Source organism: Pseudomonas sp. SCB32, from assembly GCF_009189165.1.
Taxonomy (GTDB): domain Bacteria; phylum Pseudomonadota; class Gammaproteobacteria; order Pseudomonadales; family Pseudomonadaceae; genus Pseudomonas.
In genome coordinates, this window is record NZ_CP045118.1 from 2,128,441 (window position 1) to 2,582,979 (window position 454,539).

Genomic DNA, 454,539 nt, shown 5'->3' on the forward strand with positions numbered 1-454,539 from the left:
TTTCCGAGGCTCATCGCTGAGCGGCGGGCCGCCATGCTAGAAATCCACCTCGGCGCTGAAATACAGCAGGTGACGGTCGTCGAAGCGGTTTTCCGGCCAAGTGAGCGGCTCATCGTCCAGGCGCTGCTGCAGCACGCCCGCCAGCTCCAACGCGGCGCCACCCAGGGGAATGCGCTTGGCCACGCGCAGGTCCACGCGTTCGAAGCGGTGCTCGTTCAGCGCGTCATCGCCGTAGTAGAACACCGAGCTCGACCAGCCGCGGCCCCAGTCGCCCATCCAGCCCGCCGAGCCGCTGTTGCGGGCGGTGAGACGCTGGTCGTAACGGCTTGAGGCCTCGTAATCGACGTAGGCGTAGGTGAGCCGTACCCGGTCCCACAGGCCGACGCGCCAATCCAGTTGGGTCTCGGCGCCGTTGAAGCGGATTTCGTTGTCGTTGGTGGGCTCGAAGTCGGTCAGTTTCAGTGGATCGCTGATCAGTCCATGGATTTCGTCGTGGTACGCCTTCACGTCCAGCGCCAGGCCGATCTCGTCGAACTGGCCGTTGTAGCCGACTTCCCGCGAGCGCATGCGCTCCTGGTCCAGATCGCCGGGGCCGTGGGCGCGGGCGAAGTAGTAGGCCGTGCTCTGGCCGTAGGGGGCCGGGGTGAGATTGCGTACGCGATAGCTCCAGTTCACGTCGCTCTCGTACATGTCGGGCGAGCGCACGGCTTCGGAGTACACCGCCCGCAGGCTGTGTCGTGGTGTGATCAGGTAGTTCAGGGCGATGCGCGGGCTGACGGAGCTGCCGGAGTTCTGGTCGTCTTCCAGCATGGCGCCACCCTGCAGCAGCCAGTGGGACGTCAGGTGCCATTCCATCTGGCTGAACAGCCGCCAGATTTCATTGTTCACCGTGCCGTCGAAGTAGGTCTCGGAGACTGCCTGGTCGTGGCGGTAACTCATGCCGGAAACCAGCCGCATGTTGTCGGTCAGGCGCAGGGTGTCCTGCATTTCGAGGTCGTAGCGGGTTTCCCGGATGTTCTGGTTCACCCAACCACAGGCCGGCCTGCCGGCCCCGCCGACTATCTGCCGAAGCACCTGGTTGGCCAGCGCCTGCTCCTGGGCGGTGCCCTTGGGAATACGCGGCAACGTGCCGGCCAGTTTTTCCACATACTGGGGGTCGAGCGTCCAGAGCTGTGCCAGTTGCGGGCTGAACGCGACCTGCGCCTCGCAGGCGTGGAAATCCTGGAGGCGCTCCCAGTGCTCTGCATAGCCCTGGACATAAAGGCTGTGCTGCGGGTTGGCGTCGAAGGTCCAGCGCAAGGAGCCTGCGTAGTCGCGGGCGGTCAGGTCGGAGTCGCTGTCGCCAGCGGGAATGCTGTCGAATACCGGGCTGTAGTTGTAGGGGCGCTGGTTGCTACCTTCCTTCGCGTCTATCTGCCAGTCCAGGCTGTTGCGCATATCGAGGCTGTGGTTGGCCACCAGGCTGAAGCGGGACAGGCGGCGGCCGTCGCGATAGTCGCGGTCGAACTGGTCGTGGTCGAAGCCATCGTCCGCCTGGCCCGAGAGCGACAGCCGATAGTCGCTGGACTCGCCGCGCAGTCCCTGGCTTGCGTACCAGTCGCGGATGCCGTTCTGTCCGGCGCTGTACTTCAGGCGCGTGCCCAGGCTATCGGCGGGGTGGCGGGTGAGGATGTTGATCACGCCCATCAGTGCGTTGGCGCCGTAGCTCACAGCGTTCGGCCCGCGGAAGACCTCGATGCGGTCGATGTCCTCGATGGCCACCGGAATATCGCTCCAGTCCACCGTGGCCAGGCCTGGACGGTACACCGAGCGGCCATCCACCAGTACCTGCAGGCGCCGCGCTTCGGTGACGTTGGTGCCGTGGTAGTTCACCGTGGCCTGGTTGCCCGACAGATAGCCCACCATCATGCCCGGCACCAGACGCATCAGCTCGGGGATGTCGCGGGCGCCGGAAGAGCGGATCAGGTCGCGGTCGAGCACCGTCATGCTGCCCGGCACTTCCGCGGGCGACTGCTTCAGGCGGCTGGCGGTGAGCACCTCCGGCACATCCGTGCGATCGACGAAGAGATCGCCGGCGACCGCCTCGCCCACCAGTAGGGCGGCAAGCAGGGACAGTGGCAGGGGAGCGCGGAGCGGGATCAGCACGGAACGTCCTTGTTCTCGATTTCTTCTCGATGGGTGTGCAATAAACGGATGTTAAACGAGGCGCCGATGTTTGCCAGTCCTGCGATCCGGGCTGGTCGCTGGGCATAGGGGCCTTATAATGCCTCAATCGCCGCCCCGGGGGCGGCCCGTGATGGAAAAGACATGACTGAGCAGCAACCGATCGCCGTTCTCGGCGGTGGCAGTTTCGGTACCGCGTTCGCCAATCTGCTTGCGGAGAACGGCCAGCGCGTTCGCCAGTGGATGCGCGACGAGGAACAGGCCGAAGCGATTCGCACCCTGCGGGAGAACCCCCGCTATCTCAAGGGCGTGAAGATTCACGCGGGTGTCGAGCCGACCACCGACCTGCCGGCGACCCTGGCCGCGTGCGAGATGATCTTCGTCGCCGTGCCGTCCAGCGCCCTGCGCAAGGTGCTGGAAGGCCGCAGCGAAGAGCTGGCCGGGAAGATGCTGGTCAGCCTGACCAAGGGCATCGAGGCGCAGACCTTCAAGCTGATGAGCCAGATTCTCGAGGAAATCGCGCCCAAGTCCCGCATTGCGGTGATTTCCGGCCCGAACCTGGCGCGCGAGATCGCCGAGCATGAGCTGACCGCCACCGTGGTCGCCAGCGAGGACGAGGAAGTCTGCGAGCGGGTACAGGCGGCGCTGCACGGTCGCACCTTCCGCGTTTATGCCAGTGGCGATCGCTTCGGCGTCGAACTGGGTGGTGCGCTGAAGAACGTCTACGCCATCATCGCCGGCATGGCCGCAGCATTGGGCATGGGCGAGAACACCAAAGGCATGCTGATCACCCGCGCCCTGGCGGAAATGACCCGCTTCGCCGTCAAGCTTGGCGCCAATCCCATGACCTTCCTCGGTCTGGCCGGGGTGGGCGACCTGATCGTCACCTGTTCGTCACCCAAGAGCCGTAACTATCAGGTCGGCTTCGCACTGGGCGAAGGCCTCTCCCTGGACGATGCCGTGGCGCGCATGGGCGAGACTGCCGAAGGCGTGAACACCCTGCGGGTGCTCAAGGCCAAGGCCGACGAACTGCAGGTCTACATGCCGCTGGTGGCCGGCCTGAATGCCATCCTGTTCGGCGGCCGCACTCTGGCGCAGGTCATCGAGGCGCTGATGAACGGCGAGCCGAAGACCGACGTCGACTTCATTCCCACCACCGGTTTCTGAGGGAGGTCCCCCATGTCCGCCGAGCGTATGGAAAAAGAATCCCTCGTCCTGCGAGTCGTCTGGATGCTGGTCTTCGCCCTGGTCTGGTTCGTCGCCGAGATCCTTCTCGGCGTCGTCGTGGTGGTCCAGCTGATCTACCGCATCATCTACGGCGCGCCGAGCGGCAGCCTGATGGGCTTTGGCGACAGCCTCAGCCAGTACTTCGCGCAGATCGGCCGCTTCGGCACCTTCCAGACCGAGGAAAAACCCTGGCCGTTCGGCGACTGGCCGGCCGCCCGCGCCCCCGAGGGTGAGCAGCCGCACAGCATGCCGCCCGCCGAGCACCCGGCGCGCGACGAAGAGCCCAAGCCATGAAGCTCTGGCTGCTGCGTCATGGTGAGGCCGAGCCGCAGGCCCGCCGCGACTCGGAACGGCGCCTGACCGCCCACGGCCGCAAGGAAGTGCTCAAAATCGCGGCCCAGCTCGCCGGCCAGCCACTCGACGGCATTCTCGCCAGCCCCTACGTGCGCGCCCAGGAGACCGCCGAACTGATCCGTGAGGCGCTTGGTTTCGAGAGCTCCGTTGGCACGGCGCCCTGGCTGACCCCGGACGACGATCCCAAGGACGTGCTGCGCTTCCTGGACGGCCGCACCGAGCGAAACCTGCTGCTGGTCAGCCACCAACCCCTGATCGGCTCCCTGGCTGGCCTGCTGGTCCACGGCAGCCGCAGCGACGCGGTGCCATTCAACACGGCATCGCTGGCCGAGCTGGAGGGTGAATGCCCAGTCGCGGGGCTCATGGAGTTGGTGTCGCTGCACCATCCGCGGCATAACTGATAGCCGGCGACTCGAGAAAAAAGGCCCCTAGGGCCCTTTTTGGTTACTGCCGAGTAAGTGCGTTCCGATCATTCTTCGGGGCGGAGGATGTTTCGCGCGAAATGTGAGGAAAGTAGCGATTTGCCATCGCTGGTCCGTGTATGCTCCTGGCCGTTTGAGCCCATCGCAGTGGCGCGATTCATCAGGCTCATCGCATTCGAAGCTCCATGGATGGAACGGGTCGATGACAGGCTGTCAATTCTCGGCGACTCTCAGTGAGCACCCGCAAGACCCGCTTCACGCGTCTTCGGCACAACATGCGCATGTCCTCCACGGGCTTGGAGGCGGCGCTGATTGAACGTCTTGCTGATCCATCAGAATTTCCCTGGCCAGTTCCGTCACCTAGCTCTGGATTTGCTCAGGCAAGACCCGCAGAGTCTGCTGGCGATTGGGCGCGATACCGCGCCGGGACTGCCGGGGATTCGAATGCTGCGCTATCGTCCGCATCGCTCTCCCGCTCAGGAAACTCATGGGTATCTTCGTGGCTTCGAAGATGCGGTCCTGCACGGACAGCAGGTTGCGCGACTGCTGCTGCGGCTGAAAGGACAGGGTTATCGCCCCGACGTCATTCTCGCCCATCCGGGGTGGGGAGAAACGCTCTATGCCAAGGAGGTGTTTCCTGACGTCCCTCTGGTGCACTTCTGCGAGTACTACTATCACGCTCGGGGCGTAGACGTCGGGTTCGATCCCGAGTTCCCCAGTAGCCTGGACGACCAATCGCGAATTCGCACGCGCAATGCGCTGCATCTTCTGAATCTGGAACACTGCGACCTGGCGATTACGCCCACTCGCTGGCAACACAGCCTGCACCCCGAAGCCTTTCACGACAAAATTCGCATCGCCCACGAGGGGGTGCCGCTGGACAATCTATGGCCAGATCCCCTGGCGTGCCTGCAACTGCCCGATGGCCGTACGTTGCATGCCGGACAGCCAGTAGTAACCTACGTGGCGCGTGATCTGGAGCCCTATCGTGGTTTTCATAGCTTCATGCGGGCACTGCCTCGGGTGCTGGCTCTCCACCCTCAGGCGCAGGTGGTGGTCGTTGGCGGCGATGGGGTCAGTTATGGTCGCTTGCCGCAAAATGCACTGAACTGGCGCGCCCGCATGCTGGAAGAGGTGGAAATCGACCTTACTCGGGTCCACTTTCTCGGCAAAGTGCCTTACGCCACCTACCTCAAGGTTCTGCAAGTCTCTGCGGCGCACGTTTACCTGACTTATCCCTTTGTACTCTCCTGGTCGATGCTCGAGGCCATGGCCACCGGCTGCTTGTTGATCGGGTCGGACACGGCTCCGGTACGCGAGGTCATTCGCCATGGAGAGAACGGCTACCTGGTGGATTTCTTCGATCCATCGGCTATCGCTGAGCAGATCCTGCAGGCGTTGCAGCGCCCTGTTGATCAGCAACCCTTGCGCGAGATGGCTCGCCATACGGCGCAGGATTACAGCGTCGCCAACGGGTTGAAGGCCTATTACCGTTTATTGATTGAGGCATGTGCTCCGCAGTCGGGACGGCGGTTGCTTCATGCAGACTCATTTCCCGTACCGCACTGATGTAAACGTGCGACCTGTTGTCTGGAAAGGAACTCCACATGCCCAGTGTCGAAACACCCAATGAAAGCGAGATCACACCACCTCAGGACACCGGGCTGATCTGCCTGGTGATGCTGGCACGCTTTCACAACATTGCCGCGTCGCCCGAACAATTGGCCCATGAATTCATGCCGCCCGGCGAGCGTTTCGGTAGTGCTGAATTGCTGTTGGCCGCACGCAAGATTGGCCTCAAGGCCAAATCTGTCCGGAGCAAGCCCGAGCGACTGGCGCACACACCTTTGCCGGCAATGGCCCGCGATCATGAAGGCCGCTATTTCATCATTGCTCGCATCGACCAGGACAAGACACTTATTCAGGACCCCGTTCAGGGGCGGCCGGAAGTACTTGCGCTCGATGCGCTGAACTCGCGCTGGACAGGCGAACTGCTGCTATTTCGCTCGGAAGCTTCGCAGGCTGCGGAACTGTCGCGCTTTGACTTCACCTGGTTCATTCCGGCCATCGTCAAGTACCGCAAGCTGCTGGGCGAGGTGCTGGTCGCCTCTTTCGTCCTGCAGATCTTTGCTCTGCTTACTCCCTTGTTCTTCCAGGTGGTGATGGACAAGGTGCTGGTGCACCGCGGTCTTTCCACCCTGGACGTCCTGGCGGTCGGTCTGCTTGGCATCATGCTCTTCGAGACGCTGCTCAGCGGACTGCGCAGCTACGTTTTCGTCCATACCGCCAGTCGAATCGATGTGGAACTGGGAGCACGGCTGTTCCGTCACCTGATCAGCCTGCCGCTGGCGTACTTCCAGGCGCGCCGGGTAGGGGATTCGGTGGCGCGGGTACGTGAGCTGGAGAACATCCGCAGCTTCCTCACCGGCAACGCCATCACCCTGTTGCTCGACGTACTCTTCTCGGTGGTGTTCATCGCCGTGATGTTCTTCTACAGCGGCTGGCTGACCCTGGTGGTGATCCTCTCGCTGCCGTTGTACTTCGTCCTCTCGCTGCTCATCACGCCGCTGTTGCGGGCTAGGGTGCAGGAGAGCTTCAGTCGAGGGGCGGAAAACCAGGCGTTCCTGGTCGAGTCGATCAACGGCATCGATACCCTCAAATCCATGGCAGTCGAGCCGCAAGTCACCCGTAAATGGGATAACCAACTGGCAGCCTACGTGTCAGCCAGCTTCAAGACCCAGACCCTCTCCACTTTCGCCAACGAAGGCGTGTCGCTGATCGGCAAGCTGGTGACCGTCGCTACGCTTTGGCTCGGTGCACGGTTGGTGATCGACGGGCAACTCACCGTTGGCCAGTTGGTGGCCTTCAACATGCTCGCCGGGCGGGTGGCTCAGCCGATCATGCGATTGGCGCAACTCTGGACCAATTTCCAGCAGACCGGAGTTTCCGTGCAGCGCCTGGGCGACATTCTCAACAGCCAGACCGAGCTGACCCAGGCCACCCGCAGCTCGCTGCCAGCACTTCGCGGCCAGGTCGAGTTCGACCAGGTGCATTTCCGTTACCGCCCGGATGGCTCCGAAGTGTTGCGCGGCGTCAGCCTCGCGATTCGTCCGGGGGAAGTGATCGGCATCGTGGGTCGCTCCGGCTCCGGCAAGAGTACGCTGACCAGACTGCTGCAGCGCCTCTACGTGCCTGAGCGCGGGCGCGTGCTGGTGGACGGTATGGACCTGGCGCTGGCCGATGTCAGCTCGTTGCGCCGGCAGATCGGTGTGGTCCTGCAGGACAATCTGCTGTTCAACCGCAGCATCCGCGAGAACATCGCCCTGACCGATCCTGGTGCGCCCATGGAGGCGGTGATCCAGGCGGCCCGTCTGGCCGGCGCCCACGAGTTCATCCTGGAACTGCCTGAAGGTTATGACACCTTGGTTGGCGAGCACGGTTCTTCGCTTTCCGGTGGACAGCGGCAGCGCATTGCCATCGCGAGAGCGCTGATCGGCAATCCGCGCATTCTGATCTTCGACGAAGCCACCAGCGCTCTGGACTACGAGTCCGAGCGGGTCATTCAGCAGAACATGAAAGCCATCTGCCAAGGCCGCACCGTGCTGATCATCGCTCACCGCCTGAGTGCCGTTCGGGATGCAAACCGGATCATCGTCATGGACCGCGGGCAGATCGTCGAGCAGGGTACCCACGGGGAGCTGCTTACCCTCCAGGCAGGCCATTACTCGCGACTGCATCGTTTGCAGCAAGGAGGCCAGGCATGAGCGCCCGACGCGAGTTGCTCAAGCGCTACCGGCGCACATGGAGCCACGCTTGGCGTAACCGCAAGCAGATGGATGCACCTCCAAGGCTGCCCCATGAGGTGCAGTTCCTGCCGGCCGCGCTGTCGCTGCAGGAGCAGCCGGTGCACCCTGCGGCGCGCTATATCAAGTGGGCGATCATGGCGTTCTCGGCACTGGCGCTGCTCTGGGCCTGCCTGGGCGAGATCGACGTCGTCGCCACGGCCCAGGGCAAGATCGTTCCCAGTGGCAAGACCAAGGTGATCCAGCCCAGCGAAGTAGCAGTGGTCAGGAATATCCATGTCTACGATGGCCAACAGGTCAAGGCCGGCGACCTGCTTGTGGAACTGGATGCCAGCCAGACCGGCGCCGACGTCGAACGTTTGAAGACTGACTTGAAAGCTGCCCGTATCGACGCTGCCCGCGCGGCTGCATTGCTGGAGTCCATTCGCAGTGGCCAGCCGCCACAGTCGCTGGATTCTCGATTGCTTGGTGTCAGCGAGGAGGAGCGTCAGGCCGCCCAGCTCTGGCTGCAAGGCCAGTACCTCGAGCTGCGCAGTAATGTCGACCAGGCCCAGGCGATGATCGATCAGCGGGCCGCGGAAATTCGCGCGGCCCAAGCCACTGTTGAGTCCCTGCGTAAGACGCTGCCCATCGCCGAGCAATTGGCCGGGGACTACAAACGCCTGCTGGAGCGTAACTTCGTTGCCAAGCACGCCTGGCTGGAAAAGGAGCAGGCGCTCTTGGATCAGCAGCGCGAACTGGCCGTACAACAGGCGCGCGTCCTTGAAATGGATGCCTCCCAGCGTGAAGCCGAGCAGCGCCGTGAAAGCGTCATCGCCCAGACCCGGCGCGCCATGCTCGACCTGCAGCATGAGTCCGAGCAGAAGGCCGCCGGTCTCGCCCAAGAGCTGCTTAAAGCTGAACAACGGGACCGCCTGACCCGTCTGACCGCACCGGTCGATGGCACCGTCCAGCAGTTGGCCATCCACACCAACGGTGGCGTCGTCACCGAGGCTCAGCCACTCATCGTCCCCAGAGACCAGCCGGTAGAAGTCGAAGCCATGCTGGAAAACAAGGACATTGGCTTTGTTCGGCCCGGACAGGAAGTGGAAATCAAGGTGGAGACCTTTACTTTCACCAAATACGGCGTCGTGCATGGTCGGGTGATCAGTATTTCCGACGATGCCATCGAAGACGAGAAGCGAGGGTTGCTTTACAGCATGCGAATCCAGTTGGGGCAGAACCATATACGCGTGGGCGATCGGGATATCCCGTTGACGCCGGGGATGGCGGTGAGTGCAGAGGTTAAGACGGATAAACGAAAAGTTATCGAATACTTCCTGAGCCCACTTAAGCAGTATGTAGATGAGAGCTTGGTCGAAAGGTGAGGGTTTTGAAATTTGTAATTTTTGTGCGTACTTGGAGAGATTTAGTCTATGACGGGGTTGAGTAAGTTTTTCATTGGATTTGCTCTTGTGGTTCTAGTGGTTCTAGTGGTTGTGGGTGGGGTGGTGTTTTTAAGTTTCAAAGTTTCTGGGGATGGTGAGCGAGACTCTAGGTGGATTCGTGAGGGTATGTGGAAGGGGGGATATTTTAATCGGTCAAGAGGGAGGCTGGATGAAGATGAGGTGGTAAATATTGTAAGTCTTAAAGAGGGGGCTTCAAAGAATCAAGGGTTGCTCAATTATGTGGGGTCAAAAAAATGTGCGCTTGGTGGTGCGGGGTGCGTTTTTAAAACTCTAACTGCTGCTAATGTTTTAATTGATGCGGCTGAGTTTGAAAATGCATTGCGTCTCTTGGAGGGTGTCCGAAGGCAAGTTGATCTTGAAGGGCTATGCCCGATAGGTCTTGAGTTAAGTCTATTAAATTACAAAGTAGCCCAGTTAACTAAAATGTCGTCGCAAAAGGCAATCTCTGAGGCGGAGAGCACCGTTGAGAGAATTAAGGAGCGTGGGGGGCTGGTCAAAGATTTAAGGGTTTCCTCATGTGATGCAATGGCAAGAGATAAGCCAGAGTTTTTCCATGAGTATGTTGTTTTGGTTTCGAAGGTTATGCGTATGGGAGGGGCGAGGCTGTTTAAGTCTGGATACTATGTCAAGTCTATAAATAAGCTTGATTATTAAATTTCAAGGAAGGAGTGCGTCTGCGATGCCTGATACAACAGTCGGTGATGTGAAAGGGTGGATGGATGACGCTAAGTCTACGTCTGAGTATTTAAGAAATCAGATCGATAATATTAATAACTCAAGTGACCCGGGGGTAGCGGAGAAGTCGGCTCGGGAAACTATGGGGTATGCAGCTGATATGCTAGGGGGAATCCCTGGGGCGAAAGTTACTGCAGAGGCGACAAAGAGAGTTTTGGCGGTGGTGGAGTTTAGTGAGCCATCTTTCCCTACTGAAGACGCAATTAAGCAGCAAAATAGTGTTTTGCGGGCTTTGATTGATCTTAGTAATTTCCTTAACGATCTGGTTGGTGGTGAGGGGAAGCCGAATCATTATCCTGATGGGCCGTTCTTGGATGATACAGATCCTAGGCAGAAAGAAATTGATGATTGGAAAAAAACAATTGAGGATACTCGTAAGAGGTTAGATGATTTATTTTCTGTTCCATATATCGATACTGGAACCAGTTGTAAGATCGATCCAGCGGCCAATGGGTCTTATGGCTCAGCCCTTAGCTTTGTACAGCGTATCGATCCACTTGCCTTGGATCTTGATGGCGACGGTTTGGAAACGGTATCGGCCAACTCAGGTATAATCTTCGATTTCGACGGCGACGGCCTGAAAACGGGCACCGGTTGGGTCGGTAAAGATGATGGCCTCCTGGTCTGGGATCGCAATGGTGACGGTGGGATCGATACCGGCGCAGAGTTGTTCGGTGTGGACTTCGTCAAAAGTAACGGCCAGAAGGCTACTAACGGCTTCGATGCTCTGCGCGATCTGGACTCCAACGGAGATGGTGTATTCGATGCCAACGATGCCCAGTTTGCCAATGTGCGTGTGTGGCAGGATCTGAATCAGGACGGGGTCAGTCAAGCAGATGAGCTGAAGTCCCTAGCCGATCATCACATCACCTCGATCAATCTCACCGCGACCAATAGTAACCAGAACAACAACGGCAATATCATCAGTGCCATCGGCAGTTTTGTCCGTGACGATGGCTCGACCGGACAGGTCAACGGCAACCAAAGTGTCGCCGGTAACCTGGACCTGACTTCCAATCCGTTCTACCGCGAATTTACCGACCATCTGCCCGTGGATGAGACCGCAAAGGCGTTGCCGGACATGCGAGGTTCTGGTGCGGTGCGGGATCTGCGCGAAGCAACCATGCAGAACGCCGCCCTCAAAGGCGTACTCGCCGAATATGCGAGTGCTCAGACCCGGGAACAGCAGATGGGGTTGTTGGATCGCCTGCTCACTGAGTGGGCGAACAGTTCGGGCTACCGGACCTTCGAGCAGCGAGTCAGCGACCTGTCCACCAGCATGATGACCGTGGATTTCGAGTGGTCCTGGGAGCAGGACTTGAAGCTGGCGGCGGGCGGCACCGGTGGTGGTAGCTCCTCCTTGGGCGGCATTGACCCTGACTCGATCAATGCGGGTAGCGGGCCGACTGCAGAACAGTTGCAGCAGAAAGCCTTGCTCGAGCGCGTACGGCTGCTGGAGGTATTCAACGCGCAGAACTTCTTCAATTTCACTAAGGAAGAAGACAGCAGCGGTGGTCTCAGCCGGCTAGGCATCAAGTCGGGTGCATCAGTGACTCAACTGAGCAATATCACGGCCAATGGTAGTAGCGGTTCCCAAGGCAGCGGTGGTGGTTCCATCGTCAGCAACTGGACTCTGACCGAGAAGAATCTCGTTCTGAATGCTGGGCAGGCTGGCTTCATCAATTCGGCCTATGAGTCGCTGAGAGAGTCGATCTACAACGGCCTGTTGCTGCAGACGCGCTTGCGGCCTTATGTCGAGGCTATTGGCATCACGCTGAATGACAATGGTCTGCGTCTGGACTACAGCGAGGTGGCTGCGCTGTTCCAGGCATCGTTCGCTCAGAATCGAATCAACGGCATAACGGATCTATTGGAGTTTCTGGGACAGCCGGTGGCCCAACACGGCCTCAACGAGTTGTCTCCCATTACCGAGTCGAGTGTCCAGAGTTTGAGTGCGGATGAGATCGCGAGGATCAATACACTCGGCATTGGTCTTCAGGTGGGCACCGCAAGCAACCAGAGTCTGTCAGGTAATGATAAGCAGGATTATCTATTTGGATTCGATGGCGCCGACACTCTGTACGGAGGCACCGGAGGGGACTACTTATCTGGCGGGGCGGGTACTGACTCTCTCTATGGTGAAGCAGGAAACGACACGCTGATCGGCGGGGTTGGTAACGACTACCTCAATGGGGGGGCCGGCAGCGATGTCTACCGCTTCGAGCGTGGCTGGGGACAGGACACGGTCTACAACTACGACACTGGTACGAGCAAGGTCGACGCCATCGAGTTTGCCGCCGGTATCGGGGTGGATGACATCGAGTTTGGACGGTCGGGCAATGATCTGATCCTCAAGCTCAAGGGCAGCACCGACCGGATCACGGTGTCGAGCTATTTACTCCAGGATGGCGCCAGTGCCTACAAGGTGGACGAGGTCCGATTCGCCGATGGCACGGTGCTGAATGTTGATCAGGTGAAGCGGCGTATCCTGCTGGGGACTGAGGGAAGTGACACGCTATACGGGTATGCCAGTGATGACTTGCTCAATGGTGGTGTGGGTAACGACACCCTCTATGGCGGAGGTGGAAACGACACGCTGATCGGCGGGGTTGGTAACGACTACCTGATGGGCGAAGCCGGCAGCGATGTCTACCGCTTCGAGCGTGGCTGGGGACAGGACACGGTCTACAACTACGACACTGGCACGAGCAAGGTCGACGCCATCGAGTTTGCCGCCGGTATCGGGGTGGATGACATCGAGTTTGGACGGTCGGGCAATGATCTGATCCTCAAGCTCAAGGGCAGCACCGACCGGATCACGGTGTCGAGCTATTTACTCCAGGATGGCGCCAGTGCCTACAAGGTGGACGAGGTCCGATTCGCCGATGGCACGGTGCTGAATGTTGATCAGGTGAAGCGGCGTATCCTGCTGGGGACTGAGGGAAGTGACACGCTATACGGGTATGCCAGTGATGACTTGCTCAATGGTGGTGTGGGTAACGACACCCTCTATGGCGGAGGTGGAAGCGACACGCTGATCGGCGGGGCTGGTAACGACTACCTGATGGGCGAAGCCGGCAGCGATGTCTACCGCTTCGAGCGTGGCTGGGGACAGGACACGGTCTACAACTACGACACTGGCACGAGCAAGGTCGACGCCATTGAGTTTGCCGTCGGTATCGGGGTGGATGACATCGAGTTTGGACGGTCGGGCAATGATCTGATCCTCAAGCTCAAGGGCAGCACCGACCGGATCACGGTGTCGAGCTATTTACTCCAGGATGGCGCCAGTGCCTACAAGGTGGACGAGGTCCGATTCGCCGATGGCACGGTGCTGAATGTTGATCAGGTGAAGCGGCGTATCCTGCTGGGGACTGAGGGAAGTGACACGCTATACGGGTATGCCAGTGATGACTTGCTCAATGGTGGTGTGGGTAACGACACCCTCTATGGCGGAGGTGGAAACGACACGCTGATCGGCGGGGCTGGTAACGACTACCTGATGGGCGAAGCCGGCAGCGATGTCTACCGCTTCGAGCGTGGCTGGGGACAGGACACGGTCTACAACTACGACACTGGCACGAGCAAGGTCGACGCCATTGAGTTTGCCGTCGGTATCGGGGTGGATGACATCGAGTTTGGACGGTCGGGCAATGATCTGATCCTCAAGCTCAAGGGCAGCACCGACCTGATCACGGTGTCGAGCTATTTACTCCAGGATGGCGCCAGTGCCTACAAGGTGGATGAGGTCCGATTCGCCGATGGCACGGTGCTGAATGTTGATCAGGTGAAGCGGCGTATCCTGCTGGGGACTGAGGGAAGTGACACGCTATACGGGTATGCCAGTGATGACTTGCTCAATGGTGGTGTGGGTAACGACACCCTCTATGGCGGAGGTGGAAACGACACGCTGATCGGCGGGGCTGGTAACGACTACCTGATGGGCGAAGCCGGCAGCGATGTCTACCGCTTCGAGCGTGGCTGGGGACAGGACACGGTCTACAACTACGACACTGGCACGAGCAAGGTCGACGCCATTGAGTTTGCCGTCGGTATCGGGGTGGATGACATCGAGTTTGGACGGTCGGGCAATGATCTGATCCTCAAGCTCAAGGGCAGCACCGACCGGATCACGGTGTCGAGCTATTTACTCCAGGATGGCGCCAGTGCCTACAAGGTGGATGAGGTCCGATTCGCCGATGGCACGGTGCTGAATGTTGATCAGGTGAAGCGGCGTATCCTGCTGGGGACTGAGGGAAGTGACACGCTATACGGGTATGCCAGTGATGACTTGCTCAATGGTGGTGTGGGTAACGACACCCTCTATGGCGGAGGTGGAAACGACACGCTGATCGGCGGGGCTGGTAACGACTACCTGATGGGCGAAGCCGGTAATGACACCTACGTGTTCGGACGCCAGTTCGGGCAGGACGCCGTCAACAACTACCACACCGACGCCAACACCCTTGATCAGCTGGTCTTTGCGGATGGAATCACCGCCAACCAGCTCTGGTTCCGCCAGAACGGTAGCAACCTGGATATCAGTGTGATTGGAACCAATGACAAGGTATCGATCAGCAGCTGGTACTCGGGTAGCAACTACCACGTGGGACAGATCACCTCAGCCGACGGCAAGACCTTGCTGGAAAGTCAGGTGCAAAGCTTGGTCAATGCAATGGCAGCCTTCGGAGTGCCCGCTGGTGGGGAGTCGAACCTGACGGCGGATCAGCGGCAGCAACTGGAGGTGGTGATTGCTGCGAACTGGCAGTAAGCAGTAGATCGCACGTCCTCTCTTGATGGAGAGGGGCTCCATGAACAAGGCCCCAAGAGGGGCCTTATTCATTTCGGCGGATCATCGTCGTCCGCGAGGTGCTGTAGCAGGGCAAGTCATCGCCGGATATTTCGCCGCGAATCCCCGTGGTAGAGGGGCTGCGCCTGGTATGTAGGACGCGCCCTACAAAAGTTCACACGTTCAGTCTTGTCTCGCGTGGCCGTGCATGGAATATTCAACCAAGCAAGTGCTTGGTTGATTCATCGCTGTACCTCTGAGCTACACCTCTGAAAAAGAACAACAAAGGAGGGGCACGTGGTTAAAGCAGTCCGATTACCGCTCGATCTGTTCTATCAGCGCGAGACGAGTCACCCGAACAAGCCTTACCTCGTACAGCCGCTGGGCGGCGGCGAGGTGGAAACGCTCACCTGGGGCGAAGTGGGCGATCAGGCGCGCCGCGCCGCCGCCTGGCTGCGCAGCCTGGAACTGCCGGCGGGCAGCCGGGTGGCGATCATTTCCAAGAACTGTGCGCATTGGGTTGTCGCCGATATCGCCATCTGGATGGCCGGCCACGTGTCCGTGCCGCTGTATCCCAACCTTACCGCTGACTCCGTGCGCCAGGTGTTGACCCACTCCGAGGCGGCGGTGGCCTTTGTCGGCAAGTTGGACGACTGGCCGTCGATGGTCGACGGCATTCCGCCGGGCATGCCGACTGTGGCGCTGCCGCTGCACCCGGCCGGACGCTTCGATCACCAGTGGGCTGACCTGCAGACGCAGTCGCCGATTCGCGATGATCCGCGCCCGGACGCCTCGGCCTTGGCGACGCTCATCTACACCTCCGGCACCACCGGCACGCCCAAGGGGGTGATGCATACCTTCGGCAACTTCGCCTTCGCCGCCAGCCACGCGATCAGCCTGTTCGGCGTGGGGGAGCAGGATCGCCTGCTGTCCTACTTGCCACTGTGCCACGTGGCCGAACGCATGTTCGTGGAGATGGCGTCGATCTATGCCGGCCAGACGATCTTCTTCGCCGAGAGCCTGGACACCTTCGTCGCCGACATGCGCCGCGCGCGGCCCACGGTGTTCTTCGGCGTGCCGCGCATCTGGACCAAGTTCCAGATGGGCGTGTTTGCGCAGATGCCGGCGAAGAAACTCGATCGCCTGCTGCGCCTGCCCATCGTCGGGCGGCTGGTCGGCCGCAAGGTGCTCGCCAGCCTCGGCCTGGATGCCGTGCGCTACGCGTTGTGCGGCGCGGCGCCAGTGCCGGAAGCATTGCTCAACTGGTACAAGCGCCTTGGCCTGAGCGTGCTGGAGGTCTACGGGATGACCGAGAACTGCGGCTATTCGCACGTCTGCCGGCCGGGCGAGCAGCGAGCCGGCTGGATCGGCCGCAACAGCCCGGGCGTGGAAGTGCGCATCAGTGATGAGGGCGAGGTGCAGGTGCGCAGTGGCGCCACCATGCTCGGTTATTACAAGGACCCGGAACGTACCGACGAGGCCATCACCCGGGACGGCTTCCTGCGCACCGGAGACAAGGGCCAGCAGGACGCCGACGGCAACCTGCGCCTGACCGGACGGATCAAGGAGATCTTCAAGACCGCCAAGGGCAAGTACGTGGCGCCGGCGCCGATCGAGAATCGCCTGGCGGTGCACTCGCGCATCGAGCAGATCTGCGTGGTCGGCGATGGCCTGATCGCCCCGCTGGGGCTCTGCGTGCTGTCCGAGATCGGCCGGCAGGAAGCGGCCAACGGTGCCCGTGGCGAGCTGGAGCAGAGCCTGAAGGTGCTGCTGGAAGAGGTGAACAGTGCCCTGGACAAGCACGAGCGGCTGGCCGGTCTGGTGCTGGTTCGCGATGTCTGGACAGTGGACAACGGCTTCCTCACGCCGACCCTGAAGATCAAGCGCAACGTGGTGGAAGGCGCCTATGGGCAGCGCTTCAATGAATGGGCGGAGCGCCGCGAGGCGGTGCAGTGGCATGACTGAGCAAGGGGAGGACAGCAATGATCTGGCGCACTACGCCCAATCTGGAAAAGCTCAATGCGGGACTGAAGAATACCATCGGCGAACTCCTCGATATCCGTTTCGAGGCCTTCGATGACGACTCGATCACCGCCAGCATGGTGGTGGATTCGCGGACCCACCAGCCCTATGGCCTGCTGCACGGCGGCGCTTCGGTGGTGCTGGCGGAGACCGTCGGTTCCACCGCCAGCTACCTGTGCCTGGACAGCAGCCAGTACTACTGCGTCGGCCTGGAAGTGAACGCCAACCACCTGCGCGGCCTGCGCAGCGGCCGGGTGACGGCGGTGGCGAAAGCGGTGCACATTGGCCGCTCGACCCACGTCTGGGAAATCCGCCTGCACGGGGATGACGGCAAGCCGAGCTGTATTTCGCGGCTGACCATGGCCATCGTTCCGCTGGAGCGCTGAGCCTGCGAGGGGCTTCGGGCTAGGGGCCACGCTCGAGATTTGCGTGGGGCTCGGCCAATCGCGGACGGAGTCCGCTCCTACGCTCCCGGTTAGTTAGGCTTGGTGTAGGAGCGGACTCCGTCCGCGATGTCTCCGCCCAACGCCAGGCTCCTGACCTGGCGCCGAGCAGGCGAGCCCAAGGGCTACCACTCGCAATTTTGTCCAAGACCCACCCATCCCGCGCCGGTAAAGTAGGCGCATGGAACGCATCGAACATCACAGCAGCGGCCTGCCCGGCGTCCGTTTCATCGACGCCGAGTACCGCCGTTTCGCCTTTCCCCGGCACTTTCACCTCGACTACCACGTCGGGCTGGTGGTCGACGGCTGCCAGCGCTACACCCATCGCGGTGAGCGCTCGCTGGCCGGGAATGGCGACATCCTGCTGATGAGCCCCGAGAGCATCCACGACGGCGCCAGCGAGGGCGACGACGGCTACCGCATCCGCGTGCTGTCCATCGAGCCGCAATGGCTGGACGACGCCTGCCGCGCCTTCAGCGATGGACGCCAGGGCGCGCCGCGCCTGACCGCCGCGCAGTTGCGCGATCCGCTGCTGCAGGTCGAGTTGCAACGCGCCCACGCCCTGATGCTGGGCGGCGAGCGGCTGGCCCAGGAAGACCAGCTCTGGCAGGCGCTGGCCGCGCTGCTGGAGCGTGCCTCGGGCCTGCGTATTCGCGAGCCAGGACAGGGTTTCGACCCCGCGACCTGGGCCCGTATCCGCGAATGGCTGGAATCGCGGCTGGAGACGCCGCCGACCCTGGAGGAGATCGCCGGGTTCTGCGACCTCAGCCCCTGGCAGGTGTTGCGCCGCTTCCGTCACCAGTGCGGATTGCCGCCGCACCAGTGGCTGACCCAGCTGCGCCTGGAGCGCGCGCTGCCACGGGTGATCAAGGGCCAGCCGCTGTCGGAGATCGCCCTGAGCCTGGGCTTCTACGATCAGGCGCATTTCAGCCGCCTGTTCCGCCGTACCTACGGATTGCCGCCCGCGCGATTACGCCAGCGCTGATCCGCCCTAAATTCCGTTTCCCTTTCCACTGGAGAATCCCGCCATGCAGGAGGTTCACGTCTTGCTCATGCTCACCGCCGTGTTCGCCGTCGCCCTGGTCAGCCCCGGCCCGGACGTCGCCCTGGTGGTGCGCACCGCCTTGCACCAGGGGCGTCGCGCTGGCGTGCTCAGTGCCCTGGGCCTGGCCTGCGGCATCCTGGTTCACGGCACCCTGGTGCTGACCGGAGTATCGCTGCTGCTCAGCCGTTCGCCGCTGCTGTTCAGCGCGCTGCAATTGGTGGGCGCGGCCTACCTCGGCTGGCTCGGCGTCGGTGCACTGCGCGCCTTGGGCAAACCGGGTGGGGCAGGGCGGATCGACGGCGATCTCGCGGATTCGAAGCTCGGTCCCTGGCTGCGCGGGCTGGCGACCAACCTGTTCAACCCCAAGGCGTTGGTGTTCTTCCTCGCGCTGCTCAGCAGCCTGATCCCGGTGGACATGTCGGCGCCGGGCAAGGTCGCGGTGGCGGTGATGCTGTTCGGTACCGGTTTTGCCTGGTTCAGCCTGCTCAGCGTTACCCTGACCCGGCCCTTGTGGCAGCAGCGCTTGCTGCGCGCGGTGCCGGTGATCGATGGCGCCTGCGGGCTGGTTTTCCTGCTGGTGGCGGGTGGCATCCTGTTCAGCGTGGTAAGTCACGCGACGCATTGGGTTTGAGGCGGAACGGCGGACTCCTAGTAGGGCGCATGACCGTTCTCGGTTATCCGCCGCAAGCGTCTGGCACGAGGCCTGTTCAGGGCAAATCCGCCGGAGCGCCATGGACTTTGGCCGTACTGCCATCATTCGCGGCGGCGCGGGTCATTGCCGCGCTTCCGGTGCTGTCGGAAAATTCAGACTGTCATTACTCTGAGTTCGCCGGCATGCCCCAATCGGTCTTCTTCGCCCACGCCAACGGTTTCCCATCGGGTACCTACGGCAAGTTGTTCGACGCCCTGGAGCCGGATTACCGGGTCCTGCGGCTGGACATGCATGGCCACGACCCGCGCTTCCCGGTGAATGCCAACTGGGAAAACCTGGTGGAAGAGTTGCTCCATCACCTCCAGGCCCTGGATGAGCCAGTCTGGGGTGTCGGCCATTCCCTGGGAGGCGTGCTGCACTACCATGCCGCGCTGCGCCGCCCGGACCTCTACCGGGGCGTGGTGATGCTCGATTCGCCCATGCTCACCTTCGCCGACCAGGTGGTGATCCGTGTCGCCAAGCGTTTCGGCTTCATCGACCGCCTGACGCCTGCCGGCCGCACGCTCGGCCGCCGCGAGGACTTCAGTGATTTCGCCGAGGCGCTGGAATATTTCGCCGGCAAGCCGTTGTTCAAGCGTTTCGACCGCGACTGCCTGGAGGCCTACGTGCGCCACGGGCTGGCGCAATCGGCGGCGCAGGGGCTGCGGCTGAAGTTCGACCCGGCCACGGAAATCAGCATCTACCGCAACGTCCCGCACACCAGTCCCGGCCGGCCGAAGCAGCTCGCGGTACCGCTGACCATGGTGCGCGGCCGCCACAGCCGGGTGGTTCTGCCGCATCATGCACGGCTGGTGAGCCGCGTTCCGCAGGGCGAGAACCTGTCGCTGCCGGGCGGGCACATGTTCCCGCTGGAGCGCCCGCAGGACACCGCCGCGCTGCTCAAGACCGTATTCGCCCGCTGGCAACAGCGCGCCAGCCAATAAGGAATCGCCATGACCGCCCACGTCCAGGAAATCCGCCTGAACCTGCCGCACATCGAACTGGCCGCCCACCTCTTCGGCCCGGAAGACGGCCGCCCGGTGATCGCCCTGCACGGCTGGCTGGACAACGCCATGAGCTTCGCCCGGCTGGCGCCGAAGCTGCCCGGCCTGCGTATCCTCGCCCTCGACTTCGCCGGCCACGGCCTCTCGGCGCACCGCGCGCCGGGCGCCAGCTACCTGCTGTGGGACTACGCCCTGGACGTGCTGATGGTGGCCGACCAGATGGGCTGGGAGCGTTTCACCCTGCTCGGGCACTCCATGGGCGCCATCGTTTCCGTGCTGCTGGCTGGCGCCATGCCCGAGCGAATCGAGCGCTTGGCGCTGATCGACGGCCTGGTGCCCTACACCGGTGAGGCGGAAACCTCGCCGCAGAAACTCGGTGAGGCGCTACGCGCGCAGATGGCGCTGCCGAACAAGCGCAAGCCGGTGTACGAGGCCATCGACCGCGCCGTGGAAGCGCGCATGAAGGGCGTCGGCGCGGTCAGCCGCGAGGCGGCGGAACTGCTGGCTTCCCGTGGCCTGATGCCGGTGCCCGGTGGTTACACCTGGCGCAGCGACTCGCGCCTGACCCTGCCATCGCCGCTGCGCCTGACCCGTGCCCACGCGCGGCAGTTCGTGCAGTCGATCCAGTGCCCGACCAGCCTGGTGCTGGCGCAGCAGGGGCTGTTGGCGGTGGAGCCTGCCACCCGCGAACTGCTCAAGGATCGCCCCATCGAGGTTCACGAACTGCCCGGCCAGCATCACCTGCATCTGGACGACGAGGCGGGCGCCGAGGCGGTGGCTGCCGTGTTCCGGTCGTTCCTGTTGGGCTGAGAGGGTGTTCAGGGTCTCGCCGAGCGCAGCGTGAGCAAGCGCAGGCAGACATTGAGCAGGCTCTGAGGGAAATACCCGGTAGCGCCGTGCGGCTTGACTAAACCGGGGCCTGCCGCGAGTCTGCACGGATCGCTTCAGGGAGATAGTGCATGCTCGACATCCAAACCGCCGCGCGTCCGTGCTGCAAAGGGACTTTCCACACCGACGCGCCGACGATCCGGATGCCCCGGCGGCTTCACTCCCTGCTCCTGGGCGGCCTGCTCGCCATCAGCGCCAGCAGCTTCGCCGCCGATCTGCCTGACAGCCACGACCTGGAGATCCTGCCGCGTTTTCCGCGTTCGGAGATCGTCGATTTCAACCAGGCCGCCAGCCAGGAACGAACCTACCCGCAAGGCTCGATCAGCCGCATCAGTGGACGCCTGCGCATGGAAGGGGAGGTGCGCGCCGTTGGCAGCCTGACCGCCGTGACCTACCGCCTGCCCGACGAGGATTCCAGCCAGAGCGCCTTCGCCGCCGCCCGCAAGGACCTGCTCAAGGCCGACGCCACGCCGCTGTTCTGGTGCGAAAGCCGCGATTGCGGCTCCAGCAACCTGCTGGCCAACGCGGTCTTCGGCAATTCCAAGCTCTACGGCCCCGACGACCAGCAGGCCTACCTGCTGGTGCGCCTCGCCGCGCCTCATCAGGACAGCCTGCTGGCGGTCTACACCATCACCCGTGGCAACCGCCGCGCCTACCTGCACGCCGAACAGCTGGACAGCGCCGCCGCCCTTGGCGAACTGCTGCCCAGCCCGTCCACCCTGATGCGCCTGCTCAAGGCCAATGGCGAGCTGACCTTGAGCCACGTGCCTGAGCAACCCGGCGGCGCCTGGCTCGACCTGCTGGTGCGCACGCTGCGCCTGGACACCGGCGTTCGCGTCGAACTGGCCGGCAAGCACGCCGGAGACTGGCGCACCGCGCTGACCGCCCAGGGCGTGCTCGATTCGCGCCTGGAACAGGGCAAGGATACCAGCGATGGCCTGCACCTGACCTGGCTGCGCTGATTCGCCTACGCTGAAGGCTGGCGCTCTGGACAGGGCGTCTCACCGTTTTCCATATTCCGGAGTCTCGATGTTCGACAATGATCGCCTGCTGCTGCGCCTGCTGCTGATGGTGCTGCTCGCCGCCAGTGTCTGGGTGCTGCTGCCATTCTGGTCGGCGCTGGTCTGGGCCGCCGTGCTGGCCTTCGCCAGCTGGCCGCTGATGCGCCTGCTCACCCAATTGCTGCGCGGCCGGGAGGCCGCCGCCGCCGGCCTGCTGACCTTCTGCTGGATCGTGCTGGTGGCCTTGCCGCTGATCTGGCTGGGCTTCGGCCTGGTGGATCGGGTGCGCGAGGGCGTCGAGCTGGTGAAGAACCTGCAGGTCTCCGGCCTGCCGCCACCGCCGGCCTGGATGGCGCGCATGCCTGTGGTCGGCGGTCGCCTGATCGGCTGGTGGAACCAGGTCGACCAGCAGGGCGTGGCGATGTTCTCCGCGCTCAGGCCCTATATGGGCGAGGTCGGCAACTGGGTGCTGGCGCGCAGCGCCAAGCTCGGCACCGGGGTCTTCGAGCTGGTGCTGAGCCTGGTGCTGATGTTCTTCTTCTACCGCGACGGCCTGCGCCTGCAGGCCTTCGCCCATGCCATGCTGCAGCGCCTGATCGGCAATGCGGCGTCGCAGTACATGGAGATCATCGCCGGCACCGTGCAGCGCGTGGTCAACGGCGTGATCGGCACCGCCGCCGCGCAGGCGGTGCTGGCCACCATCGGCTTCCTCATCGCCGGTGTTCCGGGGGCCTTCGTGCTGGGATTGTTGACCTTCGTCTGCAGCCTGCTGATGGTCCCGCCGCTGATCTGGGGGCCGGCGACGCTCTGGCTGTTCTACCAGGAGAGTTACGGCTACGCGGTGTTCATGGCGATCTGGGGCTTCTTCGTGATCAGTGGCGTGGACAACATCCTCAAGCCGTACCTGATCAGCCGTGGCGGCAACCTGCCGCTGGTGGTGGTGCTGCTGGGGGTGCTGGGCGGGTTGCTCAGCTTCGGCTTCATCGGCCTGTTCCTTGGGCCGGTGCTGCTGGCGGTGATGTACAACCTGATCAGTGCCTGGATCGAGAGTTCGGATCGGTCGCCGCCTAGAGTTTGATGGGCGGCCCGGTTCCACGTCAGGTTTTGTAGGAGCGGACTCCGTCCGCGATGTTTTTTGTTTTGGTGTCTCTGCGCCGCTTCGGCGTGCTCGGGGACTTTTTGTTTCGCCCCCTCGGGCGAGTTACTTCTTTCAAACGTCGGAAGGCCGCTCCCAAAGAAGTAACCAAGAAGGCTCGTCCCGACATCTGGCCCCGGCGCAGCCGGGGCCGGATGCAGGGGCAAGACCTTTTGGTTCCTTTTGGGGCCCCAAAAGGGACTCGCCCGAGGGGGCGAAATAAAAACTCTCAGCACACGCCAAAGCGACGCAGAAACACCCAAACAAAACGAAAAGCATCAGGGACGGAGTCCGCTCCTACAGAGACGCTCCACACGCATAGGAGCAGACTCCGTCGCAATCAGCCGACTTTCACGAACTCCGTCGCTACGAAGAGCCCGCCGTCTCAGACGTGCTCGCTCGTCACCCGCACCAACCGATCCCGCCCAGCCCCCAGGCCGAAGCCGATCGCCGCGACCGACACCACCACGAAGATCACCCCGGTTGCGCCCCAGCCGCCGGTGGCGTCGTGCACCACGCCGACCAGGAAGGGGCCGCTGGCCGCCAGGGTGTAGCCCACCCCCTGGGCCATGCCGGAGAGGTTGGAGGCGACGTGGGCGTCCGGCGAGCGCAGCACGATCAGTGCCAGCGCAATGGCGAAGGTGGCGCCCTGGCCGAGGCCGAGCACCACCGCCCAGCCCCAGATGCCCGACAGCGGCGCGTAGAGCAGGCCGAGCAGGCCCGCCAGGGTCAGGCTCATGACGATCGCCACCGCCAGGCGCTGGTCCTTGCCACGGGTTGCCAGCCAGGGCCCGGCCAGCGCGCTGAACAGCTGCACCATCACCGAACCGGACAGCACCAGCCCGGCTTCCGTTGGGCTCAGGCCACGGTCGATGAGGATCGACGGCACCCAGCCGAAGACGATGTAGGCCAGCGACGACTGCAACCCCATGTACAGCGTGACCTGCCAGGCCAGCGGTTCGCGCCACAGGCCCTTCACCTTGTACACCGCGCGGTGGGCGTGGTGGTTCTGCCGGGTCTGCGGCAGCCAGACCAGTGCGGCGATTACCGCCGGCAGCGCCCAGAAGGCCAGCGCCAGCTGCCAGCTGTCGCCCATCAGCCCGGCCAGCGGCACGGTGCCGCCAGCGGCGGTGGCCGCGCCCAGGCACAGCGCCATGGTGTAGACGCCGGTCATGGTCCCGGCGATGTGCGGGAAATCGCGCTTGACGATGCCCGGCAGCAGCACGCCGATGATGCCGATGCTGGCGCCGGCTACCAGGCTGCCGAGGAACAGCCCGGCCACCGGGAACAGGCTGCGCAGCACGATACCGGCGGCCAGGGTGAGCAGGATCAGCAGCACCGTGCGCTCGGCGCCGAGGCGACGCGCGAGCATCGGCGCCAGCGGCGCGAACAGGCCCAGGCAGAGCACCGGCAGGGTGGTCAGCAGGCCGGCGGCGGATGCCGACAGGCCAGTGCCGTCGCGCACGGTGTTGAGCAGCGGGGCGAGGCTGGACAGCGCCGGGCGAAGGTTCAGCGCCACCAGTACCAGGCCCAGGAGCAGCAACCAGGTACGCGCCGGGCGGACCGCGGGTGTGGGTTCATCGTTGGCTTCGGCGTCGACCAGAAGCTCCTCCGGGGGGCAGGAGCGCTTGTGTTCGGCGTCGCGTGGATCATCGGGCAGGGACATGGTGGGCATTCCGGCAGAAGGCAAAGAACGTCAGATCAGCAGCGCGCGGTTGGCGAAGGCGGCGGCGTCGGCGTCGCCGCGCTCGATGGCGTCGAGCAGTTCGCGGTGCAGCTCGAAGCTCGGCTGCGGGCGGCCGGGGTCGCCGATGGTGCGTTCCAGGCCGGCGCGGATCACCTGGGAGAAGTAGCGGTACAGCTCGCTGAGCACCGGGTTGTGGGCGCTGTCCACCACGCGCTGGTGAAAGATCAGGTCGTGGACGATGTAGTCGTCCAGCGCGCCGCCGTGGCGTGCGGCGGAGGCCTCCAGGGCCTGCCGCAGGGCGATGATGTCCGCGTCGGTCCGGCGCTCGGCGGCCAGCCGGCTGGCTTCCACCTCGATGACGCCGCGCGCTTCCAGCGCCTGCTCCACCGAACTGCGCGCCAGCACCAGCATGGTGTCCAGCGGGTCGGCGCAGGCGCGCACGTAGGTGCCGTCGCCCTGGCGCACTTCCAGCACGCCGGAGAAGGTCAGCACGCGCACCGCCTCGCGCACGGTGTTGCGGCTGATGCCGAGGGCTTCGGCTAGTTCGGGCTCCGGCGGCAGGCGCTGGCCGAGCGGCCAGCTGCCGTCGTCGATGCGTGAGCGAATCTGCTCGAGGGCGATATCCACCAGCGAGCGCTTCTGAATAGGTCTTGGCATGGAAACATCCAATCATCGGATGAATTTACAAGTGCCAAGCCTAGGGCATAGTCGGGGCGGCGTGCAAACGCGGGAAGACCGCCGGAACGCCGGTTCCGGCGGTCGGTTTCGCCGCGACGGTCAGGCGGCGATGTTCACCAGGCTGCCGCTGCTGGCCTGGAGGGTGGTGGCGTCGCTGCTCTGGTACTGCTTGAGCAGGTTGGCCACCAGCTTCTGGTAGGCGTCGCTGGTGCTGGTACCGGAGCTGGAGCCGTCGGCGGACTGGCTGCCCGACGGTGGCGGGGGCGGCGGACCATCGCCGCGACCTTCGGCCTTGAAGGCGCTGGCCAGCTCGTCGCTGCTGATACCGCCGCTGCCGTCGCTGTCGAGTTTGCTGAACAGCTGGCTGAGCTTGTCGCTGTCGTCGCTGCTGCCGGCCGCCGCCAGCTCGTCGGCGCTGATCACGCCATCACCGTTGGTGTCCAGCGAGCTGAGCAGGTCCTGGCTGGAGCCACCGGCACCGTCGGGGCCGCCCATTCCGCCCATGCTGCCGGGAGGCGGCGGTGGCATGGCGGCCGACAGTTCGCTCTGCGAGATGCCGCCGCTGCCATCGCTGTCGAGTTGGCTGAGCAGTTTGTCGATGTCGATATCGCTGCTGCTGGTATCGCTGCTGTCGGAGGACGACAGGGCGCTGCTCAGTTCGTCCTTGCTGATGGTCCCGTTGCCATCGCTGTCGATGGACTTGAACAGGTCTTCCTGGAATTTCGCCGCGCCCTGCGCGCCGCCGCAGCTGCCGGTCTGGGTGCCGGTTGTACTGCTGGCGGTCTGGGTCTTGGCGAGCGTCGAGCCGGTGTAGTAGCTCGTGTAGCTGCTGACGCCGCTGATCATAGGACTGTCTCCATGGTTGCCCGGAGGGTTCTCCGGTTGTCGCAGCCTCGGTGGCGTCTGTGTCGCGGGTTTGTGCGCTTTGTATGCGGCTTTCTACAAGTCAGAGCCTGTCTGCGATATCGCGCGCTAGAGCCGTAGTAGGCGGCAAGCGCCAGCGGAGTTTACTGCTGTAAATGAGCATCTGAGGGAGCTTGCCAGCGCGCTACGACCGACGCGCAGCAGATCGAAGACAGGCTCTCAGGTGCGTGGCAGTCGCAGCACTGCGGTGGCGCCGCCGCCGAGGGTTTCCTCGAAGAACAGCTCGCCGCCCTGGCGCCGCGCGGCGTCGCGGGCGATGGCAAGACCGAGGCCGACGCCACCGGAGTTGCGGTTGCGCGAGCCTTCCAGGCGGAAGAAGGGTTCGAACACCTGCTCGCGCAGTTCGGCGGGAATGCCCGGGCCGTGGTCACGCACGCGGATTTCCACTTCGTGGGGGTCGTCGCGCAGCTCGATGCAGACGTCGCTGGCGTAGCGCAGGGCATTGTCCAGCAGGTTGTTCAGACACGAGCGCAGGGCCATCGGCTGCACCTTGAGCGGTGCGCAATAGCCGTCCACGCCGACGTCCTCGCCGCGCTCGCAGGCGTCTTCGGCCAGGGAGTCGACCAGCGCTTTCACATCGAGCCATTGCTGCGGTTCGCTGGCGCGCTCCTGCTGCAGGTAGTGCAGCGTCGAGTCGAGCATGCTGATCATCTCGGCCAGGTCCTGGCTGATGCGCGTGCGCAGCTGCGGGTTGTCGACTTCCTCGACGCGCAGGCGCAGGCGCGACAGCGGCGTGCGCAGGTCATGGGAGACCGCCACCAGCATGCGGCTGCGTTGCCGCACCTGCTCGCGAATGCGTTCGCGCATGCGGTTGAAGGCGCGCGCGGCCTGGCGTGCCTCGTAGGGGCCGGTTTCCGGCAGCGGCGGGCTGTCCAGGTCCTCGGAGAGGCGCAGGGCGGCATTGCCCATGCGCCGCACCGGGCGCGCCAGCAATCGCGCGCCGATACCTGCGGCCAGTACCAGGGCCAGCAACTGGAAGACGAAGGGCGCGTTCCAGAACGGCGGGCGTGGCGGCGGGCGGAAGCCTTCCGGCGGCGGACCGCGCTCGAAGCCTTCGCTGGGCGGCGGTGGCGGCGGAGGCGGCATGTGCGGGCCGTAATGGCGGAACCAGGCGAAGGCCAGCAGGTGCGCGATCACGATGGCCAGCAGGAACACCCCGAACAGCCGCGCGAACAGGCTGTCCGCACGCTTGAGCGGGCGTTCCTTCGCGCCCAGGGGCGCCGGCTCAGGCGATGTCGCGGACATCGAACAGGTAGCCTTCGCCGCGCACAGTCTTGATCAGGCGGGGCGAGCGCGGGTCGTCGCCGAGCTTCTGCCGCAGGCGCGAGACCAGCAGGTCGATGCTGCGGTCGAAGGCCTCGATGGCGCGGCCTCGGGCGGCGTCCAGCAGCAGTTCGCGATTGAGCACCCGGCGCGGGCGTTCGAGGAACACCCAGAGCAGGCGGAATTCGGCGTTGGACAGCGGCACCACCAGGCCGTCCGGCGCATGCAACTGGCGCAGCACGCTGTCCAGGCGCCACTGGTCGAAGCGCACCTGGGCGCGCGGTTCGCCACGCACGCCTTCCTCTCCGGGGCCGTTGCCGCCGCGCACGCGGCGCAGGATGGTCTGGATGCGCGCGACCAGTTCGCGCGGCTCGAAGGGTTTGGCCATGTAGTCGTCGGCGCCCAGTTCCAAGCCGATGATGCGGTCGGCCGGCTCGCAGCGGGCAGTGAGCATCAGGATCGGGATGTCCGACTCGGCGCGCAGGTAGCGGCACAGCGACAGACCGTCCTCGCCGGGCAGCATCAGGTCCAGCACCACCACGTCATAGCTGCCGCACTCCAGGGCGCGGCGCATGCCGACGCCATCGGCCACGCCATGGGCCTCGATATTGAAGCGCGCGAGGTAGCCGCAGAGCAGTTCGCGGATCGGCTCGTCGTCGTCCACCAGCAGGGCGCGGGTGGTCCAGCGGCGCGGGTCGTCGGAAGAAATGTGCTGCATGAAGAGGCCTGTCGCAGGAAACGGGGGCAGGGCGGGCCGGTGGGCCGCGCGGGATAGGCGACGGTGCGCATGCTAACCCGACGCCGCGGGCAGGGCCACGCTGAGCGAGGCTGGGGCCGGCGGGTGTCGCCAGCGTGTCGGCTCTGTAACGGTCCCGATACATGCCCGCCGAACGCTGCGCCAGAGCGGTTTTTTACGCTTTCTTTATGCCCCGCCAGGTCCTCGGGAATCGCTCCTTTACGGCCTCCTTGCGGAAAATTTCCGTCAGGCGGCAAGCGCCGCAAGAAGGAGAGAGAAGCCATGAGCGTGCTCGACGGAGTGTCCCTGGTCCTGGCCACGGCACTGTTCATTTACCTGCTGGTGGCGCTGCTGCGCGCCGACCGTTCCTAGGAGTGGCCATGAACAGCCATGACGTATTGCTGATCGTTGCCTTCCTGGCGCTGGTGCTGGTGCCGGCGCCGTTCCTCGGGCGTTTCTACTACAAGGTGATGGAAGGGCAGCGCACCTTCCTGAGTCCTGTTTTCCTGCCGGTGGAGCGTGCCATCTACCGCGCCTGCGGCATCCATCCCGAAGACGAGCAGGACTGGAAGAGCTACACCGTCGCACTGCTGGCCTTCAACCTGGCCGGGCTGGCGCTGCTGTTCGCCATCCTCATGCTGCAAGGCTCGCTGCCGCTCAATCCCCAGCACCTGCCGGGCCTGGAGTGGACCCTGGCGTTCAATACCGCCGTCAGCTTCGTCACCAACACCAACTGGCAGGCCTATAGCGGCGAAGCCTCGCTGAGCTACCTGAGCCAGATGCTCGGCCTGACCGTGCAGAACTTCGTCAGCGCCGCCGTCGGCCTGGCCGTGCTGGTGGCACTGGCCCGTGGCATTTCGCGCAAGTCGACGAACAACCTCGGCAACTTCTGGGCCGACCTGACCCGCGCGACCCTCTACGGCCTGATCCCGCTATGCCTCGTGCTGGCGCTGCTGCTGGTCTGGCAGGGCGTGCCACAGACCTTCCTCGACTACGCCCACGCGCTGACCCTGCAGGGCAGCGACCAGTCCATCCCGCTGGGGCCGGCGGCCAGCCAGATCGCCATCAAGCAGCTGGGCACCAACGGTGGCGGCTTCTTCGGCGTGAACTCGGCGCACCCGTTCGAGAACCCGACCGCCTGGAGCAACCTGTTCGAAGTGGTGTCGATCATCCTGATTCCCGTCGCCCTGGTGTTCACCTTCGGCTACTACGTCAAGGACCTGCGCCAGAGCCGCGCCATCCTCGGCTGCATGCTGGTGCTGTTCGCCCTGGGGCTTGGCGTGTCGCTGTGGTCCGAGTACCAGCCCAACCCGGCGCTCAGCGCGCTGCCGGTGGAGCAGGTGGCGCCGCTCGAAGGCAAGGAGAGCCGCTTCGGTACCACCGCCAGCGTGCTTTGGTCAGTGACCACGACCTCGGCCTCCAATGGATCGGTGAACGCCATGCATGACAGCCTCAACCCGCTGTCGGGCATGGTGGCGATGATCAACATGATGGTCGGCGAGGTGATCTTCGGCGGCGTCGGCGCGGGGCTCTACGGCATGCTGCTGTTCGTCCTGGTGGCGGTGTTTCTCGCCGGGCTGATGGTCGGCCGCACGCCGGAGTACCTGGGCAAGAAGCTGGAGGCGCGGGAAGTCCGCCTGATGGTGGCGACGCTGCTGGTGATGCCGGTTGGCGTGCTGGTGCTCGGCGCCATCGCCGCCAGCCTGCCGGGCCCGGCCTCGGCGGTGAGCAACCCCGGCGCCCACGGCTTCAGCCAGCTGCTCTACGCCTACACCTCGGGCACTGCGAACAACGGGTCGGCCTTTGGCGGCTTCGGCGCCAACACCCCGTTCCACAACCTGATGATCGCCCTGGCCATGCTGATCGGCCGCTTCGGCTACATCCTCCCGGTGCTGGCGATTGCCGGCAGCCTGGCGGCGAAGAAGACCACGCCGGTCGGACCGAACAGCTTCCCCACCCACGGCCTGCTGTTCGTCAGCCTGCTCACCGCGACCATCCTGCTGGTGGGCGGCCTGAACTTCCTGCCGACCCTGGTGCTTGGCCCGGTGGCCGACCACCTGACGCTCGGTTTCTGAGGAGCTTTCGCAATGAATGCGCATACCCAGGATCTCGCCCTGAAAAACCCGTCGAGAAGCGCGGACAAACGTCCGACCACCTCGCTCTCCGCCCTCTGGCGGCCGGCGCTGGTGCAGTCCTTCGCCAAGCTCGACCCGCGCCAGCTGCAACGCTCGCCGGTGATGCTGGTGGTGGCCCTGACCGCCGTGCTGACCACCGTGCTCTGCGTGGTCGGCGGCGAGTCGGTACCGACTTTCGTGGCCGCGCAGATCGCCGTCTGGCTGTGGTTCACCGTGCTCTTCGCCAACTTCGCCGAAGCCCTCGCCGAGGGTCGTGGCAAGGCCCGCGCCGACAGCCTGAAGGCCGGCACCCAGGGCCTGCAGGGGCTGCGCCGCACCGCCAGCGGCAGCTTCGAGAAAGTCGCCGCCAGCAGCCTGCGCAAAGGTGACGTGGTGCGGGTCGAAGCCGGTGAGCTGATCCCTGGCGACGGCGAGGTGATCGAAGGCGTGGCGGCGGTCAACGAGGCCGCCATCACCGGCGAATCCGCGCCGGTGATCCGCGAGTCCGGCGGTGACCGCTCGGCCGTGACCGGCAACACCCGGCTGGTTTCCGACTGGCTGCTGGTGAAGATCACCGCCAACCCCGGCGAGTCCACCCTCGACCGGATGATCGCCCTGGTGGAAGGCGCCAAGCGCCAGAAGACCCCCAACGAAGTGGCGCTGGACATCCTGCTGATCGGCCTGACCCTGATCTTCCTGCTGGTAGTGGTGACCCTGAAGCCCTTCGCCCTGTTCGTCGGCGGCAACCTGCCGCTGGTGTTCCTGGTGGCGCTGCTGGTCACCCTGATCCCCACCACCATCGGCGGCCTGCTCTCGGCCATCGGCATCGCCGGCATGGACCGCCTGGTGCGCCTGAACGTGATCGCCAAGTCCGGCCGCGCCGTGGAAGCGGCGGGGGACGTGCACGTGCTGATGCTCGACAAGACCGGCACCATCACTTTCGGCAACCGCCGTTGCACAGCACTGCACACGGCCCCCAGCGTGCAGCCGCTGGAACTGGCCGAGGGCGCTTTCCTCGCCTCGCTGGCGGACGACACGCCCGAGGGCAAGTCCATTGTCGAGTTCCTGCGTGCCCAGATCGTCCTGCCGGAACCGGAGCGCAACCGCGTGACCCCGATTGCCTTCAGCGCCGAGACGCGCCTGTCGGGCATCGATATGGACGGCCACGTCTACCGCAAGGGCGCGGTGGACGCCGCGATGGCCTTCGTCGGCCTGGACCGCGCACAGATGCCCGAGAGCCTGGCCAAGGAGATCGAACGCATCGCCCAGAGCGGCGGCACACCGCTGCTGGTGGTGGCCGACGGCAAGCTGCTGGGCGCCATCCACCTCAAGGACGTGGTCAAGCCAGGCATTCGCGAGCGCTTCGCCGAACTGCGCCGCATGGGTATCCGCACCGTGATGGTGACCGGCGACAACCCGCTGACCGCCGCCGCCATTGCTGCCGAAGCGGGGGTGGACGACGTGATCGCCGAAGCCACGCCGGAGAAGAAGCTGGCGCGCATTCGCCAGGAGCAGGGCGAGGGCCGCATGGTCGCCATGTGCGGCGACGGCGCCAACGATGCTCCGGCTCTCGCGCAAGCGGACGTCGGCATGGCCATGAACGACGGCACCCAGGCCGCCCGCGAGGCCGCCAACCTGGTGGACCTGGACAGCGACCCGACCAAGCTGCTGGACGTGGTGCAGGTGGGCAAGGAGCTGCTGGTGACCCGTGGCGCGCTGACCACCTTCTCGGTGGCCAACGACGTGGCCAAGTACTTCGCCATCCTCCCCGCGCTGTTCGCCGGCATCTACCCGCAACTGGGTGTGCTCAACCTGATGAAGCTGGCCAGTCCGCAGAGCGCCATCCTCTCGGCCATCGTGTTCAACGCGCTGATCATCGTCGCGCTGATCCCCCTGGCCCTGCGCGGCGTGCGCGTGCAGGCCAGCGATGCCTCGCAGCTGCTGCGGCGCAACCTGCTGATCTACGGCGTGGGCGGCATCGTCGCGCCCTTCGTGGGGATCAAGCTGATCGACCTGCTGCTGGTCGCCATCGGTCTCGCCTGATGCGCTCTGTAGGTTGGCGTGGAGCGAAGCGATACCCAACAGATCGCCGGGCCGCGATGGGTATCGCTCCGCTCCACCCATCCTACGAACACCACTCATGCAGTACGCACTGAACGCTCAAGAGGAACACAAAAAATGCTCAACCAACTCCGTCCCGCCATCGCCTCGCTGGTCCTGCTCAGCCTGGTCACCGGCGTCGTCTATCCGCTGGCCGTCACCGCCATCGCCCAGGTGGCCTTCCACGACCAGGCCAATGGCAGCCTGGTGCGCGACGACCAGGGCAACGTCCGTGGCTCGGCACTGATCGCGCAGAAGTTCGAGGGTGCCCAGTGGTTCCATGAGCGCCCCTCGGCCGGCGACTTCGCCACCGTCTCCAGCAGCGCCAGCAACCTCGCGCCCGGTAACCCGGCGCTGGCGCAACGTATCGCCAAGGACGCAGCAGCCGAGCGGGTTGGCGAGCAGCCGGTGCCGCTGGCGCTGGTCACCACGTCCGGCAGCGGCCTCGACCCGCAGCTGCCGCCCCAGGCCGCGCTGTACCAGGTGCCGCGCATCGCCCAGGAGCGCGGCGTAGCGGTCGCCAGCCTGGAGCAACTGGTGGAGGCGCACACCGAGCGCCCGCTGGTTGGCCCCGCCGTGGTCAACGTGCTGGCGCTGAACATGGCTCTGGCCAGCCTGCCTCGCTAGACTCCAGCGCCAATGCAGTCCGGGCCGTAGCACAATGGTTGCAACGCTGCGGACAGCTCCTCTCCCTCGGGACAGGAATGGGGCGATGGGCTCCGGCCCCCGCTCCAGCAACACATGAAGCGAGCACCTCGCGTGCTCCGAGGATAGCCACATGACCGACTCCAACCGCGCCGATGCCCTGCTTGCCGACCTGCCGAGCATGGGCCGTGGTCGCCTGAAAGTGTTCCTCGGCGCCGCGCCGGGGGTCGGCAAGACTTACGCCATGCTGCTGGCCGCACAGGGCCAGCTGCGCCAGGGCGTGAACCTGCGGGTGGGCATCGTCGAGACCCACGGCCGCGCCGAGACCGAGGCGCTGCTCGCCGGCTTGCCGCAGCAGGCGCTCAAGCGCTCCGAGTACCGTGGTATCAAGCTGGTGGAATTGGACCTCGACGGATTGCTGGCCGACCCGCCGCAACTGGCGCTGGTCGACGAGCTGGCCCACAGCAACGCCCCCGGCAGCCGCCACGCCAAGCGCTGGCAGGACATCCAGGAGCTGCTCTCGGCGGGCATCGACGTCTACACCACGGTCAACGTGCAGCACCTGGAAAGCCTCAACGACCAGGTGCGTGACATCACCGGCGTGCAGGTGCGCGAAACGGTGCCCGACTGGGTCCTGCAGGAAGCCTACGATCTGCTGCTGGTGGACCTGCCGCCACGCGAGCTGCTCGAACGCCTGCGCGAGGGCAAGGTCTACGTGCCCGAACAGGCGCGGGCCGCCATCGACGCCTTTTTCAGCCAGACCAACCTCACCGCCTTGCGCGAGCTGACCATGCAGACGGCGGCGGCGCGGGTCGATGCCGACTTGGCCCACCGCTATCGCCAGCAGGGCGTCGACGCTCCGGCGGTGCGTGGGCGCCTGCTGGTCGGGGTGGACGGCGAACGCAACGCCGAGCGCCTGGTGCGCCACGCTTGTCGGGTTGCCGAGCGTCGGCACCTGCCGTGGTCGCTGGTCCACGTCGACACCGGCGAGGCGCGTAGCGAAGAGTCGCGCATGCAGTTGCAGAGTGCCCAGCAGTTGGCCGAGCGCCTGGGTGGTGATGTGGTGGAACTGCGCGGCGGCGAAGTGGCGCGGACCCTGGTCGAGCACGCCAAGGAGCGCCGTTCCAGCCTGCTGCTGGTAGGACGCTCGCGGCAGCGCTGGTATCGAAAGGTGTTCGGTGGCGGACTGGCGGCACGCTTGCTGCGCCTGGGTGACGGGTTGGAAATCAGCGTGCTCGACAGCGAAGCCGATCTCGCTCCGCCCAAGGCCCGCGCGCAAACGACCTGGCCCTGGGGCAGTTACCTGCTCGCCGCCCTGGCCGCCGCCGGCGCCAGTGCGCTGGCCTGGGCCGTGGCCAGTGTTCTGGAACTGCCGAACATCTCCCTGGTGTTCCTCGCCGCCGTGCTCCTGGTGGCCGTGCGCAGCAGCCTGGGGCCGGCCCTGGCGTGCGCGGTGCTGTCGTTCCTGGCCTACGACTTCCTGTTCATTCCGCCGCATTTCTCCTTCGCCATCCAGCGCGAGGAGGATGTGCTGACCCTGCTGTTCTTCCTGCTCATGGCCGGCCTCACCGGTAACCTGGCCGCCCGCCAGCGCCGGCAACTGCAGGCGCTGCGCGAGACCCAGGAAGAGACCAGCCAGATGCTCGAGCTGTCGCGCAAGCTCACCGCCGCCACTGACCGTAAGGCGGTGATGACCGCTGCCGCACAACAACTGAGCGGCTGGGGAGGGCTGGACATCTGCCTGCTCGGTCAGGCCCACGGTGAGTGGAAAGTCGAGGGCGGCCTGGTTCGCCCGCTGGACGACCAGGAACGTGCCGCCGCCGATTGGGCCTGGCAGCACGACCAGCCCGCCGGTCTGGGCACCGGCACCTTGCCGAGCGGGCGCTGGTGGTGGTGGCCGCTATCGGGTGAGGAGGGGCCGCTGGCACTGCTCGGCGTCAGCCCGCGCGACGGCCAACCGCTGCCGGGCTCGCGTCGCCGCCTGCTCGCCGCTCTCGGCCAACCGCTGGGCCAGGCGCTTGCCCGCGCCCGTCTCGCCGAGGACCTGGAGGCCGCGCGCCTGCACGGCGAAACCGAACAACTGCGCAGCGCGCTGCTGGCCTCGGTCAGCCACGACCTGCGCACCCCGCTGACGTCCATGCGCGGCGCCATCGACAGCCTGCTGGCCCTGGGCGACGCGATCCCTCCCGATGACCGCCGCGAGCTGCTGGAGAGCACCCGCGACGAGGCCGAGCGCCTGGACCGCTATATCCAGAACCTGCTGGACATGACCCGCCTCGGCCACGGCGGCCTGAAGCTCTCGCGGGACTGGGTGTCGCCCGGCGATATTATCGGCAGCGCGCTCAACCGCCTGCGCGCGGTGGTCGCCCCGTACCGTGTGGAAACCCGCGTGCCGCCTGAGCTGCCACTGCTCTACGTACACGCCGCGCTGATCGAACAGGCGCTGGTCAACGTGCTGGAAAACGCTGCGCGCTTCTCGCCGCCACAAGGTCGCCTGCGCGTGGCGGTGGAGCCGGTTGATGGCGAGCTGCGCTTCCTGGTGAGCGACGAGGGGCCGGGGATTCCGCTGGCCGAGCGGGAGAAGATCTTCGACATGTTCTACACCGCCGCCCGTGGCGATCGCGGCGGGCAAGGGACCGGGCTGGGCCTGGCGATCTGCCAGGGCATGGTCGGCGCCCACGGCGGGCGGATCACGGTGGAGGATGGTATCGACGGGCGCGGCACCACCCTCGTGCTGCACCTGCCGTTGCAGCAGCAGCCGGACCTGGAGCAGCTTGATGCCGCTGTCTGAAAGGCTCAAGCTGGACAGCCTCGCCAGCCAGTCCAGCTCCCCGATGAACGCCAGCGCCGCCACCATCCTGGTCGTCGACGACGAACCGCAGATCCGCAAGTTCCTTCGCATCAGCCTCAGCGCCGGCGGCTACAAGGTACTGGAGGCCGGCACCGGCGAGGAGGGCCTGGCCCAGGCCGCGCTGGGGCGCCCGGACCTGGTGGTGCTGGACCTCGGCCTGCCGGACAAGGACGGCCAGGACGTGCTGCGCGAACTGCGCGAGTGGTCGCAGGTGCCGGTGCTGGTGCTTTCGGTGCGTGCCAGCGAGAGCGAAAAGGTGCTGGCGCTGGACAGCGGCGCCAACGACTACGTGACCAAGCCCTTCGGCATCCAGGAATTCCTCGCCCGCATCCGCGTGCTGCTGCGCCAGGGCGCCAGCGGCGAACCCCAGGAAGCAGTGGTCACGGTGGGCCCGCTCTGCGTCGATTTCTCCTACCGCCGCGTGCTGCTGGACGGCGCTGAAGTCTCGCTGACCCGCAAGGAATACGCGGTGCTTTCGACGCTGGCCCGCCACCTCGGTCGGGTGGTCACCCAGCAGCAACTGCTCAAGGATATCTGGGGGCCGACGCATACCGAGGACACCCACTACCTGCGGGTGGTCGTTGGCCATTTGCGGCAGAAGCTTGCTGACGATCCGGCAAGCCCGCGCTTCATCGTTACCGAGGCGGGCGTGGGCTACCGCTTGCGTGAAGGCTGACCGCGCGGCGCTCCTACAGATCAACTCCGGCATTTGTGCTGGCGTAGAAGCGGACTTCGTCCGCGATGTGTGTGCCTCGCGCCTTTGTTTCCCGCGTCGCGCCGGAGTGCGCGCGAACTTCCTGTTTCTCCCCCTCGGGCGACCTACTTTGCCAAACGACGCAAAGTAGGCAAAGGTCTTGCCCCAATCATCCGGTTTTTCGCTTAGGCGAAAAATACCCTCGTTGAACCGAAGTTTCAGGGGCACGCCACGACGGGCCATCCCTGGCCCATCGTGGCTCTCGCGACATCCATGTCGCTCAACCCCTGAAACTCCGCTTCAACGAGGCCTCCTGAACGGGGCGATTCGGAGTGTGGGGATGTTTCTCTGGAAGTCTTCAATATCCAAGCCAGAGCCAGAGCCAGAGCCAGAGCCAGAGCAGTGCGGGTTGGGTTTCTGTAGGAGCGAGCTTGCTCGCGAACCCGCACGGCACCGGATCAACCGGTCAATACGGATTCTCCGCCTCATACCGGTCCAGCGTATCGCTGGCGATCTGCCGGCCGAGGGCGATGAGTTCCGGAGCCTTGTAGAACTCGAAGAAGCGACACACGCGCTTGGGTACGTTGATCAGGATGTCCGGTGGGTAGCCGGCGATCTTGTACTGCGCCAGCGACGTCTGCATCACCTCGAAGCTCTGGTTCACCAGCTCCAGCAGGGAGGCCGGGCTGCTGCTGTCGATCACCCGGCTGCCGGTGGCCGAGCGCGGCGAGCCCTTGCTCCGGGGCGCGGCGACCGGTAGCTGCATTTCCGGCTCGGCCGGCTCCTCGGAGGTGACCGGTACCGGGTGCAGCAGAGCGTCGGCCTGCAGTTCAGGCGGCGGCTCGCTCTCGCCGCGACGGAAGAAGTTCAGCTTGCTGGAAAGGCCGGAAATCACCGCGTCGAAGCGGCCCATGAGCGCGGGCGGACGCTCGATCACCGGTAGCGAATACTGGCGCTGGTTGGTGGCGTTGAGGTTGACCGCGACGATCAGGTCGGCGTGGGTCGAGACCACCGGGACGATCGGCAGCGGGTTGAGCAGGCCGCCGTCCACCAGCATGCGGCTGCCCTGCATGACCGGGGTGAACAGACTGGGGATCGCCGCCGAAGCGCGCATGGCCTGGTGCAGGCAGCCTTCCTGGAACCAGATTTCCTGCTGGTTGGTCAGGTCGGTGGCTACGGCGGTGTAGGGGATCGGCAAGTCCTCGATGTCGATCTCGCCGAGCATTTCGTGGATCTTGCCGAACACCCGCTCGCCACGGATGGCGCCGAGGCGAAAGCTCACGTCGAGCAGGCGCAGCACGTCCAGGTAGTCCAGGCTTTCCACCCAGTCGCGGTACTCTTCCAGCTTGCCGGCGGCGTAGATACCGCCGATCACCGAGCCCATCGAGCAACCGGCGATGCAGACGATCTCGTAGCCGCGCCGCTCGATTTCCTCGATCACGCCGATATGCGCGTAACCTCGTGCGCCGCCGGAGCCGAGTACCAGCGCGATCTGTTTTGACATCGGGTAACTCCCCCCTTGCGAAACGTTTCGACGATACGCCGGGGCACAAGCCGCGCCAAGGTCGGTTTTGCTAGAATCGCGGTCTGATTTTCCTCTGCCGGAGTCCGCGATGAGCGAACCGATCCGCCTGACCCAGTACAGCCATGGTGCCGGCTGCGGTTGCAAGATTTCTCCCAAGGTCCTGGAGGTCATCCTCGCCGGCAGCGGCGCGCAGAACCTTGACCCGAACCTGTGGGTCGGCAACGCCTCGCGCGATGACGCCGCTGTCTATGCTATCGACGCCGAGCGCGGGGTGGTGTCCACCACCGACTTCTTCATGCCGATCGTCGACGACCCCTTCGACTTCGGCCGCATCGCCGCCACCAACGCCATCAGCGACATCTACGCCATGGGCGGCGATCCGCTGATGGCGATTGCCATCCTCGGCTGGCCGGTGAACGTGCTGGCGCCGGAAATCGCCCGCGAAGTGATCGCCGGCGGCCGCAAGGTCTGCGACGAAGCCGGCATCCCGCTGGCCGGCGGCCATTCCATCGATGCGCCCGAGCCGATCTTCGGCCTGGCCGTCACCGGCATGGTCGAGAAGCGCTTCATGAAGCGCAACGACACCGCCACCGACGGCTGCAAGCTGTACCTGACCAAGCCCCTGGGCATCGGCATCCTCACCACCGCCGAGAAGAAGGCCAAGCTGCGCGCCGAGGACGTGGGCGTCGCCCGCGACTGGATGTGCACCCTGAACAAGCCCGGATCGCGCTTCGGCAAGCTCGAAGGCGTGCGCGCCATGACCGACGTCACCGGCTTCGGCCTGCTCGGCCACCTGGTGGAGATGGCCGACGGCAGTGGGCTGACCGCGCGTATCCGTTACGACGCGGTGCCGCGTCTTGCCAGTGTCGAGTACTACCTGGAAGCCGGCTGCGTGCCCGGCGGCACCCTGCGCAACTTCGACAGCTACGGCGAACGCATCGCGCCGCTGCCGGAGCTGCATAAGCTGCTGCTGTGCGACCCGCAGACCAGCGGCGGCCTGCTGGTGGCGGTGGAGCCGGAAGGCGAAGCGCAGTTCCTCGCCGCCGCGAAGGAACTGGGCATGGACCTGGCGCCCATCGGCGAACTGGTCGACCGACAGCGTCACGCGGTCGAGGTGGCGTGATGCGCGAAAACACCCGCCACTACCGCGAGCTGTTCCTCGGCGATGTGAAGATGATGGACGTGCGCGCCCCGGTCGAGTTCGACAAGGGCGCCTTCCCGCACACCGTGAACCTGCCGCTGATGAACGACGTCGAGCGGCAGAAGGTCGGCACCTGCTACAAACAGAACGGCCAGCAGGCGGCCATCGCCCTGGGCCACGAGCTGGTCTGCGGCAAGGTGAAGGCTGCACGCGTCGAGGCCTGGGCGGCTTTTGCCCGCGCCAATCCCGAGGGTTACCTGTACTGCTTCCGCGGTGGCCTGCGTTCGCAGATCACCCAGCAGTGGCTCAAGACCGAGGCCGGCATCGATTACCCGCGTGTGGTGGGTGGCTACAAGGCGATGCGCGCCTTCCTTTTCGACACCACCCAGGCGGCGGCGGAGGAGTGCCAGTTCGTGCTGGTGGGCGGGCTGACCGGCACCGGCAAGACCGAAGTGGTCGCCCAGCTGGCCAACAGCCTGGACTTGGAAGGCCACGCCAACCACCGGGGTTCCGCCTTCGGCCGGCGCGCCACGCCGCAGCCGGCACAGATCGATTTCGAGAACCGCCTGGCCATCGACATCCTGAAGAAGCGTCACGCCGGCATGGAGCAGTTCGTGCTGGAGGATGAAGGGCGCATCGTCGGCAGCTGCTCGGTACCGCTGGAACTGTACCAGGGCATGCAGCACTTCCCGCTGGTGTGGCTGGACGACAGCTTCGAGCAGCGCGTGGAGCGCATCCTCAAGGACTACGTGATCGACCTATGCGCCGACCATGTGCAGGTGGTGGGCGAGGAGGGCGGTTTCGACGCCTTCGCGGCCTATCTGCGCAAGAGCCTGTCGGGCATCGTCAAGCGCCTGGGCGGCGAACGCTACCAGCGCCTGGCTGCGATCATGGACGCGGCGCTGGAAGAGCAGAAGCGCAGTGGCGCGGTGGACCTGCACCGGGGCTGGATCGAAGGGCTGCTGAGCGAGTACTACGACCCGATGTACGCCTTCCAGCGCGAAAGCAAGGAATCGCGCATCGAGTTCCGTGGGCCGCAGGCCGAGGTGGTCGAGTACCTGCGTTTCCGCGCGGAACGCTGAGTCCTCAGAGTTTGTTCAAGGTCTCGCCGAGCGCAGCTCAGGCAAGGCGGGAACAGGCGAAAAAGCGCAGTTTACGTGTTGTAAATGAGCATTTTGATCGGACTCGCGCACGAGCCTGTTTCCAACGCAGCATGAGCAAGCGCAGGCAGACATTGAACAGACTCTCAGGGGGCGCGCCACAGGCCGATACGGCGCGCCCTCGCTTCCTGCTCCTCGAATTCGTACTGGCCTTTCTCCTCGGCCGTCTGCTCATCCGACGGTCGCCAGCGCGCCAGGCCGACGCTCAACAGTGCGCGGCCCACATCCAGCGTGTGGCCGCAGCCGGGGCAGTCGGCCGGCTCGACCCAGACCGCAGCGCGCAGTGAACCGTCCGCTTCACGTCGTGGGGCATGCAGGCTGGCGGTCTTGCCCAGCGCGATCTGTTGCAGTGACTCCCGTGCTCGCTCGCCGAATGCTTGATCGGTCGCGGAGGCGTCGATGCCGCGCAGGTGGATGCTCAGGGTTGCGCCGTCACTGTCCTGGCAGTTGAGCTGGTCGCCACTGTGCACGGCGGTGATCCGGCAGTCTTCCTGCGCCAGCGCGGCGCAGGACAGGGTCATCAACAGCAGGGCGGGAATCCGTCGCATGGGGCCTCCATCAAGCGAACGCCAGCATAACCGCTGACGCTCGCTCGCAGGGTGCCGGCTCACTGGATCAGGCGCATCACCTCTTCGCTGTAGCGCCCGCCGGCGGCGGCTCCGGCGGGGAAGATGGCGTCGATCTCGGCCAGCTCGGCGGCGCTGAGTTCAAGCGCCACGGCGGCGACGTTCTCTTCCAGGTATTTGCGCTGCTTGGTGCCGGGAATCGGTACCAGGTGCTCGCCCTGCGCCAGCACCCAGGCCAGCGCCAGCTGCGAGGGTTTCACCCCACGCTCGGCGGCCAGTTCGCCGACTTTCTCCACCAGTTGCAGGTTTCTGGCGAAGTTTTCCCCGGTGAAGCGCGGGCTGAAGCGGCGGTAGTCATCCTCGGCGAAGTCATCCGGGCTTTTCAGCGCGCCGGTGAGGAAGCCGCGCCCCAGCGGGCTGTAGGGGACGAAGCCGATGCCCAGGCGCCGGCAGGTGTCCAGTACGCCGTTTTCCTCCGGATCGCGGGTCCACAAGGAGTATTCGCTTTGCAGGGCGGTGATCGGGTGGACCTTGTGCGCGCGCTCCAGGGTTTCGGTCGAGGCCTCGCTCAGCCCCAGGTAGCGCACCTTGCCGGCCCATACCAGCTCCGCCATGGCGCCGACGGTTTCCTCGATGGGCACCGTGGGGTCGACGCGGTGCTGGTAGTAGAGGTCGATATGGTCGGTGCCCAGGCGTTTCAGGCTGTCCTCCACGACTTGCCGCACGTACTCCGGTCGACCATTGGCGCCCCGGCTCGTGGGTTGGTCGGGGTTGCGCACCAGGCCGAACTTGGTGGCCAGGAAGGTCTGTTCGCGCTTGCCTTTCAGTGCTCGTCCGAGCAGTTCTTCATTGGTGTGCGGACCGTAGACGTCGGCGGTGTCGAGCAGCGTGACGCCCAGCTCCAGGGCGCGGTGCAGGGTGGCGACGGATTCCTTCTCGTCGCTGCCGGTGGTGTAGAAGTCGGACATGCCCATGCAGCCGAGGCCGATGGCGGAAACGCTGGGGCCCTGCGGGCCGAGGCGGCGGGTTTTCATGCTCAGTTCTCCGGTAAGTGGGGAGGCGGATTCATTCTTGTTGTTTGGCTTGCGTGGATAAACCGGCGGATTGCGGTTTAACTATTTGCTCTGCACGAATAATCGGAGTCCCGTCATGGATCGCTTGCAGGCCATGCAGGTATTTGCCCGCATCGTCGAACTCAAGGCCTTCGGCAAGGCGGCGGACAGCCTGCAGTTGCCGCGCGCCAGCGTGACCCAGCTGATCCAGCAGCTGGAGTCGCACCTGGGGGTACAGCTGCTGCGCCGCACCACCCGCCAGGTCAGCGTCACCCCTGACGGCCAGGCCTACTACGAACGCTGCGTGCGGCTGCTGGAGGATCTGGAGGAGGCGGAGAACTGCTTCTCCGACTCGCCGGAAAACCCGCGCGGCAAGCTGCGGGTAGACCTGCCCAGTTCGCTGGGGCGGCTGGTGGTGATCCCGGCGCTGCCGGCGTTCTGCCGCCGCTATCCGCTGATCGAGCTGGAGCTGAGTCTCAGCGACCGCCAGGTGGACCTGGTGCGCGAGGGGGTGGATTGCGTGCTGCGCGCCGGCGATCTACCCGATTCCAGCCTGGTGGGCCGGCGCATCGCCGAACTGGAACAGCTCAGCTGCGTGAGCCGTTCGTACCTTGAGGAATACGGCTTGCCGGAGCATCCGGAGCGGCTGGCCGGGCATCTGGCGGTGAATTACCAGTCGGCCTCCAGCGGGCGCATCTTCGACCTGGAGTTTCGCTTCGACGGCGAACTGCGCACGCAGCGGCTGCCCAGCCGGATTACCGTGAACAACGCCGACGCCTATATCGCGGCCTGCCGCGCGGGATTCGGGCTGATCCAGGCGCCGCGCTACCACCTGTGCGATGGGCTGGCCAGCGGCGAGCTGGTGGAGGTGCTGGAGCAGTGGCGTCCGCCGCCGTTGCTGCTGAGTGTGCTGTATCCGGTGCGACGGCAGATGTCGCGGCGCTTGCGGGTGTTTTCTGATTGGTTGGCGCAGGTGTTTGCGGAGCGGAGTTGGTGAGGGTTGCTTTGCGGGACGACATGGCTTTTGTAGGAGGGGGCCTTGTCCGCGATGCTTTTCGTTTCTGGTTTGGGTGTCTCTGCGCCGCTTCGGTGTGCGCGGGGACTTTTTGTTTCGCCCCCTCGGGCGAGTCCCTTTTGTCAAACGTCGGATAGCCGCCCTCACAAAAGGAACCAAAAGGTCTTGCCCCTGCATCCGGTTTTTCGCTTAGGCGAAAAATTCCCTCGCTCCATCGGAGTTTCAGGGGCCCGAACTAGGCGTCCCCCCGACGAAGGGCCATCCCTGGCCCATCGCGGCTCTCGCGGCATCCATGTCGCTCAACCCCTGAAACTCCGACTCCGCTCGGCCTCCTGAAGGGGCGCTTCGGAGTGCACGGAGGTTTCTCTGGAAGTCTTCAAGAGCAAAAACAAAGCGTCCTGCTCCGCGCTGCTTTTGCTCCCGGTAGGAGCGGAGTTTCTCCGCGAAGGCCTGCCATTGCACCTGCGTTGCAGGATGGACACCCGTAGGGCGAATAACGCGCAGCGTTATCCACCTTGATGGGTTTCGCTTCGCTCTACGCCATCCTACGAAGAGCCATCCAGCATGAAGCAGCCAGAGTTTCAGGCGCGCGCAGAGTCCCGTCAGGAGGCCAAGTGGAGGTATTGCGCAGAGGGGCGAGCGGCATGGATGCCGCGAGAGGCGTAGAGGGCCAGGGATGGCCCTTGTACGCCGACCCTCGGAGCGATACCGGAAGGAGGGAAGTCTGAGCGAAGCGAAGACCCGGATGTCGGGACGAGACCTTTGGTTACTTTGCGTGGGGCGGCCATCCGTCGTTTGGCAAAGTGACTCGCCCGAGGGGGCGAAACAAAATCGCTCAGCAAACGCCGAAGCGGCGCATACACGCCGAACCAGAACCCAGGGCCCCCGGACAAAGTCCGCTCCCAAGGATGGACCGGCATTTGAGTATCCCGACCAATCCACTCAGACAAGTCGTGCTAGGATTTGCCCCCGGCCCCGATTCCTCGGGCGGTGTTGGCACTCCGCCAACGCTGCCACCCCTCACCAGAAGGATCCAAGCAATGGCTCAAGTTACCCTCAAGGGCAATCCGGTTTCCGTCGATGGCAAGCTGCCGCAGAAAGGCGAGCAGGCTCCGGCCCTCAAACTGGTCGCTGGCGACCTCTCCGACGTCTCCCTGGAAAACTACGCCGGCAAGCGCAAGGTGCTGAACATCTTCCCCAGCGTCGACACCCCGACTTGCGCCACCTCCGTGCGCAAGTTCAACGCTGAAGCGAGCAAGCTGGCCAACACCGTGGTGCTGTGCGTTTCCGCCGATCTGCCGTTCGCCCAGGCGCGCTTTTGCGGCGCCGAAGGCCTGGAGAACGTAGTCAACCTGTCCACCCTGCGTGGCCGCGAGTTCCTCGCCAACTACGGCGTGGCCATCTCCAGCGGTCCGCTGGTTGGCCTGGCTGCCCGCGCAGTGGTCGTACTGGACGAGCAGAACAAGGTGCTGCACAGCGAGCTGGTCGGCGAAATCGCCGATGAGCCGAACTACGCCGCCGCCATCGCCGCGCTGAACTGATACTCCTGCGCCGATGATGCAACCGGGCCGACCCCGCAGGGTCGGTCCGGCCGGCCGGAACCCTTCCGGCCGATCCAGGCCGCAACGTCCTGGAAAATTCGTAACCTCCGGTAAATCAAAGGTAAATAGCGGGTAAAGAGACTATGCCTGCGGCCTCGCTGTGCTTATCGTTCAGCCTCGCTATTCTCACAATTTTCGCCATGACGACGACCATGACCCCAAGCAACGGAACGCCCTCGAAACTCCGCACCCTGCGGCCCTGGCTCTTCACCGCGATCATTTTCGCCGGTGTGGTGGGTCTGATCATGTGGCTGCATTCGACGTCCAGCGGGGCGCCGGCAGCCCAGGGCGGCGGGCGTGGCGGGCGGCCGAGTCCGGGGCAGATGGCAGCGGGGCAGGGCGCGGCGGTGACCGTCAGCGTCGCGCCGGCCGTCAAGGGTGATCTGCCGGTGCACTACCACGCGCTGGGCACCGTCACGGCCTACAACACGGTCAACGTCCGCGCGCGGGTCAGCGGCCAGTTGGTCAAGGTGCCGTTCCAGGAGGGCCAGGAAGTGAAGGCCGGCGACGTGCTGGCGGTGATCGACCCACGGCCGTTCCAGGCTGCGCTGGACCAGGCCCAGGGCACCCTGCAGCAGAACCAGGCGCAACTGAAGAACGCGCAGATCGACCTGGCGCGCTACAAGGGCCTGTATGCCGAGGACTCCATCGCCAAGCAGACCCTGGATACCCAGGATGCGCTGGTGCGCCAATACGAAGGCACCCTGAAGACCAACGAGGGGCAGGTCGCCGACGCCAAGCTGAATCTCGAGTTCACCCAGGTGCGCGCGCCCATCTCCGGTCGCGTCGGCCTGCGCCAGGTGGACGTGGGCAACCTGGTCACTTCCGGTGATACCACGCCGCTGGTGGTGATCACCCAGGTCAAGCCGATCTCCGTGGTGTTCAGCCTGCCGCAGCAGCAACTCGGCACCATCGCCCGCGAGCTCTACAGCGACCGGACGGTGCCGGTCCAGGCGATGGACCGCAACCAGAACCAGACCCTGGCTACCGGCGTGCTGAAGACCCTGGACAACCAGATCGACACCACCACCGGCACGGTCAAGCTCAAGGCCGGCTTCGAGAACGACGACCACAAGTTGTTCCCCAACCAGTTCGTCAACGTCCGCCTGCTCGCCGAGACCCTGCAGGGCGTGCTGACCATTCCGGCCAACGCCGTGCAGCGCGGCAACGATGGCACCTACGTGTACAAGGTCGGCGACGAGACCAAGGCCAAGCGCCAGCTCGTGACCCTGGGCACCAGCGAGGGTGAGCGGGTCGTGGTCACCGAGGGCCTGAAGGAGGGCGACCGCGTGGTCGTCGAAGGTACCGACCGCCTGCGCGACGGCATGCGCATGAACATCGTCACTGCCGACGCCAAGGCCCGCGCCACCAGTGAGGACGGCGACAAGAGCGGCGCCAAGCCATTCGGCTCGGACAGCCCGGCCCAGGACAGCGGTAAGAGCGAATGAACCCGTCACGCCTGTTCATCCTGCGGCCGGTCGCCACCACGCTGTTGATGGTGGCGATCCTGCTGTCGGGGATCATTGCCTATCGCTTCCTGCCGATCTCGGCACTGCCGGAGGTGGACTACCCGACCATCCAGGTGGTGACCCTGTACCCCGGCGCCAGCCCGGACATCATGACCTCGTCGGTCACCGCGCCGCTGGAGAACCAGCTGGGGCAGATTCCCGGTCTCAATGAAATGTCCTCCACCAGCTCCGGTGGCGCCTCGGTGATCACCCTGCAGTTCAGCCTGCAGGTGAACCTCGACGTGGCCGAGCAGGAAGTGCAGGCGGCGATCAACACCGCGCAGAGCCTGCTGCCCAAGGACCTGCCGAACCAGCCGGTGTACAGCAAGGTGAACCCGGCGGATGCGCCGATCCTGACCCTGGCGGTGATGTCGGCGGACATGCCGCTGCCGCAGATCCAGGATCTGGTGGACACTCGTCTTGCACAGAAGATTTCGCAGATTTCCGGCGTCGGCCTGGTCAGCATCAGCGGCGGCCAACGCCCGGCGGTGCGCATCCGCGCCAACCCGGCGGCCCTGGCATCGGCCGGCCTGAGCCTGCAGGACCTGCAGACCACCGTCACCAACAACAACCTCAACGGCCCCAAGGGCAGCTTCGACGGCCCGACCCGCTCGGCGACCCTGGACGCCAATGACCAACTCAAGTCCGCCGACGCCTACCGCGACCTGATCATCGCTTACAAGAACGGCTCGCCATTGCGCGTGCGCGATGTCGCCAGCGTCGAGGACGATGCCGAGAACGTGCGCCTGGCTGCCTGGGCCAACAATACGCCGGCGGTGGTGCTGAACATCCAGCGCCAGCCGGGCGCCAACGTCATCGAGGTGGTGGACAGCATCAAGCGGATGCTGCCGCAGCTGCAGGCGAACCTGCCGGGCAGCCTCGAAGTGACGGTGCTCACCGACCGCACCACGACCATTCGCGCCTCCGTGGCGGACGTGCAGTTCGAGCTGTTCCTCGCCGTCTGCCTGGTGGTGATGGTCACCTTCCTGTTCCTGCGCAACATATCGGCGACCCTGATCCCCAGTTTCGCCGTGCCGTTGTCGCTGATCGGCACCTTCGGCGTGATGTATCTCGCCGGCTTCTCGATCAACAACCTGACGCTGATGGCGCTGACCATCGCCACCGGTTTCGTGGTGGACGACGCCATCGTCATGGTGGAGAACATCGCCCGCTACCTGGAGCAGGGCGACTCGCCGCTGGATGCCGCGCTCAAGGGCTCCAAGCAGATCGGCTTCACCATCATCTCGCTGACCTTCTCGCTGATCGCCGTGCTGATCCCGCTGCTGTTCATGGGCGACGTGGCCGGCCGGCTGTTCCGCGAGTTCGCCATCACCCTGGCGGTGGCCATTCTCATCTCGGGCTTCGTCTCCCTGACCCTGACGCCGATGCTCAGCGCCAAGCTGCTGCGCCACGTCGAGCCGGAGAACGAAGGGCGCTTCGCCCGCGCCGCCGGGCGCTTCATCGAGCACATGATCGAGCGTTACGCGGCCGCGCTGCGCGTGGTCCTGCGTCACCAGCCGCTGACCCTGCTGGTGGCCATCGCCACCCTGGCGTTCACCGCGCTGCTCTACGTGGCCATGCCCAAGGGCTTCTTCCCGGTGCAGGACACCGGGGTGATCCAGGGTATCGCCGAGGCGCCGCAGTCGATCTCCTTCCAGGCCATGGCCAACCGGCAGCAGGACCTGGCCAAGGTGGTGCTGCAGGACCCGGCGGTGGAAAGCCTGTCGTCCTTCATCGGCGTCGACGGCACCAACGCCACGCTCAACACCGGGCGCCTGCTGATCAACTTGAAGCCCCATGCCGACCGCGATGTCACGGCCACCGAGGTGATCCAGCGCCTGCAACCGGAGCTGGACAAGGTCGCCGGGATCCGCCTGTACCTGCAGCCGGTGCAGGACCTGACCATCGAAGACCGCGTGGCCCGCACCCAGTACCAGTTCACCCTGCAGGACGCCGACCCACAGGTGCTGTCGGAGTGGGTGCCGAAACTGGTGGACCACCTGGAGCAGCTGCCGGAGCTGGTCGATGTCGCCAGCGACTGGCAGGACAAGGGCCTGCAGGCCTACATCAACATTGATCGCGACACCGCCTCGCGACTGGGCGTGAGCCTGTCGAGCATCGACAGCGTGCTGTACAACGCCTTTGGCCAGCGACTGATCTCCACCATCTTCACCCAGGCCACCCAGTACCGCGTGGTGCTGGAGGTGGCGCCGGAATTCCAGATCGGCCCGCAGTCGCTGGACAACCTCTACGTGCCCGCCAGTGACGGTACCCAGGTGCGCCTGTCGAGCCTGGCGAAGGTCGAGGAGCGCCATACCCTGCTGGCGGTCAACCACATCGCCCAGTTCCCGGCGGCGACCATCTCCTTCAACCTGGCCAAGGGCGTCGCCCTCGGCGAGGCGGTGCAGGCGATCCGTGGCGTCGAGTCGCAGATGGACCTGCCGCTGAGCCTGCAGGGCAGCTTCCGCGGCGCGGCCCAGGCCTTCGAATCGTCGCTGTCGAACACCCTGCTGCTGGTGCTGGCGTCCATCGTCACCATGTACATCGTGCTGGGCATTCTCTACGAGAGCTTCATCCACCCGGTGACCATCCTCTCCACGCTGCCCTCGGCGGGCGTGGGCGCGCTGCTGGCGCTGATGCTCTCGGGGCAGGAGATCGGCATCGTGGCGATCATCGGCATCATCCTGCTGATCGGCATCGTGAAGAAGAACGCGATCATGATGATCGACTTTGCCCTGGACGCCGAACGCAACGAGGGCAAGCCGCCCCATGAAGCGATCTACCAGGCCTGCCTGCTGCGCTTCCGGCCGATCCTGATGACCACCATGGCCGCCTTGCTCGGTGCGCTGCCGCTGATGCTCGCCGGCGGTGCCGGCGCCGAACTGCGTCGGCCGCTGGGCGTGACCATGGTCGGCGGCCTGCTGCTCAGCCAGTTGCTGACCCTGTTCACCACGCCGGTGATCTACCTGTACTTCGACCGACTCGCCACGCGCTGGGCCGCCTGGCGCGGTCGCCATGGCCTGGACGTGAACAGCATCGACCCGGCGGAGCGCGGGTGATGAACCTCTCCCGCCCGTTCATCCTGCGCCCGGTCGCCACCAGCCTGCTGACCCTGGCGCTGATGCTGGCCGGCATCCTGTCCTTCGGCCTGCTGCCGGTGGCGCCACTGCCCAACGTGGATTTCCCCACCATCATGGTGCAGGCGGCGCTGCCCGGCGCCAGCCCGGAAACCATGGCATCCACCGTGGCAACGCCGCTGGAGCGCGCGCTCGGGCGCATCGCCGGGGTCACCGACATGACCTCCAGCAGCTCGCTGGGCAACACCACCATCGTCGTGCAGTTCGACCTGTCCAAGGACATCGACGGCGCGGCGCGCGAGGTGCAGTCGGCGATCAACGCGGCGATGAGCCTCCTGCCCACCGGCATGCCGAACAACCCGACGTACCGCAAGGCGAACCCGTCGGACATGCCGATCATGATCCTCACCCTGACCTCGGACACCTACTCCCGTGGGCAGATGTACGACCTCGCCTCGACCATCGTGTCGCCCAAGCTGTCGCAGGTGAAGGGCGTGGGCCAGGTGAGCATTGGCGGCTCCTCGCTGCCGGCGGTGCGGATCGACGTCAACCCGGACCAGCTCAGCCAGTACGGCATTTCCCTAGACAACGTGCGCACGGCCATCGCCAACACCAACGCCGACGGCCCCAAGGGCGCGCTGGAGTTCGGCGGGCGCCACTGGCAGGTGGATTCCAACGACCAGTTGCGCAAGGCCAGCGAGTACGCGCCGCTGATCGTCCACTACAACGCCAGCAACGGCGCGGCGGTGCGCCTGAAGGATGTGGCCAAGGTCAGCGATTCGGTGGAAGACGTGCGCAACGCCGGCTTCTCCGACAACCTGCCGGCGGTACTGCTGATCATCACCCGCCAGCCGGGCGCCAACATCATCGAGGCCACCGACGCCATCCACGCGCAGCTGCCGATCATCCAGGACGTGCTCGGCCCGCAGGTGAAACTGTCGGTGATGGACGACCGCAGCCCATCGATCCGCTCCTCCCTGGATGAGGCCGAGCTGACCCTGATCGTCTCGGTGATGCTGGTGATCCTGGTGGTCTACCTGTTCCTGCGCAACGGCCGCGCCACGCTGATCCCCAGCCTGGCGGTGCCGGTGTCGCTGGTGGGCACCTTTGCGGTCATGTACCTGTGCGGCTTCTCGCTGAACAACCTGTCGCTGATGGCGCTGATCATCGCCACCGGCTTCGTGGTGGACGATGCCATCGTGGTGGTGGAGAACATCGCCCGGCGCATCGAGGAGGGCGACCCACCACTCAAGGCGGCGATCCGCGGCGCGCGCGAGGTGAGCTTCACCGTGCTGTCGATGACCCTGTCGCTGGTGGCGGTGTTCATTCCGCTGCTGTTGATGGGCGGCATCACCGGGCGTCTGTTCCGCGAGTTCTCGGTGACCCTGGCAGCGGCCATCCTGGTCTCGCTGGTGGTGTCCCTGACCCTGACGCCGATGCTCTGCGCGCGTCTGCTCAAGCCCATCGAGCGATCGCCGAAGGCGTCGATGACGCGCGAGAGCAACCGCTACTTCGTCGCCTTCATGCTGCGCTACCGCGCCAGCCTGAGCTGGGCGCTGGAGCACTCGCGGCTGATGGTGGTGATCCTGCTGGGCTGTATCGCGCTGAACTTCTACCTGTTCGTGGTGGTGCCCAAGGGCTTCCTGCCGCAGCAGGACTCCGGGCGCCTGCGCGGCTTCGCGGTGGCCGACCAGAGCATCTCGTTCCAGGCGCTGGACCAGAAGATGGCGCAGTTCCGCACCATCCTCTCCGCCGATCCGGGAGTGGAGAACGTGGTGGGCTTCGTCGGCGGTGGCAAGTGGCAGTCGAGCAACACCGGCTCCTTCTTCGTCACCCTGAAGGATATTGGTCAGCGCGATTCGGCGGAGGTCATCGTCAATCGCCTGCGCAAGCAGCTGGCGAAGATTCCCGGCGCCACGCTCTACCTGCAGGCCGGCCAGGACGTGCGCATCGGCGGCCGGCAGAGCAACGCCCAGTACGAATTCACCCTGCGCAGCGATGACCTGGTCCTGCTGCGCGAGTGGGGACCCAAGGTCGAGGCGGTGCTGAACAAGATTCCGCAGCTGGTGGACGTCAACAGCGACGCCCAGGACAAGGGCGTGCAGAGCCGCCTGGTGATCGACCGCGACCGCGCCGGCAGCCTCGGCGTCAACGTCTCCGAAGTGGACGCGGTGCTGAACAACTCCTATGGCCAGCGCCAGATTTCGACCATCTTCAACCCGCTGAACCAGTACCACGTGGTGATGGAGGTGGATCAGCCCTACCAGGAGTCGCCGGAGGAGCTGCGCCAGGTCTACGTGATTGGCAGCAACGGCCAGCGCGTGCCGCTGTCGGCCTTCACCCATGTGGAGCCGAGCCGCGCGCCGCTGACGGTCAACCACCAGGGGCAGTTCGCCGCGACCACCTTTTCCTTCAACCTGGCGCCCGGCGCGCTGATCGGCCCGGCCCGCGACGCGGTGATGGCGGCGCTGGAGCCGCTGCACCTGCCCATCGATATCCAGGCCACCTTCGAGGGCAACGCCGGCGCGGTGCAGGACACCCAGAACAACATGCCCTGGCTGATCCTGCTGGCGCTGGTGGCGGTGTACATCGTGCTCGGCATCCTCTACGAGAGCTATGTGCACCCGCTGACCATCCTCTCGACGCTACCGTCCGCCGGGGTCGGGGCCATGCTGACGCTGATGCTGTTCCGCACCGAGCTGTCGCTGATCGCGCTGATCGGGGTGATCCTGCTGATCGGCATTGTGAAGAAGAACGCCATCATGATGATCGACTTCGCCCTGGACGCCGAACGCACCCTCGGACTGTCGCCGCGCGATGCGATCCTGGAAGCCTGCATGAAGCGTTTCCGGCCGATCATGATGACCAGCCTGGCCGCCATCCTGGGCGCGCTGCCGCTGATCTTCGGCGTCGGTGGCGATGCCGCGCTGCGCCGCCCGCTGGGCATGACCATCGTCGGCGGCCTGATCGGCAGCCAGCTGCTGACCCTGTACACCACCCCTGTCGTCTACCTCTACCTCGACCGCCTGCGCCATTGGGTCAACAAGAAGCGCGGCGTGCGCACCGATGGCGCCCTGGAGACACCCGTATGATCCGCCCCCGTTCCTTGCTCTCTCCACTGGCATTGGCGCTGGCCGTGGCCCTGGCCGGTTGCGCCATCGGCCCGGACTACAAGCGCCCCGAGCTGACGGTGCCCGCCAGCTTCAAGGAAGGCGAGGGTTGGCAGTTGGCGAAACCGCAGGACGGCTTCAACCACGGAGCCTGGTGGGAACTGTACGGCGACGCCACGCTGAACGACCTGCAGAAACGCCTGGTCGCCGCGAACCAGACCCTTGCGCAATCGCTGGCGTCCTACCGCCAGGCCCAGGCGCTGACCAAGGGCGCGCGCGCCTCGTTCTTCCCGACCATCAGCGCCGACGTCGGCAAGACCCGTTCCGGCCAGGGCACTGGCAGCGGGGGCAGCGTACGCCTGCCAGACGGCTCCACCGTCGCCAGCGGGGGGAGCAGCAGCTCGGTCAGCAACAGCTATTCGGCGAGTCTGGGCGTGAGCTGGGAGCTGGACCTGTGGGGCAAGCTGCGTCGCCAGCTGGAGGCCGACACCGCCAGCATGGACGCCAGCGCCGCGGACCTGGCCGCCTCGCGCCTGTCGTTGCAGTCGCAGCTGGCCCAGAACTACCTGCAACTGCGCGTGATGGACCGGCAGATCAAGCTGCTCAACGACACCGTGGTGGCCTATGAGCGCTCGCTGAAACTCACCGAGAACCAGTACAACGCCGGCATCGTCACCAAGGCCGACGTGGCACAGGCGCGCACCCAGCTGAAAAGCACCGAGGCCCAGGCCATCGACCTGAAGTACCAGCGCGCCCAGCTGGAGCACGCCATTGCCGTGCTGGTCGGCGTGCCGCCGGCGCAGTTCGCCCTGGCCGCCGTGGACGCCGTGCCGAGCCTGCCATCGGTGCCGGCGCTGCTGCCGTCGGAACTGCTGCAACGGCGCCCGGACGTGGCCTCGGCCGAGCGCAAAGTGATCGCCGCCAACGCGCAGATCGGCGTGGCCAAGGCCGCCTGGTTCCCCGACCTGACCCTCACCGCCGCCGGCGGCTACCGCAGCGGCAGCTTCCAGAACTGGATCGAGACGCCCAACCGCTACTGGTCCATCGGCCCGCAGTTCGCCATGACCCTGTTCGACGGCGGCCTGATCGCCTCGCAGGTCGAACAGGCCGAGGCCAGCTACGACCAGACCGTGGCCAGCTACCGGCAGACCGTGCTCGACAGCTTCCGCGAGGTGGAGGACTACATGGTCCAGCTCAAGGTGCTGGAGCAGGAGAGCGGCGTGCAGAAGGAGGCGCTGGACTCCGCCCGCGAAGCGCTGCGCCTGACCTTCAACCAGTACAAGGCCGGCACCATCGATTACGCCAACGTGGTCACCACCCAGACCACGGCGCTATCCAACGAGCGTACCCTGTTGACCCTGCAGGGCAGCCGGCTGACCGCGAGCGTGCAGCTGATCGCGGCGCTGGGTGGCGGCTGGGATACGGCGAAGATCGCCGAGGAAGGGCAGGCGAAGCGCGACTGATCGTGGTCAGTCTTCGATCAGCGCGCTCAGCGGGATGCGGAAACGGCTCTCGCCGTCGATGGACTTGACGCCGCGCGGCTTGGCGGTGCTCACCAGGGCGGTGCCGTCCAGGCGCTCGAGCACCTCGCAGTCGATGCGGCCGACGGCGGGCAGTTGATCGTCGGCATCGTCCGCCTGGACCACCGAACGGCGCTTGAGGAAGCGCCAGTCACGACCGCCGGCATCGACCAGGCGGCACTCTGCCCAACCGGCGAAACACTCGTCGGTGAAACGTACTATCTCGACCATCAGGCTGGGCATTGTCGGACTCTCGATTGGTGGGGCCGGTAACGGCGGGGTTAGCCGTTGAAGCGGCGAGCGGTGGTGAAGCTGCGTTGCCAGTAACCGTCGGCCAGGGAATCCAGGCGGACACGTTCGCCGGAGCTGGGCGCGTGGATGAACTGGTTATTGCCGATGTACAGCCCCACGTGGCTGGTCTGGCCTCGACCGTTGCGATTGAAGAACACCGCATCGCCCGGCTTGAGTTCATCGCGATCGATGCGCAGGCCGCTGCTCTGGATCATTTCCCCGGTGGTCCGTGGCACCTTCATGCCCGCTTCAGTGCGGAACAGGTAGACCAGCAGGCCGCTGCAGTCGAAACCGCTGCTCACCGAGGTGCCGCCGCGTCGGTAGGGAATGCCGACCAGTTGGCGGGCGCGGGCGACTACTCGGGAATTGGTAGTGCGATGGCCGTCGTGCACACCGGCCTGCAGGGGACGCTTGGCCGGCAGGTGCAGGCGCACGACATTGCGATTGACCGACTTGGCATGGGCGTTATGCGACAGGCTGCCGACGGCCTTGTAGGCCTGTGTGGATTTCGCGGGCTCCCTGGCCTCGCAAAGCGGAGCGGCCAGGGTAATCAGCAGGGTCATGTTCAGGATAAGAAACGGACGCATGGTTCGTACAGCGTGTGACTACAAGCAAAACGGAGCGCTATCTTAGAAATCTCCCTGAATTCTGGGATGAGGCGATACACCTAAACCGCGTAGGTCTTTTCTGATTCGAAAACCTTGGGTGACTCGGGTTCATTTCTTTGCCGGATCACCCGCTGAAGCGCCGCGCCGTGGTGTAGCTGCGCTGCCAATAGCTGTCCGCGAGCGAGTCGATGCGGATGGTCTTGCCAGTGCTCGGCGCGTGGATGAAGCGTTTGTCGCCGATGTACAGGCCGACATGACTGGTCTGACCGTTGCCGTTGTGGTTGAAGAACACGGCATCGCCTGGGCGCAGCTCATCAGCGCCTACCTCGTTGTCGTGCTGGGCGATCATTGACGCGGTGGTGCGTGGCAGCTTGCGGTTGGCGATGCTGCTGTACAGGTAGACCAGCAGCCCGCTGCAATCGAAACCTTCCTCCAGGCTTTCGCCGCCCCAGCGGTAGGGTTTGCCGATCAGCTCATAGGCGCGGGCGATGATCCGAGTGGTGTCCATCGAGCGCCGCCCCTCGGTGGGCGTGAGGGTCGTTGCCGGGCGCGGCGGGCTCGGGCGGACGGCAGGGCGCGCCAACTGTTGCTCCAGCGCGTCGAACTGGTAGCGCCGCCAGGATGGCACATCGAAGTCATCGGCCAGGGCAAGACCGGGGGAACAGGTGGCGCAAAGCAGGAACAGGGGAAGCCAGGGGGAGGGGCGCATGTCGATTCACCTCGCGGTGAGTAATCAGGACAGGCGTCATCCTAGAAATGGCAAAGGAAGTCGAATGTAGGATTTTTCCACTGTCAGCGAAGGCGATTTCCACGAGGGATCAGCGGTCGTTCAGTGCTCGAATCCGTAGGCCCGCTCGACCCGGCAGACCCGCACCTGGAAGGCGCTGTACCAGTCCTGCCGCCCGCGCTTCTGGGCGCTACGGTGCTCGATCACATCACGCCAGTGGCGGATGGCCGCCTCATCGCGCCAGTACGACACGGTTATGCCGAGTCCGTCGGCACCCCGTGCGGATTCGACGCCAAGGAAGCCGTCCTGCTTGGCGGCCAGCTCCAGCATGCGTCCGGCGGTGTCGGCATAGCCCTCGTCCTGCTCGCTGCGCAGGGAGGTGAAGACCACGGCGTAGTAGGGCGGTTGGGGTGTGCTGGCGATCATGCGGGGCTCCCGGCGGTGGACGCGGTGTAGCGGAAGGCGGCGGCGAGCAAGGCCTGGGCCAGCGGTACGCTGATGCCGGCGAGCGCCTTGCGTTCGGGCTGGAACAGGGTGGCGAGGAAGAACGGGTGGTCCGTGTCTTCCAGCGCGCGGATGCTGCCGTCCTCGCTGTGGGCGCTGGCACGCAGCGAATCGCCGAACAGCGCGCCCTGGAACTCGGGGTTCACCCCGTAGCTGCAGCGATAGCCTTCGCGGATGCTCGGCAGGCCGTAGATGGCGGCCAGGCGCGAGCCGGGGCGCAGGGCGATGGTTTCGCTGGCCTCCACCAGTGAGCAGGGAAGCGCATGGATCACCGGGCGCGTGGCCTGCGGGTCAGTCTCGCCGTGGGCTGCATCCTGCCAGCCGAGCACCTGGCGGGCGCGCTCCAGCAACGCGTGCTGGAAACCGCCACAGGTGCCGAGAAAGGGCACGCCGTGCTCGCGGGCGTAGGTGATGGCGCGCAGCGCTCCTTCGGTCTCCAGGTAAGGGCTGCCGGGGGTGCACCAGAAGCCGGCGTAGGCGTGCAGCGGCAGGCCGTCCGCCAGGCTCGGCGTGTCCAGCCAGTCGATGCGCAAGGTGCCGCTGTGGGGCAGCAGTGACTGTTGCAGCGCGAGGGGGATCGCCCAGTGCGCGGTGACGCGGCTGTCGGGGTCGCCGATCAAGCCGATTCGCAGAGCGTTGCGCCGTCGTCCCATGCTTTGCTCCCCCTATGCCCCGAGGCCCATTGGCGGGCCGATGAACGCAATTTATAGTTGCGCTTGCGCAACCAAAATTGGCGGCCGTGCAATCCCGGAGTGCGTCTATGCAATATCGTCTTGAATACGCCGATCTCGCCCTCGTGCTGGCGCTGGTGCGCGGCGGCAGCCTGGCCCGTGCGGCTGAGTTGCTGGACGTGGATGTCTCCACGGTATTCCGCGCCATACGCCGGCTGGAGAAGGCCCTGGGCACCGCGCTGTTCGAAAAGGGCCGGCATGGCTACCTGCCGACCGCCACCGCCCAGCAGCTCGCCAATCAGGCGGAACTGGCCGAGCAGGCGCTGGAGGCCGCCCGGTTGAGCCTGGAGCAGGGGCTCGACGTGCTCAGCGGCACCGTGCGCCTGACCTGCTCCGACACTGTGCTGCAAGGCCTGCTGCTGCCGGCGCTGGCGCGCTTCATGAAACGATACCCGGCGCTGAACCTGGAGCTGACCACCTCCAATGCCTTCGCCAACCTCAGCCGCCGTGATGCCGACATCGCCCTGCGCCTGACCAGTTCGCCCCCGGAGCATCTGGTCGGACGCAGCCTGGGCAATGTGCATTACGTCCTTTGCGCGCACCGCGATTACCTCGCCGAACAGGGCAAGCGGCCCTGGCAGGACATGAGCTGGATCGCGCCGGACGATTTCCTGCCCGACCACTCCAGCGTCGCCTGGCGCCGCCAGGCGTTCCCGGCGGTAATTCCGGCGTACCGCTGCAACAGCATGCTCACGGTGCACGACCTGTGCCGCGCGGGCCTGGGGCTGGCGGCGCTTCCCGCGTTCCTGCTGCGGCCCGACGACGGCCTGCGGGTGCTGGAGGGCGAGTTGCCGGGGTGCAGCACCCACCTCTGGCTGCTGACGCGCCCGGACTGTCGCGCATTGCGCGCGGTGGTGACTCTGTTCGAGGAACTGGCCGGCAATCTCTTCATGGACAAGCGAGCGGGGACCGGCCGCCAGGGCTAGCGCCTTATCCGGGGGCATTACGGGCGCGGGAGCAGAAACGAAAGGCCCCGCGTGAAGCGGGGCCTGTGCAAGTTACCAGTGGCGATAGTGCCCCGGCGGGCCGTAGTAGCCGGGCCCGTAGTAGCGGGGCGCGTAGTAGCGTGGGCCGTAGTAGCGTGGCCCTGGCACCACCACGACCGGACGGTAGACCGGCTGGTACACCGGAACCGGCTGGTAGTACACCGGCGGCGGTGGCGGGTAGTACGCCACCGGGGGCGGCGGGTAATACGCGGGTGGAGGCGGCGCATAGTAGGGTGCCGGCGATGACCCGGCGACGATCGCCCCGCCGACCACGGCACCGACTACCGCGCCGATGGCGGCGGCATCGCTGTTGCTGTTGGCCGCTGCCTGTCCGGCGAGGGCCAGGCAACCGCAGAGTACGGCGAACTGGGGGAGACGGCGAAGCATGATGTACCTCCTGGGGAACCGGCATGGTGCCCGTTATCCATAAGACATCCGCCCGCGCCGATTGGTAAGGCCGCCCTGTGTAAAGGTTGTGTAAAAGGCGCGGCGCGGCTCTGCGCCGGGCGTTCCATGCATCAGGTTGCAATACTTCAGTGCCCCGCCTGGCGCCTCATGCTGGTAAGGTGGCGCCCTCACGCTTTTCAAGCTTTCAAGAACTCATCATCAGGGAGACTTTCCATGCCCTTGAACCGAGTGACCCTGTTGTCGCTTTTCGCCGTGGCCGCGCTGGCCGGTTGCAGCTCCAAGGACGCTTCGACCGATGCCGCCTCGCCTGCTTCGCAAACGCCGTCGGCGCAGTCCGCAAGCTGTGACGCCAAGGCCGTGCAGGCGTTGATCGGCAAGACCATCGATCCGACCCTGGCTGAGCAGGCCCGCCGCGATGCCGGCGCCAGCGTGGCGCGGGTGCTGCGTCCGCACCAGCCGATCACCATGGAGTACAACTCCCAACGCCTGAACATCGACGTCGATGACCATCAGGTGGTGCAGCAGGTCAACTGCGGCTGATCGCTGTCTCATTGAAAAAGCCCCGAACTGACGGGGCTTTTGCTTTCGCGATGAATCAGGTGTAGGGCGCATAGCGCCTCAAGCGTTATGCGCCGTTTTGGAGTTTGGCGTTTCTGCGCCGCTTCGGCGTGCGCTGAAAGCTTTTGTTTCGCCCCCTCGGGCGAGTCCCTTTTGTTAAACGTCGGATAGCCGCCCTCACAAAAGGAACCAAAAGGTCTTGCCCCTGCATCCGGTTTTTCGCTTAGGCGAAAAATTCCCTCGCTCCATCGAAGTTTCAGGGGCCCGCGTCGACGGGCCATCCCTGGCCCGACGACGCTCTCGCGGCATCCATGCCGCTCAACCCCTGAAACTCCGATTCCACTCGGCCTCCTGAAGGGGCGTTCCGGTGCGTGCGAATATTCCTCTGGAAGTCCCCAAGAGCTAAAGCCAGAACAAAGTGCCCGGCGTTCGCTGGACTGGTGCCCGTAGGAGCGGACCTTGTCCGCGAAATCCATCGCGGATGAATCCGCTCCCACAGGGAAGTACATGGCTTTGCGCCCGTGTAGGAGCTGACTCCGTCCGCGAAATGAAAAGCCCCCGCACTGGCGGGATTTTCTTCATGCATGTGTTCGCGAGCAAGGGCTAGGCGCCCTTCTCGGAGTCCTGCGGCTTCAGATCGCCGAAAAGCGCTGCCCCAGACCCGTCTCGCGGAAGTGATCGACGACATGGTCGACGAAGGCGCGGGTCTTGGCCGGCAGCAGCTTCTGCGCGGCGTAGTAGATGGCGGTGTTGCCGGCATCCACGTACCACTCCGGCAGCACCCGCAGGAGCCGGCCGTCGTCCAGGTAGGGCAGGGCGTGCTGCATGCTGACCAGGGTGACACCCAGACCCTTGAGGGCGGCGAAGCAGGCCGCTTCCGGGTCGCTCATGGTCATGCGTTCCTTCAGCGCGATGGGCGCCTGGGCGTGCTGGCGGTTGACCAGCGGCCAGGGGCGCACCCGGCCGGTCTGCGGCGAGCGGATGCGGATGCCGTCGTGGCTGGGCAGGTCGCTCGGGTAACGGATGGGTGGATGGGCGTCGAGATAGGCCGGCGAGGCCAGCAGCACCAGATGCGCCGGCGAGAGCTTGCGCGCCACGACGCCCGGCGGCAGTTCGAAGCCGCCGCCGATGGCGGCGTCGAAGCCCTCGGCGATCAGGTCCACCTGGCGGTTGTCGAAGTGCCAGTCCGGGCGGATCGCCGGGTAGCGCTCGAGGAAGTCCGGCAGCAGCGGCAGGATGTAGTCGCGGCCGAACACCAGCCCCATGCTCACTTTCAGCGCCCCGCTGGGCTGGCCGTCGGTGCTGGCCAGGTTGGCGATGGCGCTCTGCAGGCTGGCCAGGCCGCCGCTGGCTTCATCGAGGAATCGCTCACCCGCTTCGGTCAGGGTCAGGCTGCGGGTACTACGCTGGAACAGCCGCACGCCCAGGTTGTTCTCCAGCCGCGCCACGTTCTTGCTCACCGCCGCCGGTGTCAGCGCCAGGCGCCGCGCGGCGGCGGCGAAACTGCCGGCTTCGGCGCTGCGGACGAAGCATTCGATACTGATCAGGCTTTCCATGGGCGGTATTCCGGACGTTTGGTATCGACTGAATATAGCGATTACTGGCTACCGAGTAATGAGTCCGAAAGGGAAACTGACCCCGTCGAACTTACTCCCCCCATCCTGGAGACACACCATGACCACCACCCTGCCTCTCAGTGGCAAAGTCGCCTTCGTTCAAGGCGGTTCCCGCGGCATCGGCGCCGCCATCGTGCAGCGCCTGGCCAATGAAGGTGCCGCCGTGGCCTTCACCTACGTAAGCTCGGCGCAGAAGGCCGAAGACCTTGCCGCCAGCATCGAGGCTATCGGTGGCCGCGCCATGGCGATCAAGGCCGACAGCGCCGACGCCGCTTCCGTGCAGGCCGCCATCGACAGCGCCGCCCAGCGTTTCGGTCGCATCGATATCCTGGTGAACAACGCCGGCGTGCTGGCCATCGCCCCGTTGGAAGACTTCAGCCTGGACGACTTCGACCGCACTGTCGCGGTGAACGTGCGCAGCGTCTTCGTCGCCACCCAGGCTGCGGCGCGGCACATGGGCGAGGGTGGCCGGGTCATCACCATCGGCAGCACCAATGCCGAACGCATGCCCTTCGCCGGTGGCGGGGTCTACGCCATGAGCAAATCGGCCATCGTCGGCCTGACCAAGGGCCTGGCCCGCGACCTCGGCCCGCGCGGCATCACCGTCAACAATGTGCAGCCCGGCCCGGTGGATACCGACATGAACCCGGCAGACAGCGACTTCGCAGAATCCCTGATGGACCTGATGGCGGTCGGCCGTTATGGCCGCGCGGAAGAGATCGCCGCCTTCGTGGCCTACCTGTCCGGCCCGGAAGCCGGCTATATCACGGGCGCCAGCCTGACCATCGACGGCGGTTTCGGGGCTTGATTGGCGGCGCGTCGCAAGCCCTGCGTTGAACACTGGCCCGGAGCGCAAGCTGCCGGGCCGGTTTCATTCTCCACTCAGTTGCGGTCACGGCTCTGGATGTTCCAGTGCGGTGCCGTGGCGGCGAGCTTCTCCGAGAGCATCTCCACCTGTTCGTACAGGCGCAGCGTCAGCCAGTAGAAGCCCTGCTTCTCGAAGGAGTCGGTGAGGTTGAGCGGGCGCGCGGAGAGGTTATCCAGGCCCTGGCAGGCCTGCACCAGCTTGCTGGTGCGGCTGAATTTCAGGGCATGGGCCGACTGCAGCAGCAGGCGGCCGATCAGTTGCCGATGGTTGTCCAGGCTCGACGGCACCGGTTCGATCTCGCCAGCCTGGGCGGCGAACTGGCGCGAGGCGATCAGCGATTCGAGGGTGCCCATCACCGCGCGATGAATGCGCTGGATGATCTCCAGGTCGCGCAACGGCATCCCGGTTTCCCGCGCCACCGGTCCCAGGTGGGCGCGCGAGGCCACCAGGCGGTGATCCAGCTCTTCCAGTTGGCGGGCGAAATGCTCCGGAGTGAAGTCGTGGTTGGACGATAGCTGCCCATACATGCGCGCGCAGGCCCGCAGGTTGTCCGAGAGCAGGTAGCGCCAGACGTAGACCGCCCGCAGCGGGTAGATCTGCGAGAAGAGCAGGGCGACGGCGACGCCGATCAGCACGTTGGCCGAGCGCCAAAGCCCTTCGGTGAAGCCGGTTTCCCCGGGGCCCGCGACGATGCACAGGGTGATCCCCGCCAGCAATGCGACGTAGCCGGGGCGGCGGATGGCGAAGAACGCCGAGGCGGCGCCGAGTACCGACATCAGCAGGTAGGCCAGGAACTGGGAGCGGGCCTGGTCGTACACGGCGATCACGCACAGGCCCAGCGCCGCGCCGACCAGGGTGCCGACTACCCGTTCATAGGACTTGCCGCGAATAGTGCCCTGGTGCACCAGACCGCCCATCACCACCAGTACCGTCACCGAGGCCCAGAGACCGTGGGGCAGGTTCAGCGCGCTGGTCAGCAGCATCGACGCCAGTAACGCCAGGCCGACCCGGATGCAGTGGATCCAGGCGGCGTAGCGGTAGCGGGTGTAGGGGTTGGCCAGGCGGCGGAAGGGCAGGCTGAGGATCGACGGGTGCTTCGCCAAGGGAAGCGGCTCCTGTGCGGCGTTGGCGATGCTGCAAGGTTAGCCGGTCCCGGCGGTCTCGGTACGGCGGCAGGTCAATGCGCGCCTGTCTCGTGATTGACGAAGTAGTAATCGCGTTGGCCGACGCGGTAGTGCTGCACCACGTTCAGGGGCGCCTGCGGTACCGTCTCGCTTTCCAGCAGCGCGACCTGTTCGCCCGGCTGGCTGAGTTGCGCCATCAACTGCTCTGGAGTGTCCAGCGCCGGCAGGCGGCTGCGGCTGTAGAACACGGCGGCGCCGGCCAGGCGCTCGCTGGGCTGGAACAGCGTGACCTGCTTGCCGGCCATCTGCTGTTGGTGAATCGCCTCGGTCAGCGGCAGGAAGGATTCCTTTTCGTCGGCGCGCGGTTCGACCCACAGGGCGTAGCCCAGGTAGAGGCAGGACACCAGTCCCATCAGGGTGAACACCGTGGCGCGGGCTCGCCGTTCACCGTCGGCGTGGCGGTCACGCCAGCGTTGCAGCAGCTCGCTGCCGTACTCGGCGCAGATCACCGCCGCCGCTGGGGCGAGCGACATCAGGTAGACCATGCGCTTGCTCGAGGCGAACGTCAGCAGGGTGAATTGCGCCGCCAGCCAGAGGCAGAAGAACAGCAGGTGGCGCTCGCTCGCCAGGCGTTTGCGGAAATGCCAGAGGCCCAGGTAGAGCAGCAGGTTCCATGGCAGGAAGGCTTCGGGCAGGTGGGCCAGGTAGTAGTAGAAAGGCTCCATATGGCCGGCGTCGCTGAACGAGCCGCTGAAACGCCCGAAACTGTTGGTCCAGAGGATTTCCTGCAGGGCCGCGATGCCGCCGTCGCGGTACAGGAGCAGCAGCCAGATGCACAGCGGCACGAGGCCCAGCAGCGTCCACAGCGCCGGACGGATCCAGGCGGCGATGTCCAGGCGGCGCCGGGTGACGGTGTCCCAGAGCAGGCAGGTGAAGATCACCACGCCCGGCAGCGCCAGGCCCAGCACACCCTTGCTCAGGGTGGCGAGCGCGATGCCCAGGGCGAAGGCCAGCCAGTGGCCCGGCCTGCCCGGTGGCGTGAGCCAGGCCTGCATGAAGGACAGCAGCGCCAGTGTCACGCCCAGGGCGAGCAGGGCGTCTTCGCCGACCTGGCGGGCGTTGCCCCAGAAGCTCGCCATGGTCATCAGCATCAGGCCGGCGAGCAGCGCCGGCAGCGGTGGGCGCCCGACGCGCTTCAGCGTGCCGAAGAGCAGCAGGACGCAGAACAGCCCGGCGAACGCCGAGGCCAGGCGCGCGGCCAGCGCGGTCGGTCCGAACAGGCGCATGAAGGTGACATCGAGCCACAGGCTCAGCGGCGGTTTTTCCAGGAAGGGCATACCGTTCAGGCGTGGGGTCACCCAGTCATGATCGAGGTACATCTCCATCGCGATGCCTGCCACGCGCGGCTCGGTGGAACCTTGCAACTGGTGACCGCCCAGCGCGATGAAGAAAAGCAGGCCGCCCAGCACGAGCAGCAGGGCGAGGTGGCGATAGGAATGCATGGAGTATCCGGAGTCTTTGGGTATGGCCGCAGGATATAGGCGATGACGACTTAACACAGAATTAACCTACGGGGTGCTTCACTTCGATCTACAACCGGCATGTTCCAGGGAACCACCATGTCCACCCGCCCGCAAACTCCCACCGCTTCACCCTCATCGCGCAGAAGTCGTCGGCGCATCCTGTTGCTAGTCCTCGCTGCGTTGTTCGCGGTGGTGGGCGGCGTGGTGGGCTTCATGGTGATGGTTCCGCCGCCGCCTTACACCCCGTTGACCGGTCAGCCGACCTCGCAGGTCACCCTGCTGGCGCTGGGCGACCAGGGGACCGGCAATCTCCAGCAATGGCGCGTAGCGCGAGGCATGGAGCGTGTCGCCGAGCGCGAGGGCGGGCTGAACATGGTGCTGCTGCTGGGCGACAACTTCTACGGCCGTGGGCTGACCGGAATCAGCGATCCCACCTGGCAGCTGAAGTTCGAGCGCGTCTATCACGGCAGCTGGCTGAGCCGCGTGCCATTCTATGCGGTGCTGGGTAACCATGACTACCCGGAATCCGCCGCCGTCGAGCTGGACTACGGGCGCAAGGGCGCCGGCTCCGGCCGCTGGCAGATGCCTGACCCCTTCTATGCGCGCGATTTCGGTGATGTCGATGGGCGTCCGCTGCTGCGTGTGGTGTTCCTCGACACCTCCCAGGACGCTGCCAGCCGCCAGCGCCAGGCGGACTTCATGCAAGCGGCCTTTGCCAAGAGCGGCCCCGCGCCGGTGTGGAAGATGGTGGTGGCCCACCATGCGATCCGCAGCGGCGGCGGCAAGCATGGCGAAGACCCGGAGTTGCTGGCGCAGCTGCTGCCGGCCATGCAGCGCAGCGGGGTGGACATCTATCTGTCGGGACATGAGCACAATCAGCAGGTGCTGGTGCGCCCCGGTGAGCCCGCCTGGCTGATCTCCGGCGGCGGCGGGCAGTCCATTGACGGCTTCAAGCCCCAGGCGGCGACCGACGACACCCCGTTCGCCGTGGCGCGCCCAGGCTTCGCACGGCTGGCCTTCACGCCGGAGCGACTGCAACTGGCCTACTACGATGCGGACGGCAGCCAGGAGCAGCGCTTCCTCTGGGCGCGGGCCTGCCCGTGGATGGCGCAGGGTTGTCTGCACCGGGATGATGCCTCCCAGATAGCGACGAACTGACATCAGCGCCACTGTTGTGCCATTACCGTTTTCGCTAAAATCCGGGGCTTTTGCGCGCTCTTTTCCTGCGCGCCTAGAGAGTCCCCATGTTGATTGGCAGTTACGATCCCTCCCTGGTCCTGATATCGCTTTGCGTGGCGGTCCTGGCGTCCTACACCGCCCTTGATCTTGCTGGCCGGATCGTAACCGCCAAGGGCTGGTCGGCGCTGCTGTGGATCGGTGGCGGCGGGGTGGCGATGGGCATTGGCATCTGGTCGATGCACTTCATCGGCATGCTCGCGTTCCGTCTGCCCATCGCCCTGGGCTACGACCTGCGGCTCACGCTGCTGTCGCTGGTGATCGCCATTCTCAGTTCCGGGTTTGCCCTGGCGCTGGTCAGCCAGGAGCGCATGCCGCGCTGGCAGCTGGTGCTCGGCGCCCTGTTGATGGGCGCCGGAATCAGCGGCATGCATTACCTGGGGATGTACGCGATGCTCATGCAGCCGGGCATCGACTACGACCCACTCTTGTTGGGCCTGTCGTTGCTGATCGCCGTGCTCGCCTCGGGAGCGGCGCTGCACATTGCCTTCCGTCTTCGCCGCAACACACCCTATGTGCGCCTGGTACGGGCCGGTGCCGCGCTGGTGATGGGCGTGGCGATCGTTGGCATGCACTACACCGGCATGGCTGCGGCGCGTTTCCCCGACGGCAGTTTCTGTGGCGCGGCGCCCAGCGGCCTGGGCAGTGACTGGATGGCGGTGCTGATCATCGTCGTCACCCTGGCGGTGATCGGTATCGCCCTGCTGACCTCGGTGCTGGATGCGCGCCTGGAGTCGCGCACCGCGCTGCTCAGCTCGTCGTTGGCGCGGGCCAACCAGGAACTCACCCAGCTGGCCCTGCACGACAACCTGACGCGCCTGCCCAACCGCGTGCTGCTGGAAGACCGCATCGAGCGGATGATCGGCAAGGTGCAGCGCAGCGGCGGGCATTTCGCGCTGATGTTCCTCGACCTGGATGGTTTCAAGCCGGTCAACGACGCCTTCGGCCACCATGTCGGCGACCAACTGCTCAAGGATGTCGCCCGTCGCCTGCGCGACAACCTGCGCAGCGAGGACACGGTGGCGCGTATCGGCGGCGACGAGTTCGTCCTGCTGGTGGAACTGGCCGAGCCGGAAGACGCCATGACCGTCGCCAGCCAGCAGGTCAGTCTGCTGGCGCAGCCGTTCCAGGTGTCTGGCCAGGAACTGCGAATCGCCGCCAGCATCGGCATCGCGCTCTATCCCGGCGATGGCGCCAGCCGGCAGGAGCTGCTGCGAAATGCCGACGCCGCGATGTACCACGCCAAGGGCAATGGCAAGAACGGCTACAGCTACTTCGAGCAGTCGATGAACACCAACGCGCGCAATCATCTGCAGTTGCTGCACGACCTGCATGCGGCCCTGGAGCGGCGCGAATTCGTCCTGCACTACCAGCCCAAGTTCGCCGCCAGTGGCGAGCCGATCGGCGCCGAAGCCTTGCTGCGCTGGCAGCATCCGCAGCGTGGCCTGGTGATGCCCGATACCTTCATCGCCCTGGCCGAGCGCACCGGGATGATCATTCCCATCGGCGACTGGGTGCTGGACGAAGCCTGCCGGCAGATGAGCCTGTGGTATGGGCAGGGTTATCGTGACTGGCGCGTGGCGGTGAACCTCTCGGCGCTGCAGTTCTGTCACGCCGGGCTGGTGGATTCGGTGGCCGGGGCGCTGCGGCGCCACCAACTGCCGCCCAACCGACTGACCCTGGAAATCACCGAGACCACGGCAATGCGCGATGCCGACGCGAGCCTGGCTATCCTCGGCCGGCTGGCGGAGATGGGCGTGGACCTGTCCATCGATGATTTCGGCACCGGCTATTCCAGCCTGCTGTACCTCAAGCGCCTGCCGGCCAATGAGTTGAAGATCGACGGTGGCTTCGTCCGTGAACTGGAGCAGGACAGCGATGATGCGGCCATCGTCTCGGCCATCGTCGCCCTGGGCCAGGCCCTGGAGCTGCGGATCGTCGCCGAAGGGGTTGAAACCCCACGCCAGCAGGACTTCCTCACCCGCCTGGGCTGCGATTCGCTGCAGGGGTTCCTGTTCGGCAAGCCGGTGCCCGCCGAACAGTTCATCGATCACCTCAGCGTGACGGCGTGACCTCGGCCAGCTGTGCACACACGCCGCGCAGCTGTTCGTACAGGCTGCGGCCTGCACTGCCCAGTTCGGGGCGGGCGTAAAGCGCCAGCTCCAACCCGTCGATCGGGGCAAAGCCCTGCGCGGCGTCCAGCAGGCGATGCCCGGCGTGGCGGCCACGCAATGGAAGCAGGCTGACGCCCATCCCCGCGGCTACCGCCGCCGACAGACTGGCCAGGCTGCCGCTGCTATAGCTGATGCGCCAGCGCCGACCGCTGGCCTCCAGGGCGTGAATCATCTCCTGGCGGTACAGCGCGCCGAGCGGGAACACCACCAGCGGCAGGGGATCGCGGGCGGCGGCGGGGTTGTCGGCGCTGTCCAGCCAGGCCAGTGGCTCCGGCCAATGCGCCAGGCAGTCGCTGTCGGCACCCCATTGCTTGACCAGTGCCAGGTCCAGTTCGCCGCTGCGGTACTGGCGCAACAGTTCCTGGCTGAGACCGCTGGAGACTTCCAGGCGCAAGCGCGGCCGCTCCACGCTGAAGGCCGCCAGCAGCGGCATCATGCGCTCGCCGGCGAAGTCCTCGGGCATCCCCAGGCGCAGCACGCCTTCGCTGTGCTCGCTGCTGAGCGCCTCGCGGGCCTCGCCGCCCAGCTGGAGAATCCGCCGGGCATAGCCGAGCAGGCGTTCGCCCTGTTCCGTGGGCAGCACCTGGCGCTGGCTGCGATCCAGCAGGCGACAGTCCAGGCTCTGTTCCAGCCGCAGGATCTGCTGGCTGACGGTGGATTGGGTCAGGTGCAGCAGCTCGGCGGCGCGGGTGAAGTTGCCGGCATCCACCACCATCACGAAGCTGCGCAGGAGGTTGGGGTCTAGCATTTTGTTTCCCACTGAATGGCATGTTTCTATTTAATTTCAACATAGAATGCCCCTTCGTCATACTAGCGCCATTCTTTTCGAGGCTGTTGCCGCTTCGCCGCGCCTGCCACGGGCCGCGCTTCGTCTGGCGACGCGACAGGTGTCGTCACCCCGACAGCCTCTGGGCACGACCGCCGACAGAGGAGCGCCAATGGACACGCCGACCATCCAGACCGAGGACGTGCACAGCCGCGCGGCGGTAGAGGCCTTGCTGGGCGCCGCCAGCGCCGGGCGCGAAGAGGACGTGGCGGCGCTGCTCAAGCGCGGCGTGCCGGTGGATGCCACCGACGGCCAGGGCAACACGGCGCTGCTCCTGGCCACCGCCAGGGACCGCGTCGGCGTCGCCCGCCTGCTGATCGCCGCCGGTGCCGACGTCAATCGACAGAACCGCATTCACGACAGCGCCTACCTGCTGGCCGGGGCAGCGGGGCGCCTGGAAATCCTCAAGCTCACCCTGGCCAACGGCGCCGACCTGCGCAGCACCAACCGCTACGGCGGCACCGCGCTGATCCCGGCCTGCGAGCGCGGCCACGTGGAGGTGGTGGACACCCTGCTGCGCGCGGGTGTCGATCCGGACCACGTCAACAAGCTCGGCTGGACCGGGCTGCTCGAAGCCATCCTGCTCAGCGATGGCGGCCCGCGCCACCAGGCCATCGTGCAACGACTGATCAACGCCGGGGCGAACCTGAACCTGGCCGACAACGACGGCATCACGCCGCTGCAACACGCCCGCCAGCGCAACCAGACCAGCATCGCCAGGATGCTGGAAGCCGCCGGCGCGCATTGAGCCCATGCCGAATCATTGAAGAGAGCTGCCATGCAACACGAAAACTTCATGCGCGAGGCCCTGCAACTGGCCCGCGACAATATCGAGGCCGGCGGCCGCCCGTTCGGCGCCGTGCTGGTCAAGGACGGGCAGGTGATCGCCCGTGCCGCCAACTCCATTCACCTGGACTGTGACCCCACCGCTCACGCCGAGCTGTTGACCATCCGGCAGGCCTCCGCCGCGCTCGGTACGCCGCGCCTGGATGGCTGCGTGATCTACGCCAGCGGCCACCCGTGCCCGATGTGCCTGGCGGCCATGCACCTGTGCGGCGTCGAAGCGGCGTACTTCGCCTATTCGAACGACGAGGGCGAGCCGTTCGGCCTGTCCACCGCCAAGGTCTACCAGCAGATGACCCTGCCGCCGCAGCAACAGGCGCTGCCGCTGCGGCCCTTGCGCCCGGTCGGGGAAGAGGGGCTCTACGCGCGCTGGCAGGCGCACGGCAAATGAGCCGGAGCATCGCGGTACCCGCGGGCGAAACCGCCCGCGCCAGCTGGATTGGCCTGCTGGTGATCGTTGCCCTGGGCATCAACCTGCGGCCGATCCTCACCTCCATCGGCCCCTTGCTCACCGACATCCGTGACGCTACCGGACTGGGGTTCCAGGGCGCCTCGATGCTCACCGTGCTGCCGGTGCTGTGCATGGGTCTGTTCGCCCTGGCCTTGCCCTGGGTTGGCCCGCGCCTGGGGGAAAGCCGTGGCGTGGTCGCCGGCCTGCTGGCCATCGGCGCCGCCTGTTTCTGGCGCCTGCTGCTGGACAGCGGCTTCGCCCTGATCGCCAGCGCCGTGCTGGCCGGTACCGGGGTGGCGATCATCCAGGCGTTCGTACCCGGGGTGATCAAGCGCTGGTTCCCGCACAAGGTGCCGTCGGCCATGGGGCTGTATTCGGCATCGCTGATGGCCGGCGGCGGCAGCGCCGCCGTGCTGGCGCCGGTGGTGTCGGAGCATTTCCATCGCTGGCAGGACGGCCTTGGCGCCTGGCTCCTTCTGGCCGTAGTCGGCCTGCTGCTGTGGGCGGTCGCGCGCCCGCGTGAAACGCCGGTGGCCACGCCGCCACGGCAGGCGGTGCAGCACTATTTCGGCAGTCGTCGTGCCTGGCTGCTGGCGCTGTACTTCGGGGTGATCAATGGCGGCTACACCAGCATGGTCGCCTGGCTGCCCGTGTATTACCGCCAACTGGGCTGGAGCGCCCAGGCCAGCGGAGGGCTGATCGGCCTGATGACCATCTTCCAGGTGATCGCCGCGCTGACCATCCCGTTGCTGAGTCGTGGCTCGTTGGATCGCCGTGGCTGGCTGAGCCTGTGCCTGCTGGTCCAGCTGGCCGGTTTCGCCGGGCTGATCGCATCGCCCCTGCATCTCTCCGGCATCTGGGTGGCGATGATCGGCTATGGCCTGGGTTCCTGCTTTGCCCTGAGCCTGACGCTGACCCTCGACCATCTTTCCGATCCGGGTGCGGCGGGTCGCCTGGCGGCGTTCGTGCAGGGCATCGGCTTCATCGTCACCGGGATCATTCCCTACGTGACCGGCGCTCTGCGCGACAGCACCGGCAGCTTCCAGGCCTCCTGGATTCTGCTGGCGGTGTCGGTGGTGGCGATGCTGGGGGTGACGTTGCGCTTCTCGCCCAAGGGCTATGCGCGGGCGATGGGCAGGTAGGCCAGCAGCGGGTTGCCAAGGGCGCCCGTGGCGTCGGCGCGGTTCTGTAGGAGCGGACTTCGTCCGCGATGCTGTTGCTCTTCGTAGGGCGAATAACGCCTTTGCCGTTATCCGCCGTCTTGGTCGGTGTTTCTGCGCCGCCTCGGTGTGTTCGGATGTTTTTTGTTTCGCCCCCTCGGGCGAGTCACTTTGCCAAACGACGCAAAGTAACCAAAGGTCTTGTCCCGACATCCGGGTCCGGCTTCGCCGGACTCCCCTCGCTCCGGTATCGCTCCGAGGGTCGGCGTACAAGGGCCGTCCCTGGCCCTTTACGCCTCTCGCGGCATCCATGCCGCTCGCCCCTCTGCGCAATACCTCCACTCGGCCTCCTGACGGGACTCTGCGCGCGCCTGCAACTGTGAGGTGCTCTTCGTAGGATGGCGTAGAGCGAAGCGAAACCCATCAAGGCGGATAACGCTGCGCGTTATTCGCCCTACGGGTGTTCATCCTGCAGCGTGGGTGCAGTGGTGAGACTTCGCGGACAAGGCCCGCTCCTACGGAAGCAGAGCCAGCTCGGAGCGAGGCGCTCTTCTTTTGCCCTTGAAGATTTCCAGAGACATTTCCGCGCGCACCTGAGCGCCCCTTCAGGAGGCCGAGTGGAATCGGAGTTTCAGGGGTTGAGCGACATGGATGTCGCGAGAGCGTCGTTGGGCCATGGATGGCCCCTCGACGCGTGCCCCTGAAACTCCGATGGAGCGAGGGAAACGGAGCGCAGCGTAGTAACAGCCGAAGGCTGGCCCGTAGGGTAAGCGAAGCGAATCAGTCCGGCGAAGCCGGACCCGGATGCAGGGGCAAGACCTTTGGTTACTTTCTGTCGTTTGAGAAAGTAACTCGCCCGAGGGGGCGAAACAAAAAGTCCCCGCGCACACCGAGGCGGCGCATGAACACCGAACAAGACAGCGAATGCGCCCCACGAAGGCCAATAACATCGTGGACGGAGCCCGCCTCTAGGGTAAGGGGCTACCTCGGCTGGAAGTGGACCAACTCCGTTATTGGTCCATGGCTCATCGTGGCGAGGGCCGCCGCCCGCCGCTAAACGGACGTCGCCAGGTAGATCCGATAGGTAATGACCGACAGCATGCTCAGCACGCCGATCCACATCAGCAGTACGCCAACGCCCCGTTCGCGGATGGTGAAGCCGATCCCCAGCATGAACATGCCGAAGACGATGATGGCGATGGTGACGAGGATGGAGTCCATGGCGTGTCCTTGTCGCAGTGTTCCGATAGATGCAGTTTAGGCCAGCGGCCGCTCGAAATTGCATGATCCGTGGCAGCCGGGCGGGCGGATGATAGCTGCCTGGCGGCGAATGCCCAAGCCGCGACGCCGTTCATGCCGGCTTGGCCTTCCTGCCGACCAGCCGGTAGGCCTTGAGCGTCAGATGCAGGCCACAGGGGCGGCGCTCGAGATAGCCCAGGTGAATGAGCAGGTCACTCAGGCCAGGATGGATCGCCGCACCACGACGTACACCGGCAAGAACCTTGCGCAACTCGGCATCTGAATGGGAGGACGAGCATCGCCTGCCGCCTCTTCGTTCGTAGCTCATGATGGCCTGTTCCCTTTTCCATTTTTGTCAGTCTGCGGCCTGAGGCTGTTCGGTGCATTTCCTATTGCTATCGGAAAATACTGATCAGCGCATTAGCACCTGACAAATACCGGGATGCCTTCATGTTTCGGGCGTGGGAGCAGGGTGGCGCGCCCATAAAAAAGCCCCACGGTCAGGAGCGCAGACCGCAGGGCCAGAGGGGTCGAGGTCGTCTCGACCGGGAGAGGAGCAATCAGGCCGAGGGCTGCCAGCCGCCGCCCAGGGCCTTGTAGATGGCGACAATGCCGCGATAGACATCCACTTCCGCCAGCGCCTGGGCGTCTTCGGCGGCCAGTTGTTCGCGCTCGGCGTCCAGCAGGTTGAGAAAGTCCACGGTGCCTTCGCGGTACTGCAGGCCGGCCTGTTGCGCGGCGTTGCGGCTGGCCTCGGACTGGCGCACCAGCGAGACCAGGCGCTGCTGGCGCTTGCCGTAGTCGCTGAAGGCGTTCGACGACTCCTCCAGCGCCAGTAGCACCTGCTGCTCGTAGGTCGCCAGGGCGCCGTCGGCGTCGGCTTTGGACGCCCGCAGGCGGGCGCGCACGCTGCCCAGGTCGAAGGCCGCCCAGGTGATGCTGGGTGAAACGCTCCAGGCGTTGGCGGCAGCGGAGCCGATCTGCGAACCGCGCCCGGCGGTGAAGCCCAGGAAGCCGCCAAGGCTGACTTTCGGGAACAGGTCGGCGGTGGCCACGCCCACGTCAGCGGTGGCGGAGGCCAGGCGGCGTTCGGCAGCGGCGACGTCCGGACGACGGCGCAGCAGCTCGCCCGGATCGCCGATCGGCAGGGCCTTGGCAATGGCCGGCAACTGCCTGGGCGACAGGTCCACGGTCAGCGCGTCCGGGCGCTGGCCAAGGAGGGTGGCGATGCGGTTCTTCTGCCGGACTTCCTCCGCCTGCAGTTGCGGCACGCTGGCTTCGGTGGAAGCCAGGCGCGCTTCGGCGCGCTGCACGTCCAGTTCGTTGCCCACGCCGGCATCGCGCAGCTGGATGGTCAGGTCACGGGACTCGCGCTGGTTCTCCAGGTTGCTTTTAGCGATGCTCTCGCGCAGCTGCGCGCCGCGCAGTTGCCCGTAGGCATCGGCTAGCTCGGCAATCAGGCTGACCTGCAGTTGTTGCAGGTCGGCCACCGTGGCTTCGCTCAAGGCGTCGGCGGATTCCAATTCGCGGCGCACGCGGCCGAACAGGTCGATTTCCCAGATCATGTCCAGGCCCAGGTCGTAACGCTCCTGGTTGACCCGGTCGTTGGTCTGCCCCGGAATCTGGCCCTTGCCGATCTGCGCGGAGGCGCTGCTGGTGACGGTGGGGAAACGGTCGTTGGCAACGTCGTCACGGATCGCCCGCGAGGCCAGCACGCGGGCATAGGCCACGCGCAGCTCGCGGTTTTCCTTCAGCGCCTGTTCGACCAGTTGGCTCAGCACCGGGTCGTCGAACTGCTTCCACCAGGCGTCTTCGTAACGGCTACGGTCGTAGTCCTTGGCCTGGGCGTTGCTGTCCAGTCGAGCCGGCGCGGTGTCCGGCTTCTGGTAGTCGGGGCCGACCATGCAGGCGCTGAGGGCCAGCGCCAGCAGAGCAGGGACGAAGAGTTTCACGTTCATGCGGTGTGGGCCTCGTTATTGGCCTGATGGCTCAGACGCTGTTGTTTCTTCGCTTCGCGGGCTTCCATGAAGCGGCGGATCAGCACATAGAAGACCGGGGTCAGCAGCAGGCCGAAGAAGGTTACGCCGAGCATCCCGGAGAACACCGCGACACCCATGGCATGGCGCATTTCGGCACCGGCGCCGGACGACAGCACCAGGGGCACCACGCCCATGATGAAGGCGATGGAGGTCATCAGGATCGGGCGCAGACGCAGGCGGCAGGCTTCCAGTACCGCACTCAGGCGGTCCATGCCTTCATCCTGTTTGTCCTTGGCGAACTCGACGATCAGGATCGCGTTCTTGCACGCCAGGCCCACCAGTACGATCAGGCCGATCTGGGTGAAGATGTTGTTGTCGCCACCGGACAGGATCACCCCGGTGATGGCCGACAGCAGGGTCATCGGCACGATCAGGATCACCGCCAGTGGCAGCCCCCAGCTCTCGTACAGCGCGGCCAGCACCAGGAAGGCGAGCAGCACGCAGAGCGGGAAGACGAACACCGCGGTGTTGCCGGCGAGGATCTGCTGGTAGGTCAGGTCGGTCCACTCGTAGGTCATGCCGTTGGGCAGTTCCTGCTTCAGCAGTCGCTCGATCGCCGCTTCCGCCTGGCCGGAGCTGTAGCCCGGTGCGGCGGCGCCGTTGATCTCGGCGGTGATGAAGCCGTTGTAGTGCATCACCCGGTCAGGACCTGCGGTGTCGCTGATCTTGATGAAGGTGGCCAGCGGGACCATCTCGCCCTGGTTGTTGCGCACCTTCAGCTGACCGATCTGCTCGGGCTCCAGGCGGAATTTCTGGTCAGCCTGGACGTTCACCTGGTAGGTGCGGCCGAAGCGGTTGAAGTCGTTGGTGTACAGCGAACCCAGGTAGACCTGCAGGGTGTCGAAGATGTCGCTGATCGCAACCCCGTGGGTCTTGGCCTTCTCGCGGTCGATGGCGGCATCCACCTGCGGCACGTTCACCTGGTAGCTGGTGAACACCGACATGGGGTTCAGTTCCGGCAGCGCGCGGGCCTTGTTGAGGATGTTCTGGGTCTGGTTGTACAGCTCCTCGTAACCCAGGTTGCCACGGTCTTCCACCTGCAGGCGGAAGCCGCCGATGGTGCCCAACCCCTGTACCGGCGGCGGCGGGAAGATAGCGATGTAGGCGTCCTGGATGCCGGCGAACTCCTTGTTCAGCTCGGCGGCGATCTCGTTGGCGGACATGCCCGGGCCTTTACGCTGGTCGAAGTCCTTCAGCGGGGTGAAGACGATGCCGCTGTTGGGGCTGTTGGTGAAGCCGTTGATCGACAGGCCCGGGAAGGCCACGGTGTGCTCGATGCCCGGGTGCTTGTTGGCGATGTCGGACATGCGCTTGATCACAGCTTCCGTGCGGTCCAGCGTGGCCGCGTCGGGCAGCTGGGCGAAGGCCACCAGGTACTGCTTGTCCTGTTGCGGCACGAAGCCGGACGGGGTGCTGGAGAAGCCCAGGTAGGTCAGGCCGATCAGTCCCGCATAGAGGACCAGCGCGATCGAACTGCCGCGCAGCACGCGCGTGACGGTGCCGACGTAGCCGTGGCTGGCGCGGTCGAAGAAGCGGTTGAACGGACGGAACAGCCAGCTGCCCAGCAGGGTGTCGAGCAGCACCGAGAAGCGGTCCTTCGGCTCGTGGTGACCCTTGAGCAGCACGGCGGCCAGCGCCGGCGACAGGGTCAGCGAGTTGAACGCGGAGATCACCGTGGAGATGGCGATGGTCAGCGCGAACTGCCGGTAGAACTGCCCGGTGAGGCCGGAGATGAAGGCGGTCGGCACGAACACGGCGCACAGCACCAGGGCGGTGGCGATGATCGGCCCGGTCACCTCGCGCATGGCGCGCTTGGTGGCCTCGATGGGGGTGAGTCCCAGCCCGATGTTCCTCTCGACGTTTTCCACCACCACGATGGCGTCGTCCACCACGATGCCGATGGCCAGTACCAGGCCGAACAGCGAGAGCGCGTTGAGCGAGAAGCCGAAGAAGTGCATCACCGCGAAGGTGCCGATCAGCGACACCGGTACGGCGGCCAGCGGGATGATCGAAGCGCGCCAGGTCTGCAGGAACAGCACCACCACCAGCACGACCAGCACCAGGGCTTCGAACAGGGTGTGCACCACCGCTTCGATGGAACCGCGGACGAAGATGGTCGGGTCATAGACGATGGAGTAGTCCACGCCCTGGGGGAAGTTCTTCTTCAGCTCGGCCATCTTCTCGCGCACCTCGTTGGAGATGGCGATGGCGTTGGAGCCGGGGCGCTGGAAGATCGGGATGGCGACCGCCGGCTGGTTGTCCAGCAGCGAGCGCAGGGCGTACTGGCTGGAGCCGAGCTCGACGCGGGCGATGTCCTTCAGGCGGGTGATCTCGCCGTCCGGGCCGCTGCGGATGATGATGTTCTCGAACTCTTCCTCGTTGACCAGGCGACCCTGGGTGTTGATCGACAGCTGGAAGCTGGTGGCGGTCGGCGCGGGCGGCGCGCCGAGGGAGCCGGCGGCGACCTGGCGGTTCTGTTCGCGGATGGCGGTGACCACGTCGCTGGCGGTCAGGTTGCGCGAGGCGATCTTGTTCGGGTCGAGCCAGACGCGCAGGGAGTAGTCGCCCATGCCGAACAGCTGCACATCGCCCACGCCGTCCAGACGCGCCAGCTCGTCCTTGATGTTGAGGATGGCGTAGTTGGACAGGTAGAGCATGTCGTAGCGGTTATCCGGCGAGGTCAGGTGCACGACCATGGTCAGGTCGGGCGAGGCCTTGTCGACGGTGATGCCGATGCGGGTGACTTCTTCGGGCAGCTTGGGCTCGGTGCGGGTCACGCGGTTCTGCACCTGCACCTGCGCGTTGTCCAGGTTGGTACCCAGGGCGAAGGTGATGGTCAGGGTCATCTTGCCGTCGGCGGTGGACTGCGAGGACATGTAGAGCATGTTCTCGACGCCGGTGATGGCCTGTTCCAGCGGGGCGGCGACGGTCTCGCCGATCACCTTGGGGTTGGCGCCGGGGAAGTTGGCGCGCACCACCACGGTGGGCGGCACCACTTCGGGGTATTCGCTGATCGGTAGCTGGAACAGCGAGATGGCTCCGCCGATCAGGATGATCAGCGAAAGCACGGCAGCGAAGATCGGCCGCTGGATGAAGAATTGCGAAAAGTTCATGGCTGGTTCCTGTCGCGAACGCATCGTTCGCCAAACCCGGGACAAAGGTCACCCAAGGCCCTGGGGGGACAGGGCCTGGGACATCACTCTTTCAAGACAGGGAAAGTGTCAGCCGCGCGGTGCGCTCGGCTTCGCGGAGGATTTCTCGGCGACCTTTGGCGCCTCGCTCTGGGCCAGGGCCTGGCGCTGGTGGGCGAGGGTGGCGAGGGTGGCCTGGCTGGCCATCTCGACATTCTGCGCGTCGACCTGGGCGCCGGGGCGGACCCGCTGCAGGCCGTTGACCACGATGCGGTCACCCTTGGTCAGGCCATTGCGCACGATGCGCAGACCTTCCAGCTTCGGACCCAGGTCGATGCTGCGGTATTGCACCTTGCTGTCCTTGTCCATCACCAGCACGAACTTCTTGCCCAGGTCGGTGCCGACCGCTTCGTCCTTGATCAGCGCGGCGGGGTAGGTGCCGCTGCCAACCAGCTTGATGCGGGCGTACAGGCCGGGGGTGAACTGGTTGGCGTCGTTGTCGAACACGGCGCGGCCCCGGATGGTGCCGGTCTTGGGGTTCACCTGGTTGTCGAGGAAGTCCAGCTTGCCCTCGTGGGGGAAGCCGTCTTCACCGGTCAGGCCCAGGTACACCGGGCTGCTGCCACGGGCGTCGGGGCCACCCTTGCGGGCCAGGTCGACGTACTTGAGGTAGACGCGTTCGTCGGCGTCGAAGTAGGCGTAGACCTTGTCGGTGGAGACCAGGGTGGTGAGCAGGGTCTGGCCGCTGTTCACCAGGTTGCCGGCGGTCACTTCGGCGCGGGAGACGCGGCCGTCGATGGGCGCGGTGACCTGGGTGAACGACAGGTTCAGGCGGGCGTTGTCCAGTTCCGCCTGGGTGGCGGCGACCACGGCCTTGGCTTCGGTGGCGGCGGCGCTGCGGGCGTCGGCCAGTTCGGCGGAGATGGCATTGGTGGCACGCAGGCGCTCACCACGGGCGGCTTCGTTGACGGTGCGAGTCTGATTGGCGCGGGCCTGTTGCAGCTGCGCTTCCAGGCGATGGACTTCAGCCTCGAAGGGGCGGGGGTCGATCTGGAACAGCAGGTCGCCTTTCTTCACCAGCGTGCCTTCGCGGAAGGCCACGCGGTCGATGTAGCCGGAGACGCGCGGACGCAGTTCAACGGACTCCGGAGCCTCCAGGCGACCGGTAAACTCATCCCATTCATTGATGGGCTGTTCGATGACTTCCGCCACGCTGACCTTGGGCGCGGCCATGTTCTGCGCCGCATCCTGGCCTTTGCCGCAGGCGCTGAGCACCAGCGCGGCGGCGAGCGCCAACGGAATACGCAAGGCTTTGAGATTTCGCTCCATGGAAAAGACTCCACCGTTCTAATTGGTTTTGGGACTTCTGATGGAGCGGAGTCTGCGTTCGGGGGCGTCTGGGAACTAATCGAACGAGCGAATTTTGATTATCACGTGGAGTGATAAATGCTTTTGCACTATGCGCACGAATCGATAGAAGAGGTGGGTACTGGGATTGCCCGGAAGCGCGGCACAAACCCGTAGGAGCGGGCCATGCCCGCGATCGCGCGCATGGCGCGCTCCTACAGGTCGAATCTGAAGTTGCCGGTCAGAGACTGTCCGGATCACCCACGAACATGGTGATGCGCGAGCGCAGCCAGCGTTCGGCCGGGTCGTTGTCCTGGGCACCGCGCCAGACCATCGACAGGTCGGCCAGGCGGGTAGGGAAGGGCGGTTCGTCCGCGCGCACGCCGCCGCTGGCGGTCAGCGCCGCCGCCACGTACTCAGGGACCGTCGCGAGGATGTCGGTGCCAGCCAGCAGCTGCGCGAGGCCGACGAACTGCGGCACCGCCAGCACCACCTGGCGCTTGCGGTCCATCTCGGCAAGGGTCTGGTCGACGAAGCCGTCCAGGTCGCCGGCATAGGACACCAGCGCGTGCGGGCGCGCGCAATAATCGTCGAGGGTCAGGGCGCCGGGGATCGAGTCGGCGCGCAGCACCCGCCAGGTGCTGCGGCGCAGGGTCTTGCGCTTGGCGTTGGCCGGCAGCTCGTCGGTGTAGCTCACGCCCACGGAGATTTCCCCGGACGACAGCAGCTGCGGCATCAGCAGGTAGTTGGCGCGGCGCACCACCAGGGTGATACCCGGCGCTTCGGAGCGGAGGCGGCGCAGCAGTGGTGGCAGCAGGCCGAACTCCACGTCATCGGACAGGCCGATGCGGAACACCGCCTTGCTGGTGGCCGGATCGAAGTCGGCGGCGCGGCTCAGGGCGGTGGAGATGGAGTCCAGCGCCGGGGAGAGGTGGCCGAAGATTTCCTGAGCCCGCGCGGTGGGCTCCATGCTGCGCCCGGTGCGGACGAACAGCGGGTCGTCGAACAGACTGCGCAGGCGCGCCAGGGCCGCGCTGATCGCCGGCTGGCCGAGGAACAGCTTCTCGGCCGCGCGGGTCACGCTGCGCTCGTGCATCAGCGTCTCGAAAACGATCAACAGGTTGAGGTCAACCTTGCGGAGGTCGTTGCGGTTCATGGGGACTCCCTGACGATGGGGGAAAAGTGAAGCCCGACGCGACCTGCGTCAAGTCTGACAGATAAGTCCTTGATCAATTTCCACTTTTTTATCGAGAATCGTACACCGCTCCTGTACTCCCGATCGAGCCGCAATAACGCCCGGCGTGCCCAGGCAACCCCCCGTCGCAGAGCATCCGGGCCTCGCCGGGCCAGCGTTGGCGCCGGTGCTGAATCATCGCTGTTTATGTCAATTATCAACGGTGAACGGTGGTATCGCCCCCAAAGCCCGGATAGAGTCCGTGGCTATAGATACATTAAAAGGCGAGGTATGTGATGTCCCGCATGATCCGTTTCCACCAGTTCGGTGACGCCTCGGTCCTGAAGATCGAGGACCTGCCGACCCCGCAACCGGGGCCGGGTGAAGTGCTGATCCGTACCCAGGCACTGGGCGTCAGTTGGCGCGACGTGCTCTGGCGGCAGAACCTCGCCCCGGATCAGGCCAAGCTGCCAGCGGGCATCGGTTATGAACTCTCCGGCATCGTCGAGGCCGTGGGCGAAGGGGTCGATGACCTCGAACCCGGTACCCCGGTGGCCAGCTTCCCGGCCAACTCGCCGAACCAGTACCCGGCCTGGGGCGACCACGTCGTCCTGCCGCGCACGTCACTGACGCGCTACCCCGAGGTGCTGAGCCCGGTCGAGGCCTCCGTGCATTACACCGGCCTGCTGTATTCCTACTTTGCGCTGGTGGAACTGGCGCAGATCAAGCCCGGCCAGCGCGTGCTGATCACCGAGGCCGGTCACTGCCTGGCGCCGCAAGCCGTGCAACTGGCCAAGGCACTCGGCGCCCAGGTGATCGCCACCACCAGCCACGAGGAGAGCCGTGCCTTCCTCAAGGGCCTGGGTGCGGACAAGATCATTTACACCGAGGAACAGGACCTGGTGCTGGAAGTCGAGCGCTTCACCAAGGGCGAAGGCGTGGAGATCGTCCTCGACCAGTGCGCCGGCCCGCAGATGAAGCTGCTGGGAGACGTGGCCGCGCCGCGCGGCAAGCTGATCCTCTACGGCATCAACGGTGGCAACGACGCAGCCTTCCCGGCCTGTGCCGCGTTCAAGAAGCACCTGCAGTTCTATCGTCACTGCGTACTGGACTTCACTGGCCAGCCGGAAATCGGCCTGACCCGCAACGACGACGCCGTGCAGCGCGCGCTGACCGCGATCAACCAGATGACCGCCGACCAGTTGCTCAAGCCGAGCATCGACCGGGTGTTCGACTTCGCCCAGTACCGCGACGCCAACTACTACATGGAAACCTGCCCGGGCGGTGGCCGTGTGGTGATGAAGATGCCGGAGTGATCCGTCATCGGTAGCTGAAAAAAAGGCCACTCTTCGGAGTGGCTTTTTTGTGCCTGTTGTTCCGGCATGAGGGCCGACGGGCTTGCGCCCGTGATCGCGGATAAGGTCCGCTCCTACGACAACCCGTCGGCGCTGAAGCGGCTCTACTAGGGCAACTGCCTTTTTGCGTCCTTGTAGGATGGCGTAGAGCGAAGCGAAACCCATCAATACCGTGCACCGACAGCATGGGTATCGCTTCGCTCCACCCATCCTACGGGCAGCGGCAACACAAGGCCTGACGCACGATTCCTGTGGGGCACGCCTCATGCCCTGCTGATCATCCTGTCTACACGCTCTTGCCGTCGTACTCCCGAACCTTCAGCCCACTCACATCCACCTCCGGCAGGCAACGCACGTTGATTGCGGCGATCGGGGTGCCGTCGGGCATCGCCCCGTACGCCAGCGGCGCACAACCACAGGTAGGGCAGAACTGGTGCTTGATCCGGTGGGTATTGAAGGTATAGGTACTCATGGCACTTTCCGGCGTGGTCAGGCGCAGCTTGTCCCGCGGCACGAACCACAGCAGCGAGCCGCGCCGGCTGCAGATCGAACAGTTGCACTGGGTGACTTCGCCGATCTCGCCTTCCACCTCGAAGGCAATGCCGCCGCAATGGCAGCTTCCGTGATACAGCATGGTCGTGCTCCTACGTTGCGTGGACGAACAGGCAGTGTAGTCCGGCGCAAGCGGCGAGGGCCGACTAAGCTGGAAGTCGCATGCACAACCAAGGAGGTCGTCATGAAGGCACTTTACGCTGTACTCGCCGCCAGCCTGTTGCTGGCCGGCTGCTCGGGTTCCTCGGTCAATCGCGAAAGCTGCGCCACCGAACTGAACGCGGCCTGGAAGGAGCTGGATCTGGCCAAGGCCGAGGGCTTCGCCGGCACCGTCAGCTACTCCAAGGCATTCACCCTGATCACCGCCGCCAAGACCGAGCAGCAGGTTGAGTCTTACGAAGGCTGCCTCGACAAGGCCAGCAAGGCCCGTTACTACATCAAGGAGTCGCGCGCCGGACGTTAGGTTCTGTACGGAAAGTGTCTCCGCATCGGTGATGCTTCGTTAAAAATCGGTTCGGACTGCTCATTAACGGCATGTTAACTCCGCGCCCTCACCGATTTTTGCCTCGCCTGACCTTCGCTCGACGACTTTCGTACAGAACCTCGCGCTGTTGTGCCTGGAGGCTCTGGCGCGGGCATAATCGCCGGGCGGACGGACGCACCGATCCGTCCGGCAGTCAGGGGAACCTCGCATGCAACTCGATTTCACCATCCTCGCGCCCGCCGACGCCTACCGTTGGCTGGCCTCCACCGTCACCCCGCGTCCGATCGCCTGGGTCTCCACGCTGTCCGCCGAGGGCAAGAGCAACCTCGCGCCGTTCAGCTTCTTCCAGGTCATCAGCGACGAGCCGCCGACCCTGATGGTCAACACCAGCGTGCGTGACGACGGCAGCGTGAAGGACACCCTGCGCAACGTTCGCGAAACCGGCGAGCTGGTCATCCACCTGGTCAGTGCCGCCCAGGCCGAGGCGATGAACGCCACCGCCGCCTGGCTGCCCCACGGCGTCAGCGAGATCGAGCATGCCGGCATCGCTATTGTGTCCAGCGAGCGCGTGGCGGCGCCGCGCGTGGTCGGCGCGCCGGTGGCCTTCGAGTGCCAGCTGGCCGAGATCATTCCCTATCCGGCGGACAACCCCAGCGCCTACCTGATCTTTGCCCGGGTGCTGCTGGCGCACGTCGACGACAAGGTGATGCGCGACGAGCGCCATGTCGATCCGGCGAAGCTGGACCTGGTGGGGCGCCTGGGGGGAACCCAGTACAGCTACACCCGCGACACCTTCAGCATGATCCGCCCCAAGTAGACCCGCTCCAGGCTCAGGCGAACTCCAGCACCAGGCCCAGGTGCCAGCGGTTGCCGCTGAGCCTCGCCGCGTCCAGCCGTTCGCCCAGGGCGAACAGCTCCTGCAGCAGGGCGGGGCGGTTGGTGAACTCCTGCTCCCGACCCTGGCACAGGCCGACAATGGTGTGTGCCAGGCGCCGGCCAATGGCGGCGTCGAACCAGCAGGAGAGCAACTCGCCCTTGGTTTCGTCGCATTCGAAGGGGCAGAGGAAGTGCGCAACAGGCGGCAGCTTCCATTGTTTCAGCAAGGGGTCGATCCGTTGCTGCTCGCGGTACAGCTCCGGCAGTTGCAGCTCGACGGGGAATCCGGCGATCGGGCGCTGCAGGACCAGTCGATAGTGGGCATGCATTCGCGCACCTCGGGTCAAAGAAGAGGTGTCGGAATTTGCCCCGTGGCCCTATGACGGCGCTGTCGGCATCGTCTGCGAATTGGGTCTGAAATCTCCTGTCAGTGTTCTGGATGCGACCTGCACGTATCTGCCAGCAGCATCGCGGTGCCATCACCGTCCCGGACTCTATCCAGCGTCAAACGGCGCTCCTAATGTTCCCCGGAAAAATGACGACAACGAACAGGAGACCTTCGCACCGAAGGATCGCCTGCATGCGGGGGAGATGCCATGGTTGCGCTCGTGCAACGACGTCTGGCCGATATGGGAACGGCGAAGAAACTGGCCATCGGATTTGGCCTGGTGCTGTTGTTGACGGCGCTGGTGGCGGCCATCGGCGTCGCCTCGCTGCGTTCGATCTCCCAGCGCTTCGAGCTGCTCAATGATCTGTCGGCGATCAACCGCTCCGTTCTGGAGATGCGTCTGCGCGAGAAGGACTTCGTGCTCGATGGCAACCCTGCCGCTGCGCAAGACCTGCGCAAGCTCGCCGCGCAGTTGGGCGAGAGGGTTGCGCGGCTCAAGGCGCTGCCCGAACAGGCGGCGACCATGACGCAGGTGGAGCAGGGCATCGCGGACTACCTGGCCGCCTTCGACCGCTTCGAGCAGTCCAGCAAGAGCCGGCGCCTGTCGCTGGATGCCGCGAGCTGGTCGGTGAGCGGCGCCTCCAACAGCCTGGACATCCTGCAATCGAGCCTCGCCGACGACGGCGCCTACGAGTTGAAGGAGTCCCAGGGGCAGAAAGGTGAGGCGCTGCTGCAGCAGGCCGGCCAGGTCAGCCAGTTGTCGCGCCTGGTGTTGCAGGGGCTCAACGAAGCCCGCTCGCGCCTGGAGGCGGGCGGCGAAGACAAGCCGGCGGATGGCCGCATCAAGTCCGCCGCCGAGGCACTGGAACTTTCCAGCAAACTGCAGACGAGCATCACCGATCCGACCTATGTCTCGGTGCTCAAGGATGTGGTCACCAACATCAACGCCTTCGTCGAGAAGCTCGACGAATACACCGCCGCCCTGCAGCAGGAAAAGCAGGTGCACGCGCAGATGCGTGAGCGCTCGGAGCAGGTCATGCAGCGGGTGGATGACGCCTACGCCGCGCAGCAATCGGCTATGCTCGCCGGGCTGCGCACCAACACCGGGCTGATCCTCGGTTCGGCGGCGCTGGCGCTGCTGGTGGGGGCGTTGGCAGCGCTGCTGATCACCTTGATGATCGTGCGCCCATTGCGCCAGGTGATCGGCATGGCCAGCCGCATCGCGGAGGGTGACCTGAGCGCCAGTATCGAGGTGCGGCGCAAGGATGAAGTGGGGCAACTGATGCTGGCCGTGGCGAGCATGGCTGACAGCCTGCGCGGCATCGTCAGCCGCCTGCGTGACGGCGTCGGGCAGATCACCGCATCGGCGCAGGCGTTGTCCGGCGTTACCGAGCGCACTCAGCTCGGGGTGAACACGCAGAAGGCCGAGACCGACCAGGTCGCCACCGCGATGAACCAGATGGCCGCCACTGTCCACGACGTGGCGCGCAATGCCGAAGAGGCCGCCAGCTCCGCCGAGCAGGCCGACGGCAAGGTGGCCAGCGGGCAGGAAGTAGTGCGCCAGACCCTCGGTCGCATCGAGCAGCTGGCCGACGCGGTGCGTACCGCCACCCAGAGCATCGAGCAGCTCGGCCGCGAGAGCCAGAACATCGGCAGCGTGCTCGACGTGATCAAGAGCGTTGCCGAGCAGACCAACCTGCTGGCCCTCAACGCCGCCATCGAGGCCGCGCGGGCAGGGGAGCAGGGGCGAGGTTTCGCCGTGGTCGCCGATGAGGTGCGGGCGCTGGCGCGGCGCACCCAGCAATCCACGTCCGAGATCGAAAGCCTGATCTCAGCCCTGCAGAGCGACGCCGCCACCTCGGTGCAACGCATGCAGCGTAGCCATGCGCTGGTGGAAATGACCGTGGGCGATGCGGTGCAGACCGAAGCGGCGCTGGGCACCATCGCCTCGGCGGTGGCGGTGATCCACCAGATGAACCAGCAGATCGCCGCCGCGTCCGAACAGCAGAGCGCGGTGGCCGAGGAAATCAGCCGCAGCGTCACCAGCATCCGTGGCATTGCCGACGAGTCGGCTCAGGCCATGGAATCCACCGCTTCGTCCAGCGTCGAGCTGGCGCAGCTCAGCCGTGAGCTACAGGGGCTGGTCGGGCAGTTTCGGTTGTAAGTGCTGCTCCCAGGTGTTCTGCGCCTTGCGCTGCCGGTGCCAGCGCTTGTAGGCGTTGACCCCGGCGCGCACCGAGCTGAACACCAGCGGCGGCTTCACTTCGCCCAGCGCGCCGGAGCGCACGAGCATCGCCAGCGTCTCGCCGGTGACCCGCGCGAGGGACAGGTGCACGCCCTGGGCATTGAGCGTCTGCTGCACTTCGCGCAGGGTCGTCAGGCCACTGATGTCCAGGTTGAGGATGCCCTCGGCGTTGAGCAGCACCGCACGCGGCTGGTGCGCCTCGGCCACCACTTCCAGCAGGCGCTGCTTGAAGTAGTCGGCATTGAAGAACAGCAGCGGCGCATCGAAGCGATAGATCACCAGGCCCGGCAGGGTATGGGCGTTGGGGTACTGCTCCACCTCCACCTGGCCGTCGATGCCGTGCACCCAGCCCATCACCGCGTCGTGCGGGCGATAGGTGAGATAGAGCAGGCGCAGCAGGGCAAGCATGATGGCGACGAAGATGCCCGGCAGCACGCCGACACTGAGTACGCCCACGGTGGTCAGCACGCACAGGGCGAGCTCGAACCGGCTCAGGTCCCAGAAGCCGCGCAGGGCCTTGAAGTCGATCAGGCCCCAGCCCGCCATCAGCAGCACCGCACCCAGCGCCGGCACCGGCACCCAGCCCAGCGGTTTGCTGAACAGCAGCAGGATCAGGCCGATCACCAGGGCGGCGACCACCCCGACCATCTGGCTCTTGCCGCCGACCATGTCGTTCACCGCGGTGCGCGAGTCTGCGCCGCTGATCACGAAGCCCTGGGATATCCCGGCACCGATATTGGCTATGCCCAGCGCCATGAACTCATGGTTGGCGTCGATGCTGTAGCCGTGGCGGGCGGCGAAGCTGCGCGCGGTGAGCATGGCGCTGCAGAAGCTGATGATGGTGATACCCATGGCATCGCGGAACAGGCTGCCCATCTCCTCGATGCTGGTGTGCGGCAGGGTCAGCGTAGGCAGGCCCTGGGGCACTTCGCCGAGCAGCTTGATGCCGTACTGGTCGAGCCCCAGCAGCGCCGCCGCCAGGGTGGCGAACAGCACGCCGACCAGGGCACCGGGGATCTTCGGATAGACACGCGGCAGGGTGATCATCAGCAGCAGCGTGGCGCTGCCCAGGGCCAGCGTTGGCAGGTGGGTGGCCTCAAGGTTGCGCAGCAGCGCGATCAGGCCGCGCAGAAAGCCGCTGGTCTCGCTGTGGTAGCCCAGCAGCTTGCCGAGCTGGCCGGCGATCAGGCTCAGGCCGATGCCGTTGAGATAGCCCACCAGCGTGGGCCGCGAAAGGAAGCTGGCGACGAACCCGGCGCGGGCGAAACCGGCGGCGATGGACAGCGCGCCGACCATCACCGCGACGATCATCGACAGCTGCAGCAGACGTTGCGGATCGCCGGCCGCCAGCGGCGTGATGGCCGCGGCGACCATGGCGGCGGTGGCGGCGTCCGGGCCGACCATCAACTGCCGCGAACTGCCCACCAGGGCGTAGATCAGCATCGGCAGGATGCAGGCATAAAGCCCGACCTGGGCGGGGAAGCCGATCATCTGCGCATAGGCAATGGCGGTGGGAATCTGCACCGCGGCGACCGACAGGCCAGCCTGGACATCGCGGCTCAGCCAGTCACGGCGATAGTGCAACAGGCTGTTCAGACCGGGCAGCCAGCGAGCGAGGGGCATCGGTGAATCTTCCTTGGGGACGACCAAGGGGCAAGCTTAGATGGATTGAGGCCTCGAGGCTTGTCGAAAATCAGTGAGATGGGGGGCGAAGGCTGCGAGTGAGGGGAGGTCATGATTGTAGGAGCGAGCTTGCTCGCGAACCGTCCAGCGCCGTAGGGCATACGGTTGTATGCCGATACACCTTAAGAGCGGTGTGGGTACGGCGGGCTCCCGTAGGAGCGGATCTTATCCGTGATCCGGCCGCCAGGCCGGCCACAACGGCTGTCCCGGCTTCGCCGGGATTTCGCGGAGAAGCTCCGCTCTTGCATTGCTTTTTGGATCCCCGCGTTCGCGGGGAAGACGATTGCGGAGAGCGGTGCATGACATCGTCACTCCCGCGAACGCGGGAGCCCAAAATACAGTCGCTTCTAAGGGAGCAGGTCGGCGCGGGGTCTGGATAGCTTTTCGTAGGAGCGGACTCTGTCCGCGATCAGTCTGGGCGCTCACGCCAAGGTATCGGCAGAGCGCGGTTCGCGAGCAAGCTCGCTCCTACAAGGGCTCGGCGTCAGACCTTCAGCACCAGCTTGCCGAAGTTCTCCCCGCTGAACAGCTTCGCCAGGGTTTCGGGGAAGGTTTCCAGCCCTTCGACGATGTCTTCCTTCGACTTCAGCTTGCCCTCGGCGATCCAGGTGGCCATGTCCTTGAAACCCTCGGGGAAGCGGCTGGCGTAGTCCATCACCACCATGCCCTCCATGCGCGCGCGGTTGACCAGCAGCGAGAGGTAGTTGGCCGGGCCGCGTACCGCTTCCTTGTTGTTGTACTGGCTGATCGCGCCGCAGATCACCACCCGCGCCCTGGGGGCGAGGCGAGCCAGCACGGCGTCGAGGATGTCGCCGCCGACGTTGTCGAAGAACACGTTCACGCCTTTGGGACACTCACGCTTGAGGCCGGCATGGATGTCCTCGGCCTTGTAATCGATGGCGCCGTCGAAGCCCAAATCCTCCACCAGGTAGCGGCACTTGTCGGCGCCGCCGGCGATTCCGACCACCCGGCAACCTTTGATCTTCGCGATCTGCCCGACCACGCTGCCCACCGCGCCGGCTGCGCCGGAGACCACCACGGTGTCACCTGCCTGGGGTTGGCCGACGTCGAGGAAGCCGAAGTAGGCGGTCATACCGGTCATGCCCAGCGCCGACAGGTACAGCGGCAGCGGGGCGCGCTGGCTGTCCACCTTGTAGAAGCCCTTGGGTTCGCCGAGGAAGTAGTCCTGCACGCCAAGTGCGCCGTTCACTTCGTCGCCGACCTTGTAGTCCGGGTGCTGCGAGCCGATCACCTGGCCCACGCCCAGGGCGCGCATCACGTCGCCGATGGCCACCGGGGCGATGTAGGACTTGGCGTCGTTCATCCAGCCGCGCATGGCCGGGTCCAGCGACAGGTACTGGTTTCTCACCAGGATCTGCCCGGGGCCGGGCTCGCCGACCGGGGTTTCCACATAGGCGAAGGTGTCGCGGGTGGCGGCGCCGACCGGGCGCTTGGCGAGCTGGAACTGGCGATTGATCTGGGCGGTCATGGCAGCGAACTCAAGGAGGGGAGAGCATTAGGTGATAGTCCGCGTGTCGCGCCGGGGCAAGTTCCGTGCGCCGGAGGAATGTTCACCCATCGGCTCCAGTGATCAGGGTTCGGCGTAATCATCATCGCGGTGGATGCCGTGACGTCGCCCCGCCTGATAGTGCTTCGCGCCGCTGGAGCGCTGGCTAGACTGCACCGGCACACCATTTCGAGGTTTTCTCATGAGTCAGCTGCTTTCCGGCCAGGTCGCCCTGGTCACTGGTGCCGGCAACGGCATTGGCCGCGCCACCGCCCAAGCCTTCGCCCAGCAGGGCGTGAAGGTCGTGGTCTCCGACGTCGATGCCAAAGGCGGCGCGGCCACCGTCGAGTTGATCCGCGCGGCTGGCGGCGACGCCACCTTCATCCGCTGCGACGTGACCCGCGATGCCGAGGTCAAGGCGTTGGTCGAGGGCACCGTGGCGGCGTATGGCCGCCTGGACTACGCCTTCAACAACGCCGGCATCGAGATCGAGAAGGGCAGGCTGGCGGAAGGCGAGGAAAGCGAGTTCGACGCCATCATGGGCGTCAACGTGAAGGGCGTCTGGCTGTGCATGAAACACCAGATTCCGGTGATGCTCGCCCAGGGTGGCGGCGCCATCGTCAACACCGCTTCCGTGGCCGGCCTGGGCGCCGCGCCGAAGATGAGCATCTACGCCGCCTCCAAGCACGCGGTGATCGGCCTGACCAAGTCCGCCGCCATCGAATACGCGAAGAAGAAGGTGCGCATCAACGCCGTCTGCCCGGCGGTGATCGACACCGACATGTTCCGCCGCGCCTACGAAGCGGACCCGAAGAAAGCCGAGTTCGCTGCCGCCATGCACCCGGTGGGGCGCGTTGGCCGCGTCGAGGAAATCGCCGCTGCCGTGCTTTACCTGTGCAGCGACAACGCCGGTTTCACGACTGGTGTGGCGTTGCCGGTGGATGGTGGGGCGACGGCGATCTGATCGTCCGGGGAGAGTCCCGTGTTCGGGCTGCCCCTCACCACCATTTCCATGGGGCACCTGTAGGAGCGGGCCATGCCCGCGATCGCGCGCATGGCGCGCTCCTACAGATGCTTGTCCGCACGATCCCAACCAGTTCGCTACAAGATTTCGCATTCTGTTACAGGAAGAAGTGGTTTTGGCCCGCAAGGCCAGTTACAAGCGCAGTCATGGCCGAAAGAATCGGCCGACTTCAGTTGGAGAATAATGACAATGACCAACGATCCCTTGCTGACCCTCTTCATGCCCATCGCCCTGGGCATCATCATGCTCGGCCTCGGCCTGTCCCTGACGATTGCCGATTTCGTCCGTGTCGTGCGCTATCCCAAGCCGGTCGTGATCGGGCTGGTCTGCCAGATCATCCTGCTGCCGCTGGCGTGCTTCCTGATCACCATTGGCTTCGCCCTGGAGGCCGCGCTGGCCGTGGGGATGATGCTGCTCGCCGCGGCGCCCGGCGGCACTACCGCCAACCTCTACAGCCACCTGGCCCACGGCGACGTGGCGTTGAACATCACGCTGACCGCGGTGAACTCGGTGATCGCCATCCTCACCATGCCGCTGATCGTCAACCTGTCGCTGCTGTACTTCATGGACGACGGCCAGACCATCCCGCTGCAGTTCGGCAAGGTGGTGCAGGTGTTCATCATCGTTCTCGGTCCGGTAGCCATCGGCATGCTCATCCGCCGCCAGTTGCCGCGCGTGGCGGCGGCGTTGCAGAAGCCGGTGAAGATTCTTTCCGCGCTGTTGCTGTTGGTGATCATCGTCCTGGCGGTGGCCAAGGATTGGCCGACCTTCGTCGCCTATGCACCCATCGTTGGTGCGGCGGCGCTGTGCTTCAACCTGCTCAGCCTCGCCGTCGGCTACTGGGTGCCGCGCCTGCTCAAGCTGCCCAAGCCGCAGGCGGTGGCCATCGGCATGGAGATCGGCATCCACAACGGCACCCTTGCCATCGCCCTGGCGCTCAGCCCCATGCTGCTGAACAACAAGACCATGGCGATCCCGGCCGCCATCTACGGTGTGCTGATGTTCTTTACCGCCGCCATCTTCGGCTGGTGGGTGAGCCGTGACGTGGTGAAGGCCGCGCCGGAGCAGGCGCCGGCCTGAGGCTGGAAGTCCCTCTATAGGAGCGGACTTTGTCCGCGATCGCGCGCATGGCGCGCTCCTACAGATGGGCGCTGTGGTTCGGTGAACTCCTGTGAGCGTGGATTCCTCCGCGACCGCTGGATAAGTAGAAATTTCCTACAGGCTGATAAGGACTTTACGGTAGGGCGATATCCCGCACGAGACCAGAATTTGGCCATCTCCTCCACTAATACCGGTGCAGGAGGCCCACTCACTCATGTAGGAATCTCGCCAAATGAAAAAGTCCCTGATCTCCCTCGCTACCCTGGCTGCCCTGGTTGCTTCTGCTCATCAGGCCCAGGCCTCCGACGGCACCATCAACTTCAACGGCAAGGTCCAGGACGTTACCTGCACCATCAAGATCAACGGTGCTGGCACCGGTGATGGCACCATCACTCTGCCGACTGTTTCCAAGACTTCCCTGGCCGGCGTCGGCACCACCGGTGGCGATACCAACTTCACCATCGACCTTTCCGGTTGCACTGGCAGCGAAGTCAGCGGCAACCCGGGTGTGGCGGTCTTCTTCGAACCGGGTGCCAACGTCACTTCCCTGGGCCGCCTGAAGAACACCGGCAGCGGCGCACCGGAAGTCGATCTGGCGATCTTCCGCAACGGCTCGGCCCTGCAACTGGGTGCTGCACCGGCTTCGGCATTCACTAATATCTCTGGTGCCGGCGCCAGCATGCCCTTCACCGTGAAGTACTACTCCAACTCCGCCACCCCGAGTGCAGGCGAAGTTAAGTCCAGCGTGACCTACTCGATCGTTTACCCGTAAAGCTCCAACGTTTACTCGTAAAACCGGCGCAATACCGGCAATGCAGCGCGAGGGCGACCGCAACGGTCTGCCCTCGCGTAGTCTGGATCGTCACTTTCAACGCGAGGTTCACATGAAACGTAGTTTGCTCGGTGGTCGTGCATGGGGGCTGCTGATGGCGGCCTGCCTGATGATCGGTCAAGCGCAGGCCTCCATCGTGATTACGGGAACCCGCGTGGTCTACGATGCGGCCCAGCGAGAAGTAACGGTCAAACTCAGCAACGACGGCCAGTCGCCCATGCTGGTGCAGTCGTGGATCGACGAAGGCAACGTCCAGGCGACACCCGATACCTCCGCCGCACCTTTCGTGCTCACCCCGCCCATCGCGCGGATCGACCCGAGCAAGGGGCAGGCGCTGCGCGTCCGCTACACCGGGCAGAAGAGTCTGCCGCAAGACAAGGAATCACTGTTCTGGCTCAACGTGCTGGAGGTTCCGCCGGCGTCGGCCGAAGGGCAGAACAAGTTGAAGATCGCCTTCCGCAGCCGCCTGAAGCTCTTTTATCGCCCAGCAGGATTACCGGGCAACCCCACTGCCGCGGCCGAGCAACTGCAATGGCGCCTACAGCAGAAGGGTGCCGAGTGGGCACTGGAGTGCCGCAATGACAGCCCGTACTACGTCTCCCTGGGCAAGGTCAGCGTCAGCGGAGGCGGGCAGACCGTCAGCCCGTCCCTCGACATCAACTCCAGCATGCTCGCTCCCGGCGAACGCAAGGTGCTGCCGCTCAAGAGCGCTGCTGCCCTCGCTTCGGGCGCCAAGGTGGCCTACACGAGCGTCAGCGACCTGGGTGCAATGATCGAGCACTCCCAGCCCCTGAAACCCTGATCTTCCCGCACTGATCCCTCCTGAGTCCGGCACCCGCAACAGGTGCCGGCCCTCTCTCTGGATAACGGCCCCAACACGCACCGTGAAAATGCGGGCCGTTCCTGTCCTTGCAGATAGCAAGCTAACTATTTGGCGAATTCCTACACGCGTGTCGGGAAAGTACGGTAGGGCGAATCGCACGTCAGGCAGAAACTGAACCCATCGCATCCGCACTGGCCCGCCAGACGGGGACCACTTCGAACCAGGGGTTCAAGCCATGGAAAAGCTGTTGATCACCACCACCGATGACGCAGCGCCACAGGTGTCATCCGGCGCTCCGCTTCCAGGCCCACGGCGAAGATTCGCCAGGCGCATCCGGATCACGTCGCCCTGATCCGAGCGGTCATACCCGCTTAGACCTCTTCTGACATCGCTCTTTCTGGACACCCGCCAAGGCGCCGGGAGGAGCCCGTTTATGCCCGAGAACAGGGGCCGTCCACAGGACACCCACGAGGCTCAATCATGAACAGCGTACGTCACCTCCAATCACGCAAGCCCAGCGCCTTCCAGCTCAAGCCGCTGGCACTGGCCGTCTGCCTGTTGAGCGGCCTTTGCTGCGGCCTGGCACTGGCGGGGCCGGATGACGGTGAAGTGGCCAACTTCGAGAGCGACATGCTCTGGGGGCAGGGTGCGCGTTCGATGAACCTGTCGCGCTTTCGTGAAAGCAACCTGGTCGAGCCGGGTGTCTACAACCTGGCCGTGCAGCTCAATGGAACGCCGCTCGGTCCTCAGGACATCCACTTTGTCGCTGGCGACCAGCCCGGCCATGGCAAAGCCTGCTTCTCGCGCCTCCAGCTGGAGCAGTTCGGCGTCAAGCTCGACCAACTGCCGCAGGACAAACTGACCGGCGACTGCCTTGACCTGGCGAGCCTTATCGAAGGCGCCAGTGCCAGCGTCGATGTCGGCGAGCAGCGGTTGGACCTGAGCATTCCCCAGGCCATGCTGCGCCGCAACCCGCGTGGCTACGTCAGCCCCGAGCGCTGGGACCGTGGCGTCAATGCCGGCTTCCTCGACTACAACCTCAACGGCTACCAGAGCAGCAGCCAGGGCAGCGACCAGCAGACCGCCTATGCCAGCCTCAACGGCGGGCTGAACCTGGGCGACTGGCGCCTGCGCCAGCGCTCGTCGCTCAACTGGGGGCAGGACGGCAAGTCCCTGCAGAACCTCGCCACCTTCGCCCAGCGCGACGTCGACGCCCTCCGCTCCCAACTGACCCTCGGCGATGCCTATACCGATGGCGATCTGTTCGACTCGGTCCCCATGCGTGGCGTGCGTCTGAATAGCGACGACCGCATGCTGCCTGACTCCCAGCGCGGCTACGCGCCGGTCGTGCGTGGCATCGCCGCCACCAACGCCCGCGTCACCATTCGCCAGAACGGCTACATCATCCACGAGGAGACCGTTGCCCCCGGCGCCTTCGAGATTAGTGACCTCAATCCCACCAGCGACAACGGCGACCTCGACGTCACCGTGACCGAAGCCAGCGGCCAGGAAAGCCACTTCACCGTGCCGTTCTCCTCGGTGGCCCGCTCCCTGCGCCCCGGCGTCTCGCGCTACACCGCAAGCGTCGGCCAGGTGCGGGACCTCACCTATGGCTACAGCCCCTACGTCGCCCAGGCCACCTACCAGCGCGGCATCACCAACAGCATCACCGCCTACACCGGCAGTTCGATCTCCGACGGCTACACCTCCGCGCTCCTGGGTGGCGTGCTCAATACCGAGTACGGCGCCTTCGGCGCGGACCTGACCCAGGCCAGCACAGACCTGGAGGGGCAGCAGTACAGCGGCCGCTCGGTGCGCATCAGCTACAACAAGATCCTCGAGAGCACCGGCACCAACTTCACGGTTGCGTCCTACCGCTACTCCACCGATGGCTATTTCGGCCTCAACGATGCCCTGAACGCCCGTGACCAACTTCAGGCGTTTGGCGACCAGAACGGCGGTGCCGACGCCATCCACCGCGCCCGCAGTCGCAGTGAGATCAACGTCAGCCAGAACATCGGGCGTGGATACCTGTTCGTCAGCGGTTCTGTGCAGAACTACTGGAACGACACTGGCTCCGATACCCAGTTCCAGGCCGGCTACAACCACAGCTGGAACTGGGGCAGCGCATCCGTCAGCGCCTCCCGCACCCAGGACGCCTTCGGCGGTTCCGAGAACCAGGTACTGCTCAGCGTCTCCCTGCCCATCGGTTCGGCCGGCAGCAATCGCCCGTACCTCACCAGCAGCGTCAGCCATAGCAGCAGTGGCGCCAGCAACCTGCAGAGCACCCTGAGCGGCACCGCCGGCAAGGACGGCCAGATCAACTACGGCATCACCAGCGCCTACGACAGCCCAGCTGACGGCCAGAGCGCCGCAAGCCTGGGCGGCAATGCCCAGTACCGTGACTCCTATGGCACTCTCAATGGCTCCGTGAGCCAGGGCAGCGACTACCGTCAGGTCTCGGCCGGCATCGCCGGATCAGTGGTCGCCCATCCCAATGGCATCACCTTCGGCCAGAGCCTGGGCGACAGCATCGCCATCATCGACGCCCCCGGTGCAGCCGGTGCCCAGGTCAGCAATGCCAGTAACGTCAAGCTCGATGGCCAGGGCCAGGCCGTGGTGCCGTACCTGACGGCCTACCGCGTGAACACCCTGGAGCTGGACCCCAAGGGCCTGTCCGACGATGTCGAACTCAAGAGCACCACGCAGGAAGTCGTACCGCGCAGCGGCTCGGTCATGCTGGTCAAGTTCGAAGCGGTTACCGGCCACGCGCTGCTGATCCAGAGCCGCCAAGGCGACGGTAGCCCGCTGCCCTTCGGCGCCAGTGTCTACGATGAGAAAAACCAGGAAGTCGGCGTAGTCGGGCAGGGCGGCAAGATCTTCGTCCGTGTAGAGAAGGACGCTGGCGAACTGCATGTTCCGTTGGATGACGGTCGGCAATGCGCTATTCACTACCAGGCGACTCCCCGAGTGGGCGGGGCGTCCGGCGAGCAAATGGAAACCCTTCATCAAGCCTGTGAGTAATGAACCATTTGGCCATGACGGCCAATCGGGAGAAGGAGAGCGGTCATGATTGTGCGGTCGATGTCTGTCGTGAGATTGCTGATGGTCAGCGCGCTATTGCTATTGCACCTGCCGGTGGCACTCGCGAAGGTAACGTGCACGGCGGTAACAGGCATGACTCTGAATCTACCAGCCACTATTACAGCTCCCCGTGACCGGTCGTTGGGCACTCCGCTGACCAGTTGGATTACGGTCGGCAGCGTGGTCACAGAAAATGGTTGCACCTACAACGATGCATCTACTGTCTATACGCAGGCGCGTGCCATTTTGACTCCCACCGGAAAACGAGTCACCGATGGTGGGGTCAGTTATGCCGTATTTTCCACGTCGGTGTCCGGCGTAGGGTTGATACTGTCCATCAAGGACGCCGGTGGTGCATGGATGGCAGCGGAGGCTACAACCATGGACCTGCTCAAGGCCGCGGTAACGTCCTATGGGACCTTTGCATCTGGCCGGCTGGTGGCCACGGGGGACGCGATCAGTACCGGGGTATTGCCCGCCATGACTGTTGGTGAGCAATTCATCACCGAGAAGAGTTCCGGAAGCTCCACCACGCCTAAGGCTGCCATCAAGATCACCAGCACCAGCATAACGGCGCAGACCTGCTCGGTGGATGCCGGCTCGGTGAACATTCCGGTGAATCTGGCCATCACCAGCTCGTCAAAACTCCAGGGGCCAGTAGGCACTACGGACGGCAATGCGAGCTTCAACGTCCGACTCAATTGCAATACGGGGGTGAACGTCTTCATGACGCTCAGTGACGCCAATAACCTGGGCAATACCTCCGATACCCTCACGCTCAGCCCCAGCCTGGTCCAGGCAAAGGGGGTGGGGATTCAGATCCGGCGAAATGGCTCTCCGGTACGCTTCGGCCCGGACTCTTCTGCGGCGGGCAACACCAACCAGATTTCCGTCGGTGCCTCACCCAACGGCGTGCTGACCATTCCCTTCACGGCCAACTACATCAAGACGGCGACTACGGTGCGTCCCGGTGAGGCCAATGCCGTGGCCACCTACACGCTTTCCTACCAATGAATTCCAGGCGGTTGCCGAGCCGGCTTCATCCTACGCAAATGCGACAAGGTACTCAGGAAGCGTCCTGCACAGGCATCGGAAGAGCCTGTAGCATGCCGCGTTGCTGCGCCTGCATGGCCGCCGGTAAGGTCTCCGGGTCGCGACGGTTGTCGTGACCTGGGCGTGGAAACCCGGTGTTTTCTTTGCAGGCGCGGTAGCGCCATGGTGGTTCGACTGGCGCTTTTTTGTGCCCGTCGATTGCTATCTATGGCGGGCCGTGCAAGGCGGGCTTCGGCCCGGCCGGGGTTCCTGCAAAGCCGGTATTTCCACCCTTGCGCGGCTCGCCTCCTTATCCGTGGAAAGATTGGGGCGGCTCTAACTCTTTGCAGGAGATACGAGTATGCATTACCCCGCTTTTACCCCCGGGCACCGCCCGCGAACCTCACCCGTTTCCCTTCCATTGACTAGTCCAATTCGCCGCCCCCCGGCGTCGCTCGCATTCGCCTGAGGCTTGCGGCAGATCGCCGGGCGCGGCTTGCCTGGCGATCCTTTGGCATTCCAGTCATTCAGTGGCCGCGCCGCTCGGGCGTGGCACACAAGGAGTCAGTCAATGGGACACGAACTACCCGAACTCCCCCGCGCGTTCTGGACCCATGTGCCGTCCGCCGATGGCCAGCCCGGCTTTAGCCTGGACTGGCCGGAGGACTGTCAGGGCGCCATGGACGAGGCCGTTCAACGGGTCGAGCGCTGGTTCGGCGAACACCATAAATCCAGCCTGTGGATCGCGCTCTTCATCGGCCGCGACAAGCAGGAGGGAGGCTGCCAGCGCGTTGCCTATGAAACGGCGTTCCTCTGGCGGTTGCAGCAGCGGTTGATGGCCACTACTGCTGGAGCCGCTCCAGAGGCGTGACGGGTGGCTTATTGCTACAGTGCTCGTGCTTCATCGCGGACGAAGTCCGCTCCTGCATTGTTTTCTGGGTGATTCCCCTTCGGGCCAGCGCAAGCGCTGTTCGCGATGAAGCCGCGTCCCGCGTTCGCGGGGATGACGAGGGTGGAGAGCGGTGCATAACACCGTCACTCCCGCGAATGCGGGAGCCTAGAAGACAGTGGCTCCTACGAAGAACGGCTCAGCAGCGCGGCGATCCGCAGGGATCTTCACCGTAGGAGCAACTGTCTTCTGGGCTATTCGCTGCGCTCACCCTTCGGGCGCACTGAAGTGCGGCCAGCGCAAGTGCTGTCCCGAAGGGGATCACCCAGCAAACAGGGTACAAGCGGACCTTGTCCGCGAAGGACTTCCCGGCAACTCCGTTGCTGGGTGGTTCGCGAGCAAGCTCGCTGCTACAAGGCAGCGAGCCGGCTCGTGAGTCCCGACGTTGCAATCCGAAGCATCGTCGACCCAGTTCAGGGCGCGCGGCGCCAGTTCAGCACCAGCTGTGTCAGCAGGCCCGCCACCAGTCCCCAGAAGGCCGAGCCCACGGAGAACAGGGTGAAGCCCGAGGCGGTGACCAGGAAGGTGACCATCGCCGCTTCGCGCTGGCGCGCTTCGGCCATGGCGTTGGTCAGGCCGTTGGTGATGGAACCGAGCAGGGCCAGCGCCGCGATGGACAGCACCAGTGCCTTGGGCAACGCGGCGAACAGCGCGGCCAGGGTGGCGCCGAAGATGCCGGCCACGCCGTAGAACAGCCCGCACCAGAGCGCGGCGGTGTAGCGCTTGCGCGGGTTCTCGTGGGCTTCCGGGCCGGTGCAGATGGCCGCGCTGATGGCTGCCAGGTTGATGCCGTGGGAGCCGAAGGGTGCCAGCAGCAGCGAGGCGATGCCGGTTACCGAGATCAGCGGCGAGGCCGCCACCTGGTAGCCGTCGGCGCGCAACACGGCCAGCCCCGGCATGTTCTGCGAGGCCATGGCGACGATGAACAGCGGAATCGCGATGCTGATGGTGGCGGCCAGGGAGAAGCTTGGCGTGGTCCATACCGGACGCGCCACTTCGAGCTGGAAGTGGCTGAAATCGAGCAGGCCGAGGAAGCCGGCGAGGGCGACGCCCACCAGCAGCGCGGCGAACACCGCGTAGCGCGGCGAAAGGCGCTTGGCCAGCAGGTAGCTGAGGAACATCGCCACCACCAGCAGGGTTTGCTGTTCGGCGGCGTGGAGGATTTCCACGCAGATGCGGAACAGCACGCCGGCCAGCAGGGCGGCGGCCAGCGAGCCGGGCACCTGGCGCATCAGGCGGTCGAAGCTGCCGGTGACGCCGCACAGGGTGATCAGCGCGGCACACACGATGAAGGCGCCGATGGCCTCGCCATAGGGCACGCCGGGCAGGCTGCTGATCAGCAGCGCGGCGCCGGGGGTGGACCAGGCGATGACGATGGGCGTGCGGTAGCGCAGGGTCAGGCCGATGGTGGTCAGCGCCATGCCGATGGACAGCGCCCAGATCCACGAGGAAATCTGCGCGGTGGAAAGCCCGGCTGCCTGGCCGGCCTGGAACATCAGCACCAGCGAGCTGGTGTAGCCGGTGAGCATGGCAACGAAGCCGGCGACGATGGCGGCGGGGGAGGAGTCGGCCAGCGGGCGCAGCGGCGCGGAGGCGGGAGTGGTGTCAGTCATGCACGAACTTCCATCAGGTGCTGGAGAGCAAAGGATAGAGCGAGGCGACCAGCAGGGCCGCCATGCCGAGATTGAACAGGCGCAGCCGCAGCGGGTCTTCCAGCCAGCGCCGCAACAGGCTGCCGATGATCGTCCAGACGCCCACGCTGGGCAGGTTGACCACGGCGAACAGGGTGGCCAGGAGGATCACGTTGCTGATGAAGGCGTCGGGCGGCAAGTAGGTGGCGATGGCGCCCACCGCCATGACCCAGGCCTTGGGATTGATCCACTGGAAGGCGGCGGCCTGGAGGAAGCTCATCGGTTTGGCGTTGTTCTCGCCGGCCGCCTCGGGAGCGCCGGCGCGGGCGATCTTCCACGCAAGGTAAAGCAGGTAGGCGCCGCCGGCGTAGCGCAGCGCCTGGTAGCTCGCTGGGAAGCGCTCGAACAGCTGGTGCAGCCCGGTGCCCACGGCGACCACCAGCAGCAGGAAGCCGATGCTGATGCCGAGCATGTGCGGGATGGTGCGGCGGATGCCGAAGTTCACGCCCGAGGCCAGCAACATCATGTTGTTGGGGCCGGGGGTGATGGAGGTGACGAAGGCGAACAGCACGAAGGCGCCGAGGAGTTCGAAGGGCATGACGGAATACCGGTCTTGTTCTTGTGCAAGCTGACTGTGCTTGCAGACTAATCCCGGTAACGGAGGCTGTCCCGTAACAGCCAGTGGCCGAGTGGGCCGTACAGTCGCGGTGGCACGCGCCGCCTTGGCGAAGTATGTTGCACCTCCATCGTCAGCCTGGAGCCAACGGTCCATGGAGCAGAACCCTTACGCCGCCCCGAAGGTGGAGCTGGTGGACGCACGGGCGCCGGAGCCTTTCCTGCATGGGCGCTGGAGTGCCGGCGGTTTGCGGGTGCTCGCGGGGTTGTGCCTGGCGCTGCTGCTGACCGAGCTGGTGCTGCTGGGGATGTCGATCGTCAATCGCCTGCCGGGCTTTGCGACCGTTCCGCAACTGGAGGTTTGGATGAGCGTGCTGAGCGTATTGCTCGGCTGCTTCCTGACCTGGCGCTGCACCCGCTTCCTGGAGGATCGCTTCGGCGCCCGTGGCCTGCGCTGGCCGATGGCGATCTCGATTGCCCTGGCGGTGCTGATGCAGCTCCACAGCATGGTGTTCGACGTCGAGTTCAACGAAGTCCACAGCGCCGCGACCCTGGTGTTCCTGCTGATGTTCCTGCCCAGCGGCATCGCCCAGCTCTGGTATGGCATCCGGGTGCTGAAGATCCCGCTGCCTTACCCTTCCGTGAAGGTGATGGGCTGGTTCGACGTGGTGGTCGGCGGCTGCCTGGCGACGGTCATCCTGTTCGTGCCCGGCACGCTGCTGGCGATGGCCGGCGCCATCCCGCTGGCGCTGATGTTCCTGCGCGGTGCGCGGGAGCTGGAAAGCGCGGCGGGTTAGTCCCGCTCCTGCGGATGGGCGATGGCCTGGTTCACCGCCATCCAGCCCCTGACCGCGTCCTCGCCGGCCTCGCTGAAGGCACGCTGCAACAGCCGGTCCTGTTCGCGGCGCAGGGCCTTTTCCAGCTTGCTGCCTTCGGCTGTCAGTTCCAGCAGGCGCTTGCGCCTGTCGCTGTCGGCCGCTTCGCTGCGGATCAGGCTCATTTCCAGCAGTTGGCGCAGCGGGGTATTCAGCGCCTGCTTGGTCACGCCCAGGGCGGCCAGCAACTGGCTGACGCTCAGGCCCGGCTTGCGCGCGATGAAGAACAGGATGCGGTGGTGGACGCGGCTCAGTCCACGGCGGGCGAGCATCTCGTCGGGCTTCGCGGTGAAGGCCCGGTAACTGTAGAAGAAGGCTTCGATGGCCTGGAGCTGAAGTGCGCTTTTTATTAGGTCAGGCATATTGACGTATCCGTCCTGGGCGTCGTAGCTTCGGTCAAGCAGTTTGACTCATTCTTCCGTGCTGACGCTACCGGTGACCTCATGGCCTTCTCCGAACGCATTGCCCGTCTGAAAAGCTCCCTGATTCGTGAAATCCTTGCCGCGGCGCAGCGTCCGGAAGTGATGTCCTTCGCCGGCGGACTGCCTGCCGAGGCCATGTTGCCGAAGGTGGACTGGGACGCGATGCCGAAGAGCATGGGCCAGTACGGCATGAGCGAGGGCGAGCCGGCGCTGCGCGAGGCTATCGCCACCGAAGCCCGGCGCCTGGGCGTGCCCTGCGAGGCGAGCCAGGTGCTGATCGTCAGCGGCTCGCAGCAGACGCTCGATCTGGCCAGCAAGCTGTTCATCGATCCGGGCACCGAAGTGCTGCTCGAAGCGCCGACCTACCTCGCCGCGTTGCAGGCATTCCAGCTGTTCGGGGCGAACTGCCTGACCGTGCCGCTGGGCGCCGAAGGCCCGGACGTGGCCGCCTTGCGCCAACGGCTGGAGACCAGCAAGCCGTCCTTCGCCTACCTGATCCCGACCTTCCAGAATCCGTCCGGCGTGCGCTACAGCGAGCAGCGCCGCGATGAAGTCGCCGCTGTGCTCGACGAGTTCGGCGTGACCCTGATCGAAGACGAACCCTACCGCGAGCTGGTGTTCGACGACGGCGCCGCGACCCCGCTGGTCAGCCGCCTGAAGAAGGCCAGCTGGATCTACACCGGCACCGTCTCCAAGACGCTGCTGCCGGGCCTGCGCGTGGGCTTTTTGATCGCCACCCCGGACCTGTTCCCGCACCTGCTGCGCCTGAAGCAGTCCGCCGACCTGCACACCAACCGCGTCGGCCAGTGGCAGGCGCTGCAGTGGTTCGGCACCGAGGCCTACCGTGGCCACCTGGCCGAGCTGCGCGATTTCTACCGCATCCGCCGCGACGCCATGCAGGCGCAGCTGGAGGAGCACTTCGCCGGGCTGGCCGAGTGGAACGTGCCGCAGGGAGGCCTGTTCTTCTGGCTGAAGCTCAAAGATCCTCTGGATACCCGCACGCTGCTGGACGCGGCCCTGGCGCAGAACGTAGCCTTCATGCCCGGTGAGCCCTTCTTCACCCAACCGGATGCCAACCCCGGCTACCTGCGGCTGAACTTCAGCCATGTGGCACCGGAGCGCGCGGGCGAGGGCCTGCGCCGCCTGGCCGCCGTGATCCGCGACGCCCAAACCGCCAACGCCAGCTAAGGAGCGACCATGTACACCGTCTACGGCGATCAACTCTCCGGCAACTGCTACAAGGTCAAACTGGCCCTGCACCTGCTCGGCCTGCCTTACCAGTGGCGCGATATCAATATCCTCAAGGGCGAGACCCAGACCGCCGAATTCCTGGCCAAGAACCCCAACGGCAAGGTGCCGGTGCTGGAGCTGGAAGACGGCACCTGCCTGTGGGAGTCCAACGCCATCCTCAACTTCCTCGCCGACGGTAGCGACCTGCTGCCCAGCGAGCCGCGCCTGCGCACCCAGGTGCTGCAATGGCAGTTCTTCGAGCAGTACAGCCATGAGCCCTACGTGGCGGTGGCGCGCTTCATCGAGTTCTACCTCGGCCTGCCCGAGGAGCGCCGCGAGGAGTACGCCGCGTGCCACAAGGGTGGCTACAAGGCGCTGAAGGTGATGGAGAAGCAGCTGGAGCAGACGCCGTACCTGGTAGGTGACAACTACTCCATCGCCGACATCACCCTCTACGCCTACACCCACGTGGCGCACCAGGGCGGCTTCGACCTGTCGAACTTCCCGGCGATCAATGCCTGGCTGGCGCGGGTGGCCGACCATCCCCGGCATGTGACCATGCAGGACTGAGCGTCCCGCACCGCACCTGAAAACGCCGCTTCCCGTGAAGCGGCGTTTTTGCTTCTGCCCGCGCATCTTCCTTGTAGGAGCCACTGTCTTTTGGTCTATTCGCTGCGCTCACCCTTCGGGCCGCACTGAAGTGCGTTCAGCGCAAGCGCTGTCCCGCGTTCGCGGGAGTGACGGGGTGAGATTCGCGCTCCTCTGCGTCATCCCCGCGAACGCGGGACGCGGCTTCATCGCGAACAGCGCTTGCGCTGGCCCGAAGGGGAATCACCCAGAAAACAATGTAGGAGCGGGCCATGCCCGCGATCGCGCCCATGGGGCGCTCCTACACGAGCGCTATGCAATTCGTCCGATACGACTTTCGTCTAAAAAACTCTAAATATCATGTGCTTAGGCCAATTTCACTTGACCCGCATCATGACGATCTCTTTTCGCGCTCTCTAACCTTGCCCGGCTGCATGCGGTCGATCTGATGTGGCCGGGTGCGAGTGGCAGGCAGTGTCGTCGCCCGGCGAGTGAGGGGGGAAGATGGCCTATCTGGTCTGGCAGGAGGATCTCAATACCGGGATTCAGGTAATCGACACGCAGCACAAGCGTATCGTCGAGATGATCAATCAGCTGCACGACGCACAGGCGCAGCACGACCGGGCGCTGCTGGGCAGCGTGATCGAGGAGCTGGTCGACTACACCCTTTCGCATTTCGCCTTCGAGGAGACCCTGCTGGAGGACTCCGGCTACCAGTTCACCCGCGCCCACAAGAAGGTGCACGAACTGTTCATCAAGCGGGTTTCCGACTACCGCATGCGCTTCGAATCCGGCGAGGACGTGGCCGATGAGCTCAAGGGCCTGCTGGGGCGCTGGCTGTTCAATCACATCCGCAACGATGACGCCAACTACGTGGAGTCGGTGAAATCCAGCATGCAGGAGCTGACCCGCGACCAGGGCCAGGGAGGCTGGCTGTCGCGCTCGATGAAGCGCTTCTTCGGCTGATTCATCGGGGAAATCGGCCCAACCCCGACGCGAACCCCCCGGGGCTATCTATGCTCAGTGCTACATAACGACAAGGCATGCCATTGGGGGTTCATCGGTATGAAAACGCTGTTGAAATCGCTGTTGCTGGTTTCCCTGCTGACGTCTGCATTTTCCCTGTTTGCCGCACAGTCCACTGCGCCGAGCGAAGCCAAGCGCGCCCAGGCGCTGCTGGCCAAGGCGGTGGCCTATTACAAGAAGGAGGGCGACCAGGCCTTTGCGGCGTTCAGCCGCCAGGGCGAGTTCGTAGATGGTGACCTCTACCTCTTCGTGGTGGACAGCAACGGCACCATGCTCGCCAGCGGCGGGCCTTCGGTGGTGCTGATCGGCCGCGATGTGTCGACGACGCTCGATCCCGCCCTGCGCGAGCAGTTCGCCAAGACGCTCGCCCAGCCCGCGACCGGGAAGGTGCAGCAGACGGACTATCGCTGGAAGAACTGGGCCGATGGCCGCACCGAGCACAAGCACGTGTACTACGAGCGGGTCGGCGATCGCTTCATCGCCACCGGCTACTACGTGCCGCGCGCCACGCCGGAGCGGGCGGTGGCGATGCTGGACAAGGCGGTGCAGGCCGTCGAAGCCGACCCGGATGGCACCTTCCGCAAGATCAACTCACTCGATCGCAGCTTCATCGAAGACGATCTCTATGTGTTCGCCGTCGATCTCGATACCTCGAAGTTCGTCGCCCACGGCTTCAACAGCCGCATGGTCGGCACCGATTTCGCCTCGCTGAAGGACCCGGGCGGCAACCCGGTCGGCCCTGCCATGCTGGAGCTGGCGCGTGCCAAGGGGGACGGGGAGTTCGAATACCAGTGGCGCAACCCTGTGACCACCCGGGTGGAGAACAAGCACGCCTTCCTGCGCAAGGTCGGCCACTACATGGTCGCGGTGGGTTACTACACGCGCTGATCACGAAAAGCGCTCAGAAAAAAACCGGCCTGCGGGCCGGTTTTTTCATCGCGGTGGTTCGCTTCAGCGGATCAGGCTGAGGAACTCGCTGCGGGTGGCGGCGTTTTCGCGGAATTCGCCGAGCATCACCGAGGTGACCATCGACGAGTTCTGCTTCTCCACGCCACGCATCATCATGCACATGTGCTTGGCCTCGATCACCACGGCCACGCCCAGCGCGCCGGTGACCTGCTGCACGGCCTCGGCGATCTGCCGCGACATGTTTTCCTGGATCTGCAGGCGGCGGGCGTACATGTCGACGATGCGCGCGACCTTCGACAGGCCCAGCACCTTGCCGTTGGGGATGTAGGCGACGTGGGCCTTGCCGATGAAGGGCAGCAGGTGGTGCTCGCACAGCGAGTAGAGCTCGATGTCCTTGACCAGCACCATTTCACTGTTGTCGGAGCTGAACAGGGCGCCGTTGACGATCTCCTCCAGCGTCTGCTGGTAGCCACGGCAGAGGTACTGCATGGCTTTGGCGGCACGCTTGGGCGTGTCGACCAGACCTTCGCGGGTGACGTCCTCACCGAGCTGGCTGAGGATCGCGGAGTAGTGTTGTTCCAGGGACATGGATCTACCTGTGGCAATGACAAATATGAGAACCGTGGCGCAGGGTAGGGCGCGCGGCCCCGGCTGGCAAGGGTGGAGTGCCGGTTGGCGCCATATGGCGGGCCGGCTGGCGCCAATCGTTGCCCGGCTGGATTACTCGTCGCGGCCTTCGAGCATGGTGCGGCGCAGCATCACGTAGATGGCGCCGGTACCGCCGTGGCGCGGCAGGCAGGAGGCGAAGCCCAGCACCTGCGGGTGCTGGCGCAGCCAGGTATTCACGTGGCTCTTCATCATCGGGCTCTTGCCGTCGATGCGCGCGGCCTTGCCATGGGTGACGCGGATGCAGCGGACTTCGAAACGGGTGGCTTCGGCGATGAAGTCCCAAAGGGTCTCGCGGGCCTTTTCGATCTTCATGCCGTGGAGGTCGAGGCTGCCCTCGAAGCCGATCTGGCCGGCCTTGAGCTTGCGCATCTGGCCTTCCTGGACGCCGTCGCGGGCCCAGTAGAGCTCGTCCTCGGGGCCGACGTCGATGACGAACTGGTCCGACAGGCCGTCCACCCGGATGTTCTCGACACGCACGGTCGCGTTCTGCCGCAGCTCCTTGAGCTGCTTGCGGTCGGCCTTGGGCTTGCCGGTATCGGCCTGGTCCACGGTGATGCGCTTGACGCCGCGCATCTCGCGGGCGAACTGGGAAAAATCGTCGTCTTGCATGCGCACCTCCTCGAAGAGCCGCGCAGTGTAGCGGATCACGTTCGTCCTACGGAAATTCGCGCATCCGCTTGCAGGAGGTCAGTTGCGCTTCTTCATCAGCCGTGGCGACAGGCTCAGGCCCTCGCGGCCGCGTGCCCGGCGGCGGGCGGTGCGCCAGAACATCACGCCCAGCCACAGGCCCAGCACGCCGATGACCAGCAGCACGGCGCCGGCACCCGGCTCGATGTGCAGCACGCCAACGGCGGGCTGGCGCCGCAACAGCGCGGCGACGCCGGCCATCGCGGAAAGAATGCCAAGGGTGGCGATTACCGCCGCCAGGGCAGCGGCGAAGCGCCAGCGCCAGCGTCCCGGGCGCTTGGGACGCAAGGAGCGCGATTTGAAACTATCGGACAACTTCATCCCGACTTCCTCATCTGTTGAACGAGGCTATGACCGGTCAGGGCTGGATAGGGTTCCAACCCTGGGCTCGGGAGGCCCGCCAAGCCTGGTTTCCGGCCGGGCCGTGGGCTCTGCGCCTTAGCTGAGCCTAATCGCTGGCGGCTGTCGCTGCCGTCCGTCGGGACGGACGGTGTCAGACCAGTGCGTTCGCCTGGGCGACCACAGCGGCGAAGTTGTCGCCCAGCGCGGCGATCTCGGCGCGATGCAGGTCACGGGCGGCAAGCACGCCGCCTTCCGGCGTGGGGATGTCGCGGGTGGCGCAGGCGGCGTCCACCAGGGTGCAACGGTAGCCGTAGTCCTTGGCAGCACGCACGGTGGTGCTGATGCTCGAATGGGTCATGAAGCCGCAGACGATCACGTCGAGACGACCGTTGGCTTGCAGGCGGTCATGCAGGTCGGTGCCGGCAAAGGCGTTGGGCAGGCGCTTGTCCACCACCACCTCGCCCGGCAGCGGGGCGAGTTCGGGAAGGAACTGGCCGCGCGGGCCCTGCGGGTCGAGCACGCCGCCACGCACGCCCAGGTGGTGTACATGGACGATCGGAGTGCCCATGGCCCTGGCCGATTCCAGCAGCAGGCGGATCTGTGCCACCGCCGTATCCAGGTCCGGCAGTGCCAGCACGCCGCTGCGGTACTCCTCCTGGGCATCGATGATCAACAGAGTGCTCTGGCGCAGCGTGGCCGGCGGATAACCGCGTCCACTGATCTGCAGCATGCTGAGCGGATGGGACATGTCTCAACTCCTGATAATCCACGTGCCACCATTGTGGGCTGTAACGCGTCCCCTGTGAATCTTTGCGAACTCGCTCCAAAGTGGTATTGGCATGAACAACGATAGCTGGTCAGGGGCGCCCCAGTGCGTCGCTGTTCCGGTAGAATGCGCCCCTTTTTGCGAGCTGCGAGGACTGCGCCGTGACTCAATCCCGTTTGCTGACCCTGCGTGACCACATCCGCTGGGCGGTCAGCCGTTTCCACGCCGAGGAGCTGTTCTTCGGCCATGGTACCGACAATGCCTGGGACGAGGCTCGTCAACTTGTGCTCGGTGCGCTGCATCTGCCCTGGGAAATGGCCGATGCCTACCTGGACTGCCGCCTCGAGGACGAGGAGCGCGAGTACCTGATGCATCTGCTGCGCCGGCGTATCGAGGATCGCGTGCCGACCGCCTACCTGCTGGGCGAGGCCTGGTTCTGTGGCCTGCCGTTCGTAGTCGACGAGCGCGTGCTGGTGCCGCGCTCGCCCATCGCCGAGCTGATCGAGCGCCGTTTCGAGCCCTGGCTGGCGGCTGATCCTGCGCGCATCCTCGACCTCTGCACCGGCTCGGGCTGCATCGGCATCGCCTGTGCCAGCGCCTTCCCCGATGCCGAGGTGGTGCTGGGCGACCTGTCCTTCGACGCCCTGGAAGTGGCCAACATCAACATCGAGCGTCATGAGCTGGGCGAGCGCGTCTACACCGTGCAGGGTGATGGCTTCTCCGGCCTGCCGGGGCAGCGCTTCGACCTGATCGTGTCCAACCCGCCCTATGTCGACGCTGAAGACTTCGCCGACATGCCCGCCGAATACCACCATGAACCGGCGCTGGGCCTGGCCTGCGGCGACGATGGCCTTGACCTGGTGCGGCGCATGCTGGCGGAGGCCGCGGACCATCTCACCGAGCGCGGCAGCCTGGTCATCGAGGTGGGCAACAGCCAGGTGCACGTGGCGGCGCTCTATCCGGAAGTGGACTTCACCTGGCTCGAATTCGAGTACGGCGGCCATGGCGTGTTCCTGCTTTCGGCCCAGCAGTGCCGGGATCATCAGGAGCTGTTCAAGGCGCGCGTAAAGGCCTGATCCGGATCACTCCGTAGGAGCGGGCCATGCCCGCGATGATTCGACTGCCGCTCCGATACCCCAGAGGGCCGCAATCGCTGGCCCCCCCTCAGTGCGTGGCGATCCAGATCAGCAGGCCCGCCTGGAACACCGCGAACACCGTCAGGCAGGCGATGGTGAAGCGCAGGCTGGTGTCGTCGCGGCGGAAGGTCTCGATGCGCTGTTCCAGGCGGCGGATTTCATTGGCCTGGGTGGCGAGGTTCTGGTCGGCCTGTTCGAGCATGGTGGCCGCGTCCAGCAGTGGCAGGATCTGCACCTTCTCCTTGTGCCAGTCGTCGTACAGCTCGCTGACCCGGCCGGCGTGGTAGCGCGCCTTGAGCAGGCCCGAGTCCTCGTAGATCACATCGAAGCCCTGGGCGCGCAGGAAATGATCCCTGCGCTGGCGGGCGTCTTCGTTCATCGCGTCCTTCACCGCCAGCGCACCACCCTCGACCCGGTAGTGCGCCCACTTCTTCTTTGCCCAGCCCACGCCCTGGGCCAGCAGGAAGCGCCCCAGGCCCCGGTTCAGCGGCTCGGTGGTGAAGCCTGAGTCGGCGCCGAAGCGGATTTCCTTGTTGCGGTGGTCTGCCCAGACCTCCAGCAGGTTCATTTCCTTGCGCAGCACTTGCCCCGGCAGTTGGATGGTCAGGCGCAGCAGGCTCTGGTCGGCGCTGTGCCGTTCCACCCGGCCGAGCTGGACGAAGCGTAGCGGGCGCGCGCCGGTCGTGCGGTCGGTGGGCAGCGGCGCCAGGCGCAGCAGGCGGTAGTGCTCCGGACCCAGTTCCGCCCAGGGGTGGGGACGGGCAGTGCTCTGGGCGGCACTTTCATCGACGGAAGTGGGTTCGGCTTGGTTCATGGAGCGATCCTCGGGCCCGGAGGGCATGGCCGGGCTGTCCCGAGGGTTATCGACGGATTGCCGCGTTACTTGAGACGTCCGCTCCAAATTGCGCCAGGGTGGCGTTCGGCAGGGTGCGGGTGGTTTTCACGAAGTCGACGATACGCTGCACCAGCTCCCGCGCCAGGGGCAGGTTGGGGTTGTTGTAGGAGGCCAGCTGCTGCGGGCCGCTGGCCGGGACGATGCGCAGGATGTGGTTCATGCCGTCGATCAGGTACAGCTCGCTGTCGGGTTTGGCTCGCTTGAGCGCCAGGGCGTCTTCCTCGCCGACCTGGATGTCGTGCCGGCCCTGGAGGATCAGCGTCGGCATCTTCAGCGCGGCGAAGGCGTGGGCCGGGTCCTGGCGGAACAGGGAGATCAGGTAGGGCTGCACGCTGGGGCGGAACAGTGCGAGCAGCGGTTGCGACACCTTCGGCTGCAGCTGGCCGGCGTTGAGGCCATCGATCAGCTGGTTGGCCTCCTTCTGCAGCGGCGGCGGCAGGCGCCCTTGCAGTTGCTCGCGCAGTACGTCGCCGATAGGACGGGAGCTGCCGGAAATCGAGACCAGCTCGTCGGCGTGGGACTTCGGAGCCGCCAGGCTGGCGATCAGCGCGCCCTCGCTGTGGCCGATCAGAATCTGGCGGCCGAAGCGCGGGTCGCGCGCCAGCCGGTCGCTCCAGGCGACCACGTCGGCAACGTAGCCGTCGACGCTGAGTTCCTCTTCGCGCGGCGCGGCCGGCAGGCTGCGGGCCACGCCGCGCTTGTCGTAGCGCACGCTGGCGATGCCGTTCTCCGCGAGCGCTTCGGCCAGCTTGCTCAGGTAGGCGTTGTTGCCGCCCTCGGGGTTGTTGCCATCGCGGTCGGTGGGGCCGGAGCCGGCGACCAGCAGGGCGACCGGGGGCGGGGTGGCGCTTTGTGGCAGCAGCAGGGTGCCGCGCAGCACGCCGTGACCGGTGTCCAGGTCGTAGGGACGTTGCAGGATGCTGCTGGGAGCCGCTTGCGCGGCTGATCCGAGCAGGAAGAGGAAGAGCAGGAGGAGACGGCGCATCGATGACTTCACGATGGGGGTGATGGCGCTTTGATCCTCAATGCCGGCGAAGGTTCGCAGGGCGGATTGACGCAGGTATACTGGCCGGCCTTTTCGATCCCCTGTCTTCCGCGGAGCCTCGCATGTCCGGCAACACCTACGGCAAGCTGTTCACCGTCACCACCGCTGGCGAAAGCCACGGCCCGGCGCTGGTCGCCATCGTCGACGGCTGCCCGCCCGGCCTGGAGATTTCCCTGGAAGACCTGCAGCGCGACCTGGACCGCCGCAAGCCCGGCACCAGCCGCCACACCACCCAGCGCCAGGAAGCCGACGAGGTGGAAATCCTCTCCGGCGTGTTCGAGGGCAAGACCACCGGCACCCCGATCGGCCTCTTGATCCGCAACACCGACCAGAAGTCCAAGGACTACTCGGCGATCAAGGACCTGTTCCGCCCGGCCCACGCCGACTACACCTACCACCACAAGTACGGCATCCGCGACTACCGTGGCGGCGGCCGTTCCTCGGCGCGCGAAACCGCCATGCGCGTGGCCGCCGGCGCCATCGCCAAAAAGGTCCTGGCGGGCATGGGCATCAGCGTGCGCGGCTACATGAGCCAGCTCGGCCCCATCGAAATCCCCTTCAAGACCTGGGACTGCGTCGAAGAGAACGCCTTCTTCAGCCCCGACCCGGACAAGGTGCCGGAGCTGGAGGCCTACATGGACCAGCTGCGCCGTGATCAGGACTCGGTTGGCGCGAAGATCACCGTGGTCGCCGAAGGCGTGCCGCCGGGCCTGGGCGAGCCGATCTTCGATCGCCTGGACGCGGAACTGGCCCATGCGCTGATGAGCATCAATGCCGTGAAGGGCGTGGAAATCGGCGCCGGCTTCGCCAGCGTCGCCCAGCGCGGCACCGAGCACCGCGACGAGCTCACCCCGGAAGGCTTCCTGTCGAACAATGCCGGCGGCATCCTCGGTGGCATTTCCTCCGGCCAGCCGATCATCGCCCACCTGGCGCTCAAGCCGACCTCCAGCATCACCACCCCCGGCCGTTCCATCGACGTCGACGGCAACCCGGTGGACGTCATCACCAAGGGTCGCCACGACCCATGCGTGGGCATCCGCGCCACTCCCATCGCCGAGGCGATGATGGCCATCGTGCTGCTTGACCACCTGCTGCGCAATCGCGCGCAGAACGCCGACGTGAAGGTCGGCACCCCGGTCCTCGGCCAGCTTTGACCGACCTGAACCGTCCGCGAGCCAGCAGGTTCGCGGAAGGCTCGTCGCGCCGCCGATGACTCAGGTTCCCTACTGGCGGCTGTCCAGTTTCTACTTCTTCTACTTCTGCCTGCTGGGCGGGACGGCGCCGTTCCTCGCGCTGTATTTCCATCACCTGGGCTTCTCCAGCGCGCGCATTGGCGAGCTGGTGGCCATTCCGATGCTGATGCGCTGCGTGGCGCCGAACCTGTGGGGCTGGCTGGGCGACCGCAGCGGCCAGCGGCTGGCCATCGTGCGCTTTGGCGCGGTGTGCACGGCGTTGTGCTTCTCCGGCATCTTCCTCGGCCACAGCTATGCCTGGCTGGCGCTGGTGATGGCCGGGCACGCGTTCTTCTGGCACGCGGTGTTGCCGCAGTTCGAGGTGATCACCCTCGCGCACCTGAGCGGGCGCACCGAGAGCTACAGCCGCATCCGCCTGTGGGGCTCCATTGGCTTCATCTGTACCGTGGTCGGCCTGGGCTGGCTGTTCGAGCGCGCCAGCCTGGATACCTACCCGCTGGCGCTGCTGGCGATCATGCTCGGCATCGTCGGCGCCAGCGGGTGGGTGCCCAATGCGCAACCTCCTGCGCGCCATGACGAGGCGGATGCCGGCGGCTTCCTCAAGCAACTGCTCAGGCCCGGCGTGCTCGCGTTCTACCTGTGCGTGTGCCTGATGCAGTTGTCCCATGGCCCGTACTACACCTTCCTGACCCTGCACCTGGAGGCCCTCGGCTACGCCCGTGGGCTGATCGGCGAGCTCTGGGCGCTGGGTGTGGTGGCCGAGGTGCTGCTGTTCATGGTCATGCCGCGCCTGCTGCGGCGTTTTTCCCTGCGCCAGGTGCTGGTGGCGAGCTTCCTGCTGGCGGCGTTGCGCTGGCTGTTGCTGGGCACGCTGGCCGGCCATCTGCCGGTACTGTTGTTCGCCCAGTTGCTGCACGCCGCCACCTTCGGCAGTTTCCACGCCGCCGCCATTCATTTCGTCCAGCGCAGTTTCCAGGCCCGCCAGCAAGGGCAGGGGCAGGCGCTCTACGCCGCGCTGGCGGGGACGGGCGGCGCGCTGGGCGCGCTTTACTCCGGCTACAGCTGGGGTAGCCTTGGTCCGGCCTGGACGTTCACCATCGCCAGCGTTGCCGCGCTGGCCGCCGCCTTCATCATCTGGACCCGTCTGAACGAGGACCCGCATGAACGACACCCGTGAGCATTTGACCCAGCAGATCATCGAAGCCGGCCGCTTCCTCTATGGTCGCGGCTGGTCGCCGGCCACCAGCAGCAACTACTCGGCGCGCCTGGCCGCCGATCGCGCGCTGCTCACCGTTTCCGGCAAGCACAAGGGCCAGCTCGGCGTCGACGACGTGTTGGAGACCGATCTGGCCGGCAACAGCCTGGAGCCGGGCAAGAAGCCTTCGGCGGAAACCCTGCTGCACACCCAGCTCTACGCCTGGCGTCCGGAGATCGGCGCGGTGCTGCACACCCATTCGGTGAATGCCACTGTGTTGTCGCGGCTGACCGTGGGTGATCGCCTGGAGCTGGAGGACTACGAGCTGCAGAAGGCCTTTGCCGGCGTGACCACCCATGAAGGCCGCGTCACCGTACCGATTTTCGACAACGACCAGGACATCGCGCGCCTGGCGCAGAAAGTACAGCCCTGGCTGGATGCCCATCCGGACTGCCCCGGTTATCTGATCCGTGGCCACGGCCTGTACACTTGGGGAGCGCGCATGGCCGATGCCCTGCGCCAGATCGAAGCCTTCGAATTCCTCTTCGAATGCGAACTGAAAGTCCTGAGCCTTCGCGGCGGCACGCGCTGAGCGAATCCAGCCCGCTTTTGGAAAAAGAGCCCAGAAGGAAACGACCATGAGCAGCCTGACCGTCTACCACGAATCGAGCCCCGAGCAGCCGCTGAAGTTGCTGACCCATGCCGAGGACATCGCCTCGACCCTGGAAGCCGTCGGTGTGCGCTTCCAGCGCTGGGCGGCCAACGCGCCCATCGCCCCCGGCGCCAGCCAGGACGAGGTGCTCGCCGCCTACCAGCACGAGATCCGTCGCCTGCAGGAGGAGGAGGGTTATGTCACCGTCGACGTGGTCAGCCTGAACGCCGATCACCCGCAGAAGGACGAACTTCGCGCCAAGTTCCTCGACGAACACCGCCATGGGGAGGATGAAGTGCGCTTCTTCGTCGCCGGTCGCGGGCTGTTCACCCTGCACATCGAGGATCACGTCTACGCCGTGCTGTGCGAGAAGAACGACCTGATCTCGGTGCCGGCAGGCACCCGCCACTGGTTCGACATGGGTGAGCGTCCGCACTTCGTGGCCATCCGCCTGTTCAACAATGCCGAAGGCTGGGTCGCGAAGTTCACCGGCGACGACATCGCCAAGCGTTTTCCGTTGCTGGAAGACTGAGTTGTTTATTGGGGCCCCGCGTTCGCGGGGGTGACGATTCGGTTCGCGGCGGTGGCGTCATTCCCGCGAACGCGGGAATCCAGATGACTGGGCCCGACAGATAACGGGATTACCTTTTCCATGCCGATCAAAGCCATCCTCACCGACATCGAAGGCACCACCAGCGCGGTGAGCTTCGTCTTCGACGTGCTCTTCCCCTATGCCGCCGCGCATCTGCCGGACTTCATCCGCAATAACATCGACGATGCTCGTGTTACGGAGCAATTGGCTGCCGTGCAGCGTGAGAGCGGCGAGCGTGAGACGGCCGATCCTGAACGCTGCATCGAGATCCTCCTGGGCTGGATCGCCGAAGACCGCAAGGCCACGCCGCTCAAGGCGCTGCAGGGCATGGTCTGGGAGCAGGGCTACCGTGCCGGCCAGCTCAAGGGCCATGTCTACCCGGACGCCGTGGATGCACTGCGTCACTGGCACGCCGAGGGCTTTGCGCTCTATGTTTATTCCTCCGGCTCGATTCAGGCGCAGAAGCTGATCTTCGGCTGCTCCGAGGCGGGCGACCTGACTCCGCTGTTCTCCGGCTACTTCGATACCACCAGCGGGCCCAAGCGCGAGGCCGAGTCCTACCGGCGCATCGCCGCTGCCATTGGCCTGCCGGGCGAGGAGATCCTCTTCCTCTCCGACGTTGTGCAGGAACTGGACGCCGCGCAGCAGGCTGGCATGCAGACCATCGGCCTGGCGCGCGAGGGTGGTGTGCTGGCAGGCCATGAAACAGTGGCGAGTTTCGCGCTGATCGACCCTGCACGGGGCTGAGCCACCGCTCGCGCCGGCGGGGCTTGGGACGGTATCATCAGCGGACCAACTTTCTCATAGAGGGATCTTGAATATGGGTTTCCTGCGCGACCTGATCGCCCTGGTCATCTTCGTCGTGGACATCTGGGCCATCCTCAACGTGGCGCGAAGCGACGCTGACATTCCGAAGAAGATCCTCTGGATTCTGGTGGTCGCCGTTCTGCCGGTGCTGGGGTTGATCGTCTGGGCATTCGCCGGGCCGCGTAGCAAGGCGCGGAGCTGAGTTTCACTCGCCGATGCTTTGGTAGGGGATCGTGGTCATGCGAATGCTGCGCTCCCTGTAGGAGCGGACTTCGTCCGCGATGCTCCTGCTCTTCGTAGGGCGAATAACGCCTAAGGCGTTATCCGCCGTATTGGGGTTTGGGTGTTTCTGCGTCGCTTCGGCTTGTGCTGATGTATTTGGTTTCGCCCCCTCGGGCGAGTCACTTTTCCAAACGACGGATGGCCGCCCCCCGCAAAGTAACCAAAAGGCTTGCCCCTGCATCCGGTTTTTCGCTTAGGCGAAAAATACCCTCGCTGAATCGCAGTTTCAGGGGCCCGCGTCGACGGGCCATCCCTGGCCCGACGACGCTCTCGCGACATCCATGTCGCTCAACCCCTGAAACTCCGATTCCACTCGGCCTCCTGAAGGGGCGCTCCGGTGTGCGCGGATATTCCTCTGGAAACCGCATTTTGCTCCCGTAGGAGCGTGCCATGCCCGCGAAATCCATCGCCGCCCCGCAACAACCGGCTCCCCCTCTTAATCAAATCGATAATGCAACCGCACGCACCCCGGCTCCAGGGTCTTCGCCGACACCAACGTCGGCGACGCCCGCAGCCCGCTGGCAGGGAAGAGCGGAACACCGCCACCGATGATTTCGGGCATCACGTAGATTTCCAGCTCATCCAGCGCCCCGCGCTCCATGAACGCCATCTGCAGCTGGCCACCGCCGAGCATCCACACGTCCCCATCCTCCAGCGCACGCAACTCCGCCACCAGTGCGTCGATATCGCTGCGGGTTTCCAGGGGGCCTTTCGGGTGCTCGATGGGCCGTGACGTCAGCACCAGGACTCGCTGCTCACCGTAGGCCCAGGGGCTGGGATCGGTTTCGAGAAAGTCATAGGTCGCGCGCCCCATGACCACGGTGCGGATGCGCCGGATAAAGAGGTTGTAGTCGTGCTCGCCCAGCTCCAGCTTGTCGTACTTGAACAGCCACTCCAGGCTGTGCTCCGGGGTGGCGATATAGCCGTCGAGGCTGGTGGCGATGTAGCCGAGAATCCTGGCCATGGTGAATCTCCTTCGATAAGATCTGCCCAAATATATAAATGAATGTTCATTTATAAAAGAGGAATTCATGGCTCGAACCAAGACGGTCAGCGACGAAGCAATACTCGATGCCGCCATGGCGTTGATGGTGCGCGAGGGGCCGGAGGCGGTGACCTTCGCCGCCGTGGGGCGCGAGGTCGGGCTTTCCGCCGCGACCCTGGTGCAGCGTCACGCGACCAAGGCGGAGTTCCTGCGTGCAGTGCTGCTGCGCGCCTGGGATCAGTTGGATGCGCAGACGGCGCGGCTCGACGAGACCGCCGAGCTGGGCCCTGAAGGGGCGGTGCAGATGCTGCTGGCGATGTTTCCGGTGGGCGAGGGCGAGACCGATTACGCGGAAGGGCTGCTGATCCTGCGCGAGGATATGCGCGACCCGCTGTTGCGCGCACGCGGCGCTCAGTGGGGCGCGGCTTTGGCCACAGCGCTGGGGCGGCGATTGAGCCATGACCCGCAAAGGCAGCAGATACTCGGCCGCCTGATGGCCAGCCAGTGGCAGGGCGCGCAGCTCTGGTGGGCCTTCGAGCGCAAGGGCGATCCCGCCAGCGTCATCGGTGCTGAGCTGCGTCGCTGGTGCGAGGTGATCCTGGCCGGCGAAAGGCTTGCGGGATAAGGCGTGGGGGCGGAGACTCGACCGATGCATTACTGCCTGATCGAAACTCAACTCGGCTGGTTCGGACTTGCCTGGAGCCCGCAGGGGATCGTGCGCACCTATTTGCCAGGTGACTCCGTGCACAGCATGCGTGAGCGCTTCGATAAGCTCGGCAGCGAAACTGCGCACTGGCCGGGGTTCATCGGCGAGGCACGCCAGTTGATCCTCGGTTATGCGCGGGGCGAGGCGGTTTCCTTCGACAACCTGCCGCTGGACCTCTCGGCAGTCAGCGACTTCCATCGCCGCGTCTATGACGACATCCTTCAGCTCGGTCGCGGCGAGACCACCACCTATGGTGAGATCGCCCGGCGCCTGGGGGACGTCGGCCTGTCCCGCGCGGTGGGGCAGGCGATGGGGTCCAATCCGATTCCGCTGATCATCCCGTGCCACCGCGTGCTGGCCAGCGGCGGCAAGACCGGCGGCTTCTCCGCCCCCGGTGGCAGTACCTCGAAGATGCGCATGCTGGCGCTGGAAGGCTTCGAGGACCCGCAGGTCGCTCAGACCGCCTTCGACTTCTAGCCCTTCTCGATGGCGCCCTCCAGGCGCAACAGCAGTTCCTTGCGCGCCAGCCCGCCCGCGTAGCCGGTGAGACTGCCGTCCCGGCCGATCACCCGGTGGCAGGGCACGATGATGCTGATGGGGTTGGCGCCATTGGCCGCGCCCACCGCACGTACCGCCTTGGGCCGGCCGATGCGCTGCGCGAGTTCCGCGTAGTAGGTGGTATAGCCGTAGGGGATCTCGACGAGCGCCTGCCAGACCTGGCGCTGGAACGCGGTGCCGCCGGTATTCAGGCGGACTTCGAAGCGTTGGCGCTTGCCGGCGAAGTACTCGTCCAGCTGGCGCGCCACCTCGTCCAGCAACGGGCTGCCTTCGCGCCAGTCCGGCTCGGGGTAATGCCGCTGCTCCAGGTCCATGTAGAGCATCCGCAGGCCGCCTTCGTCGCCGGCCAGCAGCAGGCGTCCGGTGGGGCTGTCGTGATAGCGGTAGTGCATGGTCATCCTCCGGTGCGGCCGCCCTGGGAATAGGCGTGCCAGAGATAGACGGCGGCGTAGGCGCGCCAGGGTCGCCAGGCTTCGGCTCGGCGCTGCAGTTCGCGGGCGGTGATGCCGTCGGCACCCCAGACCGGCGATTTGAGCAGGCCCAGGTCGGCGGTGGGGAATGCGTCCGGATCGCCGAAGGCGCGCAGGGCGACGTACTCGGCGGTCCAGGGACCGATGCCGGGGAGGGCGCAAAGGCGTTTCACCAGGTCATCGGCGCCATCGTCCACGTGCAGGGCCAGGGTGCCGTTGGCGCAGGCAGCGGCGAAGCGTTGCAGGGTTTCCACGCGCTTGCCGGGCATGCCGATGCCGGCGAGGTCGGCGTTGGCCAGGGCTTCTGGCGTGGGGAAAAGCCGGGTCGGCTGTTCCTCGCCCGCGCCAGGCAGTGACTCGCCCAGGCGTTGCACCAGCCGGCCGACGATGGTCACCGCCGCCTTCACCGTGACCTGCTGGCCGACGATGGCGCGAACCGCCTGTTCGAACGGATCGAAGGCGGTGGGCAGCCGTAGCCCGGGGGCTTGCAGGATGAGCGGGCCGAGCAGCGGATCGTCGCCCAGGTGGTCGGCGATTTGCGCGGGGTCGCTGTCCAGGTCGAACATCTTGCGTACCCGCGCTGCCAGCGCATCGGCATGCTGCGGGGCGAGATGGATTTCCAGCTCCAGCTCGGCGCGATCCTCCCGTGGCCGCACGCTGAACCACCCGGCTTCATCGCCGACGTGCACGCTGCGGGCGTAGCGGTCCGGCGACAGGCATTCGACGCCGGCCAGGCTGCGCAGGGCGAAGTGATCGTGGAACTGCTGCCAGGTCCACGGCGCGCGGTAGGGCAGGCGGATGATCCGGGGAGTCGGGGATGCGTTTTTCATGGGGCGACCTTACCTGTTGCGCGCGTGGCTGTCCTCCCGACGCTGACTTTCAAACTGCCCGTCCGCCGGGGCGGACGACAACGGGGTTCGACCTGTCATCGCCAGGCACGTAGAATGCGCGCCTCTTTCGGGGCGGTGCGTCCGTCCCCTCCTACTGTCTTGTCCCGACGGGAGCCCCCTCCATGCACGATTACCAGGAAACCCTCTACGACGGCTATGGCCAGCGTTTCAGCGTCGACAGGATGCTCCACGAGGTGCGCACCGAGCACCAGCACCTGGTGATCTTCGAGAATGCCCGCATGGGCCGCGTGATGGCGCTGGACGGCGTGATCCAGACCACCGAGGCCGACGAGTTCATCTACCACGAGATGCTCACCCACGTGCCGATCCTCGCCCATGGCGCGGCCAAGCGCGTGCTGATCATCGGCGGCGGTGACGGCGGCATGCTGCGCGAGGTGTCCAAGCACGCCAGCGTCGAGCACATCACCATGGTCGAGATCGACGGCACCGTGGTCGACATGTGCAGGGAGTTCCTGCCGAACCACTCCAAGGGCGCCTTCGACGATCCGCGTCTGAACCTGGTGATCGACGACGGCATGCGCTTCGTCGCCACCACCAAGGAGAAGTTCGACGTGATCATCTCCGACTCCACCGACCCGATCGGTCCGGGCGAGGTGCTGTTCTCGGAGAACTTCTACCAGGCCTGCCACCGCTGCCTGAACGAGGGCGGCGTGCTGGTGACCCAGAACGGTACGCCCTTCATGCAGCTGGATACCGTGCGCAACACTGCCGGCCGCATGAACGGGCTGTTCGCTGACTGGCACTTCTACCAGGCGGCCGTTCCGACCTACATCGGTGGCTCGATGACCTTCGCCTGGGGCTCGACCAACCCGGCCCTGCGCCACGTCGACGTCGCGACCCTGCAGAAGCGCTTCGCCGCCAGCGGCATCCAGACCCGCTACTACAACGCCGCGATCCACCAGGGCGCCTTTGCCTTGCCGCAGTACGTGCTGCAGGCCATCGGCAAGCCGACCAACGACTGACCTCCGCGTCAGGGGAAGGCAGGCGCCGTTCCCGCATCGCGATGCGGCGCCACGCTGGGCGACCGGTGGTCGGTCATGACGGTACCGTCACTCGTCGTCCGGTAATGTAACCGCCCTCCGGCGGTCGTCAGCGCCTTTGCCGGGTGCTCGTATCATCCCGAAACGATTGTCCGCGCCGGCCTGATGCCGGCTCACGCGGTGCCGAATAGAATGCGCCGCCACGGCTTTTACGGTGTAATGCCGCGTTTTTTCGCGCTTTCGCAGGGCTCCGCCTGGGCGGCGCGCCTTCGAACCCACACGTTCACAACGGAACCTAGAAATGGGCCAATCTGAAGTCCTGACCAATCGCCAGAACGGTGCGAGCCTTACGCGGCCCACCGTCTCCAGCCACCTGGCGTTCACTGCGCTCAGCGTCCTCACGCTGATGGTGATGTTCTCCCTGTTGCGCCTCGCGCTGTTCATCTACAACCGCGAGCTGATCGGCAACAGCCCGGCTTCCGACTTCGTCGAGGCCTTCATCACCGGCATGCGTTTCGACATCCGCGTGGTGGTCTACATCGTCGCTCCGCTGGCCTTCGCCATCCTCAGCGCCCGCGCCATGAGCTGGCGCTGGTTGTGGAAAGCCTGGCTGACCGTGGCCGCGAGCCTCACGCTGTTCCTCGGCGTGCTGGAGATGGACTTCTACCGTGAATTCCACCAGCGCCTGAACAGCCTGGTGTTCCAGTACATGGCCGAAGATCCCAAGACGGTCATGAGCATGGTCTGGTACGGCTACCCGGTGGTCCGCTACCTGCTGGCCTGGGCTTTCGCCACCTGGCTGCTGTACATGCTGTTCCGCGGCATCGACCGCGCGACCCGTCCGAGCGCCGCAGGTCCGGCCGTTGCCGCCTGGTACATCCGCATCGCGGTGATGCTGGTGGTGGTCGTGCTGTGCGTCGTCGCCGCCCGTGGCACCCTGCGCCAGGGCCCGCCGCTGCGCTGGGGCGACGCCTTCACCACCGACTCGATGTTCGCCAACCACCTGGGCCTGAACGGCACCATGACCCTGATCAAGGCCGCCGAGGACCGCTTCGGCGAGGACCGCGCGAACATCTGGAAGTCCACCATGCCGGACGCCCAGGCCCGCGACACCGTGCGCCAGATGCTGCTCACCCCGAACGACAAGCTGGTGGATGCCGACACGGCCGCCGTCCGTCGTGACTTTACCCCGCCGGCCGAAGGCACCCTGCCGATCAAGAACGTGGTGGTGATCCTGATGGAAAGCTTCGCCGGCCACTTCGTCGGCGCGCTGGGTGGGCAGGGCAACATCACCCCGTACTTCGACAAGCTGTCGAAGGAAGGCCTGCTGTTCACCCAATTCTTCTCCAACGGCACCCACACCCACCAGGGCATGTTCGCCACCATGGCGTGCTTCCCCAACCTGCCGGGCTTCGAGTACCTGATGCAGACGCCCGAGGGCGGCCACAAGTTCTCCGGCCTGCCGCAGCTGCTGTCGGCGCGCAAGTTCGAGGACGTCTACGTCTACAACGGCGATTTCGCCTGGGACAACCAGTCCGGCTTCTTCGCCAACCAGGGCATGACCAGCTTCATCGGTCGTAACGACTTCGTGAACCCGGTGTTCTCCGATCCGACCTGGGGCGTGTCCGACCAGGACATGTTCTCCCGCGGCAACGAGGAGCTGGACAAGCTCGAGAGCACCGGCAAGCCGTTCTACGCCCTGCTGCAGACCCTCTCCAACCACGTGCCCTACGCACTGCCCAAGGACCTGCCGGTGGAGCCCGTGACCGGCTTCGGCAACCTTGACGAGCACCTGACCGCCATGCGCTACGCCGACTGGTCGCTGGGGCAGTTCTTCGAGAAGGCCAAGAAGTCGCCGTACTACAAGGACACCCTGTTCATCGTGGTGGGTGACCATGGCTTCGGCGCTCCGGAACAGCTGACCGAGATGGACCTGTTCCGCTTCAACGTACCCTTCCTGATGATCGCTCCGGGCATCCAGGAGAAGTTCGGCGCTACCCGCAACACCGTTGGCACCCAGATCGACATCGTGCCGACCATCATGGGCCGCCTGGGTGGCGAGACTCGCAACCAGTGCTGGGGCCGTGACCTGCTGAACCTGCCCGAAGGCGACAAGGGTATCGGCGTGATCAAGCCCTCCGGCAGCGAGCAGGTGGTGGCGATCATCAATGGCAACCGCATCCTGATCAAACCCAAGGAAGGCGACATTCGCGTCTACGACTACAAGGTCGGCAAGGACTTCGGCGTGACCCGCGTGGACAACGCGCCGGACCAGGAGGCCCTGCGCGTGCGCCTGGAGGCCTTCATCCAGACCGCGACCAAGAGCCTGCTGGACAACACCGGCGGCGTGGTGGACCCCAAGTGATCACCGTGTGAGCGGAAAAAGGGGCCTTCGGGCCCCTTTTTCTTTTGGGGTACGAGTGCGGAAAAGCGCCTCGACTCCCCGTAGGAGCGGACTCCGTCCGCGATCAGCGTCGGCACGAGGTTATCGCGGACGGAGTCCGCTCCTACAGTCAGGCTCTGGGCGGCGTGCCAGAGGGTTCGGCGTGGGAAAGGACAGCCGGGTTTCAGGTGAAAAGAAGTTATAAATTAAGACCACATCGGTCTAATGGATTATAAGAAAAGTCGTTATCCTGCCGCCCACACCACGAGGTGATCAGTTCGCCAGTCAGGACGCGTAGATGGAAGTTGGCAATATCGGTTTCGTGATCGCGGGTCTTGTCGTTGGCTTCATCGTCGGTATGACCGGCGTTGGCGGCGGTTCGCTGATGACCCCCATCCTGCTCTGGTTCGGCATCAACCCCGCTGCCGCGGTGGGCACCGACCTGCTGTATGCCGCCATCACCAAGTCCGGCGGCGTCCTGGTTCATCGCAAGCACGACAATATCGACTGGCGCATCACCGGCTGGCTTGCCCTGGGCAGCGTACCGGCGGCGGCATTGACCCTGCTGTTCCTGCACAACCTGCACGCCGATACCGCGGCGATGAACAACATCATCAAGCATGCCCTGGGCATCGTCCTGCTGCTCACCGCGCTGGCGGTCCTGTTCAAGAAGCAGGCACTGGCCTTCGCCCAGCGCCATGCCGGCGACAGCTTCCATTTCAGCGGTCCGAAGCTGAATACCCTGACCGTCATCACCGGCGCCGTTCTCGGTGCCATGGTCGCGCTGACCTCCATCGGCGCCGGCGCACTGGGCACCGTTGCACTGTTCGTGCTCTATCCGTTCCTCGCTACCCGTCGCCTCGTAGGCACCGAGATCGCCCACGCGGTGCCGCTGACCCTCGTCGCCGGCCTCGGCCATGCCAGCATGGGCAACATGGACTGGGGCCTGCTCGGCTACCTGCTGATCGGCTCGCTGCCCGGCATCTACGTCGGCAGTCACCTGGCCGGCCGTATTCCGGATGGCGTGCTGCGTCCTTGCCTGGCGGTGATGCTGGCCTCGATCGGCTACAAGCTGGTCTTCTGATCGCAGCGCTCAGCTCCGGCGGAAACGCCCCGGCGGTACGCCTTTCCAGCGGCGGAAGGCGTGGATGAAGTTCGACACCTCCCCATAGCCGAGCCGCTCGGCAATCTCCTCCAGGCGAATCACACCCGTGGCCAGCAGTTCCTCGGCCAGGGCCTGGCGTACCTCATCCACCAGTGCGCGGAAGCTGCTGCCTTCGGCATCCAGGCGGCGGCGCAGGGTGCGTGACGTCATGTGCATCGCCTCGGCCATCTGCTCCATGTCCGGCAGCCGTCCCGGCGTGGCCAGCAAACGGTCGCGGATCTGCCCGGACAACCCGGTGCGCACCTGGCGGCGTGCGAGCAGGGCGCGGCACTGCTCTTCGCAGCGCAGGGCCACTTCCGGATTGGCGCCGGGCAGCGGCAGTTCGAGGATGCGGCTGTCGAAGATGATGCGATTCTCCGTCTGGCCGAACAGTGGCCGTACCCCCAGTTCGTCGATGTAGGGCTGCACATCGCTGGGCGCTTCACGGCGGAAGCTGACCTGGCGCACGGGTGCCGGCTGGTTGGTCAGGTCGCGCTGGATGCGCAGCACGCCGCCGCCGTCGCGTTCGATCAGGAAGTCGCGCAGGTCTTCCGGGATGGCTTCGTCGTCCAGCAGCAGGTGCGCCTCGCCGTCATGCTCCTCCAGGCGCATGCGATGGAAGGCGTAGGTGAGGTCGAGGTAGCGCAGACCCAGGCGCGCGGCGCTGAGGAAGGTGGCGCTGCTGAGCAGCGCGAAGCCCCAGATGCCGTAGGTGTTGAGGTGGTAACGCAGGCCGGCCTTGAGGCCGATGCCGGGGATGTGTCCCAGGTGCCGGGCGAGGTTGCGCACCAGGCTCAGTTCCTGCTCGGCGTCCACTTCCGCACCGGGGTCGGCGAGCACGCCGATATCCAGGCCGGTGCCGCCCAGGCACTGCTCCAGATTCAGACCGTGGTCCAGGGCGAATTGGGTCAGCAGCTGCACGCTGACGGCGCTGCGGCGGGGCGACCAGGGGGCAGGGGTGGACATGGGGCTCCTCGTCGGACAAAGTGACCGAAAGTCACAATTTTATGTCCGACTATGCCATAACCGGACGGCGAATGAAGCCCTAGGATGTTCCCATCCGCCACTGGGCGGAGAACACCACCGGGAGCACAACAATGACAAACACTTCCCCCGGGTCGGCTGCCGTGCGCGTGCTGATCATCGGTGCCGGTTTTGCCAGTCTGGGCCTGGCGATCCGTCTGAAACAGGCGGGCATCGACGACTTCCTGATCCTCGAAAAGGCCGCCGACGTCGGCGGCTGCTGGCGCGAGAACCGCTATCCAGGCGCTGCCTGCGACGTGCCCTCGCACCTGTATTCCTTCTCCTTCGAACCCAAGGCCGACTGGTCGCGCAAGTTCGCGCCACAGGCGGAAATTCTCGATTACGCGCGGCACTGCGCGGACAAGTACGGCCTGCGCGAACGCATCCGTTTCCACTGCGAGGTCAGCGCGGCGAGCTTCGACGAGGCGGCCGGAGAGTGGCGGGTGACCTGTGCCAACGGCGAGGAGTTGCGCGCCCAGTCGCTGGTCTGTGCGCTCGGCCAATTGAGCCGCCCGCTGATCCCGCACTTGCCGGGTATCGAGCGCTTCCAGGGCAAGGCTTTCCATTCCGCACAATGGGATGACGAGGCAAAGCTGCAAGGCAGCCGCGTGGCGGTGATCGGCACCGGCGCCAGCGCCATCCAGTTCGTGCCGCAAGTCGCGCCGAAAGCCGCCGAGCTGCTGCTGTTCCAGCGCAGCGCGGCCTACGTGATCCCGAAGCCGGACCGTCCCTACGCCGCCTGGGAGCGTCGCCTGAAGGCGCGCCTGCCATGGCTGCAGCGGCTGGACCGGGGGCTCAAGTACGTCCAGCACGAGGCACGGGCGCTGGCCTTCACGGTGTTCCCGGCGCTGATGAAGATGATGCGCCTGAGCTTCCACCGCCATCTGCACCGGGGCATTCCCGACGCCGACCTGCGTGCGCGCCTGGAGCCGGACTACCCGTTGGGCTGCAAGCGCATCCTGATCAGCAACGACTACTACCCGGCGCTGGCGCGCAGCAATGTGAAGCTGGTCGACACCGGCATCCGCGAAGTCACCGAGGACGCCATCGTCACCCGTGACGGCCAACGCCATCCGGTGGATACGATCATTTACGGCACTGGTTTCGCCGCTACCGAGTTCCTCGCGCCTATGCGCGTCCAGGGGCTGGGCGGACGCGAGCTGAACCAGGCCTGGAAAGAGGGCGCGGAAGCCTACAAGGGCATCAGCGTGAGTGGTTTTCCCAACCTGTTCATCCTCTATGGGCCGAACACCAACCTGGGGCACAACTCGATCATCTACATGCTGGAAAGCCAGTTCCCCTACGTGCTCGGTTGTCTGCAACGAATCCGGCGCGAGGGTCTGAAGTACCTGGACGTGAAACCCCAGGTGCAGCAGCGCTTCAACCAGCACCTGCAGCACGAGCTGCGCCAGACCATCTGGGAGCGCGGCTGCAACAGCTGGTACAAGACCGCCAGCGGCCGCAACACCGTCAACTGGCCGGGCTTCACCTTCCGCTATCGTCAACAGACTCGTCAGCCGGAGTTCGCCGACTATGACTGCATCCGTTGAGCCCCAGGTGCCGCTGTCCCTTGGCCAGAAGTTTCTCACCGCCGCCCTGCGGGGCCTGCTCAACCTGCTGTTCCGTGGCCTGATGGGGCCGCAGTTGCCGGTCAAGGCGCAGCGCGCGCTGCTGCGCGGATTGACCGCCGCGACCCTCACACCGCGCGGTGTGCATCGTGAGCAGACGACGCTGGGCGGGCTGCCCTGCGAGGTCTGGCGGCCTCGCGAGGGCGGGGCGGGGACGGTGATTCTCTACCTGCACGGCGGCGCCTATCTGGTCGGTTCGCCGGCCACCCACCGGGCCATCACCGCTAACCTGGCGCGCTTCTGCAGGGCTGAGGTGTGGGTGGTGGATTACCGGCTGGCGCCGGAGTACGGATTCCCGGCCCAGCGCGACGATGCCGTGGCGGCCTACCGCGCGTTGCTGGAAAAGGACATCCCGCCCTCGGCCATCGCCGTTGCCGGGGATTCCGCCGGCGGCCACCTGACCCTGCAGCTCGCGTTGCAGGCGAAGGCGCTCGGCTTGCCGGCTCCCGGCGCGCTGGTGACCTTCTCGCCGGTGACCGATCTGACCGCCGAGCACCTGCACGCGCCGGCGGCGGGCGACCCGCTGATCACCCGCGCCTGGCTGGATAGCGCGATGGCGATGTTCTGTCCGCCGGAGGTGAGTCGGAGCGATGCGCAGCTGTCGCCGCTGCATGCTGATCTCACCGGCCTGCCGCCGTTGCTGATCCAGGTCGGTGAGGATGAAGTGCTGCGCAACGACAGCCTGCGTTTCGTCGATGCCGCGCGGCGCTACGGCGCCGTCGTCAAGCTGCAGCGCTTCCCGAACTGCTGGCACGTGTTCCAGGCCCACGCCGGAGTACTGAAGGTGGCCGACCGCGCCTTGCAGGACGTCGCCAATTTCATTGCCCAACATCTGCAGGGAGTGCGTCGATGAACACCATCCTCATCAGTGGCGCGGCCTCGGGAATCGGCGCCGCGACCGCACGGCTGTTCCACCGCAACGGCTGGCGTGTCGGCCTGATCGATCTGAATCCCGAGCCGCTGGCGGAGCTTGCCGTCGAACTCGGTGGCGCCTGGCGACGGGCACTGGATGTCACCGATGCCGAGGCGGTAGCTGCGGCCGTGCAGGCGTTCGCCGAGGCCTGCGGCGGTGGCTTGCGTCTGCTGTTCAACTGCGCAGGCATCCTGCGTTTCGGCCGTTTCGAGGACATCAGCCTGGCGGAGCACAACCGGATCATCGCGATCAATGTGCAGGGCGTGCTCAACTGCTGCTACGCCGCGCTGCCGTTCCTCAAGCGCACGCCGGGCGCGCAGGTGCTGAACATGGGCTCGGCCTCCGGGCTGTATGGCGTACCGCAGATGGCCAGTTATTCCGCCTCCAAGTTCGCCGTACGCGGGCTGACCGAGGCGCTGGAACTGGAGTGGCGCGAGCAGGGTATTCGCGTTGCCGACCTGATGCCGCCCTTCGTGCGCACGCCGATGGTCGCCAGCCAGACCGTCGAGCCGCCGGTGCTGCGCCGCCTGGGGGTGACCCTGAGCGCCGAGGACATTGCCGAGGCGGCGTGGCGCCAGGCCCAGAGCAGGGCGGTGCACCGGCCCATCGGGGCGCTGTTCCGGGCGATGTACTGGTCCGGCCAGCTGTCGCCGCCGGCGCTCAATCGCTGGGTAATGGCCTGGCTCAGCCGCGCCTGAGGTTCGCCGCGAGCGGTCGCGCACGCTCTGCCTCCAGGGTTTGCGCGATTTTCTTCGTGGGACTCCCACTGATGGCCGGGGCCTCGTAGACTCCCTCGCCGGCGCCGTGGATGCGGTCGCCGGTTCGTACGGTCTTCGAGGAGTCTGCGCCATGCAGCGCCCCCGCCTATCCTGGAAAGCGGCCTGGCAACAGGCCTGGAATGACGTCACCAGCCCTTTCGACCGCCTCAGCGAAGGGGCTTTCGGCGTTGTCATGGCCCTGACCATCATCTCGGTCATCCCGGCCGCCGCCGAAGGCGCTGGCCGCCAGGACCTGATCGTCGCCGCGCTGGGTTGCAACCTGGCCTGGGGAATCGTCGATGCCTTGATGACGCTGGTGGGCATCCGTGTGCGCCTGGATCACGCCCACGAACGCCTGCACGCCCTGCGTGAAGCGCAGCAGGAGCGCGGTTTCCGCGAAGGACTGCGCGACTTTCTTCCGGACGTGGTGGTCGATGGCATGCTGCCCGACGAGGTGCAACGCATGCGTCGCAACCTGCTCGCCTCCAGGATCGGCACCGGTGCCGCGCCACGGCTGGGACGCGAGCACTGGCTGGCCTGGCTGGTGCTGGGCTCGCATACCTTTGCCGCCACGCTCCCGATCATCCTGCCGTTGCTGCTGATCCATGACGACCTGCTGGCACTGCGTGCCGCCCAGTCGGTCGGGTTGGCCATGCTGTCCATCCTGGGCTGGCGGCTGGCGCGCTGGGCCGGCGGCTCGCCCTGGAAATCCTCGCTCGGCTTCACCGCTCTGGGCGTGGTGATGACCGGCATCTGCCTGGCCCTGGGGGGATAGTGTTTCAGGCCGTTTCAGCGCTTGCGCCACGGGTGGCCGGCCCGGATGCTGGAACGTCGTCCCGCCTGCCGGGGCGCCTCATCACCTGATGCAAGGATGCCGTCATGCCATTCGCCTTCGCCTGCCTGGCCCTGTCGATGCTGCTCGTCGGGGGCAACATTGCCATCGGCAAGCTGATCCTCGCCGACGTCCCGGTCTACCTGTTCGCCGCCTTGCGCTTTCTCATCGCCAGCCTGGTACTGCTGCCGGGCATGTGCCTGCGCGATGTCCGCCGCGGACTCGACCGTCGGGCCTGCGGCGGGCTGTTCCTGCAGGCCTTCTTCGGCTGTTTCCTGTTCAGCCTGTGCATGCTGCATGGCGTGCTGCTGACCTCTGCGACAAGCGCCGGGATCATCACCAGCGCCACGCCGAGCGTGATCGCGCTACTCGCCTGGCTCTGGCTGCGTGAGCGGATCAGCGCCCCGCAGCTGTTGGCGATCGTGCTGGCGGTAACGGGAATTGCCGCGCTGAACCTGCTGGAGCACCCGGAGAGCCGCAGCGGCAGCGTGGCCGGCAACCTGCTGGTGCTCGGGGCGGTGCTGGCCGAGGCACTGTTCGCGGTGTTTTCGCGCCGCCTGTCGCTCAGCGTGCGGCCCTGGGCCATGGCCTTTGGCGTCAATCTGGCGGGCCTGCTGCTGTTCCTGCCGTTCGCCGTGCCGCAGGCGCTGGCCTTCGATTGGAGCCTGCCCAGCGCGTCGACCTGGGGCTGGCTGCTGTTCTATGCGCTGAGTGCCAGCGTGTTGTCCTTCCTGTTCTGGTATCGCGGTATCTCGCAGGTTCCGGCGAATGTCGCCGGGTTGTTTACCGGCCTGATGCCGGTCAGCTCCGCGTTGGTCGGCGTCCTGCTGCTGGGCGAGCATTTCGGTGGTGGACACGCGCTGGGCATGCTGCTGGTCCTGACCGCGCTGGTGCTGGGCACACGTCGCGCCGGGCTGCCGCCTGTCGCCACCGCTGGGGCCGACGTGGCGAAGTAGCGGCAACTCGCTGGCGGAGGCGCTACGCTGGAAGAGTGGCCTTTGAAGTCCGTCACGGTTGCGCGCCTTTTAGCGCGTTCGGCGGACTTGGCTTCCAGTTGGGGGACGTTGATCGACTTGGCGTTTCCTGTGGCACATAGAGGTGCCCGGAACGCATGCCTGCCACCGGCAGGGTGCGTTCGTTGGCGGGGAATAACTCTGAACGTCTCGACAGGAGGTGCGTACCATGGAAAAGCCCCTCTCGGAAGATATCAGCGTCAACGTGTTGCGCAGGATGAAGGAAGGTGGCTTCGATTTCGCTCGTATTCATCCCATTGATTTTTTCGCCATCTTTCCTGATGAACAGAATGCCCGTAAGGCCGCCCGGCAATTCCGCGGCGAGTCGCTGAGGGTGCAGGTCGAAGCCCGCGACGATGGCGGGTGGAACCTGCAGATCAGCAAGGTGATGTTCGCGACTCATGCGGGCATCGGCGCTTTCGAACACGACCTGGAGGAAGTCGTGGCGCCACTGGGAGGTATTCTGGACGGCTGGGGCGTGACCCAGGAAGTGAGCTCCCTGCGTCCCTAGCGGCAATGCGTTCCGAGCCGTCGTCCGACGGCTGTGATTTTGTTTACCCGCAACGATTGTCTACCCGCAACCGCACGCGCGCCGTCACCCACCGTGACGGCGCGGTTTCCGTGCGGGTACGCCGGGGGTTTATGACGCCTGCGCGATACGGCAGACTGCCGTGCGGAGGTGACCATGACCGATATTCTGATTCTGACCCACGTCGATTTCTGCCCGCCGGGCCATCTGGCCACGGTGCTGGACCGTTGCAACCTGTCGTTCGAGGTGCGTCGCGCCGACCTCGATGAACTGCAGGGCTATGACCTGGAGCGGCCGAAGGCGGTCGCCATCATGGGCGGGCCGATGAGCGTCAACGACGATACGCCGTGGCTGCGAGCGGAGATCGCCGCGATCCGTCGTTTCATCGAGCGCGACGTGCCGATGATCGGCCACTGCCTGGGCGGACAACTGCTGGCCAAGGCGCTGGGCGCGGATATCCGCCGCCTGCCCTATACCGAGATGGGCTGGCAGCCGATGCGCCGCCTGGAGTCGCAGAGCCCGTGGCTGGCGCACCTGCCGGACGAATTCCCGATCTACCAGTGGCATGGCGATACCTTCGAGCTGCCCGAGGGCGCGACGCACCTGCTCTCCAGCCCCTGGTGCGAGAACCAGGCGTTCAGCTTCGGCGAGCGTATCCTCGGCCTGCAAGGGCACCCGGAAATGACCGAGGAGCTGGTGAGCGGCTGGATCAACGGCTGGCCGGAATATCTCGACCCCAGCCAGCCGAGCCAGGAAAGCGCGGACGTGATGCTGGCCGAGCTGCCGCGGAAGATTGCGGCGATGAATCGCGTGGCGGAAGGGTTCTACGGCCACTGGCTGAAGCTGGCTGGGCTGGTCTGATCACTTGATGCCGGGATACGGCATCGCGGAGAGAGTCCGCTCCTACGAGGCCGTGGGCCAGGACTTGAGTTGCCGCAATTCGTAGGATGGGTGGAGCGAAGCGATACCCATGCTGTCGGTGCACGATGTTGATGGGTTTCGCTTCGCTCTACGCCATCCTACAAGGGCACAAAAGACAGTTGCTCCTACGAGGCCGTGGGCCAGGACTCGAGTTGCCGCAATTCGTAGGATGGGTGGAGCGCAGCGATACCCATGCTGTTGGTGCACGGTGTTGATGGGTTTCGCTTCGCTCTACGCCATCCTACAAGGGCACAAAAGACAGTTGCTCCTACGAGGCCGTGGGCCAGGACTCGAGTTGCCGCAATTCGTAGGATGGGTGGAGCGCAGCGATACCCATGCTGTCGGTGCACGGTGTTGATGGGTTTCGCTTCGCTCTACGCCATCCTACAAGGGCACAAAAGACAGTTGCTCCTACGAGGCCGTGGGCCAGGACTTGAGTTGCCGCAATTCGTAGGATGGGTGGAGCGCAGCGATACCCATGCTGTTGGTGCACGATGTTGATGGGTTTCGCTTCGCTCTACGCCATCCTACAAGGGCACAAAAGACAGTTGCTCCTACGAGGCCGTGGGCCAGGACTTGAGTTGCCGCAATTCGTAGGATGGGTGGAGCGCAGCGATACCCATGCTGTTGGTGCACGATGTTGATGGGTTTCGCTTCGCTCTACGCCATCCTACAAGGGCACAAAAGACAGTTGCTCCTACGAGGCCGTGGGCCAGGACTTGAGTTGCCGCAATTCGTAGGATGGGTGGAGCGCAGCGATACCCATGCTGTTGGTGCACGATGTTGATGGGTTTCGCTTCGCTCTACGCCATCCTACAAGTACGCAAAAGACTGTGTGCGTGGTGCTCTTACAGGCCGCCCCTCAATGCTTGATCATGATGTGCCGCGCCACGGTGTAGTCCTCCAGCCCGTACATCGACAGGTCCTTGCCGTAGCCCGACTGCTTGAACCCGCCGTGGGGCATTTCGCTGCACAACATGAAGTGGGTATTCACCCAGGTGCAGCCGTATTGCAGGCGCGCGGCCATCCGTGAAGCACGACCGACGTCGCGGGTCCAGACCGAGGAGGCGAGGCCGTACTCGGAGTCGTTGGCCCAGCGAATCGCCTCTTCCGCATCGCTGAAGGGGGTCACCGAGACCACCGGGCCGAATACCTCGCGGCGGACGATCTCGTCATCCTGCTCGGCATTGGCCACCACCGTCGGTTCGTAGAAGAAGCCCTTGCCGCTCACCACATTGCCGCCAGTGGCGATGCGGATGTGCGGGCTGGCCTTGGCCCGCTCGACGAAGCCGGAGACACGCTCGCGCTGGGCCGCGGTGATCAGCGGGCCGAGTTCGGTATTCGGGTCGTTCTGCAGCCCGATCTTCAGGCTGCCGACCGCGCTGGCGAGGTCGGCGACGAAGTTGTCGTAGATCTTCCTGCCGGCGTAGATGCGGCAGGCGGCGGTGCAGTCCTGCCCGGCGTTGTAGAAGCCGAAGGTGCGGATGCCGGCCACCACGTCCTGCAGGTCGGCGTCGTCGAAGACGATCACCGGAGCCTTGCCGCCCAGTTCCATGTGCAGGCGCTTCACGCTGTCGGCGGCGCTGCGGATGATCGCCTTGCCGGTGCCCACCGAACCGGTGAGGGAAACCATGCGCACGAGGTCGTGGCTCACCAGCGGCGAGCCCACGGTCGGGCCGCGGCCGAAGACCAGGTTGACCACTCCGGCGGGGAACAGCTCGGCGATGAATTCGGCAAGGCGCAGCGCAGTCAGCGGGGTCTGCTCCGATGGCTTGAGTACCACGCAATTGCCGGCGGCCAGGGCCGGGCCGAGTTTCCAGGCGGCCATCATCAGCGGGTAGTTCCACGGCGCGATGGAGGCGATCACCCCCACCGGGTCGCGGCGGATCATCGAGGTGAAACCGGGCAGGTACTCGCCAGCAGCTGAGCCGGGCATCACGCGGCAGGCGCCGGCGAAGAAGCGGAAGACGTCGGCAATGGCCGGGATCTCGTCGTTCAGCGCGGCGGCGTAGGGCTTGCCGCAGTTGTCGGACTCCAGGCGGGCCAACTCCTCGGCGTGTGCCTCGATGCGGTCGGCCAGGCGCAGCAGGAGCATGGCGCGGTCCTTCGGCGCGGTCTGCGACCAGCTGTCGAAGGCGCGGTCGGCGGCGCGCACGGCGATGTCCACCTGGGCTTCGCTGGCTTCGGCGATCTGGCCGATCACCTCGCCGGTGGCGGGGTTGAGGATGTCCAGCTTCTCGCCTTCGCCGGCGACGAACTGGCCGTTGATCAGGAGTTTGGTTTGCATCGCGTCCTCCGTGCAGGTGCGGTTGTCGGTTCGCGGGTTACTTGCCGCTCCCCGCCACGTCGCTGGTCCCTCGCGTCAGGTAGTAGGCGCCGAGGATCGGCAGCATGGTGGCGAGCATCACCAGCATGGCGACGACGTTGGTGATCGGCACGTCGCGGGGGCGGGTCAGCTGGTTGAGCAGCCACAGCGGCAGGGTGCGCTCGTGGCCGGCGGTGAAGGTGGTGACGATGATCTCGTCGAACGACAGGGCGAAGGCCAGCATGCCGCCGGCCAGCAGGGCCGTGGCGATGTTCGGCAGGATGATGTAGCGGAAGGTCTGCCAGCCGTCGGCGCCCAGGTCCATGCTCGCCTCGATCAGGCTGTGCGAGGTGCGGCGGAAGCGGGCGATCACGTTGTTGTAGACGATCACCACGCAGAAGGTGGCGTGGCCGATGACGATGGTCAGCATGCCCGGCTCGATGCCGAGGGTCTTGAACGCCGAGAGCAGGGCGATACCGGTGATGATGCCGGGCAGGGCGATCGGCAGGATCAGCATCAGCGAGATGCCCTCCTTGCCGAAGAAGTCGCGGCGGTACAGCGCACCGGCGGCCAGGGTGCCCAGCACCATGGCGATCAGCGTGGCTACGCAGGCGATCTTCACCGACAGCCAGATGGCGTCGAGCACATCGCCGCGCTGGAAGGCGATGCTGAACCATTTCAGGGTGAAGCCCTGCAGCGGGAAGCTGTAGGCCGACTCCTCGGTGTTGAAGGCGTAGAGCAGGATCACCAGGATCGGGAAATGCAGGAACACCAGCCCGCCCCAGGCGGCCAGGCGCAGGAACCAGGACGGGCGATTGTCGTCAGAGCGCATCGAAGGCTCCCAGCCGCTTGGCGATGGACAGGTAGACGGCGATCAACACGATGGGCACCAGGGTGAAGGCCGCCGCCAGTGGCATGTTGCCCACCGCGCCCTGTTGCACGTAGACCATGGTGCCGATGAACAGCCCGCTGGGGCCGACCAGCTGGGGGATGATGAAGTCGCCCAGGGTCAGGCTGAAGGTGAAGATCGAGCCGGCCACCACGCCGGGGAAGGCCAGTGGCAGGATCACCTGGAAGAAGGTCTGCCGCGGGTGGGCGCCGAGGTCCGCCGAGGCCTGCAGCAAAGAGGGCGGCAGGCGCTCCAGGGCGGCCTGGATCGGCAGGATCATGAATGGCAGCCAGATGTAGGTGAACACCCAGAAGCGCCCGATGTGCGATGTGGACAGGGTGTTGCCGCCCACGCCGGGTACGTCGAGCAACAGGCCGAGCGGGCCGAGCAGGTGCAGGCGCTCGATCACCCAATAGAGGATGCCGCCCTTGGCCAGGATCACTGTCCAGGCGTAGGCCTTGACGATGTAGCTGGCCCACATCGGCAGCATCACCGCGATGTAGAAGAAGGCCTTTTCCTTGGGCCCGGCGTAGCGCGCCATGTAGTAGGCGATGGGGAAGGCGAGGATGGCGCTGGCGATGGAGACGCTGATGGCCATGCCCAGGGTGCGCAGCACGATGTCGTAGTTGGCCGGGTTGATAAGCGCCTTGTAGTTGGCGAAGGTCAGCTCCGGCGTCACCGCCATGGTGAAGTCGTCGAAGGTGTAGAAGCTCTGCCAGAGCAGGGCGAACAGCGAGCCGATGTAGATCACCCCGAACCACAGCAACGGCGGAATCAGCAGCATCAACAGGTACATCGTGCTGCGCCGGTAGAGGAAGCTTGCGATGCCGCGTATCGGGCTCATGGCGCCGGTTCCTCCAGCAGCGGCACCAGCGCGCTGCGCGCCCAGCAGGCCACGACCGGCTCGCCCGGTTGCGGCCGGTGTTCCTCGCGCTCGCCGTTGGGCAGCGCGGCGACCAGGCGCGAGCCGTTGTCCAGCTCGATTTCGTAGCGGCTGCTGGCGCCCATGTACTGCACGTCGAACAGGGTGCCGCTGACTTCCAGCTCGCCGTCACCGGCGCGGCCGAAGCGCACGTGTTCGGGACGTAGCGAGTACGGCCGGGCTTCGCCGATCAGGCGTTGCGCCAGTTCTCCCCGCAATACGTTGGCGGTGCCGACGAACTCGGCGACGAAGCGTGTGGCCGGTTTCATGTAGAGGTTGCGCGGGGTGTCGACCTGCTCGATGCGGCCTTTGTTGAACACCGCGACGCGGTCGGACATGGACAACGCCTCGCCCTGGTCATGGGTGACGAAGATGAAGGTGATGCCCAGTTGGCGTTGCAGCTTCTTCAACTCCACCTGCATCTGTTCGCGCAGCTTGAGGTCCAGCGCGCCCAGGGGTTCGTCCAGCAGCAGCACGCGCGGACGGTTCACCAGGGCTCGGGCCAGGGCCACGCGTTGGCGCTGGCCACCGGACAATTGGGCCGGCTTGCGGCCGCCGTAGCCACCCAGGGCGACCATCGACAGGGCTTCTTCGGCGCGCCTCAGGCGTTCGGTCTTGGCCACGCCCTTGACCTTGAGGCCGTAGGCGACGTTGTCCAGCACATTCATGTGCGGGAACAGCGCGTAGTCCTGGAACACCGTGTTGACGTCTCGCTCGTAGGGCGGCAACCCGGCGGCTTCATGGCCGTGGATGCGAATGGAGCCCGAGGTCGGCTGCTCGAATCCGGCGATCAGGCGCAGGCAGGTGGTCTTGCCCGATCCGGAGGGGCCGAGCATGGAGAAGAACTCGCCATCACGGATCTCGATGGACACCCGGTCGACGGCGCGGACATCGCCGTAGTGACGGCTCACCTCGGTGAACTGGACGGCTGTGGTCATGCTGCTGGCTACCTGAATGGCGGGGCTGCTTCAGAAAAGGTAGCGCATGGGGGCGAGGGCGCCTGATCAGGCGTTCGCGGAAACGAAAACGGCGGACAACCGCGACCGGTCATCCGCCGTTGGGAGGACGTTACGTCACCTTCCGCCCATGATCGCGATGTAGTCCTGCGTCCAGCGGCTGTACGGCACGCACTGGCCCTGGCTGCACTTGGCCTGCGGGGTCTTCCAGAAGGCGATGCGGTCGAACTGGTCGTAGCCGTTGGTGGCGCAGCCCTGGGCACCGAGCAGCTGGCTGCCGCTGCAGCCGGCGGGGGAGGCGGGCACCGAGCCGAACCAGGCCGCCACGTCGCCCTGCACTTTGGGTTCCAGCGACCAGTTCAGCCACTTGTAGGCGCAGGTCGGGTGCTTGGCGTCGACGTGCATCATGGTGGTGTCGGCCCAGCCGGTCACCCCTTCGACCGGGATGGTCGACTGGATCGGCTGCTTCTCGCCCACCAGTGCGTTGACCTGGTACGGCCAGGAGCCGGAGGCGGCCACGCCTTCGTTCTTGAAGTCGCTCATCTGCACTGTCGCGTCATGCCAGTAGCGGTGGACCAGCTTCTGCTGGTCGCGCAGCAGCTTGAGCGTGGCGGCGTACTGTTCCTCGTTGAGCTCGTAGGGGTCCTGGATGCCCAGCGCGGGGTTGGTGGTCTTCAGGTAGAGCGCCGCGTCGGCAATGTAGATCGGTCCGTCGTACGCCTGCACTCGACCCTTGTTGCTCTTGCCGTCGGGCAGCTTCTGCTCGCTGAACACCACGCTCCAGCTGAGTGGCGCCTTGGGGAAGACCTTGGTGTTGTACATCAGCACGTTCGGCCCCCACTGGTAGGGCGTGCCGTAGTGCTTGCCGTCCACCGTATGCCACGGTGCGTTCTGCAGGCGCGGGTCGACGTTCTTCCAGTTGGGGATCAGGGCGGTGTTGATCGGTTGCACGCGCTTGCCGTAGACAAGCCGCAGGGATGCATCGCCGGAGGCGGTGACCAGGTCGTAGCCGCCCTTGGCCATCAGGCTGACCATCTCGTCGGAGGTGGCGGCGGTCTTCACGTTGACCTTGCAGCCGGTGTCCTTCTCGAACTGGGTGACCCAGTCGTAGTTCTTGTCGCTCTCACCGCGTTCGACGTAGCCGGGCCAGGCGATGATATCGAGGGCGCCTTCGGGCTGGCCCAGTTGCTTGAGGGCGTCGGCGGCCTGGAGGGAGGCGCTGCTGAGCAGGCTGACGCCGGCGAAGGCCAGCGCCGCGACCTTCCCTGAAAACAATTGCACTGATGACATGAATCGACTCCTGTTGTTTTGGTTCTGGGAGCCGTTGCGGCCGAATTGCGCCGAACGTTGGCACCTACGTTGATGGCAATGTGCTCACAGCGGGAGGGCACGCTCTAGCAGAGTAGTTCTGGCCTCTGGGGCTGACAAGAATGCGCCTGCCAGCCCCCTGTGCGGGGCGTCAGTTGCCGGCGCTCTTCACCTTGCGCCTGGCCATGTGCTGCAGGTACGCCACCACCTGATCGAGCTCCGCATCGCTGATCACCTCCGGCGCGAAGCCTTTCATTCGTGCTTCCGGCCAGCGCCGCAGGCTCTGCGGATCGCGGATGTACTGCTTGAGGTAGCCGGCGGCGAAGTACTCGGTCGGGTTGTGCGGCACGTTCAGGTCCGGCCCGAACTGCGAGTCGCCGGCGCCATTGAGGCGGTGGCAGGCCAGGCAGTTCTTCTGGAACTGGGCAAAGCCCGCCTGGACCTTCTTCGACGCGTCCTTGGCTGGCAGCAGGGCCGGGAAGCGTTCGGCCAGCGGCTTCAGGTAGCGGATGCTGGCGACCTGGAAGGGCCACTGCTCGGGCCCGATGCCGGCGACCTTGGGGGCGGTCCAGACCAGATAGAACGGGCCGGCCGAGGGCTTGCCGGCGGCCAGCTCCGGCCAGGGCTTGCCCGGCTCTTCGATGGCCAGCCAGGCGCGCGAGCCCTGGGTCGCCAGCAGCGGCGCGGCCGGTAGTTCGGCGGCGAAGCCGTCCAGCGCTACCGCCTGCAGGTGGTCGGCGGCTTTCACCCCACCCAAGAGCGCGGCCAGCGGTACAGCGCGGTAATGCATGGTGCGGTTGTAGGAGACGTCAGCGGGAATCTCGATGTCCTGCGCCTTGGGGTTGGCCAGCAGCTGTTCGGTGGTCAGGCGGTGAGGGCCATCGGGCAGTTCGAGGTTCAGGGTGGCGGCGAAAACTGGAGGGCAGAGCAGGAGAAAGGACAGCAGCAGTGGGCGCATGGACGGTCGGTTCCGTGAACGGAGAGGGCGGCCGAACCATAGCAGAAGGTGAGCCGAGGAGGAGGTGACTCCCGCGCTGCGTTGACCGTGGCTCGCGAGTGGCGGCACGCGGTGCGCAGCAACGGGATCGCCGGTTTGTTGTCCCTAGCCGACCAGGCGACTCAGGTTGGGGATGATAAGTACCACTGTGGTGGCAAAGACGATCAGGCTAGCCTGACGCCATTTTCTTGATTGTTGATGATCCATCATAGCCTTCCGCCTTTCTTGTTGTTGGCCTGGTTCCTATCCGCACTCACGGCCTGTCGGCAGTGGAGCCAGGGCCTTGGCTTCTGGTTCCGTAACCGCCCCGGCAAAACCCGGCAGCGGCACTTTTCGCAGTGTCTGCAAAATGGAGTCTAAGCCTAGAGCGACGCGGGCTTAGACCATCTGGCAACAAGTCCTGCAGTTCCAGGCTTATTCCATCTATATGACTGCAGCGTGACAGCTCTGGCCCGCAACTCGACCGTTTGTCCGGAGTCTTGGGCATGCCTTTCATAGAGCCCTCGCACCCTCGGCCGCCGGTCGGAGGTTGAGCGTGCCGGTCAATGCGCCTGAGCGCTGCGGTCATTGTCGGTGTCCGCCACGCCGCTAAGGTAGGTCGACACGCCACGCCTGCGTGACGACAACTCTAAGAGAGAACGCCATGACCGAAGCATTCATTTACGACGCGGTGCGTACTCCCCGCGGCAAGGGCAAGAAGGACGGCGCGCTGCACAGCGTCAAGCCGGTCAACCTGATGGCCGGTGTCCTGCGCGCGCTGCAGCAGCGCAACCAGCTCGACACCGCGCAGGTCGACGACATCGTCCTGGGCTGCGTGACCCCGGTGGGCGACCAGGGCGCGGACATCGCCAAGACCGCCGCGCTGGTGGCCGACTGGGACGAGCAGGTCGCCGGCGTACAGATCAACCGCTTCTGTGCCTCGGGCCTGGAGGCGGTCAACCTGGGCGCCATGAAGGTGCGTTCGGGCTTCGAGGACCTGGTGGTGGTCGGCGGCGTGGAATCCATGTCCCGCGTACCCATGGGCTCCGACGGCGGCGCCTGGGCGCTGGACCCGGAAACCAACCTGCACACCAGCTTCGTGCCCCAGGGCATTGGTGCCGACCTGATCGCCACTCTGGAAGGTTTCAGCCGCGGCGACGTCGACGCCTTCGCCCTGCGTTCCCAGCAGAAGGCCGCCAAGGCCCGCGCCGAAGGGCTGTTCGCCAAATCGCTGGTGCCGGTGACCGACCAGAACGGCATCGTCCTGCTCGACCATGACGAATTCATCCGTGCCGACTCCACCCTCGAAGGCCTCGGCGCGCTCAAGCCCAGCTTCGAGATGATGGGGCAGATGGGCTTCGATGCCAGCGCGCTGCGCAAGTACAGCTTCGTCGAGCGCATCGAGCACGTGCACACGCCGGGCAACAGCTCCGGCATCGTCGACGGCGCCGCCGCCATGCTCATCGGCTCCGAGGCCAAGGGCCGCGAACTGGGCCTCAAGGCCCGTGGGCGCATCGTCGCCACCGCGGTGACCAGCACCGACCCGACCATCATGCTCACCGGCCCCGCGCCGGCAACCCGCAAGGCGCTGGCCAAGGCCGGGCTGAAGGCCGAGGACATCGACCTCTACGAGGTCAACGAAGCCTTCGCCTCGGTGGTGATGAAGTTCATGAAGGACATGGGCGTGCCGGAGAGCAAGGTCAACGTCAACGGCGGCTCCATCGCCATGGGCCACCCCCTGGGCGCCACCGGCTGCATGATCCTCGGCACGCTGCTGGATGAACTGGAGCGGCGCAACCTGCGCTACGGCCTGGCCACCCTCTGCGTGGGCGGCGGCATGGGTATCGCCACCATCATCGAACGAATCTGAACCGGCTTGCAGGAGCGCTGATTGTCGATTGGGTTCCCGCGAACGCGGGAACCCAGAGACAGCCGCTCCTGCTCCCGCTGTCGAATAGGACTGGAAAAATGACTGACGCCATCCGTTACGAGAAGGGCCAGGACAACATCGTCGTCCTGACCATGGACATGCCCGGCCAGAGCGCCAACACCATGAACGGTGTATACCGCGAGGCCATGGCCGCCACCGTGGCGCGCCTGGAAGCCGAGAAGGATTCGATCGCCGGCGTGGTGATCACCTCCGCGAAGAAGACCTTCTTCGCTGGCGGCGACCTGAATGAGCTGATCAAGGTGACCAAGGCCGACGCCCAGGCTTTCTACGAAGGCATCCTGGTGCTCAAGGGCCAGTTGCGCCGCCTGGAGACCCTCGGCAAGCCGGTGGTCGCCGCCATCAACGGCGCAGCCCTGGGCGGCGGCTGGGAAATCTGCCTGGCCTGCCACCACCGCATTGCCCTGGACGAAAGCCACGTCCAGCTCGGCCTGCCGGAAGTCACCCTGGGCCTGCTGCCCGGTGGCGGTGGCGTGGTGCGCATGGTGCGCCTGCTCGGCCTGGAGAAGGCCCTGCCGTACCTGGCCGAAGGCAAGAAGGTGCGTCCGGAACAGGCGCTCAAGGCCGGCCTGATTCACCAACTGGCTTCCAGCCGCGAAGAGATGCTGAGCAAGGCCCGCGAGTGGATCGCAGCCAATCCGGCCGCCAAGCAGCCGTGGGACAGTGCCGGCCACAAGATCCCCGGCGGCACGCCGGCAAGCCCGGCCGTGGCGCAGATGCTGGCCATCGCCCCGTCCGTGCTGCGCGACAAGACCAAGGCCTGCTTCCCGGCGCCGGAGAAGATCATGTGCGCCGCCGTCGAAGGCGCGCAGGTGGATTTCGATACCGCGCAGCTGATCGAGGCGCGCTACTTCACCGAGCTGACCACCGGCCAGGTGGCAAAGAACATGATCGGTACCTTCTGGTTCCAGCTGAACGAGATCAATGCCGGCAAGTCGCGTCCGCAGGGCATCCCGCCACAGCAGACGAAGAGGGTTGGCGTCGTCGGCGCCGGCATGATGGGCGCGGGCATCGCCTACGTCTCCGCCGCCGCTGGCATCGAGGTGGTGCTCAAGGACGTTTCCGTCGAAGCGGCGGAAAAGGGCAAGGCCTACTCGGCCGGCCTGCTGGACAAGAAAGTCGGCAAGGGCCAGATGAGCGCCGAGAAGCGCGACGCCTTCCTCGCACGGATCAAGCCGACTGCCAGCGATGCCGACTTCGCAGGCTGCGATCTGATCATCGAAGCCGTGTTCGAGGACCGCGGCCTGAAGGCCAAGGTCAGCGCCGCCGCCGAATCCGCCGCGCTGCCGGATGCGGTGATCGCCTCCAACACCTCGACCCTGCCGATCACCGGCCTGGCCCAGGCGGTCGCGCAGCCGCAGAAGTTCATCGGCCTGCACTTCTTCAGTCCGGTGGACAAGATGCCGCTGGTGGAGATCATCCGTGGCGAGAAGACCGACGACGTCACCCTGGCCCGCGCCTTCGACTATGTCCTGCAGATCAAGAAGACCCCGATCGTCGTCCACGACAGCCGTGGCTTCTTCACCTCCCGCGTGTTCGGCACTTTCACCAACGAAGGCCTGGCCATGCTCGGCGAGGGCGTGTCGGCGGCGATGATCGAGAACCAGGCACGCCAGGCCGGTATGCCGGTGGGCCCGCTGGCGATCAGCGACGAAGTGTCGATGAGCCTGATGAGCCACATTCGCGAGCAGACCCGCAAGGACCTGGAGGCCGACGGCAAGCAGTTGCCCAGGCATCCGGCTTTTGCCGTGGTCGACCTGATGGTCAAGGAGTACAAGCGTCCGGGCAAGGCCGCCGGCGCCGGCTTCTACGACTATCCCGCCAACGGCAGGAAGCACCTGTGGCCGGAGCTGAAGCAGCGCTTCGAAAAGGCTGATGCGCAGATCTCTGCCGAAGACGTGCGCGACCGCATCCTCTTCGTACAGGCCATCGAGACGGTGCGCTGTGTGGCGGAGGGCGTGCTGACCTCCACCGCCGACGCCAACATCGGCTCGATCTTCGGCATCGGCTTCGCGGCCTGGAGCGGTGGTGCGCTGCAGTTCATCAACCAATATGGCCTGAAGGACTTCATCGCCCGCGCCGAATACCTGGCCGAGCAGTACGGTGAGCGCTTCCTGCCGCCGGCGCTGCTGCTGGAGAAGGCCGCGCGGGGGGAGGTGTTCTGAGGGGCTCCTACAAGTTATCCAGCAAACCGGCCCTCGCGGCCGGTTTTTTCTTGTCCGGGCAAGTCGTAGGATGATGCGTTCGCCCACAAGGACCGTTCCCATGACTTCGCCGATACCGCCCGCCTTGTTGATCATCGACCAGCAGAAGGGCATGCAGGACAGCCCCGTGCTGCGCAATAACCCGCAGGCCGAGCTGCGCATCGGCGAGCTGCTGGCAGCTTGGCGCCGGGCCGGCTGGCCGCTGGCGCACATCCGGCACATTTCGCGTACGCCGGGCTCGCCGTTCTGGCCAGGCCAGCCGGGAGCGGAGTTCCAGGAGGCGCTGGCGCCGCTGGAGCACGAGCATGTGGTGGAAAAGAACGTCCCCGATGCATTCATCAACAGTGGCCTGGAACGTTGGCTGCGGGTACGCGGCGTCGACTCGGTGGTGATCTGCGGCGTCAGCACCAATAATTCGGTGGAGGCCACGGCGCGCACGGCGGGCAATCTGGGCTTCTTCACGCAGGTGGCGGCGGACGCCTGCTTCGCCTTCGACAAGCGCGATTTCAACGGCGTGCAGCGCAGCGCGGAGGAGGTTCACGCCATGTCCCTGGCCAACCTGCAAGGTGAATATGCGCAGGTGCTGGAGGCGAACTCGATCCTGCGAACTCTGTCCCTGAGCTGAATCCTTGCCGACCGGCCGTCACCCTTGTGCGTCCATGCAATTGAAGGGTGATGGGTTTTCCGGTATTTCCCCTGAAATTCCTGCACAAGAATCGGCTTCGGCATCTTGTGCGGTGAAAAAAATGGGCGTAATTTTCACGCGCGTTTCATCAGTGTCAGGAAAACCATTCTTATCAGCCGCTAACCCCCCAGGAATCACCCCTGCATGTCGTTGCACATCTGCATTCTGGAAACCGACATCCTCCGCCCCGAACTCATCGATCAGTACAAGGGCTATGGCTGGATGTTCCAGCAACTGTTCGCCAAGCAACCCGTTCCGGCCGAGTTCAAGGTCTATAACGTGGTGGAAGGGCATTACCCGCCCGAAGATGAGAAGTTCGACGCGTACCTGGTGACCGGCAGCAAGGCGGACTCCTTCGGCACTGATCCCTGGATACAGACCCTCAAGGACTACGTGCTCAAGCTCTACGAGCGTGGCGACAAGCTGCTGGGCGTGTGCTTTGGCCACCAGTTGCTGGCCCTGGTGCTGGGTGGCAAGACCGAGCGCGCCAGCCAGGGGTGGGGTGTGGGCATTCACGACTACCACATCGAGGAGCAGCCGGAGTGGATGAGCCCGGCACCGGGCGATGGCCTGACCCTGCTGGTCAGCCACCAGGACCAGGTCACCGAGCTGCCCCACGGCGCGCGCCGCATCGCTTCGAGCGATTTCTGCCCGAACGCCGCCTACGCCATTGGCGACCAGGTGCTGTGCTTCCAGGGTCACCCGGAGTTCCAGAGCGATTACTCCCAGGCCATCCTTGAGCTGCGCAAGCACATCTTCAGCGAGCCGGTGTTCCAGTCCGGCATCGACAGCCTCGTCCGTCCGCACCAGGGCACAGCCGTTGGTGAGTGGATGATGCGCTTCGTGCAGCAGGGCCGCGAGAAGAAGCAGAACGCTGCCTGATTCCTGTCGTGCTGACTGAAAACGCCGCTCAATCGAGCGGCGTTTTCGTTTGTGGGGCGTCTTCGGTGAGCTCCGTGCGATCCCGACCCTATCGCGGACGGAGTCCGCTCCTACGAATGGTTCCGATGAGCGCAGGAGCGGACTCTGTCCGCGATCGCTTCCCGGCCCGTACGCGGCCTAGAGCCACTCCGCCTGCTTGAAGCTGATGTACAGCCCGACACAGCCCAGCGTCAGCAGGCCCATACATAGGAAGTAGCCGTAGTGCCAGTGCAGCTCTGGAATGTATTCGAAGTTCATGCCATAGATGCCGGCCACCGCCGTGGGAAACGCGAGAATCGCCGCCCAGGCGGCGAACTTGCGCTGCACAACGCTCTGCCGTGAAGACTCCAGCGCCAGCCCGACGTCGATGGTCTGGGTGGCCACGTCGCGCAGGGTGGTGAGGTCTTCCAGCAGGCGATTCACGTGAATCGCCACGTCGCGGAAGTAGGGGCGCATCTGTTTGTCGATGAAGGGGAAGTCCAGGCGCTGCAGCTCCTGGCAGATCTCCACCATGGGCGCGGCATAGTGCTTGAGCCTGAGCACCTCGCGGCGCAGGCCGTAGATCTTCTCGATCTGCTCCTGGGTCAGCGGCTTGCGCAGTACCTGTTGCTCGACTTCCTCGATTTCCCCGCGAATGGCTTCCACCAGCGGCTCGTAGTTGCTCACCACGAAGTCGAGCAGGGCATAGAGCACGAAGTCGGTGCCGTGGGCCAGCAGCAGCGGCCGAGCCTCGCAGCGCTGGCGCACCTGGGCATAGGACTGCGAGAAACCGTGGCGGGCGCTGATGATGTAGCCGACACCGGCGAACAGGTGGGTTTCCACGAACATCAGTCGGTTGTCGGCGCGGATTGGCGAATAGATCACCATGAACAGCGCGTCGCCGAAGGTCTCGAGTTTCGGTCTGCTGTGCTTGTCGAGGGCGTCGGAAACCGCCAGTTCGTGCAGGTTGAACTGCCGTTGCAGGTTGAACATTTCCTCCGGTGTCGGCTCCTGCAGCCCCGTCCAGACAAAGTGGTCGGGTTGGCAGGCCCAGCGGTAACCGTCTTCCAGGGGAATATCGGAGACCTTGCGGCCCTTGCTGTAGACGGCGGATGCGATGACGCGGCCCATGGTGAACCCCCGCAACTGGCTGGCGCGTGGGGCAGGCATCCCCACGGCACGGACTCTCAAGCCAAGAGTGTTGGACATGGTGGCCGGCTACGCCAGCCGCTGAGCATCAGGAATGGGGGCGAAGTGCTTCCTGCAGACCTTGCAGGGCTACCGGCAGCGCCTGGTTGACGCGGTTGAAGAGCCCGGTCCTGTCGATATTGTCCATCGGCGCGTGGCGGACGCTTGCGTAACCCGCGGTCAGTGCCATGACGACCAGGATCACCATGGTGTAGAGCCCCAGGGCGGCGAGGGCGCCATTGCGGGCGTAGCGGTGGGCTTGGCGGTTCATGGTGGCGACCTGGGCGGTTGGAAACGATGACTCAGTGTCACCGCCGCCCTGTTCGCTGAATAACGAAGCCGGTTGCTTTCGACTATCAGGATTATTGATGGGCGCTCGGGGGGGACGCCGCCGCGACGTACGGGCGGAGTGCTCGGAGGTTTCCGAGAGCTGGACTGCGTTCATGGGCGTTTGACCCGCATAAAAAATGGCGAGGCCACCGGGCGTAACGTGGGAATCAGGTGGTGGCGCAACGCGGCCACGGACGCTCCGAACGCAAGGAACCTCCCATGATTCGATACGTTGAAGGCGACATTCTGCTCAGCAAGGCCCAGGTCATCGCGCACGGCATCGCGCCGCAGGACCATTTCGATTCCGGTCTTGCGCTGGCGCTGCGCGAGCGCTGGCCGTCCATGGTGCGCGACTACCGCCATGCGGCCCATTCGGATGCGCCGCAGTCTGGCTCGATCTGGGTCTGGTTGGGGGTCGATGCCGATGGTGGTACCCGTTGCATCGCCAATCTGCTGACCCAGGGCATGCAAGGCTCGGGACGCAGTGCGCGTCCGGCGAAGGCAACGCTGGAGAACGTCGGCCACTGCCTGAAGGAGCTTGCCCGGTACCTGCAGAGCGAGCGGGTGAGCAGCGTGGCGCTGCCTTGCCTGGCGACCGGTGTGGGCGGGCTCGACTGGAAGGAGGTGAAGCCGTTGGTGGAGCGATACCTGGGCGACCTGGGTAGCGCGGTGGTGGTCTACGAGGTCTACCGCAAGGGTGTGGCTGCAGCTGAGTGACGACACCCCGTCGCCCTGGAAAAGCCCGGCCGCAAGCCGGGCTTTTCGCATCGGGCTGGACGGCATGATGTCACCTGCTGCGGGCGAGGCTGGCGTTAGCCCTGCTTGGCGGCGGCTTCCACCGAGTGGCTGGCTGCCTGCTCGGTCGGCTGCTGCTGCACGCTCTGGGTCAGGTTGAGCATGCGGTTCTGCATCAGCGGGGATTCTTCGGCGAAGCTGGCCTGGGCGGCGATGGCGGTGGCAGCGGCGAAGAGGGTTGCGGCGATTACCTTGAGTTTCATGATGAACACCTCCGATGGTGTTGCTTTGGGTTCATCCATAGGTTAATCCGCAATAATTTTTGAAAAATAGCAGTTCGGATTAATGAGTTTTTACAAAAACGCAACAGTCGCCTGGCGCAACGAGTCTTCCTGACATAAAAAAGCCCGGCGCGGGGCCGGGCTCTTTCATGTCTGACGTCAGGCGAGGTGCTGCTTGTCCAGCTCGATTGAGCGGTCGAGGGTTTCCAGCAGCTGCTTGCGCACTTTCAGCTTGGTGTTACGGTGGGCGGTCATGTTGAGCTTCTTCAGGTGGCGTGCCGCTTCCAGGGCAGCCTCCTGCAGTTGCTCGGCCGGTACTACCTTGTCGAGGAAGCCGGCGTCCACGGCATCGCGTGGGCTGAACATTTCCGCGTTCACCACCGAACGGGTGAAGGCGGAGCGGCGCAGGCGGTCGCGGGCCAGTTCGATACCCACGTGGTGCATGGTCATGCCGATGGCGACTTCGTTGAGACCGATCTGGAACGGGCCGTCGACGCCAACGCGGTAATCCGCCGAGAGCAGCAGGAAGGCGCCTTTGGCCACCGCATGGCCGGTGCAGGCCACGATGACCGGATAGGGGTGGGCGAGCATGCGGCGCGCCAGGGTCGAGCCGGCGGCCACCAGGTTGACGGCGTTGTCCGGGCCGGAGGTCATCACCTTCAGGTCGTAGCCGCCGGAGAGGATGCCCGGCTGGCCGGTCACGATGACCACCGCGCGATCCTGTACCGCCTGGTCCAGTGCCTGATTGAAGGCCTCGATCACCGCGGGGGAGATCGCGTTCACCTTGCCGTTGTTCAGGGTCAGGGTGGCGATGCCGTCTTCGAGTTGGTAGGTGATCAGCTCACTCATGGCGGTAGTCCTTGGTTGGAAATGCGCCAGAACATACTGACGGGGGGAGCGGGCGTAAAGCACTTTGGCTGACCGGTGAGTCACCCGTAATCCGGGTTCTGTGGGGAGTCGTACGCATTTCTGGGAAGCTGTCGTGGAGGGCATCGATCCGTACTGTTAAGCTGCCACTATTGCCCGTGACATCCTCGTTCTCGCAAGGACCGCCGCTGTATGTCGAAACTCGCCAAATGGATATTCCTCGCACTGGTCGCCATTGCCCTGATCATCAAGGCGTCCTTGTGGCTGTCCGTGCGCAGCATCGTCGATGATGCGATTGCCCAGTTGTCGCCAATCATGGAAGTCAGCTACGGCGGCATTTCCTCGTCCTTCGACGGTCGGGTGGGGCTGAAGAATGTGGTGATCAGGGTGCCCCTGGCCCACGACAGCCTCAAGGTGGCCCATGCCCAGTTGAAGTTCAACGGCTTGCGCGAGCTGCTGAGCTTCAAGGAGCGCCTGGCCGAGCACAAGTTGCCCGAGCAGTTGGCGCTGGAGCTGCAAGGTGTGGAGCTCGAGGTGGCCGGCCCGTTCGTGCAGCAGTTGTATGCCGTGCCTGCCGAGAAGAGTGCGTTCACCGCGCTGAGCGAAGTGGCCTGCGGCAGTGTCCGAAATATCGGCGTCGATGAGCTGCTGCAGATGGGCTATCGCACGCTGCAGTCGGACCTCGAGTTCTCCTACCGCTTCGATCCTGGTGCGCAGAAGCTCACCTTCAACCTGCGCAACGATGCCCGCGACATGCTGGACCTGCACCTGAGCATGATGCTGATGAATGTGTCCGAGCGTCCGGGCGATATGCGCGTGAACCCGCCTCGGGTCGAGCAGGTCACCGTGCAGATGGACGACAACCAGTATCAACGTCGGGTCAGCGAGTTCTGCCGTAGCAAGCTCGGCCTTGACCAGAAGGCTTACGTGGCGCTGTCGCTGGAGAAGTTCGACAATGCCCTGCGTCAGCAGCGCGTTGCCCTGGACAAGCCGGTACTCGATGCCTACGGCCGCTACCTGAGCGATCCCCGTTCGCTGCGCATCGAGCTGACGCCCACCGAGGGGATGGCCTGGGGTGGTCTACAGTTCTTCGCACCCAAGGACGTGATCGGGATGCTACGGCCGAGCGTTCTGGTCAATCAGGAGGCGGTAACGCAGTTGGGGTTCACCTGGGTTGACCCTCTGAAACGCAAAATCACTCCTGAAAACGACCTTCAAATGGTTTCGGCTGAAGAAACGGTTGAGTCGAAGCCTAGAACGCAGCAATATGAGTTCGTTAGCGTTGACAGCCTTGCCCAGTACACCGGCAAGCGCCTGCAGTTCATCACGTTTGATGGTGCCTATTATCAGGGTGTGCTGCACAAGGTGGAGAACGGTCGAGCCTATATCACGGTCCTGCTTGGGACTGGCTCGGCGGAAATGTTCCTCCGCCTGAACAAGATCAATCAGGTGCGGGTCATGAAGTGAGGCCCCAGAAGGAGAGAGCAAGTGAGTGAGTCGTTGTCCATCCATCACGATGAAACCAGCCACCAGTTCGTCACGACGGTGGACGGCCATCGCGCCTATCTGGCCTATATGGATCTGGGCAAGCAGACGCTCGACATCTACCGCACCTTCGTCCCGGACACCCTGCGTGGCCGTGGCATCGCCGCCGCGCTCACCGAGCATGCCCTGCAGTATGCCGAGCGCAAGGGCTACAGCGTGATCCCGTCGTGCTCCTACGTGGAGCGCTATCTGGAGCGCCGCCAGCGTCATACCGACACCGCGCTCTGATCCTCGGAGCGCAGGCAAGAAAAAGCCGGGCTGATGCCCGGCTTTTTTGTTTTCGTCTGTAGCGTGTGCCGCGCTGGCGATTGGGCATCCTGTAGGGCGGATGATGGGTATCGCTTCGCTCCACGCCATCCTACAAAAACACGTCATGCCTGGCGCGGACGCTGGGCCAAAGAAAAAGCCGGGCATTTGCCCGGCTTTTTCGTGCCTGTGAAGCCTCAGCCGCGCTGACGCTTGGGCAGGACTTCCTTGAGCTTGGTGTGCATGCTGCGCACGGCCTTCTCGGTGGCGTCCCAGTCGATGCAGGCGTCGGTGACGGACACACCGTACTGCAGTTGGCAGAGGTCTTTCGGGATCGACTGGTTGCCCCAGTTCAGGTGGCTTTCCACCATCAGGCCGACGATGGAGTTGTTGCCTTCGGCGATCTGGTTGGCGACGTTGTCCATCACCAGCGGCTGCAGGGCCGGGTCCTTGTTGGAGTTGGCGTGGCTGCAGTCGACCATGATGTTCAGCGGGATTTTCGCCTTGTTCAGTTCCTGCTCGCACAGGGCGACGCTGACCGAGTCGTAGTTCGGCTTGCCATTGCCACCGCGCAGCACCACATGGCCATAGGGGTTGCCCTTGGTGGTGACGATGGACACACCGCCCAGCTGGTTGATGCCGAGGAAGCGGTGCGGGCTGGAGACCGACTGCAGGGCGTTGATCGCCACGGTCAGGCTACCGTCGGTGCCGTTCTTGAAACCGACCGCCGAGGACAGGCCGGAGGCCATCTCGCGGTGGGTCTGGGATTCGGTGGTGCGCGCGCCGATGGCTGACCAGCTGATCAGGTCCTGCAGGTACTGCGGGGAGATCGGGTCGAGCGCCTCGGTGGCGGTGGGCAGGCCCATCTCGGCGAGGTCGCGCAGCAGCTGGCGGCCGATGTGCAGGCCATCCTGGATCTTGAAGGAGTCGTCCAGGTAGGGGTCGTTGATCAGACCTTTCCAGCCGACGGTGGTACGCGGCTTCTCGAAGTACACGCGCATCACCAGGAACAGCGTGTCGGAGACTTCCGCGGCCAGCACCTTCAGGCGCTCGGCGTATTCGTGGGCGGCCTTGATGTCGTGGATCGAGCAGGGGCCAATCACCACGAACAGGCGGTGGTCCTTGCCGTCGAGAATGTCGCGGACGACCTGGCGGCCGTTGGCGACGGTGCGCAGGGCGGCGTCGGTCAGGGGGATTTCGCGCTTGAGCTGCTCCGGCGTGATCAGGGTCTCGTTGGAGGCAACGTTAAGGTCGTCGATCTGTAAATCAGCCATCGTGGTACTCAATCAGGTCACGGGTGCCGGCCGCCAGATATCCCCGTGCGATGGGGCGCAGGCAGGTATGTCGCTAAGGGGAACCCGAACCTTAACCGTTCCGGCGCCGGCTCGACAATGGGCTGAGGCAGGAAAATGCCCGGAACACGGGCTTTTGCGCGACTTTCTGCGCGAGTGGCGTCAGACCGCGCAAAACAATGGGAAGTCTGCGGCGTTGTGCGCGATCCACTCCAGGGCGAGATCCTCGATCGACTGAGCGGTGCCCAGTTCCTGCTCGCGCTGGCGCCGGTAGCTCTCAATCTGGCACACCTGCTCGACCATACGGGCGCGGAACAGCGTGTCCTCGTCGATGAAAGCGACGCCTACGAGGTAGTCGTTGTCCAGCTTGCGACTCCAGGCCACCACGCCCGGGTAACGCGCCGCATCGCCCAGCAGGGGAATGCGCAGCTCGATGGACGTGCCACGGCGAAAGCCCCGTGGTGAGTTGCACGCCACACCGCCGAGGCTGATATTGTGCAGGCGCTGGCGCGGCAGGAAGGTCTGCTTGCGAATGACCAGCTCAACCGGAAGGTCACAGGGGTGACGCAGGAACTGACGCATGACGGAATGCTCCGACTGCAATCTTTCTAGTATTGGCCATTTGAGTATAGTGCCGGCCCTGGAGCTGACAGACCTGGATGCCGACCGCCGGCTGCTTTCCCTGCCGGGTGTGTCGCTGCTGGTGTTCACCAGCGAGGGGTGCTCCTCCTGTCGCTGGGCGCGGGCGAAGCTGCCGGAGTTCGGCCTTCCCGTGGATCGCCTGTGCTGGATCGACGCCGGCCACAGCGGTGGATTGGTGGCGCGCTACGGCGTGTTTCACCTGCCGGCGATGTTCCTGGTGCGCGACGGCCATTTTCTTGGGCCGATCCACGCCGCCCTGCGCCCCGAACCCTTGATCGAAGCCCTGCGCGCTGGTCTTTCGCGCCCGGCTGAGGAGTTGCCTTGATGAATCTGCGAATCGGCATCATTGGAACCGGCGCCATCGGTGGTTTCTATGGCCTGATGCTGGCCCGCGCCGGCCACGACGTGCACTTCCTGCTGCGCAGCGAGTACCCGGACGTGGTGCGCAATGGCCTGCGCCTGAACAGCCAGGTGCATGGCGAGCTGAGCCTGTCGCCGGTGAATGCCTATGACGATGTCGCGCGCATGCCGCCGTGCGATTGGCTGCTGGTCGGCGCCAAGACCACCAGCAATGCCAGCCTTGCGCCTCTGATCGCCCAGGCGGCCGCCCAGGGCGCCAAGGTCCTGCTGCTGCAGAATGGCCTGGCTGTGGAGGACGAACTGCGGATGCTGTTGCCGGATCACCTGCATCTGCTGGGCGGCCTCTGCTTTATCTGCGTGCACCGTACCGCGCCGGGCGTCATCGAGCACCAGGCCTTCGGAGCGGTGAACGTCGGTTATCACTCCGGCCCGGCCATGGACGAGCCGGCACGCCAGGCCGTCGTCGAGGAGGGGGTCGGGCTGTTCCGTAGCGCCGACCTGGGCTCCAACGCCATGCACAGCCTCGAGCATGCGCGCTGGCAGAAGCTGGTGTGGAACATCCCCTACAACGGTCTTTCGGTGCTGCTCGATAGCGGCACCCGGGCGATCATGGACAACCCCGACAGTCGGGCGCTGGTGGCCGAACTGATGGAGGAAGTGGTGGCGGGTGCGAAGGCCTGCGGGCATTCACTTCCGCCGAACATCGTTGGCGCGATGCTGGCCTCGACCGATGCCATGCCCGACTACCTGCCGAGCATGTACCACGACTTCGCCCAGCACCGACCGCTGGAGCTGGGCGCGATCTACGCCGCGCCCCTGGAAGCCGCACGCGAGGCCGGGCGCGAGATGCCGAAGATCGAGGCGCTGTACCGCGCCTTGCGCTTCATCGACGCGCGTAACCAGGCTCGCTGAGCCCAAGCATCGGAGAGCCACATGGCGAAGGGACTGGGTGACAAGCTGGTAGTGGCGATCTCCTCGCGGGCGCTGTTCGACCTGCGCGAGAGCCACCAGGTGTACGAGCGCGAAGGCGTCGAAGCCTATCGCCAATACCAGATCGCCCGTGAGGACGAGGTATTGCCGCCCGGTGATGCCTTCGCCCTGGTGCAGAAGCTGCTGGCGCTCAACGGCGCCTCGGACAGTGCACCCGTGGAAGTCATCCTGGTTTCGCGAAACAGCGCCGATACCGGCCTGCGCGTATTCAACTCCATCCAGCACTACGGCCTGGGCATTTCCCGCGCCGCCTTCGTCGGCGGTCGCAGCCCGTATCCGTACCTGAAAGCGTTCAACTGCCACTTGTTCCTCTCCACCCACATCGACGATGTGCGCAACGCGCTGGAGGCCGGCTTCGCCGCCGCTACAATCCTCTCCGGCGGCACCCGGCGCGAGAGCAATGGCGAGTTGCGCTTCGCCTTCGATGGCGACGCCGTGCTGTTCTCCGATGACTCCGAGCGCGTCTATCAGCGGGGCGGGCTGGAGGCCTTCCAGACCCATGAACGTGAGTCCGCCCGCGAGCCCCTGGGTGGTGGTCCGTTCAAGCCTTTCCTTGCCGCACTCAACCGCGTGCAGCAGGCATTCCCACAGGAGTCCTGCCCGATCCGCACCGCGCTGGTCACCGCACGCTCGGCACCGGCTCACGAGCGGGTAATCCGCACGCTGCGTGAGTGGGATATCCGCCTCGACGAGTCGCTGTTCCTCGGCGGCCTGGACAAGGCGGCATTCCTCGAAGCCTTCGCCGCCGACGTGTTCTTCGACGACCAGGCCGGGCATTGCGAGAAGGCCCGCGAAGTGGTCGCCACCGGGCATGTGCCGCACGGCGTGAGCAACGAAAAACAGCTCGCCCGATAGCCGCAAGGCCCTGATATTCGGTCCCTGCGGAGCGCCGCGCGTTCTGCTGCTACGCTGCTGATAGGCCCGCCGCGTAGGCAGTAGGAGGCCGCATGATTCGATCGATTCTTTACGCCACCGACCTTGGTCTTTATGCACCCTATGTCCTCCAGCATGCCCTCTCGCTGGCGCGGGCCTATGGGGTCCAGCTGTACGTGGTGCACGCCGTGGAGCCGCTCGGGCTGTTCGCCGAGTCAGTGCTGCAGACTTATCTTGACGAGAACACCCTCAATGAAATGCGCGCCAATGGCCTGCACAACGTCATGGGCAGCATCGAGCAACGCGTGATGGAAGGGTTCCGCGACGAGCTGGGGGAGCTGCGTCAGGATGCCGAACTGATCCACTCGGTGCGAGTCATTCAGGGGGACCCGCCGATGGTGATCCTCGATGAGGCGCGGCGCCTGGGGGTGGACCTGATAGTGGCTGGCAGCCACAGCCACGGGGAGGGGCTGAACACGCCGCTGGGGCGCACCGCGGGGCGACTAGTGCAATTGGCGGAGGTGCCGGTGTACCTGGTGCCGATGCTGCTGCACCGTTGAAGCCATTGTGACAGTGCGTCGCAAAACCTGATTTTTCGTAAGGCTTTAGACGAGTGGCATGCAGGGCTAAAAAAAACGTCTAGTTTTATTCCTTAAACCATTAATATGGTTATAAAACAGAAGCCCCTGATTGCGGGTCGCGAGATTCTTTCCGAGGAAATTCCATGAAGCTTCAGCAACTGCGCTATATCTGGGAAGTCGCGCACCACGATCTGAACGTTTCCGCCACTGCCCAAAGCCTGTATACCTCCCAGCCGGGCATCAGCAAGCAGATCCGCCTGCTCGAAGACGAGCTGGGCGTCGAAGTCTTCGCCCGCAGCGGCAAGCACCTTACCCGCGTCACCCCGGCTGGCGAGCGCATCATCAACACCGCCGGCGAAATCCTGCGCAAGGTCGAGAGCATCAAGCAGATCGCCCAGGAGTTCTCCAACGAGAAGAAGGGCACCCTGTCCATCGCCACCACCCACACCCAGGCGCGTTATGCGCTGCCGGGTGTGATCAGCGGTTTCATCAAACAGTACCCGGACGTATCCCTGCACATGCACCAGGGCACGCCGATGCAGATCGCCGAAATGGCCGCCGACGGTACCGTCGATTTCGCCATCGCCACCGAGGCGCTGGAGCTGTTCGGCGACCTGATCATGATGCCGTGCTATCGCTGGAACCGCTGCGTGATCGTGCCCCAGGGCCACCCGCTGACCAAGGTGCCGAAGCTGACCCTGGAGTTGCTCGCCGAGCAGCCCATCGTCACCTACGTATTCGGTTTCACTGGCCGCTCCAAGCTGGACGAGGCCTTCAACCAGCGCGGCCTGGTGCCGAAGGTGGTGTTCACCGCCGCCGACGCCGACGTGATCAAGACCTATGTGCGCCTGGGCCTGGGCGTGGGTATCGTCGCCCACATGGCGGTCGATCCGAAGCTCGACAGCGACCTGGTGATGCTCGACGCCAGCCACCTGTTCGAATCCAGCGTGACCAAGATCGGTTTCCGCCGTGGCACCTTCCTGCGTGGCTTCATGTGCGACTTCATCGAGAAGTTCGCTCCGCACCTGACTCGCGACCTGCTGGCCAAGGCCGTGCAGTGCCATAACAAGACTGAGCTGGATGAGCTGTTCGAAGGGATCGAGTTGCCGGTCTACTGATTGCGTTCGAGTTTCCGGTATCTGCCGAAGTCTGCTTGCTCAAAAAACGCCGCGATTCTCAAGAGAGTCGCGGCGTTTTTTATTGGCTGTTTTCCGGTCGAAGAGGCGGCGTATAACGCTGCGAGTTTTCGCTCCGTGAAGAGCAAGAGCATCGCGGACGGAGTCCGCTCCTACGTAGGCGTACAGCACCGGCATTTCCCTGTAGGAGCGGAATTATCCGCGATGCCTTTTACAAGAGCTTCGCGGACAAGGTCCGCTTACATCGATTTCTGGGTGATTCCCCTTCGGGCCAGCGCAAGCGCTGAACGCACTTCAGTGCGCCCGAAGGGGGAGCGCAGCGCATCAGTCCCGCGAAGCGGGACCCGGATGCAGGGGCAAGACCTTTGGTTACTTTGCGTGGGGCGGCCATCCGTCGTTTGGCAAAGTGACTCGCCCGAGGGGGCGAAACCGAATACATCAAAACACGCTAAAGCGGCGCAGAAACACCTAACCCCAAAACGGCGGATAACGCTTGAGGCGTTATGCGCCCTCCGTGGTTCTTGCAGGGGCGAGCTTGCTTGCTAACAGAATTACCCGGTCACATCGGTGTTGGGCGGTTCGCGAGCAAGCTCGCTCCTACGAAAAGCGAACGGGCTTTGTCGTCTCAGCGAATACGCCAGCGCAACAGCAACAGTGCGACGAAGGCCAATCCCGCGCCAGCGAGGAAGGTGGCACTGGCGCCAAAGCCCTGCCAGAGCCAGCCCGCCAACACACTGGCCAGCAGCATGGCGATGCCGCTGGCGAGGTTGAATACGCCGAAGGCGGTGCCCTTCAGATCGGCCGGCGTGGTGTCGGCAATCAGCGTGGCCAGCAGGCCCTGGGTGAAGCCCATGTGCAGGCCCCAGACCGCCACGCCGATCAGCATCAAGGTCGTGGAGTCGGCCCAGGCCAGCAGCAGGTCTGCTGCAGTGAGCAGGAGCATGCCGATGGCCAGCAGACCGGTGCGGTTGGTGTGGTCCGACCACCAGCCCACCGGGTAGGCCGAGAGCATGAACAGCAGCGACATCACCACCATCACCACCGGCGTCCAGGCCATCGGCAAACCCAGGCTCTGCGCGCGCAGCACGAGGAAGGCCTCGCTGAAACGGGCGAGGGTGAACACCGCGCCGATCCCGACCACCCACCAGTAACGCGCCGGGAAGCTGCGCAGCGCATCGCGGTGGATCGGCGAGCGAAAGCGGTGAGGGCCGGCGGCGTGCTCCGGTTCCTTGACGAAGACGATGATTGCCAGCACCGCGAGGCCCGCGGGGATGCAGGCGAACCAGAAAACCAACGGCAGGTTGTTGCCCAGCCAGAGCATCAGGACGATAGCCAGCAAGGGGCCTGCGAAGGCGCCGACGGTGTCCATGGACTGGCGCAGGCCGAAGCAGGCACCGCGGATCGAAGGCGGCGCCACATCGGCGATCAGCGCATCGCGCGGTGCGCCGCGAATGCCCTTGCCGATGCGGTCGAGCAGGCGGGCGGTGAAGATGGCTTCACCGGAGGTGGCCAGCGGGAACAGCGGCTTGGACAGCGCGGCCAGGCCATAACCGAACAGCACCAGGCCCTTGCGGCGGCCGAGGAAGTCGCTGATGGCGCCCGAGAACACCTTGACTATCAGCGCGCTGGCCTCGGCGACCCCCTCGATCAGACCTACCGTGACCATGCTCAGCCCCAGGCTGCCCACCAGGAACAGTGGCAGCAGGCTGTGCAGCAGCTCGGACGAGACGTCCATGAACAGGCTGACGAAACCCAGTGCCCAGACGGTGCCGGGGATGCGGGGGCGGGAGCGTTCCGAGCCGTCGGGCATGGCCGACATCCTTCTGCGATGCAGGGGCGGTCAGTATCGCGGTGAGGGAATCAAAAAAGCGTCAAGCAGGCCAGCTCAGAGACGGTCGAGATCATCCCGGCTGGCCAGCTCCGCCAGCGCCTCGCGGGAATCCAGCGGCAGCTCGCCACGGCCCTCCAGCACTTCGTGGAGGAAGCTCATGAACACGGTGTAGACGACCTCGCGGCCGTCATCGTGACGGACGACGAAGAAGGGCGCGGTGTCCACGCCGTATTGCGCAGCGACCATCCAGCCGGCGCTGGAGGGGTTGCGCTCGTCGGCAACCAGGGTGCGGTCGATGCGGTCCAGATAACCGCCTTTCGCCAATCGCTCGTGGACTTCGCGGCATTTGCGGCAGTCCTGGCCATCGGCCAGGACTTTCTTCACCAGGGTGATGCGCATGGAATCGGCTCCGCCGCAGACGTGCAGGCGTCCGATCCTGGGCTGCGGGCTGAGAACCTGCTTACGATCTGCTGCGCGTCGGCATGACTGCGTTGAAAACGGGCTCGGAATGCTCATTTACCGATCGTAAACTGCGCTTCCTCGCCTGTTTTCGCCTTGTCCTGCTCTAGCTCGCAAGATCGTAAACAGGTTCTGATAGGGAAATTTCCGTCAGCCGAGGGTAAGGCCTCAGGCCTTGCTGATCAAATTGCCGGAGTGCAGACCGCATTCCTTCTGCGTGGCTTCTTCCCACCACCAGCGGCCTTCGCGTTCGTGCTGGTTGGGCAGCACGGGGCGGGTGCAGGGTTCGCAGCCGATGCTGATGAAGCCGCGCTCGTGCAGGCTGTTGTAGGGGATTTCCAGCATGCGGATGTAGGCCCAGATGTCCTCGCTGCTCATGTTGGCCAGCGGATTGAACTTGTACAGCGGCTTCTCCGGGGTGGAGAACGCGCTATCGAGTTCCACCACGGCTACCTGGCTGCGGGTGCCGGGGCTCTGGTCCTTGCGCTGGCCGGTGGCCCAGGCGGTAACGGTGGAGAGCTTGCGCTTGAGCGGCTCGATCTTGCGGATGCCGCAGCACTCGCCGTGGCCGTCCTTGTAGAAGCTGAACAGGCCCTTTTCCTTGACGAGGGCTTCCAGCAGGCGCGGGTCGGGCGACATCACTTCGATGGCGATGCCGTAGTGCTCGCGCACCTGCTCGATGAAGCGGTAGGTCTCGGGGTGCAGGCGCCCGGTATCCAGGCTGAACACCTTCACGTTCTTGTTGAGCTTCCAGGCCATGTCCACCAGCACCACGTCCTCGGCGCCGCTGAAGGAGATCCACAAGTCGTCGCCGAAGTGCTCGAAGGCGAACTTCAGGATGTCCTGGGGGGATTTGCTGGCATAGCTCGCGGCGATTTCCGCGATGTCGAACGGATGGCTCATCAGGCGGTATTCCTAGTTTTAATGGCGCAGGGCGCTCTGTGGTCGCGATGGTAGCAAAGAGGCGAATATGCCCCTAAATAACCTTCAGGAAGGTGCACTGTGGTGTTCGGGTATAAGTGCCGCGTTGCGCCGCCCCGAGCGAGCCGCTAGAGTGCCGCCTCTCAAGTCAAACCTGCGGGGAAATCGTTCGTGGAAATCGCCTGTCTCGACCTGGAAGGGGTTCTGGTTCCGGAAATCTGGATCGCCTTCGCTGAAAAAACCGGTATCGAAGCGCTCAAGGCGACAACTCGCGATATTCCGGACTACGACGTGCTGATGAAGCAGCGTCTGCGCATCCTCGATGAGCACGGCCTGAAGCTGTCCGACATCCAGGAAGTGATCGCCACCCTGAAGCCCCTGGAAGGCGCAGTGGAATTCGTCGACTGGCTGCGTGAGCGCTTCCAGGTCGTGATCCTCTCCGACACCTTCTACGAATTCTCCCAGCCGCTGATGCGCCAGCTCGGTTTCCCGACCCTGCTGTGCCACAAGCTGATCACCGACGAGACCGACCGCGTGGTTGGCTACCAGCTGCGCCAGAAAGACCCGAAGCGCCAGTCGGTTATCGCCTTCAAGAGCCTGTACTACCGTGTGATCGCCGCTGGCGACTCCTACAACGACACCACCATGCTCTCCGAAGCCCACGCCGGCATCCTGTTCCACGCGCCGGACAACGTGATCCGCGAGTTCCCGCAGTTCCCGGCGGTGCACACCTATGAGGACCTGAAGAAGGAATTCCTCAAGGCGTCGAACCGTCAGCTCAGCCTGTAAGACTGGCTGTGACGAAAAAGCCCCGCGATTGCGGGGCTTTTTTATTTCGGTGGGAAGCAGTGCAGCGATCAGTGTAGGAGCGCGCCATGCGCGCGATCGCGGGCATGGCGCGCTCCTACAGGTGGGCACTGAGGTTCACAGGCTTTCCAGCGTCCGCAGCAGCACGCCGACCTTGGTCAGCGACTCCTCGTATTCCTCCTGCCAGTCCGAGTCGGCAACGATGCCGCCGCCGCCCCAGCAACTGACCTGGCCGTCCTTCACCAGCAGGGTGCGAATGGCGATGGAGCTGTCCATTTCCCCACGCACGTCGAGGTAGAGCAGGCTGCCGCAGTAAATGCTGCGTCGGGTCGGTTCCAGTTCGTCGATGATCTGCATGGCGCGGACCTTCGGTGCGCCGGTGATGGAGCCGCCCGGGAAGCTGCCTTCGAGCAGGTCGAGGGCGTCCTTGTCGGCCGCCAGCTCGCCCGAGACGCTGCTGACCAGGTGATGCACGTTGGGGTAGGTCTCCAGCGCGAACAGTTCCGGCACTCGCACGCTGCCGGGCCGGCAGCTGCGGCCCAGGTCGTTGCGCAGCAGGTCGACGATCATCAGGTTCTCGGCGCGGTCTTTTTCGCTGGCCAGCAGTGCCTCGGCGTTGGCCTTGTCCGCTTCGGGCGTTACGCCGCGCGGGCGGGTGCCCTTGATTGGACGGGTTTCCACCTGGCGGCCGTGGAGCTGGATGAAACGCTCCGGTGACAGGCTCAGCACCGCGCCCTCCGGCAGCTCTAGATAGCCGGCGAACGGCGTCGGGCAGGCCTCGCGCAGGGCGCGGTAGGCCAGCCACGGCGAGCCATTGCACGGTGCGCGGAAGCGCTGGGTGTAGTTCACCTGGTAGCAGTCGCCGGCGAGGATGTAGCGGTGCACCTGGTCCAGGGCGTCGCGGTATTGCTCACGGGCGAGGTCCGGACGGAAGGGGGCATCCAGGCGGAAGGGCGGCAGCGGCTCGGCCTGCGCATTGCCCTCGAACAGCGCGATCAGCCGCTCGCGCTCGCTCGGCGCCAGGGCCGGATGGAACACCAGCTGGCTGGTGCGCTCCTGGTGGTCGGTCACCTGCGCCCAGGCATAAAGGCCGAGGCGGGCGTCGGGCAGGTCGAGGTCGTCGAGCGCGGACGCGTCCTGGCGTTCGATGCGGCGACCGAAGTCGTAGCTCAGATAGCCGATCATTCCGCCGACGAATGGCAATTCGCGGTTTTCCGGCAATCGGGCTTCGCCGAGGCTCTGCAATGCGCTTCTTACCCGGGCAAAAAAGCCCTTGGCCGATTCGTCGGCGGTCGGTGCCAGTTCTGCCAATGGCCAGGCGCTCAGAAGGTCATAGCGTCCACGGGTGGCAAAAGGGCGGCCGGCGTCCAGCAGGACGGCGCCGGGTGCTCGATGGATCAGGGCGAAGCGATCACCAGGGTCTTCCTGATAGGGAAGAGGGTGTATGAAACAGTGAGGCATGAGTGAAAGCGTGCAAGGCGAATGGGAGGTTTCAGATCGTCTGAATCATCGATCCTAGAGCCATTTCTTCAGTTTACGTAGGGAATGCATTCTGTTAAGAATTGAATTATCCCGCGGGGATTATGCTCCGTACCACAACGATAATGACACAGGGATACAGGCCGTGGATGTAGTACTTGAGCCCGCAGCCGGCAGCCTTTCGCGCTCCAGATTAACACCCCCTCAGGTGCCTGCTGATTATTTGATGCGTCCCCGACTCCAGAACGCTCTGGATCGTCATCCATACGCCTCCGTGCTTTCGTTCACCGCGCCGGTCGGTTTTGGCAAGACCACCGCCCTCGCGGCGCTGGCCAGGGCGCGTGAACATAGCGGCGAAGCCGTCGCCTGGATTTCGCTAGAGGAACAGGACGACGACCCCGGCCGCTTCTGCCTGAAGCTCATCCAGGCCTTGTCCGGCGCCTTGCCGGGCATCGGCGAGGATGCGCAGGGTTACCTGCAGAACACCATGCGCGTGCCGGTGGTGGCGGTGATGGAAAGCCTGCTGATCGACCTGTCGCGCCATGAGCACAAGGTCCTGCTGGTGCTGGACGACCTGCACGCGATCAACCACGCCGACGTGTTCACCGGCCTCAACCGTCTGGTGCAGTACGCACCAGACGGGCTCACCCTGGCCATTGGCAGCCGCTCGCAACCGCCGCTGAACCTGGCTACCTGGCGCGCCAAGGGCCTACTCCTGGAAATCGGCCTGGACGAGCTGCGCCTGAGCCAGGACGAAACCCGCGAATACCTCGCCCGCGACGGCCTGCAACTGGACGATAGCTGCCTGCAGAGCCTGCACAGCCAGACCGAAGGGTGGGTGGCCGGTGTGCACCTGGTCAGCCTGTGGCTGCGCCAGCAGCCGGGCACCCCGGAAGACCTCAAGCCGCTCAGCGCCGACAAGGCTGCCGTCGGCGATTACCTGCTGCGGGTGGTGTTCGAACGCCTGCCGGGCGATACCCAGGACGCGCTGCTGGCGCTGGGCATCGCCAATCGCCTGAGTGGCGACCTGGCCAACACCCTGACCGGCCGCCAGGATGGCCAGGCCTTGCTGGAGCGTCTGGACAGCATGCAGCTGTTCCTCCTGCCGCTGGACCGTGACCGCCACTGGTACCGCTTCCACCAACTGTTCGCCGACTTCCTCCGTGAGCGTCTGCGCGAGCGTGATCCGGAGCGCTTCAAGCAACTGCACTTCAACGCCAGCCTGTGGTTCACCAACCACCACATGCCGACCCTGGCCATCGAGCACGCGTGCCTCGCCGAGGACCCGGAGATGCTTGCCGCGCTGGTGGATGGCTGCGGCCTGGAGCTGATCAACCGCGGCCAGCTGTACCTCATCTCGCGCTGGCGCCGCCATGTGCCCAACGAGATCGCCGAGCGCTATCCGATCCTGGTGCTCAGCGATGTCTGGACCCGCGCCTCGGAGCTCAGCCTGCCCGAAGCCAACCGCATGATCGATGAGCTGCTGGCGCGCTGGGGCGACCACAAGGGCAGCGGCCCGATGGGTGACCAGTACCTCTCTGCGTTGGCGGTCAAGGCCGTGCTGGCGCTGCAGAAGGACGACCTGGAGCAGTGCATCACCCTGGCCCGCAAGGTCGAGAGTCAGCTGGGGCGCAATTCGGCATTCCTTGAGGGTGCCGTGTTGCTGATCGCCGCCTTCGCCCAGGTGGTGCGCGGACAGGCCGACCAGGCTCGGCGGCTGATGGGGCTGGCGCAGCAGCGCAATCATTTCCTCGATGGCCGCTACCTGCACATGCAGCTCTCCACCATCGAGGTGCTGCTGGCGCTGGAGCAGGGCCAGGTGAAGCAGGCGCAGTTGCTTATCGAGCGCCTCCGCCAGCAGGCCATGCCGCTGTTCGACAAGCGTTCCCAGGCCCTGGCGCTGCCGACTATCGCCGAGGCGCTGACCGCCTACTACCGCACCGACATCGACGGCCTCGAAGAGCGCCTGCGCTGGGCGCTGGGGCGGGTCGACGTGATCAACCCGATCGATCTCTATGCCCAGGGCATGCAGTGCCTGGCGCGCATCCAGCGCCTGCAGGGGCGCGGCAAGGAGGCTTTGAGCACCCTCGGGCTGATGCAGACCCTGGCCTCGCGCAACCACTCCTGGCGCTTCTTCGCCATGGCAGTGGGCGAGGAAATCAACCTGATCCTCCAGGAGCCGGCCGCCGATCGCTGCAAGCGTGCCGAGCAGCGCCTGAAGGCCATCGACTGGCAGAAGCTCGCCAGCCACTACAAGCAGATGCCGTTCAACCCGGTGCTCTGGGTACTGGGCATCAGTCGTGTGCGCCTGTTGCAGGCGCGCGGGCATTTCAGCGAGGCGCTGCACGAGATCACCCAGCTGCGCGGCATGCTGCAGCCGGGGTGGCATGGCCTGCAGCGTCTGCGTCTGGACCTGCTGGCGGCGTTGAGCTACCAGCGCCTGGGGTACCAGGAACGTTCCCATAGCCTGCTCGGACAATGTCTGGTCGGCGCCGAGCGGGAAGGGGTGCGGAGCATTTTCATCGAAGAAGGTGAGGGGATTCGCCAGCTGTTGCAGCAGCTGGAATCCACTGAGCGACAACCGGCCTTGCAGGCATTCATTCGGGGAATGCTGAGCGTATGGCCGGGGCAGGAAGCACGCAGGTCGCCCGAAGCGCTCGAGGAAGGTCTGACCGACCGTGAGTGCGAGGTGGTGTGCCTGGCCGCGCAGGGGCTCTCCAACGAGGAGATCGGCCGACAGCTGTCGCTGGCGCTCGGTACCGTCAAATGGCACCTGCACAACATCTACGAGAAGCTCAAGGTACGCAATCGTACCCAGGCGATCCGCCGTGCCCGCGAGCTGAGTCTGCTCTGAATGACGACCCTGACCTCCCTGCCGCAGCCGCCGATGCCGCTGCTGCGTACCAAACTGTTCCCGCCGCGCACCGACAGCACCGTTCTACTGCCGCGCCGTGCGCTGATCGATCGCCTGTTCGCCGCCCGCCAGCAGCGGGTACTGGTGCTCAGCGCGCCGGCGGGGTTCGGCAAGAGCACCGCGCTCAGCCTGTTCCGCCAACGCCTGCAGCAGAGCGGGGCGCGGGTGGCCTGGCTGTCCTGCGATGAGGGCGACAGCGAGCCGCAGCGCCTGGTGCAGTATTTGGTGGCGAGCATCAGCAGCGTCGAGGAAGGCTTCGGCGTCAACACCTCGAACCTGTTGCAGTCGGACATGACGTTGCCGCTGGAGGGCATCATCGATGCCTTTCTCTCCGACCTGCGGCGGCTCGATGGCCCGCTGTACCTGATCCTCGATGACTTCCACCAGATTCGCCATCCGGCCCTGGCCCACGGTGCGCGCTACCTGATCGAGCACCTGCCGGAGAACGTGAGGCTGGTCACCAGCACTCGTTATCGCCCGCGCTTTCTGGTCGATGAGCCGGCGCTCGCGCCGCTGACCTTCTGCCTGAGCGGCGACGACCTGCGCCTGACCCGCGAGGAGACCGATACCTACCTCATCGAGCTCAAGGGGCTGTCGCTCAGCGACGCCGAGCTCAAGCTGCTGCACAAGCGCACCGAGGGCTGGATCACCGCGCTGCACCTGGCGGCGCTGGCGCTGGCGCGACATCCGGACCGTGCGGCGTTCCTCAAGGGCTTGTCCGGCTCCGAGCGCGACCTTGCCGACTACCTGGCCGAGGACGTGCTGTGCAGCCTGCCTGAGTCGCTTCAGCAGTTCCTCGACCAGACTTCGGTACTGGACGAGTTCTGCGCCGAGCTGTGCAACGCACTGACCGGGCGCCGCGATGGCCTCGACATGCTGATGCGGCTGCAGAACGAGCAGTTGTTCATCATCCCGCTGGACGATCAGCGCGAATGGTTCCGCTATCACCACCTGTTCGCCGAGTTCCTCCAGGGAAGGCTGGCCCGGCACTCGGACCCGACGCCGCTGCTGCACGCCGCCGCGCGCTGGTGCGAGAGCCACGACATGGCCGACCGCGCGATCAAGTACGCATTGCGCGCCCGCGACTACGGTTTCGCCGCCGACCTGCTGGAGCGCCAGGGCGCCAGGCTGATTGCCGGCAACCGTGTGTACGGCATCCTCGGCATGCTCGGCAGTATCCCGGCGGAGGTGATCCGCGAGCATCCGGTATTCCAGATCTTCTATGCCTGGCAACTGGCCTTCGAGCAGAAGTTCGCCGAGGCCGAGGCGCTGATCGAGGAGCTCAGCGTCCGGCTGCTGCAGGGGCAGGGTAAGGTGCGCAATTTCGGCCTGGCCGAGTTGCTGGCGGTGGCCCAGGTGCTCAAGGCGCTGGTGCTGCTGTATCAGGACAAGCTGGAGGGTTGCCTGAAGGTGGCCCGCCAGTGGCTGGCGCTGGTGCCGGGCAACCAGCCGGTGTTCCGCGCCAGCCTGTCGTGCATCCAGGCGGCGGCCTACGCGCTGCTGGGGGACTATGCCGATGCGGCGAGCGCCATCGGGGTCGCCCGCGAATGCCTGCGCATGGCCGACAGCGAATACCTGCAGGTCGTGGCGAGCATGATCGAGTCGCTGATCTGCAAGGAGCGCGGCGAGCTGGAGCGCGGTCGCACCATTGCCGAAAGCGCGCGCGGCCGGGTGGAGCGGGTGTTCGGCCGTCGCAGCCGGGTCGGTGGGCCGTTGTCGCTGGCCTATGCGGACATTCTCTATGAGCAGGATCGGCACGCCGCGATTCTCGCCGAGCTGCCGTTGGCGACCACCTGGCGCGACGTCGCCACGCCCGTGGAGCTGCTCAGCCGTGGTCAGTTGGTAATGGCCAAGGCGCGCTTCTTCGCCGGCGAGTCCGAGCAAGGGTTGGCCCAGCTCGACGAATGGCTGGTCGGCCTGCAGTCGCCGGGCTACGAGCGGGTCTATGCGCTGGCCATGAGCTGCAAGGTGCAACTGCTGTTGTGGATGCGCCGGCCGAACGAGGCGGAGCGAGTGTGCCTGCAACTGGGGCGGCATCTTTCCGGGCTCTCCACCGAGCGTTACGCCGATGCCCAGGCCGCGCTGGTGATGGCGGAGGCGCGCCTGGCGCTGTCCGAGCGCCATGCCGAGCGTGCGCAACAGCGTCTGGAAGCCTGCCTGGCGGGCTTCACCTCACCCTTCCAGCGCGACCGGCGGTTGCGTCTGTCGTTGTTACTTTCTGTGGCGTTTTGGCAGAAAGGTAACAGCGAAAAGGCCTTTGCCCTGTTCGCGCCAACGCTGGAAGAGGCGTGGAACCTGGGTTACCGCCGGCTGTTCCAGGACGATGCCCTGTGGCTGCTACCGCTGTGGGAAGCCTGGAAGGTCGCCGAGCCCAAGCGGGCCTCGGCCTGGCAAGGGGTGGCGGAAATGCTTCGCGAGCAATGCCGACGGCTCTCTGTTGACCCTGAAAGTTTCGATGAAAATCAAGATGTTAGTCACCGAGAGCGGGAGATCCTGCGGCTCGTGGCGGCGGGCTTGTCGAACCGGGATATCGCCCAGGCGGTGCATCTGTCGGAGGCCACCATCAAGTGGCACCTGCACAACCTGTTCGCCAAGCTCGGCGTGCGCAGCCGGACCCAGGCGGTACTCAAGGGCAAGAGCCTGGGGCTGCTCAGCGAAGCCTGAGTCAGACGGTGGGGTTGCGCCATCCCTTGGATGGGCTGGCAGGTGGGGGGCGGGTCAGTAGCTTGGAGATCAGGACGCGAAGCATGGTGCTTCACGAATCCATACCCACGACGCCTAGGGAAGCAGTCGTGGGTCTGGACGGCCGGCGTAGCTGGCCGACCTGCAGCGGGGCAGGACGCCCCTTGCAGTGCCTGGGGCAACCCACCTGAACACTGGAGAGAAATAACAATGAAAAAAATCAAGCAACTGGTTCTTGCAAGCGCAGTTCTGGCTACTCCGTTCCTGGCACATGCCGACATGCAATCCATGGATGACGCTGCTCTGTCCGGTGTGACCGGCCAGGACGGTATCAGCATCGCCGGTACCTTCAACGCACAGATCGGCTCCATCACCTACAAGGACGCCGACGCCGGCGGCGGTTCCCTGGTTCTGTCGGGCATCCACCTGCCCAGCATCACCATCGCCGACAACGCCCCGATGACCATCGACGTGGTGACCACCAACATCACCCCGGCCGGTGGCGGCACCGCTGTTGCCACCCAACAGCTCGCTATCGGCCTGCCCTCCGTGACTGGCGACGTGACCGTCGACGCCATCAAGGTTGGCGCTACTGGCAACAGCATCGGCTCCCTGACCGTTTCCAACCTGAACCTGGCGGGCTCCACCGTGAAGGTCTGGGGTCACTGATCCCCGAGGTTGCACGCGCAGTAACCCTTGCCGGCGCCTGCCGGCAAGGTCCTTCCGGGTGTTGAGTAGTAGGGGGTGGGATGTTCGAGATTCTGCTGGGAAGCCTGCTGGGGCTGTTCGGATTTACCCAGGCCGTGGATACCAAGCCACAACCGCAGGGCACAGTGAACATCTCGCAACAGCTCACACCCAATGGTCCGCTCCGCGAGTCGGTGCAGCTTGAACCGATGAGCCAGGTGCAGTTCCGCAATGTCATCCACCAGGCCTATGACTACAGCTGCGGCTCGGCGGCGCTGACCACACTGCTGGACTACTACCTGGGGCGCAATTTGGAAGAGCGTCAGGTCATGGAGGGCCTGATCAAGTACGGCGAGGCCGACAAGATCGTCCAGCGCCGTGGGTTCTCGCTTCTGGACATGAAGCGCTACGCCGCCGCACTCGGCTACAAGAGTGGTGGCTTCCGTGCCGAGTTCTCCGACCTGGACTCGCTCGAACACCCGGCGCTGGTGCCGATCCACTATGCCGGCTTCAAGCATTTCGTCGTGGTCCGCGACGTCTACAACGACCACGTTTTCGTTGCCGATCCTGCCTTGGGCAACATCAGTTTCACCCGCGCCCGTTTCGAAGATATCTGGGACCAGAACGTCCTGTTCGTCATCTACCCCAGTGGCCAGGAGCCCAGGAATGCCCTGGCGCTGCAGGACAGCGACATGCGCCTAGTGGATGACCGCACCGTCAGCCTGCTGGCTTTCCGGGAGTTCCCGGAGATGAGCAAGCTCACCCAGAACCAGATTGGTGAAGCCGCCACGAAGGGGGATGTCCAGTACATCCGGCGCAAGTGATTGTCCGATCGGCCCATACGAATAAGAACAAGACCAGGGGATAGCAACATGAATTTGAAGGGGTTTGCGTGCGTTGCCGCTCTGGCCTTGCTGGTCAGCACCGCCGATGCGGCGGATGAGGCGTCGTCCGAGGATGCACGCGATGCGCTGGCCAAGAAGGACACCGACGCCGACAGCGCCAAGGCGCTCGAGCAGGTGTTCCAGGCCACCGAGAAGAGCTACACCCTGCTCAAGAAGGGTGAGCGCCAGCTCACCTACGGTTTCGATTACTCGCTGATGCGCGACACCCGCATCCAGGCCGTACGCGCCGGTGAAAACGTCTACAGCGTGCTGGCGCAGAGCGAGGCGCAGCACACCTTCACCAACTCGTTCACCTTCGACTACGGCATCTGGGACAACCTGACCTTCAGCATGCGCCTGCCGTTCGTGGCCAAGTACGACACCGAGCGCGACATCCATGCCTACAGCCTAGGCGACATCTCCGCGACCCTGCGCTGGCAACCCTGGGAGTCGCGCCGCGGTCGACCGGTCACCACCCTCTACGCCACCCTCGGCCTGCCCACCGGCGACAGCCCGTACGACATGAACGTCGAGAAGGACGTCTCCACCGGCAACGGCTACTACAGCCTGGGCGTGGGGGCCAACACCTCCTACGTGATCGACCCGGTCGTGCTCTACGGCTCGCTTGGTTACACCTACAACATGCAGGTCGACAGCATCCACCAGTACCAGTACGGCGAAGAACTGGAGAAGGTGGTGCCCGGCGACACCATCAACTTCGCCATGGGCATGGCGTACGCGCTGTCCTACGACGTCTCGCTCGCCACCTCCTACCAGATGGCCTACTCGCTGAAGAACAAGTACTACTTCAACGACCGAACGGTGGAGGCGCCCGAACAGACCAGCGCGATCATGAACTTCTCGCTCGGCCTGCGAACGTCACCCGACTACATCGTCAACGTGAACGCCGGTTTCGGTCTGACCGAAGACTCGCCGGATGTGCTGCTGGGGCTTTCCCTTCCCCTGGATATCCAAGGCCTCAAAGCCCAGTAACCGACGAGCGAACACCACATGACAATGCGCATTTCGCCACTCGCCCTGGCGATGGCAGGGGTGAGTCTTGGCTGGTCGTCGCTGGCCGGCGCTCAACTGGCCAACGACCTGACCATCGGAAACCCCAAGGCCATGGCCATGGCCAACGCCGTCACCGCCGATTCCACCGGCATCGATGCGGTGCATTACAACCCCGCTGCCCTGACCAAGCTCAAGGGCCGGCAGACCCAGCTCAAGCTGGTCACCGGGGTGATGGATATCCGCGCCGACTTCAAGGCACCGCCGAACTACGGCTCCGCCGCCTTCGGCATCGATGACGACCCGGTGGCCAACAGCAGCAGCCGTACCCTGACACCGACCATGTACCTGCCGGGCCTGGGCGGGATGACCGACATGCCGCTGCTGGTGGCACCGCTGGCCGGCCTGTCGATCAATCCGCCGGGGTCGAAGTTCACCTTCGCCACCAACGTCTACGCACCGCAGGCGCTGGGCTACTCGCGCGACTCCGACAGTGACCCGGCGCGCTACGAAGGGCGTCGAGTATCGTTGCAGCGCATCACCTACTTCTCGCCCTCGGTGGGCTACGAGATCAACGACACGCTTTCGGCGGGTCTGTCGATCGGCTTCTCGCACCAGGCGATGGCGCTGGATACCGACTTCCGTAACCCCGGCCTGCTCACCGGCCTGCTGCAAACTTTGCACGACACCACCTGCGTGCCCGGTGCGCAGGAGATCGTCGAACTGGTGTTCAACGTCTGCGGCGGCCGCATCGGCCCTTACGACTCGCTGGCCAACCTGAAGCTGGACATGCAGCAGACCCTCTCGCCGAGCTTCAACCTCGGTGTCCTCTGGGAACCCCGCGACTGGTTCGCCTGGGGCGCGACCTACCAGAGTGAGTCGCGCATGCACCTCAAGGGCAAGTACCGGGTCGACTACAGCAAGGATTGGCAGGGCTTCTGGTCCGGCCTGCAGGGCTCGGTGTTCGGCGCCTTCCTCAGCCCGTTGTTCCCCTACGGCAATACCGACGAGGAGCACGGCGTGGCGACGATGAACCTGGTCAACCCGGACAGCTTCTCCACCGGCATCAAGGTGCGCCCGTTCGACAAGTGGCAGTTCAACTTCGACCTGAAGTGGACCGACTACAGCGACTGGAACAAGCTGGAAATCGAGTTCGACAAGGAGCTCGACCTGTTGCGCATCGCCAAGAACTTCGCCCCCAACGGCGCCACCGATCACAGCATCATTCTCGACCGCGGCTACCAGGACACCTGGAGCTACGCCATGGGCATGCAGTACGACGTCAACGATCGCCTGCAGCTGCGCGCCGGCTACGAGTACCGTCCTTCGGCGATCCCCAAGGACAAGGCCGACGCCCTGGTGCCGATCGGCGATGCCGACCTCTACGGCCTCGGCATGGGCTACCAGTGGGACAAGGACACGGTGATCGACCTGGGCTTCAACTACTTCGTCTCCAAGCAGAGCATCAAGGCCGGCACCAGCTGCAACATCAACTGCACCGGCATCGACAACCTGGTCTACAACCCCTACGCGGGGCTTGACGTCAGTACCACGGTGAAGGCCTATATCTTCGCCATGACGTATCGGACGACTTTCTGAGGGCATCGGACATGGGCAAGCGGACTCTGCTGACGGGCTGTCTGATCGCCGCCGGACTCGCCGCCCCGGCAATGCAGGCGGCCAGCGGGCGATACCTGTCCTGGGTGGACGACAACGGCCAGGTGCACAACACCTTCGTCGACGCCAGCTTCAGCCAGCAGCAGCGCCAGGCCGACAAGCGCATCGACCAGAGCGACCGGGCGCGCCAGCTCGACGCCTCCGGCACCCAGTGGCCGGGCACGCAGCCGGCCGGGGAGAGCAAGCGTCGCTACTTCACCTGGGTCGATGCCCAGGGGAACATCCAGAACAGCTTCTATGCTGCCGGCCAGGTGCCGCCGGGCCGCGCCGACTACGTGCTGCCCAATGGCGACCACTCTTCCGAGTACATCGACGCCGAATCCTACGAGGACAAGGGCTTCGTTCGCAGCGAGAACGGCAACCCGTACTACACCTGGGTCGACGAGAAGGGCCGCATGCACAACTCGCCGATCAGTGCCGAGCAGCGTGCCGAAGCGTTCCGCCGGGGCGAGCAGGGCGGTGGCAAAGTCGCCTACACCGAGGGCCGGCAGATCGACTTCAAGTCGCGCCCGCCGGAGCTGCCCGGCCTGGATGGCAGCGGCGAACAAAGCGATGCCATGAAGGCGTTGCTCAAGGGCAGCGGCAAGACCCTTGACGATCTCTACCAGGACCTGCAGCGCCGCTGCTGCGAGCAGATGGCCGACGGCGACTTCACCGAGCTGAGCGTGGAGGAGCCGCGCTATGAAGAACTGAACAAGTTCTCTCCGAGCTTCGACTTCCCCATGGGCAAGAGCTACTTCGTGGCGATGAAGCTGCCCAGCTCGCAGCGGGTCTATGGCCTGCGCGTGCGCAGCTTCGCCAACCACCAGGTGGTGTATCCGTCGCTGCTGTTCCTCGACGAACGCAAGCGCCCGACCCGCCTGGTGAGCGATGCGGTGTACAAGCTCAATCCGGAAACCTGGTACCGCTACGCCTTCATCGAAGGCACGGTGCCAGTGCGCGCCAACCAGGGCGAGCGCTACGTGCTGCTGCTCACCACCGACGAGGATCGCAGCCTGCAGACCCTCGACAACAAGCCCTACAAGCGTCCGCTGGAAAGCCTGGCGGTGAACGAGGCGGGGATGAAGGTGCGCGAGCATGGTGACCAGGGCGGGTTCGAGCTGGCGGTGGTGCGTTGAGAGCGCAGGAACTCTCCGTAGGATGGTGTAGAGCGAAGCGAAACCCATCGATTCTGCACGCGACAGCATGGGTATCGCTCCGCTCCACCCATCCTACGATGGATCGCCGCTTCCTGTAGGCGCGGACCTTGTCCGCGAAGCCAGCACCGCAAAAGAAAAGGCCCGGCAATCGCCGGGCTTTTTCATGGGGCAGGGCGCCTCAGATTTCCTTCGGCTTTACGTGCCCGAACAACTCTTGGGCGAAGCGCACGCGCTCCTCCACGGTCTCCTTCACGCCCTGGGCTTCCAGCTCGGCGATGTGCGCCTCGACGGCATGGGTGCGCAGGGTCAGACCGCAGTCGTTGGCGATCTGGATGTTCAGGCCAGGGCGGGCATTGAGTTCGAGGATCAGCGGACCCTTGTCCTGGTCCAGCACCATGTCCACGCCGATGTAGCCCAGCCCGCACAGCTCGTAGCAGCCGGCGGCGAGCTTCATGAAGCCGTCCCAGTTGGGCAGCTGCACGCCATCCACCGCGTTGGTGGTGTCCGGGTGCTTGCTGATCTTGTTGTTCAGCCAGGTGCCGCGCAGGGTCTGGCCGGTGGCCAGGTCCACACCGACGCCGATGGCGCCCTGGTGCAGGTTCGCCTTGCCGTTGGACTGGCGGGTCGGCAGGCGCAGCATGGCCATCACCGGGTAGCCCAGCAGCACGATGATGCGGATGTCCGGTACGCCTTCGTAGCTGATGCTCTTGAAGATCTGGTCCGGGGTCACCCGGTACTCGATCAGCGCGCGGTCACGGTGGCCGCCCAGGGAGTACAGGCCGGTGAGGATGCTCGATAGCTGGTGCTCGATCTCCTCGTGGCTGATGATCCGCCCGGAGACCGTCTTGTAGCGCCCCTCGAAACGGTCGGCGATCACCAGGATGCCGTCGCCGCCGGCGCCCTGCGCCGGCTTGATCACGAAGTCGTTACGCTCGCCGATGATTTCCGGCAGGCGTTCGATCTCCTTCTCGGTGGAGATGATCCCGTACATTTCCGGTACGTGGATGCCCGCTTCGATGGCGCGCTGCTTGGTAATGATCTTGTCATCGACGATCGGGTACAGGTGCCGCTGGTTGTACTTGAGCACGTAGTCCGCGTTGCGCCGATTGATACCCATGATGCCTTTGGCTTCGAGGGCTTTCCAACGCTTGATCAGGCCGAACATGGCTCAGTCCTTGAGGAAGGCTTGGAAGCGGAACAGTTCGGTCAGGCGGTAGCCGCGGTAGCGACCCATCGCCAGCATGAACGCCACCAGGATCAGCAGCACGGCCGGGAAGGTGAACACGAAGTACACCAGCTCCGGAATGCGCATCAGGATGTGCGCCAGGGCGGCTGCGACCAGAGTGCCGATGGCGGCCTTCATGGCGTGCGCGGCGCCGCGCTCTTCCCAGGTGATCGACAGGCGCTCGATGCTCATGGTCAGGATCACCATCGGGAACAGGGCGACCGACAGGCCGCTCTCGAAGCCGAGCTTGTGGCTGAGCAGGCTGATGGCGGCGATCATCACCACCACGAAGGTCAGCACCACCGACAGGCGCGGTAGCATCTGCAACTTCAGGTGTTCCAGGTAGGAGCGAAGCGACAGGCCCAGCGCGGTGATCACGGTGAACAGGCCGATACCCCACTGCAGGCCGGTTTCGCGGAAGGCCAGGGCGATCAGCACCGGGGTGAAGGTGCCCAGGGTCTGGATGCCGATCAGGTTACGCAGCACCAGGATCACCAGCACGCCGAACGGGATCATGATCATGATCTGGAAGGTCTGCTGGGTGGACAGCGGCAGGCCGTACAGCGAGTACTCGAGGAAGGCCGCGTCGGTGTTCTCGTCCGACAGCTTGGCCAGGCGGATGGCATTCATCTCGCTGCTGTTGAGGCTGAAGTTGACCTGGACTTTCTTGCCGCCTTCGATGGACAGCAGGCTTTCGTCACCCAGCCACCAGATCAGACGGTCGGCGGGCAGGCCGCGCTCGCCGCTTTCCGGGTTGAAGTACAGCCACTCCTTGCCGTTGAAGCTGCGCAGCCAGAGTTCGGGCTGCTGCGGCTGGTTGGCCACCAGGCGGATGGTATGCACGCGCTCCAGTGGCACGTGGGCGATGGCCAGCAGGGTCTCGACCACGTGGGAGCGTTTTTCCAGGCTGGTGTCGCCGGCCAGCAACAGTTTGACGTTGTCGTCGCTGAGGTTGTTGGCGCGCTTGATGGCTTCGCTGACGAAGGTCTCGACGTCCGCCGAGTGCTGGCGGATGGGGGCGATCAGGGCTTCGGCGGCGATTTTCTCGGGGCCTTCCAGAGGCAGGCTGTCGCGGAAGATCGGGCCTTTTTCCTTGGGCTTCTCGCCGTTGGTGCCGGCGTAGCGCTTGGTCAGCACCAGGCGGTAATAGAGGGTCTGCTGGCCGCTGGCGCGACGCGAGGACCAGGTCACCTTGCGGTTGCCGTCGGCACGGTTGATGCCCACACCGTAGTTGTTGGAGACGAAACTCTCATTGAGGCTGACGTAGTTCTGGCTCAGCGGCGGCACGAACATCTGCACCTTCACCGGCGTCTTCGGCGTGGCAACGAATTCGACCTTGGCGTCGATGTTCCACAAGTCGTCGGTCTCGGCCTCGCTCATCGGGATGCCGAGGATGAAGATCTGATAGGCGGTGATCGCAACGCCCAGCGTCAGCAGGATGGCGATCAGGACCTTCAGATGCAGTGTAAGAGAGCGCATGGGATTACTCGGCAGGTTTCGCTACGGGTTGGCAACCGGGCTTGCCGGCGGCGTATTTCAGGCTTGGGTCGACCAGGGCGCCGAATCGCTTGAGCGCGTCGGAGCCGATCAGAAGCGGATATTGGAAGGCGCTACGGTCGGTAAGGTTCACTTCGATGGTGCGTCTGATCTTGCCCATGCAGACATCCAGTTCGATCACCGGGCGTGCGGTATAGGCCTTGCCTTCTTCGGGGTCGTAGTCGCCATGACGGCGCTTGATCTTGCTGATGCGCGCCAGGGGTTTTTCGATCGGCTGGCTGTCGGCTGTGTCGGTGGCCAGGTAGAAGCGCACCCAGGTCTCGCCGTCGCGCTTGAAGCGCTTGATGTCGCGGGCGCTGAGCGAGGCGGTCTTGGCGCCGGTGTCGAGTTTGGCGGCCAGTTCCAGGCTCAGGTCGTCGATGCGGGCGTATTCATTCAGGCCGTAGACAGTCTTGCCGGCAGCGGCGCTGGCGCCGGAAAACAGGGCGATGCAGAGGAGCAGCAGGGCAGTGGGCGTGAGTCTCATAGGTCTTGATGCGTGGGTGGCCGCAAAGCCTTGGAAAGTGGGTGTCCCGGCTGTCACCCACGCGTGGGCAGGGCCGGATTGCCACCAGGCGGGGCCCAGGGACGCCAGGCAATAGCGCGGCGGATTCTACCATGCGGTTTTTACGTGGCGACAGTCGGTTGGCGCCTTGGCAGGGGATTTGTTGCGGGCGCGTGACGCCCCGCCCATGCGGGCGGGACGTCAGGGCGCGGCAATCGCGCCCGTAATGCCGGGGCCTGATTGCCAGGCGGTGGCTGAGCCCGATGGTGGCTCAGGGGGATGGTGGGGCGGTGACTTCGCTCCAGCTGCTATCGGGGTCGAAGCGGGTCATCTTCAGGGCGATCTTGTCGCCATTGGGGCCCAGGTTCTTGGAAAAGACCTCCCCGTCGTGGCTGATCATGAAGCTCATCACGCCAGTGTCGCCATAGCGGACCGGCCAGGCGATCAGGGCGAAGCCGCGGGTCATCTTGCCGCCGATCATGTAGTCATAGGCGCCGCCGGGTGCCGACGGACCCTGGGCGGTGAGTATCCGGTAGTGGTAGCCGTGCCAGCCGCCGTCCGGGAGTTCATCGCCGAACAGCGGCCCGAGCGGGCTTTCCTCACCGTTCTCTTCCTCCGGCCAGTACAGGCCATCGTGACGGCCGTCGCTGCTGACGAACTTCTGCGCGTACTCCAGTACACCGTCGCCATTGCGATCGACTTCGGCAAAGTCCATCTGCGCGTCGTGATAGGCCTGTACCGCCTCCATCGCTGCGTCTTCGTTGCGGCCGATGCGACGGATGCGGATTTCTTCTCCGCCCGCCTTGGCATTGAAGGCCCATCCTTTCTGCTCGTGCACGATGGGCAGGGGCAGCGACCATGGGTCGTTGCCGACCACCAGGCGGGCGCGGTCGGGGCCGTCCTTCTCAATCTGGTGCTTGTCCTTGTAATGCGCGAGGAAGGCATCTACCTCCTCGCGGTCGATGTTTTCCGGCGGGATGTAGCTACGCCAGTCCGTGCCGAGCAGGGCGGCCAGGCGTTCCGGGTCGGCCTTTTCAGTGCCGAGCGCGGCGACGAAGGCGTCGGCGGCAGCTTCCGGCGTGGGGAAGGTTTCCTGCGCCAGCAGGCTGCAGGGCAGTGCGCCCAGGAGGGCGAGCGCCAACAGGCGCGATGCGACATGCATGAGTCGTCTCCTATCGGCGCCGTCCGCCGCCGCCGGACGGCGCGCGGGCTTGGCGTTGTACGGTGTGGCCGGCGCGTGATGCCTGTGCTTGCGGCCTGCTGGCGGCGGCGCGGCTAGCTTGTCCTCGGTCGGCGGCGACGCGGGATTGCCTTGGGTTGTTGGCTCCGGCGAAGGCGTTGTTTCGCGGCGCCTGGCTCCTGGCGCTCTGCTGCCGGGCCTGTTCGCGGATTTTCGTGTTGTTCTGTGCTCGTGACCGTTGCTGCGACTGTGCGCTGCGGTTCTGCGCCACGTTCTGCGAGCGTTGGCGGGCGTCAGGGTTGTCCCGCAAGTCGCGCGTGGCGGCCTGGGCGCGATCGCGGGCCTGCTGGTTGTCGCGCAGCTGGTTGCCTTGCTGGGGCCGCTGTTGCAGGGCTTGCTGGTTGTCGCGCAAGTCGCGAGTGGCTGCCTGGGCGCGGTCGCGAGCCTGTGCATTGTTCAGCGCAGGCGGTTCGATGCCACGCTGGGTCAGGCTTTCGCGGGCCCGGGACCGTTCTTGCGCACGGGCGGAGTCGAAGCCGCGCATGGCCTCGCGCTGATCGCCGCCAGAGAGCCGGCGGTTGTACTGCTCGCGGCTGGCGGCGTCGCGGTAGGGCACGCCATTGCGGTAGGTGGGATCATGACGCCAGGTGGCGCGATTGCTGCCGTTGACCTGCCGATTGCCGGTGAGCTCGCGGTTCACGTTCCGGTTCACGTTCCGGTTGCTGTTGAAGTTGTTGTAGTGCTCCACATCCACGTCGATCTCGTGGTCGTCCCAGTCGCAGTCGCCCCAGAGCTCGTTGACGATAGCGATGCCGGCGCCGAAGGCGAGGCCCGTGGCCAGTGCGGTGGCCACAGGGTATTCGTATTGGGGCGGCGGCGGGTAGTAGGGCGGCGGACTGGAAGGGTAGGCCCAGGTGCCATAGGCCTGGTTGGGGTTGTAGCTGGGAACGTAGACCACCTGCGGGTTGGTCGGCTCGATGATGATCGTCTGCGATGGCGCCGGCTGTTGCACCACCACGGTGTCGCCGCCGGAGGCTGGAGGGGGCGCCGCGGCCGGCTTGATGCTGATGGTCTGCTGCTCATTCGACTTCAGGTTGCCGGCGGCCTGGGCCTGACGGCGCAGGCGCTGGATGGAGTCCATCACGGCGTCAGGCTGGGCCAGGAAGGCGTCGCCGACGCGCTGCACCCAGACGGGGTCCTGCTCCAGCGTGGCCAAAACGACAGGGAAGGCGACCAGCGACTGGACGCTCGGGTCCCACGGCTGGTTGGCAACCTGCTTCACGGCCTCGTCGCCGGAGACGCCAGGGTGGGCTTTGACCCAGGCCGCAGCGTCTGCCACGTTGCCCGGGTAGGTCGTGGCCATCAGTACCTGCGCCAGCAGCGAATCCGGGTACAGCGCAATCGGCGCGAGCATCTGGTCGAGCTGTTCGGTGGTGAACACCGCTTGGGAAGACGTTGCCGGAGCGGCCGGGGGGGCCGCAGCCGCGGGAGCGGGAGCTGGGGGTGGCGCTGGGGCGGCCGCTGGTGCCGCAGGTGGCGCGGCGGCTGGCTGGCTGGCGGTCGGGGTAGCGGGGGCGGCGGCTTTGGCGTTGGGCGGTTCGCTCTTGTCGCAGCCCGCTAACGCCAGCAGGGCGACCAGAATCAGGTGCTGACATTCGCGCATGGCGCTCTCCTGTGCCTGTGCCGGGGAATGCCCGGCCCGTGGAAAAAGCGCCACGGTAGATTACGGGTCCACAGAATGATAGGCGCGTTGGCGGAAGGCTGCCGAAAGTCGAACGCCGACGATGCCGGCCATCGACGAGGTGATCTCGCGACCTGGCGACTGTTACTTGAGCCGGCGCTCCACGCCTTTCTCGACCAGGATCTTGGCGGAGATCTCTTCCACCGAGAAATGCGTCGAGTTGATGTAGGCGATGTTCTCGCGGCGGAACAGGTTCTCCACCTCGCGCACCTCGAACTCGCACTGGGCGAAGCTGGCGTAGCGGCTGTTGGGCTTGCGCTCGTTGCGGATGGAGGTGAGTCGGTCGGGGTCGATGGTCAGGCCGAACAGCTTGTGCTTGTAGGGCTTGAGCGCATTGGGCAGCTGCAGGCGCTCCATGTCTTCCTCGGTCAGCGGGTAGTTCGCAGCGCGGATGCCATACTGCAGGGCCATGTAGAGGCAGGTCGGGGTCTTGCCCGAGCGCGACACGCCGACCAGGATCAGGTCGGCCTTGTCGTAGTAGTGGGTGCGGGCGCCGTCGTCGTTGTCGAGCGCGAAGTTGACCGCGTCGATACGCTCCATGTAATTGGAGTTGTGGCCGATGCTGTGGGACTTTCCGACGGAATACGACGAGTCTGCGGACAATTCCTGCTCGAGCGGGGACAAAAACGTCGAGAAGATGTCAATCATGAAACCGTTGGACTGCGCAAGGACCGAACGGATCTCGCGGTTTACGATGGTATCGAAGATGATCGGGCGCGCCCCGTCCGCCTCGGCAGCATTGTTGATTTGCTGTACCATGACGCGCGCTTTTTCTTCGGTATCGATGTAAGGTCGCGTAAGTTTGACGAAATTGATGTTCTCGAACTGCGCAAGAAGGCTCTGGCCGAGGGTTTCAGCAGTAATGCCGGTGCCGTCGGAAATGAAAAATGCAGTTCGTTTCATATGCGCTGCGGGCCTTAAGGTAGGAACGTTTCTTGGCTATGATAGGCCGCGCGTTTGCAAGGCCCTTTGCCGGGGCATTCTTACTCATTTTTCTGGCCCGGGCCAGAAGAGTGGCGCCGCACCGGCCCGTACGACCTTTTCCAACACCTTAGTGGAGAGATCACCTTGGTAGAGTACGTAGTTTCCCTCGATAAGCTCGGCGTCCACGATGTCGAACATGTGGGGGGCAAGAACGCATCCCTGGGCGAAATGATCAGCAACCTCGCCGGTGCCGGCGTTTCCGTACCGGGTGGTTTCGCTACCACCGCCCAGGCCTACCGTGACTTCCTCGAGCAGAGCGGCCTTAACGATCGCATCCATGCTGCGCTGGACGCTCTCGATGTGGATGACGTGAATGCCCTGGCCAAGACCGGCGCGCAGATTCGCCAGTGGGTGATGGACGCCGAGTTCCCCACCCGCCTCGATGCCGAGATCCGCAAGGCCTTCGCCGAGATGGCTGGTAGCAACGACAACATGGCCGTGGCCGTGCGTTCCTCCGCCACCGCCGAAGACCTGCCGGACGCCTCCTTCGCCGGCCAGCAGGAGACCTTCCTGAATATCCGCGGCGTGGACAACGTGATCCGCGCGGCCAAGGAAGTCTTCGCCTCCCTATTCAACGACCGTGCCATCGCCTACCGCGTGCACCAGGGCTTCGACCACAAACTGGTCGCCCTGTCCGCCGGCGTACAGCGTATGGTCCGTTCGGAAACCGGCACCGCCGGCGTGATGTTCACCCTGGACACCGAATCCGGTTTCCGTGACGTGGTGTTCATCACCGGCGCCTACGGCCTCGGCGAGACCGTGGTGCAGGGCGCGGTGAACCCCGACGAGTTCTACGTCCACAAGCCGACCCTGGAAGCCGGCCGCCCGGCGATCCTGCGTCGCAACCTGGGCAGCAAGGCCATCAAGATGGTCTACGGCGAAGAAGCCAAGGCCGGCAAGTCGGTCAAGGTGGTCGACGTCGAGAAGGCCGATCGCGCGCGCTTCGCCCTGTCCGACGCCGAAGTGATCGAGCTGGCCAAGCAGGCCCTGATCATCGAGAAGCACTACGAGCGTCCGATGGACATCGAGTGGGCCAAAGATGGCGACGACGGCAAGCTGTACATCGTCCAGGCCCGCCCCGAGACCGTGAAGAGCCGCGTAAGCGCTACCGTGATGGAGCGCTACCTGCTTAAGGAAAAGGGCAAGGTCCTGGTGGAAGGCCGTGCGATCGGCCAGCGCATCGGCGCAGGCCCGGTGAAGGTGATCCACGACGTATCCGAGATGGACAAGGTCCAGCCGGGCGACGTGCTGGTCTCCGACATGACCGACCCGGATTGGGAGCCGGTGATGAAGCGCGCCAGCGCCATCGTCACCAACCGTGGTGGCCGTACCTGCCACGCCGCGATCATCGCCCGTGAGCTGGGCATCCCGGCGGTCGTCGGCTGCGGTAACGCAACCGCCGCCCTGAAGGACGGCCAGCGCGTGACCGTGTCCTGCGCCGAAGGCGACACCGGCCTGATCTACGAGGGCGAACTGGGCTTCGACATTCGCCAGAACTCGGTCGATGCCATGCCGGAGCTGCCGTTCAAGATCATGATGAACGTCGGTAACCCGGACCGCGCCTTCGATTTCGCCCAGCTGCCGAACGAAGGTGTGGGCCTGGCCCGCCTGGAATTCATCATCAACCGCATGATCGGCGTGCACCCCAAGGCGCTGCTGAACTTCGCCAGCCTGCCGGCGGACATCAAGGACAGCGTCGAGAAGCGCATCGCCGGTTACGACGATCCGGTCGGCTTCTACGTCGAGAAGCTGGTCGAGGGCGTCAGCACCCTGGCCGCCGCCTTCTGGCCGAAGAAGGTCATCGTGCGTCTGTCGGACTTCAAGTCCAACGAATACGCCAACCTGATCGGCGGCAAGCTGTACGAGCCGGAAGAAGAGAACCCGATGCTCGGCTTCCGTGGCGCCTCGCGCTACATCAGCGAATCCTTCCGCGACTGCTTCGAGCTCGAATGCCGCGCGATGAAGAAGGTCCGCAACGAGATGGGCCTGACCAACGTCGAGCTGATGGTGCCCTTCGTGCGTACCCTGGGCGAAGCCTCCCAGGTCGTCGACCTGCTGGCCACCAACGGTCTCAAGCGTGGCGAGAACGGCCTGCGCGTCATCATGATGTGCGAGCTGCCGTCCAACGCCCTGCTGGCCGATGAGTTCCTCGAATTCTTCGACGGCTTCTCCATCGGCTCCAACGACCTGACCCAGCTGACCCTGGGCCTGGATCGTGACTCGGGCATCGTCGCGCACCTGTTCGACGAACGTAACCCGGCCGTGAAGAAGCTGCTGTCCAATGCCATCCAGGCGTGTAACAAGGCCGGCAAGTACATCGGCATCTGTGGCCAGGGTCCGTCGGACCATCCGGACCTCGCCAAGTGGCTGATGGAGCAGGGCATCGAGAGCGTGTCGCTCAACCCCGACTCGGTCCTCGATACCTGGTTCTTCCTCGCCGAAGGCCAGTCCTGACGGTTCCTCTACCCTCTAAGAAAAGGGCGGGTGATTTCACCCGCCCTTTTTTGTGCCAGTCGATTCCATGCAAAGCAGCAGTCAACTTTTTCCCGTTGCGCTCCTGAGCGCAGAGTTCCGCGGTGACCTCACCGAGGACGTGTACCGCCTCAAGCCGGGCAATAGCCCTGACTCCAGTGTCGAGCTGGTGCTCACCCGTCTCGGGATGCGCGACGGCCCTCGCGGCGTGCCGGTGATCCTCCTGCACGGCAGCTTCTCCAACCGTCGATTCTGGTATTCGCCCAAGTGCATCGGCTTCGGCCCCTACCTTGTGCGCGCCGGGTTCGACGTCTGGATTCCGGAAATGCGCGGGCACGGGCTTTCTCCGCGCAACCAGGACTACGACCGCAACCGCGTGGCCGACTACGCCCGTTTCGATCTGCCGGCGATCGCCCGCTTTATCGTCGAACAGTGCGGCCAGGCGCCGCACTGGATTGGCCATTCCCTGGGCGGCATCACCCTGGCGGCGGCGCTCGGTGGCGGTTATCTGGACGAGGGGCTGGCGGCCAGCGTGGCACTGTGTGGCAGCCAGATCAGCCGTACCTACTGGCCGCTCAAGCTGCCGCCGGTTGCCTGGAGCGGCCGTTTCCTGCTCAAGCGCCTGGGTGGTTTGTCCGGTTCGCGTCTCAAGCGTGGTCCTGAAGATGAGCCCCTTGGCCTGGCGCTGGAAACCCTGCGCTGGTACAGCCTGTTCGGGCGCTTTGGCGAACAGGACAACGACTGGTGGGGTGGCTTGCAGGACGTCAAGGTGCCGGTGCTGGCGGTGGCCTCCGATGGTGATTACCAGGACCCGGCCTGGGCCTGTCGCCAGCTGCTGGAGCAGTTTGGCTCCGAGGTGCGGGAATACCTGCGCCTGGGCAGGCGTCACGGATTCTCCGAGGACTTCGGCCATGTCGAGATGCTGATCAGCAAGGGCGCGCAGTGTGAAGTCTGGCCTTTGTTGCAGCACTGGCTGGAGCGGGGAGCGTTGCCGGCCGGGCAGGGCGCTCTGGCGCAGGCTTGAGCGTTCCGCGTCGACGCAGTAGCGGGTAGACTGTGACGCCAGTGAGCCTTTCGGTCACGTCTGGGCCGGATTGCCTTGTCCGTTTTCATCAAGAGGAGCGTCTCCATGCATTACGTCACCCCCGATCTGTGCGATGCCTACCCGGAGCTGGTCCAGGTCGTCGAGCCGATGTTCAGCAACTTCGGCGGACGGGACTCCTTCGGTGGCGAGATCGTCACCATCAAGTGCTTCGAGGACAACTCGCTGGTCAAGGAGCAGGTCGAGAAGGACGGCAAGGGCAAGGTCATGGTGGTGGACGGCGGCGGTTCGCTGCGCCGCGCACTGCTGGGTGACATGCTGGCGGAAAAGGCGGCGAAGAACGGCTGGGAAGGCATCGTGGTGTACGGCTGCATCCGTGACGTGGATGTGATCGCGCAGACCGACCTGGGCGTGCAGGCGCTGGCCAGCCACCCGATGAAGACCGACAAGCGCGGCATTGGCGATCTGAACGTGGCGGTCACCTTCGGTGGCATCACCTTCCGCCCAGGCGAGTTCGTCTATGCCGACAACAACGGCATCATCGTCTCGCCTAAAGCGTTGAAAATGCCGGAATAAATCGAACCTCCGAGCTCGATTGGAGTCAATGCCGGAAGCGAAGGTTTCCGGCATTTTTCATGGGGGCCCCAGGGGCGAACGCGGGAGAGGGCATGCAGGTATACGAAAGTGGCACCGAGCGGGGCTTGATCGACGGCTTCGTGCTCGATGGACGCGGCGGCGCCCGTGGGATCACCCGCAGCCAACTGCCGCTGCTGGACCTCAAGCCGGAGGAGAGTCTCTGGGTGCATTGGGACCGCGGCGTCCCGGAAGCGCAAAGCTGGCTGCGAGAATCCAGCGGGCTCAATGAATTCGCCTGTGACCTGCTGCTGGAGGAAGCGACCCGTCCGCGCCTGGTCGATCTGGGTGGCGAGCGCATGCTGCTGTTCCTGCGAGGGGTGAACCTGAATCCAGGCGCGGTGCCCGAGGACATGGTGTCGCTGCGCGTCTACGCCGAGTCGCAGCGGGTGATTTCCCTGCGCATGCGCCCGCTCAAGGCCGTGGCCGACCTGCGCACCGATCTGGCTGCCGGGCGTGGTCCGAAAACCGCCTCGGAAGTGGTGCTGTACCTGGCGCACTACCTGACGGACCGGGTCGATACGCTGATCGGCGGCCTGGCCGACCAGCTCGACACCATGGAGGAAGCCATCGAGGAGGATGAGCGCAGCATTCCCGACCAGCACCAGTTGCGGACCCTGCGTCTGCGCGCCGCGGGGCTGCGTCGCTACCTCTCGCCTCAGCGCGATATCTACGCGCAGATGGTCAAGTTCAAGCTGTCCTGGACGGTCGCCGACGACGCCGACTACTGGAACGAGCTGTACAACCGGCTGACGCGCAACCTGGAAGAGCTGGAGCTGATTCGTGAGCGTATCAGCCTGATCCAGGAGGCCGAGCATCGTCGAATTACCGAACGAATGAACCGCACCATGTATCTGCTTGGTATCATTACCGGCTTTTTCCTGCCCATGAGCTTTGTTACGGGGCTTCTGGGCATCAACGTCGGCGGAATTCCGGGGCAGCAGGCGCCCTATGGCTTCGCGGTGGCCTGCGTGTTGATTGGCGGTATCGCGGTGTTCCAGTGGTGGGTCTTCCGCCGCTTGCGTTGGCTCTAGGTGTGACTTTTGAGGTGGTGGGGGCGTCAAGCACCTCACACAGGCGAGGTGCATATGCACGACCCATTTGAAGAATCCTTGCGTGATCTGCTGAAGATGCCGCCGGAGCAGCCGGGCGATGACCTGCGCCTGGGCCGCGTGCTCAAGACCGCCAACCGCCAGGTCGGCGCGGGCGATCTGTTCAGCCTGATGGGCCATTGGCTGGAGGCGCTGTCCATTGGCGTCACGCGCGGCGCCCTGCACCTTGCGCCCGTCTCGCGTCGCGCGCAGAATTCCGCCCCTTCCGCTGACAAGGCCGATTGAACATGCAATTCGACATCTGGACGCAAAGCCTGCTCACTGCCATGAATACCCTGTGGGGCAAGCTGGCCGGGTTCATTCCGAACCTGCTCGCCGCGCTGGTGATCGTGCTGCTGGGCTTCATCGTCGCCAAACTGCTCGACGCGTTGCTGTCCAAGCTGCTGGCCAAGCTGGGACTGGATCGCCTGATGGCTGGCACCGGCCTGACCAAGCTGATGTCCCGCGCCGGTATCCAGGTGCCGGTGTCGACCCTGATCGGCAAGATCATCTACTGGTTCGTGCTGCTGGTGTTCCTGGTCTCCGCTGCGGAGTCGCTGGGCCTGCAGCGCGTTTCCGCCACCCTCGACATGCTCGCGCTGTACCTGCCGAAGGTCTTCGGCGCGGCCCTGGTGCTGATCGTCGGCGTTCTCCTCGCCCAGCTCGCCAACAGCCTGGTGCGTGGCGCCGCGGATGGCGTCGGCCTCGAATACTCCAACGGCCTGGGGCGTGTCGCCCAGTGGCTGGTCATCATCATCAGTATCTCGGTGGCCATCGGCCAGCTCGAGGTCAAGACCGACCTGCTGAACTACATCATCGCCATCGTGCTGATCACCATCGGCCTGGCGGCGGCGCTGGCCCTCGGGCTTGGCAGCCGCGATGTCGCCGGGCAGATCATCGCCGGCATCTATGTGCGTGAGCTGTACCAGGTCGGGCAACAAGTGAAAGTCGCGGATGTCGAAGGCATCATCGAGGAAATTGGTACCATCAAGACTATCCTGCTGACGGAGGAGGGTGAGCTGGTATCCATCGCCAACCGCATCCTGCTCGATCAGCGAGTGACCAGTCGCTGAGATGATGACCGATCGCCGACGCCGCTCCCCCGGAGCCGCGTCGGCCGCTGACATGACCTGGCCCGACCCGACTTGAACACGCCGCTATCACAGCCCTTGCGCTACGACCCGCGCCAGCTCACCGATGAGGAGCTGGTGGAGCGTTCCCACGTGGAACTGTTCCACGTGACCCGCGCCTATGAAGAGCTGATGCGCCGATACCAGCGCACGCTGTTCAATGTCTGTGCCCGATATCTGGGCAATGACCGGGACGCCGATGATGTGTGTCAAGAAGTGATGTTGAAGGTTCTGTATGGTCTGAAGAACTTCGAGGGTAAATCAAAGTTCAAGACCTGGCTGTACAGCATCACTTACAACGAGTGCATTACCCAATATCGGAAGGAGCGGCGCAAGCGGCGACTGCTCGATGCGCTGAGTCTGGACCCGGCGGAGGAGGCTTCCGAAGAGAAGGCTCCGAAAGTGGAAGAGCGCGGCGGACTAGACCGATGGCTAGTTCATGTCAATCCCATTGATCGGGAAATCCTGGTATTGCGATTCGTGGCCGAACTCGAATTCCAGGAAATCGCCGATATCATGCATATGGGGTTGAGCGCCACAAAAATGCGCTACAAGCGTGCACTCGATCGATTGCGGGAAAAGTTTTCCGGTGTGACGGAATCTTAGTTTAGTAAATATTGTCTCTTTGGCCGGGAAGTTCTGATAAACTTGCCCACCAAGTTGTAGGGCCTATGGCTTGACAACTTATTGACCACCAAGATGGGGATTTAACGGATGAAACTGAAGAACACCCTTGGCGTCGTTGTCGGCTCTGTAATCGCCGCCACCGCTGTAAACGCCTTCGCTCAAGGCCAGGGCGCGGTCGAGGTCGAGGCCTTCGGCAAGCGCTACTTCACCGACAGCACCCGCGACATGAAGAACGCGGACCTGTACGGCGGCTCGGTTGGCTACTTCCTGACCGACGACGTCGAACTGGCTCTGTCCTACGGTGAATACCACGATGTACGTGGCACCTACGAGACCGGCAACAAGAAGGTACACGGCAACCTGAGCACTCTGGACGCCATCTACCACTTCGGCACCCCGGGTGCTGGCAATCTGCGTCCGTACGTGTCGGCTGGTGTTGGCCATCAGAGCATCACCAACATCCACGACGAGAACGGCAGCCGTCAGAACCTGACCATGGCCATGATCGGTACCGGTCTGAAGTACTACTTCACCGACAACTTCTACGCCAAGGCTAGCCTCGACGGCCAGTATGGCCTGGAGAAGCGTGACAACGGTCACCAGGGCGAGTGGATGGCTGGCCTGGGCGTCGGCATGAACTTCGGCGGCGGCGCCAAGCCGGCCCCGGCTCCTGAGCCGGTTGCTGAAGTATGCTCCGACTCCGACAACGACGGCGTTTGCGACAACGTTGACAAGTGCCCGAACACCCCGGCCAACGTCACCGTTGACGCCAACGGCTGCCCGGCTGTTGCTGAAGTCGTTCGCGTTCAGCTGGACGTGAAGTTCGACTTCGACAAGTCCAAGGTTAAAGAGAACAGCTACGCTGACATCAAGAACCTGGCTGACTTCATGAAGCAGTACCCGTCCACCACCACCACCGTTGAAGGCCACACCGACTCCGTCGGCACCGACGCCTACAACCAGAAGCTGTCCGAGCGTCGTGCCAACGCCGTTCGTGACGTACTGGTCAACGAGTACGGTGTTCAAGGCGGCCGCGTGAACGCTGTTGGTTATGGCAAGACCCGTCCGGTTGCTGACAACGCAACTGCCGAAGGTCGCGCTATCAACCGTCGCGTAGAAGCTGAAGTAGAAGCCCAGTCCAAGCAGTAATCGGTCTGAGCTCCTGAGAAAAACCCGGCCTAGGCCGGGTTTTTCTTTGTCTGCGAGAAAGTTCTCGGCTCAGGCGATACGCCCCAGTTCGACCTGTTGCGTGGCGGCGACTACCTCGCCAATCACCAGGATTGCCGGGCTCTTCAGGGCAAAGCGTCGAGCGTCCTGAAGCATGTCTTTCAGGTGGCTGCGGTATTCGCGCTGGCTGGGCAGGGAGGCATTCTCGATCATCGCCACGGGTGTGCCAGCTGCCATTCCCCCCTCAAGTAGCCCGTCGCGGATCTCCGTCAGCTTCGCCACGCCCATGTACACCACCAGCGTCGTGCCGCCCTCGGCCAGTCCGCGCCAGTTCAGGGGGCTGTCGTCCTGGGTATGCGCAGTTACCAGCGTTACGCCTCGACTTACCCCGCGCAGGGTCAGTGGGATGTGACACTGAGTCGCAGCCGCCAATCCAGCGGTGATGCCGTTCACCAATTCACACTCGATACCTCGTGCGCCGAGCCAGTCGGTTTCCTCGCCGCCACGCCCGAAGATGCACGGATCTCCGCCTTTAAGGCGCGCCACGCGCCGGCCCTGGCGGGCATAGCGCAGCATCAGGCGGTGGATGAACTCCTGCGGCGTGGAGCGGCAGCCGCCGCGTTTGCCGACGGAAATCACCCGTGCGGACGGGCAGTGCTCCAACACTGCCGGGCTCACCAGATCATCGATCAGCACGATCTCGGCCTGCGCCAGGGCGCGCACCGCCTTCAGGGTCAGCAGCTCCGGGTCGCCGGGGCCGGCGCCGATCAGCCAGACTTTTCCACTCATGTCGTTCTCCTCAGGCTGCCGTCATCGCGGCTTGATTCAGGCGGTGGCCGCCAGCGGCTTGCGGGCCAGCAGGCGCTTGATTTCCGGTACGCAGGAGCCGCAGGCGGTCCCGCACTTGAGTTCGCACTTGAGGCCTTCCAGGTCCAGGCCCTTGTCGATGCCGGCCTGGATGCGGCTCTGGCTGACGTTCAGGCAGTTGCACAAGGTCTTGTCGGCCGCCGCGCCGACCTTGCCGGGAGCGGCGCTGAGTGGAGCGAGCAGCCAGCGGCGCAGCTCCTGGTCGGCGCGTCCGTCCTTCCACAGTTCGCGCAGCCAGGCGCGGGCGGCGGTTTCCCCGGCCAGACGCAGCGAGACGATTCGCGATTGTTCGATGCGCACGCGCTTGCCGACGGTACGGCGAGGGTCGTCATAGGCCATGACCGGACCGTCGCCGAGGTCGAGCAGGGCATCGATGCGCGCCAGCCACTCAGCACTGGGCGCTTCAATGTTCGCGGCGCGGATCACCAGCGCCGGGCGTTCGCGGCCGGTGGGGCTGAAACTGGCGTAGCGCAGGTCTTCGAACAGCGGGCGCAGGGCATCGAAACGCTTCTGCACCTCACCTTCCACCAGGGCGAAGAACTGCCAGGGCAGCTCGATGCGGCTGACTTCCACCGTGGCATGTTTCAGCTCGGGTTGGCGGGACAGCGGGTCCAACGCCGGCAGGGTGAGCACGTTGATACCCAGACCCTTGAGGAAGCGATCGCCCCAGTGCATCGGCAGGAAGGCCTGACCGGGGCGCAGGCGGTCGTCGGCTTGCACCGGCAGCACCAGTTCACCACGCCGGCTGTGCAGGCGCACGAGTTGGCCGTCGCTGATGCGCCGACGACGTAGCTCGTCCGGGTGGAGACTGAGCACCGCTTCTTCCACGTGGCCGAACAGTTGCGGTGCCGTGCCGGTGCGGGTCATGCCATGCCATTGGTCACGCAGGCGGCCTGTGTTGAGGATCAACGGGTAGCGCGCGTCACGCTTCTCCTTCGGTGCGCGGTAGGGCTCGGCGATGAGCCTGGCGCGACCATTGGCGGTGGGGAACTGCCCGTCGCCGTACAGGCGCTCGGTGCCCTGCTGCGCGCCGGGGCGGAAGGGCCATTGCTGCGGGCCGCGCGCGTCCAGCAGGGCGTAGTCGATGCCGGAGAGATCGAGGTCACGTTCACGAGTCAGTAGCTTGTATTCGTCGAATAGTGCGGACGGCGAGTCGAAGTCGAACAGGCTGGATTCGCCGGGGCGCAGGCGTTGCTCCAGGCGGCGGGCAAAATCGCAGGCGATGCTCCAGTCCGCCCGCGCTTCGCCGATGGCGGGAGTTGCGGGGCGGACATGGCTGATGCGGCGTTCGGAGTTGGTGACCGTGCCTTCCTTTTCGCCCCAGCTGGCGGCCGGCAGCAGCAGGTCGGCGTACTGGCAGGTCTCGCTGGTGGTGAAGGCTTCCTGGACGATGACGAAGGGGCAAGCGGCCAGGGCTTCGCGCGCGCGGGTCTGGTCCGGCAGCGATTGCGCGGGGTTGGTGCAGGCGATCCACAGGGCCTTGATGCGCCCGTCGCGGACCGCGTCGAACAATTCGATGGCGCTCAGGCCGGGGTGCTCCGGCAGTTGTTCGACACCCCAGTAAGCGGCGACCTCCGCACGGTGCTCGGCATTGCCGGCCTCGCGGTGGCCGGGCAGCAGGTTGGACAGGCTGCCGGTCTCGCGGCCGCCCATGGCGTTGGGTTGGCCGGTGAGCGAGAAGGGACCGGCTCCGGAGCGGCCGATCTGCCCAGTGGCCAGGTGCAGGTTGATCAGCGCGCTGTTCTTCGCGCTGCCGGAGGTGGACTGGTTCAGGCCCATGCACCACAGCGACAGGAAGGAGGGCGCCTGGCCGATCCACTGGGCGGCACGTTGCAGGTCATCGACGGCGATGCCGCAGATTTCCGCCACGGCCAGCGGGCCGTAGTCGCGTACCAGCGCTTTCAGCTCATCCAGGCCTTCGGTATGGGCGTCAATGAAGGCGCGATCGATCCAGCCTTCCCAGAGCAGGATGTGCAGGATGCCGTGGAACAGCGCGACGTCGGTGCCGGGCAGGATCGCCAGGTGCAGATCGGCCGCCTCAGTGGTGTCGGTGACGCGCGGGTCGATGACGATCAGCTTCATCTCCGGACGCCGTGCGCGGGCTTCTTCCAGGCGGCGGAACAGCACCGGGTGGGCGTAGGCCATGTTGCTGCCGGCGATCATCACGCAGTCGGCCAGCTCGATGTCCTCGTAGCTGCAGGGCGGGGAGTCGGCGCCCAGGCTGCGCTTGTAGCCGACGACCGCCGAGGACATGCACAGGCGCGAGTTGCTGTCGATGTTGTTGGTGCCGACCAGCGCGCGGGCCAGCTTGTTGAAGGCGTAGTAGTCCTCGGTCAGCAACTGGCCGGAAACATAGAAGGCCACGCTGTCCGGACCGTGCTCGCGGAGGGTTTCGGCGAAGACGCCGGCAGCATGCTCCAGCGCGGTATCCCAGTCGGTGCGGGCGCGCGACAGGCCCTTGCCCAGACGCAGCTCCGGGAACTGCGCGCGGGCGTCCGCGTCGCCGGTGAGGTGCAGGGTCGAGCCCTTGCTGCACAGGCGGCCGAAGTTGGCCGGATGCTGCGGGTCGCCCTGTACGTCCAGGATGCGCTCGTCGTCGTGCTCGATCAGTACGCCGCAGCCCACGCCGCAGTAGCAGCAGGTGGATGCGGTGGTGCGACGGTTCGGGTTCATGGCGCAGCCTCGCTCTGAATCAAACACTGGGGGATCAGGCGCAGTCGGCCCGATCCATTACGGTGAGACCGCGCAAGGCCAGCAGCACGCGGCCATCCTCGACCTTCACCTCGTGGCGATGGGTACAGCCCTGGTCGGGAGCCACGGCTTCACCGCTCTCCAATTCGATCTGCCAGTTGTGCAGCGGGCAGGCCACGCGCTTGCCATAGATCAGGCCCTGGGACAGCGGGCCGCCCTTGTGCGGACAGCGGTCGTCGAGGGCGAAGACCTCGTCGCCGCTGGTACGGAATATCGCGATGTCGCCCTTGGGGCCGGCGATGACGCGCGAGCCCAGCGGGTTGATGTCGTCCAGGGCGCAGATGTCGAACCAGTTCATGGAATGTCTCCAGCAATCGGGTAGGAAGGGCCCCGAGGGCGGGGCCCGGCGGGCACTCAGGCGGGCTCCAGCTGCTTGAGGGGAATCCGTTCGAATTCCTTCTTCAGCGGCTGCTGGGCGATACGCTCCTGCCATGGGTCCTGTTCCAGTGACAGGGAGAATTGCAGCCGCGCATTGAGCGCCTGGCGGTTCTCCGCGTCTTCCAGCACGGCCTTTCTGATGCGCTCCATGCCGACCCGTTGCAGGTAGTGCACGGTGCGCTCCAGATAGAAGGCTTCCTCGCGGTAGAGCTGCAGGAAGGCGCCGCTGTACTCGCGGACTTCGTCGGAGGTCTTGAGCTTGACGAAGAACTCCGCCACCTCCGTCTTGATCCCGCCGTTACCGCCGATGTACAGCTCCCAGCCCGAATCCACGCCGATGATGCCGATGTCCTTGATGCCGGCCTCGGCACAGTTGCGCGGGCAGCCGGAGACCGCCAGCTTGACCTTGTGCGGCGACCACATGTTGAACAGGTCGTGCTCAAGATCGATGCCCAGCTGGGTCGAGTTCTGCGTGCCGAAGCGGCAGAACTCGCTGCCCACGCAGGTCTTCACGGTGCGGATGGACTTGCCGTAGGCGTGGCCGGAGGGCATGTCCAGTTCCTTCCAGATCGCCGGCAGGTCATCTTTCTTGATACCCAGCAGGTCGATGCGCTGGCCGCCGGTGACCTTGACCATGGGTATCTGGTACTTGTCGGCGACGTCGGCGATGCGGCGCAATTCGGCGGCGTTGGTCACGCCACCCCACATGCGCGGGACCACCGAGTAGGTGCCGTCCTTCTGGATGTTGGCGTGGGCACGTTCGTTGATCAGGCGCGACTGCGGATCGTCCTTGGCCTCGCCCGGCCAGGTGGAGATCAGGTAGTAGTTCAGCGCCGGGCGGCAGGTGGCGCAGCCGTCCGGGGTGCGCCAGTCCATGAAGCGCATGGCGCTGCCCAGGGTGATCAGGTGATGCTCGCGGATCGCCTTGCGCACCTGGCCGTGGTTGAGGTCGCTGCAGCCGCAGATGGCCTTCTCGCTCTTGGGTTTCACGTCCGCCGCACCGCCCACGGTGCTGATCAGGATCTGCTCCACCAGGCCTGCGCAGGAACCGCATGAACTGGCGGCCTTGGTGTGCTTCTTCACTTCGTCGACGCTGAACAGGCCGTTCTCCTGGATCGCCTTGACGATGGTGCCCTTGCATACGCCGTTGCAGCCGCAGACCTCGGCGCTGTCGGGCATGTTCGCCGCGCTGTTCTGGCCCTGGTGGCCGACGTCGCCAATGCTGCTCTCGCCGAACATCAGGTGGTCGCGGATCTCGCCGACGTTGTGGTTCTCGCGGATCTGCCGGAAGTACCAGCCACCGTCGGCGGTGTCGCCATAGAGGCAGGCGCCGACCAGCACGTCATCCTTGATCACCAGCTTCTTGTAAACACCGCCGATGGGGTCGGAGAGTGTGATGGTCTCGGTGCCTTCGCCGCCCATGAATTCGCCGGCGGAGAACAGGTCGATGCCGGTGACCTTGAGCTTGGTGGAGGTCACCGAGCCCTGGTAGCGTGCGAAGCCGAGCATGGCCAGGTGGTTGGCGCAGACCTTGGCCTGTTCGAACAGCGGCGCCACCAGGCCGTAGGCGATGCCACGGTGGCTGGCGCATTCGCCCAGGGCGTAGATGCGCGGGTCATAGGTCTGCAGGGTGTCGTTGACCAGGATGCCGCGGTTACAGGGCAGGCCGGTCTTTTCCGCCAGTTCGGTGTTGGGGCGGATGCCGGCGGCCATCACCACGAGGTCGGCGGCGATTACTTCGCCGTCCTTGAAGCGTATGGCGCAGACGCGGCCGCTGCCGTCGTCGATCAGCTCTTCGGTCTGGGTGTTCAGGCGGAAGTGAATGCCGCGCGATTCCAGCGCACCCTGCAGCAGCTTGCCGGCGGTGCGGTCCAGCTGGCGTTCCAGCAGCCAGTCGGAGAGGTGCACCACGGTGACGTCCATGCCGCGCTGCTTGAGACCGTTGGCCGCTTCCAGGCCGAGCAGGCCGCCGCCGATAACCACCGCATGGCTGTGGGTGCCGGCGGTGTCGATCATGGTCTGGGTGTCGGCGATGTCGCGGTAGCCGATCACGCCCTGCAGGCGGCTGCCCGGCACCGGCAGGATAAAGGGGTTGGAGCCGGTGGCGATCAGCAGGCGGTCGTACCCGGCCTCGGTGCCGTCTTCGGCGTAGACCTTGCGGCGGTGGCGGTCGATGCGGCTGACCTTGCGGTTGAGCAACAGGCGGATGCCGTTCTGGCTGTACCAGTTGAGGTCGTTGAGGACGATGTCCTCGAAGGCCTGCTCGCCGGCCAGTACGGGGGAGAGCAGGATGCGGTTGTAGTTGGGGTGGGGTTCTGCGCCGAATACGGTGATGTCGTAGAGGTCAGGGGCGATCTTCAGCAGTTCTTCCAGGGTCCGCACACCGGCCATGCCGTTGCCGATCAGTACGAGCTTGAGCTTTTTCATGTCAGGGCTCCGTCACGCAATCGCGGAAAACAAAAAAGGCGTCCCGCCGGTTACCCAGCGAGGACGCCTTTGTCCAAGTCCCGATCGGTCGGGAAGTGCGAGCCTCTTCGTTGAGGGACGCGCCTTTGTAGATTGCTGCGAAGGTTATTGCAGGGGCTGTGCCAACTTGTTTGGGGCCCCGATTCTCAGGCATTACGACTGAATTGCCGGGGAGTCGGAGCCGTTTGCTGCACTGCGGTGATGCGTTTTGAACCGATTCGGTGCGCCTTCAGCCGCGATGCAGCATCCAGAGAATCAGCCCAAGGTTGATTGCCAGGGATGCCAGGGCAACCCCACGCCAGACCCTGAGCGGTTCGCGTTCCAGCAGCGGACGCGGACGCGTCGGCGTCTGGCGTTCACCGTGTTCCAGGGCGAGCAGGCATTCCTCGGCGGTTTCGAAGCGCTGTTGTGGCTGGGCGGCGATCAGCCGGGAAAGCCAGTCGTCCAGCCAGGCCGGCACGTCCGGGCGATAGCGGCTGGCCGGCGCGGGCGTGCCGAAGCGTGGGTGCTGGAAGGCTTCGATCTCGCCGTAGGGATAATGGCCGCAGAGCAGCCGGTACAGCGTGACGCCGGCCGCATAGAGGTCCTGGCGGGCGTCCGGCGATGCGCCCTGGAAGGACTCGGGTGCGAGGTAGCTCGGAGTGCCGGGCAGGTCGTGCGGGTCCTCCTTCGACAAGCCGGGGCAATAGGCCAGGCCGAAGTCCAGCAGACGCAGCTCGCCGTCGTCGGCCCAGTGCAGGTTCTCCGGCTTGATGTCGCGATGCAGGATGTTGCGCCGGTGCAGTTGCCCCAATCCGCGCAGCAGGCGCTGGGCGAGGTCGAGCCAGTCGGGCAGGGCGAGCGGGCCATTGAGCCTGAGGTGTTCGTCCAGCGTCTGCCCCCGATACTCGCGCATCACATAGTAGAGGTGCTGGCGTTGCGGCAGGCTGTGCAGCTCCGGGAAGTAGCGGCCCTGCACGCGGCGCAGGAACCATTCCTCCAGCAGCAGCGCCTGGGCGGCTTCCGCGGAATCGCGCAGCGCTGGTGGCAGGGTCTTGAGCAGCCAGGGGCGATTCTGCCGATCACGTACGCGGTAGATCAGCGACTGGCGGGACTGGGCCAGCTTGCCGTCGATCTGCCAGCCCTCGAATTCCTGTTCGTCCCGCAGGGCGGGCGCTACGGGCCAATGATCGAGTTGAGCAAGAGCGTCGCCCAGGCCGGCCGGCGGCAAATCTTCCACACGCAGGATCAGGGCGCTGGCGTTGTCCTGGCTGCCGGCCAGGTGGGCGGCATTGACCAGGGCATCGGCACAGGCCTGTAGCGAAGGCGCATCTTCCAGCAGGCGCAGGACTCCCGCGTCGCCCAGCGTGGCCCAGACCCCGTCGCTGACCAGCAGGAAACAGTGGCCGCTCTCCAGCTCGCCATCGCGATAGTCCACCACCAGGTGTTGGTCGAGGCCCAGCGCGCGCTTGAGCACGTGCTGCATGCCCGGCTGTTCCCAGACATGGTCCTGGGTCAGGCAATCCAGTTGCCCGGCGCTCCAGCGGTACAGGCGACAGTCGCCGACATGGGCGAGGGTGAAGCGCCGGCCCCGCAAGACCAGCGCGGTAAGGGTGGTGAGTAGCGGTTGCCCGCCGCCGTTGGCCTGCAGCCAGCGGTTCTGCGAGATCAGCAGGCGGTCGAGGGCCTGGGCGACGGCCCAGGTCTCGGGGGTGGCGTAGTAGTCGACGGCCAGCGCCTGCAGGGTCAGGCGCGCGGCCAGGCCACCGTCGGCGCAATGGCTGACGCCGTCGGCGATGGCGAACAGGTGCCCCTTGCTGGCGGCCAGCCCTGCGGGCGGGGTGACCACCCGCAGGGCATCCTGGTTCTCGTCGCGCGGGCCGATGGCGCTGGCCTGGGCGAAGCTCAGGGTGAGGCTCATGGTTTCCCCCTGTAGGAGCGGGCCATGCCCGTGATTCGCGCGCATGGCGCGCTCCTACAAAGGTGACATGCCATGGCTTACACCCGCGCCGCGGTGACGGCCGCACTGCCCCAGGTGGTGCGCCAGCGCGCCTTTACCGCGTGCAGGCCGAACCAGGCCAGCACGCCGAGGCTGGCGAACAGCCACAGGCCGATCTGATAATCCCCGGTAGCCTGCTTGATCGCGCCCAGGCCCGCCGTCAGGCAGAAGCCGCCGATTCCGCCGGCCATCCCGATCAGCCCGGTCATCACGCCGATGGTCTGGCGGAATCGCTGCGGCACCAGTTGGAACACCGCGCCATTGCCCGCACCGAGGCTGAGCATGGCGACCACGAAGAGGCTCAGCGCCGTCAACGCGCTGGGCAGGTGGAAGCCCACGGCGGCGATGCAGATGGAGGCGACGGTGTACATCACCAGCAAGCTGCGGATGCCGCCGATGCGGTCAGCCAGGGCGCCGCCCAGCGGGCGCATCAGGCTACCGGCGAAGACGCAGGCGGCGGTGTAGTAGCCGGCTTTCACCGGGTCCAGGCCGTACTGGTCGTGGAAGTAGCCGGGCAGCGTGCTGGCCAGGCCGAGGAAGCCGCCGAAGGTCACGCTGTAGAAGAACATGAACCACCAGCTGTCGCGGTCGCCCAGGGCCTTCAGGTAGTCGCCCACGGCCTTGGGAGCCGGGCGCTCCGGAGCATTGCGAGCGAGCAGGGCGAACACTGCCAGAGTCGCCAGCAGCGGGATCAGCGCGAAGCCGAAGACGTTCTGCCAGCCGAAGGCGGCGGCGATGGCGGGGGCGAACAGCGCGGTGAGCACGGTGCCGGAGTTGCCAGCGCCGGCGATGCCCATGGCCTTGCCCTGGTGCTGCGGCGGATACCACTGCGAAGCCAGCGGCAACGCTACGGCGAAGGAGGCGCCGGCCATGCCCAGCAGCACGCCGAGGATCATCGCCTGCTCCAGGCTGTGGATACCCAGCCGCCAGGCGCCGAACAGCGCGCAGATGACGATCACCTGGCCGAGGATGCCGGCGGCCTTGGGCGACCAGCGATCGGCCAGCAGGCCCATCAGAAAGCGCAGGATGGCGCCGGATAGGATGGGTGTTGCCACCATCAGCGCGCGCTGCTGGGTGGTCAGTTGCAGGTCGGTGGCGATCTGTACCGCCAGCGGGCCGAGGACGTACCAGACCATGAAGCTCAGGTCGAAATACAGGAAGGCGGCAAACAGGGTCGGCGCGTGGCCGGCTTTCCAGAAACTCGTGTTCATCGAACACCTCATCAGCAACGGTAGAGGAGCCCGGTCGTGTGCCACGTGGCAGCCGCCGGGTTCGAGAAGGTCGTGGGGTCTGATGACGTTTTGACGCAAGCCGCGTTGCCGCGACAAATCACGCCAGGCTAGGCGCGGGATGCAGGAAATGGTCATTCCCTTTTCAAGTCCCGCAACGACGCATGGCGTGATTTGCCGCGCAACCCGAAGGGGCGGGCCGCATTTTGCGCAGTGCTGCGTTACTCGCCGTTCATTTGGAATGACCAAATCACTCTCCTCGCACCTTGCCCTGCGCAAAATGCGGCGCCGTCGCGGTCGCGGCAAAACGTCATCAGACCCTTCTGCCCCTGCGCCGGGGCAAACGAAAAAAGGCGTCGCTCCACCCACCGCGTGTGCGGGTGTGGATGCGACGCCTTTGTCGAAGTCGGGTAACCGCCGTTGATTACCATCACCCTGGCTAGAGCAAGGTGTGGGCCAAGAGTTAAAAGTCTTTATTTAACAAAGTGTTAGATAGGGCGGTGAGGGCTTCGGTGTGCCACAACGGGGCGCTCGCGCTCAGGGCGTGCTCCCCGTTGGGGCGGTGGTTCAGGGGGGAGGCGGGGCGGGGAATACGACTGCCGGACCCTTGGGTGCGCTGCCCGGCGGCAGATAGGCGGGGGCGGCCTGTCCGGCCGGCCCCAACTGGCGGACATAGCGATAGATCCCGCGCAGGTCGTCTTCGCTCATTACTCGCAGCACATGGGACGGCATGGGCGGACGGAAATTCGCCTGCCGTGCGTTGGCCAGCCACTGCTCTTCGCTGTAGGCCTGCATGTACAGGCGCAGGTTGGCGGGGTAGGTGGTGCCCCAGGGGCCGCTCCAGCCCAGCTGGTCACCCGTGAGCCAGGCGCTTTCCGGGACTTTCTCGGGGGCCATGGCGTAGCCGGGGGTGTGGCAGTCGTTGCAGCCGGCGATCTGCACCAGATAGCGGCCGCGTTGCAGGGAGTCGGTGTCCGCCGCCGGGCTCGGCGTGGACAGGGTGAGGATAGGCAGGCACAGACAACCGGACAGCGCGCCCACCCGAAGGAAGGACGGCATTGGAGGTTCTCCTCTGAGGTCGATTTGGTTTACGGCTCCAGAGGTATAGCGCGTTGCCAGTATCCGTGCCCGGCGTGGTTCAGGCGATCCAGTTCACATTGGGGAATGCGTCACGAAACGCCTCGGGAATGGGCGTGACCTTGCCGACCTGGTAGTCGAAGAACACGAATCCGGACTTGGCCATGGCCACCAGGGTGCCGTCCGCTGGACGGGTGATGCGGAAGATGATGTCGCCGCCGTACTTGTTGAAGTCCATGACGCCGACTTCGAACAGTAACTGGTCGCGGGCATGGGCCTCGGCGCGGTAGGTGGTGGCGAGGTCAGTGACGATGATGCCGGTCTCGCGGATGCCGTAGTCGAACAGGAAGCGCGCGCGGGCCTCGGAAATCATCGAGATCATCGAGTCGTTGCCCAGGTGGTTGGCGCCGTTGATGTCGGTGACGCGCACGGTCAGCTTGGTTTCGTAGAGGAAGAGTTCTTCGGGGAATTCCAGTTTCAGGCGGGCCATGGGGCGCTCTCGGATCATAGGGAGTGCGCCATTGTACGGAGCCCGCCGCCGGTTTCGCAGCGCCATTGGCGGGCGGAATGGGGACGTCAGTGCGTCAGGTTGACGTGGTAGAAGGTCACGCGGCCGCCTTCGTCGGTGGTGCCCTTGTTGTCGCTGATGTAGGCGCCGGCCTTGAAGTAGAGCAGCTGCTTGCTCCAGGTCGAGCTCAGGGCCTGACCGTAGTACTGCTTCTCGCCATCGGAGGTTTCGGCGCGCAGGCCCAGTTGGCCCGTGGAGGTCACGCGCAGGCTGTAGGTGACGCGCTCGTTCAGGCGCACATCCTTGAGCAACGGGATGTTCTTGCTGACCGTGTCGGTCGGGTGGTTGCGCACCAGCGCCTCGATGCTGCCGGTCTGGGTGTCGGGGTGATAGTAGTACTGCAGCTTCACCAGCGGCTCGCCGTCGCCGCTGGTGGGCGATTTGCTGTGGATCTGGCCGATGATGATCTTGTTCTGCGAGGGCACGCGGCCGACGCTCACGGTGGCCCGCAGCTCGTTGTCGCCGCCGGTGTAGTACCAGTTGTAGATGCTGCCGTCGCGCTTGGTCTCGCGCAGCTCGGTACGCGGGTAGGTGCTGTCTTCGGTGTGGGAGCCGTTGACCGGCACCCAGAACACGATAGTGTCGCCATCGCGCTTGAAGTAGCTGCTCTGGTAGCCGTTCAGCAGTTGCTGGGTGGTGATTTCGGTGGGGCGGGGGGCGCTGGGGATGGTCAGGTTCCAAGTGGAAAGGTCGATCATGCTGTCTCGCTCACGAAGGGTTCGGATGCGACCGACAGGTACCTAGCCGGCGGGTCGCACTGCGGACTTCCATGGTCAGGCAATGGAAGCGAGGGCGCCGCGCGTTTCGCGCGGCGCGGGGAGGATACGCAGTGCCCGCGCGGGCGGGGGCCAGCAGCCAGGCTGGCGTTCTGACCGCGGGATGCCGCCGCTGGCAGATGGCCTGTCAGTGTCCGAGCATTTCGTGCATTGCAATGATCTGTTCGGCTACCTGCACCAGCTTCTGCTGACGCCCCATGGCCTGGCGGCGCATCAGGGTATAGGCCTCTTCCTCGGCGCAGTCCTTCATTTTCATCAGCAGCCCCTTGGCCAGTTCGATGCGCTTGCGCTCGGCAAGCTGCTGGTCGCGGGCCTGGAGCTGCGCGCGCAGCGCCTGGTCGCTCTCGAAGCGGGCCATGGCGACGTCGAGGATCGGCTGCAGGCGTTGCGCCTGGATGCCTTCGACGATGTAGGCGCTGACCCCGGAACGGATGGCCTGGCGCATCACCTGCGGATCGTGCTCGTCGGTGAACATGACGATCGGACGCGGCTGGTCGCGGGTGACCAGCACCACCTGTTCCAGCACATCGCGGCCGGGGGATTCAGTGTCGATGAGGATCACGTCCGGGCGCAGGGCTTCCACGCGTTGCGCCAGGTCCACGGTGAGACCGGATTCGTCGACCACGTCGAAGCCCGACTCCACCAGTGCCGCCTTGAGGCGCCCGACCTTCTTCGGGGTGTCGTTGATCAGCAGGACGCGGAGCATGCTTAACCTCGCTCCATCAGGGCGTTCAATTCGAAGCGGCGGGCATAGCCGGCCGGGTCGCTGCCGTCCCAGAGGCGACCGTCGATCAGGGTCGAGGCGCGCATCTCGGCGTCCGGCACGCTGACGCCCACAGCACTGGCAGCTTCGCGGTACAGGTCGAGTTGCTGGACTTGGCGGGCGATGCCGAGGTAGTCGACGTCCTCGCGAAGCAGGCCCCAGCGGCGGAACTGGGTCATGAACCACATGCCGTCGGACAACCAGGGGAAATTGGCCTGGCCGCCGTCGAAGAAGTGCAGCGGGTGGGCATCCTGCCAGGCGTGGCCGAGGCCGTCCTGGTAACGGCCGAGCAGGCGCGGCTCGATGCTGGAGAGCGGGGCGTCGACGTAGTCCTGACCGCTGACCAGTTGCGCCGCGCTGCGCAGGTTGTCCTCGCTGGCCTCGATGAAGCGGCTGGCGTCGAGAATGCTCATCACCAGGGCGCGGGCGGCATTGGGGTATTGCTCGACAAAGGCGCGGGTGGCGCCCAGGACCTTTTCCGGGTGGTCCGGCCAGATCTGCTGGCTGGTGGCCAGGGTGAAGCCCATGCCTTCGTCCACCGCCAGCGCGCCCCATGGGCCGCCGGCGCAGAAGCCGTCGATCCGCCCCGCCTTCAGGTGCTCCACCATCTGCGCCGGAGGCACCACCAGCGAGCGCACGTCGCGCAGCGGATGGATGCCGTGGGCGGCCAGCCAGTAGTACAGCCACAGTGCGTGGGTGCCGGTGGGGAAGGTGTGCGCCAGGGTCAGCGGCGCACCGTTCTGGCGCACGTGGTGCTGGAGTGCTTCAGCGCAGGTCACACCGTCGCGCATCAGCGGCGCGGAAAGGTTGATCGACTGGCCGTTCTGGCACAGCCCCATGAGCACGGCCATCTCGGTGGCGGGTGTGCCGCCAAGACCGAGCTGCATGCCATAGATCAGGCCGTAGAGGCCCTGTGCCGCGTCCAGTTCGCCGCTGAGCAGACGGTCGCGCAGGCCGGCCCAGGAACTCTGCCGCTGCAGATTGAGGGTCAGGCCATAGGGTTGGGCGAAGCCCTGCGTGGCAGCGACCACCAGGGATGCGGAGTCGGTGAGGGCCATGAAGCCCAGGTTCAGCGCGGTCTTCTCCGGCGCGTCGGAGCCGGCGACCCAGGCCAGGCTGTCGGGGCGGCCGCGTGTGCTGTCGATCATTTCCACCTCTGAAGGCAAAGGGCGCCGCCTCTCCGGCCGTCGATGGGCGAAGGGGGCGACGTCATCGTCTTTCAGGGCCCGCCGTTGGGCTGCCTGTTTCTGGGCGTACAGCAAGGGGTGTGCCAGGCGCGGTGGAAAAAACAAGCCCCGCCACAAGGGCGGGGCTCAGAGGAAGGGAGCCACCTCTGGAGGGTTCCATCAAGGGCACCTGAGCACCGGAATGGGCAGGGCCTGCTGACACCTTAGACGCGCGGGTCGCAGCCGCAACGGTCAATAAGTATTAGGCCCATCGCGAGGGCGGGCGCCTCCATAACGAGCGCTGCAAAAGAAAAGCCCCGCACGGGGCGGGGCTTTTCATCACGCTAGGAGTCTCAGACCTGAACGGCCGGGATCTTCGCGTTGGCAGCAGCTTCGCGGAACTCGGCGATCTGGTCGAAGCTCAGGTAGCGGTAGATATCGGCAGACATGCTGTCGATGTCCTTCGCGTAGGCCATGTACTCCTCGACGGTCGGCAGTTTGCCGATGATCGAAGCGACAGCGGCCAGCTCGGCGGATGCCAGGAACACGTCGGTGGCGTCGCCCAGACGGTTCGGGAAGTTCCGGGTCGAAGTGGAGACCACGGTCGAACCGGTCTGTACGCGAGCCTGGTTACCCATGCACAGCGAGCAGCCCGGCATTTCCATGCGCGCGCCAGCCTTGCCGTAGATGCCGTAGTAGCCTTCTTCGGTCAGTTGGTGGGCGTCCATCTTGGTCGGCGGAGCCAGCCACAGACGGGTCGGAATGCCACCCTTGACCTTGTCCAGCAGTTTGCCGGCAGCGCGGAAGTGACCGATGTTGGTCATGCAGGAGCCGATGAAGACTTCATCGATCTTGCGGCCTTCGACGCTGGACAGCAGACGGGCGTCGTCCGGGTCGTTCGGAGCGCAGAGTACCGGCTCCTTGACGTCGGCCAGGTCGATCTCGATGACCGCGGCGTACTCGGCGTCCTTGTCGGCTTCCAGCAGTTGCGGGTTGGCCAGCCAGGCTTCCATCGCTTGCGCGCGGCGCTCCAGGGTGCGGGCGTCGCCGTAGCCTTCGCCGATCATCCAGCGCAGCAGGGTGATGTTGGACTTCAGGTACTCGGCGATGGCGTCTTCCGGCAGCTTGATGGTGCAACCGGCAGCCGAACGCTCGGCGGAGGCGTCGGACAGCTCGAAGGCTTGTTCGACGGTCAGGTCGTTCAGACCTTCGATCTCGAGAATGCGGCCGGAGAAGATGTTCTTCTTGCCTTTCTTCTCGACGGTCAGCAGGCCAGCCTGGATCGCGTAGTAGGGGATCGCATGGACCAGGTCACGCAGGGTGATGCCCGGTTGCAGCTTGCCCTTGAAGCGCACCAGAACCGACTCGGGCATGTCCAGCGGCATGACGCCGGTGGCAGCGGCGAAGGCGACCAGGCCGGAACCGGCCGGGAAGCTGATGCCGATCGGGAAGCGGGTGTGCGAGTCGCCGCCGGTGCCGACGGTGTCAGGCAGCAGCATGCGGTTCAGCCAGCTGTGGATGATGCCGTCGCCCGGACGCAGGGAAACACCGCCGCGGGTCATCATGAAGTCCGGCAGGGTGTGGTGGGTCTTGACGTCGATCGGCTTCGGATAAGCAGCGGTGTGGCAGAAGGACTGCATCACCAGGTCGGCGGAGAAGCCCAGGCAAGCCAGGTCTTTCAGCTCGTCGCGGGTCATCGGGCCGGTGGTGTCCTGGGAACCGACGGTGGTCATCTTCGGTTCGCAGTAGGTGCCCGGACGTACGCCCTGGCCTTCGGCCAGACCGCAGGCGCGGCCAACCATCTTCTGGGCGAGAGTGAAGCCCTTGCCGCTGTCGGTCGGTGCTTCCGGCTTCTTGAACAGGTCGGACGCAGCCAGACCCAGCTCGGCGCGGGCCTTCTCGGTCAGGCCACGGCCAACGATCAGCGGGATACGGCCGCCGGCGCGGACTTCGTCCAGCAGAACCGGGGTCTTCAGCTCGAAGGTGGTGACCACTTCGCCGCTGTCATTACGCACGACCTTGCCTTCGTACGGGTATACGTCGATGACGTCGCCCATGGCCAGGTTGGTGCAGTCGAATTCGATCGGCAGGGCACCGGCGTCTTCCATGGTGTTGTAGAAGATCGGGGCGATCTTGGTGCCGAAGCAGAAGCCGCCAGCGCGCTTGTTCGGAACGTAGGGAATGTCGTCGCCGAAGAACCACAGCACCGAGTTGGTGGCGGACTTACGGGACGAACCGGTGCCGACCACGTCACCGACGTAGGCGACCGGGAAGCCTTTGGCTTTGACGGCTTCGATCTGCTTCAGCGGACCGACGGAGCCCGCCTGGATCGGCTCGATGCCGTCGCGGGCCATTTTCAGCATGGCCAGGGCGTGCAGCGGGATGTCAGGGCGCGACCAGGCGTCCGGAGCGGGGGACAGGTCGTCGGTGTTGGTTTCGCCGGGGACCTTGAACACGGTCAGGGTCAGCTTCTCGGCGACGGCCGGACGGGCCTTGAACCACTCGCCTTCGGCCCAGGACTGCAGCACGGCCTTGGCGGCGGCGTTGCCTTTCTTGGCGCGCTCGGCGACGTCGTGGAAGGCGTCGAACATCAGCAGGGTGTGCTTCAGTTGCTCGGCGGCGACTTCGGCCAGCTCGGCGCTGTCCAGCAGCTCGACCATGGTGGCGATGTTGTAGCCACCCTGCATGGTGCCCAGCAGCTCAATGGCGCGGGTCTTGGTCAGCAGCGGGGAGGTGGCTTCGCCCTTGGCGACGGCGGAAAGGAAACCGGCCTTGACGTAGGCGGCTTCGTCGACGCCCGGCGGCACGCGATTGGTGATCAGATCGAGGAGGAATTCTTCTTCGCCGGCCGGCGGGTTCTTCAGGAGTTCGACCAGACCAGCGGTCTGCTCGGCGTTCAGCGGCTGGGGCACGACGCCCTGGGCGGCACGCTCTTCTACGTGTTTGCGGTAGGCTTCAAGCACAGTATTTCCCTCATCAGTGGTCCCGGAGGACGCGTATCCAGGAGACCCTTCCGATCCATTCGTCAGGCATGGTGGACGGTAATCCACTGACCTACGACGGCACCGGCGATCTCCGGGCAGAAGCTGTTTTCAAAGTTTTACGCCGGGGAGGCCTGAAACTGATGGGGCTGGACGCTTGAGGGGAGCGCCCAGACCGCGCGGCTGCCGGAATCTGTGCTTCGTGACGCTTTGAAAACAGCTTCTTTCGGACAATGACGCCAAAAAGGCGAAGGGATTCTAATGGAAAAAAACGGTGTTGGTAAGCCGATTTGCTACCCCCGCAAGGGTGATATCGCCTAGACAATGGTCGTGTTCGACGGCTCGGCAATGCGGTTTGCGATGAAGCCGCTCGGACACTAATATGCCGCTTTGCCCGCTATTCGATCCGTCATGTCCTCTCAGCGCATCAAAACCCCCTGCGTCGGCCTCTGCTCGACGGTCTATGGCGACCTGGTCTGCCGTGGCTGCAAGCGTTTCCACCATGAAGTGGTGAACTGGAACGGCTACGGTGACGAGGAAAAGCGCTCCGTGCTGAGCCGCCTGGAGGCTCTGCTCGCCCAGGTAATGATGGCCAAGCTGGAGGTCTTCGATGCGCAGCGCCTGCGTGCGCAACTGGAGCAACGGCAGATCCGCTTCGTCCCCGACCAGTCGCCATATTGCTGGGCCTACCAGCTGATCGCCCGTGGTTCGCGGATGATCAACCAGGTGGAGGCCTATGGCCTGGCGCTGCTGCCGGAATTCCGCGACTGGCCGCTGCCGGACCTGCGCGATGCCATCGACAAGGAGTTCTTTATCCTCTCCGAGGCGCACTACGAGCGCTATATCGCCCCGCGCTTCCTGGCCGAAGGCATGGAGTCGCGGGTCTGACCCGGCCTGCATGAAAAAGCCGCCCGATGGGCGGCTTTTTTTGTGGGGGCTTTGTAGGAGCGAGCTTGCTCGCGAACCGCCCAGCACCTCAATTGCCGGAAAATGGTTCGCGAGCAAGCTCGCTCCTACACGTCGTCACTGCGACCACTGGCGGAGTACCGTCAGGGCTGTGCGGCCAGCTCTTCCAGGTGGGCGATGATGTCGTCCGGCTTGAGCACCAGGACGTCGCTTTCCAGCGCATCCAGCACCACCTCGGCGGTATTGCCGATCAGGGCGCCGGAGAAGCCGGTACGCGCCACGCTGCCGATCACCGTGACGGCAGCCGTCAGGTTGTGCGCGGTGCGCGGGATGAGTATGTCGGCCGGGCCTTCCTCGATGTGCAGGTGGTCGTTGTCGACGCCGTACTCAGCCTGGAACGCCCGGCAAGCCTCACGGTACTTGGCCTCGATGGTTTCGCTGAGCTGGAAGGTCGGGTCGGCGGCCGACAGCATCGGCGAGGGGTGGGCGCTGATCACATGCAGCTCGCCATGGGCCAGCCCGGCAATGTCATAGGCATGGCTGACGATCCCGGCATGCAGGGTGCGGTGCTCGCTGTCGCTATTGCCCACGTCCACCGCTGCAAGGATGTTGCGCCCGGCCCAGGGCTGGTTGGTTTTTACCAGCAGCACGGGGGAAGGGCAGTGGCGCAGCAGCTTCCAGTCGTCCGGGGTCAACAGCGCCTTCTTCAGCGGGTTGTCGGGGCTGTGCTGCTTGATCACCAGGCCGCAGCCTTCGGCTTGCTGCTCGGCGATGATGGTGTGCTGCAGGCTGTCCTTCCAGGATTGCCTGCTGGAGGCGCTGAAGCCTTCCTCGCGCAGTCCCTGGGTGATCTCCTCGAGCGCCGCCGTGCAGTCGCCGCGCTTCTCGCAGGCCAGCAGGTGCAGGTGGGACTGGGTGACGCTGGCGATCAGCCGCGCCCGTTTCAGGGCGAGACCGTCCGGCTGGTCAGGGTCCACGACTACGAGGATGCTACGGATGGCTTGCATGATCGTCTCCCTTCGTGCGCGTTGTTTATGTGGAACAACTGTAGTCGGGATATCACCGTCATGACGTTGAGGCATATCAAGGGCGGACGCTGGTTCCGCGCGGCGGCATTCGTATAATGCCCCGCATTTATGACACCGGCCAGCCGGTGGGACGCTTCGTTGGAGTTGAGCATGTTGTCTGAAATCAGGGAATTCCTCGGTTGTGCCACGCCGGATGCGTGGGTGGAAGCCGCGCTGCGGGATCAGGCGGTGATGCTGATCGACCACAAGAACAACGAGTTCAAGGCCGCCAGCACGGCCCTGGCCCTGATCGCCAAGTACAGCGCTCACGAAGAACTGGTGAACTTCATGTCGCGCCTGGCCCGCGAGGAGCTGCGCCACCACGAGCAGGTGCTGGCGATCCTGAAGAAGCGTGGCATCCCACTGCGGCCGATCTCCGCCAGCCGTTATGCGTCGGGCCTGCGCGCCGTGGTACGCAACCACGAGCCGCGCAAGCTGGTGGATACGCTGATCGTCGGCGCCTTCATCGAGTGCCGCAGCTGCGAGCGCTTTGCCGCGCTGGTGGATCATCTGGATGCCGATCTCGCCAAGTTCTACGGCTCGCTGCTGAAATCCGAGGCGCGGCACTTCCAGGGTTACCTGAGCCTGGCCCGCCGTTATGGCGACGATGCCGATATCGATCAGCGCGTGACGGAGATCCGCGAAGTTGAGGCTGGCCTGATCCTGTCGCCGGACAGCGAGTTCCGCTTCCACAGTGGCGTGCCGGTCGAGTTAGCGGCCTGACTCACCGACTGGAATGAAAGGAGCGCCCTGATGGGCGCTTTTTTCTTTGCTGCTTTTTGTAGGAGCGAGCTTGCTTGCTCGCGAACCAATCCAGAGCCGGAGCTGCCGGGAAATCCGTTCGCGAGCAAGCTCGCTCCTACAGGTTTGGATTCCGATTCAGGCTTAGTCCTTCACCTTCAGGTCCAGCGCGAGGTCTCGCGCAGCCTTGGTCGCCAGTACGCCCATCAGTTGGCCGATCTCGTCCTGGCGACTGCTGGCGCCGGCCGAGCCGCCGGCCATCATCACGTTGGGCACCGGTGCCTGGGCGGCGGCCTCGGCCCATACCTTGTTGATGGCGATCAGTGCATCCAGCTTGGGCTGCAGCGCGCCGTCCGCCTTGATCACCGCTTCACGGGCGTAGGCGTCGGCGTCGGCGGTGATCTTGGTGGCCTGGGCGGTGACGGCGGCCTTGTCGCGCAGCAGCTCGGCTGTTTGTTTCTCGATCTCGGCGCGCTGCTTTTCGCGCTCGGCGTTGATCACCGCCAGTTGCTTGTCGGTTTCCGCCTGGGTGGTGCGCTCGATCTGGTCACGGAGGGTTTCCTGACGCTTGGCTTCCACTTCCTTCTCGCCGCGGGCGGTGACCAGCAGCTTTTCTTCCTCTTCCTTCAGGCGGTTCTGCCGGGCCACGGCCAGCTCGGCCAGCGCCTGCTGCACCTTGACCATGCGCTGCTTGTACTGCGGGTTGGGGTCGACGTTGGTAATGCGCGCTTCCACCACTTCCACGCCGAACTTGCGGAACTGCTGCTGCTTGCGTACCGGGATGCCCTTGGCGTCGGTGACCTTCTCGGTGACGAACTGGCTGGCGTTGTTATCGCCGTAGCTGCCCTGTTCGGTGCCGGCCTGCAGGATGGCCGTCTGGTGCGGCAGGGCGCCTCGCGGGCCGCGGACTTCTTTGCGCTTGATCAGGTACAGGCCGTCGTTGAGCTGGTTTTCGAACTCGGCGGCGAACTCGCTGCGGGCGCCGGCGTAGTAGTCGTCGGCGGTCATCAGCGAGGCGGTGGCCTGCAGGGTTTCCTTGATCGCCGGGACCAGCGCTGTGCGGATGAAGTTGTCCGGGTTGCGGTATTCCTGGGCCATTTTCAGGAACTGGTCGCCGCCGGGCAGGCGGAAGCGCGCGGAGGACTCGACCTTCGCGTCGACGTTGCCGAGGAAGACGATGGGGAAGGCTTCGATGGTGGCGCCGAGGGCGTCGTTGTCCGGGTTGTTGTCGTTCTCGTCCATGACCAGCACGGACTGCACGCTGATGGCTTTCTTCCAGGTGGTGGCGCGGCCGAACCACTTGGTGGCATAGCCCACGTCATCGACGATCTTCTCTTCGCCGAAGATGGTGCGCACGTGGGTCATGTAGCCGGCTTCGTTATAGAAGAAGACCCCGTTGAAGAGGATGAAGCCAGCGGCGACCAGCGCCACGGGAGCGGCGCCGAACTTGATGAGATTTTCCTTGGAGATCAGCATGTTTCTTCCTTGAGTGAACGAGGCGGTGATGCTGCGCAAGTGCGCGCCTGCCGGTCAAGGAGAAACGTCCGAGAGTGCGGGAAGGTTGGCTCTTAATGGCCACTACGTCAGTGGCCGGAAGCTTCAGAGCGGGAAGGGCGCCTGCCGCAGGCCCTGGTCGTCGGCCTCCAGTGCCCAGCCCTGGCGATCCCAGTCGCCAAGGACGATGCGACGCGCCGGACGGCCATCGATGTCCAGTTCATGCACGGCGGGGCGATGGGTGTGGCCGTGGATCAGGATGCGCACGCCCTTGTCGCGCATGATGCGCTCGACTTCCGACGGGGTGACGTCGACGATCTCGCTGGCCTTCATCTGTGTCTGCGTTCGGCTTTCCTTGCGCAGCTTGCGCGCCAGCTTGTGGCGGGTGGTCAGGGGCAGGTTGCGCAGGATGAACAGCGAGAGTGGGTTGCGCAGCCAGCGGCGCAGCTTCATGTAGGCCGCATCGAGGGTGCACAGGCTGTCGCCATGCATCAGCAGGACTTTCTCACTGCCCAGGTCGATCAGGCTCGGGTCGCGCAGCAGGGTGCAGCCGGCTTCCCGGCAGAATGCCTTGCCGATCAGGAAGTCTCGATTGCCGTGCATCAGGTAGATGCGCGTGCCGCTGTCGGACAGTTCGCGCAGGGCGCGGGCGATGGAGTGCTGGAACTCGTCCATGCCGTCGTCGCCGATCCAGGCTTCGAAGAAGTCGCCGAGGATGTACAGCACCTTGGCCGTGCGGGCGCGGGTGGCGAGGAAATGCAAGAACGCCCGGGTGATGTCCGGGCGTTCCGCTTCGAGATGCAGGTCCGAGATGAACAGGACGCTCATCGAATCACTCGCCGAGGATTTCGGCTTTCTCGATGATCACGTCGTCGGCCGGAACGTCCTGGTGGCCGGAGCGCATGGTAGTGGCCACGCCCTTTATCTTGTTGACCACGTCCATGCCGTCCTTCACTTCACCGAACACGCAGTAGCCCCAGCCTTGTACGGTCGGCGCGCTGTGGTTGAGGAAGTCGTTGTCGGCGACGTTGATGAAGAACTGCGCGCTGGCCGAATGCGGCTCCATGGTACGGGCCATGGCGACGGTGCCGATCTTGTTGCCGACGCCGTTGTTGGCTTCGTTCTTGATCGACTTGCGGGTGGACTTCTGCTTCATGCCTGGCTCGAAACCGCCGCCCTGGATCATGAAGTTGTTGATCACACGGTGGAAAACGGTGTTGTCGTAATGGCCGGCCTTAACGTACTCCTTGAAGTTGGCCACGGTTTCCGGCGCCTTGTCGTCGAAGAGTTCAAGGGTGATATCGCCGAAGTTGGTCTGCAGTTTGACGGTGGTAGGCATCAGAGGGATTCCGCTCGTTGGAAAAATCGAAGGCCTGTCAGGGGGTTGACAGCTTCGGCTATGATAAGCGCTTTGGTTTGGCTGGCCTACCCTGGCCGAACATCAGCATGATCAAGGACACCATGAGCAAGCCTACCGCCGATACGAAAGAAGCCACTGTTGCCGCCAACTTCCTGCGCCCGATCGTTGCGGCCGATCTGGAAAGTGGCAAGCACCAGAAAGTCGTCACCCGCTTCCCGCCGGAGCCCAACGGCTACCTGCACATCGGCCATGCCAAGTCCATCTGTCTGAACTTCGGCCTGGCCAAGGAGTTCGGCGGCGACTGCCACCTGCGCTTCGACGACACCAACCCGGCGAAGGAAGACCAGGAATACATCGACGCCATCGAGGCCGATGTGAAATGGCTGGGCTTCGACTGGGTCGGCCCGGTGCGCTATGCGTCCAATTATTTCGACCAACTGCACGCCTGGGCGGTGGAGCTGATCAAGGCCGGCAAGGCCTTCGTCTGCGACCTCAACGCCGAGGAAATGCGCGAATACCGCGGTTCCCTGACCGAGCCGGGCAAGAACAGCCCGTTCCGCGACCGTTCGGTTGAAGAGAACCTGGACCTGTTCGCCCGCATGAAAGCCGGCGAGTTCCCGGATGGCGCCCGTTCGCTGCGTGCCAAGATCGACATGGCCTCGCCGAACATCAACCTGCGCGACCCGATCCTCTACCGCATCCGCCACGCCTATCACCACCAGACCGGCGACAAGTGGTGCATCTACCCCAGCTACGACTTCACCCACGGCCAGTCGGACGCCATCGAGGGCATCACCCACTCCATCTGCACCCTGGAGTTCGAGGATCACCGCCCGCTGTACGAGTGGTTCCTGGCCAACCTGCCGGTCCCGGCCCAGCCGCGTCAGTACGAATTCGCGCGCCTGAACCTGAACTACACCATTACCAGCAAGCGCAAGCTCAAGCAGCTGGTGGACGAGAAGCACGTCGACGGCTGGGACGACCCGCGCATGTCGACCCTGTCGGGCTACCGCCGCCGCGGTTACACCCCGGCGTCGATCCGCACCTTCTGCGACATGATCGGCGTGAACCGTGCTGGCGGCGTAGTGGACATCGGCATGCTGGAATTCGCCATTCGTGACGACCTGGACGCCAACGCCAGCCGCGCCATGTGCGTGCTCAAGCCGCTGAAGGTAGTGATCACCAACTACCCGGAAGGCCAGACTGAGGTCCTCGAACTGCCGTGCCACCCGAAGCAGGACATGGGCATGCGCGTGCTGCCGTTCAGCCGCGAGATCTACATCGACGCCAGCGACTTCGAGGAGGTCCCGCCGGCCGGCTACAAGCGCCTGATTCCGGGTGGCGAAGTGCGCCTGCGCGGCAGCTACGTGATCCGTGCCGACGAAGCGATCAAGGATGTCGACGGCAACATCGTCGAACTGCGCTGCAGCTACGACGAGAACACCCTGGGCAAGAACCCCGAGGGCCGCAAGGTCAAGGGCGTGATCCACTGGGTGCCGGCCGCCGAGAGCGTGGAGTGCGAAGTGCGCCTGTACGATCGCCTGTTCCGCTCCGCCAACCCGGAGAAGTCGGAAGAAGGCGGCAGCTTCCTCGACAACATCAACCCGGATTCGCTGGTGGTGCTCAAGGGCTGCCGTGCCGAACCGTCGCTGGCCAAGGCCACGGCAGTCGATCGCTTCCAGTTCGAGCGCGAGGGCTATTTCTGCGCCGACTCCAAGGATTCCAAGTTCGGTGCCCTGGTGTTCAACCGTACCGTGACCCTGCGCGATTCCTGGGGGCAGTAAGGCATGGCCGACTTGCAGATCTACAGCACGCTGTCCAAGACCAAGGACGCCCTCAAGCCGCTGGTCGGCAACCAGGTGCGCATGTACGTGTGCGGCATGACCGTCTACGACTTCTGCCACATCGGCCATGCCCGCGTGATGGTGGCGTTCGACGTCATCGCCCGCTGGCTGCGTCATCGCGGCTATGACCTGACCTATGTGCGCAATATCACCGACATCGACGACAAGATCATCCGTCGCGCCCAGGAGAACGGCGAGTCGTTCGAAGACCTGACCGCCCGCATGATCGCCGCGATGCACGAGGATGAGGCGCGCCTGTCGGTCCTGCGTCCGGACATCGAGCCGCGCGCCACCGGCCACATCGCCGGCATGCACGAGATGATCCAGACCCTGATCGACAAGGACTTCGCTTACGCTCCGGGCAACGGCGACGTCTACTACCGGGTCGGCAAGTTCGCCGGCTACGGCAAGCTGTCGCGCAAAAAGATCGAAGACCTGCGCATCGGTGCGCGGATCGAGGTCGACGAGTCCAAGGAAGACCCGCTGGACTTCGTGCTCTGGAAGGGTGCCAAGCCGGGCGAGCCGAGCTGGGGGTCGCCCTGGGGCGCCGGGCGTCCGGGCTGGCACATCGAGTGCTCGGTGATGTCCACTTGCTGCCTGGGCGAGACCTTCGACATTCACGGCGGCGGCCCGGACCTGGTGTTCCCGCACCATGAGAACGAGATCGCCCAGAGCGAAGCGGCTACCGGCAAGCTCTACGCGGCCAGCTGGATGCACGCCGGCGCGGTGCGCGTGGATGGCGAGAAGATGTCCAAGTCCCTGGGCAACTTCTTCACCATCCGCGAAGTCCTGGAGAAGTATCACCCGGAAGTGGTGCGCTTCCTGCTGGTCTCCAGCCACTACCGCAGCCCGATCAACTACTCCGAAGACAACCTTAAGGAAGCCAAGGGCGCGCTGGAGCGCTTCTACACCGCGCTGCGTGGCCTGCCGCAGGTGGCTGCCGAGGGTGGCGAGGCCTTCGTCGAGCGCTTCGCTGCGGCAATGGACGACGACTTCGGTACACCGGAAGCCGTGGCCGTGCTGTTCGAGATGGTCCGTGAAATCAACCGTCTGCGCGACAGCGAGCCGGCCGCGGCTGCCGCGCTGGCGGCGCGTCTGCGGGAGCTGGCCGGTCTGCTGGGTGTGCTGCAGCTGGATGCCGACGAGTTCCTCCAGGCTGGCGCGGCAGGCAAGGTCGATGCGGCGCAGGTCGAGGCGCTGATCCAGGCGCGTCTGGATGCCCGCGCGGCGAAGAACTGGGCCGAATCCGACCGTATCCGCGACGAGCTGACTGCTCTGGGCGTGGTACTGGAAGATGGCAAGGGCGGTACTACCTGGCGTCTCGCCGAGTAATTGCCTCGCCGGAAATGAAAAAGGCCGCTGATCAGCGGCCTTTTTCTTGCTCGTCGAAAACCTGTCAGGGGTGCAGGTGCTCGGCGGCGTACAGGGTGTTTTCCAGCAGGCAGGCGCGGGTCATCGGGCCGACGCCGCCCGGAACCGGGGTGATCCAGCTGGCGCGCTCGGCGGCGATGTCGTATTCCACGTCACCCACCAGCTTGCCGTCGGCCTGGCGGTTGATGCCTACGTCGATGACGATGGCGCCTTCCTTGATCCATTCGCCCTTGACCAGTCCCGGCTTGCCGGCGGCCACGACCACCAGGTCGGCGCGGCGCACGTGGTCGGCCAGGTCGCGGGTGAAGCGGTGGGTCACGGTGACGGTGCAGCCGCCCAGCAGCAGTTCCAGGGCCATCGGGCGGCCAACGATGTTGGATGCGCCCACGACCACTGCATCCATGCCGTACAGATCGACACCGGTGCTTTCCAGCAGGGTCATGATGCCCTTCGGGGTGCAGGGGCGCAGCAGCGGGATGCGTTGGGCCAGGCGACCGATGTTGAAGGGGTGGAAACCGTCCACGTCCTTGTCCGGGCTGATGCGCTCCAGCAGCTGGGAGGCATCGAGGTGGGCGGGGAGGGGGAGCTGGACCAGGATGCCGTCGATGGCCGGGTCCGCGTTCAGGCGGTCGATCAGCGCCAGTAGCTCTTCCTGGGTGGTGCTGGCGGGAAGGTCGTACGCCTGGGAGAGGAAGCCGACCTCTTCACAGTCCTTGCGCTTGTGCGCGACATAGACCTGAGAGGCGGGGTCGCTACCGACCAGGATCACAGCCAGGCCGGGGATGCGCAGTCCTTGCTGGCGGCGTTCGTTGACGCGTTGGGCAATCTGCTGGCGGAGGCTGGCGGCGATCGCTTTGCCGTCGATCAGTTTTGCAGTCATGTCGGGGGGATAACCATTAAGGCGGCTGAATAAGAAGGCGCGCATTTTCGCACGCTGCCTTCATAAGGCAAAGGCGGACGCCCCCGATTTGCCGTAACTCCTTTATCTCTTTGAATTTTTTTTAAAAAAGTTGTTGACGGGGTAGGGCCTCATCGATAACATGCGCCCCGCTTGCCGAGCACAGCCTGAAACACGAAAGAGGCGGTGCCAACCGATTCAGTGGTTCCACTGAGTCTGCTTAGCAAGGGTTGCCGCCACTTAAAGCGCCCGTAGCTCAGCTGGATAGAGCATCCGCCTTCTAAGCGGATGGTCGCAGGTTCGAGTCCTGCCGGGTGCGCCATGTGGCGTTCGGTACAAGCAAGTGTAATATGGTGGGCGTAGCTCAGTTGGTAGAGCACAGGATTGTGGCTCCTGGTGTCGTGGGTTCGATTCCCATCGTCCACCCCATATTCCGAAGCGCCAGGCCTTGAGCCTGGCGTTTTCGTTTCTGCGGTACCCTGCGGACGTGGTGAAATTGGTAGACACGCTGGATTTAGGTTCCAGTGGCGCAAGCTGTGAGAGTTCGAGTCTCTCCGTCCGCACCATCTTCTTTCCATAAGCTCTCGCATCCGTGAATCCCCGCAGCTTCCGGTCTTGGTGACTTCTGCATTTCTAGCTACTAGAATGCTTGCCCTTGATTCTGGGAGCCGGGAGGACCGGCTTACGTCTGTGCCACGAGGAATATCCATGCAAGTTTCCGTTGAAAGCACCTCCGCTCTTGAGCGCCGCATGACCGTTGGCGTGCCGGCCGAGCGTATCGAGACCGAAGTCAACAAGCGTCTGCAGCAGACCGCTCGTCGCGCCAAGGTTCCTGGCTTCCGTCCCGGCAAGGTGCCGATGAGCGTGATCCGTCAGCGCTACGAAGCCTCCGCTCGTCAGGAAGCCCTCGGTGACCTGATCCAGGAAACCTTCTACGAAGCCGTGGTCGAGCAGAAGCTGAACCCGGCCGGTGCTCCGTCCGTCGAGCCGAAAGTGTTCGAAAAGGAGAAGGGCCTCGAGTACGTCGCTACCTTCGAAGTCTTCCCTGAGTTCCAGGTTGCCGGTTTCGGCGGCATCAAGGTCGAGCGCCTGCAGGCCGATGTGGCCGACGCTGACCTCGACAACATGCTGGACATCCTGCGCAAGCAGAACACCCGTTTCGAAGCCGTTGACCGCGCCGCTCAGAACGACGACCAGGTGAACATCGACTTCGTCGGCAAGATCGACGGCGAAGCCTTCGCTGGCGGTTCCGCCAAGGGCACCCTGCTGGTGCTGGGCTCCGGTCGTATGATTCCGGGCTTCGAAGAAGGCCTGGTTGGCGCCAAGGCCGGTGAAGAGCGCGTTCTGAACGTGACCTTCCCCGAGGACTACCAGAACCTGGATCTGGCCGGCAAGGCCGCCGAGTTCGCCGCCACCGTCAACAGCGTTGCCGAGCCCAAGCTGCCGGAACTGAACGAAGAGTTCTTCGCTCTGTTCGGCGTGAAGGAAAGCACCCTGGAAGGCTTCCGCACCGAAGTTCGCAAGAACATGGAGCGTGAACTGCGTCAGGCCATCAAGTCCAAGGTGAAGAACCAGGTGATGGAAGGTCTGGTCGAGGCCAACCCGATCGAAGTTCCGAAAGCCCTGATCGGCAACGAAGTCAACCGTCTGCGCGTGCAGGCTGTCCAGCAGTTCGGCGGCAACATCAAGCCCGATCAACTGCCGGCCGAGCTGTTCGAAGAGCAGGCCAAGCGTCGCGTGGTACTGGGTCTGATCGTCGCCGAGCTGGTCAAGCAGCACGAGCTGAAGGCCGATGAAGCCCGCGTTCGCGAAATGATCGAAGAAATGGCTTCCGCTTATCAGGAGCCGGAACAAGTTGTTGCCTGGTACTACAAGAACGACCAGCAGCTAAACGAAGTCCGTTCGGTTGTACTGGAAGAGCAAGTTGTAGATACTGTCCTGCAGAAGGCCAATGTGACCGACAAGCAGGTATCCTACGAAGACGCGGTCAAGCCTGCTGAAGCTCCGCAAGCGGCCTGATCCATCGCTTCGTTCGATTGTCACAAGCCAGCCTTCGGGCTGGCTTGTGCGTCTTAGAGACATGATTTTTCATTAGGGAGTGATCGTCGGACATGCATAACCCTTATATGCCGCAAGTTCCGAACATTCAGGCCGCTGGTGGTCTGGTGCCGATGGTGGTGGAGCAGTCCGCCCGCGGTGAGCGTTCCTACGACATCTATTCGCGCCTGCTGAAGGAGCGGATCATCTTCCTGGTCGGCCAGGTCGAGGACTACATGGCCAACTTGGTGGTTGCCCAGTTGCTGTTCCTCGAAGCCGAGAACCCGGACAAGGACATCCACCTCTACATCAACTCCCCGGGTGGTTCCGTGACTGCTGGCATGTCGATCTACGACACCATGCAGTTCATCAAGCCCGACGTCTCCACCATCTGCGTGGGTCAGGCGTGCAGCATGGGTGCCCTGCTACTGGCCGGCGGTGCCGCTGGCAAGCGCTACTGCCTGCCGCACTCGCGCATGATGATCCACCAGCCGCTGGGCGGCTTCCAGGGCCAGGCCTCGGACATCGAGATCCACGCCAAGGAAATCCTTTTCATCAAGGAACGCCTGAACCAGGTGCTGGCGCATCACACCGGCCAGCCGCTGGACGTCATCGCCCGCGATACCGACCGTGACCGCTTCATGAGCGGCGAAGAGGCCGTCAGCTACGGCCTGATCGACCAGGTCTTCACTCAGCGTCCTTCCGCCAGCTGAGTTTCTCCGCAATACCGCGGCCGGTAATCCGGCCGCTTCGCGGGCTTGAAAATGCCTGCGAATGCCTTCATCTTGTCCTTCACGTATATCCCCGATTGGAACGATCGAATGACTGACACCCGCAACGGCGAGGACAACGGCAAGCTGCTGTATTGCTCCTTCTGCGGCAAGAGCCAGCACGAAGTGCGCAAGTTGATTGCCGGCCCCTCGGTCTTTATCTGCGACGAGTGCGTCGACCTGTGCAATGACATCATCCGTGAGGAGGTGCAGGAGGCACAGGCGGAAAGTAGTGCGCACAAGCTTCCGGCGCCGAAAGAGATCCGCACCATCCTTGATCAGTACGTGATCGGCCAGGAGCGTGCGAAGAAAGTGCTGGCGGTAGCGGTCTACAACCACTACAAGCGTCTGAATCAGCGTGAGCGCAAGGACGACGTCGAGCTCGGCAAGAGCAACATCCTGCTGATCGGGCCGACCGGCTCGGGCAAGACGCTGCTGGCCGAGACGCTGGCGCGCCTGCTCAATGTTCCCTTCACAATCGCCGATGCCACCACCCTCACCGAGGCTGGCTACGTGGGTGAGGACGTCGAGAACATCATCCAGAAGCTGCTGCAGAAGTGCGATTACGATGTCGAGAAGGCCCAGATGGGCATCGTCTACATCGATGAAATCGACAAGATCTCGCGCAAGTCCGACAACCCGTCGATCACCCGTGACGTCTCGGGTGAGGGCGTTCAGCAGGCTCTGCTGAAGCTGATCGAAGGCACCGTGGCTTCCGTGCCGCCCCAGGGTGGCCGCAAGCACCCGCAGCAGGAGTTCCTTCAGGTCGACACCCGCAACATCCTCTTCATCTGCGGTGGCGCGTTCGCTGGCCTGGAAAAGGTCATCCAGAACCGCTCCACCAAGGGCGGTATCGGCTTCAATGCCGAGGTGCGCAGCCAGGAAGCTGGCAAGAAGGTGGGCGAGGCGCTGCGTGAGGTCGAGCCGGAAGATCTGGTGAAATTCGGCCTGATTCCGGAGTTCGTCGGTCGTCTGCCGATCATCGCGACCCTGGACGAGCTGGACGAGCCTGCTCTGATGCAGATCCTCACCGAGCCGAAGAACGCGCTGACCAAGCAGTATGCCAAGCTCTTCGAAATGGAAGGTGTGGACCTCGAATTCCGCCCGGACGCCCTCAAGGCCGTGGCCCGCAAGGCGCTGGACCGCAAGACCGGTGCCCGTGGCCTGCGCTCCATTCTCGAAGGCATCCTGCTCGACACCATGTACGAGATCCCCTCGCAGAGCGAGGTCAGCAAGGTGGTCATCGATGAAAGTGTCATCGAAGGTTCTTCCCAGCCCCTGCTGATCTACGAGAACACCGAACAGCCGGCCAAGGCCGCGCCTGACGCCTGAAAATAGAAGGGGCCCCTGTGGCCCCTTCTTTCTTCCTATCTACCGCGCTTGTTTTTTCCCTGCCCTAACCCCATCTTAGCCCGAAGGGTCCATCCCATCGTTTTGGCCAAGTGCCGCTGTAGAGCCGAATATCATGAAAACACTCGTCGAGTTGCCCCTGCTGCCCCTGCGTGACGTAGTGGTGTATCCGCACATGGTCATCCCGCTGTTCGTGGGACGCGAGAAGTCCATCGAGGCCCTTGAGGCCGCCATGACCAGCGACAAGCAGATCCTGTTGCTGGCGCAGAAGAACCCGGCCGACGACGATCCGGGTGCGGACGGCCTGTACCGCATGGGTACCGTGGCCACCGTCCTGCAACTGCTGAAGCTGCCCGACGGCACCGTCAAGGTGCTGGTCGAAGGTGAGCAGCGCGGCCAGGTAGAGCGATTCGTCGACGAGGAAGCCTACTGTCGCGCCGAAGTTTCGATCATCGACGAGGCGTCCATCGGCGAGCGCGAGTCCGAGGTCTTCACCCGTAGCCTGCTGAGCCAGTTCGAGCAGTACGTGCAGCTGGGCAAGAAAGTCCCGGCGGAAGTGCTGTCCTCGCTCAACAGCATCGATGAACCCGGTCGCCTGGTGGACACCATGGCGGCGCACATGGCGCTGAAGATCGAGCAGAAGCAGGAAATCCTCGAGATCACCGAGCTGTCCGCCCGCGTCGAACATGTGCTTGCGATGCTGGATGCCGAGATCGACCTGCTGCAGGTCGAGAAGCGCATTCGTGGCCGCGTGAAGAAGCAGATGGAACGCAGCCAGCGCGAGTACTACCTGAACGAACAGATGAAGGCCATCCAGAAGGAACTGGGTGACATCGATGAAGGCCACAACGAAGTCGAGGAGCTGAAGAAGCGTATCGACGCCGCCGGCCTGACCAAGGAGGCCATGGTCAAGGCCACCGCTGAGCTGAACAAGCTCAAGCAGATGTCGCCGATGTCGGCCGAAGCCACCGTGGTACGTTCCTATATCGACTGGCTGGTGAACGTGCCGTGGAAGGGCGAGAGCAAGGTGCGCCACGACCTGGACAAGGCCGAGGACATTCTCGACGCGGATCACTACGGTCTCGAAGAGGTCAAGGAGCGTATCCTTGAGTACCTCGCCGTGCAGAAACGCGTGAAGAAACTGAAAGGCCCGGTGCTCTGCCTGGTCGGCCCGCCCGGCGTGGGCAAGACCTCGCTGGCCGAGTCCATCGCCCGTGCCACCAACCGCAAGTTCGTGCGCATGGCCCTGGGCGGCGTGCGTGACGAGGCCGAGATTCGTGGTCACCGCCGGACCTATATCGGTTCCATGCCGGGTCGCCTGATCCAGAAGATGACCAAGGTTGGTGTGCGCAACCCGCTGTTCCTGCTCGACGAGATCGACAAGATGGGCAGCGACATGCGCGGCGATCCCGCCTCGGCGCTGCTGGAGGTCCTCGATCCGGAACAGAATCACAACTTCAACGATCACTATCTTGAAGTCGACTACGACCTGTCCGACGTGATGTTCCTTTGCACGGCCAATTCCATGAACATTCCGGCCGCGCTGCTGGACCGCATGGAGGTGATTCGTCTGCCGGGTTACACCGAGGACGAGAAGGTCAACATCGCCGCGAAATATCTTGTACCAAAACAGACTGCGGCCAACGGCCTCAAGAAGGGTGAGCTGACCTTCGACGAAGCGGCGACCCGCGACATCATTCGTTACTACACCCGCGAAGCCGGTGTGCGCAGCCTGGAGCGCCAGATCGCCAAGGTCTGCCGCAAGGCGGTGAAGGAGGGCACCAAGGCCAGGCGTATCGACGCCAAGGTGACTCCGGAAACCCTCGAGAACTATCTGGGCGTGCGCAAGTTCCGCTACGGCCTGGCTGAGCAGCAGGACCAGATCGGCCAGGTGACTGGCCTGGCCTGGACCCAGGTGGGTGGCGAGCTACTGACCATCGAATCGGCCATCGTTCCCGGCAAGGGCGCGCTGACCAAGACCGGTTCGCTGGGTGACGTCATGGCTGAATCCATCACCGCCGCGCTGACCGTGGTGCGTAGCCGGGCGAAGAGCCTGGGTATTCCGGCGGATTTCCATGAGAAGCAAGACATCCATATCCACGTGCCGGAAGGCGCTACGCCCAAGGATGGTCCGAGTGCCGGTATCGGCATGTGCACTGCGCTCGTTTCTGCCATTACGCAGATTCCCGTGCGCGCCGATGTTGCCATGACCGGTGAAATCACCCTGCGGGGTCAGGTGCTGGCCATTGGCGGTCTGAAGGAAAAACTTCTGGCCGCGCATCGGGGTGGAATCAAGACCGTGATCATCCCTGAGGAAAATGTCCGAGATCTTAGGGAAATTCCGGATAATATTAAGGCCGATCTCGTTATTAAACCGGTTAAATGGATTGACGAGGTCCTGCAAATTGCGCTGCAATACGCGCCGGAGCCCTTGCCCGATGCGGCTCCCGAGATGGTTGCAAAGGATGAGAAGCGCGAGTCTGATTCCAAGGAGCGAATCAGCACGCATTAGTTGGGGGGCTTTCTTGACACTGTTTTTGAGCCCTTGTTATAAAGCGGCACTTGCTTTGTCAGTTGGCAAACCAGCACCTGCTTTTGCTTACACCTAACACATAGAAACATACTCAACAGAAATAAGGGGACTTAGAGTGAACAAGTCGGAACTGATCGATGCTATCGCCGCATCTGCTGATATCCCGAAAGCTGTTGCCGGTCGCGCTCTGGACGCGGTGATCGAGTCTGTAACTGGCGCCCTGAAGGCTGGTGACTCCGTCGTACTGGTCGGCTTCGGCACCTTCGCCGTGAAAGAGCGTGCTGCTCGCACCGGTCGTAACCCGCAAACCGGCAAGCCGATCAAGATCGCTGCCGCTAAGATCCCGGGCTTCAAGGCCGGTAAAGCCCTCAAGGATGCTGTAAACTAAGCGTCTTTTTGGACTAGACCTGGATCGGCTCAGTCTCGGCTGAGTCGATCACGGAGCGGCGACCCTACGGGCCACGGCCTGATAGGGATCGCTAGGGGTCACGGGCAAATGCCCGCACGCTCCACCAGTTACGAGAAGGCGCATCCTCGGATGCGCCTTTCTTATATCCGCCTTTTTCCACGCCGCGCCGCCATTGACGGCAGGCCGTGGCCGCGCTCGGGGGCCGCATGCTGCAAAACATCAGGGACAATTCTCAGGGCTGGATCACCAAGACCATCCTGGGGGTCATCGTTGTCCTCATGGCTTTGACCGGGTTCGATCAGATCATTCGCGCAACCCACCACGAGAACGTCGCCGCACAGGTCAATGGCGACGACATCGGTCTGCCGGAACTGCAGCAGGCCGCGGACATGCAGCGTCGCCAGCTGATGCAGCGTCTGGGCAAGGACTTCGATGCGTCCATGCTCGACGACAAGCTGCTCAAGGACTCCGCACTGAAGTCGCTGATCGAGCGCAAGCTGATCCTGCAGGCCGCCCAGAAGGACAAGTTCGCCTTCTCCCAGTCGGCGCTGGACCAGCTGATCGTCGAGACTCCGGAATTCCAGGTGGACGGCAAGTTCAGCCCGGACCGCTTCGATCAGGTCATTCGCCAGATGGGCTACAGCCGCATGCAGTTCCGCCAGATGTTCGGCGAAGAAATGCTGATCGGCCAACTGCGCGCCGGTATTGCCGGCACCGGCTTCGTCACCGACGACGAGCTGAAGGCCTTCGCCCGCCTGGAAAAGCAGACCCGTGACTTCGCGACCCTGACCCTCAAGGCCGATCCGGCCAAGAGCAAGGTCGAGGACAGCGAGATCAAGGCGTACTACGACGCCCACAGCACCGAGTTCATGACTCCCGAGCAGGTCACCATCGACTACGTCGAGCTGAAGAAGTCCGGCTTCTTCGCGCAGGTCGAGGCGAAGAAGGAAGACCTCGATGCCCTCTATCAGAAGGAAATCGCCGGTCTCGCCGAACAGCGCGACGCCGCGCATATCCTGATCGAGGTGAACGACAAGCAGAACGACCAGCAGGCCAAGGCCAAGATCGATGAGATCAAGGCGCGTCTGGCCAAGGGCGAGGACTTCGCCAAGCTGGCCAAGGAGCAGTCCAACGACGTCGGCTCCGCTGCCAATGGCGGCGACCTGGGCTATGCCAGTCGTGGTGTGTATGACCCCGCCTTCGAAGAGGCGCTCTATGCGCTGAAGAAGGACGAAGTCTCCGCCCCGGTGAAAACTCCCTACGGCTGGCACCTGATCAAGCTGCTGGGCGTCGAGGCGCCGCAGGTTCCGAGCTTCGAGATCCTGAAGCCGAAGCTGGAGCAGGACGTGAAGACCCAGCTGGTCGAGCAGCGCTTCGTCGATGCCACCAAGCAACTGGAAAGCGCTGCCTACGAGGCCTCTGACCTGTCCCAACCGGCCCAGGACATGGGTCTGAAGGTACAGACCAGCAAGCCGTTCGGCCGCGAAGGCGGCGAGGGCGTGACCGCGAACCGCCAGGTGATTCAGGCGGCCTTCAGTCCCGAGGTGATGGAAGACGGCGCGAACAGCGGCGCTATCGAACTGGATCCGGATACCGTGGTCGTACTGCGGGTCAAGGAGCATCGCAAGCCTGAGCAGGAAACCCTGGAGCAGGTGAGCGCGACCATCCGCACCCGTCTGCAGCAGGACCACGCGGCCACCGATACCAAGGCCCGTGGTGAAGCGCTGCTCGCCAGCCTGCGCGATGGCAAGACTCCGTTGAATCAGGATCAGGAAGGCCAGAGCTGGAAAGTGGTGGAAGCCGCTTCGCGCAGCCAGGAAGGTGTAGAGCCGGTGGTGCTGCAGGGCGTATTCCGCATGGCGCATCCGGCCTCGGCCGACAAGCCGAGCCTGTCCGGTGTGGCGCTGCCCAATGGCGACTTCGTGCTGGTGCGTCTCTCCGGAGTCAGCGAGCCGGAAGCCAAGATGACCGACCAAGAGAAAGCCATGTACCAGCGCTTCCTCGCTTCGCGCAGTGGTCAGGAGGACTTTGCAGCCTTCCGTCGCCAGCTGCAGGAGCAGGCGAAGATCGAGAAATTCGACAACGCCAAGTAATGCCCAGCCCGGGCTGCCTCAGGTAGCCCGGTGTCTGAAAAGAAAAAGGCCGCATCTGCGGCCTTTTTTCATGGGCGGGCGAAAGACCTCACTCGTCTTCCAGCGGCCCCATGGCGGTGGTGTTGAAGCCGCCGTCGACATAGAGGATCTCGCCGCTGATACCGCTGGCCAGGTCGGAACAGAGGAAGGCCCCGGCGTTGCCGACTTCTTCGATGGTCACGTTGCGCCGCAGGGGCGTCTGTCGTTCATTGGCGGCGAGCATCTTGCGGAAGCTCTTGATGCCCGAGGCAGCAAGAGTGCGAATGGGACCGGCGGAAACGGCGTTGACCCGCGTGCCCTCCGGGCCGAGGCTGCCGGCCAGGTAGCGCACGCCGGCTTCCAGGCTGGCCTTGGCCATGCCCATCACGTTGTAGTTGGGCATGGTGCGTTCGGCACCGAGGTAGGAGAGGGTCAGCAGGCTGCCATTGCGGCCCTTCATCATGCCGCGGCCGGCCTTGGCCAGGGCGACGAAGCTGTAGGCGCTGATGTCGTGGGCGATCCTGAAACCATCGCGGGTGGTGACTTCGGTGAAGTCGCCGTCGAGCTGGTCGCCCGGTGCGAAGCCCACGGAGTGGACGATGATGTCCAGGCCGTCCCAGTGCTTGTTCAACTCGGCGAACACCGCCTCGATGTCGGCATCGTTGGCGACGTCGCAGGGGAAGCACAGCTCGGCGCGGGAGCCCCAGCCGGCGGCGAACTCCTCGACACGGCCCTTGAGTTTGTCGTTCTGGTAGGTGAAGGCCAGCTCCGCGCCTTCGCGTTGCATTGCCGCGGCAATGCCGGAGGCGATGGAGAGTTTGCTGGCGACGCCGACGATCAGGGCGCGCTTACCGGTCAGAAATCCCACGGGGGCTCCTCCTCCCTGCTTCAGTGAGTTTGCGCCGGAACCATGAAGGCGGCTTCCAGCAGTTGTTGCGTATAGGCGTGCTGCGGCGCGGAGAACACCTGTTCCGCCGAGCCCTGCTCGACCACCTTGCCATGGCGGATCACCATCAGCTGATGGCTCAGCGCCTTGACCACCGCCAGGTCGTGGCTGATGAACAGGTAGGTCAGGTTGTACTTGGCCTGCAGGCGGCGCAGCAGCTCCACCACCTGGCGCTGCACGGTGCGGTCGAGCGCCGAGGTCGGCTCGTCCAGCAGGATCAGCGCCGGCTTCAGGACCAGCGCACGGGCGATGGCGATCCGCTGCCGCTGGCCTCCGGAGAACTCATGGGGATAACGGTGACGGGTGTCCGGGTTGAGACCGACTTCCTTGAGCGCATCGATGATCGCCTGTTCGCGCTCCTCGGCCGTGCCGATGCCATGGATTTCCAGGCCCTCGCCGACGATCTGGCCCACTGACATGCGTGGGCTGAGGCTGCCGAAGGGGTCCTGGAAGACCACCTGCATTTCGCGCCGCAAGGGGCGCACCTGGCTCTGGTTCATCCCCTCGATGTCATTTCCTTCGAAGCGGATGCCGCCCTGGCTGTTGATCAGGCGCAGGATGGCCAGACCCAGGGTGGACTTGCCCGAGCCGCTTTCGCCGACGATGCCCAACGTCTGCCCGCGCAGCAGGCTGAAGTCGATGCCGTCCACCGCCTTGACGTGATCCACGGTGCGGCGGAACACACCTTTCTTGATCGGGAACCAGACCCGCAGGTCGTTAACGTTGAGCAGAGGCGGGCCGGGTGGGTTGTCGGCCGGATTGCCGCTGGGTTCCGCGCCCAGCAGTTCTCGGGTGTAAGGGTGCTGGGGCGACTCGAACAGGGTTTCGCACGGCGCCTGCTCGACGATGCAGCCGTGCTGCATGACGCACACCCGATGGGCGATGCGCCGCACCAGGTTGAGATCATGGGTGATCAGCAGCAGCGCCATGCCCAGGCGCTGCTGCAGGTCGCGCAGCAGGTCGAGGATCTTCAGCTGTACGGTGACGTCCAGCGCGGTGGTGGGTTCGTCGGCGATCAGCAGTTCCGGCTCGCAGGCCAGCGCCATGGCGATCATCACGCGCTGCCGCTGTCCGCCGGAGAGTTCGTGCGGATAAGCCTTCAGGCGGCTGGCCGGGTTGGGGATGCCAACCAGTTCGAGCAGCTCCAGGGTGCGCGCCCGCGCCCGGGCGGTGTTCATGCCCTTGTGCAGGGCCAGCACTTCGCCGATCTGCTTCTCGATGGTGTGCAGCGGGTTCAGCGAGGTCATGGGCTCCTGGAAGACCATGGCGATGCGGTTGCCGCGAATGCCGCGCAGCTTGCTTTCAGGCAGCTTCAGCAGGTCCTTGCCGGCGTAGTGGATGCTGCCGGAGGGATGGCTGGCCGAGGGGTAGGGCAGAAGGCGCAGGATGGAGTGGGCGCTCACCGACTTGCCGGAGCCGCTTTCGCCGACCAGCGCCAGGGTCTCGCCCTTGCGGATATCGAAGCTGATCTTCTCCACCGCATGGACCGTCTCGTTGCCGCAGAGGAAGTCCACGGAGAGATCACGGACTTCAATGAGGTTTTCGCTGTGGGTCATCTCACTTCCTCGGGTCGAAAGCATCACGGGCGGCTTCGCCGATGAACACCAGCAGGCTGAGCATTACCGCCAGCACCACGAAGGCGCTGATGCCGAGCCAGGGTGCCTGCAGGTTGGACTTGCCCTGGGCCACCAGCTCGCCCAGCGAGGGAGCGCCAGCCGGCAGGCCGAAGCCGAGGAAGTCCAGCGAGGTCAGGGTGCCGATGGCGCCGGTGAGAATGAACGGCATGAAGGTCAAGGTGGAAATCATGGCGTTGGGCAGGATGTGGCGGAACATGATTGCCCCGTTGCGCATGCCCAGCGCCCGTGCGGCGCGCACGTACTCCAGGTTGCGCCCGCGGAGGAACTCGGCGCGCACTACGTCCACCAGGCTCATCCAGGAGAACAGCAGCATGATCCCCAGCAACCACCAGAAGCCTGGCTGCACGAAGCTGGCGAGGATGATCAGCAGGTAGAGCACCGGCAGGCCCGACCAGATTTCCAGGAAGCGCTGGCCGAGCAGATCGATCCAGCCGCCGTAGAAGCCCTGCAGCGCGCCCACGGCAACGCCAACGATGGAGCTGAGCACGGTGAGAATCAGGGCGAAGAGCACCGAGATGCGGAAGCCGTAGATCACCCGTGCAAGCACGTCGCGCGCCTGGTCATCGGTGCCCAGCCAGTTCTCGCCGGTGGGCGGGGAGGGGGCGGGCACGCGCAGGTCGTAGTTGATGGTGTCGTAGCTGTAGGCAATCGGCGGCCAGAGGATCCAGCCGTTCTTCTGCGCGATCTGCTCGCGCATGTACGGGCTCTTGTAGTTCGCCTCCATGGGGAACTCGCCGCCGAAGGTGGTTTCCGGGTAGCGCTTGACCACCGGGAAGTACCAGCTGCCGTCGTAGCGGATGGCCAGCGGCTTGTCGTTGGCGATCAGCTCGGCGCCCAGGCTGCCGATGAACAGCATCATGAATAGCCAGAGTGACCACCAGCCGCGCTTGTTGGCCTTGAAGCGCGCCCAGCGGCGCTGATTGATGGGAGACAGGCGCATCGGTTTACTCCCGGTTCTCGAAGTCGATGCGCGGATCGACCAGCGTGTAGAGGACGTCGCTGACCAGCTTCATGATGAGGCCGAACAGGGTGAAGATGAACAGCGTGCCAAACACCACCGGGTAGTCGCGGTTCAATGCCGCCTCGAAGCTGAGCAGGCCGAGGCCGTCGAGGGAGAAGATCACCTCGATCAGCAGGGCGCCGGTGAAAAAGATGCCCAGCAGCGCCGAGGGCAGCCCGGCAATGACCAGCAGCATGGCGTTGCGGAACACGTGGCCATAGAGCACGCGGCGCTCGGTCAGGCCCTTGGCGCGTGCGGTGACCACATACTGCTTGCCGATCTCGTCGAGGAAGCTGTTCTTGGTCAGCAGGGTGATGGTGGCGAAGTTGCCGATCACCAGCGCGGTGATGGGCAGCGCCAGGTGCCAGAAGTAGTCGCGGATCTTGCCGCCCCAGGTCAGTTCCTCGAAGTTGTTTGAGGTCAGCCCTCTTAGCGGGAACCAGTCCCAGTAGCTGCCACCTGCGAACAGCACCACCAGCAGGATGGCGAAGAGGAAGGCCGGGATGGCGTAGCCGATGATGATCGCCGAGCTGGTCCAGACGTCGAAGTGACTGCCGTGGCGCACTGCCTTGGCAATGCCCAGCGGGATCGACACCAGGTACATGATCAGCGTGCTCCACAGCCCGAGGGAGATGGAGACCGGCAGTTTCTCGACGATCAGGTCGGTGACCTTGGCGTCGCGGAAGAAGCTCTGGCCGAAGTCCAGGTGTGCGTAGTTCTTGAGCATGATCCAGAAGCGCTCGGGTGCCGGCTTGTCAAAGCCGTACATGCGCTCGATTTCCTTCACCAGCTCCGGGTCCAGCCCCTGGGCGCCGCGGTAGTGCGTGCCGGCAGCGGCGACTTCACCGCCGCCGCCGGAGATGCGCCCGGTGGCGCCGCCGCTGGCGGCATCGAAGCCTTCCAGCTTGGCGATCATCTGCTCCACCGGGCCGCCGGGCGCGGCCTGGATGATGATGAAGTTGATCAGCAGGATGCCGAACAGGGTGGGAATGATCAGCAGCAGGCGCCGCAGGATGTACGCGAGCATCAGTGCGCTTCCTCTGCCTGGGCGGCCTTCGCCGGAGCCTGTGTGGCAGCCTTGGTGTCGGTCCTGGTCGGCACCGCCTCGTCACGCGCCTGCCACCAGGTCATCAACGCATAGCCATAGGGCGGCAGTTTTTGCGGGTGGGCGATACGGTTCCAGTAGGCGATGCGCCAGGTGCCCAGGTACCAGTTGGGCACCACGTAGTGCCCCCAGAGCAGCGCGCGGTCGAGTGCGCGTGCGTGGCGTACCAGGCTCTCGCGGGAGTCGGCGTTGATCAGACCGTCCACCAGGGCGTCGATGCCCGGATCGCGGAGGCCGATGAAGTTGCGGCTGCCCGGTTTGTCGGCGCTGCTGGAGTGCCAGAACTCGCGCTGCTCGTTGCCCGGCGAGTTGGACTGCGGCCAACTGCTGACGATCATGTCGTAGTCCCGCGAGCGCAGGCGGTTGACGTACTGCGAGACGTCGACTCGACGCAGCTGCATGTCGATGCCCAGTTCGGCGAGGTTGCGCTTGAACGGCAGCAGCACGCGTTCGAAGTCGGCCTGGGCGAGCATGAACTCGAAGCTCAGCTGCTTACCGTCGGGGCCGACCATCTTGTCGTTCTCGATCTTGTAGCCGGCGTCCAGCAGCAGCTGGTAGGCCTTGCGCTTCTGCTCGCGGATGATGCCGCTACCGTCGCTGGTGGGCGGTACGCAGACCTGGGTGAAGACCTCTGGCGGCAGCTTGTCGCGCAGCGGTTCGAGAATCTTCAGTTCCTCGGCGTCAGGCAATTGGTGCGCGGCCATTTCGGAGTTCTCGAAGTAACTGCCGTCGCGCAGGTAGGAGCCAAAGAACAGCTGCTTGTTGGTCCACTCGAAGTCGAACAGCTGGATGATCGCTTCACGCACGCGGGCGTCCTGGAACACCGGGCGGCGCAGGTTGAAGGCGTAGCCCTGCATGCCCCAGGGATTGCCGTTGACCGGCTCCTCGCGAACGATGCGACCATCGCGCACCGCCGGGGTGTCGTAGGCAGTGGCCCAGTTCTTGGCGATGCGCTCGTCGTTGAAGTCGAACTGCCCGGCCTTGAAAGCCTCCAGGGCGACCGTGAGGTCGCGGTAGGAGTCCACCACCACTGCGTCGAAGTTGTTGAAGCCGCGGTTCACCGCCAGCTTGTCGCCCCACCAGTTTTTCACCCGCTCGTAGCGGATCGAGCGGCCCGCGTCGACCTTGGAGATGCGGTACGGGCCACTGCCCAGTGGCGGCTCCATACCGGTCTTGTTGAAGTCGCGGGTGGCCCACCAGTGCTTGGGCAGGATCGACAGCTGGCCGAGGATCAACGGCAGCTCGCGGTTATTGCCGTGCTTGAAGTCGAAGCGCACGCGCAGTTTGTCTTCGGCCACCACCTTGTCGACGTCCGCGTAGTAGTTGCGGTACATCGGGTCGCCGTCCTTCATCAGGGTCTCGAAGGTAAACACCACGTCCTCGGCGGTGACCGGTGTGCCGTCCTGGAACTTCGCTTCGGGGCGCAGGTAGTAACGCACGAAGCGGTGCTCCGGGTCCTTCTCGATCTTCTCGGCGAGCATCCCGTATTCGGTGAAGGGTTCGTCGAGGGAGTGGAAGGTGAGGGTGTCGTAGATAAGGTTGATCTGCGGTGCGGAGTTGCCCTTGGCGATGAAGGGGTTGAGGCTGTCGAACCCGCCGAAGTCGGAGAGGCGCAGGGTGCCGCCCTTGGGCGCGTCCGCGTTGACGAAGTCGAAGTGCTTGAAGTCAGCCGGGTATTTCGGCGCTTCGTCATAGAGGGTGATGGCGTGCTGCGGCGCGGCCTGCGCACTGCCCAGCAGTCCCAGCAACAGGCCGGCGAACAGCGCGGCGCGGCGGGGGCTCTTCATAGGGTGTTCTCCTGGTTTTTCTGCCACCAGGCGCGCAGGCCCAGGGTATAGGGCGGCGTGGTGACGAAGGCGAAGCGATTGCGGTACGCCAGTCGATGCTTGTTCAGGTACCAGTTGGGAATGCTGTAGTGCTGCCATAGCAGCACCCGGTCCAGGGCGCGCGCGGCAACTTCCTGCTGGTCGCGGTCGGCGGCGCCGAGGAGTTTGTCGAGCATCGCGTCCACCACGGGGTTGGCGATGCCCGCATAGTTCTTGCTGCCCTTCACCGCCACCTGGCTGGAGTGGAAGTACTGCCATTGTTCAAGGCCGGGGCTCAGGGTCTGGGGCAGGGTCATCAGAATCATGTCGTAGTCGAATTGGTCCAGACGCTGTTTGTACTGGGCACGGTCCACGGTGCGCAAGCGCGCATCGATACCAATGCCGGCGAGATTCTCCCGATACGGCTGGAGTATCCGTTCCAGGCTGGGATTGACCAGCAGGATTTCGAAGCGCAGCGGCTTGCCGCTGGCGTCCAGCAGACGGTCGCCGGAGAGTTTCCAGCCGGCGTCGGCCAATAGACTCAATGCGTGGCGCAGGGTTTCCCGTGGAATGCCGTGGCCCTGGGTGACCGGTACCGTGAAGGGGCGGGTGAACAGTTCGTCCGGCAGCTGCTTGCGGTAAGGGGAGAGCAGCAGCCATTCCTGGCCCTGGGGCACGCCGGTGGCGGCAAAGGCGCTGTTGGGGTAGTAGCTGCTGGCGCGCGCGTAGGCATCGTTGAACAGCGCGCGGTTGGTCCATTCGAAGTCGAACATCATGCCGAGGGCTTCGCGCAGGCGGCGGTCGGCGAAGGTCGGCCGGCGCGTGTTCATGAACAGCGCCTGGGTCTGGGTCGGGATCTGGTGCGGGATTTCCGCGCGGACCACGTCGCCGCGTCGCATCGCCGGGAAGTGATAGGCACTGCGCCAGTTCTTCGCCTGGTGCTCGATGTAGAAGTCGAATTCGCCGGCCTTGAAGGCTTCGAAGGCAATACCGGCATCGCGGTAGAACTCCACCTCGACCCGGTCGAAGTTGTACTTGCCGCGATTCACCGGCAGGTCCGCGCCCCACCAGTCCTTGATCCGTTCGAACACCAGGCGTCGCCCCGGCACTACTTCGGTGATCCGATAGGGGCCGCTGCCCAGCGGCGGTTCGAAGGTGGTGGCCTTGAAGTCGCGGCCTTTCCAGTAGTGCTGCGGCAGCACGGGCATTTCGCCCAGGCGCAGGATCAGCAGCGGGTTGTCGCTGCGCTTGAGGACGAAGCGGATGCTCTGGGCCGAGAGGATGTCGACTCGCTGCACTTCCTGCAGGGCGGTGCGGTACATCGGGTGCCCGTGCTTGAGCAGGGTGCGGTAGGAGAACGCCACGTCGTAGGCGGTGATCGGCTTGCCGTCGTGGAAGCGTGCCTGTGGACGCAGGTTGAACACCACCCAGCTGCGATCCTCCGCGTACTCGACGCTGCCGGCGATCAGGCCGTAGCTGGAGGCGGGCTCGTCACCCGAGGGGTCGTAGAGGCCAGTGCCGACCATCAGCGGCTCGTTCAGCTCACTGACGCCGTACTGCAGGAAGTCGGCGGTGCTGATCGGCGGGCTGCCCTTGAGGGTATAGGGGTTGAGAGTGTCGAAGCTGCCCATGCCCATCAGGCGCAGGGTGCCGCCCTTGGGTGCACTGGGATTGACCCAGTCGAAATGGTCGAAGTTGGCGGGATACTTCAGATCGCCGAATTGCGCGTAGCCGTGGCTTTCAGTGATCTGGGCCGACGCGGGCAGGCTGAGCAGGAGGCCGAGGAACAGGAGGGGCAGGCGACGCATCGGGCGTTGGGTCCGATCCTTGGCTGGCGAGCTTCGTACAGTAGCAGCTTGTCCTTGCCGCCAGAAGCCGCGCGCCGGACATTTGCGTCACGGCGCGTTGCGAGGGTCAGCGGCTGGCGGTGTCGAGGTAGAGCGTCAGGGTCTGGCCCGGCTTCAGGGCCTTGCCGCTGCGCGGGTTCCAGCGCTTGATGTGCTGCATTTCGACGTTGAAGCGCTTGGCGATCAGGTACATCGAGTCGCCTTGCTGGACCTTGTAGTAGGTCACGTTGTCCTGCTTGCTCTTGCTGCTCGAGGCCACTTGCTGGGTGGCGGCGCTGGCGCCACCTTGCAGCTTGAGCGTCTGTCCCGGCTTCACGCCGTGGCTGTCCAGGTTGTTCCAGCGCTTGATATCGGCAACGTCGACGTCGTTCTTCTTGGCGATCTGCCAGAGGGTGTCGCCATTCTTCACGGTGTAGGTGCGGGCCTGGGCGCGAGCGGGCGCGCGCTCGACCTGCGCCAACTGACGCGGGCTCTCCGGCTCGACGACCGGGCGGCCCACCTGGCTGGGGATCGCCAGGACCTGGCCATTGCGCACGTGGTTGGCGCCCAGGTGGTTGGCGGACTTCAGTTCGGCGACAGTCAGGCGATAGCGCTGGGCGATGCTGTGCAGGCTGTCACCCTTGCGTACGCGGTACTTCTGGGCAACGACGATCTCCTGCGGCTTGAGCGTGGCGATGCCGGCCTTCAGGGTGTCGGCCTTGTCCTTTGGCACCAGCAGGTGTTGCGGGCCGTCGAGGGTGACCTTGCGCTTGAAGGCGGGATTCAGCTGGTACAGCTCGTCCTCGTCGAGATCGGCGAGGGCGGCGACGCGCGACAGGTCGAGGCCCGGCTTGACGCGAATCGAGGTGAAGTAGGGTTCGTTGGCGATCGGGTTGAGGCTGATGCCATAGATGTTCGGGGCCATCACCAGCTGCGACAGGGCCAGCAGCTTGGGGACGTAGTCCTGGGTTTCCTGCGGCAGCGGCAGGTTCCAGTAGTCGGTTGGCAGGCCGAGCTTCTGGTTGCGCTCGATGGCGCGGCTGACCGTGCCTTCGCCGGCGTTGTAGGCGGCCAGGGCGAGCAGCCAGTCACCGTTGAACATATCGTGCAGGCGCGTGAGATAGGTCAGCGCGGCGTTGGTGGATGCCTGGATGTCGCGGCGACCGTCATAGAAGTTGGTCTGGCGCAGGTTGAAATGGGTGCCGGTGCTCGGGATGAACTGCCACAGGCCGACGGCTTGGGCGCGAGACACCGCCATCGGGTTGTAGGAGCTTTCGATGACCGGCAGCAGGGCCAGTTCAAGCGGCATGTCGCGCTCTTCGAGACGCTCCACGACGTAGTGCATATAGGGGCTGCCGCGTTCGCTGGCGTTTTCCAGGAACGACGGGTTGCTCATGAACCACAGGCGCTGGCGCTCGATGCGCGGATTGGTGTCGATCTGATCCTGCAGCTGGAAACCGAAGCGGATGCGTTCCCAGATATCGTTCTGGTTCTGGGCATTCGCCCACGCCGGTTTGAACTTCACGTCCACGGCGCGGCTGGCATTGCGGGCCTGGCTGTCGGAGGCGACGTGCTGGGTCGACTGACAGCCGGCGAGGCCCGCGGCGAGCAGCACCGCGGAGACTCGGACAGCACGAGCCAATGCGTCTAGATCGAAGGTCTTGCTGGTCTTTGGCGGCATTGGCTGATGACTTTGTCCGGGGCAAAAATTTCGGGGATTCTAGAAATCGCGGCTGCCCTGGTCAAGATTTCGCCATCAGTCAGAACTGGTCCTTCCAGCGGCGAATGGTCGCAAAGACCTCGTCCGGCGTGCGGATTTCCTGGCCGCTCCGCTCGTCGGCAACTTTCTTAACGGATGTTTCTGACACGCGAAGGAATGGATTCGTCGCCCGTTCCAAGGCAATGGAAGAGGGCAGGCTGATCTTCCCCTGCTCGCGCCAGCGGCTGACTTCGTCGAAGCGCGCGCGGACCTCGGGATTGTCCGGTTCCACCGCGCAGGCGAAGCGCAGATTGCTCAGGGTGTATTCGTGGGTGCAATAGACCAGCGTTTGGCCCGGAAGTGCCGCCAGGCGACTCAGCGAGGCGTGCATTTGTGCCGGGGTGCCTTCGAACAGGCGGCCGCAGCCGGCGGCGAACAGCGTATCGCCGCAGAACAGCAGCGGCGGCTCGTGGTCCCGATTGAAGTAGGCGATATGCCCGAGGGTGTGGCCGGGCACGTGAATGACGTCGAAGCCGAGACCGAGCACTTCGATGTGGTCGCCATCTTCCAGCGCCACGTCGCGTGCGGGGATTCTCTCGCCTGCCGGGCCGAGCACACGGGCGCCGGTCCGGTCCTTGAGCTGCGCGACGCCGCCGACATGGTCGGCGTGATGGTGGGTGACCATGATGTCGCTCAGGGTCCAGCCGGGATGGGCGTCCAGCCAGGCCAGTACCGGCCCGGCGTCGCCCGGGTCGACCACCGCGCACTGGCGGCGGGTTACATCCTGCAACAGCCAGAGGTAGTTGTCGGAAAAGGCGGGTAGCGCGTCTATCTGTATCATGGCTGGAAAGTCGCTAAGTAAGGGGCATTGGCGCATAGTAGTGCGGTTACGCACTTTTGTGTCGCGCGCTCCCACAGGGGGTAGTGATGATCGAACCCGAACCCTTCGCCCAGGCCGACGCCGACTGGCTGGAACTGTTCGCCCAGGCGCGTCACTGGCTGGCCGGACCGATCGGCGGAATGATGCTCGCCGAAGAGCAGCAACTGCTGACCGACGAGCTGGAACGCTATTTCGGTGGTTACCTGGTGCATTACGGCCCGCACGCCGAGCTGCCGGCCCGCACCGGCAACATCCAGCGCGGGGTGCGCCTGGGCCCGCCGTTGCCGGGGGTGGAGATCGCCTGTGACGAAGCCGCCTGGCCGCTGGGGGAGCATGCCGCCGATGTCGTGCTGCTGCAGCACGGTCTGGATTTCTGCCTGTCGCCCCATCGGCTGCTGCGCGAAGCCGCGCGCAGCGTGCGGCCGGGCGGGCATCTGCTGGTGGTCGGGGTCAACCCGTGGAGCGCCTGGGGCATCCGCCACTACTTCGCCCGCGACGCCTTGCGCCGCGCCCGCTGCATCTCGCCGACGCGGGTCTGTGACTGGCTCAACCTGCTGGGATTCGCGCTGGAGAAACGCCGCTACGGGTGTTATCGTCCGCCGCTTGCATCGGCGAAATGGCAGAGCCGCCTGGCTCGTATGGAGACCTGGGGACCCGTCCTGCAGGGCTCTGGCGCCGGCTTCTATCTGTTGGTGGCACGCAAGCTGGTGGTCGGTTTGCGCCCCTTGCGCCAACCCCGCCGCGAGCCGCGCGGGCAACTGGTGCCGCTGCCGGTGGCCAAGGTCAGCCGCCGCGATTCCGAGTCCTGAATACGAGCGATATGAGCGAAGAGAAAGTCGAGATCTATACCGACGGCGCCTGCAAGGGCAACCCGGGCCCGGGCGGCTGGGGTGCCGTGCTGTTCTACAAGGGCGCCGAGCGCGAACTGTGGGGCGGCGAGCCGGAAACCACCAACAATCGCATGGAACTGATGGCCGCCATCATGGCCCTGGCCGCGCTCAAGCGGCATTGCGACGTGCGCATTGTCACCGACTCGCAGTACGTCATGCAGGGCATCACCGAGTGGATGACCAACTGGAAGAAGCGCGGCTGGAAGACCGCTGCCAAGCAGCCGGTGAAGAACGCCGACCTGTGGCAGGCGCTAGACGAGCAGGTGAACCGGCATACTGTCGAATGGCGCTGGGTGCGCGGCCACACTGGCCACCCCGGCAACGAGCGCGCCGATATGCTGGCCAACCGTGGCGTGAGCGAACTGCCGCGCTAAGCGTCCAGGTATCAGGATCAAGGTCGTCCGGCGCAGTCCGGGCGAATCAACCGCAAGAAGGTTTCACACAGAATGCGCAGCGTCGTACTCGATACTGAAACGACCGGTATGCCGGTCACCGACGGCCACCGGATCATCGAGATCGGTTGCGTCGAACTCGAAGGTCGCCGCCTCACCGGCCGGCACTTCCACGTCTACCTGCAGCCCGACCGCGAGATTGACGAAGGCGCCATCGCGGTCCACGGCATCACCAACGAATACGTCAAGGACATGCCGCGCTTCCGCGAAGTCGCGGATGACTTCTTCGAGTTCATCAAGGGCGCCCAGCTGATCATCCACAACGCGGCGTTCGACGTTGGCTTCATCAACAACGAATTCGCGCTGCTGGGGCAGAGCGAGCGCGCCGACGTCGCCGACTACTGCGGCATCCTCGATACCCTGCTGATGGCCCGTGAGCGCCATCCGGGCCAGCGCAACAACCTCGACGCCCTGTGCAAGCGCTACGGGGTCGACAACTCCGGCCGTGACCTGCACGGAGCACTGCTCGACGCCGAGATCCTCGCCGACGTCTACCTGGCGATGACCGGCGGCCAGACCAGCCTGTCGCTGGCTGGCAACGGTGCCGAAGGTGACGGCAGTGGTCGTGCTACCGCGACGGCTATCCGTCGCCTGGCGGCCGAGCGTGGGTTGACCCGGGTGATCCGAGCGACTGATGCGGAGATTGAGGCACATGTCGCGCGGTTGGCGGTGATCGAGAAGTCCGCTGGCGGTCCGTCGCTGTGGGCGCAGATGGAAGCGCCGAAGGAGTGATCTGCCGCGCTGCTTGAGAGCAAGGCCCTTGTCAGGGGCCTTTTTCGTTTCAGCAGACGGCTCTTGTAGGAGCGGGCCATGCCCGCGATCGCGCGCATGGCGTGCTCCTACAGGTCGGCTCCGTCGTTTCAGTTCTCGTAGGAGCGGACTCTGTCCGCGATGTTTTTGCCTCGGGTTGGGTGCTCCTGCGCCGCTTCGAAGTGCGCGTGGACGTCTCGTTTCGCCCCCTCGGGCGAGTTACTTTCTCAAACTGCGGATGGCCGCCCCACAGAAAGTAACCAAAGGTCTTGCCCCTGTATCCGGGTCCCGCTTCGCGGGACTGATTCGCTTCGCTCACCCTACGGGCCAGCCTTCGGCTGTTACTTCGCTGCGCTCCGTTTCCCTCGCTCCATCGAAGTTTCAGGGGCCCGCGTCGACGGGCCATCCCTGGCCCGACGACGCTCTCGCGGCATCCATGCCGCTCAACCCCTGAAACTCCTATTCCACTCGGCCTCCTGAAGGGGCGCTCCGGAGTGTGCGGAGGTTTCTCTGGAAATCTTCAAGAGCCAGAGCAGAGTAATCAGCGTGAGCAGGGCTGGTTCCTTTGAGAAATGCCCTTTCCTGTCAGCGACGCGACGTTTTATTACAGCCGTCAGCCGGCCGCATTCCCCTACATTTAGTAAGTCCATACTCTAGTAAGGATCGACGCCAGCAGAGCGTCCGCCTCAGGGGCTCACAATGTATAAAGACTTAAAATTCCCCATCCTCATCGTTCACCGCGACATCAAGGCCGATACCGTGGCCGGTGACCGGGTCCGTGACATCGCCCGCGAGCTGGAGCAGGACGGCTTCAGCATCCTCTCCACCGCCAGCTCCGCCGAAGGGAGGATCGTTGCCTCCACCCACCACGGGCTCGCCTGCATCCTGGTCGCCGCCGAGGGGGCGGGGGAGAACCAGCGCTTGTTGCAGGACGTGGTGGAGCTGATCCGCATGGCGCGGGTGCGCGCGCCGCAGCTGCCGATCTTCGCCCTTGGCGAGCAGATGACCATCGAGAACGCGCCGGCCGAGTCCATGGCCGATCTGCACCAGTTGCGCGGCATCCTCTACCTGTTCGAAGACACCGTGCCGTTCCTCGCCCGCCAGGTCAGCCGCGCCGCGCGCAAGTACCTGGAAGGCCTGCTGCCGCCGTTCTTCCGCGCCCTGGTGGAGCACACCGCGCAGTCCAACTATTCCTGGCACACGCCCGGCCACGGCGGCGGCGTGGCCTATCGCAAGAGTCCGGTGGGGCAGGCGTTCCACCAGTTCTTCGGGGAAAACACCCTGCGCTCGGACCTTTCCGTCTCGGTGCCGGAGCTGGGCTCGCTGCTCGATCACACCGGCCCGCTGGCCGAGGCGGAGGCCCGCGCGGCGCGCAATTTCGGCGCCGATCACACCTTCTTCGTGATCAACGGCACCTCGACCGCGAACAAGATCGTCTGGCATTCCATGGTCTGCCGCGATGACCTGGTGCTGGTGGATCGCAACTGCCACAAGTCGATCCTGCACGCGATCATCATGACCGGTGCGATCCCGCTCTACCTGATGCCGGAGCGCAATGAACTGGGCATCATCGGCCCGATTCCGCTTTCCGAGTTCAGCCGCGAGTCGATTGCCGCGAAGATCGCCGCCAGCCCGCTGGCGCACGGGCGCGAACCCAAGGTCAAGCTGGCGGTGGTGACCAACTCCACCTACGACGGCCTCTGCTACAACGCCGAGATGATCAAGCAGGCGCTTGGGAACAGTGTCGAGGTGCTGCATTTCGACGAGGCCTGGTACGCCTATGCGGCCTTCCACGACTTTTACGACGGGCGCTACGGCATGGGTACCAGCCGCCAGGACAGTGGCCCCCTGGTGTTCACCACCCACTCCACCCACAAGATGCTCGCCGCCTTCAGCCAGGCCTCGATGATCCACGTGCAGGACGGCGGCGCCCGGCGCTTCGACCGCGCGCGCTTCAACGAAGCCTTCATGATGCACATCTCCACCTCGCCGCAGTACGGCATTATCGCCTCACTGGACGTGGCCTCGGCGATGATGGAGGGCCCGGCGGGAAGCTCGCTGATCCAGGAAACCTTCGACGAGGCGCTGAGCTTCCGCCGTGCCCTGGCCAACGTGCGGCAGAACCTCGCCGAGGACGACTGGTGGTTCTGCGTCTGGCAGCCGCCGGGCGTGGAGGGCACCGACGAGGTGAAGACCCGCGACTGGGTGCTGGAGCCCAACGCTGACTGGCATGGTTTCGGCGATGCGGTCGAGGACTACGTGCTGCTCGACCCGATCAAGGTCACCCTGGCCACGCCGGGCCTAACCGCCGGCGGGCGGCTGGATGCGCGGGGCATTCCCGCGGCAGTGGTCAGCCGCTTCCTCTGGGAGCGTGGGCTGGTGGTGGAAAAGACCGGCCTGTATTCCTTCCTGGTGCTGTTCTCCATGGGCGTGACCAAGGGCAAGTGGAGCACCCTGGTCACCGAACTGCTGGAGTTCAAGCGCAGCTACGACGCCAACCAGCCGCTGGCGGACGCCCTGCCCAGCGTTGCCCAGGCGGGTGGGGCGCGGTATGCGGGCATGGGCCTGCGCGATCTGTGCGACGAGTTGCACTGCTGCTACCGCGACCACGCCACCGCCAAGGCCATGAAGCGCATGTACACCGTGCTGCCGGAAATCGCCATGCGCCCGGCCGATGCCTACGCGCAGTTGGTGCGCGGCGAGGTGGAGGCGGTGCCCATCGACCAGTTGCTGGGGCGTATCGCGGCGGTGATGCTGGTGCCCTATCCGCCGGGCATCCCGCTGATCATGCCGGGCGAGCGGTTCACCGAGTCCACCCGCTCGATCCTCGACTACCTGGCCTTCGCGCAGAGCTTCGAGCGCAACTTCCCGGGCTTCGACTCGGATGTGCACGGGCTGCAGGTCCATGAGGTGAACGGCGAGCGGCGCTATACGGTGGAGTGCTGCAAGTGACGGACGGGCCCTGATGCGCAGGGCCCGCCTTTTTTAAAAGACCAACTATTCTTGTCGGGATCGGTACAGGGAGAAACGAGGAAAAAGGGAGGTTTCCCCATGCGCTGCCCCTCGACATTGCCGAACGAAAGCGAACGCCTGAGCGCGCTTTCCGACTATGGATTCGACGATGAAGCCCTGCTGCCGAGTCTGGACCCGGTGGTGCAGATCGCTGTGCGCATGTTCGGCATGCCGGTCGCTGCGGTGAACATGATCGGCAGCGATCACGTGTTCTTCGCCGCGGCAACGGGCGTGGGCGAGGTGGACATGGGGCGCGACGTCTCCTTCTGCGCCCACGCCATCACCCAGAACGAGGTGATGGTGGTACCCGACGCCAGCCGCGACGAGCGTTTCCACGATAATCCGTTAGTGACCCAGCCTTCGGGCATACGGTTCTACGCCGGTGTGCCGCTGCTGTCGGTGGAGGGCCACCCGCTGGGCGCCTTGTGCATCATCGATAGCCAGCCCCATGACGACTTCTCGGTCGACGACCGGGAACGCCTGCGTGAACTGGCGCGCATGGCTGCCGACCGCCTGGAGCTGCGTCGCATCGAAGTGATGTCGGCGCGTACCCGACCGCTGTTCGAGGAGTACGCCGGCAGCTCGCCGACGCCGGTGGTCTGGTTCGATTGCTGGGGCGAGATCGTGGCCTGGAACGAGGCGGCCGCCAATCTGTACGGTTACGCGCTGGAAGAAGGGGCGGGGCAGTCGTTCGAGTCGCTGCTGCCGGAGCGCGGGCGTGCAGCCTTCCGCAGCCTGATCAACCGTGCCATCGACGCGACCTCGCTGGATGGCATGGAGGTGCCGACGGAAATCACCGGCGTGCGCCGGGACGGCACCGAGCTGGCCCTGGGGCTCACGCTGTTCTGCTGGACGGAGAAGGGCAAGCTCAAGTTCGAGGCCGTGCTCAAGGACCTGACCGCCCGGCATCAGGAAGAGGAAGCGCTGCGCCAGTTGGCCAGTGTCGATGTGCTGACCGGCCTGACCAACCGTGGCCGTTTCTACCGGGTCACCGAGGACATACTGGTGCAGTCGCGTCCGGCGGCGGTGCTGATGATCGACCTGGACGGCTTCAAGGACGTCAACGACTCGCTGGGGCACGCGGTGGGCGATGGCATCCTGCGTGAGGTCGCCGTTCGTCTGGAGCGCCTGGCCAGCGCGGGGGCCACGGTGGCACGCATCGGCGGCGACGAGTTCGCCATACTCGAACCGAATCTGATCGCGCCGGATCAGGCCATGCGTCTGGCCCAGGCGGCCATCGCACGCATCGCCGACCCCATCATCATCGACGCCCACGAAGTGCGGGTGGCTGCCAGCTGCGGGGTGGCACTGGCGCCGCTGCACGCCCAGGAAGCCCTGGAGCTGGTCGGCGACGCCGACCTGGCACTGTTCAAGGCCAAGAGCAGCGGGCGCGGCCATGCCTTCGTCTTCGTTCCGGCGCTGAAGATGGAAGCGGCGGCGCGGCACCTGTACGGCATGGAGTTGCATCGCGCCGTGGCCAATGGCGAGTTCCTGCTGTTCTACCAGCCGCAGGTGAGCCTGCGCGATGGCTCCCTGTGCGGCGCGGAAGCCCTGATCCGCTGGCAGCATCCGCAGCGCGGGCTGTTGTCGCCTGCTGCCTTCCTGCCATCGCTGGAGGGTGGGCCGCTGGCGGCGATAGTTGGCGCCTGGATTCTCGACGAAGCCTGCGCCCAGGTCGCCTACTGGCGGCGCAACGGCGCGCCGAAGGTGCGCATGGGTGTGAATCTGTTCGGGGCGCAGTTCCGTATGGGCAACCTGGTCTCCCAGGTGCTCGAAGCGCTGGAGCGTCACGGCCTGCCGGCCGAGGCCCTGGAGCTGGAGATCACCGAGAATATCGTGCTCAACCATGACGACGTGGTGCTCAATACCCTGCGCACGCTGCGCAGCTACGGCGTGGGGATTGCCTTCGATGACTTCGGCACTGGCTACGCATCGCTGAGCCTGCTCAAGACCTACCCGCTGAGCCGGATCAAGATCGACCGCTCCTTTGTGATCGGCATGCTGGAGTCCCGGCAGGACCTGTCGGTGATCCGCGCGATCCTCGACATGGCCCGCAGCTTCGACCTCGATACCATCGCCGAAGGCATTGAGACCTCGGCCCAGCGCGATCGACTGCGCAGCGAACGGTGCGCGGAGGGGCAGGGCTACCTGTTCGCCAAGCCGATGCCGGCCAATCAGTTCGAGCAGGTCTTCGGCATCGGTGGCCGGCAGTTCGGTTCCGCCTGAGCGACAAGGGGCGGAATTTCGCCCCTTGGATTGATCCCGCGCGGGGAAATCGTTCGAAGGCTGCGCATTCGCGGTGGAAACTGTTTCCTCCTTTGCCTTGTGCTGACTACCCTGTAGGGCAGATCGGAACATTGCGTCCGAATCAGGAGGCCTTCGCCATGAACGGCGCGGCAGGTAGGAACCAATAGAACAAGGCCGCAGACTTTAAGGAGTGCAGATGGCGGGAGCGAAAAAGGGCAGCATGGGGTTCTGGAGCTGCACCGCGCTGGTGGTGGGCAACATGGTCGGCTCGGGGGTGTTCCTGTTGCCGTCGAGCCTGGCGGCGTACGGCGGGCTCAGCCTGTTCGGCTGGCTGGTGTCGACCACGGGGGCCGTGCTGCTGGCCTTCACCTTCGCCCGGCTGGCGCGGCTCAATCCCGGCGCTGGCGGCCCCTATGCCTATACCCGCGACGGATTCGGCAGTTTCGCGGGCTATCTCTGTGCCTGGACCTACTGGAAAGCCGCCTGGATCGGCAACGCGGCGATCGCCGTGACGCTGGTGGGCTATCTGCGCGTATTCATCCCGGTGCTGGCCGACCCGCTGCTGATGGTCGCCACGGCCATCGGCGCCATCTGGCTGTGCACCCTGATCAACCTGCGCGGCATCACCGCCTTCGCCCTGGTGCAGAACCTGCTCACCGCGCTCAAGCTGATTCCGCTGATCCTGGTCGGCATCCTCGGCTGGTTCCACTTCAATCCCGACTACCTGACCATTCCCGCAGCCAGCGAGCTGCCGAACATGGGCTACGCCCAGGCCATTGCCACCACGGCGGCGTTGACGCTCTGGTCGTTCATCGGGCTTGAGTCGGCCACCGTGCCGGCGGACGACGTGCGCGACCCGAAGAGGACCATTCCCCGCGCCACGCTGTTCGGTACGCTGGCGGCCGCGGCGGTGTACATCCTGTCCATTACCTCCGTGCAAGGGCTGATGCCGCCGGAAGTGCTGGCCAAGTCCACTTCGCCCTTTGCCGACGCCGCGCGCATCCTGCTGGGCGACTGGGGCTACTACCTGGTGGCTGGCGGTGCAGTGATCGCCTGCCTGGGTGCGCTCAACGGCTGGGTGTTGCTGCAAGGGCAGATTCCGGTGGCGCCGGCCCGCGACGGGCTGTTCCCCGAGTCCCTCGGTAAGCTCAACAAGAATGGCGCGCCGGCCAACGGCCTGCTGTCTTCCGGGTTGCTGGTCACCGCACTGGTGATGGTCGACGGCCACGGCGAGTTGGTGGAGGTGTTCAACGTCATCATCCTGCTCGGCACCATGACCGGCGTCGTGCCCTATGCCTTCTGCACCGCGGCGCTGCTGCAGCTGCTGGCGGTGAAGCCGGACTCCTTCTCGCCGCGTTCGCGTCCGCAGGTGCTGGCCATCGGTTGCCTGGGCTTCCTCTACTCGCTGTGGGCGCTTTACGGCACCGGCGAGCAGGCAATCTTCTGGGGCTTCCTGGTGTTCATGGCCGGCATCCCGATGTACACCTGGCGGCAGTACCGCAACCGTGTCCAGGGGCTGCCACTGGCGGCAGGCGACTGAAAGTCCGTTCCGGCACGATCCCGTCAGATCAAGCACTTGATGGCGGTTTTGCAAGCCAACTCGCGCCCGATGCCGTGGCCTGTGTCACAGACCACGGCATCGACTTTTGGTCTTGCCTTGTTATAGTGACGCGATTTCCGACATCTGTTTCTGACGCCAAAAAAAGAACTGTATGCCGGGCCCTTGCGGTGGTTAGCCGCAGCCTGGCGTGAAGCAGGCATCCCCGAGGACATTCCGTGACCGAGTACAAAGCATTCCGCGTCGAACTGGCGGACAAGATCGCCCATGTGCAGATCAACCGCCCGGAAAAGATCAACGCCATGAACGCCGACTTCTGGAAGGAGATCATCGATATCTTCCAGTGGGCGGACGAAACGGATGAAGTCCGTGTGGTGGTCCTCAGCGGCGCCGGTAAACATTTCTCCGCCGGCATCGACCTGGCGTTGCTGGCCCAGGCCGGCAGCCAACTGGGCAAAGACGTCGGTCGCAATGCCCGCGCCCTGCGCAAGACCATCCTGCAGCTGCAGGGCTCGTTCAACACCGTCGATAACTGCAGCAAACCGGTGCTCGCCGCGATCCAGGGTTACTGCATCGGTGGCGCCATCGACCTGGTCTCCGCCTGCGACATGCGCTACTGCAGCGCCGATGCGCTGTTCTCCATCAAGGAGATCGACATGGGCATGGCCGCCGATGTCGGCACCCTGCAGCGCCTGCCGCGCATCATCGGCGACGGCATCATGCGAGAGCTGGCCTACACCGGCCGCAACGCCGACGCCGAGGAAGCCCGGCAGATCGGCCTGGTCAATCGCGTCTACGCCGACCATTCCGCGTTGCTCGATGGGGTCATGGATATCGCTCGGCAGATCGCCGCCAAGTCGCCGATCGCCATCCGTGGCACCAAGGAAATGATCGGCTACGCCCGCGACCACCGTGTCGAGGACGGCCTGGAATACATCGCCACCTGGAACGCCGCCATGCTGCAGTCCGCCGACCTGCAGACCGCCATGATGGCGCACATGAGCAAGAAGAACCCCGAGTTCGCCGATTGATGCCCATCCACTCTTCTTGCGCGCAGGAGGCGCACTAGGCCGATGGTTACTGGAGCCACGTCCCTCAGTCTGGTTCGCGACGAGCTGTTCGCCACGATGGAAGAGGCCGAACAGAATCTCGAGCACTTCATCGCCGAGCGTCAGAACGGCCACCTGCTGCAGCACTCGGTCGAGTGCCTGAGCCAGATTCGCGGCACCCTCAATCTGATCGAGCTGGCCGGCGCCGAGCTGCTGGCCCAGGAAGCGCTGTCGCTGGCCACCGATATTCCCGCCGGTGTCAGCGAGGACCGCGATGGCCAACTGGCCGCACTGGGCAATGCGCTCTACGTGCTGCGCCGCTACCTGGAAAACCTCGAAGCACATCGCCAGGAAATCCCCGAGCTGTTGCTGCCGGCGATCAACGACGTGCGCCAGGCCGCCGGCCAGCCGGCCTTGCCGGAGAGCTTCTTCTTCAGCGCGCGGCTGGACCTGCCGCGCCCGCTGCGCGCGGTGACGGCACCGCAGGTGGATGACTCGGCCCGTGAAGTCCGCCGGCTGCGGCAGATGTACCAGGTCGGCCTGCTCGGGTTGATCCGAGAACAGAATCTCTACCCCAGCCTGAAGCTGATGGGCCGCGCCCTGGCCAAGCTCGATCTGCTGCTGGGCAGCGCCTCGCGCACCCGCCTGTGCTGGGTTGGCGCCGGCGCGCTGGAAGCGCTGGTGGATGCGCGGATGCTGCCGCGCAAGACGCGCAAGCAGGTCTTTGCCCGCCTGGACCGCGAACTCAAGCAACTGATCGGCAATCCGCAGTACGAAGCGCCGCGCCAGTTGCTCAAGGAACTGCTCTATCTCACTGCGCTGGCCGATACCAAAGGCCAGCGCGCCAGCGAACTGCGCCAGGTGTTCGGCCTGGCGCCGCTGCCGTTCACCGATCATCTGCTGGAAGACGAATCGCAGCGCCTGTCCGGCCCCGGCCAGTCGGTGATGCGTTCGCTGTCGGTGGCGATCCGCGAGGAACTCACCGCGGTCAAGGATCAGCTCGACCTGATCGAGCGTGGTGTGTCCCAGGCCGATGCGCTGGGCATCCTGCATACTCAGCTGGGCAAGCTGGCCAAGACCCTGGGCATGGTAGGCCTGAACTCGGCGTCCATCGCCCTGCAGCACCAGCACACGGTGGTGGCGGGGTGGGTGGCCAAGGGGACCGCGGATGATCCGGGCGCCCTCAATGCGCTGGCCGATACCTTGCTCTACGTCGAGAGCATGGTCGGCAACCTGGAGCGCGGCGAGCGCCCGAGCGCGCGCGCCGTGCCGCTGGGCGAGGATGAGTCGTTCGCCGTGCATCAGCTGGCCGAGGCTCGCATCGTGGTGATCGACGAGGCCCAGGCGGGCCTCGCGCTGGCCAAGCGGGCGATCACCGCGTACCTGGAATCCAACGGCGACAAGCTGCACCTGGCCAACGTCCCCATCAGCCTGCAGGCGGTGCGCGGCGGCCTCTGGTTCCTTGGCCAGGAGCGCGCGGCATTGCTCGTGGGCGCCTGTGGCGATTACATTCAGGGGCAGATGATCGAGACGACCCAGATGCCGTCCGAGCAGATGCTGGAGACCCTGGCGGATGCGCTGACCGGCCTGGAGTACTACCTGGAGGGTGGAGCCATGATGCGGCTTGAAGGCCAACCCGACGTCCTGGACGTCGCCAGCGAGAGCGTCAAGGCGCTCGGCCTGACGGTGGCCGCCTGATGCGTACCGGACGCTGGGAGTCGGCGTTGTTCGAGGTGGCGGCGCATGGCGGCTGGGCGGTTGCCCACTGCCAGCAGCAGTTCCTCGCCGACAGCAACGGCGTGCTGTTCCCCCGTGACTGGCTGAAGCGCCAGGACCTGGCGGTGCTCTCCGAGCATGCTATCGGCCAGTTCGACGGCGAGCCGGTGTACCTGCTGGAAATCGAGCGTCCCGACCCGCTGGACGGTGCCAGCTGGATCGGCCTGCGCCAGTTCATGCTGGAGGGCGAGGAAGACATCTTCGCCATGCTCGGCTTCGCCAGCCAGATCGGCATCTGGTGGCGGCAGAACCGTTTCTGCGGCAGCTGCGGCCAGCCCAACCAGCGGATGCCCCGCGACCGTGCCATGCAGTGCGAGACTTGCGGCATCCAGCGTTACCCGCTGCTGTCGCCGAGCATGATCGTATTGGTGACCCGTGGCGACGAACTCCTGCTCGCGCGTTCGCCGCGTTTCGTGCCCGGCGTGTACAGCACCCTGGCCGGCTTCGTCGAACCGGGCGAGTCAGTCGAGCATTGCGTTGCCCGCGAGGTGCGCGAAGAGGTCGGGGTGGAGATCACCAATATCCGCTACATCGGCAGCCAGCCCTGGCCGTTCCCGCATTCGCTGATGTTTGGTTATCACGCCGAATACGCCAGCGGCGAGATCGTCATGCAGCCGGACGAGATCGAGGACGCGCGCTGGTTCCATATCGATGACTTGCCGCGTTTGCCGGCTGGGCGCTCCATCGCCCGCTACCTGATCGAGCTGTACCTGGCGCGCCGCGCCGGCCGGCCCGATCCCATCCTGTCCGGCGCCTGAGAACCTGTTTCCGATCTGCTGCGCGTCGGCCGTAGGGCGTTGGATAGCGCCCTCAGATGCTCATTTACAGATCGTAAACTCCGCTCTTCGGGCGCAATCCGCCAACTACGGCTCTAGCTCGCAGGATCGGTAAACAGGTTCTGAGGTTTCAGGCGCCGCGTCAGGCCGCGTTGAACCAGTGTTGCCAGGCCAGGCGCACGGTCAATGCCAGCACCACCAGGATGAACACCGGGCGAATGAACTTGGCGCCGCCGCCAATTGCCGTGCGCGCGCCGAAGTAGGCGCCGATCATCAGGGCGCTGCCCATGCACAGGCCCATCACCCAGATCACCTGGCCGGAGGCGACGAACACTGCCAGGGCGAGCACGTTGCTGACGAAGTTCATGCTGCGCGCCACGCCGCTGGCGCGTACCAGGTCCAGCGGGTACATCAGCAGGGTGCTGACGGTCCAGAAGGCGCCGGTACCGGGGCCGGCGACGCCGTCGTAGAAGCCCAGGCCTAGGCCTTGCGGCCACTGGCGGCCCTTGGCGATCTTCGGATCGGCGTCCAGCGGGGCCTCCGGGGTCTTGCCGAACAGCAGGTACAGGCCGCAGCCGAACACCACCACCGGCAACATGCGGTTCAGCCATTCTGCCGGCATCAGGTGCGCGGCCCAGGCGCCCAGCGCTGCGCCGATGGCGGTGCCGATAATCCCGTTTCGCCATTGGCGCGGATGGAACAGCTTGCGCCGGTAGAAGGTGTAGCTGGCGACGGCGGCGCCGAAGGTCGAGCTCAGTTTGTTGGTGCCAAGCGCCAGGTGCGGCGGCACTCCGGCGGTGAGCAGGGCGGGGATGGTCAGCAGGCCGCCACCGCCGGCGATGGCGTCGATGAAGCCGGCGAGGAAGGCGACGCCGGCGAGGATGACGAGGGTGGTGGGGTCAACAACGAGTTCGAAGGGCATGGGGTCGGCCTTGATCGGGGGCCCGTCGTCCCGCTCCTTTGTAAGGAATGGGACGACAGGGAAACGTTAACGGGCCCGAAAGCTGCAACGGTCTGGCTGGCCGCGCAGGTACGCGGTGCGCATAATGCCGGCAATTCTACATGTAAGGAAATCATTCGATGCAGTACGACGGTCTGGCCTGGGTCATTGCGTTCGTGGCCCTGCTGGCCCTGCTGGTGGCGGCCCGCATTCTTTTCGACCGGCACTGGTTTCTCGGCTGGCTGCGCGGCATGGCGGGTCTTGCGTTCATCGCGCTCGCCGCGCTGGTCGGGCTGGTGGCCTGGGACCTGCGCAGCTACGACCCGCTGCCGCAGGATCATCCACTGGCCACCCTCAGCTTCAAGCAACTGAGCCCGCAGCGGTTCGAGGTGACGTTGCTGGAAGGAGACCAGGAGCGTCGTGTGGAACTGGCTGGTGACCTCTGGCAGCTGGATGCGCGGGTGATGGAGTGGAAGGGCCTGGCGCGGCTGATCGGCCTCGCGCCGGGGTATCGCCTGCAGGATCTCAGCGGTCGCTTCCTCGCCGTGGAACAACAGTCCATGGGGCGCAAGGTGCCGCTGGTGGGCGAGGTGGCGGGCATCGACCTGTGGCGCTGGCTGCGCGACGGCCAGCACGACCTGCTGACCTTCGTGCCCAGGGCCGGGCGGGTGAATTACCTGCCGATGGCCGACCAGGCGGTGTTCGCCGTGCGTTACGGGCCGGGCGGGCTGACCGCCGAGCCGATGAATGCCGCGGCGATCCAGGCGTTGAAAACCTGGCAGTGATCCGCCTGCTTGCGTAGGAGCGGACTCTGTCCGCGATTGGCATCCGCCGTGAAGAAATCGCGGATGAATCCGCTCCTTCGAAAAGCCCACGTTCCGCCCATGAAAAAGGGAGCCAACCGGCTCCCTTTTTCGTTTGCGCGATAACCCTCAGGCGAGGAAACCACCGTCCACGTTCAGCGTCACGCCGGTGGTGTAGCTGGAGGCATCGCTGGCGAGGTACAGCACGGCACCGGCCATTTCGCTCGGGTCGGCCACGCGCTTGAGCGGGATGCGCTGCAGGGCGATGTTGCGGATGGCGTCATTGCTGACTAGCGCCGAGGCGAACTTGGTGTCGGTCAGGCCCGGCAGCAGGGCGTTGCAGCGGATGCCGAACTGCGCGCATTCCTTGGCGAAGACCTTGGTCATGCTGATCACCGCGGCCTTGGTCACCGAGTAGATGCCCTGGAACTCGCCCGGGGTGACGCCGTTGACCGAAGCGACGTTGATGATGCTGCCGCCACCGTTGGCCTTCATCAGCTTGCCGCCTTCGATGGACATGAAATAGTAGCCACGGATGTTCACGTCGACGGTTTTCTGGAAGGCCGACAGGTCGGTGTCCAGCACGTTGCAGAACTGCGGGTTGGTGGCGGCGTTGTTGACCAGGATGTCGAGGCGGCCGAACTGCTCGCGGATATGCGCGAAGACGCTCTGGATCTGTTCCATCTCGCCGATGTGGCAGGCAATCGCAGTGGCCTTGCCACCGGCGGCGACGATCTCGTCGGCTACGGCCTGACAACCGTCGATCTTGCGGCTGGAGACGATTACGTGCGCACCCTGCTGGGCCAGCAGCTTGGCGATGGCTTCGCCGATGCCACGGCTGGCGCCGGAAACGAAGGCGATCTTGCCGTCGAGGTCGAACAGTTGGGTCTTGGACATGGTTGGCTCCTTGTTATTGGGTGCGCCTTACAGGCGGGACTTGCCGATGACCTGCAGGCTTACCTGCTCCAGCAGCTTGTTGGCGTGGATGAAGGTGGCGAAGCGCTTGTCCTGGGTCTGGCCGTGGAAGAAGCGGTAATAGATCTGCTGCATGATGCCGGCCAGGCGGAACAGGCCGTAGGTGTAGTAGTAATCGAGGTTGTCGATCTGGATGCCGGCGCGCTCGGCGTAGTAGTCGGCGAACTGCTGGCGGGTCAGCATGCCCGGCTCATGGCTCGGCTGGCGCCGCAGCATCTGCAGCGGCTGCGGATCATCCGCCTGGATCCAGTAGGCGAGGGTGTTGCCCAGGTCCATCAGCGGGTCGCCGAGGGTGGTCATTTCCCAGTCCAGCACGCCGATGATCTGCATCGGGTTGTTCGGGTCGAGGATGACGTTGTCGAAGCGGTAGTCGTTATGCACGATCCCCGGCTTGTGGTGGTCGGCCGGCATCTTCTCGCGCAGCCACACCTTCACCTGTTCCCAGGCCGGCGCGTCTGGGGTCAGGGACTTCTCGTAGCGATCGATCCAGCCGCCGATCTGGCGCTGCACGTAGCCCTCGGGCTTGCCCAGGTCGCCCAGGCCGCAGGCGTTGTAGTCGACATTGTGCAGGTCGACGAACTTGTCGATGAAGCTCTTGCACAGCGCAGTGGTCTGCTCCGGGCTGAAATTCAGCTCCTTGGGCAGGTCGCTGCGCAGGATGATGCCGTTGACCCGCTCCATGACGTAGAACTCGGCGCCGATCACCTGCTCGTCGGTGCAGTACAGGTACGCCTTCGGGCAGTAGGGGAAGCCGTCCTTGAGCTGGTTGAGAATGCGGTACTCGCGGCCCATGTCGTGGGCCGACTTGGCTTTCTTGCCGAAGGGCGGACGACGCAGGACCAGCTCCTGGTTGTCGTACTGGATCAGGTAGGTCAGGTTCGACGCGCCACCAGGGAACTGGCTGACACGCGGCTGGCCCTGCAGGCCGGGAATGTGATCCCGGAGGTAGCCGTCGATCACGGCGGCATCGAGTTCTTCGCCTTCGCGGGAGCGGATGGTCTGGTCAGTCAACGACATGCTGGTCCCTTCTTCTACTGGTCTTCCCCGTGGGGCCGGAGGCACCGTACGAGGTGGCGCGCAGGCCGGCGGCATGCTCTGGCTGGATCAGACAGAAGAATGATGGCGCCGGGTGATCATTGGCTAATCTAATGTCGGGTCCTGCCCGTCACAAGCATTCGAAGCCGTTATTGGCGTCCGTGTTGCACCCCGATCAGGCTGCCTGATTCGGCGGTTGCGCCAGGGCGCGGGCATAAAAAAACCGGAGCCATGGACTCCGGTTTTTCGTGCGGCTTGGGCAGGTTGCCTCGGATCAGACCGGGAACAGTTCGCCCAGCTTCATCGCCAGCATCATGTCGCCTTCGGCGCGCAGCTTGCCAGCCATGAAGGCCTGCATGCCGTCGGTTTCGCCGCTGGTGATGCCCTTGAGGGTTTCGCTGTCCATGATCAGGGTGACGTTGGGGTTCTCGGCATCGCCCTGTACCACTTCGCAGGTACCGTCCTTGACCACCAGATAGTGGTTGTCACCGTCTTCGATGTTGAACTGGAACACCAGGTCGAGGCCTGCGGCCGCGCTGGCGTTGAACTTGCTCTTCATGGTGGAAACGATGTCAGCAACGCTCATGGTTCTATTCCTTTTCTAGGTTTTCTCGCGCGACGGTCGAGGTCGCAATGGGCCGGTACTCAGCGATAGGTGATGAGTTCCGGCGCCTTCAACAATTCCAGATGCACGTGACTGTTGAAGGAAGCCAGGGCCACTTCGCTGCCGCGGAACTTCAGGCGGTTGAGCGAAGTGTTGACAATCTGCCAGTTGAGTTCGAAGGCGTTCAGCGGCGGAATGCCGGTCACCAGTTGCAGCATCGCGGTGATGGTGCCGCCGGAGGTGAACACACCAATGCTGTCCTTGCCGCTCGCTGACTCCAGCAGGCGCTTGAGGCCGCCGTGCACGGTATCGAGGAATTCGGCCCAGCTGACCAGACCGTCCTTGTCGTGCTCGCCGGAGACCCAACGGGCAATTACGGTGGAAAACAGACGCTGGAACTCGGCGCGGTGGTCGGCGGCGTTGCGCATGATGTGCAGCGCCTGCGGCTCCAGTTCGAGGATATCCGGCAGGTGCGCGCGGATCACCGCGTCGGCTTCGAATTCGTTGAAAGCGGGGTCTATTTCCAGCGCAGGGATAGCGATCCCGGCGTCGCTCAGGCGGCCCATCACCGCTTCGGCGGTATGCCGCTGGCGACGCAGGTCGCCACTGACGCAGCGGTCGAAGCGCAGACCCAGGTTCGCCAGGTGCTCGCCGAGGACTTCCGCCTGGCGCACGCCAATGGGCGAGAGCACGTCGTAGTCGTCGGAGCCGAATGAAGCCTGGCCATGTCGAATCAGGTAGATGCTTCCCACGCGCAGTATCTCGGCAGGGCTGAAAGTTTCGGCGAGGTTATGAGGATCACCTGGGGCTGTCAACGAAAAAACATACGCTTGTTTGAATGCCATTCGCTGGACTGATGCAGCGGTTTGCCAGCGCTGGTGGCGGGCCTGCGGCGTGGGTATGCTTGCGGGATTCGCTGCGCTCGCCTGGCGGGTGCGAACAGAATTGTAAAAGGGGATGTGAGTGGAGTTTCTAGCGGATTACGCGGGTTTCCTGGCCAAGACCATCACCGTGGTGGTGGCCATCGTCATCGTTCTGGTGGTGATCGCCGCGCTGCGCGGCCGCGGTCGCCGGGGTGGCGGCGGGCACCTGGAGGTGCACAAGCTCAACGACTTCTACAAGGAGCTGCGCGAGCGCCTGCAGCACAGCGTGCTGGAGAAAGCCAAGCTGAAGGCCCTGCGCAAGTCCGAGGCGAAGTCGGCCAAGGATGCGAAAAAGAAGAAGGGCGGCGAGCAGAAGAACCGCGTCTACGTGCTGGACTTCGACGGCGACATCAAGGCCTCGGCCACCGAGCAGCTGCGCCATGAAGTGACGGCGTTGCTGACCCTGGCCACCCCGCGTGACGAAGTGGTGCTGCGCCTGGAGAGCGGCGGCGGCATGGTCCACGGTTACGGCCTGGCAGCTTCCCAGCTGGCGCGCATCCGCCAGGCCGGCGTACCGCTGACCGTCTGCGTCGACAAGGTGGCGGCCAGCGGCGGCTACATGATGGCCTGCATCGGCGAGCGCATCCTTTCCGCACCCTTCGCCATCCTCGGCTCCATCGGCGTGGTGGCGCAGCTGCCCAACGTGCACCGCCTGCTGAAGAAGCACGACGTCGATTTCGAAGTGCTCACCGCCGGTGAGTACAAGCGCACCCTGACCGTGTTCGGCGAGAACACCGAGAAGGGCCGGGAGAAGTTCCAGGAAGACCTGGAAACCACCCACGAACTGTTCAAGCGCTTCGTCGTCCACTACCGCCCGCAACTGGCCATCGACGAGATCGCCACTGGCGAGGTCTGGCTGGGTCAGGCGGCGCTGGGCAAGAAGCTGGTGGACGAGCTCAAGACCAGCGACGAATACCTGGCCGAACGCGCCCGCGAGGCGGATGTCTACCAGCTCAGCTATGTGCAGAAGAAATCCATCCAGGAGCGCTTCGGCGTCGGCATCAGCGGCGTGATCGACCGCGTGCTGGTGACCTGGTGGGAGCGCCTGGGGCGCAGCCGTTTCTGGCAATGAATCCAGCGGGCGCGGGAGTGCGCCCGTCAAGCTATCGAACGAGGAGGGCGAGATGAGTGCATTCAAGGCGTTGTGGGTCACCGAGTCGGCGCACGGCGTGTACGACCTGCAAGTGACCGAGCGGCAGGTTTCCGATCTGCCGGCAGGTGAAGTGCTGGTGCGGGTGAAGTATTCCTCGCTGAACTACAAGGATGCGCTGTCCGCCAGCGGCAACCGGGGCGTCACCCGCAAGTACCCGCACACGCCCGGCATCGATGCCGCCGGTGTGGTGGAAGAGTCTTCGGCGGGCGAGTTCGCGGTTGGCGACGAGGTGATCGTCACCGGCTACGACCTGGGCATGAACACCCCAGGCGGCTTCGGCCAGTACATCCGCGTCCCGGCGGCCTGGCTGATCAAGCGTCCGCAGGGTCTGTCGCTGCGCGAAGCGATGATCCTCGGCACCGCCGGCCTGACCGCTGCACTGTGCGTCGACAAGCTCGAGAACGCTGGCGTGACTCCGTCCTCGGGTCCCGTCCTGGTCACCGGCGCGACCGGCGGCGTGGGCAGCATCGCGGTGATGCTGCTGGCTCAACTGGGCTACACCGTGGCCGCCGCCACCGGCAAGCTGGAGCAGGCCGAGCTGCTGAATCGTCTCGGCGCGCGGCAGATACTCGACCGCGCTACCGTCTCCGACGGCGTCGATAAGCCGCTGCTGCGTGAGCAGTGGGCCGGTGCGGTGGACACCGTGGGCGGCGACATCCTGTTCAACGTGGTCAAGTCGCTGCAGTACGGCGGCAGCGTCGCCTGCTGTGGCCTGACAGCAGGCGCCGCCTTCAAGGCCACCGTGCTGCCCTTCATCCTGCGTGGCGTGAACCTGCTGGGCGTGGACTCGGTGGAGCTGCCGCTGGTGGTCAAGGCTTCCATGTGGGACAAGCTGTCCCTGCAGTGGAAGCTCGACAACCTCGAAGCGGCGGTGCGCGAGATCAAGCTCGACGATCTGCCTGCCGCCATCCACCAGATTCTGGCCGGCAAGCTTGTAGGGCGGGTGCTGGTGAATCTGGACTGATGAAACTCGAAGGGGCCCGCGATGGGCTCCTTTGTCCTTCTGAGGCAAGGAGGCCTTGGAATGGGATGGAGGTCAGTATTTCTCGGTAACGAGAGCCCTTCGAGGGCGCGTCTGATTGTGATGTTGTCCACTTATGCCGTGCTGGGTCTGCTCGGACACGGATTAATTACCGATTTCATTCCCACGGCTGACTGGCTCTCGGATGGAGTGATCCCTTCAGTATTGGTCGCAGGGATTCTGTCGCTCGCTTTCTACTGGACGCTCTTGACTGATCGTGGGTATTTCGCCCTTGAGACGCCTCGATTGGTGAGGTGGTTGGCAGTAGTGTTGGCGCCTGTACTGCTGTTCATGTGCTGTCTCATCGTGCTGGTCTATGCGGGAGGCGACCTGCAGGCGCGCTTTTGGGGACGGCCTCAGTCCGCGACTGTCACGCTGGAAAAGCAGCACACCAACAGTCGTCGTACTTGTCACTACCGATTGGTGGGTGAGGATCTGAAGCGATCCCTGTTCAAGCACGCCTGTGTCCAACAGGAACGCTATGGGACATTGCCAGCGCGTGCCGCCTACGTTCTGGTAGGTAGGTCATCTTCTCTCGGTCTTCATATCGACGAGATCATGACGTCCAGCGGAGAGCGGATACTTTCACCGCTGGAAGCCTTGCTTCGCTGACTGGAACTACTGCTTCAACCCAGGTCCGGCAGCAGGTAATCCGCCCACAGCGAATCGGCGAACTGGTGGCGGAAGAAGCCGAAGTGGCCGATGCGCTTCACGCCGATGTCTTCTGGCGCAATTCGCTTCAGCGTCTTCGGCGAGCCGTGATAGAAGCCGTGCAGCGACTCGGTATTGCGTCCGGACATCATTTCGTCGTCGGTGAAGGAGATGGAGGTGATGGGTGTGCGCACCGATGAATACGCCTCGCGCACCGCGCCACCTTCGGCGCCCACCGCGTATTCCGGGTTCAGGCACCAGCGCCGCCATTGCTCGATCACCCCGCGCGGCAAATCCCCGACCACACCCAGGCGTTTGCCTGGGAAATAGCCCAGCAGTGGCGTGACAGTTGGTGCCAGGAAATACCAGAGCAGCCAGGCCTTGTGCCGCAATCCCTTGGTGTTTTCGCGCCAGTAGCCGCTGCCGGTGGCGATGGTGAAGGCGCGGTGGATGCGCTCGGTGCCGCGTACGAAGGGCAGAATCTGCCCGCCGAGGCTGTGGCCGATCCAGTACACCGGCAGGCCGCCTGCGGCTTCCACCACGGCGTCGAGCATGGCGCTGCAGTCGTGGTTGCCCCAGGCCAGGACATCCACGTCCAGGTCGCGCAGGTGGCCGCTGCGGGACTGGCCCATGCCGACGTAATCGAAGGTCACGGTGAGATAGCCACGCTCGGCCAGCCAGTTGGCGAAGGCGGTGTAGAAGCGCTGCTCGACGCCCATGGCGGGGACGATCAGCACGGCGCCACGGGCTTTGCCAGGCGGGTAGTACCAGTGGCTGGAAAGGCTGTGGCCGTTGCCGTTGGCCAGGGGACGCGGAAGCGGGGTGATCATGGCGGACTCCGTGATAAAGAGGCCCGGCAGTGCCGAGCCGAACCCGTCAGGCCTGGCTGACGTACATGGTGATCTCGGCGCGGAACACCGGCTTGTCGCCGACGTAGGCGAGCACCGGCACGCGAATGTCGCCTTCCTGGCTCCAGTCCACCGCGCTGGCGTCGGCCACGGCGCGCACGTCGCCGGTGGCCTTGGCCAGGTATTCCACCGTCATGCCACGGGGACTCCAGCGGCGGCCCGTGGGGATCGATACGTCGGTCACGGTGCCGGCCACCAGTTCGGCGGCGTTGCACAGGGCAATGGCGTGCACGGTGCCGATATGGTTCAGCACTTCGCGGCGCTTGGCGAAGGTGACTTCCGCATAGCCTGGGCGCAGTTCGACGAACTGCGGGGCGATGGTGGAGAAATACGGGGCGATCTGGCCGATCATGGCGCTGAACTGCGCCGGGCCGGCTTGTTGGTACATCTGCAGCATCTGACTCATGGTGACTCCGCGAACTGGCTGGAATGAGCAAGCAGGATTGAAGATGGATGCGCGCCCAGGCAGTATACGAAGACTAGAAATTAATTCTAGAAGATTATTCTAGAATTTTATTCGAGACGTCGATCTCGACAGGAACCCCATGGCCCGACCCTCCCGCAAAGACGACATCCTCCAGGCCGCACTGGCCTGCTTCAGCGAATCCGGCGTGGACGCCACTACCATCGAGATGATTCGCGACCGTTCCGGCGCCAGCATCGGCAGTCTCTACCACCATTACGGCAACAAGGAGCGGATCATTGGCGCGCTGTACCTCACCGGCGTCGGCCAATACGCAGCACTGCTCGACGCCGGATTGGAGGAGGGAATGAGCGCGGAGGCTTGCGTGAAGCTGTTCGTCACCTGCTACGTCGACTGGGTGGCAGCCAATCCGGACTGGGCGCGTTTCATCCTGCACAGCCGTGGCCGTGTCGAGGCAGGAGAGGTGGGCGAGGCGTTGCGTGAGGCCAACCGCCAGCAGGGCCGACGCATTGCCGGAGCGCTCTCTGAACACCGCAAGGCCGGTGCGTTCAAAGAGCTTGCGCCGGAGTTGTTCAATTCGGTGGTGATCGGCCCGAGCCAGGACTACGCGCGCAACTGGCTGGCCGGGCGGACGAAGGTGGATCTGATCGATTGCCGGGAGCAGTTGGCGCAGATCGCCTGGGAGAGTGTGCGGGCCTGAGTGCTGCGCGTACCGTGACCCTGCAGGAGCGAGCTTGCTCGCGAACAGAGTTTCCAGCGACACCGAAGTCAGGCTGGTTCGCGAGCAAGCTCGCTCCTACGAAGATCAAACGCGCAGAAATGAAAAAGCCCCGCATTGCGGGGCTTTTCCTTGTTGGCCGGATCAGGCGAGCTGACGGCGCCGGAACAGCGGTTGCGGCTGGGTCACTGAGGTCTGGTAGACCTCGGAGAAGTCTTCCAGGCTCGCCAGCGCGTCGTGCGGATCACGGTCGGCGCGGATGGCGTAGGCGTCGAAGCCGCAGCTCTGCATGAAGAACAGTTGGTCGCGCAGCACGTCGCCGATGGCGCGCACTTCGCCCTTGTAGCCGAAGCGCTCGCGCAGCAGGCGCGCGGTGCTGAAGCCGCGGCCGTCAGTGAAGGCAGGGAAGTTCACGGCGATGACCTTGAACTTGTCCAGGTCTTCGGCGATGGCTTCGGGCTCTTCGTCCGCGTCCAGCCAGACGCCCAGGCCGCCGTCACGGCCGCGCAGGGCAGGGCCGTGTTCCAGCCACAGGTTCAGCGGGATGATCACGTCGTCGCAGTTGGGCACGGTCTCGAGGGTCGCGTCCTTGGGCAGCAGGTGCCAGCGGTCGTCGACGACCTCGCGGTTCTTAATGATTCGCTGCATATACGCGCTCCTTGAAGGGATCGATGCCGATGCGACGGTAGGTATCGAGGAAACGTTCCTCTTCGGTGCGCTGTTCCACGTAGACGTTGATGATCTTCTCGATCACGTCGGCCATCTGGTCCTGGGCGAAGGATGGGCCGAGGATCTGCGCAAGGCTCGCCTCACGGCTGGCGCTGCCGCCGAGGGAGACCTGGTAGAACTCCTCGCCCTTCTTGTCCACGCCGAGGATGCCGATGTGGCCCACGTGGTGGTGGCCGCAGGCGTTCATGCAGCCGGAGATGTTCAGGTCGAGGTCGCCGATGTCGAACAGGTAGTCCAGGTCATCGAAGCGACGCTGGATGGCTTCGGCCACCGGCAGCGACTTGGCGTTGGCCAGGGAGCAGAAGTCACCGCCCGGGCAGCAGATGAGGTCGGTCAGCAGGCCCACGTTCGGGGTCGCGAAACCGTTCTCGCGCAGTTCGCCCCAGAGGGTGAACAGCTGCGCCTGCTCGACGTCGGCGAGGATGATGTTCTGGTTATGGCTGTTGCGCACTTCGCCGAAGCTGTAGCGGTCGGCGAGGTCGGCGACCACGTCCAGCTGCTTGTCGGTGATGTCGCCAGGCGCCACGCCGGTGGGCTTGAGCGACAGGGTCACGGCGACGTAGCCGGGCTTCTTGTGGGCGAAGGTGTTGCGGGTGCGCCAGCGGGCGAAGCCGGGGTTCTCGGCATCCAGCTGGGCGAGGGCCGCGTCCTGGTCTTCCAGGGCCTGGTAGGCCGGGTCGACGAAGTGGGCGGCCACGCGCTGCAGTTCGGCGTCGGTCAGGGTGCTCGGGCCGTCCTTCAGGTTCGCCCATTCGGCGTCGACCTTCTGGGCGAAGACTTCCGGAGTCAGTGCCTTGACCAGAATCTTGATGCGCGCCTTGTACTTGTTGTCCCGACGGCCATAGCGGTTGTACACGCGCAGGATGGCGTCCAGGTAGGACAGCAGGTGCTGCCAGGGCAGGAATGAATGGATGAAGCTGCCGACGATCGGGGTACGGCCCAGGCCGCCGCCGACGGAGACGCGGAAGCCCAGCTCGCCGGCTTCGTTCTTCACCGCTTCCAGGCCGATGTCGTGCACCTCGATGGCGGCGCGGTCGCTCACGGCACCGTTGACGGCGATCTTGAACTTGCGCGGCAGGTGGGCGAATTCGGGGTGGAAGGTCGACCACTGGCGGATGATCTCGCACCAGGGGCGCGGGTCCACGAGTTCGTCACGGGCGACGCCGGCGAACTGGTCGGTGGTGGTGTTGCGGATGCAGTTGCCGCTGGTCTGGATCGCGTGCATCTGCACGGTGGCCAGCTCCGCCAGGATTTCCGGCACGTCTTCCAGTTCCGGCCAGTTGTACTGGACGTTCTGGCGAGTACTGATGTGTGCGTAGCCCTTGTCGTAGTCGCGGGCGATCTGCGCCAGCTTGCGAACCTGCCGGGAGGACAGCAGGCCGTAAGGCACGGCCACTCGCAGCATGGGTGCGTAGCGCTGGATGTACAGGCCATTCTGCAGACGCAGCGGGCGGAATTCCTCGCCGGTCAGTTCACCTGCCAGGTAACGGCGGGTCTGATCGCGGAACTGCTTGACGCGATCTTCTACGATCCTTTGATCGTATTCGTCATATACGTACATGAATCATCCTGCTGTCAGGCTATAGCGCTCAGGCGTACTGCGTATCCCAGCGCGCACGGCAACGCGCTCCACGCGGAGTGGGGCGCACGATACCAGTTAGGGAATATGCGTAAAAGTGATGTTTGAGTATATGGCGAGAACTTTTGGATCTATGCCGCGCCGGGCCTGAAACTCAGGCCGGCCGGCGGCTTGCACGGGGGCGATACCGTCATGCTGCGTCGGGATTTTTCACCCGCGCGCAAGCATTGAATCAGACCTCGCGGCCGTGGGCGGCGTCGCGCAGTTGCGAGGTGTCGACGCGTACGAAGATCGAGTCACCGACGCAGGTCAGCACATCGCCGGCGTAGACCTCGCAGATGATCCTGCTCTTGCGCCCGACCTCACCCGCTACGTGCGCCTTCAGGGTCAGCGGCACTCCCATCGGCGTCGGCTTGATGTACTTGATGCCCAAGTTCCCGGTCACGCAGTCGATACGCGGCAGGCTTCCCGGCTCGCGCCCCTCGGCGCGGTAGTGGTAGGCCATGGCGGTCCAGTTCGAGTGGCAATCCACCAGCATGGCGATCAGACCACCGTAGACCAGTTCCGGCCAGCCGCAGTACCTGGCGTCGGGCAGGTGCTCGGCGACGACGTGGATGCCATCCTCGTGCCAATGGCTCTTGACGTGCAGTCCGTGCGGGTTGCTGCCGCCGCAGCCATAGCAGACGCCTTCCGGCGCGACGGTGTCTTGCAGTGAATCCAGGTGCATGGCCCTTCCTGATGTATTTTCGCTTGTTCTTGTCGAAGACGCAGCCTAACGGCTTTGGCGGCATCGCGGAAAGGGGCGGTTCCTTGAGGGGTGGACGGAGCTGGTCTTAACTCTCGTGTGTGGTCCTTCAGCCAATAACGAGAACAAGGGGGAAGCATGAGCGAAGAGTCCAGCAATGATCGCGACAGCGTCGTCGATGCGCGTGCCGCGTTCGTCCTGATCCTGCTGGTGGTTGCCACGGCGGTGTACTGGGTCAGCCATCAGTGACGGCAATGCCGGCGGGTCGCTCTGCGGCCCGTCCGGCGCCTTGCCTTTCCAACCCGCCTTGCTAGAGTCCGGCGAAGTGCAGCACCACTCGCACCAGGGCGTAGAGCAGCAGCACGAAGACCAGCGTGAACAGGATGCCCATGGCGATGAAGTGGCTGGGCTTGCCCTGGCTGAAGTCACGTGCGCGGTTTTTCCCGCTCTGCACGCCGAAGGCGGCGGCCAGCACGCTGTGCAGCATCTGCCAGAAGGTTGGTGGCTTGTTCTGTTGATCGTCCATCGTTCGCACCTCCTATGCTTTGAGACTAGCTCTTGGAAACATAGCCGCTAGAGTTCGATCTGGGTCCACTCGCGCTTCTGCCACATCATCGCGAAGATCACCGAGGCCAGTCCGCGCTGGAGAATCTGCATGCTCCAGATCGCCAACAGGCCGCCACCGAGGACCGGCCCCACCAGGTAGGCCAGCGGCAGGAAGAACAGCCACTGGTTACCCAGGCTGACCGCCATCACCGTGCGGGTGGCGCCGGCGCCCAGCAGGGCCTGGGTGAGCACCAGGGCGGTGGCATCGATCACCATGCCCAGTCCGGTGAGGGTCAGCGGCAGGCGGCCCAGTTCGATCAGCACAGGGTCGCTGACGAACAGTCGCAGGATGGCTTCTGGGAACAGCCAGAACGGTGAGCCCAGCAGCGCCAGGCCGCAGGCAGCGACCTTCACCACGTCCCATCCCCAGCGGTGTGCGCTGTCGAAGTCGCGCTCGCCCATGCTCTGGCTGACCAGCGTTGTGGCTGCCATGCCCAGCCCGATGCCGGGCAGGATCAGGAACAGCGCCAGGTTGATCAGTACGTGGGCCACCGCCAGTTCGGGGGTGCCGACCTGCGCGATGATCCAGAACAGCAGGGTGATGCCGGCGGCGAAAAAGAATTGCTGCAGCGAGTTGGGCAGCGACAGGCGCAGCATCACGCGGATATCGCGTTCGCTCGGCAGGCGCGGGCGCAAGCCCAGGGCGCGGGCGTCGCGCCAGGTAATCCAGGCATAGATCAGGGACCCCAGGTAGAGCGCCAGGGTGGTGCCCAGTCCGCTGCCCACGGCACCCATGCGCGGCAGGCCGAACAAGCCGTGGATCAGGCTGTAGCTGATCGCCGCATTGGCCAGGTGCATCACCACCAGTGTGCGCATGTACATGCCCGAGCGGCGTGTGCCGTTCCAGTAGCCACGGAAGGAGAAGTTCAGCCCCACCGCCAGCACCGACAGCGCGCGCCATTCGAAGTAGGGAATGCCGACAGCCAATACGTCGGAATCGCTGGACAGGGCGCGGACGATGGGCTCGGCGAACAACAGGCAGACAAGTGTGATCGGCAGCGACAGGCCCAGTGCCACCAGCAGGCCACAGTTGAGCGGGGCGGCCTGGTCCTCCGTGCGGCCTTCGCCTCTTCGCCGCGCCACCAGCGCCTGAACGCCAGCGCCGAGGCCCATGACCAGGGAGATCGCAACGAAATTCGCGTAGCTGCCGATGCCGACACCGGCCAGGGACTTTTCACCCAGATGGCCGACCATCGCGGCATCCACCAGGTTGAGCAGGCTCTGGCTGAGCATTCCACCGATGATCGGCAGGCCCAGACTGAGAATGTTCTGGAGGCGCTGGCGCTCTAGCATGGCGTCCTTGGAGGCAGTGTGCTTCCGGCCTGTTGTGGAAGTCGAGCGCACCCATGCCGGTAGGGTGCACTGAGCGAAAGCCTAGCGTAACCCTGCTGCCCCCGCCGCGTTTCAGGCCAGCAATAGCTCCGCGAGGCGGGCGGCGTGCACACGCAGCTCCGGCACCGCCGTGGCCTCCCAATGGCTGGCGCGCAGCATCGGGCTAAGCAGGTAGAGGTGAGGATTGACTGCGCCCTGGGCATCCAGCAGGTGGAAGCCGGCGTCGGTATCCAGGCCCAGGCCTTGTTTGTCCTGGCGAATCACGCCTTGTTCGAGCAGGCCGCGCAGCAGTGGCTCGTCGACCGTGCGCAGGTTGGTGCTGGGGCCAGTGCAATTGATCAGGAAGTCGAAGCGCTCCACTACTGTCTCCGAGGCACCCCGGCGGCGCACGTCCAGCTCGATTCCGCCCTGGCTGGACCGTGCGGCCAGCACGCGGCCAGCTTGTACACGCAGCTGCCCGGTGGCGCACAGCTTGTTGATGCGTTGTGCCACCGGTGGCGCGGCGCGGTGACGGTGCACATCCCAATAGGGTTGCAGGTGGCGCAGGAAACGCCCGCGATCGACCTCGTCGAGACCTTGCCAGAGCTGCGGCGTCACCGGGCGTAATGCAGCGATCACATCCCGCCAGTCGTGGCCGTCCTGCGCAGCCTGGTGGATCAGTGCGCGCAAGCTGCTCAGGCGCTGGGTCAGGCGCATATCGTGGAGGAAGTCTTCGGGCAGCTTCGGCAGCACCGGGTGATGGGCGTTATCGCGGTGCGCCTGGGGTAGAAGGGCACGGCGAGACAGCGCCAGTAATGCTCCCCGGTGCCCCTGGTCCTGTAGCGCCAGGGCCATGTCATACATGGTCAGGCCGGTGCCCAGCAGCAGCACGCTGGCGTCGGTTGGAATCGCCTCAAGCGCGCCTGCGGTCCATGGGTCGCGCAAATAGCGCGGGTCCTGCTCCAGGGGCGTGAGTGGCCCGGGAGTGGCTGGCGCGAAGTTGCCGGTAGCGATGACGACCTTGTAGCTGTCCAGCGTCTGGCCGTCGTCCAGCATCAAGCGCAGGTGGTCGCCCTGGTCGGTCAGTTCCACGACCTGCTGGCACAAGCTACTGAAACGCACACCGGGCGCGGCTTCGGCGATGGCGCGGCCAAGGCGATCCTGCAGGTAGTCGCCATAGAAGCGTCGGGGCAGGAAATCGCCAGGGCGTGCATCGGGCATCTGCTGGCGGGCGAATTCGAGGAAGTCGGAAGGCCGGTCGGGGAACAGGCTCATCCGTTCGGCCGGCACGTTGAGGATGTGGCTGGCGGAATGGGTGCCGTACGCCAGACCGCGAGCCAGGCGGCCCGAGCGGTTAATCAGGCTGAGGCGCAGCGGTCCGTTGGCATTGCGCAGCAACTGGATGGCCAGTACCGTGCCGCAGAATCCGCTTCCAATGATGGCGATATGTTCCATGCAACCCGCTCCATATTCAAACCCGCGCAGGGTCGCAGAGGTGGGGCGCGATGACAACCGTGACGAAACGACGCGATGGGCTGCGTCCGGCGATGCAGGGGCAATCGCCGGACACGTTGAGGTTTACTCGAACAGCCCGTGCCAGCAGTCGCTCAGCTCGCCCAGTTCGAAGGACTTGCACCAGGACTGCTTTTCCAGCCACAGGCGGGTGGTTTCGCGGTCGGCGTCGGTCAGGCTGCCGACGGCATTCAGGCACAGGTAGCCGGTGAACTCGCCGTCTTCGGTGGCGCCGCCGACGAAGACCCAGCCCTCGGACTCGACGAAGGCGATCCACTCATCGAGCACGTCGTCCAGTTCGCCGGTGTAATTCACTTCCAGGCTGAAACCGAACTCCTGGAACTCGCCCAGGCGCAGCTTCTTCTGCAGGCGGCGCTTGCGCGGTTTGGCCATCTGTTCGGGGGTGAGGTATTTCATCTGTCGTTCTCTCGTCAGGGTAAGTCCGGCAGGTGGCCGGGCTTCAGTCCATGGTGTCCTGGGTGATCCGCACGTCGGCGAACCACAGCGTTCGCCAACGCGCCATGCGCTCTTGTAGAGGCAGCAGGCGTGGTGAGGCGGGCTGCGGTGCTCCCAGGGTGGCGGGATTATCCAGTATCTGGGCGTTCAGTGCAGCGTAGGTTCGGCCATTGTCTTCCCACAACGCGGCGACCAATACGCCACAGTGGCGGCAGAGCAGGAAGTCCACGGTGCCGCTGCCCTGGTGGTAGCGCAGCGCGTTCGCCGCCGAGCGGCACTGGATGGAAAGTTTTCCCTGGGCGTCGGAAATGTAGGCCGCGCCGTGCTTGCGGCAGAAATCGCAGTCGCAGGCACGTGGTGTGAACTGGTCAGGTTTTCGACTGAGTTCGGCCTGAACGGAAATGTTCGCGCAGTGGCAGTGCCCTTGGATGAGGTTCGTCATGCTGCCGGCTCCTGAGTTTGCGTCTCGGAGGGTGCAGTCCCTTGCCGTATGGAGCAAGCCTGATCGTGGCTTATGGGGTGAGGCGCCAGGCCTGAACGAGCTGCAACGAAAAGGCACCCGGAGGTGCCTTCTCGATTCGCCCGTCGGACATTAAAGGTAAAAGACCGTCAATTGCGCAGTGCCAGTGACCTTTCCTCCCGTGACCTGTGCAGCGGTGCCGATTCGGTAGTAGGACACGTTCATTTTGATAGGTAAGGCCGAGTTACCTGATGTCGGGCTGTAATCCGATACGACGTAGCTGGCGTCGCCGAAGCGAATGGGGGCGGTATTGGATTCGTTGGTGATCCGAAGGCCGACGCCTTTCGCCATATTGGCCCCGGTAGCGTTCTGGAAGGTACCGTCCGTGGCGCTGATGATCGTACCGATCGGATCGAGCTGATACTTGATGCTGTTCATGCCGCTGGGGCAGTTCCGTAAGGTGAACTGGAAGGGTTTGGTCTTTACACTCGTTGCCGAGACGAAGTCGCTCTTTTTCGCCGTGTCGAGAATGACATCTGTCCCTTCTGCGGTGCAGCTCAAAGCTTGGAGTGTAACCGGTCCGATGATGTAGTTCCGGCTTCCGATAGCGGTCGAGAATGTCCCATCGGTTACCTGCGCGGAATTGGTCATCGTGAAGGTTTGTACCGTTCCGGCAGTAATTCTTCCTGTCTGGATCAGACGAAATTTCAGCTGAGCGCCAAATGAGTAACTGCTCGACCGTGTGTTTTGGCAATACCGATCACTGTATGGGACTGTCCCTGAGCCGCTGAGCCAAGGGTTCCAGCCATTGACTCCACCATTCTGGTCGCAAAAAGCACCGCTGGTGTAGAGGCGAAATTCGTAAATTATGCCGACGCCAGGCACGTTGGTATTGAAAACCTTGTAGGTCGTCCCAGCTTCGCTGTAGCTCCCCGCCTGCGCCATGGTGGGGAATTTAATTCCGATACCACCTTTTGTGCTGTTGCTGAGAGTGCAGGTGTAGATATTGGTTACTGCTTCTCCGGTTACCCAGTTCGAAAGCGGCGCCATTGAAGCACTGTTGTCACGAGGTACCGAAATTGGGCTCGGAAAAGTGAAAGTCTCGGCGCTGGAACCGTTGAAGGTGCAGGATGCGGCGGCCATTGAGTTCTGACTCCAGAGAATCATGGAAATTGCCAGGGAGCCATACGCCGCGGCCGATTGAAGTCTGCGATTCTTTCTCCAGTTCCTGAGTCCACATACATTCATTGCAGTGCTCCTTAATTAAAGAGGGAGGTGGTGGCCTGGTGCGAGGGAATCGGAATGAGCTGCACCTTCTTGGCATGTCCAATCCCGACGGGCGCTCGTGACGCAGGCAAAAGGCCTCGACTGTGTCCACCAGAGTGAGTGATTAATACCGGATGCTTCGATTCGGGTCTGTCCGAGCACGCGGTCCCGGATGTTGGGAAAATTCTTGTTTTCGCGAGGATTGCTTCTCGGATTGCGCGACTATTCATAGGCCTGTGGAGGTTTCGAGAGCCTTCAGCCGTGATGTGGGGCCACCTGGGGGCTAGCGCGCTTTCACTTGGTGGGAGCGAAGCCGTAGCGGGAGGGGTGATCGGCAAGGATCCAGTTCGGATAGGCATCCCCATAGGCCTGCTCAATGCAGTTCGCCACTTGCTGGGGAGCATCGTCGCGCTTGAGTTCTATGGGGGCGTAGATCCGGTGGCCGAAGTGTCCCTTCGAGAATGTAATGTGGAAGCACAGCAGTACGGCGTCGACATGGCTGCCAATATTGAAGACGCCACGGTGCAGACGAGCTGGCCGTCCCAGCATGGAGACCTCGACCGTCTCCATGGGATAGCGTTGCATCGTGTGGGGCGGCGCATCGCTGAACAGAACCGCAATGCGCTCCTGCCGCAAGGCCCGCATCAGTCTCAGCCCCAGGCCGGAGCGATTGTTTTCATCGTAGGTGTGCAGTATCCGCAGGCCGGGAATCAGAACGTCTTCGCGATTGCCATAGGCCTCCCGGGGGCTGCCAGATACAACGGCCAACTCCTTGAGGTTCAGTGCCGCACGCATTGCATCGACGACGTAGATGTTGGCGTACTCGGAGACGTAGTGAAACGGTGAGACCACCACCGGTCTGCCGGGAGTCTTTTGTTGGATCGCACGTACAGCCTCTGCCAGTTCCCTGGCCGCCAACTCCAGTTCAGGCCACAGGTGTCCTCTGCCGTACAGCCGTCCCATCTGCATGCGGCGGTCGATCAGGGCTTCCAGTTCCTTGCTGGCCATGGTGCGCCACTTATCCGCGCGGCTCAGCGAGGTGCTGTCCGCGCCCCACTCGTAGCGAAGCCGGCCGTTCCAGCGCGCATTGGTACTCAATAGGCTGCGCACGCCCCAGGACAACAGCGCTGTGCGCTCGATTCCCCGTGCGGACAAGGACAGCAACCAGCGGTCCCGCCAGCGAAGTCCCGCTTCAGCTTTCTTGGTCATCGGAGGTCAACCAGTTGTCGAGCATTTTAATGTCGGCCATTCCCAGGGAAGCGACTTCCGCCTTGAGTGCCAGGTAGGCAGACAGCATCTCGTATTGGGCTTTGGCCCGTTCGCCACGACTGGCGAACAACACTTCCTGAGCTCTCAGCACATCGAGGTTGGAGCGGCTGCCGGTTCTATATCCGATGCGTGTTGCCTCCAGCGAGGACTCGTTCAGGCGAACGATTTCTCCCAGTGCATTGCTTCGTTCCTGGGCCCAGTTGAAGCGCTGGAACCACTCTTGGGTATCGGCAGCCGATTTTCGCGTGGCAGCGAGCAGTGTGTTCTGTGCTTTTTCTTCGCCGGCCACGGCTTGGCGAATGCGAGCCCGGTTTGCACCACCGGTAAACAGCGGGGCCGATATGGTGAGCATCGCGCTATTGGTCGTGGTGGGCTCTGAATAGCCAGAGCTGGCGCCAACAGGCGAATGACTGGCAGTCAGGTTGATCACCGGATAACGCTGTGCGCGAGCCTTCTCGGTATTCTGGTCTGCATTGCGAAGCTCGAGCTTACCGAGCTGAACAGGGAAGCTGTACGTTTCGGCCTGGTGGACCCATTGTTGCAAGCTCTTGGCTTTCAGCCAGGGCTTCGTGCGTCTTGTCGATGACAGTTCGGTCGGCGTGATATTGCGCCCGGTCAGGGTTGCCAGGGCACGCTGGCTCGAGTCCAGGGCGCGGAGAGCATCCTGTTGGCGCAACTGAGCCTCGCTCAGGCGTGAAAGGGCTTCCTGCACGTCGATGACCGTAGCCTCGCCGCCAGCTTGCAGTTTCACGGTCAAGGCGTGTTGTTCCCTGACAGCGCGAAGGTAGTCTGTCGCTCGAGTATGTTCCTGGGTGGCGGCCAGTAGGTCGAAATAGGCATTGGCACTGCGTAGCACCAGGGCCTGCCAAGTGCTGGCATATTCGAGTTCTGCCTTGGCGCTGGCAATACTTGCCTGGCGAAGTTCGACCCAGCGCTCCCAGTCGAAGACGGGCTGGGTCAGCGTTACCATCCAGCCGTTCTGCCAGTATTTGGTGGTTGGACCATTGTCAGTCTTGATCTGGTTATAGGTCCGCCCCCAGCCTCCGTCGAGCCTTGGCAGGAGAGCCGCTCGCGCAAGCGGCACTTCCTCGCGCTCGATCGCGATCTCGGAATTCGCCGCTGAGAGTTCGGCGTCGCGGGCGAGGGTGTCGTTGATGACGGACAGGAGTTCGCCCGCTGGGGCAACGAGGGGCATGAGTGCAATTCCGAGCCCCACCGTAATCAGTGCTTTCCAGGTTTTCATGCAGGGATACCATTGTGCTGAGCACGGGGAATGAGCCTGCCTTCGATCAGCTGATAGCTACGGTCGAATCGCGACGCCAGCGAGGGGTCGTGGGTAATGACGATGATCGTGCGGTCCAGGCGTTGAAGTAAGTCGGCGATACCGGCCACTGAGGCTGGATCGAGGTTGGATGTGGGCTCATCGAGAAGCAGCAGTTCGCTGTCCTGGTAGAGCGCGCGTGCCAGTAGCAGGCGCTGGCGCTGCCCGGCGGAAATATTCGCGATTGAATCGCTGATGACGGTCTGGGTGCGCATTGGCAGTCGCATGACGTCGCCCAGCAGGCCGACGTCCTTGAGCAACTGGTTAATCCGGTTGTGGTCGGCATTGGCGCTGAACAACGAAATGTTATCGGCAATGCTGCCGTTGAGGATCAGGTCGCCTTGGCGCATCTGCGTCATGTGATGGCGCACTTCGTCGACAGCGAGGTTGGCGTAGCTCACATCGTTCAAGCAGATGTCGCCCTGCTGCACCGGTTCTGCCGCGCAGAGCAGCTTGAACAGCGTCGACTTGCCCACACCGGATGGGCCGACGATGACGATCTTGTCGCCGCGGCGGATGTCGAGCGATACGCCGTCCAGCACCTGGCGGTCGGATATGCCGTAGCTGAAGCTGACGTCGCGCACCTTGATCGACTCGAGGCGACGCAGTTCTGCAGTTCTTCCTATCTGTTCAGGCGGGGTGTAACGCTCCGGTTCGTGTTCCACGATATCGGCGACACGCTGCACCGGTACGCTGAGCATGAAGCGACCGAACAAGGCGTTGATGGACTGGGCCAGTCGCTCGGAGGAGAGGGACTTGTAGATCATGAAGGAGTAGAACACGCCAACGGAGATCTTTCCGTCGAGCATCAGGCCGGCGGCCAGCCAAGTAATGACGATTACATCGGCGTATTCGACCAGCTTCAATACCGCATCCCGGCCAGCGGTCAGTTTTGCGCTGTGGAGCGCCGCGGCCGCGTTGGCTCGGAACTTCGCCATGAAGATGGCAGTGCGTCGGGTTTCTCCGCAGGCGAGCTTGATCAGCGACGCGCCACGGACCGTTTCGATCAGCGCGTCGTCACACTGCGCCGATCGCTCCAGTACCAGCATATGGGCATCGCGCATCGGCGCGTACAGGGCGAATGCCGTGCCCAGGTACAGAACGAAGATCCCCAGTGCGACGATGGCCAGCAGCGGGCTTTGTATCAGCATGAGGGCAATTGCAAGGGAGGCTACTGTGAGGTCGATACGAAGCGAGATGCTTGTCCGCACGGTGTAGTCGTTGATTTCCTCCTGCGATTTCAGGCGCGCGAACAGGTCGCCGACATTGCGCTTCTCGAAGTAGGAGATGGGGTTTCTCAATAGCTGTCCCAGCAAACCCTGAGTCACGTTGACGCTGACCAGGGTTCCCGCCAATGCCGTCAGGTAGCCCTGCACGAACTTGCCGAAGGTACCGATGGCGAAGATGCTCGCGAACGTGATGGCAAGAATGTGCAGCAGGTTGCGGTTGTCGCTGGTCACCACATGGTCGAGGACCAGGTTGCCGAAGTAGGGCATGGCGAGGATGGCGAACTGACTACCAATGGCCACGAACATCAACTTGGCGAGTTGGCCACGCAATTGCGGGTTCAGCTTTCGTACCCGGGTCAGTGCGCCGGGAACCTGGGACTTCGCGCGGATACGGGGAAGCTGGGGCGTCGGCGAGCATTCGAGGAGGTAGCCGGAGACGTTCGCCAGGAACATGTCCAGTGCCAGTCGGCGTCGGCCCGAAGCCGGATCGATGATCACTACGTAGTTGCGTCGGACCTTCTCTAACACCACGAAGTGGGCGCCGCCGAAATGCAGGATCGAGCCTGGCTTCAGGTTGGGCATGTCGTTGGCGTCGAACTGGTAGGCCTGGACGGCGAGGCCGAATTCGGTCGCCACATCGTACAGGTCCATCAGCGTCAGGCCGTTGGATGAAAGGGGGCGGTGTGCGGTGATCTCGCGCACCTCGGTTGCGCGCCCCAGGTGCGTCAGCACCATGGCAAGACAGGCGTAGCCGCAGTCTGCGACCTCGTTCTGATAGATGATTCGCATGATCAGCCCCGTATCATCTGGAACAGCGGCTCGAGGACCCATTCGGCGATGGTCCTGCGCTCGATCACTACGCTGGCGCTACCGCGCATGCCCGGGAGAATTTGCAGGGGCTTGCCGGCTGTACCGAAGGTGTCGCCGGGCAGGGTTGCCCAGGCCATGTAGTTGCTTGTCTCGACGGGCTTGCCGAGTGCCGCGGTCGTGGTGCTTTCGCTTTTGTTCATGACGGTGTCGGAGATCGACGCGATGCTAGCCTGCACGGCGCCGAAGCGTGCGTAAGGGAAAGAATCCAGCTTGAGGCGCACGAGTTGTCCCACCTTGACGAAACCACGCTGCCGAGTAGGGATATTCAGTGTCGCCACCAGGGGTTGGCCGGAGTCCGTGTTTATCACTTGGGCGACATCCTCTGGCTGGAGCATGTGGCCGGCCACCAGGCTGGAAAAAGTCACGGTCCCTGCCTGGGGGGCGTAAACGGTGGTGTTCTGACGCGCTGCCTCATAACGAAGGCGAATTTCCTGCACGTCGCGATTGAGCTGTGCACCCATTTCGCGTTGTTGAGCCTTCAGTTCCTGCTGGCTGCCACGCAGGGTTTCCAGTTCGCTCACCAGCGATTGGCGCCGGGCATCACCCTGAGCGATTTCCGCGGAACTCTGGTTGGCTTGCAGGCGTGCCTGCTCTACCCGATCGGCCGTGACATAGCTGGCCATGTCTTCCAGGCGTCGGAGAGTGTTGGCGGCATCGGCGGCGATCTGACGGATCCGCGACTGCTGCTTGGCGAGCGCCTGCAGTTCCAGTTCTCTTGCGGCCGCTGTACGTTCGCTGGCCTGGAGGCGCGCGGTAATCGCTGCAAGCCGGTCCTCGTATTGACTTCTGGCAGTGGCGATCTGTTCGTCGCGCATCGCTTCGTCGAACTTGGGCTTGGGAGTTCCATCACTCGACAGATTCAGGTCCCGGGCAAGTTCGAATAGTGGCTGCCCCTGCTCGACTTTTTGGCCGGAAATAATATGTACTGAAGTAACCAGGCCGGTGAGTCCGGTAATCTTGACTTCTGAAGGCGAGACTATTTCGAAGGGAACGTCGCGCTTGAGTTCGATTTCCTGGAAGAATGCATAGACGATGGCCAATGCCACCACGAATGAGCTGAAGTAGGCGATCCAGCGCCAGGAAATGTCAGTGAAGCGCGGTAGCTTTTCTGCTTGGATGCTCAAGGGGCTACCTGCTGCGGTGTGAAACCGTGCTGTGTCGTTTATTAAGTTTCTCGTGGCCGATGTATGCCGGGATTTGCCGAGCGCTATCCGGCGCAAGGCCGGACAGCGTCGTAACGCAATAGAACGTCAGGACAGAACAGAGTACGTTCGTCGATCAGTGCTTGATCTGCTGCCGTTGCAGTCCTGAAGTCATCGGCTTACACCAATTACGTCGTAGCGGGCGCGCGGGTGGTGCCGCCGCTGCCACCGCCGCTCGGCGGGCACGGAGTGGGGGCCGGAGCCGGTTGATTCTTGGACTTGCAGCAGCCGCCGGCCAGTTCGGATTTGACGAGTGCGTCGCGCTCTACTTTTTTCATTTGAGATTTTCCTGAGAATTAAGATTTCTTTGGATGGTAAAATTTGGTTCGTGTGAATTGTTTAATGCTGAAGGATTGGGATTCGGTTTCGTGTATCTCCTCCCTTGCCGTTGCTTGAATAATTATGAGTATCTCTGGTAGAAGTTCGTGCATCCAGTATGTGTACTACGAATGCGCTTTCGGATGTTCGAGTACTTTTCATCACGTATGAATGTGAGGTTCGATAAAAATTGGAGCAGTTCGTGATGCTCTCTGTCGGCTCTTCCAGTTTCGGACGACTTATTCGTGCCGAAATCGAGTGGCTGCCGACGAGGTGAATTTTTTCAGTTTGAGGCGGGACGAACAATGTGAATGTGTAAGGTCTTGCGTAGGAATACTCTGAAGTTTCTACTGGCGAGTATCAGCAGTGATAACCAGTTTGGAAATTTTGTAGGGAATTTCATGGGGGATCGTTTTTTAACGATGGACTTGCAGCAGTTCTGAGTTTTGTGCGCTCTGTCGCGCTGGCAGCATCCCGTATCCCGGGATGTCGATCTTGTGCATGCGTGCAATGGGGGCTGGATCAAGGGAAGGGGAGTGTGAGTGCACCCTTGCGTTCAGGATCGATCAGCTCGAGCAGGGGGCGGAGGGAGAGGAGATGGGTTGAGCGGCAAAGTGCGCTGTACTAAAGGGGAGGGCGGTCGGATTGGGCCCCCGAAGGACGTCTGGTTTCACTCCGGGGGCTCTGGTGTGGGGGATCGAGTCAGCTGTCGTAACCCAGGTTCGGCGACAGCCAGCGTTCGCTGGTGGTGATTTCCTGGTCCTTGCGCGCGCTGTAGCGTTCGACCTGGTCCTTGTCGACCTTGCCGACGGCGAAGTACTGCGCCTGCGGGTGGGCGAAGTACCAGCCGCTGACGGCGGCGGCGGGGAACATGGCGTAGTGCTCGGTGAGGGTCACACCGGACAGGCCCTTGGGATCGAGCAGCTTGAACAGCGTGCCTTTCTCGGTGTGGTCCGGGCAGGCCGGGTAGCCGGGCGCCGGACGGATGCCGACGTACTGCTCCTTGATCAGCGCCTCGTTGCTCAGGTGCTCCTCGGGCTGGTAACCCCAGTATTCCTTGCGCACGCGCTCGTGCAGCCACTCGGCACAGGCTTCGGCGAGACGGTCGGCGAGGGCCTTGACCATGATTGCGCTGTAGTCGTCGCCCTTGTCCTGGTAGGCCTTGGCCACTTCCTCGGCGCCGATGCCGGCGGTGGTGATGAAGCCGCCGACGTAGTCCTTCACGCCGCTCTCTTTCGGCGCGACGAAGTCGGCCAGGCTGAAGTTCGGCTTGCCGTCGGGCTTGATGGTCTGCTGGCGCAGGTGGTGCAGGGTGGCCAGGGTGTGACCGTCGTCGCCGTAGACTTCCAGGTCGTCGTGGTGGACCTGGTTGGCCGGCCAGAAGCCAAAGACCGCCTTGGCGCGAATGAGCTTCTCGCCGATCAGCTTCTTCAGCATCGCCTGGGCGTCGTTGAACAGGCTGGTCGCCGCTTCGCCCACGACTTCGTCGGTGAGGATGCGCGGATACTTGCCGGCCAGGTCCCAGGAGATGAAGAAGGGCGTCCAGTCGATGTACTCGGCCAGCACGTTCAGGTCGATGTCATCCAGCACCTTGACGCCGGTGAAGCTCGGCACCGGCGGCTGGTAGCCGACCCAGTCGAACTGCGGCTTGGCGGCGATGGCCTGCTCGTAGCTCAGGCGCTCGGTACGCGCGCTGCGGTTGGCGGTGCGCTCGCGGACTTCCGCATACTCCTCGCGCAGCTTGCGGGCGTACTCGGGCTTCATTTCCTTGGACAGCAGGGTGGTCGCCACGCCCACCGCGCGGGAGGCGTCGGTGACGTAGACCACCGCGTCGTTGCTGTACTGCGGGTCGATCTTCACCGCGGTGTGTGCCTTGGAGGTGGTGGCGCCGCCGATCAGCAGGGGCAGGTGGAAATCCTGCCGCTGCATTTCCTTGGCGACGTGGACCATCTCGTCCAGCGACGGGGTGATCAGGCCGGACAGGCCAATGATGTCGCACTTCTGCTCGCGGGCGGTCTGCAGGATCTTCTCGGCCGGGACCATCACGCCCAGGTCGACGATGTCGTAGCCGTTGCAGCCCAGCACCACGCCGACGATGTTCTTGCCGATGTCGTGCACGTCGCCCTTCACCGTGGCCATGAGGATCTTGCCCTTGGCCTCGGGCTTGTCGCCTTTCTCGGCTTCGATGAAGGGGATCAGGTGGGCCACGGCCTGCTTCATCACGCGGGCGGATTTCACCACCTGCGGGAGGAACATCTTGCCGGCGCCGAACAGGTCGCCGACCACGTTCATGCCGGACATCAGCGGGCCCTCGATGACCTCGATGGGGCGCGCGCACTTCTGCCGGCACTCCTCGGTGTCCTCGACGATCCAGGTGGTGATGCCCTTGACCAGCGCGTGCTCCAGGCGCTTCTCGACGCTATGGCTGCGCCATTCCTCGTCCTCGACTTCCTTGGTGGCGCCGCCGCCCTTGTAGTTATCGGCGATGGCCAGCAGCGCCTCGGTGGCGTCCGGGCTGCGGTTGAGCACCACGTCCTCGACCTTGTCGCGCAGCTCCTTGGGGATCTCGTCGTAGATCTCCAGCTGGCCGGCGTTGACGATGCCCATGGTCAGGCCGTTCTGGATCGCGTAGTAGAGGAACACCGAGTGGATCGCCTCGCGCACCGGGTTGTTGCCGCGGAACGAGAACGACACGTTGGACACCCCGCCCGAGCTCAGTGCGTAGGGGAGGTTGTCGCGGATGTAGGCGCAGGCGTTGATGAAGTCGACTGCGTAATTGTTGTGCTCCTCGATGCCGGTGGCGACCGCGAAGATGTTCGGGTCGAAGATGATGTCTTCCGGCGGGAAGCCCACTTCGTTGACCAGGATGTCGTAGGAGCGCTGGCAGATTTCTTCCTTGCGCGCCTGGGTGTCGGCCTGGCCGGATTCGTCGAAGGCCATCACCACCACGGCGGCACCGTAGCGCTTGCACAGGCGGGCGTGGTGCTTGAACTGCTCGACGCCTTCCTTCATGGAGATGGAGTTGACGATGCCCTTGCCCTGGATGCATTTCAGGCCCGCTTCGATCACTTCCCACTTGGAGGAGTCGATCATGATCGGCACGCGGGAGATGTCCGGCTCGGAGGCGATCAGGTTGAGGAAGCGAACCATGGCGGCCTTCGAGTCCAGCATGCCCTCGTCCATGTTGATGTCGATCACCTGGGCGCCGGCTTCCACCTGTTGCTGCGCCACTTCCAGCGCTTCGGCGTAGTTCTCCTCGCGGATCAGCCGGGCGAACTTGGCGGAACCGGTGATGTTGGTGCGCTCGCCGACGTTCACGAACAGCGAGCTGCGGTCGATGGTGAAGGGCTCGAGGCCGGACAGGCGGCAGGCGCGGGGGATTTCCGGAATCGCGCGCGGTGCGTACTTGGCCACGGCCTTGGCAATGGCTTCGATGTGCGGCGGGGTGGTGCCGCAGCAGCCGCCGATGATGTTGAGGAAGCCGGAGGCGGCGAATTCCTCCACGACCACCGCCATTTCCGCCGGGGTCTCGTCGTATTCGCCGAAGGCGTTGGGCAGGCCGGCGTTGGGGTGCGCGGAGACGTGGGTCCCGGCCTTGGTCGCCAGCTCTTCCAGGTAGGGGCGCAGTTCTTTCGCACCGAGGGCGCAGTTCAGGCCGACGGAGATCGGGTTGGCGTGGCGCACCGAGTTCCAGAAGGCCTCGGTGGTCTGGCCCGACAGGGTGCGGCCGGAGGCGTCGGTGATGGTGCCGGAGATCATGATCGGCAGCTCGACGCCCAGCTCTTCATAGACGCCCTGCACGGCGAAGATCGCGGCCTTGGCGTTCAACGTGTCGAAGATGGTCTCGATCAGGATCAGGTCCGCGCCGCCCTCGATCAGGCCACGGGTGGCCTCGCTGTAGTTCTCCACCAGCTCGTCGAAGGTGACATTGCGGAAGCCGGGGTCGTTGACGTCCGGGGAGATGGAGCAGGTGCGGCTGGTCGGGCCGAGCACGCCGGCAACGAAGCGCGGCTTGGCCGGGTTCTCGGCTGTCTTGGCGTCGGCGACCTGGCGGGCCACGCGCGCGCCCTCGACGTTCATCTCGTAGGCCAGCTCTTCCATGCCGTAGTCGGCCTGGGAGACGCGGGTGGCGTTGAAGGTGTTGGTCTCGAGGATGTCGGCGCCGGCGTCCAGATAGGCCTTCTCGATGGCCTGGATCACGTCCGGGCGGCTGAGCAGCAGCAGGTCGTTGTTGCCCTTCACGTCGCTCGGCCAGTCGGCGAAGCGCGCGCCACGGTAATCCTCCTCCTGCAGCTTGTAGCTCTGGATCATGGTGCCCATGCCGCCGTCGAGGATCAGGATGCGCTCCTTGAGGGCTTGCTGGAGGGCTTGCAGGCGGGCGGCGCGGTCGGACATTGGAGGTACCTAGAAGGAGGCGTGACAATAGGTCACTGATGATATCAAAGCTGTAGAAAATTTGAGCTTGCGGAGATTTGCATGAAAATCTCTCATGTTCTGCCCTTGGATAGGCAGCGCCGCGGCGGCGTTCCCGCTAGAATCCGCCCATTCCGAAGGTCTGGAGCCCTACATGTCCCGGCGAGCACGCTTCACGTTGTTCATCGCATCCCTGATGCTTTCCGCGTTTTCCCAGGCCGCGGGCCTGTCCTACACCAAGGACATCCAGCCGATCTTCACCGAGAAGTGCGTGGCCTGCCACGCCTGCTACGACTCGCCGTGCCAGCTCAACCTGACCGCCGCCGAAGGCGCTCAGCGCGGGGCCAACAAGCTGCCGGTGTACGACGGCTCGCGGACCAAGGCGGCGGACACCACCCGCTTGTTCCTCGATGCCCATGGCGCGGATGCCTGGCGACGCAAGGATTTCTGGCCGGTACTCGACGGCCGGGGCAGCCAGGCCGCGCTGATGGCGCGGATGATCGACCTGGGCCATGCACACCCGCTGGTGCCCAACGAGAAGATTCCGGATGGACTCGACCTGTCGATCAACCGCACCAACCAGTGCCCGACGCCCGACAGCATCGACGACTTCGTGCAGAAGAACCCGCGCAGCGGCATGCCCTTCGCCGTCACCGGCCTGACCGATAAGCAACTCTCGACCATCAAGACCTGGCTGGCCCAGGGCGCGCCAGTGGACGAGCAGGCCTGGCAGCCGAGCGCGGGCGAGGCGGGCCAGATCGCCGATTGGGAGGGCTTCCTGAACCAGCCCGGCGCGCGAGAGAGCCTGGTTTCGCGCTGGCTCTACGAGCACCTGTTCCTGGCGCACCTGTACTTCACCGAGAATGGCCAGACGGGGCACTTCTTCCAACTGGTGCGCTCGCGCACGCCCAGTGGCCAGCCGATCGACCCGATTGCCACCCGCCGTCCGAACGATGACCCGGGCAACAATTTCTACTATCGCCTCTGGCCGATCCAGGGCGTGATCGTGCACAAGACGCACATTACCTACCCGCTCAACGCGGCCAAGCTGGCGCGCACCCAGGAACTGTTCTACGGCACTGACTGGAGCACCGACATGGTGCCCGGCTATGGGCTGCTGCACCGCGCCAATCCGTTCGAAACCTTCGCCGCGATCCCGGCCCAGGCGCGCTACCAGTTCATGCTGGACAACGCCGAGTACTTCGTCCGTACCTTCATCCGCGGGCCGGTGTGCCGTGGGCAGATCGCCACCGACGTGATCCGCGACAACTTCTGGACGGTGTTCCAGGACCCGCAACACGACCTCTACGTCACCGATCCGGATTTCCGCGCCCAGGCCTCGCCGCTGCTGGCGCTGCCGGGGCAGATCGATGGCATGGGCGCGATGCTGTCGCAGTGGCGCGCCTACCGCGACAAACGCAATGCCTACGAGGAGCTGCGCCAGGATTTCTACGATGAGGCCCCGGCGCCGACCTGGGCCGACCTCTGGGCCGGCAACGACAACGCCGTGCTGAGCATCTTCCGGCAGTACGACAGCGCCTCGGTACGCAAGGGGCTGATCGGTGGCATCCCGCAGACCATCTGGTGGCTCGACTACCCGCTGTTCGAGCGCACCTACTATGGCCTGGTGGTGAACTTCGACGTTTACGGCAACGTGGCTCACCAGGCGCAGACCCGGCTGTACTTCGACCTGATCCGCAACGGCGCCGAGCAGAACTTCCTGCGCCTGATGCCGGTGGCCGCACGCAAGCCGCTGCTGGATGACTGGTACCAGAACAGCGGCAAATTCAAGATGTGGGCCGACTACTACACCAGCGACAGCACCCGGCCGACCGGACTGTTCCTGCCGGAGAAGGGCGCCAAGAACGCCTTTGCCCAGCAACTGCTCAAGCGCTACGTGGCGCTCAACGCACGGCCCGATCCGATCAATATGTGTGAGAGCGGCGCCTGCTACCGCAACAACGTCGCCGCGCCGCTGCAGGATGCCGAGCAGTTCTTCAGTCGCCTGGTCAGTCGCCCGGCGGCGGGGCTCTCGGTGATCGACTACTTCCCCGAAGCGACCATGCTGCGAGTAGAGCTGCCTGACGGCCAGCGCGAGATCTATACCGTGCTGCGCAACCGCGCCCACAGCAACGTCGCCTTCATCGCGGGCGAGTCGCTGCGCTACCAGCCGGGGCTGGATACCCTGACCATCTACCCCGGCGTGCTCTCCAGCTACCCGAACTTCATGTTCAATCTGAAGGCAAACGAGGTGGGCGACTTCGTCCGTGCGCTGGAGCAGGTCAAGGATCAGGTCGCATTCGACGAGGTTGTGGATCGCTGGGGTATCCGCCGCAGCCATCCGCAGTTCTGGTTCTACTTCCATGACCTCGACGCCTATATCCGCGAGACCGAGCCGGTGGAGGCGGGGATTCTCGACATGAACCGCTACGAGAACCTCTGACTGCAGTCATGCAGGAGCGAGCTTGCTCGCGAACAGCCCCGCTGCGGGGGTTGGTTTGCGAGCAAGCTCGCTCCTACGAAATGCTGATCCACCCAGCTGCGAATTATTCCTACTAAAACGGTAGGGCTTTCTACCTCGCCCCCGAATGGCGTAAACTGGCGCCACGTTTGCGAGGAGTTGCCATGAGCGCCATCACCATCACCGAAGCCGCACAGGATTACCTGGCCGAACTGCTGTCCAAGCAGGACACCCCCGGCATCGGCATTCGCATCTTCATCACCCAGCCGGGAACCACCTACGCCGAAACCTGCATTGCCTACTGCAAGCCGGGCGAGCAGAAGCCGGAAGACACCCCGGTAGGCCTGAAGGATTTCACCGCCTACATCGACGCCATCAGCGAGCCCTTCCTGGAAGACGCCGTCGTTGATTACGCCACTGACCGCATGGGCGGTCAGCTGACCATCAAGGCGCCGAACGCCAAGGTGCCGATGGTCAACGAGGACAGCCCGCTGACCGAGCGCATCAACTACTACCTGCAGACCGAGATCAACCCCGGTCTGGCCAGCCACGGCGGCCAGGTGAGCCTGGTGGATGTGGTTGAGGACAACATTGCCGTGCTGCGTTTCGGCGGCGGTTGCCAGGGCTGCGGCGCGGTCGAGATGACGCTGAAGGATGGCGTCGAGAAGACCCTGATCGAGCGCATCCCGGAGCTGAAGGGCGTGCGTGACGTCACCGACCACAGCAACCGCGAGAACGCCTACTACTGAGTTGGCGTGCGAGCAGCGAAAAGGCGACCTTCGGGTCGCCTTTTTCGTTTGGATATTTCGGTTGTGGGGCAGCTGGCCTGGCGGCCGGATCGCGGGCCATGCCCGCGAAAGGCGCCCGTAAGGGCGCGTTTACAGGTTGACCGCCAACTCTTTGCGCCCCGACCAGATCATCACCACCGCCACCAGCAACACCGGCCACACCAGCAGGTTAACCGCGTTCCAGCCGATGCTGGTGATCAGCGCACCGGAGCTGAAGGACATCAGCGTCGCCAGGCTGCCATTGCCCAGCTCCATCAGCCCCTGCGCGTGGCCGCGTTCCTCTGGCTGGTGGCCAAAGGCGAGCAGGGTGGTGCCGGCCACCAGCATCAGGTTCCAGCCCATGCCCAGCAGCAACGAGCTGATCAGGAATTGCGTCACCGACTGCCCGCTCAGGGCCACCGAGGCACTGGTCGCCAGCAGTGCCAATCCCAGCCACGCGACGCGGCGGCCGCCAAGGCGATCCACCAGCGAGCCAGCGACGAAGGCGGGGAGGAACATCCCCAGCACGTGCCACTGAATCACGCTCACCGAACGTTCCAGCGGCAGCCCGCAGAAGCTCATCGCCAGCGGTGTGGCATTCATGATCAGGATCATCAGCCCGTGGCCGGCAGCGGTGCAGGCCATGGCCGCGCGGATCGCCGGACGGGACAGTAGCTCGCGCATGACCTTCCAGCCACCGGTGGACGGCGCGGGTGCGGCCCCCTCCGGCAGGCGGCTGATCACGGCCAGGGCCAACAGCGCGAGGGCGGCAATGGCCAGGTACGAGCCCACGAAGGGCGCCGGCAGCGCATTGCGTGACCACAGCGCCAGGCTTGGCGCGAGCAGTGCCGCCAGCACGCCACCACCAATCACATAGGCCGTGGCGCGGCCCTTGTGCGTCTCGTCCACAGCCTCCAGCGCGGCGAAGCGGTAGTACATCGCCGAAGCCTGATAGGCGCCGATCGGCAGCGCTCCGAGGCAGAACAGCAGGAAGTCGGCCAGCCACACGCCCAGCGCGCAGAGCAGCCCACCGAGCACGCCGCAGGCAGCCCCCAGCAGCAAGCCGCGTCGGCGGCCGTGGCGCTGCATGAACAGCGACAGCGGTTGCACCGCCAGCAGGTTGCCCAGCATCAGGATGGCCAGTGGCAAGGTGGCGAGACTGTTCAGCGGCGTGAGCTGGGCGCCGACCAGCGAAGTCAGGGTGATACCGATCAGCGAGCAGGACCAGTACAGCGCCTGGCTGGTGAACAGCAGGCGGATCGCCGGGGTGCGCAGCAACATGTGCGTGCCCTCAACCCTGGCAGCCGGCGGGCTTGAGTACGCGCTGGGTGGATGGCGGATTGGCCGCCAGTTTCTCCGCCGGACGACGCGGGCGCGGCACCAGTTCACCGCCGCAGTTCGGGCAGTTGCCGTGCAGCACCTGGTCGGCACAGTCCTGGCAGAACGTGCATTCGAAACTGCAGATGCGGGCTTCCGGGCTGTCGCCGGGCAGGTCGCGGTCGCAGCATTCGCAGTTGGGGCGTAGTTCGAGCATGGCAAAGTCCTTTTTTGTGGTGGTCGTCAGTGCAGTTGGCCGAAGCGTTCGGCGTATTCCTGGGGGCTGATCGCCAGGTGCTTGTGGAAGGTGCGACGCAGGTTCTCCGGGTGACCGAAGCCGCACAGTCGCGACACCGTGCTGATCGATGCCTGGGCGTCCTGCAACAGTGCGCGGGCGGCCTCCAGACGCACCCGTTCGACATAGCGGCCGGGGCCCATGCCCATTTCGTTGATGAACACCCGCGACAAGGTGCGCGGGCTCATGCAGGCCTGCCCCGCCAGGGCTTCCAGCGACAGGTCCGCCCCGAGATTCGCCGGAATCCACTCCAGCAGCGCTGCCAGGCGTGGCGTGCGACTGGGCTCCGGCGTCAGCCAGTGGCTGAACTGCGCCTGCCCGCCGGGGCGCTTGAGGAACATCACCAGGCGCCGCGCCACCGATAACGCCAGCGCGCGGCCCAGGTCGGCTTCCACCAGCGCCAGGGCCAGGTCGATCCCGGCCGTCACGCCAGCGGAGGTGAAGACATGATCGTCACCGTCGCGGCGCTGCGGATCGTAGGTGTGCAGACGGTCGCCCTGCACCCGTACCTCGGGGAAGCCTGCGCACAGCGTATCGACGTCGGCCCAGTGGGTGGTGGCCGGGCGGCCATCGAGCACACCGGCCGCGGCCAGGATCAGCGCCCCGGAGCACACCGAACCGAGCCTGCGTACCTTGGGTTCGGCGTCTGTCAGCCAGCGCAGCAGATCGGTGTTCCGGCACTGGGCTTCGACGCCAAGGCCGCCGGGCACCAGCAAGGTATCCAGTGTTGTCGGATCGACGTCACGCCACGCAACTTCGGCGCAGATGCACAGGCCCGCCGAGGTCGCCACCGGCCCGACCTCTTCGCCGAGCACCTGCAGCCGGTAGATCGGCGCGAGTCCCTGGCGCTGGCGCTCGACGTTGGCGGTGGCGAATACCTGCAGCGGCCCGGTGACGTCCAGGCTCATGACCTCGGGGTAGAGCAGGCAGGCGATCTGGCGCGGCGAATCCATGGTGGGCCTCGTTCAAGGTATGGAACGAGTGTGGCGGCGACTGATGCTGGCGGCAATGTCAGTCATCGCACGAATATTGCCATCCTGCCGTTGGCGGCGCTGTGCAACTGCTGGTTGCGGAAATGAAAAAGCCCGGCGTGTGGCCGGGCTTTTTCGGGCCACTCCTGGGATCAGGCAGGCATGTGCCACTCTTGCAGGCGATAGCCTTCGCGGTTCAGCTCATCACGGGCCTGGACCAGCAGGCCTTCGAGTTGTTCCGGGTCGGAATAGGCGGAGCTGGGGATGCGGGTGAGCCCCAGCAGGCGGGTGCCGGTCCGGTCGATGACGGACAGGTCGAGGCTGCCGTCGCCCCCTTGAGAAACCCAGGTGACGCACTGGAAGGGTTGGAAGGCTCGTCCGGTGATCAGCAGAGCCTCGTTGAAACGAAGGGTCGCATTCATGGTGTGATCTCTCTGCGCGGTAATCCATTGCGAAGATGGCGACGGCGGTCCATCCACCGTCGTGTTCGTTCACGCAATTGATGTTTTCAGAAGCGAAGAAAGTCACAGCCCATGTCGCGTTTCTACACGGAGTAGTCGCAAATTAATCCGAAAGGATCGCTGCAGGCCCCGCCAGCCGTGGCCTGCAGCAACTCCAGGGGTGCGCCATCGCGCCGCACGCACCGCTCGTCAGCAACGACCAACGGTCAGGCCTGTATGGCCCAGCCGTCGACGTTCATCGCCGCCTGACGCAGCGCTTCGGAGCGGGTCGGGTGCGGGTGGCAGGTGTGCGCGATGTCCTCGGCGGCGCCGCGGAATTCCATGGCCACGCAGTACTCCGCGATCATGTCGCCGACGTTCGGGCCGATCATGTGCACGCCGAGGATCTCGTCGCTGCGCTCGTCCGCCAGTACTTTCACGAAGCCCTCGGTCTCGTGGTTGATCTTCGCCCGGCTGTTGGCGGTGAAGGGGAACTTGCCAACCTTGTAGGCGCGGCCCTCGGCCTTGAGCTGCTCCTCGGTCTTGCCCACGGTGGCCACTTCCGGGTGGGTGTAGATCACGCTGGGGATCACGTCGTAGTTCACTTCCCCGGCCTCGCCGGCGATCAGCTCGACGCAGGCGATGGCCTCGTCCTCGGCCTTGTGCGCCAGCATCGGCCCGGAGGTGACGTCGCCGATCACCCAGATGCCTGGCACACTGCTGCGGTGTTCATGGTTCTCCAGCATGCCGCGCTTGTCGGTGGTGAGGCCCACGCTCTCCAGTCCCAGTCCTTGCGTATAGGGCCGGCGGCCGATGGCGAGCAGTACGTAATCGGCCTGGATCGTCTCTGCTGCGCCGCCGGCGGCCGGTTCCACGCTCAGGCTCACCTGCTTGCCGCTGACCTTGGCCTGGGTGACCTTGGCGCCGAGCTTGAAGCTCATGCCCTGCTTGGTCAGCGCGCGCTGGAAGGTCTTGGCGGTTTCCAGGTCCATGCCGGGGCAGATGCGGTCGAGGTACTCGATCACCGTCACTTCGGCGCCCAGGCGGCGCCACACCGAGCCCAGCTCCAGGCCGATGACGCCTGCGCCGATCACCACCAGGTGCTTGGGTACTTCGGGGATGGACAGCGCGCCGGTAGAATCGAGGATGCGCTTGTTATCGACCTCCACGCCTGGTAGCGGGGAGGGCTCGGAACCGGTGGCGATGATGATCTCCTTGGCCGTCAGCGTGCTTTTGCTGCCGTCGGCGGCGGTCACTTCGACCTTGCCCGGCCCGACGATGCGGCCCCAGCCCTTCACCCAGTCCACCTTGTTCTTGCGGAACAGGAACTCCACGCCCTTGGTCAGCGCGGCCACGCTCTCGGCCTTCTGCTTCATCATCTGCGCCAGATCGAGCTTGGGTTTGACCTGGATGCCGAGGTTGGCGAACTCGCCACCGGCCGCTGCTTCGTACAGTTCCGACGCGTGCAGCAGGGCCTTGGACGGCATGCAGCCGACGTTCAGACAAGTGCCGCCGAGGGTTTCGCGGCCCTCCACGCAGGCGACCTTCATACCCAGCTGGCCGGCGCGGATGGCGGCGTTGTAGCCGCCGGGGCCGCCGCCGATGACGATCACATCGTAAGTGCTCATGCAGTGCTCTCCGGGATGGAAAAAGAGGTGAATCGAGGTTAGCCCCTGCCGACCGGATCACCAGCGCAGGGCCCTGGAATAGCGTTACGCAATTTATATTTCGACCATAATATCTTGATTCGCGCAAGTCACCCCCACATGACAGGCGCGGCGGGGAGGGCGAGAATGCAGGGCTTTGGCGCCTCCGGTTCGCGCGCCTACGGAGAATTCATGAAAATCGACTGCGATTTCGACAGCGGCAACATCCAGGTCATCGACGACAGCGACCCGCGCCACGTGCGCCTGGCGCTGCGCCCGGATACCCGGAGCCCGCACTTCCAGTGGTTCCATTTCAAGGCCGAGGGTTTGCAGCCCGGCCAGCAGTACCAGTTCAGCCTGACCAACGCCTCCGGCTCCAGCTACACCGGCGGCTGGCCGGGCTACAACGCCGTGGCGTCCTATGACCAGCGCGACTGGTTCCGCGTGCCCAGCACCTTTGATGCCGATGGCCTGCACTTCACCCTCGACGCCGAGCAGCCCCAGGCCTGGTTCGCCTACTTCGAGCCCTACAGCCGCGAGCGCCACGCCGAACTGGTGAAGCGCGCCATCGCCAACGGCGCCGAACTGCTCGCCACCGGGCACAGCCTGGAGGGCCGCGAGCTGCCGCTGCTGCGTATCGGCAAGGGCGCAGCGGGCGCACGCAAGATCTGGCTGATCGCCCAGCAGCACCCCGGCGAGCACATGGCCGAGTGGTTCATGGAAGGCCTGATCGAGCGCCTGCAGTCCGGCGACGCCGACATCCAGCGCCTGCTGGAGCGCGCCGACTTCTACCTGGTGCCGAACATGAACCCGGACGGTGCCTTCCACGGCCACCTGCGCACCAATGCCGCCGGCAAGGACCTCAATCGCGCCTGGGCCGCACCCAGCGCCGAGGAAAGCCCGGAAGTGCTGTTCGTGCAGCAGCAGATGGCCAAATACGGCGTGGACCAGTTCCTCGACGTGCACGGCGACGAGGAAATCCCCTTCGTGTTCGCTGCCGGTTGCGAGGGCAACCCGGAATTCACCCCACGCCTGGACCGCCTGGAAAGCCTGTTCCGCGAGCGCCTGGAAGCCAACGGCGAGTTCCAGAGCGTGCACGGCTACCCGAAGGACGCACCGGGCCAGGCCAACCTGACCCTGGCCTGCAATCACGTCGGTCGTACCTACGACTGCCTGTCGCTGACCCTGGAAATGCCGTTCAAGGACCACAACCTGTCGCCCAACGCCCGCACCGGCTGGGACGGCGCGCGTTCCAAGGCGCTGGCCGGCGCGGTGTTGACCACCGTCGCCAGCCTGCTCGACGAGCTGCGCTGATCAAGGGCGCCCATTGGGCGCCAATGCGGGCCTACGCAACGGCCTGTGGCAGCCCGTAGGATGGCGTGGAGCGAAGCGATACCCATCGGTTTGCATGCGAATAACGCTGATGGGTATCGCAAGCTCCACCCATCCTACGGGCTACGCCCTACAGCGATAAGCCCTGTTGCGGTTCTTCGTAGGATCGAGGGGACGACCAGCCCTTGCTCGCGAACGGACTTGTGCCATCTCAGGCCGGATTGCGAACCAGTTCGCTCCTACAGGTACCTGAACTGACCGTTCGATCAGTCCGCCCGCCATATTCGTTGAATCTTCCTCCCCAGCTGCTAGTCCAATGAATGAGGCATTCGCACGAAGGAGGTGCGTATGAATCGACATCGGAAGCTGTTAACCCCTCAGGAGATCGAAGACCTGCAGGAACGCTTGGATGCCATGGAAGAACTGGACTTCAGAGAGCGCCGTGAAGTGCGCAAGAACCGCTCGGGCGAACACAGGCCTCGCACCTACGCTGGCGCGCTAGCCTGATCAACAGGGCCCCAGGGCCCATCCTCACTGGTAAAACAGTTCGGGAAACACGGCAGGGCCGATCCGGCGCCACTCGCCGGACCGGCCTCCGTGATGGCGGTAGCTGCGTTCATTTCGTCGGACAATTTCCACCGTCCCACAGCCGCGGCTGACGGCTCCTTTCGGCAATGGGCATTCCAGAGCGGTTCGTATCTGTATCTTCCCGCTTACCCAGTAGCCGTGATCTTACAAAAGACCACCTGAAAACTTGAACGGCATCACATAGAATCGGGTTTCCGCTGAATCCAATCCGCTTTACCCCGGTAGTCAGACGTCGTTTTATGGATACCCACAACACTCCCATTGGGCCGGTACCGGCGCATCTTGTCCGTGAAGCCGTGCCCAAGAAGACCGGCCTCGGCTGGGTGGTCGAATTCAATGTCGCCACCTGGCTCAACCTCGCCGTGCGCGATGAAACGCCGATCATCCTCAAGGTCACCTACCAGGATGGCGAGCGGACGCGTGAAGTGCGGCTCGACAAAAGCAAAGTCATCGGCGGCCAGCGCATCCTCCTGTGCGGCATCGCCAGCCTGGGGATCAATCAGAAGCTCGAGTCCATGAGCCTGTCACTGGAAACCCATTCGCCCATCCAGTCCCTGCTGGTCGAGGAACTCTTCGTCCAGGCCGTCGAGCGCCAGACCGCGAAGCACGGCACCCGCAAATCCCGCTGAGCACCTACGCGCCGCGAGGGGACGCCGTTGCAATCGTCCGGCATTCCCGCGGCCTATGCAGCGCCGCAGGGCTTGCGATCCGCCTGCAGCAGCGGGGAACATTGCCTGGCCCCGCCCGTAGCGCCAGGAACCGCCCATGCCTCTCGACGTCGAACAGCTCAAGCTCTACACCGCCCATCGCGGCCTCGCCATCCCCATGCTCGACCACCTGCAGTTCCGCCACGCACCGGCGGCGGACGGCAAGGGACCGGGCTGCATCGTCCTGCGCATCGAGCCGTACCACCTCAACGGCTGGGCCAACGCCCACGGCGGGCTGATCATGACGTTGCTCGACGTGGCCATGGCGCTCAACGCCAGCGCAACGGACGAAGCCAATCGCGGCGTGGTGACCATCGAAATGAAGACCAACTTCCTGCGCCCCGGCGGCGAAGTGGGCGAGGTGCTCGAAGCCCACGGCTCGGTGAAGCACCACACGCGCTCCATTGCCTTCTGCGAGGCCGAGCTGCGCAACAGCGCGGGCGTGGCGGTGGCTTCCGCGTCCGGCACCTTCAAGTACGTCAACGCCCCGCGCCCGTTGGCCGATGCCTGATCGATCCCGGCTGGCGCCAGCTGTCAGTGCCGTAATCCGTCATTAAGCGGCGTATGACGCTTCCTGCGGACTGCTCAACCTTCAGCTGTCAGACCTGGGAAGGCTCTAAGTCGGGCGCTGAAGGAGATTTCCTTGCCTTGTTGTCATTAATTCGTCATATAACGTAACTACATTTTTCTGTCATGAAAATGTCACCCACGGACGAATAAGCCAGTGACGGCACAAGGCAACACTCATGCTCCTCGATGACAAAACGCTGCCCCGGCGCATCGGGCGCGACCTGCTCGACGACCGGGACGAAGAGCTGGAACTCGAACTGTTCGACGAGCTCTACGACTTTGAAGGCCTGTACCAGGGCAACCTGCAATCCCACGAAGAGCGCCTGGCGCGCCAGCGCTACTTCCACACCCTGTTCCGCCTGCAGGCCGAGCTGGTCAAACTGCAGAACTGGGTGGTGAAAACCGGCCACAAGGTCGTCATCCTCTTCGAAGGCCGCGATGCGGCGGGCAAGGGCGGCGTCATCAAACGCATCACCCAGCGCCTCAATCCCCGTGTGTGCCGCGTTGCCGCGCTGCCCGCGCCGAACGATCGCGAACGCACCCAGTGGTATTTCCAGCGCTACGTCTCGCACCTGCCGGCGGCGGGGGAGATCGTCCTGTTCGACCGCAGCTGGTACAACCGCGCCGGTGTCGAGCGGGTGATGGGCTTCTGCTCCGATGACCAGTACGAGGAATTCTTCCGCAGCGTGCCGGAGTTCGAGCGCATGCTGGCGCGCTCCGGCATCCAGTTGATCAAGTACTGGTTCTCCATCTCCGATGAAGTACAGCACTTTCGTTTTCTCGGCCGCATCCACGACCCGCTCAAGCAGTGGAAGCTCAGCCCCATGGACCTGGAGTCGAGAAGGCGCTGGGAGGCCTACACCAAGGCCAAGGAAATCATGATCGAGCGCACCCACATCGCCGAAGCGCCCTGGTGGGTGGTGCACGCCGACGACAAGAAGAAGGCCCGGCTCAACTGCATCCACCACCTGTTGAGCCAGATCCCTTACGAAGAAGTCAGCCAGCCCAGCGTCGAACTCCCCGAACGCCAGCGCCACACCGACTACCGCCGCAACCCCACGCCGGAAGAACTGCTGGTGCCGGAATTCTACTGACCCGGCTCCGAATCGCTTTTGTAGGATGGCGTGGAGCGAAGCGATACCCATCGATCCCGCACACCGACCGCATGGGTATCGCTGCGCTCCACCCATCCTACGGTGCGCCGGAGCCGACCGTAGGGCGTACAACCGTTCGCGGTTGTACGCCGATACACCTCAACCCATCGCGGCTCCGGGGTCCGTCCGGAGTGCCTTGGGGATCCGGCTAAACGGCGCATAACGTCGAACGTTATGCGCCCCTACGTCCGCAGCCGCTTTGCCCAACTGCGCCAGCCCGTACGTCCGGCGATGGGCGAGCGGCCGCCGAGCACGCGGGGCAGGTCGCCGACGCTCATCCAGTAATTGTCCTGCCACTCCAGCACGTCCAGGCACTGCTTCTCGAACTGCAACTGCACATGGCGGGGGCCATTGGCGGCGAACTGGCTGCGCACCTGTGGCACTACGGTGCCGCTGATCCAGCGCCGCAGCGAGCCGTAGTCCGGCACGTTGAACAGCACCAGCGCCTGGTACACGCCGGATTCGCTCACCAGCACGTAGTCGAGTTCGAGGTCGTCTTCGGTCAGCAGCCGTTCCTGGCGAATCTGGTCATCGGCCATGCGCATGGCCATGCGTTCTTCGTGCGGGTAGCCCGTCACGCGGCAGAAGTCGGAGAGGATGAACCAGACCTGATCGTCGATCAGGAGGGCGCGCAGTTGGCGGCGATTGCGGATGAAGGGGAGTGGGGTAAGGAGGGATGAATCGTCCATTTCAGTCACATCTCTATCACGAGCAGACCACCAGCGGACGATGTTGGATCAGCAGCCACACGAACCAACACGCCGCGTTCCGGTGGACGGCCCAAATGGTTGGGCCGCCGATACAGATCGGCGATTGTCTCTGAGTGTTCGGGCTGCTAATCCCGGCCCCGTCGGTTTCACGGGGCCAGATGAGGCTAAGGAAAGAGGGGGATACGGTCAAGTCGGGATATTGTCTAAATCAGGTAGTTCAAATTCGAGTGAGTCAGATTCGAATTCTTCAATAATTTTCTGGTTATAGTCGTCAAGGTATTGCTGCAGGGCTGCTCTATCTATTAGGCGAACTAATGCTGAGTTGGCAAGCTCTTTTGCGGAATTTGTAAAGTATGAATTGGTTACAACCATGGCCTCGTCGCAGCCATAAAATGCCTTGGCGGATATCGCTTGCTGGACTGCAGAGTTGCCAACTGATCCCGAGTAATTTTTTGCTTGAATAACTATTTTCTTGCCAAATCTGCTTACAAAGAGATCGGCTCCTTGATCGGCGGTTCTTTTGGTTTCCTCAACGTCGTAGCCGATGGTCTGGAAAATTTTTACCAAGAAGTCTTCGAATTGAAATCCATCCATGGCGTCAACAAGGTACATTGTGACGAACTTGTTCGGGTTGAAGTTTTCTAGCTGAGCGCCAAGTCTATTTACCAGTATGTCGAAGTGAATTTTTTCGCAGTGCATCAAGAGACTTTTTAGATTGCTCCATGCCAAAAGGGCGGTTCCTGGGGTGCTGACCGCTTGATGGTTGTAGTTCATCTCGGAAAATTGAATGTTGTTCTCCCATAAGAAGTAGAAAAATAATGAGAGATCGCTTCTAAATGTGGTTCCTGATTCTTGGATCCAAGATGTAAGTGTTTGGCGAAGTGATGGCTTAATATGTCGGCTAAGCTCGCGGGAGAATCCACTATATATGGAGTTGAATGCTGTGGTAAGGAGTAGCTTGTCGAGTAGCTTTGGGAGGCCTTCGAGTTCGTTGAATCCCTTTCTAATTAGAACTTCTCTGAATAGCTCTCGATCAGAATAGGTGCCATCTATTCGCGCGCCAACGGTGCTGGCGTCGTTTGGCGTGGAGGTAAAATCGCGCGTAGTATGAATAAAGTTTGTAAAATATGGCTTTTTTAGCTCTGAATATTTTCTTAGTACATTGCTTAATAGTTCGTTAAGCTGAGCTTGTTCTTTCTTTTTTCCGATAAAATCTTGGATTATCCCCTTGGATTTGTACTGGAAGTCTGGGTAAAAGGACGGGTCTAAAGGTGTTAGGTCCCTTGCGGTGATGCTTCCCGATGTTTGAGAGGAAGAGGGGGTGCACCACGGGCAGTTTGTTTCGAATGTGGTCTTTTTGCAGGTGTTGCATTGATATATCATGTTTGGCCTCCTGCTGGTTAGCCTTTGGCGGAAAGGCTATTTGGCGATAAATTACAGTCGTGCGCTCTTAGCCAAAATGCTTCTCTCGGTGGCAGTTCGGGCACAAAGCAATCGCATTTCTTACTGTGTCTTCACCGCCATTTGCGAGCGGTAGACAGTGGTGTACTTCGAGGTAAGGAGAATTATCAGATTTGCGATTGAAGGGCGCAGGCTGCTTGCAGTCCTCACATTTCCCCTTCGCACGTAGCAATACCTCGGCGACCACATCGGGATTACGGTTAAACACCACCGTGCGGACAGTTTTCTTGCTCGGCTTCTTCGGTGCATTTGCCAGACGGTCTCTGCGCTGTTCGGCTGAGTCTTGAAGTGCTTCTTTTACGGATTGCAGGAAGTCGTCTTGCATGGTTGCTGCTTCGTTCTGCGAGCCTTGCCGATACTCCGCGTACATCACCAGGGCGCGGCGATACATGTCTTTCCCGTGCGTATTGAGTTGTAGGATTTCCTTGGTTGGGTCGAACTTCTGGCAAATGACGGCGAAGGCTGCACTGGTCTTGATATCGCCGAGTGAGAAGTCGCCTTGGTCAAAGTGCATTGCCAAATCTTTAAGGCGGCCGTCGATAGGGCCCGTGTAGTTCTGGATGGTTTTTGGGCTTTTGCCTTGGGCGATCAACCAGTCTTTGAATGTCATCTACCGCAAACTCTCTTGCCGCTGAATCTCAGTTGCTGCTTCTCTGCGTATCGGGCGAGGCTCATTCCCCGTCCACTCCGTTGCGCTGATGCCGATAAACACTCACCGCCTCATAAACCGCTTTCCGCAAACGGTTGATGCCACCAATGGGCTGGTGCTCGGGCAGTGCATGCCAGGGGTTGTAGGAAATGTTGTCGCACGCGAAGTTCTGCTCGCGGCTGTCGAAGTCCTGGGCGGGGATGCTGACGGTGGCGACGGTCTGGAAGGGGGCGTCCTTTTCGCTCCATTCGACGCTGGTGTCTTCGATGGGCATGTATTGGCTCGGGTCCTGTTTCTGCACTTGCAGGGCGAAGCAGGCGGGTACGCGGTCGACCGAGAGTTGCTGGTACATGGCGGTGCGCAGGAAGTTGGGCTGCTTTTCGTTGAGCTTGGGGAGCTGGTAGGCCGGGCAGCCATCGGTCATGGGGATGACGCGGTATTTGATGTTGTTCGCCTCGCCCAGTTTGTAGGGCGCGATGCCGTTGTAGCCGGCCTGGAGCGGGCTGTCGGGGGCGGGGGCGAGGGTTTGCAGGGCGATGATCAGGTGGCGGAGTTCCCAGGTATTGGGCTTCCAACTGGGGAAGAAGGCGCCGATCTGCTGGCCGCTGGCCTGGGCGGCGAAGTTCTGCCGGTATTCGGCGACGTCGCGGACGAAGAACACCGAATGGTTGAACATGACGAAGTCCTGCTCGGTGTCGTGGCCTTTGCCGGGCATCAGCTTGGCTCCGGGGACATCGAGCAGTTTGATGGCCATACCGCGGGCGTCGCGGGCGCTGTCGAACTGCGGGTAGGGGTTGCCGTTGGAGAAGCGGACCATGGCCTGCCACTTTTTGCCGGGCTCGGCGAATACGCCCTGGCGCAGGCCGGGGGCGAGGTCGCTGCTGACGGTGACTTCGGCCTTCACGCAGCCGTGGGCCTTGGCGTGGGCGTCACGCAGTACGCGGGTGTTGTCGCGGTGCTGTTCGACGATGCGCAGGGCGTCTTCGATGATGGCCTGGGTGAGCTGGGCTTCGCCCGGCGGGATTTCTTCCTGGGCGGAGACGGGGCCGGAGAATTTCCAGGCGTAGTAGAGGCTGCCGATGCCCCAGCCGAGCAGGCCTATGCCGGCGAGGGCGAGCAGCAGGCGGCCGAGCCACTTGCCGAGGAAGAGCCAGATTCGGGTGAGCAGGGATTGCATGGCACGGGGTCCTTTCGTGTTCTTTTTTATGGAGGGGACTCCGGGAGCTTCCCTCTCCTTGACCCTCTCTTCTGGGGAGAGGGGACTGCTTTTGTTCGTGTAGGAGCAACTGTCTTTTGGGCTATTCGCTGCGCTCACCCTTCGGGCCACACTGAAGTGCGTTCAGCGCAAGCGCTGTCCCGAAGGGGTATCACCCAGAAAACAACGTAGGAGCGGAGCTTCTCCGCGATCACCGCGATAGCGGTGCAAGGGGTGATTCCGGCCTGCCGGCCGGATCGCGGATAAGATCCGCTCCTACGAAAGCGGCAATGTGCCTCGCTCCCACCAAGCGCCAACGGCTCGCGCCGTCATTCGCACTTCGGCTCGGGCGTCCACGGTTGGGTGGCGACGTTCGGGTCGAGTTTGGCTTCGTACTCGGGGTTGCCGAGCACCTTCAGGTATTCCACCAGCGCCCAGCGTTCTTCCGGGCTGAGGGCTCGGCCGATGGCGCCGTCCTTGCGGCAACCGTCGCGGAATTCGTGGCCGCCGTTGCCGTTGCCGGTGACGCTGGTCTTGTAGAGGAAGCCGCCGGGGAAGCGTTCGGTGCGGTAGCCGGCGTACTTGGGGTCGTATTCGAAGCTGCCGACCCAGAACTGGCTCTCGCGCTCGGCCACCGGGGAGAGCAGCTGGAACAGGTTGGGCACCGAGCCGTTGTGCAGGAAGGGCGGGGTGGCCCAGATGCCGTTCAGCGGGCGGGCCTTGTAGGCGCGTAGTTCCTGTACGCCGATGGGCAGGCCGTAGCCGTTCATTTCCTGCTGCTGTTCCGCGCCGATGTGGGCGTCGCGGTAGGCGCGCTGCTCGACGAAGGCGGTGACGTAGGCCAGGCCCTTGGCGGCGGAGATCTTCGACAGGTCCAGCGGTTGCTCGCTCTGCGGGTAGAGGTGGACGTTCATGCCCTGCAGTTCTTCGGCCTTGAGCTTCAGCGGGCGGATATCGAAGGTGTGGTCGGCGATGTTGTCGACGGTGGTCGGGTCGGTGCCGATTTCCTTGGTGGGGACCATCTTCATGCGCCACTCGGGCACGCGCGCTGGGGCGATGTAGTCCTTGGCGCCGGGCTCCTTCACATGCGGGCCGTGGCAGTAGACGCAGTTGGCCTGGAACAGGGCGCGGCCCTGGGAGGCCTTGGCCAGGTCGATCTCGCCGAAGACGTCCTTCGGCCAGGTCGGCGGTTTGAGGTGCTTGAGGGTTTCCTCGAGGGTGTAGAGGTCGCGCAGGCGCACGCTGGAGGCGTAGCGCTCGTCGCCCTGTACCGGTTTGCCGTCGGCTTCGAACATGCGCAGGGTGGCGCCGACGCCAAGGGCTTCGCCGATGTTGCGGGCCATGGGCTGCATGGCCGAGCCGTTCCACTGCACCCAGTCGAATTTCCAGATGTCCCAGACCTGCGGGTAGTTCACCGGGGCGTTGGCGACGCGGTAGTTGGAGGCGTCGATGCCGTCGCCGAACACGCTGTTGGCGATGCGCCCGAAGGCATCGGCGCGGCCGGGGCCTTCCTGGGTCGGGTAGAGGCCGCGGTGGGTGTCGTTCCAGGCGGTGGAGACCAGGGTGCCGAGCACGTTGCGCACGTCGCGCTTGAGCGCGGCCTTGCCCTTGGGATAGCGGTCGCCGAGCACGCCCTTGGCGAAGCGGTCGAACTTCCACGGCACGTAGTAGGTGGCCGCGAGGCTTGCGCCCAGCGCCTGGCCGAAGGCGCCGCCGCGCAGGGTGGGCACGGTGGAGGCGATGGAGTGCATGGCCGCGCCGCCGTCGATGCGAATGGCGGTGCCTTTGTAGCGCAGCTCGCCGGTGTGGCAGGCGGAGCAGGTGATGTCCAGGTACCAGGCGCCGCTCTCGCCGTCCTGGTGGCGGGCGAAGCCGACCGGCAGGTTGCCGGGGTTGGCCGGGTTGGCGGCCTTGGTGTCCTCGGCGTCGCGGCCGATCTGCTCGGGCTCGATGAGGAAGCCGAAGCGCGCGAGGTTTTCCGGGCTGGCGAACTTGTCCCGGGAGAAGGGTTGCTCCAGGTGGGTGAACCAGTCGTAGCGCAGGCCTTTAACCTGGGTGCCCTGAGGCGTGTAGTAGTAGGTCTCGCGGTCGGCCTGGGTCCACTGGTCGAGGTGGATCATGTTTTCCGGCGGGGTGTACTGCGGCAGGTTGGGGTGCGCGGTATACCAGGCGATGAGGCCGCCGATCAGAAGTAGCAGAAACAGGACTGCAAGTAGGACGCGGCCAATAATGCGCATCGAAACTTCCTTGTTTTATGTGCGAAATATATTCGGACGTTTATGCCAACTGTGTAGCGGATTGGCAAGGTGATGGCATGCGGGATTTGGGGTTTTATCCGTTGGGAGCGGGGTCGACGGGGCTGCGGCGTTTGCCTCGTAGGATGGGTAGAGCAGCGCGAAACCCATCGGGCTTGAGTGTCGGGACAGCATGGGTATCGCTGCGCTCTACCCATCCTACGGCGCTGCATCCGCCCCCTTGTAGGATGGGTGGAGCGCAGCGATACCCATCGTGCTAATGGCCGGGGCGCAGGTCGAGCAGCAGGCTGAGGCTGAGCAGCACGCCGATCAGCACACCGACCACGCAGGCGATGATCAGCGGCCCGTGCAGGCTGCGACTGTCGTCTTCATCGTCGGGCAGGCGGGCTTGGATGGCGGGCCAGAGGTCGTCCGGCGGGGGTAGTTCCGGCCAGGGTTCGTCGCTTTCGGCAGGCGGTGGGAGCTCGGCAAGCTGGTAGAGCAGGGCGATCATCCAGTCCAGCGCGGTACTGCGCGTGGGGTGGTAGCGGTCGGCGTCGGTCCAGATGTGCAGGAAGGTGTCGATCAACAGGGCGTCGGCTTCTGACTGGTCGACCTTCAGGCGCAGCGCCAGTGGGTACAGGCGTGGTGCCACGCAGCGGTAGAGGGTGGCGAAGGCGCGCGCATCACCGTCGCCGCTTTCGGCGAGCAGGTGGCTGAGGAAGTTTTCTTGGTCCTGATCGATGCTGCCCTCCGGCGGTGACGCGGCGAGCGGGGGTGCGTATGGAGGGTAAGGATAGATGGTGGGGATTTTCGCGGTGGTGCATACAGATTGAGCCCCGGCGCGAGGGGCTCTTTTAGGAGCGGAGCTTCTCCGCGAAATCCCGGCGCAGCCGGGACCAGCGTCGATTGCACCGGCCTGCCGGCCGGATCGCGGAGAAGCTCCGCTCCTACGAGATCAAGAGCCTCAGATCACATCCTCGAACGGCAACCCCACATAGTTCTCCGCAATGGTCGTGCGCCCGGCCTCGGAGCCGACGAAGTAGTCCAGCTCGGTCTCCAGCATGCGGCGGGTGAAGGCGTCGTTTTCGGGGAAGTGGTGCAGCATCGAGGTCATCCACCAGGAGAAGCGCTCGGCCTTCCAGATGCGCCGCAGGGCGATGGGCGAGTACTGCTCCAGCAGCTCCGTCCGGCCTTCGCCGTAGACCTTCACCAGGATGCGGTACAGCGTGTTCACGTCGCTGGCCGCGAGGTTCAGGCCCTTGGCGCCGGTGGGCGGGACGATGTGGCCGGCGTCGCCGACCAGGAACAGGCGCCCGTATTGCAGCGGCTCCACCACGAAGCTGCGCAGCGGGGCGATGCTCTTCTCCAGCGAGGGGCCGGTGATCAGTTGGCGCGCGGCGTCTTCGGGGATGCGGCGCTTGAGCTCGTCCCAGAAGCGCTCGTCGGACCAGTCTTCCACCTTCTCCTCCAGCCCCACCTGCAGGTAGTAGCGGCTGCGGGTGGCGGAGCGCTGGCTGCACAGGCTGAAGCCGCGCTCGCTGCTGGCGTAGATCAGTTCGTGGTTGACCGGCGGGGTGTCGCTGAGCAGGCCGAGCCAGCCGAACGGGTAGACGCGCTCGAAGATGCTCAGGCGCTCGGCCGGAATGCTGCGCCGTGCCACGCCGTGGAAGCCGTCGCAGCCGGCGATGTAGTCGCAGTCCAGGCGCACCTGCTCGCCCTGGTGGGTGAAGGTGACGTAGGGCTTTTCACTGGTGACGTCGTGCAGTTCCACGTCTGCCGCTTCGTACACGCTCATGGCGCCGCTGGCGGCGCGGACCTGCATCAGGTCACGGGTGACTTCGGTCTGGCCGTAGACCATCACCTGCTTGCCGCCGGTGAGGCCCTTGAGGTCGATGCGCTCGCGGCGGCCGTTGAGCACCAGCTCGAAACCGTCATGAACCAGCCCTTCGGTATCCATCCGTTCGCCCGCGCCGGCCTCGCGCAGCAGGTCGGCGGTGGTCTGTTCGAGCACCCCGGCGCGGATGCGGCCGAGTACGTAGTCGGGGGTCTGGCGTTCGAGGATGACGGTGTCGATGCCGGCCTTGTGCAGCAGCTGGCCGAGCAGGAGGCCGGACGGGCCGGCGCCGATGATGGCGACCTGGGTTTTCATGATGTAGGTCCTTTTGAGTGGCCTGTTGTTTTTGTTACCTGCATTTTTTGTGGATTGGATTGGGCTTTGAAGGTAATTTCCAACAGTCTTCTTGGACTTTTCATGGATGTGTTCGGTGATCGAACAAGCACGCGGCAATCCGGTTCCGGTGTTCCGTCTGTATGGCGAGACCTCCGTGTGGCCGACGCCGGACCTGATCCATTGCGAATCCATCGCCTCGCGCAGCCGCCTGCACGATTGGGAAATCCGCCCACACCGCCACGCTGATCTGGTGCAGCTGCTGTATGTGCAGTCCGGCGAGGCGGAGCTGGAGGTGGAGGGGCAAGTGATGTCGGTTCGCGAGGCGTCGCTGCAGGTCACGCCGGCGCTGGCGGTGCATGGCTTCCGCTTCGCCGAGGACGTGCAAGGCTGGGTGCTGAGCATGGGCTTGCCGCTGGCCGAGCAGCTCGGCCGCCTGCTGGAGAGCACGGTGCTGGAGCAGCCGGCGTGCTTCGTCGTGGGCGAGGGCAAGCGCCACCTGGATGCGTTGTTCGAGTCCATCGACCGCGAGTACGCCGGGCACGCGCCGGGCCGCGACCTGATGCTGCAATCGCTGCTCAACATGCTGCTGGTCTGGCTCAGCCGCCGGGCGCTGGAGCAGACCCATGCCGAGGCCAGCCAGCAGGATCGCGGCATCGAACATGTGCAGGCCTTCGCCCGCCTGCTGGAACAGGACTTCCGCGAACACCGGCCCATCGAGCATTACTCGGCGAAGCTGGGCATCAGCGCCGCGCACCTCAATGCGCTGTGTCGGCGCCTGGCTGGGCAGTCGGCGTTGCAGATGATCCACCAGCGCCTGCTGCTGGAAGCCAAGCGGCACCTGGTGTACACGACCCTGACCGTGCAGCAGGTGTCGGACAGCCTGGGCTTCTCCGAGCCCGCGTACTTCTCCCGATTCTTCAAGCGCTACGCCGGGGTTTCGCCCCGCGCGTTCCGCCAACCGCGTTGAGCCGCCATGAATATCGATTCGCGTATCAAGTTCCGTCACCTGGTGTGTTTCCTCGAAGTGGCCCGGCAGGGCAGCCTGGCCCGCGCAGCTGATGTTTTGGCGGTGAGCCAGCCGGCGATCTCGAAGACGCTCAAGGAGCTGGAGGATCTGCTGGAAGCCAGCCTGTTCGAACGCGGCAAGAGCGGCGCCAGCCTGACCGAAGCGGGCGTGGCCTTCCTGCGCTACGCCGGCCCCTGCGTGCAGGCGCTGCGCGACGGGGTGAACAGCCTGCGCGGTGGCGAGTACGCCTCCAGCACGGTGCGGCTGGGTGTTCTTTCCACCGTGGAGAGCCTGCTGATGCCGGAAGTGGTGCGGCGCCTGCACGAGCGCCATCCGGCGCTGGTGGTCAGCGTAGTCACCGGGCCGAGCGCGCACCTGCTGTCGCAACTGCGGGTCGGCGAACTGGACCTGGTGGTCGGGCGCATGACCGAAAGCCCGCAGATCCAGGGCCTGGCTTTCGAGCACCTGTATAGCGAGTCCATGACCCTGGTGGCTCGCGCCGGCCATCCGCTGGTGGGCCGTCCGCTGCCACCTTCGGCGCTGGATGACTGGCCATTGGTGCTGCCGTTGGCCGGTACCACCATCCGCAAATCCGCTGACAGCCTGCTGGTGCAGAGCGGCCTCGGCCAGCCGCGCCGGCGGCTGGAAACCCTCTCCACCGTGCTCAGCCGCCGTTATGTGTTGAGCAGCGACGCGTTGTGGATCGCTCCGCTGGATTCAGTGCGCCTGGACCTGCGCTCCGGCGAGATGGTCGAACTGCCGCTGGATGTGCAGGAGCCGGGCGGTTCGGTGGGCCTGTGCAGCAACTCGACGCTGCCGCTGTCCCTTGGCGCGCACTGGTGCCTGGAGGTACTGCGCGAGGTGGGCGAGGCGTACCGCGAGGGGATTTATCCATAACCATTTGGTTATGGATTGCGGGCATCTTTTCAGTTTTCGGCGCCGGGCTTGCGGGGGACACTCCGCCGCACTGCCTGATGTAACAGGCTCCTATAAATCCAACAAGAGGAGACCGACATGTCCGACGCGGAAAACAGCCGCTTCGTCATTCGTGACCGAAACTGGCACCCCAAGGCCTTCACCCCCGACTACAAGACCTCCATCGCCCGCTCGCCGCGCCAGGCGCTGGTGAGCATTCCGCAGTCGGTCTCCGAGACCAGCGGCCCGGACTTCTCGCACCTGAAGATGGGCGAGCACGACAACGACCTGCTGCTGAACTTCAACAACGGTGGCCTGCCGATCGGCGAGCGCATCCTGATTTCCGGCCGGGTCATGGACCAGTACGGCAAGCCCGTCCCGCACACCCTGGTGGAGATGTGGCAGGCCAACGCCGGCGGCCGCTATCGCCACAAGAACGACCGCTACCTGGCACCGCTGGACCCGAATTTCGGTGGTGTCGGCCGTGCGCTGACTGACAGCGAAGGGCGTTACATCTTCCGCACCATCAAGCCCGGTCCGTATCCCTGGGGTAACGGACCCAACGACTGGCGCCCGGCGCATGTCCACTTCTCCATCAGCGGCCCGTCGATCTCCGCCCGCTTGGTCACCCAGCTGTACTTCGAGGGTGACCCGCTGATCCCGATGTGCCCGATCGTCAAATCCATCGCCAACCCGGACGCGGTGCAAACGCTGATCGCCAAGCTCGACATGAGCAACGCCAACCCCATGGACTGCCTGGCCTACCGCTTCGACATCGTGCTGCGCGGCCAGCGCAAGACTCACTTCGAGAACCGCTGAGAAACCGTGTCGGGCCGGCTGCGCGTCGGCGGTGCGGCGTTGAAAGCGACCTCAGAATGCTCATTCAGGGCAACTGAACTCCGCTTCTTCGGTCGCTTTCGCCTTGCCCCGCGCTAGCTCGCTCAGCCCGAAACGGTTTCGGAGAAAAATAAGATGCCTATCGAACTGCTGCCGGAAACCCCCTCGCAGACCGCCGGCCCCTACGTGCACATCGGCCTTGCCCTGGCCGCCGCCGGCAACCCGGCCCGTGACCAGGAAATCTGGAGCGAAATGGCCAAGCCCGGCGCGCCCGGCGAGCACATCCTGCTGGTCGGTAACGTCTACGACGGCAACGGCCACCTGATCCGCGACTCCTTCCTGGAACTGTGGCAGGCCAATCATGAAGGCGTGTACGACAGTGCCTACGACCTGGAGAAACCCTTCAACGGCTTCGGCCGTACCGCGACGACCTTCGATGCTGGCGAATGGCAGGTGCGTACCATCAAGCCCGGCGTGGTGAAGAACGCCGCTGGCGTGCCCATGGCGCCGCACATCAACGTTTCGCTGTTCGCCCGCGGGATCAACATCCACCTGCAGACCCGCATCTACTTCGAGGATGAAGCGCAGGCCAACGCCGTGGACCCGGTGCTGAACCGGATCGAGCAGCCCGAACGTCGGCAGACGCTGATCGCCAAGCGCTGTGAGGTGGACGGGAAGCTCGCTTACCGCTTTGATATCCGCGTCCAGGGTGATGCGGAAACGGTGTTCTTTGACTTCTGATACACGCCTTCACGAAATATCCGCCGAAGCGGTCGCCGACCGTGTTCGGCGGCACTTCGCCGCCGCGCTCGACGAGCGCGGCTACCGTGCGGACGATGCCCAGCTGGCGGCGGTTGAACAGCTCGCCAACTGGCTCGACGACTTCCTCGCCGGCCGCCACGGCTTTTTACGCAAGCCAGTGGCCGGCGTTTACCTGTGGGGTGGCGTAGGGCGGGGCAAGAGCTTCGTCATGGACCACTTCTTTGCCGCCGCACCGATCCAGGCCAAGCGCCGCGTGCACTTCCACGCCTTCCTGCAGGAATTGCAGGGGCGCATGCTGGCGATTACCGGGCAGTCCGATCCGCTGGTGCGTGTGGCCCGCGCCATCGCCGAGGAAACCCGGCTGCTGTGCTTCGATGAGTTCCACGTCCACGACATCGGCGACGCCATGCTGCTGGGGCGCATGCTCAAGGTGCTGGTGGATGCGGGCGTCGGGCTGGTCTGTACCTCCAACTACCAGCCGGAAAACCTCTGCCCGAACCCGCTGTACCGGGAACGCTTCCGTCCGGCCATCGACCTGATCGAAAAGCGCTTCGACGTGGTTTCGCTGGATGGCGGCCATGACTACCGCGAGCAGAGCAGTGCGCTGGAAGAGTGGGGCAGCTACCTGTGGCCGGCGGAGCGCGATGACCTGCCGCTGATTGGCTCGCGCCTGGGGTTGGCGGTGGATGCGTGCTTCGACGAGGTGCTGAGCGTCAACCACCACCCATTGAAGGTCCATGCCCACGATGACCGCTGCGCCTGGATGGACTTCAGCGAAATGTTCGAACGGCCGCGCTCGGCCAGCGACTACCTGTGGCTGATCGAGCACTACCCGCGCATGGCCGTGAGCGGCCTCGGCCCACTGGCGGACTACCCGCCGGACGTGAGCATGCGCTTCCTCAACTTCATCGACATTGCCTACGACCGCCAGTTGCGGTTGCAGCTGTTCGCCTCGGTCTCGCTGGAAGAGCTGGCGGCCGGTGGGGCGGCGGTGGATTTCGCGCGGACCTTGAGTCGGTTGCGGCAGTTGAAGCTGGAGCCGCTGTAGGTGCGGTGAACACCGACAACCTCGGCACTGCGGTGGGATTTCGCGGACAAGGTCCGCTCCTACGGTAGCACTCGGTTCTTCCCGTAGGAGCCACTGTCTTCCAGGCTATTCGCTGCGCTCACCCTTCGGGCCGCACTGAAGTGCGCTCAGCGCAAGCGCTGTCCCGCGTTCGCGAGAGTGACGGTGTGATTCGTCGCCTTCCCGCAAACCTCATCCCCGTGAACGCGGGACGCGGCTCCACCGCGAACAGCGCTTGCGCTGGCCCGCTCCTGCGAGTCCATTACGGAGCGCGCAGTGATCAGGATTTATGCGCGATCCCTTTGCCTGGCAGATGCTCCCGTCCATGTGGCGCGCTGAAGTCCTGCAGCGGCCCCAGTGGAACGACACCGGTCGGGTTGATGGTGCGGTGGCTGGCGTAGTAGTGATTCTTGATGTGCTGGAAGTCCACGGTGCCAGCGACGCCTTCCAGTTGATACAGCTCGCGCAGCCAGCCGGACAGGTTGGGGTAGTCCGCCAGGCGCCGCAGGTTGCACTTGAAGTGGCCGTGGTAGACCGCGTCGAAGCGGATCAGCGTGGTGAACAGGCGCACGTCGGCTTCGGTCAGGTACTCGCCTGCCAGGTAGCGCTGTTTGCCCAGGCGCTCGTCCAGCCAGTCCAGCTCATTGAACAGGGTCTTGAAGGCCTCTTCGTAGGCACCCTGGGTGGTGGCGAAGCCGGCGCGGTACACGCCGTTGTTCACCGCCGGGTAGATGCGCTCGTTCAGCTCGTCGATCTGCGCCCGCAGCGGCTCCGGATAGAGGTCCAGGCGGTTGCCGGTGAGGTCATCGAAGGCCGAGTTGAACATGCGGATGATCTCCGCCGACTCGTTGCTGACGATGCGCTGCTCATGCTTGTCCCACAGCACGGGCACGGTGACGCGGCCGGTGTAGTGCGGGTCGTCCTTCGTGTAGCGCTGGTGGAGGAGGTCCAGGCCGTCGAGCTTGTCGCCGGAAGAGCCCAGCGCCTTGTCGAAGGTCCAGCCGTTTTCCAGCATCAGCCAGCTGACCACTGAGACGTCGATCAGTGACTCCAGGCCTTTCAACTGGCGGTAGATCAGCGTGCGGTGGGCCCAGGGGCAGGCCAAGGATACATAAAGGTGATAGCGGCCGGGCTCGGCACGGAAGCCGCCTTCGCCGCTGGGGCCGGGGCGGCCGTCGGCGGTGATCCAGTTGCGGCGCTGCGCGTTCTCGCGCTGGAAGCGGCCGTCCTTGCTGGTGTCATACCACTGGTCATGCCAGCGGCCATCGATCAACTGTCCCATCTGCGTGCTCCAGAAAGCGGGTAGATGGAACCAGTCTATCGACTAATACTCGATTGATTAGCGCAAAAACAGGATTTCAGGTATCGATTAAGTCGATCTGTCGCGCGCACCCCAGCGTTTGTCGGCTTCCGCGAAGGCGTCGTCTCGCGGCATTCCCATTGCGCGCAGGGCAAGCGCCATCGTCGCGCGTACCGCCAGTTCGCCATAGACATCCTCGACATCACCGCGCCAGACGGCGACCAGATGGGCGGGGGCGAGCGTTTCCGGCTTGACGTGGCGCAGTGGCGAAAGGGCCGGCCATTCCTCGTCCCAGGCCTCGCCATCGCGGCTGCCGTACAGGTGCGAAGTGGCGTCGGGGTTCACTTCGATCTCACCGCCTTCACCCTTGATGACGATGGCGTAGTCGCCGAGCAGGCGGCTGCCTTCGCGGTGCACCGCCTGGTAGCCGGGATGGAAGATGCTCTGCAGCACGCAGGTCGCGCCGAGCGGGTTGAGCAGGCGTACGGCGGAGTGCATCGGCGAGCGCAGGCCGAGGGTGTTGCGTAGGTCGATCATGAGCTGCAGGCGGGGCATCCAGTCCACCAGCGGGGCGAAGGCGATGCCCTTTGTGTCCAGCGCATTGCTGACCGAATCCCAGTTCCGGCACAGGGGCAGGCCGAGTTGCTCCAGCAGTTGCTCGGTATAGAGCCGGCCCGCGGTGTGCGCGCCGCCGCCATGCAGCAGGATGCGGGTGCCGCTGCCGGCCAGGCATTTGGCGGCCAGCAGGTACCAGGGCAGGTGGCGCTTCTTGCCGGCGTAGCTCGGCCAGTCCAGGTCCACGGCAATCTTCGGTGCTTGCAGGCGTGAGCGCACGGCTTCGGTGAAGCCGGCCAGTTCCTCGGCGCTTTCCTCCTTGTGCCGCAGAAGCATCAGGAAGGCGCCCAGTTGGGTGTCTTCGACCTTGCCGTCGAGGATCATTCCCAGCGCTTCGCGGGCTTCCTCGCGGGTCAGGCCGCGTGCGCCACGCTTGCCCTTGCCGAGGATGCGTACGAACTGGGCGAAGGGATGTTCTTCCGGGGTCTGCAGGACGAGTGGGGCGGCGGTCATAGGCAATTGGTCGGCTTCGGCAGGCCGGCGAGCTTGGCGGCAAGCTTGGCCGGGGTGCCCTTGAACAGGAGGTTGAGGTGCAGGCTGCTGCCCTTTTCCGGGCCGAGGCGCTGGGCGACGTACTTGATCAGCGGGCGGTTTGCCGGGGATAGCTGGAACTCGCCGTAGAACTCGCGCAGCAGCAGGAGGATTTCCCAATGCTCGGGCGAGAGGTGGATGCCCTCGTTGTGCGCCAGGGCCTCGGCGGCCGCATCGCTCCAGTCGTCGAGGTGCGCCAGGTAGCCGTCCTTGTCCAGCGGCAGGGCTTGTCCGTTGACCATCAGGGTGCTCATAGCCAGGCGTTCACCTTGTCGAAGCGGGTGCAGAGCTCGACGAAGCCGGGGTAGTCGACCGCAATGACGCGGGCGGGAACGTCGTCCATGCCGCGCGCCTGCAGGTCTTCCAGCAGGGCGAAGAGTCCGTTGGCGGCGGGCATCAGCTCCAGCGCTTGGCATGGGGCGGTGCCGTCGCGCAGGGCATAGACGGCGTCGCCGGCCAGCAGCAGGCCGTCGTCCGGGCCGAGCAGGTGCAGGCAACTGGCGAGCCGGCCGTCGTTGAAGGGGGAGTGCGAGAGCAGGTGGAGAGTGGCCATCAGATCGTGATCACCTGGTCGTGGGTTTGCAGCAGGTCGCGCAGGGCGGCAGTGTCGAGCGCCTGGACGGGCAGTGTCAGGCCGGTGGCCTCCAGGCCGCGCTCAGCGAGGCTGTGCTGGCTGACATAGAGCGCCTCCACGCCGAACAGCGGCAGGGCCTGCAGGTTGGCCTGCAAGTCCTTCTGTTCGAGGTTCGCCGGGCGTTGGCCGGGGGCGAGCTGGAACACGCCATCGTCGAGGAACAGCATCGAGATCGGCAGATCGAAGGCGCCGCCGGCCAGGGCGATATCCAGTGCCTCGCGGGCGGCGGGCCCGGCCCAGGGCGCCTGGCGGCTGATGATGAGCAGGGACTTGGCCATCAGTCGCCTCCGAAGCAGACCAGACGGTCCGCCAGTTGCGCCGCTTCATGCAGCTGGCCGAGGCCGGAAAGGTCCCAGGGCGCCTGCAGGTTGGCGGCGGGACGGGAATAGCGGTTGGCTTCTTCGTTGTTCAGCACGCCACGGCGCAGCGCGGCGGCGATGCAGACCACGCCGTCCAGTTGGTTGTCGGCGACGAAGCGGGTCCAGGCGGCGGCGACGTCCAGTTCATCCTGGCCGGCCACGGCGTTGGCCGACGCGCTGTACACGCCGTCTTGATAGAAGAACAGCCGGGTGATTTCATGGCCGCCGGCCAATGCAGCCTCGGCGAAGCGTAGAGCGCGTCGGGCTGCCGGCGAATGCGGCGCAGAGAAGAGGGCGATGACGAACTTCATGGAGCGGGCCTTCGCGGCGAATTTTCGCAGGATGATACGGCACTACGCCGGTTTTTGCCGCGTAGCAGGGTTGCGGATCAACCCGCTGCAGGACGCCGTCGACCTGGGCAAAGCCACAGAAGAAGAGCAGCGGAGTCTGCAAGAGTGGAAGAAGTACCGTGTGGCGCTGAGCCGCCTGTCAGCACTGGAAGCGTGGCCGAACGTAGATAGGCCAAGTCAGCCAGCGCCCATCTGACTGAAGTCACGTGGCATTCTGCGCGGGGGCGTTCTGATCTGGACTTGCCCTAACACTTCTCGATCGAACCGAATTGCGAAGTGGCTCAATCCAGGAGTCGGCGGCTTTGGACAGAAGGAACGAAATAGCAATGCATGGAAGCAAAGCTGCCCAGAACAAATCGAATCCTCGCCGCTGTCCCTCCAACACCACGCTACTGATCACGAAAGCAACTGGCCAGTGGGTCAAGAAAACTGGATATGCAAGGTCGCCAAGTATTTTCCCAGATCGCTTGAATGTCTTGACGGTTGTCGAGTTTACAAGTGTAAAGATCAGCGCTCCGAGTAGCGCGAAATTCGAATAAAAGAAAATATTGAATTTCTTATCTTCAAATGAAGATAGAAAGCCACAAGTGACTAGGTTAACGACCCATGCAATAGTCAGTGCGGTGAAAAGTTTTTCTCTCTTGGTGGGAAGGAGTCGGGAAAGGCTCCGGAAGTGGTAAGTGCACGCACCTACGGAGAAAGGAAGCAATGCCGCATAGAAAGGGAAATACCTGGATTGCCAATCCATTCCCGAGATCAAGCTGTAAATGTGGTACGTCGTAGCAGCGAGCAGCGTCGCCACGGCTGTTGCTTTGGATCTTGCGACAAATGCCCAAAGTAGGAAATAACAGACAAGCTCAACGGCTACCGACCAGGCGGGAGGTATTACCCTGAAGTAGGCGTCATAAAATTCGAAAGGGAAAATGAAAATGTTCCCTAAGAAGTCCTGAGGCCTGCTCCACATATACCATGCCGGGTGGAATTTGTCTGGCGCTGGAGTTATATATATTGCCGTAAACGCCAAGATGGCAGTAAGGAAGTATACCGGGTATAGCCTAAGTGCTCGGTTTATTGCGAATGGTGCGAACTTGAATGAATACGTCTCGCAGAGAACGAGAGTCATCAAGTACCCTGAGACTATATAGAATCCGAAAACCGCAAAAACACCAAAGTGTAAGAATGGCTTCTGCTCAGATATGTGTGCGAGCACAACCATAAGAGCGAGAATAAAGCGAAATATCCCTAGCATTTACTTTCAGTTCCTGGGGCCGAGCGCGGCCTATCGTTGGGCGGAGTATACCCTCAAGCGAAGGATGGAAACCTATCGGGAGCAGCCAGCCACCACCGTGGCTTAGCACCTGCACATCACCCCAAACGCCGGCCTAGAGCCGGCTTTTTTGTGCCTGGAGAAAACCTCATGACCACCCTCGGCGTCCGCAACAACAACCCCGGCAACATTGACTACAACCCGCGCAACGACTGGCAGGGCCAGCTCGGCCTGGAGCTTGGTGTGCCGAAGCCGCGCTTCGCTCGCTTCGATACGCCCGAGAACGGAATCCGCGCCCTGGGCAAGTTGCTGCTGGCGTACCGCGGCAAGGACGGCCTGCCTGGTGTAGGTGGTCCCGGTATCGATGCCGTTCGCGAGACCATCAGCCGCTGGGTCCCAGGCAACGAGAACGACACCGAGGCGTACATCGGTGCAGTGGCCAAGTCCCTGGGCGTGCAGCCCAACCAGGTGATCGACGTTCGGCTGCCTGCGACCCTGCGCGGCCTGGTGGTGGCCATCATTCGGCACGAGAACGGTGGCGTGCCGTACCCGGGCGCGGTGATCGATGAGGGTGTGCGGAGGGCATTGGCATGAACGAAACCATAGTTTCGTTTCCAGTGCGCATTGCCGGTCTGCCGAGAAAAACGAAACCAGAGTTTCGATTGCAGCGGAGTGTTCTGGCATGAGCGAACTCCCCTGGAAGGCCGCGGCCCTGGTGCTGGTCATCCTGCTGCTGGTGACCATCGGTAGCGGTCTGGGCGCATGGCTCGCCGCTGGACACTACCGCCCGCAGCTCGACGCGGCCAACGACGCAAAGGGCCAGTGCGTAGCATCCCGCGGCAACCTGGAAGAGCTGGCCAAGAAGCAGGGCGCCAAGCTCGGCGAGTTGGCCAACCAGGCGCAGCAGCGACAGGCCAAGGCGGCCCAGGCGGTGGCCGATGCCAAGCCGCAGGCCGACCAACACTATGCCGCTGCCCAGCGTCTGCAGCAGGAGCACGCCGCCGGCGACCCGGCTGCGGTGGCAGAAGCGCTCATCGACAAGGAGCTGGGGCTATGAGGCTGCAAGTGATGCAGGTGATGGTAGTGCTCTGCACGGTGGCGGGATGCCCCGACCAGGTCAAGCCTGAGCCGCGTACGGTGCGCGTGGAAGTTCCGGTGGCGATTCCGTGCCGGGCTCCAGAGGTCCCGGAACCGAGCTGGGCGACCGCAGTTCTGCAGAAGGGTGACAGCCTGCAGACGAAGGTGCGGGCACTGCTGGCCGAGCTGGAGCAGCGGAGGGGATACGAACGACTGTTGACTGCAACGATCAATGCTTGTCGATAGATAGACAAGGAGTATATTTGGGCCACCCTATGGTGTCAGGTTGCCACTTATGAAACGGATCTTCGTTGTGTCCAGCTGTGTTGTCCTCTGCGGTGTTTCTGTTTTTGGCTATCTCGCACCACGAGCAAATGCAACTGACGAGAGTCAGTGGTTTAAATACACTCAATGTAGCGATCAACATAAGCCGAAATCAAAGTTCACCCCGTATGAGCCATTTCAAATTTGCTCTGACGAATTGCAGGCTGCGTTTGTCTCGGGGAGTGCTAATGCTAGAGCACTAGTTTCAATGTTGAGTATCGAGGATAAACTGACCGCGTACTCGAGGAAGTACAAGGTCACCATTGCTATAGATCAGGCCATTGCAAACACTGTGCTTTCTGCGGAGAACGGGGTGCGAGTTACAGGCTCGACGGGAATGCTGGCCTCCTATTACTCCTATATGACGAATGTTAAGTCCTACAGTAAGGAACAAGATCATAAGGGGTTTGAGTCTGCAATATATAATGGCGCAAAGTGGTCATACGTAACTGTTGCCTTGACTCCGTCGCAGTTTCAAAATAATCCTCTTCCGAAAGTTTCTAGCTACTTCTTGGCGAACAGTGCGCAACGATTTCACATGAATCAACAGGAGATTTTAATCGCGCGTGATGGGATAGAGGCGGGGCGCGCTTGGATAAAAAAAATTTGTTCCTGATGCGGTGACGAAAAATTCAGACGGTCAGGAAGTTGTATCGCCAGGCAACTATGATCGTTATATCGAGTAGATGCTGATTCGAGGGCGCCCTGTATTGGACTGGCTAAATTGGCTCGATCAGCTGCGCGCCCTGGTTCAGGGTGTTCCCGACGTCGGTACTGACCCGGTAGGCCTCGAAGTCCAGCCGGCTTAGTGCAATGGCGTCGTATGCACGCTCCAGTGAGGTCTCCGGCGACAGCCACGTCGCCCACTGTTCTGGTGCCAGAATCACCGGCATCCGGTGGTGGATCACCCCGACCAAGCCCTCAGCCTCCTTCGTCAGGAGCGCGCATGAGGTGATCGGCTCGCCCTCTGGTAGCGACCAGGTCGACCAGATTCCGGCGATCGCCAGCACTCCGTCGTCGATGGCGTGGTGGTAGTAGGGCTGGTTCACTGCTCGGACGGCCTTGTTCTTCACCGGCTCCTTCTCGTTCCATTCGTACCAGCCCGCCGCCGGCATGAGGCATCGCCGGTGCCTGATCGCATCCCGCCACATCGGCTTGGTCGCCGCTTCTTCGCTGCGTGCATTGAAGGTCATCGGCGGCAGCTTGTCCTTCTTCCACCAGAACGGGATCAGCCCACAGCGGGCGGCCACCACTTCCTGTTCTCCCGCCTCGCTCAGGAGCACCATGGGCACCTGGTTGGTCGGCGCGACGTTGTACGCGCGATCGATCCAGCGCCCGGAGTTCCCCCGCCCTATATGCCAGTACCGCTCCATCGCGGCTTCGTCTTGCGTCACGTACCGTCCGCACATCCCCGCACCCTTCGTTCATCAATCATCCATTGTAGGAGATCGGTCCGAATCAATACTGTATATGTATACAGTTATAAGGCCGTCATGAGCAAGCTCCCCGAATTCGAAACCGTCACGACCGGAGAGCTGCGCGAGCTCTGGAGAAAGCATCGTGATCCGGATGTCCGGCGCCTGATCCTGGAAGTCGAGCGAGGCCGACGGCAGATGGACGAGGTGGACTCGCTCTATCGGTCGATCAATGAGGCGTATCTGCGAGCCGGGGGAGGCCACCTGGTCGCGTTGTATCGATTCAAGATCTTGCTGGTCGAGGAGAAGGGAAGGAGGGGTTTTTGATGCCCAGAACGGGCGAGGTGGGGGCGCAGCAAGGGCCGAGTTTTGGGACTCCTGCCTTTTTATTCTGGGACTCCCCAGGAAATCAGCATGTCGGCGGGTCAAGCGCATCGTTGCCGCAGAAACGCAAAAGCCCCGCTGGGCGGGGCTTTTGACGTGGAGAATAATGGCGGAAGCGCAGAGATTCGAACTCTGGGGGCTGTTACACCCGGCGGTTTTCAAGACCGCTGCCTTAAACCACTCGGCCACACTTCCGCAAGAGCGGGGCGCCATAGTACCGGATCGCAACACACTGTCAAACTCTGGTTCTTCGGGGTTCTTAAGCCTCTGTTATGATGAATGGCATACGGTCATGGACCCGTATCCCGCTTAAACAGGAGTGTCTCGACATGCAAGAACGGCAATATCTCGACTCCACAGCCGTGGAGCAGAAAGAGGTCAGCGGCGTCCTGCGCAATACCTACGGACTGCTCGCACTGACTCTGGCCTTCAGTGGCCTGGTGGCCTACGCCTCGCAACAGCTGCGGCTGCCTTACCTGGGCCCCATCGTCACTCTGCTGGGCTTCTACGGCTTGTTCTTCCTCACCGTGAAGCTGCGCAACAGCGGCTGGGGCCTGGTCAGCACCTTCGTCCTGACTGGCTTCATGGGCTACACCCTCGGTCCGATCCTGAACATGTACCTGGGCATGGCCAATGGCGCGAGCGTGATCTCGTCGGCCTTCTTCATGACCGCCCTGGTGTTCTTCGGTCTGTCCGCCTATGTGCTGACCACCCGCAAGGACATGAGCTTCCTGTCCGGCTTCATCACCGCGGGCTTCTTCGTGCTGCTGGGTGCCGTACTGGTCTCGATGTTCTTCCAGATCAGCGGCCTGCAACTGGCGATCAGCGCCGGCTTCGTGCTGTTCTCCTCGGCGATGATCCTGTTCCAGACCAGTGCGATCATCCACGGTGGTGAGCGCAACTACATCATGGCGACCATCAGCCTGTACGTCTCGATCTACAACCTGTTCCTCAGCCTGCTGCAGATCTTCGGCATCATGGGCAGCGACGACTGATCGTCACGCCACCCTGGAAAAAGCCCGTTTCGACGGGCTTTTTTCATTCTGGGCGCCGTACTTTTCTGCCTATTCGACAAGCAACGGCTTCCGCATCCATTCAGCTGTCTCCCCAATTCCTCGATCGGGTCCTGAATCTCTCCGACGGCGATTGGCACAAAATGTATATTTTGTGCCAATATCGATGTCGCAAACTATTTTGTTTGTGTCATAGAGGTCGCCGTGCCGACATGCAGGGCGATCCCTTTCCCACTGAGATCATTCGCAAGGAATTGTCATGAGCACTGCTTGGCTCGGTCCCATGGACCAGATCGGCTATCTCGTTGATGACCTGGAACAGAGCATCGGGCGCTGGCAACAGCATTTCGGTGTCGGGCCATGGACGGTCTTTCGCAACGTGTCCCTGGAGGGGACCTATCGCGGTGAAGCGGTTACCGTGACCATGGATGTCGGGCTCGGCTATCGGGGCGGGATGCAGATCGAGTTGATCCAGGCGACCAACTCCTCGAAATCGCCCTATCGGGACGAGCAGGGGCGTGCGCTCCGGGGTATGCACCATGTCGCCTGGGTGGTCGATGACATTGACCAGGCGATTGCGCGCCTGACCGCCACGGGGCTGCGGGTGGTCTTCGAGGCGAGCAACCCAGCGACCCGCGTTGCCTACTTCGAGAACGAGGCGGAGCCCGGGGTGCTCTACGAGGTCATCCACGGCGTTGGCATGCGCGAGATGATCGCCCAAGGCATCGAGACCGCCCGGACCTGGGACGGCTCCGCTTCCATTCACGTCATTGACGTCTCTGCGTGAGAGCCTGGCATGTCGAATCGATTGAAGGATAAAGCGGCACTGGTGCTCGGTGTTGCGCCGGGGAATATCGGCGAAGCCATCGCCCGGCGATATGTCGAGCAGGGCGCGCGCGTGCTGGTGGCCGGGCGTCGTCCTGAGGCGCTAACGGCCGTTGCCGATACCCTGGGCGTGCCCTGGCTGGCGTGCGATATCACCTCGCAGGCCGATGTCGAGGCTCTCGTCGCCCACAGTGTGGAGCGCCTGGGCGGCCTTGATGTCGGTGTCAATGCAACGGGCTGGGGGCTCCTGAAGCCCTTCCTGGAACACAGCCAGGAGGACCTCGATAAGATGAATGCGGTCCAGTTCACCGGGCCCTTCCAGTTCTTCCAGGCTTTGCTGCGTCACATGCCGAAGGGTGGCTCGATCATCCAGGTCTCCTCGGTGACCGCCAGCATCATGTTCGACAACCACGCCGCCTATATGGGGACCAAGGCTGGTATCGACCATGTCATCCGCTGCATTGCCCATGAGTTCGGTCATCAGGGTATCCGTGCCAACTCCATCGCTCCGGGTGGTGTGGCCGATGCGCCGATGTCCGGAGGCGGTCTGATGCATCCGGGTATCGCGGCGCTTTACCACCGAGAGATTCCCCTGGGGCGCAGCGGTGCTGCGTCAGAGGTCGCCGATGCTGCGCTCTGGCTGGCGAGCGATGAGTCCAGCTTCGTCACCGGCCAGGTCATCCATGTCAGCGGTGGCCAGACGCTGCGCCGCAATCCGTCGCTCGCCGAGGTCTATGCCGCCGTAACTGGCGCTGCCGGGACTCGCTGAGGCGACAGTCCGAAGCCAACGGTCGGCACCGCCAGTCGTTGGCTTTTTAGTGGGCGGGTATCGCTTCATCGACGGTTGTCGCGGGGCGCAGATGGGATTGCTGCAGTGAGAAAGACGCATGGCCTGCGATCAGGCCGTATGCATAGATAGAAGTGGCAAACAGGCGCCCTTGGGGCGCCTGGGGCTGCGGCCAGGAACGTCAGCCGGCGGTGTATCCGCCATCGACGGGGAGCACGGCGCCGTTGACGAAGCTTGCTTTTTGCGAAGCCAGCCAGAGTACCGCTTCGGCGATTTCCCCGGCTTCGGCCAGGCGCCCTAGCGGGCAGGTCGCAGCGATGTGCTCGCGTAGAGTCGGGTTGTCCGTCATGACCTTTTCCAGGAGCGGGGTCCGGGTTCCGCCAGGGCAGACGATGTTGCTGCGGATGTTGTCCTTGCCGAACTCCAGCGCCGCGCTGCGCGTGAGCCCGACGACGCCGTGCTTGCTCGCGGCGTAGGCTGCGCGGGTGGGCGTCCCGACAATCGCGGCGACTGAGCCGATATTGACGATGGAGCCGCCGCCCTGACGGCGCATGAGGGATATCTCGCGTCTCATGCAGTGGTAGACACCCTTCAGGTTCACGTCCACGGTCAGGTCCAGCGGCTCGGCGCGCCATTCCGCGGCGGGTTCCGTCTCGATATCGATGCCGGCGTTATTGACGGCGAAATCCAGGCGGCCGTAGGCCAGGTCGATGCGCTCGAACGCAGCCCCGATGGCATCGGCATCGGTCACATCGACCGCCAGGGTCAGTGCGGCTCCCGGCACCGGTTCCCCGGCCCCACGATCCAGCACTACCACGGTGGCGCCTGCAGCGACGAAGGCGTCGACGCAGGCCCGGCCGATCCCCTGGCGGCCACCCGTTATAACGCCGACTTTTCCGGCAAGGTCTGAACTGCTCATCGAAATCCTCATTGGGTTGTAGTGGCGCATGGCCAAAATCGTGTGTGCCGGCGCTGGCGCCTTACGCCAGGTGGCCGGCAGCGTTCGGCGTCGAGCCGGTTTCCTGCGCAGGCTCGGCCCTGGCCAGATGGTCGGCGGCGATGTAGGCGAAGGTCATTGCCGGGCCGATGGTCGAGCCGGGGCCGGGGTAGGTCTTGCCCATGAGCGCGGCCGAGGTGTTGCCGACCGCGTAGCAGCCAGCCAGCACCGATCCGTCGGCGCGCAGCACCCGGGCGAAGGCATCGGTGCGTAGTCCGCCTTTGGTGCCGAGCTCGCCCGGATCGATGCGCAGGGCGTAGAAGGGCGTGCGTTCGATAGGGCCCAGGCAGGGGTTCGGCTTGCAGGTGGAGTCGCCGTAGTAGCGGTCGAACAGGGTGCCGCCCTTGCCGAACTGGGGGTCGATACCGTCGGCTGCGTACTGGTTCATCTGCCTGACGGTGGCGGCCAGCCCGGCGGGGTCCACGCCGATCTTTTCCGCCAGCGCGGGGAGTGTCTCGGCGCGGTAGATCACCTCGTCCAGCCAGCCTTCGGGGATCTTGGCATCCGGCTGCACGCTGCCCGGCAGCAGCACACCGCAGGGGTAGCGCTTGCGGTACTCGGCATCGAACACCAGCCAGGCCGGCGCGTTGGCCTGGGTGCGTTGGTGGTCCGCATACATGGCATAGATGATGTCGGTGTAGGGCGCGGCTTCATTGACGAAACGCTGCCCCAGTCGGTTGACCATGACGCAGCGCGGGAATGCGCGTTCGACGAACAGTGCGCGCTGGCTCGCCTCGCCCGGCACTCTCACCGTCGGCGCGCCCCAGGTGTGCTCCATCAGCGCCACGGCACCGCCCGCTGCCATCCCGGCACGAATGCCGTCGCCGGTATTGATTGGCGGTGCGGCGGTCCATTCCGCGCGGGTGGGCTTGGGCAGGTACAGCTCGCGCATGGACTGGTTCGATTCGAAACCGCCGCAGGCGAGCACGACGCCGCGTCGTGCACGCAGGGAGCAGGAGCGGCCTTGTCGCAGTACATCGACCCCCACGACCCGATCACCGTCCTGGCGCAGCGACTGCATCGAGGTTTCCAGCCACAGGGGGATGCCGCGCTGGGCCAGGGCGGCACGCAGGCTGGCGACCAGCGCGTTGCCAAGGGTCAGGCGGCGGTCGCGGCGGCTGTGCCGGCGCCAGCAGAAGTCGCTGATATAGCGTAGTGCCAGGCGGGCCGTAAGCAGCAGCCAGCCAGGCTCCTTGGCGAGGATGGTGTGCGCTTCCACCTGGGTCATGGCGATGCGCCCGCCGATGAGCGTGGCCGGTGATGCCGGGCGCAGTTGCCCGAAGGACTCGCCCAGGCGCGCCGCATCGAAGGGGGCGGGCTCCATGGTGCGATAGCCCGGCTTGCCGCCCTTGCGATCCGGGTAATAGTCGGGGTAGCGCGGAACTGCCTGGAAATGGGTCTGTGCATGTCGGGCCAGGTACTCGATCATCTCGGGGCCGCTGGCCAGGTAGGCGTCGATGCGGCTCTGGTCGAATTCCTCGCCGACCACATCGCGAAGGTAGGTGATCGCCTCTTCGTAAGAGTCACTGCCGCCCAGCGCGGCGATCTGGCTGTTACAGGGAATCCATACACCACCGCCGGAGACGGCGGTGGTGCCGCCATAGACGTCGCTCTGCTCGATCACCAGCACCGACAGGCCGTTATCGCAGGCGCGCAATGCCGCGGTCAGCGCGCCGGCACCGGAGCCAACAACCACGACATCGTATTCATGGTCCCACCTTGCGTCTTGCTGGTTGCTGGTCATGACTGCATCTCTCCTTGGAAGGGGTGTCCGGCTATTGCGCCGCATGGACGCATTTCGGTGTGCCACCTCGGGGGGGGGGGGGGGCAGCGAAGCGCCTGCGGGGCGGGTGGCAATGGGAAATGGCATGGTTGTTTCGCGCAATGACACATAACGTACAAGTTGTGACATGAGCGGCGCAAATTATTTTTTTGTGCCATTACATGAGAGAATCGAGCGCGGATGTCCCCGGGCCAGGCCAAGAAGGCGGCCCCTGAGCGGAAGAAGGTGCACATGAATCGACAGCTACGCTGGGGTGACGCCAGCCGAATGGGAAATGCCAGCGATGGGCGTTCGCTGATTCTGCGGGCGGCGCTGGAAGTGATGATCGAGGAGGGCACCGAGAGCTTCTCGATCGACGATGTGGCCCAGCAGGCGAACATCTCGCGACGTACCCTGTACCGCTATTTCAGTAACAAGAAGGAGCTGATTCAGGCGGTCATCAGTGCGGAGAACGGTGCTTTCTTCGAGGAAATGCAACGCAGCGTGCAGGTGTTCGAGGATGACTTCGAGCGCTATCTCGAGGAGTGCGTGTGCTTCTCCGTGCGCTACTTGGATCGGCACAACGGGGGCTTCCACCACAGCTACCTGGCGAAGAGTTCGACCTCTGACGTCTTCAGCTATATCCTCGAAGACATCGCGCCGATGTGGCGCGGCGTGCTGGAAGAGCCCTACCGGCGCTATGCCGAGCGGCACGGCGCGGCAGTCGTGGCGCTGGACGATGTCATCGCGCTGATCAGCCGCATCGGACTCGCGTATTGCCTGGTGCCCACCGACGAGGCGGCGGTCCGCGCGCAGATGGCAATTCTCCAGCCGGTCCGGCGGCGCTGAGGGGACATGCGCCCGCCCGGCAGGGCAGCAGGTGGGCCTTGCGATAGCCGGTTGGGGCGCTCGCTAACCAGGGGATCTGCAGCGTCTCGTCCTGGCGTGGTTTGCTGATAAGCCTCAGGACCTGCCACCTCGCCGATACGCTCAGCGCGTGTGAAGTCGGTCCTGGTCACGTTTCACAGGTCATTCGCTACCCTACTGCATGGGCTCATCACATGGACGAGGAGGGCGCCCGTGTTCTTCAGGGCATTGATATTCGCGACTGTCTGGATCGGCTTCTGGTATGCCAGTAGCTGGGTTGTTACGCAGTACTTCACGCCAGCCTCTGCCACCTGGTGGTCAATGGGGCTTGTCGCGTTCCCGATCATCTTTCCGCTCTACCTCACAACGGACTTCTGGATCCAGGACTCCTATGCGGCCATCTGGCCCCGCCTCTCGCTGGCTCTGATCTGCCTTGGCGGCATGCTGCTCTATTATCCGGCGCTGCTGGTGCTGCTCTGGCTGATTCGATTGCTGCGGTGGGTTGCCGTCTAGGGCGGGCTGGAGGATCAGGGCATTGAGCGCTGGAGGGAAGGTTCAGGCGCTGAGTCGGGGTGCCGTTTTTTCTCTGCTTGCTTCCGTGAAAGGCCCGTCATAGACGTTCCGGTACAGGTCTGTCAGCATTTGCCGGTGTGCCGGGCAGGATTCTCTGGCGCTTGCATTTTGACGAGCCTGCACCAAGCTAGGTCGAGACGGTGCTTTCTGTTAAGGTTCGCGAATTCCGCGAAGTTGTCGCTGGATCTTCACATTTACATTTCTGTGCAAAGGGGTGCTGCGTGATCAAGGTGCTGGTGGTCGATGACCACGATCTGGTGCGCACCGGAATTACCCGCATGCTGGCCGATATCGACGGCCTGCAGGTCGTTGGTCAGGCCGACTCCGGCGAGCGCGGACTGCAACTGGCCAGGGAGCTCAAGCCCGATGTCGTGCTGATGGATGTGAAGATGCCTGGCATTGGCGGACTGGAGGCAACCCGCAAACTCTTGCGTAGCCAACCCGACGTGCGTGTGGTGGTGGTGACCGTGTGCGAGGAAGATCCGTTCCCGACCCGGTTGATGCAGGCCGGCGCTGCGGGATACCTCACCAAGGGCGCGGCGCTCGAGGAAATGGTCCAGGCGATTCGCCAGGTATTTGCCGGTCAGCGCTACATCAGTCCGCAGATCGCCCAGAGCCTGGCGCTGAAGTCCTTCGAGCCCGAGAAGAACGCGTCCCCCTTCGACACCCTGTCCGAGCGGGAGATCCAGATCGCCCTGATGATCGCCAACTGCCACAAGGTGCAGAGCATCTCGGACAAGCTCTGCCTGTCGCCGAAAACCGTCAACACCTACCGTTACCGCATCTTCGAGAAACTCTCGATCACCAGCGACGTGGAACTGGCGTTGCTGGCCGTTCGGCACGGCATGGTCGATACCAGCAACTGACGATGGCCACAGCATTCGATTCGGCGGCGTTCCTGGCCACCTGCAGCGGGCGGCCGGGCGTCTACCGCATGTTCGATGCGGACGCCAAGCTGCTCTATGTCGGCAAGGCGAAAGACCTCAAAAAGCGCCTTTCCAGCTACTTCCGCAAGTCCGGCCTCGCGCCGAAGACCGCTGCCCTGGTGGCGCGGATCGCCCAGGTCGAAACCACCATCACCGCCAACGAAACCGAGGCGCTGCTGCTGGAGCAGACGCTGATCAAGGAGTGGCGGCCGCCCTACAACATCCTGCTGCGGGACGATAAGTCCTACCCCTATGTGTTCCTCTCCAGCGAGGACAGTTTTCCCCGGTTGACCATCCATCGCGGTGCGAAGAAGCAGAAGGGGCGCTATTTCGGTCCGTACCCCAGCGCGGGAGCCATCCGTGAAAGCCTGGCTCTGCTGCAGAAAGCCTTCTTCGTGCGGCAGTGCGAGGACAGCTACTTCCGCAATCGCACGCGCCCCTGCCTGCAGTACCAGATCAAGCGCTGCAAGGCGCCTTGCGTCGGGCTGGTCAGCGAAGAGGAATACGCCGAAGACGTGCGCCACTCGATCATGTTCCTCGAAGGTCGCAGCAATGTGCTGGCGGACGAGCTGTCCACCAGCATGGAGCAGGCAGCCATGCGCCTGGACTTCGAGAAGGCGGCGGAACTGCGCGACCAGGTGGCCATTCTGCGCCGTGTGCAGGACCAGCAGAGCATGGAAGGGGGCAGTGGCAACGTCGACGTGGTTGCCGCCATCGTCACGCCGGGCGGCGCCTGTGTGCACCTGATCAGCGTTCGCGGTGGCCGCGTGCTGGGCAGCAAGAATTTCTTCCCTCAGGTGGCGATCGAGGAGGAGGTGGGCGATGTACTGCTGGCCTTCCTCGGTCAGTACTACCTGAGCCATCACGAGCGCGACCTGCCCAGCGAGCTGATCGTCAACGCCGTGCACGAGGATTTCCCGGTGCTGGTGTCGGCTATTGAAGAGTCTCGTGGGAAGTCGCTGGAAATCACCCACCGCGTCCGCAGTACCCGCGCTCGCTGGCAGCAACTGGCCGTGACCAACGCCGAGCAGGCCCTGGCCGCGCGTCTTGCCAATCGCCAGCACATGGCCGCGCGCTTCGAGGCGCTGGGGGATGCGCTGGACCTCGCCGAGCCGCCGCAGCGTCTTGAGTGCTTCGACATCAGTCACTCCAGCGGCGAGGCGACCGTCGCGTCCTGCGTGGTCTTCGGGCCTGAGGGTGCGCTGAAGTCGGACTACCGGCGCTTCAATATTGAAGGCATCACTGCTGGCGATGACTATGCCGCGATGCATCAGGCGCTGACCCGGCGTTTCAGTCGCCTGAAGGACGGCGAGGGAAAGATGCCGGACATCCTCCTGGTCGACGGCGGCAAGGGCCAGCTGGCGATGGCGCAGGAGGTGCTCCAGGAACTGGCGGTGGTCGGTCTGACGCTACTTGGTGTGGCCAAGGGTGCGACGCGCAAGCCGGGGCTGGAAACGCTCTACCTGAACGATGCCGAGAATGAGTTCACGCTGCCGGCAGACTCCCCGGCGCTGCACCTCATCCAGCAGATCCGCGACGAAGCGCACCGATTCGCGATTACCGGCCACCGCGCCAGGCGAGGAAAAGCACGTCGTACCTCCACGCTCGAGGACGTGCCAGGCGTAGGCCCCAAGCGCCGTCGCGACCTGCTCAAGCATTTCGGCGGGTTGCAGGAACTGTCGCGTGCCAGTATCGAGGAAATTGCCAAATCCCCCGGTATCAGTAAAAAGCTGGCTGAGCAGATTTATGCTGTTCTTCACAGCGAGTAGAATGCCGGCTCAACTCGAAGACTTCCTGACCCGATGAATATCCCGAACCTGCTCACACTGCTTCGCGTTCTGCTCATTCCGATCTTCATCCTGCTGTTCTATTCCTCCTTCCCTTCCAGTCATCTGGTAGCCAGCGCCGTGTTCGCTCTGGCGGCAGCCACCGACTGGCTGGATGGTTACCTGGCGCGTCGCCTGGGGCAGAGTACGCCGTTCGGGGCATTCCTCGATCCGGTGGCGGACAAGCTGATGGTGGCGACCGCACTGGTGCTGCTGGTTGAGGCGCACGCGAACCTGTGGCTTACCATGCCGGCGGTGATCATCATCGGTCGAGAGATCGTGGTATCGGCGTTGCGCGAATGGATGGCCGAGCTGGGGGCGAGGGCGCACGTGGCCGTCTCCAACCTCGGCAAATGGAAAACCGCGGCGCAGATGCTGGCGCTGGTCATCCTGCTGGCCAATCCGCCGCTGATGACCTTCTGGGTAGTGGTGGGCTACGTGCTGCTGATTGTTGCCGCCGTACTGACCCTGTGGTCGATGCTGCACTATCTGCTTGCGGCCTGGCCCCATCTCAATACCACCCCGAAAGAGAAATAAGTTTTTTTGAATCAAGGAGTTGACAGGGCTTTTCGAAACGATAGAATGGCGCCCGTCAACACGACGCGGGAATAGCTCAGTTGGTAGAGCACGACCTTGCCAAGGTCGGGGTCGCGAGTTCGAGTCTCGTTTCCCGCTCCAAATTTTGACGGTTTGCAATGTAAGCCGTTTGTTTCATGGCTGAGTAGCAGAGTGGTTATGCACCGGATTGCAAATCCGTGAACGCCGGTTCGATTCCGACCTCAGCCTCCAATAGAAAAGCCCTGTAAATCCAAGATTTACAGGGCTTTTTCTTTAGCGGACAATTGCGCCTGCATTACGATTCCACAGGTGCAGGTAAGGAAGCGGTCCGTATAGAGTCCAGTCTGCTTCCTGCTCGCCAGAGCTGCTCACTGCTGCACAGCGCTACCGCCCGGATGGCGAAATCGGTAGACGCAAGAGACTTAAAATCTCTCGTCCGTAAGGGCGTGCCGGTTCGACCCCGGCTCCGGGCACCATTTCCGCATCAATGGCCAGCGAGCCATTCCCCCTGACTCTGTCTCGCCCCCCAGCGCGCAATTGGCCGGCAAGTATCCTGTTGGCGTTACCAGCGTCGTAGGCCGACCTCCATTTCTCGCCTTTCTGGCCTCGAATACGGTTCTTGGTTTCGGGCACTGCTCACTTCCTCTTCTTGGCGTCTTGCGCTTCGTATTGGAGGCATTTGCTTTCAGCGCTGGCAAATGCCTCGTCGGGCGTTTGATTTCCCCGAAAGCCGAAGCGGACGAAGTACCGTATGACGGTCCTGGTATCCGCATCCAGCTTGTCGCGGCCGTCCTCTACCGCCGCAAGGGCCTGCTGCTCGGTGCTGCCCTGGTCGCGGTACAGGGCGCCGGCACGGGCAAACAAACCGATGCCGGTGCAGAAGTCCGAGGCTTGAGCGCCGCTGGACAAGGCTGAGAGCAGGAGTAGAGGGAGGCATTTCTTCATTTGGTCTTCTTGTGTCTGATGGCACGGGGCTATTTCAGCAGTATGGGGTCTGCCGGGGTGGCTTGCCTGCCTGGCCTGCATCGATTTTCGTAATTGCAGGGGGCCGAGCACGGAACCATTTCCGCCATGGGGGCGATTGGCTATCGGGCAGGTCTTCACTGCTTTAAAGATATGTCTGGGACGCTCGCCGTAGTGGCGCAATGGTATGGGGTGGGTGCAGATGGCCCGGCATGGGGCGGGATCAAGAATCGACTCATGAGAGAAGAGCAGGGCTGGCAATCCGAGCACGCGAAGGAGCCGAAATTGTAGAAGGCACAGGCGGAGACGATATGGGAACCAGCGTCGGGCGACACGTTCTCCTAGGCACTCAAACCCATAGCTCCGATAAGTCGCCCGGTCGCCGGGCGATTCGCGGACCAAGACCAGGTATCGAGCCATGCGCCAGTGGCGGGGTCGGATCGACGAAGCCGAAACCCGTTTGACTCAGGGAGTGCTTGCGCAGCTATTGGCCAGGCTAGCCGCCGTAGCAGGGAGCTATCGCTGGCGAGGGCAATTTTGGCGCTCATTGGCCGGTGATCGAGCAGATGCTGGACGATTCGAATGTACTTGGCAGTCGAGGCGCCTTCAGGGCCACTGATCCTGACTGAGCTCATGCATTCAGGTGCGCCAAGGCCCGCAGTTTGTCTCCTGCATTCACGACGCGGCGTTTGCGCAGCGGCTCGGTCGACTCATGAAAGTTCTGCAATTGAACCGGTTCCCGGAAATGATCCGCGTCTGCCGGCCGTAGCGGGCCTTCCTCCGTTGCCAGATCTCTACGGATGCGGTTCACCAGGCTGTCCAGCAGCTGCGCGTCCAGTTGCTCCTCCAGCTGGACGACGCGACAGGCAACCGGGCCGCCGTGGGAGTCGATGAGGGTCATGATCAGGTTGCCATCCGGTCGCGCGGCAAATGCCACCTCGAACTCTGGAAACTGGCGACTGAGATAGTGCGTAGCGGGAAGTCGTTCGACTCTCATGGTGGCGTCCTCGGCAGTGAGCGGCGAAATCCATCCGGACTCTATGCAGGGGACCGTTGCAGGGGGCGTACCAATGGGTGGGTATTGTGGAAATCCTTTCAGATCATGGGCTTGCCAGGCTTCATTGGAAAATGCGTCGTGCAGCTTGCAGGGAGCAGGCCGAATCGCAAGGCAATTTGCACGAACCGCAGGATCAATGGGGCAGCGGGTTCCGCCGCGTTGCGCTGGTGGGTTTTGCCTTGGTTTTCTGCAGGCGGGCCCGCCGCATGGGGACTCGCAGGATCGCCCACAAGGTCACCACTGCCAGCAGCAGCCAAGCCAGAATCATGAGAGTCACGAACGTGCCCGGATTCATATCGAAAGTCCTCGCCCCTTGCTAAGGGTAGACCACCACGGATCGTGCCGCGCCCTTTCAATGGAGTGGCTATGGCGTTCAGGGTTCCGGCAAATGGCTTGAAAACCGGGCGTCTACCTGGTATCTGTATATATATACAGTATATGGAGTGAGCCATGCACCTGCTATCGGAATCCATCCAACATGCCGCTCCCACGCTCCCGCAGTGGATGCCGTCTCACACATACATAGTGCGGGCACATGGCGATGGCATGACGGAGGCTGGGATTCACCATGACGACTTGCTGCTGGTCGACCGTTCCGAGCTGGCTGCGGAAGGTGAAATCGTCGTCGCGGAGCTCAATGGAGAAGCGTTGATCCGCCGACTGGCGATCATCGAAGGGGCTTTTGCCCTGCTGCCGGCGAGCGACTGCTTTCCGCCCATCCGGGTGGGTGAGGGTGACGAGCTGATGATCTGGGGCGTTGTTCGGCGGCGTCTGTCGGGGCAGGGTGGCGATTGGCGACAGGGCGTGACTGTCTGAAGGGCGGGGTCGCGATGCTGACTTTTTGCCATTAGCGGCGAACTCGCCGCCAGGGTTATTGTCAGATTCGCTGCCACCGGTCTCAGAGGCGAGGTCGTAAATGCTCAAAGGAGCACGAATCGCCGGATGCCGGGGCATTGTAAGGTGGCTGCAGCCTGATTAGACTGCGCGCAACTCGCACCCCTGTCCCCCTCGAAGGACTCCCATGATCAAGAAATGTCTGTTCCCGGCCGCTGGCTACGGCACCCGCTTCCTCCCGGCCACCAAGGCCATGCCCAAGGAAATGCTGCCGGTGGTGAACAAGCCGCTGATCCAGTACGCGGTGGAAGAGGCCCTGGAAGCCGGTCTCGGCGAAATCGGTATCGTGACCGGCCGTGGCAAGCGTTCCCTCGAAGACCACTTCGACATCAGCTATGAGCTGGAACACCAGATTCGCAACACCGACAAGGAAAAGTACCTCGTCGGCATCCGTCGCCTGATCGACGAGTGCACCTTCTCCTACACCCGCCAGATCGAAATGAAAGGCCTGGGCCACGCTATCCTGACCGGCCGTCCGCTGATCGGCGACGAGCCGTTCGCCGTCGTCCTGGCGGACGACCTGTGCCTGAACCTGGAAGGCGACAGCGTCCTCAAGCAGATGGTCAAGCTGTACAACCAGTTCCGCTGCTCCATCGTGGCGATCCAGGAAGTGCCGCCGGAAGAGACCAACAAGTACGGCGTGATCGCTGGCGAAATGATCCGCGACGACATCTACCGCGTGAACACCATGGTCGAGAAGCCCAAGCCGGAAGATGCTCCGTCGAACCTGGCGATCATCGGCCGCTACATCCTGACTCCGGACATCTTCGACCTGATCGAACAGACCGAGCCGGGCAAGGGCGGTGAAATCCAGATCACCGACGCCCTGATGAAGCAGGCCCAGGACGGTTGCGTGCTGGCGTACAAGTTCAAGGGCAAGCGTTTCGACTGCGGTAGCGCCGAGGGTTACATCGAGGCGACCAACTTCTGCTACGAGCACCTCTACAAGACCGGTAAGGCCTGGTAAGTCCAGGTTTGACGGTTTGTCGCAAAAGCCACCCTCGGGTGGCTTTTTCGTTTCCGGCCTTCTTGAGAGGGCGGTGTTACAGCGAGGGTGGAATCGGCATGGCTTCGGAGCCGGGCCCCAGCGGCTGTCCGTAGCTGAACTCGGCGTAGTTGCCGGCCGGGTCGCGCAGGCCACTAAAGGATTGTAAGTACATGGGTGGAAATCACGAATTTTCCTGCATGGCGACCTGAAGGAGTATCCGTCCCCTGCCTCTCCTACGGAATCGGCATCTCCTCCGATCCTGGCCCCAACGGCTGGCCGTAGCTGAACTCGACGTAATTGCCTCCTGGGTCACGAATGCCGCAGTAATAACCTACAGGGTAGGGCTCCTCACGTGGTGCCCATATCAGACAGCCTGCGTCCTGCGCTTCCTTAGCAATGCGGTCCACTTCCGCGTGGCTATCGACGGCAAAGCCGAAGTGACTGTAGTCGTCGCTGGCCAGGTGGCGCGCCTCGCCGCCGGGCATGATGACGAAGATGAAGCTGTGCTCCTTGCCCGGCTCGGCCATCCAGACAATCCGCGAGCCCTTGCCTTCGCGTTGGTGGATCACGCGCATGCCGCAGAAGCGTTTGTAGAAGGCAATGCAGGCATCCAGATCGGGAACATGCAGGGCCACATGAGTCAGGCTCGGTCGCATGGGAAGACCTCCTTCGGTTCCGGGCAGGATAGGTCAGGGCGTATAAGATATGCTGCCTGGCATTTCCACGCGGAGAATCATGATGTCTTTCGATTTTGACCTGTTCGTCATCGGCGCCGGTTCCGGCGGTGTGCGCGCTGCGCGTTTTGCGGCGGGCTTCGGTGCGCGGGTCGGCGTCGCGGAGAGCCGCTACCTGGGCGGCACCTGCGTCAACGTCGGCTGCGTGCCCAAGAAGCTGCTGGTCTATGGCGCTCACTTCCATGAAGACTTCGAGCAGGCCGCGGGCTTCGGCTGGACGGCCGAGGGCACGAAATTCGACTGGTCGACCCTGATCGCCAACAAGAATCGCGAGATACATCGCCTCAATGGCATTTATCGCAACCTCCTGGTCAACAGCGGTGTAACGCTGCTGGAAGGCCATGCGCAACTGCGCGATGCGCACACCATTGAAGTCGACGGCCAGCGCTTCACGGCCAAGCATATCCTGATCGCCACCGGTGGCTGGCCGCAGCTGCCGGATATCCCTGGCAAGGAGCACGCCATCACCTCCAACGAGGCGTTCTTCCTCGAGCAGTTGCCGCGTCGCGTGCTGGTGGTGGGCGGTGGCTACATCTCCGTCGAGTTCGCCTCGATCTTCCACGGCCTGGGCGCGCAGACGACCTTGCTGTATCGCCGTGACCTGTTCCTACGTGGCTTCGACCGCAGTGTGCGCGAGCACCTGCGCGATGAGCTGACCAAGAAGGGCCTCGATCTGCAGTTCAACGCCGATATCGCCCGGATCGACAAGCAGGCCGACGGCACACTGCTGGCCACCCTCAAGGATGGCCGTGTGCTGGAGGCCGATTGCGTGTTCTACGCCACCGGACGCCGGCCGATGCTGGACAACCTCGGGCTGGAGAACGTCTCGGTCGAGCTGGATGAGGGTGGCTTCATCAAGGTCGACGAGGCCTACCGCACCAGCGAACCTTCCATCCACGCCATTGGCGACGTGATCGGCAGGGTGCAGCTGACCCCGGTCGCGCTGGCCGAGGGCATGGCGGTGGCGCGGCATCTGTTCCGTCCGGAAGAGTACCGTCCGGTGGACTACAAGCTGATCCCGACTGCCGTATTCAGCCTGCCCACCATCGGCACCGTCGGGCTGACCGAGGACGAGGCGCGCGCTGCCGGCCACAAGGTGAAGCTCTTCGAGAGCCGCTTCCGTCCGATGAAGCTGACCCTGACCGAATGCCAGGAACGGACCCTGATGAAGCTGATCGTCGACGCCGACAGCGACAAGGTCCTGGGTTGCCATATGGTCGGCCCGGAAGCCGGGGAGATTCTCCAGGGTATCGCCATCGCGCTGAAGGCGGGGGCGACCAAGCGCATCTTCGACGAAACCATCGGCATCCACCCCACGGCGGCCGAGGAATTCGTCACGCTGCGTACGCCGGTCGGCGCCTGATCGCAGGGTCTCGACCGCAAGGCCCCGCTCCCAGGGGCCGAGACAAAAAAGCCGGTGCACTGCACCGGCTTTTTCGTGGGTGGCTATCCGTCCTGAGCCAACCTCTTAGTTGGCGCGCTCCAGCCGGCTGTGGGGCGCTTCCTGGCGCTTGGCGTAGCGCTGGGCGAGCACTGCGCAGACCATCAGCTGGATCTGGTGGAACAGCATCAGCGGCAACAGGATCACGCCGACGCTGCTGCTGGCGAACAGCACCGAGGCCATGGGAACGCCGGTCGCCAGGCTCTTCTTCGAGCCGCAGAAGACGATGGTGATGCGGTCCTCCAGGGAGAACCCGAGGTAGCGGCCGAGCAGGTTGGTGGCGACCAGCGCCAGGGCCAGCAGCACGCAGCAGGCGACCACCAGGCCGGCCAGCGCGGGCAGTGGAACCTGGTGCCAGAGGCCCTCGATCACCGCGGCGCTGAAGGCGGTGTAGACCACCAGCAGGATCGAGCCCTGGTCGACGTAGCGCAGCACGGGCTTGTGGCGCTCGACCCAGGCGCCGATCCAGGGGCGCAGCAGCTGGCCGGCCATGAAGGGCACCAGCAGTTGCAGGGTGATCTTGCCGATGGCGTCGAGGGTCGACATGCCGGTCTCGCCCTGGGCGCCGAGCAGCAGTTGCACCAGCAGCGGGGTGACGAACACCCCCAGCAGGCTGGAGGCGGAGGCGCTGCAGATCGCCGCCGGGATGTTGCCGCGCGCCAGCGAGGTGAAGGCGATCGCCGACTGCACGGTGGCGGGCAGGGCGCACAGGTAGAGCATGCCCAGGTACAGGTCCGGGGTGACCAGCGGCGACAGCAGCGGCTTGAGCGCCATGCCCAGGACCGGGAAGAGAATGAAGGTGCAGGCGAATATCAGCAGGTGCAGCCGCCAGTGCGTGGCGCCGGCGATGATCGCCTGCCGCGACAGCTTGGCGCCATGGAGGAAGAACAGCAGCGCGATGCCCAGGTTGGTGATCCAGCCAAAGATCACTGCGGCTGTGCCTTCGCAGGGCAGCAGGCTGGCGACCGTCACGGTGGCGATCAGCGCCAGGGTGAAGTTGTCGGGAAGCAGGCGTGGGCGAGCCATGGGCACATCTCTCGTATTGTTGTGTGAGTGACCGCGCCCGGCAGAAGCGAGCGGGTAGATTGCACTCTACTCACCACGAGAATTGCCGGCTAACGCCAGATAGCCAGATTATGTCGCTGAACGGACAGCGCGCAGCTCGTCGACATGGAGATCGACCGAACAGACGCTGACCATCCCGCGCATGCGCTGGGCGATCACTTCGGCGCGGTACCGGGGCAGGGTGTTCACCCGCAAGGCGATATCCATCCAGTCTTCCCGCCGCGAGGCCTCGACCTCCGTCGGAACATGGCCCTGCAAGGCGAATTGGTTCAGCAGCCGGCAGAGGATGTCGGCATCGATCTCGGCGCGGATCAGGTAGCGAACATCGGCAGCGGCTTCGGTTGGAACCGGGCGTTCCTGCAGGTCCGTGGAAAAGTCGGGGAAGGTGAGCGCGAGAAGAGTCATGGCAGCCGGCCGTTCGGGTGGGAGTCAGGAAGAGTGTGACGGTTGCTCGGGGGATTTTTTTGCCTGTTTTCTGCCTGACAAGGGGTATTTATGCATTAATGATTCTCTATTGTCTGAATCAGAGAATTATTAATGTCGGTTTCCCTGGATGCCCAAGACAAGAAGATCCTCGCCCTGTTGCAGGAAGAGGCGACGCTTTCCACCGCCGAGATTGCCGAGCGCATCGGGCTGTCGCAGTCGCCGTGCTGGCGCCGGATTCAGCGGTTGAAGGACGAGGGGGTGATCCGCAAGCAGGTGACTCTGCTGGATCGCAAGAAGATCGGCCTGAACACCCAGATTTTCGCTCAGGTAAAGCTCAACGCCCATGGGCGCAATCACCTGACGGACTTCGCCCAGGCCATCGGCAAGTTTCCCGAGGTGCTTGAATGCCATGTGCTGATGGGCGCGGTGGACTTCATGCTGCGCATCGTCACCGAGGACGTGGATGCTTACGAACGCTTCTTCTTCGAGAAGCTATCCCAGGTGCCGGGCGTGCAGGAGATCAACTCCATCGTCGCGCTGTCCGAGATCAAAGCCACCACCAGCCTGCCGCTGCCGCGCGGCTGAAGGGCGCCGGCGTGGCCGGCGCCAGGGCTCTCACACGCCGCCGAGATAGTCCATCTTGCCGACCTCCACGCCGTTGTGGCGCAGGATGTCGTAGGCGGTGGTGATGTGGAAATAGAAGTTCGGATTGACGAAGCCGAGCAGGAAGTCGGCGCCCTTGAAGCTGATCTCGCGGGTGCGCAGCTTCAGCTCGATGGTGCGGTTCTCGGCACCTTCGAACTGCTCGGGCTTCAGGGTCTTGAGGAAGTCGACAGTCTTGGTGATTCGCGCCTGCAACTCGGCGAAGGTGGTTTCCTCGTCGGCGAAGCTCGGCACCTCGACGCCGGCCAGGCGCGCGCCGGCGCCCTTGGCGGAGTCGCTGGCGATCTGCACCTGGCGCGCCAGCGGGAACATGTCCGGCGCAAGGCGGGCATTGATCAGGACGGATGGGTCGATGGACTTGGCTTCGGCATGGGCGGCGGCCTTGGCGAGGATCGCCGAGAGATTGCCGAGCATGCGGATGAAGACGGGAACGGAGGCCTGGTAGATCGAGAAGGACATGCTGCGTACTCCAGACAGGGAATAGGGCGCTCGTCACGAGGGACGACTGTCGGAGTCTACTGCCGGACCTGCGCGCTGTCGCCTGGCTTCAGCGCCTGGCGACACGGGGCGACGGGCAGCGGCTGGTTTCGACCTCGCCGACGTAGGGATTGCCCCAGCCCATAACGCAGCCGACCATCTGGTTGCGCTGACGCTCCCAGGTTTCCACCGGGTATTGCTTGCTCCAGGCGGTGAACAGCTGGCGGTCCTGGCTGGACATCTTCAGCCCGTAGCGATCGCTCATGTAGAAGTAGGTGCGGGCGATCATCCCGCGGATCTGCGGACGGGGCATGGCCTTCTTCGCCTTGAAGTCGATGACCATCGGACAGGCGCCGTACTGCGGGGGCTGCTTCGGCAGCCAGCCATAGCTGAAGTTGTTACGGTCGCCGTTGACCTCGCCGATGCTCGGCACCAGGTTGAACAGGTCGGCCTCCGCTTTCTGGTAGACGGGGTCATGCCTCGAGCAGTTGCTGCGGCCGCCGCTCTGCCAGCACTGGCGCTGGTGGCCGATCACCCAGGCCGGAACGATGTGTTCCCACTCGATGCGGGAGGCACGTTTGGCATTCTTGCGCGGGGTGTAGCCACAGCTCTTGAGGTCCACGGTGTTGCCGCTGTAGCGGCAGCCGCAATAGAACTCCACCGACTGCCTCGCGTAGAGCGTGCGGCCGATCTTCTTGGCTTCCTCGAACGTGCGCGGAGCGGCAGCGGAGGCGACCGCGGGAATGGCGAGAATCAGCAGCAGGGGCAGGCGGCGTCGGAACATGAGGTATTCCTTACGAAAGTAGCTGCATCTTACTGATTGAAAAAGAATTGCCAATCGTGGCAATCGAATGGCAAGGCTGCCGGGAGCCTGTTTGGCGGGTGCAACGGGCGGATTGCGTGGGAGGTGTAGCTCTAAGGGTGGGAATCAGTGGGTTTTCTTTATATTTGAGATTATGTTTATTTTGTAAGTATATGAAAAATATAAATTTGAATTCTTTAATGCCGTGTGGCGTCCGGCCTGCACAGCCGGTGAATGGATTGGTATGCTGAAGCCTTTCCAGCTACCCCGGAGCACCCCATGAACAGTCTCGGAAACCTGGTGCTCATTGCCTGTTGTGCCCTGGCGGCACCGGTGTCGGCACAACAGCGATTCTCCGGCCATGTTCAGCCCCAATATCAAGGGCAATCCCAGCCCCAGGCTCAATGGCAGCAATCGCCGCCGGTGATCCAGCGCATCTATGTCAGCCCAGGGGCCAGCGGCCGCGTGGACAGCTCGTCGAGCTGGCAGCGCAATGACGGATACGGAGGCGTGCAGGTACCGCGCGGTTATGGCGAGTCGCATTCGAACACGGTGATCATCGATCAGTCCGGAAGTGGCATCCGGCAGAGCATCGAATACCCCAACGGAGCGGTGTACCCGTATACGCGGCCCTGACCGGTCAGTCGGTCTGGTCGCTACGGGTCAGGCGGGATTTACGCAGGCCGCCGTGGCTATAGAACAGCCCGGTGTCGCCGCGCCAGTGGAACAGGGTGGCAAGGAAGGCGGAACTGATGCGGCCGACGTCCCAGCTGCGCAGTTTGCGGTAGGCCCAACGCCAGCTGTCGGCATTCGAAGAGTCGCCCATGGAATCGTCCTTGATTCGGAAAGCGGAAGTACCAAGGACGTTAGTGCGCGGGACCGGGCTGCGCAAGTCTCTGCTCCCGCGCACATTCCGGTGGCACATTCAGCTCGCCGCGGCCTCCTCGACGTACTCCTTGAGCCAGCGCAGCACCTCCACGGCGTCCCAGCGGCTGGGGTCGAACATTGCGTAGGCCTGCCCCTGGTATCCGACCACGTCCAGCGGGCGGTGGTAGCCGGCGCGCTGCAGCAGCGCCTCGATTTCGGCGAAGCAGGTGTTGAAGTGCGTGCGGCTGAACGGGGTCTTGCCTTCGGTGACCAGACCTTCGAGGAGCAGCTCCTCGACGGCTTCGCGCACTTCATCGACGGCCATGTGATTCACGGTGTACTTCAGCTGATGGATGCTCACCATCGCTCTGCTCCTATAGAAGGACTGACCCTCGTCATGCGGCGTTGCGCAGTACGGGCTCGTCGCGCCTTTCGTCATCGTTGAGTGAATGTTCTCAAAATACTGTATGCATGAACAGTATTTTGTGATTACTATGACTTCGCTGTCTGACCGAATCCATGGAAGCCCTACAGGCGCCGGCATGGCGTGCGGGTCCGTCGACGAATGAGGAGGGTGTGGCGATGCTGGGGAAACTGATGGCGTGCTCGATGCTGGCGGTACTGGCTGGCTGCGCGGAACCTCCGATGGACGTGCCGCGAGCCAACGGTGCCTATCTGATCATCGAAGGGCGCGAGGCGTGGGCGGTGCTGATTGCCGATGGCAAGCGCATCGAGGAACGCGGCACGGTGCATGACGCCATTCGCCTGCCCAGGGCGCGCTCCAGCATCGCCGCCAGCTATGTGATCGACACGCCCAACTGCGGCCGGCTGCAGTGGCTGACCGAGACTGAGGGCGATTCGGTGGTGCGTCTGACACCCGGTGACAATGAACAGGACCTTTCCGCCTGCCGGATCAGCGGCGGCCTCAGCCGGGTCTGGACGGCGCTGGATTATTCGAGCTGACGGCGCTTCGTCGGGCGATGGAAAATGTTGCAAATGGCGCTGTAGTCTTCACGTTTTTTTCACCAGCGCGAGCAGAGTATGAATTCCAGCTAAAGGATTAGCTCCCCAATGAAAAAGCCCGCATCAAGCGGGCTTTTTTATGTCTGCGATTCGGCCTGGCAGGGTTGCCTGCGATAGCCTCGAACGCTCAGTCGCGCGTGACCTGGAAGGCCTCGCCGGTAGCGAAGAAGGCGCCGCCGGCCTGGTAGTGGATGGTGCGCAGATCATCGCTGGGGAAGTGCCAGCGCCCGTTCGAGAAGGCGCGCTCATCGGCATAGGCGGCCACCACCTCAGCGATGAACAGGTCGTACTTGTCCTGGTTGTTCGGCTCGCTGATCACCTTGCATTCCAGATAGGCCACGCAGCCATCGACGATCGGCGCTTCGATCTGGCGCGCCCGCGAGGTGCGGATATCCAGTTGCTCGAACTTGTTCAACTCGCCGCCATTGCTGGAGCCGACCGCCAGGGTCAGCTCCGCCTGCTGGCGCGACGGCAACTGGATGACGAAGGCCCCGGAACCCTCCACCAGGTGGCGCGACCAGGTATTGCGGTCGAGCACCAGCATCAGCTTGGGCGGGTCGAAATCCAGCGGCATGACCCAGGCGGCGGCCATCACGTTGGCGACACCGTCGTGCTCGCTGGTGACGAGAGTGCTCGGGCCGTGGTTGAGCAGCAGGTAGGCCTTGGCCAGCGGCACGTCTTTCAGGTGATTCATCGGTTGTTCCTCGGGGCTGGGCTCAAAGCAGCAGGCCGTTCACCGGCTGCAGCGGTTCGGGCAGGGGCGATTCGCCGAGGATCTCCAGTACGGCGATTTCCACGTTGCGGCTCATGGCGTCCAGCGGCAGGTCGTTGGGTTGGGTGTCGAAAGGGTCGGCGATCTGGTCGCCCAGGGCATCCAGGCCGAAGAAGGTGTAGGCCAGCACGCACACCGCCAGCGGGGTGAACCAGCCGATGCTGTCGACCAGGCAGAACGGCAGCAGGAAGCAGTAGACGTGCACGATGCGGTGCAGCATCAGGATGTAGGGATACGGAATCGGTGTGTTGCGGATCCGCTCGCAGCCGCCGAGCACGTAGGAGAGCCGGGTCATCTGCTGGTCGATGGCGGCGAGGGTGATGTCGCCGGCTCCGGCTTCGCGGGCACGCTTGGCGAAACGCTCGCCGACGCTGGCCAGCAATGCATTGGTTGGCGTGGCGGTGGCCGCCAGCGCGGCCGACTCGTTGGTGCCGAGCAGTCGGCGAACGTCCTCGCTCTGCGAGGTGCCGCGCAGATGGTCGCGCAGCACGTAGGCAAAGGCGATCAGCGGGTTGCAGAGGCCGCGGCGGGCTTCCGGGGTGAGGTCCGGCAGCAGTGAACGGGTCTGGCGGGCCAGGTTGCGTGTAACGATCAGCAGCTCGCCCCACAGCGTGCGGGCTTCCCAGAAGCGCTGGTAGGCCACGTTGTTGCGGAAGCCGAGGAAGATCGCCAGGGTCAGGCCCCAGAGGGTGAAGGGCGTGGAGGTGATGACCACCTTGTAGTGGTAGAGCGTGCCGTGGGTGGCTACCACCAGCGAACTGAGCAGCACTGTGTAGAGCACCTTGCGCCAGATGGCCGGGATGATCGAGCCCTTGAGCGAAAACAGCAGGACCCAAAGTGTCGGGGTTTGCGGGCGAAGGATCATGCGGCGGTATCCGGTGGGGCGGAGCGGGCATGATAGCTGAGATGGGCAGAGCGGCGGCATGTTGCGGAGGATGGCTCTTGTAGGAGTGAGCTTGCTCACGAACCGCCCCCGCAGCGAGGGTGTTCGCGAGCAAGCTCGCTCCTACGAAAAGCGGATCGTGCCGGTGAACCTAGCCTTGCTGGTACAGCTTCACGATGGCCGAGAAGTCCAGCTGGCCGTTGCCCTGGTTGCTGAAGGTCTGGAACAACTGCTGGGCAAGTGCGCCGAGCAGCACCGGCTGGCGCACCTGGCGTGCGGCCTCGCTGGCCAGGCCCAGGTCCTTGAGCATCAGGTCGGTGCCGAAGCCACCGCTGTAGCCGCGTGCCACCGGGGCGCCGGTGAGTGGGTTGTTCACCTCCGAGCTCCAGCAGCGGCCGCTGGAGGTGTTGATGATGCCGGCCAGGACTTCCGCGTCCATGCCCAGCTTCACACCCAGGGACATGGCTTCCGCCACGCCGATCATGGAGATGCCCAGCAGCAGGTTGTTCGCCACTTTGGCCACCTGGCCGTTGCCGGTGCCGCCGCAGTGCACGATGTTCTTGCCCATGGCCGCCAGTACCGGGCGGGCGCGCTCGAAGTCGGCCTGCTCGCCACCGACCATGAAGGTCAGGGTGCCAGCCGCTGCGCCGGCGGTGCCGCCGGAAACCGGTGCATCGAGCATCGGGTTGCCGTGGGCCTGGGCGGCGGCGCTGACCTCGCGGGCATTCAGCGGGTCGATGGTGGAGGAGTCGATCAGCAGCACGCCGGGCTGCACGTTCGCCAGGAGGCCGTTGTCGCCGAGGAAGACCTGCTTCACGTGGGCGGCGGCCGGCAGCATGGTGATGATCATCTCGACGTCGTCACGGGCCACGTCAGCCGGCGACGCGAGGGCGCGGGCGCCGAGGGCGACGGCCGCTTCCACGGCCTTGGCGGAGAGATCGAAGACGCTCAGGTCGAAGCCGGCCTTGAGCAGGTTGGCGGCCATGGGGCCGCCCATGTTGCCGAGTCCGATGAAGCCGATGCGCATGGGGTGGTCCTCTTGTTCTGATGGTCGGACGCGAAAGACGTACCCGCCCAGGCCCGGACCAGCATCCTTGCTGGAGTCCGGGCCTGGGCGGGCAGGCGGGGCTTACTTGAGGTGGATGGTGGTGTTCACCGCGCCGCCGACCTCGTTCTCGTCGAACCAGCGTTCGGTGACGGTCTTGGTCTGGGTGTAGAACTGCACCACCTGCTTACCGTACGGGCCGAGGTCGCCCAGCTTGGAGCCGCGCGAGCCGGTGAAGGAGAACATCGGCACCGGTACCGGGATCGGTACGTTGATGCCGACCTGGCCGACGTCGATCTCTTCCTTGAAGTGCCGCGCAGCCGCGCCGGAGCGGGTGAACAGGGCGGTACCGTTGCCGTTGGGGTTGGCGTTGATCAGCTCGATGGCCTCGTCGAAGGTCTTCGCCGACACCACGCAGAGCACCGGGCCGAAGATTTCCTCGCGGTAGATGGTCATCTGCGGGGTGACACCGGAGAACAGGGTCGGGCCGACGAAGTTGCCCTTGGCGTAGCCGGCCACCTGCGGGTTGCGGCCGTCCAGTTCCAGCTTGGCGCCTTCCTGGGCGCCGCGTTCGATCAGGCCGCTGACGCGGTCAAGTGCCGCGCAGGAAACCAGCGGGCCGACGTCGGTGTTGGCCTCGGTGCCGCCGCTGACCTTGAGGCTCCTGGCCTTGGCCACCAGGTCGGGAATCCACGCGTTGGCCTCGCCCACCAGGATGACCACCGACAGCGCCATGCAGCGTTGCCCGGCGGCACCGAAGGCGGCGCCGGCGATGGCGTTGAGGCTCTGCTCCTTGTTGGCGTCGGGCAGCACGATGGCGTGGTTCTTCGCGCCCATCATGCACTGCACGCGCTTGCCGGCCTGCGAGGCGCGGTTGTAGACGTGGGTGCCGACACGGGTCGAGCCGACGAAGGAAACGGCCTTGATGTCCGGGTGGTCGCAGATGGCGTTCACCACGTCCGGGCCGCCATGGATGACGTTCAGCACACCCGGCGGTACCCCGGCTTCATGGGCCAGCTCGACCAGGCGCATGGTCACCATCGGGTCCTGTTCGGACGGCTTGAGGACGAAGGTGTTGCCGGTGGCGATCGCCATCGGGAACATCCACAGCGGAATCATTGCCGGGAAGTTGAAGGGGGTGATACCGGCGCAGACGCCGATGGGTTGCAGCAGGGTGAAGGTATCCACGCCGCCGGCCACGTTGTTGGCCAGCTCGCCCAGCTGCAGGTTGCCGATGCCGGCTGCGTGCTCGACCACTTCCAGGCCGCGGAACACATCGCCTTCGGCGTCGGGCAGGGTCTTGCCCTGTTCGGCGGTGAGGATCGCCGCCAGCTCCTTCATGTTCTCGCGGATCAGCTGCTGGTACTTGAGGAAGATGCGCGCACGGGCGCCGATGGGGGTCTTCTTCCAGCTCTTGAACGCGGCCTTGGCGCTGGCCACGGCGCGGTCGACTTCCTCGGGGGTGGCGAAAGGCACACGGGCGAGGACTTCCTGGGTGGCGGGGTTGATCACATCGCGCCATTCGGAGGTGGTGGACTCGACGGGCTTGCCGTCGAGGAAGAGTTTGACGGTCGGGGCAGTTGTGGTCATCGGGATTCTCCCAGCCTGTGGCTTTCTTGTTGTCTGAACCGATCCTAACAGTGCATTTTTGATGTTCTCAATGCGGTGATGTGCAAGTATGGTCTGCGTTTTTGCACAGTAGCCGCACGGTGGGGCGATCATGGATTGGGATAACCTGCGTTTCTTCCTCGAACTCTCCCGCGCCGGCAAGCTCACCGTCGCCGCCCGTCGCCTGGGCGTGGACCACACCACGGTCGCCCGCCGGTTGCAGGCGCTGGAGAAGAGTATTGGCGCGCAACTGCTGGTGCGCGAGCCGGGCGGCTACCGGCTGACCGAAGCCGGCCACGGCCTGCTGCCCCAGGCCGAGGCGATGGAAAGCGCCTGCAAGGTGATTGAGAAACGCCTGGCGGGAGCCGAGGACAATCTTTCCGGCAAGGTGCGCATCGGCGCCACCGAGGGCTATGGCTCGACGCTGCTGACCTCGCAACTGGTGGAACTGAACCGGCGCCACCCGCACCTGGGCGTTGACCTGCTGGCGGTGCCGCGCGCGTTGCAGCTGTCGCGCCACGAGGCGGACATCGTGATCACCCTGGAGCGCCCCGGCCGTGGGCCGTACATCATTACCCGGCTGACCGACTACGTGCTGCGCCTGTACGCCTCGAAGGACTATCTCGCCGAGCGCGGGCCGATCCGCAACCGCGACGACCTGCGCGAGCACGCGCTGGTCGGTTACGTCGACGACCTGCTCTACAGCAAGGAGCTGCAATACCTCGACGAGATCGGCCGGCCGCTGCACATGGCGCTGCGCTGCACCAGCATCCTCGCCCAGCAGCGCGCGGTGGCGCAGGGCGCGGGGCTGGCGATCCTTCCGGCGTTCGCGGCGAGCGAAGACCTGTCGCTGCAGCCGGTGCTGGCGGGGGAGATCGAATTCGTGCGGACCTTCTGGATGCTGATGCCCACCGAGCTCAAGGACATCGCGCGGATGCGCACCACCTGGGATTTTCTGCGGGAGAAGGCGGAGGGGAGCCAGGAGGTGTTGATGGGGCGGGTGGGGTAGTGCGCGCGATTCGAGCGCGCGTGGCGCGCTGATCGCGGGCATGGCCCGCTCCTACAGATTGACGCCTGTGTAGGAGCGGGCCATGCCCGCGAAGGGCGGACAACGTCCGCCTCAACGAAAACGGGCGGCCATTTGGCCGCCCGTCTGCATTACGCCAATCCGACGTAAAGGTTCTGCACGTCGTCGTTGCCGTCCAGGGCATCGAGGAAGGCTTCGACTTCTTCCAGTTCGGCGTCGGACAGGCTGACCGGGTTCTTCGCCTTGTAGCCCAGCTTGGCCGAGGCCACGGTGAAGCCGTGCTCCGGCAGGGCGCGGCAGACGGCATCCAGATCGGTGGAGTCGGTGAGGAACAGGGTGTCGCCGTCTTCCTCGCCCGGCTCGAAGTCCTGGGCGCCGGCTTCGATGGCGGCCAGTTCCGGATCGGCGTCAGCGCTGGCCGGGGTGGCCTCGACCATGCCCAGGTAATCGAAGTCCCAGGCCACCGAGCCGGAGGCGCCCAACTGGCCCTTGCGGAACAGAACGCGGATTTCCGCAACGGTGCGGTTCACGTTGTCGGTCAGGCACTCGACGATCACCGGCACGCGGTGCGGGGCGAAGCCTTCGTAGACCACGCGCTCGAAGCTGGCGCCGCCGTCCAGCAGGCCGGCGCCTTTCTTGATCGCACGCTCCAGGGTGTCGCGCGGCATGGAGGCCTTCTTCGCCTGTTCCACCACGAGACGCAGTTTCGGGTTCATGTCGGGGTCGGCGCCGTTGCGCGCGGCGATCATGATTTCCTTCGACAGTTTGCCGAACACGCGGCCCTTGGCGTTGGCTGCGGCTTCTTTATGTTTGGCTTTCCACTGGGCGCCCATAGTGATCTCTTGCTGGCGGTTGCTGATGGGCGGCAAGTCTAAGGCCTGGCGCGGGCTCTGGCGATATCTGGCGGATCAGCGTTCAGTTGGCACCGCGAATACCGCGCTGGCCTGGGCCACCACCTTGTCACCCACCGACAGCAGGGCATTGGCAAAGGCCATCTGCCTGCCGCGCCGGCTGTGCAGCAGGCGGATGCTCAGCCAGTCGCCGACCTGCGCGCTGGAGACGTAGTTCAGGGTCAGGCTGGCGGTGACCAGCGGTTGCGGCGGCTGGCTGGCGAAAGCCATGGCGTAGCCCATGCCGATGTCCGCCAGCGTGGCGAGAATGCCGCCGTGCACGCCGCCCCGGCTGTTGGTGTGGCGCTCGTCGAGCAACAGGCCCAGTTCCAGCAAATCGCCTTCGCCGCGCACCAGGAATGGCCCGAGCAGGTCGAGCAGCGGGCTGCGCCGTTGCAGCGGCTGGAAACCTTCTGGGTAGCCGAGATCCGCGATCGCGTTCATTGCCAGCCTCCGCTGTGCTGCTGCAGCACGGCACGCACGGTCTCGATCACCCGCTGGGGCACCTGATAATCCGGATGGGCGCGGAACACCGCCGCCGCGTCCGCCAGGCGGGTGAGGGCGAGCAGTTCGCTCTCGGCCTTGCGGGTATCGTTCGCGCCGGCCGGCAAAGCCAGGGCCTGGCGTTCGCAGGAGCAGGGCGCCTGCGGATTGACCAGCCCGCAATGCTGCTGCATGAACTCATCCAGCCGCTGGCGCGCCCGCGACAGGCGCTTGCGGTAGGCCGCCGGGGCGATCTCCAGCACTGCGGCCGCCGCCTCCGAATCCAGGCCGAAGGCGATGTCCAGCACATAGGCCAGGCGCTGTTCGCGCTCCAGGCACATCAGCATGCCCTGGGTGCAGGCCAGGGCGATGCGCTCGGCGGCGAGCTTGTCCGCCGGCTCCAGCGGGCGTTCGTTGGCGTCGGCCAGGCGCAGGCCAAGGTCGAGCTTTTCCGCCAGGGCCTCCAGCGACACGGTGGGTGTCTCGCGGACCTTGGTGCGCGCCGTCAGCAGCGCATTGCTGGCGATGCGGAAGGCCCAGGTGGAAAACAGGCTGTCGCCACGGAAGCTGGCGAGATGCGTGGTAATGCGCAGGAGGATTTCCTGGCTGGCGTCCTGGGCGTCTTCACGGCGGCCGAGCATGCGCAGGGCGAGGTTGTAGACCGGAGCCTGCAAGGCCAGCAGCAGTGCGTCGAGGGCAGTGGGTTCGCCTTGCTGGGCGCGCTGCAGTTGCTCGGGTTCGAAGGTGGGGAATTTCACGGTGTCCTCCTGACGTGGCCGGCGAAATTCCGGCTCTTCTTCCTTGGACTCGGCGACCCTATTTTTTGTGACCGCCAGTCCCCGCTGCGTTGAAACCCGCGTAGAAGCGAGCTTGCTCGCGATCCGCCCTGGCGCCAGCGCTTCCGGGGAGTCCGTTCGCGAGCAAGCTCGCTCCTACAAGGTGCTCTCGCTCTGCGCTGCGAGAAAAGCGTAAAGCCGCTCATCCAGCGAATGCGCGACGTTGAAGCGCATCCAAGGCACGCTGCGGCCGTCGGGCATGAACAGCTGGCCGGGGAACAGCAGGATCTTCGCTTCCTTGGCGCGACCGGCGAGCAGGGTGGCGTCGTCCACGGCGCGGTGCCGGGCCCAGAGGAACAATCCCGCGCGCGGCTCATGGAAGATCTTCAGGCCTGCCGCCTCCAGGCGCCGCGCCACGCTGTCGTGGGCCTCGCTGAGCTGATCGCGCAGCTGCTTCACGTGCTTGCGGTGGCGACCCTGGAGGAGGATGTCCAGCGCCAGGGTCTCGGTGAGTTCCGAGCTGGTCAGGCCGCTGACCATCTTCAGCGGCACCAGCTCCTCGATCAGCTCCGGGTGAGCGGCGATGAAGCCGGTGCGCAGCGCCGGGGCGATGACCTTCGACAGGCTGCCGATGTAGATCACCCGCGCGAGCTGGTCGAGGTTGGCCAGCAGCAATTGGCCGGCGGGGTCGAGGTCGGCATAGATGTCGTTCTCGACGATGAGGAAATCGTATTTCTCCGCCAGTTGCAGCAGGCGGTGGCTGGCCGCCAGGGACAGGCTGCCGCCGGTGGGGCTCTGCAGCCGCGCCTGGGTGAAGTAGACCTTGGGCCGGTGTTCGCGGGCCAACTGCTCCAGGCGGTCCAGGTCCAGTCCGTCGGCGCTGCGCGGCACACCCAGCAGCTGCGCGCCCTGCAGGCGCAGGTTGAGGAACAGGTTGTGGTAGCCCGGCTCGTCCACCAGCACCGGGTCGCCGCGCTGCACCAGGTAGCGCACGGCCAGGTCCAGCGCCTGGCTGGCGCCGGCCGTCAGCAGGATCTGCTCGGGGCTGGCGGCCACGCCGGCGTCGGCCAGGCGGTCAGCCAGCTTGCCGCGCAGCTTCGGATTGCCCTTGCTGTGGCCGTAGTTACCAAACTGCGTGGGTTCCTCCCGTGCCAGACTGCGCAGCCCGCGCAGCAGGCCTTCGCCATCGAGCCAGTGCTCGGGCAGCAAGCCGACGCCGGGGCGCAGCTCCATGCCCAGCGGCTGGAACACCTTGTGCAGCAGCAGGTGCGCGTCGAAATCGAACTCCGGCGGCGCTTCGCTGCCGGCGCTGTCGTCGGCCGCCGGGCCGCGCACGTAGAAGCCGGCGTTGGGCACGGCGTTCAGGCAGCCGCGCGCCACCAGTCGGTCATAGGCCTCGACCACGGTGAAGTGGCTGACGCCGTTGGCCTGGGCGAACTTGCGGATCGAGGGCAGCTTGGCGCCGGGGCGCAGGCGCTGCTCGTCGATGGCCTGGGCGATGCCGTCGACGATCTGGGTGACCAGGGGAATGTCCGAGGTGGGGTCGAGCAGCAGCATCCGGAGGTCCGATTCTGGTTATGAAAGCGGGAAGGGAATCTGTACAGGTCTTGCGACCATAACAGCACTGCAGGCAGTCCATCGCCCCTGTGCATGGCGCCCCGGCGTGCGGGCCAGCACTATCGGTCCCGTGATGCGGCAGTGCGCCGCACTTGCCTGATAACAAGGAATCGCCATGCGTGACACAGCTTACAACATCGACCCGTCGAGTATTTCCGCCGAAGAGTGGCAGGCGCGTTGCGACCTCGCCGCGCTGTACCGGCTGATCGCGCATTTCCGCTGGACCGATCACATCGATACCCATATCTCCGCGCGGGTGCCGGGCGAGCCGGGGCATTACCTGATCAATCGCTATGGCGTGCTGTTCCACGAAATGCGTGCCTCGGACCTGGTGAAGGTCGACCACGCCGGTGACGTCATCGACCCGCGCTTCGGCCCAAAGAGCGTCAACCGCGCCGGCTTCAACATCCACTCGGCCGTGCATGCCGCCCGTGAAGACGTGGCCTGCGTGATCCACACCCACACCGCCGCCGGTATCGCCGTGTCCGCCCAGGAAGACGGCTTGCTGCCGATCAGTCAGCACGCGCTGAAGTTCTACAACCGCCTGGGCTACCACGACTACGAAGGCATCGCCCTGGACCCGGAAGAGCGCTCCCGCCTGGTCAACGACCTGGGCAGCCACATGGTGATGATCCTGCGCAACCACGGCTTGCTGGCCACCGGCCGCTGCATCGCTGAAGCCTTCAACCAGATCTACTTCCTCGAACGCGCCTGCCAGGCACAGGTCCAGGCCCTGGCCGGCGGCCGCCAGCTGCGCTACCCGCCGCCCGCGGTGTGCGAGCGCGTCGCCGTGCAAGAGGAGGAGGCGCTGACCGACGGCCTGCACCTGCTGGCCTGGGAATCGGCGCTGCGCCTGATCGAGGACGGTGAGGCCGTCTACCGTACTTGACCCTGTTACCGTGTCCCGGCCCGCAGAGGCCGGGCGCCTGCGTGCTTTACCTATCTGCCAACAACAAAGCCAAGAGGTGGAAATGAAGAACCCTATTCTGGGAGCCCTGCTCATGGGCGTGGCGTCCGGCGCCATGGCCGCGGACCTGACCGTGATCTCCTTCGGCGGCACGAGCAAGGACGTGCAGACCGAAGCGTTCTACAAACCCTTCGAGAAAGCCGAGGGGATGAAGGTGATCGCCGGCGAGTACAACGGTGAGATGGGCAAGATCAAGGCCATGGTCGACACCGGCAGCGTCAACTGGGACGTCGTGCAGGTCGAAGGGCCGGAGCTGCTGCGCGGCTGCGAGGAAGGCCTGTTCGAACCGCTCGACCCGGCGAAGCTGGGCAAGACCGGGGACTACGTGCCAGGCACCGTCTCCGATTGCGGCGCCGGCCTGCTGGTGTGGTCGATGGCCATGGCCTATGACGCCAAGCGCCTGCCCAACGGCCCGACCGGTTGGGCGGATTTCTGGGATACGCAGAAATTCCCCGGCAAGCGCTCGCTGCGCAAGGGCGCCAAATACACCCTGGAAATCGCCCTGCTGGCTGATGGGGTGAAGAAGGAAGACCTGTACAAGGTGCTGGCGACGAACGAAGGCGTGGACCGCGCCTTCCGGAAGCTCGACCAGATCAAGCCGTCGATCCAGTGGTGGGAATCCGGCGCCCAGCCGATGCAGTTCCTCGCCAGTGGTGACGTGGTGATGAGCACCGCGTACAACGGCCGCGTATTCGCCGCCCAGGAAGAGGGCGCGCCGATGAAGGTGGTGTGGAATGGCAGCCTGTACGCCATCGACTCCTGGGCCATTCCCAAGGGCAGCCCGAACAAGAAGGCCGCCGAGGACTTCATCGCCTTCTCGCTGAAGCCCGAGCAGCAGAAGATCCATACCGTGAAGCTGGGCTATGGCTCGGTCAACCTGGGCACCACCTCGCTGCTCGATCCGAAACTGGTGGAGCGGCTGAATACGGCGCCGGCGAACCTGGAGCAGGCGGTGCCGGTGAACTTCGCCTTCTGGGTGGATCATGGCGAAGACCTGGAACAGCGCTTCAATGCCTGGGCGGCGAAGGGCTGATCCGCCGACGTAGGATCAATGTCTTCTGGGCTCCCGCGTTGGCGGGAATGACGGTGTAAGGTATCGCCCTCCCGCACATGTCATCCCCGCGAACGCGGGGACCCAGAAAACACCGTAGAAGCGGGCATGGCCCGCTCCTACAGGTTGAGTGCAGTGCGGCTCTAGCAGGAGCGGGCCATGCCCGCGAACAGCCCGACGACTACACCTTCCGCCACACACTCGCCAACCAAGGCTGCTGCTCACGCGGCAGCCCCGCCGGCCGGTAGTAGTGTTCCAGCTCCGCAAAGCTGGCGGCCTCCAGCAACTGCTTCCAGTTCTCCCAATCGTGATAGGAACCGTAGCGCGGCCCGTTCCAGCCCTCGGCGTTTTCGCCACGCGGGTTGGAGGCGAACAGCACGCCGCCCGGCTTCAGTGCGGCGTGCAACTGGCCGAGCACGCGCGGCAGCTCCTGGCGTGGCACATGGAACAGGCTGGCATTGGCATAGATGCCATCGAAGTGCCCGGCGGGCAGGTCGAGGGCGAGGAAGTCCTGCTGCCATACCTCGCACCCGCTGGCTTCACGGGCCATGGCGACGAAGTTCGGGCAACCGTCCAGCCCGACCGGCGTGTGGCCCATGGAGCGGAACACGCACAGGTCGCGGCCGGGGCCGCAGCCGAAATCGAGCAGGGCAAAAGGCGGCTCGGCCTGGATATGGCGCAGCAGGGCGGCGATGTTCTGGCTGACATCGTGCTCCCAGGTGCCTTCGCGGAAGGCGTTTGCGGTGGCCTGGTAATGCTCCAGGGTCAGCCGGGAAATATCGCGCAGGGTCTGGTCGTCGAGGCTCATGGCGGGCGCTGGGTTATTCATCGGAGCTGTCATCTTAACGCGACTTTGAAAGTCAGCCGCGGCAAACAACGACCAGCGCGCAGACCTAGACTGGCGGCATGACCGACCGGAGCACACCCATGACCGCACTTGCACGACAAATCGGCGAACTGGACTGGCCGAGCCTGGCCGCGCAACTCGACGCCAGTGGCCAGGCGCTGATTCCCGGCCTGCTCAGTTCGGCCCAGTGCGAGGCATTGCGCGCGCTCTACGACCAGGACACGGGATTCCGCAGTCGGGTGGTGATGGCCCGGCACAATTTCGGCCTGGGCGAGTACCGCTACTTCGCCTATCCCTTGCCGGCGTTGGTGCAGGCCCTTCGCGAGGCCTTCTACCCGCCGTTGCGGAGCATCGCCAATACCTGGCACGAGCGCATGGAAACCGGAATCGACTACCCGGAGAAGCACGCCGACTTTCTCGCCCAATGCCACGGCGCCGGCCAGGTGCGACCAACGCCCTTGCTCCTGCGCTACGGCGTCGGCGATTACAACTGCCTGCACCAGGATCTCTACGGCGAACTGGCCTTTCCATTGCAGGTTGCCATCCTGCTGTCCCGACCCGGCGAGGAGTTCGAGGGCGGCGAGTTCGTCCTCACCGAGCAACGGCCGCGCATGCAGTCGCGGGTGGAAGTGGTGCCGCTCAGGCAGGGCGATGCCGTGGTGTTCGCCGTGGCCCAGCGGCCGGTGGCGGGCGTGCGTGGCTACCACCGGGTGAACCTGCGCCACGGTGTCAGCCGCCTGCGCAGTGGTCAGCGCTTCACCCTCGGGGTGATCTTCCACGACGCGCTCTGAGCGTTACCATCGACCCTTCCAGGGAATCAGGAGCACGCCCATGCAGTACGACGTCATCCAGCCCCACCGCAGCGCATATCCCGAACCGATCACCTTCGCCAGCGGCGCGGCTCTGACCGTGGGTGAGCGCTATGAAGGCGGGGAAGGCTGGCAGGACTGGTACTTCTGCTCGACCTCCGGGCAGAAGGATGGCTGGGTGCCGGCGCAGGTTTTCCGGCTGACCGCACCGGGTAGCGGAATCGCAACGGAGGACTATACCGCCCGCGAGCTCGATGTCGAGGTTGGCGAGCGGCTGGAGGGTGGCCGGGATCTGGGTGGCTGGCGCTGGTGCTGCCGGGCCGGCGGCGAATCAGGCTGGGTGCCGCTGGCGTGCCTGCGGGCGGTCGACCTCAGTTCGGCCGACCGAGCTTGATGCCAGGCGGCCAGCTCAGCGCGCGCCCGGAAACGTCGCCCGGCGCCTGGTCGACTCAAGCCTTGTAGCGGCCCCCGGCGTACTGCTTCAGCCAGGCCATCAGGCCGCGCTGTGGCGCCGCCGCCGGTTGCTCCACCAACAGGGCCGCGCTGGCCTTCTGGCGGAAGGTGAGCAGCCGGGTCATGGCTTCGGCGATCTCCTGGCGGGCTTCCAGGCAAGGGGCGAGCACGGCCTTGTCGAGGCGATACACCGCGCCATCGCTGAGCGCGGTGAACTGCGCCTGCCAGGCGGAGCCGCTGAGCACACCAGCCTCGCCGATCACTTCGCCCGGTCCCATGCGCCCGGCTTCGAGGGGTTGCCCGCCGTGGGGCAGGGTCACGCTGACCACCCCGGTGTCGATGATCAGCAACTGGTCGCTGACGTCGCCAGCCGCCAGCAGCACATCGCCGGACTTGAAGGGGCGGCGCTGCATGGTGGCCGCGAGTTCGTCGCGCTCGGCATCGGCCAGGGCGTCGAACAGGCCGGAGCGCACCAGCAGCGCGCGGGCGCGATTGGCGTGTTCGCGGGCGGGGACTTCGAGTTCGCTGAGCAGCTCGATGCCGGCGGCCTGCAGGTGGCGGAAGGCGAGGTCGAAGAGCTGGTTGCGCGCCTCGCGCTTTTCGCCCATCGCCACGACGAAGCCGTTGAGCTCGTATTCCACGCCATTGGGGTCGGCCTTGCGCACGCTCACCGTCGGCGCCGGGTTGGCCAGCAGCATGCGGCAACCGCCCAGGGCGCGCTCCAGCGCGTCGATGGCCTTGCGCGGGCGTACCCGTGGGCTGAGGGTCAGGCTCAGGCTCAGGCCATAGAGGTTCGCCGGCCGGCTGAGATTGAGCACCTTGGCCTTGGCCGCGAGGGAGTTGGGTACTACCGCCAGGGTGCCCTGGGCGGTCTGCAGGTAGGTGGAGCGCCAGTCGATCTCGGTGACCTTGCCTTCGATGCCGTCGATGGAAATCCAGTCGCCCAGCTGGTACGGCTTGGTGGTGTTGAGCACGATGCCGGAGAACACGTCGCTCAGCGTGCTCTGCAGCGCCAGGCCGAGGACGATGGCGACTACCCCGGAGGTGGCCAGCAGGCCCTTCACCGGCAGCTCCAGCACGTAGCCGGCGGCGGCGATGCTGGCGATGAGGAAGATCAGCGCGCCGATCACATCCTGCAGCAGACGCCCGGCGTGGCCGACGCGTTGCACCAGGAGGAAGCCGAGCACCACGGTCAGGCAGCGCGCGGCGAACAGCCACCAGACGATCTGCACGCCAGTGGCGACCATGTGGCTGGGCAGGTCATCGGTCCAGGGCGCGGCACCCAGCGGGTTCATCCCGGCGTTGAACAGCAGCAGGCTGAAGAGCAGGAAGAACAGCACACGTACCGTCAGGCGCCAGTGCGGATGGGCCGTGCCGAGCAGGCGCCAGAGCAGCAGGTCGAGCAGTAGCAGCGCCGGGGTGGCAAACAGGGGGTGTTGGGTGAGCAGGGCGGGCATCGCGCCTCTCCGTGGGACGATGCGCAAAAGATGGCATAGAAAAACGCTTCTGGCAGCAGTCTCAGCCGGCGTTTGGTTGCGGAGCCAGTTTCACCCAGTCAGGGGCCTCGATCTCTCCGGCGACCCATGGCGACTGGCCGTCGTTGTCGAATAGCACCAGGGTCTCGCCGTATTCGGGCGTTTCACCTTCGGCCGTGTCGAGATTCTGCATCAGGCGGTCGAAGCACTCGCTGTGGGTCACCAGCACCAGGTTGCGGTGGGCGGTCTTGTGCTGGCGGATCTGGCCCAGCAGGTCGTCGTTCTTGCAGGTGACGAGCCAGTCCTGGCGGGTGACCGCCTGGTTGAACATCAGGTCCGCCGTCTGCGCGGTACGGGTCAGCGGGCTGCTGTAGATGTCGGTTGCCGCCAGGCCGTAGTGGGTGATGGCCTGGCCGAGCCCCCTGGCCAGCTCCGCCGCGCGGGCGGTGATGCCGTCGGGCGCGCCCAGGCAGGGGGCGCTGGAGCGGTCGCAGCGCTCCAGGTGGCGGATCAGCAGGATCACCTGGCCTTGCCTCCAGCGTTGCTGGAAGGCGCTGCCGTCGGGGTTGTCCAGTGACTGCGGGACGATCGATCGCCAGGCGCACAGCGCCAGGGTGATGACGGTCAGCAGCAGGATGGCCAGATACGGGGTTCCGGCGATGGATCGTACGGCGTGGGTGGGGTTCACGGTGATCCCTGGTTGAGTGCCGGTGGCGTGGGTGGGCGCGGGCATGCTGCACCAGCATAGATGACAAATGTGTTACAGGTTGATGGCGTCGCGCTCACCTAGCGAATGGACTCTTCCACGCTGACCGTGGCGGTGGTCCCGGCGCGCAGGCGGTCGCGTCCGGCATAGGCGGGGTCGATGGCGATGCGTACCGGGATGCGCTGGGCCAGCTTGACCCAGGTGTAGGTCGGGTTGATGTTGGCCAGCAGGCGGCTGCCGGGCAGGTTCTCGCGGTCGGTGATGGCGAACGCGATGCTTTCCACGGTGCCGTCGAAGCGCTCCCCGCTCATCAGCTCGACGCGCACCCGGTCGCCTTCATGGATGCGCGGCAGCTTGGTTTCCTCGAAGTAGCCGCTGACATGGAAGGAGTCGCTGTCCACTATCGCGACCAGTGCGGCGCCGGCGGTGGCGTAGTCGCCGGCGCGGGTCAGCAGGTTGGTCACGTAGCCGTTCACCGGCGCCAGCACGCGGGTACGTTCCAGGTCCAGGCGCGCCTGGCGCAATGCCGCTTCGGACAGGCTGACATTGGCCTGGGCCAGGCCCAGGTTGGCCTGTTCGCGCAGCAGCTGGGCCTCGGCCACGGCGACGTCGGTACTGGCTTTCTCCCATTCCTCGTTGGAGATCGCCGAGCGCGCCTTCAGCGCCCGCCGCCTGGCTTCCTCGTTCTGGCGCTGATGCAGCAGCGCCTGGTTGGCGACGATGGACGCCTGCGACTGGCCCAGTGCCGCTCGCGCCACTTCCACCGCGCGTTCGGCGTGCTGCACCGCCAGTTCGTAGCGAGCGGGGTCGATGGTCAGCAGCAGGTCGCCCTTGCTCACGTGCTGGTTGTCCTGCACGCGCAGCTCGACGATGCGCCCGGTGACGTCCGCCGACAGCGTCACTACGTCGGCCCGCACGCGGGCGTCGCGGGTCCAGGGCGCGCGGGTGTAATAGACCCAGGCGTAACTGCCCAGCACCAGGGCGAGCGCCACCACGGCAAGGGTGATCAGCGGCGGGAGCGCCTTGCGAAGATCGGGCATGTCAGTGCAATGCCCCCATCAGCAGGATCAGGCTGGCGCAGATGCAGGTGTAGAGCGCGCCTTCGAACAGCGCTTCGTGCCAGACCAGGCGCAGCACGCCCAGGCGGCGCAGCGCCCAGTCCAGCAGCAGGAAGATCGGCAGGGCCAGGATCAGGGCCTGGGCCAGTGGCGGCAGGTAGACGCCGCCCAGTTCGATATCAACGGGCATGGAGCGGCTGTTCCCCGGGGTCGTCGTGGAAGCGGGCAGCTTCGCTGTAGAGGTCGCGGAAGCGCTCCAGCAGGGCGGCGGCCACCAGCAGCGCCACGCCGCTGACGAACACCGGGCGCATGGCTTCGCCACCGGAGTAGGTGTTCTCGCCTTGCAGCTCGTCCAGCTCCGCGCCCAGCTCGCGCATGGCCGGCAACACTCGTTGCAGGGGCGCCGTGGGGGGCTGGTCGAGGCAGGCGGCGAGTTCGTCGAGCACCAGCGACAGGCGCTCGCGCAGCAGCTCCGGCAGGCCGTCGGCGTTAAGGCTCTCGCGGCGCAGCTGGTGCAGCACCACGCCCAGGGTCATGCTCGCCAGGCTGCACTGGAAGCGCTCGCCAGACAGGCTGTCACGGGCGGCCGGCAGCAGCCCGAGCATGATCGCCAGGCGGTCCACCATGCGGCTTTCGAAAAGGAAGCGGCGCGCCTCGCTGGGCTTGGACAGCAGCACCGCGCGCACCTCGGCGCGGGTGCGCCGCGACTGGCGGCGCAGGCGTGCATCGGCATCAAATGGGAACACCCAGGCGTACACCAGCAACGCCAGCACGCCAGCGCAGACATAGCCGCCGGCGAACTCGAACCATTGCAGCGAGGTGTTGATCCAGGCGCCCTGGTTCTGCGGGCCCACCAGCAGGAAGGTGGACAGCCCCAGGCCGATGCCGATCCCGGCGGTCTGCGGGTTGGCCAGCCCGACCGCGATCACGTACAGCAGCGGGGTGAGGAACAGCGCGAGCATCTCGAAGTCGCTGACGCTGGGCAGCAGCAGGAACTGCAGCAGCGCCGCAGCCACCAGCGCCAGGGCCAGCCCGCGCAGGTACGCCTGGCTGGCCAGCAGCGGGCGCGGGAAGGTTGCCAGCATGGAGCACAGGATGCCCACCAGGATCATCCCGGCGCGGGCGCCGTCCCAGGCGGTTTCCACCCAGATCCAGCCGGCGCAGCAGAGGGCGATGAAGGCACGGCTGGCATTCATCAGCGCGAGGTGAAAATCCAGGTGCAGGGCGTGCGCCTGGCCGCGGTGGGAAATGCGGCTGCCCGGCCGGCCGTCCTGGATCGCATCGCTCAGCTCGATCATCTCATCCAGCTGCTGCATCAGTCGCGCCTGCTCGAAGCGCAGCGCCCAGGCCAGGGAGCGCAGCGAGGTGGGCAGGCCGTCGGCCAGCTCCTCGGCCTGGCGCGCGGCGGCGTCGAAGCGCTGGCGCAGGCGGGTGATGCGCTTGCGCGCCGGGGCGGGCAGGGCGCGGCCGTATTCGGCCAGTTCCTCCAGGCAGGCCAGTTCGTCCTCGCGCAGGCGTCGCACCGATTCCGGCAGCGGGCCGGTGAGACGGTCCTCGATCAGCTTGAGCTGGCGGCGCAGGATGGCCAGCCGCGAGGTCATCAGCACCATCTGGTTGGCCAGCAACTGCACCAGCTCATCGGAACCGCGCAGGCGCGGGGCGTCGAAATAGAGGTGACGGCGCAGCATCTCCAGCGCGGAAATCTCGCCCAGCAGCTGCATCTGCCGGTGCTGGAAGTCCTCTTCGGCCTCCTCGCCACGGATCACTGCCGCGGCGTGTACGGCGATCAGCCGGATGAGCTGGTCGACCTTGGCGAAGTAGCCGCGCGCCACACTCTGCGGGCGGGCGAAGAACAGGCTGACCAGGGTCACGCAGGCGACCCCGAGCAGGGTCTCGGTGACCCGGGTGATGGCCAGGGTGTAGGTGGAGTCGGGAGCGGGCTGGGCGAGCAGGGCGACGATCACCGCAGTGAAGCCGCTGAGCACGAAGGCCTGGGAGTGGGTGAAGCGCAGCAGCGTGCCGCCGGCGGTACAGATTGCCAGCCAGGCCGCCAGGGTGACGACGAAGGGCAGCGGCGCCTGCGGGAACAGCGCCATGATCGCCACCGCGACGAAGGCGCCGATGGTGGTGCCGATCACCTGGGAGAAGCTTTTCTGCAGGGTCATGCCGGCCAGCGGGGTGCTGATGATCACCACCGTCATGGTCGCCCACTTGGGCTGCTCCAGATCGAGCAGGAACGCCAGGTACAGGGTCAGCAGCCCGGCCAGCACGGTACGCAGGGCGAACAGCAGGGTATCCCTGCCCGGATGAATGACAGCGCGCAGATATAACAGCAGCGATGGCATGCCGGCCCCTCGTATCGACGTGACGAAAACCCCGGCGCAGGGCCGGGGCTGGTCAAGTCAGTGTGGTCGAGGATTGCCGGGGTTGCGGGATTTCTTCGCGCCTCAGCCGGCGTTGTCCTGCGACTGCGCCAGGCGCTCCTGGATGAAGTCGAGGAAGCACTGGATACGCAGCGCCAGCTGCGAGTTGCGGTAGTACACCGCGTGGATCGGCTGTCGGCGTTCGCAGGTCAGTTCCGGCAGCACCCGCACCAGGCGCCCGGCGCGGATATCTTCGCCCGTCATGAAGCCCGCCAGGCAGGCGATGCCCTGGCCGCTCAGGGCCAGCTGGCGCAGGGTTTCGCCGCTGGAGGCGGAGAGCTGCGGGGTGATTGCCAGGGTGTCGCCGCCGGCATGGCGCAGCGGCCAGACGTTCAGCGCCTCGGGCTGGGTGAAACCGAGCAGGGTGCGGCCCAGCAGTTCGTCCAGGTCACCCGGCATGCCGTGGCGTTCCAGGTACTCCGGCGAGGCCAGCAGGTTCAGCCGGCTGCTGCCCAGGGGGCGGGCGTGCAGGCTGGAGTCGGCGAGCTGGCCGATGCGGATGGCGATGTCGGTGCTCTGTTCCAGCAGGTCGATGTTCAGGTCGTTGGTGTTGAGCTGCAGCTCGATGTCCGGGTAGCGCTCGCGGAAGGCGCCGATGTGCGGCACCACGGCGTGCAGCATGAAGGGCGAGGCGGCGTTGATCCGCAGGCGTCCGGCGGGGGACTGCTGGCGCAGGGCGAGGCGCTCTTCCAGGGCGTCCATCTGCTCAAGGATGTGCCGGGCGTGTTCGAGGAAGAACTCACCTTCCTCGGTCAGCTTCATCCGCCGCGTGGTGCGGTTGAGCAGGGTGGTGCCGAGCTTTTCCTCCAGCTTCGACAGCGCGCGGCTGACGGCCGAGGGGGTGAGGCCCAACTGCTCGGAGGCGGCGGTGATGGAACCGCAGTCGATCACCGTGGCGAAGGTCTTGAGTTCGTCGGAGTGGGCTTTCATCGGTTGGCCTGTTCGGGAGCGGCGGGGTGGATTGTAGGGGCTTGAAGCTGCGATGTCCCTTGCAGGAGCGCCCCATGGGCCCGCTCCTACAGGTCAGCGCCGATATTCCAGCGTGCGTAGGAGCAACTGTCTTTTGGGCTATTCGCTGCGCTCCCCCTTCGGGCCGCACTGAAGTGCGTTCAGCGCAAGCGCTGTCCCGCGTTCGCGGGAGTGACGGTGTCATGCATCGCCCTCTGCACACGTCATCCCCGCGAACGCGGGACGCGGCTTCATCGCGAACAGCGCTTGCGCTGGCCCGAAGGGGAATCACCCAGAAAACGATGTAGGAGCGGACTCTGTCCGCGATCGGCTAAAACACAGCTCCGGTCTTCCGGAAGGTGCCACGCCCACCCATCGCGGCCGGAGTCCGCTCCTACGGCGGGGTCAGCAAGGGTCAGAACGTCCCCGGATACGCCCCGCCATCCAGCAGCAAGTTCTGCCCGGTCAGGTAGCCCGCCTGCGCGCTGCACAGGAAGGCGCAGAAGGCGCCGAACTCCTCGGCGGTGCCGAAGCGACCGGCTGGGATTTCCTGGCGGCTCGCGTCGACCACATCGCTTTCGTTGCGTCCGCTGAGTTCGGCCGCCCGATGGAAGCCGCTGCGCAGGCGATCCGTGTCGAAGGAGCCGGGCAGCAGACCGTTGATGGTCACGTTGCTGGCGGCTACCCGTGGCTGGCGGGCGAGGCCGGCGACGAAGCCGGTCAGGCCGCTGCGTGCGCCGTTGGACAGGCCGAGGGTATCGATGGGGGCCTTCACCGCGCCGGAGGTGATGTTGACGATGCGCCCGAAGCCGCGCTCGGCCATGCCGTCGATGGTGGCCTTGATCAGCTCGATGGGGGTGAGCATGTTCAGGTCCAGGGCGCGCAGCCAGTCCTCGCGTTCCCAGTTGCGGAAGTCGCCGGGCGGCGGGCCGCCGGCGTTGTTGACCAGGATGTCCACCTGCGGACAGGCGGCCAGCAGCGCGGCGCGGACCTCCGGCTGGCTGATGTCGCCGGCCACTTCGCGGACTTCCACACCCAGTTGGCGCAACTGCGCGGCGGTGGCGGCGAGCGTGTCGACGTCACGGGCGTTGATCGCCAGGTTCACGCCTTCGCGGGCCAGCGCCAGTGCGCAGCCCTTGCCGAGCCCCTTGCTGGCGGCACAGACCACGGCCCAGCGGCCCTTGATACCCAGATCCATGATGTTCTCCTGTTCGGTGAGATGGGTCGTTGTCCTGTAGGAGCGCCCCATGGGCGCGATCGCGGGCATGGCCCGCTCCTACACCGAGGGTCGCTCCTGCGAAAGATGTCTCAGGCGTTGATCGCCGGCGCAGAAAGACGAGTGATCCATTTACCGCTGCCGTGGCCGGACTTCAAGCGCCGCAGCGCTTCAGGCAGCTCGGCGAAGTCGAAGAACTGTATTGCCGGTGCTTGCAGGCGTCCTTCGGCAACGCCGCCCATCAGGCTGGCCGCCGCTTGGCGCAGTTCCTGCCAATCCAGCGCATCGCCGTGGGCGTGGATGCTGTTGAGCGCTACTTCATGTAGCGAGATGGCGGTGCTGAAGGCCGGCAGCGGCGCTGTTTCCTGACGATCCTGGATGCACACCAGATGGCCGTTGTAGCCCAAAAGCGGGGCGAGGCTCGCGGCGTGGCTACCGCTGACAGTGTCGAACACCGCATGCAGGCGGCACGGGCCGAGGGCTTCACGCAAGCGTGCGGACCACTGCGTGTCGCGGTAGTCGAACACGCCAGAAATGCCCAGTTGCAGCAGGTGCTCGCGGTGCTTCCCAGCGGCCGTCACCCACACGCGCAGGCCGCGCTGCACGGCCAGTTGCGCCAGCAGGTAGCCCACCGCACCGCCGGCACCGGTCACCAGCACGTCACGGTTGCTGCAGGCCGGGAGTTTGTCCAACGCCTGCCAGGCGGTCAGGCCGGGGCAAGGCAGGCTGGCGGCGGTGGCGTCGTCCAGGGCGTCCGGCACCGGGTGCACCGCGTGGGCGTCCAGCAGGGTGTATTCGGCGAAGCTGCCGCCACGGGACAGCGCCTGGTGGTAGGCGATACGGGTGCCAACGCGCAGGTTCACTGCGCTGCCGACGGCGACGACCCGGCCGACGCCATCCACCCCGGGCACCTGGCCTTGCCGCCAGTCGTCGCGGCCCCAGTCGATCATCTTCCAGTCCACCGGATTCAGGGCGATGGCGGTGTTGGCGACCAGCACCTCATCCGGGCCGGGCGTGGGCAGTGGCAGGAGGGTGAGATCGAGGCCGTCGAGACCGGCGCCGGGCGTCCAGGTCCAGGCGGCGTAGGAGGTTGCACTCATGAGGACTCCTTGGAAACGGCAAAGCCGCCCACGAAGGGCGGCTGGTCGGATTGGTCTCAGGCCGAGGCCAGGTTTTCCGAGCGGGTGATGTGCTCGTTGCGGTCCAGGCGACCGCTCAGGGCGGTCAGGCCGAAGGCGGCAAGGGTCACCACGGCGGCGATCCAGGGCGTATGGCCCAGGCCCAGGTGGCTCACCACCAGGCCGCCGGCCCAGGAACCGCCGGCCACGCCGAGGTTGAAGGCGGCGATGTTGAAGCCCGAGGCCACGTCCACCGCATCCGGCGCCACGCGCTCGGCCTGTTGCACCACATACACCTGCAGGCCCGGCACGTTGCCGAAGGCCACGGCGCCCCACGCCAGCACGGTCAGTACTACCAGCCACGGGTTGCCGGCGGTGAAGGTCAGCACCAGCAGCACCGCCGCCAGCAGGCCGAAGATGATTTTCAGCGCTGTCACCGGGCCGCGCTTGTCGGCCAGGCGACCACCCCAGATGTTGCCGATGGCGACCGAGACACCGTAGGCCAGGAGTACCACGCCGACCATGTTCGGGCTGAAACCGGCCAGGTCCTGGAGGATGGGCGCTAGGAAGGTGAAGGCGATCAACGAGCCGCCGTAGCCAACAGCCGTCATCGCGTAGACCAGCAGCAGGCGCGGCTGCATCAGCACGCGGGCCTGGCGCAGCAGCGGCGCTGGCGGGGTGTGCTGGATGTTCTTCGGCACGAACAGCAGGCTGCCGAGCAGGGCGACAACGCCGAAGGCGGCGACCACCAGGAAGGTCACGCGCCAGCCCAGGTGCTGGCCGATGAAGGTGCCCAGCGGGATGCCGGTGACGAAGGCCACGGTCATGCCACTGAACATGGTGGCGATCGCACTGGCGGCCTTGTCCTTGCTCACCAGGTTGGTGGCGATGATCGAGCCGACCGAGAAGAACACGCCGTGGGCGAGGCCGGTGAGGATGCGCGCGATGATCAACGATTCATAGCTGGGCGCCTGCCAGGCCACCAGGTTGCCGACAGTGAACAGCGCCATCAGGCCGACCAGCAGCGCCTTGCGCGGGATGCGGCCGGTGAGGGCGGTGAGCAGCGGCGCGCCGATGGCCACGCTCAGGGCGTAGAGGCTGACCAGCAGGCCGGCGGAGGGCAGGGTTACGCCGAGGTCGCCGGCGATGGTGGGGATCAGGCCGACGATGACGAACTCCGTCGTGCCGATGGCGAAGGCGCTGAGTGTCAGCGCCAGGAGTGCGAGGGGCATGAGGTGGGGCTCCGGGTAATGGAATGCGATGGACGGCATTCTCCCGACTCGGGCCCTTGAGAAAAACGCGTTGAACGACAAAGGATACTTGATATGGACTCACGAATTGCTTGCCGGTCTAAGCTGGGGCGATTCATCACGAGGACTCAACCATGCATTACACCGGCACTTGCCATTGCGGCGCGGTGGCTTTCGCCTTCGAGGCGGAACTGAACGAACTGGTGCGCTGCGATTGCTCGCTGTGCGCGAAACGCAATGCGTTGATGGCGACTGTGCCGAAGGACCGGTTCCGCATCGCCCGTGGCGAGCAGGCGTTGCGCCTGTATCGCTGGAACAGCGGGGTGGCGCTGCATTACTTCTGTGGGACCTGCGGCATCTATGTCTGTCACCAGCGGCGTAGTAATCCGGCGTTGCTCAGTGTGAATGCCTGCTGCATCGGCGGGCTCGATGCGGAGTCGTTGCCGGTGCGGCGGGTGGATGGCAGGAGCATGAGCACCGTTGCGGGGCAGACGAAATTGTAGGAGCGGGCTATGCCCGCGATCGCGGACGAAGTCCGCTCCTACGCGGGGCGCCTGGCAACGGTCACTCCCGGTGGCCTCGAATTCCTCCGCTGTGGATTTCGCGGACAAGGTCCTACGGAAGAGCGCAGCGTCCGCTCTTGCTCTTGAAGATTTCCAGAGAAATATCCGCACGCACCGGAGCGCCCCTTCAGGAGGCCGAGTGGAATCGGAGTTTCAGGGGTTGAGCGGCATGGATGCCGCGAGAGCGTCGTTGGGCCATGGATGGCCCGTCGACGCGTGCCCCTGAAACTTCGATGGAGCGGGGGAAACGGAGCGAAGCGAAGTAACAGCCGAAGGCTGGCCCGAAGGGTGAGCGCAGCGAATCACCCCGGCGAAGCCGGGGCCGGATGATGGGGCAAGACCTTTTGGTTCCTTTTGTGAGGGCGGCTATCCGACGTTTGACAAAAGGGACTCGCCCGAGGGGGCGAAACAAAATCTCTCAGCACACGCCAACGTGGCGCAGAAACACCCAAGCTCAATGCATCGCGGGCAAAGTCCGCTTCTGTCCCGGCGAAAACCAACCGGTCACAAAAAAGCCCCGCATTGCGCGGGGCTCCTTCATTCACTCGTCACTCAAGCATGCGGACGCAGCTCGGTGCTCAGGCCGGCCTGGGCGATCGTTGCGATCGCCTGGTCACGCGTGGCCTCGGAGTCGTACAGCTTGCTCTTCAGCAGTTCTGCACCGGTGTTATCGCGGATCACGAAGAAGTTCTTGCCGCCCGGAGACATCTGGCGCTTGTAGCGCTCGACGGCGGCACAGGAGCTGCGGAGGCTGTTGATGGCCTGCTCGGCTGCCTCCTGTGTCGGGTAGGCGTGACTTTCCAGCAGGGTACCGTGGGCGGTGTTCTTGAGAAGAAAACGGCGGTTGCCGCTGCTGAGTTCCTTGATTTCATACCAACCGGGCATGTGTAGCTCCATATAACCGGTGTCAACGACCTGCAGGTGTTCCCGCAGGGTGACAGGCCAGTTTAAGAGTACGTGCGCCCTGTTTGCATAGGGAAAATCCTATGAGTCATGGGGTTACTGTATCAATTTGTCTCAGGATCGCTTCCGCCGGCCCGTCGCGTACCCGGGGTGCCGTGCCGGTATGGGAAGTGATTGCGTCTCGCGCCCAGGAAATCGCGGGCAAGAAAAAGCCCCGCACTGGGCGGGGCTTCTTCTTATCTACCGGGCTGTCAGTTGGCAGCGGCAGCGGCGGCGGTCATCTCCGACACGCTCTCGCCACGGTGCTGGCTGAACTGCGGGGCCAGGGAGCCGACGAGCATGCCGATGGCGCTGCAGATCAGGCCGACCAGCTGCGGCGGCCAGAAGTCGCCTTCGTGGTGACCCAGTTCCAGCGACACCCAGCCGATCAGGCCGCAGGCGATGGCGGTCAGGGCGCCCTGGGTGGTTGCGCGCTTCCAGAACAGGCCGAAGAACAGCGGCACCACGGCGGCAACCAGGGTCACCTTGTAGGCGTTGCCGACCATCTCGTAGATGCTGGCGTTGGAGAACAGCGCGAACACGCAGGTGGCGACGGTCATCGCCAGTACGCTGCAACGCATGGCCAGCAGGGCCTGGCGGTCAGTCATGTCCGGCAGGAAGTGCTTGACGATGTTCTCGGTCAGGGTCACCGACGGGGCCAGCAGGGCGCCCGAAGCGGAGGACATGATGGCCGAGAGCAGGGCGCCGAAGAACATGATCTGGGCGAACAGCGGGGTACGCTCCATGATCAGGTGCGGCAGGATCTGCTGGGAGTCTTCGGCCAGCCAGCGCTGGACCATCGCCGGATCGATCATCTGCGCGGCATAGATCAGGAAGATCGGCAGCATGCAGAAGACCAGGTAGCAGCTGGCGCCGGTCATGGTGGCGCGGGAGGCGATCTTCTCGGTCTTGGCCGACATCACGCGGGCATACACGTCCTGCTGCGGGATCGAGCCGAACATCATGGTCACCGCGGCGCCCAGGAAGGCGACGATGTCCTTGGCCGAGGTGCCGTGCAGGAAGGTGAACTTGCCTTCGCTGGCGGCGTGGCTGATCACGTTGACCGGGCCGCCGGCCATGCCGCCGATCAGCCAGACCAGGTAGAACAGGCCGGCGACGATGATGATCATCTGCAGGAAGTCGGTCAGTGCAACGGACCACATACCGCCGAACAGGGTGTGCAGCAGCACGATCACGGTGCCGATCAGCATGCCTTGCATGGGGGTCAGGGCGCCGTCGGAGAGCACGCTGAAGACCACGCCCAGCGCGGTGATCTGCGCGGCGACCCAGCCCATGTAGGAAATGATGATCACAAGGCTCGTGAAGATTTCCACGTGCTGGCCGAAGCGCTTGCGGAAGAAGTCACCGATGGTCAGCAGGTTCAGGCGATAGAGCGGGCGGGCGAAGACCATGCCCACCAGCATCAGGCAGCCGAACGAACCGAACGGGTCTTCGATGATCCCGGCGAAGCCTTCCTGGAGGAAGGTCGCAGGAATGCCCAGGACGGCTTCGGAGCCGAACCAGGTGGCGAAGACCATGGTGACGACGAGAGGGAAGGACATGCTTCGGCCGGCCGCCGCGTAGTCCGAGGAATTGTGTACGCGGGTGGTTGCGTAGAAACCGACAGCTACGGTGATCAGCAGATACACCGCTACAAACCAGATCAGCATTTGTGCGTTCCGTTGGCTCGCCGCGAACCGGGCCGCCGGGGATAATCCCGGGCAGAGGTGCCGCGACTGACAAGTTGTTTTTGTTGTGTTGCGCGGCAGTGGTTATCCGGTGCGCCAGGCAGGGGGTGCCGGAGAAACGTAACCAGTTGCGACAACGGGCCGCAGTCTGCCAAATCCGTCAAATATGTCAAACACTTGAATCGCTCATGAGTAAAAAAAATTACATCTCCAGACGGATGGCTCTCTTAAAGGATTGATTTGATTGGATGCTAACGATTCTGAATGGCCTGATAGTCGTTTATTTTTTACGACCCCTGTTTGATAAGCAGAACATCTTCCAAGGCGCTAGGCTCTTGGCTCAGGGAGCTTTCGAAGGACGCCCATGCTCGAACACCTCGACCTCGCGCAACTGCTTTCCAGCTACGGCTATCTGGCCCTGTTCATTGGCTGCCTGCTGGAGGGCGAGACCATGCTCCTGCTGGCCGGTCTCGCGGCGCACCAGGGGCTGATGGGGTTCGTGCCCGTGGTGTTCTGGGCCTGCGTAGGGGGCACCTGTGGTGACCAACTGCTCTACTGGGCCGGCCGGCGCGCCGGAGTGCGGGCGTTGCCCTGGCTGCAGCGGCGCGGCCTGGCAGTGGAACGGGTCACCGGGCTGATCGAGCGCCATCCGCTGGTGGCGATCTTCTCCGTGCGCTTCCTCTACGGCATGCGCCTGGCCGGGCCGTTGCTGATCGGCGCCAGCCGGGTAGGGCCGCTTCGCTTCCTCTTGATCAACCTGATCGGCGCGTTCTGCTGGGCCCTGCTGTTCGCCAGCGGCGGCTACTGGGCCGGGCAGGTGCTGGAGAGCTGGCTCGGCAACCTGAAACCCTACCGGCTGCCGATCCTGCTCGGGGTCGTGTTGCTGGGCGGCGGTTTCGAGTTCTGGCGCCGCCGCCGTAGCCATCGTGCGCGCCCGTCCAGGCAGTGAAACGCGCCATGCCGTGACGCAGAGCGGTTTGGATTCGCGCCCGTGGCGATTAGAATTGCCGCTCTTTCGTTCAAGGATGCAGTCATGAGCCTCTACCAGCCCGGCATTCTCGCCACCCCGGTTCCCGCCCACGCCCGCCACCTGTTCTTCGACCTGACATCGTTGCAGGCACTGCCGGCCGCCCTGGATCGCCTGGTGCAGTTCGCCGACGGCGAGGCCGCTGTCATCGGTTTCGGCGAGTCGCTGGTGCGCGCGCTGGCCCGTGGCATCGACGGACTGCGCGAGTTCCCGGCAATCGCCGGCGTGGGCGTGGACAACCCGTCCACCCCGCATGCGCTGTGGGTCTGGCTGCGCGGTGAGGAGCGCGGCGAGCTGCTGCTGCGCACCCAGCAATTGCAGGCGCTGCTGGCGCCGGCGCTGGAGCTGGCCTCGCTGACCGAAGCTTTCCGCCACGGCAATGGCCATGACCTGACCGGCTACGAGGACGGCACCGAGAACCCGCAGGACGACGACGCCATCGCCGCCGCCATCGTCGACAACGGCGTGGAAGGCCTGGCCGGCGGCAGCTTCGCCGCCATCCAGCAGTGGCGCCACCAGCTGCAGGATTTCGCCGCGCTGCCCCAGGCCGAGCGCGACGACATCATGGGCCGTCGCCTGAGCGACAACGAGGAGCTGGACGACGCGCCGGAGTCCGCCCACGTCAAGCGCACTGCCCAGGAGAGCTTCGACCCCGAGGCCTTCATCGTGCGCCGTTCCATGCCCTGGACCCACGATCAGGACGCCGGCCTGATGTTCCTCGCCTTCGGTTGCAGCCTCGACGCCTTCGAGGTGCAACTGCGCCGCATGAGCGGCCTGGAAGACGGCATCACCGACGCCCTGTACCGCTTCAGCCGCCCGCTGACCGGTGGCTACTACTGGTGCCCGCCGCGCAAGGATGGGGTAGTGGACCTGCGTGCGTTGATCGGCTGATCCGCGGTCCTGCCGAAAAGCCCCGCCTTCGTGCGGGGCTTTTTTGTGGGCGCTGCGCGCCCATTTCGCGGGCATGGCCCGCTCCTACGGGTGAGCAGGGCGCGCTATGCGGAGAAGCAGGCCATGCTCGCGAATCGGCGGTGGCACTGGCTAATCGGCTGGCGCCAATGGCATCCCGATCTTCCACCGAATTGGCTGTTGGCCCGTACCATCTCCGGGCGTAGCGTGGACCCATCCCCCACTGCCCGAGGAATGCGCCATGCCCGCAGCCACTTCCCTGAAATTCCTGTTCACCGGCCTCGCCCTGGCCCTGAGCCTGCCGGTCTTCGCCCAAGGCACCGGCGCCGAGACGGTCACCGTCCAGCAGGAACACAAGATGCCCGACGCGGCGGGCAAGAAGGGCCTGATGATCACCGTCTCCTACGCGCCGGGGCAGGCATCCGGCGCCCACGTGCACAGCGGCTCGGTGTTCGCCTATGTGCTCGAAGGCGCGGTGATCTCCCAGCTGGAGGGGCATAAGCCGGTGACCTACCAGGCCGGCCAGTCCTGGTACGAGGCGCCGAACACGCCGCACCTGGTCTCGCGCAACGCCAGCAACCAGAAGCCGGCCAAGCTGCTGGTGTGGATGCTGCTCGACGAGCAGGCACCGGTGTTGACGCCGCTGAAGCAGTGAGCCTGCAGAGACATACCCGTCAGGTGCCGGTGTACCCGTAGGGCGTACAACCGTTCGCGGTTGTACGCCGATTCGCCATCGCCATCTTCCGCGCCGCGGTTGAACTGGGCCAATGTTCTTCAGGGGCGCCGAGCGGGGCGCGACCGAGGTCAATCGGTGAATGACGCGGAGCCGGTATACGCCCTACGCTCGTGCGGCTTTTGTAGGAGCGGGCCATGCCCGCGATCCGCCCCACGCAAAACCACCCGGCAAAAAAAGACCCGCCAATCGGCGGGTCAACGAGGGGGAAGTCTGATCAGATGTGCAGCGCGTGCCCCAGCGCGCGCAGCGCCGCTTCCTGCACCGCCTCGCCCAGGGTCGGGTGGGCGTGGATGGTGCCGGCGATGTCTTCCAGGCAGGCATTCATTTCCAGCGACTGCACGAAGGCCGTGGACAGCTCGGAAACCGCCTTGCCCACGGCTTGCCAGCCGAGGATCAGGTGGTTGTCCTTGCGGGCCACCACGCGGACGAAGCCATCGTTGGATTCCAGGGTCATGGCGCGGCCGTTGGCGGCGAACGGGAAGCTCGCCGTCAGCACCTCATGGCCTGCGGCTTTCGCCTGCTCCGGCGACAGGCCGACCACCACCACTTCCGGATCGGTGAAGCACACCGCCGGGATCGCCGTGGGGGTGAAGGCGCGGCGCTTGCCGGCGATGATCTCGGCGACCATCTCGCCCTGGGCCATGGCGCGGTGGGCCAGCATGGGTTCGCCGGCGATGTCGCCGATGGCCCAGACATTGCGCATGGACGTCTTGCATTGCTCGTCGATCTTCACGGCGCGGCCGTTCATGTCCAGGCTCAGGCTTTCCAGGTTCCAGCCTGTGGTATTGGGGTGGCGGCCGACGGCGACCAGTACCTGGTCGGTCTCGATTACCCGCTGGGAACCTGCGCCATCCTGCACGCGCAGACCATTGCCATCGGGCTCCAGGCCCATGACGCTGTGGCCCAGGTACAGCTCGATGCCCAGCTTGCGCAGCGCATTGGCCACCGGTTTGGTCAGCTCCTCGTCATAGGTCGGCAGGATGCGCGCTTGCGCTTCCACTACAGTCACCTCGACACCCAGCTTGCGGTAGGCGATGCCCAGTTCCAGGCCGATATAGCCGCCGCCAACCACCGCCAGGCGCTTGGGCAGCGCCTTGGGCGCCAGGGCCTCGGTGGAGGAAATCACATTGCCGCCAACCGGCAGGAACGGCAGCTCCACGGACTTCGAGCCGGCCGCCAGCAGCATGTGTTCGGTGTGGATGTGCTGGCTGCCGCCCTCGGCGAGGTCGACTTCCACGGTCTTGCCGTCGACGACTTTTGCCCAGCCGTGCACCACGGTGACGCCGTGCTTCTTCAGCAGCGCGGCGACGCCGGTGGTCAGGCGGTCGACGATGCCGTCCTTCCATTCCACGGTGCGCTGGATGTCGATGCTCGGCGCCTGCACGCTGATGCCCAGCGGCGACTTGCCGGCGAACTCGCGGGCCTTGAGGTATTCCTCGGCGGCGTGGATCAGCGCCTTGGAGGGGATGCAGCCGATGTTCAGACAGGTGCCGCCGAGGGAGGCGCCTTCCACCAGCACGGTGCGGATGCCCAGTTGGCCGGCGCGAATCGCCGCGACGTAGCCGCCGGGGCCGCCGCCGATCACCAGCAGGGTGGTTTCGAGAGTCTGGTTCTGTTTCACGGTTGGGCTCTCCGTCAATCGATGAACAGGGTGGCGGGATGTTCGAGCAGGGCGCGTACGGCCTGGATGAAGGCCGCCGCGTCCATGCCGTCGACCACCCGGTGATCGAAGGACGAGGACAGGTTCATCATCTTGCGCACGACGATCTGCCCGTTGACCACCATGGGCCGCTCGACCATGCGGTTGACGCCGACGATGGCTACTTCCGGCAGGTTGATCACCGGCGTGCTGACGATGCCGCCCAGGGCGCCGAGGCTGCTCAGGGTGATGGTCGAGCCGGAGAGTTCCTCGCGGCTGGCCTTGCCATGGCGCGCGGCATCGGCGAGGCGCGCCACTTCCGCGGCGTTGCCCCACAGGTCGCGGGATTCGGCATTGCGCAGCACCGGCACCATCAGGCCGTTGTCGCTCTGGGTGGCGACGCCCAGGTGCACCGCGCCGAAGCGGGTGATCACGTCGGCCTCGTCGTCATAGCGCGCGTTGAGCTGCGGGAAGTCACGCAGGGCGACGACCAGGGCGCGGGCAATGAACGGCAGCAGGGTGAGCTTGCCGCGTGCCGTGGCGTGCTTGGCATTGAGGTGGATGCGCAGGGCTTCCAGGTCAGTGACGTCGATTTCCTCGACGTAGCTGAAGTGCGGGATGCGCCGCTTGGCCTCGGCCATCTTCTGCGCGATCTTGCGGCGCAGGCCGATCACCGGGATCTGGTGCTCGTCGTGGCGCGCGGCATAGCCGGAGGCGATGGTGGCGCCGCCGTGCTCCAGGAAGTGCTCCAGGTCCTCATGCGAAATGCGCCCGGCCGGGCCGCTGCCCTGCACGAACTGCAACTCCACACCCAGGTCGCGGGCGCGCTGGCGCACTGCCGGCGAGGCCAGCGGCTTCTCGCCCGGTGCGCGGCGCGGGGCCGGCGTCGGGGCGGGGCGGGTGGCAGGGGCCACCGGCTTGCTCTCGGCGCGGGGCGCGGGCTTGGGCGCTTCGGCTACCGGGGCGGGCTTGGCGGCCGGCTGGGCTGGTGCCTCTTCGTGAGCCTTGGGATGCGCGGCTTCCTTGAGGTTGCCGTGGCCTTCCACTTCCAGGCGGATCAGCTCGCCGCCGACGGCCATCACCTGGCCTGGCACGCCGCCCAGGGCGAGGATCTTCCCGGCCACGGGGGAGGGGATCTCCACCGTCGCCTTGTCAGTCATGACTTCCGCCAGCAGCTGGTCCTCGTGGACCTCATCGCCTACCTGTACGTGCCACTCCACCAGCTCGACTTCGGCGATACCTTCGCCGATGTCCGGCATCTTGATGATGTGAGTGCCCATTCAGACCTCCATGGCGCGTTTGAAGGCCGCGCCGACGCGCGCCGGCCCGGGGAAGTAGTCCCATTCCTGGGCGTGCGGGTAGGGGGTGTCCCAGCCGGTCACGCGTGCGATGGGGGCTTCGAGGTGGTGGAAGCAGTGCTCCTGGACCAGCGACATCAGTTCGGCGCCGTAGCCGCAGGTGCGGGTGGCCTCGTGGACGATGACGCAGCGGCCGGTCTTCTTCACCGACTCGACGATGGTGTCCAGGTCCAGCGGCCAGAGGCTGCGCAGGTCGATGATCTCGGCATCGATGCCGGTTTCCTCGGCGGCGGTCTGGGCCACGTAGACGGTGGTGCCGTAGGTCAGCACGGTCAGTTCGTTACCCGGACGGGCGATGGCCGCCTTGTCCAGCGGCACGCTGTAGTAACCCTCCGGCACCTGGCTGGCCGGGTGCTTGGACCACGGGGTCACCGGGCGGTCGTGGTGGCCGTCGAACGGGCCGTTATACAGGCGCTTGGGTTCGAGGAAGATCACCGGGTCGTCGTTCTCGATGCAGGCGATCAGCAGGCCCTTGGCGTCGTACGGGTTGGACGGCATGACGGTACGCAGGCCGCAGACCTGGGTGAACATCGCCTCCGGGCTCTGGCTGTGGGTCTGCCCGCCGTAGATGCCACCGCCGCAGGGCATGCGCACCACCATCGGCACGGTGAAGTCGTTCACCGAGCGGTAGCGGATGCGCGCCGCCTCGGAGACCAGTTGGTCGGTGGCCGGGTAGACGTAGTCGGCGAACTGGATTTCCACCACCGGGCGCAAGCCGTAGGCGCCCATGCCGACGGCGGCGCCGATGATGCCGCTCTCGGAGATCGGCGCGTCGAACACCCGCGAGGTGCCGTATTTCTTCTGCAGGCCTTCGGTGCAGCGGAACACACCGCCGAAGTAGCCCACGTCCTGGCCGAACACCACGACGTTGTCGTCGCGTTCGAGCATCACGTCCATGGCCGAGCGCAGCGCCTGGATCATGGTCATGCTGGTGACCGCCTGGGCGTTCTCGTGTTGCTGGTTCACGGCATTCATACCCCGAGCTCCTGGCGCTGCCGGCGCAGGTGTTCCGGCAGGTCCTTGTAGACGTCGTCGAACAGGTTGGCGGCGCTGAAGACGTGGCCGTCCACCAGCGAGCCGTGGCGTTCGGCCTGTTTCTGCGCGGCGATCACTTCGGCTTCCAGCTCCTTCTGCAGCGCTTCCTGCTGCTCGTCGGACCAGATGCCGAGGCCGATCAGGTGCTGCTTCAGGCGGGCGATCGGGTCGCCCAGGGGGAAGTTGGTCCAGTCGTCCGCCGGGCGGTACTTGGACGGATCGTCCGAGGTCGAGTGCGGGCCCGCGCGATAGGTGACCCACTCGATCAGGCTCGGGCCGTGACCACGACGGGCGCGCTCGGCGGCCCATTGCGAGGCGGCGTAGACGGCCAGGAAGTCGTTGCCGTCGACCCGCAGCGAGGCGATGCCGCAACCCACGCCACGGTTGGCGAAGGTGGTGCCTTCACCGCCGGCGATGGCCTGGAAGGTGGAGATCGCCCACTGGTTGTTGACCACGTTGAGGATCACCGGCGCGCGATACACGTGGGCGAAGGTGAGGGCGGTGTGGAAGTCGGATTCGGCGGTGGCACCGTCGCCGATCCAGGCGGACGAGATCTTGGTGTCGCCCTTGATCGCCGAGGCCATGCCCCAGCCGACGGCCTGGATGAACTGGGTGGCGAGGTTGCCGGAAATCGAGAAGAAACCCTTCTCGCGGCTGGAGTACATGATCGGCAGCTGGCGACCCTTGAGCGGGTCCTGCTCGTTGGAGAGCAGCTGGCAGATCATGTCTTTCAGCGGGTAGTCGCGGGTGATCAGGATGCCTTGCTGACGGTAGGTCGGGAAGGTCATGTCGCCGTCGCGCAGGGCCATGGTGTGGGCGGTGGCGATGGCCTCTTCACCCAGGCACTGCATGTAGAAGGACATCTTCTTCTGGCGCTGGGCGGTGAGCATGCGCGCGTCGAAGATGCGCGTCTTGAGCATCAGGCGCATGCCGCGCAGCAGCTGCTCGTGGCTCAGTTCCGGGGCCCAGGGGCCGACGGCGTTGCCCTGGTCGTCGAGCACGCGTACCAGGCTGAAGGCCAGGTCGGTGGTCTGTGCGGGTTCAACGTCAATGGCGGGCTTGCGCACCTCGCCGGCGGGCGAGAGGTGCAGGTAGGAGAAGTCGGTCTTGCAGCCCGGGCGTCCGGTGGGTTCGGGAACGTGCAGGCGGAGCGGAGCGTAATCGGTCATGGCGGGTCTCCAGTTGTGATCGTTGGGTGTGGATCAGCGAACGGAAGAGGCCATGCCTGGCGGGCGCACCCGGCCGGGTCGGGCTACGGTGCGGGTGCCGCGCGGGGTCGCGTGGCGGGTGGCGACATCACTCATGGTGAGGTCCTCGGTTGTTGTAGTTGTGGATTCAGTATAGGTGTGACCGCTTGGTTTTTTGCTCCAAATTGACTAGTTCCAAGCTTACGGATTAGTGTGTTTGAACCATAAAAACAACCACTTGTAGTACTGCTCAAAATGGCTGATCTAGACCGCACCGACCTGAAAATCCTCCGCGCCCTGGCTGACGATGGCCGCCTGTCCTGGCGCGACCTCGCGCAGAAGATCGGCCTGTCGCTGACCCCGACCCTGCGCCGGGTGCGCCGCCTGGAGGAAGAGCACTACATCCAGGGCTATTTCGCCCGCCTCGATGAAGAGCGCCTGTCCGGCGGCATGAGCGTGTTCGTCTCGGTGTCCCTGGAAAAGCAGACCGGCGACTACCTCGCGCGGTTCGAGGAACGCATCGTCCAGGCGCCCCAGGTGATGAGCTGCTTCCAGATGACCGGGGATGCGGACTACGTGCTGCGGGTGGTGGTGAAGGACCTGTCGGCCTACCAGCTGTTCCTGACCAATACGCTGACGCAGATTCCGGGGGTGGCGGGGATCAAGTCGGCCTTTGCGTTGAAGTCGGTGATGTTGCGCTCGGCGCCGCCGATTTGAGGCGGAGCGCGTGATAAAATCGCGCACTCGCGAACGTACGGAAGGTTCGATGGACAAGACACAGATCGACAAGCATATCGAGAGCAGCTTCCAGAGCCTTTCTCCGACCCTGCAGCGCGCAGCGCGCTTCGCCCTCGATCACCCCAATGAAATCGCCCTCGAATCCATGCGCACCGTGGCCGCCAAGGCCAAGTTGCAGCCTGCGTCGATGCTGCGCCTGGCCCGGCAGCTGGGCTTCGACAGCTATGAGGACTTCCGCCAGATATACCGGGGGTGGCTGACCGAGCGCGACTCGCCGTTCTCCCGTCGCGCCGATGCCTTGCGCAAGCGCTCTCACGATGACCAGAACACCGGGCTGATCGCCGAGATGCTGCATACCGAGCTGGGCAACCTGGAGGAAACCTTCAGCGCCGAGCGTCACGCGCAGATACTTGCGGCCCATGCGCTGCTCACCAACGCCAAGCACATCTACGTGGTGGGCCTGCGGAGCCTGTTCCCGGCGGCGTACTACTTCAGTTACGTGTGCGGGATGTTCCTCAATAACACCACGCTGCTGAGCGGTATCGGCGGTTCCTTTGCCGATGAGTTGCGCCGGATCGGTCCGGACGACGCACTGGTCGCTTTCAGCTACCACCCCTATGCACAGGATGCCCAGCGCGCGGTGCAGTTCTCACGCGAGCGCGGTGCGCAGGTCGTTGCCATCACGGACAGCCCGGTGTCGCCCATCGCGGCGCCGGCCGACGTGCTGGTGGTGGTGCGCAATTCCACGCCCTCGCTGTTCCCGTCGGTCGTGCCGGCGTTGGCGGTCTCGCAGACCCTGGCCGGTCTGCTGGTAGCCAACAGCAACGAAGACAGCCTGCGTGAAATCGCCAATAGCGAAGCGCAACTCAAGAGCTTCCAGGTCTACATCGACAAGGCTTGAGCTGGCGCCCGCTTCACTGGGCGGCGTGGTTGCGTGCGCCGACCAACCGCGCACCGTTGCCACCATTCAGGATGATCTGATCCACTTGCCGGCGATGTCATTGGGCTTTCCGAGCGAGCCTTTGTGAGGCTTGCTCGGAACACTAAAGGCCGCGTTGCACGGCCAGGCGCTGCTGTAGTGAACTCAGCGGAGGCCGGCGATGCTTTCGTCCAGCGCTCCGGCGAGCGTCTCCACGGCCTGCTGCAACTGCTCCTCACTGCTGATGAAAGGCGGGGCGAGCAGCACGTGGTCGCCGTTGATGCCGTCGACGGTGCCGCCGGACGGGTAGCAGATCAGACCGCGCGACTGGGCTGCCTGCTTGATGCGCGCATGCAGCCGTCGATCTGCCGGGAAGGGCTGGGCGGTATCGCGTCGGGCGACCAGCTCGATGGCCTGGAACAGGCCGCGGCCGCGAATGTCGCCGACATGTGGATGATCGGCGAAGCGTTCCTGCAGCTGGCCACGGAGGAATTCCCCGCGCTGGCGCACCTGGGCGCAGAGGTTCTGTTCGATGATTTCGCGCTGTACCGCCAGTGCGGCGGCGCATGCCAACGGATGGCCAATGTAGGTGTGGCCGTGCTGGAAGCTCCCGCTGCCACGGGTGATGGCGTCGACGATGCGGTCGCTGGCCATCACCGCGCCGATGGGCTGGTAGCCGCCGCCGAGTCCCTTGGCCAGGGTCAGCAGGTCGGGTACCACGCCTTCGACACTGAAAGCGTGGTAGTGGCCGGTACGGCCGATGCCGCACATCACCTCATCGAGGATCAGCAGCACACCGTAGCGGTCGCACACTTCGCGCATGCCCCGCAGGTAGCCCGGCAGCGGCTCCAGGGCGCCGGAGGTCGCGCCCACCACGGTTTCGGCAACGAATGCGGCGACCCGCTCGGGGCCGAGTTCCAGCAGGCACTGCTCGAATTCGGCCACCAGTCGGGCAACGTAGTCCGCATCGCTTTCGCCGGCCTGGCGATAGCGGTAGGGGTAGCAGGGCGACACCTGGGTGCTGGGCATCAGCAGCGGTTCGTAGAGTTTGCGCCGTGGCAGGTTGCCGCCGATGGCCAGCGCGCCCAGGGTGTTGCCGTGATAGCTCTGACGGCGCGAGACGAACTGCACGCGCTGCGGTTCGCCATTCTCGACATGGAACTGGCGGGCCATCTTCAGCGCGGTTTCCATGGCCTCGGACCCGCCCGAGAGGAAATACACATTGCCCAGCTCGGCGGGGCTCTGGCTGGCCAGCAGGCTTGCCAGCCGCTCGGCGGGCTCGCTGGTGAAGAAGCTGGTATGGGCGTATTCCAGCTTGTCCATCTGTTCGCGGATCGCCGCGATCACCGCCGGATGGCCGTGGCCCAGGCACGAAACCGCGGCACCACCGGAACCATCGAAGTAGCGACGACCGTGGGCATCGAACAGGTAGCAGCCTTCACCGCGCAGGGCGACCTGCAGCGGCTGGGCGGGAGCGCGATGGAAGATGTGTGTCATGGCGGTGTCCTTGTCTGCTCGGGCAGCGGCGAAAGCGTCTGGAATTATCTGATTCATTTTTGCTTGGTGTGATTCATATGTTTCATTTTCAGGCGCAGGCCAGGCTGCTGCTGCCCCGTTGCAGGGCACCGCTGAGGAAGGTCTGCAGGCGCTCGCTGCGCGGTGCCTGGAACAGGCGCGAAGGCGGGCCCTGTTCCTCGATGCGGCCCTGGTGCAGGAAGATCACCTCGCTGGAGACCTCGCGGGCGAAGCCCATTTCGTGGGTCACCATGATCATGGTGCGGCCCTCGCTGGCCAGGCCCTTGATCACTCCGAGCACCTCTCCGACCAACTCCGGGTCCAGCGCCGAGGTGGGTTCGTCGAGCAGGATCATTTCCGGGTCCACGGCCAGGGCGCGGGCGATGGCGACGCGCTGCTGCTGGCCGCCGGAGAGTTGCGCGGGATAGCTGCGGGCGAATCGCTCCGGGTCCATGTGCACCTTGCGCAGACAGCTCAGCGCCTTCTCCGTGGCCTGGGCGCGACTCAGGCCCTGGACGCGCATCGGCGCGGCGATGACGTTGTCGAGCACGGTCAGGTGCGCCCACAGGTTGAAGTTCTGGAACACCATCGCCAACTGTGTGCGCAGGTGCCGCAGCTGCCGGCCGTCTTTGACTTGCAGGCTGCCGTCGTGCAGGCGTTTCATCGCCAGCGGTTGGCCGTCCCAGATGATTTCACCGGCATTCGGCCGTTCCAGCAGGTTGAGGCAACGCAGGAAGGTGCTCTTGCCCGATCCGCTGGAGCCGATCAGGGTGATCACGTCGCCGGGGTTGGCCACCAGCGAGACGCCCTTGAGCACTTCGTGGTCGCCATAGCGTTTGTGGATGTCATTGACCTTCAGGGTCGGCATGTCGGGTCTCCGTGGGATGTCAGGCGGCGCGCGGGCGCAGGTAGGCGAGCCAGCGGTGCTCGGCGAAGCGGAAGAGCAGGAAGATCAGGCTGGTGAACGCCGCATAGAGCAGCAGCGCGGCGATGTAGGCCTCGTAGGGCGAGGCGTAGCGCATGCTGATCGAGCGGCTCACACCGGCCAGGTCGAGCAGGGTGATGCTCGATGCCAATGCGGTGGCGTGCAGGGTCAGGATCACCTCGTTGCTGTAGGCCGGAATCGCTCGACGCATGGCCCCCGGAAGAACGATGTGGACCATTTGCGCCCAGCGGGTCATGCCCATTGCGCGTGCTGCCTCGATCTCGCCATGGAAGGTCTTGAGGATGCAGCCGGCGAGGATCTCGATGGTGTAGGCGGCGGTGTTCAGGGCCAAGGCCAGCCAGGCGCAGACGTAGGCCTCGCGCAGGTACTGCCAGGCCCAGCCATTGCGGATCCAGGAAATTTCCGCCAGGCCGAAGTAGATGATGTAGATCTGCACCAGCAGTGGCGTGCCGCGCATGACGTAGGTGAACAGCCACACCGGCGCGCGCAACCAGGGGTTGCCGGAGGCGCGCAGCAGCGAAAGCGGAATCGCCAGCGCCAGCCCGACCAGCAGTGAAACGAGGAACAGCTGGACTGTCAGCAGCAGGCCGGTGGTACGGACACCGTCGCTGAACAGGAAGAGTTGCAGGTTATCCAGAACCAGTTGCCAGTTCACAGGGTGATCTCCTTGCTGCCTGCCGCATAGCGTGCGGCCAGCAGGCGCAGCACGAGTACCGACAGGGTGCTCAGCAGTAGATAGATAAAGGCCGCCACCAGCAGCAGTTCCAGACCGTGACCGGTGGCCTTGCCGGCGGCTCGGGAAAGGAAGATCAGCTCATTGAGACTGACCATCGAGGTGATGGCCGTGGCCTTGAGCATCACCAGCCAGTTGTTGCCGATGCCGGGCAGGGCGTAGCGCATCATCTGCGGGAAGACGATGTGGAAGAACACCTGCAGGCGTCCGAAGCCGAAGGCCAGGGCCGACTCGGCCTGACCCTTGTCGACCGCGAGGAAGGCGCCGCGAAAGGTTTCCGCGAGATAGGCCGAATAGATCACGCCAAGAATCGTCACGCTGGCGACGAAGGCGTCGATATCCACGTTGGACACGCCCAGGCGCTGGGTCAGCAGGTTCAGCGCGGTCTGGCCGCCGTAGTAGAGGAACAGCAGCCAGACGAAGTCCGGCCCGCTGCGCATCAGGGTGGTGAAGACCGTTGCCGTCCGGGCCAGCGGACGCCAGCGCGACAGTTTGCCGGCGGCTACCAGCAGCCCCAGCAGCAGCGCCACGGCCAGCGAGCACAGGCCGACCTTGATGGTCACCAGGGTGCCGGCGAGGATGCTGTCGGCGTAGCCATACAGCCATTGGTTGGAAATAGTCTGCATGGTGCTCACTCCCGGGCGATCAGCGGCAGTTCACGGGCGTACTCGTGTGGGAGGCGGTCGCTGTCGAGGTAACGGGCGTACTTGTGCCCCTGGTAGACCGCCGCCGCGATGGTTGCCGGTGCCTGGCAGTCGCCGACCAGGCGCAGGGAATCGATGCCGGCCTCGCGCATCGCCTGGGGCTGCGCGTCCAGTTCGAGGAACAGGCGGTCATCGGGCAGCCGCGCGGTCACGCTGACCACGCTGGCGCAGGCCAGCTGCCGACGCCGGCCGGTGACTTCGCAGACCAGTTCCACGTGCGCACCGTCGAAAGCGACGAGGTTGTGGTGGCGGACGATCTGCACGCCCAGTTCGAGCAGGCGCCGCAGGATGGCGGTGGACTCCAGGGTGTTGGCGGTCCAGGAGGCGACTTGCATGGCCGGTGTCACCAGCGTGACGGCCAGGCCCCATTCGATGCAGCGTTCGGCCAGCACCCCGGCCATGTAGTAGTGGTCGTCGTCGAAGATCACCACCGGTCCCTCGGGCCGCCGGCCGGCCATCAGGTCATCGGGGGTGAACACCTTTGCCGAGTCGAAGCCTGGCAGCGCCCAGCCATTGGCCCGGCCAACGCCGTCGCGGCGCCAGTGCGAGCCGGTGGCGATGGCCACGTGGCCGGCGCCGAATTCGAGGATGTCGGCGGCAGACAGGGGGCTGTCGAGGTAGAGATTGACATTGGCCATGGGCTGCAATTGGCCGACACGCCAGTCGCGCACCCGCGCCCACTCGCGCAGGCCGGGCAGAGCGGATTCGTGCAGCACTCGGCCGCCAAGCTCCGAGGTGGCCTCCGACAGATGCACTTCATACCCGCGCCGTGCAGCGGCGAGCGCCGCTTCCAGGCCGGCCGGCCCGCCACCAACGACCAGTATGGTGCGCTCCGATCCACGTGGCGGAATCTTCTCCGGGTGCCAGCCACGGCGCCATTCCTCGCCCATGGTGGGATTCTGCGTGCAGCGAAGGTTGCTGCTGCTGTAGTCGCTGGAGACACAGATGTTGCAGCCGATGCATTCACGGATGTCGTCGATGTCGCCGCGCTCGATCTTGCTCGGCAGGAACGGATCGGCAATCGAGGGCCGCGCCGCGCCAATGAAATCCATTACCCCGCGGCGGATCTGGCTGACCATGGTGTCGGGCGAGGTGAAGCGGCCCACCCCGACCACCGGCTTGCTGGTCAGGGTCTTGACGAAGGCGGTGTATTCCTCCTGGTAACCTTCCTTCTTGAAGCGCGACGTGGCGCTGTCGTTGCTCCACGCGCTGACGTTCACATCCCACAGGTCCGGCAGTTCGGCGAGCATCGCGATGATGTCGCGGCCTTCTTCGGCGCTGACGATGCCGTCCGGGCCGAGCAGCTCCTCCACGCCCAGGCGTACCGCTACTGCGCAGCGGTCGCCGACTGCCTCCTTGGTGTCCTCGATCAGCTCGCGCAGCAGACGCACGCGGTTTTCCAGGCTGCCGCCATACTCGTCGCAGCGGTCGTTCTTGCGCCGCTGCAGGAAGTGCATTGGCAGACCCAGGTCGTGGGAGGCGTAGACGTACACCAGGTCGAACTCGGCGCGCTTGGCCCGCAGCGCGGCCTGGCGGTGCCACTGGCGCAGCTCGCGGATGTCGCTCTTGCTCATGGCTCGCGCTTGAACCGGCGCATGGTAGGTGATGGGTCGGTGCGAGGGGCCGATCGGCACCTCCCGGCTATCGTAGTTCGCGCAGGTGGGACCGTGATGCATGATCTCGATGCCCGCGAGGGCGCCGTATTCATGCACCGCGTCGGCCATCAGCGCGAGCGCCGGGATATCCAGGTCGCTCCACAGGCGGCCTTCGTGGAACGGCGAACAGTCGCTGGTGGGATGAATTTCCACCTCCTCGGTGCAGATCACACCCCAACCGCCTTCCGCCTTCACCCGCCGCAGCTCGGCGAGTCCGCGCGGCTGGGTCCAGCCCATGCCATTGCAATGCGAGACCTGGAAGAATCGGTTCTTCGCGGTGACCGGGCCGATGCGCTGCGGCTCGAACAGAATGTCGTAACGTGGATCACGGGACACGCGATACCCCCTCGGCCGTGCGTGCGGCCGATCTTGTTCTTGTGAGTGGGGGCGGCCCGTCAGCGGGCCGCTATGGCAGGGATCAGAGGATTTCTACGTCGAAGTACTTCTTGCGCAGTTGCTCGTAGGTACCGTTGCGGATGATCTCGGCCAGTGCCTGGTCCATGGCCTGGCGCAGCTCCTGGTCTTCCTTGCGCAGCCCGATGCCTTGTCCGGCGCCGAAGTAGGCGGGATCGCCGACCTGCTGGCCGACCAGGGCGAAACCCTGGCCCTGGGGCTTCTTGATGAAGCCCTCGAGACCGGGAATGGTGTCCTGGAGAGTGGCGTCCAGGCGGCCATTGACCAGGTCCATGTAGGCTTCTTCCAGCGACGGATAGCTGACGATTTCCGCACCGGCCTTGGCCAGTACTTCCTTGGCGTAGCGCTCGTGGGTCGTCTCGCGCTGCACGCCCAGGCGCACTCCCTTCAGCGTCTCCGGCCTGGCAGCGTCATACGCTGCACCGGCCTTGGCGATAACCTGGACGTTGCTGCTGTAGTACTTGCTGGTGAAGGCAATCTTCTGCTCACGCTCCGGCGTGATGGTCATCGAGGCGACGATGGCGTCGAACTTGCCCGCCAGCAGCGCCGGGATCATCCCATCCCAGTCCTGGATGGCCCAGGTGCAGCGCGCATGCAGCTGGGCGCAGAGGGCGTTGCCGATATCCACGTCGAAACCCTTCGGCTGGCCATTCGGCCCCATCTCGTTGAAGGGGGAATAGGCGCCTTCGGTAGCCAGGCGGATTTCCTTCCAATCCTTCGCCTGGGCGCCTCCGTGCAGCAGGGCGAGACTCAGGGTGGCGACCATCAATCCATGCAATCTTTTCATCGTTGCTTCCTCGTTGGACTGGATGGGCGCGTTCAGGCGCCCAGGGTTTGTTCGATGGCGGCGTCGAGCAGTGCCAGGGCTTCGTCGCAGGTCGCCCGGTCGATCATCAGTGGCGGCATCAGACGCAGCGTGCTGACTCCGCAGGTGAGCAGCAGCAGGCCCTGGCGCCAGGCGTTGTGCAGCAGGCGTTCCGCGAACTCCCGGGCTGGCTTGCGCGTACGGCTGTCAGTGACCAGCTCGACGCCGATCATCAGGCCCTTGCCGCGGACATCGGCGATCAGTTCCGGGTAGCGCCGTTGCAGATCGCGCAGACGCTCCAGCAGGTAATCGCCCATGGCGGCAGCGTTCTGCATGTAGCCGTTCTCGATCAGCGCCAGGGTTGCCGAGGCTGCGGCGCAGCAAAGTGGGTTGCCACCGTAGGTGTTGCCATGGGCGCCGCGTTTCCATTGCTGCATCAGGGTCTTCTTCGCTGCCACAAGACCGATTGGCAGGCCGGAGCCCAGGCCCTTGGCCATGGTCACGATGTCCGGTTTCAGGCCCCAGTGCTCGCAGGCGAACATCTTCCCCGTGCGGCCGGCGCCGGACTGCACTTCGTCAGCGATCAGCAGGATGCCGTGACGGTCGCACAGCGCGCGCAGGCCGGCGAGGAAACCTTCAGGCGGCAGCAGGTAGCCGCCTTCGCCCTGGATCGGTTCGAGCAGGATGGCCGCGACCTCGTGGGCCGGCACGTTGCTCTGGAACAGCACGTTCTCCAGGTAGTCCAGCACTGCCTGGCCCTGGTCGACTCCGGCCAGCAATGGGCGCAGGTTGTTCGGGTAGGGGATATGGGTGACCCCGGGCATGCCGGGGAAGAAACCGGCCTGCTGGGTGTACTTGCTGGCGGTGAACGACAGCGAGCCCATGGTGCGTCCGTGGAAGCCACCGATGAAGCCGATGAAGCGCTGCCGGCCGGTGACGTAGCGCGCCAGTTTCAGCGCACCTTCCACGGCTTCGGTGCCGGAGTTGCAGAAGAAGGTCATGGCGGGTTCGCCAAAGGGCGCCAGACGATTGATGGTTTCGGCCAGGCGGATCTGTTCCTCGTGCCAGTAATCAGAGGAAATGTGCAGGAACTTGTCGGCGGCCTGTTTCACCGCGTCGACCACTTGCGGATGGCTGTGGCCGGTGGAGCACACGGCGATACCGGCGGCGAAGTCGAGGAAGCGGTTGCCGTCGACATCCCAGACTTCCGCACCGCGGCCGTGGCTCATGACGAAGGGGTAATCGCGAGGGTAGGACGGGGAAACGACGGCGGTGTCGCGCTCGATCATGGCCTGGGCCTTGGGGCCGGGCAGGGCGGTGACGATGTGCTGGATGGACATGGAACACTCCTGAAATACGTGCATGAAGGCGGCGCCGCGATCGGCGCGGAGAGGCTGGGTTAGTCGACGCGGGTCTGCGACTGTTCGCGCAGGTACTGCGGCAAGTAGTAGAACGAGGCGATCGCCTTGCCGGTGTTGCCCGAACCCTTCCAGCCGCCGAAGGGCTGGTAGCCGGGCCACGCGCCGGTGGTCGCGCCCTGCGGGCGGTTGGCGTAGGTAACGCCGGCCTCGATGTGCTCGAAGAACCAGTCGGTCTCGCTGGCGCTGCCGTAGAACCCGGCGGTGAGGCCATAGGGGCTGTCATTGGCCTCTGCGAGTGCCTGTTCCAGGTTGGATACCCGGGCGAGCATGGCGATGGGCAGGAACATCTCGACTTTCCACAGTGGGTGATCGAGTGGTGCCTCGGCGAGGGTCGGCGCGCAGTACAGGCCATCGGCGAAGCCCTCGCCACGCAACTGTTCGCCACCGGCGAGCAAGCGTGCGCCGTGCTGCTGCAGCTGCTTGCTGTAGCCGGCGAAGTCGTCATAGGCCGCGCGCGTTGCCACCGGTCCCATCCAGTGGGCGCGCTGGGCCGGATCACCGATGCGGATCGTGGCGATCTGTTGCACCAGGCGTTCGATCAGGGCATCGGCCACTGCTTCCTCGACATAGATGCGCGACAGCGCCGAACATTTCTGGCCTTGCATGCCGTAGGCCGAACGCAGGATGCCCAGCGTCGCCCGCTCCAGGTCGGCGTGGCGGCTGACGATCACCGCATTCTTGCCGCCCATTTCGGCGATGCACGGCCGCGGATAGTCTCGCGCCAATTGGGCGCGGGCGATGCCCATGCCAGTTTCATAGGAGCCGGTGAAGGTGATGCCGGCCGTATCCTCGTGCTCGACCAGGGCCCGGCCGGCGACGCGCCCGCTGCCGCACAGGTAGTTGAATACACCATCGGGGATGCCGGCATCGCGGATGCATTCGGCGAGCAGCCGTCCGGCCCAGGGAGTTTCGCTGGCGCCCTTGAGTACCACGCAGTTGCCGGTGACCAGTGCGGCGCTGGTGGGACCGCCGGCCAGGGCAAAGGGGAAGTTGTACGGGGCGATGACCACCCAGGCCCCATAGGGTTTGAGAATGCTGCGGTTGCGGCTGGTGAAGTCGCTCAGCGGGTCGTTCGGCAGCGCATGGTCGAAGCCCTGATTCTGCTCCATCAGGTCGCTGTAGTGATCGAAGAAGACGGCGGTTTCCTGGACCTCGCCGAGTGCCTCCATACGATTCTTGCCAGTCTCCAGGCTGACTGCGGCGGCGATATGGTAGACCCGCTCTTCGATCAGCCGGGCCACCCGGCGCATCAGCTCGATACGTTGCTGCCATGGCATTGCGCGCCAGGCGGGGAAGGCGCTGCGGGCGGCGGCGAGGGCGGCGTCGACCTGCTCGCGCTCGGCTACATGGAAACGCCCCAGCAGCAGGTTCTGATCGACCGGGCTGCGCTTTTCCAGCGGAGCGGCAGCGAACACGTCCTTGCCGTCGATGAACAGCGCGTGATCGCGCCCAAGATCCGCCCTGACCTCGTCCAGGGCCCGCTCGAAGCGCTCGTGCAGGGCCGCTGGCGGGGCATACATGGTCGAATAGGTCAGCTTGAAGTCGGTCATTGTTATTGTCCTCACGCACCCGGGGGTGCGCTGATCGTGTGGTGACGTTGCGAGGCAAATGAAACACTTGGATCATTATCGTGTCAAGTGAATCATTTGTGTGATTCGCACGCCGCCGCGCCAGCCTTGCAAGCGGTTTTCGATCAGGCGCGCCGGAAGCGCTCGCGGTATTCGCTGGGCGTCACCCCCAGCCGCTGCACGAACACCCGCCGCATCCGCGCCGCGCTGCCGAAGCCGCAGCGCCAGGCGATCACTTTCAATGCCAGGTCACTGCCTTCCAGCAATCCGCGCGCCGCGTCGATGCGGGCGCGCTGGACGAATTCCGCCGGCGTCACACCGGCTTCGCGCACGAAGATACGGGCGAAGCTGCGCGGGCTCATCGCCACTTCGGCGGCCAGTTGCGGCACGCCCAGGGGCTGGTCGAGGTTTTCCTGCACATGGCGCTGGATGCGCGCGACGGGCGAAGTCTCATCCGCCGGTGCCTGGAGGAAGGGGCTGAACTGCGACTGCCCGCCCTGACGCTGGGCCACCACCAGCAGGCGCTTGGCCACCGACAGCGCCACCGCCGCGCCGTGGTCTTCGGCGACCAGGGCCAGCGCCAGATCGATACCGGCCGTGACGCCCGCCGAGGTCGCCAGCGCACCATCGCGAACATGGATGCGGTCCGGCTCCACTTGCGCCTGCGGGAAGCGTTCAGCCAGCCGCCGCGCATCGCTCCAATGGGTGGTCACGCGCCTGCCATCGAGCAGCCCCGCGTGGCCGAGGAGGAAGGCGCCGGTGCAGATCGAGCCGTAGCGGGGTGCCTGGGCACAGGCGGTGCGCAGCCAGTCGAGCAGTTCGGCGCTGGGCGTTTCCTCAGGTAATTTCGGGCCACCGGGAACCAGCAGGATATCGGCGGCAAGCCCCTGTTCGAGGCTGAAGTCGGCGCCCAGCCACTGCCCATTGGAGGCGCGCAAGGGCAGGGGTGGTGCGGCAAGGGTGACGACCTGGTAACCCTGGCCGGGTGGCACGAATGCGTTGGCTTCGGCGAACACGTCCAGCGGCCCGGAAACGTCCAGCGCCTGGACGCCGGGGAACAGCAGCATGGCCACGCGTTTCATGGCGTCTTCCGATCCGATCGATGGCTCTCATTCTTGCGGCTCGCCGATGTGGCTGCAATCGCTCAAGGCGTGCAAATTTTGCCAGTTCGCCTTCGAATGGCGACACAATCGACCAGACAGTGCCTGCTCAGCGCCGCATTGTTGCGATATCCGCAGGATTCCATTGTCGAAGCCGCGCTGTGCCACAGGCGGCCGTTCGACTAGATTTTCAGTTGTGGGCCACGAATGGCGCGACCCGCGTGATCGTTGAGGCTGCTGCCATGAAATCCGCCCTATCCCTTCTGTTCGCCGTCCCCGCCGTGCTGCTTTCCATCACCGCCTTTGCCGAAGAGGCGCCTGTCTATCACTACGGCATGCCGCTGGACGTGGCGAAGGTGCTGCGTATCGAGCAGCCCAACGAACGCTGCGAAGTCAGCCTGGCCACCATGACCTACCTGGACTCCCACGGGCAGGTCCATGCCGTGCGCTACCTGCGCCAGACTGCGCGCTGCAGCGACGTCTGAGCCGCGCGGCAGAGGGTGTAACGGCTAGGCGAGTCTCGCTGAACGCTCGGAACTCAAGTCAGGGTTTCGTCAGATTTGGTGCGAAAAAGCTGCATCGTGCCCCGAAAATCCGCACAATGCACATTTGAGCTATCTTGAAACGCCGTTATACCCACCGGAAGTGTGCATTGTGAACAGTTCACAATGTTCGACATGCGCCGCGTCGTTCCTGATTGGCTTTTCCGGCCCGCTATTTGCTATGGGCCGGGAGTCCATAGAGCTGGTTTGCAATCTTGCGAGCTAGAGCCGTAGGAGGCGGCAAGCGCCCGAAGAGCGGAGTTTACGTTCTGTAAATGAGCATCTGAGGGCGCTTGCCAACGCCCTACGGCCGACGCGCAGCAGATTGCAAGCGGGCTCTCAACCAATCCCGCGGAGATACCGGATGACTTCCCCCAGTGAATTCCCCCTGAGCGCGACGCCCAGGGAAGGGCGCAAAGGCCTGCTGCCCATCGCCATGGTCCTGTTCAGCTTCACCTTCTTCACCGGCACCATGTTCGCCGGCGGCAAGATCGGCATGGCCTTCGACTTCGTCGACATGCTCTGGGTTGCCTTCATCGGCAACGTGCTGCTCGCCGTCTACGCTGCCGCCCTGGGCCTGATCGCCTCGCGCAGCGGCCTGAACACCGTGCTGATGGGCCGCTTCTGCTTCGGCGAGCGCGGCAGCAAGCTGTCCGACTTCCTCCTTGGCTTCGCAGAACTGGGCTGGTACGCCTGGGGCACCGCCACCGTGGCCATCGTGCTGGTGAAGATGCTGGCCCTGCCGGAGTGGCTGAACATCCCGCTGATGGTGGTGTTCGGCCTGCTGTTCTCGATCACCGCGATCATCGGCTTCAAGGGCCTGGACATCATGTCCCGCGTGTCGGTGCCGCTGATGTTCATCCTGCTGGTGGCGTCCATGGTCATCGCCACCAACCACGCCGGTGGCTGGAGCGGCCTGCTGGCGAAGGAACCGAGCCAGACCTTGACCTTCTCCGCCGCCGTGACCATGGTCTTCGGCACCTTTGCCAGTGGCGCGACCCAGGCCACCAACTGGACCCGCATGGCCCGCAGCGGGCGCATCGCGGTGATCGCCAGCGTGGTCGCCTTCCTCATCGGCAACGGCCTGATGATCGTCGCCGGCGCCTGGTGCGCCATCGTCTACCAGAACGCCGACATCGTCGAAGTGATGGTGCTGCAGGGCCTGTCCTTCGCCGCGGTGATCATGCTCTGCCTGAACCTCTGGACCATCCAGGGGCCGACCATCTACAACGTCTCCGCCGCCGCCTGCCACCTGGTGCGCAGCGAGCGCCGCCGCACCATGACCCTGGTCGCCGCCGGCATCGGCATCATCCTCGCCATCGGTGGCATGTACGAATGGCTGATCCCGTTCCTGGTGCTGCTGGGCTCGATCATCCCGCCGCTGGGTGGCGTGATCATGGCCGACTACTGGTACCGCAACCGCGGCGAGTATCCGGCGCTGGTGGGCAGCCACATCCCGGCATTCAACGTGACCGGCCTCGCGTCCTACGCGGTCGGCGCAGGTCTCGCCTACGCCTCGCCGTGGATCGCGCCGCTGGTGGGCATCGCCGCTTCGGCCGTCTGCTACATCGTCCTCACCGAAGTCACCCGCGCCCGCGCGCCGGTGGCCGAGCCGCGCGCTTGAGCCTGAGCGTCGAGGAAATCCTCCGTCTGCCGGGGCTGGAGAGCCTCGCGCTGCGGGCTGGCGCGCGCAACGTGCATCGCAGCGTGCGCTGGTCCTACGTGGCGGAGAACGTCGGCATCGCCGACTGGGTGATGGGCGGCGAGCTGGTGTTCGTCACCGGCATCAACCACAGCCGTGACGAAGCCAACCTGCTACAGCTGGTGCGCGAAGGCGTCGCCAGCGGCATCGCCGGCATCGTCATCCTCACCGGCGACGAGTTCATCCAGCGCATTCCGCCGTCCGTGGTTCATCTGGCCGAAGCGGAAGGCCTGCCGCTGATCGAGCAGCCCTACGCGCTGAAGATGGTCATCGTCACCCACCTGATCGGCACGGCGCTGGTGCAGATGACCCAGGTGAAGACCTCGCGCCGCGACATCCTCGGCCAGCTGCTCAGCGGCGATTACCCGAGCCTGGAGATCGTTCGCCGCCGCGCCCGGCATCTGGAGCTGCCGCTGGAGACGCCGCGTCGCCTGGTGGCGCTGCGGTTGTCCGGCGTCGACACACTGTTCCAGCAGCAGGAACCGGAAGAGGCCGAGCGCGTGCTGCAGCTGACCCGCCAGCACCTGCTCGACCATCTGGAGAGCTGGCAGCAGGAGCGCCCCAAGCGCCTGCCGGTGGTGATCCAGGGCGACCTGTTCGTCCTCCTGCTGGGCGATTCCGGTAGTGCCGAACGCGCCGAACTGCACTCCCTGGCCGCCGAGCTGCAACAGGAACTGGCGCCGCTGCGGGCCTATCTCGGTTTGTCAGCCCGCGCCGATTCCTGCGCCGAATTCTCCCGCGCGCTGCTCGAAGCCCGCCAGGCGCTGGACGTCGCCGAAGGCATGCAGGCGCCCGGAGGACTCTGCGACTACCGTGAGCTGGGCGTATTGCGCCTGCTGCGGGCGATCCCCGATCGGGCGGTGGTCGAGCAGTTCATGAAGGACACCCTCGGCCCGCTCTCGGAGCCGGGCCGCAAACAGCCGCACCTGCTGATCGAGACGCTCGACGCGCTCGTCCAGGAGAACGGCAACGCGCTCAAGGCGGCACAGCGCCTGGGCATCCACCGTAACACCCTGAACCAGCGGGTCGCGCGCATCGAGGCCCTGAGCGGCCAGTCCCTGGACGACGCGCAATTCCGCCTGAATACCTCCGTGGCGCTGCTCATCTGGCGCATGTCCAACGCGCCGCGCCACGAATAGCCTGAGAGGAATAACCAGCCCATGAAGATCATCAACGCCTCGCTGCGCAAGCAGACCGGCCTGTTCACCATCCGCTGCGACGGCGACGTCATCGCCGAAGTCGTGCAGCAAGCCGGTACCGTGGCCGCCAGCGGTGACGACATCGACGCCCGTGGCAACCTGGCCATCGCCCCGCTGGTGGAGCCGCACATCCACCTCGACGCCACCCTGACCGCCGGCGAGCCGGAATGGAACATGAGCGGTACGCTGTTCGAGGGCATCGAGCGCTGGGCCCAGCGCAAGGAAACCATTACGCACGAGGACACCAAGTCCCGCGCCCACACCACCCTCCGCATGCTGGCCGCCCACGGCATCCAGCACGTGCGCACCCACGTCGACGTGACCGATCCGACCCTGGCCGCGCTCAAGGCCATGGTCGAAGTCCGCGAAGAAGCCCGGCATCTGGTGAACCTGCAAATCGTTGCCTTCCCGCAGGAGGGCATCGAGTCCTACGAGGGCGGCCGCGAGCTGATGGAAGAGGCGATCCGCCTCGGCGCGGACGTGGTCGGTGGTATCCCGCACTTCGAAAACACTCGCGAGCAGGGCGTCAGCTCGATCAAGTTCCTCATGGACCTGGCCGAGCGCACCGGTTGCCTGGTGGACGTGCACTGCGACGAAACCGACGACCCGAACTCGCGCTTCCTCGAAGTGCTCGCCGAGGAAGCCCGCGTGCGGGGCATGGGTGGCCGCGTCACCGCCAGCCACACCACGGCGATGGGTTCCTACGACAACGCCTACTGCTCCAAGCTGTTCCGCCTGCTCAAGCGTTCGGGCATCAACTTCGTCTCCTGCCCAACCGAAAGCATCCACCTGCAGGGCCGCTTCGACACCTTCCCGAAACGCCGTGGCGTGACCCGCGTGGCCGAGATCGACCGCGCCGGCATGAACGTCTGCTTCGGCCAGGATTCGATCAAGGACCCGTGGTACCCGCTGGGCAACGGCAATATCCTGCGCGTGTTGGATGCCGGCCTGCACATCTGCCACATGATGGGCTTCGACGACCTGCAGCGCGCGCTGGACCTGGTCACCGACAACAGCGCCCGCGCGCTGAATCTGGGCGCGCGCTACGGCATCGCCGCCGGCCGTCCGGCCAACCTGCTGGTACTGGGGGTGGAGAGCGATTACGAAGCGGTGCGCCAGCAGACCAAGGCGCTGTACTCGATCCGCAATGGCCGCGTGCTGATGAAGCGCGAGCCGGAGCAGGTGGAGCTGTTCGAGGGCTGATTTTCTTTTCGTAGGAGCGAGCTTGCTCGCGAACGCTCCGACGCCGGCAAGGCCGGCGATCGGGTCGGATCGCGGACAGAGTTCGCTCCTACAGGAGTCGTGCACCAGGACTGGAGTTGCCGCAATTCGTAGGATGGGTGGAGCGAAGCGATGCCCATGCTGTCGGTGCACGATGTTGATGGGTTTCGCTTCGCTCTACGCCATCCTACAAGGGCACAAAAGACTGTTGCTCCTACGCAGGAGTCTGCTTTTCGTAGGAGCGGACTTCGTCCGCGATTGACGCCACCCGCTGGCGATCCACCCGGTGCCCGTGTGCCGGGCTCTCCTCCAGACTCAAACCCATGCACCGGATTGCGAATCCGGATCCTCTCGATCCCATTGCTGTCTACTGGCATGTCACTGGGCGACCGTTTGCCTGTCGCTGCCCAAAAGCGCTTATGATTCAACGCTGTAACTGATCGGATAGGGCCCATGGAGTCTGCTGTCGAACGCTACAAACGGCTGCTTGCCGAAGCCCTTGCGCGTTATTTCCCCCGTACCACCGAGTACCTGCGCACCGAGCGTGAAGCGGCGCGGCCGCAACCCCGTGGGCGCGGCAAGGCCAAAGGCGCGTCCAAGGCGCCCGCCAAGCGCAGTGCCAAGGCAAAGAAAGAGGGTGACAAGCCTGCGCCGAAGCGCCCGCGAGCACCCGCCGCAGCTGGCATCTACGGCACCGCCAAGGCGCCCGATGAACAGCACGCCCTCGACATGCGCCAGCGCGTGGCCCAGGCGGCCGCCCACGGTGTGGTGAGCCTGCCGTCGGACGAGCAGTGGGCGATGATCCTCGCGCCCGAACCGCTGGCCCGCATCTTCGCCGGCGCTGGTTCCGGCAAGTCCACCACGCTGGTATTGCGGGTGGTCTACATGCTCTGCCACCTCGGCATCGACGCCGAGAAGGTAACGGTGATTTCCTTCACCAACGCGTCCTGCGCGCAGCTGCGCGAGCAACTGGTGAAGGTGCTCGGCTATTGGGGCCATCCGTTCGACGTGGCGCAGGCGCGGCAGTGCGTGCGCACCTTCCACTCGGCCATGGGCACCCTGGCCAAGGTGGCGCTGAAGAATCCGCGCTGGTTCGAGCAACTGGACGAGCGCGATCCCGCCAGCGAGCTGGACAACCCCTTGCTCGCAGGCCGCCTGCGCCCGGCGCAGCAGCGCCTGCTCAAGCAGGTCTACCAGCAGTGCTACGCCGATCAGGCTCCGTTCCGCACGCTGGTCCATCAGCTGCTCGACCTGCCGGCACCGCCCGAAGCTGGCGAAGACGGTAAGCCGCCGCGCATTGGCAAGGCGCCGCTGGATGCCTTCAAGCTCGCTGGCGAGTTCATTGCATTGCCGCTGTTCGAGGCGTTCTACGCCCAGTCCGGATTCATCGAGAGCATCGGCCTGCGCATCGACCGGCTACAGCCATCGAGGCTCGGCTGCCCGACTCGCGAGCGCCAGTTCATCGAAGCACTGCAACTGTTCTGGAGCGCCTTCGACACTGCCTTGCAGGAGCAGGGCCTGCTGACCTTCAACCTGGCCTTCCAGCGCCTCACCGACCAGCTCGGCGACGGCAAGCTGCCGGCCGAGGCCCTGGCGCCGTTCCAGCACCTCCTGATCGACGAGTTCCAGGACGTCTCGCCGCAGATCGTGCAATGGCTGCAAGCGTTGCACCGCGACCTCGCCAGGCGCGGCGAGGTGGTCAGCCTGATGGCCATCGGCGATGACTGGCAATCCATCTACGCCTGGCGCGGCAGTTCGCCGGAACTGTTCATGGACTTCGACCGGCACTTCCCCAGCAAGGGCCGGCGCAAGAGCCGCGTGCTGCTGCTGGAGACCAACTACCGCAGCATCGACCCGGTGATCCGCGACGGCGAGCGGGTGCTGGTGGGCGTGGCCAGCAAGCAGGCCAAGACCTGCCGCGCCTTCAAGTCGGCGGAGGCGGGCGACCACGGGGTGAAGCTGGTGCAGCGCTTCGATGCGCGCAACAACCTGCCGATCCTGCTGGAGGAAATCCGCAAGCAGTGCGAGCACGTTGCTGCACGCGGATCGCGGGAGAAGACCGCCGTGCTGCTGCTCAGCCGGCGCAATGAAACCCTGCAGACCATCCTCGGCGAGCTGGACCGCAAGTTGCCGGTGAAGGGCATGACCATCCACCGCGCCAAGGGCCTGCAGGCGGAAGTGGCGATCATCGTCGACGACTGCGCGCCGCCGGAGAAGCACCCGCTGCGCAGCGCGCTTTACGCGGCCTCGGGCTTCTTCGCCAGCAGCTATGACCAGGCCCAGCAGGATGAGCAACTGCGCCTGGCCTACGTGGCGATCACCCGTGGGGTGAGCCGGGTACTGTGGTTCACCCGCAAGGCCCAGGGCCCGACGGCGATCCTGGCCATGCGGCGCAGCGTGGAAGCTGCGCCTGCCTGAGCATCAGTCGTCGCGGGTGAGGACTTCCAGCAGTTCGATCTCGAAGTGCAGGTTGGAATTGGGCTGGATGTGTGCGCCGACCTGGCGCTCGCCGTAGGCCAGGTGCGCGGGCACGAACAGCTTGCGCTTGCCGCCGACCTTCATGCCCATGAGACCAATATCCCAGCCCTTGATGACACGACCTGTGCCGATCACGCACTGGAACGCGCGGCCCTTGTCGTAGGACGAATCGAAGACGGTGCCGTCCTCCAGGGTGCCCTTGTACTGGGTGGTGATCAGGGCGCCCTTGACCACGGCCTTGCCGTCGCCGACGACGATATCTTCGATCTGCAGTTCGCTGCTCATGGCGTTCTCTCATGATGGGTGGCGGCACGGCGCCGCGAGGGCGTGGGTTTTCGCAGGAAAGCGTGGCAATGGCAAGTCGTACAGGCGCCTCCCGGTCGATCAATGGGTGGCCATCTCGCCGAGTATCCAGTCGCGGAAGGCCGTTACCCGCGGGTCGTCCGCGCTGGCCTGCGGGTAGACTAGGTTGTAGGCGTAATTCTCGGCCACTGGCACGCCCAGTTCGAAGGGCTGCACCAGCAGTCCCTGTTCCAGCTCGCGGGTGACCAGGGCGCGGTCGGCTAGCCCGACGGTGCCGCCTTCCAGCGCCGCCTGCACCACATGGCTGGTGTCGTCGAAGGCGACGCAGCTGCTGGAGTCGAAGTCCTCTACGCCCGCCGCCGCCATCCAGCGTGCCCAGTCCGGCCAGGGCGCACCCTCGGTTTCGCAATCTACAAAGCACAGGGTGTGGGCCAGCAGGTCCCGTGGCTCGCGCAGGGGTGGCCCTTCCGTCAGCAGGCTCGGGCAGCACACCGGCACGATCAGCGTATCGAATAGCCGCTCGGCCCGCAGGCCGGGGTAGTGACCGCTGCCGAAGCGAATGGCCAGGTCGACATCGTCGACGGCGAAATCCCGCAGCTCGTCGCTGACGTCGAAGCTGAGCTTCAGGCCCGGATGCAGCGCGCGAAACGCCGGCAGGCGTGGCAGCAGCCAGTGGGTGGCGAAGCGTGCGGTCAGCGAGACGCGCAACTGCTCGGAGCTGCGCGACAAACGCCGGGCGCGCACGGTGGCGCGGCGCAACAGGTCGAGGGATTCCGTCGCCGCTTCCAGCAGCAGCGCGCCGCCGGGCGTCAGCTGGATGCTGCGGCTGGTGCGGGTGAAGAGGGCGAGGCCGAGCTGGTCTTCCAGCTCCTTGATCTGATGGCTGACTGCGGCCGGCGTGAGGCCGACTTCCTCCGCCGCACGGGTGAAGTTCAGGTGGCGGCCGGCGGCCTCGAAGGTGCGCAGGGAGCGGATGCCGGGAAAGGAGCGGCTCATCGATCTTCAAATCCTATTTGATGATCTGTCGAGAAATACTCGTTTCTCCTGGCTTAGTCAAAACCGGATAGTGAGTTCACTTGATAATCAAGCAGAGGAAGCCAGCGCCATGTCAGCCGCCATTCATCCCTACATCACCCAACGCAACACCCGGCCCGCCAGCGCCGATGACCTCGCACCCCTGGCCTTCGCCGGCTATGCACACTTCACCGCCATGCAGGTGCGCGACGGCGGCATTCGCGGCCTCGACTTGCACCTGGAACGCCTGTGCAACGCCTCGCAGCGGCTTTTCGGCCAGAGCCATGCCGACGAGGAGATTCGCGCTGCCCTGCGTGCCGCGCTGGCGCAGGCACCGGCTGACGCGTCGCTGATGGCCACGGTGTATTCACCGGCGGGCGAGTTCACCGTGGCAGGGCCTGAACACAGACCGGAACTGCTGGTGCGCACCGCGCCGCCTTCCGATGGCCCGCAGGGGCCGCTCTCGCTGGCCATCGCCAACCACGAGCGGGTGCTGCCGGAGATCAAGCACGTCGGCGAGATCGCCAAGACCTGGTACCTGCGCGAAGCGGTGGCCGCCGGCTTCGACGATGCGGTGTTCGCCGACCATCGCGGCCGCTTGAGCGAAGGCACCATCTGGAACCTGGCGTTCTGGGACGGCGAGACGGTGATCTGGCCGAAGGCACGGATGCTCGGCGGCACCACCATGGCCATCCTGCGTCGCCAGTTGGAGCAGCTCGGCGTGCGCCAGTCGGTGCGCTGCATTGATCGCCAGGAATTGCCGCGCCTGGCCGGCGCCGTGGTAATGAACTCCTGGACGCCAGCGGTGCCGGTCAAGCGCATCGACAGCGTGGATATCCCACCGGCGCCGGCGTTCGTCGAGCTGCTGCGTAGTGCCTTCGAGGCGGAGCCTCGCGTTCAGCCCTGAAGATGGGCCTTGAGGCCGCTGGCCTGCGGTCTGTAGCGGCCCGTTGCACTCAGACCCAGCGCCGCACCCGCCGGCAATAGGCATCGAAGTTCGCCCCGAACCGGCGTCGCAGGGCCTGTTCTTCAGGCGCGATCTGGAAGCGGTTGATGTACAGCACGAAGGCAATCACTCCCAGCACGGCGGGCAGGCAGGCGAGGGCGATGCTCCAGGCCAGCAGCACGAGGGCAAACCCCAGGTACATCGGGTTGCGCGTGTGGCGGTAGATGCCGGCCACCACCAGCGCGGAGGCGGTTTCCGGTTTCATCGGATTGACGGTAGTGCGTGCGCGGCGGAAGGACAGCACGCCGGCCAGGCACGCCGCGATGCCGGCCAGCAGCACCAGCAGCGCCAGCCATAGCCGGCCGCCGAACGGGGGCAGCGGGCGGGCCGGAAGCCACATCAGCGTGCCGAGGAGCACCGCCACCAGGGGCGGGGGAATGCGATGTTCGAGCCAGTTCATGGGCCTCTCCCTGCGATACCGTACGGCCACCCTAGCGCGTTGGCGGTGCAGGCGTAAGGCTTGCCATGGCGCAGGGCGTATAACGCTCGACGTTATACGCCGTTTGACCATGGTGGCCGAGCACTCTGGGACCGGCCACGGAGCCGGGAATTCAGCCGTTCTGGGCTTGATCGTGGAGCCGGTAATGAGCGAGGCATATCGGCGTACAACCGCGAACGGTTGTACGCCCTACGTTTGCCGGTCAGGGGAGCTGGCGCAGGCAACTGCCGAGAATGCAGGGTGGGGTCGGCAGCTGGAGTGTATTGCGGGCCGCCTGCAGCCTCGCGTCTTCGTAGAAGCACAGCATGAAGTGCGCGGTCAGCAGGCTGGCACAGATGATGAGCGTGATCAGCAGCGGGATGAACCTGGACATGGCATCGGCCTCGTCGACTAACCCCATGCTTCGCACGTTAGTCTCGGAGGCGAGGTGGCCAAATCGTCCACTTGGACTAGCCAAGGGTGGCCACACTGCGCAGGATCAGGCGCACCAGCATGGTCTGCCGGGTCACCCCGGTCTTGGAGAAGGTCGAGCGCAGGTGGGCGCGCGCCGTATTGCGGCTGATGCCCAGCTCGTCGGAGGCTTCGTCCAGGGTCAGGCCGTTGGCTAGCAGCATGGCCAGCTGCGCCTCGGCCGGGGTCAGGTCGAACAGTGCCTTGACGATCTCCTGGGGCGCGCGGGATTCCTGCTCCGGGTCGCTGACGAAGATCACCACCGACGGGCAATGCTTGCCTTCGTTCCACTCGCTCAAGGGTACCGAGCGCACGATGATGCCCAGGTCCGAGCGGCCGGACGGGCGTTGCACGCGCATGGCCTCAACCACCGACGGCTGCGAGCTTTTCTGCGACTGCAGGGCCTGCTTCACCAGGCGGCGGAACTCCTGGCTGTCGCGCGGGGTGCCGACCTGCAGGGTGTCGCCGCTGATCTTCAGGCCGTCCTTTTCGCCCAGCAGGTTTTCCGCCACCTGGTTGGTCTGCAGGATCTTGCCGGTTTCGTCGAGGATGATGGTGCCGACGGCGAACTGGTCCACCGCGCCGGCGTAGAGGTTGCGCTCGGTCTCGATGCGGTTGATCTGCGTGTGCAGCATCACCGAACGCTCCAGGTGCGGCACGAAATAGGCCAGCAGGGCCTTGTCGTTCTCGGTGAAGCCGGGGGACTCGACGCCACGGCTGACACGGATACGGCACAGGGCGCCATCGCTGGTACGGATGTCGGCGCCGAGGATATGGAACACACCCACCGGCTCGAGGAAATTGCGGTAGAACTCCGACGCCAGCCATTCTTCCTTGGAGACGAACTCATCCAGGATCACCACCTGGCCGCTGGGCAGGTCGACGAAGGGATCGAGGTTGAAATAGTACTGATTGTAGGAGGCCACCACTGCGGCCGAACTGCCGTTGGTGTTGACCATCAGCCCCTCGTTCTGGTCGCTGGGCGGACGCAGGATGAAGGTGGTGTACTTGCCGCCGAGGAACTGGTTGATCTGGCCAAGGAAGGACTGCCACGGCGTGGGCTCCAGGGGGCCCTGATAGAGATTGCCGAGCATTCCGCTGAACTGGTCGAGCGAAAGCGAGTGTGCCATTGGTGAACCATTTCTTATTTTTGTAGTAGGAAAGCGCCGACGAGATTAATCGGCGCTTTTCGCAGAAGGCAATCCGTCCCTCAAGGCAGGAGACGGGTGGTTCAGGCCGGCTCGGCCTGCGCCGCGCAGACGATGAAATCCTTGCGCTCGGACAGGTTCGCCGGCAGGTCGGCAACGTTGGTGTAGAACTGCTCGTACCACTTGCGCAGCTGGTAGACCGGGCCGTCGCCGTCGCACAGCAGCGGGTTGTCGACACGGGTCTTGGTGTGCCAGATCGCCACGTCCTCGTAGAACGCCAGGCGCGCCTGCTCCACGTAGGCCTGGGCCACAGCGCGGTTTTCCTCGGTGGTCAGCCCCGGCACCTTCTTCACCAGCACGCCGTAGCGCAGGGTGAAGCTGTTCTGGTTGATCGGCACGTGGCAGTTGAGCAGGATCGAATGGATCGGCTGGCCGCCCATGGCACCGGTCATCTCGGTGATCTGGTACGCCGGGCCGAAGTAGGTGGCCACGGTGGTCAGCTCGCTGTCGCCGGACAGGCGGGCGCTGCGGCCGCGCATCACCTGGGTGGCGGTGTGCGCTTCGAAGTGGTTGCTGAAGTCGTCGATGGGCGCGCCGTGGACGCTCTTGAAGTGCGCCATGTCGGAGACGTTATCCACCAGTTCGCGGCAGTTGGTGTCGATCTTGATGTCAGCCACTTCCCATTCGGCCCACGCGTCGTCGTAGCAGGCGTCGATGCGCGGGATCGCCTGGCTGGCGATGGGCGGATTGCCTTCAGGGTCGTTCCAGACGAACAGCAGCTGGTTCTGCTCCATCACCGGCCACGACTTGATCTTCGCCCGCGGCGGAATGCGCTTGGCGTAGGGAATGTCGTCGCATACACCGTCAGCGCCCCAGCGCCATTCGTGGAACGGGCAGCGCAGGCTGTTGCCTTCCACGCAGCCGTCGCTCAGGTCGGCGCCCATGTGCGGGCAGTAGCCGTCGAGGATATTCAGCTGGCCATCTTCGCCCTGGAAGGCCACCAGGCGGGTGCCGAACACATCCAGGCGGTGCGCCTTTCCGTCGCGGTACTGGCTGGCCAGCCCCAGGCAGTGCCAGCCACGCGCGTAGCGGTCTTCTATGGGGCGGGCTTCGATTCGGTGCAGCGTGCTCATCTTGTTGTTCTCCCATCGGGTGCCGCAGGCAGGGGGTGGGTGGCGGCAAGGGCCTGGTTGGATTCTGCAAGCCAGAGCGGTGACGGCATCGTCTGAATGGACGATGGCCGGAAAACAGGGGATCGATTTACTGGCCTGCACAACAACAAGACGCGGGAATTCTCGATGATCCGCATACTCGATGAGATCACCCTCGATGCCGAGCACATCGATACGGTGATGCAAGCCCTGGCGGAGCTTTATCTGCCGTCCTGTGCCGAGCGCGGCCTGAGTCTTGAGCAGCGCTGGGTATCGCCGCCGGTGGCGGTACCGGGGCGACCCAATTCCCTCTGGCTGCTCTGGCAGGTGCCCGATGTCTGGGGCTACTACGGCATGCGCAGCCGTCTGGGGCCGCAGGCGATGCAGTTCTGGGCGCAGGTGGATGGCCTGTGCCTGAGTCGCCGGCGCCATGTGCTGGGCGATGCCGGCCAGCTGCTGGAGCACCAGGGAGGGCTGAGCCATGTGGGCTGAAAGCGTACAGCTCGACCTCGCCGCCGGTGCCAACCCCTCGGATCTTGCGACCTTGCTGCGTGAGCGACTCAGCGGGCTGCCGGGCTTCCGGCACCTGGCCCTGGGCGCCAACCTGCCCGGCAGCTGGGGCGCCTCGGACTGCACCCTCGACCTGATCTTCGACCAGAACCCCGGTCATACCCTGGCCGAGCGCCTGGCGCACGTACCCGGCGCCGCCCGCCTGGAGCGCCACGCCTACCGCCGCATCGGCGGTGGTCTGCGCGACCCGCAACTGACCGGCGGCATCTGGCGCACCCTGCTGCTGCATGTCAAAGCCGATGCCGCCCCTGACCAGCGTGAAGCGCTCGAACGCGATCTGCTGCGGATGCCGGCGTACATGCAAGGCATCCGCAACTGGCAGCTCTCCGAAGTCATTGGCGACAGCCGCTGGACCTACGTCTGGCAGCAGGAGTTCGCCGGCCTTCCCGACCTGCAGGGCGAGTACCTGGCGCATCCCTATCACTGGGGCTGGGTGGATCGCTGGTTCGACCCGGAATTCCCCGAATGGCTGGTCGACTCCATCGCCCACGCCTTCTGCCCCTTCGACAGCAGCCTGCTGAGCCTGGCCCAACGGAGTGCCCCTCGATGCGCGCAGTGATCATTCAACGTGTCGGCGGCGCCGAAGTCCTGCAACTGGCCGAGGTCGAAACGCCACGCCCCGGCCCCGGCGAAGTGCTGGTGCGGGTCAGCCATGCCGGGGTCAACCCGGCCGACTGGAAATGCCGCGAGGGCTATCTCGCCGGCTTCTTCGAATACCGCTTCCCGCTGGTGCTGGGCTTCGACCTGTCCGGCACCGTGGCTGAGGTAGGCGAGGGCGTGGACGACCTGCCGGTCGGCACCCCGGTGTTCGCCCAGAGCGACGTCGGCGCCGGCAAGTGGGGTTCCTACGCCGAATACGCCTGCGTCTCCCGCGCCTCCGTGGTGCGCATGCCGCAGTCGCTGGACTTCGCCGCCGCCGCCGCGGTGCCGACCCCGGCCCTGGCCGCCTGGGCTGGCCTGTTCGACGAGGGCGGTCTGCAAGCCGGCCAGCGGGTGCTGGTGCATGGCGGCGGCAGCGCGGTGGGCGGTTTCGCCATCCAGCTCGCCCGACATGCCGGCGCGTGGGTCGCCACCACCTGCAGCGCCGACAACCGCGAGCACGTTGCCGCCCTGGGCGCCGAGTGCGCCATCGATTACCGCCGCGACGACATCGGCGCGGTGCTGCGTGACTGGTCCACCGAAGGCGTCGACCTGGTGCTCGACTGCATCGGCGGCGGCAGCCTGCCCGACCCGCTGGGGCTGCTGCGCAGGAACGGCATCCTGGTGTCGATCCTCACCCTGGCGCCGGGCGACGGCGCACCGGACATGGCTGCGGCAGAGCGCCTGGGCGTGCGCATGGCGGTGGCCTACAGCCGCATGCCCAGTGGCGCCACCCTGCAACGGGTCGCCGATCTGCTGGCCAGCGGCGCGCTGGTGCCGCCGCGTCTGGAACAGCTGCCACTGGCCGACGTGGCCGTGGCCCATACACGCCTGCAGCAGGGCCTGGCCCGTACCAAGCAGGTCCTGCTGGTAACGGCGGACTGAGAAAGAGGAATGACGATGAGCGTTCGACAAGGCCAAGTGGCCGTGATCACCGGTGCCGCCAGTGGTATCGGCCGGGGGCTGGCGGAACACGCGGCGAAACTGGGCCTGCGCCTGGTGCTGGCCGACCGCGACCAGGCCGGTCTCGACGACCTGGCCGGACAACTGCGCGCCAGCGGCAGCGAAGTGCTGGCGCGGGCCACCGACGTGGCCAGCGAGGCTGACCTCGCGGCCCTGCGCGATGCCGCGCTGGCGCAGTTCGGCGGCGTCGACCTGCTGTTCAACAACGCCGGGGTGATGCAGACCGGCGCCAGCTGGGAGCTGAGCGCGGCACAGTGGCAGCGCATGCTCGACATCAACCTGGTGGGCGTGATCAACGGCCTGCGGGTCTTCGTGCCGACCCTGCTGGCCCAGGGCCGTCCGGCCCACGTGATCAACACCGCGTCGCTCGCCGGCCTGCTCACCAGCCCGTTCCTGGCCGCCTACACGGTGACCAAGCAGGCGCTGGTTGCACTCTCCGAAGTGCTGCACCACGAGATGGTCGCCCTCAACGCGCCTGTCGGTGTCTCGGTGCTCTGCCCGGGGCCGGTGGCCAGCCGCATCATGTCTTCCGACCAGGCGGGCGAGGGCGCCGGCGCCGCGCTGGGCTCGCTGCTCGAACAGAGCATTCGCCAGGGCATGTCGGCGAACGAACTGGCGGTGCGAGTGTTCCAGGCTATCGACGAGAAGCGCTTCTGGATCTTGCCGCACCCGGACTTCAAGCCTGCGCTGCAGGCCCGCACGCAAAGCATTCTCGACGAGACCAACCCGGTCTTCCTGATGGCCGACGTATAAGAAGGAGTGACCATGGCCCTCGATCCCCATATGCAGGCTCTGCTCGAACAGTTCGCCGGCGCCTTCGCCCTCGACTTCGACACCCTCGACGCCACCACCTACCGCAGCTTCGCCGACCAGGGCCTGCCCGGTGAAATCGTTGCACTGACCGAAGTGCGCGACCTGCGCCTGGCCAATGATCTCCCGACGCGGCTGTACCGCCCGAGCGCCGAGGCCGGCCTGCCGCTGCTGGTGTTCTTCCACGGTGGCGGCTTCGTTGCCGGCACCATCGATACCCACGATGACCTCTGCCGTCGCCTGGCCCTGGCCACGGGCGCGGCGGTCGCCTCGGTGGGCTACCGGCTGGCGCCGGAAACCCGCTTCCCCGGGCCGGCGGAGGATTGCTACCGCGCCACCTGCGAGCTGGTCGAGCGCGCCGCCGAACTGGGCGCCGATGCCTCGCGCCTGGCCCTGGCCGGCGACAGCGCTGGCGGCAACCTGTCCATCGCCGCTGCGCGCCTGCTCAACCAGCGCGGCGGGCCGCGCCCGAACGCGCTGTGCCTGTTCTACCCGGTGACCGACCAGAGCTGCGGCACCGCCTCCTACCGCGAATTCGCCAAGGGCCACTTCCTCGAAGCCTCGATGATGCATTGGTTCTGGCGCCAGTACCTGGGCCAGTGGCCCGCGCCGCTGGACGTGCTGGCCTCGCCGCTGCACGCCGCCGATCTCGGCAGCCTGCCGCCGACCCTGCTGATGAGCGCCGAATACGACCCGCTGCGCGACGAGGGTGAAGCCTTCGCCGAGCGCGCCCGCAGCGCTGGCGCCGAAGTCGCCCTGGTGCGCGCCGAGGGCATGATCCACGGCTTCGCCAGCTTCGCACCCTTCGCCCCCCGCGCCGCGGCTTACCTCGCGGAAGCGGCGGCCTGGCTGCGCGGCAACCTGGCCTGAGGAGACGAGCATGACGCTGGACAGTCCGCTGCACCTGATCGAAGCCCTGCGTCGTGGCCAGCCGGTGGTGCTGGTCGACGGCGAGGATGACGGAGGCGATGGCATGCTGCTGCAGGCCGCCGAGTTCGTCGACGACGCTGCGCTGAACTTCTTCGCCCGCGAGGCGCGCGGGCTGATCTGCCTGGCGCTGACCGACACGCGCTGCCACGAACTCGGCCTCAAGCCGATGACCGACAACCCGCGTGGCGAAGGCAAGGGCTTCATGGTCTCCATCGAGGCCACCAAAGGCATCACCACCGGCATCTCCGCCGCCGACCGTGCGCGCACCGTGCAGGTCGCGGTGGACCCGGCCAGCGGCCCGGCCGATCTGGTCAGCCCCGGTCACGTCTTCCCGCTGCGTGCGCTGCCCGGCGGGGTGATGAGCCGCGCCGGCCACGCCGAGGCGGCCTGCGACCTGACCCGGCTGGCCGGATTGCAGCCGGCGGCGCTGCTCGCTGGCATCCTCGACGAGGAGGGCGAGAACGCCCGTGGCGAAACCCTGCGCGCCTTTGCCCAACGCCATGACCTGCGCATGGGCGGCATCGCCGAACTGATCCACCACCGCATCCTCCACGAAGGCACCATCGCCCGCAGCGGCGAATACCGCATCGACACCCGCCACGGCCCGTTCCGCGTGTGCGCCTACCACGATGCCTTCAAGGACGTCGTGCACCTGGCCCTGGTGCGTGGCGAGGTGAACCCGGCACGGCCGGTGCTGGTACGCGTACAGGCGGTGGAAACATTCCGCGACCTGCTGGCCGGCGAGCCACCGCGCGGGCCGCAGCAATGGAGCCTGGACCGCTCCCTGGAACATATCGCCGCCGAAGGCAGCGGCGTGCTGGTGCTGCTGGCGCAGCAGGAAAGTGCCGCCGCCATCCTCGACCAGCTGTCCCACGGGCCGCGTCTGCAAGTGCCGACCTTCCCCCAGCGCACCCTGGGCGTTGGCGCGCAGATCCTGCGCGACCTGGGCGTACACCAGATGCGCCTGATGAGTTTCCCGGCTCCCTACAAGGCGGTGTCCGGCTTCGACCTGGAAGTCGTCGAGTTCGTCCCCTTCACCCCGGCCCAGGAGGCTTGAGATGACCCCGCAAGACGCGCTGGACAAGGTTTTCGCTCCCACCCACCTGGCCGGCCTGGCCCTGCGCAACCGCGTGATCAAGACCGCCACCTTCGAGGGCATGTGCCAGGGCGGCGTGCCCAGCGACGACCTCGTCGCACACCACGCACGCATGGCGCGTGGCGGCGTCGGCCTGAGCACCGTGGCCTACTGCGGGGTGTCGCCCGACGGCCTGACCTTCTCCGACCAGATGTGGATGCACGAAGGCGTCTTCGCCAAGCTCAGCGAGCTGGCCGGCGCGGTGCACCGCGAGGGCGGCGCGGTGTCGGCGCAGCTGGCGCACTGCGGCTTCTTCAGCCGCAACCGCCCGCAGAACATCCCGCGCCCGCGTGGCCCCAGCGCCTGCATCAACCAGTACGGGCTGTTCTCCGGCGTGCCCTTCGCCGGCGCCATGGGCGATGCGGACATCCGCAAGACCCTGAAGGAGTACCACGACGCCGCGGCCTTCGTGAAACGCGCCGGCTTCGATGCCATCGAAATCCACATGGGCCACGGCTACCTGCTCAGCCAGTTCATCTCCCCGGCCACCAACAAGCGCAGTGACGCCTACGGCGGCAGCCTGGACAACCGCCTGCGCCTGCCGCTGGAAGTGCTGGCGGCGGTGCGCGCGGCGGTGGGCGACGACTTCCCGATCCTGGCCAAGCTCAATCTCAGCGACGGCTTCGCCGGCGGCCTGGAGATCGACGAATCCTGCCGCGCCGCGCAACGCCTGGCCGAGCATGGCCTGAACGCCCTGGTCATGAGCGGCGGCTTCACCAGCCGTTCGCCGATGTACCTGTTCCGTGGCGAAAGCCCACTGCAGCAGATGATCCCGCTGGAGCCCAACCCGCTGCAGCGTACCGCGATGAAGTGGTTCGGCGGCCGCCTGTTTCCCGACTCGCCCTATTCGGAAATGTACTTCCTCGACCAGGCCCGCCAGGTGCGCCAGGCCACCGACATGCCGCTGGTGTACCTGGGCGGCGTGAGCAGCCGCGACAGCCTGCAGCGCGCCATGAGCGAAGGCTTCGACTTCGTCGCCATGGGCCGCGCCCTGCTGCGCGACCCGGACCTGGTGCGCAACATCCAGCAGCAGGCCGAGCGCTACGAGAACGGCTGCAACCACTGCAACCAGTGCGTGGCGAGCATGGGGCTGCCCGGGGGTATTCGCTGTGTGCTGAACCGGCCGGAGAGCTTTGCGGCGGTTCGCTAGGTCGTAGCAGAAGCCCAAAGAAAAACGGCCTGCACTTTCCGGTGCAGGCCGTTTTCTTTTGCCTTCCACTCGGGGCCGGGCCGGCCCCCGAGGGTTGCCGCGCTTAGAAGGCGAAGCCCAGGCTGACGCTGCCGCTCAGGCCGTGGCTGTCGGAGCCTTGCAGGCCCTGCACATCGGCGTTGACGCTGACCGCGCCGGCACGGGCTGTGAGGCCGGCGCCGACCTTGAACAGGTCGCGGTCGTTGAAGGCCGAGACCTGCTCCACGGCGAAGCCCTGGACCGAGCCGTGGCTCTTCACCTCGGGGTTGCCCAATGCGTGCTCGTAACCCAGGTTCAGCCCCGGCTCCAGGCTCCAGTCGCCGACGCGGGACTGGCCGAAGCCCAGGTTCAGGCCGCCGACCAGGCTGGTGACGGTCTTGTCGACGGTGTCGACGTCCAGGGCCAGCTCGCTGCCTTTTTCGTTGAAGCTGTCGAGGCGAACCTGGCTGACGCGTACGCCGAAGGTCGGCTCCAGCGTCAGGTCACCGCTGTGGGTGCGGTAGCCGAGGTTGGCCAGGGCGCTGAACAGGCTGCCCTGGGTATCGCCCTTGGCGCGGCCCAGGTCGTTGCCGAGGTCGCGGCGGCTGTCGTAGTCGACATAGCCGGCGTCCAGGCGCAGGTCGGCGTAGGCGCCCTGTTCCAGGCTGTCGAAGGCGTAGCGGCCGCCCAGGGTGATGAAGGTGAGGTCGGCGTCGGCATCGGCGCCGGAGCTGGCCACCGAGCCGTTGTCGTAGCCGAAGCCTGCGCGGGCGCTGGTCTGGCTGTCGAAGCGATGGGTCAGGCCGACCAGTACGCCCTGGCTGTGCTCGTTGCTGCTGGAGGCATGGGACGAACCATCGGTGCCGACGTAGCTGGCCAGCGCGTTCATCCACAGTTGGTTCTCGCCTTCGCGCAGGTCGCGGCCGCTGGCATAGGGCGCGATGGCGCTGTCGATCTGCTGGGTCTGGCGCAGCAGGTAGCTGGCCGAGTCGGCGTGGATCTGCCCGCCGACGCGCTGTTCCAGGCCACCGAGGCTGCCGGCGTCGATGGCCGATTGCAGGTAGTAGTTGTAGGCGCTGTAGCGGCCGGACAGGTCGCTGTCCTGCAGGGCGGCGAGCAGGCCGGCACCGGCCGCGGCATTGCCGGCGAGCCCCGCCTGGCCGGGCAGGGTGCCGTAGCGGACCATCTTGCCGCGCAGCACGTAGATCGTTTCCTGGTCCAGGCCCAGGCCTTCCTTGAGGTAGTTGTCGACCGAGCCGTAGCGGGCGGTGATCTGGTCGAGGCCGGCCTGCAGGTAGCTTTCTTCAACACCCAGCAGCGGCGCGTAGACCGAGGCCAGTGCCGGTGCGCGGGCGCTCAGCTTGGCCAGGGTGGCGCTGATGCTGCCGGCGCTGTAGCGGTTGGTGGCCAGGTAGTCCTGCATGATGGTCGCCGAGTCGACGCCGGCGATGGACTGCAGCATGGCGGCGGTCCAGCCGGTGCGGTCCTTGCCGGAGGTGCAGTGGAAGATCACCGGGTCCTCGGCGCTGGCCAGCTCCATGAACAGGTCGTGGTAGCGCGCACGCTGGCCGGCGTCGGTGACGAAGTCGCGGTTCAGGTCGCGCATCCATTCGCGCGCGGCTGCGGGGCTGGTGAGCGGCGGGTTCACCTGCTCGCCGCCGATGATGTTGATGTTCTGGTAGCGGGCGCCGGCGGGGAGGGTGTCCGGTGCCTGGGCGATTTCGCCGGGGGTACGCAGGTCGAAGACTTCGCCGATCCCCAGTCCTTCGAGGATGGCCTTGTCGTTGCCTTTGAGGGTCAGGGCGTTGGAGCGATAGAACACGCCGGAACGCATGACGCCGCCCTTGGCGGTGACATCGGCCTGGCTGGTGCCGGCGACGTCGCGGAAGTTGTCCGCACCGGTGAGGCGCGGGGTATTCAGCGAGAGGTCGAGGGCGAGTGCGGAGGTGTGCGGCAGGCAGAGCAGAGCAGCAGGGATGAGCAGTCGCTTGGCCACGAGGGATGATCCTTATCGAGGGAGGGTGGTCACGACGCAGGTGCGATGAACCCGAGCGGTTCATGCACGGGAGCGTCATCGTTACAGGCGCGAAAAAGCCGCGCCAAAAGGGGAATTCGCAGGCGAAAAAAAACCGGTCGCCCTCGCGAGGGCGGCCGGTTCTGTGGCCTTACTGGCCGAGCTTGCGCAGGTTGCTGGCGGTGAAGTAGCTGGCGTCGAAGCGAGCGTCGTTCAGGTGGGCGGTGCCGCCCATGCCATTGACCAGGCGATCGACCAGGTAGGAGCCGGCGATCAGGTCGTGGTACACCGCAACGCGGGCGTGGAATGCCTGGATCTCGTAGGCGTACACCGAGGTCTGCACGTTGGTGCGCCACAGCTGGCCCTTGGCGTCGTAGTTGTCGGCGAGGGCGGCGGTCCAGCTGTCCTCGTCGAGGTACAGGCGGCGCTTGGCGTAGATGTGCCGGCTGCCCGGACGCAGGGTGCCTTCCAGTACCCAGACACGGTGCAGCTCGTAGCGCACGGCGTCAGGGTTGAGGTGGCCGTTCTCGGTGAGCAGGGTGTTCAGGTCCTGGTCCGGATCGTCGAGCTTGTAGTTGTTGTACGGGATGTACATCTCCTGCTTGCCGACCATTTTCCACTCGTAGCGGTCCGGGGCGCCGTTGAACAGGCGGTCCTCGTCCATCACGCGGAAGCCACCGGCGCCGTACGGCGTGTCGTAGCCGACGGTGGGTGCGCGGCGCACGCGGCGGGTGCCGGGGATGTACTGCCAGCTCTGGCGAGGCTGGGCCACCGGGTTGCTGAACTCGTTGGTGAGGATGATCTCGCCTTTCTTGCGCACCGGTTCCAGGGTGCTGATCATCGCGTAGGCCTGGATGCCGTCGTAGGCCTTGGCGTCGCCGGTGGGGTTATCCCAGGGCGAGAAGATCTGGTAGTGGACCTTCTCGAACACGCGGCTCTGGTTGGAGAGGGTCAGGGCCATCTGGTAGGTCGCTTCTTCCTTCCAGGCGCGGCTGGGCAGGTTGTGGTTCCAGATCAGCTCGTAGCCGTTCTTCGGAATCGGGAAGGGCGAGGCGCCGTAGGCGTTGGCGACACCGTAGCCATCACTGACCAGTTGGGCGTTGGCGGCGTTGTACTTGATGTTGTTTTCCACGGACTCCGAGTAGCGGAAGTCGCGGTGGCTCGGGTAGACGACCAGCTTGTAGGTCTGCGGGTAGCGCTTGAACAGGGCCTTCTGGCCGTCGGACAGCTTGTTGGCGTATTGGTCCATGTTCTGCGCAGTGATGGTGAACAGCGGCTTCTCGTCCGGGTACGGATCGGGGCGCTTGTGCCCGGTGCCTTCGAACTTCACCTGGGGCGGAGTGCCGCGCCACTTGCCGGTCCAGGCAGGGATGCTGCCGTCGGCGTTGCCGGCTTTCTCGGCGCCCATCGGGGTCAGGTCCTTGCCCAAGCGGGCAATTTCTTCAGGGCTGAGCTGGGCTTGGGCGTGAAGGCTGGCGGCGGCCAGGCCGATGGAAATGAACAGGGGCAGCAGGCGGGTTTTGCACGTCATTTTCTTGTTCTCCTCGATTTCAGGATCAGAAGCTGTATTTCGCGGTTAGCGAGACGTTGTCGCGGTCCGACAGGGCGGTCTCGCTCGGGCTGCCGAGGAACATGTTGTAGCGGGCCTCGATGGCGAAGTTGTTCAGGTAACGCCAGGTGGTGCCGATGCCCAGGCGGTCGTCGCCTTGGCCAAGGCCGAAGCTGCCGGGCATCGACGAGCTGCCGTTGACGGCTTGGCTGAAGATCAGCGGAACGCTGAGGTCCCAGCCGTTGAAGACGTTGTTGTAGTCAAGGGTGAGGTTGGCGGTGTAACCCCAGGCGGAGGTGTCGTAGTAGAGCTTGCCGGTGTTGGGGGTCTCGATCATCGCGTAGCCGCCGGCGCCGGTCGGCACGAAGACGTCGAAGCTGGGCGCCTTGTCGTTGCTCAGCACGCGGTTGTAGCCCACCTCGCCGGTGAAGGTGACGTTGTCGGCGAAGGGCTGGTTGCCGAAGGAGTGGATGACCGACATCAACGCTTCCATGGTCTTGGCGCGCACCGGGTGCGGCACCAGGCCGGTGTCCACCAGTACCGGCTGGCCGTCGCGGTAGCTCAGTTCGCCGCTGACGTTGGTGTCGCCCAGCACGGTAGAGAAGCTCGCGCCGTACAGGTCGATGTCGTCGAAGTAGCGAACCTGGTACTCGGCCTGGTTCCAGTGGCTGAGGAAGTCCAGCTGCGGGGACTTGTCGTGGAAGCGTACGTAGTACAGGCCGAACTCGGTGTTGTTCAGTTGTTCGGCGCTGTAGGTCATCGCCAGGCCGAACTGGCCGGAGTCGCTGGGCTTGTCGTCGCCGATGCGGTGGGTCAGGCCGAAGGCGTCGCTGTAGCCGCCGCGGTCCATCTGGTCGGTAACGGAGAAGAAGCTGCCGACGCCGTCGATCTCGGTCTTGCTCCACTCGTACTGGTAGTAAGCCTGCAGGCCGACGGCATCGGTGAGGGCGTACTGGACGAAGGCCTGGCCGACCGGCAGGAACAGTTCCTTGACCTCGACGCCGGGGACGTTGGCTTTGGTCGCATCCACCGGGCTCATGGCGCCGGAGATGCCGAAGCCGTTGAACAGGCTTTCACCCCAGCTCACCACCTGATTGCCGACACGGGCGTTGAGGGCGTGGCCGTCAAGGTCCCAGGTGCCGTAGGCGTAGGTGTCGAGCATGCGCACGCGGTCACCGTGCTGGTCGACGGTGGCTTCGGCGAATTCGTCGGGCTTGTCGCAACGGCCGGCGGCCAGGCAGTTGGAGGTGCCGGTGGTGTTGTCGTTGCTGTGGTGGTAGACGTCGTCGTAGAAGCCGGTGGCGCGGGCGAACAGACCAAAGTCGTCACGGAACTTGAAGTCGGCCTCGGTGAGGAAGCTGGCGCGGTTGTTGATCAGGCTGCCACGGGAGAAGGCGTTGTCGCCGTCGTCGATGTTGGCAATCGCCGGGTTGCTGCCACCGTTGGACAGCGCGTGGGAGCGGTTCTCGGTACGCCAGGCGAGACCATAGCTGACGGTGGTGTTCCAGTTGATCTTGAGATCGTCGTTGACGTCGAACGACAGTGCCTGGGCCTGACTGGCCAGGAACAGGCTCGAGGCGCTGATCGCAACGGCAAGGGGCATCGGCTGGAAGGCGATTCTTATTCTTGTCATTTCGTCCTCTGCTCGGGCAGGCACGTTCGTCCAGACCCGGAACTGTGTTGGCGGGAATGTGGCGGGGCTGACTATGTGGTCACCCGGTTTCGTCAACATCGTCCGAAGGGACTAAGCCACCGGGACGGTGCGCCGGACGCTCTAGGGCTAGTCTCATCGGACGATGTTCGGGCTCATGGGCTGCGCGAAAAATCGCCGAGGATGCGTGGGTCGGACCCACGCCAGCTCCCGGAGAAAACAGCGCATGAACGCAAGGGCGAGCGGCCAGCGGAGCCGCGAGTGGGACCACGAATGTGACGTACTGGTGGTGGGCAGCGGCGCCGGCGGCATGACCGCCGCACTGCGCGCCCGAGACTTCGGCATGGACGTGTTGGTGGTGGAGAAGAGCGACCGTTACGGCGGCACCTCGGCGATATCCGGCGGTGGCATCTGGATCCCCTGCAACCATCGGATCGCCGCCCTCGGTGGCCAGGATTCGGCGCAGGAAGCGATTCGCTACATCCGTACCGTAACCCAGGACCTGGTCACCGATGGCCGCGTCGAGGCCTATGTTGAACACGGCCGGCGCATGGTCGAATACCTCGAGGCCAACAGCCGGGTGCGCTTCGAGGCGCAGCCCGAGTACGCCGACTATTACCCCGAGGTTCCGGGCGGCAAGCCGGGCTTCCGCTCCATGGACCCGCTGCCGTTCGACGCCCGCGAACTGGGCGAGGAATTCGCGCGGATGCGCGAGCCATCGCCGGGCACCCTGATGATGGGGCGCGTGGGCATGACCATGAAGGAAGCGCGCGTGCTGCTCTGTCGCGGCCCCGGCTGGGTCGGTCTGACCCTGAAGATTCTCTGGCGCTACTGGCGCGACCTGGGCGGACGTCTGCGTTCCAAGCGCGACCGCTTCCTGACCCTGGGCAACGCCCTGGTCGCCGCGCTGCGCCGTTCGCTGCTCGATCGGCAGGTGCCGCTGTGGCTGGAAGCGCCGCTGCAGGGCCTGGTGGAAGAAGACGGCCGGGTGGTGGGCGTCGAACTGCTGCACAAGGGACGCCCGCTGCGGGTGCATGCGCGGCAGGGGGTGGTCATCGCCGCCGGTGGCTTCGAGCGCAACCAGGCGATGCGCAGCCAGTACCATCCGCAGCCGTCGCAGAGCCAGTGGAGCGCCACGCCGCCGTACAACAGCGGCGACGGTATCCGCGCCGGCCAGGCATTGGGCGCGGCCACCGCGCTGATGGAACACGCCTGGTGGGCACCGACGACCCATGTCGAAGGTGAAGAGAAACAACGCGCGCTGTTCGTCGAGCGCACCCTGCCGGGATGCGTGCTGGTGGACGCCGCCGGCCAGCGCTTCGTCAACGAAGCCGCGCCCTACACCGACATCGTCTACGCCATGTACGGCCACAACACCGAGCAGGCGCCCAGCGTGCCGTGCTGGATGGTGTTCGACGCCGAGTTCCGCCGCAAATACCCCTGCGGCGCCTTGCTGCCCGGCTACGCGCAACCCGACAGCCGCCTGCCCAAGCACCTGCACGGTTACTACCACAAGGCCGACAGCATCGGCGAACTGGCCACCGCCATCGGCGTTGACGGCGCCGGCCTTGCTCGCACCCTGGAGCGTTTCAACCGCTACGCGGCACTGGGCCAGGACCCGGACTTCCACAAGGGCGAGTCGGCCTTCGACCGCTACTACGGAGACCCCACCGTGGTGCCCAACCCGTGCCTGGCGCCGCTGCTCAAGGCTCCGTTCTATGCGGTGCAGATCAATGCCGGCGACATCGGCACCAAGGGTGGCCTGCTCACCGACGTGCATGCCCGCGTGCTGCGCGAGGACGGCAGCGCCATCGAGGGTCTGTACGCCATCGGCAACTCCGCCGCCTCGATGATGGGCACCACCTATCCCGGCGCGGGCTCCACCATAGGTCCGGCGATGACCTTCGGTTTCCTCGCCGCCGAGCACATCCAGCAGCAGGCCGAGCAGACTCGCGCCCGCGCTACCCAGGAGGCTTCCAAGAATGTCTGAACAGACTCCCCGTATCGCCCTGGTCACCGGCGCCAGCCGTGGCGTCGGCAAGGGCATCGCCGAGGCGCTGGGCGCCGCCGGCATGACCGTCTACCTCACCGGCCGCTCATTGAGCTCCGGCGCCGCCACGCTGCGCGGCCAGGTGATGCACGGCTCCATCCATGAAACCGCCGCGGCCATCGACGCCGCCGGTGGCAAGGGCATCGCCGTGCAGTGCGATCACGCTGACGACGAGCAGGTGCGCGCGCTGTTCCAGCGCATCGAGGCCGAGCAGGGCCGCCTGGACCTGCTGGTGAACAACGCCACCTTCATCCACGAGCAGTTGATCGAGCCCGGCCCGTTCTGGGAGAAGCCGCTGGAGATGGTGGACATCCTCGACATCGGCCTGCGCTCGTCCTACATCGCCAGCTACTACGCCGCGCCGCTGTTGCTGCGTGCACCGAATGCGCTGGTGGCCTTCGTCTCCTCGTTCGGCGCTGGCTGCTACATGCATGGCCCGGCCTACGGGGCGCAGAAGGCCGGCGTGGACAAGCTGGCGGCGGACATGGCCATCGACTTCGAGAACAGCGCGGTCGCGGCCGTCTCCCTGTGGCTCGGCCCGCAGCTGACCGAGCGCACCGCCATCGCCGGCCAAGCCAAGTCCGAGCAGTACGAGGCCTTCCTGGCGATGGCCGAGACGCCGCAATTCAACGGCCGGATCATCCGCGCACTGCTGGACGATCCGAAGCTCTCGGAGCTTTCCGGGCAGACTCTGGTCAGTGCGGAACTGGCGCTGCGCTATGGCATCAAGGACAGCGACGACCGCCAGCCGCCGTCCTGGCGCGAGCAGCTCGGTGGCCCGCGCCTGCAGCATCCGGCGCGGGTGCTCTGAGCCGGCAGTCGTTCGACAATGTCTGTGACGTGAGACAAAAAAGCCGGCCCCCCGAAAGGGGCCGGCTTTTTCATGATGCGGGATCAGGCGATGCGGCGCAGTGCCTTGCGGCCCTTGTTGGCGCGGGTGTGGCGGAACAGGTCCTTGGGATCGTTTTCTTCGTCGTCCTCGCCCCAGGGCACCAGATCGATGCGCTCGCCGACGTTCAGCCGGGTGGCCTGCTCGTTGACGTAGCGCAACGCGGAGTAATCTTCCAGCGCGAAGCCGACCGAGTCGAAGATGGTGACCTGCTCGGCGCTGTCGCGCCCCGCGACCTGGCCAGCCAGGACGCGCCAGAGGTCCACCACCGGGAAGTCCGCCGGCATCTGCTGGATCTCACCCTCGACCCGCGACTGCGGCTCGTACTCGACGAACACCTTGCCGGCGCGCAGCACGTCCGCGTGCAACTCGGTCTTGCCGGGGCAGTCGCCGCCGACACCGTTGATGTGCATGCCGGGCTCGATCATCTCCGGCGTCAGGATGGTCGCGTAGGCCTTGTCGGCGGTCACCGTGGTGACGATGTCGGCGCCACGCACCGCTTCGGCGGTGGAGCTTGCGCGAATGATCTTCAGGTTCGGGAATTCGGAGAGGTTGCGGATCAGCTTTTCAGTCGCAAGCGGGTCGATGTCGTAGACGGCGATTTCCTCGATGCCCAGGTGGAAATGGAAGGCCAGCGCCTGGAACTCGCTCTGCGCGCCGTTGCCGATCAGCGCCATGCGCCGGGAGTTCGGGCGCGCCAGAGCGCGGGCGGCCATCAGCGAAGTGGCGCAGGTGCGCAGGGCGGTCGCCACGGTCAGTTCCGAGAGCAGCACCGGGTAGCCGGTCTCGACATCCGCCAGCACACCGAAGGCCATGACGGTGTAGAGCCCACGCTGGGTGTTCTGCGGGTGGCCGTTGACGTATTTGAAGGCGTAGCGCACCGGGTCGGAAACCGGCATCAGCTCGATGACGCCGATGTCGGAGTGATTGGCGACGCGGGCCGATTTATCGAAGGATTCCCACCGCACGAAGTCTTGCTGGATGGTGTCGGCCAGCTCGCCGATAAAGCGCGCGACACCGATTTCTTGCACCAGTTGAGACATCGTGGGGACATCGACGAAGCGAGTCATGGCGGGACCTCCAGCTATTTTGATTGGTATTGGAATGACAGCTTTGGTATCCCCAACGGCAATGCTCGCAGGCCCTTTCAGCAGCGTGTTCGCAGTCGGCCGGAGAGGGCGATTGTGCGTCGTGGGATGGCGCCATTCTCCCACCCGGCCTGGGGAAATCCCGGCTGTAATGGCGTGGCGCGCCGACCGATCCGGCTGTATTCATCGCTTCGCACAGCCGATTCTGCTGTGCACGATTCGCTCGGCGGGCAGGTGCTTTTTCGGTCGGGAATCAGGAGCGCCGAAGGCCTGCGGCGTTAGCGGGCAGACTCTTTGATGGTGGTCAGTTCGGGGTGGGCGACGAGCTTGTCGATGTGCAGGCTTTCGTCGTTCAGCCAGGTTTCGGTGAGTGCGCGGTAGTGCTCCATGTCCCGGCAGCGCATGCGCACGCTGTAGTCGAAGGTGCCGCTGATCAGCTGGCAGTGCAGCACTTCCGGGCAGGCGATGACGCAGGCTTCGAAGGCCTTCTGCGCGGTACGTCCGCTCTGGTTCGACAGCGCGACCAGCACCAGCAGCGACAGGCCCGAGGCAATCTTCTGCTCGTCGATGACGGCGCCGTAGCCGCGGATGATCCCGTGTTTCTCCAGCTTGCGTACGCGCTCCTGGCAGGGGCGCGGCGTGAGATGCACCAGGGACGAGAGCTTGCCGTAGGTGATGCGGCCCTGGTGGCGGAGGATCCTGATGATCTCTTCGTCGATGCGATCCAGCGTGAATGAGGATGCGGTGTCCTGGTCTTTGGTGCTCATGGTTTCTGCGTTCTGGTTAAGCGGAAAGGGCCGCCGGACGCGCTCTATCCAGCGGCGTCCGGCAGCCCTTGCCTTTATGGGGTAACGCTCTGTCGTCTGTCAAAGACCGCCATCAACTTCATGGCGGCGCAGATGCCGGCTCGATCAGATCTCCCGTGCCAGCTCGGCACCATTGCCGCGCCGGTTGAGCACGACGAGGTAGACCAGGCCAAGTGCGATCCAGCCGATCCCCAGGGTTTGGGCTTCGACGCTCATGCTGACCAGCACATAGGCGATGATCACCAGGCCGATCAGCGGGAAGACCAGGTGCTTGAACACCTGCCCGGTCTTCTGGCGGATGAAGTAGTGGTTGATCACCGCGATATGCAGCAGGCAGAAGCCGGTCAGCGCGCCGAAGTTGACCAGCGAAGTCAGTACTTCCGGGGAGTCGAGGAAGTAGATGCCGATGCCCAGGGACAGCACGCCGACCAGGTAGAGGCTGATGTGCGGGGTCTGGTATTTCGGGTGCACCTTGGCCAGCACGCGCGGCAGCTTGCCGTCGCGGGCCATGGAGTAGAGCAGGCGGGAGACTGCGGCCTGCGAGGTGATCGACACGGTCACGCCCCAGGCCAGCGCAGTGGACACGGCGGTCAGGGTGGACAGCCAGCTGCCGCCTGCGGCTTCGGCGATTTCGTAGAAGGCGGTGTCCGCCGACTTGAACGTCATGCCGGCGGCCAGGTCGGTGGCCAGCCAGGTCTGTACGATGAAGATGCCGCCCATGACGAACAGCGCGATCAGCGAGGCGCGACCGATCTGCTTCGCCGGGTCGCCCTTGACCTCCTCGGCCAGCGTCGAGATGGCGTCGAAGCCGAGGAACGACAGCACCGCGATGGACACCGCCTTCATCACCAGCCCGAGGTTGAAATGTTCCGGCTGCAGCAGCGGCTCCATGGTCAGGCGACCGTTGCCCAGCCCGCCTTGCAGCGCCTGATAGCCGACGATGAGGAAGATCGCCAGCACCACCAGTTCGGCGATCAGGAACAGCAGGTTGAAGCGTGCCGCCAGGGTGATTCCGCGCAGGTTGATGAGGGTGGCGGACACCAGGAAGATCAGCATGAACGCCAGCTTGGGAATCGCCGGGAACAGGTGGTTCAGCGCCAGGGCGCTGAACACGTAGAGCAGCGGCGGGATCAGCAGGTAATCGAGCAGCAGCACCCAGCCGGCGATGAAGCCGACGTTGGGATGGATGCCGCGCTGGGCGTAGGAGTACACGGAACCGGCGATGGGGAAGGCGCGGGCCATGGCGCCGTAGCTGAGCGCGGTGAAGAGCATCGCAACCATGCCTACCAGGTAGGCCATGGGCACCATGCCATGGGCGTCGGCGTGGACCCAGCCGTAAACCCCGAAGGGGGCGATGGGGATCATGAAGATCATGCCGTAGATCACCAGGTCGCTCAGGGTGAGACTACGGCGAAGCTGTTGTTTGTATCCGAACTGTTCGATAGCCACAGGGCAATACCTCTAGGAACGGCAGCTTTAAGGGTTCGGCGCTCATGCGCTGAATTGTTCTTGTTGTCAGAACCTGCCCGGCCCTCGAACCTGCTCGTCGCTGGATGGCCGGCCGGGTGGGGTCCTCAGAGCCAGGGAGCCAGGCGTTCCGCCCAGGTCTCCACCCCTTGCGGGGTCCGCAGTCCGTCATTGCGGATTTCGATCAGCACGGCGTCCACGCCGCGTTCGTCGCCGTGTACAGGGACGGTCATGTCCTCCAGTGGGTCGATGACATAGGGTTGGTTCGAGCCGATTTCCTCACCGCCCTGGCGCAGCCCGCCGATGATGCGGTTCGCATAGGTTCCGGCCTTGCCGAAGAGCACGCCGGCGACCCACGGGCGAGGCTCGCCCCGGTAGCTGGGTGTGAAGCTGTGCACCCCGACGATTCGGGGTGTGCGTTGTGACGCAAGGCGCTCGTCGAGCAACTCGGTGAGCTGCCGGTGGAAGGGCTCGAAGATGCTCGATACACGCTCCACCCGGGCTGCGGCCGACAGTCCCTGGTTGCCGGGAATCGGGTAGATCTCGCTGTGCTCGGGAATGGCGTCGGGCGCCGCCAGGGGCCGGTTCAGGTCGATCAGCAGGCGCGAGTAGTTCGCCACCAGCAGCGTGGCGTCGAGGCGCGCCGACAGCGCCAGCGCCAGGTCCAGCGCGCCGATGTCCCAGGCGATATGTTCCCGCGCCGCCTCGTCGTCCAGCCCCAGTTGCCGCAGTTCCTCGGGGATGAAACGGCTGGCGTGCTCGCAGACCAGCAGCACCGGGCTCTTGCCCTGGGGATTGACGATCTCGAACGGCGGGCGCCGGTAGAGGCCGGATTCAGTAGAACTTTGCATAGGATTCACACAGTTGTTCTTCGCTGTGGTCGCGGGTCAGGGCCAGCTCCTGGCGCTTCATGGCGAAGTAGGTTTCGAGTAGGGCCGGCGGCAGTTCATTGCACAGTTCGCCGTCCTCCATCAGCAGTCGCTGGGCTTCGTCGAGGGAGCCCGGCAGGGCCTTGATGCCGAGTCTTTCGCGGTCCGCCGAGCTGAGGCCGTGCGGGTCCACGTCGGTCACCGCCGACAGCGGCAGTTCCTGCTCGATGCCCAGCCGGCCGGCGATCAGCACGGCGGTCATGGCCAGGTGCGGACTCGCGGTGGCATCCATGGGGCGGAATTCGAGGTTGAACTGGCGTGCTTTCGGCTTGCCCCCGATGTCCACCACCGGGCAGATGCGCAGCGCCGCCTCGCGGTTGCGCAGGCCCAGGCAGGCATAGGCGGCGCTCCAGTGGTGCGGCTTCAGGCGCAGGTAGGAAACGGCGGTCGGCGCGGTCAGGGCGCAGAGCGCGGGCAGATGACGCAGTACGCCAGCGGCCCAGTGTTCGGCGAGCTTCGACAGGTTGGTGGGGCTGGCCTCGTCATAGAACACCGGCGTGCCGTCCAGGCGTTGCAGGCTCAGGTGCAGGTGCACGCCATTGGTCACCGCGCCGGGCGCGAGTAGGGGGGTGAAGCTGCTGCGCCAGCCGAACTGCCGGGCGATCTCGCGGGTCACTTCGCGCACGTTCACGGCACGGTCCGCCGCCGCGACACCCTGGGTAGGGCGGCAGGTGACTTCGTACTGGTTGCGGCCGTACTCGGGCAGGAACATTTCCGGCTCCGCGCCGATCTGTTCCAGCGCGCTCATCAGCCAGCCGCCGAAGCTGCCGGTCTGCCGCTGGGCCTGCAGGGAGAATGCGGCGGCATGTTCGTCCGGCAGGCCGAGCAGGTTGAATTCGTGTTCGAAGGCGGCGGTGACCTGCAGGTCGAGCTGGCGGTAGCGCGCGATCTCGTTGCGCAGCAGGGTGCGCGGGCACACCGGCCAGGGCGAGCCATCGGTCAGCACCAGGTCGCCATGCAGGTAGTCCAGTGGTGCTGCCTGCTGGTCCGGACCGCTTTCCAGGCGTACCCGGCTGCTCGGGTCGGGCAGCAGGCGCAGGTCGCCGTGGCTGCCCCAGGGATTGTCGTCGGCGATGATGTCCTGGGGCGTCAGCGCGCTGTTGGCCGGTACCCAGCCGCAGCCGCTGGCCAGTTGATCGGCGACGTCCGCTTCGGGGAGCGAACGGCCGCGGGTGATGCCGCAGAGGTCGGTGGTGACGAAACTGGTCAGACGCATCGGTTTGCCGGGATTGTTATTGTTCTGGCTCATGGCGTTCTCCTGGCTTCAGGCCAGTGCGGCGATTCGTGCGAGCACGGTGTCGGTGTCGGCGATCCAGCAGTAGCCCTTGATCGCGTCCAGGCAGGCCTGGTGACGCGCGGGGGTGTGGGTGGCGCAGGCGTCTTCCACCAGGGTGACCAGATAGCCGCGGTCGGCGGCATCGCGCACCGCCATGTCGACGCACTGGTCGGTGACCACGCCGCAGACGATCAGGTGGCGGGTGTTCAGGTTGCGCAGGACGTAGTCGATGGCGGTGGAGTTGAAGACGCCCGAGGACGTTTTCGGCAGAACGATTTCGTTCTCGGCCGGCGCCAGGGCATCGATCACCTGGGCGTCGGGGCTGCCCTTGGGCAGATGCATGTCCGACAGCTTGTGGTCCAGCGAGCGGTCACGGCCGTCGGCGGTGAGGCTTTCGATGATGGTGTGCAGGACTTCCCCGCCCACGCTGCGCATCGCGGCCAGCAGGCGCTGCTGGTTCGGCACCACGGTCGCCTCGACGCGATCGTAGAAGTAGCGGTGCTCGGACGGATCGACGTGGGCGTCGCGGCCGGGCACGACCCAGGCATTCTGCATGTCGACGAACAGAATGGCGGTCTGACTCGGTGTGAACGGCAGGTCGCGGGGCGATTGGTGGGGCAGGCTGAACACGGTTATTCCTCCAGGATGTGGCTGCCGAAGGCAGCACGCAGGTGATCGATGCCTTCAAGGCGTTCATCGAGGTGGCCGTCCATGCGCGCCACCAGGCTGGCAATCAGCGCTTCGACCTGGGCCATGGCGGGCACCAGGGTGTCGAAGGGCGAAGGGGATTCCACCGGTGCGCTGACGATCAGGTCGGCGAATTCGCGCAGCGGTGAGTCGTACACATCGGTGAATAGCACCATGCGTGCGCCACGGGCCTTGGCGGCCTTGGTCACGCCCAGTGCCTGCGCCTGGTAGCGGCGGTAGTCGAACACCAGCACCAGCCCCTGACGGTCGATATCGTTGAGCTGATCGGGCAGCGCGGCGCCGTCGTCCAGCAGCAGGCAGCCCGCGCGCAGCATGCGCAGGTGCGCCACCAGGTAGCCGGCGAGGAAGCGGCTGAAGCGACCGCCATGGCAGAACACGCGACTGCGCGTGTCGAGCAGCCAGTCGCCCAGCAGGCGGATGTCGTCGGCCTGGGTCAGCGCCAGGGTGCGCTGGATGCCCTCGCTGGCGTCGCTGAGGAAGTTCGACCAGGCGTCGTTGTTGTTCATGCCCTCCCGGCGTCCGGCGAGCAAGGTGCGCGGCGAGCGCAGGCGGTCATCCACTTCCGCCATCAGCGCATTCTGGAAATCGCTGTAGCCGGCGAACCCGAGTTTCTTCACCAGGCGCAGGATGGTCGGGTCGCTCACGCCGGCCTGGCGGGCCAACCGCGACATCGGCCCCAGGCCCAGGCGCGGGTAGTCGTCGAGCAGGGCACGCAGGACCTTGCGCTCGGCCTTGGTGAGGTCGATCTCAGGGGAGTTCAGGCGGTCTTTCAGTGTGAGCATGGCGGCGTCCCTTGGTGTGCTTTATTTGTATAATGCACTTCATAATTTGGCAATACGTTATTTTTGTAGTGTTCACTACATTACGATGGATGCGTTCCGCGGGGCGGGTGATCCGTATGCCGGGCAGTGGGAGTGGGCTGTCGATGCCGTGGGGTGATGAGCCGCTGCCGTAGCGGCAGGAGGGCTATTCCGCTGCAGGAGGCGAGGAGGCGAGGAGGCGAGGGTGGCCGGCGGGAGTGGGGGCGGGCTGGGCGATGCGGGTTGAATGCCGTCGTGCACGAGGTCCGCCGAGCCATCAAGTCTGTCGGCGGCTTTCGTCGTGAGGCTGGAAGTGCCCTGGATGCGGGCGTGCCAATGACCCTGCGGGGGCCTTGTTCAGGCCCTACAGCAGGCTGGTGAGAAATTGATCCAGCCGGGTGTCCCGGCGATATAGGCCGCGCACCAGCACTGCCGCGACGATGCCGCTCAGGGCGCCGCCGATGAGGTCGCTGACATAGTGCGTGCCCAGGTAGACACGGGATATCGAGACCAGCAGCGCTACCGCCAGAAGCACCGCACCGAGCTTGCGTCGTCCCTGGATCAGCAGGGAGGCGACAATGGCGATGGCCGCCGTGGCGTGATCGGACGGGAAGGACGGGTCGCTGCTGGGGGCTATCAGCAGGTGCGTGATCCCGGCGTCGTAAGGGCGCACCCGCTGGAAGAACAGCAGGATGAGCTGATTGATCGCCAAGGCGAGCAGGAAGGCGAAACCCGTCGCCAGGGAGGTATGGCGAATGTTGCGTCGGTCGTCGCGGCGCCACCACTGCAAGGCGACCGCCAGGACCATCAGCGGTACGCCGACGGTCGACGCCATGAGCATCAGTTGATCGAGCAGGGGATGCTTGCCAGCCGCGCTGTTGAGCATCAGCGTCAGCGCGGAATCAACGTCGTACAAGGTCATGGTCGGGTCCTGTCATGCGGATGTGCGGCGAGAAGCCCATGCGGCTGCCTGGCCATCCGCGAGAGCGCCGTCCAGGGCACGCGCTGTTACGGGCTCGTCGTCTCCATTGGCGCGTGGAGACAGACTACGAGGGGAAAATTAGTGGGAGCTGAAGATGGAGATTTCGCTTGCCGGTGCCGCTTCCCTGGGCAAGGCCCGTGTCACCAGAGCCAGTACGGCAGGAACTTTGGCGTGGGCTCCACGGACAACTCCAGGTGATACGTGATGGAGTTGAATAAAAAAGCATCCAGCGAGAAAAATGCGACAAGCCCGAATGCCACGATGAAGAACTCGCGATAGGGATGCTCGGAAAAATTCCGGGTGATTACATAGCGCCCCAATGCCAGGGCGACCGAACTGCTCAATACGCCAAGATAATTGGGCTGCAATGGCGTCGCTATATACAGCTCGTACAGGAATACGATCAGCAGCATCCCCAGCCCGATCACGTGGATATTCAGGCAGAACTTCAGGAAACGTTCTCGCACGCGAACGAAGACACCTTCCTTGTCGACGAACACGTAGGCCGCCAGCAAGGCGATCGCCGGGGTGATCGACAGGATATAGCGCGCCTTTTTCGAATTGGGGATCGTGAAGAATATGAGCAGCGCAACAAACCAGGATGCGAGGTAAAACAGCAGGGCGGTGTCAGCCTGACGTGGCGCGAAGAGGAACTGTTTGTATTTCTTGACGATCACGTTCAGGGCAACCACTACGGTCACGCCGTACGTCAGCAGCCCGGCACTGAAGTAGAAGTAGTAGCGCGGCGCGTGGGTATTGGCGATGCGACCCAACCCCTGCATCTCCAGCACGTCCTGCATGAAAGCATTGCCTCCCTGCAGGTACGCGGCCCAGGCCAGCAAGGCGACGCCGGCCATCAGTGTCAGGCCGGCAAACAGCAGGAATACCAGCAGCGTCCGCCACTGCTTGCTCAGCGCATAGTAGGACGCAACGACGATCGACGGCCCGATCAGGCCAACTGGCCCCCTGAAGGTAAAGCCAAGGGCCAGCGCGACGAAGACAAATGCCAGGCGATAGGGGGCCTGTTTGAGATCGGCGGTATATGCCAGGTAGAAACAGACCACGGTAAAGAGTGCGGGGTAGACATCCAGTGCCAGATAGGTCACGCCATCCAGGAATGCCCAGGTAAAGAGCGAAAAGACCACCCCATACAGGCCCCACTTCTTGTCGTGCAATGCGCCCAGTTTATAAACGAACACCAGCATCAAGGAGGCGGCCATGCAGATGGGCAGCCCCATCGAAAGAATGGATACGCGGCCAAATGGCAGGGAAAACAAGTACTCCAGGAAGGTATTGGCGATCGTGTAATCCGGGTACGGCTGCAGATCATCCGCGATGGGGAACAGCGTCATGCCGTTGTAGAGCATGTACTGGGTGAAATCGACAAGGCGTGTCGTGTAGTTAAGGATCGCAGGCTTGTATTGCAGCCCCAACAACATCACCAGGCTGATGGAGAAAATACTCCAGCAAGGGCTCTTAGCAACCTGTCTTGTCAAACCGTCCATGCGTTGAGCGTCCCCCCCGGAATCGCGCACGAATTGTCGGCCTAGCTTTTATACGAAAAGTACCGCCGCAGGTAGTGCCGCATGTAGGTTGGTCTCTCTGCAAGGCGCCTGGCCGACCTGAAGTAGGGTGGCCTGTTCCATCGATTCTGATTCTGCCGGCCAGACCTGCGCCCGGAGCATTTCGCTGTCGTTACGTTGGACGGCCCGGCAGCCGCAGTCGTGTTGCGCGGGCCCTGTGATTCCCGACGGCATCTGCCCTGGGCAGCCATTCACCGGACTGACCAGGGCAGAGGCATGGCCTGTCCGGTCAGGCCCTGGCGGTGCTCGCCAGCAGGGCACTACGGCGGCTCATCAGCCGGTAGTACATGCCCGCCGGGAACAGCAGGCCGACGGCCCAGGCGAGGTCGACGCCGTGCAGGCCGGCGGCGATGGGGCCGGTGTAGAGGGAGGTGTTCATGAACGGTACCTCGAGCGCGATGGTGGCGAGGAATACCCCGATCGCTATCCCGTTCACCCGGCCATAGATGCCCGACGGCTCGAAGATGTCCGCGATCTGATAAACGCCTTTGCGCAGGGCGTAGTAGTCCACCAGGTTGATCGCTGTCCAGGGGATCAGGAAGTAGCTCATGAAGAAGATGAAGTTCAGGAAGAACTGGATGAAGTCATCCTGGGCGAGGGTGCACAGTCCGGTGGCTGCGGCGCAGATGACGAGCATGAATCCGGCGCGCACACCTGGAGTGACCTTGAGCGCCGCGAAGGGCTCGATCACCGTCACGGTCGACATGAAGGCCCCGTACAGGTTGAACACGTTGATGGCGATCTGTCCGTAGAGTACGAACGCCACGGCCAGCAAGGTCCCTCCGCCCAACAGGCCGATCAGGTGCAGGCCGACGTTGTCGGCGAAGCCCGCCAGGCCCTTGGCCAGCACCGCGCCCAACAGCATCATCCAGCTCCCGCCGATGACCGTGCCCGAGTAGCTGTACCAGAACACCTGCCGCGTGGAGGTGCTGGTCGGCAGGTAGCGGGAGTAGTCGGCCACATAGGGTGCATAGGACAGCTGCCAGGTCACGGCAATGCTGACCGAGGCCAGGAAGTTCGCCAGGTTGAAGCCTTGCGTCGACCACTGTCCGGCTTCGATGGGCAGGGCCAGGGCGAGCAGGCTGGCGACGCCGAACACGGCGATCGAAACCAGTGACAGCACCTTCTGCAGACGGTGAATCAGCTGGTAGCCGAACAGCGCCACCAGGAAACACAGCACGCCAAGCAGGACGATGTTGCCCCCGTTGCTGAGCGGGCTCGCGGTGGCGACGGCCTGGGCGGCCAGCAGCGTGTTGCTGACGAAGAAGCCCAGGTAGATGAGCATCACGAACAGCAGCGGGACGATGGCGCCGAACACGCCGAACTGCGCGCGGCTCTGGATCATCTGCGGGATGCCCAGCCTCGGGCCCTGCGCGGAGTGCGAGGCCATGAATATCGCCCCGATCAGCGAGCCGACCAGGATCGACAGTGCGCTCCAGAACAGATTGAGGCCCAGGCTGATCGGCAGCACACCCGCTGCAACCGTGGTGATGTTGGCGTTGGCGCCAAACCACACGAAGAACAGTGAACGCGGCTCGCCATGACGTTCAGCTTCGGGAATGAAGTCGATGCTTCGCTTTTCTACTTTCATGTCCTTCTCCGCTCAACAGGTTTCGACGAGGCGTTTTTCCAGGCGCGCAATGGCCTGGACGAACGCTTCCGGCTGGAAGGCAAGGTGGTCGGGCTCCGCCGTGCGAAGCGAGGACGCTGGCTGGTTCTGCCAGCGACGCAGCAATTGCTCCGTGGAGAAGATTTCCAGCCCGTAGAGCCAGTTGGAGAGGATGAACAGCGCAGAGTAATGGGCCGCGGCGGTAGTCGCCGTGCAGGCGTCGGCCACGAGGGTCAGGCGCAAGTCGTGCTGGTAGGCATCGAACAGGCTGCTCATGACGCAGACGTCGGTCAGCACGCCGATCACCACCAGATGCCTGATACCCCGGCGGCTCAACATCTGAGCCAGTCGGGTACCGTGGAAGGCGCTGTAGCGTTGCTTGTCGATGACGACGTCAGCGGCCTGTGGCGCGAGGGCGTCGATGATCTCGATGGAAGGAGTGCCGGCGCGGTAGGTGGTTGGCCGACCCTGGTCGTCTACCGGCTCGCCCGGGGCCAGGTCGCGGCCCTGGGCATCGTTGACGTGGCGGGTATAGAACAGCGGGATGTTCAGGGTGCGGGCGTGGTCGATCAACGCGGCGGCGTTATCGACAACCTGGTCGAATCGCTCGAGAGGGAAGCCGTCTTCCTTCTGCAGGTCGATCACGAGAATGGCGGTGTCTTGGGTCATCAGGTTTCTTCCGGGGGACAGAACGCCGGACAAGCGCAGGTGTCGCTCGCCAGGGGCTCATCGGATGAAGAGGTGCAGCGATCCGCTGGAGCGGAACCTGCGCAAGCTCGAGAGAAACTCTCGCGAGAGGAATTACCTGACTATCTGCCAGAAACCGTTCTGCTTGGCGGCTACACAGGCGGGAAGACGTTGAAGGACGACGCGCGAAGGGGCGCCGGCTCGCCGCAGAAAGCCCTTCATGGCTGCGCAAGGCAATGCGCACACCGAACCACGTGGGCTGGCGTGAAGCTTGCCGAATGCTGCTGCGCAGAGGGGCATGACTGGGAACTCCTGGACGAATCGCACGACGCATACAGCAATATGCAATATGCAGGCCAGTGATCGGGCGAGCTCGAAAGTGGCGGTTTTGAGCGAGGTGAGTTGTCGGTGTTACTGAATGGTATGTGGTATTCCATAATATAATGATACGAAGCGTAGCAAGCCCGCAAGAATCTGCTCCAGCCGGCAGCCAGAACTGGTCAGCCCCCGACAGCGTCCGCGCTCGGCCACTCAGCCAGGTCACCGTCAGCGAAGCGCCATTGGACGTGCGGGCCCTCAGATAGCGGTGCACCGCCTTCCTAGGAAAAACCGGCGCGCAGCAACGGCTCCAGCAACGCCCGCATGCTGCGCCAGTGGGAGCCCTCCCAGAACACCTGGTCGCAATGGTCGCAGGAGAGGAACAGCGCATGCCGCTCTGCCACCCGCGGCGGCACCCGTGAGCGGGCCTGTTCCGCCGGCAGTTCGTGCAGCGGGTAATTGCAGCGCAGGCAGCGGCTGAAGGGGCGGGCGCTGCGGGCCAGGTCCAGTCGTTCGAAGAGTTCCGCCAGTTGCTCCCGTGGCTTGCGCGCGTGCAGGTAGCAGCCGTGGCTGATGATCCGGCGCTTGAGCAGTTCGCGGTCGCGGGTGAGCACGATGCGCCCCTGGTGCGCGCTGATCTCGGCGATCTCGCTGTCGTCGAAGGCGTTCTCGTAGAGGGTGTCGAAACCGCTCATGCGCAGCAGCGCCGCGAGGCCCCCAAGGTGCGCGTCGGCGACGAAGCGCAGGACTCGCAGGGGGCTGGCCCGCACACGCAGCAGTGGGCTGATGTCCAGGCGTTCGAACATGGGGTAGACCGCCAGGCGGTCGCCGTCGAGGATCGCGCGGTCGAAGTCCACCGACTCGCCATCGAGCAGGATCAGCTCCACCTCGGTGTGCGGCACGCCGAGAGCTTCGATCATGTGCTTGACCGTCGCCCCGTCCGGGCAGGCGCAATCGAACTCGCGCCGGCGGCGGCCGGCGGGCAGCAAGTCGTTGAGCTCCTCGTAGAAGCGGAAGGTCGCGCGGGTCATGCCGTTGAGTATGGCAGGCCCGCGCGGGCAGGGCGGTTCAGCCCCGGAAGGGCTGGCCGCTCCCGGTCACTGCGGGTATTGGCTGGTCAGCACGACGCCCAACTGGTCGAAGTCGATGAAGCGCTGGCAGCTGTCCATCATCACCGCGAGGTTGTCCTGGAACTTCGCCTCGTCGCCCGGCGCGTCGAAGAAGGCCATGGGGTCGGTCATCGCCGCCGGCGGGAAGCATTCCTCGACGATCGCCGCCAGCGGCGCGGCGCCGGGGGTGAGCACCTGCACCACCAGGTTCTGCACGTACTGGAAGTTGTCCTGGGTATCGATGGCCACCCGCGTGTGGTGGTTCTGCCAGATCGCCAGCCAGGCTTCGTGGGTCAGGCGCGCCGGGCGTTGGAGAAGCGCCAGCTGGGAAAATCCGTGGGTGCGCTGGCCGGCCCGGGCGGGGAAGCGGGTGTTGGGGATCGGCACCGATTCGCAGACCAGGTAGCCGGCGATCCGCGCGCAGGCGGCCTGCAGTACCTCGTCGTAGGGGCGCCGGAATTCGCCCACGGCGCTGTCGAGCCAGAAGCTCACCACCGCCTGCGGCAGTTCGCCGGCCTGCTCCTGGCGCAGGCCGTCGGCCGGACGCACGTCGGCGTCATCCAGGTTCAGCTGCAGGTGGCGCGCGCCCAGGCGGACCAGGCGATCGGCCAGTTCCGTGCGCACCTCCCGGAAGAAGTCTTCGGCGTTGGCGCGACTGTCACGCCAAAGTAGGTAGATGACCTTCTGCATGGCAAAGCTCCTCGTTATCGACAAACCCGTTCGGGCGAAGAGGTGCAACCATGCAGGGGGAGACGGCCGGCGCCATCGTCTGTGCGGACTAGCCGGCCGCTGGAGCGCCTTCCTCCCCGCAGCCGGGGAGGAGGGAGAGTCGTCACTTGGGCTGGGCGACCACGCGCAGGTACGGCTTGAGGGTCTTGAAGCCCTGCGGGTATTTCTTCTGCGCGTCCTCGTTGGACACCGAGGTCGGGATGATCACGTCGTCGCCCGGTTTCCAGTTCACCGGCGTTGCCACCGTGTGCTTGGCATTGAGCTGGATGGCGTCGAGCAGGCGCAGGATTTCGTCGAAGTTGCGCCCGGCGCTCATCGGGTAGGTCAGCGTGGCCTTGATCTTCTTGTCCGGGCCGATCAGGAACACCGAGCGCACGGTGGCGTTGTCCACCGCCGTGCGCGGGCCGCCGCTGGCGTTGGGGTGGATCATGTCGTAGAGCTTGGCCACCTTCAGGTCGTCATCGCCGATCAACGGGAAGTTCACCGCGTGGCCCTGGGTCTCGGCAATGTCGCCGACCCAGGCGTGGTGGTCGCTGACCGGGTCGATGCTCAGGCCCGCGACCTTGGTGTTGCGCTTGTCGAACTCCGGTTTCAGCCGCGCCACGTAGCCCAGTTCGGTGGTGCAGACCGGGGTGAAGTCCTTCGGATGGGAAAACAGGATCGCCCATTGATCGCCGATCCACTGGTGGAAGTTCAGGGTGCCTTCGGTGCTTTCTGCGCTGAAGTCGGGGGCTTCATCGCCAATTCGTAGGGACATAGCCATTCTCCGTGTGGGCTTGGGGGTGTCTGGACGGGCCGCGCGAGCCGAAGGGCGGGCCGTGGGCTGAAAAGTATAGGTGGGCGTTCGGCATGTCGCCCGTGGGGCAGCGGATCAGCGGTCGTGCCGGGGCTCGCCAGGGCTGCTAATCCTGATTTGTGGAGGTCGTCGGATGCGTGCTGGTCGACGTGGCTCGCGGTGCTGGGGACGCCGCGCGTCTGCACGTCGGGAAGGGTGGCGGTCTTCTTCCGGTGCAGTGGCTTCCGCGCCATCGACCGTCGCTCATCCACACGACAGGAGCTGAACCATGGCTACCTTCATTTCCCTGGTGAATTTCACCGACCAGGGCATCCGCAACGTCAAGGACTCGCCGGACCGCTACGCCGCCTTCAGGGCAATGGCCGAACAACTCGGCATCTCGGTAAGGGCCGCCTACTGGACGACGGGCGGCTACGACATGGTGCTGATCGTGGAAGGCGCGGAAGACGTGGCCACCACGTTGCTGCTCAAGGTGGCGTCGCTGGGCAACATCCGCACGCAGACCCTGCGCGGCTTCTCGGAACAGGAGTTCCGTGGGCTGATTGACGCAATGCGCTGAGGCAAACGCAAACGGGGCGGCCCGAAACCGGCGCCGCCCCGTGCATGGCTTGTCCGACCCCTCGCGAGTGGGGCGGGCCTTCGATTCAGGCGTTGTTGGCCTTGTCGCGGAAGTAGGGGATGACCTTCTCGCCGATGTTCTTCAGCGTTTCCAGCTGCGCCCACTGCGGCACGGTGCCCATCTGGCAGATGAAGAGGATTTCATCGGCGCCGGCGTCGATCAGGCGCTGCACGTAGCCGATGCAGTCGTTCACGGTGCCGTAGGCGTGGTTGGGGTTCATCATCGCCATGGTCGGATCGGAGAAGTCCACGGAGACTTCCTCGGAGGCGAAGCGCGAGCGGATCACCGCCTGGCCGTTGCCGTCGACGAAGGTGTCGTCCTGCCACTTGGCCGGGTCCGGGCGCTCGCCGCCGGCGTACCAGTAGGCCAGGGATTCCATGAAGTAGCGCTGGCCACGGATGCCGATGGCGCGGGCCTGCTCGTTGTCGTCCAGGACGATGGCCGGGCAGAGGGCTGCGATGTGGCGGTTGGGGCGGAAACCGACCTGGTTGGCGGCGTCACGGTTGTCCCAGGCTTCGTGGTACACGGCCACTTTCTTGGCGATCTCTTCCGGGCCGCCGAAGCCCAGCACCAGGGCGCCCATGCCACGGCCGCCGGCGTTCTTCAGCGACTCGGTGTTGGTGCAGGCCAGGTACATCGGCGGGTGCGGGTCCTGGTAGGGCTTGGGATGGATCGGGCGCTTGGGGATCTTCACGTATTCGCCGTTATGCTCGATCTCGTCCTGCACGAACATCTTCGGGATGAGGTACATGGCTTCGTCGATCTGCGGCTGCAGGGTGGCCAGGTCGTAGCCGAAGGTGCCGGCTTCCTGCTGGGTGCCGCCCTTGCCGACGCCGAAGTGCACGCGGCCCTTGGACAGCAGGTCGAGGGTGGCGATGCGCTCGGCGACCTTCACCGGGTGGTTCATCGCCGGCGGCAGGCAGACCACGCCGTGGCCGATGCCGATGCGCTCGGTCTTGCCGGCGACGAAGGCCAGCATGGTCTCCGGGGCGGACATGTGGGAATAGTTGGTCAGTGCGGTGTGCTCCACGCACCAGAAAGTGTCGAAGCCGAGTTTGTCGGCCAGCACGGCCTGTTCGACGGTGTCATCGAAGACGCGACGGTCGCCTTCACGGGTGCTGTCCAGGGTCTGGGCTTCGTAGATCAGAGAGAATTTCATGGGATGCGTCCCTTGTTGTAGTTGCGGCCGGGGGCTCGGCCTCGCGGGCCATGTTCAGTGTTCGCCGGCGTCTCGGAATCGCCCGAATGGACTACGCCGAAACGCCGGACTGTTCTTGGGCGTGGAGTCAGAGGAAGAAGTCGGTGCTGTCCATGCCCATGCTCACGCCGCCCAGGTTCCAGGCGTACTTGGCCGGGCTGTTGGCGACGTGCGCGCGACCGGTATGGATGTCGCGGAAGGCACGGTTGATCGGGTGTTCGCGGAAGATGGTGGAGGCGCCGCTGTTGAACATCAGCGTGCCGGCCGCGCGGGCGCACTTGTCCGCCACCAGGGCCGAGTCGTAGCGCATCTTCACCCGCTCGGGCATGGTCAGCGGCTCGCCGTCGCGGGCGCGCTGCATCATCAGTTCGAAGTTGCGCAGCAGCACGGTGCGGCACTCGTCGGCCACCACCATGGCGTCCGCCAGCGCCTGCTGGGCGCCCGCGTCCTGGCCCATCTTGCGGCCGTCGTTGACGCCGACGCGGGCACGGTTGTGCTCGACGAACAGGTTCACCGCGCCCTGCAGCGCGCCGATGGCCGAGGAGGACACCGCGCGCACGAAGATCTGCCCAAACGGCAGGCGGAACAGCGGGGCGGTGTTCACCGCGTTGCCCGGGCTGTTCTGCATGAAGCCGTCGAGGGCACGGTGGGTGCGGTAGTCGGGAACGAAGGCGTCTTCGACGAGTACATCGTGGGAGCCGGTGGCTTCCAGGCCCATCACGTTCCAGTTGTCGACGATCTTGTAGTCAGTGCGCGGCACCAGGAAGGTTCGGTAGTCCGGCGCGCCGCCCGGTTCGCTCGGCGGCACCATGGCGCCGAGGAAGGCCCACTGGCAGTGCTTGCTGCCGCTGGAGAAGCCCCAGCGACCGGACAGGCGGAAGCCGCCTTCCACCGGGGTGACCTTGCCGACCGGCATATAGGAGGAGGAGATCAGCACGCTTGTGTCGTCGCCCCAGACGTCCTGCGCGGCGCGGTCGTCGAACAGCGCCAGTTGCCAGTTGTGGATGGCCACCACGCCCAGTACCCAGGCGGACGACATGCAGCCCTCGGCGAGGGTGATCTGCACCTCGAAGAAGTCCTTGGGCTCCAGCTCGTAGCCACCCCAGCGCGCCGGCTGGAGGATGCGGAAGAAACCAGCCTCGTGGAAGTCACGGATGGTTTCCTCCGGCAGCTGGCCCTGGCGCGCGGCATCGGCGGCGCGTTCGCGCAGCACCGGTACCAGCTCGCGGGCGCGCTGGCGGAGGCGCTGGCGGATCAGTTCCTGGTCGAGCATCTTGTTGTTCTCCTGTGATCGCCCCGCAGGGCCTGCGCTCGGCCACCGCGCAGCTACGCAGGGGGCCTTCGCTGGCATTTGAACAACGCTCGACTGGCCCGGCATCCTACAAACGGACCATATGCGCCAAGGCTTCGGCGCCCCGGGGCGACTAGTCCCCTCGGACGATGTTGCGCCCTTGTCCCGGTCACAGAATTCATCGCACAACAACAAGCCCCAGCGAGGCACCGTGCGATGAGCCAAGACAATCTGAAAGCCGACATGATCCAGGCAATGCGCCGGCTGGCGAAGTCGGTGACCATCATTACCACCAGCGATGGCAGCGAGCGTTTCGCCATGTCCGCCACCGCGGTTGATTCGCTGTCCACCGAGCCGCCGTCGCTGCTGATCTGCGTGAACAAGACCGCATCGCTGCACCGCGTGCTGGATGCCGGCGCGGACTTCTGTGTGAACATCCTCGGCCAGGAGCAGGAGCACCTGTCGCACCTGTGCAGTGGCCCGGTGAAAGGCGAGGGCCGCTTTGCCAGCGGCGACTGGCGCAGCACCGAGTGCGGCGTGCCGTACCTGGCCGATGCCCAGTCCAGCGTGGTCTGCGAGCAGGACGGCAAGTTCACCTACGGCACCCACACGATCTTCATCGGCCGCATCCGCGAGATCCGCAACAACCCGCGCATCACCCCGCTGATCTATGTGAACGGCACCTACACCACTGCTGTCGACGTGCAGCCGGTGAACGTGGCGGCAGCGGGTTGAAGGCCATGCGCGGCAGCCGTCCGATCGCCCCGCTGCGCTTGCCCGAAGGCATGCAGCCAGACTGGCAGGCGCATACCGACCTGCTGGTGGTCGGCTTCGGCGGCGCCGGCGCCTGTGCTGCGCTGGAGGCCCGCGAGCGCGGCCTCGAGGTACTGGCCCTGGACCGCTTCACCGGCGGTGGCGCCACGGCGCGCAGCGGTGGTGTGGTCTATGCCGGCGGCGGTACGCCGTACCAGCTCCGCGCCGGCTACAACGACGACGCCGATGCCATGTTCGGCTACCTGCGTGGCGAAGTCGGCGATGCCGTGAAGGCCGAGACCCTGCGCGACTTCTGCGATGGCAGCGCCGAGCAACTGGCCTGGCTGGAACGCCATGGCGCGCGCTTCGAAGCCAGCGTGCCGCCGCACAAGACGTCCTATCCCAGCGACCGCTACTACCTCTACTACTCCGGCAACGAGTCAGTGCCGGCCTACGCCAGCCTGGCCCGTCCGGCTCCGCGTGGGCATCGCACCAAGGGCGCCGGCATGTCCGGTGCGGCCCTGTTCTCCGCCTTGCGCGCTTCAGCGCAGGAGAAGGGCGTGCAGCTCTACAGCCAGTGCCAGGTGCGCCGGCTGGTGCAGGATGCCAGCGGCGCGGTGGTCGGGGTCGAAGCCTGGCGCCTGCCGCCAGGCAGCCTGGCCGCGCGCCGCCATGCCTGGCTGGGGCGCATGGCTACCGCCATGCACCCCTATGCGCCGCCGCTGGCCGAGCGCCTGATAGCCGCGCTGCAGCGCATCGAGGCACGCCACGCCAGGCCGCTGCTGATCCGGGCACGCAAGGGCGTGCTGCTCAGCGCCGGTGGCTTCGTCTTCAATCGCGACATGCTCGCCGAGCATGCGCCGCACTACCTGCCCGCGCTGCCCCTGGGCACGCCGGGTTGCGACGGCAGCGGCATCCGCCTGGGTCTTGGCGTGGGCGCCGCAACGCAACGCCTGGAGAAGGTCAGTGCCTGGCGCTTCATCAATCCGCCGCTGGCCTGGGCCCGTGGGGTGATCGTCAACGCCCGGGGCGAGCGCTACTGCAACGAAGAGGTCTACGGCGCCACCCTTGGCCACGCCATGGTGGAAGAGCAGGGCGGCCGCGCCATCCTGATCCTCGACCGCGCGCTGCTCAAGGAATCGCTGCGCCAGGTCGGGCCGGGCAAGGTCTGGTCGTTCCAGCGCCTGCCGGTGCTGCTCAACCTGCTGTTCAACCGTCGCCGTGGCGATACGCCCGCCGCCCTGGCCCGCGCCATCGGCGTGCCGGCGGAGAACCTGCGGCACACCCTTGAGGAATACAGCCGCGCCGCCCGTGGCGAACACACCGATGCCTTCGGCAAGTCCCCGGCGATGCTCGCCGATATGGACGATGGCCCCTGGTATGCCCTGGACCTGTCGGTGGACAGCAAGCTCTATCCGTGCCCGGCCATCACCCTGGGCGGGCTGCGCGTCTGCGAGCGCAGCGGCCGCGTGCTGGACAACGCCGGCGCGCCGATTCCGGGGCTCTACAGCGCCGGCCGCAATGCCGTGGGTGTTGCCTCCAACCTTTACGTATCCGGCCTCTCCATCGCCGACTGCGTGTATTCCGGCCGTCGCGCCGCCGTCCATATGGCAGCCCGCGCGCAGGCCCCCATCCCTGAAACCGCCTGAAGGAAAACAAGCATGAATCGAGTACAAGGCAAAGTCTGTATCGTGACTGGCGCGGCCAGCGGCATCGGCCGCGAGGACGCCCTGCTGCTGGCCGCCGAAGGCGCCCGCGTGGTGATCACCGACCTCAACGAAGAGGCCGGCCGCGCCGTGGCCGCCGAGATCGGCGGCGACGCCCTGTTCATCCGCCACGACATTTCCAGCGAAAGCGACTGGAAGAACGTGATCAAGACCACCGTGGAGCGCTTCGGCCGTCTCGACGTGCTGGTCAACAACGCCGCCATCCTGGCCGTGGCCAGCATCGAGGACACCAGCCTGGAGCTGTGGCGCAAGGTGCAGACCATCAACGGCGACGGCTACTTCCTCGGCTGCAAGTACGCCATCGAAGCGATGAAGGAAACCGGCGGTGGTTCCATCGTCAACATGTCCTCGGTGGCGGCCCTGGGCGGCATGGCGGCGTTCTGCGCCTACTCCGCCTCCAAGGGCGCGGTAGCGGCCATGACCCGCTCCATCGCCGTGCACTGCAAGCAGCAGGGCTACCGCATCCGCTGCAACAGTGTGCACCCCGATGGCGTCAACACCCCGATGACCCAGGCCCTGGCCGGCGGCCAGGCGATCCCCCAGGAAGCGCTCGATGCCGACCCGATGAACCGCATGTGCGCGCCGCGGGATATCGCCAATGTGGTGCTGTTCCTCGCTTCGGACGAGTCGCGCTTCATCAGCGGCGCCGAGCTCCGCGTGGACAACGCCCAACTGATCAGCGGCGTCTGACGGAGCGTGGCGATGGGCAGTGCGCAGACTCTGGCGCCGCAAGCGGAGCCAACCGCCGCCGGCACCTTCCGCCTGGAAGTGGCCGACGTCATCGAGGAAACCGCCGACGCGCGCTCGCTGGTGCTGCGCGTGCCGGCGGAGCTGGCCGGGCGCTTCAAGTACCGCGCCGGGCAGTTCCTCAGCTTTCGCGTGGCGCTCGACGGCAAGACCCTGACGCGCTGCTACTCCATGTCCAGCACGCCTGGGCTGGATGAAACGCTGCGGGTGACGGTCAAGCGCGTGGCCGGCGGCCGCGTGTCGAACTGGATGAACGAACGCGTGCGTCCGGGCGACGAGCTGGACGTGCTGCCGCCCGCCGGCCACTTCCACCTCGGCGAACAGAAGCGCGACCTGCTGCTGTTCGGCGGCGGGTCGGGGATCACCCCAGTGTTCTCCATCCTCCGTGAAGCGCTGGCCCATCGCGACTGCCGCATCCGCCTGGTGTACGCCAACCGCGACACCGACTCGGTGATCTTCCGCGACGCGCTGCGCCGCCTGGTCTGCGAGCACGGCGAGCGCCTGCAGGTGATCCACGTGCTGGACAACCTGCAAGGCTTCCTCGCCGCCAGCGACGTGCGCCATCTGCTGCGCGGCTGGGAAGAGGCCGAATGCTTCATCTGCGGCCCCGGCCCGTTCATGGACACGGTGGAAAGCACGCTGCTGCGCGAGGGTGTCGAGTCCGCGCACATCCATGTCGAGCGCTTCGTTTCGCCGCCCGACCCGGACGCGCTGGAAGCGGCGAGCGAAGAGGCTCGCAGTGTCGCCGCCGAATCCGGTGCGGAAAGCCTGGTGGTGGCGCTGGACGGCGAGGAGCACCAGGTGCCCTGCATCCCCGGCGAAACCCTGCTGGAAAGCTGCCGCCGCGCCGGCCTCGCGCCGCCGGCCTCCTGCGAGGAAGGCTTCTGCGGCGCCTGCATGTGCAAGGTGGAGCAGGGCGAGGTACTGCTGCCGCGCAATGACGTGCTCAGCGCCGCCGAGATCGCCGAAGGCTGGACCCTGGCCTGCCAGGGCCGCGCCGGTAGCCGCGAGGTACGGGTGCGCTTCCCCGATTGATTTGCTTTGTTGAGTTGCTCTCGAGTGTGGGGCTTGTGCCGCCCCTTCTTTCACCCGGCTTCGGCCGGGTTTTTTTTCTCCCGCCATGCCATTCGAGACATGCGGGCATCGGACAAATGGCCCTGGTTGTCCTTGTACGATGCTTAGTCCCAATGGACGATCTCCCATCGCCGGGGCATCGCTAGACTCCGGCGCACAGCAACCCCAATAACGACAAGACAGAGGTGGGCAATGAATCGACTGCAAGGCAAGGTCGCGGTGGTCACGGGTGCGGCATCGGGCATCGGCCTGGCGTGCGCACGCTGCTTCGCCGAGGAAGGCGCGCAGGTGGTGGGGTTGGACGTGGGCAAGACGCCCGCCGAGTTCCCCGGCCTGTTCATGGCCCTGGACGTGAGCAACGAGAGCAACGTCGAGCAGGTGATGGGCGAAGTCGTATCGCGCTACGGCCGCCTCGACGTGCTGGTCAACGCCGCTGGCGTCGCCAGCCGTGGCAGCGTCACCGATTCGACCACCCGCGAGTGGCAGCGCGTGCTCGACATCAACCTCACCGGCAGCATGCTCACCAGCAAGCACGCGGTGGGTCAGATGGTCGCGCAGCGCAGCGGCTCGATCATCAACATCGGCTCGATCTTCGGCCTGCAGGGCTGCGACGGCAACGTCGCCTACAACGTCGCCAAGGGCGGCATCAGCCAGCTGACCCGCTCCATGGCCATCGACTACGGCCACGCCAACGTGCGCGTCAACGGCATCTGCCCGGGCCTGATCGAAACCCCCATGACCCAGATGGTGCGCGAGCAGGCGGCCTTCCACGCCTTCTTCGCCTCGCAGCACATGCTCAGCCGCGCCGGGCAGCCGGAAGAGGTGGCCAAGGCCGCGCTGTTCCTCGCTTCCGACGATGCCTCCTTCGTCAGCGGGCAGATGATCGCCGTCGACGGCGGCTTCTCCGCCGGTCGCCGATTCGCTCCGCCGCAGGCCTGATCATCGCGGCAACGGGGCCGGCGTTGCGCCGGCCCTTCTTCGGTTTTCGTTCGTGAGTTTCCTGCCATGACCAGCCCGCAATCCGCCCTGACCATTCCCCAGCTGCTGAGCGCCACGGCGACCGCCTATGGCGAGCAAGCGGCCATCGAGGACGGTGACGTCCGCCTGAGTTACCGCGAGCTCGACCAATGGCGCCAGCGTGCCGCCCGCGCCCTGCTGGCACTGGGCATCGGCCACGGCGAACGGGTCGCGGTGTGGGCGCCGAACCACTGGGAGTGGATAGTCGCGGCCACCGCGCTGCACAGCGTGGGCGCCGTGCTGGTGCCGCTGAACACCCGCATGAAGGGCGCCGAGGCTGGCCTGGTACTGCGCGAGAGCGGCGCCAGCCTGCTGTTCGTCATCGCCGACTTCCTCGGCAATGACTACCCGGCGCTGCTGGCCGGCGAGGAGCTGCCGGCGCTGCGCCAGCGGGTGATCCTGCGCGGCGAGCGTCTTGGAGCGCTGGGCTGGGACGCGTTCCTGGCCCTGGCCGACGGCGTGCCCGAGGCACAGCTGGATGAGCGCCAGGCGGCGGTCAGCAGCGACGACCTGTGCGACCTGCTGTTCACCTCCGGTACCACCGGCAAGCCCAAGGGCGTGATGACCGCCCACGGCCAGAACCTGCGCCTGGTGCGCGACTGGAGCGAAATGGTCGGCCTGCGCCAGGGCGACCGCTACCTGATCGTCAATCCCTTCTTCCACAGCTTCGGCTACAAGGCCGGCTGGCTGGCGGCGCTGATGCGCGGTTGCTGCATCCTGCCGCAGGCGGTGTTCGACGTGAACGTGCTGCTCGAACGCGTCGCCGCCGAGCGCGTCACTGTGCTGCCCGGCCCGCCGACGCTGTACCAGTCGCTGCTGGCACACCCCGATCGCGGCGCGTACGACCTGAGCTCCCTGCGCGTCGCCGTCACCGGCGCTGCTTCGGTACCCGTGGAAATGGTCCGGCGCATGCGTAGCGAACTGGGCTTCGAGACCATCGTCACCGCTTACGGTCTGACTGAGACCTGCGGCTTCGTCACCATATGCCGTCCCGGCGACGATGCCGAAACCATCGCCACCACCAGCGGCCGCGCTTTCCCCGAAGTGGAAGTGCGCTGCGTGGACACCGAGGGTCGCAGTGTCCCGACCGGTGAACCGGGGGAAGTGGTGGTGCGCGGCTACAACCTGATGCAGGGCTACTTCGGCAATCCCGAAGCAACTGCCGAAGCCATCGACTCCGAAGGCTGGCTGCACACCGGCGACGTCGGCGTGCTGGATGAGCGCGGCTACCTGCGCATCACCGATCGTCTCAAGGACATGTTCATCAACGGCGGCTTCAATGTGTACCCGGCGGAGATCGAGCAGACCATCCTCTGCTACCCGGGCGTCGCCCAGGCGGCGGTGATCGGCATTCCCGACGAGCGCCTGGGGGAGGTGGCCATGGCCTTCCTGCTGCCGGCCGCCGGGCAGTCCATCGACCTCGATGCCTTCCTCGCCTGGTGCCGCGAACGCATGGCCAACTACAAGGCCCCGCGCCGCGCCATGCTGCTCGACGCCCTGCCGCTGAACGCCGCCGGCAAGGTCACCAAGGCCGCCCTGCGGGAGCTGGCGGCGAGCTGATACAACCGAATCCTTTGGCTGGTCATGCCCCGCGGGGAAATCTACCCTCGGGGCTTTTTTTTGCTTGGCGGGTAATGGGGACCAGGGATGGGAATGCCTACGTAGGAGCAACTGTCTTTTGTGCCCTTGTAGGATGGCGTAGAGCGAAGCGAAACCCATCAAGATCGTGCACCGACAGCATGGGTATCGCTTCGCTCCACCCATCCTACGAATTGCGGCAACTCGAGTCCTGATGCACGACTCCTGTAGGAGCGGACTCTGTCCGCGATGCTCTTGCTTTACGTAGGGCGGATAACGCCTAAGGCGTTATCCGCCGTATCGGGGGTTAGGTGTTCCTGCGCCGCTTTAGCGTGTTTTGATGTATTGGGTTTCGCCCCCTCGGGCGAGTTACTTTCTCAAACTGCGGATGGCCGCCCCACAGAAAGTAACCAAAGGTCTTTGCCCCATCATCCGGCCCCGGCTTCGCCGGGGTTCCCTCCTTCCATCGAAGTTTCAGGGGCCCGCGCTGACGGGCCATCCCTGGCCCGACAGCGCTCTCGCGGCATCCATGCCGCTCAACCCCTGAAACTCCGATTCCACTCGGCCTCCTGAAGGGGCGCTCGGAGTGCGCGGATATTTCTCTGGAAGTCTTAGAGAGCCAGAGCCAGAGCCAGAGCGACGCTGCGCTCCCGTAGGAGCGGACCTTGTCCGCGAAATCCGTAGCGGATGGCTCCTCTCGTACAGGGGAATGCCAACGCATCGCGCCTACGTAGGAGCTGACTCCGTTCGCGATGCTTGTGTAGGGCGAATAACGCGCAGCGTTATCCGCCTTGATGGGTTTCGCTTCGCTCTACGCCATCCTACGAAGAGCCTCCACAGTTTCAAGCGCGCGCAGAGTCCCGTCAGGAGGCCGAGTGGAGGTATTGCGCAGAGGGGCGAACGGCATGGATGCCGCGAGAGGACTAGGCGTCCCCGCTAAAGGGCCACGGATGGCCCTTGTACGCCGATCCTCGGAGCGATACCGGAAGGAGGGAAACGGAGCGCAGCGTAGTAACAGCCGAAGGCTGGCCCGAAGGGTGAGCGCAGCGAATCAGTCCGGCGAAGCCGGGGCCGGATGTCGGGACGAGACCTTTTGGTTCCTTTTGTGAGGGCGGCTATCCGACGTTTGACAAAAGGGACTCGCCCGAGGGGGCGAAACAAAAAGTCCCAGCACACGCCGAAGCGGCGCGGAAACACCGAACAAGACTTCGGATAACGCTTGAGGCCTTATGCGCCCTACGAAATACAAAAAGGCCCGCCCCCAGTGAAGGGGCGGGCCCTGGTGCTTTACCGCTCCAATCAACCCTTCAACAACATCTCCACGATCCGCTCCGCAGCCACCTCCGCCGATTCATGGCGGGTGTCGACGCGAATCTCCGGGCTCAGCGGCGCCTCGTACGGCGAGTCGATGCCGGTGAAGTTCTTCAGCTCACCACGCCGGGCCTTCTGGTACAGCCCCTTGGGATCGCGCTCTTCGGCCAGGCTCAGCGGCGTGTCGACGAAGATCTCCAGGAAGTTGCCTTCGCCGGCCAGGTTGCGCGCCATGTCGCGTTCGGCGCGGAACGGCGAGATGAAGGACACCAGGGTGATCAGCCCGGCATCGAGCATCAGCCTCGCCACTTCGGCCACGCGGCGGATGTTCTCCACGCGGTCGGCCTCGGTGAAGCCCAGGTCGCGGTTCAGGCCGTGGCGCACGTTGTCGCCGTCGAGCAGGTAGGTGTGCCGGCCGAGGGCGTGCAGCTTGCGCTCCACCAGGTTGGCAATGGTCGACTTGCCGGCCCCGGACAGCCCGGTGAACCACAGCACCCGTGGCGTCTGGCCCTTGAGCGCGGCATGGGCCTCGCGGTTCACGTCGATGGCCTGCCAGTGCACGTTCTGCGCGCGGCGCAGGGCGAAGTGCAGCATGCCGGCGCCGACGGTGCGGTTGCTCAGCCGGTCGATGACGATGAAGCCACCGGTGTCGCGGTTGTCGGCATAGGCATCGAAGGCGATCGGGCGGTCCAGGTTGAGGTTGCACACGCCGATCTCGTTCAGCTCCAGGGTGCGCGCGGCCAGGTGTTCCAGGCTGTTCACGTCGACCCGGTGCTTGAGGCTGGTGCAGCTCATGCCGACGGTGCGGGTGCCGATCTTCATCAGGTAGGGGCGGCCGGGCAGCAGGGCGTCCTCGTCCATCCATACCAGGGTCGCTTCGAACTGGTCGGCCACTTCCGCCGGGGCGTCGGCCAGGGTGATCAGGTCGCCACGGCTGATGTCGATCTCGTCTTCCAGGGTCAGGGTCACCGCCTGGCCGCAGACGGCTTCCTGCTGCTGGCCGGCGGTACCAAGGATGCCGCTGACCACGCTCTGCTGGCCCGAAGGCAGCACGCGGATACGCTCGCCGACGCGGATGCCGCCGGCGGCGATATTGCCGCTGAACCCCCGGAAGTCCAGGTTCGGCCGGTTCACCCATTGCACCGGCAGGCGGAACGCCGCCTGGCTCTGCCGCGACTCTTCCAGCGGCACGTTTTCCAGGTACTGCAGCAGGCTCGGTCCCTGGTACCAGGGTGTGTTCGGGCTGGCTTCGAGCATGTTGTCGCCGCGCAGCGCCGAGAGCGGGATGCACTGGATGTCGTCGAGGCCGATCTGCGCGGCGAAGGCGCGGTAGTCGCGCTCGATACGCTCGAAGACCTCCTGCGAGTACTCCATCAGGTCGAGCTTGTTGATCGCCAGCACCACCTTGCGGATGCCCAGCAGGGACACCAGGTAGCTGTGCCGACGGGTCTGCACCAGCAGGCCCTGGCGGGCGTCGACCAGGATCACCGCGAGGTCGGCGGTGGAGGCGCCGGTGACCATGTTGCGGGTGTACTGCTCGTGGCCGGGGGTGTCGGCGACGATGAACTTGCGCTTGTCGGTGGCGAAGAAGCGGTAGGCCACGTCGATGGTGATGCCCTGTTCGCGCTCGGCGGCCAGGCCGTCCACCAGCAGGGCGAAGTCCAGTTCCTCGCCCTGGGTGCCGAGCTTCTTCGAGTCGGCCTCCAACTGGCCGAGCTGGTCCTCGAAGAGCACCTTGGATTCGTAGAGCAGGCGGCCGATCAGGGTGCTCTTGCCGTCGTCGACGCTGCCACAGGTGATGAAGCGCAGCAGTTGCTTGTGCTGTTGCTGGGCCAGGTAGGCGCCGAGGTCGTCTCGTGCCGATTGGGTGATGGCGTTCATCAGAAGTAGCCCTCTTGTTTCTTCTTCTCCATGGAGCCGGCCGAGTCGCTGTCGATCAGGCGGCCCTGGCGTTCGGAGGTGCGGCTGACGAGCATCTCCTGGATGATCGCCGGCAGGTCGTCGGCGTCGCTGTCGATGGCACCGGTGAGCGGGTAGCAGCCCAGGGTGCGGAAGCGCACCTTGCGCAGTTCCGGGGTTTCCCCGTCGCGCAGCGGCAGGCGCTCGTCGTCGACCATGATCAGGGTGCCGTCACGGCGCACGACCGGGCGCTCCTTGGCGAAATACAGCGGCACGATGGGAATCTGTTCCAGGTAGATGTATTGCCAGATGTCCAGCTCGGTCCAGTTCGACAGCGGGAAGACCCGCAGGCTTTCGCCCTTGCGTTTACGAGTGTTGTACAGGCTCCAGAGTTCCGGACGCTGCTGCTTGGGGTCCCAGCGGTGCTGCTCGGAACGGATCGAGAACACCCGCTCCTTGGCCCGCGATTTCTCCTCGTCGCGGCGTGCGCCGCCGAAGGCCGCGTCGAAGCCGTGGTGATCCAGCGCCTGCTTCAGGCCCTGGGTCTTCCAGATGTCGGTGTGCAGCGCCGAGCCGTGCTCGAAGGGGTTGATGCCACGCTCCACGCCCTCGGGGTTGACGTGCACCAGCAGCTCCAGGCCCAGGCGCTTGGCGGTCTGGTCGCGGAAGTCGATCATCTCGCGGAATTTCCAGGTGGTGTCCACGTGGAGCAGCGGGAAGGGCGGCTTGCCGGGGGCGAAGGCCTTCATCGCCAGGTGCAGCATCACTGCGCTGTCCTTGCCGATGGAGTAGAGCATCACCGGGTTTTCACACTCGGCGACCACTTCGCGGATGATCTGGATGCTTTCCGCTTCCAGCCGTTGCAGATGACTCAACATCAGTTACCTCCTCGTGTCTTGCCGTCCTCGGGGTCGGCGTGACATCACGGTAGGTAATGCGCCGTCGCGGGTTCTTCGTCCGAGCGGACGAAAAAACCGCGACGACCCGACTCAGGCCGACGTCCCGTGCAATGCCTCGGCGTGGGCCTTGAGCGCCAGGGCCACGGCGTCGAAGCCCTGCTTGACCCAGGGACCGTGGTTGGCCATGACCTGATCGGCGGTAGGGCCGAGGAATTGGTCGGTGGTCTGGTAACGACAGCTGCGCGGGCCGGTCGGTTCGATGATCTGTTCGCGGCGCGCGGCGTCCGGGTTGTCGGCGCTGGCGATCATTTCCCAGGCGAGCAGGCGGTGTGGCTCGAAGTCGGCCAGGTGCTCGACCACGTGCAGCAGCTCGCCGGGGCGAGTCGGGTCGGGCAGGAACAGGTTGACCGGCTCGCCCAGACGCAGGCTCGATTCCACCTTGACGGTGTAGGGGTTCCACTGCGGGTAGCTCGGCAGGTCGACCAGGATCGACCAGACCAGTTCGGCGGGCGCCGCGATCTCCACGCTCAGCGAGCGCACCAGGTTCTTCTCTGTGCTCATGGGAGTCTTCCTCCAGACGTACGCATCGCACCGCGCGACGCGTCAGAGTCGATACTCGGCGCAAGCGTCTTCGCGCTCCTCGTCCGCTCGGACGAAGAATCCGTAACCGGCTCCTCCCTAAGGTCTGTACAGGCCCACTGGAGGAGACCGAAATGCCCACCGACAGGATCGAACAAGAGGTCATCAGCGGCGAAAGCTGGAACCTCTTCTGCGAACAACTGCGCCGCAGCGGCGAACAGATACTCCGCGCCGAGGCGCCCGCCGACGGGCAGACCCGCGCCGAAGGCTTCCGCTACCTGACCCGCCTGCTGCGCATCGCCCTGGAAATGCACCTGGAGTTCGCCGACCCGGACTTCCCCGGCTTCATCACGCCCTCCCACGAGACGGCGAAGATCGGCGCCGACAACCCGGACAACCTGTACCGCTACGCCCGCCTCAACGGTGAGCACCAGTACCGCGTCAGCGGCAGCCGGGGCAGCGTGTTCTACCTCAGCTTCGGCACCCAGAAGGGCGGCTACGAGACCGACGGCAAGATGATCCAGACCGGTTTCATCGACGCCAGCCAGCTGGAGATCGATGCCGACGGCAACTTCGAGATCATCCTCAGCCAGCATCGTCCTGCCAGCGGCAACTGGCTGCCGATGGAGGCTACGAGCAACGCGCTGGTGGTACGCCAGACCTTCCTCGACCGCGGCGCCGAGCAACCGGCGCAACTGCGCATCGAGCGGCTGGACGGCGCCCAGGCACCGGAGCCGCTGAGCCCGCAGCGCCTGCAGCAGGGGCTGACCCGCGCCGCCTCGTTCGTCGAAGGCACCGCGCGGTTGTTCGCCGACTGGGCCCAGGGCTACCAGACCCACGCCAACCAGCTGCCGCTGGCGGACCAGGCGCTGTGCCAGTCGGTCGGCGGCGACCCGAACATCCTCTACTACCACTCCTACTGGGCACTGGCCGACGACGAGGCGCTGGTGATCGACGTGGAGCAGGTACCGGAGTGCGACTTCTGGAACCTGCAGATCAACAACTACTGGATGGAATCGCTGGACTACCGCTACCACCGCATCTGCCTGAACAAGCATTCGGCGCAGCTGGACGGGAAGGGTGGCGTACGCATGGTCCTCAGCGCCCGCGATCCGGGCCTGCCCAACTGGCTGGAAACCGCCGGCCATCCCAACGGCACCCTCTGTCTGCGCTGGGTTGGCGCGAAGCAGCCGGTGCACCCGACCACCCGCGTGCTCAAGCTCGCTGAACTCAAGGATCTGCTGTGATGGACGATTTCTCCGCTAAAGCCCTGCTGGCCGAAGCCAGCGCCCGCGCTGGCGGCCTCGATGACTTCGGCGAGGGCGACTTCCGCGCGGCGCTGGACGTGCTCGCCGTCGCCCTGCGCGACGAGGCCAAGCTCTCCGCCCAGGGCCGCGCGCTGCTGCGCGAGAAGCTGCTGGCGCAGCTGGGCAACCGCCTGGTACTGGAGGATTACTGCAAGCGCCATCCGGAAATCCTCGAGCAGCCCATCGACGACCCGCTGGTGATCGTCGGCCTGCCGCGTACCGGCACCACATTGCTGCAGCGCACCCTGGCGGTGGACCCGCAGTTCAGCAAGGCGCAGTGGTGGGAAACCCGCTACCCGGCGCCGCTGCCGGGCGAGGCGGTGGAGCAGCCGAGCCAGCGCATCGAGCGGGCGCGCAAGGAAGTGGCGGGGATGATCGAGTTCCTGCCGCAGCTGCTGACCATCCACCCGCTGGACGCCGAGCAGCCGGACGAGGAATTCATGCTCATGGAGCATTCCTTCCTCTGCGCCATGGACTCCTACGTCAACGTGCCGGGCTACACCGCCTGGCTCGATCGCCAGGACCAGGCCCAGGTCTACCGCTACCTGAAGAAGACCCTGCAGTTCCTGCAGTGGCAGCAGCAGCGCCGGGGCATCGCGCCGGGACGCCGCTGGCTGCTGAAGAGCCCGCAGCACCTGCACACCGTGGAACTGCTGTTCGAGGTCTTCCCCCGTGCCCAGGTGGTGCTGACCCACCGCGACCCGGGCAAGACCATCCCGTCCCTGGCCAGCTTCATCCATACCCTCTGGCAGCTCTACAGCGAGCAGGTGGACGCCCGCGCCGTCGGCGGCCAGTGGAACCAGCGCATGGCCCGCGCCCTGCATCACACCATGCAGGCGCGTGACGACCTGCCCGCCGGCCGCTTCCTCGACGTGCGATTCGAGGACACCCTGAGCGACCCGCTCGGCGTGGTCGAGCGCATCTACGCCTTCGCCGGCCTCGAGCTGACGCCGGACTGCCGCGCCGCCATGCAGCGCTGGTTGGCCGACAACGGCCGCGAGAAACGCGCCGCCCACCAGTACAGCGCCGAACAGTTCGGTCTCGACGAGGCCACTTTCGAGCGCGACTACGCCGACTACCGCCGCCGGCATATCCAGGCCTGAGCCGCCAAACACAGGAGAGATTCCCCATGCTGCTGAAAGACAAGGTCGTGATGATTTCCGGCATCGGTCCGGGGCTGGGCATCAAGCTGGCCCTGGAAGCCGCCCGCGAAGGCGCGCGCGCCCTGGCCATCGGTGCGCGCAGCGAAGCGCGGCTGATCGAGGCGCAGGAGCGCATCCACGCCATCGCCCCCGATTGCGAAGTGCTGCGCCTGCCCACCGACATTACCGATCCCGCCGCCTGCAACGATTTCGCCCAGGCTACGGTGGCGCGTTTTGGGCGCATCGACGCGCTGATCAACAGCGCCTTCTCCCACGGTGGTTTCCAGGCCGTGGAGGAGGGCGACAACGACCCGCTGCGCGAGGCCCTGGAGGTCAACCTGTTCGGCTCGCTGAACATGAGTCGCGCGGTACTGCCGGCCATGCAGGCGCAGCGCGCCGGCGCCATCGTCATGATCAACACCCTCGGCGTGCGCAAGCCCTACCAGGGCGGCGCCGCCTACTCGGCGTCCAAGGCCGCGCTGGCGGCTTCGGTGCGCTACCTGGCGGCGGAACAGGCGGTGCACGGCCTGCGGGTCAACGCCCTGTCCTGCGGCTGGATGTGGGGCGAGCCGGTGCAGGCGGTGGTGCGCCAGACCGCCGCTGCCCGTGGCGTCAGCGAGGAGCAGGTGCGCGCCGAATTCAGCGCCGGCATTCCCGGCGGGCGCATGCGCACTGACGAGGAATGTGCCCGTGCGGCGCTGTTCCTCGCCTCGGACTACTCCAGCGCGATCAATGGCGCGCAACTCGACGCCAATGGCGGCGAGCTGATGGCCTGAGGAACGGACATGAGCCTGATCGACCACTGCGCCTTCAACGGCGACGCCGACGGCCTCTGTGCCCTGCAACAGCTGCGCCTGGCCGGGGAGCTGGACGCGGGCGTGAAGCTGGTCAGCGGGGTGAAGCGCGACATCGACCTGCTGCGCCGGGTACAGGCCGGGGCCGGCGAGCGGGTGACAGTGCTGGACATCTCCCACGCGCAGAACCACGCCGACACCCGGCGCCTGCTGGAGGCCGGTGCCGCCTTGCGCTACTTCGACCACCACCACGCCGGCGAGCTGCCGACGCATGCGGCCTTCGAGTCCTTCATCGATACCGCTGCCGACGTCTGCACCAGCATCCTGGTCGACCGTTACCTCGACGGCCGCTTCCACCGCTGGGCGGTAGCGGCGGCCTTCGGCGACGGCCTGGCCGGCCCGGCGCGCGCCCTGGCGCAGCGGCATGACCTGGCCGCCGACGATGTGACGGCACTGGAGGAACTGGGCCTGTTGCTGAACTACAACGCCTACGGCGAAAGCCTGGCCGACCTGCACTTCGATCCCCAGGTGCTGGCGGCCGAGCTGCTGCCTTACGAAAACCCGCTGGAATTCATCCGCGACAGCCCCAGCTTCACCACCCTGCGCGCGGCCCACGCCACCGACATGGCGGCCGCCCAGGGCCAGAGCCCCTGGCGCAAGGGGCCGGGCGCGCTGCTCTACCGCCTGCCCACCGAGGCCTGGGCGCGGAGGGTGAGTGGGGTGCTGGCCAACCAGCTGGCGAGCCGCGAGCCGCAGCGGGCCATCGGCCTGCTCAGCGCCAAGGCCGAGGGCGGTTGGCTGTTCAGCCTGCGCGTGCCGGCGGGCGCGGCGCTGGCGGCGGATGCCTTCTGCCGTGGCTTCCCCACCGGTGGTGGGCGGGCTCGCGCGGCCGGCATCAATCATCTCGACGACGATCAACTGGACGAACTGGCCAGCCGCCTGCTGGCCAGCTATCCGCAACAGGCGGCGCAGGCCGCCACCCTGGAGGCAAGTGCATGAAGCGACTGGATGGAAAGGTAGCCCTGATCACCGGCGCCGCGCGCGGGCAGGGCGCGGCGGAAGCGCGTCTGTTCGTCGAACAGGGCGGCCGGGTGGTGATCGCCGATCTGCTGGACGAAGAGGGTGCTCGCCTGGCCGACGAGCTGGGTGATGCCGCGCTCTACCAGCATCTGGACGTGACCTCGGCGGAGCAGTGGGAAGCGGCGGTACGTGCGGCGGAAGCGCACTTCGGCCGGCTCGACGTGCTGGTCAACAACGCCGGCATCCTGCTCCTGGCGCCGCTGGAAGAGTGCTCGCTGGAGAGCTACCGCAAGGTCATCGAGGTCAACCAGGTGGGCTGCTGGCTGGGCATGAAGGCTGTGCTGCCGGCGCTCAAGCGCGCCGGTGGCGGTTCCATCGTCAACCTCTCCTCGACGGCGGGCATGGAAGGCGTGGCCGGTGGCAGCGCCTACGTCGCCAGCAAGTTCGCCGTGCGCGGCATGACCAAGTCCGCCGCGCTGGAGCTGGGGCGCCATGGCATCCGCGTGAACTCGGTGCATCCGGGCGGCATCGACACGCCCATGGCGCGCCCGCCGGAGATGGCCGAGATCGATGCGTCGGCCTTCTACAGCGGCTTGCCGATTCCGCGTATCGGCCAGCCGGAGGAAGTGGCCAGGCTGGTGCTGTTCCTCGCCAGCGACGAGTCCAGCTACTGCACGGGGGCCGAGTTCGTGGTCGACGGCGGCATGCTGGCTGGCGCGACCTTCGGCTGAGGCCATAACCCCTGGGCTCGGAGACTCGCCCGTAGGATGGCGTAGAGCGAAGCGAAACCCATCAATCCCGTGCACCGCGACAGCATGGGTTTCGCTTCGCTCTACCCATCCTACGTCTCATCGACTACTGAGGAGGATGACATGCTGTCCCTGCAGGAAATCTCGGATCGGCTGGAAATCCAGCAACTGGCGGTCGACTATTCCACGGCCATCGACAGCCGCGACTTCGACGCGCTGGACCGGGTGTTCAGCGCCGATGCCTACATCGACTACCGCGCCATGGGTGGTATCGATGGGCGTTATCCGGAGGTGAAAGACTGGCTGCGCGAGGCGCTGAGTAACTTTCCGGCTTACCAGCACATGATTTCCAACTTCTCTATTCAGCTGGATGGTGACCAGGCCAGCGGCCGCATCCTCTGTTTCAACCCGATGCAGGTGGACTTGGCTGATGGTACGCGGCAGACCTTCTTCCTCGGGCTCTGGTATCACGACCGCTACCGGCGGACTGCTGACGGTTGGCGTATCGAACGGCGCAGCGAGGAGAAGAGCTACGCCTTCAATGTGCCGGAGGGGTTGCCGGTCTGAGCGTCGTACCCTCCTCGTAGGAGCGGACTCTGTCCGCGAAATCCATCGCGGCGAAATTTGTGCAGACAGGAAAGCGCACCTCGCGAATCGCACGGCACGATGCAGATCGCAGACGAAGTCCGCTCCTACGGATTGATCCAGCCTTTACGCCAACGACGCCACGCTATTGAGCAGCGTCTTCACCAGCTCCGCCTGGCGCGTCACGCCGGTCTTGGCGAACACACCGCGCAAGTGCGCGCGCACGGTGTTACGCGACACGCCCAGGGCGTCAGCGGTTTCGTCCAGGGTCAGGCCGTCCATCATCTGCATCGCCACCTCGGTTTCCGTGCGGGTCAGCTGAAACAGGCTGCGCAGCAGGGTGCGCGAGGCCCGGGGCGAGTCGGCCGGATTGCGGATGAATACCACCAGCGCCGGCTGGCGGGCCTCGCCGTGACTTTCGTGGTTCAGCGCCAGGGGGCGCAGCAGCAGGTTCAACGGCATCCCGCCGCTGGGGCGCGACAGCGCCAGGACTTCCACACCGTCGCCGTTTTCCCGCCTTTGCAGCAGCGTCTGGATGGCGTTCTGCAGGTTGCGGTTGTCCTGGCGGCCGAAGGCGTGCAGGCGCTCCTGCCGGCATTCCAGGCCGTCGCGGCTGTCGAGCAGGCGCTGCGCGGCGTCGTTGCTGCGCATCAGCCGGCCCTGGGTGTCGAGGATCGCGGTGCCCACCAGCAGGCGGTCGATGGTCAGGGCGTAGAGGCGCCGCTCGGATTCCAGCTGGTCGACCGTGGAATGCAGGTCCACGGCCTGTTGCAGGTGCGGCAGCAGCAGGCGCACCAGGGCCTGTTCCGCATCGTTGAAGTCCTCGCCATCCGGCCCCCGGCAGGCGAACAAGGCACAGTGCATGCCGCCCGGCGTGCGCATGTGGGCGACCAGTACGTAGCGCAGGTCCAGCGGCGCCAGGTATTGCCGGTAGAAGTCGTGCTCCAGCCAGGCCTCGGTGCCGATCACCTGGTCGGCGCTGGCGACCTGACCGACGGGCCAGTCGAGGAAGGGGCAGATGGCGTAGTAGTGCTCGCTGTACGACGGCTCGCCGGGCAGGTGCGGGCCGTGTACCGAGGCGTTGACGATCAGCCCCGGCCTTTGCTGCGCGGGGTTGCGCAGCACCAGGGTGAAGTAGCTGGCACCAAAGCGCTGGCGCAGGTGCTCCAGCAGGCTCGCCCAGGGTGTGGTTTCCTGCGGGCCGCGGTAGACCAGCTCGAGCAGTTCGCCCAGGGCGGCGGCGTCGATGCCGGCGCTGGCGCAGAGTGCCTGGCTGTCGGGGGTGGAAGGGGTCATGTGTGCCGTGCCCGTCCTTTATTGTCGTGGGCGGAGTATCGGTGGCGGAGGCTGTCGATAAATCGTCCGTTCGGCCTAGAGCGTGACGCACCTCCCGGATAACCCCCGGCGGCCCTGAATCGCCCGCGCCATGCCCCTTTGGCGCTAGTCCCATTGGACGATGTTCGGGCACGCCTGCGCTGTTTGAATCCTCATCACCGGCCAATCCGCCAGGCGGAGCGGCAATAACGATGAGGAGAGCACCCATGGATATCCGAGGACTGGGCTACGTGACCGTCCTGGCCAGCGATCTTTCGCGCTGGCGCAGCTACGCCAGCCAGGTGCTGGGCATGATGGTGGACGACGCCGCGCCCGAAGGCGCGCTGTACCTGAAGATGGACGAGCGTCACTACCGCGTGCTGGTGCTGCAGGACGAGCGCGACGGCTACGGTGCCAGCGGCTGGGAAGTGGCCGGCAAGGCCGCCTTCGAGCAGGCCATCGCCGAGCTGGCCCAGGCCGACGTCGAGGTTGTCCGTGGCAGCGCCGCCGACTGCGCGGTGCGCAAGGTCCAGGAGCTGGCGCAGTTCCGCGATCCGGACGGCAACCGTCACGAGCTGTTCTGGGGCCCGTGCCAGGACTTCCGCCCGTTCGTATCCCCGGCGGGTGTCAGCGGTTTCGTCACCGGCGCCATGGGCATGGGCCACGTGGTACTGCCGGCGCCGGCCTTCGAGCGCTGCCGCGATTTCTACGAGCAGGTGCTGGGCTTCGGTCTCTCCGACCTGATGAAGGTGCGTTTCACCCCCGATCCGCAGGAGCCGGAGAAGCGCATCCACTTCATGCACTGCAACAACGCCCGCCACCATTCCCTGGCGATCTTCGAGTGCCCGATCCCCAGCGGCTGCGTGCACATGATGCTGGAGACCGCCTCCCTCGACGACGTGGGCCGCGCCCTGGACCGCATGCACGCCAACGGCGTGAAGCTCTCGGCGACCCTCGGCAAGCACACCAACGACCACATGGTCTCGTTCTACATGCAGAGCCCCGGCGGCTTTGACATCGAATACGGCCACGGCGGCCTGGAAGTGGACTGGGAGGCGCACACGCCTTTCGAAAGCACCGTGGTCAGCCATTGGGGCCACGACTTCAGCGTCGGCCGCCAGTAAGGAGCGCAACATGGACAAACGCATGACGGCGGCCGAAATGGTCGCCCAGCTGCGCGACGGCATGACCATCGGTATCGGTGGTTGGGGTCCGCGCCGCAAACCCATGGCCCTGATCCGCGAAATCGTTCGCTCGGACCTCAAGGACCTCACCATCGTCGCCTACGGCGGCGCCGACGTCGGCATGCTGTGTGCCGCCGGCAAGGTCAAGAAGCTGGTGTTCGCCTTCGTCTCGCTGGACTTCATCCCGCTCGAACCCTACTTCCGCAAGGCCCGTCAGGCGGGTGAGCTGGACGTGATGGAAATCGACGAGGGCATGCTGCTGCTGGGCCTGCGCGCGGCTGCCATGAACGTGCCGTTCATTCCCACCGCCGTGGGCCTGGGCACCGATGTGCTGAAGTACAACCCGCAGATCAAGCTCGTTGCCTCGCCCTACGCCGACGGCCGCGACTGGGTCGCCATGCCGGCGCTGAAGCTGGACGCGGCGCTGGTCCACGTCGACCGTGCCGACGCCCGTGGCGTCTGCCAGATCGAAGGGCCGGATCACTACATGGACGACCTGTTCGTCCGTGCCGCGGCGAAGACCTTCGTCTGCTGCGACGAGCTGGTGGAGTCCGCGCACTTCCACGCCAACCCGCAGGCGGCCCGCACGGTGTTCTGGGAACGCAACCTCACCGACGGCGTGGTGCACGTCCCCGGTGGCGCCCACCCCAGCTCCTGCGCACCGCTGTACGGCTTCGACGTGCCGCACTTCCAGCGCTACAACGCTTCCGTCCAGGAAGAGGACGGCTGGCAGCGCTACTACGACGAATTCATCCGCGACGGCGAAGCCGCCTACCTGGAAAAGGTCGGTGGAATCGAGTCCCTCCGCAAGCTGCCCCTGCCGGTGTTCTGACCATGACTGACGCTACCGCTTCCTGCAGCCTCGCCGAGCTGTTGATCTGCGCCGCCAGCGAATGCTGGCGTGACGACGGCGAAGTGCTCGCCACCGGCATCGGCGTGGTTCCGCGCCTGGCCGCTTCCCTGGCCATGCTGACCAGCAATCCGGACCTGCTGATGACCGATTCGGAGGCCTTCATGGTCGCCGAGCCGGTGCCGCTGGGCGCCCGCAACGGCTACGTGCCGAAGTTCGACAGCTGGATGGGCTTCTCGCGCATCTTCGACAACGTCTGGGGCGGTCGCCGCCACGCGCTGGTCGGCCCGACCCAGATCGACCGCTTCGGCCAGGCCAACATCTCCTGCATCGGCGACTACGCCAAGCCCAAGGCGCAAATGCTCGGCGTGCGCGGCTTCCCGGGTAACTCCATCAGCCACGCCAACTCCTTCTTCGTGCCGTCGCACAGCCGCCGGGTATTCGTCGAAGGCGAAGTCGACATGGTCGCCTCGGTCGGCTACAACCCCGCGCGCCTGGCCCGTGGCTGGTCGCTGGACGACATCGATATCCGCCTGATCGTCACCGACCTCTGCGTGCTCGACTTCGGCGGCCCGCAGCACCAGATGCGCGTTCGCTCGCTGCATCCGGGCGTGGAACTGGCGCAGGTGCTGGACAACACCAGCTTCGACCTGGCCCTGCCGGCGCAGATCCCGACCACCGCCATGCCGTCGGCCGAGCAACTGGCAATCCTGCAGCGCCTCGACCCGCACAACCTGCGTGGCCGCCAGCTCAAGGACAACCCGCCGGCGCTGCGCAGCGCCAAGGAAGCCTAGTCATGAGCGAAGTCGAAGAGGTCGTTCTCTACGAGGTGCAGGGCCCGGTGGCCCTGGTCACCATGAACCGTCCCGAGTACCACAACGCGCAGAACTCGAAGATGACCTACGCGCTGGACGCGGCCTTCCGCCGCGCCTGCGACGACGATTCGGTCAAGGTCATCGTCCTGCGCGGCGAGGGCAAGCACTTCTCCGCCGGACACGACATCGGCACGCCGGGCCGCGACGTGAACGAAAGCTTCGACCGCGCGAGCCTGTGGTACGACCACGTGAACAAGCCGGGCGGCGAATTCCTCTATGCCCGCGAGCAGGAGGTCTACCTGGGCATGTGCCGGCGCTGGCGCGAAATGCCCAAGCCGACCGTGGCCATGGTGCAGGGCGCCTGCATCGCCGGCGGGCTGATGCTGGCCTGGGTCTGTGACCTGATCGTCGCCAGCGACGATGCCTACTTCCGCGACCCGGTGGTGCGCATGGGCATCCCCGGCGTCGAGTACTTCGCCCACGTGCATGAACTCAGCCCGCGCATCGCCAAGGAGTTCCTCTTCCTCGGCGAACGCCTGGGTGCCGAGCGCGCCTGGCAACTGGGCATGGTCAACAAGGTGGTGCCGCGCGACGTGCTGCTGGACGTGACCCTGGACATGGCCCGCCGCGTGGCCGAAATGCCGCGCCTGGGCCTGCAGCTGGCCAAGCAGGCGGTGAACAACGCCGAGGACCTGATGGGCAAGCGCGCCACCATGGACATGGTGTTCGGCCTGCACCACTTCGCCCACGCCCACAACGAACTGGTCAGCGGCGACCGCCTGGGCGGCTACGACGCCCGCGCCATGGCCAGCTCGCAGCGCGAGCCGGCGGAGGGCGGCCGATGAGCCTGGACCTGAGCACCCGCGTTACCCAGTTGCTCGGCTGCCGCTACCCGATCATCCAGACCGCCATGGGCTGGGTGGCCGATCCGCGCCTGGTGGCCGCCACCGGCAATGCCGGCGCGTTCGGCTTCCTCGCCGGCGCCACCATAGAGCCGCACCTGATGGAAGCGGCGATCCTCGAAACCAAGTCGCTGACCTCGGCACCGTTCGGCGTCAACTTCCACATGTACCAGCCCAACGCCGCCGAGATCGTCGAGCTGGTGCTGCGCCATGGTGTGAAGGCGGTGAGCTACAGCCGCTCGCCGGGCAAGCAGATGGTCGCCCGGCTGAAAGAGGCCGGGGTGATCTGCATGCCCACCGTCGGCGCGCTCAAGCACGCGCAGAAGGCCGTGGAGATGGGCGCCGATATCGTCACCGTGCAGGGCGGCGAGGGCGGCGGTCACACCGGCTCGGTGCCCACCTCGCTGCTGCTGGCGCAGGTGCGCGACGCGGTGCAGGTGCCGGTTGTCGCCGCCGGTGGCTTCCATGACGGCGCCGGTCTGGTGGCCGCGCTGGTCCTGGGCGCCGAAGGCGTGGCCATGGGCACGCGCTTTTTGATGAGCCAGGAAAGTCCGGTGCCGGACGCCACCCTGGCGCGCTACCTGGGCGTGAAGGACCCGGCGAAGGTGATCGTCAGTCGCGCGCTCGACGGCCTGCCACAGCGAATGATCCGCAACGAACTGCTCGACGCCCTGGAGGCCGCCGGCCCCTGGCGTCGCCTGGGCCTCGCCGTGCAGTGCGCGCTGGCCTACCGCCGCCACTCCGGCATCAGCATCGGGCAGATGCTCCAGGCCCTGCGCAACCGTGGCGAGCTGACCCTTTCCCAGGCGCTGCTGGCTGCCAACGCACCCATGGTGATCCAGAAGGCCATGGTCGACGGCCAGCCCGAAGACGGCGTGCTGCCGGCCGGTCAGGTCGCCGCGCTGCTGGGCAGCCGTTCCCCGTGCGCCGAGATCATCCAGAACATCGTCACCCAGGCCGAGGCCCGGCTCACCGAGCTGGCCCGCCGGGTAGAACCGCAACAGACCCAGGAGAGCCTCCATGCAGCCGTTTCGCGTTGAGATCAACGAGCACATCGCCGAGATGGTGTTCGACCGCCCGCCGGTGAACGCCTTCAACTGCGCCGGCTGGGCGGCCATCGCCGCCGAACTGGAACGCCTGGGCCGCGATGACGCGGTGCGGGTCATCATCATCCGCGCCGAGGGCCGGGGCTTCTGCGCCGGCGTCGACATCAAGGAACTGGCCGCCGACGGCAACCTGATCGTCGCGGTGAACAAGGGCAACTACGACAGCTTCAAGGCGGTGCACCGCAATCCCAAGCCGGTGATTGCCGCCGTGCATGGCTTCGTCCTCGGTGGCGGCATCGGCCTGTGCGGCGCGGCGGACATCGTCGTCGCCAGCGAGTGCGCGACCTTCGGCGTGCCCGAGGTGGACCGTGGCGCCATGGGCGGCGGTGCACACCTGCAGCGCCTGTTCCCGGTGCAGAAGGTGCGCCACATGTACTTCACCGGTGAGCCGATCGACGCCTACGAGGCCTACCGCCTGGGCGCGGTGGAGCGCGTGGTGCCGCGCGACAAGCTGCGTGACGCGGCCCTGGACGTGGCGCGCAAGATCGCCGCCAAGAGCCCCGCGATGATCGCCCTGGCCAAGGAAGCGCTGACCGGCATCGAGGACGGCAACCTCGAAGACAAATACCGCTGGGAGCAGGGCTTCACCCTTGAAGCATACCGCTCGCTGGATTCCCAGGAAGCACGCGACTCCTTCGTCGAGAAGCGCGACGCGCAATTCAACTGATCAACCACAGGCACAGCCCATGGACCTTAACTACAACAAAGAGCAACAGGCCTTCCGCGAGGAAGTCCGCGCCTGGCTGGCGGCCAACGTGCCGAAGAACCCCTTGCCCTCGTACGACACCGAAGAGGGTTTCCGTCTGCACCGCGAGTGGGAAGCGCGCCTGCATGACGGCCACTGGGGCATGGTGACCTGGCCGGAAGCCTATGGCGGCCGTGGCTGCGACCTGATCCAGTGGCTGATCTTCGAAGAAGAGTACTACCGTGCCGGCGCCCCCGGCCGGGTCAACCAGAACGGCATCTTCCTGCTCGGCCCGACCCTCATGGAGTTCGGCACCGAGGAGCAGAAGGCGCGCTTCCTGCCGCGCATGGCGCGTGGCCAGGACGTCTGGGCCCAGGGCTGGTCCGAGCCGGGCGCAGGCTCCGACATGGCGGCCATCCGCTCGCGCGCCGAGCGTGTCGGCGACCACTACGTGATCAACGGCCAGAAGACCTGGTCGACCCGCGCGGTGTGGGCCGACTGGCTGTTCGGCATGTTCCGCACCGACCCGGCCTCCAGCCGCCACCACGGCCTGACCTTCATCCTGGTGCCGCTGGATTCGCCGGGCATCACCGTGCGCCCGATCGCCCAGCTCGACGGCCTGCCGGGCTTCGCCGAAATCTTCTTCGACGACGTCAAGGTCCCGGTGGAGAACGTACTGGGTGGCGAAGGGCAGGGCTGGCACGTGGCGATGTCCACCGCCGGCTTCGAGCGCGGGCTGATGCTGCGTTCCCCGGCGCGCTTCCAGGAAACCGCGCGGCGCCTGCTGCAGCTGTACCTGGAGAACCGCGAAGCGGCCGACCGCGACCCGGCCATCGGCGAAGCGGTGATGCGCGCCTGGCTGGACGCCGAGGCCTACACCCTGAGCACCTACATGACCGCCTCGCGCCTGCAGCAGGGCGGCCGCATCGGCCCGGAATCCTCGACCAACAAGATCTTCTGGTCGGAGCTGGACCAGCGCATGCACGACACCGCCCTGAGCATCCTCGGCGCCCGCGCCGAACTGCTGCCCGAAGCACCGATGGCGGGCGAGGTCGGCCGCTGGCTGGACGGTTTCCTGTTCTCCCTGGCCGGCCCGATCTACGCCGGCACCAACGAAATCCAGCGCAACATCATCGCCGAACGCATGCTCGGCATGCCGCGCGCCTGAGGAGCCAGGACCATGGACTTCACTTTCAACGACGACCAGCTGAGCTTCCACGACAGCGTGCGCGCCTTCCTCACCAACCAGGTGACCCCGGAGCGCCTGCGCGAGCTGTGGGACAGCCAGAGTGGCCGCAGCGACGAACTCTGGGCCCAGCTCGCCGAGCTGGGCCTGACCGCCCTGAACCTGCCGGAGAATTACGGCGGCCTGGGCCTGGACGAAACAGACTGGATGCTGCCGGCCCAGGAATGCGGCTACGCCGCCCTGGCCGAACCGCTGCTCGACACTGTACTGGTGGGCGCGCCGCTGCTGGCGGCCCTGGGCGCCGAGCACGAAGCGCTCAAGACCGAGTGGCTGGGCCGCATCGCCTCCGGCGAAGCGCGCCTGGCGGTGGGACACCCGGACAACCTGCTGGTGGCCGACGCCCACGTCGCCGACCTGCTGATCCTCGGCAGCCAGGACGAAATCCACGCGGTACCGCGTGAGGCCGTGCAGCTCACCCGCAACCCGGCACTGGACCCGTCGCGCCATCTGTACAGCGTGACCTGGACGCCGAGCGACGCCACCCGCGTGGCCAGCGGCGATGCGGCCCGCGCCCTGTGGAACGCCGCCTTCGAGCGTGGCGCCCTGGCCTGCGCCGCGCAGCAGCTGGGCCTGGCCCGGCGCATGGTGGACCTGGCGGTGGACTACAGCTTCGAACGCAAGCAGTTCGGCAAGCCCATCGGCAGCTTCCAGGCGGTCAAGCACCTGATGGCCAACGTCGCGGTGCTCATCGAATTCGCCAAGGCGCCGCTGTACCGCGCCGCGCAGTCCCTTGCGCAAGGTCATCCGCAGGCCGCGCTGCACGTGTCCCAGGCGGCCCTGGCCTGCTCCGAGGCCTCCCAGCTGGCGGCGAAGAACGCCATCCAGGTGCACGGCGCCATGGGTTACACCTGGGAAGTCGACCTGCAGCTCTATATGAAGCGCGCCTGGGCCCTGGACAAGGTCTGGGGCGACCGCAGCCTGCACAAGGCGCGGCTGTGCCAGGCGCTGTTCGGCGGGGCGGTCAGCGCCGGCGCCGGCCACACCTTCGCGGTTTGAGAGCCTGTTCAAGGAGAATGAAATGGCAGAAGCCTACATAGTCGACGCTCTGCGCACGCCCACCGGCAAGCGCAAGGGCGGCCTGTCGCAGATCCACGCCGCCGACCTCGGCGCCCATGTGCTGCGCGAACTGGTGCAGCGTAACGGCATTCCGGATGCGGACTACGACGACGTCATCTTCGGCTGCGTCGACACCATCGGCCCGCTGGCCGGCGACATCGCCCGCACCGCCTGGCTGGCCGCCGGCCTCGACCAGGGCGTGCCCGGCACCACCATCGACCGCCAGTGCGGCTCCTCGCAGCAGGCCGTGCACTTCGCCGCCCAGGCGGTGATGAGTGGCACCCAGGACGTGGTGATCGCCGGTGGCGTGCAGACCATGACGCAGATCCCGATTTCCTCGGCCATGACCGCCGCCGAACCGCTGGGCTTCAGCGATCCCTTCAGCGGCTCCGAAGGCTGGGTGAAGCGCTACGGTTCCACGCCGCCGAGCCAGTTCCGTTCCGCGCAGATGATCGCCGAGAAGTGGCAGCTCAGCCGCGAGGCCCTGGAAGCCTACTCGCTGGAATCGCACCGCCGCGCGCTGCGCGCCATCGAGGCCGGCCACTTCGCCCGCGAGATCGTCCCGCTGGCGGGTGTGCAGCACGACGAGACGCCGCGCCAGACCAGCCTGGAGAAGATGGCCGAGCTGGAAGCTCTGTTCGGCTGCGACCGCGTCACCGCCGGCGTATCGAGTCAGACCTGCGACGCCGCCAGTGCCATGCTGATCGTCTCCGAGCCCGCCCTGAAGCGTTACAACCTGACGCCGCGTGCGCGCATCCACCACATCAGCGTGCGCGCCGACAACCCGGTGTGGATGCTCACCGCGCCGATCCCGGCCACCGAGTACGCGCTTAAGAAGGCCGGCATGCGCCTGGACGACATCGACCGGGTGGAGATCAACGAAGCCTTCGCTTCGGTGGTCATGGCCTGGCTGCAGGAAACCGGCTACCCGCACGAACGCACCAACGTCCACGGCGGCGCCATCGCCCTCGGCCACCCGCTGGGCGCCACCGGTACCCGCCTGATGACCACGCTGCTCCACGAGCTGGAGCGCACTGGCGGCCGTTATGGCCTGCAGACCATGTGCGAAGGCGGTGGGCAGGCGAACGTCACCATCATCGAACGACTGTGACGGGGCTACTGCGCTAGGCCATGCGGCGTTGGAATGCCAGTCGTGAATGCTCATTGGCTGCAGCCAACTCCGCTTCCCGACCGGCATTCCGCCTTGCCTGGCCGTCGCTCGCTACGCCCTGAAAATTCTCGCAAGCGAAAAGAATTGGAGAACCCATGTCCATCTGCAAAGACCGCGTCGTGATCATCACCGGCGCCGGCGGCGGCCTCGGTCGCGCCTATGCCCTGGCCCTGGCCGCCGAAGGCGCCAAGGTCGTGGTCAACGACATCAACCGCGAAGCCGTCGCCGGCGTGGTCGCCCTGATCCGCGACCAGGGTGGCCAGGCCATCGGCGACAGCCACGACATCACCAGCTACGCCGAAGCCGGCGAGATCGTCCGCGCTGCCATCGACGCCTTCGGTGACCTGCACGCCGTGGTCAACAACGCCGGCATCTGCCGCGACCGCATGTTCGCCAGCCTCACCGAGGCCGACTGGGATGCGGTGATGTCGGTGCACCTCAAGGGCCACTTCTGCATCGCCAGCCACGCCGTGCACCACTGGCGCGACCAGGCCAAGGCTGGTGTGAAAGTGCAGGCGCGCATCATCAACACCAGCTCCGGCGCCGGCCTGCAGGGCTCCATCGGCCAGTCCAACTACTCGGCGGCCAAGGGCGGTATCGCCTCCCTGACCCTGGTGCAGGCGGCGGAACTGGCGCGCTACGGCGTCACCGCCAACGCCCTGGCCCCGGCCGCGCGCACCGGCATGACCGAGCAGGTGTTCGCCGACGTGATGAAGAAGCCCGAAGACGGCTTCGACCACTTCGCCCCGGAAAATGTCGCCCCGCTGATTGCCTGGCTGGTTTCCGCAGACTCCCAGCAGGTCACCGGTCGCCTGTTCGAGGTGGAAGGCGGCAAGCTCTCCATCGGTGACGGCTGGCGCCGTGGCCCTGAGCACGACAAGGGTGCGCGCTGGCTGCCGGAAGAGATCGGCGGCGTGGTGAAAGAACTGATCGAACGCGCCGTGCCGGCCCAAAAGGTGTACGGCACCTGATCCTGACCCCCGCTTGTAGGATGGCGTAGAGCGTAGCGAAACCCATCGATCCCCTGTGCCGTGACGGCATGGGTTTCGCTTCGCTCTACCCATCCTACGACGCTGATCCGCGGCGTGACCTTGTAGGAGCGGATTCATCCGCGATTTTCCGCATCGCGGACAGAGTCCGCTCCTACACGCTATCCCCCAGCTTCATCGCTTCCCCCCCACGTCCATTCGGACGATTCCCGCCTGACCATCTCCCGCCAGACTGCCCTGCATCTGAACCGACAGGGCCGCTTCCCATGGAATTCGCCTTCACCGACGAGCAGGAGATGATCCGCGACAGCGCGGAAAGCTTCCTCGCCGATGCTTCACCCTCCAGCGCCGTGCGCGCGGCCATGGCCGCCGGCGGTCATGACCTGGCGCTCTGGCAGCGCATTCGCGATGAACTCGGCTGGCAGGCGTTGCTGGTGCCCGAGGCCCATGGCGGCCTGGGCCTGGGCTTCGTCGAGCTGGCCATCGTCCAGGAGCAACTGGGCCGTCGTCTGGCGTCGCTGCCGTTCTTCGCCAGCACCCTGGCCGTGTGCGCGCTGCGCGTGCTGGGCAACGAGGCGCAGCAGGCACGCTGGCTGCCCGGCCTGGCCGAAGGCAGCCTGAGCGCCACCCTGGCACTCGGTGCCCAAGGTGCGCCGGACGCTAGTGCGGTACAGGTGCAGGTGCGCCCCGAAGGTGACGGCTTCGTCCTCGACGGCCGCCTGCGTCCGGTGCTCGACGGCCACAGCGCCGACCTGCTGCTGATCCCCGCGCGCCTGGCCGGCAGCCAGGTTGAGGAGGGCGTCTGCCTGTTCGCCGTGCCCGCCGCCAGCGAAGGTCTGCAGCGCCGCGCATTGCCGACCCTGGACCAGACCCGCCAACTGGCCGAGGTCGAACTGAACGGTCTCTACCTGCCCGCCGACGCCCTGCTGGGCGCGGCCGGCGCTGCCTGGCCGGCGCTGGACAAGGTCCTGCAACTGGCCGCCGTGACCCTGGCCGCCGAGCAGGTTGGCGGCGCCCAGCAGGCGCTCGACCTGACCGTTGCCTACACCCAGGAGCGCCGCCAGTTCGGCCGTCCGGTGGGCAGCTTCCAGGCGCTCAAGCACCGCATGGCGGACATGATGCTGCAGGTGGAATGCGCGCGCTCCGCGCTCTACTACGCCGCCTGCGTGGCCCAGGAAGCGCTGGACGGGCAGGGCGATTCCGCGCTGGCCGCCGAGCTGCCGCTGGCCGCCGCGCTGGCCAAGTCCCAGGCCTCGGAAGCCTTCTTCCACGGCGCCGCCGAGTCGATCCAGCTGCACGGTGGGGTCGGCTTCACCTGGGAATACGACCCGCACCTGTATTTCAAGCGCGCCCGCGCCAGCGAAAGCCTGTTCGGCACGCCGGCCTGGCACCGCGAGCGCATCGCCGCCGCCATCCTGGAGGAACGCCCATGAAGATCGGATTCGACGCCGCCGACGAGGCCTTCCGCGCCGAAGTCGCCCAGTGGCTGGCGGACAACCTGTGCGGCGAGTTCGAGCCGCTGCGCTTCCGTGGCGGCCCGGGCGACGAGCACAGCTTCCCCGAGGAACGCAAAGCCTGGGAGCGCAAGCTCGCCGACGGTGGCTGGACCTGCGTGGGCTGGGCGAAGGAACACGGCGGGCGCGGCCTGTCGATCAACCAGCAGGTGATCTTCCACGAGGAATACGCCCGCGTCGGCGGCCCCGGCCGCATGGGCCACATCGGCGAGGGCCTGGCCGGTCCGACCATCGCCGCCTTCGGCACCGACGAGCAGAAGCGCCGGCTGCTGCCGGGTATCGTCAGCGGCCGTGAGTTCTGGTGCCAGGGCTACTCCGAGCCGGGCGCCGGCTCCGACCTGGCCGCCGTGAAGACCCGCGCCTCTTTCGACGCCGAGCGCAACGTATGGCGCATCAACGGGCAGAAGGTGTGGACCTCGCTGGCCCACGAATCCGAGTGGTGCTTCGTCATCGCCCGCAGCGAGCAGGGTAGCGTCGGCCACCACGGTCTGGCCTTCCTGCTGGTGCCGATGAATCAGCCGGGCATCACCGTGCGGCCGATCGAGCAGCTCACCGGCACCTCCGAATTCAACGAGGTGTTCTTCGACGACGCCGAGACCGCTGCCGAGAACCTGCTCGGCGCGCCGGGCGACGGCTGGAAGATCGCCATGGCGCTGCTGGGCTTCGAGCGCGGCGTGTCCACCCTCGGCCAGCAGATGCAGTTCCAGAACGAGCTGGACGAGATCATCCGCATCGCCCGCGCCAACGGCGCCGCCCGCGACCCGCTGCTGCGCCAGCGCCTCGCCGAGGCCTGGGGCGGGCTCAAGGTGCTGCGCTACAACTCGCTGCGCATGCTCTCGGGCGGCCAGGACAGCGGCCTGCGCCGCGAAGCGCTGATCTACAAGCTGTGCTGGTCCGACTGGCACGCGCGCCTGGGCAAGCTGGCCATGGACGTGCTCGGCGCCGAGGCGGAAATCCTCGATGGCGGCCCGTACCAGCTGAGCCGCCTGCAGGGCCTGTTCCTGTTCAGCCGCTCCGACACCATCTACGGCGGCAGCAACGAGATCCAGCGCAACCTCATCGCCGAGCGCGCCCTCGGCCTGCCCAAAGAACCCAAGGCGCCCCGTCAGGGCCCGCAGTAAGGAGACTCACCATGCTCAAACCCGAATACGTATCCGGCCGCGGCCTGCTGCGCGGCAAATCGGTGCTGATCACCGCCGCTGCGGGCGCCGGCATCGGCTTCTCCGCCGCGCTGCGCGCCGCCGAGGAAGGTTGCCGCGCGCTGATGATCAGCGATATCCACGAAGGCCGCCTGAACGAAGCGGTGGAGCGCATCCGCCAGGCCTGCGGGCTGCAGGCGGTGTACGGGCAGGTCTGCAACGTCACCAACGAGGAGCAGGTGCGCGCCCTGGTGGCCGTCGCAGAAGAACGCCTGGGCGGTGTCGATGTGCTGATCAACAACGCCGGGCTGGGCGGCTCGCGCTCGGTGGTGGAGATGGTCGACGAGGAGTGGAACCGCGTCCTCGACGTCACCCTCACCGGCACCATGCGCATGACCCGCGCCATGCTGCCGTACATGATGGAGCGCCGCGCCGGCGCCATCGTCAACAACGCCTCGGTGCTCGGCTGGCGAGCGCAGAAGGAACAGAGCCACTACGCCGCGGCCAAGGCCGGGGTGATGGCGCTGACCCGTTGCGCCGCCGTGGAAGCGGCCGAGCACGGCATCCGCATCAACGCGGTGAGCCCGAGCATCGCCCTGCACGACTTCCTGCGCAAATCCGCGCCGCAGGA

At 65.0% G+C, this 454,539-nt stretch carries 414 protein-coding genes, 7 tRNA genes and 1 pseudogene (2 of these 422 cut by a window edge); 216 read left to right on the forward strand and 206 right to left on the reverse strand.

Annotation, left to right across the window (positions count from 1 at the left end):
* Both GA645_RS10080 and GA645_RS10085 read right to left on the reverse strand, forming a co-directional pair.
* Window positions 1-35, reverse strand: the 5' end (the start) of a protein-coding gene (locus tag GA645_RS10080; RefSeq protein ID WP_256676129.1) for an ABC transporter substrate-binding protein. 886 nt of this gene lie to the left of the window's left edge; 35 of the gene's 921 nt are visible here — the first part of the coding sequence; the start codon lies at window positions 33-35; its stop codon lies off the left edge, out of view.
* A gap of 1 nt (window position 36) precedes the next feature.
* A complete protein-coding gene (locus tag GA645_RS10085; RefSeq protein ID WP_152222297.1) occupies window positions 37-2,145 on the reverse strand; it encodes a TonB-dependent siderophore receptor in 2,109 nt (702 codons plus the stop codon).
* Window positions 2,146-2,307: 162 nt separating this feature from the next.
* Here GA645_RS10085 and GA645_RS10090 point away from each other — a divergent pair, with 162 nt between their 5' ends.
* The 16 genes from GA645_RS10090 to GA645_RS10165 all read left to right on the forward strand — a co-directional run bounded on the left by GA645_RS10090 (window position 2,308) and on the right by GA645_RS10165 (window position 23,113).
* The gene (locus GA645_RS10090; RefSeq protein WP_152222299.1) at window positions 2,308-3,330 is read left to right on the forward strand and encodes an NAD(P)H-dependent glycerol-3-phosphate dehydrogenase; all 1,023 of its coding nucleotides are present in this window, start codon (window positions 2,308-2,310) and stop codon (window positions 3,328-3,330) included.
* A 12-nt stretch (window positions 3,331-3,342) separates the two neighbouring features.
* Window positions 3,343-3,684, forward strand: coding sequence for a DUF4389 domain-containing protein (locus tag GA645_RS10095; protein WP_152222301.1), 342 nt, complete (start codon window positions 3,343-3,345; stop codon window positions 3,682-3,684).
* Window positions 3,681-4,145, forward strand: coding sequence for a phosphohistidine phosphatase SixA (gene sixA / locus GA645_RS10100; protein WP_152222302.1), 465 nt, complete (start codon window positions 3,681-3,683; stop codon window positions 4,143-4,145). Before GA645_RS10095 ends, sixA begins: the two co-directional genes overlap by 4 nt.
* A gap of 333 nt (window positions 4,146-4,478) precedes the next feature.
* On the forward strand, window positions 4,479-5,735 hold the full coding sequence (locus GA645_RS10105; RefSeq protein ID WP_152222304.1) for a glycosyltransferase family 4 protein: 1,257 nt from the start codon (window positions 4,479-4,481) through the stop codon (window positions 5,733-5,735).
* A gap of 38 nt (window positions 5,736-5,773) precedes the next feature.
* Window positions 5,774-7,930 carry a type I secretion system permease/ATPase gene (locus tag GA645_RS10110; protein ID WP_152222306.1) on the forward strand — a complete coding sequence of 719 codons (2,157 nt, stop codon included), beginning with the start codon at window positions 5,774-5,776 and terminating at the stop codon, window positions 7,928-7,930.
* Window positions 7,927-9,336 (forward strand): HlyD family type I secretion periplasmic adaptor subunit, encoded by a 1,410-nt coding sequence (locus GA645_RS10115; RefSeq protein WP_152222308.1) that lies wholly within the window; start codon window positions 7,927-7,929, stop codon window positions 9,334-9,336. Before GA645_RS10110 ends, GA645_RS10115 begins: the two co-directional genes overlap by 4 nt.
* Before the next feature lie 48 nt (window positions 9,337-9,384).
* Window positions 9,385-10,071 carry a hypothetical protein gene (locus tag GA645_RS10120; RefSeq protein ID WP_152222310.1) on the forward strand — a complete coding sequence of 229 codons (687 nt, stop codon included), beginning with the start codon at window positions 9,385-9,387 and terminating at the stop codon, window positions 10,069-10,071.
* Between the two features lie 25 nt (window positions 10,072-10,096).
* Window positions 10,097-14,923, forward strand: coding sequence for a calcium-binding protein (locus GA645_RS10125; RefSeq protein ID WP_152222312.1), 4,827 nt, complete (start codon window positions 10,097-10,099; stop codon window positions 14,921-14,923).
* A 315-nt stretch (window positions 14,924-15,238) separates the two neighbouring features.
* A complete protein-coding gene (locus GA645_RS10130; protein WP_152222314.1) occupies window positions 15,239-16,906 on the forward strand; it encodes an AMP-binding protein in 1,668 nt (555 codons plus the stop codon).
* Between the two features lie 17 nt (window positions 16,907-16,923).
* Entirely contained in the window at window positions 16,924-17,349 is a 426-nt protein-coding gene (locus GA645_RS10135; RefSeq protein ID WP_152222316.1) for a hotdog fold thioesterase, read from the forward strand.
* A 238-nt stretch (window positions 17,350-17,587) separates the two neighbouring features.
* Window positions 17,588-18,391 carry an AraC family transcriptional regulator gene (locus GA645_RS10140; RefSeq protein WP_152222318.1) on the forward strand — a complete coding sequence of 268 codons (804 nt, stop codon included), beginning with the start codon at window positions 17,588-17,590 and terminating at the stop codon, window positions 18,389-18,391.
* Between the two features lie 43 nt (window positions 18,392-18,434).
* Entirely contained in the window at window positions 18,435-19,082 is a 648-nt protein-coding gene (locus GA645_RS10145; protein WP_152222320.1) for a LysE family translocator, read from the forward strand.
* 203 nt (window positions 19,083-19,285) lie between these two features.
* Complete coding sequence (locus GA645_RS10150) at window positions 19,286-20,086, forward strand: alpha/beta fold hydrolase (protein WP_152222322.1); 801 nt, start codon at window positions 19,286-19,288, stop codon at window positions 20,084-20,086.
* A 9-nt stretch (window positions 20,087-20,095) separates the two neighbouring features.
* Window positions 20,096-20,956 carry an alpha/beta fold hydrolase gene (locus GA645_RS10155; protein WP_152222324.1) on the forward strand — a complete coding sequence of 287 codons (861 nt, stop codon included), beginning with the start codon at window positions 20,096-20,098 and terminating at the stop codon, window positions 20,954-20,956.
* Between the two features lie 221 nt (window positions 20,957-21,177).
* Window positions 21,178-21,996, forward strand: coding sequence for a DUF4892 domain-containing protein (locus GA645_RS10160; RefSeq protein ID WP_152228022.1), 819 nt, complete (start codon window positions 21,178-21,180; stop codon window positions 21,994-21,996).
* A 67-nt stretch (window positions 21,997-22,063) separates the two neighbouring features.
* Entirely contained in the window at window positions 22,064-23,113 is a 1,050-nt protein-coding gene (locus GA645_RS10165) for an AI-2E family transporter (RefSeq protein ID WP_152222326.1), read from the forward strand.
* A gap of 442 nt (window positions 23,114-23,555) precedes the next feature.
* Here GA645_RS10165 and GA645_RS10170 read toward each other — a convergent pair whose 3' ends face one another.
* From GA645_RS10170 to GA645_RS10190, 5 genes are all read right to left on the reverse strand, one after another.
* Window positions 23,556-24,836, reverse strand: a complete 1,281-nt coding sequence (locus GA645_RS10170) for an MFS transporter (protein WP_152222328.1) — start codon at window positions 24,834-24,836, stop codon at window positions 23,556-23,558.
* A 30-nt stretch (window positions 24,837-24,866) separates the two neighbouring features.
* Window positions 24,867-25,514, reverse strand: coding sequence for a FadR/GntR family transcriptional regulator (locus GA645_RS10175; RefSeq protein WP_152222330.1), 648 nt, complete (start codon window positions 25,512-25,514; stop codon window positions 24,867-24,869).
* Between the two features lie 120 nt (window positions 25,515-25,634).
* Complete coding sequence (gene xopAW / locus GA645_RS10180) at window positions 25,635-26,381, reverse strand: EF-hand domain-containing protein (RefSeq protein ID WP_152222332.1); 747 nt, start codon at window positions 26,379-26,381, stop codon at window positions 25,635-25,637.
* A 237-nt stretch (window positions 26,382-26,618) separates the two neighbouring features.
* Entirely contained in the window at window positions 26,619-27,704 is a 1,086-nt protein-coding gene (locus GA645_RS10185; RefSeq protein ID WP_152222334.1) for a cell wall metabolism sensor histidine kinase WalK, read from the reverse strand.
* Window positions 27,685-28,440 carry a response regulator gene (locus GA645_RS10190; RefSeq protein WP_152222336.1) on the reverse strand — a complete coding sequence of 252 codons (756 nt, stop codon included), beginning with the start codon at window positions 28,438-28,440 and terminating at the stop codon, window positions 27,685-27,687. Before GA645_RS10190 ends, GA645_RS10185 begins: the two co-directional genes overlap by 20 nt.
* Window positions 28,441-28,740: 300 nt before the next feature.
* On the opposite strand from GA645_RS10190, the gene kdpF reads away from it, so the two are divergent.
* The 6 genes from kdpF (at window position 28,741) to GA645_RS10220 (ending at window position 36,844) form a co-directional block, all read left to right on the forward strand.
* Entirely contained in the window at window positions 28,741-28,830 is a 90-nt protein-coding gene (gene kdpF, locus GA645_RS10195; RefSeq protein WP_090262021.1) for a K(+)-transporting ATPase subunit F, read from the forward strand.
* Between the two features lie 8 nt (window positions 28,831-28,838).
* The gene (gene kdpA, locus GA645_RS10200) at window positions 28,839-30,533 is read left to right on the forward strand and encodes a potassium-transporting ATPase subunit KdpA (protein WP_152222338.1); all 1,695 of its coding nucleotides are present in this window, start codon (window positions 28,839-28,841) and stop codon (window positions 30,531-30,533) included.
* A gap of 12 nt (window positions 30,534-30,545) precedes the next feature.
* Window positions 30,546-32,615, forward strand: a complete 2,070-nt coding sequence (gene kdpB, locus GA645_RS10205) for a potassium-transporting ATPase subunit KdpB (protein ID WP_152222340.1) — start codon at window positions 30,546-30,548, stop codon at window positions 32,613-32,615.
* A gap of 135 nt (window positions 32,616-32,750) precedes the next feature.
* The gene (kdpC, locus tag GA645_RS10210) at window positions 32,751-33,299 is read left to right on the forward strand and encodes a potassium-transporting ATPase subunit KdpC (RefSeq protein WP_152222342.1); all 549 of its coding nucleotides are present in this window, start codon (window positions 32,751-32,753) and stop codon (window positions 33,297-33,299) included.
* Window positions 33,300-33,450: 151 nt separating this feature from the next.
* Window positions 33,451-36,108: a sensor histidine kinase KdpD gene (locus GA645_RS10215; RefSeq protein ID WP_152222344.1), complete on the forward strand. Its 2,658-nt coding sequence runs from the start codon at window positions 33,451-33,453 to the stop codon at window positions 36,106-36,108.
* A 43-nt stretch (window positions 36,109-36,151) separates the two neighbouring features.
* Window positions 36,152-36,844 (forward strand): response regulator, encoded by a 693-nt coding sequence (locus GA645_RS10220; protein WP_152228024.1) that lies wholly within the window; start codon window positions 36,152-36,154, stop codon window positions 36,842-36,844.
* Window positions 36,845-37,328: 484 nt separating this feature from the next.
* On the opposite strand, the gene GA645_RS10225 is transcribed toward GA645_RS10220, so the two are convergent.
* Window positions 37,329-38,366, reverse strand: coding sequence for a patatin-like phospholipase family protein (locus tag GA645_RS10225; protein ID WP_152222345.1), 1,038 nt, complete (start codon window positions 38,364-38,366; stop codon window positions 37,329-37,331).
* Window positions 38,367-38,475: 109 nt separating this feature from the next.
* Here GA645_RS10225 and selD point away from each other — a divergent pair, with 109 nt between their 5' ends.
* Entirely contained in the window at window positions 38,476-39,510 is a 1,035-nt protein-coding gene (gene selD / locus GA645_RS10230; RefSeq protein ID WP_152222347.1) for a selenide, water dikinase SelD, read from the forward strand.
* Window positions 39,510-40,610: a tRNA 2-selenouridine(34) synthase MnmH gene (gene mnmH, locus GA645_RS10235; RefSeq protein ID WP_152222348.1), complete on the forward strand. Its 1,101-nt coding sequence runs from the start codon at window positions 39,510-39,512 to the stop codon at window positions 40,608-40,610. The genes selD and mnmH overlap by 1 nt, the downstream gene beginning before the upstream one ends.
* 164 nt (window positions 40,611-40,774) lie before the next feature.
* On the opposite strand, the gene GA645_RS10240 is transcribed toward mnmH, so the two are convergent.
* Window positions 40,775-41,236 carry a thermonuclease family protein gene (locus tag GA645_RS10240; protein WP_152222350.1) on the reverse strand — a complete coding sequence of 154 codons (462 nt, stop codon included), beginning with the start codon at window positions 41,234-41,236 and terminating at the stop codon, window positions 40,775-40,777.
* 59 nt (window positions 41,237-41,295) lie between these two features.
* On the reverse strand, window positions 41,296-42,288 hold the full coding sequence (locus GA645_RS10245) for an aldo/keto reductase (RefSeq protein ID WP_152222351.1): 993 nt from the start codon (window positions 42,286-42,288) through the stop codon (window positions 41,296-41,298).
* A 115-nt stretch (window positions 42,289-42,403) separates the two neighbouring features.
* Between GA645_RS10245 and GA645_RS10250 the strand changes: the two genes are divergently transcribed.
* From GA645_RS10250 to GA645_RS10280, 6 genes are all read left to right on the forward strand, one after another.
* Entirely contained in the window at window positions 42,404-43,303 is a 900-nt protein-coding gene (locus GA645_RS10250; RefSeq protein WP_152222353.1) for a LysR family transcriptional regulator, read from the forward strand.
* Between the two features lie 1,058 nt (window positions 43,304-44,361).
* The gene (gene tpx, locus GA645_RS10260; RefSeq protein ID WP_152222355.1) at window positions 44,362-44,862 is read left to right on the forward strand and encodes a thiol peroxidase; all 501 of its coding nucleotides are present in this window, start codon (window positions 44,362-44,364) and stop codon (window positions 44,860-44,862) included.
* A gap of 212 nt (window positions 44,863-45,074) precedes the next feature.
* Window positions 45,075-46,370 (forward strand): MdtA/MuxA family multidrug efflux RND transporter periplasmic adaptor subunit, encoded by a 1,296-nt coding sequence (locus GA645_RS10265; protein WP_152222357.1) that lies wholly within the window; start codon window positions 45,075-45,077, stop codon window positions 46,368-46,370.
* Window positions 46,367-49,489 carry an MdtB/MuxB family multidrug efflux RND transporter permease subunit gene (locus tag GA645_RS10270; RefSeq protein ID WP_152222359.1) on the forward strand — a complete coding sequence of 1,041 codons (3,123 nt, stop codon included), beginning with the start codon at window positions 46,367-46,369 and terminating at the stop codon, window positions 49,487-49,489. The genes GA645_RS10265 and GA645_RS10270 overlap by 4 nt, the downstream gene beginning before the upstream one ends.
* Window positions 49,489-52,599, forward strand: a complete 3,111-nt coding sequence (locus tag GA645_RS10275) for a multidrug efflux RND transporter permease subunit (RefSeq protein ID WP_152222360.1) — start codon at window positions 49,489-49,491, stop codon at window positions 52,597-52,599. Before GA645_RS10270 ends, GA645_RS10275 begins: the two co-directional genes overlap by 1 nt.
* A complete protein-coding gene (locus GA645_RS10280) occupies window positions 52,596-54,080 on the forward strand; it encodes an efflux transporter outer membrane subunit (RefSeq protein WP_152222362.1) in 1,485 nt (494 codons plus the stop codon). Before GA645_RS10275 ends, GA645_RS10280 begins: the two co-directional genes overlap by 4 nt.
* A 6-nt stretch (window positions 54,081-54,086) precedes the next feature.
* Here the strand turns inward: GA645_RS10280 and GA645_RS10285 are convergent, their stop codons facing one another.
* The 5 genes from GA645_RS10285 to GA645_RS10305 form a co-directional block, all read right to left on the reverse strand.
* On the reverse strand, window positions 54,087-54,380 hold the full coding sequence (locus GA645_RS10285) for a hypothetical protein (protein WP_152222365.1): 294 nt from the start codon (window positions 54,378-54,380) through the stop codon (window positions 54,087-54,089).
* Window positions 54,381-54,418: 38 nt separating this feature from the next.
* A complete protein-coding gene (locus GA645_RS10290) occupies window positions 54,419-55,015 on the reverse strand; it encodes a C40 family peptidase (RefSeq protein WP_152222367.1) in 597 nt (198 codons plus the stop codon).
* Window positions 55,016-55,160: 145 nt separating this feature from the next.
* Entirely contained in the window at window positions 55,161-55,745 is a 585-nt protein-coding gene (locus GA645_RS10295; RefSeq protein WP_152222369.1) for a C40 family peptidase, read from the reverse strand.
* Window positions 55,746-55,865: 120 nt separating this feature from the next.
* Complete coding sequence (locus GA645_RS10300) at window positions 55,866-56,189, reverse strand: antibiotic biosynthesis monooxygenase (RefSeq protein WP_152222371.1); 324 nt, start codon at window positions 56,187-56,189, stop codon at window positions 55,866-55,868.
* On the reverse strand, window positions 56,186-56,920 hold the full coding sequence (locus tag GA645_RS10305; protein WP_152222373.1) for a gamma-glutamyl-gamma-aminobutyrate hydrolase family protein: 735 nt from the start codon (window positions 56,918-56,920) through the stop codon (window positions 56,186-56,188). The genes GA645_RS10300 and GA645_RS10305 overlap by 4 nt, the downstream gene beginning before the upstream one ends.
* Before the next feature lie 86 nt (window positions 56,921-57,006).
* Between GA645_RS10305 and GA645_RS10310 the strand changes: the two genes are divergently transcribed.
* Window positions 57,007-57,924: a LysR family transcriptional regulator gene (locus tag GA645_RS10310; RefSeq protein WP_256676130.1), complete on the forward strand. Its 918-nt coding sequence runs from the start codon at window positions 57,007-57,009 to the stop codon at window positions 57,922-57,924.
* A gap of 72 nt (window positions 57,925-57,996) precedes the next feature.
* On the opposite strand, the gene GA645_RS10315 is transcribed toward GA645_RS10310, so the two are convergent.
* A complete protein-coding gene (locus GA645_RS10315) occupies window positions 57,997-58,371 on the reverse strand; it encodes a hypothetical protein (RefSeq protein WP_152222377.1) in 375 nt (124 codons plus the stop codon).
* A gap of 234 nt (window positions 58,372-58,605) precedes the next feature.
* On the opposite strand from GA645_RS10315, the gene GA645_RS10320 reads away from it, so the two are divergent.
* On the forward strand, window positions 58,606-58,932 hold the full coding sequence (locus GA645_RS10320) for an I78 family peptidase inhibitor (RefSeq protein WP_152222379.1): 327 nt from the start codon (window positions 58,606-58,608) through the stop codon (window positions 58,930-58,932).
* Window positions 58,933-59,582: 650 nt separating this feature from the next.
* On the opposite strand, the gene GA645_RS10325 is transcribed toward GA645_RS10320, so the two are convergent.
* The gene (locus tag GA645_RS10325; RefSeq protein ID WP_152222380.1) at window positions 59,583-60,506 is read right to left on the reverse strand and encodes a LysR family transcriptional regulator; all 924 of its coding nucleotides are present in this window, start codon (window positions 60,504-60,506) and stop codon (window positions 59,583-59,585) included.
* A 118-nt stretch (window positions 60,507-60,624) separates the two neighbouring features.
* Here GA645_RS10325 and GA645_RS10330 point away from each other — a divergent pair, with 118 nt between their 5' ends.
* Window positions 60,625-61,374, forward strand: a complete 750-nt coding sequence (locus tag GA645_RS10330; RefSeq protein WP_152222382.1) for a 3-oxoacyl-ACP reductase family protein — start codon at window positions 60,625-60,627, stop codon at window positions 61,372-61,374.
* A gap of 74 nt (window positions 61,375-61,448) precedes the next feature.
* Here GA645_RS10330 and GA645_RS10335 read toward each other — a convergent pair whose 3' ends face one another.
* Together GA645_RS10335 and GA645_RS10340 are read right to left on the reverse strand one after the other, a co-directional pair.
* Window positions 61,449-62,537 carry an FUSC family protein gene (locus GA645_RS10335; RefSeq protein ID WP_152222384.1) on the reverse strand — a complete coding sequence of 363 codons (1,089 nt, stop codon included), beginning with the start codon at window positions 62,535-62,537 and terminating at the stop codon, window positions 61,449-61,451.
* A gap of 74 nt (window positions 62,538-62,611) precedes the next feature.
* The gene (locus GA645_RS10340) at window positions 62,612-64,060 is read right to left on the reverse strand and encodes a glycosyltransferase family 39 protein (protein WP_152222386.1); all 1,449 of its coding nucleotides are present in this window, start codon (window positions 64,058-64,060) and stop codon (window positions 62,612-62,614) included.
* A gap of 183 nt (window positions 64,061-64,243) precedes the next feature.
* Here GA645_RS10340 and GA645_RS10345 point away from each other — a divergent pair, with 183 nt between their 5' ends.
* Complete coding sequence (locus tag GA645_RS10345) at window positions 64,244-65,239, forward strand: metallophosphoesterase (protein ID WP_256676131.1); 996 nt, start codon at window positions 64,244-64,246, stop codon at window positions 65,237-65,239.
* Between the two features lie 86 nt (window positions 65,240-65,325).
* Window positions 65,326-67,389: a bifunctional diguanylate cyclase/phosphodiesterase gene (locus GA645_RS10350; RefSeq protein WP_152222388.1), complete on the forward strand. Its 2,064-nt coding sequence runs from the start codon at window positions 65,326-65,328 to the stop codon at window positions 67,387-67,389.
* On the opposite strand, the gene GA645_RS10355 is transcribed toward GA645_RS10350, so the two are convergent.
* The gene (locus GA645_RS10355; protein WP_152222390.1) at window positions 67,373-68,239 is read right to left on the reverse strand and encodes a LysR family transcriptional regulator; all 867 of its coding nucleotides are present in this window, start codon (window positions 68,237-68,239) and stop codon (window positions 67,373-67,375) included. The genes GA645_RS10350 and GA645_RS10355 overlap by 17 nt on opposite strands.
* A gap of 190 nt (window positions 68,240-68,429) precedes the next feature.
* Between GA645_RS10355 and GA645_RS10360 the strand changes: the two genes are divergently transcribed.
* From GA645_RS10360 to GA645_RS10370, 3 genes are read left to right on the forward strand one after another with little or no spacing between them, the layout of a single operon-like run.
* Window positions 68,430-69,065 (forward strand): ankyrin repeat domain-containing protein, encoded by a 636-nt coding sequence (locus GA645_RS10360; RefSeq protein ID WP_152222392.1) that lies wholly within the window; start codon window positions 68,430-68,432, stop codon window positions 69,063-69,065.
* Between the two features lie 30 nt (window positions 69,066-69,095).
* Entirely contained in the window at window positions 69,096-69,551 is a 456-nt protein-coding gene (locus GA645_RS10365) for a nucleoside deaminase (RefSeq protein ID WP_152222394.1), read from the forward strand.
* Window positions 69,548-70,753 (forward strand): CynX/NimT family MFS transporter, encoded by a 1,206-nt coding sequence (locus GA645_RS10370; RefSeq protein ID WP_152222396.1) that lies wholly within the window; start codon window positions 69,548-69,550, stop codon window positions 70,751-70,753. The genes GA645_RS10365 and GA645_RS10370 overlap by 4 nt, the downstream gene beginning before the upstream one ends.
* A gap of 1,071 nt (window positions 70,754-71,824) precedes the next feature.
* Here GA645_RS10370 and GA645_RS28780 read toward each other — a convergent pair.
* The 6 genes from GA645_RS28780 to GA645_RS10395 all read right to left on the reverse strand — a co-directional run bounded on the left by GA645_RS28780 (window position 71,825) and on the right by GA645_RS10395 (window position 79,683).
* Entirely contained in the window at window positions 71,825-71,992 is a 168-nt protein-coding gene (locus GA645_RS28780) for a hypothetical protein (RefSeq protein WP_178119515.1), read from the reverse strand.
* Window positions 71,993-72,122: 130 nt separating this feature from the next.
* Window positions 72,123-72,338 carry a hypothetical protein gene (locus tag GA645_RS10375; protein ID WP_152222397.1) on the reverse strand — a complete coding sequence of 72 codons (216 nt, stop codon included), beginning with the start codon at window positions 72,336-72,338 and terminating at the stop codon, window positions 72,123-72,125.
* 232 nt (window positions 72,339-72,570) lie between these two features.
* Window positions 72,571-73,968: an efflux transporter outer membrane subunit gene (locus GA645_RS10380; protein WP_152222399.1), complete on the reverse strand. Its 1,398-nt coding sequence runs from the start codon at window positions 73,966-73,968 to the stop codon at window positions 72,571-72,573.
* Entirely contained in the window at window positions 73,965-77,162 is a 3,198-nt protein-coding gene (locus GA645_RS10385; protein WP_152222401.1) for an efflux RND transporter permease subunit, read from the reverse strand. The genes GA645_RS10380 and GA645_RS10385 overlap by 4 nt, the downstream gene beginning before the upstream one ends.
* Window positions 77,163-77,270: 108 nt before the next feature.
* Window positions 77,271-78,509 (reverse strand): multidrug efflux RND transporter periplasmic adaptor subunit MexE, encoded by a 1,239-nt coding sequence (mexE, locus tag GA645_RS10390; protein ID WP_152222403.1) that lies wholly within the window; start codon window positions 78,507-78,509, stop codon window positions 77,271-77,273.
* A 259-nt stretch (window positions 78,510-78,768) separates the two neighbouring features.
* Window positions 78,769-79,683, reverse strand: a complete 915-nt coding sequence (locus GA645_RS10395) for a LysR family transcriptional regulator (protein WP_152222405.1) — start codon at window positions 79,681-79,683, stop codon at window positions 78,769-78,771.
* Window positions 79,684-79,997: 314 nt separating this feature from the next.
* Here GA645_RS10395 and GA645_RS10400 point away from each other — a divergent pair, with 314 nt between their 5' ends.
* Window positions 79,998-81,017 (forward strand): zinc-dependent alcohol dehydrogenase family protein, encoded by a 1,020-nt coding sequence (locus GA645_RS10400; protein ID WP_152222407.1) that lies wholly within the window; start codon window positions 79,998-80,000, stop codon window positions 81,015-81,017.
* Between the two features lie 325 nt (window positions 81,018-81,342).
* Here the strand turns inward: GA645_RS10400 and GA645_RS10405 are convergent, their stop codons facing one another.
* Window positions 81,343-81,690, reverse strand: a complete 348-nt coding sequence (locus GA645_RS10405) for a GFA family protein (RefSeq protein ID WP_152222408.1) — start codon at window positions 81,688-81,690, stop codon at window positions 81,343-81,345.
* Window positions 81,691-81,792: 102 nt separating this feature from the next.
* Here GA645_RS10405 and GA645_RS10410 point away from each other — a divergent pair, with 102 nt between their 5' ends.
* Together GA645_RS10410 and GA645_RS10415 are read left to right on the forward strand one after the other, a co-directional pair.
* The gene (locus tag GA645_RS10410; RefSeq protein WP_152222410.1) at window positions 81,793-82,071 is read left to right on the forward strand and encodes a hypothetical protein; all 279 of its coding nucleotides are present in this window, start codon (window positions 81,793-81,795) and stop codon (window positions 82,069-82,071) included.
* 229 nt (window positions 82,072-82,300) lie between these two features.
* Complete coding sequence (locus GA645_RS10415; RefSeq protein WP_152222412.1) at window positions 82,301-82,909, forward strand: flavin reductase family protein; 609 nt, start codon at window positions 82,301-82,303, stop codon at window positions 82,907-82,909.
* A 13-nt stretch (window positions 82,910-82,922) separates the two neighbouring features.
* Here the strand turns inward: GA645_RS10415 and GA645_RS10420 are convergent, their stop codons facing one another.
* Window positions 82,923-83,297, reverse strand: a complete 375-nt coding sequence (locus GA645_RS10420; RefSeq protein ID WP_152222414.1) for a hypothetical protein — start codon at window positions 83,295-83,297, stop codon at window positions 82,923-82,925.
* A 1,266-nt stretch (window positions 83,298-84,563) separates the two neighbouring features.
* Here GA645_RS10420 and GA645_RS29270 point away from each other — a divergent pair.
* Together GA645_RS29270 and GA645_RS29275 are read left to right on the forward strand one after the other, a co-directional pair.
* Window positions 84,564-84,614, forward strand: a pseudogene (locus GA645_RS29270) (hypothetical protein); the annotation flags it as partial.
* Window positions 84,615-84,815: 201 nt separating this feature from the next.
* Window positions 84,816-85,520 (forward strand): methyl-accepting chemotaxis protein, encoded by a 705-nt coding sequence (locus tag GA645_RS29275; RefSeq protein ID WP_372239804.1) that lies wholly within the window; start codon window positions 84,816-84,818, stop codon window positions 85,518-85,520.
* Here the strand turns inward: GA645_RS29275 and GA645_RS10430 are convergent.
* Both GA645_RS10430 and GA645_RS10435 read right to left on the reverse strand, forming a co-directional pair.
* Entirely contained in the window at window positions 85,488-87,224 is a 1,737-nt protein-coding gene (locus GA645_RS10430) for a SulP family inorganic anion transporter (RefSeq protein WP_152222419.1), read from the reverse strand. The two genes, GA645_RS29275 and GA645_RS10430, sit on opposite strands and share 33 nt — an antisense overlap.
* A gap of 544 nt (window positions 87,225-87,768) precedes the next feature.
* The gene (locus tag GA645_RS10435; RefSeq protein ID WP_152222421.1) at window positions 87,769-88,773 is read right to left on the reverse strand and encodes an NADP-dependent oxidoreductase; all 1,005 of its coding nucleotides are present in this window, start codon (window positions 88,771-88,773) and stop codon (window positions 87,769-87,771) included.
* A 220-nt stretch (window positions 88,774-88,993) separates the two neighbouring features.
* Between GA645_RS10435 and GA645_RS10440 the strand changes: the two genes are divergently transcribed.
* From GA645_RS10440 to GA645_RS10470, 7 genes are all read left to right on the forward strand, one after another.
* Window positions 88,994-89,755, forward strand: coding sequence for an SDR family oxidoreductase (locus GA645_RS10440; protein ID WP_152222423.1), 762 nt, complete (start codon window positions 88,994-88,996; stop codon window positions 89,753-89,755).
* 249 nt (window positions 89,756-90,004) lie between these two features.
* Window positions 90,005-90,895, forward strand: a complete 891-nt coding sequence (locus GA645_RS10445) for a bile acid:sodium symporter family protein (RefSeq protein ID WP_152222425.1) — start codon at window positions 90,005-90,007, stop codon at window positions 90,893-90,895.
* A 253-nt stretch (window positions 90,896-91,148) separates the two neighbouring features.
* A complete protein-coding gene (locus GA645_RS10450) occupies window positions 91,149-91,688 on the forward strand; it encodes a fimbrial protein (protein ID WP_152222427.1) in 540 nt (179 codons plus the stop codon).
* Between the two features lie 112 nt (window positions 91,689-91,800).
* Window positions 91,801-92,550 carry a molecular chaperone gene (locus tag GA645_RS10455; RefSeq protein WP_152222429.1) on the forward strand — a complete coding sequence of 250 codons (750 nt, stop codon included), beginning with the start codon at window positions 91,801-91,803 and terminating at the stop codon, window positions 92,548-92,550.
* A gap of 501 nt (window positions 92,551-93,051) precedes the next feature.
* The gene (locus tag GA645_RS10460; protein WP_152222431.1) at window positions 93,052-95,595 is read left to right on the forward strand and encodes a fimbria/pilus outer membrane usher protein; all 2,544 of its coding nucleotides are present in this window, start codon (window positions 93,052-93,054) and stop codon (window positions 95,593-95,595) included.
* 45 nt (window positions 95,596-95,640) lie between these two features.
* Window positions 95,641-96,669 carry a fimbrial protein gene (locus GA645_RS10465; protein ID WP_152222433.1) on the forward strand — a complete coding sequence of 343 codons (1,029 nt, stop codon included), beginning with the start codon at window positions 95,641-95,643 and terminating at the stop codon, window positions 96,667-96,669.
* A gap of 589 nt (window positions 96,670-97,258) precedes the next feature.
* Window positions 97,259-97,558, forward strand: coding sequence for a LasR-specific antiactivator QslA (locus tag GA645_RS10470; RefSeq protein WP_152222446.1), 300 nt, complete (start codon window positions 97,259-97,261; stop codon window positions 97,556-97,558).
* A 491-nt stretch (window positions 97,559-98,049) separates the two neighbouring features.
* Here the strand turns inward: GA645_RS10470 and GA645_RS10475 are convergent, their stop codons facing one another.
* A complete protein-coding gene (locus GA645_RS10475; protein WP_152222448.1) occupies window positions 98,050-99,249 on the reverse strand; it encodes a benzoate/H(+) symporter BenE family transporter in 1,200 nt (399 codons plus the stop codon).
* 13 nt (window positions 99,250-99,262) lie between these two features.
* Window positions 99,263-99,865, reverse strand: a complete 603-nt coding sequence (locus tag GA645_RS10480; protein WP_152222450.1) for a LysE family translocator — start codon at window positions 99,863-99,865, stop codon at window positions 99,263-99,265.
* Window positions 99,866-100,037: 172 nt separating this feature from the next.
* Here GA645_RS10480 and GA645_RS10485 point away from each other — a divergent pair, with 172 nt between their 5' ends.
* Window positions 100,038-100,679 carry a hypothetical protein gene (locus GA645_RS10485; RefSeq protein ID WP_152222452.1) on the forward strand — a complete coding sequence of 214 codons (642 nt, stop codon included), beginning with the start codon at window positions 100,038-100,040 and terminating at the stop codon, window positions 100,677-100,679.
* Here the strand turns inward: GA645_RS10485 and GA645_RS10490 are convergent.
* Window positions 100,676-101,119, reverse strand: coding sequence for a MarR family winged helix-turn-helix transcriptional regulator (locus GA645_RS10490; RefSeq protein ID WP_152222454.1), 444 nt, complete (start codon window positions 101,117-101,119; stop codon window positions 100,676-100,678). The genes GA645_RS10485 and GA645_RS10490 overlap by 4 nt on opposite strands.
* A gap of 81 nt (window positions 101,120-101,200) precedes the next feature.
* On the opposite strand from GA645_RS10490, the gene GA645_RS10495 reads away from it, so the two are divergent.
* From GA645_RS10495 to GA645_RS10510, 4 genes are all read left to right on the forward strand, one after another.
* On the forward strand, window positions 101,201-102,367 hold the full coding sequence (locus GA645_RS10495) for a PLP-dependent aminotransferase family protein (protein ID WP_152222456.1): 1,167 nt from the start codon (window positions 101,201-101,203) through the stop codon (window positions 102,365-102,367).
* A gap of 9 nt (window positions 102,368-102,376) precedes the next feature.
* Window positions 102,377-102,979: a glutathione S-transferase family protein gene (locus GA645_RS10500; protein ID WP_152222459.1), complete on the forward strand. Its 603-nt coding sequence runs from the start codon at window positions 102,377-102,379 to the stop codon at window positions 102,977-102,979.
* A gap of 522 nt (window positions 102,980-103,501) precedes the next feature.
* The gene (locus GA645_RS10505; RefSeq protein ID WP_152222461.1) at window positions 103,502-103,963 is read left to right on the forward strand and encodes a bacteriohemerythrin; all 462 of its coding nucleotides are present in this window, start codon (window positions 103,502-103,504) and stop codon (window positions 103,961-103,963) included.
* Window positions 103,964-104,062: 99 nt separating this feature from the next.
* The gene (locus GA645_RS10510) at window positions 104,063-104,911 is read left to right on the forward strand and encodes a cache domain-containing protein (protein WP_178119516.1); all 849 of its coding nucleotides are present in this window, start codon (window positions 104,063-104,065) and stop codon (window positions 104,909-104,911) included.
* 63 nt (window positions 104,912-104,974) lie between these two features.
* Here the strand turns inward: GA645_RS10510 and folE are convergent, their stop codons facing one another.
* From folE to GA645_RS10530, 4 genes are all read right to left on the reverse strand, one after another.
* Window positions 104,975-105,520, reverse strand: coding sequence for a GTP cyclohydrolase I FolE (gene folE / locus GA645_RS10515; protein WP_015476787.1), 546 nt, complete (start codon window positions 105,518-105,520; stop codon window positions 104,975-104,977).
* A 132-nt stretch (window positions 105,521-105,652) separates the two neighbouring features.
* Entirely contained in the window at window positions 105,653-106,210 is a 558-nt protein-coding gene (locus tag GA645_RS10520; RefSeq protein WP_152222463.1) for a Smr/MutS family protein, read from the reverse strand.
* Between the two features lie 78 nt (window positions 106,211-106,288).
* Complete coding sequence (locus GA645_RS10525; protein ID WP_152222465.1) at window positions 106,289-106,609, reverse strand: hypothetical protein; 321 nt, start codon at window positions 106,607-106,609, stop codon at window positions 106,289-106,291.
* Window positions 106,610-106,781: 172 nt separating this feature from the next.
* A complete protein-coding gene (locus GA645_RS10530; protein WP_152222468.1) occupies window positions 106,782-107,378 on the reverse strand; it encodes a cysteine hydrolase family protein in 597 nt (198 codons plus the stop codon).
* Between the two features lie 179 nt (window positions 107,379-107,557).
* Between GA645_RS10530 and prmB the strand changes: the two genes are divergently transcribed.
* Window positions 107,558-108,472: a 50S ribosomal protein L3 N(5)-glutamine methyltransferase gene (gene prmB, locus GA645_RS10535; RefSeq protein WP_152222470.1), complete on the forward strand. Its 915-nt coding sequence runs from the start codon at window positions 107,558-107,560 to the stop codon at window positions 108,470-108,472.
* Window positions 108,473-108,560: 88 nt separating this feature from the next.
* Here the strand turns inward: prmB and GA645_RS10540 are convergent, their stop codons facing one another.
* Together GA645_RS10540 and GA645_RS10545 are read right to left on the reverse strand one after the other, a co-directional pair.
* Window positions 108,561-109,346, reverse strand: a complete 786-nt coding sequence (locus GA645_RS10540; RefSeq protein WP_152222472.1) for a hypothetical protein — start codon at window positions 109,344-109,346, stop codon at window positions 108,561-108,563.
* A gap of 46 nt (window positions 109,347-109,392) precedes the next feature.
* Window positions 109,393-110,424: an alpha/beta hydrolase gene (locus tag GA645_RS10545; RefSeq protein WP_372239789.1), complete on the reverse strand. Its 1,032-nt coding sequence runs from the start codon at window positions 110,422-110,424 to the stop codon at window positions 109,393-109,395.
* Between the two features lie 110 nt (window positions 110,425-110,534).
* Here GA645_RS10545 and aroC point away from each other — a divergent pair, with 110 nt between their 5' ends.
* The 6 genes from aroC (at window position 110,535) to GA645_RS10575 (ending at window position 115,113) form a co-directional block, all read left to right on the forward strand.
* Window positions 110,535-111,626: a chorismate synthase gene (aroC, locus tag GA645_RS10550; RefSeq protein ID WP_152222476.1), complete on the forward strand. Its 1,092-nt coding sequence runs from the start codon at window positions 110,535-110,537 to the stop codon at window positions 111,624-111,626.
* A gap of 55 nt (window positions 111,627-111,681) precedes the next feature.
* Window positions 111,682-112,842: an MFS transporter gene (locus tag GA645_RS10555; RefSeq protein ID WP_152222478.1), complete on the forward strand. Its 1,161-nt coding sequence runs from the start codon at window positions 111,682-111,684 to the stop codon at window positions 112,840-112,842.
* Window positions 112,826-113,452, forward strand: coding sequence for a methylthioribulose 1-phosphate dehydratase (locus tag GA645_RS10560; RefSeq protein ID WP_152222480.1), 627 nt, complete (start codon window positions 112,826-112,828; stop codon window positions 113,450-113,452). Before GA645_RS10555 ends, GA645_RS10560 begins: the two co-directional genes overlap by 17 nt.
* Before the next feature lie 46 nt (window positions 113,453-113,498).
* Window positions 113,499-114,044, forward strand: a complete 546-nt coding sequence (locus GA645_RS10565) for an acireductone dioxygenase (protein WP_152222482.1) — start codon at window positions 113,499-113,501, stop codon at window positions 114,042-114,044.
* A gap of 120 nt (window positions 114,045-114,164) precedes the next feature.
* The gene (mtnC, locus tag GA645_RS10570) at window positions 114,165-114,851 is read left to right on the forward strand and encodes an acireductone synthase (protein ID WP_152222484.1); all 687 of its coding nucleotides are present in this window, start codon (window positions 114,165-114,167) and stop codon (window positions 114,849-114,851) included.
* Window positions 114,852-114,924: 73 nt separating this feature from the next.
* The gene (locus tag GA645_RS10575) at window positions 114,925-115,113 is read left to right on the forward strand and encodes a PLD nuclease N-terminal domain-containing protein (RefSeq protein WP_152222486.1); all 189 of its coding nucleotides are present in this window, start codon (window positions 114,925-114,927) and stop codon (window positions 115,111-115,113) included.
* 516 nt (window positions 115,114-115,629) lie between these two features.
* On the opposite strand, the gene GA645_RS10580 is transcribed toward GA645_RS10575, so the two are convergent.
* Complete coding sequence (locus GA645_RS10580) at window positions 115,630-116,157, reverse strand: dihydrofolate reductase family protein (RefSeq protein WP_152222488.1); 528 nt, start codon at window positions 116,155-116,157, stop codon at window positions 115,630-115,632.
* 67 nt (window positions 116,158-116,224) lie between these two features.
* On the opposite strand from GA645_RS10580, the gene GA645_RS10585 reads away from it, so the two are divergent.
* Window positions 116,225-116,803, forward strand: coding sequence for a helix-turn-helix domain-containing protein (locus tag GA645_RS10585; RefSeq protein ID WP_152222490.1), 579 nt, complete (start codon window positions 116,225-116,227; stop codon window positions 116,801-116,803).
* 24 nt (window positions 116,804-116,827) lie between these two features.
* On the forward strand, window positions 116,828-117,361 hold the full coding sequence (locus GA645_RS10590; RefSeq protein ID WP_152222492.1) for a methylated-DNA--[protein]-cysteine S-methyltransferase: 534 nt from the start codon (window positions 116,828-116,830) through the stop codon (window positions 117,359-117,361).
* On the opposite strand, the gene GA645_RS10595 is transcribed toward GA645_RS10590, so the two are convergent.
* Together GA645_RS10595 and GA645_RS10600 are read right to left on the reverse strand one after the other, a co-directional pair.
* A complete protein-coding gene (locus GA645_RS10595) occupies window positions 117,358-117,834 on the reverse strand; it encodes a methylated-DNA--[protein]-cysteine S-methyltransferase (protein ID WP_152222494.1) in 477 nt (158 codons plus the stop codon). The genes GA645_RS10590 and GA645_RS10595 overlap by 4 nt on opposite strands.
* 2 nt (window positions 117,835-117,836) lie before the next feature.
* Window positions 117,837-118,742 (reverse strand): DNA-3-methyladenine glycosylase, encoded by a 906-nt coding sequence (locus tag GA645_RS10600; RefSeq protein ID WP_152222496.1) that lies wholly within the window; start codon window positions 118,740-118,742, stop codon window positions 117,837-117,839.
* Between the two features lie 182 nt (window positions 118,743-118,924).
* On the opposite strand from GA645_RS10600, the gene speE reads away from it, so the two are divergent.
* From speE to GA645_RS10615, 3 genes are all read left to right on the forward strand, one after another.
* Window positions 118,925-119,785 carry a polyamine aminopropyltransferase gene (gene speE / locus GA645_RS10605; RefSeq protein WP_152222499.1) on the forward strand — a complete coding sequence of 287 codons (861 nt, stop codon included), beginning with the start codon at window positions 118,925-118,927 and terminating at the stop codon, window positions 119,783-119,785.
* Between the two features lie 319 nt (window positions 119,786-120,104).
* Window positions 120,105-122,168, forward strand: a complete 2,064-nt coding sequence (locus GA645_RS10610; protein WP_152222500.1) for an LTA synthase family protein — start codon at window positions 120,105-120,107, stop codon at window positions 122,166-122,168.
* A 316-nt stretch (window positions 122,169-122,484) separates the two neighbouring features.
* On the forward strand, window positions 122,485-123,270 hold the full coding sequence (locus GA645_RS10615) for a sulfite exporter TauE/SafE family protein (protein WP_152222502.1): 786 nt from the start codon (window positions 122,485-122,487) through the stop codon (window positions 123,268-123,270).
* 9 nt (window positions 123,271-123,279) lie between these two features.
* On the opposite strand, the gene GA645_RS10620 is transcribed toward GA645_RS10615, so the two are convergent.
* Complete coding sequence (locus tag GA645_RS10620) at window positions 123,280-124,296, reverse strand: AraC family transcriptional regulator (protein WP_152222504.1); 1,017 nt, start codon at window positions 124,294-124,296, stop codon at window positions 123,280-123,282.
* A gap of 131 nt (window positions 124,297-124,427) precedes the next feature.
* Between GA645_RS10620 and GA645_RS10625 the strand changes: the two genes are divergently transcribed.
* The 7 genes from GA645_RS10625 to GA645_RS10655 all read left to right on the forward strand — a co-directional run bounded on the left by GA645_RS10625 (window position 124,428) and on the right by GA645_RS10655 (window position 130,887).
* Window positions 124,428-125,903 carry an NAD(P)/FAD-dependent oxidoreductase gene (locus GA645_RS10625; RefSeq protein WP_152222505.1) on the forward strand — a complete coding sequence of 492 codons (1,476 nt, stop codon included), beginning with the start codon at window positions 124,428-124,430 and terminating at the stop codon, window positions 125,901-125,903.
* Window positions 125,887-126,834, forward strand: a complete 948-nt coding sequence (locus GA645_RS10630; RefSeq protein ID WP_152222507.1) for an alpha/beta hydrolase — start codon at window positions 125,887-125,889, stop codon at window positions 126,832-126,834. Before GA645_RS10625 ends, GA645_RS10630 begins: the two co-directional genes overlap by 17 nt.
* Window positions 126,831-127,592: an SDR family oxidoreductase gene (locus GA645_RS10635; RefSeq protein ID WP_152222509.1), complete on the forward strand. Its 762-nt coding sequence runs from the start codon at window positions 126,831-126,833 to the stop codon at window positions 127,590-127,592. The genes GA645_RS10630 and GA645_RS10635 overlap by 4 nt, the downstream gene beginning before the upstream one ends.
* A 151-nt stretch (window positions 127,593-127,743) precedes the next feature.
* Window positions 127,744-128,427: a hypothetical protein gene (locus GA645_RS10640; RefSeq protein WP_152222510.1), complete on the forward strand. Its 684-nt coding sequence runs from the start codon at window positions 127,744-127,746 to the stop codon at window positions 128,425-128,427.
* Between the two features lie 104 nt (window positions 128,428-128,531).
* Window positions 128,532-129,440 carry a DMT family transporter gene (locus GA645_RS10645; RefSeq protein WP_152222512.1) on the forward strand — a complete coding sequence of 303 codons (909 nt, stop codon included), beginning with the start codon at window positions 128,532-128,534 and terminating at the stop codon, window positions 129,438-129,440.
* Window positions 129,441-129,666: 226 nt separating this feature from the next.
* Window positions 129,667-130,008 carry a ribonuclease E inhibitor RraB gene (locus tag GA645_RS10650; protein ID WP_152222514.1) on the forward strand — a complete coding sequence of 114 codons (342 nt, stop codon included), beginning with the start codon at window positions 129,667-129,669 and terminating at the stop codon, window positions 130,006-130,008.
* A 174-nt stretch (window positions 130,009-130,182) separates the two neighbouring features.
* Window positions 130,183-130,887, forward strand: a complete 705-nt coding sequence (locus GA645_RS10655) for a type 1 glutamine amidotransferase (RefSeq protein ID WP_152222516.1) — start codon at window positions 130,183-130,185, stop codon at window positions 130,885-130,887.
* Window positions 130,888-131,809: 922 nt separating this feature from the next.
* On the opposite strand, the gene GA645_RS10660 is transcribed toward GA645_RS10655, so the two are convergent.
* The 6 genes from GA645_RS10660 to GA645_RS10685 all read right to left on the reverse strand — a co-directional run bounded on the left by GA645_RS10660 (window position 131,810) and on the right by GA645_RS10685 (window position 138,285).
* On the reverse strand, window positions 131,810-133,234 hold the full coding sequence (locus GA645_RS10660; protein ID WP_152222518.1) for a gamma-aminobutyraldehyde dehydrogenase: 1,425 nt from the start codon (window positions 133,232-133,234) through the stop codon (window positions 131,810-131,812).
* 37 nt (window positions 133,235-133,271) lie between these two features.
* Window positions 133,272-134,084 carry an ABC transporter permease gene (locus GA645_RS10665; protein ID WP_152222520.1) on the reverse strand — a complete coding sequence of 271 codons (813 nt, stop codon included), beginning with the start codon at window positions 134,082-134,084 and terminating at the stop codon, window positions 133,272-133,274.
* Entirely contained in the window at window positions 134,074-134,985 is a 912-nt protein-coding gene (locus tag GA645_RS10670; RefSeq protein WP_152222522.1) for an ABC transporter permease, read from the reverse strand. Before GA645_RS10670 ends, GA645_RS10665 begins: the two co-directional genes overlap by 11 nt.
* Window positions 134,982-136,001 carry an ABC transporter ATP-binding protein gene (locus GA645_RS10675; RefSeq protein WP_152222524.1) on the reverse strand — a complete coding sequence of 340 codons (1,020 nt, stop codon included), beginning with the start codon at window positions 135,999-136,001 and terminating at the stop codon, window positions 134,982-134,984. The genes GA645_RS10670 and GA645_RS10675 overlap by 4 nt, the downstream gene beginning before the upstream one ends.
* 135 nt (window positions 136,002-136,136) lie before the next feature.
* Window positions 136,137-137,309, reverse strand: coding sequence for a putative ABC transporter substrate-binding protein YdcS (gene ydcS, locus GA645_RS10680; protein WP_152222526.1), 1,173 nt, complete (start codon window positions 137,307-137,309; stop codon window positions 136,137-136,139).
* A gap of 169 nt (window positions 137,310-137,478) precedes the next feature.
* Entirely contained in the window at window positions 137,479-138,285 is an 807-nt protein-coding gene (locus GA645_RS10685) for a cytochrome c (RefSeq protein WP_152222528.1), read from the reverse strand.
* A 682-nt stretch (window positions 138,286-138,967) separates the two neighbouring features.
* On the opposite strand from GA645_RS10685, the gene GA645_RS10690 reads away from it, so the two are divergent.
* The 4 genes from GA645_RS10690 (at window position 138,968) to GA645_RS10705 (ending at window position 144,022) form a co-directional block, all read left to right on the forward strand.
* Window positions 138,968-140,173: an acetyl-CoA C-acetyltransferase gene (locus tag GA645_RS10690; protein ID WP_152222530.1), complete on the forward strand. Its 1,206-nt coding sequence runs from the start codon at window positions 138,968-138,970 to the stop codon at window positions 140,171-140,173.
* Between the two features lie 98 nt (window positions 140,174-140,271).
* Entirely contained in the window at window positions 140,272-142,416 is a 2,145-nt protein-coding gene (locus tag GA645_RS10695; RefSeq protein WP_152222532.1) for a 3-hydroxyacyl-CoA dehydrogenase NAD-binding domain-containing protein, read from the forward strand.
* A gap of 100 nt (window positions 142,417-142,516) precedes the next feature.
* Window positions 142,517-143,080, forward strand: coding sequence for a cysteine hydrolase family protein (locus GA645_RS10700; protein ID WP_152222534.1), 564 nt, complete (start codon window positions 142,517-142,519; stop codon window positions 143,078-143,080).
* Window positions 143,081-143,284: 204 nt separating this feature from the next.
* Window positions 143,285-144,022, forward strand: coding sequence for an amidotransferase (locus GA645_RS10705; protein ID WP_152222536.1), 738 nt, complete (start codon window positions 143,285-143,287; stop codon window positions 144,020-144,022).
* A gap of 177 nt (window positions 144,023-144,199) precedes the next feature.
* On the opposite strand, the gene GA645_RS10710 is transcribed toward GA645_RS10705, so the two are convergent.
* Window positions 144,200-145,171: a magnesium and cobalt transport protein CorA gene (locus GA645_RS10710; RefSeq protein ID WP_152228032.1), complete on the reverse strand. Its 972-nt coding sequence runs from the start codon at window positions 145,169-145,171 to the stop codon at window positions 144,200-144,202.
* 106 nt (window positions 145,172-145,277) lie between these two features.
* Complete coding sequence (locus GA645_RS10715; RefSeq protein WP_152222539.1) at window positions 145,278-145,499, reverse strand: hypothetical protein; 222 nt, start codon at window positions 145,497-145,499, stop codon at window positions 145,278-145,280.
* A 278-nt stretch (window positions 145,500-145,777) separates the two neighbouring features.
* Here GA645_RS10715 and GA645_RS10720 point away from each other — a divergent pair, with 278 nt between their 5' ends.
* Complete coding sequence (locus GA645_RS10720; protein ID WP_152222540.1) at window positions 145,778-146,275, forward strand: macro domain-containing protein; 498 nt, start codon at window positions 145,778-145,780, stop codon at window positions 146,273-146,275.
* A gap of 95 nt (window positions 146,276-146,370) precedes the next feature.
* Here the strand turns inward: GA645_RS10720 and GA645_RS10725 are convergent, their stop codons facing one another.
* Together GA645_RS10725 and GA645_RS10730 are read right to left on the reverse strand one after the other, a co-directional pair.
* Window positions 146,371-146,556, reverse strand: a complete 186-nt coding sequence (locus GA645_RS10725; RefSeq protein WP_152222542.1) for a hypothetical protein — start codon at window positions 146,554-146,556, stop codon at window positions 146,371-146,373.
* 177 nt (window positions 146,557-146,733) lie between these two features.
* Window positions 146,734-147,423: a crotonase/enoyl-CoA hydratase family protein gene (locus tag GA645_RS10730; protein WP_152222544.1), complete on the reverse strand. Its 690-nt coding sequence runs from the start codon at window positions 147,421-147,423 to the stop codon at window positions 146,734-146,736.
* A 210-nt stretch (window positions 147,424-147,633) separates the two neighbouring features.
* Between GA645_RS10730 and GA645_RS10735 the strand changes: the two genes are divergently transcribed.
* Both GA645_RS10735 and GA645_RS10740 read left to right on the forward strand, forming a co-directional pair.
* The gene (locus tag GA645_RS10735) at window positions 147,634-148,908 is read left to right on the forward strand and encodes a hypothetical protein (protein ID WP_152222546.1); all 1,275 of its coding nucleotides are present in this window, start codon (window positions 147,634-147,636) and stop codon (window positions 148,906-148,908) included.
* A 21-nt stretch (window positions 148,909-148,929) separates the two neighbouring features.
* Complete coding sequence (locus GA645_RS10740; protein ID WP_152222548.1) at window positions 148,930-149,214, forward strand: GNAT family N-acetyltransferase; 285 nt, start codon at window positions 148,930-148,932, stop codon at window positions 149,212-149,214.
* Window positions 149,215-149,429: 215 nt separating this feature from the next.
* On the opposite strand, the gene GA645_RS10745 is transcribed toward GA645_RS10740, so the two are convergent.
* Together GA645_RS10745 and GA645_RS10750 are read right to left on the reverse strand one after the other, a co-directional pair.
* The gene (locus tag GA645_RS10745; protein ID WP_152222550.1) at window positions 149,430-150,506 is read right to left on the reverse strand and encodes a 3-deoxy-7-phosphoheptulonate synthase; all 1,077 of its coding nucleotides are present in this window, start codon (window positions 150,504-150,506) and stop codon (window positions 149,430-149,432) included.
* A 180-nt stretch (window positions 150,507-150,686) separates the two neighbouring features.
* Window positions 150,687-151,106: a PilZ domain-containing protein gene (locus GA645_RS10750; protein WP_152222552.1), complete on the reverse strand. Its 420-nt coding sequence runs from the start codon at window positions 151,104-151,106 to the stop codon at window positions 150,687-150,689.
* Between GA645_RS10750 and GA645_RS10755 the strand changes: the two genes are divergently transcribed.
* The 5 genes from GA645_RS10755 to cysB all read left to right on the forward strand — a co-directional run bounded on the left by GA645_RS10755 (window position 151,105) and on the right by cysB (window position 155,088).
* Window positions 151,105-151,491, forward strand: coding sequence for a thioredoxin (locus GA645_RS10755; protein ID WP_152222554.1), 387 nt, complete (start codon window positions 151,105-151,107; stop codon window positions 151,489-151,491). The genes GA645_RS10750 and GA645_RS10755 overlap by 2 nt on opposite strands.
* The gene (locus GA645_RS10760) at window positions 151,491-152,438 is read left to right on the forward strand and encodes a putative 2-dehydropantoate 2-reductase (protein WP_152222556.1); all 948 of its coding nucleotides are present in this window, start codon (window positions 151,491-151,493) and stop codon (window positions 152,436-152,438) included. Before GA645_RS10755 ends, GA645_RS10760 begins: the two co-directional genes overlap by 1 nt.
* A 21-nt stretch (window positions 152,439-152,459) precedes the next feature.
* On the forward strand, window positions 152,460-153,371 hold the full coding sequence (locus GA645_RS10765) for a 5'-nucleotidase (protein ID WP_152222558.1): 912 nt from the start codon (window positions 152,460-152,462) through the stop codon (window positions 153,369-153,371).
* A 92-nt stretch (window positions 153,372-153,463) separates the two neighbouring features.
* A complete protein-coding gene (locus tag GA645_RS10770; RefSeq protein ID WP_152222560.1) occupies window positions 153,464-153,949 on the forward strand; it encodes a universal stress protein in 486 nt (161 codons plus the stop codon).
* A 164-nt stretch (window positions 153,950-154,113) separates the two neighbouring features.
* Window positions 154,114-155,088: an HTH-type transcriptional regulator CysB gene (gene cysB, locus GA645_RS10775; RefSeq protein WP_015476838.1), complete on the forward strand. Its 975-nt coding sequence runs from the start codon at window positions 154,114-154,116 to the stop codon at window positions 155,086-155,088.
* Window positions 155,089-155,731: 643 nt separating this feature from the next.
* Here cysB and GA645_RS10780 read toward each other — a convergent pair.
* The 3 genes from GA645_RS10780 to GA645_RS10790 form a co-directional block, all read right to left on the reverse strand.
* Window positions 155,732-156,916, reverse strand: a complete 1,185-nt coding sequence (locus GA645_RS10780) for an MFS transporter (protein ID WP_152222561.1) — start codon at window positions 156,914-156,916, stop codon at window positions 155,732-155,734.
* 75 nt (window positions 156,917-156,991) lie between these two features.
* Entirely contained in the window at window positions 156,992-157,336 is a 345-nt protein-coding gene (locus tag GA645_RS10785) for a hypothetical protein (protein WP_152222563.1), read from the reverse strand.
* Window positions 157,337-157,564: 228 nt separating this feature from the next.
* Window positions 157,565-158,299: a phosphoadenylyl-sulfate reductase gene (locus GA645_RS10790; protein ID WP_152222565.1), complete on the reverse strand. Its 735-nt coding sequence runs from the start codon at window positions 158,297-158,299 to the stop codon at window positions 157,565-157,567.
* A 189-nt stretch (window positions 158,300-158,488) separates the two neighbouring features.
* Between GA645_RS10790 and thrH the strand changes: the two genes are divergently transcribed.
* Window positions 158,489-159,106, forward strand: a complete 618-nt coding sequence (gene thrH / locus GA645_RS10795; RefSeq protein WP_152222567.1) for a bifunctional phosphoserine phosphatase/homoserine phosphotransferase ThrH — start codon at window positions 158,489-158,491, stop codon at window positions 159,104-159,106.
* 135 nt (window positions 159,107-159,241) lie between these two features.
* On the opposite strand, the gene pabB is transcribed toward thrH, so the two are convergent.
* Entirely contained in the window at window positions 159,242-160,585 is a 1,344-nt protein-coding gene (pabB, locus tag GA645_RS10800) for an aminodeoxychorismate synthase component I (protein WP_152222569.1), read from the reverse strand.
* 163 nt (window positions 160,586-160,748) lie between these two features.
* Between pabB and GA645_RS10805 the strand changes: the two genes are divergently transcribed.
* The 7 genes from GA645_RS10805 (at window position 160,749) to GA645_RS10835 (ending at window position 171,576) form a co-directional block, all read left to right on the forward strand.
* Window positions 160,749-163,457, forward strand: coding sequence for a helix-turn-helix transcriptional regulator (locus GA645_RS10805; RefSeq protein WP_152222571.1), 2,709 nt, complete (start codon window positions 160,749-160,751; stop codon window positions 163,455-163,457).
* Window positions 163,458-166,181 (forward strand): helix-turn-helix transcriptional regulator, encoded by a 2,724-nt coding sequence (locus tag GA645_RS10810; RefSeq protein ID WP_152222573.1) that lies wholly within the window; start codon window positions 163,458-163,460, stop codon window positions 166,179-166,181.
* Window positions 166,182-166,409: 228 nt separating this feature from the next.
* A complete protein-coding gene (locus GA645_RS10815) occupies window positions 166,410-166,868 on the forward strand; it encodes a DUF6160 family protein (protein ID WP_152222575.1) in 459 nt (152 codons plus the stop codon).
* Between the two features lie 80 nt (window positions 166,869-166,948).
* A complete protein-coding gene (locus GA645_RS10820; protein ID WP_152222577.1) occupies window positions 166,949-167,710 on the forward strand; it encodes a C39 family peptidase in 762 nt (253 codons plus the stop codon).
* 48 nt (window positions 167,711-167,758) lie between these two features.
* Complete coding sequence (locus GA645_RS10825; protein WP_152222579.1) at window positions 167,759-168,763, forward strand: transporter; 1,005 nt, start codon at window positions 167,759-167,761, stop codon at window positions 168,761-168,763.
* An 18-nt stretch (window positions 168,764-168,781) separates the two neighbouring features.
* Complete coding sequence (locus GA645_RS10830; RefSeq protein ID WP_152222581.1) at window positions 168,782-170,380, forward strand: outer membrane protein transport protein; 1,599 nt, start codon at window positions 168,782-168,784, stop codon at window positions 170,378-170,380.
* Window positions 170,381-170,391: 11 nt separating this feature from the next.
* A complete protein-coding gene (locus tag GA645_RS10835) occupies window positions 170,392-171,576 on the forward strand; it encodes a MalM family protein (RefSeq protein ID WP_152222583.1) in 1,185 nt (394 codons plus the stop codon).
* A 199-nt stretch (window positions 171,577-171,775) separates the two neighbouring features.
* On the opposite strand, the gene GA645_RS10840 is transcribed toward GA645_RS10835, so the two are convergent.
* From GA645_RS10840 to GA645_RS10865, 6 genes are all read right to left on the reverse strand, one after another.
* Window positions 171,776-172,762 carry an alpha-L-glutamate ligase-like protein gene (locus tag GA645_RS10840; protein WP_152222585.1) on the reverse strand — a complete coding sequence of 329 codons (987 nt, stop codon included), beginning with the start codon at window positions 172,760-172,762 and terminating at the stop codon, window positions 171,776-171,778.
* A gap of 3 nt (window positions 172,763-172,765) precedes the next feature.
* Window positions 172,766-174,301: an inactive transglutaminase family protein gene (locus GA645_RS10845; protein WP_152222587.1), complete on the reverse strand. Its 1,536-nt coding sequence runs from the start codon at window positions 174,299-174,301 to the stop codon at window positions 172,766-172,768.
* Between the two features lie 4 nt (window positions 174,302-174,305).
* The gene (locus GA645_RS10850) at window positions 174,306-174,845 is read right to left on the reverse strand and encodes an ATP-dependent zinc protease (protein ID WP_152222590.1); all 540 of its coding nucleotides are present in this window, start codon (window positions 174,843-174,845) and stop codon (window positions 174,306-174,308) included.
* A 289-nt stretch (window positions 174,846-175,134) separates the two neighbouring features.
* Window positions 175,135-176,025: a DUF2950 domain-containing protein gene (locus GA645_RS10855; protein WP_152222592.1), complete on the reverse strand. Its 891-nt coding sequence runs from the start codon at window positions 176,023-176,025 to the stop codon at window positions 175,135-175,137.
* 10 nt (window positions 176,026-176,035) lie between these two features.
* Window positions 176,036-177,706 (reverse strand): DUF3300 domain-containing protein, encoded by a 1,671-nt coding sequence (locus GA645_RS10860; protein WP_152222594.1) that lies wholly within the window; start codon window positions 177,704-177,706, stop codon window positions 176,036-176,038.
* Between the two features lie 162 nt (window positions 177,707-177,868).
* Window positions 177,869-178,687 carry a pyruvate, water dikinase regulatory protein gene (locus GA645_RS10865; protein ID WP_152222596.1) on the reverse strand — a complete coding sequence of 273 codons (819 nt, stop codon included), beginning with the start codon at window positions 178,685-178,687 and terminating at the stop codon, window positions 177,869-177,871.
* Window positions 178,688-178,852: 165 nt separating this feature from the next.
* Between GA645_RS10865 and ppsA the strand changes: the two genes are divergently transcribed.
* From ppsA to GA645_RS10905, 8 genes are all read left to right on the forward strand, one after another.
* Entirely contained in the window at window positions 178,853-181,222 is a 2,370-nt protein-coding gene (ppsA, locus tag GA645_RS10870; RefSeq protein ID WP_152222598.1) for a phosphoenolpyruvate synthase, read from the forward strand.
* Window positions 181,223-181,289: 67 nt separating this feature from the next.
* Complete coding sequence (locus GA645_RS10875) at window positions 181,290-182,264, forward strand: alpha/beta fold hydrolase (RefSeq protein WP_152222600.1); 975 nt, start codon at window positions 181,290-181,292, stop codon at window positions 182,262-182,264.
* Between the two features lie 105 nt (window positions 182,265-182,369).
* The gene (rraA, locus tag GA645_RS10880) at window positions 182,370-182,858 is read left to right on the forward strand and encodes a ribonuclease E activity regulator RraA (RefSeq protein ID WP_152222602.1); all 489 of its coding nucleotides are present in this window, start codon (window positions 182,370-182,372) and stop codon (window positions 182,856-182,858) included.
* A gap of 92 nt (window positions 182,859-182,950) precedes the next feature.
* On the forward strand, window positions 182,951-183,949 hold the full coding sequence (locus GA645_RS10885) for a zinc transporter ZntB (protein WP_152222603.1): 999 nt from the start codon (window positions 182,951-182,953) through the stop codon (window positions 183,947-183,949).
* A gap of 48 nt (window positions 183,950-183,997) precedes the next feature.
* Window positions 183,998-184,252 (forward strand): CrfX protein, encoded by a 255-nt coding sequence (locus tag GA645_RS10890; protein ID WP_178119517.1) that lies wholly within the window; start codon window positions 183,998-184,000, stop codon window positions 184,250-184,252.
* Between the two features lie 2 nt (window positions 184,253-184,254).
* Window positions 184,255-185,079 (forward strand): mechanosensitive ion channel domain-containing protein, encoded by an 825-nt coding sequence (locus GA645_RS10895; protein WP_152222607.1) that lies wholly within the window; start codon window positions 184,255-184,257, stop codon window positions 185,077-185,079.
* 96 nt (window positions 185,080-185,175) lie between these two features.
* Entirely contained in the window at window positions 185,176-185,742 is a 567-nt protein-coding gene (gene sigX / locus GA645_RS10900) for an RNA polymerase sigma factor SigX (RefSeq protein ID WP_152228034.1), read from the forward strand.
* Window positions 185,743-185,850: 108 nt separating this feature from the next.
* The gene (locus GA645_RS10905; RefSeq protein WP_152222609.1) at window positions 185,851-186,912 is read left to right on the forward strand and encodes an OmpA family protein; all 1,062 of its coding nucleotides are present in this window, start codon (window positions 185,851-185,853) and stop codon (window positions 186,910-186,912) included.
* Window positions 186,913-186,981: 69 nt separating this feature from the next.
* Here the strand turns inward: GA645_RS10905 and cobA are convergent, their stop codons facing one another.
* The 12 genes from cobA to acnB all read right to left on the reverse strand — a co-directional run bounded on the left by cobA (window position 186,982) and on the right by acnB (window position 203,912).
* Entirely contained in the window at window positions 186,982-187,719 is a 738-nt protein-coding gene (cobA, locus tag GA645_RS10910; protein WP_152222611.1) for a uroporphyrinogen-III C-methyltransferase, read from the reverse strand.
* Between the two features lie 36 nt (window positions 187,720-187,755).
* Window positions 187,756-190,470, reverse strand: a complete 2,715-nt coding sequence (locus GA645_RS10915; RefSeq protein ID WP_152222613.1) for a nitrate reductase — start codon at window positions 190,468-190,470, stop codon at window positions 187,756-187,758.
* 34 nt (window positions 190,471-190,504) lie between these two features.
* The gene (gene nirD / locus GA645_RS10920) at window positions 190,505-190,846 is read right to left on the reverse strand and encodes a nitrite reductase small subunit NirD (protein WP_152222615.1); all 342 of its coding nucleotides are present in this window, start codon (window positions 190,844-190,846) and stop codon (window positions 190,505-190,507) included.
* A 56-nt stretch (window positions 190,847-190,902) separates the two neighbouring features.
* The gene (nirB, locus tag GA645_RS10925; protein WP_152222617.1) at window positions 190,903-193,353 is read right to left on the reverse strand and encodes a nitrite reductase large subunit NirB; all 2,451 of its coding nucleotides are present in this window, start codon (window positions 193,351-193,353) and stop codon (window positions 190,903-190,905) included.
* A gap of 268 nt (window positions 193,354-193,621) precedes the next feature.
* The gene (locus GA645_RS10930; RefSeq protein WP_152222619.1) at window positions 193,622-195,292 is read right to left on the reverse strand and encodes a bifunctional protein-serine/threonine kinase/phosphatase; all 1,671 of its coding nucleotides are present in this window, start codon (window positions 195,290-195,292) and stop codon (window positions 193,622-193,624) included.
* A 77-nt stretch (window positions 195,293-195,369) separates the two neighbouring features.
* Window positions 195,370-196,581 (reverse strand): NarK/NasA family nitrate transporter, encoded by a 1,212-nt coding sequence (locus GA645_RS10935; protein WP_152222621.1) that lies wholly within the window; start codon window positions 196,579-196,581, stop codon window positions 195,370-195,372.
* Window positions 196,582-197,166: 585 nt separating this feature from the next.
* Window positions 197,167-197,658 carry a cytochrome C gene (locus GA645_RS10940; RefSeq protein ID WP_256676134.1) on the reverse strand — a complete coding sequence of 164 codons (492 nt, stop codon included), beginning with the start codon at window positions 197,656-197,658 and terminating at the stop codon, window positions 197,167-197,169.
* Between the two features lie 79 nt (window positions 197,659-197,737).
* Window positions 197,738-198,166 (reverse strand): thioesterase family protein, encoded by a 429-nt coding sequence (locus tag GA645_RS10945; RefSeq protein ID WP_152222623.1) that lies wholly within the window; start codon window positions 198,164-198,166, stop codon window positions 197,738-197,740.
* An 86-nt stretch (window positions 198,167-198,252) separates the two neighbouring features.
* Complete coding sequence (locus tag GA645_RS10950; protein ID WP_152222625.1) at window positions 198,253-198,942, reverse strand: polysaccharide lyase family 7 protein; 690 nt, start codon at window positions 198,940-198,942, stop codon at window positions 198,253-198,255.
* Window positions 198,943-199,147: 205 nt separating this feature from the next.
* A complete protein-coding gene (locus GA645_RS10955) occupies window positions 199,148-199,726 on the reverse strand; it encodes an ANTAR domain-containing response regulator (protein WP_152222627.1) in 579 nt (192 codons plus the stop codon).
* Window positions 199,727-199,728: 2 nt separating this feature from the next.
* Window positions 199,729-200,931 carry a CmpA/NrtA family ABC transporter substrate-binding protein gene (locus GA645_RS10960; RefSeq protein WP_152222629.1) on the reverse strand — a complete coding sequence of 401 codons (1,203 nt, stop codon included), beginning with the start codon at window positions 200,929-200,931 and terminating at the stop codon, window positions 199,729-199,731.
* Between the two features lie 371 nt (window positions 200,932-201,302).
* Window positions 201,303-203,912, reverse strand: a complete 2,610-nt coding sequence (acnB, locus tag GA645_RS10965; protein ID WP_152222631.1) for a bifunctional aconitate hydratase 2/2-methylisocitrate dehydratase — start codon at window positions 203,910-203,912, stop codon at window positions 201,303-201,305.
* Between the two features lie 429 nt (window positions 203,913-204,341).
* On the opposite strand from acnB, the gene GA645_RS10975 reads away from it, so the two are divergent.
* Window positions 204,342-204,818: a DUF1289 domain-containing protein gene (locus GA645_RS10975; RefSeq protein ID WP_152222633.1), complete on the forward strand. Its 477-nt coding sequence runs from the start codon at window positions 204,342-204,344 to the stop codon at window positions 204,816-204,818.
* A 161-nt stretch (window positions 204,819-204,979) separates the two neighbouring features.
* On the opposite strand, the gene GA645_RS10980 is transcribed toward GA645_RS10975, so the two are convergent.
* The gene (locus GA645_RS10980; RefSeq protein ID WP_152222635.1) at window positions 204,980-205,843 is read right to left on the reverse strand and encodes a universal stress protein; all 864 of its coding nucleotides are present in this window, start codon (window positions 205,841-205,843) and stop codon (window positions 204,980-204,982) included.
* A gap of 165 nt (window positions 205,844-206,008) precedes the next feature.
* On the opposite strand from GA645_RS10980, the gene GA645_RS10985 reads away from it, so the two are divergent.
* On the forward strand, window positions 206,009-206,626 hold the full coding sequence (locus GA645_RS10985; protein WP_152222637.1) for a tRNA-(ms[2]io[6]A)-hydroxylase: 618 nt from the start codon (window positions 206,009-206,011) through the stop codon (window positions 206,624-206,626).
* 162 nt (window positions 206,627-206,788) lie between these two features.
* Here the strand turns inward: GA645_RS10985 and GA645_RS10990 are convergent, their stop codons facing one another.
* From GA645_RS10990 to GA645_RS11000, 3 genes are all read right to left on the reverse strand, one after another.
* Window positions 206,789-208,120 (reverse strand): SPFH domain-containing protein, encoded by a 1,332-nt coding sequence (locus GA645_RS10990; protein ID WP_152222639.1) that lies wholly within the window; start codon window positions 208,118-208,120, stop codon window positions 206,789-206,791.
* A gap of 123 nt (window positions 208,121-208,243) precedes the next feature.
* Entirely contained in the window at window positions 208,244-208,966 is a 723-nt protein-coding gene (gene lpxH, locus GA645_RS10995; protein WP_152222641.1) for a UDP-2,3-diacylglucosamine diphosphatase, read from the reverse strand.
* 4 nt (window positions 208,967-208,970) lie between these two features.
* Window positions 208,971-209,477, reverse strand: a complete 507-nt coding sequence (locus GA645_RS11000) for a peptidylprolyl isomerase (protein WP_152222643.1) — start codon at window positions 209,475-209,477, stop codon at window positions 208,971-208,973.
* A 122-nt stretch (window positions 209,478-209,599) separates the two neighbouring features.
* Between GA645_RS11000 and GA645_RS11005 the strand changes: the two genes are divergently transcribed.
* Together GA645_RS11005 and cysS are read left to right on the forward strand one after the other, a co-directional pair.
* Window positions 209,600-211,282 (forward strand): glutamine--tRNA ligase/YqeY domain fusion protein, encoded by a 1,683-nt coding sequence (locus GA645_RS11005; RefSeq protein WP_152228038.1) that lies wholly within the window; start codon window positions 209,600-209,602, stop codon window positions 211,280-211,282.
* Between the two features lie 3 nt (window positions 211,283-211,285).
* A complete protein-coding gene (cysS, locus tag GA645_RS11010; protein ID WP_152222645.1) occupies window positions 211,286-212,674 on the forward strand; it encodes a cysteine--tRNA ligase in 1,389 nt (462 codons plus the stop codon).
* 64 nt (window positions 212,675-212,738) lie between these two features.
* Here cysS and folD read toward each other — a convergent pair whose 3' ends face one another.
* A complete protein-coding gene (folD, locus tag GA645_RS11015; RefSeq protein ID WP_152222647.1) occupies window positions 212,739-213,593 on the reverse strand; it encodes a bifunctional methylenetetrahydrofolate dehydrogenase/methenyltetrahydrofolate cyclohydrolase FolD in 855 nt (284 codons plus the stop codon).
* 263 nt (window positions 213,594-213,856) lie between these two features.
* Here folD and GA645_RS11020 point away from each other — a divergent pair.
* The 9 genes from GA645_RS11020 to GA645_RS11060 all read left to right on the forward strand — a co-directional run bounded on the left by GA645_RS11020 (window position 213,857) and on the right by GA645_RS11060 (window position 222,803).
* Window positions 213,857-213,933: transfer RNA gene (locus tag GA645_RS11020), tRNA-Arg, on the forward strand.
* Between the two features lie 31 nt (window positions 213,934-213,964).
* Window positions 213,965-214,040, forward strand: a tRNA-His gene (locus GA645_RS11025).
* 52 nt (window positions 214,041-214,092) lie between these two features.
* Window positions 214,093-214,177 (forward strand) — tRNA-Leu (locus GA645_RS11030).
* A 142-nt stretch (window positions 214,178-214,319) separates the two neighbouring features.
* A complete protein-coding gene (tig, locus tag GA645_RS11035; RefSeq protein WP_152222649.1) occupies window positions 214,320-215,630 on the forward strand; it encodes a trigger factor in 1,311 nt (436 codons plus the stop codon).
* 92 nt (window positions 215,631-215,722) lie between these two features.
* Window positions 215,723-216,361, forward strand: coding sequence for an ATP-dependent Clp endopeptidase proteolytic subunit ClpP (gene clpP / locus GA645_RS11040; RefSeq protein WP_041711910.1), 639 nt, complete (start codon window positions 215,723-215,725; stop codon window positions 216,359-216,361).
* Between the two features lie 108 nt (window positions 216,362-216,469).
* On the forward strand, window positions 216,470-217,750 hold the full coding sequence (gene clpX / locus GA645_RS11045; RefSeq protein ID WP_152222651.1) for an ATP-dependent Clp protease ATP-binding subunit ClpX: 1,281 nt from the start codon (window positions 216,470-216,472) through the stop codon (window positions 217,748-217,750).
* 133 nt (window positions 217,751-217,883) lie between these two features.
* Entirely contained in the window at window positions 217,884-220,280 is a 2,397-nt protein-coding gene (gene lon / locus GA645_RS11050) for an endopeptidase La (RefSeq protein ID WP_152222653.1), read from the forward strand.
* A 136-nt stretch (window positions 220,281-220,416) separates the two neighbouring features.
* Window positions 220,417-220,689, forward strand: a complete 273-nt coding sequence (gene hupB, locus GA645_RS11055) for a nucleoid-associated protein HU-beta (protein WP_003087931.1) — start codon at window positions 220,417-220,419, stop codon at window positions 220,687-220,689.
* Window positions 220,690-220,916: 227 nt separating this feature from the next.
* Entirely contained in the window at window positions 220,917-222,803 is a 1,887-nt protein-coding gene (locus GA645_RS11060) for a SurA N-terminal domain-containing protein (protein ID WP_152222655.1), read from the forward strand.
* 88 nt (window positions 222,804-222,891) lie between these two features.
* On the opposite strand, the gene fabI is transcribed toward GA645_RS11060, so the two are convergent.
* From fabI to gloB, 8 genes are all read right to left on the reverse strand, one after another.
* Window positions 222,892-223,689: an enoyl-ACP reductase FabI gene (fabI, locus tag GA645_RS11065; RefSeq protein WP_152222657.1), complete on the reverse strand. Its 798-nt coding sequence runs from the start codon at window positions 223,687-223,689 to the stop codon at window positions 222,892-222,894.
* A gap of 20 nt (window positions 223,690-223,709) precedes the next feature.
* A complete protein-coding gene (locus GA645_RS11070) occupies window positions 223,710-225,323 on the reverse strand; it encodes an ABC transporter ATP-binding protein (protein ID WP_152222659.1) in 1,614 nt (537 codons plus the stop codon).
* Between the two features lies 1 nt (window position 225,324).
* Window positions 225,325-226,344 carry an ABC transporter permease gene (locus GA645_RS11075; protein ID WP_152222661.1) on the reverse strand — a complete coding sequence of 340 codons (1,020 nt, stop codon included), beginning with the start codon at window positions 226,342-226,344 and terminating at the stop codon, window positions 225,325-225,327.
* 4 nt (window positions 226,345-226,348) lie between these two features.
* Window positions 226,349-227,431, reverse strand: coding sequence for a microcin C ABC transporter permease YejB (locus GA645_RS11080; protein ID WP_152222663.1), 1,083 nt, complete (start codon window positions 227,429-227,431; stop codon window positions 226,349-226,351).
* Window positions 227,431-229,296, reverse strand: a complete 1,866-nt coding sequence (locus tag GA645_RS11085) for an extracellular solute-binding protein (protein WP_152222665.1) — start codon at window positions 229,294-229,296, stop codon at window positions 227,431-227,433. Before GA645_RS11085 ends, GA645_RS11080 begins: the two co-directional genes overlap by 1 nt.
* Window positions 229,293-231,122 (reverse strand): extracellular solute-binding protein, encoded by a 1,830-nt coding sequence (locus tag GA645_RS11090; protein WP_152222667.1) that lies wholly within the window; start codon window positions 231,120-231,122, stop codon window positions 229,293-229,295. The genes GA645_RS11085 and GA645_RS11090 overlap by 4 nt, the downstream gene beginning before the upstream one ends.
* Before the next feature lie 106 nt (window positions 231,123-231,228).
* Entirely contained in the window at window positions 231,229-232,821 is a 1,593-nt protein-coding gene (locus tag GA645_RS11095; RefSeq protein WP_152222669.1) for a LysM peptidoglycan-binding domain-containing protein, read from the reverse strand.
* A gap of 79 nt (window positions 232,822-232,900) precedes the next feature.
* Window positions 232,901-233,680 carry a hydroxyacylglutathione hydrolase gene (gene gloB / locus GA645_RS11100; RefSeq protein WP_152222671.1) on the reverse strand — a complete coding sequence of 260 codons (780 nt, stop codon included), beginning with the start codon at window positions 233,678-233,680 and terminating at the stop codon, window positions 232,901-232,903.
* An 86-nt stretch (window positions 233,681-233,766) separates the two neighbouring features.
* Between gloB and GA645_RS11105 the strand changes: the two genes are divergently transcribed.
* The 9 genes from GA645_RS11105 to nudC all read left to right on the forward strand — a co-directional run bounded on the left by GA645_RS11105 (window position 233,767) and on the right by nudC (window position 246,211).
* The gene (locus tag GA645_RS11105) at window positions 233,767-234,528 is read left to right on the forward strand and encodes a class I SAM-dependent methyltransferase (RefSeq protein ID WP_152222673.1); all 762 of its coding nucleotides are present in this window, start codon (window positions 233,767-233,769) and stop codon (window positions 234,526-234,528) included.
* 11 nt (window positions 234,529-234,539) lie between these two features.
* Window positions 234,540-234,983: a ribonuclease HI gene (gene rnhA, locus GA645_RS11110; protein ID WP_152222675.1), complete on the forward strand. Its 444-nt coding sequence runs from the start codon at window positions 234,540-234,542 to the stop codon at window positions 234,981-234,983.
* A gap of 72 nt (window positions 234,984-235,055) precedes the next feature.
* Complete coding sequence (gene dnaQ / locus GA645_RS11115) at window positions 235,056-235,793, forward strand: DNA polymerase III subunit epsilon (protein ID WP_152222677.1); 738 nt, start codon at window positions 235,056-235,058, stop codon at window positions 235,791-235,793.
* A gap of 717 nt (window positions 235,794-236,510) precedes the next feature.
* On the forward strand, window positions 236,511-238,763 hold the full coding sequence (locus GA645_RS11120; protein ID WP_152222679.1) for an arginine/lysine/ornithine decarboxylase: 2,253 nt from the start codon (window positions 236,511-236,513) through the stop codon (window positions 238,761-238,763).
* A 99-nt stretch (window positions 238,764-238,862) separates the two neighbouring features.
* Complete coding sequence (locus GA645_RS11125; protein WP_152222681.1) at window positions 238,863-241,049, forward strand: bifunctional diguanylate cyclase/phosphodiesterase; 2,187 nt, start codon at window positions 238,863-238,865, stop codon at window positions 241,047-241,049.
* A 217-nt stretch (window positions 241,050-241,266) separates the two neighbouring features.
* Window positions 241,267-242,610: an amino acid permease gene (locus GA645_RS11130; RefSeq protein ID WP_152222683.1), complete on the forward strand. Its 1,344-nt coding sequence runs from the start codon at window positions 241,267-241,269 to the stop codon at window positions 242,608-242,610.
* A 236-nt stretch (window positions 242,611-242,846) separates the two neighbouring features.
* Window positions 242,847-243,659, forward strand: a complete 813-nt coding sequence (locus GA645_RS11135) for a crotonase/enoyl-CoA hydratase family protein (protein WP_152222684.1) — start codon at window positions 242,847-242,849, stop codon at window positions 243,657-243,659.
* A gap of 42 nt (window positions 243,660-243,701) precedes the next feature.
* Window positions 243,702-245,375, forward strand: a complete 1,674-nt coding sequence (locus GA645_RS11140; RefSeq protein WP_152222686.1) for a ferrous iron transporter B — start codon at window positions 243,702-243,704, stop codon at window positions 245,373-245,375.
* The gene (nudC, locus tag GA645_RS11145; RefSeq protein WP_152222688.1) at window positions 245,375-246,211 is read left to right on the forward strand and encodes an NAD(+) diphosphatase; all 837 of its coding nucleotides are present in this window, start codon (window positions 245,375-245,377) and stop codon (window positions 246,209-246,211) included. The genes GA645_RS11140 and nudC overlap by 1 nt, the downstream gene beginning before the upstream one ends.
* A gap of 160 nt (window positions 246,212-246,371) precedes the next feature.
* Here nudC and GA645_RS11150 read toward each other — a convergent pair whose 3' ends face one another.
* Window positions 246,372-247,151, reverse strand: coding sequence for a TSUP family transporter (locus tag GA645_RS11150; RefSeq protein ID WP_152222690.1), 780 nt, complete (start codon window positions 247,149-247,151; stop codon window positions 246,372-246,374).
* A gap of 158 nt (window positions 247,152-247,309) precedes the next feature.
* Here GA645_RS11150 and GA645_RS11155 point away from each other — a divergent pair, with 158 nt between their 5' ends.
* Window positions 247,310-247,954: a hypothetical protein gene (locus tag GA645_RS11155; RefSeq protein ID WP_152222693.1), complete on the forward strand. Its 645-nt coding sequence runs from the start codon at window positions 247,310-247,312 to the stop codon at window positions 247,952-247,954.
* Between the two features lie 147 nt (window positions 247,955-248,101).
* Here the strand turns inward: GA645_RS11155 and GA645_RS11160 are convergent, their stop codons facing one another.
* From GA645_RS11160 to GA645_RS11175, 4 genes are all read right to left on the reverse strand, one after another.
* Window positions 248,102-248,869, reverse strand: coding sequence for an SDR family oxidoreductase (locus tag GA645_RS11160; RefSeq protein WP_152222695.1), 768 nt, complete (start codon window positions 248,867-248,869; stop codon window positions 248,102-248,104).
* 27 nt (window positions 248,870-248,896) lie between these two features.
* A complete protein-coding gene (locus GA645_RS11165) occupies window positions 248,897-249,964 on the reverse strand; it encodes a phosphotransferase family protein (protein ID WP_152222697.1) in 1,068 nt (355 codons plus the stop codon).
* A gap of 292 nt (window positions 249,965-250,256) precedes the next feature.
* A complete protein-coding gene (locus tag GA645_RS11170; RefSeq protein WP_152222698.1) occupies window positions 250,257-250,568 on the reverse strand; it encodes an SCP2 sterol-binding domain-containing protein in 312 nt (103 codons plus the stop codon).
* A 59-nt stretch (window positions 250,569-250,627) separates the two neighbouring features.
* Entirely contained in the window at window positions 250,628-251,338 is a 711-nt protein-coding gene (locus tag GA645_RS11175; RefSeq protein ID WP_152222700.1) for a histidine phosphatase family protein, read from the reverse strand.
* A 211-nt stretch (window positions 251,339-251,549) separates the two neighbouring features.
* On the opposite strand from GA645_RS11175, the gene sohB reads away from it, so the two are divergent.
* The 3 genes from sohB to GA645_RS11190 all read left to right on the forward strand — a co-directional run bounded on the left by sohB (window position 251,550) and on the right by GA645_RS11190 (window position 254,295).
* Window positions 251,550-252,581 (forward strand): protease SohB, encoded by a 1,032-nt coding sequence (gene sohB / locus GA645_RS11180; protein ID WP_152222702.1) that lies wholly within the window; start codon window positions 251,550-251,552, stop codon window positions 252,579-252,581.
* A gap of 52 nt (window positions 252,582-252,633) precedes the next feature.
* Window positions 252,634-253,626 carry a YhdH/YhfP family quinone oxidoreductase gene (locus GA645_RS11185; RefSeq protein WP_152222703.1) on the forward strand — a complete coding sequence of 331 codons (993 nt, stop codon included), beginning with the start codon at window positions 252,634-252,636 and terminating at the stop codon, window positions 253,624-253,626.
* Window positions 253,627-253,746: 120 nt separating this feature from the next.
* Window positions 253,747-254,295, forward strand: a complete 549-nt coding sequence (locus GA645_RS11190) for a stage II sporulation protein M (RefSeq protein ID WP_152222705.1) — start codon at window positions 253,747-253,749, stop codon at window positions 254,293-254,295.
* A gap of 14 nt (window positions 254,296-254,309) precedes the next feature.
* Here GA645_RS11190 and GA645_RS11195 read toward each other — a convergent pair whose 3' ends face one another.
* Window positions 254,310-255,164 carry an alpha/beta fold hydrolase gene (locus GA645_RS11195; RefSeq protein WP_152222707.1) on the reverse strand — a complete coding sequence of 285 codons (855 nt, stop codon included), beginning with the start codon at window positions 255,162-255,164 and terminating at the stop codon, window positions 254,310-254,312.
* Between the two features lie 46 nt (window positions 255,165-255,210).
* Window positions 255,211-255,648 (reverse strand): hotdog fold domain-containing protein, encoded by a 438-nt coding sequence (locus GA645_RS11200; RefSeq protein WP_152222709.1) that lies wholly within the window; start codon window positions 255,646-255,648, stop codon window positions 255,211-255,213.
* A gap of 139 nt (window positions 255,649-255,787) precedes the next feature.
* Here GA645_RS11200 and GA645_RS11205 point away from each other — a divergent pair, with 139 nt between their 5' ends.
* The gene (locus GA645_RS11205; RefSeq protein WP_152222711.1) at window positions 255,788-256,366 is read left to right on the forward strand and encodes a TetR/AcrR family transcriptional regulator; all 579 of its coding nucleotides are present in this window, start codon (window positions 255,788-255,790) and stop codon (window positions 256,364-256,366) included.
* 162 nt (window positions 256,367-256,528) lie between these two features.
* On the opposite strand, the gene GA645_RS11210 is transcribed toward GA645_RS11205, so the two are convergent.
* From GA645_RS11210 to metH, 15 genes are all read right to left on the reverse strand, one after another.
* Window positions 256,529-257,032 (reverse strand): DUF934 domain-containing protein, encoded by a 504-nt coding sequence (locus GA645_RS11210; protein WP_152222713.1) that lies wholly within the window; start codon window positions 257,030-257,032, stop codon window positions 256,529-256,531.
* Window positions 257,016-258,674: a nitrite/sulfite reductase gene (locus GA645_RS11215; RefSeq protein WP_152222714.1), complete on the reverse strand. Its 1,659-nt coding sequence runs from the start codon at window positions 258,672-258,674 to the stop codon at window positions 257,016-257,018. Before GA645_RS11215 ends, GA645_RS11210 begins: the two co-directional genes overlap by 17 nt.
* A gap of 250 nt (window positions 258,675-258,924) precedes the next feature.
* Window positions 258,925-259,419, reverse strand: a complete 495-nt coding sequence (locus GA645_RS11220; protein ID WP_152222716.1) for a PaaI family thioesterase — start codon at window positions 259,417-259,419, stop codon at window positions 258,925-258,927.
* A 328-nt stretch (window positions 259,420-259,747) separates the two neighbouring features.
* Window positions 259,748-259,963 (reverse strand): DUF2970 domain-containing protein, encoded by a 216-nt coding sequence (locus GA645_RS11225; protein WP_152222718.1) that lies wholly within the window; start codon window positions 259,961-259,963, stop codon window positions 259,748-259,750.
* Between the two features lie 47 nt (window positions 259,964-260,010).
* Window positions 260,011-261,336 (reverse strand): MATE family efflux transporter, encoded by a 1,326-nt coding sequence (locus GA645_RS11230; protein WP_152222720.1) that lies wholly within the window; start codon window positions 261,334-261,336, stop codon window positions 260,011-260,013.
* Between the two features lie 111 nt (window positions 261,337-261,447).
* Window positions 261,448-262,809 (reverse strand): FAD/NAD(P)-binding protein, encoded by a 1,362-nt coding sequence (locus GA645_RS11235; protein ID WP_152222722.1) that lies wholly within the window; start codon window positions 262,807-262,809, stop codon window positions 261,448-261,450.
* Between the two features lie 123 nt (window positions 262,810-262,932).
* Entirely contained in the window at window positions 262,933-263,283 is a 351-nt protein-coding gene (locus GA645_RS11240) for a YggL family protein (protein ID WP_152222724.1), read from the reverse strand.
* Window positions 263,284-263,326: 43 nt separating this feature from the next.
* Complete coding sequence (locus GA645_RS11245; protein WP_152222726.1) at window positions 263,327-263,764, reverse strand: GFA family protein; 438 nt, start codon at window positions 263,762-263,764, stop codon at window positions 263,327-263,329.
* Window positions 263,765-263,914: 150 nt separating this feature from the next.
* A complete protein-coding gene (locus GA645_RS11250; RefSeq protein WP_178119518.1) occupies window positions 263,915-264,925 on the reverse strand; it encodes a fimbrial protein in 1,011 nt (336 codons plus the stop codon).
* Between the two features lie 417 nt (window positions 264,926-265,342).
* Window positions 265,343-266,257, reverse strand: a complete 915-nt coding sequence (locus GA645_RS11255) for a hypothetical protein (RefSeq protein WP_218572352.1) — start codon at window positions 266,255-266,257, stop codon at window positions 265,343-265,345.
* Window positions 266,241-267,560 (reverse strand): TolC family outer membrane protein, encoded by a 1,320-nt coding sequence (locus tag GA645_RS11260; RefSeq protein WP_152222729.1) that lies wholly within the window; start codon window positions 267,558-267,560, stop codon window positions 266,241-266,243. Before GA645_RS11260 ends, GA645_RS11255 begins: the two co-directional genes overlap by 17 nt.
* The gene (locus GA645_RS11265) at window positions 267,557-269,656 is read right to left on the reverse strand and encodes a peptidase domain-containing ABC transporter (protein WP_152222731.1); all 2,100 of its coding nucleotides are present in this window, start codon (window positions 269,654-269,656) and stop codon (window positions 267,557-267,559) included. Before GA645_RS11265 ends, GA645_RS11260 begins: the two co-directional genes overlap by 4 nt.
* Before the next feature lie 2 nt (window positions 269,657-269,658).
* A complete protein-coding gene (locus GA645_RS11270) occupies window positions 269,659-270,861 on the reverse strand; it encodes an HlyD family efflux transporter periplasmic adaptor subunit (RefSeq protein ID WP_218572353.1) in 1,203 nt (400 codons plus the stop codon).
* Window positions 270,862-271,067: 206 nt separating this feature from the next.
* Entirely contained in the window at window positions 271,068-271,217 is a 150-nt protein-coding gene (locus GA645_RS28785) for a hypothetical protein (protein WP_178119519.1), read from the reverse strand.
* 742 nt (window positions 271,218-271,959) lie between these two features.
* On the reverse strand, window positions 271,960-275,652 hold the full coding sequence (metH, locus tag GA645_RS11275; RefSeq protein WP_152222733.1) for a methionine synthase: 3,693 nt from the start codon (window positions 275,650-275,652) through the stop codon (window positions 271,960-271,962).
* A 172-nt stretch (window positions 275,653-275,824) separates the two neighbouring features.
* Between metH and GA645_RS11280 the strand changes: the two genes are divergently transcribed.
* Both GA645_RS11280 and nfuA read left to right on the forward strand, forming a co-directional pair.
* Window positions 275,825-278,113, forward strand: a complete 2,289-nt coding sequence (locus GA645_RS11280; RefSeq protein ID WP_152222735.1) for a fatty acid cis/trans isomerase — start codon at window positions 275,825-275,827, stop codon at window positions 278,111-278,113.
* A 182-nt stretch (window positions 278,114-278,295) separates the two neighbouring features.
* Entirely contained in the window at window positions 278,296-278,880 is a 585-nt protein-coding gene (nfuA, locus tag GA645_RS11285) for a Fe-S biogenesis protein NfuA (protein ID WP_138525549.1), read from the forward strand.
* A 129-nt stretch (window positions 278,881-279,009) separates the two neighbouring features.
* Here nfuA and GA645_RS11290 read toward each other — a convergent pair whose 3' ends face one another.
* From GA645_RS11290 to lpdA (GA645_RS11310), 5 genes are all read right to left on the reverse strand, one after another.
* Window positions 279,010-280,179: an MFS transporter gene (locus GA645_RS11290; RefSeq protein ID WP_152222737.1), complete on the reverse strand. Its 1,170-nt coding sequence runs from the start codon at window positions 280,177-280,179 to the stop codon at window positions 279,010-279,012.
* A 10-nt stretch (window positions 280,180-280,189) separates the two neighbouring features.
* The gene (locus tag GA645_RS11295) at window positions 280,190-280,432 is read right to left on the reverse strand and encodes a DUF1272 domain-containing protein (RefSeq protein ID WP_152222739.1); all 243 of its coding nucleotides are present in this window, start codon (window positions 280,430-280,432) and stop codon (window positions 280,190-280,192) included.
* A gap of 26 nt (window positions 280,433-280,458) precedes the next feature.
* Window positions 280,459-281,463 carry a GlxA family transcriptional regulator gene (locus GA645_RS11300; protein WP_152222741.1) on the reverse strand — a complete coding sequence of 335 codons (1,005 nt, stop codon included), beginning with the start codon at window positions 281,461-281,463 and terminating at the stop codon, window positions 280,459-280,461.
* A gap of 170 nt (window positions 281,464-281,633) precedes the next feature.
* On the reverse strand, window positions 281,634-281,903 hold the full coding sequence (locus tag GA645_RS11305; protein WP_152222743.1) for a hypothetical protein: 270 nt from the start codon (window positions 281,901-281,903) through the stop codon (window positions 281,634-281,636).
* Window positions 281,904-282,148: 245 nt separating this feature from the next.
* Window positions 282,149-283,549, reverse strand: a complete 1,401-nt coding sequence (gene lpdA / locus GA645_RS11310) for a dihydrolipoyl dehydrogenase (protein ID WP_152222745.1) — start codon at window positions 283,547-283,549, stop codon at window positions 282,149-282,151.
* Window positions 283,550-283,759: 210 nt separating this feature from the next.
* On the opposite strand from lpdA (GA645_RS11310), the gene GA645_RS11315 reads away from it, so the two are divergent.
* The 5 genes from GA645_RS11315 (at window position 283,760) to ppk2 (ending at window position 287,858) form a co-directional block, all read left to right on the forward strand.
* Entirely contained in the window at window positions 283,760-284,881 is a 1,122-nt protein-coding gene (locus tag GA645_RS11315; protein ID WP_152222747.1) for a M14-type cytosolic carboxypeptidase, read from the forward strand.
* Window positions 284,882-285,247: 366 nt separating this feature from the next.
* Complete coding sequence (locus GA645_RS28790; protein ID WP_178119520.1) at window positions 285,248-285,406, forward strand: hypothetical protein; 159 nt, start codon at window positions 285,248-285,250, stop codon at window positions 285,404-285,406.
* A 320-nt stretch (window positions 285,407-285,726) separates the two neighbouring features.
* On the forward strand, window positions 285,727-286,116 hold the full coding sequence (locus tag GA645_RS11320; protein ID WP_152222749.1) for a hypothetical protein: 390 nt from the start codon (window positions 285,727-285,729) through the stop codon (window positions 286,114-286,116).
* A gap of 136 nt (window positions 286,117-286,252) precedes the next feature.
* A complete protein-coding gene (locus GA645_RS11325) occupies window positions 286,253-286,705 on the forward strand; it encodes a PaaI family thioesterase (protein WP_152222751.1) in 453 nt (150 codons plus the stop codon).
* Between the two features lie 235 nt (window positions 286,706-286,940).
* Window positions 286,941-287,858 carry a polyphosphate kinase 2 gene (gene ppk2 / locus GA645_RS11330; protein WP_152222752.1) on the forward strand — a complete coding sequence of 306 codons (918 nt, stop codon included), beginning with the start codon at window positions 286,941-286,943 and terminating at the stop codon, window positions 287,856-287,858.
* Between the two features lie 242 nt (window positions 287,859-288,100).
* Here ppk2 and GA645_RS11335 read toward each other — a convergent pair whose 3' ends face one another.
* The 7 genes from GA645_RS11335 to pobA form a co-directional block, all read right to left on the reverse strand.
* Complete coding sequence (locus GA645_RS11335) at window positions 288,101-288,607, reverse strand: BRO family protein (RefSeq protein WP_152222754.1); 507 nt, start codon at window positions 288,605-288,607, stop codon at window positions 288,101-288,103.
* Window positions 288,608-288,814: 207 nt separating this feature from the next.
* Window positions 288,815-290,011, reverse strand: coding sequence for a restriction endonuclease (locus GA645_RS11340; RefSeq protein ID WP_152222756.1), 1,197 nt, complete (start codon window positions 290,009-290,011; stop codon window positions 288,815-288,817).
* Between the two features lie 67 nt (window positions 290,012-290,078).
* The gene (locus GA645_RS11345; RefSeq protein WP_152222758.1) at window positions 290,079-290,699 is read right to left on the reverse strand and encodes an HNH endonuclease; all 621 of its coding nucleotides are present in this window, start codon (window positions 290,697-290,699) and stop codon (window positions 290,079-290,081) included.
* Window positions 290,700-290,760: 61 nt separating this feature from the next.
* Window positions 290,761-291,915 carry a catalase family protein gene (locus GA645_RS11350; protein ID WP_152222760.1) on the reverse strand — a complete coding sequence of 385 codons (1,155 nt, stop codon included), beginning with the start codon at window positions 291,913-291,915 and terminating at the stop codon, window positions 290,761-290,763.
* A gap of 347 nt (window positions 291,916-292,262) precedes the next feature.
* Complete coding sequence (locus GA645_RS11355) at window positions 292,263-294,170, reverse strand: cytochrome c (protein ID WP_152222762.1); 1,908 nt, start codon at window positions 294,168-294,170, stop codon at window positions 292,263-292,265.
* A gap of 274 nt (window positions 294,171-294,444) precedes the next feature.
* On the reverse strand, window positions 294,445-294,822 hold the full coding sequence (locus tag GA645_RS11360; RefSeq protein ID WP_152222764.1) for a hypothetical protein: 378 nt from the start codon (window positions 294,820-294,822) through the stop codon (window positions 294,445-294,447).
* Window positions 294,823-295,134: 312 nt separating this feature from the next.
* On the reverse strand, window positions 295,135-296,319 hold the full coding sequence (gene pobA / locus GA645_RS11365) for a 4-hydroxybenzoate 3-monooxygenase (RefSeq protein WP_152222765.1): 1,185 nt from the start codon (window positions 296,317-296,319) through the stop codon (window positions 295,135-295,137).
* A gap of 106 nt (window positions 296,320-296,425) precedes the next feature.
* Here pobA and GA645_RS11370 point away from each other — a divergent pair, with 106 nt between their 5' ends.
* The 5 genes from GA645_RS11370 to zapE all read left to right on the forward strand — a co-directional run bounded on the left by GA645_RS11370 (window position 296,426) and on the right by zapE (window position 300,908).
* Complete coding sequence (locus GA645_RS11370) at window positions 296,426-297,307, forward strand: helix-turn-helix domain-containing protein (protein WP_152222767.1); 882 nt, start codon at window positions 296,426-296,428, stop codon at window positions 297,305-297,307.
* Between the two features lie 6 nt (window positions 297,308-297,313).
* Window positions 297,314-298,243, forward strand: coding sequence for a pca operon transcription factor PcaQ (gene pcaQ / locus GA645_RS11375; protein ID WP_152222769.1), 930 nt, complete (start codon window positions 297,314-297,316; stop codon window positions 298,241-298,243).
* A gap of 117 nt (window positions 298,244-298,360) precedes the next feature.
* Window positions 298,361-299,080: a protocatechuate 3,4-dioxygenase subunit beta gene (pcaH, locus tag GA645_RS11380; RefSeq protein ID WP_152222771.1), complete on the forward strand. Its 720-nt coding sequence runs from the start codon at window positions 298,361-298,363 to the stop codon at window positions 299,078-299,080.
* Window positions 299,081-299,233: 153 nt separating this feature from the next.
* Window positions 299,234-299,839, forward strand: coding sequence for a protocatechuate 3,4-dioxygenase subunit alpha (gene pcaG, locus GA645_RS11385; RefSeq protein WP_152222773.1), 606 nt, complete (start codon window positions 299,234-299,236; stop codon window positions 299,837-299,839).
* Window positions 299,829-300,908 carry a cell division protein ZapE gene (zapE, locus tag GA645_RS11390; RefSeq protein ID WP_152222775.1) on the forward strand — a complete coding sequence of 360 codons (1,080 nt, stop codon included), beginning with the start codon at window positions 299,829-299,831 and terminating at the stop codon, window positions 300,906-300,908. The genes pcaG and zapE overlap by 11 nt, the downstream gene beginning before the upstream one ends.
* A gap of 298 nt (window positions 300,909-301,206) precedes the next feature.
* Here zapE and GA645_RS11395 read toward each other — a convergent pair whose 3' ends face one another.
* The 6 genes from GA645_RS11395 to tusD form a co-directional block, all read right to left on the reverse strand.
* Window positions 301,207-302,208: a glutathione S-transferase family protein gene (locus GA645_RS11395; RefSeq protein WP_152222777.1), complete on the reverse strand. Its 1,002-nt coding sequence runs from the start codon at window positions 302,206-302,208 to the stop codon at window positions 301,207-301,209.
* A gap of 87 nt (window positions 302,209-302,295) precedes the next feature.
* Window positions 302,296-303,294, reverse strand: coding sequence for a glycosyl transferase family protein (locus tag GA645_RS11400; RefSeq protein WP_152222779.1), 999 nt, complete (start codon window positions 303,292-303,294; stop codon window positions 302,296-302,298).
* Window positions 303,291-303,626: a TusE/DsrC/DsvC family sulfur relay protein gene (locus GA645_RS11405; protein WP_152222781.1), complete on the reverse strand. Its 336-nt coding sequence runs from the start codon at window positions 303,624-303,626 to the stop codon at window positions 303,291-303,293. Before GA645_RS11405 ends, GA645_RS11400 begins: the two co-directional genes overlap by 4 nt.
* Window positions 303,623-303,928, reverse strand: coding sequence for a sulfurtransferase complex subunit TusB (gene tusB, locus GA645_RS11410; protein WP_152222783.1), 306 nt, complete (start codon window positions 303,926-303,928; stop codon window positions 303,623-303,625). The genes GA645_RS11405 and tusB overlap by 4 nt, the downstream gene beginning before the upstream one ends.
* Window positions 303,925-304,284: a sulfurtransferase complex subunit TusC gene (tusC, locus tag GA645_RS11415; protein ID WP_152222785.1), complete on the reverse strand. Its 360-nt coding sequence runs from the start codon at window positions 304,282-304,284 to the stop codon at window positions 303,925-303,927. The genes tusB and tusC overlap by 4 nt, the downstream gene beginning before the upstream one ends.
* Entirely contained in the window at window positions 304,284-304,676 is a 393-nt protein-coding gene (gene tusD, locus GA645_RS11420; RefSeq protein WP_152222787.1) for a sulfurtransferase complex subunit TusD, read from the reverse strand. The genes tusC and tusD overlap by 1 nt, the downstream gene beginning before the upstream one ends.
* On the opposite strand from tusD, the gene GA645_RS11425 reads away from it, so the two are divergent.
* The gene (locus GA645_RS11425; RefSeq protein WP_152222789.1) at window positions 304,663-304,911 is read left to right on the forward strand and encodes a tail fiber assembly protein; all 249 of its coding nucleotides are present in this window, start codon (window positions 304,663-304,665) and stop codon (window positions 304,909-304,911) included. The genes tusD and GA645_RS11425 overlap by 14 nt on opposite strands.
* Window positions 304,912-304,917: 6 nt before the next feature.
* Here the strand turns inward: GA645_RS11425 and GA645_RS11430 are convergent, their stop codons facing one another.
* A complete protein-coding gene (locus GA645_RS11430) occupies window positions 304,918-305,964 on the reverse strand; it encodes an acyltransferase (protein ID WP_152222791.1) in 1,047 nt (348 codons plus the stop codon).
* Window positions 305,965-306,132: 168 nt separating this feature from the next.
* On the opposite strand from GA645_RS11430, the gene GA645_RS11435 reads away from it, so the two are divergent.
* The 4 genes from GA645_RS11435 to GA645_RS11450 all read left to right on the forward strand — a co-directional run bounded on the left by GA645_RS11435 (window position 306,133) and on the right by GA645_RS11450 (window position 307,999).
* Entirely contained in the window at window positions 306,133-306,576 is a 444-nt protein-coding gene (locus GA645_RS11435) for a structural protein P5 (protein WP_152222793.1), read from the forward strand.
* Window positions 306,577-306,664: 88 nt separating this feature from the next.
* The gene (locus GA645_RS11440) at window positions 306,665-307,039 is read left to right on the forward strand and encodes a hypothetical protein (RefSeq protein WP_152222794.1); all 375 of its coding nucleotides are present in this window, start codon (window positions 306,665-306,667) and stop codon (window positions 307,037-307,039) included.
* Window positions 307,036-307,305, forward strand: coding sequence for a hypothetical protein (locus GA645_RS11445; protein WP_152222796.1), 270 nt, complete (start codon window positions 307,036-307,038; stop codon window positions 307,303-307,305). Before GA645_RS11440 ends, GA645_RS11445 begins: the two co-directional genes overlap by 4 nt.
* A gap of 49 nt (window positions 307,306-307,354) precedes the next feature.
* Window positions 307,355-307,999 (forward strand): hypothetical protein, encoded by a 645-nt coding sequence (locus tag GA645_RS11450; protein WP_152222798.1) that lies wholly within the window; start codon window positions 307,355-307,357, stop codon window positions 307,997-307,999.
* Window positions 308,000-308,102: 103 nt separating this feature from the next.
* Here the strand turns inward: GA645_RS11450 and GA645_RS11455 are convergent, their stop codons facing one another.
* On the reverse strand, window positions 308,103-308,777 hold the full coding sequence (locus GA645_RS11455; protein ID WP_256676135.1) for an SOS response-associated peptidase: 675 nt from the start codon (window positions 308,775-308,777) through the stop codon (window positions 308,103-308,105).
* Window positions 308,778-308,876: 99 nt separating this feature from the next.
* Here GA645_RS11455 and GA645_RS11460 point away from each other — a divergent pair, with 99 nt between their 5' ends.
* On the forward strand, window positions 308,877-309,125 hold the full coding sequence (locus tag GA645_RS11460; protein WP_152222802.1) for a hypothetical protein: 249 nt from the start codon (window positions 308,877-308,879) through the stop codon (window positions 309,123-309,125).
* Between the two features lie 164 nt (window positions 309,126-309,289).
* On the opposite strand, the gene GA645_RS11465 is transcribed toward GA645_RS11460, so the two are convergent.
* A tRNA-Ser gene (locus GA645_RS11465) sits at window positions 309,290-309,377 on the reverse strand.
* Window positions 309,378-309,511: 134 nt separating this feature from the next.
* Between GA645_RS11465 and GA645_RS11470 the strand changes: the two genes are divergently transcribed.
* The 3 genes from GA645_RS11470 (at window position 309,512) to GA645_RS11480 (ending at window position 311,789) form a co-directional block, all read left to right on the forward strand.
* On the forward strand, window positions 309,512-310,177 hold the full coding sequence (locus tag GA645_RS11470; RefSeq protein WP_152222804.1) for a Bax inhibitor-1/YccA family protein: 666 nt from the start codon (window positions 309,512-309,514) through the stop codon (window positions 310,175-310,177).
* Between the two features lie 277 nt (window positions 310,178-310,454).
* Window positions 310,455-310,982 (forward strand): VOC family protein, encoded by a 528-nt coding sequence (locus GA645_RS11475; protein WP_152222806.1) that lies wholly within the window; start codon window positions 310,455-310,457, stop codon window positions 310,980-310,982.
* A gap of 9 nt (window positions 310,983-310,991) precedes the next feature.
* On the forward strand, window positions 310,992-311,789 hold the full coding sequence (locus tag GA645_RS11480) for an SDR family oxidoreductase (RefSeq protein WP_152222808.1): 798 nt from the start codon (window positions 310,992-310,994) through the stop codon (window positions 311,787-311,789).
* A gap of 199 nt (window positions 311,790-311,988) precedes the next feature.
* On the opposite strand, the gene GA645_RS11485 is transcribed toward GA645_RS11480, so the two are convergent.
* Complete coding sequence (locus GA645_RS11485) at window positions 311,989-312,756, reverse strand: SDR family NAD(P)-dependent oxidoreductase (protein WP_152222810.1); 768 nt, start codon at window positions 312,754-312,756, stop codon at window positions 311,989-311,991.
* A 31-nt stretch (window positions 312,757-312,787) separates the two neighbouring features.
* A complete protein-coding gene (locus GA645_RS11490; protein ID WP_152222812.1) occupies window positions 312,788-314,548 on the reverse strand; it encodes an FAD-dependent oxidoreductase in 1,761 nt (586 codons plus the stop codon).
* Window positions 314,549-314,767: 219 nt separating this feature from the next.
* Between GA645_RS11490 and GA645_RS11495 the strand changes: the two genes are divergently transcribed.
* From GA645_RS11495 to GA645_RS11530, 8 genes are all read left to right on the forward strand, one after another.
* Window positions 314,768-315,415 (forward strand): TetR/AcrR family transcriptional regulator, encoded by a 648-nt coding sequence (locus tag GA645_RS11495; protein WP_152222814.1) that lies wholly within the window; start codon window positions 314,768-314,770, stop codon window positions 315,413-315,415.
* Between the two features lie 231 nt (window positions 315,416-315,646).
* Complete coding sequence (locus tag GA645_RS11500) at window positions 315,647-315,946, forward strand: hypothetical protein (RefSeq protein WP_152222816.1); 300 nt, start codon at window positions 315,647-315,649, stop codon at window positions 315,944-315,946.
* Window positions 315,947-316,227: 281 nt separating this feature from the next.
* Window positions 316,228-316,872, forward strand: coding sequence for a UvrY/SirA/GacA family response regulator transcription factor (gene uvrY, locus GA645_RS11505; protein ID WP_152222817.1), 645 nt, complete (start codon window positions 316,228-316,230; stop codon window positions 316,870-316,872).
* A 2-nt stretch (window positions 316,873-316,874) separates the two neighbouring features.
* Window positions 316,875-318,701: an excinuclease ABC subunit UvrC gene (uvrC, locus tag GA645_RS11510; protein ID WP_152222819.1), complete on the forward strand. Its 1,827-nt coding sequence runs from the start codon at window positions 316,875-316,877 to the stop codon at window positions 318,699-318,701.
* A 33-nt stretch (window positions 318,702-318,734) separates the two neighbouring features.
* Complete coding sequence (pgsA, locus tag GA645_RS11515; protein ID WP_152222821.1) at window positions 318,735-319,295, forward strand: CDP-diacylglycerol--glycerol-3-phosphate 3-phosphatidyltransferase; 561 nt, start codon at window positions 318,735-318,737, stop codon at window positions 319,293-319,295.
* Window positions 319,296-319,360: 65 nt separating this feature from the next.
* Window positions 319,361-319,436, forward strand: a tRNA-Gly gene (locus GA645_RS11520).
* A 37-nt stretch (window positions 319,437-319,473) separates the two neighbouring features.
* Window positions 319,474-319,547, forward strand: a tRNA-Cys gene (locus tag GA645_RS11525).
* A 158-nt stretch (window positions 319,548-319,705) separates the two neighbouring features.
* Window positions 319,706-319,792 (forward strand) — tRNA-Leu (locus GA645_RS11530).
* Between the two features lie 160 nt (window positions 319,793-319,952).
* Here GA645_RS11530 and GA645_RS11535 read toward each other — a convergent pair.
* Window positions 319,953-320,261 carry a hypothetical protein gene (locus GA645_RS11535; protein ID WP_152222823.1) on the reverse strand — a complete coding sequence of 103 codons (309 nt, stop codon included), beginning with the start codon at window positions 320,259-320,261 and terminating at the stop codon, window positions 319,953-319,955.
* Between the two features lie 649 nt (window positions 320,262-320,910).
* The gene (locus GA645_RS11540) at window positions 320,911-321,276 is read right to left on the reverse strand and encodes a DUF3509 domain-containing protein (protein WP_152222825.1); all 366 of its coding nucleotides are present in this window, start codon (window positions 321,274-321,276) and stop codon (window positions 320,911-320,913) included.
* Window positions 321,277-321,786: 510 nt separating this feature from the next.
* On the opposite strand from GA645_RS11540, the gene GA645_RS11545 reads away from it, so the two are divergent.
* Entirely contained in the window at window positions 321,787-322,152 is a 366-nt protein-coding gene (locus tag GA645_RS11545) for a LexA family transcriptional regulator (RefSeq protein WP_152222827.1), read from the forward strand.
* A 205-nt stretch (window positions 322,153-322,357) separates the two neighbouring features.
* Window positions 322,358-323,197, forward strand: coding sequence for a UTP--glucose-1-phosphate uridylyltransferase GalU (gene galU / locus GA645_RS11550; RefSeq protein ID WP_088421520.1), 840 nt, complete (start codon window positions 322,358-322,360; stop codon window positions 323,195-323,197).
* Between the two features lie 254 nt (window positions 323,198-323,451).
* Here the strand turns inward: galU and GA645_RS11560 are convergent, their stop codons facing one another.
* Complete coding sequence (locus GA645_RS11560; protein WP_152222829.1) at window positions 323,452-323,874, reverse strand: VOC family protein; 423 nt, start codon at window positions 323,872-323,874, stop codon at window positions 323,452-323,454.
* 82 nt (window positions 323,875-323,956) lie between these two features.
* On the opposite strand from GA645_RS11560, the gene gorA reads away from it, so the two are divergent.
* Entirely contained in the window at window positions 323,957-325,315 is a 1,359-nt protein-coding gene (gene gorA, locus GA645_RS11565) for a glutathione-disulfide reductase (RefSeq protein ID WP_152228044.1), read from the forward strand.
* Window positions 325,316-325,420: 105 nt separating this feature from the next.
* Here the strand turns inward: gorA and GA645_RS11570 are convergent, their stop codons facing one another.
* Both GA645_RS11570 and GA645_RS11575 read right to left on the reverse strand, forming a co-directional pair.
* Window positions 325,421-326,419 (reverse strand): bile acid:sodium symporter family protein, encoded by a 999-nt coding sequence (locus GA645_RS11570; protein ID WP_152222832.1) that lies wholly within the window; start codon window positions 326,417-326,419, stop codon window positions 325,421-325,423.
* A gap of 108 nt (window positions 326,420-326,527) precedes the next feature.
* Window positions 326,528-326,863 carry a hypothetical protein gene (locus GA645_RS11575; protein ID WP_152222834.1) on the reverse strand — a complete coding sequence of 112 codons (336 nt, stop codon included), beginning with the start codon at window positions 326,861-326,863 and terminating at the stop codon, window positions 326,528-326,530.
* Window positions 326,864-326,995: 132 nt separating this feature from the next.
* Here GA645_RS11575 and GA645_RS11580 point away from each other — a divergent pair, with 132 nt between their 5' ends.
* Window positions 326,996-327,469: an Lrp/AsnC family transcriptional regulator gene (locus tag GA645_RS11580; RefSeq protein WP_152222836.1), complete on the forward strand. Its 474-nt coding sequence runs from the start codon at window positions 326,996-326,998 to the stop codon at window positions 327,467-327,469.
* A 30-nt stretch (window positions 327,470-327,499) separates the two neighbouring features.
* On the opposite strand, the gene GA645_RS11585 is transcribed toward GA645_RS11580, so the two are convergent.
* Both GA645_RS11585 and GA645_RS11590 read right to left on the reverse strand, forming a co-directional pair.
* On the reverse strand, window positions 327,500-328,006 hold the full coding sequence (locus GA645_RS11585; protein ID WP_152222838.1) for a DUF1993 family protein: 507 nt from the start codon (window positions 328,004-328,006) through the stop codon (window positions 327,500-327,502).
* 88 nt (window positions 328,007-328,094) lie between these two features.
* The gene (locus tag GA645_RS11590) at window positions 328,095-328,808 is read right to left on the reverse strand and encodes an endonuclease (RefSeq protein ID WP_152222840.1); all 714 of its coding nucleotides are present in this window, start codon (window positions 328,806-328,808) and stop codon (window positions 328,095-328,097) included.
* Window positions 328,809-329,105: 297 nt separating this feature from the next.
* On the opposite strand from GA645_RS11590, the gene GA645_RS11595 reads away from it, so the two are divergent.
* Window positions 329,106-329,462 (forward strand): hypothetical protein, encoded by a 357-nt coding sequence (locus GA645_RS11595; RefSeq protein WP_152222842.1) that lies wholly within the window; start codon window positions 329,106-329,108, stop codon window positions 329,460-329,462.
* Window positions 329,463-329,466: 4 nt separating this feature from the next.
* Here GA645_RS11595 and GA645_RS11600 read toward each other — a convergent pair whose 3' ends face one another.
* Both GA645_RS11600 and GA645_RS11605 read right to left on the reverse strand, forming a co-directional pair.
* Complete coding sequence (locus tag GA645_RS11600) at window positions 329,467-329,652, reverse strand: hypothetical protein (protein ID WP_152222845.1); 186 nt, start codon at window positions 329,650-329,652, stop codon at window positions 329,467-329,469.
* A 99-nt stretch (window positions 329,653-329,751) separates the two neighbouring features.
* Window positions 329,752-330,057 (reverse strand): transcriptional regulator, encoded by a 306-nt coding sequence (locus GA645_RS11605; RefSeq protein WP_152222847.1) that lies wholly within the window; start codon window positions 330,055-330,057, stop codon window positions 329,752-329,754.
* 218 nt (window positions 330,058-330,275) lie between these two features.
* On the opposite strand from GA645_RS11605, the gene GA645_RS11610 reads away from it, so the two are divergent.
* Entirely contained in the window at window positions 330,276-330,656 is a 381-nt protein-coding gene (locus GA645_RS11610; RefSeq protein ID WP_152222849.1) for a hypothetical protein, read from the forward strand.
* A gap of 187 nt (window positions 330,657-330,843) precedes the next feature.
* Here the strand turns inward: GA645_RS11610 and GA645_RS11615 are convergent, their stop codons facing one another.
* The 4 genes from GA645_RS11615 to GA645_RS11630 form a co-directional block, all read right to left on the reverse strand.
* The gene (locus GA645_RS11615; protein ID WP_152222851.1) at window positions 330,844-331,410 is read right to left on the reverse strand and encodes a flavin reductase family protein; all 567 of its coding nucleotides are present in this window, start codon (window positions 331,408-331,410) and stop codon (window positions 330,844-330,846) included.
* 22 nt (window positions 331,411-331,432) lie between these two features.
* The gene (locus GA645_RS11620; RefSeq protein WP_152222853.1) at window positions 331,433-332,353 is read right to left on the reverse strand and encodes a bestrophin family protein; all 921 of its coding nucleotides are present in this window, start codon (window positions 332,351-332,353) and stop codon (window positions 331,433-331,435) included.
* A 169-nt stretch (window positions 332,354-332,522) separates the two neighbouring features.
* Window positions 332,523-333,398, reverse strand: coding sequence for a 3-hydroxyisobutyrate dehydrogenase (mmsB, locus tag GA645_RS11625; RefSeq protein WP_152222855.1), 876 nt, complete (start codon window positions 333,396-333,398; stop codon window positions 332,523-332,525).
* Window positions 333,399-333,500: 102 nt separating this feature from the next.
* Window positions 333,501-335,006: a CoA-acylating methylmalonate-semialdehyde dehydrogenase gene (locus GA645_RS11630; RefSeq protein WP_152222857.1), complete on the reverse strand. Its 1,506-nt coding sequence runs from the start codon at window positions 335,004-335,006 to the stop codon at window positions 333,501-333,503.
* 130 nt (window positions 335,007-335,136) lie between these two features.
* Between GA645_RS11630 and GA645_RS11635 the strand changes: the two genes are divergently transcribed.
* The gene (locus tag GA645_RS11635; protein WP_152222859.1) at window positions 335,137-336,033 is read left to right on the forward strand and encodes a LysR family transcriptional regulator; all 897 of its coding nucleotides are present in this window, start codon (window positions 335,137-335,139) and stop codon (window positions 336,031-336,033) included.
* 149 nt (window positions 336,034-336,182) lie between these two features.
* Here GA645_RS11635 and GA645_RS11640 read toward each other — a convergent pair whose 3' ends face one another.
* The 4 genes from GA645_RS11640 to GA645_RS11655 all read right to left on the reverse strand — a co-directional run bounded on the left by GA645_RS11640 (window position 336,183) and on the right by GA645_RS11655 (window position 339,757).
* Complete coding sequence (locus tag GA645_RS11640; protein WP_152222861.1) at window positions 336,183-336,884, reverse strand: YebC/PmpR family DNA-binding transcriptional regulator; 702 nt, start codon at window positions 336,882-336,884, stop codon at window positions 336,183-336,185.
* Window positions 336,885-336,959: 75 nt separating this feature from the next.
* Window positions 336,960-337,385, reverse strand: coding sequence for a PaaI family thioesterase (locus tag GA645_RS11645; RefSeq protein ID WP_152222863.1), 426 nt, complete (start codon window positions 337,383-337,385; stop codon window positions 336,960-336,962).
* Window positions 337,382-338,182, reverse strand: coding sequence for an RNA polymerase sigma factor (locus tag GA645_RS11650; RefSeq protein ID WP_178119521.1), 801 nt, complete (start codon window positions 338,180-338,182; stop codon window positions 337,382-337,384). The genes GA645_RS11645 and GA645_RS11650 overlap by 4 nt, the downstream gene beginning before the upstream one ends.
* 174 nt (window positions 338,183-338,356) lie before the next feature.
* Window positions 338,357-339,757, reverse strand: coding sequence for a PLP-dependent aminotransferase family protein (locus GA645_RS11655; protein ID WP_152222867.1), 1,401 nt, complete (start codon window positions 339,755-339,757; stop codon window positions 338,357-338,359).
* A gap of 175 nt (window positions 339,758-339,932) precedes the next feature.
* On the opposite strand from GA645_RS11655, the gene GA645_RS11660 reads away from it, so the two are divergent.
* Window positions 339,933-340,706, forward strand: coding sequence for a class II aldolase/adducin family protein (locus tag GA645_RS11660; RefSeq protein WP_152222869.1), 774 nt, complete (start codon window positions 339,933-339,935; stop codon window positions 340,704-340,706).
* Between the two features lie 82 nt (window positions 340,707-340,788).
* Window positions 340,789-341,817, forward strand: a complete 1,029-nt coding sequence (locus GA645_RS11665; protein ID WP_152222871.1) for an ABC transporter substrate-binding protein — start codon at window positions 340,789-340,791, stop codon at window positions 341,815-341,817.
* Between the two features lie 199 nt (window positions 341,818-342,016).
* Here GA645_RS11665 and GA645_RS11670 read toward each other — a convergent pair whose 3' ends face one another.
* Window positions 342,017-342,643, reverse strand: a complete 627-nt coding sequence (locus tag GA645_RS11670; protein WP_152228046.1) for a bifunctional 2-polyprenyl-6-hydroxyphenol methylase/3-demethylubiquinol 3-O-methyltransferase UbiG — start codon at window positions 342,641-342,643, stop codon at window positions 342,017-342,019.
* Window positions 342,644-342,762: 119 nt separating this feature from the next.
* Here GA645_RS11670 and GA645_RS11675 point away from each other — a divergent pair, with 119 nt between their 5' ends.
* Both GA645_RS11675 and GA645_RS11680 read left to right on the forward strand, forming a co-directional pair.
* Complete coding sequence (locus GA645_RS11675) at window positions 342,763-343,473, forward strand: 2OG-Fe(II) oxygenase (protein ID WP_152222873.1); 711 nt, start codon at window positions 342,763-342,765, stop codon at window positions 343,471-343,473.
* A gap of 40 nt (window positions 343,474-343,513) precedes the next feature.
* Entirely contained in the window at window positions 343,514-343,885 is a 372-nt protein-coding gene (locus GA645_RS11680) for an SH3 domain-containing protein (RefSeq protein ID WP_152222875.1), read from the forward strand.
* A 55-nt stretch (window positions 343,886-343,940) separates the two neighbouring features.
* Here GA645_RS11680 and GA645_RS11685 read toward each other — a convergent pair whose 3' ends face one another.
* The 9 genes from GA645_RS11685 to GA645_RS11725 form a co-directional block, all read right to left on the reverse strand.
* Window positions 343,941-345,401, reverse strand: coding sequence for a mechanosensitive ion channel domain-containing protein (locus GA645_RS11685; protein WP_152222877.1), 1,461 nt, complete (start codon window positions 345,399-345,401; stop codon window positions 343,941-343,943).
* Between the two features lie 61 nt (window positions 345,402-345,462).
* The gene (locus GA645_RS11690) at window positions 345,463-346,152 is read right to left on the reverse strand and encodes a histidine phosphatase family protein (RefSeq protein WP_152222879.1); all 690 of its coding nucleotides are present in this window, start codon (window positions 346,150-346,152) and stop codon (window positions 345,463-345,465) included.
* A 53-nt stretch (window positions 346,153-346,205) separates the two neighbouring features.
* Window positions 346,206-347,165 (reverse strand): HlyD family secretion protein, encoded by a 960-nt coding sequence (locus GA645_RS11695; protein WP_152222881.1) that lies wholly within the window; start codon window positions 347,163-347,165, stop codon window positions 346,206-346,208.
* Between the two features lies 1 nt (window position 347,166).
* On the reverse strand, window positions 347,167-347,373 hold the full coding sequence (locus GA645_RS11700; protein ID WP_152222883.1) for a DUF1656 domain-containing protein: 207 nt from the start codon (window positions 347,371-347,373) through the stop codon (window positions 347,167-347,169).
* Window positions 347,363-349,528 (reverse strand): FUSC family protein, encoded by a 2,166-nt coding sequence (locus tag GA645_RS11705; protein WP_152222885.1) that lies wholly within the window; start codon window positions 349,526-349,528, stop codon window positions 347,363-347,365. Before GA645_RS11705 ends, GA645_RS11700 begins: the two co-directional genes overlap by 11 nt.
* A gap of 102 nt (window positions 349,529-349,630) precedes the next feature.
* On the reverse strand, window positions 349,631-350,536 hold the full coding sequence (locus GA645_RS11710) for a LysR family transcriptional regulator (protein ID WP_152222887.1): 906 nt from the start codon (window positions 350,534-350,536) through the stop codon (window positions 349,631-349,633).
* Between the two features lie 433 nt (window positions 350,537-350,969).
* Window positions 350,970-351,752 (reverse strand): SDR family oxidoreductase, encoded by a 783-nt coding sequence (locus GA645_RS11715; RefSeq protein WP_152228049.1) that lies wholly within the window; start codon window positions 351,750-351,752, stop codon window positions 350,970-350,972.
* 110 nt (window positions 351,753-351,862) lie between these two features.
* On the reverse strand, window positions 351,863-352,870 hold the full coding sequence (locus GA645_RS11720; protein ID WP_152222889.1) for a zinc-binding dehydrogenase: 1,008 nt from the start codon (window positions 352,868-352,870) through the stop codon (window positions 351,863-351,865).
* A gap of 56 nt (window positions 352,871-352,926) precedes the next feature.
* Window positions 352,927-354,120 carry an MFS transporter gene (locus GA645_RS11725; RefSeq protein ID WP_152222891.1) on the reverse strand — a complete coding sequence of 398 codons (1,194 nt, stop codon included), beginning with the start codon at window positions 354,118-354,120 and terminating at the stop codon, window positions 352,927-352,929.
* A gap of 152 nt (window positions 354,121-354,272) precedes the next feature.
* Between GA645_RS11725 and GA645_RS11730 the strand changes: the two genes are divergently transcribed.
* Entirely contained in the window at window positions 354,273-354,641 is a 369-nt protein-coding gene (locus GA645_RS11730; protein WP_152222893.1) for a GFA family protein, read from the forward strand.
* A 612-nt stretch (window positions 354,642-355,253) separates the two neighbouring features.
* Here GA645_RS11730 and GA645_RS11735 read toward each other — a convergent pair.
* Together GA645_RS11735 and GA645_RS11740 are read right to left on the reverse strand one after the other, a co-directional pair.
* Entirely contained in the window at window positions 355,254-355,586 is a 333-nt protein-coding gene (locus tag GA645_RS11735; protein WP_178119523.1) for a DUF1508 domain-containing protein, read from the reverse strand.
* A gap of 269 nt (window positions 355,587-355,855) precedes the next feature.
* Window positions 355,856-357,313: a sodium:solute symporter family protein gene (locus GA645_RS11740; protein WP_152222897.1), complete on the reverse strand. Its 1,458-nt coding sequence runs from the start codon at window positions 357,311-357,313 to the stop codon at window positions 355,856-355,858.
* Between the two features lie 382 nt (window positions 357,314-357,695).
* On the opposite strand from GA645_RS11740, the gene GA645_RS11745 reads away from it, so the two are divergent.
* The 3 genes from GA645_RS11745 (at window position 357,696) to GA645_RS11755 (ending at window position 359,922) form a co-directional block, all read left to right on the forward strand.
* Complete coding sequence (locus GA645_RS11745; RefSeq protein ID WP_152222899.1) at window positions 357,696-358,280, forward strand: DedA family protein; 585 nt, start codon at window positions 357,696-357,698, stop codon at window positions 358,278-358,280.
* 84 nt (window positions 358,281-358,364) lie between these two features.
* Entirely contained in the window at window positions 358,365-359,249 is an 885-nt protein-coding gene (locus GA645_RS11750; protein WP_152222900.1) for a Dyp-type peroxidase, read from the forward strand.
* A gap of 259 nt (window positions 359,250-359,508) precedes the next feature.
* Window positions 359,509-359,922 (forward strand): cupin domain-containing protein, encoded by a 414-nt coding sequence (locus tag GA645_RS11755; protein ID WP_152222902.1) that lies wholly within the window; start codon window positions 359,509-359,511, stop codon window positions 359,920-359,922.
* Between the two features lie 295 nt (window positions 359,923-360,217).
* On the opposite strand, the gene lpdA (GA645_RS11760) is transcribed toward GA645_RS11755, so the two are convergent.
* Genes lpdA (GA645_RS11760) through GA645_RS11775 form a run of 4 tightly spaced genes read right to left on the reverse strand, consistent with a single transcriptional unit; the run spans window position 360,218 to window position 365,204 of the window.
* On the reverse strand, window positions 360,218-361,624 hold the full coding sequence (gene lpdA / locus GA645_RS11760; RefSeq protein WP_152222904.1) for a dihydrolipoyl dehydrogenase: 1,407 nt from the start codon (window positions 361,622-361,624) through the stop codon (window positions 360,218-360,220).
* 14 nt (window positions 361,625-361,638) lie between these two features.
* A complete protein-coding gene (locus tag GA645_RS11765) occupies window positions 361,639-362,922 on the reverse strand; it encodes a dihydrolipoamide acetyltransferase family protein (protein WP_152222905.1) in 1,284 nt (427 codons plus the stop codon).
* The gene (locus GA645_RS11770; RefSeq protein ID WP_152222907.1) at window positions 362,923-363,975 is read right to left on the reverse strand and encodes an alpha-ketoacid dehydrogenase subunit beta; all 1,053 of its coding nucleotides are present in this window, start codon (window positions 363,973-363,975) and stop codon (window positions 362,923-362,925) included.
* Window positions 363,972-365,204 carry a 3-methyl-2-oxobutanoate dehydrogenase (2-methylpropanoyl-transferring) subunit alpha gene (locus GA645_RS11775; protein WP_152222909.1) on the reverse strand — a complete coding sequence of 411 codons (1,233 nt, stop codon included), beginning with the start codon at window positions 365,202-365,204 and terminating at the stop codon, window positions 363,972-363,974. The genes GA645_RS11770 and GA645_RS11775 overlap by 4 nt, the downstream gene beginning before the upstream one ends.
* 273 nt (window positions 365,205-365,477) lie before the next feature.
* Between GA645_RS11775 and GA645_RS11780 the strand changes: the two genes are divergently transcribed.
* Together GA645_RS11780 and GA645_RS11785 are read left to right on the forward strand one after the other, a co-directional pair.
* Window positions 365,478-365,939, forward strand: coding sequence for an Lrp/AsnC family transcriptional regulator (locus tag GA645_RS11780; protein ID WP_152222911.1), 462 nt, complete (start codon window positions 365,478-365,480; stop codon window positions 365,937-365,939).
* 49 nt (window positions 365,940-365,988) lie between these two features.
* The gene (locus GA645_RS11785; protein WP_152222913.1) at window positions 365,989-366,861 is read left to right on the forward strand and encodes a MurR/RpiR family transcriptional regulator; all 873 of its coding nucleotides are present in this window, start codon (window positions 365,989-365,991) and stop codon (window positions 366,859-366,861) included.
* Window positions 366,862-367,044: 183 nt separating this feature from the next.
* Here GA645_RS11785 and GA645_RS11790 read toward each other — a convergent pair whose 3' ends face one another.
* The 9 genes from GA645_RS11790 to GA645_RS11830 form a co-directional block, all read right to left on the reverse strand.
* Window positions 367,045-368,376, reverse strand: a complete 1,332-nt coding sequence (locus tag GA645_RS11790) for an aspartate aminotransferase family protein (RefSeq protein WP_152222915.1) — start codon at window positions 368,374-368,376, stop codon at window positions 367,045-367,047.
* Window positions 368,377-368,464: 88 nt separating this feature from the next.
* Window positions 368,465-369,262, reverse strand: coding sequence for an ABC transporter ATP-binding protein (locus GA645_RS11795; protein WP_152222917.1), 798 nt, complete (start codon window positions 369,260-369,262; stop codon window positions 368,465-368,467).
* A 19-nt stretch (window positions 369,263-369,281) separates the two neighbouring features.
* Window positions 369,282-369,995: an ABC transporter permease subunit gene (locus GA645_RS11800; protein WP_152222919.1), complete on the reverse strand. Its 714-nt coding sequence runs from the start codon at window positions 369,993-369,995 to the stop codon at window positions 369,282-369,284.
* Window positions 369,992-370,699, reverse strand: coding sequence for an ABC transporter permease (locus GA645_RS11805; RefSeq protein ID WP_152222921.1), 708 nt, complete (start codon window positions 370,697-370,699; stop codon window positions 369,992-369,994). Before GA645_RS11805 ends, GA645_RS11800 begins: the two co-directional genes overlap by 4 nt.
* 5 nt (window positions 370,700-370,704) lie before the next feature.
* Window positions 370,705-372,768: an FAD-dependent oxidoreductase gene (locus GA645_RS11810; RefSeq protein WP_152222923.1), complete on the reverse strand. Its 2,064-nt coding sequence runs from the start codon at window positions 372,766-372,768 to the stop codon at window positions 370,705-370,707.
* A gap of 82 nt (window positions 372,769-372,850) precedes the next feature.
* Window positions 372,851-373,633 (reverse strand): transporter substrate-binding domain-containing protein, encoded by a 783-nt coding sequence (locus tag GA645_RS11815; RefSeq protein WP_152222926.1) that lies wholly within the window; start codon window positions 373,631-373,633, stop codon window positions 372,851-372,853.
* 32 nt (window positions 373,634-373,665) lie between these two features.
* Complete coding sequence (locus tag GA645_RS11820; RefSeq protein ID WP_152222928.1) at window positions 373,666-374,991, reverse strand: acetyl ornithine aminotransferase family protein; 1,326 nt, start codon at window positions 374,989-374,991, stop codon at window positions 373,666-373,668.
* A gap of 59 nt (window positions 374,992-375,050) precedes the next feature.
* On the reverse strand, window positions 375,051-376,622 hold the full coding sequence (locus GA645_RS11825; protein WP_152222930.1) for an aldehyde dehydrogenase family protein: 1,572 nt from the start codon (window positions 376,620-376,622) through the stop codon (window positions 375,051-375,053).
* 143 nt (window positions 376,623-376,765) lie between these two features.
* Window positions 376,766-377,722 (reverse strand): GlxA family transcriptional regulator, encoded by a 957-nt coding sequence (locus tag GA645_RS11830; protein ID WP_152222932.1) that lies wholly within the window; start codon window positions 377,720-377,722, stop codon window positions 376,766-376,768.
* Between the two features lie 260 nt (window positions 377,723-377,982).
* Between GA645_RS11830 and GA645_RS11835 the strand changes: the two genes are divergently transcribed.
* The 5 genes from GA645_RS11835 to GA645_RS11855 all read left to right on the forward strand — a co-directional run bounded on the left by GA645_RS11835 (window position 377,983) and on the right by GA645_RS11855 (window position 384,822).
* Window positions 377,983-378,225, forward strand: coding sequence for a DUF2790 domain-containing protein (locus tag GA645_RS11835; RefSeq protein WP_152222934.1), 243 nt, complete (start codon window positions 377,983-377,985; stop codon window positions 378,223-378,225).
* 421 nt (window positions 378,226-378,646) lie between these two features.
* Window positions 378,647-379,906: a cytosine permease gene (codB, locus tag GA645_RS11840; RefSeq protein WP_152222936.1), complete on the forward strand. Its 1,260-nt coding sequence runs from the start codon at window positions 378,647-378,649 to the stop codon at window positions 379,904-379,906.
* Complete coding sequence (locus GA645_RS11845; protein WP_152222938.1) at window positions 379,903-381,123, forward strand: PucR family transcriptional regulator; 1,221 nt, start codon at window positions 379,903-379,905, stop codon at window positions 381,121-381,123. Before codB ends, GA645_RS11845 begins: the two co-directional genes overlap by 4 nt.
* Before the next feature lie 21 nt (window positions 381,124-381,144).
* Window positions 381,145-382,386: a cytosine deaminase gene (codA, locus tag GA645_RS11850; RefSeq protein WP_152222940.1), complete on the forward strand. Its 1,242-nt coding sequence runs from the start codon at window positions 381,145-381,147 to the stop codon at window positions 382,384-382,386.
* Between the two features lie 471 nt (window positions 382,387-382,857).
* The gene (locus tag GA645_RS11855; RefSeq protein WP_152222942.1) at window positions 382,858-384,822 is read left to right on the forward strand and encodes a DEAD/DEAH box helicase; all 1,965 of its coding nucleotides are present in this window, start codon (window positions 382,858-382,860) and stop codon (window positions 384,820-384,822) included.
* Between the two features lie 3 nt (window positions 384,823-384,825).
* Here the strand turns inward: GA645_RS11855 and GA645_RS11860 are convergent, their stop codons facing one another.
* Together GA645_RS11860 and gcvA are read right to left on the reverse strand one after the other, a co-directional pair.
* Window positions 384,826-385,167, reverse strand: coding sequence for an FKBP-type peptidyl-prolyl cis-trans isomerase (locus GA645_RS11860; RefSeq protein WP_152222944.1), 342 nt, complete (start codon window positions 385,165-385,167; stop codon window positions 384,826-384,828).
* Window positions 385,168-385,266: 99 nt separating this feature from the next.
* A complete protein-coding gene (gcvA, locus tag GA645_RS11865) occupies window positions 385,267-386,181 on the reverse strand; it encodes a transcriptional regulator GcvA (protein ID WP_152222945.1) in 915 nt (304 codons plus the stop codon).
* Between the two features lie 109 nt (window positions 386,182-386,290).
* Between gcvA and GA645_RS11870 the strand changes: the two genes are divergently transcribed.
* Window positions 386,291-387,106, forward strand: coding sequence for an aminotransferase class IV family protein (locus tag GA645_RS11870; protein ID WP_152222947.1), 816 nt, complete (start codon window positions 386,291-386,293; stop codon window positions 387,104-387,106).
* Between the two features lie 49 nt (window positions 387,107-387,155).
* Here the strand turns inward: GA645_RS11870 and GA645_RS11875 are convergent, their stop codons facing one another.
* The 4 genes from GA645_RS11875 to GA645_RS11885 form a co-directional block, all read right to left on the reverse strand.
* Entirely contained in the window at window positions 387,156-387,605 is a 450-nt protein-coding gene (locus tag GA645_RS11875) for an isoprenylcysteine carboxylmethyltransferase family protein (RefSeq protein ID WP_152222949.1), read from the reverse strand.
* A gap of 241 nt (window positions 387,606-387,846) precedes the next feature.
* Entirely contained in the window at window positions 387,847-388,017 is a 171-nt protein-coding gene (locus tag GA645_RS28795; RefSeq protein WP_178119524.1) for a hypothetical protein, read from the reverse strand.
* A gap of 76 nt (window positions 388,018-388,093) precedes the next feature.
* Window positions 388,094-389,224 carry a LuxR C-terminal-related transcriptional regulator gene (locus GA645_RS11880; RefSeq protein WP_152222951.1) on the reverse strand — a complete coding sequence of 377 codons (1,131 nt, stop codon included), beginning with the start codon at window positions 389,222-389,224 and terminating at the stop codon, window positions 388,094-388,096.
* 101 nt (window positions 389,225-389,325) lie between these two features.
* On the reverse strand, window positions 389,326-390,375 hold the full coding sequence (locus tag GA645_RS11885; RefSeq protein WP_152222952.1) for a Rieske 2Fe-2S domain-containing protein: 1,050 nt from the start codon (window positions 390,373-390,375) through the stop codon (window positions 389,326-389,328).
* A gap of 165 nt (window positions 390,376-390,540) precedes the next feature.
* On the opposite strand from GA645_RS11885, the gene GA645_RS11890 reads away from it, so the two are divergent.
* The 7 genes from GA645_RS11890 to GA645_RS11920 are packed head-to-tail and all read left to right on the forward strand — an operon-like array spanning window position 390,541 to window position 396,590.
* Complete coding sequence (locus GA645_RS11890) at window positions 390,541-390,885, forward strand: hypothetical protein (protein WP_152222954.1); 345 nt, start codon at window positions 390,541-390,543, stop codon at window positions 390,883-390,885.
* Window positions 390,875-391,522: a Dabb family protein gene (locus GA645_RS11895; RefSeq protein ID WP_152222956.1), complete on the forward strand. Its 648-nt coding sequence runs from the start codon at window positions 390,875-390,877 to the stop codon at window positions 391,520-391,522. The genes GA645_RS11890 and GA645_RS11895 overlap by 11 nt, the downstream gene beginning before the upstream one ends.
* A complete protein-coding gene (locus GA645_RS11900) occupies window positions 391,510-392,487 on the forward strand; it encodes an NADP-dependent oxidoreductase (protein ID WP_152222958.1) in 978 nt (325 codons plus the stop codon). Before GA645_RS11895 ends, GA645_RS11900 begins: the two co-directional genes overlap by 13 nt.
* 15 nt (window positions 392,488-392,502) lie before the next feature.
* Window positions 392,503-393,318: an SDR family NAD(P)-dependent oxidoreductase gene (locus GA645_RS11905; protein WP_152222960.1), complete on the forward strand. Its 816-nt coding sequence runs from the start codon at window positions 392,503-392,505 to the stop codon at window positions 393,316-393,318.
* A 12-nt stretch (window positions 393,319-393,330) separates the two neighbouring features.
* The gene (locus GA645_RS11910; protein WP_152222962.1) at window positions 393,331-394,245 is read left to right on the forward strand and encodes an alpha/beta hydrolase; all 915 of its coding nucleotides are present in this window, start codon (window positions 393,331-393,333) and stop codon (window positions 394,243-394,245) included.
* Window positions 394,246-394,255: 10 nt separating this feature from the next.
* A complete protein-coding gene (locus GA645_RS11915; RefSeq protein WP_152222964.1) occupies window positions 394,256-395,362 on the forward strand; it encodes a 3,4-dihydroxy-2-butanone-4-phosphate synthase in 1,107 nt (368 codons plus the stop codon).
* Window position 395,363: 1 nt separating this feature from the next.
* Entirely contained in the window at window positions 395,364-396,590 is a 1,227-nt protein-coding gene (locus GA645_RS11920; RefSeq protein WP_152222966.1) for a tRNA-dihydrouridine synthase, read from the forward strand.
* A 103-nt stretch (window positions 396,591-396,693) separates the two neighbouring features.
* On the opposite strand, the gene GA645_RS11925 is transcribed toward GA645_RS11920, so the two are convergent.
* From GA645_RS11925 to GA645_RS11935, 3 genes are all read right to left on the reverse strand, one after another.
* Window positions 396,694-398,604 carry a tyrosine-protein phosphatase gene (locus GA645_RS11925; RefSeq protein WP_152222968.1) on the reverse strand — a complete coding sequence of 637 codons (1,911 nt, stop codon included), beginning with the start codon at window positions 398,602-398,604 and terminating at the stop codon, window positions 396,694-396,696.
* A gap of 169 nt (window positions 398,605-398,773) precedes the next feature.
* Complete coding sequence (locus GA645_RS11930) at window positions 398,774-400,153, reverse strand: DUF1329 domain-containing protein (protein WP_152222970.1); 1,380 nt, start codon at window positions 400,151-400,153, stop codon at window positions 398,774-398,776.
* 25 nt (window positions 400,154-400,178) lie between these two features.
* Window positions 400,179-401,804 carry a DUF1302 domain-containing protein gene (locus GA645_RS11935; protein WP_152222972.1) on the reverse strand — a complete coding sequence of 542 codons (1,626 nt, stop codon included), beginning with the start codon at window positions 401,802-401,804 and terminating at the stop codon, window positions 400,179-400,181.
* Window positions 401,805-402,048: 244 nt separating this feature from the next.
* Here GA645_RS11935 and GA645_RS11940 point away from each other — a divergent pair, with 244 nt between their 5' ends.
* Window positions 402,049-403,812: an FAD-dependent oxidoreductase gene (locus GA645_RS11940; protein WP_152222973.1), complete on the forward strand. Its 1,764-nt coding sequence runs from the start codon at window positions 402,049-402,051 to the stop codon at window positions 403,810-403,812.
* Window positions 403,805-404,683: an SDR family NAD(P)-dependent oxidoreductase gene (locus GA645_RS11945; RefSeq protein ID WP_152222975.1), complete on the forward strand. Its 879-nt coding sequence runs from the start codon at window positions 403,805-403,807 to the stop codon at window positions 404,681-404,683. Before GA645_RS11940 ends, GA645_RS11945 begins: the two co-directional genes overlap by 8 nt.
* An 83-nt stretch (window positions 404,684-404,766) precedes the next feature.
* On the opposite strand, the gene GA645_RS11950 is transcribed toward GA645_RS11945, so the two are convergent.
* The 14 genes from GA645_RS11950 to GA645_RS12020 form a co-directional block, all read right to left on the reverse strand.
* On the reverse strand, window positions 404,767-405,831 hold the full coding sequence (locus GA645_RS11950) for an ornithine cyclodeaminase (RefSeq protein ID WP_152222977.1): 1,065 nt from the start codon (window positions 405,829-405,831) through the stop codon (window positions 404,767-404,769).
* Window positions 405,832-406,127: 296 nt separating this feature from the next.
* On the reverse strand, window positions 406,128-406,616 hold the full coding sequence (locus GA645_RS11955; protein ID WP_152222979.1) for an Lrp/AsnC family transcriptional regulator: 489 nt from the start codon (window positions 406,614-406,616) through the stop codon (window positions 406,128-406,130).
* 144 nt (window positions 406,617-406,760) lie between these two features.
* A complete protein-coding gene (locus GA645_RS11960) occupies window positions 406,761-408,104 on the reverse strand; it encodes an APC family permease (RefSeq protein ID WP_152222981.1) in 1,344 nt (447 codons plus the stop codon).
* Window positions 408,105-408,229: 125 nt separating this feature from the next.
* Window positions 408,230-408,973, reverse strand: a complete 744-nt coding sequence (locus GA645_RS11965; protein ID WP_152222983.1) for an N-formylglutamate amidohydrolase — start codon at window positions 408,971-408,973, stop codon at window positions 408,230-408,232.
* Entirely contained in the window at window positions 408,957-410,300 is a 1,344-nt protein-coding gene (locus GA645_RS11970; protein ID WP_152222985.1) for a glutamine synthetase family protein, read from the reverse strand. The genes GA645_RS11965 and GA645_RS11970 overlap by 17 nt, the downstream gene beginning before the upstream one ends.
* Before the next feature lie 15 nt (window positions 410,301-410,315).
* A complete protein-coding gene (locus GA645_RS11975; RefSeq protein ID WP_152222987.1) occupies window positions 410,316-410,957 on the reverse strand; it encodes an isochorismatase family cysteine hydrolase in 642 nt (213 codons plus the stop codon).
* A gap of 2 nt (window positions 410,958-410,959) precedes the next feature.
* Window positions 410,960-411,817, reverse strand: a complete 858-nt coding sequence (locus GA645_RS11980) for a MurR/RpiR family transcriptional regulator (protein ID WP_152222990.1) — start codon at window positions 411,815-411,817, stop codon at window positions 410,960-410,962.
* A gap of 382 nt (window positions 411,818-412,199) precedes the next feature.
* Complete coding sequence (locus tag GA645_RS11985) at window positions 412,200-412,757, reverse strand: phosphatase PAP2 family protein (RefSeq protein ID WP_178119525.1); 558 nt, start codon at window positions 412,755-412,757, stop codon at window positions 412,200-412,202.
* A 200-nt stretch (window positions 412,758-412,957) separates the two neighbouring features.
* A complete protein-coding gene (locus tag GA645_RS11990; RefSeq protein ID WP_152222992.1) occupies window positions 412,958-414,322 on the reverse strand; it encodes a glycosyltransferase family 39 protein in 1,365 nt (454 codons plus the stop codon).
* 307 nt (window positions 414,323-414,629) lie between these two features.
* Window positions 414,630-415,991 carry a cytosine permease gene (locus GA645_RS11995; protein WP_152222994.1) on the reverse strand — a complete coding sequence of 454 codons (1,362 nt, stop codon included), beginning with the start codon at window positions 415,989-415,991 and terminating at the stop codon, window positions 414,630-414,632.
* A gap of 12 nt (window positions 415,992-416,003) precedes the next feature.
* Window positions 416,004-416,678 carry an isochorismatase family cysteine hydrolase gene (locus GA645_RS12000; RefSeq protein ID WP_152222996.1) on the reverse strand — a complete coding sequence of 225 codons (675 nt, stop codon included), beginning with the start codon at window positions 416,676-416,678 and terminating at the stop codon, window positions 416,004-416,006.
* Window positions 416,679-417,295: 617 nt separating this feature from the next.
* The gene (locus GA645_RS12010) at window positions 417,296-418,045 is read right to left on the reverse strand and encodes a Mut7-C RNAse domain-containing protein (RefSeq protein WP_152223000.1); all 750 of its coding nucleotides are present in this window, start codon (window positions 418,043-418,045) and stop codon (window positions 417,296-417,298) included.
* Window positions 418,046-418,111: 66 nt separating this feature from the next.
* Window positions 418,112-418,813, reverse strand: a complete 702-nt coding sequence (locus GA645_RS12015) for an EthD domain-containing protein (RefSeq protein ID WP_152223002.1) — start codon at window positions 418,811-418,813, stop codon at window positions 418,112-418,114.
* Between the two features lie 142 nt (window positions 418,814-418,955).
* Entirely contained in the window at window positions 418,956-419,609 is a 654-nt protein-coding gene (locus tag GA645_RS12020; protein WP_152223003.1) for a peroxiredoxin, read from the reverse strand.
* A gap of 307 nt (window positions 419,610-419,916) precedes the next feature.
* On the opposite strand from GA645_RS12020, the gene GA645_RS12025 reads away from it, so the two are divergent.
* Window positions 419,917-420,207, forward strand: a complete 291-nt coding sequence (locus GA645_RS12025) for a GYD domain-containing protein (protein ID WP_152223005.1) — start codon at window positions 419,917-419,919, stop codon at window positions 420,205-420,207.
* An 85-nt stretch (window positions 420,208-420,292) separates the two neighbouring features.
* Here GA645_RS12025 and GA645_RS12030 read toward each other — a convergent pair whose 3' ends face one another.
* Together GA645_RS12030 and GA645_RS12035 are read right to left on the reverse strand one after the other, a co-directional pair.
* On the reverse strand, window positions 420,293-421,426 hold the full coding sequence (locus GA645_RS12030; RefSeq protein ID WP_152223007.1) for an LLM class flavin-dependent oxidoreductase: 1,134 nt from the start codon (window positions 421,424-421,426) through the stop codon (window positions 420,293-420,295).
* Between the two features lie 127 nt (window positions 421,427-421,553).
* The gene (locus GA645_RS12035) at window positions 421,554-422,738 is read right to left on the reverse strand and encodes a flavin-dependent monooxygenase (protein ID WP_152223009.1); all 1,185 of its coding nucleotides are present in this window, start codon (window positions 422,736-422,738) and stop codon (window positions 421,554-421,556) included.
* Window positions 422,739-422,972: 234 nt separating this feature from the next.
* Between GA645_RS12035 and GA645_RS12040 the strand changes: the two genes are divergently transcribed.
* From GA645_RS12040 to GA645_RS12065, 6 genes are all read left to right on the forward strand, one after another.
* Window positions 422,973-423,491 (forward strand): flavin reductase family protein, encoded by a 519-nt coding sequence (locus GA645_RS12040; RefSeq protein WP_152223011.1) that lies wholly within the window; start codon window positions 422,973-422,975, stop codon window positions 423,489-423,491.
* A gap of 50 nt (window positions 423,492-423,541) precedes the next feature.
* Entirely contained in the window at window positions 423,542-425,158 is a 1,617-nt protein-coding gene (locus tag GA645_RS12045) for an FAD-binding protein (protein ID WP_256676185.1), read from the forward strand.
* Window positions 425,159-425,170: 12 nt separating this feature from the next.
* Window positions 425,171-425,926, forward strand: a complete 756-nt coding sequence (locus GA645_RS12050; RefSeq protein WP_152223015.1) for a glucose 1-dehydrogenase — start codon at window positions 425,171-425,173, stop codon at window positions 425,924-425,926.
* A 12-nt stretch (window positions 425,927-425,938) separates the two neighbouring features.
* Window positions 425,939-427,018, forward strand: coding sequence for a ferredoxin--NADP reductase (locus GA645_RS12055; protein ID WP_152223017.1), 1,080 nt, complete (start codon window positions 425,939-425,941; stop codon window positions 427,016-427,018).
* A gap of 231 nt (window positions 427,019-427,249) precedes the next feature.
* The gene (locus tag GA645_RS12060) at window positions 427,250-427,996 is read left to right on the forward strand and encodes an SDR family NAD(P)-dependent oxidoreductase (RefSeq protein ID WP_152223020.1); all 747 of its coding nucleotides are present in this window, start codon (window positions 427,250-427,252) and stop codon (window positions 427,994-427,996) included.
* Window positions 427,997-428,062: 66 nt separating this feature from the next.
* Window positions 428,063-429,634: a FadD3 family acyl-CoA ligase gene (locus GA645_RS12065; protein ID WP_152223022.1), complete on the forward strand. Its 1,572-nt coding sequence runs from the start codon at window positions 428,063-428,065 to the stop codon at window positions 429,632-429,634.
* A 1,317-nt stretch (window positions 429,635-430,951) separates the two neighbouring features.
* On the opposite strand, the gene cysN is transcribed toward GA645_RS12065, so the two are convergent.
* The 3 genes from cysN to GA645_RS12080 all read right to left on the reverse strand — a co-directional run bounded on the left by cysN (window position 430,952) and on the right by GA645_RS12080 (window position 434,322).
* Window positions 430,952-432,844, reverse strand: a complete 1,893-nt coding sequence (gene cysN / locus GA645_RS12070; RefSeq protein WP_152223024.1) for a sulfate adenylyltransferase subunit CysN — start codon at window positions 432,842-432,844, stop codon at window positions 430,952-430,954.
* The gene (gene cysD, locus GA645_RS12075; RefSeq protein WP_152223026.1) at window positions 432,844-433,740 is read right to left on the reverse strand and encodes a sulfate adenylyltransferase subunit CysD; all 897 of its coding nucleotides are present in this window, start codon (window positions 433,738-433,740) and stop codon (window positions 432,844-432,846) included. The genes cysN and cysD overlap by 1 nt, the downstream gene beginning before the upstream one ends.
* A 111-nt stretch (window positions 433,741-433,851) precedes the next feature.
* Window positions 433,852-434,322: an SRPBCC domain-containing protein gene (locus GA645_RS12080; RefSeq protein WP_152223028.1), complete on the reverse strand. Its 471-nt coding sequence runs from the start codon at window positions 434,320-434,322 to the stop codon at window positions 433,852-433,854.
* A gap of 152 nt (window positions 434,323-434,474) precedes the next feature.
* On the opposite strand from GA645_RS12080, the gene GA645_RS12085 reads away from it, so the two are divergent.
* The 6 genes from GA645_RS12085 to GA645_RS12110 all read left to right on the forward strand — a co-directional run bounded on the left by GA645_RS12085 (window position 434,475) and on the right by GA645_RS12110 (window position 439,919).
* Complete coding sequence (locus GA645_RS12085) at window positions 434,475-435,587, forward strand: DUF1214 domain-containing protein (protein ID WP_152223030.1); 1,113 nt, start codon at window positions 434,475-434,477, stop codon at window positions 435,585-435,587.
* Window positions 435,587-436,750 carry a sulfotransferase gene (locus GA645_RS12090; protein ID WP_152223032.1) on the forward strand — a complete coding sequence of 388 codons (1,164 nt, stop codon included), beginning with the start codon at window positions 435,587-435,589 and terminating at the stop codon, window positions 436,748-436,750. Before GA645_RS12085 ends, GA645_RS12090 begins: the two co-directional genes overlap by 1 nt.
* Before the next feature lie 26 nt (window positions 436,751-436,776).
* Window positions 436,777-437,565, forward strand: coding sequence for an SDR family oxidoreductase (locus GA645_RS12095; RefSeq protein WP_152223034.1), 789 nt, complete (start codon window positions 436,777-436,779; stop codon window positions 437,563-437,565).
* Window positions 437,566-437,574: 9 nt separating this feature from the next.
* The gene (locus GA645_RS12100) at window positions 437,575-438,582 is read left to right on the forward strand and encodes an acetyltransferase (RefSeq protein ID WP_152223036.1); all 1,008 of its coding nucleotides are present in this window, start codon (window positions 437,575-437,577) and stop codon (window positions 438,580-438,582) included.
* The gene (locus GA645_RS12105; protein ID WP_152223037.1) at window positions 438,579-439,334 is read left to right on the forward strand and encodes a glucose 1-dehydrogenase; all 756 of its coding nucleotides are present in this window, start codon (window positions 438,579-438,581) and stop codon (window positions 439,332-439,334) included. The genes GA645_RS12100 and GA645_RS12105 overlap by 4 nt, the downstream gene beginning before the upstream one ends.
* Before the next feature lie 141 nt (window positions 439,335-439,475).
* On the forward strand, window positions 439,476-439,919 hold the full coding sequence (locus GA645_RS12110; RefSeq protein ID WP_152223039.1) for a nuclear transport factor 2 family protein: 444 nt from the start codon (window positions 439,476-439,478) through the stop codon (window positions 439,917-439,919).
* 144 nt (window positions 439,920-440,063) lie between these two features.
* On the opposite strand, the gene GA645_RS12115 is transcribed toward GA645_RS12110, so the two are convergent.
* On the reverse strand, window positions 440,064-441,233 hold the full coding sequence (locus GA645_RS12115) for a helix-turn-helix transcriptional regulator (protein ID WP_152223041.1): 1,170 nt from the start codon (window positions 441,231-441,233) through the stop codon (window positions 440,064-440,066).
* Window positions 441,234-441,478: 245 nt separating this feature from the next.
* Here GA645_RS12115 and GA645_RS12120 point away from each other — a divergent pair, with 245 nt between their 5' ends.
* The 13 genes from GA645_RS12120 to GA645_RS12180 all read left to right on the forward strand — a co-directional run.
* Window positions 441,479-442,375, forward strand: a complete 897-nt coding sequence (locus GA645_RS12120; RefSeq protein ID WP_152223043.1) for a VOC family protein — start codon at window positions 441,479-441,481, stop codon at window positions 442,373-442,375.
* A 10-nt stretch (window positions 442,376-442,385) separates the two neighbouring features.
* Window positions 442,386-443,267 carry a CoA transferase subunit A gene (locus GA645_RS12125; protein WP_152223045.1) on the forward strand — a complete coding sequence of 294 codons (882 nt, stop codon included), beginning with the start codon at window positions 442,386-442,388 and terminating at the stop codon, window positions 443,265-443,267.
* A gap of 2 nt (window positions 443,268-443,269) precedes the next feature.
* Window positions 443,270-444,079 (forward strand): CoA-transferase subunit beta, encoded by an 810-nt coding sequence (locus GA645_RS12130; RefSeq protein WP_152223047.1) that lies wholly within the window; start codon window positions 443,270-443,272, stop codon window positions 444,077-444,079.
* 2 nt (window positions 444,080-444,081) lie between these two features.
* On the forward strand, window positions 444,082-444,945 hold the full coding sequence (locus GA645_RS12135) for an enoyl-CoA hydratase (RefSeq protein WP_152223049.1): 864 nt from the start codon (window positions 444,082-444,084) through the stop codon (window positions 444,943-444,945).
* Complete coding sequence (locus tag GA645_RS12140) at window positions 444,942-446,042, forward strand: nitronate monooxygenase family protein (protein ID WP_152223051.1); 1,101 nt, start codon at window positions 444,942-444,944, stop codon at window positions 446,040-446,042. The genes GA645_RS12135 and GA645_RS12140 overlap by 4 nt, the downstream gene beginning before the upstream one ends.
* On the forward strand, window positions 446,023-446,775 hold the full coding sequence (locus tag GA645_RS12145) for an enoyl-CoA hydratase family protein (RefSeq protein WP_152223053.1): 753 nt from the start codon (window positions 446,023-446,025) through the stop codon (window positions 446,773-446,775). The genes GA645_RS12140 and GA645_RS12145 overlap by 20 nt, the downstream gene beginning before the upstream one ends.
* Window positions 446,776-446,794: 19 nt before the next feature.
* Window positions 446,795-447,961 carry an acyl-CoA dehydrogenase gene (locus tag GA645_RS12150; RefSeq protein WP_152223055.1) on the forward strand — a complete coding sequence of 389 codons (1,167 nt, stop codon included), beginning with the start codon at window positions 446,795-446,797 and terminating at the stop codon, window positions 447,959-447,961.
* A gap of 12 nt (window positions 447,962-447,973) precedes the next feature.
* The gene (locus tag GA645_RS12155; protein WP_152223057.1) at window positions 447,974-449,035 is read left to right on the forward strand and encodes an acyl-CoA dehydrogenase family protein; all 1,062 of its coding nucleotides are present in this window, start codon (window positions 447,974-447,976) and stop codon (window positions 449,033-449,035) included.
* 22 nt (window positions 449,036-449,057) lie between these two features.
* Complete coding sequence (locus tag GA645_RS12160; RefSeq protein ID WP_152223059.1) at window positions 449,058-450,206, forward strand: acetyl-CoA C-acetyltransferase; 1,149 nt, start codon at window positions 449,058-449,060, stop codon at window positions 450,204-450,206.
* Window positions 450,207-450,361: 155 nt separating this feature from the next.
* On the forward strand, window positions 450,362-451,237 hold the full coding sequence (locus tag GA645_RS12165; RefSeq protein WP_152223061.1) for an SDR family oxidoreductase: 876 nt from the start codon (window positions 450,362-450,364) through the stop codon (window positions 451,235-451,237).
* Window positions 451,238-451,521: 284 nt separating this feature from the next.
* Window positions 451,522-452,688, forward strand: a complete 1,167-nt coding sequence (locus GA645_RS12170) for an acyl-CoA dehydrogenase family protein (protein WP_152223063.1) — start codon at window positions 451,522-451,524, stop codon at window positions 452,686-452,688.
* On the forward strand, window positions 452,685-453,890 hold the full coding sequence (locus GA645_RS12175) for an acyl-CoA dehydrogenase family protein (protein ID WP_152223065.1): 1,206 nt from the start codon (window positions 452,685-452,687) through the stop codon (window positions 453,888-453,890). The genes GA645_RS12170 and GA645_RS12175 overlap by 4 nt, the downstream gene beginning before the upstream one ends.
* An 11-nt stretch (window positions 453,891-453,901) precedes the next feature.
* Window positions 453,902-454,539, forward strand: the 5' portion of a protein-coding gene (locus GA645_RS12180) for an SDR family oxidoreductase (RefSeq protein ID WP_152223067.1). 145 nt of this gene lie beyond the right edge of the window; 638 of the gene's 783 nt are visible here — the first part of the coding sequence; it begins with the start codon at window positions 453,902-453,904; its stop codon lies off the right edge, out of view.

Coding starts and splice junctions, on each gene's coding strand:
- GA645_RS10750 (WP_152222552.1), bottom strand. CDS start 151,106: ATGCGTCAGTTCCTGCGTCACCCCTGTGACCTTCCGGTTGAGCTGGTC.
- GA645_RS11915 (WP_152222964.1), top strand. CDS start 394,256: ATGACGCTGGACAGTCCGCTGCACCTGATCGAAGCCCTGCGTCGTGGC.
- pcaQ (WP_152222769.1), top strand. CDS start 297,314: ATGAATATCGATTCGCGTATCAAGTTCCGTCACCTGGTGTGTTTCCTC.
- GA645_RS10530 (WP_152222468.1), bottom strand. CDS start 107,378: ATGTCCCATCCGCTCAGCATGCTGCAGATCAGTGGACGCGGTTATCCG.
- GA645_RS10185 (WP_152222334.1), bottom strand. CDS start 27,704: ATGTCCGCGACATCGCCTGAGCCGGCGCCCCTGGGCGCGAAGGAACGC.
- GA645_RS10135 (WP_152222316.1), top strand. CDS start 16,924: ATGATCTGGCGCACTACGCCCAATCTGGAAAAGCTCAATGCGGGACTG.
- GA645_RS11075 (WP_152222661.1), bottom strand. CDS start 226,344: ATGCGCCTGTCTCCCATCAATCAGCGCCGCTGGGCGCGCTTCAAGGCC.
- GA645_RS10905 (WP_152222609.1), top strand. CDS start 185,851: ATGAAACTGAAGAACACCCTTGGCGTCGTTGTCGGCTCTGTAATCGCC.
- GA645_RS10770 (WP_152222560.1), top strand. CDS start 153,464: ATGATTCGATCGATTCTTTACGCCACCGACCTTGGTCTTTATGCACCC.
- GA645_RS10640 (WP_152222510.1), top strand. CDS start 127,744: ATGCAGCGCCCCCGCCTATCCTGGAAAGCGGCCTGGCAACAGGCCTGG.
- GA645_RS11720 (WP_152222889.1), bottom strand. CDS start 352,870: ATGAGTGCAACCTCCTACGCCGCCTGGACCTGGACGCCCGGCGCCGGT.
- GA645_RS10670 (WP_152222522.1), bottom strand. CDS start 134,985: ATGAGCCCGATACGCGGCATCGCAAGCTTCCTCTACCGGCGCAGCACG.
- GA645_RS10120 (WP_152222310.1), top strand. CDS start 9,385: ATGACGGGGTTGAGTAAGTTTTTCATTGGATTTGCTCTTGTGGTTCTA.
- GA645_RS11300 (WP_152222741.1), bottom strand. CDS start 281,463: ATGGATTCGCCGCGCCAGATCGCCTGCCTGCTCTACCCCGAGGTCATG.
- tig (WP_152222649.1), top strand. CDS start 214,320: ATGCAAGTTTCCGTTGAAAGCACCTCCGCTCTTGAGCGCCGCATGACC.
- GA645_RS10840 (WP_152222585.1), bottom strand. CDS start 172,762: ATGTTCGGCCTGATCAAGCGTTGGAAAGCCCTCGAAGCCAAAGGCATC.
- speE (WP_152222499.1), top strand. CDS start 118,925: ATGCACGATTACCAGGAAACCCTCTACGACGGCTATGGCCAGCGTTTC.
- lpdA (WP_152222745.1), bottom strand. CDS start 283,549: ATGAGCACTTACGATGTGATCGTCATCGGCGGCGGCCCCGGCGGCTAC.
- GA645_RS10245 (WP_152222351.1), bottom strand. CDS start 42,288: ATGAAAACCCGCCGCCTCGGCCCGCAGGGCCCCAGCGTTTCCGCCATC.
- pobA (WP_152222765.1), bottom strand. CDS start 296,319: ATGAAAACCCAGGTCGCCATCATCGGCGCCGGCCCGTCCGGCCTCCTG.
- GA645_RS11815 (WP_152222926.1), bottom strand. CDS start 373,633: ATGAAAAGATTGCATGGATTGATGGTCGCCACCCTGAGTCTCGCCCTG.
- GA645_RS10315 (WP_152222377.1), bottom strand. CDS start 58,371: ATGCTTCGCCGTCTCCCCCAGTTCGCCGTACTCTGCGGTTGCCTGGCC.
- GA645_RS11970 (WP_152222985.1), bottom strand. CDS start 410,300: ATGAGCCAGAACAATAACAATCCCGGCAAACCGATGCGTCTGACCAGT.
- GA645_RS12105 (WP_152223037.1), top strand. CDS start 438,579: ATGAAGCGACTGGATGGAAAGGTAGCCCTGATCACCGGCGCCGCGCGC.
- GA645_RS12165 (WP_152223061.1), top strand. CDS start 450,362: ATGTCCATCTGCAAAGACCGCGTCGTGATCATCACCGGCGCCGGCGGC.
- GA645_RS11245 (WP_152222726.1), bottom strand. CDS start 263,764: ATGACGAACCTCATCCAAGGGCACTGCCACTGCGCGAACATTTCCGTT.
- GA645_RS10560 (WP_152222480.1), top strand. CDS start 112,826: ATGAACGACACCCGTGAGCATTTGACCCAGCAGATCATCGAAGCCGGC.
- mmsB (WP_152222855.1), bottom strand. CDS start 333,398: ATGCGCATCGGCTTCATCGGACTCGGCAACATGGGCGGCCCCATGGCC.
- GA645_RS12100 (WP_152223036.1), top strand. CDS start 437,575: ATGAGCCTGATCGACCACTGCGCCTTCAACGGCGACGCCGACGGCCTC.
- GA645_RS10660 (WP_152222518.1), bottom strand. CDS start 133,234: ATGCAAACCAAACTCCTGATCAACGGCCAGTTCGTCGCCGGCGAAGGC.
- GA645_RS10655 (WP_152222516.1), top strand. CDS start 130,183: ATGACCGATATTCTGATTCTGACCCACGTCGATTTCTGCCCGCCGGGC.
- lon (WP_152222653.1), top strand. CDS start 217,884: ATGAAAACACTCGTCGAGTTGCCCCTGCTGCCCCTGCGTGACGTAGTG.
- GA645_RS11905 (WP_152222960.1), top strand. CDS start 392,503: ATGAGCGTTCGACAAGGCCAAGTGGCCGTGATCACCGGTGCCGCCAGT.
- GA645_RS10735 (WP_152222546.1), top strand. CDS start 147,634: ATGTCGAAACTCGCCAAATGGATATTCCTCGCACTGGTCGCCATTGCC.
- GA645_RS10510 (WP_178119516.1), top strand. CDS start 104,063: ATGAAAACGCTGTTGAAATCGCTGTTGCTGGTTTCCCTGCTGACGTCT.
- GA645_RS11930 (WP_152222970.1), bottom strand. CDS start 400,153: ATGACGTGCAAAACCCGCCTGCTGCCCCTGTTCATTTCCATCGGCCTG.
- GA645_RS11590 (WP_152222840.1), bottom strand. CDS start 328,808: ATGTTCCGACGCCGCCTGCCCCTGCTGCTGATTCTCGCCATTCCCGCG.
- GA645_RS11585 (WP_152222838.1), bottom strand. CDS start 328,006: ATGTCCTTCTCGATCTACCAGGCCTCCGTTCCCGTCTTCATCCGCATG.
- GA645_RS12150 (WP_152223055.1), top strand. CDS start 446,795: ATGGACCTTAACTACAACAAAGAGCAACAGGCCTTCCGCGAGGAAGTC.
- GA645_RS11350 (WP_152222760.1), bottom strand. CDS start 291,915: ATGCAATCCCTGCTCACCCGAATCTGGCTCTTCCTCGGCAAGTGGCTC.
- GA645_RS11460 (WP_152222802.1), top strand. CDS start 308,877: ATGAGCAAGCTCCCCGAATTCGAAACCGTCACGACCGGAGAGCTGCGC.
- GA645_RS11880 (WP_152222951.1), bottom strand. CDS start 389,224: ATGGCACACTCGCTTTCGCTCGACCAGTTCAGCGGAATGCTCGGCAAT.
- GA645_RS11735 (WP_178119523.1), bottom strand. CDS start 355,586: ATGCCCGGTTGGTATGAAATCAAGGAACTCAGCAGCGGCAACCGCCGT.
- GA645_RS10280 (WP_152222362.1), top strand. CDS start 52,596: ATGATCCGCCCCCGTTCCTTGCTCTCTCCACTGGCATTGGCGCTGGCC.
- GA645_RS11470 (WP_152222804.1), top strand. CDS start 309,512: ATGCAAGAACGGCAATATCTCGACTCCACAGCCGTGGAGCAGAAAGAG.
- GA645_RS10635 (WP_152222509.1), top strand. CDS start 126,831: ATGAACACCATCCTCATCAGTGGCGCGGCCTCGGGAATCGGCGCCGCG.
- GA645_RS10410 (WP_152222410.1), top strand. CDS start 81,793: ATGAAGGCACTTTACGCTGTACTCGCCGCCAGCCTGTTGCTGGCCGGC.
- GA645_RS10095 (WP_152222301.1), top strand. CDS start 3,343: ATGTCCGCCGAGCGTATGGAAAAAGAATCCCTCGTCCTGCGAGTCGTC.
- GA645_RS11195 (WP_152222707.1), bottom strand. CDS start 255,164: ATGATCACCCCGCTTCCGCGTCCCCTGGCCAACGGCAACGGCCACAGC.
- GA645_RS11430 (WP_152222791.1), bottom strand. CDS start 305,964: ATGCTAGGGATATTTCGCTTTATTCTCGCTCTTATGGTTGTGCTCGCA.
- cysD (WP_152223026.1), bottom strand. CDS start 433,740: ATGTTGAGTCATCTGCAACGGCTGGAAGCGGAAAGCATCCAGATCATC.
- GA645_RS10945 (WP_152222623.1), bottom strand. CDS start 198,166: ATGGCCCGCCTGAAACTGGAATTCCCCGAAGAACTCTTCCTCTACGAA.
- GA645_RS10625 (WP_152222505.1), top strand. CDS start 124,428: ATGACAAACACTTCCCCCGGGTCGGCTGCCGTGCGCGTGCTGATCATC.
- GA645_RS11140 (WP_152222686.1), top strand. CDS start 243,702: ATGGTTACTGGAGCCACGTCCCTCAGTCTGGTTCGCGACGAGCTGTTC.
- GA645_RS11870 (WP_152222947.1), top strand. CDS start 386,291: ATGTCAGCCGCCATTCATCCCTACATCACCCAACGCAACACCCGGCCC.
- GA645_RS10435 (WP_152222421.1), bottom strand. CDS start 88,773: ATGACCGCCCAGATCAATCGCCAGTTCCAGCTCGCCAAGCGCCCGGTC.
- GA645_RS10505 (WP_152222461.1), top strand. CDS start 103,502: ATGGCCTATCTGGTCTGGCAGGAGGATCTCAATACCGGGATTCAGGTA.
- GA645_RS11125 (WP_152222681.1), top strand. CDS start 238,863: ATGCGCTGCCCCTCGACATTGCCGAACGAAAGCGAACGCCTGAGCGCG.
- GA645_RS10950 (WP_152222625.1), bottom strand. CDS start 198,942: ATGATCGACCTTTCCACTTGGAACCTGACCATCCCCAGCGCCCCCCGC.
- GA645_RS11370 (WP_152222767.1), top strand. CDS start 296,426: ATGTGTTCGGTGATCGAACAAGCACGCGGCAATCCGGTTCCGGTGTTC.
- tpx (WP_152222355.1), top strand. CDS start 44,362: ATGGCTCAAGTTACCCTCAAGGGCAATCCGGTTTCCGTCGATGGCAAG.
- GA645_RS11000 (WP_152222643.1), bottom strand. CDS start 209,477: ATGCCTACCACCGTCAAACTGCAGACCAACTTCGGCGATATCACCCTT.
- GA645_RS11445 (WP_152222796.1), top strand. CDS start 307,036: ATGAGGCTGCAAGTGATGCAGGTGATGGTAGTGCTCTGCACGGTGGCG.
- lpxH (WP_152222641.1), bottom strand. CDS start 208,966: ATGAGCGTCCTGTTCATCTCGGACCTGCATCTCGAAGCGGAACGCCCG.
- GA645_RS10340 (WP_152222386.1), bottom strand. CDS start 64,060: ATGCATTCCTATCGCCACCTCGCCCTGCTGCTCGTGCTGGGCGGCCTG.
- GA645_RS12130 (WP_152223047.1), top strand. CDS start 443,270: ATGACTGACGCTACCGCTTCCTGCAGCCTCGCCGAGCTGTTGATCTGC.
- GA645_RS10290 (WP_152222367.1), bottom strand. CDS start 55,015: ATGCGTCCGTTTCTTATCCTGAACATGACCCTGCTGATTACCCTGGCC.
- GA645_RS11750 (WP_152222900.1), top strand. CDS start 358,365: ATGAGCCTCTACCAGCCCGGCATTCTCGCCACCCCGGTTCCCGCCCAC.
- GA645_RS11225 (WP_152222718.1), bottom strand. CDS start 259,963: ATGGACGATCAACAGAACAAGCCACCAACCTTCTGGCAGATGCTGCAC.
- GA645_RS11725 (WP_152222891.1), bottom strand. CDS start 354,120: ATGCCCCTCGCACTCCTGGCGCTGACACTCAGCGCCTTCGCCATCGGC.
- GA645_RS11860 (WP_152222944.1), bottom strand. CDS start 385,167: ATGAGCAGCGAACTGCAGATCGAAGATATCGTCGTCGGCGACGGCAAG.
- GA645_RS11325 (WP_152222751.1), top strand. CDS start 286,253: ATGCCTCTCGACGTCGAACAGCTCAAGCTCTACACCGCCCATCGCGGC.
- GA645_RS12065 (WP_152223022.1), top strand. CDS start 428,063: ATGACCAGCCCGCAATCCGCCCTGACCATTCCCCAGCTGCTGAGCGCC.
- GA645_RS10725 (WP_152222542.1), bottom strand. CDS start 146,556: ATGAAACTCAAGGTAATCGCCGCAACCCTCTTCGCCGCTGCCACCGCC.
- GA645_RS11120 (WP_152222679.1), top strand. CDS start 236,511: ATGTATAAAGACTTAAAATTCCCCATCCTCATCGTTCACCGCGACATC.
- GA645_RS11400 (WP_152222779.1), bottom strand. CDS start 303,294: ATGACCGCCGCCCCACTCGTCCTGCAGACCCCGGAAGAACATCCCTTC.
- GA645_RS12170 (WP_152223063.1), top strand. CDS start 451,522: ATGGAATTCGCCTTCACCGACGAGCAGGAGATGATCCGCGACAGCGCG.
- GA645_RS10420 (WP_152222414.1), bottom strand. CDS start 83,297: ATGCATGCCCACTATCGACTGGTCCTGCAGCGCCCGATCGCCGGATTC.
- GA645_RS11910 (WP_152222962.1), top strand. CDS start 393,331: ATGGCCCTCGATCCCCATATGCAGGCTCTGCTCGAACAGTTCGCCGGC.
- rraA (WP_152222602.1), top strand. CDS start 182,370: ATGCATTACGTCACCCCCGATCTGTGCGATGCCTACCCGGAGCTGGTC.
- GA645_RS11920 (WP_152222966.1), top strand. CDS start 395,364: ATGACCCCGCAAGACGCGCTGGACAAGGTTTTCGCTCCCACCCACCTG.
- GA645_RS11005 (WP_152228038.1), top strand. CDS start 209,600: ATGAGCAAGCCTACCGCCGATACGAAAGAAGCCACTGTTGCCGCCAAC.
- GA645_RS11190 (WP_152222705.1), top strand. CDS start 253,747: ATGTTGTCCACTTATGCCGTGCTGGGTCTGCTCGGACACGGATTAATT.
- GA645_RS11775 (WP_152222909.1), bottom strand. CDS start 365,204: ATGACCGATTACGCTCCGCTCCGCCTGCACGTTCCCGAACCCACCGGA.
- GA645_RS11640 (WP_152222861.1), bottom strand. CDS start 336,884: ATGGGCGCCCAGTGGAAAGCCAAACATAAAGAAGCCGCAGCCAACGCC.
- uvrC (WP_152222819.1), top strand. CDS start 316,875: ATGGCCACAGCATTCGATTCGGCGGCGTTCCTGGCCACCTGCAGCGGG.
- nirD (WP_152222615.1), bottom strand. CDS start 190,846: ATGAACTGGTTCGACATCTGCGCCCTGGACGACATCAACCCGCTGGGC.
- GA645_RS11250 (WP_178119518.1), bottom strand. CDS start 264,925: ATGGCCGCCGCATCCTGCACCTTCAACGGTTCCAGCGCCGAGACTTTC.
- GA645_RS11570 (WP_152222832.1), bottom strand. CDS start 326,419: ATGGCTCGCCCACGCCTGCTTCCCGACAACTTCACCCTGGCGCTGATC.
- GA645_RS10610 (WP_152222500.1), top strand. CDS start 120,105: ATGGGCCAATCTGAAGTCCTGACCAATCGCCAGAACGGTGCGAGCCTT.
- GA645_RS12155 (WP_152223057.1), top strand. CDS start 447,974: ATGGACTTCACTTTCAACGACGACCAGCTGAGCTTCCACGACAGCGTG.
- GA645_RS11595 (WP_152222842.1), top strand. CDS start 329,106: ATGAACAGTCTCGGAAACCTGGTGCTCATTGCCTGTTGTGCCCTGGCG.
- GA645_RS10885 (WP_152222603.1), top strand. CDS start 182,951: ATGCAGGTATACGAAAGTGGCACCGAGCGGGGCTTGATCGACGGCTTC.
- GA645_RS11210 (WP_152222713.1), bottom strand. CDS start 257,032: ATGCAGCGAATCATTAAGAACCGCGAGGTCGTCGACGACCGCTGGCAC.
- GA645_RS12090 (WP_152223032.1), top strand. CDS start 435,587: ATGGACGATTTCTCCGCTAAAGCCCTGCTGGCCGAAGCCAGCGCCCGC.
- GA645_RS11695 (WP_152222881.1), bottom strand. CDS start 347,165: ATGCCCGATCTTCGCAAGGCGCTCCCGCCGCTGATCACCCTTGCCGTG.
- GA645_RS10380 (WP_152222399.1), bottom strand. CDS start 73,968: ATGAACGTGAAACTCTTCGTCCCTGCTCTGCTGGCGCTGGCCCTCAGC.
- GA645_RS10175 (WP_152222330.1), bottom strand. CDS start 25,514: ATGCCAAGACCTATTCAGAAGCGCTCGCTGGTGGATATCGCCCTCGAG.
- xopAW (WP_152222332.1), bottom strand. CDS start 26,381: ATGATCAGCGGCGTCAGCAGCTACACGAGCTACTACACCGGCTCGACG.
- GA645_RS10830 (WP_152222581.1), top strand. CDS start 168,782: ATGACAATGCGCATTTCGCCACTCGCCCTGGCGATGGCAGGGGTGAGT.
- GA645_RS11345 (WP_152222758.1), bottom strand. CDS start 290,699: ATGACATTCAAAGACTGGTTGATCGCCCAAGGCAAAAGCCCAAAAACC.
- GA645_RS11440 (WP_152222794.1), top strand. CDS start 306,665: ATGAGCGAACTCCCCTGGAAGGCCGCGGCCCTGGTGCTGGTCATCCTG.
- GA645_RS10765 (WP_152222558.1), top strand. CDS start 152,460: ATGGCGAAGGGACTGGGTGACAAGCTGGTAGTGGCGATCTCCTCGCGG.
- metH (WP_152222733.1), bottom strand. CDS start 275,652: ATGTCCGACCGCGCCGCCCGCCTGCAAGCCCTCCAGCAAGCCCTCAAG.
- GA645_RS10895 (WP_152222607.1), top strand. CDS start 184,255: ATGCAATTCGACATCTGGACGCAAAGCCTGCTCACTGCCATGAATACC.
- GA645_RS10320 (WP_152222379.1), top strand. CDS start 58,606: ATGCCCTTGAACCGAGTGACCCTGTTGTCGCTTTTCGCCGTGGCCGCG.
- GA645_RS11475 (WP_152222806.1), top strand. CDS start 310,455: ATGAGCACTGCTTGGCTCGGTCCCATGGACCAGATCGGCTATCTCGTT.
- aroC (WP_152222476.1), top strand. CDS start 110,535: ATGTCCGGCAACACCTACGGCAAGCTGTTCACCGTCACCACCGCTGGC.
- GA645_RS11495 (WP_152222814.1), top strand. CDS start 314,768: ATGTCCCCGGGCCAGGCCAAGAAGGCGGCCCCTGAGCGGAAGAAGGTG.
- GA645_RS11200 (WP_152222709.1), bottom strand. CDS start 255,648: ATGAGTCAGATGCTGCAGATGTACCAACAAGCCGGCCCGGCGCAGTTC.
- GA645_RS10475 (WP_152222448.1), bottom strand. CDS start 99,249: ATGACTGACACCACTCCCGCCTCCGCGCCGCTGCGCCCGCTGGCCGAC.
- GA645_RS11675 (WP_152222873.1), top strand. CDS start 342,763: ATGACCGCACTTGCACGACAAATCGGCGAACTGGACTGGCCGAGCCTG.
- GA645_RS11940 (WP_152222973.1), top strand. CDS start 402,049: ATGAACGCAAGGGCGAGCGGCCAGCGGAGCCGCGAGTGGGACCACGAA.
- GA645_RS11150 (WP_152222690.1), bottom strand. CDS start 247,151: ATGCCCTTCGAACTCGTTGTTGACCCCACCACCCTCGTCATCCTCGCC.
- GA645_RS10620 (WP_152222504.1), bottom strand. CDS start 124,296: ATGTCCACCCCTGCCCCCTGGTCGCCCCGCCGCAGCGCCGTCAGCGTG.
- GA645_RS10790 (WP_152222565.1), bottom strand. CDS start 158,299: ATGAGCCATCCGTTCGACATCGCGGAAATCGCCGCGAGCTATGCCAGC.
- GA645_RS10875 (WP_152222600.1), top strand. CDS start 181,290: ATGCAAAGCAGCAGTCAACTTTTTCCCGTTGCGCTCCTGAGCGCAGAG.
- galU (WP_088421520.1), top strand. CDS start 322,358: ATGATCAAGAAATGTCTGTTCCCGGCCGCTGGCTACGGCACCCGCTTC.
- GA645_RS10325 (WP_152222380.1), bottom strand. CDS start 60,506: ATGGAAAGCCTGATCAGTATCGAATGCTTCGTCCGCAGCGCCGAAGCC.
- GA645_RS11805 (WP_152222921.1), bottom strand. CDS start 370,699: ATGCAGACTATTTCCAACCAATGGCTGTATGGCTACGCCGACAGCATC.
- GA645_RS10525 (WP_152222465.1), bottom strand. CDS start 106,609: ATGAAGTTGTCCGATAGTTTCAAATCGCGCTCCTTGCGTCCCAAGCGC.
- GA645_RS11185 (WP_152222703.1), top strand. CDS start 252,634: ATGAGTGCATTCAAGGCGTTGTGGGTCACCGAGTCGGCGCACGGCGTG.
- GA645_RS10455 (WP_152222429.1), top strand. CDS start 91,801: ATGAAACGTAGTTTGCTCGGTGGTCGTGCATGGGGGCTGCTGATGGCG.
- GA645_RS10170 (WP_152222328.1), bottom strand. CDS start 24,836: ATGTCCCTGCCCGATGATCCACGCGACGCCGAACACAAGCGCTCCTGC.
- GA645_RS10935 (WP_152222621.1), bottom strand. CDS start 196,581: ATGAACACGAGTTTCTGGAAAGCCGGCCACGCGCCGACCCTGTTTGCC.
- GA645_RS11170 (WP_152222698.1), bottom strand. CDS start 250,568: ATGAGCGTTGCTGACATCGTTTCCACCATGAAGAGCAAGTTCAACGCC.
- kdpA (WP_152222338.1), top strand. CDS start 28,839: ATGAACAGCCATGACGTATTGCTGATCGTTGCCTTCCTGGCGCTGGTG.
- GA645_RS11165 (WP_152222697.1), bottom strand. CDS start 249,964: ATGTCGTTGACTGACCAGACCATCCGCTCCCGCGAAGGCGAAGAACTC.
- GA645_RS10710 (WP_152228032.1), bottom strand. CDS start 145,171: ATGGGCCGCGTCATCGCATCCGCCGTCTACAGCAAGGGCCGCAAGGTC.
- GA645_RS10835 (WP_152222583.1), top strand. CDS start 170,392: ATGGGCAAGCGGACTCTGCTGACGGGCTGTCTGATCGCCGCCGGACTC.
- GA645_RS10825 (WP_152222579.1), top strand. CDS start 167,759: ATGAATTTGAAGGGGTTTGCGTGCGTTGCCGCTCTGGCCTTGCTGGTC.
- GA645_RS11990 (WP_152222992.1), bottom strand. CDS start 414,322: ATGGACGGTTTGACAAGACAGGTTGCTAAGAGCCCTTGCTGGAGTATT.
- GA645_RS10300 (WP_152222371.1), bottom strand. CDS start 56,189: ATGATCGCCAGCACACCCCAACCGCCCTACTACGCCGTGGTCTTCACC.
- GA645_RS11060 (WP_152222655.1), top strand. CDS start 220,917: ATGCTGCAAAACATCAGGGACAATTCTCAGGGCTGGATCACCAAGACC.
- cysN (WP_152223024.1), bottom strand. CDS start 432,844: ATGAACGCCATCACCCAATCGGCACGAGACGACCTCGGCGCCTACCTG.
- GA645_RS11600 (WP_152222845.1), bottom strand. CDS start 329,652: ATGGGCGACTCTTCGAATGCCGACAGCTGGCGTTGGGCCTACCGCAAA.
- GA645_RS12095 (WP_152223034.1), top strand. CDS start 436,777: ATGCTGCTGAAAGACAAGGTCGTGATGATTTCCGGCATCGGTCCGGGG.
- GA645_RS11220 (WP_152222716.1), bottom strand. CDS start 259,419: ATGCACCTGGATTCACTGCAAGACACCGTCGCGCCGGAAGGCGTCTGC.
- clpP (WP_041711910.1), top strand. CDS start 215,723: ATGCATAACCCTTATATGCCGCAAGTTCCGAACATTCAGGCCGCTGGT.
- GA645_RS10940 (WP_256676134.1), bottom strand. CDS start 197,658: ATGCCGTCCTTCCTTCGGGTGGGCGCGCTGTCCGGTTGTCTGTGCCTG.
- GA645_RS11260 (WP_152222729.1), bottom strand. CDS start 267,560: ATGAAAACCTGGAAAGCACTGATTACGGTGGGGCTCGGAATTGCACTC.
- GA645_RS12050 (WP_152223015.1), top strand. CDS start 425,171: ATGAATCGAGTACAAGGCAAAGTCTGTATCGTGACTGGCGCGGCCAGC.
- GA645_RS11745 (WP_152222899.1), top strand. CDS start 357,696: ATGCTCGAACACCTCGACCTCGCGCAACTGCTTTCCAGCTACGGCTAT.
- GA645_RS11890 (WP_152222954.1), top strand. CDS start 390,541: ATGATCCGCATACTCGATGAGATCACCCTCGATGCCGAGCACATCGAT.
- GA645_RS11560 (WP_152222829.1), bottom strand. CDS start 323,874: ATGCGACCGAGCCTGACTCATGTGGCCCTGCATGTTCCCGATCTGGAT.
- GA645_RS11825 (WP_152222930.1), bottom strand. CDS start 376,622: ATGACCGACTTCAAGCTGACCTATTCGACCATGTATGCCCCGCCAGCG.
- GA645_RS11770 (WP_152222907.1), bottom strand. CDS start 363,975: ATGAATGCCGTGAACCAGCAACACGAGAACGCCCAGGCGGTCACCAGC.
- GA645_RS10630 (WP_152222507.1), top strand. CDS start 125,887: ATGACTGCATCCGTTGAGCCCCAGGTGCCGCTGTCCCTTGGCCAGAAG.
- GA645_RS10690 (WP_152222530.1), top strand. CDS start 138,968: ATGACCGAAGCATTCATTTACGACGCGGTGCGTACTCCCCGCGGCAAG.
- GA645_RS11835 (WP_152222934.1), top strand. CDS start 377,983: ATGAAATCCGCCCTATCCCTTCTGTTCGCCGTCCCCGCCGTGCTGCTT.
- GA645_RS11620 (WP_152222853.1), bottom strand. CDS start 332,353: ATGATCCTTCGCCCGCAAACCCCGACACTTTGGGTCCTGCTGTTTTCG.
- pcaH (WP_152222771.1), top strand. CDS start 298,361: ATGTCCGACGCGGAAAACAGCCGCTTCGTCATTCGTGACCGAAACTGG.
- GA645_RS11630 (WP_152222857.1), bottom strand. CDS start 335,006: ATGACCACAACTGCCCCGACCGTCAAACTCTTCCTCGACGGCAAGCCC.
- gorA (WP_152228044.1), top strand. CDS start 323,957: ATGTCTTTCGATTTTGACCTGTTCGTCATCGGCGCCGGTTCCGGCGGT.
- GA645_RS11945 (WP_152222975.1), top strand. CDS start 403,805: ATGTCTGAACAGACTCCCCGTATCGCCCTGGTCACCGGCGCCAGCCGT.
- GA645_RS12040 (WP_152223011.1), top strand. CDS start 422,973: ATGAGCCAAGACAATCTGAAAGCCGACATGATCCAGGCAATGCGCCGG.
- GA645_RS10665 (WP_152222520.1), bottom strand. CDS start 134,084: ATGCGCTCTGACGACAATCGCCCGTCCTGGTTCCTGCGCCTGGCCGCC.
- kdpF (WP_090262021.1), top strand. CDS start 28,741: ATGAGCGTGCTCGACGGAGTGTCCCTGGTCCTGGCCACGGCACTGTTC.
- GA645_RS11335 (WP_152222754.1), bottom strand. CDS start 288,607: ATGGACGATTCATCCCTCCTTACCCCACTCCCCTTCATCCGCAATCGC.
- nirB (WP_152222617.1), bottom strand. CDS start 193,353: ATGAAAAAGCTCAAGCTCGTACTGATCGGCAACGGCATGGCCGGTGTG.
- GA645_RS10650 (WP_152222514.1), top strand. CDS start 129,667: ATGGAAAAGCCCCTCTCGGAAGATATCAGCGTCAACGTGTTGCGCAGG.
- GA645_RS10915 (WP_152222613.1), bottom strand. CDS start 190,470: ATGAACCCGAACCGTCGCACCACCGCATCCACCTGCTGCTACTGCGGC.
- GA645_RS11665 (WP_152222871.1), top strand. CDS start 340,789: ATGAAGAACCCTATTCTGGGAGCCCTGCTCATGGGCGTGGCGTCCGGC.
- GA645_RS10250 (WP_152222353.1), top strand. CDS start 42,404: ATGGATCGCTTGCAGGCCATGCAGGTATTTGCCCGCATCGTCGAACTC.
- GA645_RS10225 (WP_152222345.1), bottom strand. CDS start 38,366: ATGTCAAAACAGATCGCGCTGGTACTCGGCTCCGGCGGCGCACGAGGT.
- GA645_RS10760 (WP_152222556.1), top strand. CDS start 151,491: ATGAATCTGCGAATCGGCATCATTGGAACCGGCGCCATCGGTGGTTTC.
- GA645_RS11160 (WP_152222695.1), bottom strand. CDS start 248,869: ATGTCCAAGACCCAACTGTTCGACCTCGACGGCAAGATCGCCTTCGTT.
- GA645_RS10285 (WP_152222365.1), bottom strand. CDS start 54,380: ATGCCCAGCCTGATGGTCGAGATAGTACGTTTCACCGACGAGTGTTTC.
- GA645_RS11980 (WP_152222990.1), bottom strand. CDS start 411,817: ATGCTCACACTGAAAGACCGCCTGAACTCCCCTGAGATCGACCTCACC.
- cobA (WP_152222611.1), bottom strand. CDS start 187,719: ATGAGTGGAAAAGTCTGGCTGATCGGCGCCGGCCCCGGCGACCCGGAG.
- GA645_RS12160 (WP_152223059.1), top strand. CDS start 449,058: ATGGCAGAAGCCTACATAGTCGACGCTCTGCGCACGCCCACCGGCAAG.
- GA645_RS11535 (WP_152222823.1), bottom strand. CDS start 320,261: ATGAAGAAATGCCTCCCTCTACTCCTGCTCTCAGCCTTGTCCAGCGGC.
- GA645_RS10590 (WP_152222492.1), top strand. CDS start 116,828: ATGCATTACTGCCTGATCGAAACTCAACTCGGCTGGTTCGGACTTGCC.
- GA645_RS10395 (WP_152222405.1), bottom strand. CDS start 79,683: ATGAACCGCAACGACCTCCGCAAGGTTGACCTCAACCTGTTGATCGTT.
- GA645_RS10980 (WP_152222635.1), bottom strand. CDS start 205,843: ATGCAAGCCATCCGTAGCATCCTCGTAGTCGTGGACCCTGACCAGCCG.
- GA645_RS10555 (WP_152222478.1), top strand. CDS start 111,682: ATGACTCAGGTTCCCTACTGGCGGCTGTCCAGTTTCTACTTCTTCTAC.
- gcvA (WP_152222945.1), bottom strand. CDS start 386,181: ATGAGCCGCTCCTTTCCCGGCATCCGCTCCCTGCGCACCTTCGAGGCC.
- GA645_RS11480 (WP_152222808.1), top strand. CDS start 310,992: ATGTCGAATCGATTGAAGGATAAAGCGGCACTGGTGCTCGGTGTTGCG.
- GA645_RS10600 (WP_152222496.1), bottom strand. CDS start 118,742: ATGAAAAACGCATCCCCGACTCCCCGGATCATCCGCCTGCCCTACCGC.
- GA645_RS10575 (WP_152222486.1), top strand. CDS start 114,925: ATGGGTTTCCTGCGCGACCTGATCGCCCTGGTCATCTTCGTCGTGGAC.
- GA645_RS10685 (WP_152222528.1), bottom strand. CDS start 138,285: ATGCGCCCACTGCTGCTGTCCTTTCTCCTGCTCTGCCCTCCAGTTTTC.
- cysB (WP_015476838.1), top strand. CDS start 154,114: ATGAAGCTTCAGCAACTGCGCTATATCTGGGAAGTCGCGCACCACGAT.
- GA645_RS10850 (WP_152222590.1), bottom strand. CDS start 174,845: ATGAGACTCACGCCCACTGCCCTGCTGCTCCTCTGCATCGCCCTGTTT.
- nfuA (WP_138525549.1), top strand. CDS start 278,296: ATGAGCGCCATCACCATCACCGAAGCCGCACAGGATTACCTGGCCGAA.
- GA645_RS10815 (WP_152222575.1), top strand. CDS start 166,410: ATGAAAAAAATCAAGCAACTGGTTCTTGCAAGCGCAGTTCTGGCTACT.
- GA645_RS12085 (WP_152223030.1), top strand. CDS start 434,475: ATGCCCACCGACAGGATCGAACAAGAGGTCATCAGCGGCGAAAGCTGG.
- kdpB (WP_152222340.1), top strand. CDS start 30,546: ATGAATGCGCATACCCAGGATCTCGCCCTGAAAAACCCGTCGAGAAGC.
- GA645_RS10350 (WP_152222388.1), top strand. CDS start 65,326: ATGTTGATTGGCAGTTACGATCCCTCCCTGGTCCTGATATCGCTTTGC.
- GA645_RS10860 (WP_152222594.1), bottom strand. CDS start 177,706: ATGCGCGAATGTCAGCACCTGATTCTGGTCGCCCTGCTGGCGTTAGCG.
- GA645_RS11080 (WP_152222663.1), bottom strand. CDS start 227,431: ATGCTCGCGTACATCCTGCGGCGCCTGCTGCTGATCATTCCCACCCTG.
- GA645_RS10360 (WP_152222392.1), top strand. CDS start 68,430: ATGGACACGCCGACCATCCAGACCGAGGACGTGCACAGCCGCGCGGCG.
- GA645_RS10370 (WP_152222396.1), top strand. CDS start 69,548: ATGAGCCGGAGCATCGCGGTACCCGCGGGCGAAACCGCCCGCGCCAGC.
- GA645_RS11290 (WP_152222737.1), bottom strand. CDS start 280,179: ATGTTGCTGCGCACCCCGGCGATCCGCCTGCTGTTCACCAGCCAGGCG.
- GA645_RS11950 (WP_152222977.1), bottom strand. CDS start 405,831: ATGACTCGCTTCGTCGATGTCCCCACGATGTCTCAACTGGTGCAAGAA.
- GA645_RS11155 (WP_152222693.1), top strand. CDS start 247,310: ATGCAGTACGACGGTCTGGCCTGGGTCATTGCGTTCGTGGCCCTGCTG.
- GA645_RS10160 (WP_152228022.1), top strand. CDS start 21,178: ATGCCCCGGCGGCTTCACTCCCTGCTCCTGGGCGGCCTGCTCGCCATC.
- GA645_RS11085 (WP_152222665.1), bottom strand. CDS start 229,296: ATGAAGAGCCCCCGCCGCGCCGCGCTGTTCGCCGGCCTGTTGCTGGGA.
- GA645_RS11855 (WP_152222942.1), top strand. CDS start 382,858: ATGGAGTCTGCTGTCGAACGCTACAAACGGCTGCTTGCCGAAGCCCTT.
- GA645_RS11435 (WP_152222793.1), top strand. CDS start 306,133: ATGACCACCCTCGGCGTCCGCAACAACAACCCCGGCAACATTGACTAC.
- mexE (WP_152222403.1), bottom strand. CDS start 78,509: ATGGAGCGAAATCTCAAAGCCTTGCGTATTCCGTTGGCGCTCGCCGCC.
- GA645_RS10820 (WP_152222577.1), top strand. CDS start 166,949: ATGTTCGAGATTCTGCTGGGAAGCCTGCTGGGGCTGTTCGGATTTACC.
- GA645_RS11795 (WP_152222917.1), bottom strand. CDS start 369,262: ATGCCGACCCTGAAGGTCAATGACATCCACAAACGCTATGGCGACCAC.
- GA645_RS10150 (WP_152222322.1), top strand. CDS start 19,286: ATGCCCCAATCGGTCTTCTTCGCCCACGCCAACGGTTTCCCATCGGGT.
- GA645_RS11490 (WP_152222812.1), bottom strand. CDS start 314,548: ATGACCAGCAACCAGCAAGACGCAAGGTGGGACCATGAATACGATGTC.
- GA645_RS10115 (WP_152222308.1), top strand. CDS start 7,927: ATGAGCGCCCGACGCGAGTTGCTCAAGCGCTACCGGCGCACATGGAGC.
- GA645_RS10855 (WP_152222592.1), bottom strand. CDS start 176,025: ATGCATGTCGCATCGCGCCTGTTGGCGCTCGCCCTCCTGGGCGCACTG.
- GA645_RS11265 (WP_152222731.1), bottom strand. CDS start 269,656: ATGCGAATCATCTATCAGAACGAGGTCGCAGACTGCGGCTACGCCTGT.
- GA645_RS12125 (WP_152223045.1), top strand. CDS start 442,386: ATGGACAAACGCATGACGGCGGCCGAAATGGTCGCCCAGCTGCGCGAC.
- ppk2 (WP_152222752.1), top strand. CDS start 286,941: ATGCTCCTCGATGACAAAACGCTGCCCCGGCGCATCGGGCGCGACCTG.
- GA645_RS11700 (WP_152222883.1), bottom strand. CDS start 347,373: ATGCCCGTTGATATCGAACTGGGCGGCGTCTACCTGCCGCCACTGGCC.
- GA645_RS11105 (WP_152222673.1), top strand. CDS start 233,767: ATGATCGAACCCGAACCCTTCGCCCAGGCCGACGCCGACTGGCTGGAA.
- GA645_RS29275 (WP_372239804.1), top strand. CDS start 84,816: ATGGCCGCCACTGTCCACGACGTGGCGCGCAATGCCGAAGAGGCCGCC.
- GA645_RS11670 (WP_152228046.1), bottom strand. CDS start 342,643: ATGAGCCTCGACGACCAGACCCTGCGCGATATTTCCCGGCTGACCCTG.
- GA645_RS10275 (WP_152222360.1), top strand. CDS start 49,489: ATGAACCTCTCCCGCCCGTTCATCCTGCGCCCGGTCGCCACCAGCCTG.
- GA645_RS12015 (WP_152223002.1), bottom strand. CDS start 418,813: ATGCAGAAGGTCATCTACCTACTTTGGCGTGACAGTCGCGCCAACGCC.
- pgsA (WP_152222821.1), top strand. CDS start 318,735: ATGAATATCCCGAACCTGCTCACACTGCTTCGCGTTCTGCTCATTCCG.
- rnhA (WP_152222675.1), top strand. CDS start 234,540: ATGAGCGAAGAGAAAGTCGAGATCTATACCGACGGCGCCTGCAAGGGC.
- GA645_RS11450 (WP_152222798.1), top strand. CDS start 307,355: ATGAAACGGATCTTCGTTGTGTCCAGCTGTGTTGTCCTCTGCGGTGTT.
- GA645_RS11230 (WP_152222720.1), bottom strand. CDS start 261,336: ATGCTAGAGCGCCAGCGCCTCCAGAACATTCTCAGTCTGGGCCTGCCG.
- GA645_RS10565 (WP_152222482.1), top strand. CDS start 113,499: ATGAGCAGCCTGACCGTCTACCACGAATCGAGCCCCGAGCAGCCGCTG.
- GA645_RS11900 (WP_152222958.1), top strand. CDS start 391,510: ATGCGCGCAGTGATCATTCAACGTGTCGGCGGCGCCGAAGTCCTGCAA.
- GA645_RS10450 (WP_152222427.1), top strand. CDS start 91,149: ATGAAAAAGTCCCTGATCTCCCTCGCTACCCTGGCTGCCCTGGTTGCT.
- GA645_RS11635 (WP_152222859.1), top strand. CDS start 335,137: ATGGATTGGGATAACCTGCGTTTCTTCCTCGAACTCTCCCGCGCCGGC.
- GA645_RS10265 (WP_152222357.1), top strand. CDS start 45,075: ATGACCCCAAGCAACGGAACGCCCTCGAAACTCCGCACCCTGCGGCCC.
- GA645_RS11885 (WP_152222952.1), bottom strand. CDS start 390,375: ATGAGCACGCTGCACCGAATCGAAGCCCGCCCCATAGAAGACCGCTAC.
- GA645_RS10705 (WP_152222536.1), top strand. CDS start 143,285: ATGTCGTTGCACATCTGCATTCTGGAAACCGACATCCTCCGCCCCGAA.
- GA645_RS10580 (WP_152222488.1), bottom strand. CDS start 116,157: ATGGCCAGGATTCTCGGCTACATCGCCACCAGCCTCGACGGCTATATC.
- GA645_RS11070 (WP_152222659.1), bottom strand. CDS start 225,323: ATGACCCACAGCGAAAACCTCATTGAAGTCCGTGATCTCTCCGTGGAC.
- GA645_RS12020 (WP_152223003.1), bottom strand. CDS start 419,609: ATGTCCCTACGAATTGGCGATGAAGCCCCCGACTTCAGCGCAGAAAGC.
- GA645_RS11820 (WP_152222928.1), bottom strand. CDS start 374,991: ATGTCCATCCAGCACATCGTCACCGCCCTGCCCGGCCCCAAGGCCCAG.
- GA645_RS11425 (WP_152222789.1), top strand. CDS start 304,663: ATGACGAACTTCATGGAGCGGGCCTTCGCGGCGAATTTTCGCAGGATG.
- GA645_RS11240 (WP_152222724.1), bottom strand. CDS start 263,283: ATGAAATACCTCACCCCCGAACAGATGGCCAAACCGCGCAAGCGCCGC.
- GA645_RS11575 (WP_152222834.1), bottom strand. CDS start 326,863: ATGACTCTTCTCGCGCTCACCTTCCCCGACTTTTCCACGGACCTGCAG.
- GA645_RS10675 (WP_152222524.1), bottom strand. CDS start 136,001: ATGACCACAGCCGTCCAGTTCACCGAGGTGAGCCGTCACTACGGCGAT.
- GA645_RS10295 (WP_152222369.1), bottom strand. CDS start 55,745: ATGCGCCCCTCCCCCTGGCTTCCCCTGTTCCTGCTTTGCGCCACCTGT.
- ydcS (WP_152222526.1), bottom strand. CDS start 137,309: ATGTCATCAGTGCAATTGTTTTCAGGGAAGGTCGCGGCGCTGGCCTTC.
- GA645_RS11985 (WP_178119525.1), bottom strand. CDS start 412,757: ATGACCTTGTACGACGTTGATTCCGCGCTGACGCTGATGCTCAACAGC.
- folD (WP_152222647.1), bottom strand. CDS start 213,593: ATGACTGCAAAACTGATCGACGGCAAAGCGATCGCCGCCAGCCTCCGC.
- GA645_RS12080 (WP_152223028.1), bottom strand. CDS start 434,322: ATGAGCACAGAGAAGAACCTGGTGCGCTCGCTGAGCGTGGAGATCGCG.
- GA645_RS11935 (WP_152222972.1), bottom strand. CDS start 401,804: ATGACAAGAATAAGAATCGCCTTCCAGCCGATGCCCCTTGCCGTTGCG.
- GA645_RS10495 (WP_152222456.1), top strand. CDS start 101,201: ATGGCCTTCTCCGAACGCATTGCCCGTCTGAAAAGCTCCCTGATTCGT.
- GA645_RS10700 (WP_152222534.1), top strand. CDS start 142,517: ATGACTTCGCCGATACCGCCCGCCTTGTTGATCATCGACCAGCAGAAG.
- GA645_RS11355 (WP_152222762.1), bottom strand. CDS start 294,170: ATGCGCATTATTGGCCGCGTCCTACTTGCAGTCCTGTTTCTGCTACTT.
- codA (WP_152222940.1), top strand. CDS start 381,145: ATGAAGATCATCAACGCCTCGCTGCGCAAGCAGACCGGCCTGTTCACC.
- GA645_RS10400 (WP_152222407.1), top strand. CDS start 79,998: ATGTCCCGCATGATCCGTTTCCACCAGTTCGGTGACGCCTCGGTCCTG.
- GA645_RS11965 (WP_152222983.1), bottom strand. CDS start 408,973: ATGCAAAGTTCTACTGAATCCGGCCTCTACCGGCGCCCGCCGTTCGAG.
- GA645_RS10755 (WP_152222554.1), top strand. CDS start 151,105: ATGACGGAATGCTCCGACTGCAATCTTTCTAGTATTGGCCATTTGAGT.
- GA645_RS10165 (WP_152222326.1), top strand. CDS start 22,064: ATGTTCGACAATGATCGCCTGCTGCTGCGCCTGCTGCTGATGGTGCTG.
- GA645_RS11655 (WP_152222867.1), bottom strand. CDS start 339,757: ATGCTGCTGCTCGACCCCACCTCGGACATTCCCCTGGTCACCCAGATC.
- GA645_RS28780 (WP_178119515.1), bottom strand. CDS start 71,992: ATGGACTCCATCCTCGTCACCATCGCCATCATCGTCTTCGGCATGTTC.
- GA645_RS12055 (WP_152223017.1), top strand. CDS start 425,939: ATGGGCAGTGCGCAGACTCTGGCGCCGCAAGCGGAGCCAACCGCCGCC.
- cysS (WP_152222645.1), top strand. CDS start 211,286: ATGGCCGACTTGCAGATCTACAGCACGCTGTCCAAGACCAAGGACGCC.
- GA645_RS10090 (WP_152222299.1), top strand. CDS start 2,308: ATGACTGAGCAGCAACCGATCGCCGTTCTCGGCGGTGGCAGTTTCGGT.
- nudC (WP_152222688.1), top strand. CDS start 245,375: ATGCGTACCGGACGCTGGGAGTCGGCGTTGTTCGAGGTGGCGGCGCAT.
- GA645_RS10845 (WP_152222587.1), bottom strand. CDS start 174,301: ATGCGCTCTCTTACACTGCATCTGAAGGTCCTGATCGCCATCCTGCTG.
- GA645_RS11395 (WP_152222777.1), bottom strand. CDS start 302,208: ATGGGACAGTTGATCGATGGCCGCTGGCATGACCAGTGGTATGACACC.
- GA645_RS11580 (WP_152222836.1), top strand. CDS start 326,996: ATGTCGGTTTCCCTGGATGCCCAAGACAAGAAGATCCTCGCCCTGTTG.
- GA645_RS10470 (WP_152222446.1), top strand. CDS start 97,259: ATGGGACACGAACTACCCGAACTCCCCCGCGCGTTCTGGACCCATGTG.
- GA645_RS10595 (WP_152222494.1), bottom strand. CDS start 117,834: ATGCACTACCGCTATCACGACAGCCCCACCGGACGCCTGCTGCTGGCC.
- GA645_RS11830 (WP_152222932.1), bottom strand. CDS start 377,722: ATGAAACGCGTGGCCATGCTGCTGTTCCCCGGCGTCCAGGCGCTGGAC.
- GA645_RS10355 (WP_152222390.1), bottom strand. CDS start 68,239: ATGCTAGACCCCAACCTCCTGCGCAGCTTCGTGATGGTGGTGGATGCC.
- GA645_RS11235 (WP_152222722.1), bottom strand. CDS start 262,809: ATGGAACATATCGCCATCATTGGAAGCGGATTCTGCGGCACGGTACTG.
- GA645_RS11765 (WP_152222905.1), bottom strand. CDS start 362,922: ATGGGCACTCACATCATCAAGATGCCGGACATCGGCGAAGGTATCGCC.
- GA645_RS11995 (WP_152222994.1), bottom strand. CDS start 415,991: ATGAAAGTAGAAAAGCGAAGCATCGACTTCATTCCCGAAGCTGAACGT.
- GA645_RS12025 (WP_152223005.1), top strand. CDS start 419,917: ATGGCTACCTTCATTTCCCTGGTGAATTTCACCGACCAGGGCATCCGC.
- GA645_RS11730 (WP_152222893.1), top strand. CDS start 354,273: ATGCATTACACCGGCACTTGCCATTGCGGCGCGGTGGCTTTCGCCTTC.
- GA645_RS12010 (WP_152223000.1), bottom strand. CDS start 418,045: ATGACCCGCGCGACCTTCCGCTTCTACGAGGAGCTCAACGACTTGCTG.
- GA645_RS10305 (WP_152222373.1), bottom strand. CDS start 56,920: ATGGGACGACGGCGCAACGCTCTGCGAATCGGCTTGATCGGCGACCCC.
- GA645_RS10480 (WP_152222450.1), bottom strand. CDS start 99,865: ATGCCCTTCGAACTCCTCGGCGCCTTCGTGCTGTTCGCCTTCGTCACC.
- GA645_RS10810 (WP_152222573.1), top strand. CDS start 163,458: ATGACGACCCTGACCTCCCTGCCGCAGCCGCCGATGCCGCTGCTGCGT.
- GA645_RS10240 (WP_152222350.1), bottom strand. CDS start 41,236: ATGCGACGGATTCCCGCCCTGCTGTTGATGACCCTGTCCTGCGCCGCG.
- GA645_RS10270 (WP_152222359.1), top strand. CDS start 46,367: ATGAACCCGTCACGCCTGTTCATCCTGCGGCCGGTCGCCACCACGCTG.
- GA645_RS12035 (WP_152223009.1), bottom strand. CDS start 422,738: ATGCTCGACCAGGAACTGATCCGCCAGCGCCTCCGCCAGCGCGCCCGC.
- GA645_RS10990 (WP_152222639.1), bottom strand. CDS start 208,120: ATGCTGATCTCCAAGGAAAATCTCATCAAGTTCGGCGCCGCTCCCGTG.
- selD (WP_152222347.1), top strand. CDS start 38,476: ATGAGCGAACCGATCCGCCTGACCCAGTACAGCCATGGTGCCGGCTGC.
- GA645_RS12045 (WP_256676185.1), top strand. CDS start 423,542: ATGCAGCCAGACTGGCAGGCGCATACCGACCTGCTGGTGGTCGGCTTC.
- GA645_RS10490 (WP_152222454.1), bottom strand. CDS start 101,119: ATGCCTGACCTAATAAAAAGCGCACTTCAGCTCCAGGCCATCGAAGCC.
- GA645_RS11685 (WP_152222877.1), bottom strand. CDS start 345,401: ATGCCCGCCCTGCTCACCCAACACCCCCTGTTTGCCACCCCGGCGCTG.
- GA645_RS10415 (WP_152222412.1), top strand. CDS start 82,301: ATGCAACTCGATTTCACCATCCTCGCGCCCGCCGACGCCTACCGTTGG.
- GA645_RS28790 (WP_178119520.1), top strand. CDS start 285,248: ATGAATCGACATCGGAAGCTGTTAACCCCTCAGGAGATCGAAGACCTG.
- GA645_RS10155 (WP_152222324.1), top strand. CDS start 20,096: ATGACCGCCCACGTCCAGGAAATCCGCCTGAACCTGCCGCACATCGAA.
- GA645_RS10785 (WP_152222563.1), bottom strand. CDS start 157,336: ATGCGCATCACCCTGGTGAAGAAAGTCCTGGCCGATGGCCAGGACTGC.
- GA645_RS11705 (WP_152222885.1), bottom strand. CDS start 349,528: ATGCCATCGCTGCTGTTATATCTGCGCGCTGTCATTCATCCGGGCAGG.
- GA645_RS11485 (WP_152222810.1), bottom strand. CDS start 312,756: ATGCGCCACTACAACCCAATGAGGATTTCGATGAGCAGTTCAGACCTT.
- GA645_RS12140 (WP_152223051.1), top strand. CDS start 444,942: ATGAGCCTGGACCTGAGCACCCGCGTTACCCAGTTGCTCGGCTGCCGC.
- GA645_RS10110 (WP_152222306.1), top strand. CDS start 5,774: ATGCCCAGTGTCGAAACACCCAATGAAAGCGAGATCACACCACCTCAG.
- mnmH (WP_152222348.1), top strand. CDS start 39,510: ATGCGCGAAAACACCCGCCACTACCGCGAGCTGTTCCTCGGCGATGTG.
- GA645_RS10730 (WP_152222544.1), bottom strand. CDS start 147,423: ATGAGTGAGCTGATCACCTACCAACTCGAAGACGGCATCGCCACCCTG.
- GA645_RS11320 (WP_152222749.1), top strand. CDS start 285,727: ATGGATACCCACAACACTCCCATTGGGCCGGTACCGGCGCATCTTGTC.
- GA645_RS11295 (WP_152222739.1), bottom strand. CDS start 280,432: ATGCTCGAACTACGCCCCAACTGCGAATGCTGCGACCGCGACCTGCCC.
- GA645_RS10500 (WP_152222459.1), top strand. CDS start 102,377: ATGTACACCGTCTACGGCGATCAACTCTCCGGCAACTGCTACAAGGTC.
- pcaG (WP_152222773.1), top strand. CDS start 299,234: ATGCCTATCGAACTGCTGCCGGAAACCCCCTCGCAGACCGCCGGCCCC.
- GA645_RS10695 (WP_152222532.1), top strand. CDS start 140,272: ATGACTGACGCCATCCGTTACGAGAAGGGCCAGGACAACATCGTCGTC.
- GA645_RS11280 (WP_152222735.1), top strand. CDS start 275,825: ATGTCCCGGCGAGCACGCTTCACGTTGTTCATCGCATCCCTGATGCTT.
- GA645_RS11610 (WP_152222849.1), top strand. CDS start 330,276: ATGCTGGGGAAACTGATGGCGTGCTCGATGCTGGCGGTACTGGCTGGC.
- GA645_RS11095 (WP_152222669.1), bottom strand. CDS start 232,821: ATGCCGCCAAAGACCAGCAAGACCTTCGATCTAGACGCATTGGCTCGT.
- tusC (WP_152222785.1), bottom strand. CDS start 304,284: ATGGCCAAGTCCCTGCTCATCATCAGCCGCCAGGCGCCCTGGGCCGGG.
- GA645_RS11205 (WP_152222711.1), top strand. CDS start 255,788: ATGGCCCGACCCTCCCGCAAAGACGACATCCTCCAGGCCGCACTGGCC.
- GA645_RS10930 (WP_152222619.1), bottom strand. CDS start 195,292: ATGAGCCTCACCCTGAGCTTCGCCCAGGCCAGCGCCATCGGCCCGCGC.
- GA645_RS11710 (WP_152222887.1), bottom strand. CDS start 350,536: ATGAAAGCCCACTCCGACGAACTCAAGACCTTCGCCACGGTGATCGAC.
- GA645_RS11790 (WP_152222915.1), bottom strand. CDS start 368,376: ATGACACACATCTTCCATCGCGCTCCCGCCCAGCCGCTGCAGGTCGCC.
- GA645_RS10190 (WP_152222336.1), bottom strand. CDS start 28,440: ATGCAGCACATTTCTTCCGACGACCCGCGCCGCTGGACCACCCGCGCC.
- GA645_RS10440 (WP_152222423.1), top strand. CDS start 88,994: ATGAGTCAGCTGCTTTCCGGCCAGGTCGCCCTGGTCACTGGTGCCGGC.
- GA645_RS12175 (WP_152223065.1), top strand. CDS start 452,685: ATGAAGATCGGATTCGACGCCGCCGACGAGGCCTTCCGCGCCGAAGTC.
- GA645_RS10485 (WP_152222452.1), top strand. CDS start 100,038: ATGGAGCAGAACCCTTACGCCGCCCCGAAGGTGGAGCTGGTGGACGCA.
- GA645_RS28795 (WP_178119524.1), bottom strand. CDS start 388,017: ATGTCCAGGTTCATCCCGCTGCTGATCACGCTCATCATCTGTGCCAGC.
- clpX (WP_152222651.1), top strand. CDS start 216,470: ATGACTGACACCCGCAACGGCGAGGACAACGGCAAGCTGCTGTATTGC.
- GA645_RS10540 (WP_152222472.1), bottom strand. CDS start 109,346: ATGAACCAAGCCGAACCCACTTCCGTCGATGAAAGTGCCGCCCAGAGC.
- GA645_RS10780 (WP_152222561.1), bottom strand. CDS start 156,916: ATGCCCGACGGCTCGGAACGCTCCCGCCCCCGCATCCCCGGCACCGTC.
- GA645_RS28785 (WP_178119519.1), bottom strand. CDS start 271,217: ATGAAAAAAGTAGAGCGCGACGCACTCGTCAAATCCGAACTGGCCGGC.
- GA645_RS11615 (WP_152222851.1), bottom strand. CDS start 331,410: ATGAATCACCTGAAAGACGTGCCGCTGGCCAAGGCCTACCTGCTGCTC.
- GA645_RS11660 (WP_152222869.1), top strand. CDS start 339,933: ATGCGTGACACAGCTTACAACATCGACCCGTCGAGTATTTCCGCCGAA.
- GA645_RS11715 (WP_152228049.1), bottom strand. CDS start 351,752: ATGGATCTGGGTATCAAGGGCCGCTGGGCCGTGGTCTGTGCCGCCAGC.
- GA645_RS12145 (WP_152223053.1), top strand. CDS start 446,023: ATGCAGCCGTTTCGCGTTGAGATCAACGAGCACATCGCCGAGATGGTG.
- GA645_RS11645 (WP_152222863.1), bottom strand. CDS start 337,385: ATGAACGCGATCGCGGATCTCGGCTACCCAGAAGGTTTCCAGCCGCTG.
- GA645_RS10865 (WP_152222596.1), bottom strand. CDS start 178,687: ATGAAACGAACTGCATTTTTCATTTCCGACGGCACCGGCATTACTGCT.
- GA645_RS11605 (WP_152222847.1), bottom strand. CDS start 330,057: ATGGTGAGCATCCATCAGCTGAAGTACACCGTGAATCACATGGCCGTC.
- GA645_RS10220 (WP_152228024.1), top strand. CDS start 36,152: ATGAACGCCAGCGCCGCCACCATCCTGGTCGTCGACGACGAACCGCAG.
- dnaQ (WP_152222677.1), top strand. CDS start 235,056: ATGCGCAGCGTCGTACTCGATACTGAAACGACCGGTATGCCGGTCACC.
- GA645_RS10720 (WP_152222540.1), top strand. CDS start 145,778: ATGATTCGATACGTTGAAGGCGACATTCTGCTCAGCAAGGCCCAGGTC.
- GA645_RS10520 (WP_152222463.1), bottom strand. CDS start 106,210: ATGCAAGACGACGATTTTTCCCAGTTCGCCCGCGAGATGCGCGGCGTC.
- GA645_RS12135 (WP_152223049.1), top strand. CDS start 444,082: ATGAGCGAAGTCGAAGAGGTCGTTCTCTACGAGGTGCAGGGCCCGGTG.
- GA645_RS10430 (WP_152222419.1), bottom strand. CDS start 87,224: ATGCCCCTCGCTCGCTGGCTGCCCGGTCTGAACAGCCTGTTGCACTAT.
- GA645_RS10645 (WP_152222512.1), top strand. CDS start 128,532: ATGCCATTCGCCTTCGCCTGCCTGGCCCTGTCGATGCTGCTCGTCGGG.
- GA645_RS11540 (WP_152222825.1), bottom strand. CDS start 321,276: ATGAGAGTCGAACGACTTCCCGCTACGCACTATCTCAGTCGCCAGTTT.
- GA645_RS10365 (WP_152222394.1), top strand. CDS start 69,096: ATGCAACACGAAAACTTCATGCGCGAGGCCCTGCAACTGGCCCGCGAC.
- GA645_RS10375 (WP_152222397.1), bottom strand. CDS start 72,338: ATGAGCTACGAACGAAGAGGCGGCAGGCGATGCTCGTCCTCCCATTCA.
- GA645_RS12110 (WP_152223039.1), top strand. CDS start 439,476: ATGCTGTCCCTGCAGGAAATCTCGGATCGGCTGGAAATCCAGCAACTG.
- GA645_RS10955 (WP_152222627.1), bottom strand. CDS start 199,726: ATGCTCCGCGTCCTGCTGATCAACGACACCCCGAAGAAGGTCGGGCGC.
- GA645_RS12115 (WP_152223041.1), bottom strand. CDS start 441,233: ATGACCCCTTCCACCCCCGACAGCCAGGCACTCTGCGCCAGCGCCGGC.
- GA645_RS12000 (WP_152222996.1), bottom strand. CDS start 416,678: ATGACCCAAGACACCGCCATTCTCGTGATCGACCTGCAGAAGGAAGAC.
- pabB (WP_152222569.1), bottom strand. CDS start 160,585: ATGCCTCACTGTTTCATACACCCTCTTCCCTATCAGGAAGACCCTGGT.
- GA645_RS11690 (WP_152222879.1), bottom strand. CDS start 346,152: ATGCCCGCGCCCACCCACGCCACCGGCACTCAACCAGGGATCACCGTG.
- GA645_RS11545 (WP_152222827.1), top strand. CDS start 321,787: ATGCACCTGCTATCGGAATCCATCCAACATGCCGCTCCCACGCTCCCG.
- GA645_RS10960 (WP_152222629.1), bottom strand. CDS start 200,931: ATGATCGACAGCACACGCGGCCGCCCCGACAGCCTGGCCTGGGTCGCC.
- GA645_RS11755 (WP_152222902.1), top strand. CDS start 359,509: ATGCCCGCAGCCACTTCCCTGAAATTCCTGTTCACCGGCCTCGCCCTG.
- GA645_RS11740 (WP_152222897.1), bottom strand. CDS start 357,313: ATGCTGATCTGGTTTGTAGCGGTGTATCTGCTGATCACCGTAGCTGTC.
- codB (WP_152222936.1), top strand. CDS start 378,647: ATGACTTCCCCCAGTGAATTCCCCCTGAGCGCGACGCCCAGGGAAGGG.
- GA645_RS11955 (WP_152222979.1), bottom strand. CDS start 406,616: ATGAGCACCAAAGACCAGGACACCGCATCCTCATTCACGCTGGATCGC.
- tusD (WP_152222787.1), bottom strand. CDS start 304,676: ATGAAGTTCGTCATCGCCCTCTTCTCTGCGCCGCATTCGCCGGCAGCC.
- GA645_RS11405 (WP_152222781.1), bottom strand. CDS start 303,626: ATGAGCACCCTGATGGTCAACGGACAAGCCCTGCCGCTGGACAAGGAC.
- GA645_RS12030 (WP_152223007.1), bottom strand. CDS start 421,426: ATGAAATTCTCTCTGATCTACGAAGCCCAGACCCTGGACAGCACCCGT.
- GA645_RS11780 (WP_152222911.1), top strand. CDS start 365,478: ATGGCTGATCTAGACCGCACCGACCTGAAAATCCTCCGCGCCCTGGCT.
- GA645_RS11340 (WP_152222756.1), bottom strand. CDS start 290,011: ATGATATATCAATGCAACACCTGCAAAAAGACCACATTCGAAACAAAC.
- GA645_RS11680 (WP_152222875.1), top strand. CDS start 343,514: ATGCAGTACGACGTCATCCAGCCCCACCGCAGCGCATATCCCGAACCG.
- GA645_RS12120 (WP_152223043.1), top strand. CDS start 441,479: ATGGATATCCGAGGACTGGGCTACGTGACCGTCCTGGCCAGCGATCTT.
- GA645_RS10405 (WP_152222408.1), bottom strand. CDS start 81,690: ATGCTGTATCACGGAAGCTGCCATTGCGGCGGCATTGCCTTCGAGGTG.
- GA645_RS11215 (WP_152222714.1), bottom strand. CDS start 258,674: ATGTACGTATATGACGAATACGATCAAAGGATCGTAGAAGATCGCGTC.
- GA645_RS10465 (WP_152222433.1), top strand. CDS start 95,641: ATGATTGTGCGGTCGATGTCTGTCGTGAGATTGCTGATGGTCAGCGCG.
- GA645_RS10445 (WP_152222425.1), top strand. CDS start 90,005: ATGACCAACGATCCCTTGCTGACCCTCTTCATGCCCATCGCCCTGGGC.
- GA645_RS10385 (WP_152222401.1), bottom strand. CDS start 77,162: ATGAACTTTTCGCAATTCTTCATCCAGCGGCCGATCTTCGCTGCCGTG.
- kdpC (WP_152222342.1), top strand. CDS start 32,751: ATGCTCAACCAACTCCGTCCCGCCATCGCCTCGCTGGTCCTGCTCAGC.
- gloB (WP_152222671.1), bottom strand. CDS start 233,680: ATGATACAGATAGACGCGCTACCCGCCTTTTCCGACAACTACCTCTGG.
- GA645_RS11305 (WP_152222743.1), bottom strand. CDS start 281,903: ATGAATGCGACCCTTCGTTTCAACGAGGCTCTGCTGATCACCGGACGA.
- GA645_RS10330 (WP_152222382.1), top strand. CDS start 60,625: ATGACCACCACCCTGCCTCTCAGTGGCAAAGTCGCCTTCGTTCAAGGC.
- GA645_RS11130 (WP_152222683.1), top strand. CDS start 241,267: ATGGCGGGAGCGAAAAAGGGCAGCATGGGGTTCTGGAGCTGCACCGCG.
- GA645_RS11255 (WP_218572352.1), bottom strand. CDS start 266,257: ATGACCAAGAAAGCTGAAGCGGGACTTCGCTGGCGGGACCGCTGGTTG.
- sixA (WP_152222302.1), top strand. CDS start 3,681: ATGAAGCTCTGGCTGCTGCGTCATGGTGAGGCCGAGCCGCAGGCCCGC.
- GA645_RS10460 (WP_152222431.1), top strand. CDS start 93,052: ATGAACAGCGTACGTCACCTCCAATCACGCAAGCCCAGCGCCTTCCAG.
- GA645_RS10615 (WP_152222502.1), top strand. CDS start 122,485: ATGGAAGTTGGCAATATCGGTTTCGTGATCGCGGGTCTTGTCGTTGGC.
- mtnC (WP_152222484.1), top strand. CDS start 114,165: ATGCCGATCAAAGCCATCCTCACCGACATCGAAGGCACCACCAGCGCG.
- GA645_RS10745 (WP_152222550.1), bottom strand. CDS start 150,506: ATGGCTGATTTACAGATCGACGACCTTAACGTTGCCTCCAACGAGACC.
- GA645_RS10715 (WP_152222539.1), bottom strand. CDS start 145,499: ATGAACCGCCAAGCCCACCGCTACGCCCGCAATGGCGCCCTCGCCGCC.
- GA645_RS11090 (WP_152222667.1), bottom strand. CDS start 231,122: ATGCGTCGCCTGCCCCTCCTGTTCCTCGGCCTCCTGCTCAGCCTGCCC.
- GA645_RS11315 (WP_152222747.1), top strand. CDS start 283,760: ATGAAAATCGACTGCGATTTCGACAGCGGCAACATCCAGGTCATCGAC.
- GA645_RS10585 (WP_152222490.1), top strand. CDS start 116,225: ATGGCTCGAACCAAGACGGTCAGCGACGAAGCAATACTCGATGCCGCC.
- GA645_RS11785 (WP_152222913.1), top strand. CDS start 365,989: ATGGACAAGACACAGATCGACAAGCATATCGAGAGCAGCTTCCAGAGC.
- GA645_RS10975 (WP_152222633.1), top strand. CDS start 204,342: ATGTCCTCTCAGCGCATCAAAACCCCCTGCGTCGGCCTCTGCTCGACG.
- folE (WP_015476787.1), bottom strand. CDS start 105,520: ATGTCCCTGGAACAACACTACTCCGCGATCCTCAGCCAGCTCGGTGAG.
- GA645_RS10125 (WP_152222312.1), top strand. CDS start 10,097: ATGCCTGATACAACAGTCGGTGATGTGAAAGGGTGGATGGATGACGCT.
- GA645_RS11895 (WP_152222956.1), top strand. CDS start 390,875: ATGTGGGCTGAAAGCGTACAGCTCGACCTCGCCGCCGGTGCCAACCCC.
- GA645_RS10215 (WP_152222344.1), top strand. CDS start 33,451: ATGACCGACTCCAACCGCGCCGATGCCCTGCTTGCCGACCTGCCGAGC.
- GA645_RS10140 (WP_152222318.1), top strand. CDS start 17,588: ATGGAACGCATCGAACATCACAGCAGCGGCCTGCCCGGCGTCCGTTTC.
- GA645_RS12060 (WP_152223020.1), top strand. CDS start 427,250: ATGAATCGACTGCAAGGCAAGGTCGCGGTGGTCACGGGTGCGGCATCG.
- GA645_RS11875 (WP_152222949.1), bottom strand. CDS start 387,605: ATGAACTGGCTCGAACATCGCATTCCCCCGCCCCTGGTGGCGGTGCTC.
- GA645_RS10145 (WP_152222320.1), top strand. CDS start 18,435: ATGCAGGAGGTTCACGTCTTGCTCATGCTCACCGCCGTGTTCGCCGTC.